Origin of the sequence: Phyllobacterium endophyticum (assembly GCF_003010935.1) — a bacterium.
In the GTDB taxonomy this organism is placed as follows: Bacteria; Pseudomonadota; Alphaproteobacteria; order Rhizobiales; family Rhizobiaceae; genus Phyllobacterium; species Phyllobacterium endophyticum.
In genome coordinates this window covers 114,534-575,906 of record NZ_PGGN01000003.1, presented here as the reverse complement: position 1 = coordinate 575,906, position 461,373 = coordinate 114,534, and the positions used below count along the sequence as shown (strand labels likewise).

General features: G+C 57.6%; 424 protein-coding genes and 14 pseudogenes (1 of these 438 cut by a window edge). 187 read left to right on the top strand and 251 right to left on the bottom strand.

Features of this window, described 5'->3' with window-relative positions:
• Window positions 1-266 precede the first annotated feature (266 nt).
• The 6 genes from CU100_RS16990 (at window position 267) to CU100_RS16965 (ending at window position 5,595) form a co-directional block, all read left to right on the top strand.
• Entirely contained in the window at window positions 267-1,076 is an 810-nt protein-coding gene (locus CU100_RS16990) for an ABC transporter ATP-binding protein (protein WP_106717752.1), read from the top strand.
• Window positions 1,073-1,750, top strand: coding sequence for an ABC transporter permease (locus CU100_RS16985; protein WP_106717751.1), 678 nt, complete (start codon window positions 1,073-1,075; stop codon window positions 1,748-1,750). Before CU100_RS16990 ends, CU100_RS16985 begins: the two co-directional genes overlap by 4 nt.
• Before the next feature lie 10 nt (window positions 1,751-1,760).
• Window positions 1,761-2,519, top strand: a complete 759-nt coding sequence (locus CU100_RS16980) for an ABC transporter permease (RefSeq protein ID WP_106717750.1) — start codon at window positions 1,761-1,763, stop codon at window positions 2,517-2,519.
• Window positions 2,516-3,709 carry an alanine racemase gene (alr, locus tag CU100_RS16975; RefSeq protein WP_245419075.1) on the top strand — a complete coding sequence of 398 codons (1,194 nt, stop codon included), beginning with the start codon at window positions 2,516-2,518 and terminating at the stop codon, window positions 3,707-3,709. The genes CU100_RS16980 and alr overlap by 4 nt, the downstream gene beginning before the upstream one ends.
• Window positions 3,702-4,541 carry a transporter substrate-binding domain-containing protein gene (locus CU100_RS16970; protein ID WP_106717749.1) on the top strand — a complete coding sequence of 280 codons (840 nt, stop codon included), beginning with the start codon at window positions 3,702-3,704 and terminating at the stop codon, window positions 4,539-4,541. The genes alr and CU100_RS16970 overlap by 8 nt, the downstream gene beginning before the upstream one ends.
• A 748-nt stretch (window positions 4,542-5,289) precedes the next feature.
• Window positions 5,290-5,595, top strand: a complete 306-nt coding sequence (locus tag CU100_RS16965) for a hypothetical protein (protein WP_106717748.1) — start codon at window positions 5,290-5,292, stop codon at window positions 5,593-5,595.
• A 627-nt stretch (window positions 5,596-6,222) separates the two neighbouring features.
• Here CU100_RS16965 and CU100_RS16960 read toward each other — a convergent pair.
• A complete protein-coding gene (locus CU100_RS16960; RefSeq protein WP_106717747.1) occupies window positions 6,223-6,681 on the bottom strand; it encodes a helix-turn-helix domain-containing protein in 459 nt (152 codons plus the stop codon).
• A 71-nt stretch (window positions 6,682-6,752) separates the two neighbouring features.
• Between CU100_RS16960 and CU100_RS16955 the strand changes: the two genes are divergently transcribed.
• From CU100_RS16955 to CU100_RS16930, 6 genes are all read left to right on the top strand, one after another.
• Window positions 6,753-7,952 (top strand): MFS transporter, encoded by a 1,200-nt coding sequence (locus CU100_RS16955; RefSeq protein ID WP_106718025.1) that lies wholly within the window; start codon window positions 6,753-6,755, stop codon window positions 7,950-7,952.
• 230 nt (window positions 7,953-8,182) lie between these two features.
• Window positions 8,183-8,854 carry a L,D-transpeptidase gene (locus CU100_RS16950; protein WP_106717746.1) on the top strand — a complete coding sequence of 224 codons (672 nt, stop codon included), beginning with the start codon at window positions 8,183-8,185 and terminating at the stop codon, window positions 8,852-8,854.
• A 92-nt stretch (window positions 8,855-8,946) separates the two neighbouring features.
• Window positions 8,947-10,176: an RHE_PE00001 family protein gene (locus CU100_RS16945; RefSeq protein WP_245419073.1), complete on the top strand. Its 1,230-nt coding sequence runs from the start codon at window positions 8,947-8,949 to the stop codon at window positions 10,174-10,176.
• Between the two features lie 187 nt (window positions 10,177-10,363).
• Entirely contained in the window at window positions 10,364-11,278 is a 915-nt protein-coding gene (gene exbB, locus CU100_RS16940; protein WP_106717744.1) for a tonB-system energizer ExbB, read from the top strand.
• A gap of 10 nt (window positions 11,279-11,288) precedes the next feature.
• On the top strand, window positions 11,289-11,744 hold the full coding sequence (gene exbD / locus CU100_RS16935) for a TonB system transport protein ExbD (RefSeq protein ID WP_106717743.1): 456 nt from the start codon (window positions 11,289-11,291) through the stop codon (window positions 11,742-11,744).
• Window positions 11,745-11,779: 35 nt separating this feature from the next.
• The gene (locus CU100_RS16930) at window positions 11,780-12,661 is read left to right on the top strand and encodes an energy transducer TonB family protein (RefSeq protein ID WP_146141862.1); all 882 of its coding nucleotides are present in this window, start codon (window positions 11,780-11,782) and stop codon (window positions 12,659-12,661) included.
• 110 nt (window positions 12,662-12,771) lie between these two features.
• Here the strand turns inward: CU100_RS16930 and CU100_RS16925 are convergent, their stop codons facing one another.
• Genes CU100_RS16925 through CU100_RS16900 form a run of 6 tightly spaced genes read right to left on the bottom strand, consistent with a single transcriptional unit; the run spans window position 12,772 to window position 18,970 of the window.
• Complete coding sequence (locus tag CU100_RS16925) at window positions 12,772-14,361, bottom strand: GMC family oxidoreductase (protein ID WP_106717741.1); 1,590 nt, start codon at window positions 14,359-14,361, stop codon at window positions 12,772-12,774.
• Between the two features lies 1 nt (window position 14,362).
• Complete coding sequence (locus CU100_RS16920) at window positions 14,363-15,355, bottom strand: branched-chain amino acid ABC transporter permease (protein ID WP_106717740.1); 993 nt, start codon at window positions 15,353-15,355, stop codon at window positions 14,363-14,365.
• A complete protein-coding gene (locus CU100_RS16915) occupies window positions 15,348-16,235 on the bottom strand; it encodes a branched-chain amino acid ABC transporter permease (RefSeq protein ID WP_106717739.1) in 888 nt (295 codons plus the stop codon). Before CU100_RS16915 ends, CU100_RS16920 begins: the two co-directional genes overlap by 8 nt.
• Window positions 16,236-16,237: 2 nt before the next feature.
• The gene (locus tag CU100_RS16910) at window positions 16,238-16,948 is read right to left on the bottom strand and encodes an ABC transporter ATP-binding protein (RefSeq protein ID WP_106717738.1); all 711 of its coding nucleotides are present in this window, start codon (window positions 16,946-16,948) and stop codon (window positions 16,238-16,240) included.
• Window positions 16,941-17,759, bottom strand: a complete 819-nt coding sequence (locus CU100_RS16905) for an ABC transporter ATP-binding protein (protein ID WP_106717737.1) — start codon at window positions 17,757-17,759, stop codon at window positions 16,941-16,943. Before CU100_RS16905 ends, CU100_RS16910 begins: the two co-directional genes overlap by 8 nt.
• 5 nt (window positions 17,760-17,764) lie before the next feature.
• Window positions 17,765-18,970 (bottom strand): ABC transporter substrate-binding protein, encoded by a 1,206-nt coding sequence (locus CU100_RS16900; protein WP_106717736.1) that lies wholly within the window; start codon window positions 18,968-18,970, stop codon window positions 17,765-17,767.
• Between the two features lie 304 nt (window positions 18,971-19,274).
• On the opposite strand from CU100_RS16900, the gene CU100_RS16890 reads away from it, so the two are divergent.
• Window positions 19,275-20,186 carry a LysR family transcriptional regulator gene (locus CU100_RS16890; RefSeq protein WP_106717734.1) on the top strand — a complete coding sequence of 304 codons (912 nt, stop codon included), beginning with the start codon at window positions 19,275-19,277 and terminating at the stop codon, window positions 20,184-20,186.
• Window positions 20,187-20,195: 9 nt separating this feature from the next.
• On the opposite strand, the gene CU100_RS16885 is transcribed toward CU100_RS16890, so the two are convergent.
• From CU100_RS16885 to speB, 10 genes are all read right to left on the bottom strand, one after another.
• The gene (locus tag CU100_RS16885) at window positions 20,196-21,308 is read right to left on the bottom strand and encodes an NAD(P)/FAD-dependent oxidoreductase (RefSeq protein WP_106717733.1); all 1,113 of its coding nucleotides are present in this window, start codon (window positions 21,306-21,308) and stop codon (window positions 20,196-20,198) included.
• Window positions 21,305-22,081: a carbon-nitrogen hydrolase family protein gene (locus CU100_RS16880; RefSeq protein WP_106717732.1), complete on the bottom strand. Its 777-nt coding sequence runs from the start codon at window positions 22,079-22,081 to the stop codon at window positions 21,305-21,307. Before CU100_RS16880 ends, CU100_RS16885 begins: the two co-directional genes overlap by 4 nt.
• The gene (locus CU100_RS16875; protein ID WP_106717731.1) at window positions 22,078-22,878 is read right to left on the bottom strand and encodes an ABC transporter permease; all 801 of its coding nucleotides are present in this window, start codon (window positions 22,876-22,878) and stop codon (window positions 22,078-22,080) included. The genes CU100_RS16880 and CU100_RS16875 overlap by 4 nt, the downstream gene beginning before the upstream one ends.
• Window positions 22,875-23,729, bottom strand: a complete 855-nt coding sequence (locus tag CU100_RS16870; RefSeq protein ID WP_106717730.1) for an ABC transporter permease — start codon at window positions 23,727-23,729, stop codon at window positions 22,875-22,877. The genes CU100_RS16875 and CU100_RS16870 overlap by 4 nt, the downstream gene beginning before the upstream one ends.
• Window positions 23,726-24,763, bottom strand: coding sequence for an ABC transporter ATP-binding protein (locus tag CU100_RS16865; protein WP_106717729.1), 1,038 nt, complete (start codon window positions 24,761-24,763; stop codon window positions 23,726-23,728). The genes CU100_RS16870 and CU100_RS16865 overlap by 4 nt, the downstream gene beginning before the upstream one ends.
• A 76-nt stretch (window positions 24,764-24,839) precedes the next feature.
• Window positions 24,840-25,919: an ABC transporter substrate-binding protein gene (locus CU100_RS16860; RefSeq protein ID WP_106718024.1), complete on the bottom strand. Its 1,080-nt coding sequence runs from the start codon at window positions 25,917-25,919 to the stop codon at window positions 24,840-24,842.
• Between the two features lie 81 nt (window positions 25,920-26,000).
• Entirely contained in the window at window positions 26,001-26,651 is a 651-nt protein-coding gene (locus tag CU100_RS16855) for an amino acid ABC transporter permease (RefSeq protein WP_106717728.1), read from the bottom strand.
• Window positions 26,648-27,316, bottom strand: coding sequence for an amino acid ABC transporter permease (locus tag CU100_RS16850; protein WP_106718023.1), 669 nt, complete (start codon window positions 27,314-27,316; stop codon window positions 26,648-26,650). Before CU100_RS16850 ends, CU100_RS16855 begins: the two co-directional genes overlap by 4 nt.
• Window positions 27,317-27,319: 3 nt before the next feature.
• A complete protein-coding gene (locus tag CU100_RS16845; RefSeq protein WP_106717727.1) occupies window positions 27,320-28,126 on the bottom strand; it encodes a transporter substrate-binding domain-containing protein in 807 nt (268 codons plus the stop codon).
• 90 nt (window positions 28,127-28,216) lie between these two features.
• The gene (speB, locus tag CU100_RS16840; protein WP_106717726.1) at window positions 28,217-29,278 is read right to left on the bottom strand and encodes an agmatinase; all 1,062 of its coding nucleotides are present in this window, start codon (window positions 29,276-29,278) and stop codon (window positions 28,217-28,219) included.
• A 212-nt stretch (window positions 29,279-29,490) separates the two neighbouring features.
• Here speB and gcvA point away from each other — a divergent pair, with 212 nt between their 5' ends.
• Window positions 29,491-30,543: a transcriptional regulator GcvA gene (gene gcvA / locus CU100_RS16835; protein WP_106717725.1), complete on the top strand. Its 1,053-nt coding sequence runs from the start codon at window positions 29,491-29,493 to the stop codon at window positions 30,541-30,543.
• A gap of 9 nt (window positions 30,544-30,552) precedes the next feature.
• The gene (locus CU100_RS16830; protein WP_106717724.1) at window positions 30,553-31,728 is read left to right on the top strand and encodes an aminotransferase; all 1,176 of its coding nucleotides are present in this window, start codon (window positions 30,553-30,555) and stop codon (window positions 31,726-31,728) included.
• 4 nt (window positions 31,729-31,732) lie between these two features.
• On the opposite strand, the gene ggt is transcribed toward CU100_RS16830, so the two are convergent.
• Both ggt and CU100_RS16820 read right to left on the bottom strand, forming a co-directional pair.
• The gene (gene ggt, locus CU100_RS16825) at window positions 31,733-33,421 is read right to left on the bottom strand and encodes a gamma-glutamyltransferase (protein WP_245419120.1); all 1,689 of its coding nucleotides are present in this window, start codon (window positions 33,419-33,421) and stop codon (window positions 31,733-31,735) included.
• 145 nt (window positions 33,422-33,566) lie between these two features.
• Window positions 33,567-34,289, bottom strand: a complete 723-nt coding sequence (locus CU100_RS16820; protein WP_106717723.1) for a glutathione S-transferase — start codon at window positions 34,287-34,289, stop codon at window positions 33,567-33,569.
• Window positions 34,290-34,460: 171 nt separating this feature from the next.
• On the opposite strand from CU100_RS16820, the gene CU100_RS16815 reads away from it, so the two are divergent.
• Entirely contained in the window at window positions 34,461-35,381 is a 921-nt protein-coding gene (locus CU100_RS16815; protein ID WP_106717722.1) for a sugar phosphate isomerase/epimerase family protein, read from the top strand.
• A 42-nt stretch (window positions 35,382-35,423) separates the two neighbouring features.
• On the opposite strand, the gene CU100_RS16810 is transcribed toward CU100_RS16815, so the two are convergent.
• From CU100_RS16810 to CU100_RS16775, 8 genes are all read right to left on the bottom strand, one after another.
• Window positions 35,424-36,410 (bottom strand): aldo/keto reductase, encoded by a 987-nt coding sequence (locus tag CU100_RS16810; protein ID WP_106717721.1) that lies wholly within the window; start codon window positions 36,408-36,410, stop codon window positions 35,424-35,426.
• A gap of 26 nt (window positions 36,411-36,436) precedes the next feature.
• On the bottom strand, window positions 36,437-38,743 hold the full coding sequence (locus tag CU100_RS16805) for a Tex family protein (RefSeq protein ID WP_407070347.1): 2,307 nt from the start codon (window positions 38,741-38,743) through the stop codon (window positions 36,437-36,439).
• An 84-nt stretch (window positions 38,744-38,827) separates the two neighbouring features.
• Entirely contained in the window at window positions 38,828-39,967 is a 1,140-nt protein-coding gene (locus CU100_RS16800) for a Gfo/Idh/MocA family protein (protein WP_106717719.1), read from the bottom strand.
• An 11-nt stretch (window positions 39,968-39,978) separates the two neighbouring features.
• Window positions 39,979-40,725, bottom strand: a complete 747-nt coding sequence (locus tag CU100_RS16795) for a sugar phosphate isomerase/epimerase family protein (RefSeq protein ID WP_106717718.1) — start codon at window positions 40,723-40,725, stop codon at window positions 39,979-39,981.
• 28 nt (window positions 40,726-40,753) lie between these two features.
• Window positions 40,754-41,851 (bottom strand): ABC transporter ATP-binding protein, encoded by a 1,098-nt coding sequence (locus CU100_RS16790; RefSeq protein WP_106717717.1) that lies wholly within the window; start codon window positions 41,849-41,851, stop codon window positions 40,754-40,756.
• The gene (locus CU100_RS16785; protein WP_106717716.1) at window positions 41,848-42,747 is read right to left on the bottom strand and encodes a carbohydrate ABC transporter permease; all 900 of its coding nucleotides are present in this window, start codon (window positions 42,745-42,747) and stop codon (window positions 41,848-41,850) included. Before CU100_RS16785 ends, CU100_RS16790 begins: the two co-directional genes overlap by 4 nt.
• Window positions 42,744-43,652, bottom strand: a complete 909-nt coding sequence (locus CU100_RS16780) for a carbohydrate ABC transporter permease (RefSeq protein WP_407070346.1) — start codon at window positions 43,650-43,652, stop codon at window positions 42,744-42,746. Before CU100_RS16780 ends, CU100_RS16785 begins: the two co-directional genes overlap by 4 nt.
• Window positions 43,653-43,719: 67 nt before the next feature.
• On the bottom strand, window positions 43,720-44,964 hold the full coding sequence (locus CU100_RS16775; RefSeq protein WP_106717715.1) for an ABC transporter substrate-binding protein: 1,245 nt from the start codon (window positions 44,962-44,964) through the stop codon (window positions 43,720-43,722).
• A 285-nt stretch (window positions 44,965-45,249) separates the two neighbouring features.
• Here CU100_RS16775 and CU100_RS16770 point away from each other — a divergent pair, with 285 nt between their 5' ends.
• On the top strand, window positions 45,250-46,305 hold the full coding sequence (locus CU100_RS16770; RefSeq protein WP_106717714.1) for a LacI family transcriptional regulator: 1,056 nt from the start codon (window positions 45,250-45,252) through the stop codon (window positions 46,303-46,305).
• 21 nt (window positions 46,306-46,326) lie between these two features.
• Here the strand turns inward: CU100_RS16770 and CU100_RS16765 are convergent, their stop codons facing one another.
• Window positions 46,327-47,178: a PCC domain-containing protein gene (locus tag CU100_RS16765; RefSeq protein ID WP_106717713.1), complete on the bottom strand. Its 852-nt coding sequence runs from the start codon at window positions 47,176-47,178 to the stop codon at window positions 46,327-46,329.
• Between the two features lie 135 nt (window positions 47,179-47,313).
• Between CU100_RS16765 and CU100_RS16760 the strand changes: the two genes are divergently transcribed.
• Both CU100_RS16760 and CU100_RS16755 read left to right on the top strand, forming a co-directional pair.
• Window positions 47,314-48,156: an IclR family transcriptional regulator gene (locus CU100_RS16760; RefSeq protein ID WP_106717712.1), complete on the top strand. Its 843-nt coding sequence runs from the start codon at window positions 47,314-47,316 to the stop codon at window positions 48,154-48,156.
• Window positions 48,153-49,772: an acyl-CoA synthetase gene (locus CU100_RS16755; RefSeq protein WP_106717711.1), complete on the top strand. Its 1,620-nt coding sequence runs from the start codon at window positions 48,153-48,155 to the stop codon at window positions 49,770-49,772. The genes CU100_RS16760 and CU100_RS16755 overlap by 4 nt, the downstream gene beginning before the upstream one ends.
• 347 nt (window positions 49,773-50,119) lie before the next feature.
• On the opposite strand, the gene CU100_RS16745 is transcribed toward CU100_RS16755, so the two are convergent.
• On the bottom strand, window positions 50,120-52,639 hold the full coding sequence (locus CU100_RS16745; protein WP_245419072.1) for a DNA translocase FtsK: 2,520 nt from the start codon (window positions 52,637-52,639) through the stop codon (window positions 50,120-50,122).
• A 183-nt stretch (window positions 52,640-52,822) separates the two neighbouring features.
• On the opposite strand from CU100_RS16745, the gene CU100_RS26965 reads away from it, so the two are divergent.
• From CU100_RS26965 to CU100_RS16700, 10 genes are all read left to right on the top strand, one after another.
• Window positions 52,823-52,993 (top strand): hypothetical protein, encoded by a 171-nt coding sequence (locus CU100_RS26965; protein ID WP_170113868.1) that lies wholly within the window; start codon window positions 52,823-52,825, stop codon window positions 52,991-52,993.
• A gap of 364 nt (window positions 52,994-53,357) precedes the next feature.
• Entirely contained in the window at window positions 53,358-54,104 is a 747-nt protein-coding gene (locus CU100_RS16740) for a FadR/GntR family transcriptional regulator (protein WP_106718019.1), read from the top strand.
• Window positions 54,101-55,288: a PLP-dependent transferase gene (locus CU100_RS16735; RefSeq protein WP_106717709.1), complete on the top strand. Its 1,188-nt coding sequence runs from the start codon at window positions 54,101-54,103 to the stop codon at window positions 55,286-55,288. Before CU100_RS16740 ends, CU100_RS16735 begins: the two co-directional genes overlap by 4 nt.
• A gap of 23 nt (window positions 55,289-55,311) precedes the next feature.
• The gene (locus CU100_RS16730) at window positions 55,312-56,595 is read left to right on the top strand and encodes an ABC transporter substrate-binding protein (protein WP_106717708.1); all 1,284 of its coding nucleotides are present in this window, start codon (window positions 55,312-55,314) and stop codon (window positions 56,593-56,595) included.
• A gap of 95 nt (window positions 56,596-56,690) precedes the next feature.
• Entirely contained in the window at window positions 56,691-57,620 is a 930-nt protein-coding gene (locus CU100_RS16725; protein WP_183635522.1) for a carbohydrate ABC transporter permease, read from the top strand.
• Window positions 57,617-58,465, top strand: coding sequence for a carbohydrate ABC transporter permease (locus CU100_RS16720; protein WP_106717707.1), 849 nt, complete (start codon window positions 57,617-57,619; stop codon window positions 58,463-58,465). Before CU100_RS16725 ends, CU100_RS16720 begins: the two co-directional genes overlap by 4 nt.
• A 7-nt stretch (window positions 58,466-58,472) precedes the next feature.
• Window positions 58,473-59,540, top strand: coding sequence for an ABC transporter ATP-binding protein (locus CU100_RS16715; protein ID WP_106717706.1), 1,068 nt, complete (start codon window positions 58,473-58,475; stop codon window positions 59,538-59,540).
• A gap of 173 nt (window positions 59,541-59,713) precedes the next feature.
• Window positions 59,714-60,484, top strand: coding sequence for an amino acid ABC transporter substrate-binding protein (locus tag CU100_RS16710; RefSeq protein WP_106717705.1), 771 nt, complete (start codon window positions 59,714-59,716; stop codon window positions 60,482-60,484).
• Window positions 60,485-60,569: 85 nt separating this feature from the next.
• A complete protein-coding gene (locus CU100_RS16705) occupies window positions 60,570-61,250 on the top strand; it encodes an amino acid ABC transporter permease (RefSeq protein WP_106717704.1) in 681 nt (226 codons plus the stop codon).
• Window positions 61,250-62,020: an amino acid ABC transporter ATP-binding protein gene (locus CU100_RS16700; RefSeq protein WP_106718017.1), complete on the top strand. Its 771-nt coding sequence runs from the start codon at window positions 61,250-61,252 to the stop codon at window positions 62,018-62,020. The genes CU100_RS16705 and CU100_RS16700 overlap by 1 nt, the downstream gene beginning before the upstream one ends.
• 170 nt (window positions 62,021-62,190) lie before the next feature.
• On the opposite strand, the gene CU100_RS16695 is transcribed toward CU100_RS16700, so the two are convergent.
• Window positions 62,191-63,696: a hypothetical protein gene (locus CU100_RS16695; protein ID WP_106717703.1), complete on the bottom strand. Its 1,506-nt coding sequence runs from the start codon at window positions 63,694-63,696 to the stop codon at window positions 62,191-62,193.
• A 187-nt stretch (window positions 63,697-63,883) separates the two neighbouring features.
• Window positions 63,884-64,063, bottom strand: a complete 180-nt coding sequence (locus CU100_RS16690; protein WP_106718016.1) for a Flp family type IVb pilin — start codon at window positions 64,061-64,063, stop codon at window positions 63,884-63,886.
• 336 nt (window positions 64,064-64,399) lie between these two features.
• Between CU100_RS16690 and CU100_RS16685 the strand changes: the two genes are divergently transcribed.
• Both CU100_RS16685 and CU100_RS16680 read left to right on the top strand, forming a co-directional pair.
• A complete protein-coding gene (locus tag CU100_RS16685) occupies window positions 64,400-64,573 on the top strand; it encodes a Flp family type IVb pilin (protein ID WP_106717702.1) in 174 nt (57 codons plus the stop codon).
• Between the two features lie 351 nt (window positions 64,574-64,924).
• Window positions 64,925-65,986, top strand: a complete 1,062-nt coding sequence (locus CU100_RS16680; RefSeq protein WP_106717701.1) for a HoxN/HupN/NixA family nickel/cobalt transporter — start codon at window positions 64,925-64,927, stop codon at window positions 65,984-65,986.
• A 39-nt stretch (window positions 65,987-66,025) separates the two neighbouring features.
• On the opposite strand, the gene CU100_RS16675 is transcribed toward CU100_RS16680, so the two are convergent.
• From CU100_RS16675 to ltnD, 5 genes are all read right to left on the bottom strand, one after another.
• Window positions 66,026-66,568: a PRC-barrel domain-containing protein gene (locus CU100_RS16675; protein ID WP_106717700.1), complete on the bottom strand. Its 543-nt coding sequence runs from the start codon at window positions 66,566-66,568 to the stop codon at window positions 66,026-66,028.
• Between the two features lie 110 nt (window positions 66,569-66,678).
• A complete protein-coding gene (locus CU100_RS16670) occupies window positions 66,679-66,966 on the bottom strand; it encodes an acylphosphatase (RefSeq protein WP_407070338.1) in 288 nt (95 codons plus the stop codon).
• Between the two features lie 56 nt (window positions 66,967-67,022).
• Window positions 67,023-68,303: a 3-oxo-tetronate kinase gene (otnK, locus tag CU100_RS16665; RefSeq protein ID WP_106717698.1), complete on the bottom strand. Its 1,281-nt coding sequence runs from the start codon at window positions 68,301-68,303 to the stop codon at window positions 67,023-67,025.
• Between the two features lie 3 nt (window positions 68,304-68,306).
• On the bottom strand, window positions 68,307-69,083 hold the full coding sequence (gene otnI, locus CU100_RS16660; protein ID WP_106717697.1) for a 2-oxo-tetronate isomerase: 777 nt from the start codon (window positions 69,081-69,083) through the stop codon (window positions 68,307-68,309).
• A gap of 14 nt (window positions 69,084-69,097) precedes the next feature.
• A complete protein-coding gene (ltnD, locus tag CU100_RS16655) occupies window positions 69,098-70,039 on the bottom strand; it encodes an L-threonate dehydrogenase (protein WP_106717696.1) in 942 nt (313 codons plus the stop codon).
• Window positions 70,040-70,210: 171 nt separating this feature from the next.
• On the opposite strand from ltnD, the gene CU100_RS16650 reads away from it, so the two are divergent.
• A complete protein-coding gene (locus CU100_RS16650) occupies window positions 70,211-71,209 on the top strand; it encodes a LacI family DNA-binding transcriptional regulator (protein WP_106717695.1) in 999 nt (332 codons plus the stop codon).
• A 14-nt stretch (window positions 71,210-71,223) separates the two neighbouring features.
• Window positions 71,224-71,898 (top strand): 3-oxo-tetronate 4-phosphate decarboxylase, encoded by a 675-nt coding sequence (gene otnC / locus CU100_RS16645; protein ID WP_106717694.1) that lies wholly within the window; start codon window positions 71,224-71,226, stop codon window positions 71,896-71,898.
• Between the two features lie 27 nt (window positions 71,899-71,925).
• On the opposite strand, the gene CU100_RS16640 is transcribed toward otnC, so the two are convergent.
• Window positions 71,926-72,609, bottom strand: coding sequence for a GntR family transcriptional regulator (locus CU100_RS16640; RefSeq protein ID WP_106717693.1), 684 nt, complete (start codon window positions 72,607-72,609; stop codon window positions 71,926-71,928).
• 169 nt (window positions 72,610-72,778) lie between these two features.
• Here CU100_RS16640 and CU100_RS16635 point away from each other — a divergent pair, with 169 nt between their 5' ends.
• From CU100_RS16635 to CU100_RS16615, 5 genes are all read left to right on the top strand, one after another.
• Window positions 72,779-73,825, top strand: coding sequence for a 4-hydroxythreonine-4-phosphate dehydrogenase PdxA (locus CU100_RS16635; protein ID WP_106717692.1), 1,047 nt, complete (start codon window positions 72,779-72,781; stop codon window positions 73,823-73,825).
• A gap of 77 nt (window positions 73,826-73,902) precedes the next feature.
• Entirely contained in the window at window positions 73,903-74,886 is a 984-nt protein-coding gene (locus CU100_RS16630; RefSeq protein WP_106717691.1) for a Bug family tripartite tricarboxylate transporter substrate binding protein, read from the top strand.
• Window positions 74,887-74,943: 57 nt separating this feature from the next.
• Complete coding sequence (locus tag CU100_RS16625; protein ID WP_106717690.1) at window positions 74,944-75,444, top strand: tripartite tricarboxylate transporter TctB family protein; 501 nt, start codon at window positions 74,944-74,946, stop codon at window positions 75,442-75,444.
• 49 nt (window positions 75,445-75,493) lie between these two features.
• Complete coding sequence (locus CU100_RS16620) at window positions 75,494-77,014, top strand: tripartite tricarboxylate transporter permease (RefSeq protein WP_106717689.1); 1,521 nt, start codon at window positions 75,494-75,496, stop codon at window positions 77,012-77,014.
• Window positions 77,015-77,060: 46 nt separating this feature from the next.
• A complete protein-coding gene (locus CU100_RS16615) occupies window positions 77,061-78,473 on the top strand; it encodes an NAD(P)H-dependent oxidoreductase (RefSeq protein ID WP_106718015.1) in 1,413 nt (470 codons plus the stop codon).
• Here CU100_RS16615 and CU100_RS16610 read toward each other — a convergent pair.
• Complete coding sequence (locus CU100_RS16610; protein ID WP_106717688.1) at window positions 78,402-79,190, bottom strand: endonuclease/exonuclease/phosphatase family protein; 789 nt, start codon at window positions 79,188-79,190, stop codon at window positions 78,402-78,404. The two genes, CU100_RS16615 and CU100_RS16610, sit on opposite strands and share 72 nt — an antisense overlap.
• Window positions 79,191-79,280: 90 nt before the next feature.
• Here CU100_RS16610 and CU100_RS16605 point away from each other — a divergent pair, with 90 nt between their 5' ends.
• On the top strand, window positions 79,281-80,219 hold the full coding sequence (locus tag CU100_RS16605) for a putative bifunctional lysylphosphatidylglycerol flippase/synthetase (protein ID WP_106717687.1): 939 nt from the start codon (window positions 79,281-79,283) through the stop codon (window positions 80,217-80,219).
• Here CU100_RS16605 and CU100_RS16600 read toward each other — a convergent pair.
• Both CU100_RS16600 and CU100_RS16595 read right to left on the bottom strand, forming a co-directional pair.
• Window positions 80,205-81,701: a phospholipase D-like domain-containing protein gene (locus tag CU100_RS16600; protein WP_146141861.1), complete on the bottom strand. Its 1,497-nt coding sequence runs from the start codon at window positions 81,699-81,701 to the stop codon at window positions 80,205-80,207. The two genes, CU100_RS16605 and CU100_RS16600, sit on opposite strands and share 15 nt — an antisense overlap.
• Before the next feature lie 103 nt (window positions 81,702-81,804).
• Window positions 81,805-82,326: a hypothetical protein gene (locus tag CU100_RS16595; protein WP_106717685.1), complete on the bottom strand. Its 522-nt coding sequence runs from the start codon at window positions 82,324-82,326 to the stop codon at window positions 81,805-81,807.
• A 175-nt stretch (window positions 82,327-82,501) separates the two neighbouring features.
• Between CU100_RS16595 and CU100_RS16590 the strand changes: the two genes are divergently transcribed.
• The 4 genes from CU100_RS16590 (at window position 82,502) to CU100_RS16575 (ending at window position 86,597) form a co-directional block, all read left to right on the top strand.
• The gene (locus CU100_RS16590) at window positions 82,502-83,581 is read left to right on the top strand and encodes an ROK family protein (protein ID WP_106717684.1); all 1,080 of its coding nucleotides are present in this window, start codon (window positions 82,502-82,504) and stop codon (window positions 83,579-83,581) included.
• Between the two features lie 221 nt (window positions 83,582-83,802).
• Window positions 83,803-84,318 (top strand): DUF992 domain-containing protein, encoded by a 516-nt coding sequence (locus CU100_RS16585; protein WP_106718014.1) that lies wholly within the window; start codon window positions 83,803-83,805, stop codon window positions 84,316-84,318.
• 40 nt (window positions 84,319-84,358) lie between these two features.
• Complete coding sequence (locus CU100_RS16580; protein WP_106717683.1) at window positions 84,359-84,988, top strand: DUF922 domain-containing Zn-dependent protease; 630 nt, start codon at window positions 84,359-84,361, stop codon at window positions 84,986-84,988.
• 319 nt (window positions 84,989-85,307) lie between these two features.
• Window positions 85,308-86,597 carry an NRAMP family divalent metal transporter gene (locus tag CU100_RS16575; protein ID WP_106717682.1) on the top strand — a complete coding sequence of 430 codons (1,290 nt, stop codon included), beginning with the start codon at window positions 85,308-85,310 and terminating at the stop codon, window positions 86,595-86,597.
• 11 nt (window positions 86,598-86,608) lie between these two features.
• Here CU100_RS16575 and CU100_RS16570 read toward each other — a convergent pair whose 3' ends face one another.
• Both CU100_RS16570 and CU100_RS16565 read right to left on the bottom strand, forming a co-directional pair.
• Window positions 86,609-87,118: a cupin gene (locus CU100_RS16570; protein ID WP_106717681.1), complete on the bottom strand. Its 510-nt coding sequence runs from the start codon at window positions 87,116-87,118 to the stop codon at window positions 86,609-86,611.
• Window positions 87,119-87,155: 37 nt separating this feature from the next.
• On the bottom strand, window positions 87,156-87,377 hold the full coding sequence (locus tag CU100_RS16565; RefSeq protein ID WP_106717680.1) for a hypothetical protein: 222 nt from the start codon (window positions 87,375-87,377) through the stop codon (window positions 87,156-87,158).
• 139 nt (window positions 87,378-87,516) lie between these two features.
• Between CU100_RS16565 and CU100_RS16560 the strand changes: the two genes are divergently transcribed.
• On the top strand, window positions 87,517-87,711 hold the full coding sequence (locus CU100_RS16560) for a hypothetical protein (RefSeq protein ID WP_106717679.1): 195 nt from the start codon (window positions 87,517-87,519) through the stop codon (window positions 87,709-87,711).
• 9 nt (window positions 87,712-87,720) lie between these two features.
• Here the strand turns inward: CU100_RS16560 and CU100_RS16555 are convergent, their stop codons facing one another.
• Both CU100_RS16555 and CU100_RS16550 read right to left on the bottom strand, forming a co-directional pair.
• Window positions 87,721-88,704 (bottom strand): Gfo/Idh/MocA family protein, encoded by a 984-nt coding sequence (locus tag CU100_RS16555; protein WP_106717678.1) that lies wholly within the window; start codon window positions 88,702-88,704, stop codon window positions 87,721-87,723.
• The gene (locus CU100_RS16550; RefSeq protein WP_106717677.1) at window positions 88,701-89,690 is read right to left on the bottom strand and encodes an MDR/zinc-dependent alcohol dehydrogenase-like family protein; all 990 of its coding nucleotides are present in this window, start codon (window positions 89,688-89,690) and stop codon (window positions 88,701-88,703) included. The genes CU100_RS16555 and CU100_RS16550 overlap by 4 nt, the downstream gene beginning before the upstream one ends.
• 264 nt (window positions 89,691-89,954) lie before the next feature.
• On the opposite strand from CU100_RS16550, the gene CU100_RS16545 reads away from it, so the two are divergent.
• The 16 genes from CU100_RS16545 (at window position 89,955) to CU100_RS16470 (ending at window position 107,402) form a co-directional block, all read left to right on the top strand.
• On the top strand, window positions 89,955-91,061 hold the full coding sequence (locus CU100_RS16545) for an NAD-dependent epimerase/dehydratase family protein (protein WP_106717676.1): 1,107 nt from the start codon (window positions 89,955-89,957) through the stop codon (window positions 91,059-91,061).
• Window positions 91,058-93,085: an NAD-dependent epimerase/dehydratase family protein gene (locus CU100_RS16540; protein WP_106717675.1), complete on the top strand. Its 2,028-nt coding sequence runs from the start codon at window positions 91,058-91,060 to the stop codon at window positions 93,083-93,085. Before CU100_RS16545 ends, CU100_RS16540 begins: the two co-directional genes overlap by 4 nt.
• 86 nt (window positions 93,086-93,171) lie before the next feature.
• Window positions 93,172-94,251 carry a glycosyltransferase gene (locus CU100_RS16535; RefSeq protein ID WP_106718013.1) on the top strand — a complete coding sequence of 360 codons (1,080 nt, stop codon included), beginning with the start codon at window positions 93,172-93,174 and terminating at the stop codon, window positions 94,249-94,251.
• On the top strand, window positions 94,248-95,360 hold the full coding sequence (locus CU100_RS16530) for a CgeB family protein (protein WP_106717674.1): 1,113 nt from the start codon (window positions 94,248-94,250) through the stop codon (window positions 95,358-95,360). The genes CU100_RS16535 and CU100_RS16530 overlap by 4 nt, the downstream gene beginning before the upstream one ends.
• On the top strand, window positions 95,357-96,445 hold the full coding sequence (locus CU100_RS16525; RefSeq protein WP_106717673.1) for a CgeB family protein: 1,089 nt from the start codon (window positions 95,357-95,359) through the stop codon (window positions 96,443-96,445). The genes CU100_RS16530 and CU100_RS16525 overlap by 4 nt, the downstream gene beginning before the upstream one ends.
• Window positions 96,442-97,560, top strand: coding sequence for a CgeB family protein (locus CU100_RS16520; RefSeq protein ID WP_106717672.1), 1,119 nt, complete (start codon window positions 96,442-96,444; stop codon window positions 97,558-97,560). The genes CU100_RS16525 and CU100_RS16520 overlap by 4 nt, the downstream gene beginning before the upstream one ends.
• Window positions 97,561-97,573: 13 nt before the next feature.
• Window positions 97,574-98,614 carry a UDP-glucuronic acid decarboxylase family protein gene (locus tag CU100_RS16515; RefSeq protein ID WP_106717671.1) on the top strand — a complete coding sequence of 347 codons (1,041 nt, stop codon included), beginning with the start codon at window positions 97,574-97,576 and terminating at the stop codon, window positions 98,612-98,614.
• Between the two features lie 2 nt (window positions 98,615-98,616).
• Window positions 98,617-99,381, top strand: coding sequence for a TIGR04290 family methyltransferase (locus tag CU100_RS16510; RefSeq protein ID WP_106717670.1), 765 nt, complete (start codon window positions 98,617-98,619; stop codon window positions 99,379-99,381).
• Between the two features lie 122 nt (window positions 99,382-99,503).
• Window positions 99,504-101,312 (top strand): methanol/ethanol family PQQ-dependent dehydrogenase, encoded by a 1,809-nt coding sequence (locus tag CU100_RS16505; protein ID WP_106718012.1) that lies wholly within the window; start codon window positions 99,504-99,506, stop codon window positions 101,310-101,312.
• On the top strand, window positions 101,293-102,114 hold the full coding sequence (locus CU100_RS16500; protein ID WP_106717669.1) for a quinoprotein dehydrogenase-associated putative ABC transporter substrate-binding protein: 822 nt from the start codon (window positions 101,293-101,295) through the stop codon (window positions 102,112-102,114). Before CU100_RS16505 ends, CU100_RS16500 begins: the two co-directional genes overlap by 20 nt.
• Window positions 102,115-102,136: 22 nt before the next feature.
• On the top strand, window positions 102,137-102,646 hold the full coding sequence (locus tag CU100_RS16495; RefSeq protein WP_245419066.1) for a c-type cytochrome: 510 nt from the start codon (window positions 102,137-102,139) through the stop codon (window positions 102,644-102,646).
• Window positions 102,643-103,653 (top strand): cytochrome c oxidase subunit II, encoded by a 1,011-nt coding sequence (gene coxB / locus CU100_RS16490; protein ID WP_106717667.1) that lies wholly within the window; start codon window positions 102,643-102,645, stop codon window positions 103,651-103,653. Before CU100_RS16495 ends, coxB begins: the two co-directional genes overlap by 4 nt.
• Window positions 103,650-105,569 (top strand): cytochrome c oxidase subunit I, encoded by a 1,920-nt coding sequence (ctaD, locus tag CU100_RS16485; RefSeq protein ID WP_106717666.1) that lies wholly within the window; start codon window positions 103,650-103,652, stop codon window positions 105,567-105,569. The genes coxB and ctaD overlap by 4 nt, the downstream gene beginning before the upstream one ends.
• Window positions 105,566-106,174 carry a cytochrome c oxidase subunit 3 gene (locus CU100_RS16480; RefSeq protein ID WP_106717665.1) on the top strand — a complete coding sequence of 203 codons (609 nt, stop codon included), beginning with the start codon at window positions 105,566-105,568 and terminating at the stop codon, window positions 106,172-106,174. The genes ctaD and CU100_RS16480 overlap by 4 nt, the downstream gene beginning before the upstream one ends.
• Entirely contained in the window at window positions 106,171-106,491 is a 321-nt protein-coding gene (locus CU100_RS16475) for a hypothetical protein (protein WP_106717664.1), read from the top strand. The genes CU100_RS16480 and CU100_RS16475 overlap by 4 nt, the downstream gene beginning before the upstream one ends.
• Window positions 106,488-107,402 carry a cytochrome c oxidase assembly protein gene (locus tag CU100_RS16470; protein WP_106717663.1) on the top strand — a complete coding sequence of 305 codons (915 nt, stop codon included), beginning with the start codon at window positions 106,488-106,490 and terminating at the stop codon, window positions 107,400-107,402. The genes CU100_RS16475 and CU100_RS16470 overlap by 4 nt, the downstream gene beginning before the upstream one ends.
• Window positions 107,403-107,419: 17 nt before the next feature.
• On the opposite strand, the pseudogene CU100_RS16465 reads toward CU100_RS16470, so the two are convergent.
• The 6 genes and pseudogenes from CU100_RS16465 to CU100_RS27720 form a co-directional block, all read right to left on the bottom strand.
• Window positions 107,420-108,219, bottom strand: a pseudogene (locus CU100_RS16465) (SDR family NAD(P)-dependent oxidoreductase).
• Window positions 108,220-108,233: 14 nt separating this feature from the next.
• Entirely contained in the window at window positions 108,234-109,403 is a 1,170-nt protein-coding gene (locus CU100_RS16460) for a zinc-dependent alcohol dehydrogenase (RefSeq protein WP_106717662.1), read from the bottom strand.
• A 520-nt stretch (window positions 109,404-109,923) separates the two neighbouring features.
• Window positions 109,924-110,631, bottom strand: a complete 708-nt coding sequence (locus CU100_RS16455) for a tetratricopeptide repeat protein (RefSeq protein ID WP_146141860.1) — start codon at window positions 110,629-110,631, stop codon at window positions 109,924-109,926.
• 196 nt (window positions 110,632-110,827) lie between these two features.
• Window positions 110,828-112,672, bottom strand: coding sequence for an adenylate/guanylate cyclase domain-containing protein (locus tag CU100_RS16450; protein ID WP_106717660.1), 1,845 nt, complete (start codon window positions 112,670-112,672; stop codon window positions 110,828-110,830).
• A gap of 118 nt (window positions 112,673-112,790) precedes the next feature.
• On the bottom strand, window positions 112,791-113,768 hold the full coding sequence (locus CU100_RS16445; RefSeq protein ID WP_106717659.1) for a D-alanine--D-alanine ligase family protein: 978 nt from the start codon (window positions 113,766-113,768) through the stop codon (window positions 112,791-112,793).
• Window positions 113,765-113,977, bottom strand: coding sequence for a hypothetical protein (locus tag CU100_RS27720; RefSeq protein WP_407070345.1), 213 nt, complete (start codon window positions 113,975-113,977; stop codon window positions 113,765-113,767). Before CU100_RS27720 ends, CU100_RS16445 begins: the two co-directional genes overlap by 4 nt.
• Window positions 113,978-114,188: 211 nt before the next feature.
• Here CU100_RS27720 and CU100_RS16435 point away from each other — a divergent pair, with 211 nt between their 5' ends.
• Both CU100_RS16435 and CU100_RS16430 read left to right on the top strand, forming a co-directional pair.
• Window positions 114,189-114,530, top strand: coding sequence for a hypothetical protein (locus CU100_RS16435; protein WP_106717657.1), 342 nt, complete (start codon window positions 114,189-114,191; stop codon window positions 114,528-114,530).
• Window positions 114,531-114,582: 52 nt separating this feature from the next.
• Window positions 114,583-114,972 carry a DoxX family protein gene (locus CU100_RS16430; protein WP_106717656.1) on the top strand — a complete coding sequence of 130 codons (390 nt, stop codon included), beginning with the start codon at window positions 114,583-114,585 and terminating at the stop codon, window positions 114,970-114,972.
• On the opposite strand, the gene CU100_RS16425 is transcribed toward CU100_RS16430, so the two are convergent.
• The 9 genes from CU100_RS16425 to CU100_RS16385 all read right to left on the bottom strand — a co-directional run bounded on the left by CU100_RS16425 (window position 114,965) and on the right by CU100_RS16385 (window position 122,049).
• A complete protein-coding gene (locus CU100_RS16425) occupies window positions 114,965-115,735 on the bottom strand; it encodes an amino acid ABC transporter ATP-binding protein (RefSeq protein ID WP_106717655.1) in 771 nt (256 codons plus the stop codon). The two genes, CU100_RS16430 and CU100_RS16425, sit on opposite strands and share 8 nt — an antisense overlap.
• A gap of 11 nt (window positions 115,736-115,746) precedes the next feature.
• Window positions 115,747-116,409 (bottom strand): amino acid ABC transporter permease, encoded by a 663-nt coding sequence (locus tag CU100_RS16420; RefSeq protein WP_106717654.1) that lies wholly within the window; start codon window positions 116,407-116,409, stop codon window positions 115,747-115,749.
• 4 nt (window positions 116,410-116,413) lie between these two features.
• On the bottom strand, window positions 116,414-117,076 hold the full coding sequence (locus CU100_RS16415) for an amino acid ABC transporter permease (RefSeq protein WP_106717653.1): 663 nt from the start codon (window positions 117,074-117,076) through the stop codon (window positions 116,414-116,416).
• Window positions 117,077-117,145: 69 nt separating this feature from the next.
• Window positions 117,146-117,991 carry a transporter substrate-binding domain-containing protein gene (locus tag CU100_RS16410; RefSeq protein ID WP_106717652.1) on the bottom strand — a complete coding sequence of 282 codons (846 nt, stop codon included), beginning with the start codon at window positions 117,989-117,991 and terminating at the stop codon, window positions 117,146-117,148.
• Window positions 117,992-118,208: 217 nt separating this feature from the next.
• On the bottom strand, window positions 118,209-118,712 hold the full coding sequence (locus tag CU100_RS16405) for a YciE/YciF ferroxidase family protein (RefSeq protein WP_106717651.1): 504 nt from the start codon (window positions 118,710-118,712) through the stop codon (window positions 118,209-118,211).
• A gap of 131 nt (window positions 118,713-118,843) precedes the next feature.
• Window positions 118,844-119,719 carry an SMP-30/gluconolactonase/LRE family protein gene (locus CU100_RS16400; RefSeq protein ID WP_106717650.1) on the bottom strand — a complete coding sequence of 292 codons (876 nt, stop codon included), beginning with the start codon at window positions 119,717-119,719 and terminating at the stop codon, window positions 118,844-118,846.
• 5 nt (window positions 119,720-119,724) lie between these two features.
• Window positions 119,725-120,363: a 2-dehydro-3-deoxy-6-phosphogalactonate aldolase gene (locus CU100_RS16395; RefSeq protein WP_106717649.1), complete on the bottom strand. Its 639-nt coding sequence runs from the start codon at window positions 120,361-120,363 to the stop codon at window positions 119,725-119,727.
• Between the two features lie 4 nt (window positions 120,364-120,367).
• Complete coding sequence (locus CU100_RS16390; protein ID WP_106717648.1) at window positions 120,368-121,285, bottom strand: 2-dehydro-3-deoxygalactonokinase; 918 nt, start codon at window positions 121,283-121,285, stop codon at window positions 120,368-120,370.
• The gene (locus CU100_RS16385) at window positions 121,282-122,049 is read right to left on the bottom strand and encodes an SDR family NAD(P)-dependent oxidoreductase (protein WP_106717647.1); all 768 of its coding nucleotides are present in this window, start codon (window positions 122,047-122,049) and stop codon (window positions 121,282-121,284) included. The genes CU100_RS16390 and CU100_RS16385 overlap by 4 nt, the downstream gene beginning before the upstream one ends.
• 90 nt (window positions 122,050-122,139) lie before the next feature.
• Here CU100_RS16385 and CU100_RS26615 point away from each other — a divergent pair, with 90 nt between their 5' ends.
• On the top strand, window positions 122,140-122,355 hold the full coding sequence (locus CU100_RS26615) for a hypothetical protein (protein WP_146141859.1): 216 nt from the start codon (window positions 122,140-122,142) through the stop codon (window positions 122,353-122,355).
• A 310-nt stretch (window positions 122,356-122,665) separates the two neighbouring features.
• Here CU100_RS26615 and CU100_RS27715 read toward each other — a convergent pair whose 3' ends face one another.
• Window positions 122,666-122,809, bottom strand: coding sequence for a hypothetical protein (locus CU100_RS27715; protein ID WP_170113893.1), 144 nt, complete (start codon window positions 122,807-122,809; stop codon window positions 122,666-122,668).
• A 43-nt stretch (window positions 122,810-122,852) separates the two neighbouring features.
• On the opposite strand from CU100_RS27715, the gene CU100_RS16370 reads away from it, so the two are divergent.
• Entirely contained in the window at window positions 122,853-123,110 is a 258-nt protein-coding gene (locus CU100_RS16370) for a type II toxin-antitoxin system Phd/YefM family antitoxin (RefSeq protein WP_106717644.1), read from the top strand.
• Window positions 123,111-123,113: 3 nt separating this feature from the next.
• Window positions 123,114-123,521 (top strand): type II toxin-antitoxin system VapC family toxin, encoded by a 408-nt coding sequence (locus CU100_RS16365; protein ID WP_106717643.1) that lies wholly within the window; start codon window positions 123,114-123,116, stop codon window positions 123,519-123,521.
• Window positions 123,522-123,526: 5 nt separating this feature from the next.
• Here the strand turns inward: CU100_RS16365 and CU100_RS16360 are convergent, their stop codons facing one another.
• From CU100_RS16360 to CU100_RS16340, 5 genes are all read right to left on the bottom strand, one after another.
• Complete coding sequence (locus CU100_RS16360; RefSeq protein ID WP_106717642.1) at window positions 123,527-124,153, bottom strand: nucleoside triphosphate hydrolase; 627 nt, start codon at window positions 124,151-124,153, stop codon at window positions 123,527-123,529.
• 380 nt (window positions 124,154-124,533) lie between these two features.
• Window positions 124,534-125,223, bottom strand: a complete 690-nt coding sequence (locus tag CU100_RS16355) for a D-lyxose/D-mannose family sugar isomerase (RefSeq protein ID WP_106717641.1) — start codon at window positions 125,221-125,223, stop codon at window positions 124,534-124,536.
• 226 nt (window positions 125,224-125,449) lie between these two features.
• Window positions 125,450-126,235 carry an ATP-binding cassette domain-containing protein gene (locus CU100_RS16350; RefSeq protein ID WP_183635520.1) on the bottom strand — a complete coding sequence of 262 codons (786 nt, stop codon included), beginning with the start codon at window positions 126,233-126,235 and terminating at the stop codon, window positions 125,450-125,452.
• Window positions 126,235-127,317 (bottom strand): ABC transporter permease, encoded by a 1,083-nt coding sequence (locus CU100_RS16345; RefSeq protein WP_106717640.1) that lies wholly within the window; start codon window positions 127,315-127,317, stop codon window positions 126,235-126,237. Before CU100_RS16345 ends, CU100_RS16350 begins: the two co-directional genes overlap by 1 nt.
• Window positions 127,318-127,438: 121 nt before the next feature.
• Entirely contained in the window at window positions 127,439-128,473 is a 1,035-nt protein-coding gene (locus tag CU100_RS16340) for a sugar ABC transporter substrate-binding protein (RefSeq protein WP_407070337.1), read from the bottom strand.
• Window positions 128,474-128,687: 214 nt separating this feature from the next.
• Between CU100_RS16340 and CU100_RS16335 the strand changes: the two genes are divergently transcribed.
• From CU100_RS16335 to CU100_RS16325, 3 genes are read left to right on the top strand one after another with little or no spacing between them, the layout of a single operon-like run.
• Entirely contained in the window at window positions 128,688-129,914 is a 1,227-nt protein-coding gene (locus CU100_RS16335) for an ROK family transcriptional regulator (RefSeq protein ID WP_407070336.1), read from the top strand.
• Window positions 129,915-130,355 carry an RbsD/FucU family protein gene (locus tag CU100_RS16330; RefSeq protein ID WP_106717639.1) on the top strand — a complete coding sequence of 147 codons (441 nt, stop codon included), beginning with the start codon at window positions 129,915-129,917 and terminating at the stop codon, window positions 130,353-130,355.
• A gap of 2 nt (window positions 130,356-130,357) precedes the next feature.
• Window positions 130,358-131,290: a carbohydrate kinase family protein gene (locus CU100_RS16325; protein WP_106717638.1), complete on the top strand. Its 933-nt coding sequence runs from the start codon at window positions 130,358-130,360 to the stop codon at window positions 131,288-131,290.
• Between the two features lie 149 nt (window positions 131,291-131,439).
• Here the strand turns inward: CU100_RS16325 and CU100_RS27710 are convergent.
• The 7 genes and pseudogenes from CU100_RS27710 to CU100_RS16290 all read right to left on the bottom strand — a co-directional run.
• Window positions 131,440-131,571: pseudogene (locus CU100_RS27710) on the bottom strand (type II toxin-antitoxin system VapC family toxin); the annotation flags it as partial.
• A gap of 134 nt (window positions 131,572-131,705) precedes the next feature.
• Window positions 131,706-133,307, bottom strand: a complete 1,602-nt coding sequence (locus tag CU100_RS16315; protein ID WP_106717637.1) for an ABC transporter ATP-binding protein — start codon at window positions 133,305-133,307, stop codon at window positions 131,706-131,708.
• A 1-nt stretch (window position 133,308) separates the two neighbouring features.
• Entirely contained in the window at window positions 133,309-134,448 is a 1,140-nt protein-coding gene (locus tag CU100_RS16310; protein WP_106717636.1) for an ABC transporter permease, read from the bottom strand.
• Window positions 134,441-135,364 carry an oligopeptide ABC transporter permease OppB gene (gene oppB, locus CU100_RS16305; RefSeq protein ID WP_106717635.1) on the bottom strand — a complete coding sequence of 308 codons (924 nt, stop codon included), beginning with the start codon at window positions 135,362-135,364 and terminating at the stop codon, window positions 134,441-134,443. The genes CU100_RS16310 and oppB overlap by 8 nt, the downstream gene beginning before the upstream one ends.
• A 276-nt stretch (window positions 135,365-135,640) precedes the next feature.
• On the bottom strand, window positions 135,641-137,239 hold the full coding sequence (locus CU100_RS16300; protein WP_106717634.1) for a peptide ABC transporter substrate-binding protein: 1,599 nt from the start codon (window positions 137,237-137,239) through the stop codon (window positions 135,641-135,643).
• Window positions 137,240-137,619: 380 nt separating this feature from the next.
• Window positions 137,620-139,245 carry a cisplatin damage response ATP-dependent DNA ligase gene (locus CU100_RS16295; protein ID WP_106717633.1) on the bottom strand — a complete coding sequence of 542 codons (1,626 nt, stop codon included), beginning with the start codon at window positions 139,243-139,245 and terminating at the stop codon, window positions 137,620-137,622.
• Window positions 139,245-140,303 carry a ligase-associated DNA damage response exonuclease gene (locus CU100_RS16290; protein WP_407070335.1) on the bottom strand — a complete coding sequence of 353 codons (1,059 nt, stop codon included), beginning with the start codon at window positions 140,301-140,303 and terminating at the stop codon, window positions 139,245-139,247. The genes CU100_RS16295 and CU100_RS16290 overlap by 1 nt, the downstream gene beginning before the upstream one ends.
• 66 nt (window positions 140,304-140,369) lie before the next feature.
• Here CU100_RS16290 and CU100_RS16285 point away from each other — a divergent pair, with 66 nt between their 5' ends.
• A complete protein-coding gene (locus CU100_RS16285; protein WP_106717632.1) occupies window positions 140,370-142,901 on the top strand; it encodes a ligase-associated DNA damage response DEXH box helicase in 2,532 nt (843 codons plus the stop codon).
• Between the two features lie 17 nt (window positions 142,902-142,918).
• A complete protein-coding gene (pdeM, locus tag CU100_RS16280) occupies window positions 142,919-143,614 on the top strand; it encodes a ligase-associated DNA damage response endonuclease PdeM (protein WP_407070344.1) in 696 nt (231 codons plus the stop codon).
• 585 nt (window positions 143,615-144,199) lie between these two features.
• On the opposite strand, the gene CU100_RS16265 is transcribed toward pdeM, so the two are convergent.
• Window positions 144,200-144,661, bottom strand: a complete 462-nt coding sequence (locus tag CU100_RS16265; protein ID WP_106717630.1) for an Lrp/AsnC family transcriptional regulator — start codon at window positions 144,659-144,661, stop codon at window positions 144,200-144,202.
• Window positions 144,662-144,781: 120 nt separating this feature from the next.
• On the opposite strand from CU100_RS16265, the gene hppD reads away from it, so the two are divergent.
• The 3 genes from hppD to CU100_RS16250 all read left to right on the top strand — a co-directional run bounded on the left by hppD (window position 144,782) and on the right by CU100_RS16250 (window position 146,695).
• Complete coding sequence (gene hppD, locus CU100_RS16260) at window positions 144,782-145,894, top strand: 4-hydroxyphenylpyruvate dioxygenase (RefSeq protein ID WP_106717629.1); 1,113 nt, start codon at window positions 144,782-144,784, stop codon at window positions 145,892-145,894.
• A 197-nt stretch (window positions 145,895-146,091) separates the two neighbouring features.
• A complete protein-coding gene (locus CU100_RS16255; RefSeq protein WP_106718007.1) occupies window positions 146,092-146,322 on the top strand; it encodes a type II toxin-antitoxin system Phd/YefM family antitoxin in 231 nt (76 codons plus the stop codon).
• A 16-nt stretch (window positions 146,323-146,338) separates the two neighbouring features.
• Window positions 146,339-146,695 carry a type II toxin-antitoxin system VapC family toxin gene (locus CU100_RS16250; protein ID WP_106717628.1) on the top strand — a complete coding sequence of 119 codons (357 nt, stop codon included), beginning with the start codon at window positions 146,339-146,341 and terminating at the stop codon, window positions 146,693-146,695.
• 9 nt (window positions 146,696-146,704) lie between these two features.
• On the opposite strand, the gene maiA is transcribed toward CU100_RS16250, so the two are convergent.
• From maiA to hmgA, 3 genes are read right to left on the bottom strand one after another with little or no spacing between them, the layout of a single operon-like run.
• Window positions 146,705-147,352, bottom strand: coding sequence for a maleylacetoacetate isomerase (maiA, locus tag CU100_RS16245; protein WP_106717627.1), 648 nt, complete (start codon window positions 147,350-147,352; stop codon window positions 146,705-146,707).
• Window positions 147,349-148,368 carry a fumarylacetoacetate hydrolase family protein gene (locus tag CU100_RS16240; RefSeq protein WP_106717626.1) on the bottom strand — a complete coding sequence of 340 codons (1,020 nt, stop codon included), beginning with the start codon at window positions 148,366-148,368 and terminating at the stop codon, window positions 147,349-147,351. The genes maiA and CU100_RS16240 overlap by 4 nt, the downstream gene beginning before the upstream one ends.
• A complete protein-coding gene (gene hmgA, locus CU100_RS16235; RefSeq protein ID WP_170113866.1) occupies window positions 148,365-149,696 on the bottom strand; it encodes a homogentisate 1,2-dioxygenase in 1,332 nt (443 codons plus the stop codon). The genes CU100_RS16240 and hmgA overlap by 4 nt, the downstream gene beginning before the upstream one ends.
• 156 nt (window positions 149,697-149,852) lie before the next feature.
• Here hmgA and CU100_RS16230 point away from each other — a divergent pair, with 156 nt between their 5' ends.
• The 3 genes and pseudogenes from CU100_RS16230 to CU100_RS27705 all read left to right on the top strand — a co-directional run bounded on the left by CU100_RS16230 (window position 149,853) and on the right by CU100_RS27705 (window position 151,025).
• On the top strand, window positions 149,853-150,308 hold the full coding sequence (locus CU100_RS16230) for a MarR family winged helix-turn-helix transcriptional regulator (RefSeq protein ID WP_106717624.1): 456 nt from the start codon (window positions 149,853-149,855) through the stop codon (window positions 150,306-150,308).
• A gap of 62 nt (window positions 150,309-150,370) precedes the next feature.
• Entirely contained in the window at window positions 150,371-150,598 is a 228-nt protein-coding gene (locus CU100_RS16225) for a CopG family transcriptional regulator (protein WP_183635517.1), read from the top strand.
• Window positions 150,598-151,025 (top strand): annotated as a pseudogene (locus CU100_RS27705) (TA system VapC family ribonuclease toxin). Before CU100_RS16225 ends, CU100_RS27705 begins: the two are co-directional and overlap by 1 nt.
• Window positions 151,026-151,037: 12 nt before the next feature.
• On the opposite strand, the gene CU100_RS16215 reads toward CU100_RS27705, so the two are convergent.
• The 3 genes from CU100_RS16215 to CU100_RS16205 all read right to left on the bottom strand — a co-directional run bounded on the left by CU100_RS16215 (window position 151,038) and on the right by CU100_RS16205 (window position 154,135).
• Complete coding sequence (locus CU100_RS16215; protein ID WP_106717622.1) at window positions 151,038-151,799, bottom strand: ABC transporter permease; 762 nt, start codon at window positions 151,797-151,799, stop codon at window positions 151,038-151,040.
• Window positions 151,796-152,722 (bottom strand): ABC transporter ATP-binding protein, encoded by a 927-nt coding sequence (locus CU100_RS16210; protein ID WP_106718006.1) that lies wholly within the window; start codon window positions 152,720-152,722, stop codon window positions 151,796-151,798. Before CU100_RS16210 ends, CU100_RS16215 begins: the two co-directional genes overlap by 4 nt.
• Before the next feature lie 192 nt (window positions 152,723-152,914).
• Entirely contained in the window at window positions 152,915-154,135 is a 1,221-nt protein-coding gene (locus tag CU100_RS16205; protein WP_106717621.1) for an MFS transporter, read from the bottom strand.
• Window positions 154,136-154,262: 127 nt separating this feature from the next.
• Here CU100_RS16205 and CU100_RS16200 point away from each other — a divergent pair, with 127 nt between their 5' ends.
• Window positions 154,263-155,090 (top strand): AraC family transcriptional regulator, encoded by an 828-nt coding sequence (locus tag CU100_RS16200; protein WP_106717620.1) that lies wholly within the window; start codon window positions 154,263-154,265, stop codon window positions 155,088-155,090.
• On the opposite strand, the gene metH is transcribed toward CU100_RS16200, so the two are convergent.
• On the bottom strand, window positions 155,075-158,851 hold the full coding sequence (gene metH / locus CU100_RS16195) for a methionine synthase (protein WP_106717619.1): 3,777 nt from the start codon (window positions 158,849-158,851) through the stop codon (window positions 155,075-155,077). The genes CU100_RS16200 and metH overlap by 16 nt on opposite strands.
• A 196-nt stretch (window positions 158,852-159,047) precedes the next feature.
• Here metH and parS point away from each other — a divergent pair, with 196 nt between their 5' ends.
• Window positions 159,048-159,485 (top strand): type II RES/Xre toxin-antitoxin system antitoxin, encoded by a 438-nt coding sequence (gene parS, locus CU100_RS16190; RefSeq protein ID WP_106717618.1) that lies wholly within the window; start codon window positions 159,048-159,050, stop codon window positions 159,483-159,485.
• Window positions 159,486-159,499: 14 nt separating this feature from the next.
• The gene (locus CU100_RS16185) at window positions 159,500-159,961 is read left to right on the top strand and encodes an RES family NAD+ phosphorylase (protein WP_106718005.1); all 462 of its coding nucleotides are present in this window, start codon (window positions 159,500-159,502) and stop codon (window positions 159,959-159,961) included.
• 15 nt (window positions 159,962-159,976) lie between these two features.
• Here CU100_RS16185 and CU100_RS16180 read toward each other — a convergent pair whose 3' ends face one another.
• The 14 genes from CU100_RS16180 to CU100_RS16115 all read right to left on the bottom strand — a co-directional run bounded on the left by CU100_RS16180 (window position 159,977) and on the right by CU100_RS16115 (window position 173,783).
• Window positions 159,977-160,768 (bottom strand): heme ABC transporter ATP-binding protein, encoded by a 792-nt coding sequence (locus CU100_RS16180; RefSeq protein ID WP_106717617.1) that lies wholly within the window; start codon window positions 160,766-160,768, stop codon window positions 159,977-159,979.
• A gap of 2 nt (window positions 160,769-160,770) precedes the next feature.
• Window positions 160,771-161,862 (bottom strand): FecCD family ABC transporter permease, encoded by a 1,092-nt coding sequence (locus CU100_RS16175; protein WP_106718004.1) that lies wholly within the window; start codon window positions 161,860-161,862, stop codon window positions 160,771-160,773.
• A 14-nt stretch (window positions 161,863-161,876) separates the two neighbouring features.
• Complete coding sequence (locus CU100_RS16170; RefSeq protein WP_245419064.1) at window positions 161,877-162,755, bottom strand: heme/hemin ABC transporter substrate-binding protein; 879 nt, start codon at window positions 162,753-162,755, stop codon at window positions 161,877-161,879.
• 9 nt (window positions 162,756-162,764) lie between these two features.
• Window positions 162,765-163,823, bottom strand: a complete 1,059-nt coding sequence (locus CU100_RS16165) for a hemin-degrading factor (RefSeq protein ID WP_106717615.1) — start codon at window positions 163,821-163,823, stop codon at window positions 162,765-162,767.
• A gap of 23 nt (window positions 163,824-163,846) precedes the next feature.
• The gene (gene hemP / locus CU100_RS16160) at window positions 163,847-164,002 is read right to left on the bottom strand and encodes a hemin uptake protein HemP (protein WP_245419114.1); all 156 of its coding nucleotides are present in this window, start codon (window positions 164,000-164,002) and stop codon (window positions 163,847-163,849) included.
• A 264-nt stretch (window positions 164,003-164,266) separates the two neighbouring features.
• Window positions 164,267-165,211, bottom strand: coding sequence for a substrate-binding domain-containing protein (locus tag CU100_RS16155; protein ID WP_106717614.1), 945 nt, complete (start codon window positions 165,209-165,211; stop codon window positions 164,267-164,269).
• Window positions 165,212-165,373: 162 nt separating this feature from the next.
• On the bottom strand, window positions 165,374-166,384 hold the full coding sequence (locus CU100_RS16150) for an ABC transporter permease (RefSeq protein WP_106717613.1): 1,011 nt from the start codon (window positions 166,382-166,384) through the stop codon (window positions 165,374-165,376).
• Window positions 166,381-167,931: a sugar ABC transporter ATP-binding protein gene (locus tag CU100_RS16145; protein ID WP_106717612.1), complete on the bottom strand. Its 1,551-nt coding sequence runs from the start codon at window positions 167,929-167,931 to the stop codon at window positions 166,381-166,383. Before CU100_RS16145 ends, CU100_RS16150 begins: the two co-directional genes overlap by 4 nt.
• Window positions 167,931-169,103 (bottom strand): Gfo/Idh/MocA family protein, encoded by a 1,173-nt coding sequence (locus tag CU100_RS16140; protein ID WP_106717611.1) that lies wholly within the window; start codon window positions 169,101-169,103, stop codon window positions 167,931-167,933. The genes CU100_RS16145 and CU100_RS16140 overlap by 1 nt, the downstream gene beginning before the upstream one ends.
• Window positions 169,104-169,115: 12 nt before the next feature.
• Window positions 169,116-170,171: a sugar phosphate isomerase/epimerase family protein gene (locus tag CU100_RS16135; protein ID WP_106717610.1), complete on the bottom strand. Its 1,056-nt coding sequence runs from the start codon at window positions 170,169-170,171 to the stop codon at window positions 169,116-169,118.
• A gap of 28 nt (window positions 170,172-170,199) precedes the next feature.
• A complete protein-coding gene (locus CU100_RS16130) occupies window positions 170,200-171,216 on the bottom strand; it encodes a LacI family DNA-binding transcriptional regulator (RefSeq protein WP_106717609.1) in 1,017 nt (338 codons plus the stop codon).
• 88 nt (window positions 171,217-171,304) lie between these two features.
• Entirely contained in the window at window positions 171,305-172,384 is a 1,080-nt protein-coding gene (locus CU100_RS16125; RefSeq protein WP_106717608.1) for a flavodoxin family protein, read from the bottom strand.
• Window positions 172,385-172,654 carry a hypothetical protein gene (locus CU100_RS16120; RefSeq protein ID WP_106717607.1) on the bottom strand — a complete coding sequence of 90 codons (270 nt, stop codon included), beginning with the start codon at window positions 172,652-172,654 and terminating at the stop codon, window positions 172,385-172,387.
• Window positions 172,655-172,751: 97 nt separating this feature from the next.
• Complete coding sequence (locus tag CU100_RS16115; protein ID WP_106717606.1) at window positions 172,752-173,783, bottom strand: Ldh family oxidoreductase; 1,032 nt, start codon at window positions 173,781-173,783, stop codon at window positions 172,752-172,754.
• A 61-nt stretch (window positions 173,784-173,844) separates the two neighbouring features.
• Between CU100_RS16115 and CU100_RS16110 the strand changes: the two genes are divergently transcribed.
• The 7 genes from CU100_RS16110 to trhA all read left to right on the top strand — a co-directional run bounded on the left by CU100_RS16110 (window position 173,845) and on the right by trhA (window position 181,007).
• Window positions 173,845-174,582 (top strand): GntR family transcriptional regulator, encoded by a 738-nt coding sequence (locus CU100_RS16110; protein ID WP_106717605.1) that lies wholly within the window; start codon window positions 173,845-173,847, stop codon window positions 174,580-174,582.
• Window positions 174,583-174,636: 54 nt separating this feature from the next.
• Window positions 174,637-175,569 (top strand): SMP-30/gluconolactonase/LRE family protein, encoded by a 933-nt coding sequence (locus CU100_RS16105; RefSeq protein ID WP_106717604.1) that lies wholly within the window; start codon window positions 174,637-174,639, stop codon window positions 175,567-175,569.
• A 94-nt stretch (window positions 175,570-175,663) separates the two neighbouring features.
• Entirely contained in the window at window positions 175,664-176,743 is a 1,080-nt protein-coding gene (locus CU100_RS16100; RefSeq protein WP_407070343.1) for a sugar ABC transporter substrate-binding protein, read from the top strand.
• 81 nt (window positions 176,744-176,824) lie between these two features.
• A complete protein-coding gene (locus CU100_RS16095; RefSeq protein ID WP_106717602.1) occupies window positions 176,825-178,324 on the top strand; it encodes a sugar ABC transporter ATP-binding protein in 1,500 nt (499 codons plus the stop codon).
• On the top strand, window positions 178,321-179,301 hold the full coding sequence (locus CU100_RS16090; RefSeq protein ID WP_106717601.1) for an ABC transporter permease: 981 nt from the start codon (window positions 178,321-178,323) through the stop codon (window positions 179,299-179,301). The genes CU100_RS16095 and CU100_RS16090 overlap by 4 nt, the downstream gene beginning before the upstream one ends.
• On the top strand, window positions 179,298-180,284 hold the full coding sequence (locus CU100_RS16085; RefSeq protein WP_106717600.1) for an ABC transporter permease: 987 nt from the start codon (window positions 179,298-179,300) through the stop codon (window positions 180,282-180,284). Before CU100_RS16090 ends, CU100_RS16085 begins: the two co-directional genes overlap by 4 nt.
• 63 nt (window positions 180,285-180,347) lie before the next feature.
• A complete protein-coding gene (gene trhA / locus CU100_RS16080) occupies window positions 180,348-181,007 on the top strand; it encodes a PAQR family membrane homeostasis protein TrhA (protein WP_106717599.1) in 660 nt (219 codons plus the stop codon).
• A gap of 7 nt (window positions 181,008-181,014) precedes the next feature.
• Here trhA and CU100_RS16075 read toward each other — a convergent pair whose 3' ends face one another.
• Window positions 181,015-184,128, bottom strand: coding sequence for an efflux RND transporter permease subunit (locus CU100_RS16075; RefSeq protein WP_106717598.1), 3,114 nt, complete (start codon window positions 184,126-184,128; stop codon window positions 181,015-181,017).
• Window positions 184,125-185,348 (bottom strand): efflux RND transporter periplasmic adaptor subunit, encoded by a 1,224-nt coding sequence (locus tag CU100_RS16070; RefSeq protein WP_106717597.1) that lies wholly within the window; start codon window positions 185,346-185,348, stop codon window positions 184,125-184,127. The genes CU100_RS16075 and CU100_RS16070 overlap by 4 nt, the downstream gene beginning before the upstream one ends.
• Window positions 185,349-185,845: 497 nt before the next feature.
• Here CU100_RS16070 and CU100_RS16065 point away from each other — a divergent pair, with 497 nt between their 5' ends.
• Window positions 185,846-186,931 (top strand): LacI family DNA-binding transcriptional regulator, encoded by a 1,086-nt coding sequence (locus tag CU100_RS16065; protein ID WP_106717596.1) that lies wholly within the window; start codon window positions 185,846-185,848, stop codon window positions 186,929-186,931.
• On the opposite strand, the gene CU100_RS27700 is transcribed toward CU100_RS16065, so the two are convergent.
• From CU100_RS27700 to CU100_RS16050, 3 genes are all read right to left on the bottom strand, one after another.
• Window positions 186,871-187,236 carry a helix-turn-helix transcriptional regulator gene (locus CU100_RS27700; protein ID WP_407070342.1) on the bottom strand — a complete coding sequence of 122 codons (366 nt, stop codon included), beginning with the start codon at window positions 187,234-187,236 and terminating at the stop codon, window positions 186,871-186,873. The two genes, CU100_RS16065 and CU100_RS27700, sit on opposite strands and share 61 nt — an antisense overlap.
• 246 nt (window positions 187,237-187,482) lie before the next feature.
• Window positions 187,483-187,722, bottom strand: coding sequence for a hypothetical protein (locus tag CU100_RS16055; RefSeq protein WP_106717594.1), 240 nt, complete (start codon window positions 187,720-187,722; stop codon window positions 187,483-187,485).
• Window positions 187,723-187,755: 33 nt separating this feature from the next.
• Entirely contained in the window at window positions 187,756-188,718 is a 963-nt protein-coding gene (locus tag CU100_RS16050) for an MBL fold metallo-hydrolase (protein ID WP_106717593.1), read from the bottom strand.
• Window positions 188,719-188,855: 137 nt separating this feature from the next.
• Here CU100_RS16050 and CU100_RS16045 point away from each other — a divergent pair, with 137 nt between their 5' ends.
• A complete protein-coding gene (locus CU100_RS16045; protein WP_170113864.1) occupies window positions 188,856-189,830 on the top strand; it encodes a LysR family transcriptional regulator in 975 nt (324 codons plus the stop codon).
• A 163-nt stretch (window positions 189,831-189,993) separates the two neighbouring features.
• Here the strand turns inward: CU100_RS16045 and CU100_RS16040 are convergent, their stop codons facing one another.
• Both CU100_RS16040 and CU100_RS16035 read right to left on the bottom strand, forming a co-directional pair.
• A complete protein-coding gene (locus tag CU100_RS16040) occupies window positions 189,994-190,719 on the bottom strand; it encodes a 3-keto-5-aminohexanoate cleavage protein (protein WP_106717592.1) in 726 nt (241 codons plus the stop codon).
• A gap of 123 nt (window positions 190,720-190,842) precedes the next feature.
• Window positions 190,843-192,048 carry a multidrug effflux MFS transporter gene (locus CU100_RS16035; protein ID WP_245419062.1) on the bottom strand — a complete coding sequence of 402 codons (1,206 nt, stop codon included), beginning with the start codon at window positions 192,046-192,048 and terminating at the stop codon, window positions 190,843-190,845.
• 421 nt (window positions 192,049-192,469) lie between these two features.
• Between CU100_RS16035 and CU100_RS16030 the strand changes: the two genes are divergently transcribed.
• A complete protein-coding gene (locus tag CU100_RS16030; protein ID WP_106717590.1) occupies window positions 192,470-193,555 on the top strand; it encodes an extracellular catalytic domain type 1 short-chain-length polyhydroxyalkanoate depolymerase in 1,086 nt (361 codons plus the stop codon).
• Window positions 193,556-193,691: 136 nt separating this feature from the next.
• On the opposite strand, the gene CU100_RS16025 is transcribed toward CU100_RS16030, so the two are convergent.
• The 3 genes from CU100_RS16025 to CU100_RS16015 form a co-directional block, all read right to left on the bottom strand.
• Window positions 193,692-195,038, bottom strand: coding sequence for an SLC13 family permease (locus CU100_RS16025; protein ID WP_106717589.1), 1,347 nt, complete (start codon window positions 195,036-195,038; stop codon window positions 193,692-193,694).
• Between the two features lie 95 nt (window positions 195,039-195,133).
• Entirely contained in the window at window positions 195,134-196,648 is a 1,515-nt protein-coding gene (locus CU100_RS16020; RefSeq protein WP_106717588.1) for a malonate--CoA ligase, read from the bottom strand.
• Complete coding sequence (locus tag CU100_RS16015; protein WP_106717587.1) at window positions 196,645-198,069, bottom strand: malonyl-CoA decarboxylase; 1,425 nt, start codon at window positions 198,067-198,069, stop codon at window positions 196,645-196,647. Before CU100_RS16015 ends, CU100_RS16020 begins: the two co-directional genes overlap by 4 nt.
• Before the next feature lie 157 nt (window positions 198,070-198,226).
• On the opposite strand from CU100_RS16015, the gene CU100_RS16010 reads away from it, so the two are divergent.
• Together CU100_RS16010 and CU100_RS16000 are read left to right on the top strand one after the other, a co-directional pair.
• Window positions 198,227-198,877, top strand: coding sequence for a GntR family transcriptional regulator (locus CU100_RS16010; RefSeq protein ID WP_106717586.1), 651 nt, complete (start codon window positions 198,227-198,229; stop codon window positions 198,875-198,877).
• Window positions 198,878-199,233: 356 nt separating this feature from the next.
• Window positions 199,234-199,658: pseudogene (locus CU100_RS16000) on the top strand (ATP-binding cassette domain-containing protein); the annotation flags it as partial.
• 286 nt (window positions 199,659-199,944) lie between these two features.
• On the opposite strand, the gene CU100_RS15995 reads toward CU100_RS16000, so the two are convergent.
• From CU100_RS15995 to CU100_RS15980, 4 genes are all read right to left on the bottom strand, one after another.
• Window positions 199,945-200,940: a zinc-binding alcohol dehydrogenase family protein gene (locus CU100_RS15995; protein ID WP_106717585.1), complete on the bottom strand. Its 996-nt coding sequence runs from the start codon at window positions 200,938-200,940 to the stop codon at window positions 199,945-199,947.
• 12 nt (window positions 200,941-200,952) lie between these two features.
• Window positions 200,953-201,765, bottom strand: coding sequence for an ATP-binding cassette domain-containing protein (locus CU100_RS15990; protein ID WP_210204098.1), 813 nt, complete (start codon window positions 201,763-201,765; stop codon window positions 200,953-200,955).
• Between the two features lie 63 nt (window positions 201,766-201,828).
• Entirely contained in the window at window positions 201,829-202,770 is a 942-nt protein-coding gene (locus tag CU100_RS15985) for an ABC transporter substrate-binding protein (protein WP_106717584.1), read from the bottom strand.
• A 33-nt stretch (window positions 202,771-202,803) separates the two neighbouring features.
• Window positions 202,804-203,826, bottom strand: coding sequence for an ABC transporter permease (locus CU100_RS15980; RefSeq protein ID WP_106717583.1), 1,023 nt, complete (start codon window positions 203,824-203,826; stop codon window positions 202,804-202,806).
• A 132-nt stretch (window positions 203,827-203,958) separates the two neighbouring features.
• Between CU100_RS15980 and CU100_RS15975 the strand changes: the two genes are divergently transcribed.
• Together CU100_RS15975 and CU100_RS15965 are read left to right on the top strand one after the other, a co-directional pair.
• The gene (locus tag CU100_RS15975; protein ID WP_106717582.1) at window positions 203,959-204,861 is read left to right on the top strand and encodes a GntR family transcriptional regulator; all 903 of its coding nucleotides are present in this window, start codon (window positions 203,959-203,961) and stop codon (window positions 204,859-204,861) included.
• A 504-nt stretch (window positions 204,862-205,365) separates the two neighbouring features.
• Window positions 205,366-207,174, top strand: coding sequence for a PAS domain S-box protein (locus tag CU100_RS15965; protein ID WP_245419061.1), 1,809 nt, complete (start codon window positions 205,366-205,368; stop codon window positions 207,172-207,174).
• Between the two features lie 220 nt (window positions 207,175-207,394).
• On the opposite strand, the gene CU100_RS15960 is transcribed toward CU100_RS15965, so the two are convergent.
• Window positions 207,395-207,628: a hypothetical protein gene (locus CU100_RS15960; RefSeq protein WP_106717580.1), complete on the bottom strand. Its 234-nt coding sequence runs from the start codon at window positions 207,626-207,628 to the stop codon at window positions 207,395-207,397.
• Here CU100_RS15960 and CU100_RS26955 point away from each other — a divergent pair.
• From CU100_RS26955 to CU100_RS15945, 4 genes are all read left to right on the top strand, one after another.
• Window positions 207,627-207,773 carry a hypothetical protein gene (locus CU100_RS26955; protein WP_170113863.1) on the top strand — a complete coding sequence of 49 codons (147 nt, stop codon included), beginning with the start codon at window positions 207,627-207,629 and terminating at the stop codon, window positions 207,771-207,773. The genes CU100_RS15960 and CU100_RS26955 overlap by 2 nt on opposite strands.
• Window positions 207,774-208,495: 722 nt before the next feature.
• Window positions 208,496-208,735 (top strand): hypothetical protein, encoded by a 240-nt coding sequence (locus CU100_RS15955; RefSeq protein ID WP_106717579.1) that lies wholly within the window; start codon window positions 208,496-208,498, stop codon window positions 208,733-208,735.
• A gap of 2 nt (window positions 208,736-208,737) precedes the next feature.
• Window positions 208,738-209,058 carry a hypothetical protein gene (locus tag CU100_RS15950; RefSeq protein WP_106717578.1) on the top strand — a complete coding sequence of 107 codons (321 nt, stop codon included), beginning with the start codon at window positions 208,738-208,740 and terminating at the stop codon, window positions 209,056-209,058.
• A 663-nt stretch (window positions 209,059-209,721) separates the two neighbouring features.
• Window positions 209,722-210,543: an LON peptidase substrate-binding domain-containing protein gene (locus CU100_RS15945; RefSeq protein WP_106717577.1), complete on the top strand. Its 822-nt coding sequence runs from the start codon at window positions 209,722-209,724 to the stop codon at window positions 210,541-210,543.
• 162 nt (window positions 210,544-210,705) lie between these two features.
• Here the strand turns inward: CU100_RS15945 and CU100_RS15940 are convergent, their stop codons facing one another.
• The 3 genes from CU100_RS15940 to CU100_RS15925 all read right to left on the bottom strand — a co-directional run bounded on the left by CU100_RS15940 (window position 210,706) and on the right by CU100_RS15925 (window position 213,285).
• Window positions 210,706-211,155, bottom strand: coding sequence for an autotransporter-associated beta strand repeat-containing protein (locus CU100_RS15940; RefSeq protein ID WP_106717576.1), 450 nt, complete (start codon window positions 211,153-211,155; stop codon window positions 210,706-210,708).
• Between the two features lie 1,205 nt (window positions 211,156-212,360).
• The gene (locus tag CU100_RS15930) at window positions 212,361-212,714 is read right to left on the bottom strand and encodes a VOC family protein (RefSeq protein WP_106717574.1); all 354 of its coding nucleotides are present in this window, start codon (window positions 212,712-212,714) and stop codon (window positions 212,361-212,363) included.
• A gap of 94 nt (window positions 212,715-212,808) precedes the next feature.
• A complete protein-coding gene (locus tag CU100_RS15925; protein ID WP_245419060.1) occupies window positions 212,809-213,285 on the bottom strand; it encodes a VOC family protein in 477 nt (158 codons plus the stop codon).
• A 415-nt stretch (window positions 213,286-213,700) separates the two neighbouring features.
• Between CU100_RS15925 and CU100_RS15920 the strand changes: the two genes are divergently transcribed.
• The 3 genes from CU100_RS15920 (at window position 213,701) to CU100_RS15900 (ending at window position 217,876) form a co-directional block, all read left to right on the top strand.
• On the top strand, window positions 213,701-214,537 hold the full coding sequence (locus CU100_RS15920; RefSeq protein ID WP_146141858.1) for a helix-turn-helix domain-containing protein: 837 nt from the start codon (window positions 213,701-213,703) through the stop codon (window positions 214,535-214,537).
• A 465-nt stretch (window positions 214,538-215,002) separates the two neighbouring features.
• On the top strand, window positions 215,003-216,784 hold the full coding sequence (locus CU100_RS15910) for an adenylate/guanylate cyclase domain-containing protein (protein ID WP_106717571.1): 1,782 nt from the start codon (window positions 215,003-215,005) through the stop codon (window positions 216,782-216,784).
• Between the two features lie 747 nt (window positions 216,785-217,531).
• Window positions 217,532-217,876: a hypothetical protein gene (locus tag CU100_RS15900; protein ID WP_106717569.1), complete on the top strand. Its 345-nt coding sequence runs from the start codon at window positions 217,532-217,534 to the stop codon at window positions 217,874-217,876.
• A 224-nt stretch (window positions 217,877-218,100) separates the two neighbouring features.
• Here CU100_RS15900 and CU100_RS15895 read toward each other — a convergent pair whose 3' ends face one another.
• From CU100_RS15895 to CU100_RS15865, 7 genes are all read right to left on the bottom strand, one after another.
• Window positions 218,101-218,955: a transporter substrate-binding domain-containing protein gene (locus tag CU100_RS15895; RefSeq protein WP_106717999.1), complete on the bottom strand. Its 855-nt coding sequence runs from the start codon at window positions 218,953-218,955 to the stop codon at window positions 218,101-218,103.
• A gap of 37 nt (window positions 218,956-218,992) precedes the next feature.
• Window positions 218,993-219,775, bottom strand: a complete 783-nt coding sequence (locus CU100_RS15890; RefSeq protein ID WP_106717568.1) for an ABC transporter ATP-binding protein — start codon at window positions 219,773-219,775, stop codon at window positions 218,993-218,995.
• Window positions 219,772-220,491 carry an ABC transporter permease gene (locus CU100_RS15885; RefSeq protein ID WP_106717567.1) on the bottom strand — a complete coding sequence of 240 codons (720 nt, stop codon included), beginning with the start codon at window positions 220,489-220,491 and terminating at the stop codon, window positions 219,772-219,774. Before CU100_RS15885 ends, CU100_RS15890 begins: the two co-directional genes overlap by 4 nt.
• Complete coding sequence (locus CU100_RS15880; RefSeq protein ID WP_106717566.1) at window positions 220,491-221,210, bottom strand: ABC transporter permease; 720 nt, start codon at window positions 221,208-221,210, stop codon at window positions 220,491-220,493. The genes CU100_RS15885 and CU100_RS15880 overlap by 1 nt, the downstream gene beginning before the upstream one ends.
• Window positions 221,211-221,280: 70 nt before the next feature.
• Window positions 221,281-222,132, bottom strand: coding sequence for a transporter substrate-binding domain-containing protein (locus tag CU100_RS15875; protein ID WP_106717998.1), 852 nt, complete (start codon window positions 222,130-222,132; stop codon window positions 221,281-221,283).
• Window positions 222,133-222,196: 64 nt separating this feature from the next.
• Complete coding sequence (locus CU100_RS15870) at window positions 222,197-223,873, bottom strand: M28 family peptidase (protein WP_106717565.1); 1,677 nt, start codon at window positions 223,871-223,873, stop codon at window positions 222,197-222,199.
• Entirely contained in the window at window positions 223,866-225,290 is a 1,425-nt protein-coding gene (locus CU100_RS15865; RefSeq protein WP_106717564.1) for a M20 family metallopeptidase, read from the bottom strand. The genes CU100_RS15870 and CU100_RS15865 overlap by 8 nt, the downstream gene beginning before the upstream one ends.
• Window positions 225,291-225,453: 163 nt before the next feature.
• On the opposite strand from CU100_RS15865, the gene CU100_RS15860 reads away from it, so the two are divergent.
• On the top strand, window positions 225,454-226,122 hold the full coding sequence (locus CU100_RS15860; RefSeq protein WP_106717563.1) for a GntR family transcriptional regulator: 669 nt from the start codon (window positions 225,454-225,456) through the stop codon (window positions 226,120-226,122).
• A gap of 719 nt (window positions 226,123-226,841) precedes the next feature.
• Here CU100_RS15860 and CU100_RS15850 read toward each other — a convergent pair.
• On the bottom strand, window positions 226,842-227,285 hold the full coding sequence (locus tag CU100_RS15850) for an Lrp/AsnC family transcriptional regulator (protein ID WP_106717562.1): 444 nt from the start codon (window positions 227,283-227,285) through the stop codon (window positions 226,842-226,844).
• Window positions 227,286-227,429: 144 nt separating this feature from the next.
• Here CU100_RS15850 and CU100_RS15845 point away from each other — a divergent pair, with 144 nt between their 5' ends.
• Complete coding sequence (locus CU100_RS15845; protein WP_106717561.1) at window positions 227,430-228,482, top strand: ornithine cyclodeaminase; 1,053 nt, start codon at window positions 227,430-227,432, stop codon at window positions 228,480-228,482.
• Window positions 228,483-228,499: 17 nt separating this feature from the next.
• The gene (gene ctlX / locus CU100_RS15840) at window positions 228,500-229,432 is read left to right on the top strand and encodes a citrulline utilization hydrolase CtlX (protein WP_106717560.1); all 933 of its coding nucleotides are present in this window, start codon (window positions 228,500-228,502) and stop codon (window positions 229,430-229,432) included.
• Window positions 229,433-229,735: 303 nt separating this feature from the next.
• On the opposite strand, the gene CU100_RS15835 is transcribed toward ctlX, so the two are convergent.
• From CU100_RS15835 to CU100_RS15780, 12 genes are all read right to left on the bottom strand, one after another.
• Complete coding sequence (locus CU100_RS15835) at window positions 229,736-230,698, bottom strand: arginase family protein (RefSeq protein ID WP_106717559.1); 963 nt, start codon at window positions 230,696-230,698, stop codon at window positions 229,736-229,738.
• 104 nt (window positions 230,699-230,802) lie between these two features.
• Window positions 230,803-231,495 carry an ABC transporter permease gene (locus CU100_RS15830; RefSeq protein ID WP_106717558.1) on the bottom strand — a complete coding sequence of 231 codons (693 nt, stop codon included), beginning with the start codon at window positions 231,493-231,495 and terminating at the stop codon, window positions 230,803-230,805.
• Window positions 231,492-232,181 (bottom strand): ABC transporter permease, encoded by a 690-nt coding sequence (locus CU100_RS15825; protein ID WP_106717557.1) that lies wholly within the window; start codon window positions 232,179-232,181, stop codon window positions 231,492-231,494. Before CU100_RS15825 ends, CU100_RS15830 begins: the two co-directional genes overlap by 4 nt.
• Before the next feature lie 6 nt (window positions 232,182-232,187).
• Window positions 232,188-232,952 carry a transporter substrate-binding domain-containing protein gene (locus CU100_RS15820; RefSeq protein ID WP_106717556.1) on the bottom strand — a complete coding sequence of 255 codons (765 nt, stop codon included), beginning with the start codon at window positions 232,950-232,952 and terminating at the stop codon, window positions 232,188-232,190.
• Between the two features lie 87 nt (window positions 232,953-233,039).
• Entirely contained in the window at window positions 233,040-233,810 is a 771-nt protein-coding gene (locus CU100_RS15815) for an ABC transporter ATP-binding protein (protein ID WP_106717555.1), read from the bottom strand.
• Between the two features lie 195 nt (window positions 233,811-234,005).
• Entirely contained in the window at window positions 234,006-234,971 is a 966-nt protein-coding gene (locus CU100_RS15810; protein WP_106717554.1) for a LysR substrate-binding domain-containing protein, read from the bottom strand.
• 453 nt (window positions 234,972-235,424) lie between these two features.
• A complete protein-coding gene (locus CU100_RS27310) occupies window positions 235,425-236,312 on the bottom strand; it encodes an ATP-binding cassette domain-containing protein (RefSeq protein ID WP_106717553.1) in 888 nt (295 codons plus the stop codon).
• Window positions 236,309-237,142: an ABC transporter ATP-binding protein gene (locus CU100_RS27305; protein WP_106717552.1), complete on the bottom strand. Its 834-nt coding sequence runs from the start codon at window positions 237,140-237,142 to the stop codon at window positions 236,309-236,311. The genes CU100_RS27310 and CU100_RS27305 overlap by 4 nt, the downstream gene beginning before the upstream one ends.
• On the bottom strand, window positions 237,139-237,987 hold the full coding sequence (locus tag CU100_RS15795) for an ABC transporter permease (RefSeq protein WP_106717551.1): 849 nt from the start codon (window positions 237,985-237,987) through the stop codon (window positions 237,139-237,141). Before CU100_RS15795 ends, CU100_RS27305 begins: the two co-directional genes overlap by 4 nt.
• Entirely contained in the window at window positions 237,984-238,907 is a 924-nt protein-coding gene (locus CU100_RS15790) for an ABC transporter permease (RefSeq protein WP_106717550.1), read from the bottom strand. The genes CU100_RS15795 and CU100_RS15790 overlap by 4 nt, the downstream gene beginning before the upstream one ends.
• A 58-nt stretch (window positions 238,908-238,965) precedes the next feature.
• Window positions 238,966-240,516, bottom strand: coding sequence for an ABC transporter substrate-binding protein (locus CU100_RS15785; RefSeq protein ID WP_106717549.1), 1,551 nt, complete (start codon window positions 240,514-240,516; stop codon window positions 238,966-238,968).
• A 43-nt stretch (window positions 240,517-240,559) separates the two neighbouring features.
• Entirely contained in the window at window positions 240,560-241,981 is a 1,422-nt protein-coding gene (locus CU100_RS15780) for an amidase (RefSeq protein WP_106717548.1), read from the bottom strand.
• A 148-nt stretch (window positions 241,982-242,129) separates the two neighbouring features.
• Here CU100_RS15780 and CU100_RS27505 point away from each other — a divergent pair, with 148 nt between their 5' ends.
• Both CU100_RS27505 and CU100_RS26935 read left to right on the top strand, forming a co-directional pair.
• The gene (locus CU100_RS27505) at window positions 242,130-244,727 is read left to right on the top strand and encodes a LuxR C-terminal-related transcriptional regulator (RefSeq protein ID WP_170113862.1); all 2,598 of its coding nucleotides are present in this window, start codon (window positions 242,130-242,132) and stop codon (window positions 244,725-244,727) included.
• A gap of 229 nt (window positions 244,728-244,956) precedes the next feature.
• Entirely contained in the window at window positions 244,957-245,103 is a 147-nt protein-coding gene (locus CU100_RS26935) for a hypothetical protein (protein ID WP_170113861.1), read from the top strand.
• A 320-nt stretch (window positions 245,104-245,423) separates the two neighbouring features.
• On the opposite strand, the gene CU100_RS15770 is transcribed toward CU100_RS26935, so the two are convergent.
• The gene (locus CU100_RS15770; RefSeq protein WP_245419059.1) at window positions 245,424-245,858 is read right to left on the bottom strand and encodes a helix-turn-helix domain-containing protein; all 435 of its coding nucleotides are present in this window, start codon (window positions 245,856-245,858) and stop codon (window positions 245,424-245,426) included.
• A 130-nt stretch (window positions 245,859-245,988) separates the two neighbouring features.
• On the opposite strand from CU100_RS15770, the gene CU100_RS15765 reads away from it, so the two are divergent.
• The 4 genes from CU100_RS15765 to CU100_RS15750 all read left to right on the top strand — a co-directional run bounded on the left by CU100_RS15765 (window position 245,989) and on the right by CU100_RS15750 (window position 249,308).
• Window positions 245,989-247,224, top strand: coding sequence for an MFS transporter (locus tag CU100_RS15765; RefSeq protein ID WP_106717546.1), 1,236 nt, complete (start codon window positions 245,989-245,991; stop codon window positions 247,222-247,224).
• Between the two features lie 146 nt (window positions 247,225-247,370).
• On the top strand, window positions 247,371-248,168 hold the full coding sequence (locus CU100_RS15760; protein WP_106717545.1) for a type 1 glutamine amidotransferase domain-containing protein: 798 nt from the start codon (window positions 247,371-247,373) through the stop codon (window positions 248,166-248,168).
• A gap of 91 nt (window positions 248,169-248,259) precedes the next feature.
• Window positions 248,260-248,982, top strand: coding sequence for an alpha/beta fold hydrolase (locus CU100_RS15755; protein ID WP_407070341.1), 723 nt, complete (start codon window positions 248,260-248,262; stop codon window positions 248,980-248,982).
• A 20-nt stretch (window positions 248,983-249,002) separates the two neighbouring features.
• Window positions 249,003-249,308 (top strand): putative quinol monooxygenase, encoded by a 306-nt coding sequence (locus tag CU100_RS15750; protein WP_106717543.1) that lies wholly within the window; start codon window positions 249,003-249,005, stop codon window positions 249,306-249,308.
• Window positions 249,309-249,313: 5 nt separating this feature from the next.
• On the opposite strand, the gene CU100_RS15745 is transcribed toward CU100_RS15750, so the two are convergent.
• Window positions 249,314-252,157: an ATP-binding protein gene (locus CU100_RS15745; protein WP_106717542.1), complete on the bottom strand. Its 2,844-nt coding sequence runs from the start codon at window positions 252,155-252,157 to the stop codon at window positions 249,314-249,316.
• A gap of 728 nt (window positions 252,158-252,885) precedes the next feature.
• Here CU100_RS15745 and CU100_RS15740 point away from each other — a divergent pair.
• The 7 genes from CU100_RS15740 to CU100_RS15710 all read left to right on the top strand — a co-directional run bounded on the left by CU100_RS15740 (window position 252,886) and on the right by CU100_RS15710 (window position 260,688).
• Window positions 252,886-253,314: a GlcG/HbpS family heme-binding protein gene (locus CU100_RS15740; RefSeq protein WP_106717541.1), complete on the top strand. Its 429-nt coding sequence runs from the start codon at window positions 252,886-252,888 to the stop codon at window positions 253,312-253,314.
• Between the two features lie 321 nt (window positions 253,315-253,635).
• Window positions 253,636-254,097, top strand: coding sequence for a (2Fe-2S)-binding protein (locus tag CU100_RS15735; RefSeq protein ID WP_106717540.1), 462 nt, complete (start codon window positions 253,636-253,638; stop codon window positions 254,095-254,097).
• A gap of 1 nt (window position 254,098) precedes the next feature.
• Complete coding sequence (locus CU100_RS15730; RefSeq protein ID WP_106717539.1) at window positions 254,099-256,354, top strand: xanthine dehydrogenase family protein molybdopterin-binding subunit; 2,256 nt, start codon at window positions 254,099-254,101, stop codon at window positions 256,352-256,354.
• Between the two features lie 9 nt (window positions 256,355-256,363).
• Complete coding sequence (locus CU100_RS15725) at window positions 256,364-256,996, top strand: hypothetical protein (RefSeq protein ID WP_106717538.1); 633 nt, start codon at window positions 256,364-256,366, stop codon at window positions 256,994-256,996.
• A gap of 127 nt (window positions 256,997-257,123) precedes the next feature.
• Window positions 257,124-258,353, top strand: a complete 1,230-nt coding sequence (locus CU100_RS15720; RefSeq protein ID WP_106717537.1) for an MFS transporter — start codon at window positions 257,124-257,126, stop codon at window positions 258,351-258,353.
• 149 nt (window positions 258,354-258,502) lie between these two features.
• Window positions 258,503-260,209 carry an FAD-dependent oxidoreductase gene (locus tag CU100_RS15715; RefSeq protein ID WP_106717536.1) on the top strand — a complete coding sequence of 569 codons (1,707 nt, stop codon included), beginning with the start codon at window positions 258,503-258,505 and terminating at the stop codon, window positions 260,207-260,209.
• 71 nt (window positions 260,210-260,280) lie between these two features.
• Window positions 260,281-260,688 (top strand): hypothetical protein, encoded by a 408-nt coding sequence (locus CU100_RS15710; protein ID WP_106717535.1) that lies wholly within the window; start codon window positions 260,281-260,283, stop codon window positions 260,686-260,688.
• A 27-nt stretch (window positions 260,689-260,715) separates the two neighbouring features.
• Here the strand turns inward: CU100_RS15710 and pldH are convergent, their stop codons facing one another.
• The 7 genes from pldH to CU100_RS15675 form a co-directional block, all read right to left on the bottom strand.
• A complete protein-coding gene (pldH, locus tag CU100_RS15705; protein ID WP_106717534.1) occupies window positions 260,716-261,462 on the bottom strand; it encodes a pyridoxal 4-dehydrogenase, SDR-type in 747 nt (248 codons plus the stop codon).
• Window positions 261,463-261,500: 38 nt separating this feature from the next.
• On the bottom strand, window positions 261,501-262,679 hold the full coding sequence (gene ppaT / locus CU100_RS15700) for a pyridoxamine--pyruvate transaminase (protein WP_106717997.1): 1,179 nt from the start codon (window positions 262,677-262,679) through the stop codon (window positions 261,501-261,503).
• Between the two features lie 27 nt (window positions 262,680-262,706).
• Window positions 262,707-263,513, bottom strand: coding sequence for a 4-pyridoxolactonase (gene pldA, locus CU100_RS15695; protein ID WP_106717996.1), 807 nt, complete (start codon window positions 263,511-263,513; stop codon window positions 262,707-262,709).
• 46 nt (window positions 263,514-263,559) lie between these two features.
• Entirely contained in the window at window positions 263,560-264,495 is a 936-nt protein-coding gene (locus CU100_RS15690; RefSeq protein WP_106717533.1) for a putative B6 ABC transporter permease subunit 1, read from the bottom strand.
• A 2-nt stretch (window positions 264,496-264,497) separates the two neighbouring features.
• Window positions 264,498-265,592, bottom strand: a complete 1,095-nt coding sequence (locus CU100_RS15685) for a putative B6 ABC transporter permease subunit 2 (RefSeq protein ID WP_106717532.1) — start codon at window positions 265,590-265,592, stop codon at window positions 264,498-264,500.
• Window positions 265,589-267,160 (bottom strand): putative B6 ABC transporter ATP-binding protein, encoded by a 1,572-nt coding sequence (locus tag CU100_RS15680; RefSeq protein ID WP_106717995.1) that lies wholly within the window; start codon window positions 267,158-267,160, stop codon window positions 265,589-265,591. Before CU100_RS15680 ends, CU100_RS15685 begins: the two co-directional genes overlap by 4 nt.
• Before the next feature lie 80 nt (window positions 267,161-267,240).
• Complete coding sequence (locus CU100_RS15675; RefSeq protein WP_106717531.1) at window positions 267,241-268,269, bottom strand: putative B6 ABC transporter substrate-binding protein; 1,029 nt, start codon at window positions 268,267-268,269, stop codon at window positions 267,241-267,243.
• A 99-nt stretch (window positions 268,270-268,368) separates the two neighbouring features.
• Here CU100_RS15675 and CU100_RS15670 point away from each other — a divergent pair, with 99 nt between their 5' ends.
• Window positions 268,369-268,794: a hypothetical protein gene (locus CU100_RS15670; RefSeq protein WP_106717530.1), complete on the top strand. Its 426-nt coding sequence runs from the start codon at window positions 268,369-268,371 to the stop codon at window positions 268,792-268,794.
• Window positions 268,795-268,832: 38 nt separating this feature from the next.
• Here the strand turns inward: CU100_RS15670 and CU100_RS15665 are convergent, their stop codons facing one another.
• From CU100_RS15665 to CU100_RS15620, 11 genes are all read right to left on the bottom strand, one after another.
• Window positions 268,833-269,843: an ABC transporter substrate-binding protein gene (locus tag CU100_RS15665; protein WP_106717529.1), complete on the bottom strand. Its 1,011-nt coding sequence runs from the start codon at window positions 269,841-269,843 to the stop codon at window positions 268,833-268,835.
• A gap of 37 nt (window positions 269,844-269,880) precedes the next feature.
• Window positions 269,881-270,696 (bottom strand): ABC transporter permease, encoded by an 816-nt coding sequence (locus CU100_RS15660; RefSeq protein ID WP_106717528.1) that lies wholly within the window; start codon window positions 270,694-270,696, stop codon window positions 269,881-269,883.
• Window positions 270,693-271,523: an ABC transporter ATP-binding protein gene (locus CU100_RS15655; protein ID WP_106717527.1), complete on the bottom strand. Its 831-nt coding sequence runs from the start codon at window positions 271,521-271,523 to the stop codon at window positions 270,693-270,695. Before CU100_RS15655 ends, CU100_RS15660 begins: the two co-directional genes overlap by 4 nt.
• Entirely contained in the window at window positions 271,513-271,653 is a 141-nt protein-coding gene (locus CU100_RS26930; RefSeq protein WP_170113860.1) for a hypothetical protein, read from the bottom strand. The genes CU100_RS15655 and CU100_RS26930 overlap by 11 nt, the downstream gene beginning before the upstream one ends.
• A gap of 3 nt (window positions 271,654-271,656) precedes the next feature.
• Window positions 271,657-272,586: a 5-formyl-3-hydroxy-2-methylpyridine 4-carboxylate 5-dehydrogenase gene (gene fhmpcd1 / locus CU100_RS15650; RefSeq protein WP_106717526.1), complete on the bottom strand. Its 930-nt coding sequence runs from the start codon at window positions 272,584-272,586 to the stop codon at window positions 271,657-271,659.
• Entirely contained in the window at window positions 272,583-274,211 is a 1,629-nt protein-coding gene (locus tag CU100_RS15645) for a GMC family oxidoreductase (protein WP_106717525.1), read from the bottom strand. The genes fhmpcd1 and CU100_RS15645 overlap by 4 nt, the downstream gene beginning before the upstream one ends.
• A 96-nt stretch (window positions 274,212-274,307) precedes the next feature.
• Window positions 274,308-275,030, bottom strand: coding sequence for a class II aldolase/adducin family protein (locus tag CU100_RS15640; RefSeq protein ID WP_106717524.1), 723 nt, complete (start codon window positions 275,028-275,030; stop codon window positions 274,308-274,310).
• Between the two features lie 70 nt (window positions 275,031-275,100).
• On the bottom strand, window positions 275,101-275,559 hold the full coding sequence (locus CU100_RS15635) for a YbhB/YbcL family Raf kinase inhibitor-like protein (RefSeq protein WP_106717523.1): 459 nt from the start codon (window positions 275,557-275,559) through the stop codon (window positions 275,101-275,103).
• Window positions 275,560-275,592: 33 nt separating this feature from the next.
• Window positions 275,593-276,186 carry an amino acid synthesis family protein gene (locus CU100_RS15630; RefSeq protein ID WP_106717522.1) on the bottom strand — a complete coding sequence of 198 codons (594 nt, stop codon included), beginning with the start codon at window positions 276,184-276,186 and terminating at the stop codon, window positions 275,593-275,595.
• A gap of 70 nt (window positions 276,187-276,256) precedes the next feature.
• On the bottom strand, window positions 276,257-277,396 hold the full coding sequence (locus CU100_RS15625) for an FAD-dependent oxidoreductase (protein ID WP_106717521.1): 1,140 nt from the start codon (window positions 277,394-277,396) through the stop codon (window positions 276,257-276,259).
• 41 nt (window positions 277,397-277,437) lie between these two features.
• Window positions 277,438-278,301 (bottom strand): alpha/beta fold hydrolase, encoded by an 864-nt coding sequence (locus tag CU100_RS15620; RefSeq protein WP_106717520.1) that lies wholly within the window; start codon window positions 278,299-278,301, stop codon window positions 277,438-277,440.
• A gap of 153 nt (window positions 278,302-278,454) precedes the next feature.
• On the opposite strand from CU100_RS15620, the gene CU100_RS15615 reads away from it, so the two are divergent.
• Both CU100_RS15615 and CU100_RS15610 read left to right on the top strand, forming a co-directional pair.
• Window positions 278,455-279,126, top strand: a complete 672-nt coding sequence (locus tag CU100_RS15615) for a GntR family transcriptional regulator (RefSeq protein WP_106717519.1) — start codon at window positions 278,455-278,457, stop codon at window positions 279,124-279,126.
• Between the two features lie 148 nt (window positions 279,127-279,274).
• Window positions 279,275-280,852 (top strand): GMC family oxidoreductase, encoded by a 1,578-nt coding sequence (locus tag CU100_RS15610; protein ID WP_170113859.1) that lies wholly within the window; start codon window positions 279,275-279,277, stop codon window positions 280,850-280,852.
• 826 nt (window positions 280,853-281,678) lie between these two features.
• On the opposite strand, the gene CU100_RS15600 is transcribed toward CU100_RS15610, so the two are convergent.
• Entirely contained in the window at window positions 281,679-281,888 is a 210-nt protein-coding gene (locus tag CU100_RS15600) for a cold-shock protein (RefSeq protein WP_106717516.1), read from the bottom strand.
• Between the two features lie 296 nt (window positions 281,889-282,184).
• Window positions 282,185-283,831 (bottom strand): acetolactate synthase large subunit, encoded by a 1,647-nt coding sequence (locus CU100_RS15595; RefSeq protein ID WP_106717515.1) that lies wholly within the window; start codon window positions 283,829-283,831, stop codon window positions 282,185-282,187.
• Window positions 283,832-284,292: 461 nt separating this feature from the next.
• Between CU100_RS15595 and CU100_RS27290 the strand changes: the two genes are divergently transcribed.
• On the top strand, window positions 284,293-284,496 hold the full coding sequence (locus tag CU100_RS27290; RefSeq protein ID WP_245419057.1) for an aldehyde dehydrogenase family protein: 204 nt from the start codon (window positions 284,293-284,295) through the stop codon (window positions 284,494-284,496).
• A complete protein-coding gene (locus tag CU100_RS27285) occupies window positions 284,459-284,818 on the top strand; it encodes an aldehyde dehydrogenase family protein (RefSeq protein WP_245419056.1) in 360 nt (119 codons plus the stop codon). The genes CU100_RS27290 and CU100_RS27285 overlap by 38 nt, the downstream gene beginning before the upstream one ends.
• On the opposite strand, the gene CU100_RS15585 is transcribed toward CU100_RS27285, so the two are convergent.
• Window positions 284,781-285,839 carry a LacI family DNA-binding transcriptional regulator gene (locus tag CU100_RS15585; protein WP_106717514.1) on the bottom strand — a complete coding sequence of 353 codons (1,059 nt, stop codon included), beginning with the start codon at window positions 285,837-285,839 and terminating at the stop codon, window positions 284,781-284,783. The two genes, CU100_RS27285 and CU100_RS15585, sit on opposite strands and share 38 nt — an antisense overlap.
• A 246-nt stretch (window positions 285,840-286,085) precedes the next feature.
• Between CU100_RS15585 and CU100_RS15580 the strand changes: the two genes are divergently transcribed.
• The 5 genes from CU100_RS15580 to CU100_RS15560 all read left to right on the top strand — a co-directional run bounded on the left by CU100_RS15580 (window position 286,086) and on the right by CU100_RS15560 (window position 291,575).
• Window positions 286,086-287,069, top strand: coding sequence for an autoinducer 2 ABC transporter substrate-binding protein (locus CU100_RS15580; protein WP_106717513.1), 984 nt, complete (start codon window positions 286,086-286,088; stop codon window positions 287,067-287,069).
• Window positions 287,070-287,193: 124 nt separating this feature from the next.
• On the top strand, window positions 287,194-288,708 hold the full coding sequence (locus tag CU100_RS15575; protein ID WP_106717994.1) for a sugar ABC transporter ATP-binding protein: 1,515 nt from the start codon (window positions 287,194-287,196) through the stop codon (window positions 288,706-288,708).
• The gene (locus CU100_RS15570) at window positions 288,701-289,729 is read left to right on the top strand and encodes an ABC transporter permease (RefSeq protein ID WP_106717512.1); all 1,029 of its coding nucleotides are present in this window, start codon (window positions 288,701-288,703) and stop codon (window positions 289,727-289,729) included. Before CU100_RS15575 ends, CU100_RS15570 begins: the two co-directional genes overlap by 8 nt.
• Window positions 289,729-290,715 carry an ABC transporter permease gene (locus CU100_RS15565; protein ID WP_106717511.1) on the top strand — a complete coding sequence of 329 codons (987 nt, stop codon included), beginning with the start codon at window positions 289,729-289,731 and terminating at the stop codon, window positions 290,713-290,715. Before CU100_RS15570 ends, CU100_RS15565 begins: the two co-directional genes overlap by 1 nt.
• 11 nt (window positions 290,716-290,726) lie before the next feature.
• A complete protein-coding gene (locus CU100_RS15560) occupies window positions 290,727-291,575 on the top strand; it encodes a sugar phosphate isomerase/epimerase family protein (protein ID WP_106717510.1) in 849 nt (282 codons plus the stop codon).
• Window positions 291,576-291,942: 367 nt separating this feature from the next.
• Here the strand turns inward: CU100_RS15560 and CU100_RS26925 are convergent, their stop codons facing one another.
• From CU100_RS26925 to CU100_RS15500, 12 genes are all read right to left on the bottom strand, one after another.
• Window positions 291,943-292,110 carry a hypothetical protein gene (locus CU100_RS26925; RefSeq protein ID WP_170113858.1) on the bottom strand — a complete coding sequence of 56 codons (168 nt, stop codon included), beginning with the start codon at window positions 292,108-292,110 and terminating at the stop codon, window positions 291,943-291,945.
• Window positions 292,111-292,254: 144 nt separating this feature from the next.
• Window positions 292,255-292,611 (bottom strand): cupin domain-containing protein, encoded by a 357-nt coding sequence (locus tag CU100_RS15550; RefSeq protein ID WP_106717508.1) that lies wholly within the window; start codon window positions 292,609-292,611, stop codon window positions 292,255-292,257.
• 22 nt (window positions 292,612-292,633) lie between these two features.
• Complete coding sequence (locus CU100_RS15545; protein WP_106717507.1) at window positions 292,634-293,707, bottom strand: tartrate dehydrogenase; 1,074 nt, start codon at window positions 293,705-293,707, stop codon at window positions 292,634-292,636.
• A gap of 23 nt (window positions 293,708-293,730) precedes the next feature.
• The gene (locus CU100_RS15540) at window positions 293,731-295,200 is read right to left on the bottom strand and encodes an NAD-dependent succinate-semialdehyde dehydrogenase (RefSeq protein ID WP_106717993.1); all 1,470 of its coding nucleotides are present in this window, start codon (window positions 295,198-295,200) and stop codon (window positions 293,731-293,733) included.
• A 47-nt stretch (window positions 295,201-295,247) separates the two neighbouring features.
• Window positions 295,248-296,672, bottom strand: a complete 1,425-nt coding sequence (locus CU100_RS15535; RefSeq protein ID WP_106717506.1) for an aldehyde dehydrogenase family protein — start codon at window positions 296,670-296,672, stop codon at window positions 295,248-295,250.
• Window positions 296,673-296,689: 17 nt separating this feature from the next.
• Window positions 296,690-298,381, bottom strand: a complete 1,692-nt coding sequence (locus CU100_RS15530; RefSeq protein ID WP_106717505.1) for a GMC family oxidoreductase — start codon at window positions 298,379-298,381, stop codon at window positions 296,690-296,692.
• Window positions 298,378-299,175, bottom strand: a complete 798-nt coding sequence (locus tag CU100_RS15525; RefSeq protein ID WP_106717504.1) for an ABC transporter permease — start codon at window positions 299,173-299,175, stop codon at window positions 298,378-298,380. Before CU100_RS15525 ends, CU100_RS15530 begins: the two co-directional genes overlap by 4 nt.
• Window positions 299,176-299,178: 3 nt before the next feature.
• Entirely contained in the window at window positions 299,179-300,051 is an 873-nt protein-coding gene (locus tag CU100_RS15520) for an ABC transporter permease (protein ID WP_106717503.1), read from the bottom strand.
• Window positions 300,052-300,075: 24 nt separating this feature from the next.
• The gene (locus tag CU100_RS15515) at window positions 300,076-301,116 is read right to left on the bottom strand and encodes an ABC transporter substrate-binding protein (RefSeq protein ID WP_183635548.1); all 1,041 of its coding nucleotides are present in this window, start codon (window positions 301,114-301,116) and stop codon (window positions 300,076-300,078) included.
• A gap of 54 nt (window positions 301,117-301,170) precedes the next feature.
• Complete coding sequence (locus tag CU100_RS15510; RefSeq protein WP_106717502.1) at window positions 301,171-302,475, bottom strand: NAD(P)/FAD-dependent oxidoreductase; 1,305 nt, start codon at window positions 302,473-302,475, stop codon at window positions 301,171-301,173.
• Window positions 302,476-302,493: 18 nt separating this feature from the next.
• A complete protein-coding gene (locus tag CU100_RS15505) occupies window positions 302,494-303,225 on the bottom strand; it encodes an HAD-IA family hydrolase (RefSeq protein ID WP_106717991.1) in 732 nt (243 codons plus the stop codon).
• A 37-nt stretch (window positions 303,226-303,262) separates the two neighbouring features.
• Window positions 303,263-304,354: an ABC transporter ATP-binding protein gene (locus tag CU100_RS15500; protein ID WP_106717501.1), complete on the bottom strand. Its 1,092-nt coding sequence runs from the start codon at window positions 304,352-304,354 to the stop codon at window positions 303,263-303,265.
• 232 nt (window positions 304,355-304,586) lie between these two features.
• On the opposite strand from CU100_RS15500, the gene CU100_RS15495 reads away from it, so the two are divergent.
• Window positions 304,587-305,561, top strand: a complete 975-nt coding sequence (locus tag CU100_RS15495; protein WP_106717500.1) for a LysR family transcriptional regulator — start codon at window positions 304,587-304,589, stop codon at window positions 305,559-305,561.
• A 171-nt stretch (window positions 305,562-305,732) separates the two neighbouring features.
• Here CU100_RS15495 and CU100_RS15490 read toward each other — a convergent pair.
• The 8 genes and pseudogenes from CU100_RS15490 to CU100_RS15455 form a co-directional block, all read right to left on the bottom strand.
• Window positions 305,733-307,447, bottom strand: a pseudogene (locus tag CU100_RS15490) (DUF3604 domain-containing protein).
• A gap of 300 nt (window positions 307,448-307,747) precedes the next feature.
• On the bottom strand, window positions 307,748-308,764 hold the full coding sequence (locus CU100_RS15485; protein WP_245419055.1) for a HupE/UreJ family protein: 1,017 nt from the start codon (window positions 308,762-308,764) through the stop codon (window positions 307,748-307,750).
• On the bottom strand, window positions 308,761-309,627 hold the full coding sequence (locus CU100_RS15480) for a peptidyl-prolyl cis-trans isomerase (protein WP_106717499.1): 867 nt from the start codon (window positions 309,625-309,627) through the stop codon (window positions 308,761-308,763). The genes CU100_RS15485 and CU100_RS15480 overlap by 4 nt, the downstream gene beginning before the upstream one ends.
• A gap of 12 nt (window positions 309,628-309,639) precedes the next feature.
• Window positions 309,640-311,595 carry a DUF3604 domain-containing protein gene (locus tag CU100_RS15475; protein ID WP_106717498.1) on the bottom strand — a complete coding sequence of 652 codons (1,956 nt, stop codon included), beginning with the start codon at window positions 311,593-311,595 and terminating at the stop codon, window positions 309,640-309,642.
• A gap of 182 nt (window positions 311,596-311,777) precedes the next feature.
• Complete coding sequence (locus CU100_RS15470) at window positions 311,778-312,104, bottom strand: hypothetical protein (protein WP_106717497.1); 327 nt, start codon at window positions 312,102-312,104, stop codon at window positions 311,778-311,780.
• 99 nt (window positions 312,105-312,203) lie between these two features.
• Window positions 312,204-312,413: a hypothetical protein gene (locus CU100_RS15465; RefSeq protein WP_106717496.1), complete on the bottom strand. Its 210-nt coding sequence runs from the start codon at window positions 312,411-312,413 to the stop codon at window positions 312,204-312,206.
• Window positions 312,410-313,216 (bottom strand): DUF2092 domain-containing protein, encoded by an 807-nt coding sequence (locus CU100_RS15460; protein ID WP_106717989.1) that lies wholly within the window; start codon window positions 313,214-313,216, stop codon window positions 312,410-312,412. Before CU100_RS15460 ends, CU100_RS15465 begins: the two co-directional genes overlap by 4 nt.
• Before the next feature lie 201 nt (window positions 313,217-313,417).
• Complete coding sequence (locus CU100_RS15455) at window positions 313,418-315,190, bottom strand: adenylate cyclase (protein ID WP_106717495.1); 1,773 nt, start codon at window positions 315,188-315,190, stop codon at window positions 313,418-313,420.
• A gap of 116 nt (window positions 315,191-315,306) precedes the next feature.
• Between CU100_RS15455 and CU100_RS15450 the strand changes: the two genes are divergently transcribed.
• Complete coding sequence (locus CU100_RS15450; RefSeq protein ID WP_106717494.1) at window positions 315,307-315,588, top strand: hypothetical protein; 282 nt, start codon at window positions 315,307-315,309, stop codon at window positions 315,586-315,588.
• A gap of 405 nt (window positions 315,589-315,993) precedes the next feature.
• Here CU100_RS15450 and CU100_RS15445 read toward each other — a convergent pair whose 3' ends face one another.
• The 4 genes from CU100_RS15445 to CU100_RS15430 all read right to left on the bottom strand — a co-directional run bounded on the left by CU100_RS15445 (window position 315,994) and on the right by CU100_RS15430 (window position 318,870).
• A complete protein-coding gene (locus CU100_RS15445; RefSeq protein WP_106717493.1) occupies window positions 315,994-316,569 on the bottom strand; it encodes a DUF308 domain-containing protein in 576 nt (191 codons plus the stop codon).
• 121 nt (window positions 316,570-316,690) lie between these two features.
• Window positions 316,691-317,320: a hypothetical protein gene (locus CU100_RS15440; protein ID WP_183635546.1), complete on the bottom strand. Its 630-nt coding sequence runs from the start codon at window positions 317,318-317,320 to the stop codon at window positions 316,691-316,693.
• A 72-nt stretch (window positions 317,321-317,392) separates the two neighbouring features.
• Window positions 317,393-317,983 (bottom strand): TetR/AcrR family transcriptional regulator, encoded by a 591-nt coding sequence (locus CU100_RS15435; RefSeq protein WP_106717492.1) that lies wholly within the window; start codon window positions 317,981-317,983, stop codon window positions 317,393-317,395.
• Window positions 317,984-318,042: 59 nt separating this feature from the next.
• Window positions 318,043-318,870 (bottom strand): oxidoreductase, encoded by an 828-nt coding sequence (locus CU100_RS15430; RefSeq protein ID WP_106717491.1) that lies wholly within the window; start codon window positions 318,868-318,870, stop codon window positions 318,043-318,045.
• Window positions 318,871-318,931: 61 nt separating this feature from the next.
• On the opposite strand from CU100_RS15430, the gene CU100_RS15425 reads away from it, so the two are divergent.
• A complete protein-coding gene (locus tag CU100_RS15425) occupies window positions 318,932-319,885 on the top strand; it encodes an AraC family transcriptional regulator (protein WP_106717490.1) in 954 nt (317 codons plus the stop codon).
• Window positions 319,886-320,793: 908 nt separating this feature from the next.
• Window positions 320,794-322,911 (top strand): putative bifunctional diguanylate cyclase/phosphodiesterase, encoded by a 2,118-nt coding sequence (locus CU100_RS15420; RefSeq protein WP_245419054.1) that lies wholly within the window; start codon window positions 320,794-320,796, stop codon window positions 322,909-322,911.
• A 321-nt stretch (window positions 322,912-323,232) separates the two neighbouring features.
• On the opposite strand, the gene CU100_RS15415 is transcribed toward CU100_RS15420, so the two are convergent.
• Together CU100_RS15415 and CU100_RS15410 are read right to left on the bottom strand one after the other, a co-directional pair.
• Window positions 323,233-324,207: an L-threonylcarbamoyladenylate synthase gene (locus tag CU100_RS15415; protein WP_106717987.1), complete on the bottom strand. Its 975-nt coding sequence runs from the start codon at window positions 324,205-324,207 to the stop codon at window positions 323,233-323,235.
• Complete coding sequence (locus tag CU100_RS15410) at window positions 324,201-324,533, bottom strand: M20/M25/M40 family metallo-hydrolase (RefSeq protein WP_106717488.1); 333 nt, start codon at window positions 324,531-324,533, stop codon at window positions 324,201-324,203. Before CU100_RS15410 ends, CU100_RS15415 begins: the two co-directional genes overlap by 7 nt.
• A 205-nt stretch (window positions 324,534-324,738) precedes the next feature.
• Here CU100_RS15410 and CU100_RS15405 point away from each other — a divergent pair.
• Window positions 324,739-324,939, top strand: a pseudogene (locus CU100_RS15405) (ABC transporter ATP-binding protein); the annotation flags it as partial.
• Window positions 324,940-325,264: 325 nt separating this feature from the next.
• Here the strand turns inward: CU100_RS15405 and CU100_RS15400 are convergent.
• From CU100_RS15400 to CU100_RS15330, 11 genes are all read right to left on the bottom strand, one after another.
• Window positions 325,265-326,221, bottom strand: a complete 957-nt coding sequence (locus CU100_RS15400; RefSeq protein ID WP_106717487.1) for a DUF4432 family protein — start codon at window positions 326,219-326,221, stop codon at window positions 325,265-325,267.
• A gap of 3 nt (window positions 326,222-326,224) precedes the next feature.
• Entirely contained in the window at window positions 326,225-327,757 is a 1,533-nt protein-coding gene (locus tag CU100_RS15395) for a sulfatase (RefSeq protein ID WP_106717486.1), read from the bottom strand.
• A gap of 20 nt (window positions 327,758-327,777) precedes the next feature.
• Complete coding sequence (locus tag CU100_RS15390; RefSeq protein ID WP_106717485.1) at window positions 327,778-328,617, bottom strand: carbohydrate ABC transporter permease; 840 nt, start codon at window positions 328,615-328,617, stop codon at window positions 327,778-327,780.
• Window positions 328,614-329,564: a carbohydrate ABC transporter permease gene (locus CU100_RS15385; protein WP_210204096.1), complete on the bottom strand. Its 951-nt coding sequence runs from the start codon at window positions 329,562-329,564 to the stop codon at window positions 328,614-328,616. Before CU100_RS15385 ends, CU100_RS15390 begins: the two co-directional genes overlap by 4 nt.
• A 2-nt stretch (window positions 329,565-329,566) precedes the next feature.
• Window positions 329,567-330,904 (bottom strand): ABC transporter substrate-binding protein, encoded by a 1,338-nt coding sequence (locus tag CU100_RS15380; protein ID WP_170113857.1) that lies wholly within the window; start codon window positions 330,902-330,904, stop codon window positions 329,567-329,569.
• 158 nt (window positions 330,905-331,062) lie between these two features.
• On the bottom strand, window positions 331,063-331,950 hold the full coding sequence (locus CU100_RS15375) for a LysR family transcriptional regulator (RefSeq protein ID WP_146141857.1): 888 nt from the start codon (window positions 331,948-331,950) through the stop codon (window positions 331,063-331,065).
• A 1,226-nt stretch (window positions 331,951-333,176) separates the two neighbouring features.
• On the bottom strand, window positions 333,177-334,805 hold the full coding sequence (locus CU100_RS15360; protein WP_106717480.1) for a DUF1254 domain-containing protein: 1,629 nt from the start codon (window positions 334,803-334,805) through the stop codon (window positions 333,177-333,179).
• 354 nt (window positions 334,806-335,159) lie between these two features.
• Window positions 335,160-335,372 carry a hypothetical protein gene (locus tag CU100_RS15355; protein WP_146141856.1) on the bottom strand — a complete coding sequence of 71 codons (213 nt, stop codon included), beginning with the start codon at window positions 335,370-335,372 and terminating at the stop codon, window positions 335,160-335,162.
• A 1,911-nt stretch (window positions 335,373-337,283) separates the two neighbouring features.
• Window positions 337,284-337,550 carry a DUF982 domain-containing protein gene (locus CU100_RS15335; RefSeq protein WP_106717475.1) on the bottom strand — a complete coding sequence of 89 codons (267 nt, stop codon included), beginning with the start codon at window positions 337,548-337,550 and terminating at the stop codon, window positions 337,284-337,286.
• 70 nt (window positions 337,551-337,620) lie between these two features.
• A complete protein-coding gene (locus tag CU100_RS26920) occupies window positions 337,621-337,791 on the bottom strand; it encodes a hypothetical protein (RefSeq protein ID WP_170113856.1) in 171 nt (56 codons plus the stop codon).
• 795 nt (window positions 337,792-338,586) lie between these two features.
• Complete coding sequence (locus CU100_RS15330) at window positions 338,587-339,315, bottom strand: class I SAM-dependent methyltransferase (protein WP_106717474.1); 729 nt, start codon at window positions 339,313-339,315, stop codon at window positions 338,587-338,589.
• 1,104 nt (window positions 339,316-340,419) lie between these two features.
• On the opposite strand from CU100_RS15330, the gene CU100_RS15325 reads away from it, so the two are divergent.
• Window positions 340,420-341,049: a hypothetical protein gene (locus CU100_RS15325; RefSeq protein WP_210280706.1), complete on the top strand. Its 630-nt coding sequence runs from the start codon at window positions 340,420-340,422 to the stop codon at window positions 341,047-341,049.
• Window positions 341,050-341,092: 43 nt separating this feature from the next.
• A complete protein-coding gene (locus CU100_RS15320) occupies window positions 341,093-341,350 on the top strand; it encodes a DUF982 domain-containing protein (RefSeq protein WP_106717473.1) in 258 nt (85 codons plus the stop codon).
• 297 nt (window positions 341,351-341,647) lie between these two features.
• Here the strand turns inward: CU100_RS15320 and CU100_RS15315 are convergent, their stop codons facing one another.
• Entirely contained in the window at window positions 341,648-341,896 is a 249-nt protein-coding gene (locus CU100_RS15315; protein ID WP_106717472.1) for a DUF982 domain-containing protein, read from the bottom strand.
• 958 nt (window positions 341,897-342,854) lie between these two features.
• On the opposite strand from CU100_RS15315, the gene CU100_RS15300 reads away from it, so the two are divergent.
• The 9 genes and pseudogenes from CU100_RS15300 (at window position 342,855) to CU100_RS15260 (ending at window position 347,871) form a co-directional block, all read left to right on the top strand.
• Window positions 342,855-344,129, top strand: coding sequence for a hemolysin family protein (locus CU100_RS15300; protein ID WP_106717469.1), 1,275 nt, complete (start codon window positions 342,855-342,857; stop codon window positions 344,127-344,129).
• Between the two features lie 145 nt (window positions 344,130-344,274).
• Window positions 344,275-344,514: pseudogene (locus tag CU100_RS27575) on the top strand (hypothetical protein).
• Window positions 344,515-344,567: 53 nt separating this feature from the next.
• A complete protein-coding gene (locus CU100_RS15290) occupies window positions 344,568-344,786 on the top strand; it encodes a DUF982 domain-containing protein (RefSeq protein ID WP_170113855.1) in 219 nt (72 codons plus the stop codon).
• Window positions 344,787-345,174: 388 nt separating this feature from the next.
• Entirely contained in the window at window positions 345,175-345,615 is a 441-nt protein-coding gene (locus CU100_RS15285; protein ID WP_106717467.1) for a response regulator, read from the top strand.
• A gap of 105 nt (window positions 345,616-345,720) precedes the next feature.
• On the top strand, window positions 345,721-345,903 hold the full coding sequence (locus CU100_RS15280) for a DUF982 domain-containing protein (protein ID WP_146141855.1): 183 nt from the start codon (window positions 345,721-345,723) through the stop codon (window positions 345,901-345,903).
• 460 nt (window positions 345,904-346,363) lie between these two features.
• Entirely contained in the window at window positions 346,364-346,765 is a 402-nt protein-coding gene (locus CU100_RS15275) for a response regulator (protein ID WP_245419053.1), read from the top strand.
• Window positions 346,762-347,130: a response regulator gene (locus CU100_RS15270; RefSeq protein ID WP_106717465.1), complete on the top strand. Its 369-nt coding sequence runs from the start codon at window positions 346,762-346,764 to the stop codon at window positions 347,128-347,130. The genes CU100_RS15275 and CU100_RS15270 overlap by 4 nt, the downstream gene beginning before the upstream one ends.
• 128 nt (window positions 347,131-347,258) lie before the next feature.
• The gene (locus CU100_RS27570; RefSeq protein WP_342588312.1) at window positions 347,259-347,690 is read left to right on the top strand and encodes an ATP dependent DNA ligase; all 432 of its coding nucleotides are present in this window, start codon (window positions 347,259-347,261) and stop codon (window positions 347,688-347,690) included.
• Window positions 347,683-347,871, top strand: coding sequence for a DUF3606 domain-containing protein (locus CU100_RS15260; protein ID WP_106717463.1), 189 nt, complete (start codon window positions 347,683-347,685; stop codon window positions 347,869-347,871). Before CU100_RS27570 ends, CU100_RS15260 begins: the two co-directional genes overlap by 8 nt.
• A gap of 499 nt (window positions 347,872-348,370) precedes the next feature.
• On the opposite strand, the gene CU100_RS15255 is transcribed toward CU100_RS15260, so the two are convergent.
• Together CU100_RS15255 and CU100_RS27280 are read right to left on the bottom strand one after the other, a co-directional pair.
• On the bottom strand, window positions 348,371-349,606 hold the full coding sequence (locus tag CU100_RS15255; protein WP_170113854.1) for a DUF2254 domain-containing protein: 1,236 nt from the start codon (window positions 349,604-349,606) through the stop codon (window positions 348,371-348,373).
• Window positions 349,607-349,715: 109 nt separating this feature from the next.
• A pseudogene (locus CU100_RS27280) lies at window positions 349,716-349,847 on the bottom strand (DUF1515 family protein); the annotation flags it as partial.
• A 245-nt stretch (window positions 349,848-350,092) separates the two neighbouring features.
• Between CU100_RS27280 and CU100_RS15245 the strand changes: the two are divergent.
• Complete coding sequence (locus tag CU100_RS15245) at window positions 350,093-350,767, top strand: SOS response-associated peptidase (protein WP_106717460.1); 675 nt, start codon at window positions 350,093-350,095, stop codon at window positions 350,765-350,767.
• The gene (locus tag CU100_RS15240; protein WP_106717459.1) at window positions 350,764-350,994 is read left to right on the top strand and encodes a hypothetical protein; all 231 of its coding nucleotides are present in this window, start codon (window positions 350,764-350,766) and stop codon (window positions 350,992-350,994) included. Before CU100_RS15245 ends, CU100_RS15240 begins: the two co-directional genes overlap by 4 nt.
• A gap of 34 nt (window positions 350,995-351,028) precedes the next feature.
• Here the strand turns inward: CU100_RS15240 and CU100_RS15235 are convergent, their stop codons facing one another.
• The 6 genes from CU100_RS15235 to CU100_RS15210 all read right to left on the bottom strand — a co-directional run bounded on the left by CU100_RS15235 (window position 351,029) and on the right by CU100_RS15210 (window position 355,311).
• Complete coding sequence (locus tag CU100_RS15235; protein ID WP_106717458.1) at window positions 351,029-351,298, bottom strand: hypothetical protein; 270 nt, start codon at window positions 351,296-351,298, stop codon at window positions 351,029-351,031.
• Between the two features lie 118 nt (window positions 351,299-351,416).
• Window positions 351,417-351,719, bottom strand: a complete 303-nt coding sequence (locus CU100_RS15230; protein ID WP_106717457.1) for a tetratricopeptide repeat protein — start codon at window positions 351,717-351,719, stop codon at window positions 351,417-351,419.
• Window positions 351,720-352,508: 789 nt separating this feature from the next.
• Window positions 352,509-352,766 carry a DUF982 domain-containing protein gene (locus CU100_RS15225; RefSeq protein WP_106717456.1) on the bottom strand — a complete coding sequence of 86 codons (258 nt, stop codon included), beginning with the start codon at window positions 352,764-352,766 and terminating at the stop codon, window positions 352,509-352,511.
• A 273-nt stretch (window positions 352,767-353,039) separates the two neighbouring features.
• Window positions 353,040-353,780, bottom strand: a complete 741-nt coding sequence (locus CU100_RS15220; protein WP_106717455.1) for a Crp/Fnr family transcriptional regulator — start codon at window positions 353,778-353,780, stop codon at window positions 353,040-353,042.
• Between the two features lie 151 nt (window positions 353,781-353,931).
• Complete coding sequence (locus tag CU100_RS27695; protein ID WP_106717454.1) at window positions 353,932-354,168, bottom strand: DUF982 domain-containing protein; 237 nt, start codon at window positions 354,166-354,168, stop codon at window positions 353,932-353,934.
• 231 nt (window positions 354,169-354,399) lie between these two features.
• Window positions 354,400-355,311, bottom strand: coding sequence for a LysR family transcriptional regulator (locus CU100_RS15210; RefSeq protein WP_106717453.1), 912 nt, complete (start codon window positions 355,309-355,311; stop codon window positions 354,400-354,402).
• 174 nt (window positions 355,312-355,485) lie between these two features.
• Between CU100_RS15210 and CU100_RS15205 the strand changes: the two genes are divergently transcribed.
• The 8 genes and pseudogenes from CU100_RS15205 to CU100_RS15170 all read left to right on the top strand — a co-directional run bounded on the left by CU100_RS15205 (window position 355,486) and on the right by CU100_RS15170 (window position 361,876).
• Window positions 355,486-356,349, top strand: coding sequence for an NmrA family NAD(P)-binding protein (locus tag CU100_RS15205; protein ID WP_106717452.1), 864 nt, complete (start codon window positions 355,486-355,488; stop codon window positions 356,347-356,349).
• 225 nt (window positions 356,350-356,574) lie between these two features.
• Complete coding sequence (locus CU100_RS26915) at window positions 356,575-356,751, top strand: hypothetical protein (protein WP_170113853.1); 177 nt, start codon at window positions 356,575-356,577, stop codon at window positions 356,749-356,751.
• Between the two features lie 421 nt (window positions 356,752-357,172).
• Window positions 357,173-358,178 (top strand): annotated as a pseudogene (locus CU100_RS15200) (ATP-dependent DNA ligase).
• Window positions 358,171-358,362: a DUF3606 domain-containing protein gene (locus CU100_RS15195; protein WP_106717451.1), complete on the top strand. Its 192-nt coding sequence runs from the start codon at window positions 358,171-358,173 to the stop codon at window positions 358,360-358,362. The pseudogene CU100_RS15200 and the gene CU100_RS15195 overlap by 8 nt, the downstream one beginning before the upstream one ends.
• Window positions 358,363-360,570: 2,208 nt before the next feature.
• Complete coding sequence (locus CU100_RS15185; RefSeq protein ID WP_106717449.1) at window positions 360,571-360,798, top strand: hypothetical protein; 228 nt, start codon at window positions 360,571-360,573, stop codon at window positions 360,796-360,798.
• A gap of 1 nt (window position 360,799) precedes the next feature.
• The gene (locus CU100_RS15180; protein ID WP_106717448.1) at window positions 360,800-361,000 is read left to right on the top strand and encodes a hypothetical protein; all 201 of its coding nucleotides are present in this window, start codon (window positions 360,800-360,802) and stop codon (window positions 360,998-361,000) included.
• Between the two features lie 206 nt (window positions 361,001-361,206).
• Window positions 361,207-361,464: a hypothetical protein gene (locus CU100_RS27275; protein ID WP_106717447.1), complete on the top strand. Its 258-nt coding sequence runs from the start codon at window positions 361,207-361,209 to the stop codon at window positions 361,462-361,464.
• Window positions 361,465-361,675: 211 nt separating this feature from the next.
• On the top strand, window positions 361,676-361,876 hold the full coding sequence (locus CU100_RS15170; protein ID WP_106717446.1) for a cold-shock protein: 201 nt from the start codon (window positions 361,676-361,678) through the stop codon (window positions 361,874-361,876).
• Window positions 361,877-363,118: 1,242 nt separating this feature from the next.
• On the opposite strand, the gene CU100_RS15160 is transcribed toward CU100_RS15170, so the two are convergent.
• The 4 genes from CU100_RS15160 to CU100_RS15145 form a co-directional block, all read right to left on the bottom strand.
• Entirely contained in the window at window positions 363,119-363,523 is a 405-nt protein-coding gene (locus tag CU100_RS15160) for an OsmC family protein (protein ID WP_106717445.1), read from the bottom strand.
• 79 nt (window positions 363,524-363,602) lie between these two features.
• Window positions 363,603-364,298: an FkbM family methyltransferase gene (locus CU100_RS15155; protein ID WP_106717444.1), complete on the bottom strand. Its 696-nt coding sequence runs from the start codon at window positions 364,296-364,298 to the stop codon at window positions 363,603-363,605.
• 90 nt (window positions 364,299-364,388) lie between these two features.
• On the bottom strand, window positions 364,389-366,389 hold the full coding sequence (locus CU100_RS15150; protein WP_106717443.1) for a putative bifunctional diguanylate cyclase/phosphodiesterase: 2,001 nt from the start codon (window positions 366,387-366,389) through the stop codon (window positions 364,389-364,391).
• Window positions 366,390-366,397: 8 nt separating this feature from the next.
• On the bottom strand, window positions 366,398-366,904 hold the full coding sequence (locus tag CU100_RS15145) for a molybdopterin-dependent oxidoreductase (RefSeq protein WP_106717442.1): 507 nt from the start codon (window positions 366,902-366,904) through the stop codon (window positions 366,398-366,400).
• A gap of 378 nt (window positions 366,905-367,282) precedes the next feature.
• Between CU100_RS15145 and CU100_RS15140 the strand changes: the two are divergent.
• Both CU100_RS15140 and CU100_RS27690 read left to right on the top strand, forming a co-directional pair.
• Window positions 367,283-368,532, top strand: a pseudogene (locus CU100_RS15140) (GGDEF domain-containing protein).
• Window positions 368,533-368,876: 344 nt separating this feature from the next.
• A pseudogene (locus CU100_RS27690) lies at window positions 368,877-369,220 on the top strand (SDR family NAD(P)-dependent oxidoreductase); the annotation flags it as partial.
• On the opposite strand, the gene CU100_RS27685 reads toward CU100_RS27690, so the two are convergent.
• Window positions 369,202-369,726 (bottom strand): hypothetical protein, encoded by a 525-nt coding sequence (locus tag CU100_RS27685; protein ID WP_407070334.1) that lies wholly within the window; start codon window positions 369,724-369,726, stop codon window positions 369,202-369,204. The pseudogene CU100_RS27690 and the gene CU100_RS27685 sit on opposite strands and share 19 nt — an antisense overlap.
• A gap of 227 nt (window positions 369,727-369,953) precedes the next feature.
• Here CU100_RS27685 and CU100_RS15125 point away from each other — a divergent pair, with 227 nt between their 5' ends.
• Both CU100_RS15125 and CU100_RS15120 read left to right on the top strand, forming a co-directional pair.
• Window positions 369,954-370,481, top strand: coding sequence for a hypothetical protein (locus tag CU100_RS15125; RefSeq protein ID WP_106717440.1), 528 nt, complete (start codon window positions 369,954-369,956; stop codon window positions 370,479-370,481).
• A 125-nt stretch (window positions 370,482-370,606) separates the two neighbouring features.
• The gene (locus CU100_RS15120) at window positions 370,607-370,894 is read left to right on the top strand and encodes a hypothetical protein (RefSeq protein ID WP_106717439.1); all 288 of its coding nucleotides are present in this window, start codon (window positions 370,607-370,609) and stop codon (window positions 370,892-370,894) included.
• Between the two features lie 544 nt (window positions 370,895-371,438).
• Here CU100_RS15120 and CU100_RS15115 read toward each other — a convergent pair.
• Window positions 371,439-372,386, bottom strand: coding sequence for a LysR family transcriptional regulator (locus tag CU100_RS15115; RefSeq protein WP_106717438.1), 948 nt, complete (start codon window positions 372,384-372,386; stop codon window positions 371,439-371,441).
• Between the two features lie 87 nt (window positions 372,387-372,473).
• On the opposite strand from CU100_RS15115, the gene CU100_RS15110 reads away from it, so the two are divergent.
• Both CU100_RS15110 and CU100_RS15105 read left to right on the top strand, forming a co-directional pair.
• Window positions 372,474-373,163, top strand: a complete 690-nt coding sequence (locus CU100_RS15110; RefSeq protein WP_106717437.1) for a DUF924 family protein — start codon at window positions 372,474-372,476, stop codon at window positions 373,161-373,163.
• Window positions 373,164-373,248: 85 nt separating this feature from the next.
• Window positions 373,249-374,034, top strand: coding sequence for a hypothetical protein (locus CU100_RS15105; protein ID WP_106717436.1), 786 nt, complete (start codon window positions 373,249-373,251; stop codon window positions 374,032-374,034).
• 22 nt (window positions 374,035-374,056) lie between these two features.
• On the opposite strand, the gene CU100_RS15100 is transcribed toward CU100_RS15105, so the two are convergent.
• The 12 genes from CU100_RS15100 to CU100_RS15045 all read right to left on the bottom strand — a co-directional run bounded on the left by CU100_RS15100 (window position 374,057) and on the right by CU100_RS15045 (window position 394,754).
• Window positions 374,057-374,551, bottom strand: a complete 495-nt coding sequence (locus tag CU100_RS15100) for an invasion associated locus B family protein (protein ID WP_245419051.1) — start codon at window positions 374,549-374,551, stop codon at window positions 374,057-374,059.
• Window positions 374,552-374,706: 155 nt separating this feature from the next.
• Window positions 374,707-386,088 carry an autotransporter-associated beta strand repeat-containing protein gene (locus CU100_RS15095; RefSeq protein WP_106717434.1) on the bottom strand — a complete coding sequence of 3,794 codons (11,382 nt, stop codon included), beginning with the start codon at window positions 386,086-386,088 and terminating at the stop codon, window positions 374,707-374,709.
• Window positions 386,089-386,266: 178 nt separating this feature from the next.
• Window positions 386,267-386,467 (bottom strand): hypothetical protein, encoded by a 201-nt coding sequence (locus tag CU100_RS15090; RefSeq protein ID WP_146141854.1) that lies wholly within the window; start codon window positions 386,465-386,467, stop codon window positions 386,267-386,269.
• A 355-nt stretch (window positions 386,468-386,822) separates the two neighbouring features.
• Window positions 386,823-387,680, bottom strand: coding sequence for a phospholipase effector Tle1 domain-containing protein (locus CU100_RS26605; protein ID WP_170113852.1), 858 nt, complete (start codon window positions 387,678-387,680; stop codon window positions 386,823-386,825).
• Window positions 387,677-387,994, bottom strand: a complete 318-nt coding sequence (locus tag CU100_RS27680; RefSeq protein ID WP_170113889.1) for a T6SS phospholipase effector Tle1-like catalytic domain-containing protein — start codon at window positions 387,992-387,994, stop codon at window positions 387,677-387,679. The genes CU100_RS26605 and CU100_RS27680 overlap by 4 nt, the downstream gene beginning before the upstream one ends.
• 149 nt (window positions 387,995-388,143) lie before the next feature.
• Window positions 388,144-389,139 (bottom strand): Gfo/Idh/MocA family protein, encoded by a 996-nt coding sequence (locus tag CU100_RS15075; protein WP_106717431.1) that lies wholly within the window; start codon window positions 389,137-389,139, stop codon window positions 388,144-388,146.
• Window positions 389,136-390,017, bottom strand: coding sequence for a sugar phosphate isomerase/epimerase family protein (locus CU100_RS15070; RefSeq protein WP_106717983.1), 882 nt, complete (start codon window positions 390,015-390,017; stop codon window positions 389,136-389,138). The genes CU100_RS15075 and CU100_RS15070 overlap by 4 nt, the downstream gene beginning before the upstream one ends.
• Window positions 390,018-390,046: 29 nt before the next feature.
• Window positions 390,047-390,880 carry a carbohydrate ABC transporter permease gene (locus tag CU100_RS15065; RefSeq protein WP_106717430.1) on the bottom strand — a complete coding sequence of 278 codons (834 nt, stop codon included), beginning with the start codon at window positions 390,878-390,880 and terminating at the stop codon, window positions 390,047-390,049.
• Window positions 390,877-391,800 (bottom strand): carbohydrate ABC transporter permease, encoded by a 924-nt coding sequence (locus tag CU100_RS15060; RefSeq protein ID WP_106717429.1) that lies wholly within the window; start codon window positions 391,798-391,800, stop codon window positions 390,877-390,879. Before CU100_RS15060 ends, CU100_RS15065 begins: the two co-directional genes overlap by 4 nt.
• A gap of 51 nt (window positions 391,801-391,851) precedes the next feature.
• On the bottom strand, window positions 391,852-393,054 hold the full coding sequence (locus CU100_RS15055) for an ABC transporter substrate-binding protein (protein ID WP_183635544.1): 1,203 nt from the start codon (window positions 393,052-393,054) through the stop codon (window positions 391,852-391,854).
• Between the two features lie 27 nt (window positions 393,055-393,081).
• Window positions 393,082-394,062 carry an alpha/beta hydrolase gene (locus CU100_RS15050; protein ID WP_106717428.1) on the bottom strand — a complete coding sequence of 327 codons (981 nt, stop codon included), beginning with the start codon at window positions 394,060-394,062 and terminating at the stop codon, window positions 393,082-393,084.
• Window positions 394,059-394,754 carry a GntR family transcriptional regulator gene (locus CU100_RS15045; protein ID WP_245419050.1) on the bottom strand — a complete coding sequence of 232 codons (696 nt, stop codon included), beginning with the start codon at window positions 394,752-394,754 and terminating at the stop codon, window positions 394,059-394,061. Before CU100_RS15045 ends, CU100_RS15050 begins: the two co-directional genes overlap by 4 nt.
• Window positions 394,755-394,853: 99 nt before the next feature.
• Between CU100_RS15045 and CU100_RS15040 the strand changes: the two genes are divergently transcribed.
• Window positions 394,854-395,936, top strand: coding sequence for an ABC transporter ATP-binding protein (locus CU100_RS15040; RefSeq protein WP_106717427.1), 1,083 nt, complete (start codon window positions 394,854-394,856; stop codon window positions 395,934-395,936).
• Window positions 395,937-396,259: 323 nt separating this feature from the next.
• Here the strand turns inward: CU100_RS15040 and CU100_RS27555 are convergent.
• A pseudogene (locus CU100_RS27555) lies at window positions 396,260-396,534 on the bottom strand (cold-shock protein).
• On the opposite strand from CU100_RS27555, the gene CU100_RS27675 reads away from it, so the two are divergent.
• Window positions 396,488-396,589 carry a winged helix-turn-helix transcriptional regulator gene (locus CU100_RS27675; RefSeq protein ID WP_407070333.1) on the top strand — a complete coding sequence of 34 codons (102 nt, stop codon included), beginning with the start codon at window positions 396,488-396,490 and terminating at the stop codon, window positions 396,587-396,589. The pseudogene CU100_RS27555 and the gene CU100_RS27675 sit on opposite strands and share 47 nt — an antisense overlap.
• Before the next feature lie 96 nt (window positions 396,590-396,685).
• Here CU100_RS27675 and CU100_RS15030 read toward each other — a convergent pair whose 3' ends face one another.
• The gene (locus CU100_RS15030; protein WP_106717426.1) at window positions 396,686-397,537 is read right to left on the bottom strand and encodes a LysR family transcriptional regulator; all 852 of its coding nucleotides are present in this window, start codon (window positions 397,535-397,537) and stop codon (window positions 396,686-396,688) included.
• 469 nt (window positions 397,538-398,006) lie between these two features.
• Between CU100_RS15030 and CU100_RS26905 the strand changes: the two genes are divergently transcribed.
• From CU100_RS26905 to CU100_RS15000, 6 genes and pseudogenes are all read left to right on the top strand, one after another.
• On the top strand, window positions 398,007-398,183 hold the full coding sequence (locus CU100_RS26905) for a hypothetical protein (protein ID WP_170113850.1): 177 nt from the start codon (window positions 398,007-398,009) through the stop codon (window positions 398,181-398,183).
• Window positions 398,161-399,039, top strand: a complete 879-nt coding sequence (locus CU100_RS15020; protein ID WP_280951612.1) for a DMT family transporter — start codon at window positions 398,161-398,163, stop codon at window positions 399,037-399,039. Before CU100_RS26905 ends, CU100_RS15020 begins: the two co-directional genes overlap by 23 nt.
• Window positions 399,036-400,049: a zinc-binding alcohol dehydrogenase family protein gene (locus CU100_RS15015; protein ID WP_106717423.1), complete on the top strand. Its 1,014-nt coding sequence runs from the start codon at window positions 399,036-399,038 to the stop codon at window positions 400,047-400,049. Before CU100_RS15020 ends, CU100_RS15015 begins: the two co-directional genes overlap by 4 nt.
• A gap of 30 nt (window positions 400,050-400,079) precedes the next feature.
• On the top strand, window positions 400,080-401,225 hold the full coding sequence (locus CU100_RS15010; RefSeq protein WP_210204095.1) for an L-dopachrome tautomerase-related protein: 1,146 nt from the start codon (window positions 400,080-400,082) through the stop codon (window positions 401,223-401,225).
• Window positions 401,222-401,965, top strand: a pseudogene (locus CU100_RS27550) (glycine betaine ABC transporter substrate-binding protein). Before CU100_RS15010 ends, CU100_RS27550 begins: the two are co-directional and overlap by 4 nt.
• 62 nt (window positions 401,966-402,027) lie before the next feature.
• Window positions 402,028-402,909, top strand: coding sequence for a LysR substrate-binding domain-containing protein (locus CU100_RS15000; RefSeq protein ID WP_106717979.1), 882 nt, complete (start codon window positions 402,028-402,030; stop codon window positions 402,907-402,909).
• A 475-nt stretch (window positions 402,910-403,384) separates the two neighbouring features.
• Here CU100_RS15000 and CU100_RS26900 read toward each other — a convergent pair whose 3' ends face one another.
• The 8 genes from CU100_RS26900 to CU100_RS14960 form a co-directional block, all read right to left on the bottom strand.
• Complete coding sequence (locus CU100_RS26900) at window positions 403,385-403,891, bottom strand: SDR family NAD(P)-dependent oxidoreductase (RefSeq protein ID WP_407070340.1); 507 nt, start codon at window positions 403,889-403,891, stop codon at window positions 403,385-403,387.
• Between the two features lie 53 nt (window positions 403,892-403,944).
• On the bottom strand, window positions 403,945-404,940 hold the full coding sequence (locus CU100_RS14990) for a zinc-dependent alcohol dehydrogenase family protein (protein ID WP_106717422.1): 996 nt from the start codon (window positions 404,938-404,940) through the stop codon (window positions 403,945-403,947).
• A gap of 564 nt (window positions 404,941-405,504) precedes the next feature.
• Complete coding sequence (locus tag CU100_RS14985; protein ID WP_106717421.1) at window positions 405,505-406,155, bottom strand: dihydroxyacetone kinase family protein; 651 nt, start codon at window positions 406,153-406,155, stop codon at window positions 405,505-405,507.
• 10 nt (window positions 406,156-406,165) lie between these two features.
• Entirely contained in the window at window positions 406,166-407,167 is a 1,002-nt protein-coding gene (locus CU100_RS14980) for a dihydroxyacetone kinase subunit DhaK (protein ID WP_106717420.1), read from the bottom strand.
• A gap of 21 nt (window positions 407,168-407,188) precedes the next feature.
• On the bottom strand, window positions 407,189-408,223 hold the full coding sequence (locus CU100_RS14975; RefSeq protein WP_106717419.1) for an ABC transporter permease: 1,035 nt from the start codon (window positions 408,221-408,223) through the stop codon (window positions 407,189-407,191).
• Window positions 408,220-409,767: a sugar ABC transporter ATP-binding protein gene (locus tag CU100_RS14970; RefSeq protein ID WP_106717418.1), complete on the bottom strand. Its 1,548-nt coding sequence runs from the start codon at window positions 409,765-409,767 to the stop codon at window positions 408,220-408,222. Before CU100_RS14970 ends, CU100_RS14975 begins: the two co-directional genes overlap by 4 nt.
• Window positions 409,768-409,862: 95 nt before the next feature.
• Window positions 409,863-410,873: a substrate-binding domain-containing protein gene (locus tag CU100_RS14965; protein ID WP_106717417.1), complete on the bottom strand. Its 1,011-nt coding sequence runs from the start codon at window positions 410,871-410,873 to the stop codon at window positions 409,863-409,865.
• A gap of 23 nt (window positions 410,874-410,896) precedes the next feature.
• Window positions 410,897-411,928, bottom strand: coding sequence for an ABC transporter permease (locus CU100_RS14960; protein ID WP_106717416.1), 1,032 nt, complete (start codon window positions 411,926-411,928; stop codon window positions 410,897-410,899).
• 203 nt (window positions 411,929-412,131) lie between these two features.
• Between CU100_RS14960 and CU100_RS14955 the strand changes: the two genes are divergently transcribed.
• Genes CU100_RS14955 through CU100_RS14945 form a run of 3 tightly spaced genes read left to right on the top strand, consistent with a single transcriptional unit; the run spans window position 412,132 to window position 415,065 of the window.
• Window positions 412,132-413,238, top strand: a complete 1,107-nt coding sequence (locus CU100_RS14955) for a LacI family DNA-binding transcriptional regulator (RefSeq protein WP_245419049.1) — start codon at window positions 412,132-412,134, stop codon at window positions 413,236-413,238.
• 51 nt (window positions 413,239-413,289) lie between these two features.
• Window positions 413,290-413,952 carry an aspartate/glutamate racemase family protein gene (locus tag CU100_RS14950; protein WP_106717415.1) on the top strand — a complete coding sequence of 221 codons (663 nt, stop codon included), beginning with the start codon at window positions 413,290-413,292 and terminating at the stop codon, window positions 413,950-413,952.
• 51 nt (window positions 413,953-414,003) lie between these two features.
• On the top strand, window positions 414,004-415,065 hold the full coding sequence (locus CU100_RS14945) for an aldo/keto reductase (protein ID WP_106717414.1): 1,062 nt from the start codon (window positions 414,004-414,006) through the stop codon (window positions 415,063-415,065).
• A gap of 396 nt (window positions 415,066-415,461) precedes the next feature.
• Here CU100_RS14945 and aldA read toward each other — a convergent pair whose 3' ends face one another.
• The 5 genes from aldA to CU100_RS14920 form a co-directional block, all read right to left on the bottom strand.
• Window positions 415,462-416,940 (bottom strand): aldehyde dehydrogenase, encoded by a 1,479-nt coding sequence (gene aldA, locus CU100_RS14940; RefSeq protein ID WP_106717413.1) that lies wholly within the window; start codon window positions 416,938-416,940, stop codon window positions 415,462-415,464.
• Window positions 416,941-416,966: 26 nt separating this feature from the next.
• Entirely contained in the window at window positions 416,967-418,007 is a 1,041-nt protein-coding gene (gene pdxA, locus CU100_RS14935) for a 4-hydroxythreonine-4-phosphate dehydrogenase PdxA (RefSeq protein ID WP_106717412.1), read from the bottom strand.
• A gap of 10 nt (window positions 418,008-418,017) precedes the next feature.
• Window positions 418,018-419,001, bottom strand: coding sequence for an ABC transporter permease (locus CU100_RS14930; protein ID WP_106717411.1), 984 nt, complete (start codon window positions 418,999-419,001; stop codon window positions 418,018-418,020).
• On the bottom strand, window positions 418,989-420,470 hold the full coding sequence (locus CU100_RS14925; RefSeq protein ID WP_106717410.1) for a sugar ABC transporter ATP-binding protein: 1,482 nt from the start codon (window positions 420,468-420,470) through the stop codon (window positions 418,989-418,991). The genes CU100_RS14930 and CU100_RS14925 overlap by 13 nt, the downstream gene beginning before the upstream one ends.
• A 73-nt stretch (window positions 420,471-420,543) precedes the next feature.
• Window positions 420,544-421,605 (bottom strand): ABC transporter substrate-binding protein, encoded by a 1,062-nt coding sequence (locus CU100_RS14920; protein ID WP_106717409.1) that lies wholly within the window; start codon window positions 421,603-421,605, stop codon window positions 420,544-420,546.
• 216 nt (window positions 421,606-421,821) lie between these two features.
• Here CU100_RS14920 and CU100_RS14915 point away from each other — a divergent pair, with 216 nt between their 5' ends.
• Entirely contained in the window at window positions 421,822-422,613 is a 792-nt protein-coding gene (locus CU100_RS14915; RefSeq protein ID WP_106717408.1) for a DeoR/GlpR family DNA-binding transcription regulator, read from the top strand.
• Between the two features lie 8 nt (window positions 422,614-422,621).
• Window positions 422,622-423,662: pseudogene (locus tag CU100_RS27670) on the top strand (four-carbon acid sugar kinase family protein); the annotation flags it as partial.
• 96 nt (window positions 423,663-423,758) lie between these two features.
• Here CU100_RS27670 and CU100_RS27265 read toward each other — a convergent pair.
• Entirely contained in the window at window positions 423,759-424,736 is a 978-nt protein-coding gene (locus tag CU100_RS27265) for an aldo/keto reductase (RefSeq protein WP_245419048.1), read from the bottom strand.
• 105 nt (window positions 424,737-424,841) lie between these two features.
• Complete coding sequence (gene gloA / locus CU100_RS14900; RefSeq protein WP_106717406.1) at window positions 424,842-425,249, bottom strand: lactoylglutathione lyase; 408 nt, start codon at window positions 425,247-425,249, stop codon at window positions 424,842-424,844.
• A 166-nt stretch (window positions 425,250-425,415) separates the two neighbouring features.
• Here gloA and CU100_RS14895 point away from each other — a divergent pair, with 166 nt between their 5' ends.
• From CU100_RS14895 to CU100_RS14825, 14 genes are all read left to right on the top strand, one after another.
• Window positions 425,416-426,225 carry an IclR family transcriptional regulator gene (locus CU100_RS14895; RefSeq protein WP_106717405.1) on the top strand — a complete coding sequence of 270 codons (810 nt, stop codon included), beginning with the start codon at window positions 425,416-425,418 and terminating at the stop codon, window positions 426,223-426,225.
• A gap of 260 nt (window positions 426,226-426,485) precedes the next feature.
• On the top strand, window positions 426,486-427,727 hold the full coding sequence (locus CU100_RS14890; protein WP_106717404.1) for an ABC transporter substrate-binding protein: 1,242 nt from the start codon (window positions 426,486-426,488) through the stop codon (window positions 427,725-427,727).
• Between the two features lie 44 nt (window positions 427,728-427,771).
• Entirely contained in the window at window positions 427,772-428,686 is a 915-nt protein-coding gene (locus CU100_RS14885) for a carbohydrate ABC transporter permease (protein ID WP_106717403.1), read from the top strand.
• Complete coding sequence (locus tag CU100_RS14880) at window positions 428,683-429,513, top strand: carbohydrate ABC transporter permease (RefSeq protein WP_106717402.1); 831 nt, start codon at window positions 428,683-428,685, stop codon at window positions 429,511-429,513. The genes CU100_RS14885 and CU100_RS14880 overlap by 4 nt, the downstream gene beginning before the upstream one ends.
• 30 nt (window positions 429,514-429,543) lie before the next feature.
• Entirely contained in the window at window positions 429,544-430,707 is a 1,164-nt protein-coding gene (locus CU100_RS14875; protein WP_106717401.1) for an ABC transporter ATP-binding protein, read from the top strand.
• A 65-nt stretch (window positions 430,708-430,772) separates the two neighbouring features.
• Window positions 430,773-431,930, top strand: a complete 1,158-nt coding sequence (locus CU100_RS14870) for a mandelate racemase/muconate lactonizing enzyme family protein (protein ID WP_106717400.1) — start codon at window positions 430,773-430,775, stop codon at window positions 431,928-431,930.
• Window positions 431,931-432,841: 911 nt separating this feature from the next.
• Window positions 432,842-434,026: a carbohydrate kinase family protein gene (locus tag CU100_RS14860; RefSeq protein ID WP_106717398.1), complete on the top strand. Its 1,185-nt coding sequence runs from the start codon at window positions 432,842-432,844 to the stop codon at window positions 434,024-434,026.
• A 45-nt stretch (window positions 434,027-434,071) separates the two neighbouring features.
• Complete coding sequence (locus CU100_RS14855) at window positions 434,072-434,788, top strand: ATP-binding cassette domain-containing protein (protein ID WP_245419047.1); 717 nt, start codon at window positions 434,072-434,074, stop codon at window positions 434,786-434,788.
• 86 nt (window positions 434,789-434,874) lie between these two features.
• Entirely contained in the window at window positions 434,875-435,858 is a 984-nt protein-coding gene (locus CU100_RS14850; protein WP_106717397.1) for an autoinducer 2 ABC transporter substrate-binding protein, read from the top strand.
• Window positions 435,859-435,919: 61 nt separating this feature from the next.
• A complete protein-coding gene (locus CU100_RS14845; RefSeq protein ID WP_106717396.1) occupies window positions 435,920-436,897 on the top strand; it encodes an ABC transporter permease in 978 nt (325 codons plus the stop codon).
• A gap of 2 nt (window positions 436,898-436,899) precedes the next feature.
• The gene (locus CU100_RS14840; protein ID WP_106717395.1) at window positions 436,900-437,877 is read left to right on the top strand and encodes an ABC transporter permease; all 978 of its coding nucleotides are present in this window, start codon (window positions 436,900-436,902) and stop codon (window positions 437,875-437,877) included.
• The gene (locus CU100_RS14835) at window positions 437,874-438,827 is read left to right on the top strand and encodes a carbohydrate kinase family protein (protein WP_170113849.1); all 954 of its coding nucleotides are present in this window, start codon (window positions 437,874-437,876) and stop codon (window positions 438,825-438,827) included. Before CU100_RS14840 ends, CU100_RS14835 begins: the two co-directional genes overlap by 4 nt.
• Window positions 438,820-439,788 (top strand): eIF2B alpha/beta/delta subunit family protein, encoded by a 969-nt coding sequence (locus tag CU100_RS14830; protein ID WP_170113848.1) that lies wholly within the window; start codon window positions 438,820-438,822, stop codon window positions 439,786-439,788. Before CU100_RS14835 ends, CU100_RS14830 begins: the two co-directional genes overlap by 8 nt.
• Before the next feature lie 14 nt (window positions 439,789-439,802).
• Window positions 439,803-440,819 (top strand): SIS domain-containing protein, encoded by a 1,017-nt coding sequence (locus CU100_RS14825; protein WP_170113847.1) that lies wholly within the window; start codon window positions 439,803-439,805, stop codon window positions 440,817-440,819.
• A gap of 711 nt (window positions 440,820-441,530) precedes the next feature.
• Here CU100_RS14825 and CU100_RS14820 read toward each other — a convergent pair.
• The 15 genes from CU100_RS14820 to CU100_RS14750 all read right to left on the bottom strand — a co-directional run bounded on the left by CU100_RS14820 (window position 441,531) and on the right by CU100_RS14750 (window position 459,858).
• Window positions 441,531-442,316 carry an SDR family oxidoreductase gene (locus tag CU100_RS14820; RefSeq protein ID WP_106717391.1) on the bottom strand — a complete coding sequence of 262 codons (786 nt, stop codon included), beginning with the start codon at window positions 442,314-442,316 and terminating at the stop codon, window positions 441,531-441,533.
• Window positions 442,317-442,369: 53 nt separating this feature from the next.
• Window positions 442,370-443,143: an SDR family NAD(P)-dependent oxidoreductase gene (locus CU100_RS14815; protein WP_106717390.1), complete on the bottom strand. Its 774-nt coding sequence runs from the start codon at window positions 443,141-443,143 to the stop codon at window positions 442,370-442,372.
• Between the two features lie 10 nt (window positions 443,144-443,153).
• Window positions 443,154-444,485, bottom strand: a complete 1,332-nt coding sequence (locus CU100_RS14810; protein WP_106717389.1) for a dihydroorotase — start codon at window positions 444,483-444,485, stop codon at window positions 443,154-443,156.
• Between the two features lie 19 nt (window positions 444,486-444,504).
• Window positions 444,505-446,220, bottom strand: a complete 1,716-nt coding sequence (locus CU100_RS14805; protein WP_245419046.1) for a thiamine pyrophosphate-requiring protein — start codon at window positions 446,218-446,220, stop codon at window positions 444,505-444,507.
• Window positions 446,213-447,139 (bottom strand): allantoinase PuuE, encoded by a 927-nt coding sequence (locus CU100_RS14800; RefSeq protein ID WP_245419045.1) that lies wholly within the window; start codon window positions 447,137-447,139, stop codon window positions 446,213-446,215. The genes CU100_RS14805 and CU100_RS14800 overlap by 8 nt, the downstream gene beginning before the upstream one ends.
• Window positions 447,136-448,179: an NAD-dependent epimerase/dehydratase family protein gene (locus tag CU100_RS14795; RefSeq protein ID WP_106717974.1), complete on the bottom strand. Its 1,044-nt coding sequence runs from the start codon at window positions 448,177-448,179 to the stop codon at window positions 447,136-447,138. The genes CU100_RS14800 and CU100_RS14795 overlap by 4 nt, the downstream gene beginning before the upstream one ends.
• A 31-nt stretch (window positions 448,180-448,210) precedes the next feature.
• Window positions 448,211-448,984, bottom strand: a complete 774-nt coding sequence (locus tag CU100_RS14790; RefSeq protein WP_245419044.1) for an SDR family NAD(P)-dependent oxidoreductase — start codon at window positions 448,982-448,984, stop codon at window positions 448,211-448,213.
• Window positions 448,981-450,414, bottom strand: a complete 1,434-nt coding sequence (hydA, locus tag CU100_RS14785; protein ID WP_106717388.1) for a dihydropyrimidinase — start codon at window positions 450,412-450,414, stop codon at window positions 448,981-448,983. Before hydA ends, CU100_RS14790 begins: the two co-directional genes overlap by 4 nt.
• Window positions 450,411-451,682 carry an MFS transporter gene (locus tag CU100_RS14780; protein ID WP_245419043.1) on the bottom strand — a complete coding sequence of 424 codons (1,272 nt, stop codon included), beginning with the start codon at window positions 451,680-451,682 and terminating at the stop codon, window positions 450,411-450,413. The genes hydA and CU100_RS14780 overlap by 4 nt, the downstream gene beginning before the upstream one ends.
• Window positions 451,683-451,684: 2 nt before the next feature.
• Complete coding sequence (locus CU100_RS14775; RefSeq protein WP_106717387.1) at window positions 451,685-453,775, bottom strand: dipeptide ABC transporter ATP-binding protein; 2,091 nt, start codon at window positions 453,773-453,775, stop codon at window positions 451,685-451,687.
• Complete coding sequence (locus CU100_RS14770; protein WP_245419042.1) at window positions 453,772-454,647, bottom strand: ABC transporter permease; 876 nt, start codon at window positions 454,645-454,647, stop codon at window positions 453,772-453,774. The genes CU100_RS14775 and CU100_RS14770 overlap by 4 nt, the downstream gene beginning before the upstream one ends.
• Window positions 454,648-454,650: 3 nt before the next feature.
• Window positions 454,651-455,664, bottom strand: coding sequence for an ABC transporter permease (locus tag CU100_RS14765; protein ID WP_106717386.1), 1,014 nt, complete (start codon window positions 455,662-455,664; stop codon window positions 454,651-454,653).
• Window positions 455,665-455,732: 68 nt separating this feature from the next.
• On the bottom strand, window positions 455,733-457,403 hold the full coding sequence (locus CU100_RS14760; RefSeq protein ID WP_106717385.1) for an ABC transporter substrate-binding protein: 1,671 nt from the start codon (window positions 457,401-457,403) through the stop codon (window positions 455,733-455,735).
• Window positions 457,404-457,602: 199 nt separating this feature from the next.
• Complete coding sequence (locus CU100_RS14755) at window positions 457,603-458,595, bottom strand: GlxA family transcriptional regulator (RefSeq protein WP_106717384.1); 993 nt, start codon at window positions 458,593-458,595, stop codon at window positions 457,603-457,605.
• A 588-nt stretch (window positions 458,596-459,183) separates the two neighbouring features.
• Entirely contained in the window at window positions 459,184-459,858 is a 675-nt protein-coding gene (locus CU100_RS14750; RefSeq protein WP_170113846.1) for a GntR family transcriptional regulator, read from the bottom strand.
• A 186-nt stretch (window positions 459,859-460,044) separates the two neighbouring features.
• Here CU100_RS14750 and CU100_RS14745 point away from each other — a divergent pair, with 186 nt between their 5' ends.
• Together CU100_RS14745 and CU100_RS14740 are read left to right on the top strand one after the other, a co-directional pair.
• Window positions 460,045-461,187 (top strand): ABC transporter substrate-binding protein, encoded by a 1,143-nt coding sequence (locus CU100_RS14745; RefSeq protein WP_106717382.1) that lies wholly within the window; start codon window positions 460,045-460,047, stop codon window positions 461,185-461,187.
• Window positions 461,188-461,266: 79 nt separating this feature from the next.
• Window positions 461,267-461,373 carry the start of an ABC transporter permease gene (locus tag CU100_RS14740; RefSeq protein WP_187445974.1) on the top strand. The gene runs 1,555 nt beyond the window's last position, so only the first 107 of its 1,662 coding nucleotides appear in the window; its start codon is at window positions 461,267-461,269; its stop codon lies beyond the right edge, outside the window.

Genomic DNA, 461,373 nt, shown 5'->3' with positions numbered 1-461,373 from the left:
GGAGCATCGTGCGGTGCCGAGTGCGAAAGTGCCGTCACCCGATTTGGATGCGCCCATAGACCTCGACACTGGGTTCGCCTTGCCCAGTAGCCGATGCGCCGATCCTTTGAAGGTTCAGTCGGTCTCCGGTTGGGTCCCACGGCCTATCGCAACACCTGGCCGGGCATCCTGTGATTTACTGATCAGATCCTGCACCTGCATCAATTTACTGCAAGCACAGTCGCCCTCGCTGTCGCATCCTTGCGAAAACCAGGCGAGGGTCTCTAGTGCTTACTCAATCTGAAAACAGTCAATTTCAAACGGTCCCCTCTGAGAGCAGGATCCCGCTGCGCGTCAAGAATCTGAAGAAACGCTTTGGCAGGCTCGATGTCCTCAAAGGGATTTCCATGACCGCGCAGAGCGGCGATGTGATTTCTATCCTTGGAAGCAGCGGTTCAGGAAAAAGCACCTTTCTACGCTGCCTGAACCTTCTGGAAGAGCCCACGGATGGGGAAATCTGGATTGCGGGCAGACATGTCAAGGCGAGAGGCCGTCTTGGAAGCCCCCGAGAGGTCAATGCGTTGCGCGCCAAGCTGGGGATGGTGTTCCAGCACTTCAACCTTTGGTCGTGCAAGACTGTCCTCGAAAACATCATTGAAGCACCGATCCATGTTCTCGGCATCGCCAAACAAGAGGCATGTCTTCGGGCAGAGGAGTTGCTGCTCAAAGTGGGCCTCGCCGATAAGCGTCACGATTACCCGGCTCATCTTTCCGGCGGGCAACAACAAAGGGCCGCGATCGCGCGCGCCCTGGCCATGGAACCGGAGATCCTTCTTTTTGACGAACCGACCTCGGCGCTCGACCCAGAGCTGGTCGGGGAGGTGTTGAAGGTCATCCGCTCGCTCGCCGACGAAGGGCGTACGATGCTTATCGTAACGCACGAACTCGCATTTGCCCGTCAGGTGTCCAACCACGTCGTGTTTTTTCATCAGGGGCAGGTCGAAGAAGAGGGCCATCCGGACGAACTCTTTCGCCGGCCCACCTCACCGCGGTTCAAACAATTTTTGTCGGCGCAGATAGGGGAAGGTTGCCCGTGATAGACCTGCAAGGCTTTGGCGACCAAATAGCCGTCGGTGCATTCACCACACTTCGCACGGCCTTCGCAAGTCTGGCGCTCGGTGTCTGCGTCGGTCTCTGTGGGGCACTGGCAAAGCGCAGCCGGATGCGGATCATTCGGCGCCTGGCTGACTGCTACACCACAATTGTTCGCGGTGTTCCCGAGCTGCTTATCATTCTTATCCTGTACTTTGGCGGCACCGTCGCGATGACAACGCTGTTCGGTCACTACGTCGAAGTCGATGCGTTCGCCGCTGGCGTATTTGCACTGACGATCGTTTTCGGAGCGTACGCGACCGAAGTCTTCAGAGCGGCAATCCAGGCGGTGCCCTCAGGACAGATTGAGGCAGCTCAAGCTCTTGGTCTGTCGAAGTTCTGCATGTGGCGCCTCGTTATTCTTCCGCAGATGTGGCGCCACGCGCTGCCTGGGCTCGGCAACCTTTGGCTCACGCTGCTAAAAGATACGGCGCTGATTTCCGTGGTCGGTCTTGAAGATCTGATGCGAAAGACCAGTATCGCTGCGGGATCCACCCATGACCCACTGACATTCTATTCGATCGCTGCCGGCCTCTATCTGTTTTTCACCTCCATTTCACTGGTCGGCCTGACATGGCTTGAACGATGCGCCGAACGCGGCGTCCGGTTCGCGAAATGAGACATTGGTCATGAACTTGGCTCTCATGGTCGACGTTTTGCCCCTGCTTTGCGAAGGCATGCTCCTCACGGCGCAACTGACGCTGGCCTCCGTTGCGATTGGCCTTTTCATTGCCGTTCCACTGGCGTTGCTGCGAACATCGCCGTGGCCGGTTTTCTCGCATGCCATTTTCCTCTACACGTTCCTGTTCCGCGGAACCCCGCTGTTGGTACAGCTTTTTCTTGTCTATTACGGCGCCGGCCAGGTTGAGTGGATACGTTCAAGCGTGGCCTGGAGCATGTTGAGAGAGCCCTTTTGGTGCGCACTCATCACGTTTTCCTTGAACAATGCTGCCTACACGACGGAGATCTTGCGTGGTGGACTACGCGCGGTTCCTTCCGGCGAAGTTGAAGCGGCGAAAGCGCTGGGTATGCCCTACGCGCTGCGCATTCGGCGGATCATCCTTCCCGCCGGCTTTCGGCTGGCTCTTCCGGCCTACGCCAATGAGGTTGTCTTGATGCTGAAAGCGAGTTCTCTCGCCAGTACGATCACTCTCATGGAATTAACCGGCACGGCACGCAAGATCGTGGCGCAGACCTTCTCTCCTTATGAGGTCTTCATATCGGCGGCACTGATCTATCTCGGCTTCACATTTGTGATCGTTCATCTGTTTGGCCGCCTGGAAACCCGTATGGCAAAACATCAAAAGCGCGCCGAGCCGGGGAACAACAGTCAATTGCGGGCAAGAACCGCCGGGATAATATCCGCCTCGCAGAAAGTGGCACCATGAAGCCCGCTCTGATGCCACTTTCGGGAATATGCGGTGCGGATCATGCCACCGCTGCAATGTTGCGCGGGAACTGGTACGAGATCGATCTTGATGCAATTCGTCACAATTACCGCCAACTGCGCGGCCAGCTGCCTCGCCACGTCAAGGTTTATGCCTGCCTGAAGCGCAACGCCTATGGATGCGGTGCTGGTCCTGTCGCTTGTGCATTGGCCAAGGAGGATGTCGATGGTTTCGCGGTGGCTTCTGTGCTCGACGCGGTCGCCATTCGCCAGGAAGGCGTATCTCATCCGCTTCTGCTCTATCCGGGCGCTCTGCCTGTGGCAGCACCGACAATTCAGTCGCTGGATTTGACCGTCAGCGTCTCGAGTGTTGACGAGCTGGAGCAATGGCGAGCGACCATCACCAGACCGCGTATCTTCATAAAGGTCGACCTTGGGTTCTTCCGGGCTGGAGCAACGCCTTTCGAAGCTTGTAAACTTCTCGCCAGAGCGGCAGGTTTTGCCGACGTGCAAGTCGAAGGCATTTACGCCCACATGAGCGAGTTGCCGACCACGCACACGTCAAATGCGAAAGAGCAACTCGACAGAATGCATGCCATCTTGCGCGAAGCGAGCGTTCTTGGCTTGCGCCCAGCAGTGGTGATGATGTCGAGTACAGAGGGCGTGCTAAACCATCCGGAGATGGACTTCGACGCCGTTGATCCAGGGGCACTGTTTTTTGGCCTTCCAGATTCCGACCGGCCCACCCGCCCGGTCATGTTGCGCCCGGCACTGAAAACCATTTCTGCAAGCCTGGTTTCGGTCAAGCGCCTCGACGCGTCACTCGGCCCTGTCCCTGGCATTTTCGGGGTCAATCCAGGGATGACTCTCGGGGTGATTGGCATGGGCTGGGGGGACGGGTTTCCAAGGGACGTTCCACGCGGTGCAGTGGGCCTTATACGAGGGAAACGCGCCCGGTTGCTGCCTCCCGCCCATCTTGAACACATTCGTATCGACTTGACCGATGTTCCAGACGCTCGCTTTGGAGACGAGGTCGTTCTGCTCGGCCGTCAAGGTAATCAATCCATCACGCATGAAGAAGTCGCTACCCTCTGGGGAACCGATATCGTCGGCCTCTATGCGCAGCTGAGAGATCATATTCCGAGGATTTACGCCGCCATGCAAACCACAAAGGAAATCCCCCATGAATAGTTTAAAACTGCCGCTGTCTTTGCTCTTCGCTGGCGCAATTGTCACGCAGGCAAGTGCGCAGGACGGCAAAATGATCCGGATCGCCACGGAAGGGGCCTTTCCGCCCTGGAATGCAGTCGACACATCTGGAAAACCCGTGGGTTTTGACATCGATGTCGGCACGGCGCTTTGCGCGCGTGCGAAATTCAAATGCGAATTCGTCACGCAGGCATGGGATGGTATTATTCCCGCTCTGACCGTAGGCAAGTTCGATGCGATCATGGCCGGAATGTCGGTGACGGAAAAAAGAAAGCAGGTTATCGCCTTTTCCAAACCCTATGCACTGACCTCCAATTATTTCGTTGTCAGAAAATCGCTTGATCTTCCCCAGATGGCCAAGCATTTGAAACTCGATCTTTCCTCCAAAGCTGAAGGGGACAAGAGCCTTCTCCAGGCCCTGAAGGAGAGCTTGAAGGGAAAAGTCATCGGCGTGCAGGGATCAACGAACGCCGAAGCGTTCGTCCGGGAGTATTTTGGCGATACAATCGAAGTTCGGACATATGACAAGCAGGATAATCTCAATCTCGATCTGGTGGCAGGCCGGATCGATGTTGGACTGGCTGATTACTCCGTCTGGAAGGCATTTCTGGAGTCCAAAGATGGTGCGATGACCACGCTCTACGGCCCCAGAATTTCGGGTGGTCTCTTCGGCCCAGGTGTTGGCATCGGCTTGCGCAAGCAGGACATGGAACTTGTCCAACGGTTCGATAATGCGATCGATTCAATCAAAGTGGATGGGACGCTGAAGGAGATAAGCCTCAAATGGTTCGGCGCGGATTTGGTGTCGAAGTGAACCAGCTTTGAGAGGGATTGGCCTGTGCTTTTTTAATTATGCGGCACCGCCCCTGTCGGCATGCCTATTCATGTCACGAGCAGCCATTGCCACTCCCGCCACGATCTTGCCGAAAGTCACACGCACCCGACAGTGGCCAGTTCGCCAGACCGACTGGAACAAGGGCGGATTGCCAATTCACATAGTAAATCAGACTAACTGTCTAAGGGATTGTACCGACTGCACTTTTTACTTCGTGCAGATGCTGACATTGCTGCCTGCCCAAAACCCCAAACTTTCGGCAGCCTTGAGGCTGGAGCCGACTTAGCGGACTGAACTACACAAGCTTGGCTTTGGCGCTCCGGCCGATCCTGCCTAACCCGTTGTACTGGCAGATTGATGGTCTGTCGTAAAAGACCTCGATTCCAGGCGGCAAAGCTCCAACTTTCAGACCTTTGGTTCAATCAGCGCTCGCTCCTTTCCTGTTCGGGGTGGTGACAAGGGCATGCTATTTGCTCGAAGACTCCGCTATTGCTTGATCACGCAGCGATGTCGGAGGAAGAGAATCCTCGCCACCCGACCAGGTTGCCACTGCGAGATGCGAAATGTCCCGGCCCAATGCCGGATGTGATTGCCAAATGCTGCTTGGGGGTGCTAAGCCATGGTCGCGGCAAGATCAGATGAACTGTTTCCGGGTGACGCCCCCCGACCTTGTATGCCGTCCCCATACTCTCCCGTCCGGATGCCCGGATCACAAGAAAGCACGTGCATGAACGAACGACACGCCAATGCGCGCGAGCAATTCTTCGCCGCGATACGCACTCTTGCAGCCTCGGCCGACAGCATCCAGACCCGAGTCATCGCCGCCACACAAAGCATCCTGCAGGTCACCATCGAGGAATTTGAAGGCGACAGCGAACTCAAGATCAAATTCGCCCGGCTGCTCGATCTGCTGGCCATCGATGATCACCTTGATCTAGAGACCGCGGCGGTGGAGAACGCGGCGCATATGACTGACCTGGAGGCGGTCAGGGTGGCCGACTTGATGTGCGATTTTTATTGCGAACTCGGCTGAGCCTGACGGCAGCCTCTCCAGAAAACCGCGCATCACCGTTGTTGCTGGCGCACAATCATGAGATTCCGTCACGGCTGGTTTTCCATGACAACAACGTCGGCTGGTGGATAGGCGGAATATAGCCTCGGCAGGCGGAGCAATGCCGAACTTTCAGGCTGACATTGCCGGGCCAGTGGAAGATTAGCCCTGGGGCACGTTCATTCCTTGCGGCAAATGTGCGGCATCATTCGTGCCTTCCTTGCGGGCCGCCAGTGCGACGGCCGACGAGTTGCAAATGTCGCAATACGAGGATGTCGACACTCGCCTGCGCTGCATTGGGATGCCCGCGCCGCTAGCCAATACAAGCCAGGTTCGTGCATGTCCTGGAGGACTGGGTGCGCCTTTGCGGCTATCACCGGTATTATTCATCCAGACGGCAACCTTCGGCCGCACTTTACTTACTTGCTGTGATTGACTTTGCTTTGGCTGCGTAGGTATCGGTTCCCTTCAAGGCGGGAAACCTGTCTGCCGTTCTATCAAAATAATCCGCCATGTTTTCCTCGCCAGATTGGCGGCGATGCAAAGGCGGAGGAGAAAGGACGGCGCCGGATTAAAGAATGAAGCAATGGCCTTCAGAATGATCTGCGTTCAGATTGCAGTTATTTTGCCGGACAGAGGTCCACGCTTTCTATGCTTTTGCCTGCGCAAGCGCGATTGATGCTTTGTCCCTACCCGCAACAATTTCTGGAAAGTGGAACAATCCAGGTGCGAGGGGGCAGGGCAATCCGCCACATGACGCATCATAGCCGCCAAAGCCTTCATCTCTTGCGCCTTTTGATCCAGAGCATCAGCGCGGGCGCGCAGTTCCTCACGTGGGATTGCGAGTTCCTTGTTGCGACCGAAGATCTTGGCGACGTCACTTAACAGAAAACCTGCTGCGCGAGCCATGTTGATCAAGGCAAGCCGGCTGAGCACTTCCGGCTCATACTGGCGTCGCAACCCGTGTCTGCCTGCCGAAGCGATAAGTCGCTGCTCCTCGTAGTATCGCAGGGTCGAGGCGGGCAGACCGCTTGCCATAACCACCTCTGCTATATCCAGAAACTTCATGCTTGACCTCAAGTTGACTTGAATTCGTATGCTGCCCGCTCTTGGTTGAAAACGCAATGGAGATGATAGGAATGGAACCAACCGCCGAACTTGAATACCGGCCAATCTGGCGCGACCCGCGCGCAGTGGCTCTTATGATGACCGCATCTCTTACGGTAATGACGGCCGCCACGATCAGTCCCGCCTTGCCCGGCCTGGAAAAGCAATTTGCGAGCGGCGAAACCCACACGCTTCTTATTCGGCTGCTGGTCCCGGCTCCATCCTTGGCAGTCATCCTCGTCGCTCCCTGGTGTGGCGCTATTGCTGATCGATCAGGCCGACGACGGATGCTCCTGGCGGGGTTGGTCTTGTTTATTATCTCCGGGAGCGCTGGGCTGGTCCTACCGACGCTAGCATCGATCATGGTCAGCAGGTTTTGCCTGGGTGTTGCGCTCGCCATGATCATGACAGCGCAAACCGCGCTTATGGGGGATTATTTCTCCGGCAGAGCTTTGCATTCTATCTCGAGTGCTCAGGTCTCTGCCCGGAATTTTGGCGGCTTCGTTTTCATTGTGATCGCTGGCTTGCTTGCGACGATAGAGGCTAGGCTTCCTTTTGCAGTCTATGCCCTGCCAGCACTTGCCTTGCCATTCTTCTGGCGCATAATCGCCGATCCGCCGTCGAGCATGCCTGTTGAACAACACACCACAAGCGCCGCTCCCAGCAGGTTGCAACCAATCGTCTATTTCCTGGCCTTGGGCCAGATGGTCACAACGATGTTGTTCTTCGTTATGCCGACCCAATTGCCCTTCTTCTTATCAGGACAAGGTTACTCCTCCCCCGCCGTGACCGGAGCTGCGCTTGGGACACTCATGCTCGCGGGCGGGAGCGCGGCGCTTTACTACTCCCATCTTCGCGCGGCGATTGGCCATGCCGGCAATTGGGCCTGTGGTTTTGGATTGATGGCTTTGGGGTTCGCGGCACTCGTTACGACCAAGACAGGAATGGCGGTGTTTTTCGGTTGCGCAGCCATTGGTGCAGGCTACGCGTTGGCCATACCAGGGTTTATAGCGCTTTCCCTTGGCGCGACCGCTCCGGAGCGACGGGGAAAGACGGGAGCCTTGCTGACGGGATCGGTCTTTCTCGGGCAATTCCTCTCGCCACTTATCAGCAGTCCCGCAATATCCGAATGGGGGTGGCGCGTCAGCGGCATCGGAATTGCCGCAGTTCTCGCTGCCCTAGCACTGATTTCGGCATTGGCGTTCCAGCACGTGCGACGTGACGCCATCTAGGTCCTTATGTGTTCGACCAGTCCAGTTTTCATGCGAGCTTGCCACCTGGAAAGATCGTGAAAGGCCGAACCAGATCGTTAATGCCGACTGGCGCGATTCATGGTTTATAAACCACATCTGCTTACAATTTGCGCAATTGCCAATAGTCGTAAGCGAGTCGTCAATTGTCCCAGCGTAAAGATGCCGCCACCGCACTGCATGTTCCCGCAATCTCCCGTCGACACGTTTTGATGGGTGCCGGCTCCTTGGCCGTCCTCAGCGTGGCGGGCTGCACCCAGACAACGCTTGAGCTGCCGTCCATGAATATTGACGCAATGCCGACAAATGGCATACGGCCGCAGATCAGTATCGATAAATCCGTCACTGTTCCCGACGTGATGTATGCCGCCGTACAAGAGGGACAATATTCGCTACCGGCGGTTCCGTATCAGAAGATCCCGGTCCAGTTCCGCCGTCAGGTCGTTGTCGATCCGACCGGTGAGCAACCGGGGACGATCGTTGTCCGCCTGCAGGAGCGCTTTCTCTATCTCGTCCAACCGGGGGGCGATGCCATTCGCTACGGCGTCGGCGTCGGTAAGGACGGATTTCTTTGGAGCGGTCGCGCCAATATTCAGTACAAGAAGGAATGGCCGCGCTGGACACCTCCGCGTGAAATGATCCAGCGCAAACCAGAATTGGCCAAGTATGAGAAGGGTATGGAGCCAGGTCCACAAAATCCGCTCGGTGCAAGGGCCCTTTATATTTTCAAAGACAATGTAGACACTGGCTACCGGATTCACGGATCGCCCGAATGGTGGTCCATTGGCCAGTCAATGTCCTCGGGTTGCGTGCGGCTCATCAATCAGGACATTATTGATCTCTACAACCGCGTGCCTGGAAAGGCGACAGTTGTGGTTGGCTAACCCACAAATGCTGGCCGTCAAGGCTGCACCTTTTTGGTGAGCCAATTGGGTGACGATGTACTGCTATACGGATGGCGGAAGCTAAATCCGTTATGTCTTCCGCTCCGGCTTTCGTTTACCTTCGTTGCATGGTCAACGATTCTCGCCAATTGCCCTTCGCCGATCTCCTGCGACCGCTCATTGCCGCGGAGGATGCTCTGGCGCGGCTGGATGACAGGCTAGGGCGCAAGTCTGATCTTGGAGAATTGCACGGGCGCCGGCTGCGCGACGGCCTTTTGCGGGAAAATGAAGGCTGGATAGAGCGCTCGCACTTTGTCGAAGCCTGCAATGCTCTTTGGCTGGCGGGCGAGCTCGTTCATGTCGAAGACCTGGTCTTGCACGATTCACACATGGACATTCGCACCCCCACACATGAATTGACAAGAGCTCATGCCATTTTGCGGATCCGGCGGCAAATCGCTGCAAACCCGCCTGCCTGGGCGCTCGGCGCCAAGGGCCTTGCGGTCCTGCGTGGTCGCTCTGTCAGTGAGAACGCCATGGCATCTGTCAACAGCGCGACAGAAACGGATCCGGTTGTCGAGGATATGGCCGGGGCAAGATCGGCGGCGGAAAGTGCGTTCGAAAACGAACTCGCAAGGCTGGATGCGCTGCTGGACCATTCTGCCCAGCTGCTTGCAGAGCCTTCGACAGAGGCTCGGCCGGGCAGGGCAAGACGCAATTCGTCGCCGGATGACGTAACGCCGGACGGTGACCCATTGGTGTACGATCCGGACTGGGATGAGGATGCGCGCCTGGAGCGTTGGCTCCTGGTTTACGATCGTGCGCGCGCATTACCGCCTTTGCTTGCCGCCGCCATAGCCTGGGACGCATGGGAGGACCTTGAACCCTTGCAGCACCAGCATTGGCTTGGCCCGATGCTGGTATCGGCCATGCTGAGGGAGCGGGGAAAAACCCGCTCGCATCTTGCGGCCTTCAACGCGGGTTTGCGCTCAATTCCCCGGGACCGCCGGCGCGCACGCGATCAAACAACCAGGCTCGTTGCCTTTCTCGAAGCCGTTCAGCTATCAAGCATCACGAACTTGAAGGAGATAGAACGGCTGAGCCTTGCGCGCATGCAAATGGAGAGGAAGCTGAAGGATCGACGTTCGACGTCAAATCTGCCGGCGATGATCGACCTTGTCCTGTCACGTCCGATGGTATCGACGGCGCTTGTCGCCAAGGAGTTGAAGGTATCCCCACGCGCAGCACTCAATCTGGTGGCGGAACTCGGCATTCGCGAGATGACGGGCAGGGGCCGCTACAGGGCGTGGGGAATAGTCTAAACGTTCTTGCCGGGTTTTTTTGACCGGCATGACGTGCTTTTACACTTCCAAAAAATAGTTGATTATTTTACTCATAAATAATAAGCCCTGTCAGCCGAACAGGCGGTTCGACCACAAGAACCTATCAAAGGATGGCGAAGCAATGCGACGAGCCCCGAAAAATTCATCAGGTCGCCAAAAATGCGCGATGACGTGGAGAAGCTCCGCTCTCGTATGCGCAATGGCGATCTGCATTCTTGCGCCGGCAGCATACGCTCAGGATAGTGGACCGCCACCAGGACAGACCGAGGTCGCGCCCCAACCGGTTCAGCAGCCGAGCACAATACCTCAGCCCGCGACGCAGCCGGCAACACCTGTCCCAACGTCCGAACCAAGCCAGATGAAAGCTGCGCTTCCGCATAACCTTTCGCCCTGGGGCATGTTCATGGCTGCGGACTGGGTCGTCAAAGCGGTGATGATAGGCCTCGCATTCGCGTCGCTGGTGACATGGACGGTCTGGCTGGCAAAAACGCTTGAACTGGCCGGAGCCAGAATGCGCGCTTACCGGGCGCTTAATGCCATTGGCAATGCGCGCACGCTTGCCGATGCCGAACGAACACTCGAAGGCCGTGCGGGGCCATGCGCCATGTTTGTGAATGCTGCGCAGGAAGAGGTGCGTCTTTCGCGCGAGGTCCAGGGATACGCGAGTGCGGACGGCCTGAAGGAGCGGGTGGCCTCACGCCTTTCGCGCATTGAAGCACTGGCCGGCCGGCGCATGGCGCGTGGCACCGGCGTGCTCGCAACGATCGGGTCGACTGCGCCATTCGTCGGGCTGTTCGGAACGGTCTGGGGCATCATGAATTCGTTCATCGGCATTTCGGAATCGCAAACGACCAATCTTGCGATCGTGGCACCGGGTATTGCCGAGGCGCTGCTCGCGACGGCCATAGGCCTCGTGGCCGCCATACCCGCCGTCGTTATCTATAATGTCTTCGCTCGATCGATAACCGGTTACCGCCAACTGCTCGCCGATGCATCCGCGGGTGTCGAGCGGCTTGTCAGCCGCGATGTGGATTTTGCTTTGCTGCCGTCTGCACACAAGTCGCGCGCAGCTGCGGAGTAGGGGAGCTAAAATGGCTGGCGGCATCAGAGACAGTGGATCGGACGATCTCCAGGAAAACCACGAAATCAATGTAACGCCGTTCATCGACGTGATGCTGGTCTTGCTCATAATCTTCATGGTGGCAGCGCCGCTGGCGACGGTCGACATCAATGTAGACCTGCCGGCTTCGACAGCAACCGCCGCGCCCCGCCCCGACGAGCCGCTTTACCTTACTCTCAAGGAAGACCGGTCCATCGCTATTGGGAATGAGACCATATCTCGCGAGACCCTCGGAAGCTTCCTGGATCAACATACGCAGGGCGACAAGGAAACGCGGGTTTTTCTTCGAGCAGACCAGTCCGTCGACTATGGCGCTCTCATGGATTTGATGAATAGCTTGCGTGACAGCGGTTATCTGAAGATCGCCTTGGTCGGGGTCGAGCGAGCACCATCTCCCGCGGTGCCAGCAAATGAAGGCCATCAATAATGCAGGACCATTCAACCGCTTTCAGGAGAGGTTTTTTGCGCCCTGATTGGCGGGAGGTCGGTCTTTGGGCCATTGCGGGTCTAGCGGTTATCGGAGCCCATGCTGGCGCTGCTTGGTACTTTCAAAAATACCAGCCGGAACGACCCTCTGGGGACATCGCGGCGGCCGTGATGATCGAATTGGAGCCGCTCCCTGCACCCGTGACACCTCAGCCGGTACCAGAGCCGCAGCCGATCGTATCCGAAGCAGTCAAACCTGAAGCGGTGGAACAGGAGGCAGCGGCACCAGAGCCGGCGTTGCAGCCCGAGCCTGAGCCGATCCTCGACCCCGTTGAAGAACTCGTTCCAGATCAGCCAGAACCTGAGCCGGTCGAAGAGGCTCAACCGGAACCAGAGGCGGTGGAACCGCCGGAAGAAACCCCTGAAGAGATCGTTGAACTGCCGAAGGCAGAGGTTCCATTGCCTGCGGTGCGTCCAAGCGTGAAGAAACCGGATGCTCCGAAGGAACTCGAAACTCCGAAGAAGCAAGTCGCCGAGAAGATCATACGCAAGCCGGCAAGAAAGGTGAGTACCGCGACGGTGCAAGACGCGACGCCGCGAGAAGCCAAGCAGCAGGCAAGCGCACCGAGAGCAGCATCATCCGCCAGACAGTCGGAAACGTGGCGTTCGCGCGTGCAGACCTATCTGGCGAGGCGGGCAAATCGCGCACGTACCGAAGGGCAGGGGACAGTCAGGATACGTTTCGTGGTCACCAACGGGGGAGACATCGTTTCCTCAAGCGTCGTCGGCAGCTCCGGAATGCCGCAACTCGACCAGAGCGTGCTCGAAACGATCCGGCGCGCATCGCCCGTTCCGTCAGCGCCGGAGGGTCTTGACGTTGCCCGGCAGAGCTTCACCGTGCCGTTTCAAATCAGGTAAGATTGCGCTGCCCGCTGCAAGTCGGCAGCAAGCTTGCCTACAGTCAGATTGCCAGCCATACGGCCGGCAACGATCTCATTGAGATCAAAGACGCACGGGGGTTGCAGGCATCAACGTCCAATAATCATCTCGGCAGCCTTTTCGGCAATCATGATTGTCGGAGAGTTGGTGTTGCCTGAGGTAATCGAGGGCATGATGGAGGCATCGGCAACGCGCAGGCCCAGGATGCCGCGAACACGCAGTTGCGGATCGACCACCGACGCCGGATCAGCACCCATGCGGCAGGTCCCAACAGGGTGGAAAATCGTCGTGCCAATGCTACCGGCGGCTTCGAACAGTTCTTCTTCGGTCTGAAACGCGGGGCCGGGTTTGAATTCCTCCGGTTTGAAACGCTGCAAGGGCTTTTGCGCGACAATGTTGCGGGTAATCCGGATCGAATCTGCCGCCACGCGGCGGTCGCTTTCCGTCGCCAGGTAGTTGGGCCGGATTGCGGGCTGCGAACGGTGATCCGGTGATCTGACATGGACGGAGCCACGGCTGTCCGGCCTCAGGTTGCAGACACTTGCCGTGAAGGCCGGAAAAGCGTGGACTTTCTCGCCGAATTTTTCAAGCGACAATGGTTGTACATGATATTGCAGATTGGCTGTGGCGAAAGACGGGTCGGAGCGGGTGAAGACGCCGAGCTGGCTTGGCGCCATGGACATGGGCCCGGATCGGCTGACAAGATATTCCAGCGCAATCGCGGCCTTGCCAAGAAGGCGGTTGGCCTTCTCGTTGAGCGTCGGGATGCCCGTAACCTTGTAGGCGCAACGCAATTGCAAATGATCCTGCAGGTTTTCCCCGACACCACGGCGCTCGAGTGTCATTTCGATTCCGGCTGCCTGCAGCACATCACCGCGGCCTATGCCCGATAGCTCGAGGATATGTGGTGAGCCGATCGAACCGGCAGCCAGGATGACCTCGCGCCTGCATTCAACAGAACGGAGCATTCCGGCCTGTTCAAATTCCACACCTTTGACAGCAAGATCCTTCAGGACCAGTTTTCGCACATGCGCACCTGTCTCGACCTTCAGATTGGGCCGGCCAAGAGCTGGCCGCAGGAAGGCCTTCGCCGTATTCCAGCGAATACCGCGCCGCTGATTGACCTTGAAATAGGACGAGCCTTCGTTGTCGCCGCGATTGAAATCATCCGTGCGGGGAATACCTGCCGCCTCTGCCGCATCACGAAAGGCATCGAGAACATCCCAGTGCAGCCGGGCCTCTTCGACGCGCCACTCGCCGCCCGAACCGTGAAATTCATCGGCGCCGAGATAGTAATCCTCCGACTTCTTGAAATAGGGCAGGACGTCATTCCAGCCCCAGCCGGTACAGCCGTCCTGACGCCACAGATCATAGTCCCGCGCCTGCCCGCGCATATAGATCATTCCATTGATGGACGAGCAGCCGCCCAGTACCTTGCCACGAGGGTAAGCGAGGGAGCGACCGTTGAGCCCCGGCTCCGGTTCCGTTGAAAAGCACCAGTCGGTACGTGGATTGGAGATACAGTAGAGGTAACCGACAGGGATGTGAATCCAGTGATAATTATCCCTGCCGCCAGCCTCGAGCAGCAGCACCGAAACGTCTCGGTTTTCGGAGAGGCGATTGGCGAGCGTGCAGCCGGCGGTGCCCGCACCGACCACGATGTAGTCATAGGTCGACATTTCAGTTGTCCGGCTTGCCCTCAAGTCTTTTGCCAAGCCTTGAAGCATAAAGTTCTCCGATGATGCCGCGGCGGAACACGAGCACGCAGACCATGAAAATGACCCCGGTGATCACGGTGACAGGGAATTCTGACGTCGCGAGATAGTTCTCCAGCGCTGCAACGAGTGCTGCACCAAATATCGGCCCTGTGAGCGTACCTATGCCTCCGAGCAGCGTCATCAACACGACCTCACCGGACATTTGCCAGCTGACGTCGGTCAGCGTGGCGAACTGGAACACGATCGCTTTCAGGCCGCCGGCCAATCCGGTCAGCGCGGCCGACATGACGAAAGCCGCGAGCTTGTAGCGGGCTACCGAATAACCCAAGGAGATGGCGCGAGGCTCATTCTCACGTACCGATTTCAGGATCATGCCGAATGGAGAATTGATGATGCGCCAGATGATGAACAGACCGACCAGGAATACCGCCAGCACGAAGAAATACATGTTCAAGGGTTGATTGAGATCGATGAAGCCAAGGAGGTAGCCGCGGGGTACGCCCTGGATCCCGTCCTCGCCGTGCGTGAACGGAGCTTGCAGGCAGAAGAAGGCGAACATCTGTGCGAGCGCAAGCGTAATCATCGTCGAGTAGATGCCCTGGCGCCGGATGGCGAAGAAGCCGATGATCAAGCCAAGAACCGTTGCGCCGGCAACGCCGACGAGGATACCCAGTTCCGTCGGGAGACCCCATTCCTTTACGGCGTGGGCCGTGAAATAGGCAGCGCCGCCAAAGAACGCGGCGTGACCGAAAGAAAGTATGCCGGTGTAGCCGAGAAGAAGGTTGAAGGCGCAGGCAAAGAGCGCAAAGCACAGAACCTTCATGAGGAAGACCGGATAGAAATAGAAAGGCGCCAGAACCAATCCAGCGATGCCGATCAGGATCAGCGCTGTTTCGAGTTTGAAAAGACGTTGCTTCGGTAGTGATGCAGCGGTCGCTCGGGTCATATCAAGCATCCTTTCCGAACAGGCCGGCGGGCCGGACGAGCAGGACGATCGCCATGATGACGAAGATGACGATGCTCGACGCTTCCGGATAGAAGACCTTCGTCAGACCTTCGAAAATACCAAGCATATAGCCGGTGACGATCGCACCAAGAATTGATCCCATCCCGCCGACGACGACAACGGCGAAGACGACGATGATCATGTTGGATCCCATGAGCGGACTGACTTGATAGATTGGCGCGGCCATGATGCCCGCCAGCCCTGCAAGGCCAGCCCCGAGCCCATAGGTGAAGGTCAACAGCAGCGGTACGTTGATACCGAAGGCACGCACCAATGTGGGATTTTCCGTTGCGGCCCGCAGATAAGAGCCGAGGCGCGTTTTCTCGATCAACAACCATGTGCCGAGACAGACCGCGAGTGACGCAATGACGACCCAGGCCCGGTATTTCGGCAGGAACATGAAGCCGAGATTGTAACCGCCCGCCAGCGCGGAGGGAACAGCATAGGGTTGACCCGCTGCACCATAGTAGTAGCGGAACGTGCCTTCGAGGACGAGCGCAAGCCCGAACGTAAACAACAGGCCATAGAGATGGTCGAGATTGTACAGCCGTGACAAGGCGACGCGCTCGATGACAGCGCCGGCAAGACCGACGACGACGGGCGCCAGAACGAGTGCGGGCCAGTAACCGATGCCGAGTTCAGCCAGGAGAAGGTAGCCCACGAAAGCGCCAACCATGTATTGCGCCCCATGGGCAAAATTTATCACCCGCAACAGCCCGAAAATGATGGCGAGCCCGAGGCTGAGCATGGCGTAGAAGGAGCCATTGATGAGCCCGATAAGGAGCTGTCCGAGAAAAGCCTGAATAGGAACCCCGAAGATCATTGTCATGGTCAGACCCCCAACGCTTCGTTGAGCATGTTCATGCGGTCAGGCAACTCCTTGACGTGGAAATTATCGATGACCCTGCCATGATCGACGACGTAAAAACGGTCGGCTACCTTGCTGGCGAAACGAAAGTTCTGTTCGACGAGGAGAATGGTCATTCCCCTTTGCTTGAGCGTCACCAGGACCTCGCCGATGCGCTGGATGATTACGGGTGCGAGACCCTCCGTCGGCTCATCGAGAAGCAGGAGTTTGACTCCTGTGCGCAGGATGCGGGCAATTGCCAGCATCTGCTGCTCACCGCCGGACAATTTGGTGCCGGGACTGTTTCGCCGCTCTTTCAGATTGGGGAAGAGATCGTAAATCTCCGCGACCGTCATGCCGCCTGCGGCGACGATTGGCGGGAGATTGAGATTTTCGTCCACGGAAAGAGTAGCGAAGATACCGCGCTCTTCCGGAACGAAACCGATCCCGGCATGGGCGGTCCTGTGTAGCGGCACACGCATCATGTCCTTGCCGTCGAAGCTTATGGTCCCCGTGCGCTTGCGGATGATGCCCACGATGGCACGCAATGTCGTGGTCTTGCCGACACCGTTGCGGCCAAGCAGGGTGACGGTCTCGCCCTGGTGAATGTCAAGATTGACCCCATGCAGCGCGTGACCTTCGCCATACCAGGCATGAAGGTCGCGGACCGATAGAAGGGCTTTACCGTCACTCATGGTCAGTCCCCATATAGGCTACGCGCACGCGGTCGTCCTGACTGACAGTGCGATAATCCCCGGACGTCAGGATCTCGCCGCGCTGAAGCACGGTTACCTGATCGCACAAATCAGCGACAACTTTCAGATTGTGCTCGACCATGAGTATGGCACGGTCCTTGGCAACCTCGCGGATGATATCGGAGACGATGTGAACGTCTTCATGCCCCATGCCGGCCATGGGTTCATCGAGCAAGAGTACCTTAGGATCGAGCGCGAGCGTGGTTGCGATCTCAAGCACGCGCTTGCGGCCATAGGACAGATCAGCAGCGAGTTTATCGCGCGCGTCCTGCAGTCCGACTGCCGCAATCAACTCCATCGCCCGCTCGTTCAGGCGGTCCAAGGCACCTATGGGCAGCCAGAACTGGGTGGAAAGACCACTTGGGCGCTGAAGGGCAACGCGGACATTGTCGAGAACGGTCAGATGCGGAAACACCGCGGAAATCTGGAACGAACGAACGAGCCCCATCCGGGCGACCTTGGCAGGGTCGGTCTTGGTGATATCCTGGTCGAGCAGCGTGATGGTTCCGCTGGAAGGCTGCAGAAATTTCGTCAGAAGATTGAAGACCGTCGTCTTGCCCGCCCCATTCGGCCCAATCAGCGCATGAACCTTGGCATGATGGACGTCGAGATCAACATTGTTGACGGCAACAAACCCGCCAAAATCACGGCGCAAGCCACGTGCAGAGAGAACGACACGTGATGTCTGCTGGCCGGTGGCGCCGGGAGAGGAAAGTGCTCCCCCGGGCGCGGTGTCGGATATTGTGGACATGCGTTCTACTTGGCCAATTCGCAGCCGCTTTCGGCTGGCTTGATATAGGCTTCCGCGCCGGGGACGGTCGCCAGCACCTTGTAGTAATCCCACGGCTGCTTGCTCTCGTCCGGCTTCTTCACTTCCATCAGGAAAACGTCGCTGATCAGGCGGCCATTGGCGCCGACTTTGGCGCCGCGCCCGAAAACGTCGTCAACGGGCATTTCATGCATAGCGGCCGCAACCTTCTCGGTGTCGTCAGTGCCTGCCTTCTGGATTGCTTTCAAATATTGCGTCACGCCGGAATATGTCGCGGCCTGGATCATATTGGGCATGCGACCGGTGCGCTTGAAGAACTTCTGTCCGAATTCACGTGATTGATCGTCGCGATCCCAATAGAAGCTTTCGGTAAGGGTCAGCCCCTGCGCCGCCTCAAGACCGAGTCCATGCACTTCCGCCAAAGTGAAGAGCAGTGCGGCCAGACGTTGGCCACCTGAGACTATCCCGAACTCCGACGCTTGCTTGATGGCGTTGGCAGTATCAAGGCCAGCATTGGCGAGACCGATGACTTTGGCACCGGAGGACTGCGCCTGCAACAGAAACGAAGAATAGTCGGTGGTTGCCAAGGGGTGGCGGACGGAACCCACGACCTTGCCTCCCTTGGAGGTTACAAACTTGGACGTTTGTTCTTCGAGCGAATAACCGAACGCATAGTCGGCGGTCAGGAAGAACCAGCTGTCGCCGCCTTGGGCGACGAGCGCGCCGCCGGTGCCGACTGCGAGTGCGTGGGTGTCATAGGCCCAATGGAACCCGTAGGGCGAGCATTGCTTGCCGGTCAGTTCTGTGGTGGCGGCGCCGGTGACAAGATTAATCTTCTTCTTTTCCTTGGAGATGCCCTGCACGGCGAGTGCAACGGAAGAAGTGGTCAGTTCCATGATACTATCGACCTGTTCGGTGTCGTACCACTGGCGCGCGATGTTGGAAGCGATGTCGGGCTTGTTCTGGTGATCCGCTGTGATGATCTCGATCGGCGCGTCAAGCACCTTGCCGCCGAAATCCTCGGCGGCCATCTTGGCAGCCTCGAACGACCACTTGCCGCCAAAATCTGCATAGACGCCGGACTGGTCGTTCAAAATGCCGATCTTGACCTTGCCGTCGGATAGCTCGGCACTCGCCGCAGGAATGACTGTGGCTGCCATCAGTGCAGCAGTTGCAATTGCGAGTAATTTCATTCGTATCTCCTCCCAAAGATTGACCGCTGACAGGATCATCACTCGATGGCTGTCGCGGACGGAACGGTTCAATTGAAAAACGTCGACGAAGATGCTGCGGGTACCGCCAGCATCTTCCGGTTGCCTGTCCTCCTCAATCCAGCTCGACTGTCAAGCCGGACAATCTTCACCCTCATGATTGCCCTGTTTCTTCCGACCGGCAACCACGTTGTTGAAAAAACTGTAACATTGACAAATAGGTACACAAACACCTATTTTTGCACATATAAAGTACAAAAATGTACATAGATGCAGAAGCTGGGTGATGCGGCAGTTTACTTGGGACGATCTGCAATATTTTCTCGCAGTCGCACGCACGGGGCAGTTGACCACAGCGGCCCGCCGCTTGCGCACCAATCATGTAACCGTTTCCAGACGTATCGACCGGCTGGAAGAAGCTCTGTCGGCGCGGCTCTTCGAACGTAATCCGCGCGGCTATATCCTGACCGCACTTGGCGAGAAGCTTATCGAGTCGGCTGAGATCGTGGAACGCGAGGCTGACCGGTTCCAGAACGAGGCCTCCGGCGGAACAATCTCCCTCAGCGGCGTCGTCCGCCTCAGCATTTTGGAGGGCTTTGCAAATTTTTTTTTGGCCGACCGGCTGCCGCATATGGCGCAGAACTATCCAAGTCTCTCGATAGAAATGGTCACGATTCAACAGATTGTTTCATTGTCCCGGCGCGAAGCTGATCTTTCGATCACGCTGCACGCGACACGAACGGGGTCCTATCACCAGGAAAAGCTGATGCCTTACCGGCTGTTCATTTATGGCTCGAAAGACTATCTTTCGCGCCATCCCCGGATAAATCGGCAATCGGACCTCTCGAACCATCAGTTCATTGGCTATATCGAAGACATGATCTTCACGCCGGGGCTCGATTATATGCGAGAAATCCTGCCGGGTTTGCGCGCCTCGTACCAGAGTTCCAGCATTTTCGCACAGCTCAGCGCGGCTCGCTCAGGCTTTGGGTTATGCATCCTGCCCTATTATATCGCCTGCAACTATCCGGAGTTGGTGCCGGTCATGCCGAAGGAGTTGCACCTGAACCGGGATTATTGGCTGATCTGCCACGAGGATATCGTCAACACGCCGCGGATAAGAGTGCTGAGCAACTTCATCAAGTCGGAACTGGAAAGCCAGGCTCTTGCCTTTGCGGGCCAGCCGCTTCTGGATTGAATATCGACCCTAGACGAAGCGGCCGGGAGACAATTGTGCAAGGAGCGGCTCGACGGTGCTGTCCGGATCTCGTCCGCCAATGAGCGCTGCTGCAAGAGCTGAGAGGGCAGGGGAAGTCTGGATGCCGTAGCCGCCCTGACCCGCCAGCCAGAAGAAGCCATCCACCTTGCTGTCGAACCCGGCGACAGGTGTCCGGTCAGGGGCGAACGTGCGCAGGCCCGCCCAGCTGCTCTCCACACGGGTGACGGGTATGGTGACCGCCTGTTCAAATCTATAAAGGCCTTCGGCAAGGATCATGTCATCGACATAAGCGTCATGCGGCTCGACAGGCGTTTCATCGCAGGGTGAGACGAACATCCGTCCGCCATCCGGCTTCAGATACCAGGTCTCATTGATCTCATCGACAAGCGGCCAGCCGCGCGTGTCGTAACCGTCAGGCGCGGGGAGTACGGCGATCGAGCGGCGCATCGGTATCAATCCGAGAGGTGTTGCGCCGAACAGCCCGGCTGTCACATCCGCCCATGCGCCCGAGGCGTTCACCACGCCTTCAGCGATGAAGGTCCGATCGGCGGTCTCGACCCGCCATCCCCCTGCCGCGCGTTCGGCCCTGACCACCTCCTGGCGTGTGAAAAGCTTCACGCCGAGAGCCGTTGCCTTGCGCATCCAGCCCTGATGCAAGGCATTCACATCGATATCCTGCGCATCATCTTGATATGCCGCCGCCTTGACATAGTCGCGGCTGAGTATCGGAACCATCGACAGAGCACGGTCGACGCTGATCGCCTCGACGCCCGTCCCATCGCGTACGAATTGTGCGCAAGCCTCGACGCCGTTCTCATCGGCAACGGTCAATGAGCCGCGCTGGGTAAGCAGCGGGTCGGGGAAAAGGCTTGTATCGCGATCGGCGAAAAGCGGCGCACTTGCCCGGTTCAGGCCGCGAATAACGGCGTTGCCATAATTCGGCAGAAAGATCGCGGCGGAGCGGCCCGTAGAATGATATCCCGGCTGGCTCTCGCGCTCGAGGACGACGACCCTGTGCGTATCTGCCAACGCGGCTGCGACGCCCACGCCAGCAATGCCGGCTCCGATAACGAGGACATCCGTTTCGATTATTTCGCTCATAGAGGAGTCACGTCTTTCAGGTAGGGGTTGTCGCCGATCGATGCAGCAAAAATGGCGGGTTCGATATCGGCGAATAGCAAGTGCTCCGCGGTATCGTCACTGGATGCTATCAGGCTGCCGTCCGGCGCGGCAATGCGCGAGTTTCCGGCAAATGTAAAGCGTGCGTCTGCCCCTGCATGGTTGACATAGGCGATGAAGATCTGGTTTTCGAACGCACGGACCTGGATCATATGGTTGGCGATGAAGCTTCCGGAGGGTCCGGCGGGTAGGGCCGTCGGCACGAGGATTGCATCGACGCCGCCGAGAGCAAGACGCCGAACGTTCTCGGGAAACTCCACGTCATAACAAATGAGCAGGCCGAACTTCAAACCCTCCATTTCGACAATGCAATTTTCAGGCTTCGAAGGCTTGAAGAGTGATTTTTCATAATCACCATAAAGGTGTGACTTGCGATAGATCGCGGGTTCCTTGAAGCCGTCTATGAACGCAGCACTGTTGTAAACGTCCGCGACGGCGCGTTCGGCAAATCCCGCGACGATTGCGATATGGTGGCTTGATGACACGGCTTGCAAAGCCTTGATCTGGTCACCATCGCATGGTTCCGCCAACGAGATAATTTCAGGACCGGCGCCATAGCCTGTGACGCAGAGCTCGGGGGTGATCAGGAGTTTGGCCCCAGCTCTCGCGGCCTCGACAGCCGCTCGCTCAATATGGTTGAGGTTGTCTCGCACATCGCCTGTGGCGGACTGCATCTGGAGTGCTGCGATCTTCATGGTTCATCCGACGCCATTGCCCCAAGTAGCTTGGGCAGATCACCGAATCTCGCAACGAGCGAAAAGATGAGGGCAGCAATGAACACGAAGAGAACCGTTACCGATGCCATCGTTGGCGTATAACCATAACGAAGCGCGTTGAAAATCTTGATCGGCAATGTCTCCAGAGTGAAACCCACGGTCATATAGGCAACGATATATTCATTAAGCGACAGCACGAAGGCAAACGCATAGCCGGAGACCAGATATGGCAGGATCAGCGGCAGAACGATCGTGCGAAAAATCGTCCTGTCATTCGCGCCCATGGTGGCGGCCGCCTCGACAAAGGAACGATCGATTGCGGAAAAACCCAGTGACAAGGTCACCAGCGGCAAGGTGACGAAAAAGATTGCGTGGCCAATTACGGCGGTCCACGGCTGACCGTAGAACCCTGTCGTTGCCCAGAACGTAAGCAGCCCGAGGGCTGTGATTACCGGCGGAAGGGTGAAAGGCGCGATCCCCAGCACCTGGAAGATGTTGGCCCAAGGAGCAATGCGCCGCCAGAGAAACCAGGAGAGCGGCAAGGCAATCAGAACCGCCAGCGCGGCCGAGGTCGTGGCCAGCACAACGGAGGCGACAAGGGCGGCGCGCCATTCCGGATTGGTGAAGATCTCGCCATACCAACCAAGGGAGAATCCTTGAGGGGGAAAGGCCAGCGTCTGCTTTGCATTCACCGAGACACCCGCCACGACGATCAGCGGAAGGGCAAGGAATAGACCGATCCCCAGAAAGTAAAAGCGCTTGAGCCAATGGATCATGCTTTTTCTCCCTTGCGCCCGACAAGCAAAGTCAGGGCAACCAGGCCAAGGGTAACAAGCACCAGAAAAACAGCCATCGCTGCGGCGAAGGGCATGTTCGATTGGTAGATCGCCTGGTCCGTGATGAGCACGGAGAGGGTCCAATGCTGTGGACGGCCGAGGATCTGCGGAAGAAGGTAAGAGCCCAATGCGAAGATAAAGACCATGATCAGCGTCGCCATGATTGTGTTGCGAAGCGCGGGTACGAGCACGTTGAAAAAAGCGCGTATCGGGGAAGACCCCAATGTTCGTGCCGCTTCCATCAGGGTCGGGTCGAGCCGGATAATGGCGGGATAGAGTACGAGGATCGTATAAGGTAGCGCCTGGTATACCATCCCGGTCAGCACTGCGCCGAAGCTCGGAAACAGTGCGACCGGTTGATCGAGCAGTCCGGTCCTTACCAGCAAGTTGCTGATGCCGGCCGTGCGCGACAGGAGCGTTGACCAGGCAAAGCCGATAATTACTTCTGAAAGCGAAAGCACGGAGAGCAGGGCCACAAGCCAGAATACCTGGAGGCGCCGCGTGAGCTTGGTCAGAAGATAGGTGAAGGGAAGGGCGAGGACGACGCAGCAGATGGCAACCGTCACAGCGAGCATTAGCGAAAAACCAAGCACCCCTCCAAAGAAGGCGCTGAGGAAGCGCTCATAGTTGGAGAAGACGAAAGCTGGTGTGTAAAAGCCGCCCTCCTGTCTCTGGAAGAAGCTGACCGCGATCATCGTGCCAAAGGGCACGACGAAGAAGAGCAGCAGCATTCCCGCCGGAAAGAAAAGAGGCCCGTAATCGGCGATCGATTGGGGAGGTTCGCGCTTCATTGCTTCAGTACCACGCAGACCTCGGGCGAAAGGACGATACCGACCGCCTGTCCAGCTACGACATCAGGCCGTTCGCGCGGGGTCGAGACAGCAATGATCTGCTTGCCGCCGGTTTCGACGAATGTTTCGATCGTGCCGCCGAGGTCACGCACGAACGTGACCGTTCCGTCGATAGCGCCGTTGCCGGGTGCCGTCAGATGAACGTCTTCGGGGCGCACCGAGATCGTTGCCGTCTGAACACCATCGGGCAATGCGAAACCAGGAACGGGGTTGCCGAAGACTGTCGCTACGCCGGAACTATTTGCCCGCGTCTCGATCAGATTTGTCGAACCGATGAAATCGGCGACGAAAGTATCGGCGGGCCTGCGATAGATCTCGATGGGTGAGGCGGCCTGTCTTATGTGACCGCCATTCATGACAACCACCGTATCGGCCATGGTCATCGCTTCGCGCTGATCATGGGTTACCACGATGGTTGTGATACCGAGCTTCTGCTGAAGCTGGCGCAATTCCACCTGCATCGCCTCGCGCAGCTTCGCATCGAGCGCGGAAAGTGGCTCGTCCAGCAGAAAGAGTTTCGGCGAGAGAGCCAGAGCCCGTGCGATCGCGACGCGCTGGCGCTGACCGCCTGACAGCTTTGACACCGGCCTGTCGCCAAACCCCGTCAGGTGAATGAGGGCAAGAAGCTCGTCGACCCGCTTCTTTTGGTCCTCGCGTGCAGCACCTCGAATGCGGAGCGGGTAGGCGATGTTCTCGCCAACAGTCAAATGCGGGAACAGGGCCAGCGACTGAAACACCATGCCGAGGTTTCGCTTGTGGGTCGGGACTTTTGTGATGTCTTGACCGTCGAGAAGGATCGAGCCGCTGGTTGGATCGTCCAGCCCCGCAATCATGCGCAGCAACGTGGTCTTGCCACAGCCGGATGGTCCGAGCATGCACACGAACGTGCCATGCGGCACCGACAGCTGTACATTCTCGACCGCCGTGAAAGTGCCGAATTGCTTGCTAACGTTGTTCAAGACCAGTCCGGACATCCGCCCTCACATGCTTTCGTACAAAATAGAATACCACCCTGCACCCGCTGGCGCGGGGTGGTGTGACTGACCGGAATCAGCCGACTATCAACTCTGTCCACTTCTGGTTGAGCCAGTCCGACTTCGTCGTATACAGATCATAGCGCGGGATGATCGGCGCGATGGCAGACGACACGGCGCCGAACTCCTTTTCATTGAGATCAAGCAGTTCGCGCTTGACTGTCGGCGCCGTACCTACCTTGCGCGATAGCGTTGCCTGGATTGCCGGCTGGCTCATGTAGTCGATGAAGACATGGGCTTCCTCCACCTTTTTCGATGCGCGGGAGAGTGCCCAGCAACCGGAGTCCTGAACACCGCCCTCTTTCGGGAATGTGGAACGAACGGGATGCCCTTCGGAAGCGGCAAGACCGGTAACATCGTGGTAATATTGGCCCATTGGAATTTCACCGGACTTCAGAGACTGTTCGAACTGCGCCTCGTCGCGGTACCAGAGACGAACGTTCGGCTTGACCTCGGCGAGCTTGTCGAAGGCCTTCAATAGTCCTTCTTCCGTGTCGAGAGCATTGGTTCCGCCAAGAAAAGTCTTTGCGGTGATCTCCAGCAGGAAGGAGTTGGAAACGAGCGCCAGCAAGCCGAGCTTGTCGGCGTTTGCCTTATCCCAGAAAGCCGCCCAGGATTCCGGTGCTTCCTTATAGGCCTGCGTGTTGGTGACAAGGGTGATGTACCAGGCGACCGCGCCAATGCCCGCAACGCCGCCATCCGGGTATTTATTTATGAAATGGTCGATCAGGTTCTTCGAATTGGGAATCTTGGCCATGTCGAGCGGCGCCCATAGCTTGGTCGTCTGACCCTTGAGCATGGCGACCTGCGACATCATGGAAACGTCTGCGGGCGCGGCGCCGGCCTTGGCGGCCTGCTCGAGCTGTACCAGCCAGGCTTCGCCAGTTGGCTCGGCTACCGATTCAATGGCAATACCGCTTGCCTTGGTGAACTCCGGGAAGATATTCTTGTCGAAGGAATCCTTGAAGTAGCCGCCATAGACGCCGACCTTCAGCGACTTGTCCTGAGCGCGCAAGATAGTGGGCATGGCAAGGATAGCGGCACCCATCACACCGGCACCCAGCACGGCGCGGCGGCTGACGCTCTTCTTGAGCATATTGTTCATAATCATCTCTCCTTTTTTGAAGCCGTTGTTCCGGCTGATTTCCCGCTTTGTTGTCAAGTGACCGTTCGCCAATCAATGCTGGTTTACGGCGCGAAGCTCCAATATCTTTGTATAACGCGTCAGCGGATAGCACAGAACAAAATAGATGAGCGCTACCAGGCCATAGACGGTAAAAGGTTCAAAAGTCGCGTTGTTGATGGCATTTGATGTTCTGACGAGTTCCTCAAAACCAATGATCGAGGTCAATGCAGTGCTCTTGATCAACTGCACCAGAAAGCCCACCGTCGGCGCGCGGGTGATAACAAACGCCTGGGGAAGTATGATAAGTCGCAGCTGTGTAAAATAATGTAGACCGAGGCTGCTTCCGGCATCCCATTGTCCGCTTGGCAGTGACTGCACACCGCCGCGCCAGATTTCGGCAAGGAATGCACTTGCGCAAAGTGTCAGCCCCAGAACCGCGGCGGTCCAGGCCTCTATTCGAAAACCGAGCAGGGGCAAACCGAAAAACAGCAGGAACAGTTGCATCAGAAGCGGCGTTCCCTGGAAGAGGCCGATGTAATATTCGGCGGCACGACGCAGCCAGCGCCGCTTGGATATGCGCAGCAGCAAGATTGCCAGGCCGGCGATCGTGCCTCCGGCAAAAGCGACGATCGACAGAAGGATCGTCCAGCGGGCGGCCAAAAGGAGATTGCGCAATATGTCCCAGAAGGTGAACTCGATCATGCCATGCCCCCGGCTATCGCGCGGCGCCCGGCGGCAAACAGCAGACGGCGCAGGCCGATGCTCATGCCGAGATAAACCAGGGTGATGACGAAATAGGTTTCGAAAGCACGGAAGGTCCGCGCCTGCAGCATGTCTGCTTCATAGGTGAGTTCGCGCACGGCAATCTGCGAGACGACCGCAGACTCCAGCATCATGATGACGATCTGGCTGGTGAGGGCTGGAAAGATGACCTTCAGCGCCTGCGGCAGGATAATCTTGATGAATATCAGCCAGGGCTGAAGACCGAGCGCCGCGGCGGCTTCTTTCTGGCCCTTCGGCACCGCATCCAGACCGGACCCGACGATTTCCGTCGTATAAGCGGACATGTTCAACGTCATGGCGAGCATCGCGGCGATGACCGGATCAAGCCGGATGCCCAAACGCGGCAGCCCAAAGAAGATGAAAAAAAGCTGAACCAGAAAAGGCGTGTTACGTATCAGCTCGACATAGGCGCCGACGGCCCCGCGCAAAATCGGATAGCGGCTGCGCCGTGCAGCCGCCCCGAAAATGCTGAGGATCGTGCCGGCGACGGAGGTCACGGCGATCAGGAAGATCGTCATGGCCGCGCCTCTGGCGATCATGCCGACGGCTCCGTTCAACCAACCGAAGTCGAGCGTGTAGCCCACCAATCAATCCTTGAGGTTCGCTGGATTGAGCGGTGTCTTGAGCCATGCCTCAGAGCTTTTGTTCAGGCTGCCATCCGCCAGCATCTTGGTGACCGTATCGTTGATGGCCTGCTTGAGACGATCTTCGTTCTTGTTGAGTGCTATGTGGGAAGGCGACGTCAGCAACTGAAACTTCTGCTCGGGCGCGAGTGCTTCCTGACGGGAAAGAACCTGTGCACCGACGTCGTTGCCGACCACCATGAGCTGTGTCTGGCCCGAGATGAACGCCTGAATAACTGAATTGTAATTGTCGAAACGCTTGACGTCAGCAGACGCTGGAACAACTTCGGTCAGTGATGTGTCCTCCAGGGTGCCGCGATTGACTGCGATGCTTTTGCCGGCGAGATCGTCCTTGTTCCTTACTTCAAGAGCCTTGGGCCCGATCACAGCAATGTAATAGGGCGCATAGGCAGCGGCGAAGTCGATAACCTGTTCGCGCTCCTTGCTATAACCGACGCTCATCAACAGATCGACGCGATGCTCGGTCAGATAAGGAATGCGGTTCTGTCCGGTAACACTGACCGGAACGAGCTTGACCTTGAGGGCGTCTGCGAGAGCCTGAGCGACGTCCATGTCGTACCCCTTGAGGGTCATATCGGCGCTGGCTGACGAGAATGGCGGAAAATCGGCAAAGACACCGACATTGAGCACGCCTGCCTTGGTGATGTCGTCGATCGCGTCCGCCTGAGCATGCGTGATAGCGCCGATGGTTGCTCCGCCGAACAGCAACAGCGCCGCAAACGATGATTTCAGTGTGTTGTAGATTGTCATCTGTATTCCCCTTCGTTGTTATTTGTTTGGGACAATCCGGATGATGCCATCTTTGGCTTCAACATTCTTGGTTTCCGGATTTTTTGTGCATCAGCGTGTGCCCTGTACAAACGGGCTGAACACCATCAGGCTGAGTATCTCGAACAGGACCTGTGCGCCTGCATGGGCCGTGTTTGTCGTCGAGTCATACTGCGGTGCTACTTCCACCACGTCGCCGCCGACGAGATTGATACCCTTCAGGCCCCGGATGAGTTCAAGGACCTCGCGCGTCGTCAGGCCGCCGATTTCAGGCGTTCCGGTACCCGGCGCGAAACTCGGATCGAGACTGTCGATGTCGAAGGAAAGATAGGTCGGACCATCCCCGATGATTTCGCGTGCTTTCGCTATGATGGCAGGGATGCCCATGCCGGTCACTTCTTCCGCATGTATGACGGTCATTCCCGATTCGTACGAGAACTCCCACAGGTATTCCGCCGAACCGCGAATGCCGATCTGGATGGTGCGGCTCGAATCGAGCACGCCATCGAGAACAGCATTGCGGAAAGGACCGCCGTGGTGGAACTTGGTCTGGTCGAAAGCGCCACCGGTGTCGCAATGGGCGTCGATGTGGATCAAGCCCACGGGCCGGTTCTTGCCGATTGCTTTAAGGATCGGGTGGGTGATCGAGTGGTCGCCACCTACGCTGAGCGGTACCACGCCTGCATCGACGATCTGATTGATGCGGCGTTCGATATCATCATGGCTCTGCTCCAGCCTGTAGCGGCTGGCAAATGGGACATCGCCGATATCAGCGACGCGCAGGTCAAATACCGGCGCGCATTCGAGGACGTGGTTGTAGGGCCCGATCCGTTCAATTGTGCGCAGTGCCCGTGGTCCGAAGCGCGAGCCGGTGCGATTGGTCACGCCAAGATCCATGGGAACGCCAACAATGGCCACCTGCAGATTGCCAAAATCCGGCGCTGCAGCGTCGACGGACATGTGGGGGGCAGCAAGAAACGTAGGGACGCCGGCATAAGGCGCAAGGCGGGTACCGCTCTTGGAGAATATCTTGTCTGCGACTTTGCGGAACGTCGGATCAAAAAGCTCGCCGCCATGGCTCTCGCCATATTTCGCGCGAAGCTCATTTAGCTTTGCCTCATCCCAGGATGCCATGACAATGTCCCATTATCTGCGGCCGCGGGGGGTAAGAAGGACGTGGCCTCTCGGGCTTATGAATAAATCCGTCGCAATCTGTTCCCCGGGCTTTTGCCTCGTTGGGCCCATTATCGTTGCAAAACGAACGGAAAAGCAATTGACATTGTTATAGCTTGCCGCGTGAGTAAATCTCACATGACTTTTGAACGTTTGACAGCTAAGGGAAATGCATGACCCCAGGCCGGCTGCCCCCCCTGAACCCCCTGCGCGCTTTCGAGGCGACCGCGCGGCATGGCTCTGTAAGCGCCGCCGCGCGCGAGCTCAACGTAACCCACGGAGCGATCAGCCATCAGATCAAGGCTCTGGAGGCCACGCTCGATGTCCAGCTTTTCGAACGCGGGGCGCAACGGCTCAAGCTGACGCCACAGGGTGCGCTCCTGCTGCCGACGGTGTCGAAAGCATTCGAAGACATTGCGGCGACGACCGCATTGATAAAGCGTCCGACGACGAGCGGCGAGCTGACAGTGACGTGCGTGCCGGCGCTGCTTTCACTTTGGCTTATTCCAAGGATGAACCAGTTTACCGAGCAATATCCTGATATCAGGCTTACCCTTATCGCCTCGAACGAATCGAGCCAGTTGCACTCGGCGGATGTCGACGTCTGCGTGCTTTATGGTCATGGCAATTGGACCGACTGCTGGGTACGTCTCTGGACCACGCTTAAACTTTTTCCTGTCGCCAGCCCGACCCTGCTCAACATGCGGCCGCTGCGATCCGTGCGCGATCTTCGCAATCACGTTCTCCTGCATGGTGATGATGGACGCGAGTGGAACACCTGGCTCGCGGCTGCCGACGCGACGGAGCATGCCCGTGGCGCCCAGCACTTCATGAGCGATGCACGGCTCTCGACGGAGGCTGCGGTCTACAGCCAGGGCGTGGCCTTGGGTGATACGATTACGGCAAGTAATCTTATTGCAAAGGGCGAGTTGATCGTGCCCTTCGACCTGACGGTACCCGCCAATGATGCGTTCTATGTCGCCTGCCGCAACGAGGTGCGCAATGCCCCCATTGTCAAGGTTTTCATCGACTGGCTGTTTGCATCGCTGGAGACCGATACGATCACGGAACCGCAAACATCGGCTCGCCGGATCATCCGGCGGCGCAACGGCGGCAAGGTAAGCTCGCCGGAGCGCCTGGCAGCACCCCCATCCATTCCGACGACACGCCCGAAACGGCTTGATCGCGCGGCTCTCAAGCGCCGTGCCAAGACCGATACCCGATAGGACAATCCCATGACTGCTGCATTGCTCAACCCGCTTGTCACCCGCCTGTCGCCCCCGCCCATACCGGCCGTACAAGCTTGGGGCAAAGACTACAATGGCAGCTTCGGCCCTTTGATCGATCTCTCTCAGGCCGTTCCCGGCTATCCGCCACATCCGGACATGCTGCGTTGGCTGGGTGAAGCCGCCTCATCGCTTGCCTACACCAACTACGGCGCAATCGAGGGTGAAGCAGACCTGCGCGAGGCCTACGCGGCACATGTGTGCGAGCTCTATCGCGCAAACATCTCCGGTGCCAACATCCATGTCACATCGGGCTGCAATCAGGCCTTTATCTGCGCAGTTATGGCTGTTGCGAAAGCTGGTGACACTGTGCTGATGACCGATCCCTTCTATTTCAACCATGAAACGACGCTTTCCATGCTGGGGATCAAGACAGGCTTGGTCGAGTGCGGCGCTGCCAAGGGTTTCGTGCCTACCGTCGAAGCCGTCGAGGAGGCTCTCACCCCCGGCGTGCGTGCGCTTGCATTGGTGACGCCGAACAATCCGACGGGCGCCATCTATCCGCCTGCGCAGTTGCAAGCGATTTTCGATGTCTGCAGGAAAAATGCTATCTGGCTTATTCTGGACGAAACCTATCGCGATTTCCTGCCCAGCGATTTCGGAGTACCGCATGGCTTGCTCAGCGAGGAAAACTGGCAGGACCACCTGATCCAGCTCTACAGTTTCTCAAAATCGTTCTGTATTCCCGGACATCGGCTGGGCGCACTCACTGCCGGCGAAAACGTCGTAGAAGAAATCGCCAAGATCATGGACAATCTGCAGATTTGCGCGCCTCGCGCCGCACAAGGTGCGGTCGCGCGGGCCTTGCCGGCCCTGGCTGAATGGCGAGCGGGCAACCGGTTGGAGATTGAAGCGCGTGCGCAGGCGCTATCCGAAAACATGACCGATCTCGGCGGCTGGCGGCTTGAAGCGCTTGGCGCCTATTTTGCCTTTGTCCGTCACCCATTTGAGGACCGGGCATCGGCGGAAGTAGCGGAGCACCTGGCCAAGGAGGCTGGCATACTTAGCGTCCCCGGCGAGTATTTTGGCGCCGGGCAAAAACAGTTTCTTCGCTTTGCCTTCGCCAATGCCAATGCCGGGACGATCCGGCAATTGCGTGGGCGAATGCTGGATCTCAAGCTTTAGACGGCTAGTATCCTAGCGCTTCCCCTGATCCCGAGCGGCTGTCGATAGCTCCGTTATAGCGTGCGCCACCGCCCTTTTCGATATCGCCAAGGCTTTCGCCGCCAACGAGAATGCCGGCAGCTTGTCCCCAGATGGTCCAGCTCTTGTCGATCTCGACATCATGACCCATCTCCGCCAAAATCTTGCGAGTATCGGCGGAAAGTGCATAGGGCTCCATGTAGACCTTGTCCGGCAGCCACTGATGATGAATGCGTGGCGTATCGATGGCTTCCTGGATATTCATGCCGTGGTCAACGACATTGACAATCGCTTCAAGCGTAATCGTGATGATGCGCGCGCCCCCCGGGCTGCCAATGACCATGAACGGCTTCCCGTCTTTAGAGATGATCGTCGGGCTCATCGAGGATAGCGGCGTTTTCTTCGGCTGAATGGCGTTCGCTTCGCCTTGGACCAGGCCGTAGAGATTGGGCGCACCGGGCTTAGCAGTGAAATCGTCCATTTCATTGTTGAGCAATATGCCAGTTCCCGGTGCAACCACCCCGGCGCCGAAGGAGCCATTGAGCGTGTAGGTCACGGCGACTGCGTTTCCTTCGTCGTCGACAATTGAATAATGTGTCGTCTCTGTGCTTTCGCCAAAGCCTTTCGGCATCAATTCCTGGGACACGCCCGCCTTGAAGGGGCTTATTTTCTCGCGGATTTCCCTGGCATATTGCTTGTCGAGCAATTTCTTGACGGGATTGTCGACAAAATCCGGGTCGCCAAGAGACGTGTTGCGATCGACATAGGCAAAGCGCATCGCTTCGATCATTGCGTGAACAGTCTCAGCCGAGCCATATCCCAGGTATCCCAGCGGGTAGCCCTCAAGGATGTTCAAAATCTCGCAAATGATGACGCCTCCAGAGCTTGGCGGCGGAGAGGACGCGATTTCATATCCCCGGTAATTGCATTTGACCGGTTCGAGCTCGCGAACCGTATATTGTTCGAAATCGGCCTTGGCGAGGATGCCGCCGGTCGCCTCGCTGGCTTTGACGATGGCATCGGCCGTGGGACCCTTGTAGAAGGCTTCCGGACCTTTCTGCGAAATGCCGGAGAGGGTCGCCGCCAGGTCCGTCTGGATCAGGGTTTCTCCAATCGCGTAGGTCTTGCCGTCAGGCTTCAGGAATATCTCCGCTGCCGCTTTGTCCTTGCCAAGTTTTTTTGCGCCGCTTTGGAGCGAGGTCACATCACCCTGATCAAGGACGAAACCATCGCGTGCGTAACGAATGGCGGGGCCCATCAACTCTTCGCGCGATTTGGTCCCATATTTCGTTCTTGCCGTTTCGAAGCCGAGAACGGAACCGGGCACGCCGATGGCAAGATATCCATCGGTGCTTAGACCTTTGACCATATTGCCCTTGTCATCCAGGTACATGGTCTTGGTCGAAGCAAGTGGTGCACGCTCGCGAAAATCAAGGAAGGTGGTCTTGCCATCTTTCAGGCGGATGGTCATGAAGCCCCCGCCGCCGATATTGCCCGCTGTCGGATAAACAACCGCCAGCGCATACCCGACAGCCACAGCTGCATCGACGGCGTTGCCGCCATTTTTCAGAACGTCCACGCCGACCTGCGATGCCAGATGCTGCGCGGTGACCACCATGCCATGCTCTGCCTTGACCGGGTCCGGCGATGCGGCGAAGGCCGTAAACGCGGGCATCGTGGCAATGCTCAACGCCAGGCCAAACACGCTGGTTCTCAGAGAACGACAGTCCATGATCATCCCTCCCACATGAAAAATCTTGCGCTGCAATGGAACCGTTCCTGCACTTTATGTCCAGCATAAAAGCACGCGGGAGGGTGGTTCAATTGTCCTGATCGAGTTCGGGATAATGACGGAAAATGCCGGATTCATTAAATTTGAGCCGGCGACCCGAGGCAAGATAACTTTGAATGTTGGGCCGCTTTTCGACAGCATCGTGAACGGCGATGATCTTTGGATAGCGGACGCCAAGATGCTTCGTGCCTCGCGGAAATGCATATCGCAAGCCTTCGACTATCTGGAACAGGGACAGGTCGACATAGCTGAGTGCGCTCCCCACAGCGCGTTCGCTCCCCTCCGGATTGTTCTCAAGCACACGCTCGAAGTAGGACATGAATTTCGGTATGCGATTCTCGATGAAGTCGGCCGAGCGCTGTTTTGCGGCGTCCTTCTGGTCCTCATAATATCGGGTCGTGGCGATTGGATGGTGCGTATCATGCACCTCGGCCACAAAGTCGGTGATCGTTAACTGCAACCCGTTCGCGACAAAGCGCAATGCTTCATCCTGCGGCGCAAGGTCCAGCCTGGGTCCGAGATAGAGCAAAATATTGGCCACATGGGACACGATGAGATCGCCGTCTTTTATGAAGGGCGGCGCAAAGGGGATGTGGGCGTCGGATTTGCTCTTCATCCATTTCATCATCGATCCGGTACCATCCTCCTGCCGCGCAACGTCTATATATTCGACACCAGCCTCTTCGAAGGCCAGCCGCACGAATTCGCCGCGACCCTGCAATCCGTCCCAGTAGTAGAGTTCATAGGCCATCGAGGTCTCCTTCAGGTTTCGACGGGTGGTTTAGCAGCCAAACATGGCAATGTGGTAATCGCCAGCTATTTGTTCTCCCGGGAGGTTTGCGTCTCGACGAGGCGCCCAAGTTGAAACACAATAGAAAAAAGTCGATCGCGGCAGCTTAGGCTGCATTCGAAAGGAACAATCATGAATGCCGGATCTATCATATCGGCCGTTGGTTTCTGCACCTATACAGGCGTCGGCAATTTCGACGTGCTGGAGGGTTCGTTGCGGTCGATCAGTGACCTTGGCGCGACCGCTGCCGAACTCTCACTCTATGGCGAACAACTCATTTCCGGGGGCCGGATCATCCCCGGACGGGCAGAGCGCCTGCTGGAAATTACCCGCCAGTTCGATCTGCGTTATAGCGTCCACGGCCAGATCGTATCCAACTTCATGGACAGGGAACATCTGGCGCTGCAGAAGTCGGTCGTTCGCGCGATGCTCGAGTTGTGCAATCGCGTGGAGGCGGGAATTCTCGTCCACCATGGCGGGCATGCCAAGATGCCGGCGCTGACGCGGATTGGCGATCTCGACCAGATGGAGCGCGATACATTGGCAGAAATGGCCGAAGTTGCGCAGGGCTACGGCGTCAGGATTGCATTGGAAAACATCTTTGCGCTCAGCGATGCGGATTATCGCCAGACGCCGGCAAAGATTGGTGAAACTGTTTGCGCCGTCAACAGTCCGAACGTCTGTGCGCTTATCGACTTCAGCCATGCCTATATCGAGTGCACAAGGCTTGGTCTCGATTGGCAGGAGCAGATCGGAGCCATGGCTCCGGTCACCGGCCATTTGCATGTGCATGACAGCTTTGGCCGTCCATACAGCATGACGAAGTTTTATCACCCGGCCGAAGCAACCGCGCTCGGCATAGGCGACCTGCATCTGCCGATCGGCTGGGGCGACATTCCTTGGGAGGAGATTTTTTCAAAGCTTACATTCCTGCCGGACACGATGCTGATCATGGAAATAACCGGGGACCGTTTTGCCGGTGAGCAAGCGGATAGCCTTGCTCGCGCGCGGAAGCTCGTGGAGATGGTCAATAGCCGCCGAATAGCAGCGTAAGGTTCGAAGACGCGGCGAGCTGCATGGCCGCGTCTTTGCCACCTATCTAATTGTGAATGGCTCAAAGGCGGAATAGGCCGCATCCGGCACAGTGACGTTCAGCAGTTCCATGTTTCGGGCCAGGCTCGATGGTTTGGCCGTTCCTATCAGGACATTGGCGACAACTGGCTCGCGCAACGGAAATTGCATGGCTGCTGCGGCGAGCGGAACCAGATTTGCTTCTGCTATTGCTTGCATGGCGCGCACGCGCTCAACAATATCTTCCGACGCGGGGCCGTAATCGAAATTAGCGCCCGGAACCGGGCCGGTTGCGAGGATGCCGGAGTTGAAAACACCGCCGATCACCAGCGAAATCTTTTGTCTGCGGCAGGCTTCAAGCAAACCGCGCTCGGCGGACCGGTCCAGTAGCGAATAACGCCCGGCGAGAAGGATGCAGTCAATCGGGTGTCTGGCAATCACGTCGAGGCAGACCTCGACCTCATTGACGCCGAGACCATAGGCGGAGATCGCTCCGGACGTTTTCAGTTCATCCAAGGCCTTCATGCCGCTATCGAGAAGCTGGCGTTGGTAGACTGCATTTTTCTCCGCGCCGTGGGTGTAGACGCCGATATCGTGCACATAGAGGATGTCGATCCTGTTCAACCCCAGCCGTGCAAAGCTGAACTCGAATGACCGCATAATGCCGTCATAGCTATAGTCATAATCGACTGTGAACGGCAGCGGATTGACATAGGAATGGTCCGGAACCTTGTCTTCCGGGACCGGGCGCAAGAGGCGACCGACCTTGGTCGAGAGAACATAGGTCTCCCTGGGCTTGTTGCGCAGGAAATCGCCCATCCGCCGTTCGGACAAGCCGAAACCATAAAAAGGCGCGGTGTCGAAATAACGCATTCCTGCGTCCCACGCGGCCTGCAACGTCTCCATCGCTGCTTCTCGCGTGCATTCCCGGTAGAGTCCGCCGATCGCCGCCCCACCAAATCCGAATTGCGTTACTGCGAGTGGCGTATTGCCTATTGCGCGCATATCCACGGTCTCTCTCCCCATGATTGTGCCAGCTATTTCTTGCGCAGCGCGTCTGCCAAAGCCGCACCGAATGCGCCTTGAGATGCAGGTTGTTGCTTCGGGCCGGGAGCCGGCACGCGCGTCCGGGGGGCGTCATCGACAGGACGTGAACCCCTCGGCGGCTGAGCGGTGCCGCCATCCTTGCGCATGGTCAGGCTGATGCGATTTCGCTTCGGATCAACATCGACAACCCGCACTTTGACGACATCCCCCGCCTTGACCACCTCATGCGCATCCTTGACGAAACGATCCGCCAGTTGTGACAGGTGCACGAGACCGTCCTGATGCACGCCAATATCGACGAACGCTCCGAAAGCGGCAACATTGGTAACCGTCCCTTCCAAAAGCATTCCGGGCCTGAGATCCTTTATACTGTCGATACCGTCAGTAAACGATGCCGTCTTGAATTCAGGCCGGGGATCGCGGCCGGGCTTTTCGAGTTCTGCAATAATGTCGCGCACCGTCGGCAGGCCGAATCGGTCGTCGACAAAGACCCGCGGATCAAGTGCTTTCAACGCACTGCTGTCATTCATCAATGAGCGCACATCCCGGCCACATGCGCTGACGATTTTCTTGGCGACGCCATAGGCCTCCGGATGCACCGCGGAAGCGTCGAGGGGTTCAGTGCCGTCAGTGATGCGCAGGAACCCTGCGCATTGTTCAAAGGCGCGCGGTCCGAGCCGGGCGACTTTGAGCAGATCGCGACGTGTCCTGAACGGACCCACATCGTCGCGATAGGCGATGATGGCTTCAGCAAGTGAGGTCCCAAGTCCGGAGATACGCGCAAGAAGTGATGCGGATGCTGTGTTCAGATCGACGCCGACGGCATTTACCGCGTCTTCCACGACACCTTCCAGTGACCGCGCAAGGCGGAATTGGTCAACATCATGCTGGTACTGCCCCACGCCAATTGATTTCGGTTCGATTTTCACGAGTTCGGCCAGCGGATCCTGCAACCGGCGGCCAATAGAGACTGCACCGCGCAGCGACACGTCAAGCCCCGGAAATTCAGCAGCAGCGGTGGCAGATGCGGAATAGACAGAAGCTCCAGCCTCGCTCACGATGACCTTCAGCGGTTTTGGCGCTGGCATATCCGCCAGCATGTCGGCAACCAGCCGTTCCGTCTCGCGGCTGCCAGTCCCGTTGCCGATCGCGATGAGCTCGACCTTGTGCTTGATGAGAAGTCGCGCGAGTTCGCCCTGCGTTCCGCGCACGTCATTGCGAGGCGGGAAAGGGTAGACCGTCGTTGTATCGAGCACTTTGCCGGTGCCGTCGATGACCGCGACCTTGACGCCTGTACGGATGCCGGGATCCAGGCCCATGGTTGTGCGCGAGCCCGCAGGCGCTGCCAGCAGCAAATCCTTCAGATTGCGGGCAAAGACGTGGATCGCCTCTTCCTCGGCGCGCTCTCGCAGGGCGGTCATGAGATCGACGGAGAGATTGAGCGACAGCCGGATACGCCATGTCCAACGCACCACTTCCATCAACCAGCTATCGGCGGCACCGCCATTTGCCCGGATCGCGTAGGTCTCGGCAATCATGCGCTCGACCGGCTTGACCGCAGAGCTGTCGTCGGCATCGACCTCGATTTCAAGAGAGAGCACGTCCTCATTGCGGCCACGCAGCATGGCGAGTGCGCGGTGGCCGGGCACCGCTGCCCAGCGCTCGAAATGATTGAAGTAATCGGCAAACTTTGCGCCCGGCTCTTGTTTGCCATCTATAACTTTCGCTCGAAGAATGGCGCGATCCTTCATGTGGTTGCGCAGCCTGCCGACGAGGTCGGCGTTTTCCGAAAACGTCTCCACAAGAATGTCCCGCGCGCCGTCGAGCGCGGCCTTTACATCGGGAACATCCTCAGAGAGAAACTCCGTTGCCAGGCCGGAAGGAATGGTGCGTCGGTCTGACAGGATTGTTTCCGCCAATGGACCAAGTCCGCGTTCACGCGCGATCTCGGCTTTGGTCCGCCGTTTGGGCTTATAGGGCAGATATATATCTTCCAGTTCCGCCTTGGTCACGGCGGAGGCAATCTTGTTTTCAAGCTCATCCGTGAGCTTGCTCTGGACGCGAATGGACTCGATGATCGTATCGCGGCGGGCCTCGAGCTCACGCAGGTAAACCAGCCGCTCATCGAGATTACGGAGCTGCGTATCGTCCAGGCCGCCGGTAACCTCCTTGCGATAGCGCGCAATGAAAGGAACTGTCGCCCCACCATCGAGGAGTTCAATCGCCGCACTTGCCTGTTCCGGCCTCGCGTTGATCTCAGCGGCGATAAGGCGAGCAATGCGGACAGTATTTGCAATAGTCACGAGATATTCCATGAATCATGATCGAGCGGCCAACATAGTGGCGCCCGATCATGACCGCAATCGCTTGGGAACGATGCTTCAAGCCTTTTTCAAAAGAGACTTGGCTTCCCTGATGCCCAGGGCCTCCGGCCGCGAGCAGGTTGTCTTGATGTCGATAAACTTCCTCTCCTCGCCGGAACGCAGGATCGAAACCATAATTTCAACCCCGTGCAAAGCTCTGTCGATCGAGCAGCGGATGTCTCGGCCTGTGAGAATGGCGGCGGCCATATCGGCGAGCCCGGCCGTGCGATAATTAGCCATCATTCCCGCTGCATGTTTTTGATTTGGTGCGCCGAAAGGATGGGCCCAAGCCTTGACAGCGCGCGGTTTCTTGCCCGGCTTCGCCAGCTTGACTTCCCCGCCGAAGAAGTTCGGATCCGGTAGGAAGATTGAGCCTTCCGTGCCGTAGAGCTCCATGTTGGGATGGTGATGTGCCCAGACATCCCAGCTGGCCGACAAGGTGATCGATGCACCGCTTTCAAACTCGAGCAGGGCCTGAATGGTCGTCGGCGTCGTCACCTTTATTGTCTCACCCTTACGCGGCTCGCTTGAAATCGTGCGGGTAGGCGTTGCCGTTGAAGTGAGCGCGGCAACGCGCCTGACCGGACCGATGAGATTGATCAAATTGGCGATGTAGTAAGGGCCAAGATCGAGTATGGGCCCACCACCCGGGCGATAGAAGAAATCCGGGTTCGGATGCCAATGTTCCATGCCATGATTCATGACGTGAGCGGTGCCGGAGGTAATGGTTCCAAGCTGACCGTCATCGATGAGCTTGCGTGCAAGCTGGTGTGCACCGCCGAGATAAGTATCGGGAGCGCATCCCGCCTTCAACTTGTTCTTTGAAGCAATCTTTTGCAGTTCAAGCCCTTCTTTGAGCGACAGCGTCAGCGGCTTTTCCGAGTAAAGGTGCTTGCCCCCCGACAGGATCTGCTTCGACACGTCAAAATGCGCGTCAGGAACCGTGAGATTGACAACAAGATCGATGTCCTCGCTGGAGAGCAGGTCGTCGATAGTTCGCGCTTCGACACCGTATTCGGATGCCCGTGCAATGGCAGCCGCCTTGCTGATGTCCGCGATGGCGCGCATTTCAATGCCTCTGAAGAGTGGGGCAAGGCGCAGATAGGTCGCAGAGATATTGCCAGCACCGATTATGCCGATGCCAAGTGTCCTGGCCATGGGGATGTTCCTCAGAATGAATTGACTGTGGCGATCGAGCGGCGGGCGAAGCGCTCATCGTCCGATGGATTGTCGTGCTCCATGATGAAGTACTGGACAGGCGTGTCTTTGAGCCTCGTCATCAACGCCTTCCAGTCGACCGTGCCATAACCGACATCAGCCCAGCCGTCCTCGTCCGTATTCTGGCCGGGAGCAGCGATATCCTTGACGTGCACGGCACTGATGCGTGAGCCATAGTTCCCGATCCATTCGAACGGGTCGCCGCCGCCGCGGATGATCCAGGCAATGTCCGCCTCCCACGATATGCTTGGGGCTGCATCGAATATCAGCTTCTGCGGCAGCGAGTTGTCAGGCAGCGCTTTGAATTCGAAGTCATGATTGTGCCAGCCGAAAACATATCCTGCCTTGCTGTAGGTGGCATGCGCCGCTTCCAATCTCTCTCCGAAAGCCGACCAGCCTGCTGCATCAAGGGGACGCACATCGACGGCAAGGTGCGGGCAATAAATGGCTTTCATGCCGAGCGCGCCGGCGATATCGAGGACCTTTTGCGGTTCTTTTTCAAGAAGGTCGATGCTGAAATGGCCCGTAGGCATGGTCAACCCGTTGGCATCGAGCGCGAGCTTCGTTGCTTCGGGATCGGCGTAGACTCCGCCATAGGCCTCGACCTGGGCATAACCATTGCGCTTCAACATTTCGAACGTCTGCTCGAGCGGCGGGAAGTTTCGGGAGCTGTAGAGCTGATAGGAAAAGTCGGTCACGTCATTTCTCCATGAATGCTTGGGAAGGTTAAAGGCGATTTTCGGTCACGGCATCGAATAGCGAAGCCATGGCTGGGTTGAATGTCAGGAAGACTTTTTCACCAGGCTGATAGCGCCTGCCGGAATCGACGCGAACCGAGATGGCTTTTCCCGCGACCTTCAACCAGACAAGACTATCGGCACCCATCGGCTCATCAAGATCGACGATGGCCTCACAGGAGCAGCCGGCTGGTCCGGCCTGGCCGCTGATGGCGATGTGTTCCGGACGGAAACCAAAAATGACGGCATGGCCCGGCGCGAGCCGCTGTTGCGGCCGATAGGCGGCGAGCGAGATGTCAAGGTCTGCGGCGCGGAAGACCGGCGAGCCGTCCTTATCGACGATCTCGCCCTTGAGAAAGTTCATGGCGGGTGAGCCTATGAAGCTTGCGACAAAAAGATTGCGCGGTCTGTTATAGATAGTCAGCGGATCATCGAGCTGCTGGATCAGACCGCCCTTCATGACAGCGATGCGATCCGCCAGAGTGAGTGCCTCGATCTGGTCATGGGTGACATAGATCATCGTATTGGCAAGCTTGTGGTGCAAGCGCTTGATCTCCACGCGCAGTTCCGAGCGGAGCTTTGCATCGAGGTTGGACAAAGGTTCGTCGAAGAGGAATACATCGACATCGCGAACCAGCGCGCGGCCGATGGCGACGCGCTGCCGCTGGCCGCCGGATAACTCGGCGGGCTTGCGGTTGAGCAATGGCCCGATCTGCAAAATCTCGGCGGCGTGCGCGATGCGCTTCTGGATTTCCGCAGCGGGCAGTCCAGCCACCCGCAGGCCGAATGACAGGTTTTTCTCGACAGTCATTTGCGGGTAGAGCGCATAGGACTGGAATACCATGCCGATGCCGCGATCCTTCGGCTCTTCCCAGGTTACGTTCTTGCCCTTGATGAAGATCTGTCCGTCGGAGATATCGAGCAGCCCTGCGATGCAATTGAGCAAGGTGGATTTTCCGCAACCGGATGGTCCGAGAAGCACGAGGAATTCGCCATCTGCCACCTCGATATTGAGGTTCTTCAAGACGCTGATCGAACCGAAATTGAGTGAGAGATCCTTGATGAGAACGCTATGCACTGAGGTCACCCTTTTACGGCGCCAGCGGCAATGCCCCTGACGAAATATTTGCCTGAGAAGAAATAAACGAGGAGGGGTACGGCTCCGGTGAGAATGGTTGCCGCCATGTTGACGTTGTATTCCTTCACCCCTTGGGTTGAGTTGACGATGTTGTTGAGCTGCACGGTCATGGGGAAGTTCTTCGTACCGGCGAAGATCACGCCGAAGAGGAAGTCGTTCCAAATGCCCGTCACCTGCAGGATCACCGCTACGACGAATATCGGCAGTGACATGGGAAGCATGATCTGCAGGAAGATGCGCCAGAAGCCGGCGCCATCGACGCGTGCGGCTTTGAATAGCTCCGGAGGTAGCGAGACAAAATAATTGCGGAAGAGCAGGGTGAGGATCGGCATGCCGAAGATCGTATGGATGACGATGACGCCGGTCAGCGTACCGAAGATGCCGAGGTTTCGCGTAATGATCACCAGCGGGTAGAGCATCACCTGATAGGGAATGAAGGCGCCGAAAATAAGCGTCGTGAAGAACAGCTCCGATCCTTTGAAGCGCCAATTGGCAAGCGCGTAACCGTTAACCGATGCGATGATTATGGAGAGGATTACACTTGGAACGAGGATCTTCATCGAATTGAAGAAACCGACCTTGATGCCCTCGCAGTAAAGCCCGGTACATGCACTGTTCCAGGCCGTCGCCCAGGGCTGAAAGGTGACCTCGACAGGCGGCGAGAAGATGTTGCCGAGCCGGATCTCCGGCATGCCTTTCAGCGATGTCATGACCATTACGTAGAGGGGAATGAGGTAATAAACCGCGGCTATGAAAAGTATGGAATAGATCATGATCGACGCGGGCGACAGGAAACGCTTCGGGCGACTTCCTCGCGGTTCTGCACCAGAGAGACTTGAGTTCATTTCGGGATTTTCCCCTTGCGGTATCGTGGCCGGAACTCCAGTAGTGCCCAGGGAACGAGAATGATGAGCACCGTGGTGAGCATGATCGTCGAGGCGGCAAGGCCCTGACCCAGATTCCCGCGCGAGAACATGAGATCGTAGACGTATTTGGCGGGAACCTCGGAGGAGATGCCGGGACCGCCATTCGTCAGCGCAACGACGAGGTCATAAACCTTGACGATAGCCGCTGAAATGATGACCAGCGTAGTGATGAAGACAGGCCGCATCATCGGAATGATGATGAAAAGATACGTCTTCCACGCCGGTATTCCATCGACCCGCGCGGCTTTCCAGATTTCGTCATCAATGTTGCGCAGGCCCGCGAGCATCAAAGCCATGACAAGGCCTGTCCCTTGCCAAAGGCCCGCGATGACGATCGCATAGATGGTGAAACGGCCGTCGGTCAGGATCGGAAAACTGAAAGTTTCAAAACCGAGATCCCGGACGACCTTCTGCACGCCGTAGGCCGGCGTGAGGATCCACTGCCAGACGAGACCTGTGACGATGAACGACAGGGCGTGCGGATAGAGAAAAATCGTGCGAAAAGTATTCTCGAAGCGGATTTTCTGATCCATCAAGGCAGCCAGTATGAAGCCGATAATGAGGGAGAAGGCCAATGACAACAGGCCGAAGATTGCCAGGTTTTTAAGAGACACAGTCCAGCGCGATGTTCGGAACAGCCGCGTATATTGGTCAAACCCAACGAAATCGAGCGTTGGCAGCGACCGTGAGGATGTGAAGGAATAGAGCACCGTCCACAAAGTGCAGCCGACAAAGACAACAAGCACCGTGACGATCATCGGTACCGCAGCGATCTTGGCGTTCAAGTTGCGCAGGGGGGCAAAGGGGCGTCGGCTCACGGAAATCTCCAGCCTCTCGGTGTATGCCGGCCCAAGGGTTGGCCGGCATATCTCACGTCGATAGGTTCAATTTCTACTTTGCTTCGCCGATGATCTCGACGTAACGGGCTTGAGCGTCCTCGACCGTCATAGTCTTATCTGCGAAAAACTCCGTCGTCAGATCTTCGATCTGGCCTTGAGTGTCGGAGGAGAAAGCCTGTTCGTACGAAGGCAGCACATTATTGCTGTCGGTCAATATTTTAATGCCTTTTTTCATGCATTCATTGGCGGCTTGCATGTCTATGTCACCGCGGATCGGCAACGAGCCCTTGGCGAGATTGAAGGCGACCTGAGTCTCCTTGGAAACCAGCATGCTGGCAAGCTTCAGTTGGGCCTTGGTGATTTCGGGATTTGCATTCTTTGGAAAGTAAAAGGCATCGCCGCCTGTGTCGAGTGCAGGATGAACCCCCAAGCCGGGAAGGCAATCGTAATCGGTTCCTGCGACCTTTCCGGCCACGCCGAATTCGCCCTGTGCCCAATCCCCCATGATCTGGCCGGCGGCCTTACCCGTAAGGACAAGTGACGTTGCTTCATTCCACTGCCGTCCAACATAGCCGGGGTCGGCAAGCTCTCGCGCGTCTGCAAACGCTTGCCAGATAGCCTTCGTCTCGGGACCGCCCGCCGCTTCGGTGCTCTTCTGGTCCAAGATCTTGAGATAGAGGTCCTTGCCGCCAAGATTGGCCAACATCACGCGGAACACACCGTCAATCTGCCAAGCGTCACCAGTCGCGAGCGGAATAATGCCTTTTTCCTTGAGCTTGGGTGCTGCAGCCACGAATTCTTGCCAGTTGGTGGGAACCGCCGCGCCTGCTTGCTTGAAAGCATTCGGATTGATCCACATCCATTGCCAGGAGTGAATATTGACTGGAACGCAATAAATCTTTCCCTCATACTTGCATGCGTCGAGCAGTTTGGAGGGGCGGATGAAATCAGCCCAACCCTCCTTGGTAGCAAGCTCGGTTAAATCCGTCATCAATCCGGCTTTGACCAGATCCTCGGCGTCGCGACCGGTGTTAAGCTGCGTCGCGCCCATGGGATTTCCCCCCAGAATGCGGCTGACAATGATTGGGCGAGCAGTGCTGCCGCTACCTGCGATCGCGCCATCCACCCATTTGTCACCGCCAAGCTTGTCGTAGGACGAGGCGAGAACCTTGGCAGCAGCTGCCTCACCGCCAGACGTCCACCAGTGGGTTACCTCAAGGTCGGCGGCTCGAACCTGGCTGGCGGCGAAAAGAAATGTGGATGTCGCAAGAACAGCCATGATGGAACGGTAACGCATCGCATCCTCCCAAATCTGAAACGTTACAGGTAGGCTAGTCCAAACCCAAGCCGAGCGCAATCGCCGCAAGCCACATTTTTGCTGATATTGTTACAATATTGAAAACGTGTCAAAAAAGTTTAATGAAATCAGTCAACTAGTTAATTCTAGCTAAAGTACGCCATTGCCAAGCCAGGCAAATTTCAGCTATGGTTACGCCATGAAGTGCCCTATGGTGCACCAATCGATTGCACTTGATTGCTGAAACGATACAGAGACTGAAGAAGGACTCGAGTAGTTCACGATATGAAGACGAAGGCGGCCGGTCAGAAAGAATCAGCGGAACCAGGCGAACTCGGCGAGGGCGAAAGGCCAACGTTGAGGACCATCGCTTTTATGGCGGGCCTTGGTGTCACCACGGTTTCCCGTGCGCTCAAGGACGCGCCTGAAATCGGCCAGGCAACCAAAAACCGCGTGCAGCTCATCGCCAAGCAAATCGGTTACCGGCCCAATCGTGCGGGTGTGCGACTTCGCACCGGCAAGACGAATGTGATCAGCCTTGTGCTCAATTCTCAATCGGAGATTATGGGGCTTACCTCCAACATGGTCTACGGAATTTCCGAAGTGCTGTCGGAGACACCTTATCATCTGACCGTCACCCCCTATTCGGTGAAAAATGACCCGATGCAGCCGATTCGTTACATTGTCGAAACCGGCTCGGCAGACGGGATCATCATGTCGCGTACGGAGCCAGATGACCCGAGGGTCAGATACCTGACCGAACATGGCATACCATTCGCCACGCACGGGCGGACCGAGATGGGGATAGAGCATCCATTTCACGATTTCGACAATGAGGCTTTCGCCTATCTTTCCGTGAAGAGACTAATAGCAAGGGGACGCCACAGAATCGCAATGGTTGCCGGGCCGTCACCTTCCGTCACCTATTACCGGCACCTTGATCGCGGTTTCAAACGTGCTGTGGAGGAGGGGCGCGCTACGTCAGTTCCAGTGCCCGATATCGACGTCGACACCTCGCTCGGCCGTATCCGTGACCGAATGGAGGAGATCATGTCAGGACCGCACCGCCCCGACGGCATCGTCAGCTGCAGCGGCAGCGCGGCTATCGCGATTGTCGCGGGAATCGAAGCCGCTGGATTGAAAATTGGCGAGGATGTGGATCTGGTGTCGAAGCAATCCACCGACGTGCTGCAATGGTTTCGTCCGCAGATCATCGTGTTCAATGAAGACGTCCGCCACGCCGGGCGCGAGCTGGCGCGAGCAGTGTTGCGGCGCATAGAAGGCGTGGATGCGCGGGAATTGCAGAGCCTCAGCTCTCCCGGCCAACACGATCAGCGTTAGCAACTTCCGCTTGCTCTTCACTCAGGCTTCTTCGAGGCACAGTTCAAATGTGATGCAGACCGGGTTTTCACCACGAAGGAGTTCCCCGTGTGTAATGCTGCCACGGGTGTCGACCGCCATGATTGCGACGCGGGCCGACTGGCTCACCACAGAGCCGCCGATAACGAAAACCTCGGTCGCAATATCGTCAACTTGCAAAGCGTTCGCGTAGCGCACACCGATCAAGCTGCCTACGCCACCACGCAGCATTGCTGCTGTGAAGTCGTGCTTCAGGCAGATCGCTTCCACGGCTGTGATGACATCCTCATTGGGACCAACACGTGCGATCACCGTCCGCGGACCTCTCTTGGCGGCATTTGTCCCTACCGAAGGTATTGGACGAAACAGCGTGAAAGCGGTTTCCCCATCGGGTTCCGACACCATCCGCACCTCTTCGACACCCCAGCTGATTGCACGAATGGGCTGGCTTACGATGGTTTCATGCGGCAGTACGTGTCCAACGCCGGGCTTGTCATCCGGCCCGACCCAAGCTGCGTGGCAGTGAATGAAAGGAGAGCCGTCACGCTCACCGAACGTGACGTTGCCATTGCTGAGCCGCGTTTCGCCGGCCAGCGAAAATATATCGCTGTACCAGGCCGCGTGGTGGCCGTCACTCGCAAGTGCCGGCATAAGATAGTGGAGCGGATCGAGAGCTCCGCCTTCGAGAACAAGTGACGCTGCCTTGATGCCGGACGCCTTGAGCGGCCCGGCGACGGCCTCGTTGAGATTGCGGCCCGGTTCAAGAACGAATTCCAGGCGCCGGCCGACGCCCTCGAAACTTTCGAAGCGCTGTGAGCGTGAGGGTCCGGGTTGTCGCAAGAAACGTTTGGGCACAGGTCACCGCCAAATGTGTTGCATGACGAATATCAACTTGGAGCTTTCCTAATTTTGAACTCAGCCGGCAGACTTGTGGCATAGTTCCACAAATGAGCAAAATGATCCACAATGTGGATCAACAGAGGAAACGGGATGGAGCAAGAAGTCAGGCCGATGGCTGGTCTCAATGGTTCACAAAGCGTCGATCGGGCGCTTGGTCTCCTTAGCCTTGTCAGTTATTCCGGCGACGACGGCAGCACGCTCACTGATATTGTCGAACAAAGCGGCCTCAACAAACCTACTGCTCGGCGACTGCTCCTGGCGCTCATACGATCCGGCTTGCTGGAGCAGGACCGCTTGACGAGACGCTACTATCTTGGTCAGGAAGCCTACGTACTTGGCACTTTGGCGACACGGCGATATGGGCTTTTACAGATATCTCGTGACAGCCTCGGGTTCCTTTCGGCCAAGACGCAGGACACCAGCTTTCTTTCCATCCAGCGTGATAGCTATTCCGTCTGCCTGCACCGGGAGGAAGGGACTTATCCCATCCGCACTCATGCCTTGCAGGCAGGCTATCGCCATCCCCTGGGTGTTGGCGCCGGGTCGTTGGCGATTCTGGCCGCGATGCCCGATGATGAAGTTGAAACCATTCTGGCCGTGAACGAAGCCACGCTTCTCGCCGAATACCCAAATCTTAATCCCGATCGCATTCGCGCTGATATTGCAGCGGCCCGTGACAAGGGCTTTGCTCTCAATCCCGGTCTGATCCTCACCAATTCCTGGGGGATCGGAATCGCCATTCGCTACCCGGACGGGCGACCAGCGGGCGCTCTCAGCATAGCGGCTATCGACAGCCGCATGCAGCCTGGACGCCAAGGGGAACTGGCGGCGCTGATGCGAAGTGAAACCAGGAAAATCGAAGCGCGGTTGGCGCATCTCCAGTCTCAAGATGATCGACCAAGGCGGCCGAATGCCTCGAAGGTGGCGACATGACCGGCAGACATGGATTGATGATCGAGCCTATGTCGAAACGGGTCATGAACCTTCATGGGCTTCTCGCGCAATCGGCGCGGCGATTCCCGGACGATATTGCACTTGTGTGGGGGGAAGAAACCTGGACCTTTTCGCAGCTACAGCGGCGTGTCAGCGCCATGGCCGCAGCGTTGCAAAGGCAATTCGGCGTCGTCAAAGGCGATCGTGTGCTTGTTCAATCCCAAAACTGCAACCAAATGTTCGAATCCATGTTTGCCTGCTTCCAAATCGGAGCCGTATGGGTGCCGACAAACTTCCGGCAGACGCCCGATGAAGTTGCGTATCTGGCCTCAGCCAGCGGCGCAGTAGGTATGATCTGCGGGCAGTCATTTCCAGAGCATGTGGAGGCCTGCCGGAGAGGAAGCCCCGCTCTGAAATTCGTCATTGCCATTGGAAGCGCTGCTTTTGCGGAGGATTATGACGACATTATAAACCGTTTCGATGGTGAAACGACGCCGACGGCCATTGTGGATCACGACGATCCATGCTGGTTCTTCTTCACTTCCGGAACGACGGGGCGGGCAAAAGCTGCAGTTCTGACGCATGGCCAAATGGCTTTTGTGGTGACGAGCCATCTATGCGATCTGATGCCTGACACGACACACGAAGACGCGTCGCTGGTGGTGGCGCCTCTGTCACACGGCGCCGGCATACATCAGTTGACCCAGGTCGCACGCGGCGCCAAGACCATTTTGCTGCCCACGGAAAAGCTCGACATCGCCGAAGCTTGGCGTCTTGTCGAAGAATGGCGGGTAAGCAACATGTTCACCGTGCCGACCATCCTCAAGATGCTGGTCGAACACCCTGACGTGCACAAGCGGGATCACTCGTACCTGCGCCATGTAATCTATGCAGGCGCGCCGATGTACCAGACCGACCAGAACAACGCCTTGAAGACGTTGGGCCAGGTTATCGTGCAATATTACGGTCTGGGTGAGGTCACCGGGAATATCACCGTACTGCCGGCAGCCGCGCATTATCTGGACCATGATGCCGATCCGCGGCCAGGCACCTGCGGCTATACGCGAACCGGAATGCAGATATCCATTCAGGATAGTGACGGCAATGAAATTGCTCCAGGCAAAACCGGCGAAATCTGTGTAATCGGTCCTGCGGTTTTTGCAGGCTATTACAATAATCCGGAAGCCAATGCGAAAGCCTTCCGCAATGGCTGGTTTCGGACCGGCGATCTTGGGCATATGGACGAGGCGGGATTTCTGTTTATCACGGGAAGAGCCTCGGACATGTATATTTCGGGTGGTTCCAACATTTATCCGCGTGAGATCGAGGAGAAGATGCTTTCCCATCCGGACATAAGTGAAGTTGCGGTATTGGGTGTTCCAGATCTGGTATGGGGTGAGGTCGGGATCGCAGTTTGCGTTGCCCGCCCCGGCACGGCCCCTGATTGCGCGGAAATTATCGACTGGCTTTCAGACAAGGTCGCCCGGTACAAAATACCGAAACGGCTGGTGTTCTGGTCCGAGATGCCCAAATCGGCATATGGCAAGATCAGCAAGAAACTGATCCGTGAAGAACTGGTCAGGCGTGGTCAACTGGATGAACTCTTGAAACGCTGACTCTTCTGCACTGCAACAAAATTTAGGTTGCATTGCAGCAAAACTGCCGTACTCTTACGCCGATCGGGAGGAGCAACCGTTCGCAAGGGGATACTAGCATGCTCCAGGTCGTCATACTCATTTGCTCAACAAGCCTATCGCCTATGGATTGCCAATCCAGTACCGCTCTGGACGTAATCTATGGGCCACAGACCAGCAATGCCATGATGTGCGGGATGCAGGGACAAGCTTTTGTCGCCCGCACAGCAATCGTCGGTCGTTCACCTGACGAGTTCATCAAGATCAGATGTTCGCCATTAAAGTCCGTCAAGGCTGCTCTGCGTCAATAGGTTCGTGGCTGTCGACGCTCAGGATGTGTCCCTGCTGCTGTTGAGAATCTCACGCTTGCCAACGTGGTTGGCGGGGCCGACGAGGCCTTCCTTTTCCATCCTCTCCACCAGCGAAGCAGCGCGGTTATAACCGATCTGCAGCCGTCGCTGGATGTAGGACGTCGAGCACTTCTTGTCACGCAGCATCACCTTGACTGCCTGATCATAGAGCTCGTTGCCATCTTCAGCGGCGACGGCGCCCTTGTCGAAGACAGAACTGTCGTCGGCATCCGCGTCTTCCTCGTCGCTTTCATCGGCCGTTACGGTATCGAGATAGTCCGGCTGGCCTTGTGTCTTCAGGTGCGCGACAACCTTTTCGACTTCTTCATCCGAAACGAATGGGCCATGGACGCGGGAAATCCGGCCGCCACCGACCATATGCAGCATGTCGCCCTGGCCGAGCAGTTGCTCCGCACCCTGCTCGCCGAGGATGGTGCGGCTGTCGATCTTGGAGGTTACCTGAAACGAAATACGCGTGGGGAAGTTTGCCTTTATGGTTCCGGTGATGACATCGACCGACGGACGCTGTGTCGCCATGATGAGGTGAATTCCGGCGGCGCGCGCCATCTGGGCGAGCCGCTGGATGGCACCCTCAATGTCTTTGCCAGCTACCATCATCAGGTCGGCCATCTCGTCCACGATGATGACGATATAGGGCATCGGCGTGAGATCCAGCGGCTCCTGCTGATACTGGGCCTCGCCTGTTCCCTTGTCGAAACCTGTTTGTACCGTGCACATCACCGTCTCACCCTTTTCCTGCGCGGCGGTAACGCGGGCGTTGAAGCCATCGATGTTGCGAACCCCCAACTTCGACATTTTCCGGTAGCGGTCTTCCATCTCACGCACAGCCCATTTGAGAGCCATCACGGCTTTCTTCGGATCGGTGACCACCGGGGTAAGCAGATGTGGGATGCCGTCATAAATGGACAGTTCGAGCATTTTCGGATCGACCATGATCAGACGGCACTCCTCCGGCGTCAGCCGGTAAAGCAGCGACAATATCATCGTGTTGATGGCAACTGATTTGCCCGAACCTGTCGTCCCGGCAACGAGTAGATGCGGCATCTTCGCCAGTTCGGCGATGACAGGCTCTCCTCCAATTGTCTTGCCGAGGCACAGCGCAAGTTTGAACCTCGTCTTGTCGAAGTTTTCCGATGCTACCATCTCGCGCAGATAGACGGTTTCGCGCGTGGCATTGGGCAATTCGATACCGATAACATTGCGACCGGGGACGACGGCAACGCGCGCGGACAGCGCGGACATGGAACGAGCGATGTCGTCGGCCAAGCCTATGACACGTGAGGATTTTACGCCCGGAGCCGGCTCAAACTCATAGAGTGTGACGACCGGTCCGGGACGCACGTGGATGATCTCTCCGCGAATGCCGAAGTCCTCAAGCACGCTTTCAAGAAGCCCTGCGTTCTGCTCAAGGGTTTCCTGCGAAATGGTAATTACATCATGCGTGACCGCTTCCTGCAGCAGGGTTACGGACGGCTTTTCGTAGGTGATGTGGCTGGCCGGAGAAATCCGCGGTTCGGCAGAATCCAGCATTGCGGTGCGCCGGGGTGGAAGCGGCGACTGGGCAGGTGCAATATCCCGGCGGCGGGGAAGAGTGCGCTGAACGGCGAGCGGCGGACCTGGTGGGCAAATGTCGCTCGTATTCACGTCAATGACGTTGCGCTTTTCCAGTCGCTGTTCTGCCGTTGGCTCATCCTGGTGTGTTTCGACAGCCGGTGGCAGGAGCGGCGAGATAGGCTGTGGCTTGATCGGTTCCTCGTGCGCCTTAGTCTTATTGTACTCCAGCACGCGGAAGCGAGCCGTGATTTCATCGGGACTGAATCTCGGACCTGGCTTTGCAGCAGCGGTAACAACAGGGGCGATCGCGCCAATAAAGCTAGCGGTCTCGAAGAAAGCATAATCGGACACGTAAACGAGTGGTGAAGCGGTCAGCGGCGTTGCTTTTATGTCGGGAAGGGCTTTGGCGAGTGTCTGCGGGTGGGCAGCCCCGGGAGACTGAACTTGTATGGCCTGGCTGAAGAGGAGAGACGGTAAGGTTTCGGCCGCCAGGCCGGGTACCTCAACCGTCTTCGGGCTTGAGGGCAGGTGTTCGGCAACCATAGGTTCGTCTTCCGGAAGTGTGATTGCTTGCTCCGTGACCGAACCCTTGCCTTTCACAAGTTCACTGTCGGGGGTCCGGGTGAAGCGGACATTTTCTGATAGCGAGAACATACGTTTTGAGATCGGCGCTGACGATTTATCCGTACCAAATATGTTTTGGTCAGAAATGGCCGAGCGCTTTGCCTCGAACAACGTCTTTGGCGACGCTGGGGCCGTTGACCTCCTGACGACGACGCTCTCGTAGAGCCCGCCAGGTTCTTCATTCGCAGGGTCCAGCCTGGGCGCCGGTGGAACCGGCACGTGAATCGGGTCCTTCCTGTCGCGACTTTCGAACTCGAATTCATCTGCCTTTAGGGGAAAGTTTGTTCTGGGGATACGCATGATGCCTGCAGCGGAACTATGTGAGTTGACCCAAAGGGGGGCTTATCCTGAATAGAAAACCAAGGTTAACAAGTCGCTACTTCCGACGATCGGGGCTCGATTTCACGCGCAATTATTTGCCCTTCATGCTAAGCACCAGCATTCTCTGCCTTGCGCAGATTTTACATCAGAAAGCAGTTCGTAATGGCGATCAAATTCGCGTTGAAAGACACCGGTTCAAAGTCCCAGCCCGAGACTAAACCAACCGCACTGAAATCTACCGAACCGGAGTCATCGGATGCCAGGGAAGTATCCGATACCGATCTGTTCGAGCCGAAGCCGGCGGATCAAAAACGCAAGAAAAAGAAGTGGTGAAACACTTCGATTGCCCCGCCGTTTTGGTTAATCTGCGTTAATAATGAAGTTCTTGAACGCAACTCGGTATTTCCCTCAGGTTGGTTACTGTTTGAGGATGATGGGCCGGATAGGCGTTTACACAGAATTCGCAGTGTAAGTATCGAACTGCTCCATTAACTTGTGTCCAGCCTTACCCTTTTGGTTTGTCTGTCGAAGCGGCGCATCATTCCAGTGCGCGGTGCGGCAGTCGGTTAACAGGCGCTCAGGAACAACACGACACCCGGCGCTCTTTCCCGCGGCAAAAGTCATGCCCGGCGTTTGACTTCGGCTTCTATATGTGGTGGATTGGCCCAATGGTCCAACCAATTGAGGCATGCGCTCCGTGACAGGTTCGGTTCTTTTGCCGGTTCAGACGGCATCACGTGATGACGCGGTGCTGCAAGCGCTGGTGGATTTCGTCACCGGGGAGGCATTGAACCCCGGAGACCGGCTGCCGACCGAACGACTGCTCGCGGAACATTTGAAAGTCAGCCGAACAACCGTGCGTGAAGCGCTGACCCGCTGGCAGGAACTCGGGCTTGTAGAGCGCAGGCAAGGCAGCGGTACATATCTAAAGGCGGTTGTCACACGCAACATGCTGCATATGCCGTTGACGCTGCCGTCAGGCAATGATTTCAACAGTTTGATGCACACGCTGGAAATCCGTCGCGGCCTCGAGGCCGAAGCGGCGGTTCTTTGTGCCGAGCGCGCCAATGATGCCGATCTCGCGCTGATTGAACACAAACTGATTGTAATGGAAGAAGCCTTCCACGTTCGCCACGGCATGTCCGCCGATGAGGATTGGGACTTTCACCTTGCCGTATTCCGAACGTCCGGAAATCCGTTGTTCGAGCAGATCATCGCCGCGATGTACGAGATGTTTCACCGGTTCTGGGAGCATCCCCTGGGTGTACGGGATTTTGGTCATGCGAGCTTCCCCTATCATAGGACGCTTTTCAACGCGATTGCGGCCCGCGACCCGGTTGCCGCACGTGCGGAGGCACTGAAGCTGATAGCGACCGTCGAGGATGACCTCAGGCGCGGTGCCGCAAACCTGAAAAAACAGAACAAGAGCAGAGCCGCAGAATGAGCGATAATCCATATTTTCACGACCAGGACATGATGGCGCAAGCTGCAACATTGCTCGCGCATGATGAACCTTTCCCCGGTGGGTCTGTTGTTCCCCCGATCTATCAAACATCGCTTTTTACTTTCGAAAATTATGCGGCAATGGCAGATGCATTTGCCGGTCGCAAGCGCCAGCCGATGTATTCGCGTGGTGACAATCCGACCGTCATGGAATTCGAGAGCAAGATTGCTGCGCTCGAAGGAGCGGAAGCCGCGCGTGCGTTTTCCAGCGGAATGGGTGCCATCAGCGCGATGGTGCTCGCCTTTGTCGGAGCAGGCGATCGTATCGTTGCGGTACGGAACTGTTATGGCGATGCGTATCGTCTGTTCGAGAGGCTTTTACCGCACCTTGGCATCAGGGTCGACTACGTGGACGGCTCTGACCCGGATGCGGTTGCTTCTGCCTTACCAGGTGCAAAATTGTTATACCTTGAAAGCCCGAGTTCGATGATGTTCGAACTGCAGGACATTGCGCATTATGCGAAACTCGCAAAGCAGCATGGCATCGTGACCACCATCGACAACTCGTGGGCAACGCCGCTTTTTCAGAAGCCAATCAGCCATGGCATCGATCTTGTCATGCACTCGGCTTCGAAATATTTGGGCGGGCACAGTGACACCGTTGCCGGCGTTGTCGCCGGATCGCGCGAAATGATCGAACGGATCAACGGGCGGACCTATTCCTATCTCGGCGCCAAGCTGTCGCCGTTCGAGGCCTGGCTTCTGCTGCGCGGTCTGCGCACGCTGACACTCCGGCTGCCGCATCACATGAAAAGCGGATTGACTATTGCCGAACGCCTCATGGCGCATGGCAATGTGGAGCGCGTAATGCATCCGGTCTATTCCAATCATCCGGGCAAGGCGACGCTGACGGGCTACTCGGGCCTGTTTTCCTTTGAGGTTACGGACGACATCGATGTGCCTGCCTTCGTCGATGCGCTGAAGCTGTTCCGCATCGGCGTCAGCTGGGGCGGTCACGAAAGTCTCGTGGTTCCGGCACTCGCGTCCTTGCAGCAGACACCGGATGCCAATTCGATCGGGCGCTTCGGTGTCAGCCCCCGGACGATCCGCCTTCACGTGGGACTTGAAAGTGTAGAGGAACTTTGGGCGGACCTCGTGAATGCACTGACAATAGCAAAACGCTGAACTCTAAAAATGGGAGCTAAACAATGCAGAAACGAATGGGAACATTTCTGGCAGGTGCAATCGCTGCCCTGTCGATGACCGCTACGACGGCGCTGGCTGACACGACGATCAAGGTGGTGGAGGTGATTACCAGCCCACCTCGCACAGAACTGCTTAAGAAGCAGATCGCCAGCTTCGAGCAGGCCAATCCCGGAAGCAAGGTAGAGCTTGTATCACTGCCTTGGGGGCAGGCATTCGAGAAATTCCTGACCATGGTTCAGGCCGGCGACACGCCTGATATTGTCGAGATGCCGGAACGTTGGATGGGTCTTTATGCAACCAACGGCCAGCTTGAGGATCTTGGGCCCTATATGGCCAAGTGGAAGGATGCAGGCACGCTCGGCGAGCGGGCAAAACAATTCGGATCGGTCGTCGATAACAAGCAGTACATGATCCCCTACGGCTACTATATCCGGGCCATGTTCTGGAACAAGAAGCTCTTCGCCGAGGCCGGTCTGAAGGAAGCACCGAAGACGCTTGACGAGTTCATGGAAGCCAACAAGAAAATCTCGGCGCTAGAGGGCAAGTATGGCTATTGCCTTCGCGGCGGTCCTGGGGGCTTCAACGGCGTTCAGATGTTCATGAACATCGCCAATGGCAAGGGTGGCTACTTCAACGCAGATGGCACCGCGACCCTGAACGAGCCGGGCGCCGTCAAAGGTCTCGAGATGCTAGCCGACATCTACAAGAACGGCTATGCGCCCAAGGACAGCGTCAGTTGGGGCTTCAACGAAGTCGTGACCGGTTTCTATTCCGGTACCTGCGCCATGCTCGATCAGGATCCGGATGCATTGATCGGTATTGCGGAGAAGATGAAAGCGGAAGATTTTGGCGTTGCGCCGCTGCCAACCGGGCCGAACGGAAAATCCTATCCGACACTAGGCTATGCAGGCTGGGCGATGTTTGCCAATTCCAAGGTCAAGGACGATGCCTGGAAGTTGATGGGAACGCTACTCTCGCCGGAGGACAACCTCGAATTCGCGAAGAACGTCGGCGTCATTCCTATCCACAACGGCGCTGACAAGGATCCTTATTTTGGTGCCGACAGCTTCAAGGGCTGGTTCGAGGAAATGAACGATCCGAAGACGTTCGAGTTCGTCACCCCTCCGACCTATCTCGAGAACCTCGGCAACTTCTACGACTCCGTTTCAGTCAAGAATTTCCAGGAAGTGCTGCTTGGCCAGAAAACTGCAAAGGCTGTCGCCGACGAGTGGGCCGCGTTCCTGACCGAACAGCAGCAGGCATGGATGGCCAAAAACAAGAAATAACAAGCAATGAAAAGATGCTCCGGTGCTTACGTGCCGGAGCATATTCTTTTTGCGCACGAGCGTAAGAGGAGCCGACCAATGAGGGGCCAATAAACATGGTGATGCAATCGACGACGGCGGGCCTGCCGCATGACAGAGAAAAGGCTGGCAAGCGTGGCTTTGCCACCATTTTCGAACCATGGCTTTATCTAAGCCCCGCCATGGTTTTGCTCATGCTGGTGTTGGTGGTGCCGCTGATCTTCGGCATCAGCTATTCGTTCCGGAAGTTCTCGGCTTTCAAATCCGAATATGTCGGCCTTGCGCAATATCAGGCCCTTCTGCACGATCCCAACCTCGCGCAGGCGCTGATGAATACCCTGTGGTGGACAGTCGCAAGCCTGTTTCTGCAATTCTTTCTTGGTCTCGGCCTCGCGCTACTCCTCGACAGGGAGTTCGTTGGCAAAAGGTTCGTGCAGGCGATTGTCTTCCTGCCTTGGGCCGTGCCATCCTTTCTGTCGGGCTTGACCTGGGCATGGCTGTTTAACCCGATCGTCGGGCCTTTGCCCCACTGGCTCTATGCGCTCGGCATCCAGTCAGCGCCGACCAATATTCTCTCCAACCCCGCTACTGCTATGTGGGGCCCGATCATCGCAAATGTTTGGTTCGGTGTACCGTTCTTCGCAATCACGCTTCTAGCCGCACTGAAGTCGATTCCGGGGGAGTTGCACGAGGCCGCGGCAATCGACGGCGCCAATCCATGGCAACGCTTCACCAAGGTGACGCTGCCGTTCCTGGCGCCGACCATCGCGATCACAGTGATGCTGCGGACGATATGGATCGCGACGTTTGCCGATTTGATCTATGTGATGACAGAGGGCGGCCCCGCCGGCGCGACCAACACGGTTGCAACATATATCTATGTCAGCGCGTTCAAGACGCTCGACAAGGGCTATGCCTCAGCGGTGGCAGTGCTGTTGCTGGTCCTTCTCATCCTCTATGCCGTTGTTTTGATCCGTATCCGAAAATCGCTTGTGAGGGCGTCATGATCGCAGGTCGTTCCCGCAACGCGCGCATGCTTGGCGGCTTCGGCCTCTACGCAGCAGTCGGTGCCTATGTGATTTTCGCGCTGTTTCCATTGTTCTGGACGTTGAAGATTTCGGTGACGCCGCAGTCATTGCTCTATTCGGAGGGCATCACCCTGTGGCCCTCGATCGCGACATGGGAGAACTACAAAACCGTGTTGCGAGCCACGGATTTCCCGCGTTATTTCATGAACAGCGTCATCGTTTCGGTAATCACCGCCGTGCTTGTCACCGTGGTTGCCTCGGCGGCTGGCTATGCCATGTCCCGGTTCTCATTCCGGGGCAAATCGACGGTGGCAATAATGCTGCTGCTGACGCAGACCTTTCCGCTGGTCATGGTGATACCACCGATATACCGCATCATGGGCCAACTCGGACTCACGAATAGCCTGACGGGCCTCATCATCATCTATGTCGCGTTCAACATCGCCTTTGCGACGTTCCTGATGCAGTCATTCTTCGATGGCATCCCAAAAGACCTCGAGGAGGCAGCAATGATCGACGGATGCAGCCGCTCCCAGGCGCTGCGCAAGGTCATCATTCCCCTGACATTGCCGGGGATGGGGGCGACGCTGGGATTTGTCTTCACGGCCGCATGGAGCGAACTGCTGTTTGCGCTGATGCTCATCAGCAGTGACAGTCAGAAGACCTTCGCTGTCGGGCTTCTGACCTTCATAGGCAAGTTCGCGGTCGACTGGGGACAGATGATGGCGGCGTCAGTACTCGCCCTTATTCCCGCCTGCCTGTTCTTCGCTTTCCTGCAACGCTACCTCGTCACCGGTCTTACCGCTGGCGCAGTCAAGGGATAATCAATCGATGGCTTCTGTCACAATTTCCAATGTCCAGAAAAACTACGGCGCCATGAATGTGCTTTCGGCGGTGGATCTTTCAATTGCCGATGGTGAGTTTGTTGTTCTGGTTGGTCCATCCGGATGCGGCAAGTCCACTCTTTTGCGGATGATAGCCGGTCTTGAGGAAATCTCCGCAGGCGAGATCAGGATTGGCGAAAGGGTTGTCAACGATGTCGCGCCCAAGGACCGGGACATAGCCATGGTATTTCAGTCCTATGCGCTCTACCCGCACATGGATGTGGCGTCGAACATGGGTTTCAGTCTGCTCTTGCGAAAAACGGCCAAGGAACTTGTGATGAACCGCGTCGGCAGCACGGCAAAGCGGCTCGGCCTCGACCTTCTGCTGCAGCGCCTGCCGCGGCAGCTCTCGGGTGGGCAACGTCAGCGCGTAGCGATGGGACGTGCCATCGTGCGTGATCCGAAGGTTTTTTTGTTCGATGAACCACTCTCGAACCTGGATGCGAAACTGCGCGTCCATATGCGGACAGAAATAAAGGCGCTGCACCAACAGCTGAAGACGACGTCGGTCTATGTCACACATGATCAGATAGAGGCCATGACGATGGCCGACCGCATCGTCGTCATGCACGACGGCTATATCCAGCAGGTGGGGACACCGCTTGAACTTTATGATCGTCCAGCCAATATATTCGTCGCCGGGTTCATAGGTTCGCCGGGAATGAATTTCTTGCCGGCCGTCGTGAGGCGCACAGGCGGCAAGCTCATGGCGGAAATAGCCGACCGCCAGATGATCGCATTGAGCCCAGAACTTGGCGTGGACGATGGCGACCGGGTGACTGTAGGCATCCGGCCCGAGAATATCGAGGTTGGCGGAGAAGATCTTCAAGCAACGATCGAAGTGATCGAGCCGTTGGGGCTCTCCACACAGTTCTATGTCAAACTTGCCGATAAGCAGGTCTGTATATTCGCCATGGGCCGCACCGATCGGGCTCCAGGAGAGACGATCAGTCTCGGTATCAAACAGGCTGATGTGCATGTCTTTCATGAGGCGAGCGGGCTGCGGATTGCCTAGCACATCGTGTAATCCGGGCCGCCCCAGGAATGGGATTTTCCGGAAAGGGCAAGTTCTGGTATAAATTTCACCGTTCTGTCGTTGCTCACGGCCATGGATGCCTATGCAGCCTCGCGGCAAAGTGACATTTTTCGATCACGCCAATAAGGCAATAACAAACGGATGGAAACACAATGAACTGGTTGAAAACACTCCTCGTCGCCGGCGCGCTAGCAAGCCTTACTGTTCAGGCACAAGCTGCCTCCAAACTCGAACAAATCAAGACAACCGGCGTCTTCAGGATTGGTACGGAGGGGACATATGCCCCTTTTACCTATCATGATGCCTCTGGCAAACTGGTAGGTTTCGACGTGGAGATCGGGGAGGCGATTGCCAAGGCCCTGGGCGTCAAGGCGCAGTTCCTGGAGGGCAAGTGGGATGGCCTGATCGCCGGTCTTGACGCCGACCGGTACGACGCGGTGATCAACCAGGTCGGCATCACGGAGGCACGCAAGGCGAAGTACGACTTTTCGGAACCGTATATCGCCTCCAAGGCCGTCCTCATTGTCAAAAGCGACAATGACGAGATCAAGGGTTTCGCTGATTTGAAGGGCAAGAAATCGGCGCAGTCACTTACCAGCAACTTTGGCAAGATCGCCGAGAGCAATGGCGCCGAACTCGTGGGTACCGACGGTTTTGACCAATCGATCCAATTGTTGATCAATGGCCGCGCTGATGCGACGATCAATGACAGCCTGTCCTTCCTGGATTTCAAGAAGCACAAGCCCAATGCTCCTGTTAAGATAGCAGCACAGCAGGAAAATGCGGATTTCTCAGGTATCATCATCCGCAAGGGAGAACCGGATTTTCTGGCCGCAATCAATAAAGCGCTGGAAACTATCAAGGCGGACGGTACCTACAAGAAGATCGCCGACAAATATTTCGGGCAGGACGTTTCCAAGTAACGATCGTTTACGGCCGTTACAAATTACGCTCTAAGAGGGCAGGGAACATGAATTCCCTGCCTTTATCTTTTGAGGGAGATCGACTTTGCCTCATTGGCTGACCTTGATGCTTGAATCGCTTCCGTCGCTGTTGTGGGCGGGATTGATTTTCACCATTCCGCTCACGCTCCTATCATTCATGTTTGGGCTCGCGGTCGGCCTATCAGCTGCATTGATCAGGCTTTTCTTACCCGGTCCGTTGGCGGCAATCGTAAGGTTCTATGTCTGGATCATCCGAGGCACGCCGCTGCTGGTCCAGCTTTTCCTCATTTTCTATGGTCTGCCGAGCGTTGGTATCATCCTCGATGCCTTCACCGCAGCGCTGATCGGCTTCACCTTGAATATCGGCGCCTATACATCTGAGATTCTGCGCGCCGTCATATCCTCTGTGCCCAAGGGTCAGTGGGAAGCCGCTTATTCCATTGGCATGAACTGGCGCCAGGCAATGCAGCGGACAATTCTTCCACAAGCGGCCAGAGTTGCTGTTCCGCCCCTTTCGAATACCTTTATTTCTCTCGTAAAGGATACCTCGCTTGCGGCCGCCATCACCGTACCCGAACTGTTTCAAGCGGCGCAACGCATCGTTGCCACCAGCTATGAACCTCTCATACTCTACATAGAAGCTGCGTTGATCTATCTCGCCCTGAGTTCGGTATTATCGTCGCTTCAAGCGCGGATCGAGACTCGCCTTAACCGCTATGGTGGCTTCCTGGAGGCACGGTCATGATGGTTGAACTGACGAATATCGAAAAGCGTTTTGGCGACCACACCGTGCTCAAAAACGTCTCCATCAGCGTGGCCGAAGGCTCCGTCATGGCTCTTGTCGGTCCGTCCGGTGGTGGCAAAAGCACCCTGCTGCGCTGCATGAACCTTCTGGAAATCCCAACGTCAGGTTCGGTTGAAGTGGCCGGAGACCGCTTGGAGTTCCAATCGGGCGTGCGTGTTGGCATGAGGCAAATCCAACTGCTGCGCCGCCATACGGGCATGGTTTTTCAGAACTTCCAGCTATTCCCGCATCGTACCGTCATCGAGAATGTGACCGAGGGGCTGACCACAGTTCTCAAATGGCCAAAGGAACGGGCGAGGGAGCGGGCAATCGCCTTGCTTGCGAAGGTTGGGCTGGCGCATAAGACGGATGTCTGGCCGTCAACGCTCTCCGGCGGCCAGCAACAGCGCGTGGCAATCGCCCGTGCACTGGCCCCATCGCCTAAAGTGCTTCTCTGTGATGAGCCGACGTCGGCGCTCGATCCTGAACTTTCCGGGGAAGTGGTCGATGTACTTGCACAATTGGCGCGTGAAGGTACGACCATGGTCATGGCGACCCATGATCTTCGGCTGGCGTCGAGGATCGCCAATGAGGTGACCGTGCTGGATGGTGGCGTTATTGTTGAGACTGGTGCGTCGCGGGACATATTCACGAAGCCGAAGCATGAGCGCACAAGACGCTTTATCGCTACGCTGACCCATGAAGGCCATATGCACGGCGAGGGGATCTAATGGGGGACGTTGTTCGATGCCCTGGCGCCAGTCACGGCTGTTCACTGATGGTCAACTTACGCGAAAAGCACGTTTTGCCTGATCTATCATCGGCTTGATGAAGTAGCATGCGGCGCGTTTGGAACGTATTGAGATCAACGGTAGGACATCGCGTGCGAACTCAAAACGAGTTAGTGCCGCGGCACGAAGATAACGGAATCTGCGTCGGAGTACGCCCGGCGCCAGCCAAGATCCTCGAAGAACGGAATACGGCTGTCACCGGTGACCAGCAACGCCCACTCAACTCCATAGGTCTTCAACAACTCCTGCAAGACAGGTCTGCCCGAACTGCTTCCTGCTGACATCGTCTTGTCCATGAAGCCACCGAGGAAGAGTTGGTCAGTTCTTCCATCGATGAAGGTCTTGATCCCGTGAAAGACGAGCGTTCCGCCGAAATTATACGAGTTGAAGACCCGGCCCGACAAATTGTGCTCTTTAGCGTAGGCGAGTGCACCCTTCGCGGAAGTATCGTGGCTTGGCTCCACCTTTGAACTTGACGCGAATATCGCGGCTGTGAACACGCCCAAGATGCACGTGACTGCGAGAACAGAATGGAAGCGGTGGGCAAGTATTTGCTCGAGCCGGTCGCGCTTCTCGCTCGCCCACTTTCGCGCTGAGACCCACGTGAATTGCTCACCGACTTCCACCGCAAGGACAAGCGGAACCAGTAAGACGAACAGATAACAAAACCGCTGGTGTGTGAGAAACAGGTGGAGTGTAAAGAGGAGAAACAAGGCTTTCGGCCAAGCGATCTGCAGTCTGGAGACGAGCAATCCCAGAAGCGCCAGCAGCAGAAAAGCTTCAGTGACGTAGGAATTGGAGGCGTTGAAGGGCTGCCATTCGTCAATATAGGGAACTGCTTCGTTCCCGTAGGCCACGGTAAAGGTCGCGAGAATTGCCTTGATCCCGTACGGGTTCAGCAGGGTTACAATGGGGCAGAGCAACCCAAAACTTACCCAGGCGCCCAGGACACGAGGCTCGGTAAGTCGCACGCGGACGAGCAGGTCCAGGGCCGCGAAGGCCGCAATGACAAAGCCGAATGTGAACGTGCCGTGGAGGTTTGCCCACAGGCATAGCAGAGGCAGGAGCCATAAAGGCGGTGATTGTTCGCGTCGCGCGGCCTGGAATAATTGCGCGGTCCAGACAATGATTATCGGGAGGGTGAATATAAGCGGACGCGCCGTCATGATGGGGTTGATGAGAAACGACAGGAGGGCGGCCAGTGCCAATGCAATCGTCGGCTTGAAAGCGGCGCTGAGATACCACGCAAGCAGGAAAGTGGTCAGGCCGACGGTCGCGGCAGTCAGCAATGTGACCCCGCTCCAGCTGTTGCTGTCATAAGCGAGTGCGAAGAATAGCTGCGCCAGCCACTCCTTGGATATCCAGGGAGATCCTGCGAACGTATAGGAATAGGTGTCTACCGTGGGAAAAGTCCGGGTTGACAGCATGTCGAGCCCAACCTTCACGTGCCACCAATTGTCCGGATCCCGCAAAAGTAAACCTGCAGAGAAGAGCAGCAGTGCCGTTTTTGCGACCGCAAGTACCAGACAGAAGAGCAGCCTGACACGCAGGTTTTCGTCTTCTATAGATGAGCTTGCGCTGGTGACTGCCCGTGTAGCGTAGGTGTCGTCGACCATTCTAATCGGTGCTCGCTCTATGCTTTGCCTGCAAGCTCTTGCCTGGCAGTTGGACAGTTTGGTTTGAAGCGCGTCGCGGCCTTACTCGCGTCTGGCGTGGCAAGGCATGGCGAGATCCGGCACTAGCCGGATTTCACAATATTCAAGGTATATTGGGGCTGCGCAACAGCAGCCCCAAGTCACTGACTTATTTCGGCGCAGCGTTGGTCATTGTGCCGCCGAGCTTATTGAACGTGTTGTTGATGCTGCCGCCCAGCGAGGTAGCGCCAGCGATGATACCGACGGAGATGAGGGCAGCGATAAGGCCGTATTCGATGGCGGTCGCGCCGGATTCGTCCTTGAGGAAGCGTGCGATGAGCTTGTTCATTTGATTGCCTATCCTGTTGTTGTGCATGGTTTCGTTGAACCGTCGTCAAGATAGGTATCGGGCAATTTCGGTTTCCCTAATTAATATAGTTACCGAACTGTGACTCAATTTGTTGCTTAAGTTATCTTTACCAAAGTCAATCAAATTGCCCGCATTCAAAGCCGTTACGAAGACTTCTTGGAGTGACCGGTCAGAACATTATAGGTTCAATAGTAATTTATTAAATTGTTTCGGCTTCGCTAAGGAATTAATTAACTATCAGAAGTAGTCCCTTTTGCCAATTGATGCGATGAGGAGGACCATCCTGCGACGTGAGTAAAGACAGGAGAGGCGAACATGACAAAGCTCTTCGCGCACTTCCTCAGGGACGAAACCGGCGCGAGTGCCGTTGAATACGCGCTGATCGTTGCGTTGATAGCAGTCGCCATTATTGGCGCCAGCAGCAAGCTTGGCACGAATATCAAGGACACATTCGAAGCGATATCAAACAGGGTAAGCCCCGAACCATAAGGCTCCAGGCCGCAGAGACAGCCAAGAGCAATGTGTTCGCGTGCTTGAGGGCCGCTCGCTATCTCAAGGGACGGCGTGCACATGGCAGCCGCGCCTGTTCTATCGGCGTGCCTTAACCCTTAGCTCTTGCAAGATACCGGAGTGCGCCCGGCGATTTGCTAGGCCTTCACCATGCCTAGTTCCTGCATCAGATCGTCATCGAAGGTGATTGTTTGCTCCGAAATGATTCACAGGTGAGTAAGACGTTTTCGCGTAGACATCACACTTTCCATTTTTCTATGGTCACTTCGATGCCGCGCGGCAGGGCTCGCATGACCAGCATGTGGGTACCCGCCAGCAGAGGAGACTTATGTGATTCCCAATCCCTTCGACGATCAACCCGCCCGACTGAAAGCCAAGCTCATTTTTACCTATATTATCCTGGTCGCCGCCAATGTCGGCGCCTGGGCCTGGGCCTGGTTAGCTTTTTCGGATAGTCCTTCATTGCTGGGCATGGCTCTCCTCGCCTATATGTTCGGTCTACGGCATGCATTTGACGCCGACCACATAGCGGCGATCGATAACGTCGTCCGCCGGCTGATCCAGGAGGGCAAGGCACCCTACTCGGTAGGCTTCTTTTTCTCGCTTGGCCATTCCACCATCGTGGTGATCGCTTCACTTGTCATTGCCGCCACTGCGGCCGCCATGCAGAGCAATCTCGAATCCTTTCACGACGTAGGGGGTGTGATAGGCACATCCGTCTCGGCTGTTTTCCTACTCGTCATCGGTCTGGCCAATCTTTTCATCCTGCGGGGCATATGGTCGGCTTTCAGCCGTGCGCGTCGCGGCGAGCGAATCGTCGACGAGGACCTCGATGCGCTGCTCGCGGGCCGCGGGCTGCTTGCGCGCATCTTCCGCCCGATTTTTCGTGTCGTATCCCGGTCATGGCATATGTATCCAATCGGATTCCTGTTCGGATTGGGGTTCGACACTGCGACCGAAATTGGTCTGCTCGGAATTTCGGCAGCGCAAGCAACCCAAGGCATGTCTTTCTGGACAATTCTCGTGTTTCCAGCGCTCTTCACTGCAGGCATGTCGTTGATGGACACCACCGACAGCGTATTGATGACGGGGGCCTATGGTTGGGCGTCCATAAACCCGATGCGCAAGCTCTGGTACAATCTTACAATCACCGGAGCGTCCGTCATAGTGGCTGTTTTCATCGGCGGAGTTGAAGCGCTCGGGTTGATCAGCGACAAACTCGAACTTCAGGGGCCGTTCTGGCACTTCATTGGGGGACTGAATGACGATTTGGCCAACTTTGGTTACGCCGTCGTCGCGATATTCATCATGAGCTGGATGATCTCGGTCATCATATACCGCGCCAAAGGGTACGACACTCTCCAGGTTGATGTGTCGGCATGCCGCCAGTAGGAAGGCCGCCGGCGAAATGCAGCGGCCTTCCGCGTGATATTATTTAGCAGGCTCCGTTGCCGGTGGGTTTGCTCCGGTTTTCATCGGATCAGCCACGCCGTCCGTGAAATTCGTTGACCTGTCGAAGGCCGGGGCGGCGTTCAGCTGGTCCTTCGTCGTGTTCATCACCAGCCATGTTTCGCCATCGCTGCGCATCGAAAGTTTCAACTGCGCCGGAGCCACCGCTACATCCTTGTCGCCCACGCCAAGGAACCCTCCGACGCCGACGATTGCGGCCTGAACCATACCGTCAGGTCCAATCAGCAGGTCATTGAGCTTTCCTATTGTCTCTGCATTGTCGTCATCGCCGTTGTACACGGCTTTGCCAATGAATCCGGAGGCGAGAATCTGTCCGTCCGATACTTTGGTAAGGTTGGCTGCATCCGCTGCTGGCGGACTGCCAGGCGCTGGCTTGAAGATTTCCTTGCTGGTGACTGTAAGCGGAGCAGGATTCTCGGCGGGTGCCGGAGAGACACCTTGGCTCAACGCTGTCCCGGACATAAAAGCCACACATGCTGTGGCGGCTATGAGTTTCCTGATCATGATAATACTCCATCGTTACGCAAGAAGACCCCGAGCTTTCGCCCGAAGGTTCCCATTCTTCGTAAACACGAAAAAAGGCCAGAGGTTCCGTCTTTAGAGGAGTTACTTGCTTAATCGGAACCGACAATATTGAAGCCGTCAGCGGACTGGCCCTTACCACTGGATTCGCTGGTGACGCGCGAGACCGAAGCTGCTCCCGGCCCCTCCTCGAAACGCTTCAGCATCTTGTCTACAGCATGTTCCGGTCCGACGATGAGGGCGCAAACGGAGCCATCGCTTTCGTTACGCACCCAGCCTCGAAGTCCCAGCTTTTGTGCCTCAGTTTGTGTCCAGTAGCGGAAACCGACACCCTGCACTTTGCCACGGATTGTAACGATCAATGATTTGGGCTTGGCCACGATTGCTGCCTAGTCTAGATGACGATCGAACGCTGCTCGTGTGCGAGCTATTGCTATCAACGCATCATGCTCATAGCAGTTGCAAAGAAGTTCTCGCCTCCAAAATTGCCGGACTTTAGGGCCAGTAGCATTTCTCCCTGAGCATTTCCCACGGTGCGCAAAACCGGTACACCCGGCGCGATTTCGGGTCCAATCAGGAAGGCTGGGATGCCAAGCCTGTCAACTGCCGCGCCGGACGTCTCGCCTCCTGCGATCACGAGACGACGAACGCCCCTTGTCACGAGCTCGGCCGCTATGTGTGACGTGGCAGCCTCGATAGCATGACCTGAAACATCGCGACCGTATCGCGATTGAAGCTCGGCGACGGCTTCGGGCGTCCCGCTGGCAGAGATAAGCACAGGACCTTTCGCGACGCGCTCGCCTGCCCAGGATATCGCGGCGGAAATCTCGTCAGACCCGCCAATCAGTCTTTCGCTGTCAAGCCTCAGCACGGGCATCGACTGTTCGGCAATCTCGACTTGCCGGAGCGTTGCGCTGGAGCAACTGCCGACAACAATGGCGGCCAGTCCGCCGACGGGACGAATAATGTCGGCTGCAGTTGTGGGGTTCAGCGGCACATCACCGGATTGTACGAGCGCCCGGGCAAGACCCAAGCCCAGCCCGGATGCTCCTGTCGAAACCTTCATCTGAAGCGCGACAGCACCGAGTGTTTCAAGGTCACGCTCCACGAGTGCGTCAGCAATCGCTGCCGAAAAACCTTTGTCGCGCAACGCATACAGTCGCGACTTCACGGCAGCGGTGCCTGCTGAGACGGTCGGGAGCTCGACGAGCCCGACGCCACCCCGCGACTGTCTTGCCAGGACGCGTACCAGATTGGCATCGTGCATTGGATTGAGGGGATGATCTTTAAGCGGGCTTTCGTTCAGCGGTTGTCCGTTGACAAAAAGATTACCGAAATAGACGGTACGACCCGTCTCGGGAAAAGCCGGCGTCACGAGGACTGTGTCGGCTCCTGCCATGCTGCCGAGTGCTTCGGTAACCGGGCCGATGTTCCCGGCATCCGTGGAGTCGAATGTCGAACAAATCTTGTAAAGGACGTGTCTGGCGCCAAGACCGTACAGCCATCGATACGCTTCAGACGCAAGAAATATAGCGCTCGCGGCAGGGACGGAGCGAATCTTCAGGGCGATAACGATGGCATCGACATCTGGCAGGTCCAAGGCTGCGTCGGGGATGCCTACCGTCTGGATCGTGCGCAGGCCATTTTTTGTCAGCGTATTGGCAAGATCAGACGCCCCCGTATAGTCATCCGCAATTGATCCAAGCAATATCGTCATGGCCTAGCTCCGTCTAAAGGGTTCGAACCAGCTCAAACCGTCCAGAGTTCCGGTTCTTGGGATATATTCGCAACCCACGAAGCCATCATAGCCGAGACGGTCGATCTCCTGGAGAATAAACGGGAAGTTCAGTTCTTCACCGTCGGGTTCGTGGCGCGAAGGAACGCTGGCGATTTGAACATGGCCAGTCACAGGCATCAGGCGGCGCAGAGCCATGGTCACATCGCCGTGCATGATCTGGCGATGGTAGATATCGAACTGGAGCTTGAGGTTTGCGAAGCCGAGATTCGCAATGAGCCGTTCTGCAGTGCCGAAATCATCGAGGAAATATCCTGGCATGTTTCGCGCGTTGATCGGCTCCAACATCAGATCGATACCCGCTTCGGCAAGCCGACCGGCAGTGTAGGTTACAGAGCGCCGATAGCAGGACGCAGCCACATCGTCATGGGGATCGGCGATGCCCGCCATCAGGTGCATTCGCTTAACGCCGGTTGCCGATGCATAATCGAGCGCCCGTTCCACATCCGATTTCAAGTCATCGAACCGACCGGGGAGCGCGGCAATGCCACGCTCACCCGCGGCCCAGTCGCCAGGGGGAAGATTGAACAACGCCTGCTGAAGATTGTTGCGGCGGAGCCTCTCCGAGATAGATTCGGGCGTGACTTCATAGGGGAACAGATATTCAACAGCCGCAAAGCCAGCATCGGCAGCAGCAGCGAAACGGTCCAGAAACGGCCACTCGTTGAACATCATGGACAGGTTGGCGGCAAATACGGGCATAGTGAATCCTCTCGTCAGGCTAGCGAACCGCCGCTGGTATTCGGCAGCTTAGCGCCGGAAAGCAAGGCGTAGATCCGTGCAAGAGACGCGTCGTCATCCCGGCCCATGCCAGCACCTGAGGCAGCAAGATACATCTGCAAAGCCGCAGCTACGAGCGGTACAGGATACCGTTCGGCACGCGCCATGTCCTGAACGATGCCAAGATCCTTGACGAAGATTTCGACGGTACTGAGGGGCGTGTAGTCTCCCGCCAGCACGTGGGGAACCCTATTTTGAAACATCCAGGAATTGCCTGCGGATGCGGTGATTACTTCGTACACCTTATCGAGATCAAGGCCTTGCTTGGCAGCAAAGCTTATTGCCTCGCAGGCCGCCGCAATATGGACGCCGGCAAGAAGCTGATTGACCATCTTGAAGGCTGCACCAGCACCAGCAGCATCGCCGAGTTCGTAAACCTTGGCGGCCATTGCATCCAGAGCTGGACGGGCAAGCTCGAAAGCCTGCCTGGATCCAGAGGCCATGATCGTAAGTTCACCGCTCGCTGCCTTTGCCGCACCGCCAGATATCGGGGCATCCAGATAATGGTGGCCGCAAGCTTCGACCCGTCGCGACAGATCACGTGCGATAGCGGGATCCATCGTGGCCGATGAGATGAACACTGCGCCGGGCTTCATCGTGCCGGCTATGCCATCGGGGCCGAATAGTATCGCCTCCGTCTGCGCGGCATTGACAACCACGGAGACGACAATATCGGCATCTGTTGCGGCTTCGATTGCCGTGGTGGCGCCACGACCGCCATTGGCGACGAAACGATCGACCGCATCGGGTGTAATGTCACAACCGACCACATCGAGGCCGGCCTGATTCATGGATCTGGCCATCCCCATACCCATTGAGCCAAGTCCAATAACTGCCGCCACCACGGTATTCTGACGGACGGTAACGGTTTCTGACATGGGTAGCCTCCCGGATATGGCGTGGATCGCTCGTGGGGTTCAGTGCACCAGTGATAAACCGAGAATGGCAGCGCTGCCAATGACAAAATGGTAGCGCTGCCAAAAAAACTTGAATAGGTAAGGATAGGTTCAGCGCCCGAGGTCATGCGGATTTAAGAAATACGAGGAATGATGACGTCCAGAGATCAGGTGTCAGTGACGCTCGCGCAGGTTGCCAAGGCGGCCGGCGTCGGCGAAAGCACTGTCTCCCGGGTCCTGCGAAATCACGGATCTTACTCCGGCAAGACAAGAGAACGTGTCATGACCGCCGTTGAACGGCTCGGCTATGTTCCCAACCGGATCGCCGGTACGCTCGCCTCGGCCGGTTCTCGCCTCGTCGCCTTTGTCATACCGTCGCTGTCCAACATCGTCTTTGCCGATGTCCTTCGAGGCGCAAGCGCGACGCTGGAAAATAATCAGTATCAGGCGGTTTTCGCGGTAACCGACTATGATCCGGCTCGGGAGGAGGCGCTGGTGGCGTCTATGCTGGCTTGGCGGCCTGCGGCGGTCATATTGGCAGGGTATGAGCATACGGAGCGTACCATCAAGATGCTTCGAGCGTCGAATTGCCGTGCAGTTGAACTACTCGATGTCGACGGTACGGCGCTGGATCTTGCCGTCGGTTTTTCGAATCGAGCGGCGGGTCGTCAAAGCGCAGAGTTTCTATTGAAGCGCGGTTATCGCCGGATTGGCTATGTGGGTCATGATATTGACCGCGATACACGCGCCGGCAAACGCTACTCGAGTTTCTGCGATACATTGAGTGCGAACGGCACGCCGCTTGCGGATCAGGAAATTTATCGTGAAGCGTCTTCTGTCGAACGGGGGCGTTTGGGTCTTGATCGGCTGTTGGCCCGGACCCCGGATTTAGACGCCGTCTATTTTTCCAACGACGACATGGCGCTCGGTGGCTATTTCCATTGTTTGGCGCGGGGAATCGTCATCCCGTCCCAACTGGCGATTTTCGGCTATAATGGCCTCGATCTCGGCCGAGTGATGCCGCAAGCTCTTTCCACCATACGCACGCCGCGCGTCGCGGCTGGAGAGTTAGCGGCAAAACTCATCATGGACAACGCGTCCCCGCAGGTTGTCGATCTCGGCTTCGAGCTCATTGAAGGGGCAACTGCCTGACACCGGAGGTACTTATGTCTGAATCGCGCCTGCGAGAGGAAATTTGCCGATACGGGCGTTCGCTGTTCGAACGAGGTCTGACGCCCGGCTCGTCGGGGAACATATCCCTACGGCTTGATGACGGAGGTTGGTTGGTAACCCCGACGAATGCGTCTCTGGGCTTTCTCGACCCCGCCCGGCTGGCTCGCCTCGACGCCGGGGGAGTGCTGGTCTCAGGGGATCAGCCCACGAAGGAGATCCCCCTTCACAACGCCCTTTATGAATCACGAGGAAGCGCGCGGGCGATTGTCCACCTCCATTCGACTCATGCGGTTGCCTTGACAATGTTGCCCGAGATCGATCCACGCGCCGCTTTGCCGCCAATGACGCCCTATTATCTCATGCGAGCTGGCCAGACCGCTCTCCTACCTTACTACCGCCCTGGTGATCCGGCTGTAGCCGATGCGATCCGCGGACTTGCGGGCAGGTATTCATCCGTTCTGCTGGCAAATCACGGGCCGGTAGTGGCGGGCGACAGTCTTGAAACCGCGGTTTTTGCGACCGAGGAACTGGAGGAGACGGCGAAACTTTACCTCCTATTGCGAAATCTCAATCCACGTTATCTCAGCCCGGCGCAGGTTGGCGATCTCGCCAAGAATTTTGATCTTGACCTTCCAGATCATGAGCATGGCCACGATCATAGCGAATAACAGTGCCGAACGATTTTGGCCGCCAAATCAGACGACCGACTTCACCCGTTCCCAGCCGTTGACGAGGTGAGTATCCAGTTCACGGGCCAATGTTTCGGCGTCTCGAGCTTCCAGCGCGCCGATAATGCGCTCATGTTCGGCGACGGCACCTGCCCAGCGCTCCGCTCCCTCATGCCCGATGAAGCGGATGCGCTTGACACGCGACTGCAACAGCCCATGGACCTCGGCAAGCGGCGCGCTATTGGCCAAGGAGACGATTCCCGTATGGATCTGCTGATTTAATTTGTAATATTCGAGCCTTTCGCCCCGGCTGTAATGGTTCACCATCGCATCGTGAAGCTGGCGTATCCTTGCGATATCTTCATCACTGGCCTGCACGCATGCCAGGCGTCCGGCAAGCATCTCCAGGGAGCGGATGACTATAAGCATGTCCTCAACGTCCTTGGCAGAAAACCGCTTGACCACTGCCCCGCGGCTTGGCACCAGTTCGACCAGCCCTTCGCTGGCGAGAAATTTCAAAGCCTCGCGTAAAGGCGTGCGGGAGACGCCCAACTCTTCGCCCAGCTGATTTTCATATATCCGCTCTCCGGGCTGCAGCTCCCCCTCGATGATCATGTCGCGCAGCCGCGTTACTATCTCACCGTGCAGCGACTGCCGCGAGATCGTGGCAACTGTGCGCTTTCCAACCGGTTCGAACACTTCAGAGGCCATTATCTCTCTCCTGCAAGGCTCCTAGCGAGCCGGAATCGGGCTCAGTTTCGCATCGAATCCGGCAAAATGATACGGGTTCCCATACATAATGTTTTATACTGTATACAAAATACTTGCGCCGTCGGAATTTTGCGGGTAATCAGTGGCGATCATCGGAGGAGAACTTTTCATGGCGCTTGCTGAAGCTGTCGACGTTAGCAGAAATCGGCCTGTCCTGGCGCTAGCCATGGGAGATCCCGCCGGCATCAGTGCGGAGTTGACCGCCAAAATACTATCGTTGCCAGAGCTCAAGCAGGCGGCTCATTTCGTGGTGATCGGCGATCGTCGCATTCTGGAAGAGGGCAGTGCTGTCGCAGATGTCGTGCTCGATCTTGATTACCGCAAAGCAGATGATTTCTCGGTCGAACCTGCAGCACGGCCTGTCTTTGTCGACCTTGAACACCTCGATCCTGCTGACGTGATCCGCGGTGAAGCAACACTTGCCGGTGGCACCTTTGCGACGGAGAACTTTCGCTTCGCACTGCTCTTGGCCAATGAAGGCCGCGTCGATGGTGTGTGCTTTACCCCATTCAATAAAAAGGCGATGCGTTTCGCCTACCCGAACTACGACGACGAGATTCGATTCGTTTCCGATGTTCTCTCGTTCAAGGGCCGGATGCGCGAGTTCAATGTACTCGACCGTATATGGAACGCGCGGGTGACCTCACATATTCCGTTATCGGCAGTGTCGGCCCATATCAACGAGGATGCGATACTCGCCGAAATAGAATTGACCGAGACTTGCCTGCGTCTCGCCGGAATTGACACGCCCAGGATTGCGGTCGCGGGGCTCAACCCCCACGCCGGCGATGGGGGCAGCTTCGGAATGGAGGAGATCGAGATCATCGAGCCCGCCGTCGCCCGCGCAAAAGCCAAAGGCCATGCCGTCGAGGGTCCCTTTCCGGCTGATACTGTCTTTCTTCGTGCCGTGAAGGAGGGCTTCCACGCGGTGCTGACGATGTATCACGACCAAGGTCAGATCGCGATGAAGATGATGGGATTCGACAAAGGCGTGACGATGATGGGTGGCTTACCTTTTCCGCTCTGCACGCCGGCTCATGGCACTGCCTACGACATCGCCGGCCGGGGCATCGCCGACGTAGGAGCTTCGCGCGAAGCAGTACTGCTGGCGGCGAGAATGGCTGCGCGGCAGGGTACATTGAAAGGCGTCGCATAAACGATCAACACGAAACAGAGCCGAACCGCCGGGGTAGGAGCTTGCGGCGGGCGGTTCAACTACCGGGAGGACCCAATATGTTGAGAAAAATCACTCTGGCATTGCTTGCAATGACCATGGCAGCGCCTGCGCTGGCTTTCGAGCCGACACGTCCTGTCGAATTCGTCGTAACATCCGGGCCGGGTGGCGGCACAGACAATTTCGCCCGCACCGTGCAATCGATCATCTCCAAGCACAAGTTGATGAAGGCACCGGTAGTGGTTACGAACAAGGGCGGCGGCAGCGGAGCGGAAGGCTTTGTTTACGCCGCGGGTTACAAGGGTGATCCTTACAAGCTGACCTTCGGCACCAACAATGAATATCTGCTTCCCAGCGTAGCTGACGTTCCCTACGCCCCTGAGGATCTAACGCCCGTAGCTGCCTTGGCGCTCGATGAATTTATCGTATGGGTCAACGGTGAATCCAAATTCAACAATATCAAGGATTTTGTTGCTGCAGCGAAAGCCGAGCCGAAGGCAGTACAGTTCGGCGGCAGCCAGTCCAAGGATACTGACCAAATCCTCGTATCCACGATCGCGGCGACCGCGGGGGCGGAGTTCCGCTATATTCCGTTCAAAAGTGGCGGCGAGGCTGCTGTGCAGCTTGCCGGCGGTCACATCGATGCCAATGTGAACAATCCAAATGAGAACCGCGGCCAGTGGCAGGCCGGCATGGTGAAGCCGCTTTGTGTTTTCCGGCCTGACCGTTTTCCAAAGGGCACGGCAGTACATGATGGCAAGGGCTGGCACGATATCCCAACCTGCGCAGAAGCTGGCCTGGCGATCGACAGTTACCGTATGCCGCGCACTGTCTGGCTGCCTGCCGGAGTCGAGGACGATGTCGTTGCGTTTTATAGGGACGTTCTGAAGAAGGTGTCGGAAACTCCTGAATGGGCAGATTACGTTGCCAAGACATCTCAGACATCGAAGTTCATGGCGGGTGATGACTTCAATGCCTACCAGACCGCTGACCGCGAGAATGTTCGCAAGGTGCTGCAGCGCGAAGGTTGGCTGGTGAAATAAGATCATTTCGGGACGCACATTTGCGTCCCGAACCTCTACAACGCTTGGGAGGCGCGCATGGCCGAGTTTGACAAGGGTTCCGTATCCCGAAGGACGATGGAGATCGTCACTGCGCTCCTGACTTCGGCCGCAGGACTTTCGGTTTGCTATGGCTCCTGGCGAAGCGGTATCGGCTGGAGCGAGATGGGCCCCGGCGCGGGTTATTTCCCCTTCTACATCGGTGTGCTGATTATTCTCGGCAGTCTCGTAACCTTGCTTCGCAGCATTTTCCTGTCCAGGTTCAGGGGCGAAATATTCATTGATGGCAAGAGAGCCAGGTCGGTTTTTGGCTTCTTCCTGCCAATTGTCGCCTTCCTCATCGTTTCGCTGTTCCTGGGCCTTTATATTGGTACTGCGCTGTACATTTTCGCGTCGATGAAATGGCAAGGAGGCTACCGCTGGTGGATCTGCATCCTCGCGGCTCTGGCCGTTTCAGCGCTGTTTTACATCGTTTTTGAGATTGGTTTTCAGGTCCCGCTGCTCAAGGGCCCGGTTGAAAACTGGCTCGGCATCTACTGATCCATTCGGCGGGTTGCGCGAAGAAGATCGGGTTGGGAGGAACCAGAAAATGGGCAATTTCGGCTACTTGATGGATGGTTTCGCCACTGTCATTACCATGCACCACATCGTCATCATGATAGCGGGGGTTATGCTTGGCATCCTCGTTGGTGTGCTGCCGGGTCTGGGCGCCCCCAATGGCGTTTCCCTGCTTTTGCCGCTCACCTTCACGATGGATCCAATCTCGGCCATCATACTTCTCTCCTGTATGTACTGGGGTGCACTCTTCGGCGGATCGACCACCTCAATACTCTTCAACATCCCCGGCGAGCCTTCCTCTGTCGCGACGACGTTCGACGGTTATCCGATGGCCCGCAGCGGGCAGGCGACGCGCGCTCTAACGCTCGCCTTCATGTCAGCCGGGATTGGAGCGCTCGCTGGCGTGATGATGATCACATTGCTGTCAAGCTGGGTTGCCCGCTTCGCGCTGCAATTCTCATCGCCAGAGTTCTTCGCGGTCTACTTTTTGGCCTTTGCAAGCTTCATTGGCATGGGCTCCAACTCAGCGGCCAAGACATTGGTAATGATGATGCTGGGCTTCGCCTTCGCTACAGTCGGCATGGATACGATTTCCGGCGGATTGCGACTGACCTTTGGCCTCACAGATCTCATCAAGGGCGTCTCCTTCCTGGTCGCCGTGATGGGGCTGTTCGGGTTGGGGGAATTGCTGCTGACCACCGAGGAAGGGCTGAGATTCGAAGGTATCAAGGCGCGGGTTAGGGCGATCGACGTGGTGCGGACGCTGAAGGAAATGCCGCGCTACGGCTGGTCGATCCTGCGCTCGACAATCATCGGCATCTGGATGGGAATAACGCCGGCCGGCCCGACCGCGGCGTCTTTCATGAGCTATGGTCTGGCCCGGCGTTTCGCCAAGGACAAATCTCAATTCGGCAAGGGCGACCCGCGCGGCATCGTATCGCCGGAAACTGCCGATCATTCGGCCGGGACGTCCGCATTGTTGCCCATGCTTGCCTTAGGGGTTCCGGGATCAGCAACGGCTGCTGTGATGATGGGCGGGCTGATGATCTGGGGCCTGACGCCGGGGCCCATGCTCTTTATCGATCGTCCGGATTTTGTCTGGGGACTGATCGCATCGATGTACATCGGCAATGTGGTTGCAGTTCTACTGGTGCTTACGACAGTGCCGCTTTACGCCTCTATCTTGCGCGTGCCCTTCTCCATAGTTGGGCCCGTGATCGTCGCTATCATCTTCTCCGGCGCCTATCAGATTGCCAATTCTACTTTCGATTTGTGGCTTGTCCTCGGGTTCGGTGTATTCGGCTATCTCTTCAAGAAGCTGGACTACCCGATTGCTCCCTTGGTGCTTGCAATGGTCCTCGGGGACAAGGCAGAGGATGCCTTTCGCCAATCCATGCTCATGTCGAACGGGTCCTTGACCATCTTCTGGTCCAACCCGCTCGTCAGCGCGATCATGGCGCTCGGACTTCTCATGCTTGTTTGGCCTCTGATTGCCACTGCGATCGGGCTACGTGGTTCTCGCCGCCGTGCGGGGCAGTCCGCCAAGGCTTGACGTTCGAACTTCGCCTGCTTCCTAGAAATTTAAAGGGATGGTTTCGATGAATTATCATGACCACTTCGCTGGCGCGGCCAAGCCGGTTGAGGTCTGTATCGTTGGCACGGGCGGTTTTGGGCGCAGCTTTCTCGCGCAAAGTTTGCACGTTCCGCTTATGGAGACCCGCATCGCTGTCGACATCGACGTCGATACTGCCGCCGCTGCCCTACGATCCGTTGGGCTGGACGACGTCGCCGAGTGCTGCAACAGGGACGAAGCAAGCGCAGCCTGGAACAGCGGTCGCCCCATCGCAGCCGGCGACTTGCAACATGTTGTTCATTTGCCGTTCGATGTTCTGGTCGAAGCCACCGGACACCCTGAAGCCGGTGCCGGTCACGCTCAACTTGCCATCGCAGCAGGCAAACACGTCGCACTGGTTTCCAAGGAGGTAGACAGCGTGGTGGGTCCAGGTCTGGCAAAAATGGCCGCCGGCAACGGGCGAGTGGTCACGCCTGTTGACGGCGATCAGCCAAGCCTTCTTATCGGCCTCGTCACTTGGGCAGAAATTCTCGGTTTTGAGATAATCTGTGCCGGAAAGTCGAGTGAGTATGATTTTGTGTTCGACCCGGCAACGGAAACATTGACCAGCAACGGTATTTCTGTTCCCGCTCCAGGGTTCGCCGGGCATTTCGAACTTGGCGGGCGAGACGTTGCTGAACTCGTCGCGGCCAGATCGGCTGCGGCGTCTAAACTGCCCCAGCGAGCGGTTCCCGATCTTTGCGAACTTGCCGTCGTCTCTCACTCGGTCAATGTCTCGCCTGACCGTCCGGAGCTTCATTGTCCGATCGCGCGAATTTCGGAGGTTCCGACCTTCTTCTCCACGCGAACAGACGGGGGGCTTCTTAACGGGGAACGGCGGATGGACGTCTTCCACTGCCTGCGCCTCCCCGGCGAAGTCAGTTTCGCAGGCGGCGTTTTCATCGTTGTCAGATGTGAAGATGAGGTGAGCTGGGAGCTTCTTGCTGGAAAGGGACATGTAATCAGCCGCAATGGTACAACGGCAATGATCTATCTGCCGCGCCATCTTCTTGGTCTCGAGGCAGCCACAAGTGTTCTCGAAGCTGCAGTGAATGGTCGTTCCAGTGGCGCTAGGGAGCCGCAGCCGCGCTTCGACCTGATAGCGATCGCCGACGCCGATCTCGACGCCGGAACAATATTGACGGCTGTTGGTCATCATCACGCGATCAAGGATATATCGTCGGCACTTGTTCCGGCCAGGCCTTTGGAGTCTGAACAACCGGCACCGTTCTATCTCGTCGCCAATCGAAGGCTGGTTCGTCCCGTCAAGGCAGGCAGCGCAGTGCGTCTCGGCGATGTGACTGCCGAGGATTCTCGCCTGCTTGAGTTACGCCGGAGGCAGGACGCGCACTTCTTCCCGTCGACGGGCCAAGCTCGGGTGTCGTTGCGGGCGGTGTAACTGCGGTATTATATCGAGGTGCGCAAATAGAGGAAGGTGATCAGAGGCCGCGCGCGCCGCGCGCGTCCTGATCACGCCTACGTCGATAACGCGGACGGCCCGATCCGTAAATATGTGATCGATCCTTAGCAATGGAAGACGGGAAGGAAAGGTCTTGCCCGGCCGACTGCTACTGCCCGACCAAACGTCAACCAGTTCGCGCGTAATCTGTTTGTAGACGAGCGAGGAGGGGACCAGATTGAAATCGCCCAAAAGTATCCTGGGCGATTTGTTGAGGGGGTTGTCGAGCCATCCCGGTCCGAGCAAGGCTGCCACCTGAGCCGAACGGTCACGTCTTGAGAGCCCCAGATGCGTGTTGACGATCGTTACGGTACCGCCATCATAAACGACTTCCACGCATAGAGCGCCTCGACGCTCGCCGATGGAGGGCAGGGGGCCTGACTTGACCAGACGCATCTCCAACGGAGTGAGTATGGCATCGCCATATTGCTCTTCAGCGATATGGATCGTCGGGTTGAAGACTACTCCCATGCCGAGATGGGCCGCAATTGCATGAGCCTGGTCTACCCCGCCAGTGCGTTTGCGCCCTACATCGAGCTCCTGCAAGGCAACAATGTCCGGATCGCAGCCCGCGATTATCTCGGCTATCCGACCCGGTGATGCTTGCCCGTCACTGCCGACGCAGCTGTGAACGTTGTAAGTGAGTATCTTGATGATCCAGCTCCTGGCTTATTCTTAGGGGAACTTCCTTGCCGTACTTCCGTTCCCATCCAGTCAACGGGACCATACCGCGCGACGAGGAAGCGAATGCAGGCAAGAAAAAATCTGGTGAACATCCTGGTTGCGGCAGCCATTGTTCTATCCCTCGCGCTGATCTACAATGGCGTCAGCAGATACAGCCTGACCGACATCATGCAATCGCTTGGCTCGATTCCCGTTCGACACCTGCTGTTGTCAATCGCTTTCACAAGCGCCAGTTACATTGCGCTTACCGGCTTCGACGTACTCGGGCTCATTTATGCCGGCAAGCCACTGCCCTACGGCAAGACTGCGCTGACGTCATTCGTAAGTCTTTCGATAGGACATAATGTGGGTCTGGCCGCCTTGAGTAGTGGAGCCATTCGCTATCGCTTCTATTCGCGCTGGGGATTGGGTGTCGAAGATGTCGCCAAAGTAGTGCTGTTTTCAGGAATAACCGTGGGTATAGGCCTTCTATCGCTTTGCAGTTGGGCCATGCTGTTCAGGTCGGACTCGGCCGCCAGGATTATAGGCTTGAGCCCATATCAGGTTTGGCTGTCGGGCCTGGCGGCCATGTTAGCCCTTGGCGTCTATCTTGTTTTGTGTTGGCGGCTGAGACTACCCTTGAGAGTGCGGAAATGGACCTTCAAGCTACCGTCCCTTCGCCTGGCAACCGGACAATTGGTGGTGGGAACATTGAATTTCGCCCTCATAGCCGCGAGCCTGCAGCAACTGCTATTGGCCTACCAGAAGGTGAGCTACTGGGACGTAGCGACCGCCTATTCGATTGCAAACGGAGCGGTCATCGCCAGCCACGTTCCTGGCGGCCTCGGCGTTCTGGAAGCCTCCACGCAGTTTCTCTTGCCACAGGCCGCCACGATCGGCGCGGTCATCGCATTTCGGTGTGTCTATTTCTTCTTGCCGTTGCCGCTTGGCATGGTTCTCTTCGCGCTGTCGGAGCGGGAGTTTCGGCGCTCGTCAGGAACGGCGAGATCATTTGCTGGCTGATTTGGCTCCAACGATTTCCAGTAGTTTCCTGAGATATCTTATAGGTCGAAGCGGCTTCTTGGGATCGACAATCGTTGTTAGCGGAACCGGAGCCTCAGGACCGTCTGATGAACCAATTCTGACTGGCTTCAATCGGCGCCTGCTGCCACGTTGCTGATCGAGCAGCTTGGCTAGTGAATGATGTTTGTCGACGTAGGCGCTGACCGCGTCCCGGGACATGCCCAAATGTTCCGCCAGCAGGTCATGACACATTCGTTCGACAGCTTTTTGCTCTCCTGGTGTTCGCGCTTCGAAAGAGACGTCACACTCGGTATCCATCCCACGCGAACGGTTGTTCAGATTGGATGAGCCAATCCGTGCAAACCAGTTGTCGATAATCATGAGTTTGGAATGGACGAAGATTGGGATTTCATCGTGGCCATTTTTGTCAACAACGACCGGATAGACGACGCGCAGCCGGTCGTGAATGTCAGCTCGGCGAAGGCTGCGTACGAGGCGATTGCGGTTGCCTCCCATGAATATCTGCTCCAGCACCCCGCCATGGCATTGTTGGGGGACAACAATAACGACCTCTGGCCCCCGAGGGTCCAGCAGCTTTCGAGCCAGAATGTGTCCAATCCTTCGACATGTCAGATACTGAGTCTCAATGTAGATGAGATAATTTGCGGCTTTTAGCGCTGCCTCGTTCAACTTCTCAATTTCGCCAATGTTTCTGCGGGCTAAAGACGAAGGTATCGTCCGGGATATACCCACTGGGATATTGCGAAGGTCGGGTTCTAGTTCATCGGGCCAATACTCACCGTCTGCGCTCGCTGGTTCGAGCCTATCGCCCTTGCATGCCCGCCAGCGCTCGCGCAGAAGATCGCCCAAGGCGCTGGCCGCTTCACCCTCCAAGGCAAGCTGCACATCATGCACGGGCGTGTAGAGCCCGCCGCCTAGATCTTTTCGCCGCCGGTCGATGGCAAGATGGTCGCGAGTATCCCATCGATGGACTGTCAGGTCTATGCCCCCGCAGAACGCCATTGCATCATCGATGCAGACAATCTTCTGGTGATGGCAACCGCGCCAGGGGTGATGACGATCGTAGCAGATATGGATCCTTGGATGGTCCGCCCATGGTTCCTTTGGGAACACGCGCATTTGCCTGGAGGAATAGATCGGCCCGTACGCCCATACCAAGACGTGAATTGTCAGTTCCGGACGTTCTTCGACCAATCGCCTGAGATATTGTCCGAGCTGTTCGGTGCCAGGCCGATCGGGTTGGAGAGAGATGCTGCCGTTGAAGTCCCATCCGGCGATCAGGATGGAGCGACGGGCGTTTGCGAAGGCTCTTTCGAGATGGCGAAAATAATCTGCAGCATCGACGACCATCGCAACCCTGCCGGCATGAACAACACGCCAGACAGTGTCGCCAGCCTTCAATATCGATCCAGTATCCCTGACGGACGTTTCAGAGTTAGGTTCAACCTGAATCAAGTTCAATTGCCCGGAAATCCTTCGCTAACTAGTTGAAAACAGGCGGCTTGCTGCTCCCAACCGCTAAGCCACAGTGTTGGTTCCACAGGAAATGATGCAAGCAGGCGTCCTATCGTGGTGCGCTCCGCCGCAAGTTGATCTCGCTGGTGGTGACAAGTTTGCCGGATTTAGGATCGACGTCTTTCGTGCTGAGCTTCAAACCGTCGTCGCCAATCTTCTGCAATATCATCTGGGCACTGCGGTCGCCGTTAACATTCTTGGCCCAGCGTACTTCAAGGTATATGGCGTCGCCGCGCCGCGTTCCCATCAGACCGGCCACTCCGGTACCTGCACCAGTATAAGTTCCCGTGTACCTGCTATGGCCACCTGATACCAGATGCGAGTTGATCGCACGTGATATCAAGATCAATCCCGTGCATTTGCCGTTTAGATCGAGGGACGACGTGTTCGCGGTGGATTCAAAACGGCACCTGACTTTGATTGGTCTAGCGTCCGTGCGCACCTTCACCGTACCCGTGCCGGCCCAGGCACCTGCGAGGGAGCGAAGGAACACACCTTCATTAGCACGAGACGGTTGCGCTGTGAGCGTCACCATAGCGATGACCGGTACCAATAAAGCAAGTCGTTTCATTGTTGCAATCCATCTTGCAGCGGAGGGCTTGGGATATTGTGTCCGTCAACGATATACATTTATCGAGGTTCCAACAGCCGCAATGGAGTTCGCCACGTCTGCAGAGTTCGCCCGGAACTTCACCTCTGGAGTCGCGTTCCCCTCACTCGAGACTTATCCTTGCGAAGGGGAAAGCATGGCAAAAAGCGAACGTAAATCACCGCCGGAGAATGCTCCGCCGATTGCCCACGGTGCTGCATCGCTGCCTTCGGTGGTCGTAGACGGTTACAATCTCATGCTGCGTGACAAAGATGGCTTCATCGGTGACAAGGCCAGCAAGTCGGCTTTCCAGCAAAAGCTTGACGACTGGCGCAAACGTTTGAAGAAGGGTGGCGGCGACGATCCTCTGGGAGACATCCCGACAGAGGATTTATCCAAGAAGCAGATCGATGCGCTCATAAAGGGAAAGGACAAGGAGGCTTCGGCCCTTGTTCTCGGAGCAGTTGATGATTTCGCCGGCGAACTGGCAAAGGTGCTCACCCGCTATTTGAAAGATAAAAGCTGGAAAAAAACGGAACGGGTCGTTGTCGGGGGAGGGTTGAAGGACAGTGCTTTCGGAGAACTCGCAATCGCCCGCGCAATGGTATTGATGAAGGCGGAGGGCTTGAACATCGAGCTTGTGCCTATCGTTCATCACCCGGACGAGGCGGGTCTTATCGGCGCTGCCCATCTCATGCCGAGCTGGATGCTCCAGGGCCACGATTCGATCATAGCGGTAGATATAGGAGGCACGAACATTCGGGCTGGCATCGTCGAGACCCGACTGAAGGAAGAGGTGGATCTGTCGAAGGCCAAGGTTTGGAAGTCCGAACTGTGGAGGCACGCTGACGATGCGCCCAAACGGAGCGCTACCCTAGAGCGCCTCGTCGACATGATAGAACGACTCATTGCCAAAGCCCGAAAGAGCGATCTTGATCCAGCACCCGTAATAGGAATCGGATGCCCGGGTATCATCGAACCTGATGGCTCCATAGCGCGCGGGGGCCAGAATCTGCCCGGTGGCAATTGGGAAAGCAAGCACTTCAATCTGCCGGAGGCACTTGCCGATGCCATTCCAAAAATTGGCGATCATTCAACCTTCATTATCATGCATAACGACGCGGTTGTGCAGGGGCTATCGCAAGTGCCTTTCATGCGGGACGTTGCTCATTGGGGCGTTCTGACTATCGGTACAGGGCTAGGAAATGCTCATTTCACCAATAAGGCCGCGCAATGAGCTTGATGCAATCGTGGATACCGGAAAGGGCCAACGAACATGTGCCCGAACGCCTTCAAAATGTCCCAATGGGCGTTGAACTGTGGTCGCTCTGTTACTTGCACCCTCGTAACCGGATCAACGTCTACGCTGCTTCATCTCGCTTGCGAGGGGGCATACATTCTTGTTGGCTAAAGAGCCGATTTGCGACGAACTTATCACAACCTGAGAAGGAGATAATGATGAAGAAAACTCTTGCAACGGCGCTTGCCACATTGTCACTGGCCATGACCGCCGCGACTGCTGCAAGTGCGGCAGACGTTCAACGATATGAAGAACAGGATGTTCGTAGCGGCGTCAGGATAGGTTATCTCGACTGCACGATTGGCGGTGGCCTCGGTTACGTCCTGGGTTCAGCCAAGGAAGTCGAATGCGACTTCCGCTCGAGCCTCAGCGGCGAACGTTCCGATCACTATAGCGGGGCAATCAAAAAGCTGGGTGTCGACCTCGGCTTCACGACGCGCAGCCGGCTCATTTGGGCTGTATTCGCGCCGACGGCCGGCTATCATCACGGCTCGCTCGCCGGCGTCTATCGGGGGGCGACCGCTGAAGCAACAGTCGGCGCTGGCGTTGGTACCAACGTACTCTTTGGCGGCACTGCGGGCTCAATTCACCTTCAGGCGGTCAGCGTGACGGGCCAGATCGGCCTCAACCTGGCAGCCACCGGTACATCGATGACGCTGGCGTCAATCAACTAAACGCTATGTTTTATGCTCCTTTCGCTTCGGCGGAAGGAGCATGTTCACCAAGTGCAATTCAGGCGTGGGGGTTCGTTTGAAAACAGTTGCTGTATTGCTCGCCGCCTTTAGTAGCTTGTCGCCGGCGATCGCAAGGGCCGACTGGCAAGCCGTTGAACAGGTGAAAACCTATGCGATAGCGGGAAAATCCGGTGCCGAGCTTTACGCTTCCATCGGCGAAAGGGGCCCTTTGGTTGGCGGTAAGACGCGCACTGTCGCATTTACCAATTTCAAGCTGACCTGGTCGAGAAAATATGAGACCGTGAGCGGGGCCTGTACTTTGGTATCGGCGCGACCGAACCTCACGATAACCTACACCCTTCCGAAGCCGGCAGAGCGGCTACCACCCGACACGGCAAAGAATTGGGACACGTTCATCACCGGGATACGGAATCACGAGAATGTGCACGGAGTTATGATCAAGGATATGGTCAAGGCGATCGAGACCGCATCGGTGGGTATGTCGGTGCCTGGTGACCGCGATTGCCGTAAACTCAAGGCAGACTTAACGAAGCGTCTTTCCGAGCTGTCGCTTGCACAGCGTCAGCGAAGCCGGGAGTTCGACCGGGCTGAACTTAGCGAAGGCGCCAACATACATCAGTTGATCCTCAACCTGGTAAACGGCTCGTAGAGGGTACAGAACCGCATCCTTATACGGATCCTCCGCTACTTTATCCTTGATTCAGCAGCAGTGCACTTCGAGATTTCACTTGGCTTGATGAAGCATCAGCTTCCACGGAACTATTCTTCTCAAGCCGTGTTCGGGGCATCAAACCCGGAGGTAAGGATGCTTCGATCACGGTGCGTTCGAATTTGCGACTGGTTCGCGAGGCGAGGCTTTAGCCAGGATACGACCGATTGTGTCACGCGCCTGCGGAGCAGGGGCGTCTACCTGCCACCGGCGTCGGTCGTTTATTCAAGACGACCGTCCTTCGAGGGCTGACTTCTCTATGGCTGGCCGCAACCGAAAGGATAGTGCCAAGAATGCCGGAGAAAGCGGCTTCGGCGCAATTCTTCGCAGGGGCATCATCTCTGGGGCAGCGGATGATGATCCTTCCGCCATCGGCACTTACGCTAGCGCAGGTGCACGCTTCGGCCCCGACATTTTATGGACAGCCCCGGTTACGCTGCCCATGATGTTCACCGTTGTATACCTCTCCTCGAAGCTCGGCCAAGTTTCCGGACGGGGTTTGTTCCAGGCTATCCACGACTTTTATCCAAGATGGATTCTGTGGGTCGTCCTTGTGGGCGTGGTGTTTGGCAATACAGTCGAAGCGGCCGCCGATCTCGGAGGCATGGCTGCCTCCGTCAACATTTTTGTGCCTGTCCCAGTGCCGGTGCTCGTCACCGGTATCGCAACCATTATCTTTTTACTGCAAGTGTTTGGGTCTTATGAGCTCATTCGCACGATATTCAGGTGGCTGGCGCTGACACTGCTTGCCTATGCCGGTGCGGCCGTTCTGGCTAAGCCGGATTTAATAGCAACGCTGAAAGGGACGTTGATTCCCACGGTGCAGTTCAACAAGGAGTTCCTCTCGATTCTTGTCGCCATCATCGGTACGACACTTTCCGCCTATCTCTACACCTGGCAATCCAATGAAGAAGTCGAGGAGCAAATAGCCGAAGGCAAGACAACACTGAGGGAGCGGCAGGGTGCCTCCTCCGAGGACCTGCGGCAATCGCGGCGCGATATTCTCGTCGGGATGATGTTCTCCAACTTCATCATGTATTTCATCATGCTGTCGACCGGGGCGTCGCTACATGCCAGCGGACAAACACATATCGAAACTGCGGCACAGGCGGCGGAGGCACTCAGGCCCATTGCAGGCGACGCCGCTGGCTTCCTGTTTGCCGCAGGCATAATCTCCGTCGGATTTCTCGCGGTGCCTGTCATGACGACGGGAGCGGCCTACGATATCGCACAGTCGATGGGATGGAAGGGAAGTCTCAACGCTACGGCGAAAGAAGCTCCCAAATTCTATGTGGCCATAGGTGTCGTGACCGTGATCGCGGTGGGCATGAACTTTCTAAACTTCAATCCCATGGAAGCACTGGTTTGGTCGGGAATTGTTCAAGGCTTTTCCACCCCACCTTTATTGCTCCTGATCATGCTTATGACAAATAACAGGAGGATAATGGGCGATCAGGTGAACTCTCGCGCTATGAACGCCATCGGTTGGACAACGACAGCAGCCATTTTTGCAGCGAGCCTGGCGTTGATTGCAACCTGGTTCAATTAACGAGCGTTAGCTCATTTCTTTCCAGATCGCCACAGTTTCACCAGATGGCCCTCCGCGCCCTCAACAGGATCGGATAGCGGAAACTTGACACGCTCTATTCGCGCCAGAATATCTGGCGTTGGAGGATCTGTGCAAATGTCCGCCTCTTGTCCAGGTGGATAGGCGCCCACCACGAGAAAGCCCGAGCCGGCTTCCAGGAGACAATGACCGGTACCTGCCGGGAGTACCGCCACGTCGCCAGGCTGGACAAAAAGCTCGCGGCCCGTTTCGCCGCCAATCATCAGACGAGCGGGGCCTGCGGCAAAACCCAGTACCTCATGTGCAGTGGAGTGATAATGGTGATAGGAGTAGACGCCGTTTCGCCACTGCGCCGGCCAGCCATTGTTTCCGAACAGCTCTTCGAAAGCGGTGGCTGCCTCCTCGCCACTCGTTGCGATGACGCTGCGATAGACGAGCACAGGCAAGACTAGGTTATTGGGTATGGAGCCATTGGGTTGAAGATGCAGAATTTCGCGTCTCAACCTCTTGCCCCCTGTCGTTCAAGCTTTGGAAACACAGCTACTCAGCGCCTCGTTGGGTGGATTTGATCGTATCGGCGACCTGCCGTTTAAGCTTGCGTTCTGGGCCTTCCTGCAAGGATGCTTTGGCGCGTTCTACTTGGACTTCGTCAACCTCTACAGGCGTCCCGCTATCGTCAGGAATACCTGGTCCTGACTGGGCAATGGTCTCATCCCGCGGCCGATCATTGTTACCGGTGGTGATTTTTCTCGAACTGTTCATCGCAAATCTCCTGTTTTTTACAAAACGCAACCGGAGCTCTTTTGTGCCAGTTCAACCGGAAGTTTGTGCTCTCGGCAGCAGGCCGGAACAAAGGCTTCCAAAGGTTGTTGGGAATGGCACGTATCAAAGGAGCAAGAATATGACTCGCAAAATCCCGCAGGAAGCCCTGGACCAGCTCTCGCAGATATCGGCAAGTCAGGTGGACGATTTTCTCAAGCGGTCATCCATTACCTTTCTGGAGTGCGCCATCAATTTGATGGCAACACACATGTCGAAGGAGGAGATCGCCGCGACGCTTGAAGAGGAAGCCAGACTCGTGAAAGAAATGGGATAATCTCAGGCCTCAACGAGCATATATCGCATCCAGGACGGCCGCTACCGTGACAAAGCTCTCGGAAGCCTCGTCAAACTTTCCACCGCCAGAGAGTTGCTTGGCCCAATTGATCGCTGCCCTACCCGCCCAATCGTCAGGCGGAGATACAAGCAATTCCCGCATGGTTCCTCTATATCGCTCTGCGCTGAAATTGTGGAAGGAGCCCTCGATATTGCGAAACTCCAGACCGCCGCCGGTTCCGTAAAAGCTCGCACCGATGACGGCATCGCAGCCTGCACTCAAGCGCCACGAGCAGGTGAGACGGACGACTGTTCCAGTGGCGAGTTCGATTGTAGCTACCGCGAAGTCTTCGACCTGATCCGCATCCCTTATCGGCGAACCCTGAGAAAAAAGTGCTGATTGCACGTTTAACACTTCCGGGAAATCCAAAGCCCAAAGCGCGAGATCGACGAGGTGGACGCCAAGATCTATGACACAGCCGCCGCCAGACAATGCTTTGTCGTAAAACCATGCCTTGTCGGGACCATAAGCATTGTGAAACACGAGATCGACGGCAAACACATTCTCCAACTCGCCGGAACGTACAATGTCCCTGATCTTCTGCATCCCGGCGGTGTATCGGTAAGAGAGATCGACGCCGAGGAGCCGGTTGCTTCGGCGCGCCACCTCCACCACATCGGCAACTTCGCCCTTCGTACGACCAAGCGGCTTCTGGCAGAACACGGCGACGCCGCGTTCCAGCGCCTTGATCGATTGCTCCGCATGGAGCGCACTCGGCGTGGCTATGACGATACCGTCGATATGCCGTTCAAGTAATTCATCGAAACTGGCCACGACCTGTGCCTGGGGCGTGACCTTGATCGTTTCCTCGATCATGTCCGGAGAGGCATCGCAGATTATGGCCGCGTCTACAATGCCCGATTGCAGAATTCGAGTCATTCGATCACGCCCGATTCTCCCCACGCCCAAAAAGCCAAGACGAAGCCCACTCATGGGTAATGCACCAGCGCTTTCAGGAACCCGTCGGGACGATCACGCATCATGTTGAGTGCGGTACCGAGCTGTTCAAGCGGGAATGAATGCGTATAGAGCGGTGAGGGGTTCAGCCGCCCATCGAGCACGGCTCCAATCGCACTGCGAATGCCGCTTGCATAAATGGCTGGGTCGCGCTCGTGAGCGTTTACCACATCAAGCCCTCGCCAGTTCCAAAGCTGCATGTTGACTTGCCGCGGACCGTCCTGGTGGTAACCGGCAATGATCAGGCGGCCGCGTTCCTTGGTCAACTCGGCGGCAAGATCAAGCGGCCATTGCTTGCCGACAGCCTCGATGACGCAGTCACAAAAATGCCCGTCGGTAAGCGACTTCACCTCATCCAGGATTTGCCAGTGATCCTCCATGGCGATGACAGTGGAAGCTCCGGCATCCTGTGCCGCCTTTAGCGCAAACGGGCGGCGGGAAATCGCGATAACCCGGGCCCCGGCGGAAACTGCAAGCTGGGTAAGAAGCGCTCCAAGAAACCCGATCCCCACTATGGCCACCGTTTGTCCAGGCTCGATATTGCTGCGCCTGAATATATTCATGGCACAGCCGAGAGGTTCGCCCGGGAAGGGCAGCCCAGCCAATGTTGCTGGCAAAGGAACAACGGCCTGTTCATCCGCGATATCATGGGTCGCATATGCATGGAAGGAAAGCGCCGCCACGCGGTTACCAATCTCGATGCCCCGAACGTCGTCGCCGATTGCGTCAATGACCCCCCACCCCTCGTGACCCAGCCCGCCTGGCTCGGTCGGAAAGTTCATCCATTCCGGCCCCGCCCAGGGACCGAGATTGGAGGCACAGACGCCGCAACCTTCCAGTTTGATTCTCACCTGATTTTTCGCTGGTATCGGGAGAGGGAAGTTATCGATTTTTATCCTGCCTGCACCAGTAACAACTGCGGCTTTCATCGTCCGGGCTTTAGCATGCCCTACGAAGTTCATGGTCGATCCCTCCAATTAATTTGAACGTGCGGAATGCGCTTAATCTCTGTTCAGAGAAACCACGCGGCCTGCCAACAACTTACGATTGTTCGTTTTGTTCCGGAGGAATGGCTGCTGGATCAGCAATCGGATTTCAGGGAACGATGTCAAAGAAGAAGTCATAGAAGTCATAGAAGTCATAGAAGCCGATGGTGAAGGAACTTTCCTCAACTCCGTTAGTTGATGCACACGAAATCCCGGATTGAAATCAAAGTCAGGTGCGCCATGTCAAAGATTCTCGTCACTGGAGGTTGTGGTTTTATCGGACGGCATGTCACGGCCGAACTCCTCGACAAAGGATACGATATCCGAATTCTAGATGGGTTTATAGATCAGGTTCACGCAGACTCGGAAACTGTCATTCCCGGAGAAGTTGAAATTGTCCGTGCCGATATTCGCGACAGGACGGCGGTTCGTGAAGCGCTGCAGGATGTGGAAGGCGTAATCCATCTGGCGGCGGAAGTCGGTGTGGGGCAGTCCATGTATGAAATCGAGCGTTACGTTGGTGCCAACGACCTTGGCACGGCCGTTTTGCTCGAGGCGATGATTGGTCTGCCCATCAGAAGAATCGTCGTGGCATCCTCGATGAGTGTCTATGGTGAAGGACTTTACGTCACAGTCGCTGGAGACCGCCTCAATTTCGTTCGCCGCACGACTGACCAGATCAAGGCAGGACGGTGGGACCTGGTTGGAGCCGATGGGGGCAAACTAAACCCCATCGCGACCGACGAAGACAAGCCGGTGGATCTTTCTTCGATCTATGCACTGACAAAATACTCGCAGGAGCGCCAGGTGCTCATCTTCGGCGAGGCCTACGGGGTGGAAGCTGTCGCGCTGCGCCTCTTCAACGTCTTTGGCGTCGGGCAGGCACTATCCAATCCTTATACGGGAGTCCTGGCCAATTTCGCTTCGCGATTGGCCAACTCACAGCCGCCTCTCATTTTTGAAGATGGGCGGCAGCGGCGTGATTTCGTGCATGTGCTCGACGTGGCGCGAGCGTTTCGCCTTGCGCTCGAGCAGCCAGCGGCACGTTCGCATGTTATCAATGTCGGCAGCGGCGGTTCTTACACCATAGCGGAGGTGGCCTCGCTGCTCGCAGACGCAATGGGCGTACCCGAGATCACAGCGGAGATACTGGGCAAGGCCCGCTCCGGCGATATCAGAAACTGTTTTGCCGATATCTCACGTGCAAGGGAACTCCTGGGTTTCGAACCACGACATCGGCTGGAGGATTCGCTTGGTCCATTTACCGAATGGGTTCGCAGTACCAGCGTGGTCGACCGAAGTGCTGAAATGAAACGTCAGCTCGAAAACCGGGGTCTGGTGTCATGAATATGCGCCACAGGCCACTCAGCACCAAACGATTTGGTTTTGTCGAATGGTTCCGCAGGGGCGAGTACGAGCGGACAGAGGAGATCATACCGGGTTTGCTGGCCGCCGGAACGGCATACCTTCGGACCCATCTCTCCTGGGCCGAGTATCTGACCCCCGGCGGTCAGGAGTGGTTTGACTGGCTGCTCCCAAAACTAGGCCAGCACTTTGATTTGCTGCCTTGCATCCATTACACTCCCCCAAGCCTGTCGCGCAGTGGACGGTCGTCAGGCGCGCCAAAAGTTCTGAAAGACTACGCCGATTTCGTCGATCATGTTCTCGACCGTTACGGGCGACATTTCCGCCACGTCGAGCTCTGGAACGAGCCTAACAATCTTCTCGATTGGGATTGGCGCGAGGATGGCGACTTCAAACTCTTTTGTAAAATGGTTGGCGGCGCCGCTTACTGGGCCAAACATCGCGGCTGGAAGCCCGTATTGGGCGGGCCATGCCCGTTCGACCCTTACTGGCTAAACCTGATGGGCGAGCGCGGTGTCCTGAACGTGGTCTCCGCGGTTGGTTTCCACGGTTTTCCCGGCACCTGGGACAGTGAAGCGAGCACTTGGGGCGGCTGGGACCTGCACCTTGGCGAGATGAGATCAATTCTCGATCGTTACAACGAAGATGCGGAAATCTGGGTCACAGAAACCGGATACTCGACGTGGCGCAACGATGAGATTGAGCAGGTGCGGCGCTTTACACGAGCGCTGTCCGTGCCTGCTGACCGCATGTACTGGTATGGCTGGCGTGACGTGCCGGCTGATGTGCCGGTTCAGGAGGGGCTCTGGTTCGATCCCCGTCACTATCATCTTGGGGCAGTTGACGCGAACAATGAGCCGAAGCTGCTTGCTCGCCTGCTGATGGAGGGAGGCGTGCAGCGGCTGGAGGACGTTGCTGCCCTTGCCAAACCATCCCTGTCCCATAAGGCCGCTCCCATCGTCGTGGTGGGCGGCAGCGGATTTATCGGGTGCAATGTGGCAGACAATCTTCTGAGCGAAGGTGAAGACGTCATCATACTCGACAATCTGAGCAGGGCAGGTGTGGATCAGAATCTCAGCTGGCTAAAGGAACGTCACGGTGATCACGTTCATCCCTTGCTGGCGGACGTGCGCGATCTTCGCAGTATAGAACCGGCATTTCAGGACGCCAAGGCAGTGTTCCACTTCGCTGCGCAAACCGCTGTAACCACAAGTCTTGCCTACCCCCTGGACGATTTCGAGACCAATGCTCGTGGCACGATCAACGTTCTTGAGGCGGTGCGCAGCGCCGGGCGCGATGCGGCTGTGGTCTTCGCGAGTACCAACAAAGTGTATGGCGGTCTCGAAGACATGGAGATGATGGCTCTGGATGACCGCTATGTTCCGGCAGATGAGACCATACGCGAGCACGGCGTGAACGAAGATCGCAAGCTCGATTTCTGCACGCCTTATGGGTGTTCCAAGGGCGTCGCGGATCAGTACGTCCTCGATTACGGTAAGTCCTACGGCTTGCGAACTGCGGTCTTGCGCATGAGCTGTGTCTATGGACCGCGGCAGTTTGGGACAGAAGATCAGGGGTGGGTAGCGCACTTCATGATCCGGGCGCTCAAAGGAGAGCCGGTTTCTGTTTACGGTGACGGAAAGCAGGTACGCGACATTCTCCACGTGTCCGACGCGGTCGCAGCTTACCGACGCGTGCTTGAAGAAATCGACAAGGTCAAGGGCCGGGCATTCAATCTTGGTGGAGGACCGCTCAACTCCGTTAGCGTGCAAATCGTATTGCGGGAGATCGAGCGGCTGACGGGCCGGCGGCTCGACGTCACATATGACGACTGGCGAGCGGGCGACCAACTGTTCTTCGTGGCCGATACACGTTCCCTGCACCGGGCAGTCGGATGGGATGTGCAGGTGAGGTGGCGCAATGGCCTCCGGGACTTGCAGGATTGGCTGCTCGAGCACCGGCTTGGCCACGCGCAACTATCGCAACCCAGAAGAGTGCGGGCATGACTTTCTCACTCGGCAATAGCGATCTCCAGCAGCTCCGGGTCAGGCATCAGATTTCGAAGTCAAACGGCAAACAGCCGCGAATTCTCATGACCATCGACGCCGTAGGAGGAGTCTGGCGATACGCCATGGATCTGGCAACCGAGCTTGTTGAATGGGGCATCGAGACGGTCTTTGCCGGTTTCGGACCACCGCCCTCCGAGCGGCAGTTGCGGGAGGTATCCGGCAAGCGCATTGTTATCTGGACCGACGCCCCGCTTGACTGGACGACTGACCGAGAGGAAAGGCTAGATGAAGTTCCTGATCTGCTCGCGAATCTCGTTGCAAGCAATGGAATTGATATCGTTCATCTGAACCTGCCATCGCAGGGTGCTGGCCTCGACGTCGATGTTCCCGTCGTTGTCATGTCTCACTCCTGTGTCGTAACCTGGTTCAGGGCAGTGCGGAACAGCGCGCCTCCGGCCGATTGGGTTTGGCAGAAACAACGCAACCGTAGCGGCTTCGACCGCGCGGACATCGTCTTGTCACCAAGCGAAAGCCACGCCGAAGCGTTGCGCCTTAACTATGGACAGATTCCAAATCTGCAAGTGGTCCACAATTCCAGCCGCGCTCCATTGTGCTCGCTACCAAAGGAAGATTTCGTGTTTGCGGCCGGGCGTTGGTGGGACGAAGGCAAAAACGGCGCGGTGCTTGACCTCGCTGCGCCATGTTTAACATGGCCGCTCGTGATGGCAGGGGCAAGCTTTGGGCCCAATGGTCAACAATGCACGATCATCAACGCTAAACATGTCGAACATCTTGCTCATGAGGAGACAATGGCGCTCATGTCCCGTGCGGCCATAGTGGCATCTCCCTCGCTTTACGAGCCATTTGGTCTCGTGCCCCTTGAGGCTGCCCGGTGCGGCGCGGCGCTCGTTCTTGCTGATATCCCGACATACCGCGAGCTTTGGGATGGCGCGGCGCTCTTTGCGGATCCTCGCGATCCCCGAGCATTTGCCGATGCAATCAACCGACTAACGTCCGACGCGAAGTTACGAATAGATCTTGCCCGGCTCGCGCAAAAGCGCTCGTCAACGTTCTCTCCCGGAGCTCAAGCCGGCGAGATGGCGGAGATCTACACCCGGCTGACACGAGGATTTACCGCGCCCCAACACTGGAGCCTGGCATGAAGTTTGTCTTTTACACGCACTCGCTCGTCTCGGACTGGAACCACGGTAACGCGCATTTTCTGCGTGGCGTCATGCGTGATATCGTTCGCCGGGGACATGAGGCGATGGCACTGGAGCCAGCGAATGGCTGGAGCCGGAACAACCTTGTCGCTGAGCATGGCCGTGAACCTCTCCATGCTTTCGAACGGACGTTTCCAGACCTGGTCACACACTCCTACGATGACAACTTCGATCACGAGGCAGCGGTCGATGCTGCCGACGTCGTCATTGTCCATGAATGGACCGATCCAGCCCTGGTTGCCCGGCTTGGACGTGCCCGCAAGGAGGGCGGAGGGTTTACACTTATCTTTCACGATACCCATCACCGAGCCGTTTCTGCCGGCAAAGAAATGGCGGGACTGGCACTTGCCGATTATGACATTATCCTTGCCTTCGGTGAGACACTGAAAGAGCGCTATTTGCGCGCCGGCTGGGGCCGCAATGTCTTCACCTGGCATGAGGCCGCCGATGACACGCTGTTTCACCCGATGCCCGGCCGGCTGAAGTCCGGCGATCTTGTCTGGATTGGCAATTGGGGTGACGAGGAGCGCAGCAGGGAAATTGACAGTTTTCTTGTGGAGCCCGCCCGCGGCTTGGCGTTAAAAACGACGGTTCATGGCGTGCGTTATCCGGATGGGGCACTCGAAAGGTTGCGCCGGGCGGGAATTGGCTATCGTGGCTGGATAGCCAATGCCGAGGTTCCGCGTGTTTTTGCTGAGAACCGGGTGACAGTGCATGTACCCCGCCGGCCCTATGTCGAAGCGCTACCGGGGATACCGACAATTCGCATGTTCGAGGCGCTGGCGTGTGGAATCCCCCTAGTCTCTGCGCCTTGGCAAGATGCGGAGGGACTTTTCCGTCCTGGCAAGGACTTCCTGTTTGCGCGCGACGGGCAGCAAATGACGCGCCACCTGGATGATATCCTCAACGACGATTCGCTTGCCGCTGAACTTGCAGCGTCGGGTTTGGAAACTGTTCGGTCGCGTCACACGTGCCGGCATCGCGTCGACGAACTTCTGTCTATTTTGGCGGTGAACGGAACGTTGCGTGTGAGGGAGGCAGCAGAATGAAGATCGCATTCTACGGATCAAGCCTGGTCTCGGCTTATTGGAACGGCGCCGCCACCTACTATCGCGGGTTGCTGAGGGCACTGGCGGCCAAAGGCTACGACATCACGTTCTACGAGCCTGACGTTTATGATCGACAAAAGAACCGAGACATCGAGCCACCGGATTGGTGCAAGGTCGTGGTCTACGAAGGCACAGTGGATGCACTGCAACGAGCGGCCAAAGAAGCGGCGGCTGCCGACATCGTGATCAAGGCTAGTGGCGTCGGCTTCGAGGACGATCTGCTACTGGACCGGGTGATGGCTGCGGCGCGCCCTTCCGCTCTCAAGGTCTTCTGGGATGTGGACGCACCCGCGACCTTGGCCGAGCTGCGGACGGATCCCGCTCTTTCGTTGCACGGGGCACTAAAGGGTATCGATGTTGTTCTGACCTATGGAGGTGGCGATCCGGTAATCAGGGCATACCGGGGTATGGGCGCTGCCGAGTGCATCCCGGTCTATAATGGGCTTGATCCCGAAACGCACCACCCTGTTTCGCCAGACCGCCGTTTCGAAGCTGACCTGGGATTTCTGGGCAACCGCCTGCCGGACCGCGAAGCTCGCGTGGAACAGTTTTTCCTGGAGCCTGCCAAGCGGCTCGAAAAACAGACATTTCTGTTTGGCGGGTCGGGTTGGCAGGACAAGCCAAGGCCACCCAATATCAAGTATATCGGCCACGTCCCGACCCGTGACCACAACGCGTTCAACGTTACGCCGAAAGCAGTTCTGAACATATCAAGGTCCAGCATGGCCGAGAACGGGTTTTCTCCAGCAACGAGGGTTTTTGAAGCCGCAGGAGCGGGGGCCTGCATAATCACTGATTATTGGGAAGGTATCGAGCTGTTTCTGAAGCCTGATGAAGAAATCTTGGTCGTGCGGGATGGACAGGATCTGGTTGATGTCCTGTCGGGCCTCACACATGAGCGGGCGAGAGAGATTGGCAGACGCGCCCTGGCACGTGTGCTGAATGAACATACCTATGAACATCGGGCTGCCGAGGCGGACAAGATATTTCGCTCGCGCCTGCATCGGACGGAGGCTGCTGAATGACCCGGCCTCTAAAGATAGTCATACTCGGTTTGTCACTCTCGTCTTCCTGGGGCAATGGTCACGCGACGACGTATAGGTCACTTGTGCGGGGTTTGCATGAAGAAGGCCATGAGGTGATATTCTTGGAACGTGACGTGCCCTGGTATGCGAACAATCGCGATTTAGCCGAACCCGACTTCTGCAGCCTTTCTTATTATCGTAGTCCACAAGAACTCCTCGACCGTTTTGCGACGGTCATGAAACAAGCCGACGCCGTGATCGTGGGCTCGTTCGTTCCTGATGGTGTGCAGATCATCGACGCCGTCGCCGCGCTAAATCCGAACCTTCTTTGCTTTTATGACATCGACACCCCCGTGACGCTTGCCGCGCTGGACCAAGGCAGTGAGGAATATCTGGCGCGGCGGCAAGTTCCACGCTTCGATGTCTATTTCTCCTTCTCCGGCGGCAGGGTTCTTGATCGACTGGAAGATCAATACGGTGCTCGGCGAGCTGTCGCGCTTTACTGTTCCGTGGATGCGGAGCGCTATCGCCATACGGGCGAGCGAGCGAAGTGGGACCTGGGCTACTTGGGCACCTACAGCCGCGATCGTCAGCCAACGCTGCTGCGTCTTCTGCTTGAACCTGCGCGACAGCTTTCGACAATGCGCTTCGTCGTAGCCGGCCCGCAATATCCCGATGACATCGACTGGCCGCCCAATGTGGAGCGGATCGAACATCTTCCACCTTCCGGCCATGCGTCTTTCTATAGCAGGCAGCGCTTCACTCTGAACATCACTCGTTCCGACATGATTGCGGCGGGTTGGTCTCCAAGTGTGAGGTTATTCGAGGCTGGCGCCTGTCAGACAGCGATCATCAGTGATTTCTGGGAAGGTCTCGAAGCACTGTTTCCAGTTAACGAAGCGGCGATCGTTGCCCGCAACAGTGGTGATGTAGTCAGAGCGCTTACCAGCATTGCCGACATTGACCGCAAGGCGCTGGCACAGAGCGCCCATACAAGGGTAATCGCAAATCATACGGGCAGGGTGCGGGCGCAACAATTGGCTCGGGCTCTCATTGAGCCCAACGAGGTTGCTGCTGGCATTTCGAGCCGGCACCACCAAGAGGTAAATGCGTAGAAGGAGGAGTTTGATGCTGGACAGTTCAAACGCCAGAAGACGGAAAACCATCCTCGTAGCCGGTGGAGCAGGGTTCGTGGGGTCGCATTTGTGTGACGAACTCCTGGCGGCTGGCAACCGGGTGATCTGCGTCGACAGCTATCTGACAAGTTCGCCGGCCAATGTCGCGCCCTTGCAGAACCATCCCCACTTTACGATGATCAAGCATGACATCTGCAATCCGCTGAAATTGAACGATCACCTGGATCAAATTTACAATCTCGCTTGTCCAGCCTCTCCGCCGCTCTACCAGGCTGATCCAATCCACACCATGATGACGAGCGTTAGCGGGACGGGCAACCTGCTCAAATTGGCAGCGCGCAACAACGCATCCTTTCTGCAGGCATCCACCAGCGAAGTCTATGGGGACCCGGAAGAACACCCGCAAAACGAAGACTATTGGGGCCACGTGAACTGCACGGGCCCGCGTGCTTGCTACGACGAGGGTAAGCGGGCGGCCGAGGCCTTGTGCTTCGACAGCTTGCGTGCGGGAGATGTGGACGCGCGCGTCGTCCGAATATTCAATACATACGGGCCGCGCATGCAGCCGAACGACGGGCGTATCGTGTCAAATCTCATTGTTCAGGCACTGCGCGATGAGCCGCTCACAATTTATGGCGACGGTGCGCAAACGCGTTCGTTCTGCTATGTATCTGATCTGGTCGATGGCTTGGTCCGGCTGATGAATGTCCAGCCCAATCCGGCTGTACCCGTGAACATAGGCAACCCTGGCGAGTTCACTATTGCAGAACTGGCCGACATGGTGCGTTCGATGCTTCCGACACGTTCGAAGGTGGTCAACAAGCCGCTACCGGCTGATGATCCCCAGCGTCGCCGTCCTGATATCGCCCGGGCGCGTGAACTTCTCGGTTGGGAGCCCAAGGTTTCTCTTGATGAGGGTCTGTCCCGCACGATTGCGTGGTTTCAAAATACACTTCTGGAACAAGCAAGCCCCCGAAGTTCGAAGACTGTGCCGAAAGTTGCCGGGGCAACGGGCGTTCCACAGGGGATTTGATCATGTCACATCAACCCGCAGACCAGACTGGCCTAAAGCGCCGCATTGCTGAACTCGGTCCCTGGTTTCACAACTTGCGAATCCGTGGTGTCGAGACGGCTCCGGACCATTTTCTCGGAGATTATCCGTCATTCAAATGGGCAGGTTTCGAAAAAGCCGTTCCTGACGATCTTGAAGGACGCAGTGTTCTGGATATTGGTTGCAATGCCGGCTTCTACTCGCTGGAAATGAAGCGGCGGAATGCCGGACGGGTGGTCGGGATCGATTCCGATCCGCACTATCTCCGCCAGGCGCGCTTTGCGGCACAGGAGACAGGTTACGATATCGAATTCAGACAGATGTCCGTCTACGATGTTGCAGAGCTAAGGGAACAATTCGATCTCGTGATCTTCATGGGCGTGCTGTACCACCTGCGCCACCCATTGCTGGCGCTGGATCTACTATATGAACACGTTGTCGGCGATCAGATGCTCTTCCAATGTATGCAGCGCGGCAGTGCTCAAAAACCGTTGTTGCAGAACGATTACGATTTTTCCGAATGGGACATATTCGAGGTTCGAGAATATCCGAAACTCTTCTTCATCGAGGACCGCTACGCTGGAGATCCAACCAATTGGTTCATACCAAACAAGGCGGCGGTGGAGGCGATGCTCCGGAGTGCAGGGTTTGTGATCGAGTCAAATCCTGAACGCGAGGTCTATCTGTTGACCCGGGGCAAGCGTCACTACGCTGCCGAGCGCCCCCCTATCATTAGCCCGGCAACCTAGGCCGGACCATGAACCGCTATAATTACACCTGCGCCTGCGAATAGCGCGAACCACCTGGCGGGAACAGTGATCTTCTTCTGGAGTTTAGCATTGGCGCTGGAAATGGCGTGGAGAAAATGCAGATGATCTGGACGCGTTACATCGATCGACGAAGTTTCGTGCCACTCCTTTTTGCTCTTTTGTTCAATTCCCCCGTTCCTGCTCAGCAGTCCGGCTCTCCAACTTCCGCAGCGCAGACCGATGTTGGCAATTGGGTCATGCCGGCGAAAGATTATGCAAGTACCCGCTTTAGCGAACTGGATGAGATCAATAGCGGCAATGCTTCCAAATTGCAGGTGGCATTCACATTTTCAATGGGGATCAATCGTGGGCAGGAGTCGGCGCCGATCGTCGTGGGCAACAGCCTTTTCGTCGTTACGCCGTATCCAAACATCCTTTATGCACTTGACCTCACCAAGCCCGGCGCGCCGGTAAAATGGAAGTATGAACCCAAGACCGAAGCCTCCGCTCAAGGGGTGGCCTGTTGCGATACTGTCAACAGGGGGCCCGTGTCAGGAGATGGTCGGATCTACTTCAATACGCTCGACGGTCACACGATTGCTGTCGATGCGGAGACTGGACAGGAGATATGGAACGTAAAGCTTGGCGACATCAACATCGGCGAGACGATGACGATGGCGCCGCTTTTCGCAAAGGGCAAAGTCTATGTTGGTAATTCCGGGGGAGAGTTTGGGGTTCGGGGATGGCTGCAGGCACTCGACGCCACGAGCGGCAAGACACTCTGGAAGGCCTGGAGCACTGGCCCTGACAAGGATGTGCTCATAGGGCCCGAGTTTCGACCGTTCTATTCGATGGATCAAGGCCAGGATCTCGGGGTGACAAGCTGGCCACCCGATGCATGGCAACACGGCGGCGGGAATGTTTGGGGCTGGATCTCCTATGATCCTGAATTCAATGCGATCTACTATGGAACCGGCAATCCCGGACCCTGGAATCCTGACGCTCGGCCTGGCGATAATAAATGGACGGCCGGTATTTTTGCCAGGGACGCCGATACCGGCGCCGCGCGCTGGTTCTATCAGTGGAGCCCGCATGACCTCTATGACCACGACGGCGTGAACGAACAAATCCTCCTGGATCTGAACTGGCAGGGGAAGCCCCGCAAGGTTCTCGTGCGTGCCGAGCGCAACGGATATGTCTATGTGATGGACCGTATAACCGGGGAAGTCCTGTCGGCGACGCCGTTTGCTGCCGTCAATAGCTCAACCGCTGTCGATCTGAAAACGGGGCGGCTGCAGATGAGCCCCGACAAGGAACCAGAGACGGGAAAAGTGGTGCGGGATATCTGTCCGGCTGCGCCCGGAGCGAAGGATTGGAACCCGACCGCCTACTCGCCAAAAACAGGCTACTTATACATTCCGCATAATAACCTGTGCATGGACTTTGAAGGCATCGAACCGAACTACATTGCGGGAACTCCGTTCGTTGGTGCCAATGTCGCCATGAAGGCGGGTCCTGGCGATGGTCACCGCGGAGAGTACACCGCATGGGACATCAGTGCCGGTAAGGAAGTCTGGACGATCAATGAACGCTTTCCGGTGTGGAGCGGTACGCTCGCTACGGCAGGGAATGTTGTTTTCTACGGGAACATGGAAGGCTGGTTCAAGGCTCTGGACGCCCAAACGGGGGAACTCCTCTGGCAATATAAAACCGGTTCCGGGATTATTGGTCAGCCGACAACGTATCGCGGTCCTGACGGTCATCAATATGTGGCAATTTTGTCAGGCGTAGGGGGCTGGGCAGGCGTGGTCGTTGCCAACGAGCTGGATACGCGCGACCGCACAGCTGCATTGGGTTTTGTCGGGGCGATGCAGGATTTGCCAACTGCGACGACCAAGGGAGGCATGCTTTATGTTTTCCGCCTCCCATAGACTACTTGTATTTACTGCCTTGATATCAGCGGTATTCACGGTTGCCGCCGACACTCGCGAATTGAGAGTTTGCGCTGATCCAAACAATCTGCCTTTTTCCAACAAGGATGAGAACGGGTTCGAAAACAGGATCATTCGAATCCTGGCCGATGAACTAAACGCGGAAGTCACTTACGTATGGTGGGCGCAGAGGCGTGGCTTTGTTCGCGAAACTCTGCAGGCGAGGCGCTGTGACATCGTGCCAGGCACGGCGGCGTCCATGGGCATGCTGTCGACGACAAAGCCTTACTACCGTTCGACCTATGTGTTTGTGACACGGCGTAGCGACAATCTGCACATCTCTTCCCTGGACGATCCGCTATTGCACAGCAAACGTATTGGAGTTCAGCTTGTTGGCGACGACGGCAGTAACACGCCGCCCGCACATGCTCTTGCGCGCCGGGGACTTGCGAAGAACATGCGTGGCTATCCCGTCTACGGCAATTACGCGGATGCAGCGCCTGGTCGTGAGGTCATCTCCGCGCTCGATCGTGGGGACATCGATATTGCGGTCGTGTGGGGACCCACGGCCGGATATTTCGCATTACTCGACAACGTAAAACTCGAGGTGATGCCAGTCACTCCGCAGATAGATCTACCCATGCTGCCAATGGTCTTCGATATTGCCATGGGAGTCCGCCGCGAGGACGCGGGACTTCGCTCGGATATCGACGCAGCAATGGCGAAACGCCGAAAGGATATCGATGCAGTTCTGGCTGCCTACGGTGTTCCTCGTAGCGATATACCGGGGGCAGAAAAGTGACGCTGCCATGATGAGAGCAATAATGCTGTTGGCACTCTTGGTCGCCCCCGCTTCGTGCCAGCGAGAAGAACGGGACCTTACCGGAAGCGTACCCGAAAAGCCTGCTGCTGGCATCGAGCAATCTGTGCTGCATCCGGGCGATGGTAACAATCCAGCACCAGCAAGAAGCAAATATGAAGAGACCGCCTTCGACGTTGCCGAAGGAAAGCGTCTGTTTCAATGGTTTAATTGCAGTGGCTGTCACTTCAACGGGGGAGGCGGCATCGGCCCCGCGCTCATGGATGATAAGTGGTTTTACGGGTCATCGATCGAGAACATTGTCGCGACGATCAAGGAAGGCCGTCCGAATGGAATGCCGTCCTTCAAAGGGCTGGTCCCCGAGAAAGAGGTCTGGCAGCTGGCAGCCTATGTTCGGTCCGTAGGCGGCTTCGTCGCCAAGGATGTTGCGCCATCTCGCAACGATGATTTGAACGCGGCGCCAGCGGAAAATCGCGCACCAACCCCCTCTCCATTCAACGGCAAAGGCCCATGACAAGGCTTCGTGGAAAGGCTTTGCTGCTGGCAGCTGTGTTCTTGGCGGGGTGCGCGCCCTATGCTGTTCTGGAACCTCAAGGACAAAGCGCCGGTTCCATCGCTGGATTGCTGCATCTGTTCATGTGGGTTTGCATGGTCATCTGGGTTGCAGTAGTGGCTGCGCTGGCTTACGCGGCACTGAAAAGGCCGACCCCGGCCGCCGGTTCGCCCTTGCAATCCGCCGCAGAATTCGATGGCAAGGCCAACTGGATCGTCGGAAGCTTTGTCGCACTTACGGTCGCAATTCTGGCTGTGCTGACCCTCTCGAGCTATCTGGCCGGCAAGACTATTGCCGATATCACTGGAACGGAGACAGTCACCATTCATGTGACGGGATATCAGTGGTGGTGGGACGTGGAATACGAGGACACCCGTCCGGACCGCACCATTTACACAGCCAATGAACTGCACGTTCCTGTCGGTGAAGCAGTGAAAATCAAGCTCGATGCGGGCGATGTCATCCACAGTATTTGGGTGCCCAGTCTTTTCGGCAAGCGCGATCTTATCCCGGGACAGCATAACGAACTGACTTTCATAGCGGAGAAACCCGGCGTTTATCGGGGACAATGTGCAGAGTTCTGCGGTTTCCAACATGCGCATATGGGTTTCACCATCGTTGCTGAACCGCGCCCGGCATTCGATGAATGGCGCCGGGAACAACTGGCTCAGGCCGCGATACCCGCAGCGCTGGAACAGCAGCAGGGGCGTGACGTGTTCCTGTCGCGTGGCTGCGGTCTCTGCCACACGGTGCGTGGCACAGATGCCGGTGGACGCGTCGCGCCGGATTTGACGCATGTGGCCAGTCGTCAGACGCTGGCGGCGGGCACATTGCGCATGACAATGACAGATCTCGCACGCTGGATATCCGATCCCCAAGCCATAAAACCGGGCACAAAAATGCCCAAGGCTGATCTCGACGAACGCGAGCTCGACGCGGTGGTCGCCTATGTCGGAAGCCTGAAATGAAGGACACGTCCCCTCCAGTTACCTCAGGCCTGCGTGACACGGAGCTCGATGATGCAACGCTTGACCGGTTGCTGAAAAAGACGTGGGAAACACCAAAGGGATTGTATGGCTGGCTTGCGACGGTCGATCATAAGGCGATTGGGCGTCGCTATATCGTCACCGCGTTCATCTTCTTCCTGCTGGCAGGTCTTGCAGCGGTCGCCATGCGCTTGCAGCTTGCTGTTCCAGAAAACCAGCTTGTTGGGCCTGACCTCTATAATCAGCTTTTTACGATGCATGGCACAACGATGATGTTTCTGTTCGCGGTGCCGATTATGGAAGCTTTCGGCGTTTACCTGGTCCCGTTGATGATCGGGACGCGCAACATCGCGTTCCCGCGCCTCAATGCCTTCAGTTATTGGGTCTATCTCTCGGGCGGGATCATGCTGTGGGTTGCCTTCGCCCTGAACACGGGCGCCGACGCTGGCTGGTTCTCTTACGTTCCCTTGGCCGGACCGGAATTCGGTGTCGGCAAGCGCAGCGATTTCTGGGCGCAGATGGTGACATTCACCGAGGTAGCGGGTCTCGCCGTGGCAGTTGAAATAATCGCCACGATTTTCAAGCAGCGTGCGCCGGGAATGAGTCTCGACCGGATACCGATCTTCGTATGGTCGATGCTTGTCACCTCCTTTGTCATCTTGTTTGCCATGCCAGCGGTCATGATTGCGAGCACGATGTTGATCCTGGACAGGCTGGTTGGCACGCATTTCTTCAACCCGGCCGAAGGAGGCGACGCCCTGTTGTGGCAGCACCTCTTCTGGTTCTTTGGCCATCCCGAGGTTTACATTATCTTCATTCCGGCCACCGGTTTCGTCTCGGCAATCATCCCGACATTCGTCCGCCGCCCGATGTTCGGACATCTGGCGATTGTCCTGGCGCTAATCTCGATTGGCTTCTTGTCGTTCGGCTTGTGGGTTCACCACATGTTCGCAACGGGACTTCCGCAACTGGGAGAAAGTTTCTTTACGGCCTCGTCCATGGCAATAGCCATACCGAGCGGATTGCAGATCTTTTGCTGGATAGCCACCATTTGGGGCGGGCGCCCGATTTTCAAAACGCCCATGCTTTTTGTGCTCGGATTCATCGTTACATTTGTCCTGGGCGGTTTGACGGGCGTGATGGTGGCATCGGTACCGCTCGATCTTCAGGTCCACGACACCTATTTCGTAGTTGCCCATTTTCACTACGTTCTCGTGGGCGGAGCCGTCTTTCCCCTCCTGGGTGCCGTCCACTACTGGTACCCCAAAGTTACAGGCAGAATGATGGGCGAGCAGCTCGGCCTATGGAGTTTCGCGCTTATTTTCATCGGCTTCAACGCAACGTTCTTTCCCATGCATATATTGGGTCTGCAAGGCATGCCGCGCCGCGTCTATACCTATATGCCAGAAACCGGATGGGCGGGGACCAACCTTTTCGTCAGTCTGTCCTCATCGCTTCTTGTGGCCGGACTCATCCTGTTCGCCTGGAACGCCGTCAAAAGCTTGAAAAGCGGCGCGGCGGCTGGGGACAATCCGTGGGACGCCCCGACGCTGGAATGGGCAACCTCTTCCCCACCGCGAAGCTATAATTTCTCACGCATTCCAGTTGTCTCTCACCGCGAACCGCTGTGGGCGCAGCGCCAGTTCCTGGATGTTGTTTCCGGCCTGAGGGTGGACGCAAGAGAACTTGTCTCCGGAACAGTTGCGGATGCTGCTCCTCAGCTACGCGAGCCGTCGGTAGACAATTCGATTTGGCCATTCCTGAGTGCTCTCGCGGTGGGAGCCACGTTCATAGGTTCGATTTTCACGCCTTGGGCAGTCGTATGGGGCGGCATTCCGATTGCAATAGGGTTGATCGGATGGTTCTGGCCAAAAGGCAATCCGGAGGATGAGGAATGAAACAGCGCCTGGTTCTCAACCTGCGAGACCTGCCTACCTACGGGTTTGGCACGGAAAGTCCGATGTGGTGGGGCACATTGGCCTTCATCTCGCTGGAGGCTACCGGATTTGCGCTGGCGATCGGCACATATTTTTACCTTGCGTTCATCGCTCAGGGATGGCCGATCTCCGCCCCGCCTCCGAACATCTGGCCCGGTACGATTGTCCTGGTCATGCTGCTTGTCAGCGTCGTTCCAAACCACCTGGTAGAGAGTTGGGCCAAGAAGGAGGATTTAGGCAAGACCCAGATCGGCCTCACTATCATGTCGATCGCGGGCATCATGCCGCTGATCGTGCGCATCTACGAATTTCCGGCGCTTGGCCTTTCCTGGGATGAAAACGCTTATGGTTCCATCCTCTGGCTGCTCCTCGGGCTGCACACTTTTCATCTGTTGACTGACGTGGGCGACACGCTCGTATTGATGGTCCTTATGTTCACACGCCATGGCAAGTCGGGCCGGCGCTTCAGCGATGTTTCCGACAATGCCTTCTACTGGGACTTCGTCGTTGCCTCCTGGGTGGTAATCTATTTCGTGATCTATGTTTTTCCGCGGTGGCAAACATGAAAGCACTGCGTCGAAACCTGTTTTACACCGGCCTTGTCGCCGGTCCGCTGGCTTGGGGCGCCACATTTCAGACCGCTTATGCACTCATATCCGCGGAGTGCGGCAATGGAAGTTTTTACGCGCTGGCGACTACAGTTGCCGGCGTATTGATCGCCGTGGCGGGCGCTGGTGCTTCATGGAGCTCGCGAGGGGCTTTCGATGTGAAAGGTCCACGTTATTTCATGGCCACTATCGCGTCCGCCGCAGGTGGGTTGTTTGCCATCGTCATACTCCTGCAGATGGCGGCGGCTTTCATATTCGAGGGCTGCGAACTATGAACGCAGTTACAGACTGGCTTGGCGCCTATGGCACCTACATCGATACAAGCCGATGCTTCGCCGGCGCAACCGTGTTCGGCTGGACGTTTGATGCAACTGTAACGCTACCATTGCTGATCACTGCCGCTCTATATTATGCCGGAGTGGCGCGGCTTTGGCTCCGGGCAGGGCGCTTCCATGGCGCAAGTCTCACTCAAGTGGCATGCTTTTCTGCGGGTTGGCTCGTGCTCGCCACTGCCTTGGTTTCGCCATTGCATGAAGCCTCCCGGAATGTGTTCACAGCGCATATGATCGAGCATGAGCTTGTCATGGTTGTTGCGGCACCGTTGATGGTCGTCGCGAAACCCTTGGGTCCTCTCCTGTGGACGTTGCCGCAGCCGGCGCGGCGGCGAATAGGATTGTTGTTCAAGAGCAGCTGGTGGGTGCACACTTGGCATCTTCTGACCATTCCGCTAGTTGCAACGGCGTTGCACGGGATCGCGATATGGCTATGGCACTTGCCCGCTTTCTTCGATGCTGCTCTCGTCAATGAACCGCTTCACTGGCTGCAGCATGCAAGCTTCCTGTTTACTGCATTGTTGTTCTGGTGGTCATTGTTTGCCGCGCCGGCGGCTCGCAGCGTTTACGGACAGTCGATTGGTCATCTATTTGCTACCGCAGGACACACGAGTCTCCTCGGCCTTATTTTCTTTCTCTCTCCGCGCATCTTGTATCCACTGCAAAGTGCAGGCGGCGCGGCCTGGGGACTTGGGCCGCTCGAAGATCAGCAATTGGCAGGCCTTGTGATGTGGATACCGTCGGGTCTCGTCTACGCCGGGGCAGCGTTGGTTTGCGCCGCGCTCTGGATATCGAGGACCTCAGCCACAATCCGGGTAGATACAATGATCAGAAAGCCAGAATGGCTGCCGTGACGCAGAGGTGGCACCCTTTATCGAGCATCCTTTGCCGATCCGGGTGCCGCTGTCTTGGCATGCTGCCCCGCCAGCATCCCCGAAGGGGTAAAGTTTGCAATTGCCGTTTGAAATTTGTTCTTCCAACCGGTCACGACATCTCCTTCATTGTCCATCATCGAGTCAAATCCTTGTCGTGCGACCGCGGCAGGATCGTCCTTTTCGCCTGCCCAACCGCAGTATCCAGCATATGGGCGCGTTCAAAAAAGCGTGTTTCCGTTGGGCCTGGCATGAGGCAACTGACGCTCACTCCTGTGTCCTCCAGCTCCTCGCGAAGCGCGAAGGAAAAGCTGTTGAGAAAAGCCTTCGTGCCGTTATAGACAGCCTGATACGTGCCAGGAATGAAGCCGGCAATCGACCCGGTGATCAGGATACGTCCTTCACCGCGCGCGCGCATATCGTTGCCGATCATGTGGATTAAAGCGATCGTCCCAGTGATGTTGGTGTCAACCACGTGCAGCGCTTCCTCAAGATTTTGATCCAGAAACGCTCTGCCGAGCCCGCGGCCCGCATTAGCCAGAAGGATATCGACAGGGCGGCCAGTTGCTGCGATGAACCGGTAGAAATTCTCGACGTTCTGCAGGCTGGACAGATCAGCTTGCCGCGCATCGACATTCGTGCCATGGGCGCGCAGTTCCATCGCAGCATCTTCAATTTGTGGCTCATCGGCTACGACGATCAGGTCATAGCCTTCCTGCGCGGCGATCCTGGCCAGTTCCAGCCCTATACCGGATGATGCGCCGGTGACGACGGCGAGGGGACGCGGTTGGGTTGCCATCTTTGATCCTCCGGTCAGGGTTGAAGGACGACCTTGATGCAGCCGTCCTTTTTATCGCGGAACGTCTTGTAGAGGTCGGGCCCGTCTTCGAGTCCGGCGCGGTGGGTGATGACGAATGACGGGTCGATCTCACCTTCTTGGATACGTTTCATGAGAAGGGGCAGGTAACGCTGCACCGGGGTTTGGGCCATCCGGAAAGTGAGGCCACGGTTTATGGCCGACCCCATTGGAATCTTGTCCAGAAAGCCACCATACACGCCCACTACCGAGACCGTTCCGAAATTGCGGCAGCAATGGATTGCCTGGCGAAGAACGTGCGGCCTGTCCGTTCCCATGAAGGTGGCTACCTTGATGCGGTCAACGACAGAGTCGAAGCTCGCCATAGTGGCGGGCTCCGTTCCTACGGCATCGATACAGGCATCGGCGCCTCTACCCTCTGTCAAATCCATGATGCGGTCGTAGATGTCGTCTTCGCGGAAATCGAGCGTCTCTGCTCCTCCTTCCCGCGCCAGCGCGAGACGTTCTGGTACAGTGTCGATAGCGATGACCCGTTCGGCGCCGAGCAAGAAGGCGCTGCGAATTGCCATCTGGCCAACGGGACCGCAGCCCCAGATGGCAATTGTATCGCCGCCCTGTATGTCGCAGAACTCCGCTGCCATATAGCCGGTGGGAAATATGTCAGAGAGAAACAGGACCTGCTCGTCGGAAAGGCCTTCCGGAACCACTATCGGTCCGGAGTCCGCATATGGTACGCGCAAATATTCGGCCTGGCCGCCGCTGTAGCCCCCCAGAAGGTGCGAATATCCGAACAGTCCCGCCGGTGAGTTTCCCCAGAGCTTTGCTGCTTTTTCCTTATTGGGGTTGGAGCGTTCGCACCCGGAGAAATACCCTCGCTTGCAAAAGAAGCACTCGCCGCATGCAATCGTGAAGGGCACGACGACACGATCACCGATTTTCAAAGTCTTGTTCTCGGAGCCAACCTCGACCACTTCGCCCATGGTCTCATGGCCGAGGATATCTCCATGTTCCATCGACGGGATGATACCATCAAAGATATGCAGATCGGATCCGCAGATCGCACAGGCCGTTACCTTGATGATGGCATCGCGGGCATGTTCAATCTTTGGATCGGGAACGCTCTCGCAGCGCATGTCGCCTTTCCCGTGCCAGGTCAATGCTTTCATGGTGCTCTCTCCTTGCTCGATCGATTGCGGGGCGTGTGCACGGGTGATGGGTGCAATTGCCGGTCAAACCTTCGGAGCGTCATATTGTTCCAGCTTTGCCGGTTCGCCTGCTCGGGAAATGAATTTCAGCAAAATAACGGAGACGTGTGGACGAGGCCGGCGGCCTCAGGCTAGGTCTTGCCTGTTGGTGTCGACGCGGTCTTGCCGTTTAAGCGGCGCCTCATCTCCATTGGCATCATTGTTGGTGCGACACCCCTGGTGGTAGAGTTAATAGTACGTTCAACGACGGTACGATGGTGAACAGAGCAACCGAATATAAAATTGATGAACTTGGGCTGCATCGGCAGTCCCTCATCTTTCCTGTATTGGGGACCAACGGGCGGGTTACGCTACCCTGCTGAAGGACAGAGTTTCCGATTTTATGGTGTCAACGCTCTACCACAGGACCAGGTCGCCAGTATCAGCGCGATTCCCTCCAGTAGCTCGCGATGGGCGGTCCCAGAGGTTTGGAACCTCAGTTCTACTGTAGTCCTGCCTTGCGAAGTCCGTCGATCCAGTGGTACCGTTCAGAAGCGCTGTCATAGGGATAGGCTGCTGACTTTGCGAGTGTCCAGGTCGGCTCGATGTCGCTAAACTCCTTCATGAGCGCTTTTGCCTCATTCAACATCGAGTCGGTGGTTGCAATCTGAGCCAAGCTTGCAGCCACTATCAGGCGAACGTCGTTGGGCTTTTTGTCGGCTTCAATTTTTTCGATTTCGTCGACGGCGTCTTGGTAACGCCCAGCCTGGTAATATCCCCGCGCCAAGATCCAATGGAACCAATAGGGGTGCTCGGGATAGAGTTCCATGGCATCGAGGACAAGCTGAATTGCCCGCTTTGGATCGCCAAAGTAGATCAATGCCTCCGCCATATCGGCGTCAAGTTCGGCTGTGTTCTTGTTAATCCACTCAGGATTGCTGATCAGTGCGCGGGCATCGTTGTATTCTTGGAGGCTTTTAGCAAAATCATTCTGATGCCAAGTCACCATCGCGCGATACCAGAGGGCTCTGAAATCATTGAGCCACCCTTTGGTCTCATCCTTGCTCAATTCGACGGCTTTATCGGCTAGCCGCTCCGCCTCCCCAAGTGCGTTTGAACTTTCGCCCCAGCCATTCTCACACTCCCGCAACCACACGTAGGAAAACTCAGCATAGGCGGGCATATAATCGATATCTTCGTCGATCGCCAACCTGAAGAGCCGTTTTGCCTCTTCGTTTCCCGCTGGAGTCAACGGCTGCTGTCTAGCAAGGCGGCTATTCTCCTTGGCTTTTTCACTAGTCATGTTTATCCCCTTTGTTGTTCTTTGTTGTGAATGATGAGATCACCACTCATTCCTCGAGGCTGTTCAAATTTCCGCCCGATTAAGAAAGGGTTCGCGTTTGGCTTTACAGCTCCTTCAATCCGGCTTTCCGTAAACCATCCAGCCAGTGCTGCCGGTCCCTATCCTTCCGATAAAAATATGCAGCCGATTTCGCGATCGACCAGTCTGGATCAATTTTGCTGAACTCAGCCATTATGGATTTGGCTGCGGGGATGTCCCCCAGCTGTGCCTTGCTGGCCGCAGTGATCAGCCGAACGTCGTTCGGAGGCGAGTTTATTCTGCCTATGGCGTCGATCGCCTCCTGATACTGGCCGGCCATATACCTGGCCCTGCCTTCGTTCCAATCGTACCAATAGTCATAAAATGGGTTGCGACGCTTGGCTGCTTCGATCTGCTCGATGGCCTTTTCAGGCTCACCACCGTAAACCAGCGCCTCAGCCATATCGGCAGCGAGGTCCGGATCGTTCGGATTTATTTGACGTGCCCGTTCGTATTCCCGGTAACTCTTGTCGAAATCGCCTTTATTCCATGCAATAATCGCCAGATACCAATGGCCGCTGAAATTGTCGCTCAAGGAAAGCGCTTTATTCGCAAGGTCTTCGGCTTGTTGGAGTGAAGCTTTACTGTCATCGGTCCAGCCGTTCTGGGCCGCCCTGACATTAACATATGACAGTTCCGCGTAGGCTGCTGAATACTTGGGATCCAATTCAATAGCCTTTTGAAATAGTTGGCGCGCCTCGGCATTCCCCTCAGGCGTGACTTTGCTTGAATCGGCCCAAATCGCCTTACCCTGGAGATAGTAATCGTAGGCGCTCATGCTGGAAGTAAGCTTCGCATTGGACCGCTGTTCTTCGGCGTTGGTAATCTTAACCGCCAGCGCCGTGACGATATTTTTGGTGATATCCTCCTGTACGCTAAACGTGTCCCCTAAAGTTTGGTCATAGCGATTTGCCCACAAGTGATAGCCAGTCTCGGCATCGATAAGCTGGGCGTTGATCCTGAGTCGGTCCGGAGTCTTTTGCACCGTGCCTTCCAGGACGTAACGCACCCTCAGCGCCTTGCCTATGTCCTGGACTTTGGTCGGCTTGCCCTTGAATGTTGCCGCTGAGTTGTTGGCAATCACCATGAGACCGGAAAACTTGGAAAGATCACTAGTGATGTCATTTGTGATGCCATCGCTGAAGTACTCTTGCGTTGGGTCTCCGGTGAGATTGTCAAGCGGCAAGACCGCGATCGAAGGCTGCGAAGGAGACAGGACCTGCAATCCGGCTTCGCTTTTGAAGGTTAAATGTGATTTGTACTTCCACAAAACAGGAACAGCAAGAACAGCAAGAAGCGTCACAATTGCTATCGGCAAGCCCCACTTGGGGTAGCGCTGGCGCGAGCGCGCGGAACTCACTCCCTTGATCGAATATACGTGTACAGGAATCGGGATGTTTTTCAGCCTTTTAGACCCAAGGTCCTGAAAACCAAGGTTGGGCAAGTGTTTCACCTGCTCGTAAAGACTGCCTGATACGCAAATTCCACCAGGCTCGGACATCCCTTCCAGACGCGCCGCGACATTCACTGCGTCGCCAAGCAGATTGTCCTGCTCAACAACAGCATCACCCAAGTTTAGGCCAACACGGAAAAGCATTCGCCAGTCCTTGGACAGTTTCTCGTCCAGTTGCATTATTCCATTTTGGATTTCTATAGCGCAACGCATGGCTTCGACTGGACTGTGGAATGCCGCAATCACGCTATCACCAGCGCCGCCAAATACCCGACCATTGTGGGCTTGAACACGATCATGGATGATTGCTGCACAATCTTTGAACAGCGCGAGAGCACCTTCCTCGTCGTGCCCGACGAGACGGCTGTACTCGACCGCGTCAGCGGCCAAAATCGTGACAAGCCTGCGTTGCAGCATGATCCTTCCCCCCACCTGTATACCATGTTTGGGCAGGCACGGGTGACTTACGGCTGTAGCCAGTCTGGCTTAAGCCGTAGTGATGTGTCCGACTTGGCAAGCAAAAAACGCAAAAAAGCTACCGAGAAAAACGTGTTGAGGCCGAAGCCACAATCCTCTCGATCAGCGAGGCGTAAGACACGCCGGTCATCCGGGCGATGAGCGGGAGATCCGAATCTCTGGGATGCATGCCTGCAAGCGGATTTGCTTCTATAAAATTGACTTCCCCGGCGTCATCGCAACGAACGTCGATCCGGCCACCATCGCGCGCTCCCAGACACTTCCATGCCGCGAGCGCTATGCCGGCGGCGGCTCTGCTCGTTGCGTCATCGACCAAACGAGGCGCGACGCGCTCGTCGAAATGCTTCTTGTTATCGTACGAGTATATTCCAGGATCCGGCCCATCCTTGAGGATTATCTCCATGGTCCCGAGTACATAAGCAGCCGACCCGGTACCTAGAACACCCACCGTGAACTCGCGCCCGGGCAAATAGATTTCGACGAGCACCGGTTGTCTGTAGCGGGAGAGCAGCATTTCGCAGCGCGACTGCAATTCTCTCCGATCGTGGATTTTCGCCGCCGCGGAGATACCCTTGCTGGTACCCTCGGCAACGGGTTTTACGAACAGGGGGAATGGCAGGACGATCTTTTCGACATCAGCAATAGTTTCGACAACTGCGAAATCGGGTGTTCGGATGCCACTGTCACGAACGATCCGCTTCGCCGTCGCCTTATGCAATGTGACAGCAAGACAAAGCGGATCGGCAAAAATATAAGGAACCTCATAGGCGTCCAGAAGGGCAGGTGCCAACGCTTGGCGGCCGAAACCGTACATTCCTTCAGCACTGTTGAAAACGAGGTCCCAACGATCGCCTTTGCTCAAACGCATTGCAAGAGCGCGAGAGGTGCCGATTCGTTGCGTGGAGTGACCTAGCGAGTGCAACGCGTATTCGATTGCCTCGATGGTCTCTGGCCTGTCGAACTCGGCGATCTCTTCCTCGGTATATCCGTCCTTCGCATAGTCGTCCTTAAGATCGAATGTAATTCCAATATTCATCTTTGGGCCCGCCTTCGCAGTCTCACATTTCCCGACGCATTTCGTAACCTACCATCGAACCGTCTATCACAGATAAGGTTTGATCCGTGCCACCAGTTGCGTTTGATCCCGCGGTGGATCGTTGAGCGGTGACCGCCAAGAGCGACGGCAACCTGCGCCAAACATGCCTTGCCTTGCAGCATCTGTGCAACAATGCGGCGTTCACCCATCGTCAATTGCGTAAAAGTGCGGGGCATTCCATCCTCCTGAAAACAAAGAGGGTTTTGTACGTGTCGCAATTGAAAATAGAATGTGCCCCCGGCTGCAGCAGATGTGGCATAACAAGCATTATGGAACATGTCGAATATGGCGCTGACCCCCATTCATCAGAAACATTGATTGTCGCTTGAAACAGTGGATAGTCATGGTGTGGAGGTTAGAATGAATCCCGGTGATGACGACGAACACATGATAGAGACGCTCTTTCGCAACGGCACGATCACCGTCGTTGGCGTGGTGTTGTCATTCTCGCTCGGGTTTCTGACGCAGTGGGCGAGCAATCCCATACCGTGGAGGCTTGCTGACCTGCCTACACTGGTTGTCATTGCGATAGGCATCGTCTTCCAACTGCGTTCTTTATCTCTCCTCCTGCAAACGTCGTCGTTGAAGAAAGTCGTCTATGACAAGGCGAGCCGGCTGTTCCTCAATGGCGTGATCATCACAGGGTCAGGCGTGTTTATTGCCATAGCCATCGACACTGTCCGATTGCTGATCCAGTTTTGATTGCGCGATTGCAGGTGTCTGTTTGTTTGGTCCATTCTCCGGCGGAGCTCTGATGGAAAAGTTTCAGGCACCACTTGCATTGCTGGCGAGGCTGTTTCTCGCATATATTTTCGTCGTGGAGGGGTGGGAAAAACTTTTCCGCTACGAAGGAACTGCAGCATATATGGACGCCAACGGCGTCCCTGCCTCCCTCCTGCCTCTCGTCATCATGACTGAACTGGGTGGTGGGATCCTTGTCACATTGGGGTTCATGGCCCGTTACGCCGCGCTCGCGCTCGCGGGCTTTTGTCTGCTCACTGCGTTGCTCTTCCATACGGACTTCGCAAACGTGGAACAGCTCATAAACTTCAACAAGAACATTGCCATTGTGGATTTCTGGCGCTGGCTGCGCTCGGCCCGGGTGCACTTTCGATCGATGAACGGCGCAGGCGCACCTAGTTGAAGCTTGACGTCTTCAGAAATTCGGAGAGTCGTTCGGTCCTCGGCTTATGAAACATTTCACGCGGGTTTCCCTCTTCACCGATCCGGCCCTGGTTCATGAAGATGACGCGGTTCGACACCTCGTAGGCAAAGCGCATCTCGTGGGTGACGAGCAGCATGCTCATTCCCTCCTGGGCGAGCGTCTTGATGACTTGCAATACTTCATTGACGAGTTCCGGATCCAGCGCGGATGTTACCTCATCGAACAGCATGAGCTTGGGGTTCATCGCGATGGCCCGTGCGATCGCCACGCGCTGCTGCTGACCGCCGGAAAGCTGGCCAGGAAAATGATCGGCGCGCGCCCGAAGGCCGACCCGATCGAGCCATTTCTCCGCGATGGAGCGCGCCTCCTCCTTGCTCAGCTTCTTGACCTTCATCAAGCCCAACATGACATTGCGGGCAGCGCTCATATGCGGAAACAGATTGAACTGCTGAAACGCCATGCCGGTCAAAGCTCTCTGGCGGGCAATCTCCTTTTCGCTCTTGCGGCGGCGCTGACCGCCAACTGTCTCGTAGCCAATCTCCTGGCCGTCGATGCGGATCGACCCGCCCTGAAATTCCTCGAGCATATTGATACAGCGCAGCATCGTTGTCTTGCCGGAACCACTCGAGCCAATGATGCTGATGACATCGCCCTGCACCATCGTGCAATCGACACCTTTCAGCACCTCGACATCGCCGTAGCTTTTATGCAGGTCGCGGATTTCGAGAAGATTGCCTGTCATCGTATGTCGCCTCAGGATGGAACCGCGGTCTTGCGTTCGACGTAGCGGCCAAAACGCTCGATGGCGTAGTTGATGATAAAATAGAGAAAGCCGGCGAAGAAATAGAATTCGAGGCTGAGGAACGAGCGGGAAATGATTTCCTGGGTACGCAACAGCAACTCCGCTACTCCGATAATCGAGAGCAGGGTCGATGCCTTGACCATTTCGGCGGCGGTGTTGACCCAGGCAGGTAACACCTGGCGCAATGCCTGGGGACCCAGCACGTAGGCAAAGGTTTGCGGGAATGTAAGGCCGATCGCCTTCGCGGCTTCTGTCTGGCCGCGAGGGATCGATTGCAGGGCGCCACGCACGATTTCGCCGACATGAGAACTGCAAAATACAGCGAGCGCCAATATGCCGGCCTGAAATGGATTGAGATCGAGCCCGATCGTGCCAAGTACATAATAGCTGGCGAGGACAAGCACGAGTACAGGCGTACCGCGTATGAAATCCGTATAGATGCGAACGATCCAGCGCAGCGGCCGCGCGCCATAGGTCAAGGCCAATCCAACGAAGACGCCGAGCACGGTACCGACGCAAATTGCCAGCAGCGAAATCGAGATGGTCATACCCAAACCTTTGAGGATCGGTATGCGCGCGAGCCACAGGATTTCGAGGAAATGAGCAATATCCATCACATCACCTCGGCAATGACAGGCGGCGTTCGACAGCACGCATCAGGGCGGCGAGGATCGAACAGGTTACGACGTAGAGGCAGCTGGCGACGATCCAGGTTTCAATGACGCGAAAAGTTTCGACATTGATCTTGCGCGCCTCGAAGGTCAGTTCGGGGACGGCGATTGCCGCGGCAAGCGAAGTATCCTTGAACAGTGAAATTATCGTACTGCTCAGCGACGGCAGAACATTGCGGAACATGAGCGGCGCTATGATCGAGGTGCGGATCTGCATCTCAGTCAGTCCGATGGCGAGGCCCGCTTCACGTAAGCCGGCTGGAATCGATAGCAGACCGGCCCGAAAGACTTCGGCGAGGTATGCACCGGAATAGAGTGCGAGCGTGAAGACGAAGCTTTCGATCTTGCCGAGCCGGAAGCCGAGCTGCGGCAGCGCAAAATAGGTGAACAAAACCAACACCAGGATTGGCGTGTTGCGGATGATCGTCACGTAAATTCCAGCGGGACGGCGCGCAAGGCCATGTTTCGAGATCAGGCAGAACGCCGTGAACAAGCCTATCACTGCGCCTATCAGAATTGCGGCAAAGGCCAGCGCAAGGCTGAGTGCCAACCCCTCCAGCAAAAGATCGAAGCTCCGCCATACTGCGGCAAAATTGAGTGTGTAACCCATGATGGCACGTTGATCCGGTGCAAGAAAGGGTGCGGCTTCAAGACATCCTGAAGCCGCAGCGCGCGATCGTCACTTGTATTCGACAGGAAAGCCGATTTGCGGAGGTGTCAGGTCCTTGCCGAACCAGGTCTTGAACGATTTTGCATAGAAGTCGAATTCGACTCCGGTCATTGCCTCGTGCAGTGTCGTGTTGACGAAGTTCAGCCAATCCTGATCGCCACGCTTGACGCCGCAGGCATAGGTTTGCGGGTTCCAGCCGTAGCCGGCATCCTTGTAGCGGCCCTGGTTCTGAGTCATGTACCAGGCGAGCGACGACTGATCGGTCGCCGCCGCATCAGCGCGACCGGATTCGAGAGCCTGATAGATGAGGTCTACGGATTCGTATTGATCGACCTTGGCATCCGGCAGCGCTGCATGAACCATGCTTTCGGCATAAACGTTCTGCAATACAGAAATAGTGACCGACGACCCGGCACCCTTCAGCGCAGCATAGTCCGCGTATTTGCTGTCTGCCTTGAGCATGAGTCCTACGCCTTCCCTATAGTAGGGAATGGTGAACGCAATCTGCTGTGCCCGTTCGCCGGTCACTGTCATGAACTGGCAGGTGAGGTCGACCTTGTCCGTCGTGATGTTCGGAATGCGTGCATCGGAAGATTGATTGACGAATTCGATCTTTTCCGGGTCATTGAACAGCGCCTTGGCAATAATGCGGCCCATATCGACATCGAAGCCCTGAAGCTTGTCGTCTGCACTCTTGAAGTGCCATGGCGCATTGGTACTGCCCGTGCCGAGAACAAGATGGCCTCGAGCCAGAACCTCATCGAGTTTGCTTTTGGTTTCCTGTGCGAATGCCGTAATGGACGGCAACATCGCGAATGCGGCTACAGCGGCCGCAACACGCAGTCGATTGATCATCTTCGTTCCCCTATTCGTCTAGCGAATGTTATTGTTATCCGTTATTATGGAATACACTACTTAATAATGGATTTCCAATAGAATGACAGCCTGTGCAACTTGTCAAGCGCAATTCTGACCAAGGGATATGAGGCCTGCGTGGTTACTGCGAGGCAATGGACCGCCATAAAAAGGAAGCCCGCACCACGAGGATGCGGGCTTTTGAATGACGCACCACTTAGGCAGCGGCGGCGTTGACGTGGCTCTCGGCCAAAGCCGTGAGGGCCTTGTCTGTCTTCAACTCTTCCTGAAGATTTTGTTCCAGTAGCGCAGCGCAGTCATTGCGTCCGAGCTGCTTTGCCCATGCGACGAGGGTACCGTATCTTGTAATCTCGTAATGTTCGACCGCTTGCCCGGCGGCGATGAGGGCAGCATCGAGCACCTGATCGTCGTCAACCTCGCCCGAGACCTCGTCGGCTTCCTCAAGGATGCCATCGATGGCTGGGCAATTAACGCCAGCCACGTTCACGCCGTGCAGCTTGAAGACCTGCTCCAGACGCTCAATCTGGACCTCGGTTTCCTGCAGGTGTTTTTCGAACCCATTCCTCAATTCCTGATCGGATGCCTTGTCGATCATTTCGGGAAGGGCCTTCACAATCTGATTTTCTGCGTAGTAGATGTCTCGCAACGTATGGACGAAGAGATCGTCCATTGTCTTAATATCCTTGGAAAAAAATCCCATTTCGTCCTCCTGTTCGGCGCACGAACTCTCCTCCGGCAGCCTCGCGGCTTCCGCACAAAAGAGTAGCTCTTCGGCCTGGTTTTTACAGGAAAGTAACGACGAGCCGGGGCAATGGTTCCTTGCCGGCAATACTACAGGCGGACGGGCGGGTCGAAGCGTCCCCTGCCCTCGATTTCCACCAGATAGGTCTTTCCCGCGTCCGGATCGGATCGATGCACAAGCTCCGTCATCTCGTGATAGGCCGTCGTGACGATGATATTTGCACTACCTTCGCTGACAAAGGCAGGACAGGAGGGCTGAAGGATTGGCATCTCGATCGATCGCACGCGCGAGCCTTGGGGCGAGAAGACATTGATGCAGGAACCTCCCCAGCAGGCATTCCACAAATATCCTTGGGCGTCGACCACCGACCCATCAACGCCACCTTTCTCGCGATGCTGGTAGAATAAGGCGGGTTCCCCAGCAGGAAGGCCAGTGTCCGGAGCTGTGTCGACACGCCAAATGGTGTTTGTTTTCGTGTCGGCGTAATAGGCGGTGCGACCGTCCGGCGCAAAACAGATCGAGTTTGGTATCGATATCCCGTCGAAAAGCTTGCGTAAGGTCCCCTCCCTGTACCAATAGATGGAGCCGGCGCCCACCTCGCCTTTCTTGCCCATTGTTCCGATCCAGAAGGCACCGGAGGGATGCACACGCGCGTCATTGGAGCGGGTGGCGGGATTATCAGCTTCGACAGGCTGACGCATGGTCGTGTGGCCGGTCCGCTGATGGCGGATGAACAGGCCGGTTTCGGTGGCGACCAGTTGCCGTTCGGCATCAATAATGGCAAGGGCGCTCGCCATTTGCCCGAGAGCGTGGATCTTCGCCTCGCCGCCTGACAGTGGCTTCTCAAACAGGCGTCCGGTCACGATATCGAACCACCAGACCGTTTGTGTCAGAGGATCGTAGCCCGGGCCCTCGCCAAGTTGGATCGGCTCGTCATGAAATACGCTGATTTCTGGCTGGTTCACTATGCTCACTTGGAAAAAATATTGTCGTAGGCTCTGACCGTCGCTTTTGCACGGTCGCGGACAAAATCAGACGGGGCGCCGACCTTATACAGGCTGGAGCCGAGCCCGAATGTACGAATGCCGACTGCCTTGTAGTCCGCGAACGTGGTTTCGTCCACGCCGCCAACGGCGCCAATGATTGTGCCCTTCGGCAGAATGGCACTGATCGCCTTGATGCCATCAGGACCAAGCACGCTGGCCGGAAAAAACTTGAGGCCCGAGGCGCCGGCTTTCAACGCGGCAAGGGCTTCAGTCGGCGTGAAGACGCCGGGCATCGTAACCATTCCCGCTGATGCCGCGGCAGCGAGGACCGATGCATCCACATTCGGGCTGATCATCAGCCGCCCGCCGGCGGCGGCGAGCCTCTCAACGTCGGCGGGGTCGAGCACTGTACCGGCGCCGACCAACACGTGAGAAGGCAGATTTTTCGCAAGAGTTTCAATGGAATGGAACGGGTCAGGGGAGTTCAGCGGGACTTCGATTACCTCGATGCCCGCCGCCACCAGTTCCTCGCCGATGGCCAATACCTCGTCCGGCCCGACACCGCGCAATATGGCGATGAGGTCGCGCTTCAGCTTCGGCCATGGAGCGGAAATTCGAGACATGTGTTTACCCCTTGGATGGCCAAATGCTTGATGCGGCTACGAAAAGTCCCTTGCGAACGGCCTCGTCGGCATCAACGAGGTCAAAATCCAGATGGGCGATACGAAGGGCCGCACCGTAAAGCGCTGCCATCGCACCGGATGCGACAAGCGTTATCCCGTCTGAAGATTTTGCCTTGGCGCCTGCGATTTCCGCGCCGATCAGCAGGCCGGACAAACGCGATGCGGCGCCCTCCGGCGACAAATCGTCGAGCAGCATCGCGGCGCGAATGCCGAAGAGCTCGCCCAGCATACGCTCGCCCGACAACATGAGCTCGATCGAAGCGGCAAATTGCGGGTGATCGGGTGAAGCGGAACTTGCGGCGTCACCGATGGAATGGCGCAAGATAGATTGCGACGAGAGAAGCGCATAGAGTTCGCCGGTCAGGTAGGTCGAAAAGCCCGTCGCCCTCCCCTCCTGCAAGCTGACCCATTTGGAGTGCGTCCCCGGCATCGCGATGATTCTATTGGATAAATTGCGAGCGAGGATCGCGCCGAGCAGCTGCGTTTCCTCCCCGCGCATCACGTTTGGAGAATGTCCCGATTGCGACAGCCCCGGAATGATGCGCACATCACGCGCGATGTTTTCGATCCTGGCCGCGCCTGAGAGGATCGCCCTCAGATCGGCCGGAACGGGCACGTAGCGCGCCTCGACCCAGCCCTGGCGCGAGCCGGCCATGCCACAGACGATGACCGGCAGATCGGCAGGCGCGCCGAGCGCCGACAGATGGCCTTCCAGCGTATCGGCAAAGCCGCGGTTTCTCGACGCATCGAGGCCGTCGTCGGAGCGTTTTTCCGCGATGACGTTGCCGGCAGCGTCGACCAGCCAAAGGCGAAAACGGCTGGTTCCCCAATCACTTAGCGCGTAGTGGGCAATGTCGCTCACAGGTAGCCGCCATCGACGATCAGCGTCTGGGCGCTGAGCATGCGCGAGGCGTCGGAGGCGAGAAACAGACAGGGTCCAACCATGTCGCCGGGCATGAGTTCCTCACGCAAGACCTGTTTGCCGAGGTGAGCGCGAAGCCCGTCTTCCGTCACCCAATGCGTACGCTGGCGTTCGGTCATCACCCAACCTGGCGCGATGGCATTGACGCGGATCCTTTCAGGTCCGAGCCGTCCGGCTAAACCCTTGGTAAGACCGATGATTCCGGCTTTCGCCGCCGTATAGGACGGCATGTTTCCCTGGTTGATCATGAAGGAGGTCGAGGTGAAATTGATGATCGAACCGCCGCCCGACTGGCGCATGCCGGGCACGACGGCCTGGGCCGCGAAGAACTGCGGACGCAGGTTGATCGACTGGTTCCTGTCCCAATATTCGACCGTCACATCATCGATGTCATGCCGGTCATCCCAGGCCGCATTGTTGACAAGAACGGTGATCGGCCCATTGAAATCAATGGCTTGCGCAATCGCATTGCGCAGGGCTTCGACATCGGACAGATCGGCCTTGAGATAATGCGGCCGGTTTCCATAGCGCGTACCGAGCGTTTCCACGAGAGTCTGCGAGACCTCATCGGCAATATCGATGAAGGCGACGCGTGAACCCTGGGCGATGAAGCCTTCGGTGAGCGCCGCGCCGATCCCGGAGCCGCCCCCGGTTATCAGAACGGAGCGATCTTTCAGATCGGGAAAAATGGCGGAGGGCATCATGGCAGGAACTCGTTGAAATGATCGACTGGCGCGGCGAAATTCGGCCGAGCAGGATTGTCATCTTGCGAGGGTGAAAGTCAAGAGACGGGAATGCTACCTGATGCACGCAAAATTCCCGCCCAAGTGGAAATTTTCGTGCCAATTCCGGGCGTTTTGAATCCAATCCCACTTTTTTGCTGCGGCAAGCCTTCAAGCTCGTTCCCAACGCGCTCCAATTCCGCTTCTAGCCGCACCAAAACCGGTTCCGATCCGGAAAAAACCAGCCAACCGATTTTTGAGCAATGGTTCCGAACCGGAACTCCCTGATAAATGCACCATGTCGAGCCAAGCCGAAAACTTGTGATCGGAAGGGGGACGAAGCGCAGTACCGGCGGGTTCTCCCGATTCCCGGTTGGTACTTGCCGGCTCAAACTTCATTAGACGGCAATGGCCTACTGATCCATCTTAAGGGGCCGGGCCGAGATAACAGCAACGCGGATGTCGGCAATGGGCTGAGCGACTGGAACGCGGAATAGCTGCAATGCCCGTGCCGGAGGAACACGGATGGGCATTGCCTGCGTTGCGCCTAAGGGGCGGGGTGGGACTCCCTCCCCCACTAATATTTTCCAAATGTGAATCAGCGTTTCGAATTACCATCGCCGCCACTGAGCTGATCGGCTCCGCCCTTGCCTTCGATATAGTCATTATCGAGGCCACCATTGATGAGATTGATGCCGCTGTTGCCATAGAGATGGTTGCGCCAGCGACAAAAACGATGTATGACTAGTTATCTGACTAGTTATCTGACTGGTTTTGGAGGCGTCATGAAAACCTGGCCTGTACAGGATGCGAAAGCGCATTTCAGCGAATTGCTTGAAACTTGCGTGGCGGAAGGGCCGCAGATCGTCACCAAACGTGGCGCAGAAACGGCGGTTCTCGTTCCTATCGGGCAATGGCGGCAATTAAGCATGCGCGCGCGCCCTTCCCTGAAGGAATTGCTCCTGTCGCCAGAAGGGCGAACCGACAGTTTGATCCCGCCACGCGCGGGCGGGCGGCGGCGCATGGCTGCCAGCTTGGAATAAAACATGTTTCTTCTCGATACCAATATCGTTTCGGAACTGCGGCGGATCAGACCGCATGGTGCCGTGCTCGCATGGATCGAAGCCGTCCCGGACGCCGAGCTTTTCGTATCTGCCGTCACCCTCGGCGAAATTCAGGCCGGTATAGAGCTGACGCGTGAGCAGGACCTTGTGAAAGCTACGGAAATAGAGGCGTGGGCAGACCAGATCTCCACTGTCTGGAATATCCTGCCCATGGATACCGCTGCGTTCCGTCAGTGGGCGAAGTTCATGCATCGCCAGTCGGATACGGTCTATGAAGACGCGATGATTGCGGCCACAGCCGCCTTGCACCGCCTTACGGTTGCTACACGTAATGTCGCGGATTTTGAAAGGTTCAATGTTCCGGTCCTCAATCCGTTCGAAGCTTCCTGAAAATTCTAATTCCGCACTACGTAATCGGCGGGCCTTGATTTTTCCAGCACCAGTTCGGCATTCGGGATATCATTGGACCAGGCTCGCTTCTGCGCCGAGCCGACATTGTGGCCGTGGGCGAGCCAGCGCTGCACCAGTCGGTTTTCCAGCTCCAGCCGGTCGACATCCAGAAACAGTGTCAAATCGAAATAGGGCGCAAGGCGGTCCCATGGCGACTGGTCGAGCAACAGGTAGTTGCCCTCGACGAGAAGGATGCGCTGATCCGCCTTGACGATGCCGGCCCCCGCCCTTGCCAGATCGAGCTTGCGCTCGAACAGCGGAATGACGACATCCTCGCGTGTCTCGCGCAGCCGCCGCAACAGCACCTCGAAACCGGCAACGTCGAAAGTCGCCGGTGAGCCTTTGCGCTTGCGCAGGTCCATCGCGTCGAGAATGGCATTGTCGAGATGAAAGCCATCCATCGGCACGACAACCGCTGCATCCGGTTCTTGCAGGTTGATGGCAGCGCAGAGCGAGGCGGATACGGTGGATTTGCCGGATCCGGGAGGACCGGCAATCGCCACGATCAACCGGGAGGTCTCGGCTGCGCGGGCCAGTATCTCTGGAACCAGATCTTCAAGGGTGGTCAGCATGGTTGTGTGCTCATTGGGGATATTACAGCATGGAGGAGGTGGTTGTATCTCCCCTCTAGCTGGACGACAAGATTGCCTAAGGGTGGTTCGTGGTTGGACAAGCTCACCATGAGGGAAGTGGGTTGATGGCAGGGTGTCAAGAACTGCAACGTCGGCGACGAGCCTATATCCTGTCGCATTGCTGCTGTGCGTGGTTCGACGAGCTCACCCTGAGGAGATGAGTGGATTGCATGATAACCGGAGGCGTCGCGACAGGCATCAACGCTGCAATTCCTGGCTCCCTGCAATCACCCCACCTCCCTCATGGTGAGCTTGTCGAACCACGCACAGCAAATGGTTAAGGTGGGACGGAACTCTCCCACCTTAACCCGCCCGGTCGCTCACCCCAGCCATTTATCATAATCGGAGACGAGCAGATGCAGCGGTGCCTCGTCCTCGTCGATCGAGGAGAAACGGCCGATGGGCTCGCGGAAGATATTGTCGGTGAGATCGTCATTGACGGTGGAGACCTCGCCGATCAGCACGTCGCCGCCCTCGCCCCAGAACGCATGCCAGTTGCCAGGCAGAAGCGTGACGCTTTCACCGGGCTGAAGCTTCAAGAGACCGCCGGCTTTCTGACGGACAATACGCCCGTCGGTGGCGACTTCGACATCGGTCGTCTCGTCAACGCTGCCGTCGGGATTGGAGTTGAAGAGTTCAAGCACCAGCGTGCCGCCGCCCCGGTTGATGATATCTTCCGCCTTGACGATATGGCGATGCATCGGCGAGAGCTGCTTCTCGCGCGAGATCATGATCTTCTCGGCATAGAGCATGCCGCCGCCCTTTTTCAGATCTTCCTGATTGCCGTTGCGCGTGGTGAAGAGGAAGAGGCCAAGCTCATCGAACTTGCCCTGGCCGTAATCGGTGATATCCCAGCCGAGGCGAGCCTGAAGGATGGCTTTTGAATCCGTGGCGGTACGGGTCTTCAATTCTTCCGGCGACCAATAGGCGAAGGGCGGCATGACATAGCCGAACGAACGGATGAACTTGTCGCTTTCGCGGATGATCTCATTGACTTCAGAACGCTTCATTTCTTAAACGATTTCCTTTAATTCCCATACAAGCAGGTGGCCGATATCTCTCCCCTTGAGGAGAGAAAGGATTTTCCTGGATTTAGCCTCTTGGCTAGATCCTTGGAAAAGCCAATTGAGGGGTAGCTCAGTAAAGAAAATCCCCTCTCTTGCGATTTCTTGCACTTAGCAAGGCTAAGATGCTGAATCGCTTTCTCCCCCACAAAGGGGGGAGATAATCCGGCGCTCAATTAACAGGCGGCACCTTGGCACCCGTCATGAAGGCGACGGCATCCGACATCGTATATTCCTTCGGATCGATCACAGTAAGACGCTTTCCAAGACGATGGATATGGATCCGGTCCGCGACCTCGAAAACGTGTGGCATGTTGTGAGAGATCAGCACAATCGGCAATCCGCGTTTTTTCACGTCCTGGATGAGTTCGAGGACGCGTCGCGATTCCTTGACGCCGAGCGCTGCGGTCGGCTCGTCCATGATGACGACCTTGGAACCGAAGGCGGCCGCACGTGCAACCGCCACGCCCTGACGCTGTCCGCCCGAAAGCGTTTCCACCGACTGGGAGATGTTCTGGATGGTCATCAAGCCGAGTTCGGTCAGCTTGTCACGCGCCTTCTTTTCCATCGCCTTGCGGTCGAGCATCCTGAACCAGCTGCCCATGACGCCCGGCTTGCGGATTTCGCGGCCGAGAAACATGTTGTCGGCAATCGACAACGCCGGTGAAAGCGCGAGATTCTGGTAGACGGTTTCGATCCCGGCATCGCGTGCTTCCATGGGCGAGCGGAAATTGATCGTCTTGCCTTCCAGCGTCATTTCGCCCTCATCCGGACGTACTGCACCGGAAATAGCTTTGATGAGCGATGATTTGCCGGCGCCGTTATCGCCGATCACCGCCAGCACTTCGCCTGGGTAAAGGTCGAAATCCGCGTGATCGAGTGCTGTAACGCGGCCGTAGCGCTTGACCAGTCCCCGTGCAGTCAAGATGGGTGCGGTAAGGATGGGTTCTCTTGACATCAGCCTGCTACCTTTCTGATCCACTGGTCGATAGCGACGGCGAGGATGATCAACACACCGATGATGAGATACGTCCATTGCACGTCGGTACCGTACATGCGCATGCCAAATGAGAAGACACCGACGATCAATGCGCCGAAGAGCATGCCCATGATGGAGCCGCGTCCGCCGAAGAGCGACATGCCGCCAATCACGACAGCGGTGATCGATTCGATATTGGCGAACTGACCGATCTGCGGGGAGACCGAGCCATTGCGCCCGATCGAAACCCAGCCGGCCAGCGCACAAATGAGGCCGGCAAGCACGTAGACCGCAATGAGCACGCGCTTGGTACTGACACCGGAGAGCTTTGCCGCCTCCGGATCATCGCCGATGGCATAGACATGACGGCCCCAGGCGGTGTGGTTGAGCACATACCAGAGTATGGCGATCAGCAGGATCATGATGAAGACGCCATAGGTGAAGGTGGCGCCGCCTATGGGCACCTTCTCGCCAAAGAACTGCAGGAGCTTGGCGTTCGCCTCGATATCCTGGGCACGGATCGTCTCGTTCGCGGAATAGATATAGGTCGTAGCAAGATAGATCTGCCAGGTACCGAGCGTGACGATGAAGGGTGGCAACTTGAGATATGCGATGAGGACGCCGTTGATGAAACCGCACAGCGCGCCAAGCGCGACCCCGCACGCGATGGCCAACTCGACCGGCATGCCATAGCGGAAGGTGAACTGGCCCATGACGACCGACGTCAGCACCATGATGGCGCCGACCGAAAGGTCGATGCCGGCTGTCAGCACGACCAGTGTTTGCGCAGCGCCGACAATGCCGACGATCGCCACCTGCTGCAGGATGAGCGACAGCGCAAACGGGGTGAAAAAGCGCGAGCCGACAATGACCGCGAAGATCACCAGCGACAGCACCAGAACGATAAGCGGAACAGAAGCCGGGCTCGAATGAAGGAAATGCCGGATCCTTTCGAGAAGGCTTTTCTCATGGCTGTCGAAACTGGCAACAGCTGTCGCGCTGTTGACCAGAACGTTCTCGAATTCCTGTTTTGGAACCGAAGCTTGCTTGGTTTCTGTCATCGTTCTCTCTCCCGCAAACGTGAAAAAACTTGGTTATCGACAATTGGGCAAATGAGGGGGGAAGAATAGCAACTATCCTTCCCCGATGCTAAATGGATTTATGCAATAGCCAGCGACCGTATCAGCCCCAGCATTTGCTCATGCCGGTCTTGACGTCGATGGATTCCAGGCCCTTGACCGGCTTGTCAGTGACGAGAGACACGCCCGTATCGAAGAACGACTTGCCCTCTGTCGGCTTCGGCTTTTCGCCGCTGTCGGCGAACTTCTTGATGGCCTCAATGCCTAGCGATGCCATAAGCAACGGGTACTGCTGCGATGTCGCGCCGATCACGCCGGCCTCGACGTTCTTGACGCCTGGGCAGCCGCCATCAACGGAAACGATGAGGACGTCTTTTTCCTTGCCGAACGCCTTCAGCGCTTCATAGGCACCGGCAGCGGCAGGCTCGTTGATCGTGTGAACGACGTTGATGTCCGGGTCTTTCTGCAGAAGGCTTTCCATCGCCTTGCGGCCGCCTTCTTCATTGCCGTTGGTCACGTCATGACCGACGATGCGCGGGTCTTTCTCGTCGCCGATCTTGTTGATGTCGACAACGTCGATGCCGAAGCCCTTCATGAAACCCTGGTCGCGCAGGACGTCGACGGTCGGCTGCGAGGGTGTGAGATCGAGGAAAGCTATCTTGGCGTCCTTGGCCTTGTCGCCCAGCGTGCCGGCAGCCCATTTGCCGATCAACTCGCCGGCCAGGAGGTTGTCCGTCGCGAAAGTGGCGTCGGCAGCGTCAGCCGGATCCAGCGGGGTGTCGAGGGCGATAACGAGGAGGCCGGCATCGCGTGCCTGCTTGACCGAGGAGACGATGCCCGCGGTGTCGGATGCGGTAATGAGTATACCCTTGGCGCCATCGGCGATGCAGGTTTCGATAGCGGCAACCTGGCTTTCGCTGTCGCCGTCGATCTTGCCCGCATAGGTCTTCAGCTCAACGCCGAGTTCCTTTGCCTTGGCAAGCGCGCCCTCCTTCATCTTGACGAAAAACGGGTTGGTGTCGGTCTTGGTGATGAGGCAAGCGCCGACCCCGGCTGCTTGTGCCGGAACGGCCAACGCGCCGATGGCGACAACGGCCGCACTGAAGATTGTGGATCTCAGATAGATGCTTCTACGCATGTCAGTTCCTCCCAAAAATCGCGCTTGCGACGGGCCGACATCGGTCGCGCCCTGTTCCTCGTAAACACCCCGGACAGTCCTCCCGCCAGGTGCTATGACCTTAGCAAATACTACTCATTGCGACGTGTCAACATTAATAAATCACTCTGATTTATCATTGACAGAATTCCTGATTGTCGCCATTGTCCGTCTGTTGATGGGAGGGACCCTGTCCTTGAACAGTCGAGTAACGGAGCGCAGCGGCACGGGAGGAACCAGGCCGTCGCTTCATCACGGTACCAATCAAAGTGGCATGCGCGATCATAACGAGCGCGTGGTGCTTTCGCTGCTGCGTCAGCATGGCAGCCTTGCCAAGACCGCTATCGCCCGGATGACCGGCCTCTCCGCGCAGACAAGTTCGATCATCATGCGCATGCTTGAGGCGGATGAGCTCCTGTCGCGCGAGGAACCGCTGCGCGGGCGCATCGGCCAGCCGCTGGTCCCGATGTCGCTCAATCCGGAAGGTGCATTCTTCTTCGGGCTCAAGATAGGCCGCCGCAGCGCCGATCTCGTGCTCATCGATTTTCTCGGTCGCATCCGTTCCATGCGCCACATGCCCTATGATTACCCGGCGCCGGAGCCGATCTTCGCCTTCGCGGCAACGGGCGTGAGCGAGATGACGCAGGCGCTCACCCCGAAGCACCAGGAGAGAATTGCCGGGATTGGCATTGCCGCCCCTTTCGAATTGTGGAAATGGGCCGACACCGTCGGCGCGCCGCAGGAGATCATGGACGAATGGCGAAGCTGCGATATAAGAGCAAGGATCGCGGCAATTTGTTCCTATCCCGTCTATCTGCAGAACGACATGACCGCTGCCTGCGGGGCCGAACTCGTCTTCGGGCAAACCAAGGATGTCAACGACTTCGTATATTTCTACATAGGTTCCTTTATCGGCGGCGGTATCGTGATCAACGGCAGCCTTTATGCGGGACGTAGCGGCAATGCCGGCGCTCTCGGGTCGATGCCGGTGCCTGGTCCTGATGGAGAAGCGCTGCAGCTGATCGATGTCGCATCCATAACCGCGCTTGAACGGGACGTTACTGCGCTCGGCCGGGAACCCTCGCCGCTCTGGGCTTCACCGGAGGACTGGGGCGAGATGGGCGCCGAACTGGACGCCTGGATCGATCGTGCCGGCCGGGCGATCGCGCAGGCGGTGATCGCGGCCTCATCGGTGGTGGATTTCGAGGCCGCCATAATCGACGGCTGGATACCGGAAAATGTCCGGGCGCGAATTGTCGAAGCGGTACGCAGACATGTGGAGACGTTCGACCTGGAAGGCATTCAACTGCCGGCGATCTTCGAAGGCACCGTTGGCATTCATGCACGAGCGCTCGGTGCGGCCAGTCTGCCGTTGTCGGACCGGTATCTGCTGGGACAGAAGCTTTTCAGGAAGGGCAATTAATTGTTGATCGGTATTCCGCCCATGCTCGGCCCTGAGCTTCTGGCGACATTGCGCGCCATGGGGCACGGCGACGAGATCGCGCTTGTCGATGGCAATTATCCAGCGCTCACGCATGCACGGCTGCTGATCCGCGCCGATGGCCTGCCACTGATCCCCTTGCTCGACGCCATATTGCAGGTGCTGCCGGTGGACGACTTCGTGCCGCAAGCGCTTTTTCGCGCTTCGGTGAAGGGAAACGCACCGCTGGCGGATCAAGTCCACGAGGAGATGGAAATGGTATGCACCCGGCGCGCGCCGGGTCGTTCGCTGGTTGCGCTCGGCGGCGAACCATTCTATGCGCGTGTGAAAAACGCCCACGCGATTGTCGCGACTGGCGAGCCGCGTCTTTATGCCAATATCATCATCCGCAAGGGTGTCATCTACCCGGGAAAAGAGATCTAGAGATGATTTTATGTTGCGGTGAAGCCTTGATCGACATGCTGCAGCGGACGAGCGATGCAGGCGAACCGGCCTTTGCACCCTATGTCGGCGGCGCCGTCTTCAACACCGCAATCGCGCTGGGGCGGTTCGGCGTGCCAACGGAGTTCTTCTCCGGCATATCGGCGGATTTCTTCGGACAGATGCTGCTTGACAGTCTCGCCGCCAATCATGTCGGCACAAGGTACGCGCATATTTCGCCGCTGCCGACGACGCTGGCTTTCGTGCGGCTGACCGATGGTCAGGCGAGCTACATGTTCTATGACGAGAACAGCGCCGGGCGTTCTCTCGCCATCGAACACCTGCCGGCGCTCGATGACAATGTGACCGCGGTGCAGTTCGGCGCGATCAGCCTGATCCCGGAACCATGCGGCTCGACCTATGAGACTCTGATGGCGCGCGAACACGAAAAGCGCGTGATCATTCTCGACCCGAATATCCGACCCGGCTTCATTCCCGACAGGGAGAAGCACCTTGCACGCATGCGGCGCATGATAGCCATGACCGATATCGTCAAGATTTCCGATGAGGACATGCGCTGGTTCGGCGAAAGCGGCACGATGGACGAGATCGCCCGGCGCTGGATCGTACCGGCGGGACAGCAGGGTCCCAAACTCATTCTCGTCACCCACGGTGCCGATGGCGTAACGGGATATACCGGCGATCATACCGTTCATGTCCCGGCGCAGCGCGTATCGGTGGTCGATACGGTCGGAGCTGGCGATACATTCACGGCGGGGGTCCTCGCCTCGCTGCAGGAGGCCGGCGTTCTGGTCAAATCAGCGCTGACGACGCTGACCGAAGCGCGAATCCGCGACGCGCTGACCTTGGGTGTCAAGGCAGCGGCGGTGACTGTCTCACGCGCCGGCGCCAACCCGCCATGGCGCAACGAACTCTAGGGGTGCGTTGGTATACATGCCGTGATGGTCTGCACACGGCATATTTCCTGGGTTTCCAGTTCTCAGCACCTGAAGTAAGCTCCGCTCCCGTTCTCGAAAAACAGCGTTTTCGCCTCATCGTGATCGCGAATTTCAACGCAGCCTTGAACTCAGGCTATTTCGATATCGGTCAAGGGAAAATCACTGCCTTTGCACAATAGCGACAGGCCATGCGCCTTGGCGCAGGCATAGGCAAAGCAATCGCCCATATTGAGAGCGGCCTTGTGCCGCCGGCGACCGAAGGTGTTGAACGCCTAGACAACATTTCTACCGATCGGTGATGTCGATGATTTGCGCCTGAGTGGCAGCCATAAAATCCTCGATCATTTCCTGTGCCTCATCAATTGGCATACCCGCTTTCGGACGAGGGGGTCCATCATTCCAGATCGAATGCCGCGGCCATCAGCGTCTTCGTGTAGGTGTGATGGGGCGTCTCGAAAATGTCCTGCGTCTCGCCTTCCTCGACGATCTTGCCGTTCTTCATGACGATCACGTAGTCAGACATGGCCTTGATGACCGCGAGATCGTGGCTGATGAAGATATAAGAGAGGCCGTGCTTCTCCTGCAGGTCGAGCAGGAGCTCGATGACCTGACCTTGCACGGAACGGTCGAGTGCCGATGTCGGCTCGTCGAGAATGACCACTTTCGGCTTCAGGATCATGGCGCGGGCGATAGCGATACGCTGACGCTGGCCGCCGGAGAACTCATGCGGATAGCGGTTGCGTGCGGCTGGATCGAGCCCGACTTCCTTCAAGGCGGCGATGGCGCGCCTGTCACGTTCCGTCCGTGACAATTGCGGCTCGTGGATGAGCAGGCCTTCGGTGATGATTTCGCCGACGGTCTGGCGTGGCGACAGCGAGCCGTACGGGTCCTGGAACACAAGCTGCAATTCCTTGCGCAGCGGTCGCATTGCCGAGCGGTCGAAATCCGAGATGTTCCTGTCGCCGAAATGGTAGTGACCGCTGCTTGGCAACAGCCGCAGGAGCGCTCGTCCGAGCGTCGATTTCCCGGAGCCGGATTCGCCGACAATACCGATCGTCTGGCCGCGCTTCAGCCGGACCGTGACACCATCGACCGCCCGGAAGAGCTTGTTTGCCTTGGTGAAAAACCCGCCTCCGATGGCGAAATCCACGGCCACATTGCGGCCTTCCAGGATTATGGGCGCATCGTCAGGCGGCGGCGCCTTGCTGCCGCTCGGTTCGGCAGCCAGCAGCATCCTGGTATAGTCCTCTTTCGGATGCTCGAAGATTTCCTCGATGCTGCCGCGCTCGACCGCTTCGCCGCGACGCATGACGACGACGCGATCGGCAAAATGCCTGACGATGCCAAGATCGTGCGTGATGAGGACGATCGCCATACCGAAGCGCTTCTGCAGATCGCGCAGAAGGTCAAGGATCTGCGCCTGGATCGTGACGTCGAGGGCCGTTGTCGGCTCATCGGCGATGAGCAGGTCCGGCTCGTTGGCAAGCGCCATGGCGATCATGACGCGTTGCCGCTGACCACCCGACATCTCGTGCGGATAGGAATCGATGCGGCGTTCGGGCTCCGGAATGCCGACAAGCTTCAGGAGTTCGAGCACACGCACCCTTGCCTGTTTGAAGCTGACGCCCCTGTGATGCACGATGGGTTCGGCAATCTGCCGCCCGATCGTGTAGAGCGGATCGAGCGAGGTCATGGGCTCCTGGAAGATCATCGTGATCTTCGCCCCCCGCACTTCGTTGAGGCCCTTGACCGGCAAACCGATAAGCTCCTTGCCGCGATATTTCGCCGAACCCGTGACCCGCCCGTTGTTGGCGAGGAGGCCCATGATGCCCATCATCGTCTGGCTCTTGCCCGAGCCGGATTCACCGACAACGGCCAGCGTTTCGCCCGGCTTCACATCGAGGTCGATACCCTTGACGGCCTTCACGTCGCCATCCGGCGTGGTGAAGTCGACCCTGAGATCGCGCACCGACAATACAGTGGCTTGCATGTCCATTTCAGCGGTCCTTCGGGTCGAGAGCGTCACGCAGCCCGTCGCCGATGAAATTCAGCGAAAAAAGAGTGACGACGAAGAAAATAGCGGGGAAGATCAGGTACCAGGGCGACGATTGCATCTTTTCCGCACCGGCCGCAATCAGGGCACCCCAGCTGGTCAGCGGCTCCTGCACGCCAAGCCCGAGGAACGACAGGAAGCTCTCAAGCAATATGACCTTGGGGACGACGACAGTGACGAAAACCACGACAGGGCCGATAGTGTTCGGGATGATATGCCTGCGAATGATCTGCCAGTCGGTAAGTCCCAGCGCCTGAGCGGCGCCGATGAATTCGCGCCGCTTCAAGGCCAGTGTCTGTCCGCGCACGATACGGGCCATGTCCAGCCACTCCACCGCGCCAATGACGAGAAAGATCAGGATGAAGCTGCGGCCGAAGAACACGACGAGCACAACAACGAGAAACACGAAAGGCAGTGCATAGATGATCTCGACAAGACGCATCATGACATTGTCGACGCGTCCGCCGATGTAGCCGGAAATGGCGCCATAGGACACGCCGATTGCAAGCGAAACAAGGCTGGCGAGAAAGCCGACCGCGAGCGATATCTGGCCGCCCAGCATGATGCGTGCCATGAGGTCGCGCCCGTTCTGGTCGGTACCGAAGAGAAAGTATTCGCGATGAACTTCGCCGGTCAGCTTCAGTGTGCGGCCGTCTTCCTCGGTGGCTGCGATCTTTGTATTGTCGAATTCGTTGGCCCGGTCGAAGTAACGCGTGGAGCGCGGATCGATCGGCTGGTCGGAATGGATGGTCGCGGTGAAACTATTGCCATCGACGGCAAAATCCCGGAGCTCGACCCGGGCGCGATCCGCAATGCTCTTGACGACGCCGTCGAGCGTATCGGCCCTTGGCAGGGGCTCGAGGCTCGGCGCGGCATTCACGTAGGAGGGAAAGACCTGATCATAGGTGTGGCTTATGAAATAGGGGCCGAAGAACGAGAAGAACGTGATGAGGAGCAGCATGACACAGCCGCTCATGGCAGCGCGGTTGCGGCGGAAACGCAGGAGTGCGAGCTGGAACAGGCTGCGACCCTGAGATTCTTCCGGCGGGATTATCGTTGTGGGAATGCCGGTCAGGTCAGTCATGACGAACCCTCGGATCAAGAAGGCCGTAGAGGATGTCGACCACAAGATTGAAAACAATGACGAATATAGCCACGAGAACGACTGTCCCCATGACAAGCGTGTAGTCGCGATTGATCGCGCCGAGCACGAAATAGCGTCCTACACCCGGGATTGTAAAAATGGATTCGACGACGGCGGAGCCAGTGAGAAGTGCGGCAGCACAAGGGGCGAGATAGGATACGACCGGAAGAAGTGCGCCGCGCATGGCGTGGGTGACGACCACCACCCGCGGTGGCAGCCCGTAAGCACGCGCCGTCCTGATATGGTCGGTGTGCAGGCCTTCTATCATCGAGCCGCGCGTCAGACGGGCAAATACCGCCAGTTGCGGCAGTCCGAGGGTGATTACCGGAAGAATGAGGTACCTGAACGATCCATCTCCCCAGCTGCCTGTCGGAACCCATGAGAGCATCAGGCCGAAAATCAGGGTGAGTATGGGTCCGACGACAAAATTTGGCACCGTGACGCCTGTCGTTGCAACGGACATGACGAGAAAGTCGAGGAAGCTGTTCTGCCGCAGCGCTGCAAGCGTGCCGATGAGCACCCCGCCGATCAGCGCAAAAAGCAGCGCGTAAGTACCCAGTTCGACCGAATAGGGCAGGCCCTTGCCGATCAACTCGGCGATCGTATTGTCCTTGTAGATATAACTCGGACCAAAATCGCCGGTCACGGCATTCTTCAGATATTGCAGATACTGGTTCCACAGAGGCTGATCGAGATGGTAGGCCCGCATCAGATTTTCCATGGTCGCCGGCGGCAGGGGTCGTTCCAGATTGAACGGTCCTCCGGGCGCAAAGCGCATAAGGAAGAAGGAAATGGTGACGACGATAAACAATGTCGGCACCGCGCTCGCCAGTCGGCGGAGAACAAAATTGAGCATTGAGACAGTCTCTTCTACTTGGGTGACGCAGTCTCAGGTACGGGCTGCCCGATCAGAAATTGTGCCGCAGCGGTCTTCTGACATGTTGCCCGCCGCAGCGACTTCCAAACGTCGCTCCGGGTCATGATGAGCTTATACCAGGCCGGCGCAAGCGTTTTCCCGCCCTGGTATGGCATTCCATGACCAGCCGAAACCCTCCCCGGACGCAAGGTCCGTCCTTCCCCCGCAGGGGAAGGCACAGAAGGCGGCTGCGTCCGCACGATCCGGAACCGACAGCTATTCTTCGATGCTCAGATACTTGCTCAGATGTTCGTTATTTCCGTTGTCGCCCCAGCCCTTGACCTTGTCGGCCACCAGCCAGAAATTGGCGTCGTTGACCAGCGGAGCAATCGGCTGGTCGCGCATGATCAAAGCTTCCGCTTCATGCAAAATCTTGGAACGGGCGGCCGGATCCCGCTCCTGGTAGGACTTCTTCATCAGCGCATCGAATTCCGGGTTTTCATAGTGACCGTAGTTGAAGGTCTTGTTGGTGCTGACATTGAGGTTGAGGAAGTTTTCCGCATCGGCATAGTCGGCGGTCCAGCCGGCGCGCGCGACGTTGAACTTGCCGCCCTCCTGCAGATACGCGTAGTGAGCGCTGATATCGAGGTTCATCAGCGTGACGTTTGCGCCGAAGGTCTTCTTCCACATATCGGCAACGGCGGTCGCTGCCTTCTGGTGGTTCGGGTTGGTATTGTATCGAATCTCGATATTCAGCGGCTTGCCGCCCTCGCCGTAGCCTGCTTCCTTCATCAGCTCGATGGCCTTGTCTTCGCGGTCAAGCTGGGACATGTCGGCAAAATCGGCCTTGGACGGTTCACCGTAGTTCTGGAGCCCCGGAGGAACCAGGGAATAGACCGGCAGCTTGGAGCCGTTGAAAATTTCCTTGGCCAGGAAGTCGCGATCGACCGACATCGAAAGCGCGCGGCGTACGCGCACATCGTTGAATGGCTCGGTGCGCGTGTCGAAGGGATAATAATAGGTTGCGAATGCGGGTGTCACATGAACCTGCTTGGCGTTTGCCGCGCGCAGGCGCTCCATCTGGTCCGAGGCGAAATTATAGACAAGATCGAGCTCGCCGGCTTCATAACGGCGCACGGCGGCGGCCTGATCCTCAAGCGGATAGAAGATGACCTTGTCGAGCTTTACATTGGCCGCATCCCAATAGTGCTCGTTCTTGACCACGGTCAGGTGATCATTCGGGACGTGCTCCACGAGCTTGAATGCGCCATTGCCAACCAGCTTGCCCGGCTTGACGAAATCAGCGCCGTTCTTTTCGAAGCTTGCCTTGTTGATGGGCAAGGCAGACTGATGCGACAGGAGTTCGATGAAGAAAGGCGTCGGGTGCTCGAGCGTGATTTCCAGCGTCTTGTCGTCAATGGCTTTCATGCCGAGCTGATCGACCGGCAATGTGCCCTTGTTGATGGCCTCGGCATTCTTGATCGGATAAAGAATATTGGCGTAACCGGCAGCGGTCTTCGGATCTTCTTCGCGGCGCATCGAGAAAATGAAATCCTCGGCGACGACCGGCGAGCCGTCCGACCATTTGGCACTGTCGCGAATCTTGAACGTATAGACCAGGCCATCATCGGAGACCTTCCAGCTCTCCGCGGCACCAGGAACGATCTTGCCATTGGCGTCGTAAACGGTCAGACCCTCGTACAGGTCCTTCAACACGAACGCTTCGATATCGATCGACGTCTGCGACTGGTCGAGGGTTTGGGGTTCTCCGCTGTTACCACGATGCAGCACCATTTCGGCGAGTGCCGGGCTGGCGCCCAGCATCAGCGAGCCGAGCAGCAACGCTGCGCGGAGATTGAGTTTCATAAGGGTCATTTTTCTGTTCCTTCCCCTCTAAGAGAATTGCGAAGGCATGAACAAAGGCCAAAAAATGACCGAACGCAAGCAGGCTCTAATGCTTTCGTCGTAATATTTTCTTCGGAGGGGGGTTACGGGAACGTCAATCAAATGTTGCACCATGTGGACCCTATTGGCTTTTTACGGCGTTTTGGGGCAACAAACGCGCCATTTGCAGCTGCAATGATCCGTAGTCTTCGAACATGTGGAAAACGCGGTGACAATGTGGTGTGTTGCTTGCGAAGTAGCCCCGAGAACGCTGCCAATGCACGAAGGATTAGACGAAGGTCCGGATTGATCAACGCGGAACTGATGTAGAAATGACATGCGTTCAATAACAAACTGCCGGTGACGGGCCTCTATTGCGCCGTTTCTGAATCACGCAACAGCGCCTCGAGTGTCTCCAGCCGGTCGGCTTCGATAGGTGGCTTGTCCCAGCGCAAGCGGGAAATGCGGGGAAACCGCATCGCGACACCGGACTTGTGCCGCTTGGAGCGATTGAGCCCTTCGAAGGCGACTTCGAGCACGAGCCCGTGCTCCGGCTCGGCGCGCACGGAACGTACAGGACCAAAACGCTCGGTCGTGTTGTTGCGCACGAAGGCGTCGAGCTGTTTCAACTCTTCGTCGGTGAAACCGAAATAGGCCTTTCCGACCGGAACCAGCTGGGGCTCCGTTTCCGGCCCCGTCCACACGGCGAACGTATAATCCGAATAATAACTGGAGCGCTTGCCGTGACCACGCTGGGCGTAGACGAGGACAGCATCGATTATGAACGGATCGCGCTTCCACTTGAACCACGGCCCCTTTGGCCGCCCCGGCACATAGGCGGAGGAGCGTTGCTTCAGCATCAGCCCTTCGATGATCGGATGCGGCGGGTTCTTGCGCAGTTCAACGAGATCTTCGAAGCGTTCGAATGCAACCAGAGGTGAAAGGTCGAACCGCGTCGGCTCCAGGTGTTTGACGAAGCTTTCGAGGCGGTTGCGGCGCTCTATAAACGGCAATGCGCGAATATCCTCCCCGCCGTCGAAAAGCAGATCGTAGAGCCGGACAAAGGCCGGGTAGCTTTCCAGCTGTCTGGCCGAGACGGTCTTGCGGTTGAGCCGCTGTTGCAAATCGCCGAAAACGCCGATTTCGATACCCGCCTGCGTGCTTCGCCCAACCAGCAACTCGCCGTCGAGCGTGCCTTCGAAACGCATGAAGTCGGCAATGTCGGGGAATGCATGGGAGATATCATCGCCAGTGCGCGAATAGATGCGCCGACGTCCGCCTTCGGCCGTCAGCTGTACGCGGATGCCGTCCCATTTCCATTCTGCAGCGTAGGCCTGCGCATCGATGCGGGAATAATCGGGCGCTTCAAGGGGTGTGGACAGCATCACCGGGCGAAATGGCGCCAAGCCAAGGCTTTCCGGCTTCTCCGCCGTTTTTTCCAGCCAGGCGAACAAGGGTTGGTAGGGCGGCTTCAGACCATGCCAGAGCTCTTCGATCTCGGTGACGTCGACATCGCCGAACTGGGCCAGCGCCTGTTTGGCGAGGCGGGCCGAAACACCGATGCGCATGCCGCCGGTAACGAGCTTGAGCAGGGCATAGCGTGCGGATGCATCGAGTTGGTCCAGCCATTTTTCCACGAGCCGCAGGGCGTCGCTGCGCGAAGCGTGCTCGAGGGAGGTGACGATATCGCCAAGCGTTGGCACCGCATTGGCGCGCACCGGCTCATCGCTGGACCATACAAGCGAGATGGTTTCGGCAAGATCGCCGACGTAATCATAGGAATAGGCGAAAAGCTGCTCGTCCATGCGCTCTGCTATGAGGGCGCGGATCATGGCAGGCTTGACATTGGCGATGTCGAGATCGCCGGTGATGGCGGCAAGAGCAAGGCCGCGATCCGGATCCGGCGTATCGCGGAAATAGTCGACGAGCAGTGTCAGCTTGCCGTTCCGGGCGGGAGTGAGGACCAGCCGATCGAGGAGTTGAGCGAATTCTTCCATCAGTCCCCCTCATCTTCATAGCCGACGAGATGCAATGGACGCGCTGCGAAGCCGTTGAGATCGCACCAGCGGACCAGTGCCTCTTCACGGCCATGCGTGACCCAGACCTGTTGCGGGCCGAGCTCGGTGATCGTGCCTGTCAGCTCATCCCAGTCGCAATGATCGGAAAGGATGATCGGCAGCTCGACGCCGCCTTGCCGCGCCCGCTGGCGAATGCGCATCCAGCCGGAGGCAAAGCACGAGACCGGATCGGGGAAGCGCCGGGCCCAGCGATCCAGGAAGGCAGAAGGAGGGCCGATGACGATCGCGCCGGCGAAGTCGCTCGTGCTGCCCTTTTCTATCGTAGCGGGCGCAAGCGGACCGAGCGCGATGCCTTGCGTCTCGTAATAGTCGCAAAGCTTGCCGAGAGCACCATGGATGTAGATCGTCTGGTCATATCCGGCATCGCGCAGCATGCGAATGACCCGCTGCGCCTTGCCAAGCGCATAGGCGCCGACGAGGTGCGAACGCTCCGGAAACTGCTCGACGGATTTCAGCAGCTTGGCGATCTCGTCGCGGCTGTCCGGGTGGCGAAAGACCGGCAGCGCGAAGGTGGCTTCGGTGATGAAGACATCGCAGGCGACCGGCTCGAACCCGAGGCAGGTCGGATCGGCGCGGCGCTTGTAGTCGCCCGAGGCGACGATGCGCGTGCCATCTTTCTCGACAGCGATCTGCGCCGACCCGAGCACATGGCCTGCGGGATGAAAGCTGATGCTGACGCCATTGAGGCCGATGGGCTTGCCGAGCTCGGCGGCCTGTGTCTCGCCGGCGAAACTGGCGCCGTAGCGCAGACCCATGATGTCGAGGGTCTGCTGCGTCGCCATGACCTTGGCGTGGCCGGAACGCGCATGGTCCGAGTGGCCGTGTGTGATCAATGCCCGTTCGACCGGGCGCACCGGATCGATATAAAAATCACCGGCGGGCGAATAGAGGCCGGCCGGTGTGGAGCACAGCAGGGATTCGGGACGTTTCAACAAGCGCACCTCTGATTCAACGGGAGTAACGAAGATAGTCCGCATTTGGCTCCGTGCAATCCTGACAAAAGAAACTTGGCGCATCGAAGCTGCGCCACTACATTCGGGGCGGTGAGCACCAGAAATCGCCCAGCCGAGACCGGCACCCCTTTTCTGCCCGTGCCTTTCCTGGACTGGTTTCAGGCCAAGGGCTGGGCGCCGCGCGAGCATCAGCTGGATCTGCTGCGGGAATCACAACAGGGAAACTCGACGCTGCTGATAGCGCCGACGGGGGCCGGCAAGACCCTGGCAGGGTTTCTGCCGGCGCTGGTCGATCTGGCGCAGCGCGGCAAAAGCAATGCCGCAAGCCGGGGCATACACACGCTTTACATCTCGCCGCTGAAGGCGCTGGCTGTCGATATCCATCGCAACCTCGAAAAGCCGATATCCGAGATGAAGCTCGATATCTCGCTCGAGACCCGGACCGGCGACACCCCGGCCTACAAGCGGCAGCGGCAGAAACTGGCACCGCCCGACATATTGTTGACGACGCCGGAACAGCTGGCGCTGCTGATCGCAGCCAAGGACGCAAGGCGGTTTTTCGAAGATCTGCGCTATGTGATCTTCGATGAGCTGCACTCCCTCGTCACGTCAAAAAGGGGCCATCTCCTTGCTCTCGGGCTGGCAAGGCTGCGGCGCCTGCAGCCCGGCCTGCAGACGATCGGCCTTTCCGCCACTGTTGCCGAGCCCGATGCCTTGCGGAGCTGGCTGCTGCCTCAGAGCGGCAATTCGGCGATGGCGAGCCTTGTAACGGTGGAGGGGGGAGCAAAACCGCACATCACGATTCTCGAATCGGAAGACCATGTGCCGTGGGCGGGGCATTCGGCCGTCTATGCGCTACCCGGCATCTATGATGCGATCAAGCGGCATGGCACGACGCTGATCTTCGTCAACACGCGCAGCCAGGCCGAAAGGTTGTTCCATGACCTGTGGATGGTCAATGACGACAACCTGGCGATAGCGCTGCATCACGGGTCTCTCGACGTTGCCAAGCGCCGCAAGGTGGAACAGGCCATGGCGTCGAATGCCTTGCGGGCTGTCGTCGCTACATCGACACTCGACCTCGGCATCGATTGGGGCGATGTCGACCTCGTCATCCATGTCGGCGCACCGAAGGGCGCCAGCCGCCTTGCCCAGCGTATCGGCCGTTCCAACCATCGCATGGATGAACCCTCCCTCGCAATTCTCGTGCCGGCCAACCGCTTTGAGGTGATGGAGTGCCAGGCGGCGCTGGACGCCAATTATATCGGCGCGCAGGACACGCCCCCGCTGGGTGAAGGCTCGCTCGACGTTTTGGCGCAGCATGTGCTCGGCATGGCCTGCGCCGAGCCTTTTCATGCGGGAGATCTCTTTGCGGAGGTCACCACCGCCCTGCCCTACGCCTTTCTGCCGCGCGAAACTTTTGACCGCATCGTCGACTTCGTCGCGACCGGCGGCTATGCGCTGAAAACGTATGACCGTTTTGCCAAGATCCGCCAGACGGCTGACGGTACATGGCGGGTGACGCATCCGCGCGTTGTCCAGCAATACCGGCTCAATGTCGGCACCATTATCGAGGCGCCGTCGCTCAACGTGCGACTGACCCGCCAGCGCGGTAAAGGCGCGAATGTGCGGGCGATGGCAAACAGGGGTGGCCCGGTACTCGGCAAGGTGGAGGAGAGTTTCATCGAGGCGCTGAGCCCGGGCGAAACTTTCTTCTTTTCCGGCCGGGTGCTGCGCTTCGAGGGAATTCGCGACAACGAATGCATCGTCACCAGCGCGGAAGGGTTCGACGCCAAGATACCGTCCTATGCGGGGGGCAAGTTTCCGCTGACCACATATCTTGCCACTCAGGTGCGCGCCATTTTGGCCGATCCCCTGCGCTGGGGTGCCCTTCCCGATCAGGTGAGTGACTGGTTGCGCATCCAGAAGGAAAAATCCGTGCTGCCGCAGCCGGGAAGCCTGCTTGTCGAGACATTCCCGCGCGGCGAGCGCTCCTATATGGTCATGTATCCCTTCGAAGGCCGATTGGCGCATCAAACGCTCGGCATGCTTTTGACGCGGCGGCTGGAGCGGGCCAAGGCGAGGCCGCTCGGCTTTATCGCCACCGATTATGCCGTATCGGTCTGGAGCCTGCGCGACATGGGGCGCATGTTCAAGAACGGCGAACTGCCGCTTTCCGAGCTTTTAGACGAGGACATGCTGGGCGATGATCTCGAGGCCTGGCTGTCGGAAAGCTTCATGCTCAAGCGGACCTTTCGCAATTGCGCGCTGATCTCCGGCCTCGTTGAAAAGCGTCATCCCGGTCAGGAAAAGTCCGGACGGCAAGTCACGGTTTCCACCGATCTGATCTATGATGTGCTGCGCGAACACGAACCCGACCATATCCTCATTCAGGCAACGCGCGCCGATGCCGCAACGGGTCTTCTCGACATTCGGCGCCTGAGCGATATGCTGGGACGAATCAAGGGTCATATCGTTCACAAGGATCTCGACCGGATTTCACCGCTTGCCGTTCCCGTCATGATGGAGATCGGCAGGGAGCGTGTTCCCGGCGAAGCGCATGAGACGCTGCTTGAAGAAATTGCCGATGAGCTGACCCGGGAGATGATGGAACACAAATGAGCGCGGCATTCCAGACGATCAGGACAGCTTTGCACGGGACGGCGGATGTCGTTGTGGCCGGACATGGCGGGGTCTGCGATCCGTCGGGCGCGTTATACCTCGAAGACGACCGCATACTCATCGTCTCCGACCTGCATTTCGAAAAGGGCTCGTCCTTTGCCCGGCGCGGCATGATGCTACCCCCCTACGATACGGCAACAACGCTAACCGCGCTGGCCAGGATCATTGCACGTTACGAGCCGGCCTGCGTCATCAGCCTTGGCGACAGTTTTCACGACGGACAGGCGGCCGCGCGGCTGCCGGCGCGCTATGCGGCGGAGCTCGCCGCCCTCATGGCCGGGCGCGAGTGGATATGGATAACCGGCAACCACGATCCGGAGCATCCGGCCGACTTGCCGGGCGAAACCTTTTCGGAGCTTGCACTCGGCAATCTCACCTTCCGGCACGAGCCGTCGAAGAAGGCAAGTCCAGGCGAGATCGCCGGGCATCTGCACCCCGCGGCCAAGGTGGTTCGGCGCGGACAGGCGGTGCAACGACGCTGTTTCGTCAGCGATCAATCGCGCATGATCATGCCGGCATTCGGCGCCTATGCGGGCGGCATGAACATACTCGGCCGCGCATTTCAGGGGCTTTTTGATGCAAAGGCGATGACGGCCTATATGCTTGGACAGGCGCGCGTCTATCCTATGCTGAGAACAGCGCTGTTTTTCTAGCGCGTCTTCGCTGCGTCATGGATCTGGTTTTGTTCGCCTTTGCCTAAAGCAACGACCAGCACGGTTACGGTCTCATCATTCACGCGGTACACAAGCCGACAGCCCGCTCGACGCAGCTTGATCTTGTAGTGGTCGGGAATGCCGTGCAGCGCTCGACACGCGCGGGCTAGTTAGCCATTCTTTCAGCTTTTGGACGAATTGAGGACGGATGCTCGCCCCAGCTTGTCCCACTCCTTGCGTGCTGAAGGTAGAAACCCAAGCTCAATGGTCATTGATGTCGACGGGAATGCCCTTCTCACCAGAACGGGATTTGACTAATTTCGGCCAGATAGAGATCGTCGAGCCTATCGAGCATAGTTTCATAAACGTCTGCCGGGACCATATAGGCCATGATGCAATTGTGGTTGAGCCAGCTACGGACTCACCATTCGCCTCATGCATAATGGCTGTCGGACTTTTCTTGAGGTCGGAAACGCTCACGACGACCGGCTTCAACGCCCTGCATGTTGATCTCCAAAACACACATGTTGATACCGTTTATAATTCGGTGTTCATACTCAGTTCTAGAGGGTCGATGTCACTCGATCAGATCGGCAGGCGTCCATCTTCCTTCAATGTGTCGAGGACAATGGCGGTTTTGACGTTCTGGACGGATTCGTGCGGCAACAGAATTTCGTTGACGAAGGCCGATAGCGCGCGCAGATCCGGCGTCACCACCTTGATGAAATAATCCATCTCGCCCGTCAGCGCATGCGCCTCCATCACTTGGGGCAAGCGCGAGATCAGCTCCGAAAAGTGCCGGGCGTTGTCACGATTATGCGTCGCCAAGGTCACCGAGATGATGTTGACGATCCCAAGTCCGAGCTTTTCCCGGTCTATTTCTGCCCGGTAGCCGCGAATGTATCCCTCTTCCTCCAACCGCGAGCGGCGTCGCGAACATTGCGAAGGCGAAAGGTTGATGCGCTCGGACAGTTCATTGTTCGTCAGGCGTCCATCCTCCTGCAGGCAGATGAGTATTTTGCGGTCCGCAGCGTCGAGCTGGCTCATTCATGCACCTTTTCATAAGTTTATGCACGGAACGTGCAGATACTAGGTGTACGAAGCCGTGAAATGCAAGCACATTGCAGGCGATCCGCGCGATAATGTGTCTTCTTGATGGAGGATGACATGGGCCCGTTTCCGCACGACGCACCGAAGGCAGAGATTTCCAAAGACAACCCCGCCGGCACGGATGGCTTCGAGTTCGTCGAATTCTCCCATCCAGAGCCGGAGAAGCTGGAAGAGCTTTTTACCCGCATGGGCTATGTCGCGGTGGCGCGACACCGGACCAAAAAGATTGCTGTCTGGCGGCAGGGCGATATCAACTACATCCTTAATGCCGAGCCTGGCTCGCATGCGACGAAATTCGTGGAAAAACATGGGCCATGTGCACCGTCCATGGCCTGGCGTGTGGTCGATGCCAGGCACGCTTTCGAGCACGCGGTGGCAAAAGGCGCGACACCCTATGAGGGCGACGACAAGGCGCTGGACGTTCCAGCGATCGTCGGCATTGGCGGATCGCTGCTGTACTTTATCGAGACCTATGGCGACAGGGGTTCGGCCTATGAGGCTGAATTCGAATGGCTGGGCGAGCGTGACCCCAAGCCCGAAGGTGTTGGATTTTATTATCTCGACCACCTGACGCACAATGTCTATCGCGGCAATATGGACAAGTGGTGGGCATTTTATCGCGAACTCTTTGGCTTCAGGCAAATCCATTTCTTCGATATTGCCGGCAGGTTTACCGGTCTCGTATCCCGGGCGATCACTTCGCCTTGCGGAAAAATCCGCATTCCGCTGAACGAGTCCACGGATGACAAGAGCCAGATCGAGGAATATCTACGCAAGTACAAGGGCGAAGGCATCCAGCACATCGCTGTCGGTACCGAGGCGATCTACGATGCGACCGACAAGCTTGCGGACAATGGCTTGAAGTTCATGCCCGGTCCGCCCGAGACTTACTACGAGAAGTCGCATGACCGCGTGAACGGCCATGACGAGCCGATCGAACGCATGAAAAAGCACGGAATTCTCATCGATGGCGAAGGCGTGGTCGATGGCGGCATGACCAGGATATTGCTGCAAATATTTTCTAAGACCGTGATCGGCCCGATCTTCTTCGAATTCATCCAGCGCAAGGGCGACGAAGGCTTCGGCGAGGGCAATTTTCGTGCTCTGTTCGAGTCTATCGAGGAGGATCAAATCCGCCGCGGTATAATAAAAATCGCGGCAGCGGAGTAGAGCCTGTCGTTACTTCGTGCCATGGCCGTCCAACGGCGTTCTTTTGCGCTCCGGTGCTCAGGTACCGAATGTAGGCTCGGTCCGGGGCTCGAAAACCACCGTTGACGCCCGCCGTGACATGAATCTCAACAGGCTCCAGTTCAAACGTTGCATTCGGCTCGATTATGACCCAAATTACGGTCATCAGGAGTTTTGCTGTGAACATCTCTATCGCTGAAGCCAAAGCGAAATTTTCTGAACTGATTACCCGCGCGCAATCGGGCGAGGAGATCGTGCTGACACGGCATGGTAAAGCTGTTGCCACCATTTCCCCCTTGTCCGGCCCGCATAAAAAGCCTGGTAGTTTGATAGGCTCGATGACGGGGCAAGTGGAAATATCCGATGATTTCGATGAACTTGCTCCCGAGTGGGACGAGTATGTGAAGTGAGCCGCCCGCTCTACTCATCGATACGCACCTATTGCTGTGGGCCGTCAGCGATGATCCCAGACTTTCCAAACGGCAGAGGCAAATATTGCACCAAGGCGACGCCCTTGTTGTGAGCGCTGTATCCATATGGGAGATCGCCAAGAAGCGAGCGTTAGGCAAGCCTGTCTTGAACGGCGACATCGTAGACGCGGTGAAATCACGCAATATTCCGTTCCTGGCGATCAATGAACGCCATGCCGCGCGCACGGAGCACCTTGGCGATCACCACCGGGATCCATTCGACCGGTTACTCATTGCTCAAGCCCAGGTCGAAAGTCTCACCATCCTCACATCAGATACGATATTCCGCCGCTATGACGTCATGGTCGTCTGATTTGCGTCGTCAAAGGCCAGGCTTCACCTTGTCGGGATGTGCCGCCGCAAATGCGGCGAGAGCCCGGCAGCGTTTTACGATGGCGCTAACGCGTTTGAAGCCGCCGGTTTTCACGCCCCAACGCTTGGCATTGTAGACTTGCGGCACGAGGCAGAAGTCAGCCATGCCGGGCTTGTCGCCGTGGCAGAATTTCCCGGTGTCCGGATGGTCCAGCATCGCCTCGAAAGCCGCCAGACCCTCGGCGATGAACTTGCGCATCCACGCGGTGCGAACCTTGTCGCCGCCTTCGGTCACAAGCAGGACATGCGCCATGACCCCCATATTGCACACGGGGTGGATCTCCATGGCGATGGCATAGGAAAGCGCCCTCACCCGTTGCCGCCCGGCTGGATCCTGCGGCAGAAACCCGGCGGCAAGGTAGATCTCGTCGAGATATTCGATGATGGCGAGGGACTGCGTCATCATCCGCCCATCCATGGCGAGTGTCGGCACGAGGCCTTGCGGATTGCGGCTGAGATTGTCAGCGCCCTTGTGCTCATCCTTTAGAAGATTGACAGGAACAGTTTCGTATTCAAGACCGAGACTGTTGAGAGCTATGCGGACGCGGTAGCTCGCAGACGAACGCCAATAGTCATAAAGAACGATGCCGTCGTTCATGCCTCGCGCCCGTAATTGATGACCTGTTGTTCGATGGCGCCGAAGATCGAGTGGCCATAGGCGTCCTTCATCTCGATGCGGACCAGATCACCGAAGCGCAGGAACGGCGTTCGTGGTTCGCCTTCATCGATCGTTTCGATCATGCGCAGTTCCGCAAGGCACGAGTAGCCCACGCCGCCCTCTTCGACAGGCTTGCCCGGTGCTCCATCGCGTTTGTTGGAAACCGTGCCGGAGCCGATGATGGTTCCCGCACACAGCGGCCTTGTCCTCGCCGCATGGGCGATCAGCGCCGGGAAATCAAAGGTCATGTCGACACCGGCGTTTGCCCGGCCAAAAGCCCTGCCGTTCAGGTCAACGCTCAGGGGCAGGTGAACCTTGCTGCCATCCCATGCATCGCCGAGCTCGTCCGGCGTTACGGCAACGGGTGAAAACGCCGACGATGGTTTGGACTGGAAGAAGCCGAAGCCCTTGGCAAGTTCGTCCGGGATCAACCCGCGCAAACTGACATCATTGACAAGCATGACGAGGCGGATTGCAGCACGCGCCTCGTCAATTGTGACGCCAATGCGCACGTCGTCGACGATGACGGCGACCTCGCCCTCCATATCTATTCCATAGGCTTCATCTGCCACGCGGATCGGCTCGCGTGGTCGGAGAAAACTGTCCGATCCGCCCTGGTAGATCAACGGGTCTGTCCAGAAGCTTTCCGGCATCCCGGCTCCACGCGCCTTGCGCACCAGCTCAACGTGATTGACATAGGCGGAGCCGTCCGCCCACTGAAATGCGCGAGGCAATGGCGACAGGGCATCGTGTTCGTGGAAGCGTTGGGACGGCACCGCGCCGAGTTCGAGGCTTCCGGCCAGCGCTTCGAGATGCGGGGAGATACGCGCCCAATTGTCGACCGCCGATTGGAGGGTCGGCACGAGAAACGAAGCATCGGTGTACCTCGTCAGGTCCTTCGTCACGACCACCAGCCTGCCGTCGCGCGTGCCATCGTTCAGTGAGGCGAGTTTCATTTGCTCTTGATCTCCTCTGACCAGTCTCCCTCCGGTGTTCCGTCGAACCGTTTCCTCAGATCTTTCCAGCAATCGGCATAATTGTCCTGAAGCGTTTCCAGTTCTGCGGCAAAGCGCGTCAGGTGCTGCGGGAAACGGGTCTCGAACATGAATGCCAGAGTATTCTCCAGGCGCTGCGGCTTGAGTTCCACCGTGGAAGCCTTGTTAAACCCCATCGCGTCGGGACCATGTGCCAGCATCATGTTGTGCAGGCTCATACCGCCGGGCACGAACCCCTCCTGCTTGGCGTCATACTGACCATATACCAGCCCCATGAATTCCGACATGATATTGCGGTGATACCACGGCGGCCGGAAACTATGCTCGGCCACCAGCCAGCGTGGCGGGAAAATGACGAAATCAACGTTTGCCGTGCCCTCTTCGCCGGATGGTGCGGTCAGAACCGTGAAGATAGACGGATCCGGATGATCGAACAGAATGGCGCCGACGGGCGAAAAAGTCCGCAGGTCGTATTTGTATGGCGCGTAATTGCCATGCCATGCGACCACGTCAAGGGGTGAATGATCCAGTAGCGTTTCGTAAAACTTGCCGCACCATTTGACATGAAGGCGGCACGCCGTCTCCTTGTCTTCGAAGGCGGCGACGGGTGTCTTGAAGTCACGCGGATTGGCAAGACAATTGGCGCCGATCGGGCCCCGGTCCGGCAGCGAGAACTTCGCGCCATAGTTTTCGCAGATATAGCCGCGGGCTTCCTCATCAAGAGCGGCAACCTTGAACATCATGCCGCGCGGTATCACGCAGATTTCCGAGGGCTCGATTTCGATGATACCCATCTCGGTGAAGATGCTGAGGCGCCCCTTCTCGGGGACCAGCAGCATCTCGCCATCGGCATTGAAGAAATAGTCGTCTTCCATATTGCGGTTGAAAGCATAGACGTGCGCCGCCATGCCCGCCTGGCCATGGACGTCGCCTGCCGTGGTCATGGTGCGGATGCCGTCGATGAACTTGGTGGGCTCGTTCGGCATCGGCGTCGGGTTCCAGCGCAGCTGGCCGATGGGGAGCTCATGATCATCGAGATTGGGCGCGGTCTTCCAGTGCTGGCGTCTTGCCGGGCTGAACCGCCCGCCATGCTTGACGGAAGGCCTGATACGATAGAGCCAGGAGCGTTCGTTGATACCGCGGGGAGCGGTGAACGGCGAGCCGGACAATTGTTCTGCATAGAGCCCGTAGGCGCAGCGCTGCGGCGAATTTTGCCCCTGTGGCAAGGCTCCCGGCAGAGATTCGGTTTCGAAATCATTGCCGAAACCCGGCATGTAATGAAGGGTCATGATCGTACCTCCCGATATTGGTACCACATTATGCATTCCTGGTGATGCCGGACCGCGAGGCGGGTTCTCTACGCTCCGGCCGAATGGGAAACCGGGTACTAGTTGCAATTGTGACGATCTATTTTGTAACTATCAACGGCAAATGGGGAGATTGCTATGATCAGGGACGAGAAGGCGCCGCCGCTGGTGCTGGAGAATTTCATACCCTACCGCCTCAACAAGGCGGCAGAGGCGGTCAGTCAACGTTTCGCCAGGCTTTACCGCGAGCAGTACGGGTTGACGCGGCCCGAATGGCGCACGCTGGCGACACTTGGTCAATTCGGCACCGCGACTGCCACAGTAATCGGCACCCATTCCTCCATGCACAAGACCAAAGTTTCAAGAGCAGTCCTGGCCCTCGAGAAGCGCCGCTGGCTGCGGCGCAAACGCGACGGGAGCGACAGGCGCATCGAGAATCTGGAACTCACGTCAGCCGGGCGCAAGGCCTATGCCGAGCTTGCCAAGGTCGCGCATCAATTCGAAACCGAACTGCTTGCGCATCTCGGGAAACGAGGCGAAAGCGGACTGATAGCAGGATTGGCCGCGTTGGAGAGGTTACATGACAGCCGATGATTCTTGAAATTCACATGAAAGATGGAGCATGATGTTTGATGCGTGATGCTGGAGCGAATGCGATGCGAACCACACTAGCTATCGATGACGACGTGCTTGCGGCAGCAAAAGGGCTGGCGGAACTCGAAAACAAGACAATCGGCGAGGTCATTTCGATGCTTGCCCGGAAATCCCTGCAGACGGCTGTCGCCAACACAAGCGAGCGCAACGGCGTACCACTGCTTGTTGTAAAGGATGGCACTCCGGTCACGATGGAATTCGTCAATCAGTTGCGCGATGAAACGTCCTGATGGCATTTTTGCTCGACGTCAATGTTCTGATCGCATTATTTGACCCAGCCCATATTCATCACAATTCCGCGCGCAACTGGTTCGCAGAAATTGGTCAGACCGCTTGGGCCACCTGCCCCGTTACGGAGAATGGCGTCGTTTCGCATTATCGGAGACCCGCGCTATCCAAATTGCCCGGTTCTCCAGCTGCCATTGCGTCGTCGTTGGCAATTTTTATGTCCAGGTCTCGCCATGAGTTCTGGCGGGACAGTATCAGCCTTATGAAGTCAAACCTGATCCGTCGAGGCTGCTGATTTCAAGTCAGATTACAGACACCTACCTTCTTGCACTTGCACGATCCAATGAAGGTCAATTGGCAACTTTTGACCGGCGCTTGGTGACCGACGCTGTGGCCGGTGGAAAAGATAACCTTCACCTGATCGCCTAGTGACCGTGCACCCTAACTTTTAAGTCTGTATCCCGTCTTGAAGATCCAGCGCAGCAGCAAGATACAGGCCAGAAGAAATGCCGCGGTCATGGCGAGGCTGATGCCGATATGCACATCCGAGAGGCTGAAAAAGCTCCAGCGGAAGCCGCTGATCAGATATACGACCGGGTTGAACAGCGTCACCTTCTGCCAGAAGGGCGGCAGCATTTCGATGGAATAGAAACTGCCGCCAAGAAAGGTCAGTGGCGTGATGATCATCAGCGGTACAAGCTGCAGTTTTTCAAAGCCGTCCGCCCATATGCCGATGATGAAGCCGAACAGGCTGAAGGTAACGGCCGTCAATACCAGGAAGAGCAGCATCATGAAGGGATGATCGATCCTCAGCGGCACGAACAGCGCGGCGGTGCCGAGGATAATGACGCCGAGAATGATCGACTTGGTCGCCGCGGCGCCCACATAGGCGATGACGATTTCCAGATAGGATACGGGTGCTGAAAGAAGCTCGTAGATCGTGCCGACGAACTTTGGAAAATAAATGCCAAATGAAGCGTTGGAGATGCTCTGCGTCAGCAGCGACAGCATGATCAGTCCGGGTACGATGAACGCGCCATAACTGACACCGCTGATTTCCGGAATGCGCCCGCCGATAGCCGAGCCGAACACGACGAAATAGAGGCTTGTGGAAATGACTGGCGATATGACGCTCTGCATGATCGTGCGCCAGGTGCGATGCATCTCGAACAGGTAGATCGCCTTGATGGCATAGAGGTTCATTTGCGTTCCCTCACGAGGTTCACGAAGATTTCTTCCAATGAACTTTCCCGCGTCTGGATATCCTTGAACCGGACACCGGCCTTGTCGAGGTCTTTCAGCAGGGCGGTTATTCCAGTGCGATCCTTTTGCGTGTCATAGTGATAGATGAGTTCGCCACCATCGGCGGATAGCTCAAGCTCGTATCTGGCCAATGCTTCCGGCACTTCACCGCGTTTTTCCTGGAGAAACAGCCGCAGCTGCTTCTTGCCGAGAGAGCGCATCAGCTCCGCTTTCTCTTCGACGAGAATGATTTCGCCGTGGCTGATGACGCCAATGCGATCGGCCATCTGCTGGGCCTCTTCGATATAATGAGTGGTCAGGATGATGGTGACACCGGACTCGCGCAGCGCCCGCACGACATTCCACATGTCACGTCTCAGCTCCACATCGACACCCGCGGTAGGCTCGTCCAGAAAAAGTATCTCCGGTTCGTGCGACAGCGCCTTGGCGATCATCACGCGGCGCTTCATACCGCCCGACAGGGTGATGATCTTCGAATCCCTCTTTTCCCACAAGGAGAGTTCTTTCAGGATCTTTTCTATGTGCGCGGGCTTCGCCGGTTTGCCGAAGAGGCCGCGACTGAAGCTGACGGTGTTCCAGACAGTCTCGAATGCGTCCGTCGTCAGTTCCTGCGGCACGAGCCCGATCTTGCTCCTGGCGGCGCGATATTCCTTGATGATGTCATGGCCGTCAGCAAGGATCGTTCCGGACGTTGGATTGACAATACCGCAGATCGCGGAAATGAGCGTGGTCTTGCCGGCACCATTTGGCCCCAGCAACGCGAATATTTCGCCGTGACGGATGTCGAGATTGATGTTCTTCAGCGCTTCGAAACCAGTAGCGTAGGTTTTATAGAGGCCAGAGACAGAGATAGCTGAGGACATGAATTTACCTGGAAAGGAACTTCGGTCTGGACGTATCTGATGGAACGACATGCAAGGCGCCGGAGCGCCCCTTGAGAATGGTGTTCCTTATATGGTGTTGAATAAGGTTTTACAAACCGGCATTGCTGACATTGATGTCAGCAGGATCGATGCGCGGCACAGAAAACCCGGCCCAAGCCGGCTTTTCGTGGTTCAGGCTTTTGCCGGTTCGCCCCGTACTTCCCGCATGCTCGGCAGGAAGATCGTCAACAATCCCAGAAACGGCAGATAAGAACAGATCGTATAGACATAATCGATACCCCTGGCATCGGCAACGAAGCCGAGCACCGCAGCGGCAATGCCGGCCATGCCGAAGGCAAAGCCAAAGAAGATCCCCGCGATCATTCCGACCCGGCCGGGCACAAGCTCCTGGGCAAAAACGACGATAGCAGGGAAGGCGGACGAGAGGATGAAGCCGATGAACACCGTGAGCACGCCTGTCCATAAAAGGTTCGCATAGGGCATCATGAGTGTGAAAGGCAGGACACCCAGTATCGAGAACCAGATGACGGCCTTCGTGCCGATCCTGTCGCCGATCGGACCGCCAAGGACAGTGCCGACAGCAGCGGCGCCGAGAAACAGGAACAGCATCATCTGCGATTGCTGCACGGAGATGCCGAACTTATGGATCACGTAGAAGGTGTAATAGCTCGAGATACTCGCAAGATAGATGTTCTTGGTGAAGACAAGCAGCGTCAGGATCAAAAGCGATGTGATCACCTTCTTGCGTGGCAGTTTCAGGACCTTGCTGGCGGCAGGTCTATTGGCATTGGCGAGGCGGTAGCGCTGATACCAGTTGCCAACCTGATAGAGGATGATCATGCCGATCAGAGCCGCCGCGGAAAACCAGGCAATGCTTTGCTGGCCGCGTGGCAGGACGATGAAGGCGGCAAGCAACGGCCCAAGCGCCGTACCGAAATTGCCGCCGACCTGGAAGAATGATTGTGCCAGGCCGTGACGACCGCCGGAAGCGAGGCGCGCGACGCGCGAGGACTCGGGGTGGAAGATCGATGAGCCGATGCCAATGAAAGCGGCGCCGGCGAGCAGCATGACATAGTGGGTCGCAATGGACAAAAGACCGAGCCCGACCAGGGAGAATGCCATGCCGACGGTCAGCGAATAAGGCATTGGATGCTTATCGGTATAGGTGCCGACGACGGGTTGCAACAGGGACGCCGTCACCTGGAACGTCAGTGTCAGAAAGCCGATCTGCTTGAAATTCAGGCCATAGTTCTCCTTGAGCATCGGATAAATGGCTGCAAGCAGCGACTGCATCATATCATTGAGGAAATGGCAGAAGCTGACCGCAAAGATGATGGCGAATACAGTGTTCTCGGCGGAAGAGCGCTGGGCAGGCAGGGCGGTATCGGTCATCGGGCGTTTCCATCACAGAAGATGGGGTGCTACCGCAGATCGGCCACCCTCTTGCGACACTGATATACCTGTTGCGCGCACCCTGCTTTCGTGGTTTGGTCCAATTCTTTCTCAAGTGGGCCAAATTATGCGCTATCAAACCTTTGCTGCCAGCAATGCGGCGGGCGTTGAACTTGAACAACTCCACAGGCTCCGGCTCGACTGGCTTGAGCAGGCGGAGGGCGATGTCTTCGCCCTTGCCGCGCACTACCCATCCGGCTTTCATATCCCGGATCATCATCACAGCCAGTCGCAACTGCTCCACGCCATCACAGGTGTTGCCATGGTGACGACGAAGTTTGGCCGCTGGATGGTACCGCCCGGTCATGCATTATGGCTGCCGGCGGGGATCGAGCACGCGGTGGACATGCTCGGCGACCTCTCCATGCACTCGATCTATGTGCGGCCGCAAGCCGTCGCCGGCCTGAAGAGCCATCTGCACGTGGTCGGACTGACGCCGCTGATGGACAACCTTATTCGCGAGGCTGTGGCTGCGCCGGCCGAAGCGCCAACGGATACGCGCACGACCTTTGTCATGGGGCTGCTGCTGCATGAAATCCCGAACTTGCCGGAGCGGCCTTTGGGATTGCCCTTCCCGGAAGACAGGCGGCTGGCGGCACTGTGCCGGGGTTTTCTCAAGGACCCGTCGCCCCACACCAATATCGATGACTGGGCTGACAGGCTTGGCATGAGCCGGCGCACATTCACCCGCATGTTCCGCCGGGAAACAGGCTTGAGCCTTTCGACATGGCGCCAGCAGGCTTGCCTCCTGGCGGCGCTGCCACGGCTGACAGAAGGTGAGCCGGTGACAAGTGTCGCACTCGATCTCGGCTATAATAGCGTGCCGGCCTTTACAACCATGTTCAAGCGCATGCTTGGCGCGCCGCCGCGGCATTATCTTTACTCGGCAGCCTGAACTCTCGGACCCGGCACGTAGTTGAGGATCGGCCCGAGCCAGCGCTCAACCTGTTCGACCGGCATCTGTTTGCGTACGGAATAATCCTCGACCTGGTCGCGTTCGACTTTGGCGACGCCAAAGTAATATGATTCCGGATGGCCGATATAAATGCCCGAAACGGATGAGCCCGGCCACATGGCGAAGCTTTCAGTCAGGCGGACGTTGATCTGCGCCTCGGCATCAAGGATGCGGAACAGCGTCGCCTTCTCGGTATGATCCGGCTGGGCCGGATAACCCGGCGCGGGGCGGATGCCACGATAGGGTTCGCCGATTAGTTCCTCGGGCGAAAGGTTTTCATCCGGTGCATAGGACCAGAACTCCTTGCGGACCCTCTCGTGCATCAGTTCGGCAAAGGCCTCGGCGAAACGATCCGCCAGCGCCTTGACGAGGATGGAGGAATAATCATCGTTGGCGCGCTCGAAGCGCTCGGCGATGGCGATTTCCTCGATCCCCGCGGTGACGACGAAAGCGCCCATATAGTCCTTGACGGCGCTATCTTCGGGCGCGATGAAATCGCTGAGCGCCACATTCGGCCGGCCGTCACGCTTGGAGAGCTGCTGGCGCAGGGTGTAGAACGTCGCAAGTTCCTCGCTTCGGCGCTCGTCGGCAAAGACGCGGATATCGTCGCCGACTGTGCCTGCGGGCCAAAGCCCCACGACAGCTTTGGGATTGAACCACTTTTCCGCGATGATTTTCTTGAGCATGGCCTGGGCATCGTCGAACAATTGCCGGGCGGCTTCGCCCTGCTTGTCGTCGTCGAGGATGGCGGGATAGCGGCCTTTCAGCTCCCAGGTCTGGAAGAACGGCGTCCAGTCGATATAGCGGGCGATTTCCGCCAGATCGTAGTTTTCGAAGACACGCGTGCCGATGAAACTCGGCCTGGTCGGTTCATACGCGGTCCAGTCGATCTTGTGCGCATTGGCGCGGGCCCTTGCCAAGGGCAGGCGCTGCTTGTCGGCCTCGTTGCGAGCATGTGCATCGGCAACCTTGATATACTCGGCCTCGACCGCTTCGATGTAGCCGGGCCTGGTCTCGTTCGAAAGAAGGTTCGAGACGACGCCAACCGCGCGGCTCGCATCGGTGACATAGATGGTCTGGCCCTTGTTGTAGCGAGGATTGATCTTGACCGCGGTATGCACGCGGCTCGTCGTGGCGCCGCCGATCAAAAGCGGAATGTCGAAGCCCTCGCGCTCCATTTCGGAGGCAACATGCACCATCTCATCCAGTGACGGGGTGATCAGGCCGGAAAGCCCGATAATGTCGACCTTTTCGTCGCGGGCGGTCTGCAGGATCTTTGTTGCAGGCACCATGACGCCAAGATCGATGATCTCGTAATTATTGCAAGCGAGGACGACACCCACGATATTCTTGCCGATATCATGCACGTCGCCCTTCACGGTAGCCATCAGCACCTTGCCGGCGCTGGTCCGTTCACCCGTGCCGCCATTGGCAAGCTTCTCTGCTTCCATGTATGGAAGCAGAAGTGCCACCGCCTGTTTCATGACACGCGCCGATTTGACGACCTGCGGCAGGAACATCTTGCCTGCGCCGAAGAGATCGCCGACCACATTCATGCCTGCCATCAATGGCCCCTCGATTACATGCAAGGGACGCTCCGCCTCGAGCCGCGCCTCTTCCGTATCGACATCGATGAACTCGGTTATGCCATTGACCAGCGCGTGCTCGATGCGCTTGGCGACGCTCCATTCGCGCCAGGCGAGATCGCGTTCGCGTGCTTCCTTGCCGGCAGAACCCTTGTAGCGCTCGGCGAGATCGAGCAGCCGCTCGGTTGCATCGTCGCGACGATTGAGCACCACATCTTCGCAGGCCTCGCGCAGTTCAGGGTCGATGGATTCATAGACCGCCAGCTGACCCGCATTGACGATACCCATGTCCATGCCGTTCTGGATGGCGTGGTAGAGGAACACTGCATGCATCGCTTCGCGCACGGGCTCATTGCCGCGGAACGAGAAGGAGAGATTGGAGATGCCGCCGGAAATATGCACGTGCGGCAAGGTCTCGATGATCTGCTTGGTTGCCTCGATGAAGGCAACGCCATAGCCGTTGTGTTCTTCGATGCCTGTGGCAACCGCGAAAACATTCGGGTCGAAGACGATGTCTTCCGGCGGAAAGCCGGCGTCCCTGGTCAGGAGCTCATAAGCGCGTGTACAGATGGCGACTTTACGCTCCAGCGTATCGGCCTGCCCCTCCGTATCGAAAGCCATGACGACGACCGCAGCACCATAGGCACGCACTTTTTTTGCGTGATCAAGAAAAGCCTGTTCGCCTTCCTTCATGGATATCGAATTGACCAGGGGCTTGCCCTGAACGCATTTCAATCCGGCCTCGATGACATCCCATTTCGAACTGTCGATCATGACGGGAACGCGGGCGATATCCGGCTCGGCAGCGATAAGATTGAGGAAGTCGACCATGGCCTTTTCGCTGTCGATCAAGCCTTCATCCATATTGATATCGATGATCTGTGCGCCATTGGCGACCTGATCGCGCGCAACGTCCAGTGCCGTCGCAAAATCGCCCGCAGTGATGAGCTTGCGGAATTTTGCCGAGCCGGTGATGTTGGTGCGTTCACCGACATTGACAAAGGGAATGTCCTTGGTCAGCGTGAAGGGTTCGAGGCCCGACAGCCGCATATGGGTTTCCGTCTCGGGAATTTCGCGCGGTTTGTATTTGCCAACGGCTTGGGCGATCGCCTTGATATGGTCCGGTGTCGACCCGCAGCAGCCACCTACGACGTTCAGCAGACCCTCGCTGGCGAAGCCCTCAAGCTGCGCTGCCATCGCTTGCGGGCTCTCGTCGTACTGACCGAATTCATTGGGCAGGCCGGCATTGGGATAGGCGCAGACGAATGTATCGGCGACACTGGAGATCTCCGCCAGATGCGCACGCATTGCATTTGCGCCGAGTGCACAATTGAGGCCGATGGTGAACGGCCTGGCGTGACGCACCGAATGCCAGAACGCGGTCGGCGTCTGCCCGGAGAGTGTCCGGCCCGACAGGTCCGTGATCGTACCGGAAATCATTACCGGAAGGGTGATGCCCTTTTCGCCGAACACCTCGTTGGTGGCGAAGATCGCGGCCTTGGCGTTGAGCGTGTCAAAGATGGTTTCGATAAGGATTATATCAGCACCGCCATCGACAAGGCCGCGCACCTGTTCCGCATAAGCAATGCGCAGATCGTCAAAGGTCACAGCGCGGTAGCCGGGATTGTTGACATCCGGGGAGATCGAAGCCGTTCTATTGGTGGGCCCGAGTGCCCCGGCGACGAAGCGGCGACGGCCGTCCTTCTGCTCGGCCTTCAATGCGGCACGGCGGGCAAGCCGCGCACCATCGCGGTTCAGATCATATACGACCTCTTCCATGCTGTAGTCTGCCTGGGCGATGGTCGTCGAAGAAAATGTATTGGTCTCGAGAATATCGGCACCAGCCATAGCGTAGGCGTAATGGATATCTTCGATCGCCTGCGGCTGCGTAAGAATGAGGAGGTCGTTATTGCCTTGGAGATGGCAGGAGCAATCGGCAAATCGATCGCCGCGAAAATCATCCTCATTGAGGCCAAGTCCCTGGATTTGCGTGCCCATCGCGCCATCGAGAATCAATATCCGCTCCTGCGCCGCCCTGGTGAGGGCAGCGAAAACTTCGGAGCCGTCCCTTGGAGCACCCATGGGACCGAACAACTTATCGACAGCAATATTCATGATCCGGCACGCCTGCATTTCCACAATCTGGATGAAGCGGCAAACTCACATAAAGATATGTTTATGTCAACAAGCGAACTCTAAGTGCGCCAGGAAATGTCGCAAACACGTAGAGCTCTGAGCAATCGCGCTGCTTGCAAAGCGGCAATGTGCTGTATATATTAAGGCAAGTTGCCGTTCCGGTGGAGGTGTCAAAATGTCGAGAACCATCGCTGAAGAAGTCGCCCGAAAGCTCGGGGGAGCCGTCGTGCTCGGAACCGAAATTCATTCGCAAGCTGATCTGGCGACCGCTGTACGCAACCGACTGCCCCTGAGTGCCTTGAAGGGATTGACCCTCGCCGGGATGAGCAACCAGGAGATAGAACAATTGGTGATTCCGCAGCGCACGCGGCGGCATCGCGCCGACAAAAAGCAACCGCTAACGGTGGACGAATCAGACAGGGCAGTCCGTTTGGTGCGCATCCAGACGCTCGCGGAAGAAACGTTCGGCGACAAGGAGAAGGCTAACCGCTGGCTGAGGGGAACTCTGGCCGAACTCGGCGGGGAAACGCCGCTCGTGATCGCCCAGACCGAGGCCGGCGCGCGCGTCATCGAAACGATCCTTGGCAAAATTGCTTGGGGTGCCGCCGCTTAGAGCTTCTTGCGGTGATGCGACTTTGGCGATTATCCGGCAAGCAGCATGCGGAGACTTTCGACGGCGGCTATGGATTGCTGTTCGATGGCCGCTGGAACAGCATCGGGCATGCGGTGACCTATTGCGCGACGTCTCCCGCCCTTTGTGTCTTGGAAAAACTGGTACATATTGAAGATCCGGCACTGTTGCCTGAGCTCATCATGGTGACCTATGAGGTTTCGGACGATCTTCCCGTCGAGAAGGTTGCAGCTGAAACTTTGCCCTTAGACTGGCGGCGCCAGGAAGGACTGACCCAGCGCATGGGCGACGAGTGGCACCGAGCCAAAACATCGCCGCTGCTGATGGTGCCATCAGCGATCGTTCCTATTGCCGGTTCACCCGATCTCAACGTGCTGATCAATCATTCGCATCAATTGGCTGCGAAGATCAAAGTTCTCGCGCTGGAGCCGTTCACGCTCGACGCCCGACTGCTTTAGATGTTCGGCTGGATTTCACATCACCGCCGACTGCGGCAGGATGAAGGGTACTTGCCTGCTGGGCAAAGCTCCGACTTTCAACGCGCATTCATAAACGCGAAGAATGCGGTCGTCAGTCAGCACTTCCTGAGCCGTGCCGACACAATCCACGCGGCCCCCGTGCATGACGACGACGCGATCCGCATACATCGACGTCAGGTTGAGATCATGCAGGATCGCGATTACCCCGCCGCCGCGTGTGGCGAAGGCACGGGCAATCTGCATGATGATGAGCTGATGCTTGATATCCAGACTGGAAACGGGCTCGTCCAGAAAGAGGAAGCGCGGCTGGTCGTCCAGAACCGGCTGCCAGACCTGGCAGAGAACGCGCGCAAGTTGGACGCGCTGCTGTTCGCCTCCGGAAAGCTCCTGGTAGAAGCGGCCGCCAAAGCCGGCAAGATCGACGAGTGCCAGCGCCTCGTCCGGAAGATCTGCGGCGACGTGAGGCGCTGCGCCGGAACGGCCGCTGGTCAGACCGAGCCTGACGATTTCGCGTACGGTGAAGGGAAATGACAACGAGGTCGATTGCGGCAGGATCGCCCGCATAGCCGCCATTTGCCAAGGTTTGAGATGGCTGAGGGAGTGTCCGTTGATCGTGATCTTTCCGGCAAATGGCAGATCGCCGGAAAGGGCCCGCATCAGGGTCGTCTTTCCGGAACCGTTCGGGCCGACGATGACAGTCATCTCCCCCGCCTGGGCATTGAAGCTGACATCTTTGATAATCGTCTTGCGTCCGAGAATGACGCTGACGTTGGAAACGCTAATCATTGTCAAAGATCCACAATGCCGCGGCGGCGCAGCAATATCCACAGGAAGACAGGTGCGCCCACGGCTGCCGTAACGATGCCGATCGGCAATTCGGACGGCGCGACGATGGTGCGGCTGACGGCATCCGCCAGCAGCAGCAGGCTTGCCCCGAGAAGCGCCGACGCGGGCAGCAGATAACGATGGTCCGGGCCGATGATCAGCCGAAGCAGATGCGGCACGACGACACCGACGAAGCCGATGCCACCGCTGACGGCGACGGAGGCGCCGGTTGCCGCAGCGACCACGACAATGGCGATGCGCTTGAAACGCTGGACAGGAATACCGAGGTGGCTTGCCGAGGCTTCACCGAGTGCGAGCCCATTGAGGCCGCGCGCGAGAAAGGGCGAAATTGCGAGCGCGGATACGATGAAGGGCCCGGCCGCCGCCATCTTGGGCCAGTTGGAGCCGGCGAGCGACCCCAGTGTCCAGAACGTCAGATCGCGCAACTGCCTGTCATCGGCGAGAAATGTCAGAAGACCGATATAGGCCAAGGCCATGGCGCCAAGGGCGATGCCTGCCAGCAGCATCGTGGCAATCGAGGTCTGCCCCCGTCTCGTGGCAACCGCATAGAGAATGAGCGTGAAGACGAGCGCTCCGAAGAACGCTGCGACTGGCAGGGCATAGAAACTGAAGATGGCGATGAATGGCGCAAGAATTGTCCCGCCAAGAACGATGACGCTGACCGCACCAAGGCCTGCACCAGCCGACACGCCGACGATGCCGGGATCCGCAAGCGGGTTGCGGAAAAGGCCCTGCATCACCGCGCCGGATACGGCCAGCGAAGCACCGATCAATGCGCCGAGAACGATCCGCGGCAGGCGGATATCATAGATGATGATGCTGTCGCGCAGGGATAGAACATCACTGTCCCCTGGCAGCAACGCCGTGATTGCCGAGACGAGCGACGCATCGGAGGCCCCTGCGGCAAGGCTGAACACGATCGTCACGAGCAATGCAAAGGCCAGCGCGGCGATGACGAGCCTGGCGAGGAACGACCGGTCGCCCTCGGCGCGTGTGCTGCCACCCTGTTCCGATCGTAGAGCAGCCGGTCTCATCAGCGCCGACTCACTCATTGGCTGACTTCGTTGCCGTAAAGTGACTTGGCAAGATCGTGCACGGCCTTTGCCGTCCGCGGACCGAAGCCGAGCAGATATTGCCCGCCCATGCGCACGATGGTCTTCGATTGTCCCGCAGGCGTCGCCGCAATCGCCGTATTGGCGAGAAGGTCGGCATCGGTGGTGGTGCGCGGCCCGCCCCCGTCCATGACAAGAATGACATCGGGCCTGGCTGTAAGGATGGCCTCTTCTGTCATCGTCTTGTAGCCGGTGTATCCGGTGACGACATTTTCCGCGCCGGCAAGCCCGATAATACCGTCAGCAGCTGTGTTGGTGCCTGCGGCCATGATCTTGCCACCGGCGGCACTGAGGACGAAAAGCACCCGTTTGCGTATCTTGACGTTTTTGGTTTCGGCCTGTGCCGCCTCCAGTTCCTGCTCGACCTTGGCAGAGAGCTTCCGGGCCTTGTCATCGACACCAAGCGCCTTGCCGACGATGCGGATTTTTTCCGATACGCTTGCCGCCGTGTAGTTTTCGGGAACGAACACGAAGGGTACGCTTGCTTTCTTCAGGACATCGATGGCCTCCCGCGGACCGGAACCTTCGACGGCGATGATCGCGGTCGGATTGATCGACAGGACGCCTTCCGGCGACAGCGCGCGCATATAGCCCACATCGGGAATCTTGTGTGCCGCTTCAGGAAAGACGCTGGTCGTATCGCGACCAACGAGCCGACCCTCTTCACCCAGATCGAAAATGATTTCGGTGATGGACCCGCCGATGGAAACGACACGGCTTGCATCAGGAATGGGGCCGGAGATTTCGTCTGCCAAAGACGCGGCGGGCGCTGCCAGAATGGCGAGGCACGCGGCAACGAGCGGGAGCTTCATCATCGCCATTTCCTATGCAGCCTCGCGCATCAGGCGCGGCAGAGCTTCGACGAGCTGGCGCCAGTCCTGGCGCTCGCCAGAACCCTCGTGCCTCTTGCCAAAGAACTGAATGATCATTTCACCCTCGCCGCCATAGGCTTCGAGCGAGGTGACATGGCCGTCCTTGGTCGGTTTGCGTACGGCCCACAGCTCGGCAATATGGTCTGTGCGCAGGTGCATATGAAATGTTTCGTCAAGAATGTTGATCCACGGACCCATCGGCTTCACGTTTTGGATCGGTCCGGAATGGATCTGGATGCAGCCACGATTGCCGACGAAGCACATGATAGGCAGCTGCGCTTGCGCGGCGTCGTGCATCATCGTGATCAGCGCACCCGTATCGAGCTGCCACGCAAAATCCTGCCCAATCACCTGCACCGCCTGATGGCGTGTCATGTTGAAGGAGCGCAGGATACCGAAAAATTCGTGCACGTCCTTCATCTGGGTCCAGCGGTCGCGTAACGCGGCGGCGTCCAGCTTCTCCAGCTCAAGGGTCTTTTCCTCGGGCTTTGCAAGCGGCGTCAATTCCACGCTTTGCGACTGATCGTCGAGGCGCAGCTTGGCGACGAGGGAGTGATAGGCTTCTACATTGGAGTTTGGACGCAGGTGAATCTTGTGAATGGCCTCACCGGCCGCATCGAAGAACTGCATGCTGCGGCGAATGTCTTCGCCGTCCTGCTTTTCCACTGCAAAGCCATGGGCCCATGAATTCGGGAAAAGCCGCATGTCGATCTGTTCACCGAGCATCATGCATGCGTGCTTGCCGACGATTGGCTTGTCATAGATGCCGATCTTCTCGTGCACGGCGCTCTCATTGCGGGTAAGTGCCATGACTTCGCCCAATGCCTCGATCTCGGTCAGGAACGTTTCGATACGAGGGCTGATGCGTATGACGTTGAGACCGCAATAGGAAGCCACCAGATCGGCTTCAGAGATCTGCAGCTGCTGCGCAAGATCGCGCTCGCGCATCTTCGGATTATCTGCCCTCGCCTGGCGGATCGCCTCGGGTGTGGGTTTTGCAGCGTCAGTCATGTCTCGAGCCCATTCGTTTCTTGCTACTTGTTGAGGATCAGTTTGCCCTGCCGGGTGATCTTGAGCCGGTAAAGCGAGCCTGCATGTTCGATGCCGACCTCGGTTGAGCCGTCGAACAGAATATCACTGCCAAAAACGCGGATATCGGATTGGACTGGCTGGGTGAAACTGGAGCGCATCTGCGCCACGTTGGGGACACGGACCTGCATATCGATGATGTGACGTCGGGACATGGCGTTTGGCCTTCCTGCTCCTCCGCGGGGGATGTTCCCCTGAAACTTGATGTCTATACTCACCTTTATGTCTCAACTGAAATAGGAGTCAACTACTCATATTAAGCGATATCGAAAAAGACCGACGTTGGAGGCTGTGCCCTGGACGTGGACGGAAAGAAAAAGGGCCCCATCGGGCCCTTTCGCATTCCAACGTCAATCCGTTGCTGATCAGAAGGGAGAATCCGGAAAGTAGAATTCCTTGGCGTTTTCCTTGGTGACAAGCGTCGCATCGAGAATGTACTTGCCGCGTACCGGAACCTGATCGTAGAAGTTCGCAACGGTCAGTTCCATTGCTGTCGCGATCATCGATGGCGGATAGAGAACGTTGATCGGTGTCATGGCGTCGCCATCGGCAACGCGCTTGATCATATCCTTCATGCCGGCACCGCCGATAACCATCTTGATGTCGGTGCGCTTGGCCTGACTGATGGCTTCGAGGACGCCAACGGCCATGTCGTCGTCCTGGCACCAGACAGCGTCGATCTTCGGAAACTTGGTCAGGTAATCCTGCATGATCTTGAATGCATCGTCGCGGGACCAGTTGCCGAACTGCTTGTCGAGAACCTTGATGCCACTTCCGGCAATCGCGTCGTCGAAGCCCTTCTGGCGCTCTTCGTCGATGACGATGGGCAGACCACGAATAACCACGACGTCGCCCGTCTTGAGCGTGTTCTTCAGATATTCGCCGGCGACACGGCCAAGTTCAGGGTTATTGCCGGCAACATAGAGATCCTGGATGGTCGGATCCGACAAGGCGCGGTCAACCACAGTGACGAACACACCCTTTTCCTTGACCTGACGCAGCGGATCGGTCAGTTCGTCGGAATTGTGCGGCAGGGTAACGAGAGCGTCGATTCCCTGTGTCGTCAGATCCTCGAGTGCATTGGCCTGCGAGGCGCCGTCAGGTGAAGTCTTGATGGTGATCTTCAATCCCGGATGTGCAGTTTCAAGCAGCTTTGCTGCCCGTTCGGCGTGGTAAACGACGCCGCCGGTCCAGCCGTGGTCAGCTGCCGGAATCGACACGGCGATATTGACTTCCTTGTCCTGCGCGTAGGCGAAGGTCATGGTCGAGGCGAGTGCTGCCCCGGCAAGACCGATCAAGAGTTTACGCATTAAATTTCTCCCAGTTTCAGATTAGGCCTTGATTGCGGATCGGTGGCGGCCCTTTCCCCCGTCCCGTTTAGGCTATGACGGTATTCAGGTCATAGCGGTTTGCAAATGGCGGTTTTCTCGTTTGCGGTTTTCATGAAGCATAATTTCCAGTGAACAGCTGCCTCACTTCTTCTTCTGCAGCGTGCGCTGAACGAGCATGGCGATGATAATAATCGTGCCCTGTACGGCTCCGATCAGATATTCACTGACGATGTTCGAAAGCACCATGATATTGCCGACGATCTCCAGCATGAACGCGCCGCAGATCGTGCCCCATATACGGCCGACGCCGCCCCGAAGCGCGGTACCACCGATAACCACGGCGGTAATTGCCTGGAGTTCCCACAGCATGCCGGTCGTGGTTGTCGCGGCGCCAAGGCGCGGGACATAGACGACCACGGCTATGGCGACGCAGATGCCCTGGATGATATAGGTCATGGCGCGAACGCGGTTGACGTGAATACCCGAGTACTTTGCCACATCCTCGTTTGAACCCACCGCGATCACATGCCGGCCGAACGATGTCTTGTAGAGAATGAACGCTCCGAGCAGTCCGGCCGCAATGATGATCCAGACCGGGATTGGCAGGCCAAGGAACACGCCCGTATAGACCGGACGGAACATGTTGCGCATGGCAATGGACTTCATCGCTATGGAACCGCCGTCCGCGAGCCATACCGTCACTGACCGGAAGATCGCCATGGTGCCGAGCGTAACGATGAAAGGTTCGATCTTGCCAATGGTGATGACCGCGCCATTAAGCAATCCGGCAAGCGCACCGACCCCGATTGCGACGGCAACGCCGGCGGCCAGCATCAAAACATCGCCATCTATCGAAGCCGAGTTCAGGAACAGGATCATGATGCCGGCGACAAGCGCAGCCATCGACCCGACCGAAAGATCAAGCCCGCCTGCGGAGATGACGAATGTGGCACCAATCGCGATGATCGCGATGAAGGAGGACCGGGTTAGAACGTTGAGCAGGTTGTCGATCGAAAGAAAGTTCGGATTTACCAGCGCGCCGAGAACGAACAAGGCGGCGAGCGCCAGGAATGGCGCAACGGCCGTCTTGTCGAGATCCGCCAGCTTGCGGCCAAAGCCGCGTGTGTCGGTGATTGTTTTTGTATCGCTCATGCGTTCCCCGCACTGTAAAGCTCTGCTTCGTTGATCTTGACGCCAGTGGCGTAGACGACGATCTCGTCTTCGGTCATTGCATCGCCGGTAACCTCTCCGACAATCCGAGCCGACCGCATGACGAGGATGCGGTGGCAGATGCCGATGAGTTCCTGCATTTCAGACGAGATGACGATGACCGATTTGCCCGCCTTGGCGAGGTCTGCAATGAATTTGTAGATTTGTTCCTTGGTGCCGATGTCGATGCCACGCGTGGGTTCATCGATGATGACGATGCTGGGCTCCAGCAGCATCATCTTGGCCAGGAGCAGCTTCTGCTGGTTGCCGCCGGAAAGCTGGCCGGCGAGGAGGTCGCGCCGGCGCGCGCGGATGTCGAAATCGCTGACCGCCTTGTCGAGGCTGGCATCCTCGCGCCTGCGTTCGATGAGCGGTCCCCTGGTGAATTTCTCCAGCGTCGCCAGCGTGAGATTGGTACGCAGGTCCTGCGAAAGGAGCAGCCCTTTCCCTTTGCGGTCCTCGCTGAGATAAACGATCCCGGCCGCCATGCTGTCGCGCACGGTATGAAACGTGACAGGTTTCCCGTTGAGTTTGACTTCACCATGAGCCGTACGCAGCCCGACGATGCCTTCGAGGAGCTCGGTTCGTCCTGCGCCGATCAGTCCGGCAAAGCCGAGTATTTCGCCCTTGCGCAGGTTGAAAGATGCATCGCGGGCATAGCCCGGAACATTGAAATTGGCGACTTCAAGCACGTTCTGGCGGCTCGCCGTGTCCTCGCGTTCCGGATAGAGTTTCGACATGTCACGACCGACCATCAGCCGCGCCATGTCGACCGGCTGCAATTGCGAGGCCTCGCGCGTGGCGACGAGCTTGCCATCGCGCAGCACCGTGATGCGGTCGGCGATCGCGCCGACTTCCGGCAGACGATGCGAGATGTAGAGAATGGCCACGCCCTTGTCCCTGAGATCACGAATGACCTTCAGCAGCGCTTCGGTCTCGAACGGCGTCAGCGATGCGGTGGGCTCATCGAAGATGACGACGCGATGCGGCACCTGAAGCGCCCGGGCGATCTGCACCAATTGCCGCCGTGCGATGGAAAGCCGCGAAATCTGCGTCGTCGGATCGATGTCGGCGCCAAGGCTTTGCACGGCTTCGGCAGACTGGCGGTTCATCTCGCGGTCATTCACCATGAGGCCGCGTTTCAACTCGCGGCCCATGAAGATGTTCTGCGCTACCGTAAGATCAGGCGCGAGCAGGATCTCCTGATGCACCAGAACGAGGCCGCGGTGCTCCGCGTCGACGGGGCCGGCAAAAGTCACCGGCTCACCGTCGATCGCCACTGTGCCCCGCGTTGGCTTGAGATGCCCGCTGAGGAGCTTCATCAATGTCGATTTGCCAGCACCGTTCTCGCCAATGATCGCGTGGACTTCACCGGGCATGATCGTCAGGCTGATATCGGTCAGCACCTCGACTGGCCCGAACGCCTTGGCTATGCCGCGCGCTTCGAGCACCGGCACTGTCGCAGGCCTGGTGGTTTGGTTGCCGCTCATCACACCTTCGTCCAAACGCCGCCGGCCTTCGACGATTTCACGGCAGCTTCGATGAATTCCATACCCGCAAGACCGTCCTCGACAGTCGGAAAGAAGACATCCTTCGGCGGCTTCTTGCCGGTGCGCGCGGCGAGGATGGCTTGCGCTGCCTCCGTGTAGATATTCGCAAAGCCTTCAAGATAGCCTTCCGGATGGCCGGACGGAACACGCGTCAGGCGTGCCGCCTCAGGGGATGCGCCGGCACCGCCGCGCGTGAGCAACTGTTTCGGCTTGCCGAAAGGCGTGTACCAGAGATAGTTCGGATCGGCCTGCGTCCATTCTAGCCCGCCCTTGGTGCCATAGATGCGCAGCTTCAAGCCGTTCTCATTGCCCGGCGCCACCTGGCTCGCCCAGATCATGCCCTTCGCGCCGCCTTCGAAACGCATGAGGATCTGAACATCGTCATCGAGCACCCTGCCCTCGCCGAAACTGGTCAGCTCGGCGCAAAGCTGCTTGAGCTTGAGGCCCGAAACGAAACAGGCAAGATTATAGGCGTGGGTGCCGATATCGCCAATGGCTCCGCCTGCGCCCGAACGCTTCGGATCGATGCGCCACTCGGCCTGCTTGTTGCCCGTGGCTTCGGTTTTTTCCGTCATCCAATCCTGCGGGTATTCCGCCTGTACCACGCGAATGTCGCCGAGCAACCCCTTTGCCACCATGGCGCGCGCCTGACGCATCATCGGATAGCCAGTGTAATTATGGGTAACAACGAACAGCTTGCCTGTCTTGCCGACCAGCGAAACCAGCTCCTTTGCCTCCTTGACGGTAGTGGTCAGCGGCTTGTCGCAGATGACGTGAATTCCGGCTTTCAGGAAGGCCTTGGCCGCCGGAGCGTGCATATGGTTGGGCGTGACGATGGATACCGCTTCAATACCGTCCGGACGTTTTGCCTCGGCCTTGGCCATCTCCTCGAAGGACGCATAGGCGCGGTCTTCGGCGATGCCGATTTCCTTCGCGGAAGCCTTGGCGCGCGCCGGATCCGACGAGAGCGCACCCGCGACGAACTCGTACTGATCATCCATGCGCAGCGCGATGCGGTGGACTGCGCCGATGAAGGCGCCCTGCCCGCCACCGACCATGCCGATACGAATGCGGCGGCTTGCAGTTTTTTCCCTCGATGCCCCGATAGCCATTGTTTGATCCTCTTACTTCAAGCCAAGAATACGGCGATTGGCCGCGTCGTCGGTGCCGGAGCCGGCGAAATCATCGAAGGCACGCTCGGTAACGCGAATCAGGTGGGCGTCGATGAACTGAGCCCCTTCGCGTGCGCCGTCCTCCGGGTGTTTCAACGCGCATTCCCATTCAAGTACCGCCCAGCCATCGAAATCATTGGCGGTCAATTTCGAGAATACCGCTCCGAAATCGACTTGCCCGTCGCCGAGCGAGCGGAAGCGGCCCGCACGATTGACCCACGACTGGTAGCCGCCATAGACGCCCTGCCGTCCGGTAGGATTGAACTCGGCGTCCTTGACGTGGAAGGCTTTGATCTTCTCATGGTAGATGTCGATGAACTCGAGATAGTCGAGCTGCTGCAGGACGTAATGAGACGGATCATAAAGCAGGTTGGCGCGCGGATGGTTTTTCGTGCTTTCCAGAAACATTTCGTAGGTGATGCCGTCGTGCAGGTCTTCGCCAGGGTGGATCTCATAGGCGGCATCGACGCCATGCTCGTCGAAATAATTCAGAATGGGCGTCCAGCGTTTTGCCAGTTCGTTGAATGCGGCTTCGACGAGACCTGCCGGACGCTGCGGAAACGGGTAAATGAAGGGCCAGGCGAGTGCGCCGGAAAACGTCGGTATGGCTTTCAGGCCAAGGTGCTTTGATGCCCGGGCGGCACGCTTGAGCTGATCGACCGCCCATTCCTGCCGTGCCTTCGGGTTGCCGTGCACTTCCGGCGCGGCAAAACCGTCCATCAACTCATCGTAGACCGGATGAACGGCCACGAGCTGCCCCTGAAGGTGAGTTGCGAGTTCCGTGATCGCCAGGCCATGCGAAGCCGCAACCCCTGCAATCTCGTCGCAATAATCCTTGGAATCGGAGGCCTTCTTCAGATCGATGAGGCGTCCGTCCCAGGCCGGAATCTGGATGCCTTTGTAGCCCAACCCTGCCACCCATGCGCACATCGCATCGAGCGAGTTGAATGGCGCTGCGTCGCCCGCGAACTGCGCGAGGAAAATCGCCGGTCCCTTGATCGTCTTCATATCTCTCCTCCAATTCTGTGCGTTGTTGTCAAGGCATGTTGTCTCTGATGAAAATATCGATGCGGATGTGCTCCTGGCCCGGAACGATCGGCCGTCCCTCGCGCAAGGCTGTCAGGATGCGGGCTGCGCTGCGGGCCATATGCCCGGCATCCTGGTTTATGATTGCGTCCACCGTGCCGCGCACGAGATGGCGGCGGGTCGAGGCCGTCAGTTCGTGTGCGACAAAGATGACGTCGCCTACGCGGTTCGTCGCTTCCAACGCGGCGATGACACCCGCCTGGCCTCCGCCGGCATTGTAGATGGCGACAAGGTCCGGATGGTCCTGCAGCAGCGAGCGGCTGACTGCTTCAACGCGCGCATTTTCATCGCGGGCCTCACGTACGGGCAAGACCTCGAGGTTGGAATATTCTCGGGACAAGATCTGTTCGAAACCGAACTGGCGCTCCACGTGGTCGCGCAGTGCCAGCGAACCGGCGATCATGCCGACCTTGCCCCTGCGTGGCCCTACAAAGCGGCCGATCAGCGAGGCTGCCGTGCGCCCTGCGGCGAAATTATCGATGCCGACATAATGCGCGCGTCGGGAATTCGGCACATCGGACACGAGAGTCAATACGACCACGCCGGCATCTGCCAGCGCGTTGATCGCCTCCGTGACCGCGGGATGGTCGAGCGCAACCACGGCAACGCCATCGATGCCGCCGGGAAGCCTCTCAAGCGCCGCGGCCAAGGCCTCGCCGTCAAATGTATCGACATGCTGTATGGACAGCCGGACGCGCTCTTGCAGTTGCCGTTCGCGGGTAGCGCTGAACTCTTCGCCGAGGGCCCGCATGAACTCGTTTTCGCCCTTGGGCAGGATGATGCGGAAATCATAGTCGCGGCCGCGTGCAAGGCGCGATGCGTGAGGATCGGGTAGGAAACCAAGCTGTTTGATGGCCGCATTGACGCGTTCGATGGTGCGCGCATGCACACCAATTCGTCCGTTCACGACACGATCAACCGTTGCAAGACTGACACCGGCTTCCCGCGCGACGTCTTCGAGCGTCATCTTCCCCACGAGAATTCTCCTCCGACCAAAGTCTAGATGAGGGAAATGAGGTGTGCAACTCTTTTTGAGTGGTTTTGATGGGAAAACGCTATTTCTCGCGCGGCTGCGGCAGACCAGACCCGGCGGCGACCATGCTCCCTTCCTTTTGTGCGATGACCGCTTCGAGCAGAGTGCGTGCCGCGTTACGCACTTCCTCCTGCATGGCAGCATCCGCATCCAGTTCTTCGTGACTGGTGGCGTAAGGCTTCCAATACCCGATGTAGCGATCTATTTCGGCGAGTGGCCCGGCGGGAACCATCTGCATGAAACGAAGCCAATCTGACAGGCTGCGGCGGACGTTCTCGGCTCCCTCCACGTCGCCGTGGACGACGACCGAGAACAGCCGCCCCTGCAGGTGCCGGGGATAATCCCAGCCTCGCAATTCGATCTCCTTGGCAAGCCTGGCGTCTTTACCCTGGGTGAGCGTCGGGTCGGGATTACCGCCATCTGCGCAGACGAGACGGTCCATCATGAGTTTTACCGGCGAACTGACCTGATACCAGTTTACGGGTGTGACGATCATCACACCGTGCGCCGCAACCCACATGGGGTATATATCGTTCATCCAGTCCTGCGTCTGCCCAAGCGAGTAGTTGGGATAGCAGGAGCAGGGCCAATGGCACAGTGCCGGCGATGTCGAGAAACACGCCTTGCAGGGATGGATATTCCGACCATATTCCGACGCAAGCCTTGCGAGGTCGAGAATCTCGACTTCGATATCGCCGCGCGCCTGCAGCACGCCGCGGGCGATCTCCATCAAGCGGAAAGACTTCGACGCCTCGCCCGGACAGGTATGTTCGCTGCGGGACGATCCACTGATCAACAGAATGCGCCGCTTCTGTGCCGGATCTTCATGCCGGCGTTCCGCCGCCCGGATCCTTTCCCGGGCATCGATCCAATCGACGGCTAGATCGTATTCCGGATCGTGAAACTCAGGCCCGGCCTTGCGGGTTTGCGGGCTCTTGCGCTGATCGCTATATGCATCCCAAGCGGCGCTGGCGATGCTGTCGAGCTCGGCCTTCAAGCCGTGGAAAGCATCGTCCTTGAACTGGCCCAGGAACCGCGCCCGGAATTCAGCCTCGCCCAGCCTTGGACTGGGCGTCCCCTTACGCGGTTCGGGAACCCGCAATCAGGCGCCCTCTCGTGCAACGAACTTGTTGAATCTGCTTGGCTTGCCGTCGCTGGTCTTGTCCTGGTAAAGGAAGGCAAGCTGGCGGTCGTCGAATACTTCGAAGAAATCATCCCAGGAAATCTTTTCCAGATTTTCCTCGGGCTTTCCGAAATCGATCCGCAGAATGCCTCCTTCACCGCGCCCGGCGACCTTCGAAGGGGTGCCGTCGCGCTCTTCCACCCACTTGCGAATAACTTCGTGATCCGTCGTTGATTGCGTCGATGACATCTTTCGCACTCCTGTGTCGGTAGAGACGTTCGTTATCGAACGCATGGCGCGACAGAAGAGTTCCGGGCTGAGGCGTTGGACTGCGGCGATAGGATCGTCAGTGGCTGAAGTTCAGGAAGGCAGCCGTCTCACTATCGATTGGAATTCCATCGCGCAGGCGCTGCGCTTCGACGTCCCACTCCCGATCACCTGGCGCCATGACCTTGCCGCCATCGGCAGCAGGAACCTTCCGGAGTGAATCGAGGTAAGCGCGCATACCCGCCGCAAAGACATTGGCGCCTGCAAAGCGGGCGGGGTCGATTGCAAGGAAGAAGTGCCCCATGTTGCGCGGGGTGGATATGTTGTCTGTGTTGACCATCGGGATAAAGTCAGGATCGAGGGTCGTACCGGTCAGCACGGCTGAAAGCAGCGTCGCAACGCCGGCAAGCCCCGCACCCTTGAAGCCGAACCCCTCCCCTCCGAGCGGCAATAACATCTGTGCAACATTTGGATCTCGGGTCGGCGCGCCATTTTCGTCCGCTGCAACGCCGTCGGGCAGTTCTTTTCCAAGCGAGCGGTAGAGCAGCACGCGGTTGAGCGGGATCGAGGAGGTAGCCATGTCAAGCAGCCATGGCTTCTCGCCTGTCACGGGCGCGGCAAAAGCGAGCGGGTTCGTTCCGTGAAAGGGTTCGGTTCCCTCGAAAAGACCCACGATCGAATCGGTGTTGGTGGTGGCAAAGCCGATCATGCCCGCCTCCGCAATGGCAAGGGCATAAGCTCCGGCAGCCCCGAAGTGCGAGGAGCGGGTAGCACCGACAGCACCTACTCCGCTTTCCCGCGCGATTTCGATGGCGACGGATACGGCACGATAGGATGTCAGGTGCCCGAGCCCATTATCGCCGTCGACCATGGCGGTGGCAGGACCGGTGCGGTGGCATGAGACCACTGCGTGCGCATTGACGCGTCCTCCGCGCAGAACCTTGCAATAATGCTTGATCAAGCGGGCCCCGTGACTATCCACGCCAAGGCGGGATGCGTGCATCAGCGCCATCGTCGTTGCCGCTGCTCCTTCCTCGTCCACGCCTTCCGCCGCAAGCGCCGCCATAAGGCGTTTCGCAAGTTCGTCGGCCGTAACAAGAATTTCCGCCATCTGATCCACCATCCCCTTAAATATCTAGGTGTCCGGAATTCTAATATATGATATCTCAGATATGAGTACGACTGGAGATGTCTTTGTGACGCTGACGCTTGCGCGAGGTCCTTCACTGACGGAACAAGCGGCCGCGCATATTCGTGGCCGCATCGTACACGGAACATTGCAGTGTGGCGAACCCTTGTCCGAGCTGGCGCTGGCGCAGGAACTCGGCGTCAGCAAAACCCCGGTTCGCGAGGCTCTCCTCGAACTGAAGCGACAGGGACTCGTCGAAATACATCCCCAGCGCGGCACGTTCGTGTTCGAGATGAGTTCAGCCCAAGTCGTGCAACTCGCCGAAATGCGCTCGATACTGGAACTTGCGGCCCTCCGCCTCGCGATGGACCGCAATGGACAAGCCCTTAGCCTGCGCTGGGCCGAACTCGTCGCCGCCATGGACGTTGCCATGGCAAACGAAAACACCGAGGATTACCGCGTCCTGGACGGCGTGTTTCATCAGGTGATGTTCGACCTTGCTGAAAACCAGTTTCTATCCGAGACGTTCACGGTCATCGCATTCCGCATTCAGGCGTTGCGCAATCGGCTCTCTCTTGACCCGGCACTCAACGAAAAGTCGCATGGAGAGCACAAGCGCCTGGTGGCACTTGCCGCAGGTGGCGAGGCCGAAAAAGTGGCGGAGCTGCTTGCCTGGCACATCGAATGGACGCGTTCTTCTTACATAGACCTGCTCGGATTGCCCGCAGGGGACAGCAGATCGACGCGGGGCGGCGAGCGACGGTTGAAGGCGGGAAAATAGTCGCCGCCGGTTATGCGGTGGCTAGAGCAACGATCGGCACGGGAGGGCCGGGAAATGGCAGCGGCACAAGACTTTCTTTCATCCGATGATGAGCGATTCAGCTCCTTTTTCCAGTCCGGTGCCAGACTGGAGCAAATTGCGACGGGCTTCATCTGGGCGGAAGGTCCCGTCTGGATCAACGAGACCCATGAATTGCGGTTCTCCGACATTCCCAACAATCGGATCATGTCATGGTCGCACGCGAACGGCCTGCAGGTCTTCCGCCAGCCATCGCAACGTGCCAATGGCAACACGCTGGACCGGGACGGCGCCATGATATCGTGCGAACATGGCGGGCGCTGCGTCAGCCGTACCAACAAGGATGGCAGCTACGAAGTTCTTGCCACCCACTGGAATGGCAAGCGGCTGAACTCTCCCAATGACGTTGTGGTCAAATCCGATGGCTCCATCTGGTTCACCGATCCGCCCTACGGCATCATTTCCGATCATGAGGGTATCCGTGCGCCAAGCGAAATCGGCAGCAACCAGGTCTACCGGATCGACCCGCAGACGCACCTCATAGAGGTGGTTGCGGATGATTTCGACCGGCCGAACGGACTTGCCTTTTCCCCCGACGAGTCCGTGCTCTATATCGCCGATTCCGGGCGGGCTCGCGGCCATGGCTTCGGTTTTGACGATGCGCGTCCCCACAATGTGCGCGCCATGGACGTGGTCGACGGAAAGAGGCTTGGCAATAGCCGCGTGGTTGCCGATATCGACATGGTGCCGGACGGGCTGCGCGTCGACAGCGAGGGTCTGCTGTGGATATCCGCGGAGGACGGAGTTCACTGCTACACGCCGGGTGGCACAAGGCTCGGCCGCATCCTTGTGCCGGAGGTGGTCGCCAATCTCACCTTTGGCGGCCCGGAAAAGTCGCGGCTGTTCATTGCGGCCACGAGTTCGATCTATGCAGTCGAGACGACCCGGCGAGGTGTGCAAAACCCATAACCGAAGCAAAGCAAGAAGAAATCAACGAGGAGGAGGAACCGAAATGAAAACGACGCTGAAATATCTGCTGACGGCTACGGCTGCCAGCCTGGTGATGACGGTATCTGCCTATGCGGCGGGGCCCGAAATCGTCAAGGGCCCGAGCAAGGACGCGCAATGTTTCAAACCGTTGACGGCCGAAACAAAGTTTTTCCAATGGCCCAAGAAGGAAGGGCCCTACCGCATCGCGCTGGCCAATGGTTTCATCGGCAACACCTGGCGTATCCAGATGATCCAGACCGCCAAGGCCTATGCTGCCTTGCCGGAGGTGAAGGCAAAGCTCAAGGAATTCAAGGTGGTCTCCACGGGTGACGATGTCGCTGCCCAGATTGCCGCGGTCGATAATTTCATCAATTCCGGCTACGACGCAATCGTCGTGAACGCGCAGAACCCGACAGCTTTCAAGCCGGTCATCAAGCGCGCCAATGCCGCCGGTGTCATCCTTGTCGCATTCGACAACACGCTTGATACCGATGAGGCAATCAATGTGAATGTCGATCAGAAGGGGCTTGGTGAATTGTGGGGCAACTGGCTTGTCAAGAATGTGCCTGGCAACAAGGGCAAGCTGCTCGAAGTCCGCGGCGTTACCGGAACCTCGGTCGATCGCGATCGTCACGAAGGTATTCAGGAGGTGCTGAAGAAATCAGGCGGGGATTGGGAAACTGTTGAGGTAGTCGGCCGCTGGGACGATGGCACGGCCCAGAAGGTCGTCGCCGATGCGATTGCGGTCCACAAACGTTTTGACGGTGTTTCCGTCCAGGGTGGATCGACCGGAACTGTTCGTGCCATGATCGATGCCAAGCATCCGTTCGTTCCCGTTGGTGGTGAAACAGAAAACGGCTTTCGCAAGCTCTGTTCGCAATATTCCAAGGAAGGACTGAAATGCACCTCTGCGGGCACGGGTCCTGCACAGGTTGCGGTTGCGATAAAGACGGCGATTGCCGCACTCGAGGGAGAGGTGGTTCCGCAGTCGATTTCCCTGCCATTGTCCGTTGTGGAAGATCCCGATTTCAAGGATGGCGACAGCTTCTATTCTAAGGAAACGGATAATTTCTTCGTGGGCAATTCCTTCCCGACCTGCGGCATAAACTTCACGGCGCAGGAGATCATGGGGCAAAGCAAGGCCGATCAATAAATCGGTACTTCCGGGGCGCAGCCGTGCGCTCCGGAACTCCTGGGAGGGCTGTTCGTGTCTGACACTGCACCAATTCTGGAAATGAAACATGTCTCGAAACGCTATGGTGGCATTGCCGCGTTGAACGACGTGGATTTCGTCGCGTATCCCGGCCAAATTCACGCGGTTCTCGGCGAGAACGGTGCTGGCAAATCGACGCTGATCAAGATCGCGGCCGGTGTGACCGACCCGAGCGACGGCGAGCTTTTCGTCGAGGGCCGTCGTGTGAATTTCCGCAACCCGGTGGAAGCGATGGCCGCAGGCGTTGTTTGCGTGTTTCAGGAACTTTCGCTTCTGCCTGACATGACGGTCGCGGATAATCTCTCGATTGTCTCCCCTCCCCTTCGCGGCGGTTTGATCGACAGTGCCGGACAGCGCCAGCGAGCGCGCGAGTTGCTGGCGATGATCGGCTGTGAGGATGTGCATCCACTGGAGCTCGTGCGCGACCTGCCGCTTTCGCGGCGTCAGATGGTCGAAATTGCCAAGGCACTTGGCAAAAGGCCCAAACTGCTCATTCTGGACGAGGCAACCTCGGCATTGACGGCCGCTGACGTTGAACGCGTCTATGCGATTATTCGCAAGCTGAGATCTGACGGTACCGGCATACTCTACGTTTCGCACCGGATGCACGAGATCGAGGCGCTTGCGGACGTTGCAACCGTTTTCCGCAATGGCCGCAGGATCGAGACGTTCAAAAAGGGCGAGCGCTCGGTCAGCGCCATCGTCCAGATGATGATCGGTCGTGAATTGACACATCATTACCCCGACAAGCCGGCACCGAAGCCGATGGAACCGGTAGCACTGTCTGCCAAGAACCTTTCCTGGGGTACGCAGTTGCGCGATATCTCGCTCGACATTCGCAAGGGAGAAATCGTCGGTCTTGGAGGGCTGGATGGCCAGGGACAGCGATCATTGCTGCTGGCGCTTTTCGGAGTGCTCAAGGGCGTCACCGGTACGGTCGAGATAATGGGAAAACCGCACCGTCTTTCGGGGCCTCGTTCCGCGATGAGGGCGGCCTTGCCCGTAGCGCTCATTCCGGAAGACCGAAAGACCGAGGGCCTGATGCTGCCTATGAACATCCGCGACAATATCAGCCTTGCATCGTTGTCACGCTTCAAGCGGGGGTTGGGTCTGGATGGCAGCAAGGAACACTCGGCTGTGGAAAAAATGATCGACAGCCTGAAGATCAAGGTCGCCGATCTTGCTGCGGCGGTTTCCACCCTGTCGGGTGGCAACCAGCAAAAGGTCGTGCTTGCGAAATGGCTGATGACTGGCCCGGGCATCATTCTGCTCAATGACCCGACGCGCGGTATCGATGTAGGGACCAAACAGGAGGTGTACCAGCTGCTTCGGGACCTTGCGGACAAAGGCGTCGCCATTCTCTTCTATTCCACCGACTATGCGGAACTGATCGGCTGCTGCGACCGCGTTCTCGTCATGTACAATGGCGGGATTGCGCGGGAACTCGAAGGCCAGCACCTGAACGAGCGCACGATCATCGAGACCGCACTGAACGTCGATGACAAGGAACAGGCGGCATGAACGATCTTCGCCACCGCATCCATCACAATGGCGGCCTTTTGGCGGCTATCGCTCTCTTCATCGTGATGTTCATCATTTATATCAGCAATCATCCGGTCGGCCTGACTGCGGCCGTGGCGACCACCGCCACCAACAAGGCCGTTCTACTCGCGCTGGTTGCCATGGCGCAGACCCTGCCGGTGCTGACCCGTGGTCTCGACCTTTCCGTCGGAATGGTTTTCATCCTGGCCAATTGCCTCGCATCGGTCTTCGTGGTGGGCACAATCGGAGAGGGTTTGCTTGGCATTGTCCTGGTTCTGGGCGCCGGTGCGCTGGCGGGCTTTATCAACGGGGCAATCATAGTCTGGGGCCGGCTTCAGCCCATCATCACGACGCTGGCGACGGGGGCGGTCTATTACGGCATAGCGCTTTATGTCCGCCCAGGCCCCGGCGGCGACGTGCAATCCGATATCGCCGATCTCGCAACGGGCCAGCTATTTGGCGTCGTGCCCGCGGCGCTGGTTGTGTTGCTTGCAACGGTTCTGATCGTCTGGCTGCCATATCGTCATTCTGTGCTTGGTCGCGCAGCCTATGCTGTGGGATCCAACGAGCAGGCGGCCTACATGTCCGGCGTTCCGGTGCAGCGGGCGAAGCTATTGGCCTATACGCTGGCAGGCCTGCTCGCTGCCATTGGCGGCCTGATGCTGACCTTCAACACCTATTCAGGCGAGGCTTCGTCACCGATCGCCGGAACCTATACGCTCAATTCCATCGCGGCCGTGGTGATCGGAGGAACGTCGCTATTCGGTGGCTGGGGCTCCGCCATCGGCTCGATCTTCGGCGCGTTCGTGCTTCGCACCATCGAGGATCTGCTCTTCGTCTTCGATCTGGACCCGCTGTGGCAACCGCTGTTCCAGGGTGTGGTGCTGCTGGCGGCAGTCAGTCTTGGCGCCGTGCGTGTTCTGCGCATCCGCAACCGTCTGGAGCTTTTTGCATGAGCGAGTCAAAAACTCCGGCCAATGCCATTCCTGTCCTTCGCTTCGCCGTCGACCGGTCCCTTGTCATTGCCTTCGGCTGCATCATTCTCATGCTGCTCGGCGGCGCGCTTTATTCCCGCGAGTTCCTTTCTCCTGAATATCTCCTGCAACAGCTGCAGATCAGTGCTTTCCTCGGCATCATCGCGTCGGGAGCCATGATGGTCATCCTGATCGGTCACATCGATCTGTCTATCCCCTGGACGGTAACCCTCGGGGCGATGATGGCAACTGCGGTTGCGGGCTGGTACGGCGAGACCGGCAACGTGCTGGCGATACCGGTCGGGGTGCTTTGCGGAGCAATGGTGGGGCTGCTGAACGGGCTTGGCGTTGCCTATCTGCGCCTGCCTTCGATGATCTTTACGCTCGGCATGAACGCCGTCGTCCAAGGGCTGATGGTCTTGCATACGGGTGGATTCGCGCCTCAGGACCATGCGACCGAGGCGATGCACTTTCTCGCCGTGGGACGTCCGATCCTCGGGATTCCGAACGCTCTGCTGATATGGATCGTCGTTGGTGCAATCACGATCTTTCTTTTGACCCGCACGGCTTTTGGCCGCCGCGTCTATGCGGTGGGCAACCGCGAAGCCGCCGCCTATCTCTCCGGCGTCAATACCAATGCTGTCATCATCGGCTGCTTTATCCTTTCGGGTGCCGCCGCCGCTTTCGCGGGTGTCCTCCTTGCAGGCTATTCGACCAAGGCCTATCAGGCCATGGGCGATCCCTATCTGCTTCCGGCTATTGCCGCCGTCGTCCTTGGAGGTACCAATATCCTCGGCGGGCGCGGCAATTATCTCGGCACAATTGCGGGTGTCGTCTTGATAACTCTGCTGCAATCGATCCTTGCGGTGATGCAGATGCCTGAGGCCGGGCGGCAGATCATCTATGGCCTGGTTATTCTCGTGATGCTGCTGGCCTATGGACGTGGCGAGATCGATCGAAAATAACACAGATGCTGGACAAGCCCTCCCCGAGAGTCGATGCTGGGCGTGAAGCGGGAAAGGCCTCCGATGCGCGCAGCAGATGTTTCAACGGCACCGGCCGTCACCTGTCGGGATTACACGCTCGCCGAATTGCGCGCCGACGGCGCCGTTCATATCGTCGGGGTCACTCTGGCTCTGGCCGGATCAATAGCGCTCCTGTCCTTCATGGTTGATGACCGGGCAGCGGGCGGTTCCTACCTCGCTACAGCGGTCTATGTCATTACGCTGGTACTCTCGATGTCATTGTCGGCCCTGTACAATATCTGGCCTGTCTCGCCGGCGAAGCGGTTCCTGAGGCGCTTTGATCACTCGGCGATCTATCTCCTGATTGCCGGAACCTATACGCCTTTCATGGCCAAGACCGGAACCTGGTGGCTACTGATCGGGGTGTGGGCAATCGCCGTCGTCGGGGTGTTCCTGAAACTGTTGAAGCCTGATCGCTTCGACAGGCTGTCCATAGGCCTTTATCTCGGACTGGGCTGGAGCGGCGCTGCTGCCTATCAGGAGTTTTCCGGGGCGCTTTCGGCAGATGTGCTTTGGCTTATTCTGGCGGGCGGCCTCGTCTATTCCTTCGGTGTTATCTTCCACGTCTTCGAGAAATTGCCGTTTCACAACGCGATATGGCACGCTTTCGTGCTGATCGCAGCGAGCATCCACTTCGTGGCGGTGTGTTCGGCTGTCGCATGAACTCTCGTCATTCCGCTGCAGCGGCTGGAGCGCGGGTGCCGCGCAGACGCCGGCCTATCGTGGTCAGCGTTCGGGATAAATCCTCCATGTAGAGGAAAATAACCGGCGTGATGAAAAGAGTCAGTATCTGCGAGACCACAAGTCCGCCGACCACTGCCACGCCAAGCGGCTGGCGAAGTTCGGAGCTTGCCCCCGCCCCAATGGCGATGGGAATTGTTCCCATCAGCGCAGCCAGCGTCGTCATCATGATGGGCCGGAAGCGCACGAGGCAAGCTTCACGAATGGCGTCGAACGGTATTTCACCGGCTCTTTGGCGAACGAGTGCAAAGTCGACCATCATGATGGCGTTCTTCTTGACGATGCCGATCAGCATCAAAATGCCGATGATGGCGATCACGCTCAGATCATAGCCAAACACTTCGAGCGTTGCGAGTGCGCCTGCCGCCGCCGCCGGGAGCCCGGTCAGGATGGTGAGCGGATGGACGAAGCTCTCATAGAGGATGCCGAGCACGATATAGATCGTCAAAATAGCGGCACCGACCAGCAGTCCCTGATTGGCAAGAGATTGCTGAAAGACCTGGGCCGTCCCGGTGAAGCTCGATGTGATTGTTGCAGGAACGCCGAGATTTGTTTTCAGCGCCTCCAGCTGCTGCACCGCCTCACCAAGAGAGACACCTTGCGGCAGGTTAAAGGAGATGGTGACGGCAGGCAACTGCCCGAGCTGGCTGACCGCCAGGAGCCCTGTTTTACGCTCGACATGGGCGAAGGCCGACAGAGGGATGAGCTTGCCACTTGCCGGCGAGCGGATCTGCATCTGATCCAGCTTGTCCGTCGTCCATGGGATGTCCGGGTCCAGTTCGAGAATGACCTGATAACTATCTGCCGTGGAGAAGATGGTCGATGCCTGATTGGTGCCGAACGCATAGTAGAATGTGTTGCGAAGCTGGTCGGAATTGATGCCCAGCATTTGCGCCTTGTCCTGGTCAATCACGAGGTTTGCCTGAAGCGCATTGTTCTGCAGGTTACTCGACACGTCGACGAAGGTCTGCGGTTGCTGCTGCATCGCCAGAAGGATTTTCTGCGACCAGGGATAAAGGTCTGTCGAGCTGATGCTCTGGAGGTTGTACTGATATTGTGCATTGGAGGAGACGCCGCCGATACGCAGGTTCTGCACTGCGACCGGATAGCTGGTTATGCCGGGAATTTTCGAAAGCGTTCGACGAAGGTCGCGCAAAAGCGGCTCAAGCGCCATCCGCTCCGACTTCGGCTTCAGTTCAACGAACATGCGCCCCTGGTTGAGACTTGCCGAGTTGAAACCGCCGCCAACTGTCGAAACGACATGCGTGACATAGGGCTTGCTGGAGATCGCATCAGCCACCTTCTTTTGCAGAACCACCATGGCATCGAAAGAAATGTCCTGGCGCGCTTCCGTCGATATCTGCAATTGCCCGATATCTTCGGTTGGCAGGAAGCCCTTATTGATCGTCGAGAAGAGATAGCCGGTTGCGACGACAGTCAAGAGGAAGATACCAAGAACGACCGGACGAGCGCGCAAGCACAGGTCGAGAACGCGTTCATAACTGGATTGTACCGCGTTGAACACACGTTCCGTCAGCGGGACGGCTTTTTCGCCGTCCGTGTACTCTTCCCTCGGCAGATGGCTGCAGAGCATGGGCGTCAGCGTAAGCGATATCAGCGCCGAAGCAATGATGGCGACCGTCACGACGACGGCGAATTCGTTGAAGATGCGCCCGACGACGCCGCCCATCAGCAGGATCGGGATGAATACGGCTACAAGCGACGTGGTGATCGATATGATCGTGAAGCCAATCTCCTCGCTGCCCTTCATCGCGGCAGCGAGCGGTTCCATGCCGTCTTCGATGTGGCGCGCTATGTTCTCAAGCATGACGATCGCATCGTCGACAACCAGCCCGACGGACAATGTCAGACCGAGCAGAGAAATGTTGTCGATCGAGAATCCGAGCGCATACATTGCTCCCAAGGTGGCAATCAGCGACAGGGGAACGGCCACTATCGGGATCATTGTAGCGCTTATGCGGCGCAGAAAAATGAAAATGACAAGGATGACAAGTCCTATCGTCAGGAGAAGCGTGAACTGGACGTCGGATACTGCCTGACGGATTGAGGCGGAGCGGTCGTTCAGAAGGTGAATGCTCGCGGAAGGACCGAGATCCTGTTCGAACTGCGGAAGGATCGCCTTGACGCGGTCCACCACATCGATGGTGTTGGCTCCGGGCTGGCGAAAGACACCGAGGACCAGGGATGGCTTTCCGTCATATCTGCTCTCGGTCTGTGTCGTCGCAACGGAATCGATAACACGTGCCACATCGCCCAGGCGGACGAGCTTGCCACTTTCCGATTTGACGATGATCTGGCGGAACGAATCTGCGTTCTGGGCCTGCGTATCTGCTTCTATGGCCATTTGCTGCGTTGGACTTGAGATCGTGCCGACGGGGGCGATTGAATTTTTACCGGCGACGGCAGCTGTCAGGTCGTCGAGCCCTATGCCGCGTGCAGTCACCGCCTCCGGATCAACCTCGACGCGAACTGCATATTGTTTGGTGCCGAAGACCTGGACCTCCCCAACGCCGTTGATGGTCGAGAAGGCCGGGGACATCACGTTCTCGGCGTAATCGTCCAGCTTCGACAACTGCATCGTGTCGCTTTGCAAAGCCACCAACACGACCGGCGCATCCGCAGGATTGGTTTTCCGATAGCTTGGTGGGTTGGTCATATTGGCTGGTAACTGGCGAAGAGTGCTTGCGATTGCTGCCTGAACATCGGCGGCGGCCTGATCGATGTTACGGTCGAGATCGAATTCGAGCGCGATACGTGTCGCGCCCTCGGTGCTGGTCGAACTGATCGTCGATATGGCCTGGATGGTCGAGAACTGTTTGATCAGGGGTGTTGCGACGGCACTCGCCATCGTGTCCGGGGCGGCGCCTGGGAGCTGCGCGGACACGGTTATGATCGGGAAATCAACCTCCGGAAGGGCCGCGACGGGGATGAAATCGTAGGCGAACAGCCCCGATGCCGCCAGCGCGACGGAAAGGAGGATGGTTGCAATGGGCCGGCGGATGAAGACCGAAGAAAGGTTCATTTGGCCGCCTCTCGGGTATCCGCTCGGCCGGTCGAATTGTGGGAATCAACATCTGCCGCCGGCGAACCTGTCTGAACAAGGGAGCCATCCTGCAAATGAAGTTGTCCATCGACAACCACCTGATCTCCGGGTTCTAGTCCGGAAGCAATCACTGCCGTATCGCCGACAGTGTCCGTGAGCGTGACATTCTGCTTCGCGACGCTCTTGTCGGGATGGACGAGGAAGACGAATGTCCCGTCATTGCCCTGCTGGATAGCCACGAGTGGTACAGTGGTTGCATTCTTGTGGACGGTGAGTTCCACGACGGCGGTGACATATTGACCGGGCCACAATGCGCCGTCCGTGTTGGCGAGGTCCGCCTTCATGACCACGGTACCGGTCGACGTATCCACGCTCGAGTCGATGAAATTCAAAGTGCCTGACGCAATCGTTTCCTTTTGTCCGGGAAGTTTGATCTCAACCGGCGTTGGATGATTGGCGACGGCCGCCCGCAGCCCGGGCAAATCCCGTTCGGCGATGGTGAAGGCGACGCGCAGCGGCGCCATGCGGATTATCGTCAGCAAACTGCTCGTATCCGCTGTGCGTACGAGATTGCCTACGGATGTATTGACGACCCCCACGCGCCCGCCCATTGGCGCCGCAATGATCGTATAGGATAGCTGGACCTGATCGGCAGAGATCTGCGCCTTGTCCATGGCAATCGTCGCTTGTAGCACTTTCGCCGCGGCATCTGCCTGATAGACCTGCTGGTTGGTGTCCACACTGCGTTTTTGCAGGTCCATGGCACTCTGGAGATCAAGATTCGCCGCGACCAGGCTCGCCTGATCCTTGGCTAGCAGCGCTTGATCCTTGTCGAGCATGGCGCGGATCGCCCGATCGTCGAGCCGCAAGAGCACATCTCCGGATTTTACGACCTGGCCGTCGGTGACTTCGGTTTCGACGACGATCCCGTCGATCTGCGGCTTGATGGCGACTGTGTCGATCGGCTCAATCGTACCAACGACCGTTTTTGTGACCGGCACATTTTCCGACTTCACCGATGCGACTACGACGGAGGCCGCACCTCCGCCTTTGTGCCCTTTGCTGACTGCCGATGATGCATCGGCGAGTGGCGCACCGGAAACCGGCGAAGGCGAGCGCGGCAACAGTCTTGGATAAACGACGAAAGAGCCAATACCGAGGATAAATGCTGCGCCTAACAGAAGGCCGATACGCTTCATGGGAGTATCTCTTTCGTGACAGGAATGACGTGGGATACCGCAAATCCCTGAAGCGCAAGCACTAACTATCTGCGAAGCCGTTTCAAATTATCGTTTCGTAATGATTTGAAGCGCTGCTGGTGCACCAGGGGAAAAACTCAGGCGGCACCTCGCGTTTTTTGACGCTGAGGGCGCCTGGTTCAACTGCCCGTCACACAAATGTTACGCAAGCACCCAATGCCAGACGGTTTGAGCGGCTGTAGGGCCCTCCACCTGCGTCGGGCCAGCCCCTCCCCTCTTTTGACGGAGCCATGCCATGATCGACGAGATGCTCACAGGATGGTCAAGGTCATGATTTGTTCCGAATGTATGGACGTTTCACGCCGCCCGCTATCGGCGTCGTTGCAACGACTTGATTGCATGCACCTCCGCTCTGCTGATACTCGTTAGCTCAAAAGGATCCGTGTGAGCGGAAGGGAATCTCTCGGGTGGATAGGTCTAGGTCGGGTAATGAAACCATGAAATCCAAGGACAAGCATGACAATCAATATGTAAGCGCGTTGCAAGTTGCCAGACATGCTGGCGTTTCCCGTTCTGCAGTTTCAAGAGCCTTTACCCCCGGAGCAAGTGTCTCTGCCAAGAAGCGTGAGAAGATCATGGAGGCGGCGGAAGCGCTCGGTTACCAGGTGAACGATCTGGCGCGCGGACTCCTTGCCCGCAGGAGCCGCCTGGTAGGCCTTGTCGTGACACAGCCGGAACTCGGCTATCGTTCCCATCTTGTCGCTGCGTTGACCAAAGCCCTCATACATCGCGGCAGTGTCCCTATCGTGATCAACACCGGGCGCACCGAGGAGGAACTGGTCGCGGCCCAAAAAATTCTTTTCGGCTATCGGGCCGAGGCGACCATCATTCTTTCCGGTTCGCCGCCCTCCTCCTTCGTCGACCTTGCCCGTCGCAACGGCCAGCCATTGATTGTTCTCGGGCGCTCCGAAACAGGGGCCGACGACGTCAATATCGACAATGAGGGCGCGGGTCGTGAAGCGGCGCGGTTCTTTGTTGCGGGCGGCGCGACGAGACTTGGATTTGCCGGGGCTCTTTCGCGCGCACCGACGACGGTTGAGCGCGAGCGCGGGTTTGTACAGGAAGCGCAATTTCAGGGTTGTGCCACTGTGATCGGAAACGGTGGCAATTCCGACTACGCCGGTGGTCAGGAGGCCGCCCGGCAGCTGTTCGAGCGCGAAAGCGATTGGCCGCAGGCGGTGTTCTGCGTCAATGATCTGGTGGCGTTCGGTTTGATCGACTATGTGCGAAAGCAGACGCGGCTTGTTATTCCGGATGATCTCTCGGTTATCGGATTCGACGATGTTCCGGAAGCTTCATGGGACGCCTACAACTTGACCACCTTCCGGCAGGACCCCGCGACAATGGCAGCCCATGCGGTGGCTCTATTGGATCGCCGCCTGGCTGAACCTGACCGGCCGCCAGCACATGAGCGGCTGGCAACGCTCCTGATCCTGCGGGAAAGCGCGCGTATTCCCGCCGGTTACGAGTCCCTGCGGCCATGCCGAAATGCGCGGATCCTTTCGGATGGGACTGCCGAGTAAGTCCGGCGGTAGAGTTTTGAGAACCGGCCCGGATTGGAGAAATGAAGCTTCGCTGCCAGATCGCGCACCGAAGTCGCATGCCCGCGGCCGATTATTTCATGTGCCGCTGCGATACGGCGGTTGAGCAGTATCTGAATCGGCGCGACACCGTGGTATTTTCGGAACAATCGCTGCAGGGCACGAACATTGATGCCGGCGGCATCGGCAATGTCTGAGATGCTGATGGCATTGCAGATATTTTTGCGGATGAAGTCTTCGGCAAGAGCCAGCTGCCGCTGCGTGCATTGAGAGGGTTGCAAATCCATGCACGCATTGCCTGCGGTGGTCATCGCCTCCGACGGACTTTTCGGTGAGGAGCCATGCGTGAGGCTGGCAAACGTGTCATCGGCCATTTGAGTCCCGATCGAGCCTGGATGAGATGCGCACCAAAATGCGATCTGGAGTAGTAGAAATGTAAACTGGGAGGCAGGATCGCATAAACAGATGCGCCACGCGAGGGCTTTGGCAATTCCCCAGGCGTTGTTGCCTCGACGCAATTACGTTGACAGCTGTCAACCGTTCCCGCCGGAAAAGGCCCGGCTTCCCGCGTTCACCATCTGACCGACGGGCGCGGCGGCCGCTTTAGCGGCCAAGCTGGTCGATGATGGTGGTCGGACGAGTCTGCGCTCGCCCCGGGGCGCGTCCAGATAAAGATCCTGTCTCAACGGTGAATTGTGCTTGAAGTACGATCCGGCCTCGCGGGCGGGCCGGGCTTCGTCTCCGTCGTCCCAGGCGCGTGTCAGCGGTAGCATCGGCGCCTCCTGTGCGCAAGCGCTCGCTCCTGGTTAGAACTGCCAGCTAACCGGGACCCAAGCGTAGCCGGCATCCGTCTTGAGCATTCGGCCAAGGCCGGGGAATGGATAGTGGAAGCCGAGAACGAGGAGCCGGTCTGCCGCCGCCATGTCGAAGATGCGGCGGCGCGATGCGAGGGCGGCATCTTTGTCGCGATCTGGTCCTGGTACCCATGGCCGGTCGACATTGACGATCGGGTGGTAGGCGAGATCGGCCGTCAGCAGGAGCTGATCGTTCCCGGATTGAACAAGGAAGTTCGCCATGCCGGGGGTGTGGCCGAATGCCGGCAGCGTGGTCAGCCCAGGGACAATCTGCACGCCGGCTTCATATAGCTCGATACCGTGGGTGACGGGTTCGACGCTGCGCCTGATGGCGGCTGCGAAATTGCGGCGGAAATCCTCGGGCACCGGCATATAGGAAAGGTCCGGATCGTTGCGGACGAAGAAGTCCCAATCAGCGCGGGGCGCAAAGACTGTTGCCCGTGGAAATGCCTTGCCGCCGTCCGCGGTTCGAAGGTTGCCGACATGGTCCGGGTGCGTGTGGGAGACCACCACAACGTCGATGTCCTCAGCTTGTAAACCAATGGCGGCAAGGTTCTCGAAGATGCGGCCGCCTTGCGGACCCATGGTCTGCCCGGCTCCGGCTTCAAGGAGGACCCGCCTGCCACTCGTTTCGATAACAAGCGTGTTGAGATTCAGCGTCAGGCGATCGGTCGGCAGGAAGGCGCGCCTAAGAACATCCTGCAGATCTGCCTCTGGCGCATCACTGGCGTAGACCCGCGCAGGGCCGCCGATCAACCCGTCGCTCAGAACGGTCGCTGAGATGTCGCCAACGCGAAAGCGATAATGGCCGGCATTTTCCCCCTTGGCGCGCGGCAACCGGGCTGGAGCCGCTTGCGCAAAGGCTATACCGGTCGGCAGGACCAGTCCCATCACGGCCGATGCGGCTGTCAGCATGATCTTTCTCCGATTGAGAGTGATTTCAGCCATATTTCTGATCCCGTTCTAAATAGCTGGTCACGGGTGCGTCGACCTGAGCCCGACGGCCCGAACCGCTTTATTCGTAACGCCGCCTCGCGACATGTTTTGCAAGGATGACACAGATCCGGTGTGCGGATAAGCTGATCAAAACGGATCAGCTTATTAAGCAGGACTTTGCAATGCGGCCACTACGCCTTGACAGCCTGGAACTCTTCGAGGACGTCGTGCGCTGTGGTGGTTTTAGAGCCGCCGCGCTCGCCAGAGGCGTTTCATCATCCGCCATCAGTCAGTCAATCAGCGTGCTCGAGGAAGCGCTAGGTATCCGGCTGCTGAACCGAACGACGCGGAGCGTTGCGCCGACTGAAGCAGGCGAGCAGCTTCTCGAGCAATTAAGGCCGGCACTTCACCATATCAGAACAGCGATCGACGATCTCAATCAGCTTCGCGAGCGCCCATCCGGCACGGTGCGGGTCAACGCGCCGGGTCCGGCCGCCGACCACGTTCTATGCCCCCTGACCTTTGAGTTCATGAAAGTCTACCCCGACGTCAACATCGAGATCGTCAGCGATGCCGCTATCATCGATATTGTGGAGCAGGGTTTCGATGCTGGCGTTCGCTTCGGGAACCAACTCGACCAGGACATGATTGCCCTGCCCCTCGGTCCCGCCTTGCGGTATGCGATCGTGGCCTCGCCCGATTATCTTCGCAGGCGCGGGCGGCCTGACGCACCCCGCGATCTCTTGCAGCACGACTGTATTCGTCGCCGTTTTCCCGGCGGAACCATGGTGACGTGGAAATTTGAAAAGGCTGGCGAGCAAGTGGAAATTACACCGCATGGTCGCTTGACACTGAGTTCAGCACATCAAGAGTTGCAGGCCGCACTGGCGGGATCTGGAGTCGCTCACCTGTTTGAAGATTATGTCCGTGATCACGTCGAACAGGGCAGAGTTGTCGAATTGCTCAGCGAGTGGAAGCAAAGGCTGCCGAGCTGGTATTTGTATTATCCGAGCCGGCGGCACACCAGCGCGGCCATGCGGGCTTTCCTCGAATACATCCGCAATCAGAGGTGGTGTCCAACCAACACTTAGTGCTCAGCACGGAATAAGCCAGGGTAATTGCCCGGTTAACCATCGCGCTGGCTGCCCTGGCAGCAGTCAGCGATGACAACATCGGACCAATTTGCGGGCATGGCCTTGAGAGTACAAGTGCCAAGAAGCGGTATCTGGACCAGCGTGCCGGCGACCAGCTGGGTCAACCAGCAAACGTTCCGCGGAAAATTCTGACGGCTTGCGCCACAAGGGCAGCGTTGTCGGGCGCGATGGTCCCATCCTTAAGGTGTTTGCCATCTTCCAGGCCGACCCGCGTGGACCAGCGACGTCGGTATGCAAGTTCGACGAAGGGCCACACGGTAGCATCAACCCCATGCAGGAGAACGGGGCGCCGCAGGCCAGCACGATCAAGCACGGCGGCAATATCATCAGCGAGCTGACGGGCTAGATTCAGAGCCTGCTCTTCGATTTCTATCAGAACACGCAAAACTCGACTATGACCGGGGAGTTTTACAAAACGCTCGGCATCGGCGATCGAGGCGAGCCCGGCTTCTATGCCGACGCCACGATGTCGTAGCAATTCCATGATCCCAGGTGCGTCATGCTCCGACAGATTCACAGAGGCGTAATCCGGCAGCTCCCGCCATTGGCCAATGCAGGAGCGTGTTCGACCTTCGTCATTTTCAATCCACGCTCCCGTGGAAACGCCAATAAGCGTGCCCGGGCAGCTGCGGCGAACAGCCAAAATGGTCTCGTCCACGGCCATAAGGCTCTCCTTCCCTTCGATTGTACGCGGATGGAGATGAAGCTCAGCCGCCCCTGCGGCAACGCTAAGTGCGCTATCATGCACCATGTCTTCCAGTTTGAGTGGAATTCGCGGATGGAAGTCGCTGGCGCGTGCGCCATTAAGACAGGCTTGAACAATCATGTGGTTCCCGCTCCCGAAGATCAGCTCCCCCGAGGCTGCGCAAATTGCCGCCAGACTGTAGTTCCACGCCAGCAGGCTGTCGAGATAGGGCGGCAATCCGCAGGGAAAACGCCATCGTGCTGTCTAGCGCACTGCCATGACGGGCGTATCGGCGCTGCGAGATGAAAGTTCGCCAAGCAGCAGCGAGATGGCGCCCGCCAGGAAGATGCCGAACGCCAGAACACTGACTGTACCATCGTATAGCGCGCCTAGCGCGACCGCATACAGCGTGGCGACCAAGCTCGATCCCGACGCGATCAACGAGGCGCCGAGCCCGGCGACCTGTCCCAGCGAGCGCATCGCCATGGCGTTTAGGTTGCCGAAGAGAATGCCGATCGCAAAGAAGGCCGCAAAACCGAGCGCCAGGAGGATGGCGAGTGGCGGATGGCCATCCGAGATTGCGCATGCACCGAGCAGCACCAACCCAGCCAGCGTCAGGCCGACAAAGCCGCCACGCGCCATGGCGTCCATCCCGAAGCGTCCGACGAGCCGGCCATTGAGGTAGGAGGCAAGCCCAATCCCGCCCGCCAAGAGGGCGAAGTAGAGGGGGAATGTGTCGTGAACCCCGTAGGCGTCCGCAAACAGGTCAGCAGCAGTGCTCAGATAGAGAAGCTGCGCCCCGAACACGAGGCCGGTCGCCGAGATCAGGAGTGTGACGCGCCGATTGGCGAGGATGCGGCGTCCGTTGGCGAGAAGGGTATGCGGGCGAAAAGGAATGCGACGCTCGGGCGGCAGCGTTTCCGGATGACGCAGGACGAGCCAAGCTCCGAGCCCAGAGGCGAGAATGAGGTAGAGCGCGAACATCCCTCGCCATCCCGCCACGGCGATCACGGCCTGGCCCAAGGCGGGAGCGATCATGGGAACAAGGATGAATAGCGAGAACAGGAAGGACATAATGCGGGCCATGGCCTCGCCCTCAAACTGGTCGCGGATCATGGCGCGGGTCGCGATCTTGGGCCCCGCTACGCCGCCACCCTGGAGGACGCGCCCAAGGATCAGCCCCTCCAGCGATTGCGCCAACAGCGCCACAAGCGTGCCTATAGCGTAAATGCACAGTCCAAACACCAGCGCCCGCTTACGGCCCATCGCGTCCGATATGGGGCCGAGAAACAGTTCCCCGAAAACCATCCCGAGCACGAAAAGGGAGACGATATGCTGGGTGGAAAGAGGCGGCGCGACGCCAAGTTCCAGCCCGACCTCGCGCAGGCCGGGAAGCAGCGCATCGATGCTGATGGCGGCCAGCGAAGTTAGGAGCGCGTAAAGGACAATGCGCTCGCGTGGGACGCTCACTGACATGGCACACCATTTGGTCGGTTGGAACTTGGTCGCTCTTTAGCAAGGAGAGTCCGGCTGCGGAAGCAGCAAGTCGATAAATGTCCGCTTCCGGTTCAGGGCGTTCTCCACGGAACTGTCGTAGGTGGGCTGAACGCAAGCCATCCGGCGTCGGCGCTAAATGGCCTGTGGCGTCTTCTGCCATTCATCGGGCCGCTCTGGTAAACTATGCGTTTGTCTCTGTCGCCTTTAACTCCTCGCTCCGAATCGTTGGCAATTGAGATCGGCGTGAGGGAAACGAGGTCGGTGAGTTCATCCCACCCTGAGCGGCAACTCCGGATGGCGCCCGTCCGTTTTGTTTGTGCAAAGCAGCAACCTTCTCGCACTTGCAGCATTTCAGCTGATGCTAATGGGGTTGGGATAAAGCGAAGGAGCGCCCATGAGGAATATCGCCGACACGATACGAAGACTGAATGTTAAGAATATCGTTAACAACTTCGGCGACATCAGGACGAACAGCCGCCTAGACATCCTTCCGGATTTTGGATCAAACCCAGGCAGATTGCGCGCCTGGAAGTATATACCCGCTGCTCTTCCTGCCAACTCTCCGCTCGTGGTCATTCTCCATGGCTGCACCCAGACGGCTGCGGAGTACGATCTCGGCTCGGGCTGGTCAGCACTTGCCGACAGGTTTGGATTTGCCTTGCTTTTCCCTGAACAACAGCGGGTCAACAATCCCAACCTTTGCTTCAACTGGTTCTCCCCGTCACAAACCACTCGGGGTCATGGAGAGGTGTTGTCCATCAGGCAGATGATAGAAAACGTTATTGCGGAACACTCACTGGATAGCCAGCGGACCTTTATCACCGGCTTGTCCGCGGGGGGCGCCATGACCTCGGCCATGCTGGCTACCTACCCCGAAACATTCAAAGCGGGTGCGATCATCGCCGGATTGCCCTACGGAACTGCATCAACCATTCCCGAAGCTTTCGATCGCATGCGAGGACACGGTCTGGAAGATAGTAAGACACTTGCAGACCGTGTCAGACAGGCCTCCGATCATAAGGGACCTTGGCCTTTGCTATCCATTTGGCATGGGAACGCAGATAAAACCGTCCTGCCTGTCAATATGGAGGCGATCGTTGCACAGTGGCACAGCGTACATGCCATTGGCGAGAGACCGGTGGTCAGGATCGTCGATGGTCACACTCTTCGCCAGTGGAGGGATAGCAACGGAACCATTGTTATCGACGCTTATACGATAGCGGGGATGGGACACGGAACGCCCATCAGGCTCTCGGGACCAAACAGTTGCGGAAGAGCGCAACCCTTCATGCTTGACGCGAATATTTCGTCAACTTGGCACATCGCTATGACCTGGGGTCTGCTGGATGGGGAACGAAAACCAGCAGTGGGCCTTGAGCCACGACAATTGAAGGAGCCGAATTACCAAGTTCCACCCACGAAAAGCCGCTCGGCGGAAGCCATAGAATACGCACTGCGAGCGGCAGGTTTGATGAAATAGTGTGAAATAATTTCCAGCGCAATGAAGCACGTCACCTGCGCTCGAGCGAAAAACCGAAGTTCTCAAAACCCCAGCGTGGGCCTTGATAGAAACGTGCCGAAGAGCATTCGGCACGCTTTCAGGATGTGAGCCGCTTTCAGACCAGTCCAGGCACGACAAACACCAGCCAGGCCACGATCGGTCCAATGATGGCGATCAGGGCGCTGTAGATCAGCAGCTGCCGCAGCACCTGTTCTCGCTTGTCATCCGGTGCATTGGCGACGACAAGCGCACCATTGGTGGAAAATGGACTGGTGTCGACGATTGTGGTCGAGATCGCGATCGCCGCGACCACGCCGATGGCGCTGACGTGCCCTTGCAGGAGAAACGGAACCGCGAGCGGGATGATCGCACCGAGCAGCGCGGTCGAGGAGGCAAAGGCTGAGACGATGGCACCGGTGAAGCAAAGCAGGAGCGCCACCAAGAGCGGCATGCCGAGACTGGATATGCCGTTCGCCACATAGTCGACCGTTCCAGCCTTCTCCATGACCCCGACATAGGTGATAATGCCGGCGATCAGCAGCACGGTCGACCAGCTTACCTTGTCGATTGCCGCTTTCTGGGTCTCCGGCGACAGCAGCGCAAGCATGACGGCAACTGTTATCGCCACCAGACCAACGTTGAACTTGAAAACCAGGGCGCCGATGCCAAGCGCCGTCAGGCCGATCAAGGTGAAAATTCTCTCATTGGTCAGGCGCAACGTTGCCGCTGTGTCAGCGGCCGTGCCGTAAGCATGCTCCCTGATCGGTTTGGCAGGTGTGCCGCCATGACCCCTGATCGACGCCGATACGCCTTCGGGGTGCAGTTCGGGCAAGGGGCCGAATGATGCAGTTTTTTGTTTCATTACCTTTGCGCCGCCGAAAACCAAGAAAACCAGGACGGCAATCGCGAGATTAAAGAAGAAGCTGGAGAGAAACAGCGATGTTGGTGCGAAAGGCAAGCCTGCCTTTGCGACAATCTGATTGGTTATGCCGCCATAGACGCTGATCGGCGAAAAGCCGCCGGCCTGCGCGCCATGAATCACCATCAAGCCCATCATCGCCGGACTGATGCGGTATTGCACGGCAAAGCTTAAGGCGACGGGTGCGAGGATGGCGACCGCTGCAGGCCCAAGAGCGCCGAAACCAGTGATGATAGCGGCGACGAGGAACATTACCCAGGGAATCAAGCCGATCCGCCCGCGCACCAGGCGAACGGCACATTCGACGAGCCAGTCGATCGTGCCGTTGATCTGGGCTATGGCAAACAGGTAGGTGACGGCGACGAGCGTCAAGAACAAATCACTTGGAAAGCCGGCGAAAATGTCGCTGGTTTTCATCCCGATGATCAGCGAGCCCAGCACAAAGGCGCCGGCAAACGCCAGTGCGCCCATGTTGATTGGCTGGATGGTCGCAATGATAAACATGGCAACAAGCAGCCCTATGGACAGTAATTCAATACCCATGAGTCCCCTCCCTCCGACGCCTCCAGCGCCGCCATTGTTGTGTTCAAGATTGATGCGCGATTCGGCGCACCCTCCTCCCAGAGGGCATTGCCGCCTTACGACCTGGTGTAAAGATCGGCGTATTGCTGCCGCAGGACGTTCTTTTGCACCTTTCCCATCGTGTTGCGCGGCAAGTCCGCGGCAAAGATGATGCGCTTGGGTTGTTTGTAGCGTGCAAGACGATCCTGGAGGGCGCCGACGATGGTCTTTTCATCCAGGGCTGCGCCGGGCTTGCACACGACAACCGCCGTCACGCCTTCTCCGAAATCGGGATGCGGCACGCCGATCACGGCGCTCTCGACCACCCCCTCGATCTGATCGATCTCGCCCTCGACCTCTTTCGGGTAGATGTTGTATCCACCCGAAATCACCAGGTCTTTCCCGCGACCGACGATGTGTACATAGCCGTCGCGGTCGATCTTGCCGAGATCGCCGCTGATGAAGAACCCGTCGGCTGTAAATTCCGCCGCCGTCTTTTCCGGCATGCGCCAATAACCCTTGAAGACATTCGGCCCCTTGATCTCGATCATGCCGGTTTCTTCAGGCGCCAGCATGGCGCCGGTGACGGGATCGGTAACGCGCACCTTCACGCCCGGCAGGGGGAAGCCAACCGTTCCGGCAATACGTTTGCCGTCAAAAGGATTGGACGTGTTCATGTTGGTTTCCGTCATGCCGTAGCGCTCAAGAATTGCGTGACCGGTGCGGGCCTGGAACTCGGTATGCGTTTCTGCAAGCAGCGGAGCGGAGCCGGAAATGAACAGGCGGATGTTGGCGACCGCCTCTTCATCGAGGCGAGGGCTTTGCAGGAGCCGCACGTAGAAGGTCGGCACTCCCATCAGCATGGTTGCCTGCGGCAGCAATGAAATGACTTCGTCGGCGTCGAATTTCGACAGCAGGAACATCGAGGCGCCGGCAAGCAGTGTGACGTTGGTGGCAACGAACAGCCCATGCGTGTGGAAGATGGGCAAGGCATGGATCAGCCGGTCGTTCTCTGTGACGTGCCAATAGTCGCGCAAGGTCAGGGCATTCGACAACAGGTTCCCGTGCGTGAGCATCGCCCCCTTGGAACGCCCGGTAGTGCCCGATGTATAAAGAATCGCAGCCAGGTCGTCGGCGGCGCGCGCGGCATCGACAAAGTCGGCCGGCTCATCGCGTGCAAGATCAAGCAACGAGCCCGTGCCATCAGCGTCGAGCGTTTCGACGATCGCGCCGTGCGGCTTGGTGATCTTCTTCACGCCCCCTTGATCAGCCGACGCAACAACCACCAAACGCGGCTCCGCGTCACCGATAAAGTAATCGAGCTCGGCCAGCGTATAGGCGGTGTTGAGCGGCAGGTACACCGCCCCGCAGCGAAGGCAGGCGAGATAGAGAATCACTGCCTCGGCACTTTTTTCCACTTGCACTGCCACTCGGTCGCCGGGGCGAATTCCGAGCGCGTCCATCGCGCTGGCAATGCGGCCGGAAAGAGCGAGCGCGTCATTGTAGGTCCATGTGCGCGCGCTATCGATTCTGATAAAGGGGGCCTCGCCGGGCGCGGCAACCCGTATGGCGTCAAAAAGATGGTTGCTCACTTTCGCCCTCCTCCAAGCTTTGAGTTCATGATGTGTGCAAATGGCCGGGAGCCCTGTTGGCCATTGCCGCCTCGGCGGCTTTCCTCGTTCTGAGTGAGCAAGCTTTTGACCGCCGGTGAAGCAATCACTTCGCCGCGCTGCGCCAGTGCTTCGTGGTTGGCCACGATGTCATCAAGCTTGTAGAGATAATTGACCATGAGACCGTGTGCCTGCTGCATCGCCTTGGAAGAGCGGTCGCCGAGAAAATTCAGTCTTTCCAGTCGAGCGCCGTTGCCGAGATGGAAGCGGGCGACCGGATCGACCGGACGGCCCTCCGGTGTCCGCTCGATCAGGAAATAACGCGCCGCGAGCGGCAACAATATACGCTGCACCTCGACCACCGAGCTCTCGACTTCTGCCCAGTTCGGGTCATCGAGCAAGGTTAGTGCTTGGCCGATCACGTCCGGCAGCAATGGCTCGGTTGCCGAGGCGCGCGCCTTGGCAAGCCAGCGGGCAAAGCCCGGAACTGGCGACAACGTGACGAAATTCTTCAGGCCAGGCAGATCCCTGCGCAGGTCATCCACGACCTGCTTGATCAGGAAGTTGCCGAACGAGATTCCCCGCAGGCCATCCTGGCAGTTGGAGATCGAATAAAAGACAGCCGTCATCGCTTCGTCAGCGTTGATCTGCTCCCTGGCCTCATCAAGGACATCTGCGATCGCACTTGGTACGGATCGTGTGAGCGCTACCTCGACAAACACCAGCGGCTCGTCGGCCAGCCGCGGGTGGAAGAAGGCAAAGCAACGCCGGTCCGCCGGTGCCAAGCGGCGGCGCAGTTCCTCCCAGCCGGCGATCTCGTGCACGGCCTCGTATTTGATGATCTTTTCAAGAATGTAAGCCGGCGTCGACCAGTCGATGGGGCGCAACGTCAGAAAGCCGCGATTGAACCAGGAGCCGAACAGATGCGTAAAGTCGGCGTCAAGCGCGTGATATTCCGCGGATCGATCCTCGGAAGCCAGCAGCTGCTCGCGCATGCGGACAAGCCTCGCGGTGCCGTTCGGCGCGTGATTTAGACGGCGCAGGAGTTCCTGTCGCCGCGGCTCCGCTGCCTGATGCAGCGCAATGACCGCGGCGGAGCTCTTGTCGGTGCGGTAGTGTTCGATCGTCTGTTCCAGCATGGCCGTATCGGCACCGAATTTCTCATGGAGCATATGCAGGAATTTTTGCGCCCCCTCTTTTTCGAGCGCGGCCCAACGGTCCAGTATCTCTGCTGCAAGAGCCATGCCGGAGGCTTCGCCGCGACTTGACAGCAGCATTTCACAGAGTGTCTGGAGATCGACCCTGGCCGCGACCTGCGTAGCGCGCGAGCCGGAAAACAGAAGCTGGCGTCCGCGATCCGTAATGCTCTGGAGCATGTCGGCGAAGAAAGAAGTGTCAGACATGCCATTCTCCTGTCTTCCGACCCGACTTGGGCCTTGTGGCGATTGCGCCGCTTCCTCTGGCGGGGCTTCATTGCTAGTATGTAGAATGTCATGCTTCGTACACGCGGTCAACAATCGTGTATACAAGAACTCCGTTTGTGTATTTGGAAGGAAACGAATGTCCGAGAATGTCGGCCGATGGCTTCGGGATGAAATCGAGAATTCGATTCTTTCCAATGAGTTCCGTCCCGGTGAGCGGCTCGATGAAATGGTGCTGGCGACCCGTTTCGGCGTCTCGCGAACGCCGGTTCGCGAGGCCCTGATGCAACTCGACGCAATTGGCCTCATCGAAATTCGGCCGCGGCGAGGCGCCGTGGTGATCGATCCGGGGCCTCATCGCGTCTATGAAATGTTCGAGGTGATGGCCGAACTCGAGGGCTTAGCCGGCTTGCTCGCCGCACGCCGACTGGACAAGGCGTCCCGCGAAGCGATCATGGCCACGCATGGCCGCTGCGAGCGATCGGCCGCCGCGGGTGACAGCGACGCCTATTACTACGACAATGAGGAATTCCATAAGGCGATTTACGCGGCCGGCCGGAGCGACTTTCTCGAGGAGCAATGCGCGCAGTTGCACCGGCGTTTGCGGCCCTACCGCCGCCTGCAGTTACGCGTCCGCAACCGCGTGTCGACGTCCTATTTGGAACATTGCGCCATCGTTGACGCGATCTTTGCCGGAGACGGGGAGGAAGCCCGCCGCCTGTTGCGGGGACATGTCGGCATTCAGGGCGAACGGTTCAGCGATCTGGTCGCGAGCATGGCGACCAGGTAAATCCCAACACACCCGGGCCCGGCAAGTTGCCTGAAGTTGGTCAGAACGTAGTTTTTCCGGGCTGCGTTTCGGTAACGATGTCAGCAACTCCCACCGGCTGCTGCAACTCAGCCCCCGAGCTTCGACGCCATCGCACTTCTTCGGCTCTGGTTGCTGGGACCGGGAAACCATCATCCATCGTCTGCAATACCTCCGGTTCATATGCGCGGAGACCATGCTCCCTGGCCAAAGGGATACAGGCGCCCTACGACCCACGCGGCTCGTAGGCGAAGGCTTTTACCGCCAAAGCCTGCATAATTTCACGAATACCTGACAATCCGTAGAGATGATCGTGCAGCGCAAGAAGGACCCGCTCGATGCCGGCGCACGCGCGCAACTTCATCGTTTCGGCCGCAAGCGAGAACGCCACTGCCGAAACGCAGCGCAGCAGCCTTGGTATCAAGGCTCATCGATAGCGAGCCGTGCCGGAACATTGTCAGGCGGCAACAAGCAGAAACTCGTGCTGGCAAAATGGTTGGCGATGCAGCCCAAAATCATGATCTTCGATGAACCGACGCGCGGGATCGACATCGGCGCCAAGGCAGAAATCTATCGTCTCATGCATGTTCTCGCCGATGCCGGTGTGGCGGTACTCATGATTTCGAGCGACATGGAAGAGGTAATCGGTGTTTCGGACCGCGTCGCGGTATGCAACGAAGGACAAATTTCCGGAATTCTGATGAAGGACCAGTTAGACCAAGAAAATGTGCTTTTGCTCGCAGTGGGCAAATCCGCAAGATAGTTGCCATGGGCTTGGGAGATCACGATGAACAAAAAGATGCTGGATGTTGATCCTTATCGTCCTCGTAGGAGCCATCGTTGCGATGATAAATCCGCGCTTACTGCTACTCATCAACCTTGCGTTTCGATGCGTCCGGGACCACTTGAAGGTATCGCAAGCTGGCAACAACCGTAAATACGGCGAGGCGTTGGTGCAACATTGCATGGACCATCCCGTTCGCCACACAATGCCTCTGACCAGATTTCCCTTAACCCATCATCTCCTGGATGCAAGCATAGGCGCTGCATCAGAGCCTTACCACCGCCTTGATCAGGCCGGCTCGGTCCTGCGCGAGTTCGGGCAGGCGCTTCGGCAGGGCAGACAGCGGCAAAATTACCGAGCAGAGGGCATCGGTCGAGATCTTGCCCGATCGGATGGCGGCCATGACGGTTGCGAAATCTGACTGAACGGCATTGCGGCTGCCGATAACGCGCGTCTCCCGCTTGTGGAATTCCGCGTCGTCGAAACGGATATGATCCTTCACGACACTGACGAGCACATAGCTGCTGCCATGCGCGAGGAAGGGAAATCCCGCTTCGATGGCGCCCGCCGTCCCGGTCGCGTCGAAAACGGTATCGAAGCCGTCGGCACGATCCTCCTCAAGCACCCGCGATGGATCTTCATAAGTATCTTGAAAACCGAACGTCTTGCGCGCCAATGCCAGCCGCTGCGAACTCAAATCCAAAAGATGGACCTCGGCGCCCGCCAATCGCGCAAAGAGCGCAGTCCCAATGCCGATCGGTCCGGCGCCAGTGACGAGTACCCGATCGCCGGCGCAAAGTCCCGAACGGGCCACGGCATGAGCCCCGATCGCCAGGAATTCGACCATGGCGGCCTGAATTTCGTCGAGCCCTTCGGCGGCTATGAGGTTGCCTGCCGGGACAGCGATGCGCTGGCACAGGCCACCGTCGCAATGAACGCCCAAGACTGCAAGGTGAGAGCAGCAATTGGGTTTGCCGCGCAGGCAGGCGCGGCATTTATCGCAGGCAATATAGGGATTGATCACGACAAGGCTTCCGACCTCGATGCCGCCAACAGGTGTGACCAGTCGGCCACTGAGTTCATGGCCGATCACGCGCGGATAATTGAGATAGGGGTGTTTTCCGGCATAGATGTGGTAGTCCGTTCCACAAATGCCGACTGCCGCGACATCGACAAAGGCCCAGCCTAGCGGCAACTCCACGGGAAGAGGCCGTTCAATGAGTTCGAAACGTCCAGGTTCGACGCAAGTGCCGCACAACATTTGTCTTCTTCCCTAAATTGAGTTTTGGCCGGGTTGTCGTGTCCTTTTCGTACCGCGTGGCTGCCAGCCGTCCGGCATCTCGCCCTTGATGATCAGGCTCAGCACATCATCCTTGGTCACTTCCTCGATCCTGTAACCGCCCACGTTGCGCCCCCGGTTCATCACGACAATACGGTCGCACAGGTGGAAAACGTCGTGCATGTCGTGGCTGATAAGAAAGATTCCGATACCTTCACTTCGCAATTGCCGGATGAGATCGGCCACCATTGCTGTCTCGGCTGGTCCGAGCGCGGCCGTTGGCTCGTCCATGATGAGGATCTTCACCTTGAAATAGATGGCGCGGGCAATGGCAATGACCTGCCGCTGACCGCCGGACAATCGGGAAACCGGGTCGCTCAGATTCTTGAAGTTGGGATTAAGCCGATGCAGCACCCGGCGTGCCTCCTCCATCATGGTCTTGTCGTCAATATTACCCCAGCGCGTCTTCAGCTCGCGGCCGAGAAACAGATTGGACGGAGCATCGAGATGATCCGCAAGGGCAAGCGTCTGATAGATGGTTTCGACCCCCTGACGTCGGGCATCCTGAGGTGACAGAAACCGGACATCCTCGTCCCCCATCCTGATTGTGCCTGCGTTCGGCGCCATGGCACCGGAGAGAACCCGCATCAGACAGGATTTTCCCGCGCCATTATGACCGAGGACTCCAACGACCTCTCCGGCAAACAGATCAATCGACACGTCTTCGACGGCGTGCACGCCGCCAAAGCTCTTGTGGATATTGATCATCTCGACCAGCGGCCGTGATCGTGTGGCATGAGCATTCATGAGGTTCTCCTGACGAAAGAGACGGCAGAGGCTAGAAGCCCCTGCCTTCTCGCGGCCCGCCGTTCAGTAAAGAACGTTCTTGGCTTCGGGAGCGGCGATATTGTCCTTGGTGACGGCGACCACGCCCGTATCGATCTGCGGCTCGACCTTCTTGCCGCCGACGATGTCGAGAATGGCCTTCACGCCGAGTTCGCCCATTTGGTACGAACCCTGGACCATGGTGGCGACGAGAGTGCCATCCTTGACGAAGGCCTGCAGGTCTTCGTTGCCGTCAAAGCCGATGGCCACGACCTCGCCCGCCTTGCTGGCCTGGACAAGAGCACGGCCCATGCCGACCGCTGTCGGCTCGTTGGCGCCGAAGATGCCTTTGAGATCCGGATTGGCGGCAAGCACGTCGGTCGTCTGGTTGAGCGCCGTTGCCATCTGAGACTGCGAATAGTATGGGCCGACGATTTCCAGCTTGGAATTCGCCTTCAGATGATCGACAAAGCAGCCGACGCGACCGACTTCCGAACCGACCCCCGCCACATAGGACATCACGGCCACCTTGCCTTCTTTGCCGACCTTGTCGATCATCATCGATGCGGCCAGCTTGCCGGCCGCGCAATTATCTGTCGAAAGGAAGGTCTGGAAGCTGCCCTTGCCGGCATCCGAGAGCGCGGAGTCGATGATTGCGACCGGGATGCCAGCTTCGTGGGCCTTTTTGACGGCCGGAGCAAGCGCGTCCGGATCCGAGGGTGCGAGCACGATGCCAATTACGCCGCGGTTGATAGCGTTTTCGACCATGCTCAGTTCATCGGCAATCGCCGATTCTGCGGCCGGGCCGTTGAAGGTCATCGTGTGTTCACTCTGGCCGGCGATCGCGGCCGAAGCGCCCTTGTTGACATTCTGCCAGAAATTCGAGTTCGTCGTCTTGACGATCACCGCGATTTCTCCCGCCATGACCGTGGCGGGCGCGGCAATCATTGTGCTTGCCAGAAGCAGTGCTTTCAAGGTCTTCTTCATATTCTCCTCCTCTGATGAAGACAGTTTTGCCGGTTAACGGCGGCTTCTCAACTGATCGACATAGACCGCCATGATGACGACGAAGCCGATGATGATCTGCTGGATGAAGGCTGAGACGCCTGCCATATTCAGGCCGTTGCGCAGGACGCCGATGATGAAGGCGCCGATCATGGTTCCGGACACGTTGCCGACCCCGCCCATCAGCGAGGCCCCGCCTATGACGGCCGCAGCGATCGCGTCGAGCTCGTACATGACGCCCTCGTTGGGCTGGGCAGTAACCAGTCGGGACATCAAAACGATCCCGGCCAGTCCGGCGAGGGCGCCGGACATGACATAGGCGGCGATCTTGGTTCGGTCGACCTCAACACCGGAAAGCCGCGCGGCTTCCTCATTCGAGCCCGTGGCATAGATGTGACGGCCGATGGAGCGCCGGCGCAGCATGAAGCCGACGGCAACCGCGACGACGACAAGCAGGATGGCCGGGTAGGGAATTCCCGGAAAGATGACCTTGGGCAGCCCATTTGAACCCATGCCGATCATTCGGAAAAGCGAACCGTTTCCCAGCCTGCCGAACGCCTCGCCCAGCTGCGAAATCGGAGCGGCGCCGGTGATCTGCAAAGCAGTACCCCGCGCGATCAGCATCATGCCGAGCGTGGCAACAAATGGCGTGATGCGCATCTTCGTGACCACGATCCCATTGACGACCCCACACAGAGCCCCGACCGCGATCCCCATGGCCATGCCGAGCGGTACAGGAATTCCGGCCTTGACCGCCAGCCCAGCCACGGTTCCGGAAAGCGCCAGCACCGAACCCACGCTAAGATCGATCCCTCCGGTGACGATTACCAGCGTCATACCAATCCCGAGCAGACCGATTACAGACGTCTGCAAGAGCACCGTCAGTCCGTTGCCGACGCTCAGGAAAGCGGCATTGCCAAAAGCGAAAAGTCCAACCAGCATGAAAAGCGTGAACAACGCTGAAAGCTTATGCAGGGCATCGGATGAAATTTTCACCCGCGTTAACGGCACGGCCAGCCTCTCCACTACAACTGACATAACGCCCCTCCCCAGGCGGTACAAAATAATTAAATGCAGAGTGCCCGGTCGACATCCCCACTGTCAATTGTTTTTAATTATTGTCGACACTTGTACTTTCATATATGCAGGCCGCGACAGGAGGCACTCGCGATGGCGCGGACGGACGACCGTTTCAGGGTAACTTTCAACGCGGTTCTCGATGAGTGCTCCACGTTGAAACCAGGTGACCTCCTGGCTTCGGAACTCGCGCTTGCCGCGCAATTTGACGTGAGCCGTACCGTGATCCGTTCGATTCTCGAGCGTTTGAACATGATCGGGGTGGTGCAATGGAGGGGGCGTCAGAAAGCGCTCATGCGCATGCCGCGCCCCGGCGAATGGCTGCCGGTCAGTGCCAGCCAGGTTTCTCCCGAAGAGCTCGAACGTCAGTTTCTCTACTGGATCCTGCGTTTTGACGTCCCGCCGGGCACGCCGCTCAATGTCGCCGAACTTGCCCGACAGTTTCGGGTCAGCGTCTACGGCTTGCAGGAGTTTTTGGCGTCGCTCAGCCGGTTCGGCCTTGTCAAACGTCGGCCCAAAAACGGTTGGGAGCTGGTTGGATTTACTTCGGATTTCGCGATCGAACTTTCCGATTTTCGAATGATGATTGAGCTCAACGCGATTTCGCAACTCATAGCTCTGCCCGACAACCACCAGATCTGGCACAAGATCGAGGAGCTCGACGACGCGCATCGCGCATTGGCAGCGGCAATCGATGAGCGCTTCCATGATTTCTCCCTGCTGGACGAGCGCTTTCACCTGGCAATAGGCAGCGTCACGCACAATCGCTTCGTCGCCGAGTTCCAGAAGGTGATCTCCTTGATTTTCCACTACCATTATCAGTGGGATAAGAAGGACGAACGCGAGCGTAACGCAGCCGCGATCGACGAACATTTGCGGCTGATCGCGGCCTTGAAATCGCGCGACGAAGCCTGCGCACTCGCGGCAGCGCGCGATCACCTGCGCACATCAAAGCAGACACTACTCTCCTCGCTGCGCATAAACGCCCTATCGTAGCGGGCCCCAATGGCATCAGCGCCCTCGGACGATGGCGCATGAAGCATCGCGATTGTGATTGGCTCCCGCGCCTGCGTGCGTTTCCTGGAGTACCGCTGTGAGTCAGGGTGGCTTACGTTCCGGCCGGGTTTAGCTGGCATCCGGCCAGTCGACGAAGGCGGGAAGTTCAGGCCCACGCGACTTCAAAAAAGTTGGGGCTTGGTGGATAACCAAGGAGCGGCCACCTTCTGGTGGGTTGCTTCGATCAGGGGGAGCGATGAGAGAGCGTACATGTACGCCGTCGCTGGCGGCTCAAGCAAATCCGTTTTCGAAAGAAATCCTGAGACGGAGCTGTCTTTCCAAGCTGACCTATTGCTGCCGCCGTTCCCGCAGGCGAGGGCGACAGCTATCTCTCGCGCCGGTTGGCGGACAAGCAGATGGTCACACGGCTTCGCCAGCCTTGTCGTTGATTATTGACTTCCGGGGGGGCTGGCCCTCTGATGAACAGAGACCCACGGAGGCAGGATGCTCGACAACCCCACAGACCTGACACGCGAAGACAATACCATGGCTGCGCTCATTCGCGACTACGACTGGGCGGCCACAAGTCTTGGTCCCATGTCCTCGTGGCCGGTCCCGCTGAAGTGCGCCGTTGATCTTGCGTTGCCGTCCCAGGCGCAGATCGTCATGTTTTGCGGCCCAGAGTTTGTTGCGATCTACAACGATGCCTATGCCCCCAGCATTGGCACCAAACACCCCGCAGCTCTTGGGAGACCCGCGAGGGAGAACTGGGCCGAGCTTTGGGAAGACCTCGAGCCGATGCTTCGCCGCGTGTTCGAGAACGGCGAAACTGTCACGGCGAAGGATAGGCCGTTTTATATTGAGCGTCCGGTGCCGGAAACGGTGTATTTCGACATTTCCTATTCGCCAATCTATGACGCCAATGGAAAAGTGCTTGCGGTTTTCTGCATCGTCAACGAGACGACCGAACGGGTGGGGTACGAGGTCGCGCTTCGTAGAAGCGAGGAGCGCCTGCGCTCAATGATCGAGCACACGATGGTTGGTGTCATCCAAGCTGATCTGGAAGGACACTTATCATTCGTAAATCCAGGGTTTTGCCACATTGTCGGCTACACGCGAGAGGAATTGCTGACACTAACGCTCAAGGACATTACCCACCCTGAAGATTTGCCCGAAGACATGGCGCAGGTGCGGAACCTTGGTGTGGAGGGCAAGAGCTTCGTGATCGAAAAGCGATATATACGCAAGGACGGCACTCCGATCTGGGTTTCCAACCATGTCTCAGCCGTGAAGGATCGCGACGGCAGGGTTGGGGAAGTCGTCGCGGTGGTCGTCGATATCACCGCACGTCGCCGCGCATTGGAAGCCGAACGACACTTGGCAGCGATCATCGCATCATCGGAAGATGCCATCCTTGGAATCGACCTGAACATGATGATAACGGATTGGAACGGCGGAGCGGAGAAGGTCTATGGATACACGGCCGGAGAAGTTCTCGGCAAGTCCGTTGCCATCCTCATACCGGAGCATCGGGTCGATGAGGAAAGACGTATCATCGACCGCATCAAGGCCGGGGAGCGGGTCGATCCGCACGATACCGTCCGCCGTCACAAGAGCGGCCGCGAGGTCCAGGTTTCCCTATCCGTTTCGCCCATCTACGATGCTTATGGCCGCATCGTTGGCGCTTCGAAAAATGCCCGAGACATCAGCGTGCGTATTGAAGCTGAGCGAACGAAGAACGTTCTCATTGCCGAGCTGAACCACCGTGTCAAAAACGTGTTGGCGACCGTCACTGCCATCGCGAGGCAGACCTTCGGCAAGGCGACCGACCTCGAACTCGCCGGCGCCACGTTCGAGGCGCGTTTGCAGTCGCTGGCTCGAGCGCACGATCTCCTCACCCATGGAGACTGGCAAAGTGCCAGTTTGGAACGCCTCGTCCGCGAAGCAGTCGCGCCTTATCCCGCAAGTCGTTTTCAGATCGAAGGTCCCGAAATCTCCGCTCCGCCGAAACTGGTGGTCGCACTATCACTCATTCTGCATGAACTCTCCACCAACGCTGCGAAATATGGACCGCTGTCGACGGACACTGGAAAGGTAAGCGTGGTTTGGTCAGTGGTGCGGGCCGAGGAACCGAAGCTGCTCATAGACTGGATCGAAAGAGGAGGACCGCCTGTCGCTTCGCCGACACGCAGAGGATTTGGTTCGCAATTGATCCAGGGGCTCTTGTCGGCGGAGCGCGGCGGCCAGGTGGAAATGATCTACGCCCCATCCGGATTTCGCTGCCATCTCCAAGCGTCGCTGAGTGCCGAGTAGGCGGGCGATAACAACTCGCGGCCCATTGCATAAAAGGCCGGCCGTTCACGCGGTGCGATTGAAGTTTGAACGAGCATTTTGTCACCTTGGCCAAAACCCGACCAGCCCCGAGTGCCCAAAGCAGGCGGCGGTCTGTTAACGCCCCGAAGCAACCGTCCTTTACGGCCCAACGTGACGGATCGAAACCTGACCGAGAATGCAATGCGGGCAATTTCCTGCTTCAGACATGAGGCGTTCGCGATAGTAAATCGGCAACGAGCCGGACGCGGTGGCTGATGGCCGCCAGGGTCGACGTTACGAGCTGGTCGGGAAAACCATTGGGCAGCGCCGCGATAGCGGCCCCTGCCGGCTGTTCGGCGTTCGCCTCGATGTCTTCAAACATCGCTTTCATCGCCAGGGTGCCGACACCGCAAAGGTCCGCTGCCTGCATGAAGTGACGGGGGTAGGATGTCATGGATAGCACAGTGGCGGTTTTTGCCAACCGCCATTGCAAGTTTGAATTTCTTGCGCGGGATCCGGCGGACGATCTGTTCGTTCATGTCGCCAAACACCAATATACGCGCCAGCGTATAGGCGTCAGTATAGGGGAGCGCGGTTAAAAGGCTGATATACGCGCCAGCCCAAGGATTGTTATGCGGAACCCGCCCAAGGAGACAGATACACTCAGCCAGGTCCTGGAAAATCGTCGCCTGGCTCCAGAATTTGACCTAGACCTTTGTTGTGGGTCTTCTCGTGGGACGGAAAACGCATAATCGATGCTGCAAAGCTGTGACGCGGCTAGCACTCACACTGCTTCATGCGTGTGAAATTCATCCTAAGAAGTTTCTACCGGGCAGAAGGTTTTGTTGAAAATACCCGAGGCCTCATCTAGTCAAGCGCTACAAGGGCGGTGTCACTCATCATCTTGCCCTTTTTGTTAATGGTCGAATAACACTTCCTGCGAGACGTCGCGATCAGGGGATTTATGGGCATTGCTTGGTCGTTGAAGATGCACCCGCACGATGTCGATGACGAACTGACCAATGCTGCCGATCCAATCACCGACATGTGGACCAACCCGTGACGACCGCAAACAAGCTCCCCGTTCTGCAGAGTCTTGCGCCCATCAAGTTTCCGCCAGAGACGACTGAATAGAGGCAAGCTTTGGCTAGGACCCTCACGGACCAGCATTGATGCACCGCCGCACCGTACATGCGGCGCATCTGCGCCTAAGGTCGCTGTAGTGGAGCTAAGAGACGCGATGCAGGTTGTTACGGGGCTACAGCCAGTTGAGGGACCGTGACGGCCTTCTAAAAGCCGCCCCCGGGGCTTGTTTCCATGAATGAGCACTGGCTCTCGCCTCATCGTCGTCGAATTCGACCGCGCTGACAATGATGAGCTTGTGTCTGCCTATGATCCTATGCAATTCGATACTCCAGAAGAGGCTGTTAGCATGGGGCTGCTGTTTAACTGCAAAGCGCGCCGACGTTCCGCCATGGAGCCGCGGGGTCCAACCCATATCGATGCTTTCGGCCTGCCAACTGCGCTCTTCGCATGCGGCGAAGTAGCAGAGACGGAGTGAGGATGCGGGTACGAGACGGCATCAGTCGGGATCTTATCCGGTGCGCAAACGATGCCGTGGTTCTTTCCAACGGCGAGAAACAAGCGTTATTGCGGGAGACCTCGACAGTCATCCACTGGTACCAGGCCCTCTTTGCTTTATCCGGCGAGCCCGCAAATTACCCAGGTTCTGATATTGCGGCTCGGTTGAGCCAGTTCGCCGACGACATCGATTTCAGGTACGCGGACGAAACGAAGGCGATTATGCTTGAAGCGGCGGGTACAATAAGGATCATGCGGCTGATGCTCGGTATCAGGCAGGAGATTCTCGATGAGCCTCTCTGAGCCCGGCTTATGGACCAAGCGTTGGGCGGTTTCGCCCCGCGGTTTTGCGCTGTGACTTTGGAGGCCGCCCGACCAGAATATTCTTCCTAGAGGATATGTTTTATAACGCTGATGGCCTATGATTGATTTGACCCCCGAGACATTCAACCAGAGATCCTATGAAACCCGCAAAATCATTTGTCGTTGAAATCAAACGCAACGGTCGTCGGCAGGTCGTTCGCGATCAAGAGCCGCTATGGGACCCCAGGCAGCTTCAAACAGCAACGGACGCGGTTGAAGAAACTCAAAATACCTCTGAAATCGATTGCAAGCCAACCAAAGGGAATAGCTAGGGTCCAAGTCACGCCATACCGGTCATTGGCGGCTCTCGCAGAACTCCATATTCTGCGACGCGGCAGATTCGGGAAGGCAAGTGTCGTCAGTCGGGACTTGCGCGACAGGGGAGCGGCGGCTTCCTACCCCAAAACGAACTGTAGCCCAGCTTGAGGTTGACAAGTAAAAGGCTTCTGCGCACAATTTGCGCTCGGTGGATACAGCCTGCTGCTTGCGCCCCTCGGGGTACGGTGAATGTATCGAGCCACTCATGGCTCCCTTTGCCCGAACGAACGGGTCAGCAACGCAAGCCCCTGACGTTTTCCGTTCGTTTATGCAGAGGACCATCTCATGCGCGATTTCCGCGATGCCAAAGCTATGGCGAAAACCCTACGTGAAGCGCTTCACGCCAAATCTGTCACCTTCACCAACAGTGAGAGCCAGGAGCTCGTTGCTCGAATTCTTGGCTTTCGAGACTGGAACGTATTGGCCGCAACGATCCAGGCAAGGCAGTCGACAGCGACATCGGTGAGTGCCGAACCGTCTAATCCAGCGGGGGCGGAGATCCCCCTCGTTCCTATGCGGGACTTGGTCCTGTTTCCGCACATGATCTCGAGGATTTTCGTGGCACGCGAGAAAACCCGACAGGCCGTGGAACACGCTCTTGCCAGCGACCGGCGCGTTCTCGTTGTCGCCCAAAGGCATGGCGACAACGATCATCCCAGCACTCTTGAAGCCCTCTATCCAGTGGGAGTCATAGCAAACATGGTCGATCGCCAGACACAGGTGGACGGGACCCTCAAGGTTACCGTCTGCGGGCTTCAGCGAACGGGCATGGTCCGGCTGACCGATGACGGGTTCCTGGCGGCGGAGGTTACGCCAATTGACGACGAACGCGGCCAGTCGACGGAGGCAGCCGCTCTGTCGAGTGCGGTTCTCGATGCGTACCAGATTTACGCCCGGGTCGATTTTTCTGCACTACCGCCGGGATCCAAAGCCAGGTTCGCCCTGCCTTCGATCGGAAATCCCGGCCTGTTAGCCGACACAGTCGCCCCTTTGCTATCGACCAGTCTCGAACAGAAGCAGCAACTCTTGGAAACCAGTGACGTGGTGGCCCGTCTCCAAAGACTCATCGAGCTGATGAGCAATGGCCGGCCCAAGGCTGTCGCGTGAAAACCGACTTTTTGCGACGCACCTGCCTGACCGTCATGAGAAGGTAGCAGTTCTCCGCGTGCCGCAAATGAACCCCTATTGTTGCTGTGGTTCCTCTCCAGACACCTATAGTTTGGCGATGTTCTTATCAGGGCCCACCGAAGTAGCCGAGCTACTACGATATCACTCAAGGCGTTGCTGGGGTGTAATCTTGTGTCGAGCGCAATATTTTCCTGGGAGCCGGTTGCTTCGCAGAGTGGTGCCGGCCGACAAGGCGATGCCCTTGCTCGCGGCGCCAAGCGACGCATCGCCGCTGACGCTCAGGGTGCGTGCAGTGATGTTGAGTCCGCCGTTGAAGGTGTTGGTGCCCGTGAGGGTCAGGGCACCGGCCCCCGCTTGGTCAGCCCGGCGTTCCCGGTCAAGATCGTTGTGGACAGTGACCGGCACTCCCAGGTTCACCGTGCCGGCGGCGGCCCCGCCGAAGAAGGCGTTGTCGAGTGCGCCATTGCTCCAGGCGCCATAGGGGCCGCTGACGCCATCCCCGTTGGGCTCCAGAAAGACGAGCTTGTCCCATCTGCGTACCGCCGCGGTTGGCGGCGGTGCCGTTAGGATCCCAATATATATCGGCAGCACTCGCCGAACTTGCAACAAGAGCCGGAAGCAGCGTCGCGGTCAGGCTACGCACAATCGAGAATCGCACGGCACTATAACAGGGATTCCGATGCTCAAGCAGCGCCCCGCCTGTTGAAACATGGAATGGCTCCGCTTCAACTTCGCGACATTCACACTTGAGAAGAGTAAGGTTCTCCAATGATGATCCGACAACTTGGGCTCTACCTGTTGAGGGTAAAGTTGGGGTCTTCGGATGGGGACTTCGTTAGCTCCATATTTTCCGTTAAGTATACCTCAATGGCAGCGATCGATCCCTGAATCTCACTAAGAGCGCGAAGTGATTTGTCGTTCTCGCCACTCTTTAACATCCCGGCGATTGCAACAGACCGTCTGATCTTCAGCCTAGAAAGTAGCTCTTTCCTGTTCATTTCTTCCACTCCGTCGGGTCAGGCCTAGTTAAGCTGAGACGGCAGAATAACATGCAGTTATTCGCCCGCAATCGGACATTTCATGAGAACTTTGATAGTTGCCGCAATGCTCTTCATAAGTGGGGATTTCTACGCGCAAAGATTACGTTGCGAACCGGATTTATTGAGCAACGACGTCTCGATCCAGCCTTCGCCATGGTCACGGCTGCGTGCTCACCCCAGAGCTGCTAATTGACTGGAATGTTGGGCGAGACGACTGCTTCGTTCTAATCACTCTCGACGGTCTACACGTTGTCCGATTGTTAACTTACACCACAGCACTTCTTAGTAGCGCCTCTCCCCGCAACCAAAGCAATTTCCAGCATCCACTGGAAGTTAGGCACTCGGACCGGCATACGCGGGCGCGTTGTATCCGCATAAGGACGCAGATACACTCAGCCAAAGGCACGCCAATCATCGCCGGCCTCCAGGTGTTTTATGGGCTGTCTGCGAACCCGGACGGGAGCGCCGCGACAGAGGCAATCCTCTGAGCCTAATGCAGAAAACTGATCTCCCGCGCCCGCAACCAGACAGTCTGGTTGCGGCCGCAACAAGCCGGAACCCCTGCGGTTTTATCGCGACCGTGGCATTGGCGAACTTCAGCGTGGGAAGCGGCATGACCACTTGGAAGGTCATAGACTGGAAAGCGGACCTACCCAGCAAAACTCCCCTACCTCAGAACAGAGCCGTCACGCAGATCTTATCAAGGCCGGGAGTCCAAGACACACGTCACGATTTTAGTGACCCGTAGCGGGTCTGCTACGTCAGATGATTCAGCACGTTGATCAACTTTCCGGTGGGATCGACGATAAAGAAGCGCCTGACGCCCCATGGTTCGTTCCTAAGATCGTGGACTACCTCGCAGCCCATCGCCTTCGCGCGGCTGTACACGACATCCACGTCATCAACCTCTATCGATAGGTCGGGGACCGGCGCTCCCGACCCTCCCTCGCTAAGAATGCTCATCTGGATGACCGCCACTTCGGCGGTTCCCAGCGTAACCACCCAGCCAAGGTCCATTAGAACGTCCAACCCAAAAAGGGCGGAGTAGAACGTTCTAACCTCTTGGACCGAATCTGCTGCGACATTGGCAACGATACGTTTTACGACCATTGTTCATTTTCCCATGGATGATGAGAGTTGCAGCAGTCACACCAGGGTTGGAGAGGCGCTAGCTGCTGCCACAAGCTATTTGCAACAACCGGGATCATCCGTAGGACAGCAGCTGGAGTACCGTGGGAGGCCGGTCGCATTCAGGCGGAGCTTTCATCGGGTATGGCAGCGGGATTCCAGACGATTCCCACAGATGCCCATTCGGGTCACGGAAGTATCCCGCGTAGCCGCCATAGAAGGTGTTCTGCGCGGACTTGATGATCTCGCCGCCGGCGCGGGCGGCCTCGGCCATCAGCTGGTCGACCTCTTCCTGCAGCACGACGTTGTGCCCGATGGTAAAGGAGGTGGAGGTTATCGGCGCCTTGGGCAGACCTGTATCATAGGCGAGGTCGTCCTGCGCCCATATTGCCAGCTTCAACCCACCGGACAGCTCAAAAAAAGCCACGGCGCCATGCGCGAACTCGCGGCCGATGATCCCTTCCGTCGGCAATCCGAGGCCGTCGCGGTAGAATCGCAGCGAGCGCTCGAGGTCGGCGACGGCAATTGTCAGGACGGAAATGCGCGGTTTCATCGTTGTTCCCGGGTTGACCGAGGTCACATGATAAAGTCGTGGCCCCGCGAGGGTCTTGAACGAAACGGCCACCCGCAGCGCTCACGGGCGGGCCTTTGGGTGGACCTTCACCGGTTGCCGTCCGAAATATACGAGTTCATCGACGGACGCTGTAGGGTGGTGGCCCCAGCACGGCAGCTCCGGTGAGGTTGGGCAGCAGGCCGCTCGTCCTTCTTCTCTATTCCAACGGACTGCCGGGACCGTCACGCGGGTCGAGCAGGCTGGCGGCAGGATCATCAGGCTAATCTACGATTTTCTCCGGCCAACGTCTTCCATTTCCCCGATCCGGACGGCTACGAGTTGGTGCTCTAAACCAAAGATGGCATTCAGCAGATCGCCGTGATTTGACGGCCCGTAGCCCCGTAGGCTATTCTGAGTGTGTTGCACCCTAGCAGTGGTCTGCGCAATGATCCCCGCCGATGAATGCCATATCCTCGCCTTCCGCGCCGGCACCTACAACGAAACACTGGCGATCCCCACGCTCCGCCCGCATTTCCTGTGCGCCTGGACCAACGAGATCGCTGCCGTCAAAAGGGTCCAGTCGACTGTGATCCCGGACGGGTGCGTCGACCTTCTCTGGCGCGACAACAGGTTCACCGTCGTCGGCCCCGATGCCTCGGCCGCCCGGCGGGTGCTGCGACCCGGCACGATCTTGGGACTACGGTTTCGGCCGGGCGCCGCCGAAAAGTGGCTGGGCCTGCCGCTCGATGCGATCGTGGGGCAGGAAGTGTCGATGTTCGAGTTGTGGGGAAAGAGAGCCATCGAGGTGGCCGAAGAGCTGGAAGCCGAGCCCATCGCTGGCAACCGTCTTGCGCTGTTCCAGGAACTCATGGCGGACGTGGCGGTGGCCATTCGGCCTCCGCCGGCCGAAGCTTCGGTGATGGTGAGGCTCCTCGACACACAGACGGAGGGGCGAGTACCGGTGAGCGCTCTCCCGGACCATTTAAACATGAGCGAGCGAACGCTGCGCAGGTGGAGCCGAAGACACTTTGGGTACGGACCGAAGACGCTGGACCGGATTCTTCGCCTGCAACGCCTGAAGGCCTGTGCCGAAGTGTTGCCGCAGGGCTCCCTGGCAAGTCTTGCGATCGACGCAGGCTATGCCGATCAGCCCCATTTGAGCCGGGAAGTTCACGCATTGTGCGGAATGACCGCGAGAGAATTCGTTCGCCAGCTTGTAATTGACGCCACCCTCGGCGACGGGAAGCGATGATGAGGTCGATAAGACCTGGCTCCACGTGCAATCAAATAGGATTTCCAGCATTGGGTGCTATGGAGCAAGGAGGTCGCCCGACATTTGCTACATTGGAAATGGCACTACTCTGAAATTTTTGCCTTACAACAGGATGATGCCAGCGGGATTGCGACCGGTCTTGGCGCGAATGAGGGTTCTCCAGACTGGCCTTGCCAGTGGTAGCCAGGGCCGATACCTGAATAGCGATGATTCTGGTTGCGTCGCGTCGCCAATTTCTCCGCCGAAAATGCGAAGCTTCTGCGAAACCTTGCATTTGAACGTTGATTGGTGTCGATCCTCCACCTTGTGATTTGACGAAGCAACTCTCTCGGCTATCCCTACCTTTGTACAAAGCGCTCGGCCGACGGTCGTACACAAAAATCGAACGTGGGAAGTGTTGGCCTCGACTTTATGGTAGTGTGGTCCAAGGGAGACTGGCGCTACATGGGCGAGATGCGGAAGATTGCAGCAATCCTGGTTTCCGACGTGGTCGGCTACAGTCGGCTCGCTGGTGCCGACGAGGATCGCATCCTGGCAAGGTTGCGGGCCCTGCGCAGCGATTTGATCGATCCTACAATCGCCGTGCATCATGGCCGCGTGGTCAAGCGCACCGGCGATGGGAGCCTGGTCGAATTCCGCAGTGTCGTGGATGCCGTACGCTGTGCCATCGAAGTGCAAAATGCTATGGTTGAGCGCAATGCAGGCCTGCCGCCCGACCGCCGCATTGAATTTCGCATCGGTATCCATCTGGGTGACGTTGTGGAGGAGAGTGACGGGGACCTGATGGGTGACGGCGTCAATATTGCCGCACGCCTTGAGAGCATTTGCGAGCCCGGATGTATCTGTCTGTCCGAGCAGGCCTACTGGCAGGTCAAGGCCAGGCTTGATCTGGTAATCGACGACCGCGGTGCAATGCAGCTCAAGAACATCACCGACCCGGTAAGGGTTTATTCGCTCCAAGTTGGCCTGCCAGCCCAGCCGAAATCCGCAGCATCACAGACCCAGGCTTCAGGAGAACCTTCAGCGCCACCGTCCATTCCTGACAAACCCTCCATCGCCGTGCTTGCGTTCAACAACATGAGCGGCGACGCAGAGCAGGAATACTTCTCTGACGGTATAAGCGAAGACATTATTACGGACCTTTCGAAGCTGTCGGAATTGCACGTGATCGCCCGCAACTCATCGTTCGTATATAAGAAGACGTCGGTTTCCGTTCCGGATATGGCCAGGATGCTCGGCGTCCGCTACCTGCTTGAAGGTAGCGTTCGCAAAGCGGGCAACAGGGTTCGGGTTACAGCGCAATTGATCGATTCAATGAGCGGCGGACATGTCTGGGCCAGCCGCTTCGATCGCGACCTGACCGATATTTTCGCAGTTCAGGATGAACTCACTCAGGAAATCGTGTCTGCCCTCAAGCTCAAGCTCACGGCTAGCGAACGAGACCACCTGGCCCATGAGCGTGCGACGAACATCGAGGCCTATGAATTCCTGTTGCGCGGCCGCGAGCAGAGCTTGGCTTGCACCCGACCCGGAAACATCGCGGCGCGCAACTTGGCAGGGGCTGCAATCGCTGTCGATCCGGCATATGCGGCGGCCCACGCCCTCATCGCCTTCACGCATGTGCTTGATTACATCAACGCCTGGAGCACTGAGCCTGACAACTCACTGCGGACCGGATTGGAACTCGCACATCAAGCAGTCGAAATGGACGAGCAACAACACAATGGTCACTTCGCCCTGGGTATGGCTTGCATGTGGAGCCGGGATCTTGACCGTGCTCGGGCAGAGGCGCAACGGGGACTTATGCTTTCCCCCAACTCAATCGACCTCCTTTTGTTATTTGCCCATATCCAGATATTTTCTAGCGATCCAGCATCTGCGCTCGAGACGCTTGCTGTTTCGATGCAGTTGGACCCGCACTACCCGGATGTCCTGCTACAATTTCTCGCCGATGCGCACTTTTCCCTCGGCGACTATGAGAAAGCTGTTGGCGCACTCATGGAGCGGCTCGCACGCAACCCTCAGTCGGACATCGCCCATGCCCTGCTCGCTTCCTGCTATGGCCACCTTGGACGACCTGGAGAAAGCCTTAAGGCCTGGGAACAGGCCATTCAGCTCAATCCTACATTTTCCATTGAACGCCGCCGCCGCGTCCTTCCGTTCCAGAACCCGGATGACTTTCAGCGCCGCGTAGAAGGCCTCCGTAAGGTGGGACTGGCAGGTTGACGCGTGATCATCAGGGTTCAAAGACCCCGTAGTTTCCAGGCCGCGCGCCGGAGGAGCTTTCCTTGTTGCGGGTTAGCGCGGTTTCATCGAAGGCAACCAACCCAAACTCTTGGTCAAAACGATGGAACACAGGTAGACAGAAATTGGAAGCAAAAGCCATGATCTGTAGGAACAGCGCCTTGTTTTCTCTCACGAGTAGATGCTTCTCATGCAGGCTATCGCCTCACCGCCTTGGACATTTCTTTTGGCTTGCTGAGCAGAGCCTCTCTTTCTGTCGAGACAGCGCTGTGAGGTGCTCCAATGTCAAAACCGATACACGAGCCAAATTCATAGTCGTTGCTGGTAGTCGGCACAGCACTAGCCCGATCACCCGAGATTGGACACCTCCTACAGGCGAAAAACCATCAACAGCGTATCGGAAGGGAAAGCAAGTTTCCGGCTCACCTCAGTTCAAGATCGATTCGGCCAAATGAATGTCAAAGTGCTCGTGGCTTTCCGCGCTTTCTGGGAAGGTCGCCCATTTGAAACCGAATCGTCAATAGCTGGACCATGCCGGTCTGGCGCGAGCCAGAAATCAACTTAAGCGCTTGTCGCAGGCAGCGTGGAAAGCAGCGTGCCCGATGGTCACGGGAACTAAGGCGTTGTGAGACCGTTAGCCTCGGCTCGGCTGAACAAGATCTTGTTGGAATTACTCAGCGCGGTCGATGATGAGGTTACCAGTCCTCCAGAACAATGCAGGATCGTTCAATGCAAATCGAACCTCCCCGTCATGCAGACGAAACCGAAAGTGACACCTACCTGGTCGATCAGGTTCTTGCACAAAACAAAGCAGCTGTGAACGCAGAACAATCGCATGAGCCATCCATGTCAGAGCAACTGGCGGCACTGCGTGCGGAGATTAGCCGCCTTGCCGAGTCGGCAAGTCTTATCGCTGAAGAAGTAGCAATAATTGTCGCCCAGGCGCCGACACGGCTACGGTACGAAGGTGAAAAGCAAATTTATAAACGCCCCGTCATCTCCCTGCTCGCAATTGGGATCTTAAGCTTCCATCTTACGCAGGCGATCTTTGGCAGGTCCAGAAGGGTAAGATGACGATTTGCTCCTGCCTGGACCCTTGACGAAACTCTGGTGCATGGGTTGGTAGCAGATCAAGCAATCGAAGTGACAATCCGGGCGATGACCAAGGCCAAAGCCAACGTCACGCTGCTAAAGACGATTCCGGCATTCGGTGAGATCTTGCCCAGCTGATCGATGCACCGATCGTGGGACAGCCGGCCATCAGTACGGTCGCCTGAGTGCCCGGCATGTTCAATCCATCAAAGGGGCGTAACGTCGAAGCCAAACCACTTCTGCGACAATGTTTTGATCGTGCCATCGGCCTTGGCTGCATCGATGGCCTTGTCAAACATAGCTTTCAATTTCGGTTCGTTCTTGCGCATACCGACCGAGCTGCCTTTGCCCAGGAACCCACCTTGAAACCTTGGACCAGCGACGGTCATTTCCTCATTGCCTGGCTTGGCGGTCGATGTCGTCAGATAAGCCATGGAGGCCATAACGAGATCAACACGGCCCGCAGCAAGATCAAGATCATGTTGCTCGGTGGTCTTGTACTCGCGAACGTCGACAACATCCTTCAGGTATTTTTCGACGAAGGTCGCGCCTGTCGAAGCGGTCTGCACGCCGATGGTCTTGCCTTGCAAGAGTGGCTTCAGCTTCTCCAAAGCGTTGACGGCGCCTGCCTCATTGGACGCCAGCGAGAAAACCTCCCCTGTGAATTCCATGCTTGCCAGCGGGCTTGATTTCAACGTTGCGAAAGCCTGGCCGGTAGAACCATAGGACTGGCTGAAGTCGATAATCTGCTCACGCTTCGTGGTCGCCGACATGCCCGACATGATGGCGTCGAACTTGCCGGCATTGAGCGCCGGGATCATCCCGTCGAAGTCCTGCACGACGATCTTGCACTCAACTTTCATGTAATTGCAAAGATACTTCGAAAGCTCTATCTCATAACCGTCGAGTGTTCCGTCGGGCCTGGTAAAGTTATACGGCTTGAAGGCGCCTTCCGTGGCGATGGTGACCTGCGTCCATTTCTTGCCTTCCGCATGGGCGGTAGCCGAAAAGACAAACGCCGCCAACAGCAGGGCTTTGAGCGTAAAGATTACGTATTTCATTTCCAGGAATTCCCCTTTTTGATCGCGGCTGATCAATTCAACCTTTGATAAACTGTTTAAATCGTTCGGATTTAGACTTGACGAAAACATGGTCAGGCCGGCCGTCCTCCTCAACGAGTCCCTTGTGCAGGAAGACGACACGGCTTGAGACATCGCGGGCAAAGCCCATTTCGTGGGTGACCACCAGCATGGTGCGGCCCTCTTCGGCCAGACCACGCATGACGCGCAGCACCTCGCCGACAAGCTCCGGATCGAGCGCCGAGGTCGGCTCGTCGAACAGCATCACCTTCGGCCGCATGGCGAGAGCGCGCGCTATGGCGGCGCGTTGCTGCTGGCCACCTGACAGGTGCGAGGGATAATGATCGCGTTTTTCAGCGATACCAACTTTCGCCAGAAGCGCTTCGGCCTCTTCCACGCACTCCTTGCGTGGGCGCTTTTGCACGTGGACCGGCGCTTCGATGACGTTTTCGAGGATGGTCTTGTGCGACCACAGGTTGAAGCTTTGGAACACCATGCCGAGCCGTGAGCGAATACGTTCGACCTGTGCCTGGTCCGCCGCCCGGCTCTTGCCATCGCGCGTGCGCTGCATGCGGATCGTCTCGTCGCCGACCGTTACGTCGCCGCAATCGGGCACTTCAAGAAGATTGATGCAGCGCAGCAGGGTCGACTTGCCGGAACCTGAAGACCCGAGGATCGAAACGACCTCGCCTTCGCGTGCGCCGAGCGAAATCCCTTTCAGCACCTCGACATTACCGAAACTCTTGTGCAGATCCTTGACGTCGAGCGCCAATGGCGTGATTGCAGGCACCTGAGCGTTCATTTGCTCTCTCCTTGAACGGGGGTCTGCAGCCGCGGCGCGCGAAGATGCGGGCTCAGCATGTATTCGACGACATGCACCAGCCGCGTGAGCAGGAAATTGATGGTCAGGTAAATCACGCCAGCGACGATGAAGACCTCGATGGCGCGGTAGGTTTCCGAGATGATTTTCGCGGCAACCCCGGTGACTTCCATCAGCGTGATGATCGAGGCAAGCGATGTCGCCTTGACCATGGAAATCATCTCGTTGCCATATCCCGGCAATGCCTGCCGAATCGCAAGAGGCAGGACGATCCGCCGGAAAACCATAAGGCGCGGCATGCCGCAGGCACGGGCGGCTTCTATTTGGCCGTGCGGAACCGACAACAGACCGCCGCGGATGATTTCGCTGGCATAGGCGGCAGTATTGAGCGTCAGTGCAATGACGGCGCACCAGTAGGGCTCGCGCAATATCGGCCACAAAATCGTATGGCGCACCGCCGGAAACTGGCTGAGCCCGTAGTAGATGAGAAATATTTGCACCAGGAGCGGCGTGCCGCGAAACACGAATACGTAAAACCTGGCAAACCAGTCCAGAATGCGAACTCCGGAAAGCCTGAACAACGCCAGACCGAGGGCGAGAAAAGCGCCGAGCAGGATCGACGCGGCAGCAAGTTGCAGCGTCAATGGAATGGCCGCAACGAGGCTGATGAACGTTTCAAACGTGAATGTCCAATCCATCAGTTCCTCCTGACGCCGCGTGAAAAGTAGCGCTCGGACCATTGCAGCAGCGCACCTGAGAAGGTCGAGATCATCAGGTAAATCGCACCGGCCACGACATAGAAGTTGAAAGGCATTCCGGTTGATCCGGCGCCCACCTGGGCCTGACGCAGCAATTCCGCGACGCCCGTAATCGAAACGAGAGCCGATTCCTTCAACACGACCTGCCAGACATTGCCCATACCGGGCAACGCATGACGCAGCGTCAATGGTGCGATGATCCGGCGGAACCGCACAGCGCGCGACATGCCGCAAGCGACAGCCGCTTCTATTTCACCCCGGTGCACGGCCTTGAATGCCCCGCGAAACACCTCTGTCTGCTGCGCGCCCGACGTAATACCCACCGCCAATGCACCGGCCAAAAAACCCGGAAAGCCGATAAACCCCTCCGAACCGAAAAAACGCCCGATCGCTGTTACCGCTGCACTGCCGCCGAAATAGAACAGATAGATGACGAGAAGGTCGGGAATACCGCGCAGCACAGTCGTATATCCATCAGCGATGGCCCGTATGGTCCTGCCGCCGGAGACCTTTGCCCAAGCACCGAATGTGCCGATGATCGAACCGATCAGAAATCCCGATATGGCGATGAGTATCGTCATCCAGGCTCCAGCCAGAAGGGCACCGCCCCACCCACCCGGTGCAAAGCTGACGACGTCAAGGAAGTCTGGCTGGTTCATGACGCGTGCGATCCGACTTCATGGAGATGATTGAACGGCATAGCTGTGCCCTACTCATGAAACTGCGCGTTCAGTTTCCGCTGAATGTTGGCGTGAGATCGAGCTTGCTCCACTTTTCCGAAAGCGTCTTGATGACGCCTGCCTCGGCCGCAGCTTTGATCGCAGCATCGAACTTTTCGCGAAGGTCGGTCTCGCCCTTGCGCGTGCCAAGCGCTACTTCCGTTGCAAGCATGGCGCCTTTGACAAGGGGGCCGGACATCTGCAGGTCCTCATTGCCTGGCTTGGCCAACATCGAGGTTGCGTAGACGCCACTGTCGAAACCCGCATCAATACGGCCTGCCTTCAGGTCGAGATCGCGTTCGGGCGAACTCTTATAGGTGCGGACCGTAACGGTATTGCCAAAATAGGATTGGATAAGCTGTTCCTGGCTTGTCGAGCCGACAACGCCGACAGACTTGCCCTTGAGCTCCTTGCCGATCTCGGTCATCACGGGGTCGGCCTTGGCATGGTCATTCAGGTTGAGGCGCTCGCCTGTCATGGGAAGAGCGGCTACCGTTCCGTCCTTCACCGTCAGAAAGCTGGCAACGCCACTCGCATAGGGCACCGTGAAGTCGACGACCTGCTTGCGCTTTTCATTGATGCCGAGCGTCATGACGAGGTCGAACTTGCCGGCGTTCAGACTGGGGATAAGGCTCGTCCATTCGCCCGTGATGAGTTCGCATTCGACCTTGGCGCGCGTGCACAGATCCTGGATCAGGTCGACATCGAAGCCCGACAATTTGCCGGCAGAGTCAATCATGTTCCAGGGCGGAAAGGCACCTTCGATTCCGACTTTGACACGGGTCCAGTCCTTGGCGTTTGCCGCCGTACCCGTGAATGCCAAAGTGGTTGCTATGATAGCCAGCAGCAATTTTTTCTTCATGTTCATTCCCCTTTGTTTGGAGGCCGCAAGGCCTCATTATCCGCGAACTGTTGCCGGACCGCGTTCAGGTCAGCACCGCCTCCAGTTCCGCATTGGCTTCACGCAAGGCATGGCAAATGCGATTTCGCGTTTGACGCGCGTGCACCGCATAAAACGGTAGGTCGGCCGAACCTTCCGGTTGCCGCGCCAGTTGTCTGATCCCCTCCAATGATGGCCAGACCGGATGCGGCAGGGCTGAATCGTGGTGGAAGCGCTCGCCGGTCGTATAGTTGAGCGGGACAAGCCGGCGCGATGCGCGCATGAGCGCAGCATTGATACGTGGGGTCTCTTCATCGCTAGCGGATTTCGACCGGGCAACCAGGTTTGCCGCATTGTCCCGCAGAAACGACACACCCGATTCAAGGGCGCTGATATCCAGCCTGTCGCCGAGTTGCCGCTTGAGGTGCGCGATTTCATCCGCCAGGGAACCGGCATAGGCCGTATAATCATAAGGCAGGATACGGGACATCAGCAGCGCTCGCAGAGCGCCAAGAACGATCCGCGTATCGCGTACAAGGTTTTGCGGATCGATGTGCTCGATCGTATCATGCGGGGTATGCCACCACCAGCCGAGCGCCGTCAGCATTTTGACAGGTCCCGCAGGCTGATGGCTGAGACTTCCGAACATCGAAGGAATGCCGATGCCCCAGAACGACTGGTCGGCGGCGCGACCATGGCGCCGCCCGGCATGTTTCTGGCCGCTGATGACTTCGACCGCCTCAAACGCCACTGCCTTCAACTCGTCGACCACTCCTGAATTGGTGAGCACACTTGCCCCCTTGCCGCCGGTCGAATCCACGTTGACGTGGGCGATGCAGCGCTGCTCCAACTCGGTCCAATATTCGTCCGCATACCATGCCGAGCCCGAATAGCGCCCGTGTGAGTGACCCGACCAGAAGCAGATGCGCAGCCCCCTTCGCCATTCGCAGCGATGGGCGGCAAGCAGGCGCCCAGCCTCCAGCATTGTCGCATTGGCGCCGCCATTATCCATGACGCCGTAGTGCCATGTGTCGTGATGGCCCGAGAACAACACGAAAGGTTCGTCTTGATTGCCGACCAACGACCCCAGCTCAGCAATCAGCAGAGGCGTTTTGCGCCAACCGGTATCGACCTCGGCCTGCATGGAAATAGTGACTGCCTCCCCTTGCTCGCAGCGTGTCCGCAGCTTCGCCCCTTCATCATTTGGCACGGAACAGATGACCGTGGACGGCAGTATTGAACGTGTATGCTGTGAAGGGCTGCCCCACACAGGCGACACGCACATTTCATAGAGATGCTCGTTGGGACTGATATGAAGCTGACCGATCGCCCCGGCAACGCTGGCAAGCGCAGCGACCTCTTCGCTCGCTATACCATCGACGAGGACGATTTTCCCGGCAACGTCCGTTGTGCTGAACTCGGCCGCTGTGCCTTCGCCGACGTAAACGATTTCAGCCGAAACGCCTGATGTGGATACGGACATCGAATGGGTAATGCAGCGCAGCATGCGGCTATCCACAATGACGCGCGCCTTGCCTGGTAGACTGATATAAGCATCGTGCTGGATGAGCCGGACATCGTAACCATAGCTTTCCATCTGCGCTTGCAGATAGCGGAAACTTTCAAGTTCTTCGGCCGTACCGGACAGTTTCACCCTGCGCGAAAACTCGCGAATGTGTTCCATCAGCTGATCTTTGTCCGGTTCAAAACCTGTCTCAGACATCCGTGTTCTCCGGCAATGGCGGCTCGACATCATCCGGTATGGGGTTGATGAACGGTTTTCCGTCCAGACGCTGTCGATGATCGGCCTTGGCGGCCTCAACGAGATCGGGATTGGCAAATAGGTCGATGGCGGTCGCCGCCATCACTTTGGCAGCATGTTCCATGCCCTTGTGCGCCGCAGGCAGCTTGCCTTGAGCGACCAGCTGCCATGAATGTCCCGGCGTGCCGATGGCATAGGTCGCCCCGCGCATCTGTACTGTCGGGACAACCCAGCTCACCGTCCCAACATCCGTCGAGCCGACGATCGATCCGTCACCACTTTGGGGGGGGAAAATGCTGCCGCACAACGCCTGGCCTTTTTTGGGCGTCACATTGAAGCGCTTGTAGGAGGATAGAATATCCTCTTGCGAGAACGTTTCCTGAAATTTCCGCGCCGTCTCATGGTCGGCCTCGTCGAAATTAGGCGGGCCAAGACGCTCCAGTTGCGCATGCATCAAGGTTTCGAGCGGCGTGTTGCCAACAAGATTGGCATCGCCACTGATAATGCGGCTGCGGACGGTGGTCTCGGTCATTAATGCCGCACCGTCTGCGACCTTCTTGACCCGCGCGACAAGGCTATTGAGCTCCGGCAGGTCACGCGCCCGTACCAGGTAGCGTACGGTGGCCCGGGCCTGAACCACATTCGGGGCAGAGCCGCCTGTGTCGGTAACGGCATAGTGGATACGCGCGCTCGATGGCATATGTTCGCGCATGTAGTTCACGCCGACATTCATCAGTTCGACAGCGTCCAGGGCGCTGCGTCCCAGATGCGGCGTTGCCGAGGCGTGCGACGCGCGGCCGCTGAAATGGAAATTGATTTCGTTGCAGGCAAGCGAGATTGGATTGTTCACGCCGGCAAAGGCTGCCGGATGCCAGGAAATGGCAATGTCGACGTCGTCGAATAGGCCGGCACGCACCATGAAGCCCTTCGATGAGCCGCCTTCTTCAGCGGGACAGCCATAGTAGCGGACGCGACCCTTCAGTCCGTTTTTCGCCAGGTAATCCTTGACCGCAGTTGCTGCCAGCATCGACCCTGACCCGAGAAGGTTGTGGCCACAGCCATGCCCGTTGCCGCCTTCGACAATCGGCCGCTCTTCGGCCAGTCCAGCTACCTGGCTAAGGCCCGGGAGCGCGTCGAATTCGCCGAGAATGGCGATGATTGGTCCGCCCTCTCCTGCTTCGCCCACCACCGCCGTTGGCAAATTGGCGATGGCGCGGGTGATGCGAAACCCTTCTTTCACAAGCAGATGGGCATGCGCGTCCGACGAGCGGTATTCTTCGTAGTTCGTCTCAGGCATCTCCCATACGCGATCGCTCAATTCAAAGAATGCATCACGCTTGGACTCGACGATTTGCCAGACCTCTTCCGAATTTCTCATCTTTTCCCGACTGGTTGTTTTGTGATAGTAACCAAAATTGGCACCAATTTAGACGCAAATAATTTTTACGCAACCTCTGGGTAAAACTATTTGTCTGGCGTACATCTCGTGAGGATGAATGCCTCAGAGCCCCGCGCATTTGGCTGGGACACGGGAGAGAGGGATGAGTGAAGCAAAAGCGAAAACAAGGTCACAGCTCAAAACCGTCGATGTCACCGATTTGATCCTGCACGATATCCTCGCGGGCGTGCTCGCGCCGGGCGTGTGGTTGAAACAGATCGATCTCGAACAACGGTACCAAAGCACCCGGCCGGAAGTGCGGCGTGCGCTTGACCGACTTGTTCAAAGACGTCTTGTCGAACATGTCCCCAATCGCGGTTATCACGTTTATGAGCCCGATGGCCGTCAGGCGACAGAAGTGAGCGATGTTCGTGTTATCCTTGAGACTGCGGTCGCGGACAAGATCGTTGCCAGGGCCTCGGAACTGACGACGAAAAAGCTCAGGGACCTCGCATGCCGTTTTGACGATCTCATCATGAACGGAACCATGATTGAGCTCTACGAAGCCAATCTCGCCTTTCACCGCGAACTGCTTGCGCTTTGTGGCAACAGCGAACTTGTGAACCTTGTGACCGAAATCCGCCAGAGGACGTCCTCGGCGCCGGTGTCACAATGGAAAACACGGGCCCGGATTGAACAATCTTCGCGGGAGCACCACCAGATGATCGATGCTCTGGTTGCGAAGGATACCGAAGAACTGAAGCGCGTTACGGTCAAGCACATCAAGCAGTCTGCGGATCTCAGTGGAGACGGCATCTCTCATAACGGCTAAACCTAACCTCGACCTACGAAATGAGGCGTAGCCTCCGGCCAAAACGACATCGGTTATGCGGATGGCCGGTGGGACCGTTTCGGCTTCATCCTTGAGACAAGTCCCCTCATGGCCGTCGTGGCAATGCCCAAAGACCATCCTCTTCGGGACAGAGCGGTCGTTAACCCCCTCGACCTTGAAACACAGCGAATGATCAGCCTTGAGCGGGCACCATCTTTGCGATGCGCGTGGAGGTGACGCTGGCTGGAGTGCCCCGTCTTTCGAGGCTGGAAACCCGTCTGTCGCATACGGCTTTCACCCTCGTTAGCGAGGGTGCGGGCATTGCCATCATCAATGCCGCATCCGCTTGTGAATTTGTCGAAAGAGGCGTCGTTGTCCGGCCCTTCGGCGTTCCCGTTGACGCCAGTTTCCTAGCCATCCGCTCAGCGAACCAGCCCGCTCGGGCCTCATGGGCCGGTTTGCACGTGAGTTCTGGGACTTTCACGACGATGCGATCAACAGCGCGGGATTGCGAGCTTGTATAGCGTCGGCCAGACCTTGCAGCGGCGACCTCGCAAGAGGGAACGGTAAGCGTTCCGCAAGACATATCCTCGCTCCAATGGGATCGGTTGATAGCGTTTCCACCTGCGACGCCGCCCCATCATGAAGGACCGCTCCACGGCAGATGCGGCCGCCGCCGTTCCAGAGCACACACACGAATGGGCAGGAAGCCTTGGAGGTTACACACTACTAAGCAGCAAGCTCGTTTCGCTGTTCGAGACACCGTCGATCATCCGGACCTCTCGTAGGACACGGTCGAACCCATTGAGGTTTGCTGCGCGAATATTGGCCACGAGGTCCCAATTGCCATTCGTCGTGTGCAAAGTGTGAACCTCGGGTAGGCCGCGCAATTTGCGTATCACCTGCGTCGTCGATTTGCCGACAACCTCAATCATCATGACCGCGTGGACCGCATTGTCATCATAATCTTCCCGAACACGCACTGTAAAACCCATCAGAGTGCCTGTGGCAGTAAGTCGATCCAACCTGTTTTGCACTGTACCGCGTGCCACGCCCATGGCTTGGGCAAGCGTCGAAAGCGAAGCGCGACCGTCAACCCGCAAATGTGCGATAATCATCCGGTCCAGCTGATCAGGCGTGTATTTGGCAACGTCAGCCCGCATCACGTTCCTTTACAATTAGTACAAGTCAGCTGCCACATCAGGCAATTTATTGCCTATAATTACACAAGATTGCGATTTCGGACAGCATATCTGATTTTGTAGGCTTCCTGTCAACCGAACGTTACAGCGCACAGGAGAATCATGATGAGCTTTTCCCCTCCGTCCGATAAGGCAATGGTTCCTTTCGTCAGCGTCGAAAACATGATGCACCTCATCCATCACGTTGGCATCGAAAAGTTCCTTTGCGAACTGACCGACGTCATCGAGGACGACTTCCGGCGATGGGAGAGTTTTGACAAGACACCTCGTATCGCCAGTCATTCCCGTCAGGGCGTGATCGAACTCATGCCAACATCAGATGGGGCTGTCTATAGCTTCAAATATGTGAATGGACACCCGAGGAACACCATCGAAGGACTGCAGACCGTTACCGCTTTCGGGTTGCTTGCCGAAGTATCCACCGGTTACCCTGTGCTTATATCGGAAATGACAATGCTCACGGCACTGCGCACGGCGGCCACATCTGCGATGGCTGCCAGAAATCTGGCTCCTTCTGGCGCTCGCACAATGGCGATAATAGGCAATGGCGCCCAAGCCGAATTCCAGGCGCTCGCGATGAAGGCCGTCTGCGGCATCGAAACGATCAAGCTCTATGATATTGATCCCCGCGCCACCGAGAAAACCCGGCGCAATCTGGCCGGATCTGGACTTGAAGTTATTGGCTGTTGCTCGCCGCAAGCGGCGATCGAGAGGGCCGAGATTATCACCACCTGCACCGCTGACAAGCAGTTCGCCACCATCTTGACCGACAATATGATTGGGGCGGGCATTCACATCAATGCGATTGGTGGCGATTGCCCCGGCAAAACGGAACTCCACCGTGACATCCTGCTTCGATCCGATACTTTCGTCGAATTTGCGCCGCAGACCCGCATCGAAGGTGAGATTCAGCAAATGCCAGCAGATTTTCCGGTGACCGAACTTTGGCGCGTTGTCTCGGGTGAAGCGGCAGGACGATGCAACCCGCAACAGATCACGCTGTTCGACAGCGTAGGCTTCGCTATTGAGGATTTCTCGGCGCTCCGTTTCGTCCGCGCCCGGCTTGCGGGCACTGATTTGTGCCAGAACCTCGATATCATCGCAGACCCGGATGACCCACGCGACCTCTTCGGCATGTTGCAACGCTGCCGCCAATAATTCCTGGAGCACAAATTATGCCCCGACATTCCTCCTTTTCAATCCAAGCACCGTCTGCCGCCGTCATGGTGCGACCCCACCATTTCAATGTTAACACCGATACAGCGGCCGACAATCATTTTCAGGCAAGTGATGAGAGCCACAAAGACCTCGCGCCGCTTGCCTATAGCGAGATAACCCGCGCGACCGAGGTTCTGCAAAGCAATGGTATAAAAATCCATCTTTTCGAGGACTTGGGAATGCAAACACCGGATTCGGTCTTTCCAAACAACTGGTTCTCGACCCATGCCGGCGGTCAGATCGCCGTTTACCCGATGAAAGTTATCAGTCGCCGCCGCGAACGGCGTAGCGACGTGATTGAGTTATTGAAGCAGCAATACCGGGTGCAGGAAATCATAGACTATTCGGGTCTCGAATATGACGGCCTTTTTCTTGAAGGAACGGGAGCGATGGTTCTCGATCACATCGACCGCGTTGCCTATGCAGTCCGTTCAGACCGGACAGATCCGATCGCGCTCGAACGCTTCTGCACCCAGTTCAATTTCGAGCCCATGGCATTCGACGCTCACGATAGCCGTGGCAGGGCGGTCTACCATACCAATGTCCTCATGTGCGTCGCAACGGAATTTGTCATGATGGGTCTTGATATGCTGACCGACACGGGGCGGCGGCAGGAAATCATTGCCAGATTAGAACGATCTGGCCGTCAGGTTATCGCACTGAGCAACGAGCAGATTGCCCGGTTTGCCGGCAACGCGATAGAACTCCAAGGCAAGGACGGACGTGTCCTTGCATTATCGACCACGGCTTTGGCTACGCTGGAGCCCCATCAGGTTGCCGTGATCGAAGAAAGCGCCCGCCCTGTCCCGCTGGATATCCCAACGATAGAACGTGCCGGCGGGTCGGTCCGCTGCACGCTTGCGGGAATTCATCTGACACCCCGCGATTAGCAGGCTTGGCGGTCATAAATCGTTGCGGGCGCAAATTCAGCAAACCGAACCACCCTCCAACGCGCGTTGACATCAAGGCTGGAGAGAGCGCGGCCGATCCGAAATCAACGCGGCCACAGAATGAGACGAACAGCCCATGCAAACAATCCCCTTGCCGGCACCACACTTGCCTGCAACGATTTCTCATTGGCACTGGTTTGCAGGATCAATGGGCCTCCTTCGCTCTGCCCTTGCCCGGCGACGATATGGCCCACGGCCCTTGCGTACATTCAAAAAGCCTTTCTGAATATCACCGTTAACTTTTCATTTGGCTTGACGGGCAATGATCCCGAGCGCGGTGGTAATCACCCGCGCGAAAGTGAGCGCGCCAATCCCATCAACATCGCGCTCCGGCATGAACTCGACGAAGTCCATGGCAGCAATCCTGCCCCGTCCTGCTGCCCCCTTGATGAGATCCACAACCTGATAGTAGCTCAGCCCGCCCGGCGCGCGACCGATAACACCCGGAACGAGCGAAGGATCCAGTGCATCGGCATCGATGCATATGATGATGTCACTGCCCTCCGGGATCAGTCCAAGCGCTGCTTCGACACCAAGCCTGTGTAGATCGCATGCCGAAACGAAGTTAACGCCCCATGCGACTGCGTCTTCATAATCCTGCGTTGCCGCCGATCCAATTCCCCGTGCACCTACCTGGATGATGCGCTCGATGTGCGGCATTTCCGACGCGCGACGCATCGTCGAAGACAGGCCCATGCGCTCGCCCATGTGGATTTCGCGCCAGTCGATATGGGCGTCGATCTGCAAAATGGTATATTTTCTCCCATCAGCAGCCGCACCGATCGCTTCCACCATGGGAATGGGGACGGAATCGTCGCCGCCAAGCAGAATTGGCACTGCGCCACGCTGCAGGACTTTGAGCACCGCATTGCGGATCAACGCACGATTTCCGGCACCATCCTTCTCGTCATAGGGAAGGTTTCCGCAGTCGACAGCCCGCAGACGCGTTTGTGGAAAAACAGCGCCGCCATTGTCAAAATCATGTCGATCGATGTTGGCGGTAAGAGAACCGGTTGCCTGCCGCAATGCGTCAGGCCCGTTGCGGCAATAAGCTCCCACTGAACGATAGGAAGTACCGCAAGGCGCCCCGATCAAGGCGATTGGTGCGACCAATGTATCAAGATCACTGCAAGCCTCAAGGCCGAGAAAGGTCGTCGTTTCCGATGCCGCTCCGAAAAGGGCACCGAGATCTGCTTTCTGATTCATAGGATTTCCTCTGTTGTCTTGGGTGGACAAGTCTTTAATGGGGACGCGATAGGCGCAGGGTCGGGGCGTATTCTGGCGACGCGCGACATCCACGTCGGTGCATGTCAGCCGACCCTGTGTTCGAGATACCCGGCCCATCTGCGTTCGACGAGTTGAAACAGCCCGACCAGAATGAACGTAAAGACCAGGTAAATCATCGCTGCCGTGGCGTATGGCTCGAATTGCACGTAATAGGTCAGTGTGATGTTGCGCGCCACGCCGGTGATCTCAAGCAATGTTACCGTACTTGCAAGGGAAGTTGCCTGCAGCATCATGATCGTTTCGTTGCCGTAGAGCGGCAATGAGCGCGTCAGCATCGCCGGGATGAGTATCCTTCGGGCTCGGGTCAGCGGCGACATGCCATAGGCCCGCGCTGCTTCTACTTCACCAAAAGGGATGTGGCGCAAACCACCGGCAAATATCTCTGTGCTGTAGGCCGTCGTGTTCATTACGAAGGCGATCAGCACACAGACCAGCGGGCTTGAGAGCCAAGGCCATACGATACTCGTTCGGACCAGCTCAAATTGGGCAAGACCGAAATAGATCAGAAACAACTGTACCAAGAGCGGCGTTCCGCGAAAGATCAAGGTATAGACAAAGACAGGATAGCGAAGCAACGGTGATGGACTATTGCGCGCCAAGGCGAGCGGTACGGCGATAAAGAACGAAAGGGCTAGCGATACGACGGTCAACAGCAGCGTCAATTTTGCGCCTGCCGCGTAAAGACCGAGATTTTCGACGATGATGTCCCAATTCATGACGTGATCTCCCTTATGCCGCGCTCGAAGCGGCGCGCAATCATCGCGAGAATCAGCATGGAAATAATGGTTACGACGAGATAGAAGCCGGCGGCAATCAGATAGAAGGTAAAAGGCTTTCCGGTCGCCTCAGCCGCACCCTTGGCCCGGAACATGACGTCCTGCAGGCCAATCAGCGAGACAAGTGCTGTCGCTTTCACAAGTACCAGCCAGTTGTTGGTAAAGCCCGGCAGAGCGAGTCTGATCATCTGCGGCAACACAATGTGCGTGAATACCCGTCGCGGACGCAGCCCATATGCGACAGCTGCTTCGATCTGTCCCTTGGGAATGTTAATCAAGGCGGTCTTGAAGGTTTCAGTCATATAAGCGCCGAAGATCAGGCCAAGCGTCGCAACACCCGCGAAAAGCGGAGAGAACTCGACACGCACCTCGAAACCGGCATTGTCGCCCAGCTGGTTGAGCACTGCGGGCACACTGTAATAGACCAACAGAATGACCACGAGATCAGGGATACCACGAACGACGAAGGTGTAGATTTGCGCGCAGGCACGAAGCAGGAAGCTGCGCGACAGCTTGCAATAGGCAGCGATGAGCCCAAGCACGATCGCGACCATAAGGGATGCGAAGGCAAGCAGCAGGGTTGTTACCCCTGCCGCAAGAATCGTTCGGGTGAAATCGGCGATCATAACAGCTTATTCGCCGAAGTATTTTTTGTTCAACGCCGCGAGTTGACCGTTCCCGCGCAAGGTTGCCAGGCCCTTGTTGATTTGGCTGATGAGCTCGCTGTTTTTCTTGTTGACGGCAACGGCGACACCCTCACCGAACTCCTTGGCATCCTTGCCGGTCAGCTCGGGGCCCACGAGCTCGAAACCCTTGCCGGAGTCCGAGTTGAGGAAGCCGTGAATGATCTGTGCCTGATAACTGATATGGAGATCGGCGCGACCCGCCGTCAATTCGAGATAGGGTGAACTTCCCGTATCGTAGCGTTTGATGATGGCCTTGGGATAATGGCTGGTTATATATGCATCCATCGGTGTTCCTGTCTGAACCGCGATGGTCTTGCCGGCGAGTCCCTCGGGCGTGAACTCGAACGACGCGCCCCTCTTGGCAACGAAACGGAAAATTGGATGATCGTAAATATCGCTGAAGGCGAGAATCTGGCGGCGTTTTTCGGTAACTGTCAATTGCGAGATCAGTGCATCATACTTGCCGTCGATCAGGCCGGGAATCATTCCATCCCAAGCCGCATTGAAAATATCGCAGTCAAGTTTGACAGCATCGCAAACGGCTTGCATCAGCTCGACATCATAGCCGACGAGCTTGCCGCTGGAATCGATCGATTCGAAGGGCGGAAAGGTGGCGTCCGTGGCAATCTTGATCTTGTCGGCCGCGTGAGATGCAGTCGTGATCAGTGCGATCATTGTCGCGGCAAGAAGAGATTTAACAGTCTTGTTCATAAGTCCGTCCTCTGGATTGTGATTGATGGTGTTCTTGTAAAATCGGCTGGCGACAGCGACCCCGCCGCCCGATCGCCGAATTCATGGCTAGTGCTTGAGACGACCAGCCATGAATTGCTGCAGCCGCTCACTGCGGGCATTTGCGAATAGATCTCCTGGCGCCCCCTCTTCCTCGACAGCGCCATTGTGGAGGAAAACCACCTTGCTCGATGCGTGCCGGGCAAATCCCATTTCGTGGGTCACGACAACCATCGTGCGACCCTCATCGGCAAGCGTCTGCATAACTTTGAGTACCTCGCTGACAAGTTCAGGATCGAGTGCCGATGTCGGCTCGTCAAAGAGCATGACGTCGGGATTCATGCTGAGCGCGCGGGCTATGGCCACGCGCTGCTGTTGGCCACCGGAAAGGTGTGAGGGATATTTTTGCAAAACATCATGGCCAAGCCCAACCTTGGACAGATTGGCTTTCGCCCGATCGGTCGCTTCGTCGCGCGATACGCCGAGTACGCTTATCGGGGCTTCGACGATATTGGATATGACCGACATATGCGACCAAAGGCAAAAATTCTGAAAGACCATCGCCAGCTTGCTACGCATACGCTGCAGTTGCGCCTTGTCTTTTGACCTCAAAAGGCCGTCACGATCCGTGGCGGTCTTCAGTGTTTCGCCGTTGATGACAACATTGCCCGAATTGGGACGTTCCAGGAAGTTGACGCAGCGCAGGAACGTGCTTTTGCCCGAGCCGCTGGCTCCGATGATGCTGATGACATCCCCGGCATTGGCAGTGAGCGATATACCCTTCAATACCTCAACATCGCCATAGGATTTACGAATACCGGTAACGGAGAGTTTTTCCATGCTGCCTCCCAACTTACTGCGTAAACACCCCTGTCGCAGCGTGGTCTTTTTTGCCTGATTGTTGTGGCAGTTAATGGCATGAGACAAAATTCGGCAATTGATGATTCTTCCTGCAATACATGAAAATCCATCATGTATTGCAGGGGTCTTTTCAGCATTCACAAGTGCGGAAATCCACCCTTACGTGATAGCTTGTCACGGGTTCATCATGCCGGGGCCTGCCAAAGCAGTGTCAAGGGCTGCGCTACCGCCAAAATGACCAAGCAGCCATCTCATGAAAACGCGCGTGCTAGAGCGCTGCAAGCTCGCCTGACTGCAAACGACATGCCAGCCGCCGAACGCATCTATCGAGAAGGGAAACGGCGTCAGCAGATTTCCGGTCGCAAGGTCCGACGAAGAGAGGGTGTCGCTGACCAAGGCCACGCCAGTCCCGTTGATGGCAAGGTCTATCGCCATGCCCAGATCGCTGCAATAAAGGCCACGCGTAAAGCTGTGCGGATCCTGTGCACCTGCCTCGGTGAGCCACCGTCTCCATTCGGAACCATCATCCCAGTGCAAAAGAATCACATCATGCAGATCCGATACCTTTGTGATGGTCTTTCCGATTTGGTTGAATAACCTCGGGCTACAGACGGGGGTGATATTGACGTGAGCCAAGAGGGTTGACCATTTGTGGGGCCATCCGCCGCTACCGAACAGGATTCCGACATCGATATCTGCAATCTCATGGATTTTCTGGTTCTCGGCGAGCCGGATATGGCACTCCACGCTGGGATGGTCCCGGCAGAAACCCTTCAGATGCTTGGCAAGCCATCCACCCGCAAACATTGGAGGACAGGCAATATCAAGCCGCCCGCCTTCCTGTCCCACCTCGGAAAGCAGGAGCGCCGAAGCCAGAATATTCTGCAGCGCCGTGGCGACGGTTTTGGCGAACACTTGGCCCGCCTCGGTTAAAACAACACCTCTTCCCGCTTTGTTGAAAAGATCATAACCCAGCGCACTTTCCAATTTCCGCAACTGGTGACTGACCGCACTGTCGGTGAGGTGCAGCTCAGCCGCGGCCTTCGACAGGCTTTGATGACGCGCTGCCGCCTCGAAAGTCCGCAGTGTCGGGAGGGGAAGATTTCTAAAGTCCTTCAATGAATCTAACTTTCGGTCCAAATGCCTTCCCGGACTATCGATGAAAACTCCCTATTGTTCAATTCGGTGATGCCATCCTGCCGATGGATCAGCATATACGGGTTTTGCTAAGGCCGAGGACTGCGCGGCGCCCCGGCCGCATAGCGACCCGGCTACCATTTGTATGGGCTGCGATCGGCGGTCACTTTAAAATGCGAGCAAATACTTGGGTTGGATAGAACGTGTCTTTGAACATCGGACAGCATTGAATTGCCACCGATCGGACTGTGGCGAGTTCAAGTTCTTGCGCCGACTCTACGACTGCGTGGAACCGCCCACGCGCTGTTCATGCGTTCCGCCAGGGATGCGTTTGCAGCCGCCTCCTTGGAACGAAGTTCCAATTCACAGACTTTCGCCATAATGCCCGCCATATGACCGCCATTGGGTTTTTGAGCCACACGCGAAGCTTGTCTCCGTTCTGGACATGCGCATCAATCAGAAGCCGCCGGCGGCCTGAAGCACGGTGTGCCCTTCGGCCACGGTCACGAAGGTGTCATCGTCGCCATGCTGCGGCAGATGGACGGGAACCGGCTTCTGCCCTGTGCGCCGCCGGCCGAAGCGCGGCACTGCATCCAGTAGGTTGCGGGTGTAAGGATGCTGGGGATTTTCGATAACGGCCCTGACAGGCCCGCATTCGACGATCCGCCCGCGGTGCATGACGGCGATGCGATCACAGAGGCGCGCAACCACGGCCATGTCATGCGAAATGAAGAGATAGGAAAGATTTCCATCCTTCTTCAGGTCGGCAAGAAGATCGAGTATCTGCGCCTGGATGCTGACGTCGAGCGCAGAAACAGGCTCATCGGCGACTACGATTTGCGGGCTTGGCGCCAGCGCCCGGGCGACAGCAATGCGCTGCCGCTGACCGCCTGAGAATTCGTGCGGATAGCGTTTCGCGAACTCCCGCTTCAGCCCGACCCGCTCGAGCAGATCGGCGACCGTGGTCTTGATCACCGGCCAGTCGCGTTCGCCCCGCGCGAACAGCCCTTCGCCAATCTGCCGGCCGACTGTCAATCGCGGATTGAGCGAGGAATAGGGGTCCTGAAAGATCATCTGGCACTGCCGTTGCTTTTCGCGGCGCACCGGTGGCGGCAAGGTATCGATGCGCATACCCTCGATGTGGAGCTCGCCCGCGGTCGGCGTATCAAGCCCGACGGCGATGCGCCCGAGGGTCGATTTGCCAGAACCGCTTTCGCCGATGATCCCAAGCGTCTCGCCTCGATGCAGCACGAGGGAAACACCGTTCAGCGCATGCACCGTGCGCCGGTTGACCGTAAAGGATTTGCGCAAGCCTTCGACCTTCAGCACGGGTTCGGACATCATGGCCGAGCCCTTTCGAATTCCGCCTCGCGCTGCTTCAGCCCCTTGTCCACCGTCAGGTGCGAGGCAAGCAGTGCCTTGGTATAATCGTGCTGCGGTGAGCGGAGCACCTCATCCACCGTTCCGGTCTCCACAATGCGCCCGCCGCGCATGACGGCGACGCGATCGGCGGTCTCGGCAACAACACCGATGTCGTGAGTGATCAACAGGATTCCGGAGCCTGAGCGCGACTTGAGGTCGACCAGCAGGTCGAGCACCTGCGACTGAACAGTGACATCGAGCGCGGTAGTCGGTTCGTCGGCGATCAGGATGCCCGGCCGTAGTGCAAGTGCTGCAGCAATCATGATACGCTGGCGCATGCCGCCCGAAAGCTGATGCGGATATTGCGCCAGGACGCGATCCGGTTCGGGAATACCGACATCCTCGAGCCAAGTATAGGACGTTGCCAGCGCCTCGCGCCGAGAGACGCCGTTGTGACGCACCAGCCCCTCCGTCATCTGCCGCGCGATGGTCAAGACCGGATTGAGCGAGGTCATCGGCTCCTGAAAGATCATCCCGATCTTGGCGCCGCGCACATCCTGCATCTGCCGACGGCCGAACGCCGAAATATCCTGTCCCTCGATCTGGATGCGGCCGCTCATTTGCGCCACCGCAGGAAGCAGCTTCATGATCGACAGCGAGGTCATGCTCTTGCCGCTGCCGGATTCCCCGACGAGAGCGAGGATTTCGCCACGCGCGAGATCGAAGCTGATGCCGTCGATCGCATAGAAGTTGCCTGTCCCGGTTACAAAGCTGACGGAGAGGTCCCGGACACTGAGATAGGGAATACTCATGATCGTCCCTTGCGACGGGGATCGACGAGGTCCCGCAGGCTGTCACCGATCAGGTTGAAGGAAAGCACGGTCAGGCAAATGGCAACGCCCGGGAAGATCAGGATCCACGGCGCCTTGTTGATGTAATTGCGGCCGGAGGCAAGAATCGCGCCCCATTCCGGAGACGGCGGCTGCACGCCGAGGCCGAGGAAAGAAAGACCGGCGGCAGACAGGATTGCCGAAGAGAAGCCCAGCGTTCCCATGACGATCAGGCTCTGGCCGATATTCGGCATTACGTGCACCCGGACCAGCCGGCCGGAACGGATGCCTGCAAGCCTAGCGGCCTCGATATAGGGCTTGGCCCTTTCAGCCGCCGCCAGTCCGTATGTGACTCGGGCGTAGAAGGGCACGAGGCTGATGGCGATGGCGAGCGTGGCATTCTCGATCCCGGGCCCAAGAAAAGCGACGAGCGCCAGCGCGATCAGTGTGTCGGGGAAGGAATAAAGCACGTCGATGAGACGCAGCAGCACCGCCTCGACGAACCGGCCGGCAAAGGCGGCGATGAGTCCCATCAGCCCGCCGATCACGAGCCCGCTGACCACGGCGGTGGTGCCGATACCGAGGGACAAACGGCCGCCGACCAGCAGCCGGCTCAAAAGGTCACGGCCGAATTCGTCCGTGCCGAACAGATGCGCGGCAGAAGGCGCGGCAAGCCGTGGACCGGCTGCCATCCGCGTCGGATCGAATGGCGCCAAATAATGGGAAAGCAGCGATGTAGCGATGATGAAGATCGCCAGTGCGAGACCGAGAACGACGCTGAACGGCGGGCGCCGAGTCCATATGGAAATCTCTGTCGTAGTGCTCATTTCTGCCTCATGCGCGGATCAAGAAAACTGTAGAGAATGTCGATCAGCATCGAGACGATAACCACAGAGGTGGCGAAGACGACGATAAAGCCCTGGATCATCGGATAATCCCGTTCCAGCATGGCCTGGACCGCCAGGCGGCCGATGCCGTTCCAGGAGAAGACGTTTTCGATGATAACCTGGCCACCGAGCAGATAGGCGAAGACGAGGCCGACGACGGTGACAATGCTGATCAGCGCCGGTCTGAGCGCATGTACGAACAAGACCTCGTGTTCACGCAGTCCCTTTGCACGGGCGGTGCGGATATAGTCCTCTTCCAGCACATCAACCAGCGCCGAACGCGTCATGCGGGCGACAAGCGCGCAATAGGTCAGGCCGAGCGTCAGAGCCGGCAGGAGGATGTTGCGCCAGCTCGACCCAGCGACGGGAAGCCAGTTGAGCTTCAGCGCGAAGAGCTGGATCATGATGAGACCCAGCCAGAATGCCGGGATCGACACGCCGAGCACAGCAATGAACATGACGGCAGTATCAGCGATCCGGCCCCGGTTGACGGCTGCCATGAAACCGAGCGGTATACCGATCGCCAGCGCCAGCGCGAGGCCCGAGACAGCTAATGCAAAGGTGTTGGGCAGCCGTTGCAAAAGCAGCATCAGGACAGACTCATTGCCGCGGATGGTCGTGCCGAGGTCACCCTGCAGCACCTTTGTAAGATAGAGCATCACCTGCTGCCAGACCGGCAGGTCCAGACCGAGGCGGGCACGCATCTCAGCCATCGCCTCCGGCGTCGCAGAGACGGACTGTGCCATCATGGCGGTCACCGGATCGCCCGGAACCACATGGATGAGCATGCCGGACAGCACGATCACCGCTATGACGGTAGAGCAGGCGACAAGCACTCGTTTTAATATCAGAAACGGCATCACGACCCTTCCGGCCATTGACCGCCCTGTCTATTGGCGACAGGGCGGTTCAAACCCACTATTGCTTGAGGGTCACGTCATTAAACAGGAGAGATACCATGAACCCTAGCTTGAAGCCTTCGACTTTTGCGCTTGATGCCATAAGCCAGTTCCAGCCCGGCGATAGCAGCGGGACGGTATAGGCATTTTCCATCAGATATTTTTCGATGTCGTGGATTTTGGCAGCGCGAGCGTCGCCCGACAACCTGCGCTGCTCGTCGAGCATGGTGTCGACTTGTTCATTCAAGCCCATGTTCACGAAGCCGGGGCGCTTCCAAAGGAAGTTAAGATAATCCGGATCCACGCCCGACATGCCCATGGTCCAGACATACGGCATTCCATCAGTGCGCTTATTCTCACTCGTCATGTGATCGAAGTGCGATGCGACCTCGCGCGTTTCGATCTCTGCCTGGACGTTGATAGCAGCCAAATCCTGCTGCATGATCTGATGCATCTGGTCCCAGCCCGACAATTTGTGAGCTACTAGCTTTATTTTCAGCGGCTCATCGGCCGTGTACCCGGCCTTTTCCAAGATCGCCTTGGCGCCATCAGGATCGTATTTCGCCCCCCAAGTGGCGCACAATTCCTCATCCGTGGAAAACAGATTTGGCGCGACGGGGCAATTGGAGGTATGGACCAGACCCTCGAATGCAATGTTGGCATAGGCATCCCGATTCATCGCCATGCCGATCGCCTTTCGGATTTCCGGGTTATCGAACGGCTTGACCTTCCAGGAGAATGCGGCCAACACCTGCTGGCCCGACAGCTCGGCGGCATAGACTTTGAAAGCGCCGTCACTCTTCAGCTCCGCCGTTTCCTCCAACGAAGGCTCAACGAGATCGGCCTCGCCGGAGCGTAGGGACGCCATGCGGGCAACCGCTTCCGGAATGACCTTGAATGTTAATTTGTCGACATGCGGTTTGCCTGGGTTTTCGACAAGCGGATTAAAGTTCTTGTAGTCAGCATTGGCCTGAAGCTGGAGGGTATCGTTGCGCGTCCAACTGACGAACTTGAATGGGCCGGTTCCGATCGGCCTGAAATCGGCGGTAGCAAATGAGGATGGGCAGATGAAGCCCGCCTGGATGCCGGTCAGGAATGAGAAAAACGGGCTGTAGGGTTCCGACAGCGACACCTTAAGCACTTTGCCTTCCACGCTGGTGCCTGTGATCGGCCCCCACAGCGAACGGTCCGGGTTGATGGTGGCCGGATCGATGGCGCGATCAACTCTCGCCTTGGCTGCGGCGGCGTCGAAGGTGCTGCCATCATGGCACTTCAATCCGTCGCCAATGGTGAAGGAATAGGTCTTGCCATCCTCCGACATGGACCACTCGCTGGCGAGGCCCGGATGCAAGGAGCCGTCCTTGTCCATGGTCAGCATGGTATCGAAGATCAGGTTGGTCATCTGCAGCGACTGAGTCGTGCTGGTCTTGTCGGGATCAAGACTGTCGGCGTCGACGGCGCGAGCGACGGTCAGGTCTGTGGCGGCAGCGACGGACAGGCTCAGGCCGGTGCCGAACGCTGCTGCGGCCAGCAGTGCGGAGACAACTTTGCGGAGATGGTGCTTTGTCATAAGCTATGTTCCCTGTTTTTATGATTGGACTGCAAATCATGGATTAGGCCACCGATATTGGCGGACGTTTGCCCTCCCATGGCCTTGCCATTTCAAGCTGCGATGCGAGTCGAAAAAGCAGGCCTTCTGCGGCCGGAGCAGCGGCGAACTGGACGCCGATCGGCAGGCCTTCCGCATTCCAGACGAGCGGTACCGACATAGCTGGTGAGCCGTTGACGTTGAAGATATGGGTGAAGGGCATCCAGGAGAGGTAGAATTCATAATGCTCCCGCATCGACGTCGCCTGCGGGAAGGCGTCGTGCGCAAGCGGCGGCTGCGCAAGCGTCGGCGACAGAAAGACATCATAGCGGTTGAACGTGGAGGTGACGGCAGAGGCGACCGCGTGCAGGCGTGTCGTTGCGACATTGACGTCGACCGCCGAGATACCGTTGCCGGCATCGATCATCTCCCACAGCATGGGCGGAAAATCGTCTGCCGTCAGCTTGCGTCCTAAAACGTCTTCCTCCAGCCTCATGTCGGTCGCATATTCCGCCAGGATGAAGGTTTCGAACGCACTCCAGCCATCTGGCGGCAACTCGATGTCATGGGACTCGCAGATATGGCCTAGGCCTTCGAGCAACTTCATTGTCTCCTCGATCGCCGTGACGCAATCGGGATGGGTCGCCGCACCATAGGGCGCTTTGGTCGAGACGCCTATGCGCAATTTCCCGGGATCGCGGCCGACTTCGCTTGCGAATCCCTCGCCGGGCGGGCTGTTGAAGAATTGGCCGACATGCAGACCCTGGGTCGCGTCCAGCATGCCGGCGCTGTCGCGCACAGAGCGCGAAAGCACGTGCTCGACCAGCATGCCCTGCCAGGTGCTGCCCGACGGGGCGACCGGGTTGCGGCCGCGGCTCGGCTTCAGGCCGAAGCAGCCGCAGGCCGACGATGGCACACGGATCGAACCGCCGCCATCATTGCCGTGCCCCATCGGCACCACGCCGGCCGCAACCGCCGCCGCCGTACCGCCACTTGACGTACCGGCCGTGCGTGTGGTGTCCCAGGGATTGTTGGTTACGCCATGGGCGCGCGAGCGTGTCGTCCAGTCCATGGCAAGCTCGGGAACCGAGGTTTTGCCGAAGATCACAACACCCGACTTTTTGAAGCGACGGACAAGCTCGGAATCTTCGGCGGGTCGGACGGCTGCGCGTGGTGGCCATCCGGCGCCGGTCGGCTGTCCACCATAGTGCGCCGTCAGATCCTTGAGCAGAAAAGGGACGCCCTTGAACGGACCGTCTGAAAGCTCCTGCGCGATGAAGCGTCGGGCTTCCTCCTCGAAGGTGGCGATCACCGCATTGAGCTCGCCATCGACCGCCGCAACGCCGGCTAGCGCCGCATCAAGCAATTCGCTAGCCGTCACCTCTTGCTTGGCTACGAGTTCGGCCAGTCCTGTGGCGTCGAAGTTCCGGTATTCGCTGAGCTGCAACTTGAAAGACCCCCAATTCAGGTAAGGGTCTGAGACTAGATCACGCCCAAATTCCTCGCATGATCCCGAAGGGTGATATCCAGAAATATTTTGTGTCACCCTAAAGAGTGATACGCTCGCATGTAACCGAACTGAATGTGGATGTCTCTTGTCGCAGCAATCGAGCCTCATCAATCGCTACACGTCCCCACCGCGCGCTTCGCAAGGGGTAATCAACCGGCCACGGCTGACGACTATGTCCGACTTGCTGCAGCAACACCGGCTCTGCCTCGTCCATGCCCCCGCCGGTTCGGGCAAGACCACGCTGCTCGCGCAGTGGTATGAGTCCCTGGTAGCGGCCGGCTCCAAAACAGTTTGGTATTCAGCCAGAGAGGCTGACCGCGATCCGCTCTTCTTCGCCGACGCTTTGAATTTCGCTGTCGAAGCAAGCTTCATCCAGTTCGGGGCGCCCGCAAAGTCTCGTGACGAGTCGAATGGCCTAGCTCGCCTAGTGGCAACGACGGCGCGATATGCCGCAATGGCGCCCCTTGCCGTGTTTGTCGATGATTATCATTTCGTAGAAGGCGGAGATGGGGGCGAAACGATAAGTAGCATTCTTGCGGCTCGTATCCCGAATTTGACTATCGTGTTGGCCAGCCGCATCCGTCCCTCAATCCCTATCGGCCGCCTGCGGGTTAGCGGCGAGATCCTCGAAGTACCTGTCGGGGAGCTGTTTTTCGACGAGAGTGAGACAGAGGCCTTTTTCCAGGCGTCGCCAGGCGTATCGATGACCTCTGAAGAGAGCAGGCAGATGCACGGTTACACTGAAGGATGGGCAGCGGGTCTCCGGCTCGCGTCGCTCGTCCTCGGTCGCGTGCCGGGCGCGTTTTCCAACACGCCTCCGACGGGAAGCCATCGCGCCTTTGTAGAGTATTTTCTTGAAGAAGTGATCCTTGGCCTGCCGGAAAAGGTCTGCAGCTTTCTGACCTTGACCTCGATTCTCGACGCGTTGAGTGCTGGCCTCTGCGATGCCGTGACGAGGCGCAACGACAGTACCGAGATCCTGTCTTTCCTCGAAGAAGCCCAGCTTTTCGTGGTCGCCCTGCCGGGAGCGCAGCAATGGTATAAATATCACCACCTGTTCCAGGAATTTCTGCAGACTCGGCTTCATTCCGAAACGGGCATCGACCTCACTGATCTTCATTCGCGCGCCGCCCGATGGTTCATCGAGAGCGGCTCCCCGATGGATGCCGTGCGGCACGCCTTCCTTGCACGCCGTCCAGAATGGGCAGCGGAGATGATCGAGAGCTATTGCCTCTTCGACTATCTAAGCCACGGGCGGTTCGAAGTCTTTTCCCGCTGGATGCAGCAGCTGCCGCGCGATGCGCGCGAAGAACGGCCGCTGCTGCTGTTCCTGCAGGTTTGGCGCTCCATCAACATGCGGCGCTTTCTGCAGGCAGAGCAGACACTTCGCACGATCGAGGCGCTCGCTGCCGACAAGGCAAGCCGAATGTCGCTCATTGCCCGTGAAACCGGACTTGATATCGATGGTCGCCTGCATCTGATGCGTGCTCTCATCGGCGCTTATGGTGGCGACCTTACGAGCGGCCTTTCCCATATCGACGCGCTTGATGGCCACGAGCTCGACCAATTTGCCTTCGGCCAAGTGGATCTCGATTCCATTCACAGTTACCTTGCCCTTCAAGCTGGCGCCCTTGAGCTTGCTGAAAGGCTGACCTGGCGGGCCAAAGGGATATACGACGAGATGGCGGTGCACTGGGGCGGCCTCCATTCCCGCTCCATCGCTGCCATGTGCTATATTGCACGTGGCCATATGCGAGAGGCAGAGAGCGTGGCGGAAGACGCGCTACGAATCGCGCGCAGCAATTTCGGCGAACATTCCTACATGGTTGCGCTGCCCTCTGTGCTTTTGGGCGTTGTTGCTTTCGATCGAGGTGAGTTCGATAAAGCCGAACAGCTCTGGCTTCGCGCCACGCCGTCCGAGCATACTACCGACGTCTCCGGCCTCTGTGAGCGCGTGCTGACCGCAACGATCGGACTTGCCCGCGTCTACGATGCGACGGGCCGTTCGGACGAAGCAACCAACGTGTTGGTGCGCGCCAGCCGCCGCGCCTACGAAACCGATGATTTCCGGTTCGAATTCCAGCTTGCCGTCGAGCGGGCCAGCCGGGCGTTCCGCCTTGGGAATACAGTCGAGGGGTTGCGCGAGTGGGAGCGCCTCACCCTCCACTTGCCAGAGGCCCGGCGTCGCTATCCGCCACAAGCATGGCAGATTTGGGATGCGTACGATGTCGTTGAGGCACGGGCGTTGATTGAAACCGGGCAGAGAGCCCTCGCTCTCGAAAAATTGCGCGCTGTCGAGGCTACGGCGGCCCAGCAAGGCCGCACGTTAAGCGCCCTTCAAGTCGCCCGCCTGGTGACGCGCCTGGGAGGCGGCAGCAGTTCAGTGTTGGCGCTGCAACACCCGGACCTCGGCAATACACTCGACATCTATCTGGATATCCCACAGGCCAGCCTGCCTCCTCGTGCGGACAGACGACTTGCAAGCTCAGCAGATCTTTTCGCAAATACTCTGACGCAACGGGAAGAAGAAGTGCTGGAACTATTACGCTGGGGCCTTTCCAACAGCGAAATCGCTAATAGGCTCAACATCAATATCAATACAGTCAAATCCCATACCAAAAATCTTTTCTCCAAGCTTGGCGTCAAAAACCGAACCCAGGCCGTATTAAGAACTATGTCCTAGATAAAGACCCAGATCAGCCAATTACCTTGAGACATTCGCTATCACGTAGAGGGTTCAATTGCGTATCCGCTCTTTACTCGAGTGGTGCTGGTCCTTCCTGTCGACATATGCGCCTGAAACAGGCTCACGATTTTGGAGGGGAGTTCTGTTGTCCAAGCATTCCTGTAAAGCAGATTCGAGCCACCTAGCGCTTTACCATCGCTCCCAACAGCACGTTGAATTCGTGCTGATGGCCGCGAGACCCCGTCAGTTGCGCGAGCAAGCGATCGACATCAAGCTGCGGCTGACCCTGTTTGACAAGGACGCCGTCGAAATCGGTGTGACGTCTGGAACAACGGATATTGCGCTGGGCCGGATCGTCGACCCCGACGGATAATCTTGTTGTCCAACACCTGGTCGACGATGGTCTCGCCTGTGTTGTTCGAGCCGATCATCATGAGATCTGGGACCAGAGGAGCCCTACGAGCGACTCAAGCACGTAGATGGAATGTTACCATGTCGGATGCGCGCGGGTCTGTTCAATGCTTTGGGACAGAAAGGTCTCAGGCGTGCAGCAGGCGTGTCCATCACTCACTTCCTGGCTATGTATGGGATGATCGCGGTGACAAATTTCTGCGCGACTCTCCCCATGCCGATTTGCCGCAATCGTTAGGGATTCACGTATGAAAGTGCTCCAGACACCGGTTCTCCTGTCCTTCAATGTTGCTCACGATACCATGGTACCGCAATTCGAGGCAGCGAGGAATTCCCCCAGGCTGTCGACTGGATGCGATGTCGAGCCGCCCGGACATCGCGGGACGGCGGCAGGCCGAACATTCGTCCATATTCGCAGGTGAACTGCGGCAGGCTTTCATAACCAACCGCATAGGCTGCGTTGCTGATCATCGCGCCCTCGGCAAGGAGCATTCGCCTCGCCTCGATCAGGGGCAGCTGCTTTTGAAATTGCAGCGGGGTCAGCGATGTAATCATGCGAAAATGCTCATAGAATGCGGAGGCGCTTATTCCCGCCGCCCGGCGAGCTCCTGCACGCGCAATGTCTTCGCGTGGTCCGAGCGAATTATAGCAACCGCGCGCGACACGTTGCGCATAACTGTTGGTGACGCTGAGCGTTCGGATAGCACCATGCCGCATTCATTCGAGACTATTCGCCGTTTTCGAGATTGTCGCAAACCTCGCATGGCTTGCACATAGGGATACATTGCGCACATAGTGTCTTGCCCAACGATGCGATTGCCGAACTTTCGAAAGCAGGAAGTGCCCGTTGAAAGGAACAAACTTCACCGAGTTCTGGAACGGGTGGCAGCTGGTGTTGGCCGGCTTGCTTGGAACAGCTTTTGGTTTACCCGCAATTCCGTTCTACACGATCGGCGTCCTTGCGCCGATCTTCGCGGAAGAATTCGGTTGGTCTTTCGCCGTTATTTTTGGCGGCTTGTCGCTATTGGCGGCAGCTGTTCTGATCATTGGCCCCTTTTTCGCGACGTTGATCGATAGGTTTGGTGCGCGCCTGGTGGCGTCAATCTCCCTGCCATGTCTAGGTCTGAGCTACATGACGCTCGCGGCCTCGAACGGCTCTATCGAACAATATTATGTGTCGTGGCTGGCTATTGGGATCTTCGGGTTGGGAGCGACGCCCGTCGTCTTCACGCGGGTGATCAACAATGCGTTCGAAGAACGCCGAGGTCTTGCCCTTGGCATCGTGCTATCGGGCGCGGGCCTTTTCGCCTTCGTGGTGAAGCCGCTGGCTCAACTGTTGATCGAAACTGGTGGTTGGCGTGTCGCGATCTTGGTGGTTGGGGCAATGCCCATATTCATCGCGTGCCCAATGGTTCTCTGGGGCTTCGCCAGGTTGCCACATACGTATGCTGGCACGGGGCCGGCGCCGAGCGAGGGTTTGCAAGGCATGACCGCTCGTGAGGCCTTCCGCTCCCGCTATTTTTGGCTCTTGGCCATGGTCTTCGTGCCTATGTCGCTCGCCGTCGCCGCGCCACTACCCAATATCGAGAACATACTTCGTTCATTGAGCCTATCTCCCAGCGAAATCGTTCAGCTCGCCTCCCTCGTCGGAATAGCAGCTGTGGCCGGCAGACTGCTTGGCGGTATTCTGGTCGATCGCTTCTGGGCGCCCGCAGTAGGTACGGTCATATTGACGTTGGGCGCTGCCTCCTGCCTCATACTTTCGCAGGGTCATGTGAGCTTTCCCATGGCCTGCATTGCTATCTTGTTGCTTGGCCTCACTTCTGGGGTGGAATTCGACCTGATGGCCTATCTGGTCGCCCGCTACCTCGGGATGCGCAGCTATGCCACGACCTACGCCACTTTGTACGGCATTTTCGTGGTGGGCGCTTTTGTAGGACCCAGCCTATTTGGTTACGCATTCGACAGTACGGGCACCTATTCGGGAATACTCAAAGGCTGTGCGCTGCTGCTTGTGGCTGGTGCGGCAACGATCCTGCTCCTGGGGCCCTATCCGACCCGGGAGAACAAGGCATTCGCCTAGCATCACCGGACCAATTCTGGCTGTCATGACCGATGTTGGTTTTTACCTCTTTTAACCGGCTGTCTTGGTGTCGCCGCGATATCATCTCTCCAGTTCCGGACGGCTGACTCCGACCCGCCATCCGCCGTGAAACATCAGGAGGTTTTATGAGCAAGGGAAAAGTGCTGGTGATGGGCTCGAACGCCACACGTATCGAAATTCAGGGCGGCGGCACCGGGCCAATGGGACAATATCTAAATGAAACAGTGGTGCCTATGCTGGCGCTTGTCGGCGCAGGCTATGAAGTTCTGCTTGCCACTCCTTCGGGCGCCAAGCCTTACATTGACCCGGCATCGGATGCAGTCCAGCATTTCGGCGGCGACGAGGCGGCGTATCTTCGTGGCAAGGATTTCTTCGCCAACGATCCCTCGACGAATACGGGCCGCACTCTGCAATCTGTGATCAAGGAGGGGCTGGATGAGTATGACGGCGTATTCGCGCCAGGCGGACAAGGGCCCGTCGTCGATCTGATGCAGGATCCCGACGCGGGAGAGATCCTTCGGCATTTCCACGCAGCCGGAAAGCCCACCGCCCTGCTCTGCCACGGCCCGATCGTCTCGATCTCCGCAATGCCTCGGGCGACGGAATTTCGCGCGGCGCTGATTCAAGGTGACCGGGTCAAGGCGGCAGAACTTGCGAAGGGATGGCAATATGCCGGCTATAAGATGACGGTCTATTCGGCAACTGAAGAAAAACCCATCGAGGATAACATCCTGCACGGCAAGCTTTACTTCAATATGCCCGAAACCTTGGACTTAGCCGGCGCCGAGACGACAGTTGGTACAGATTTCGAGCCTCATGTGGTCGTCGATCGGGAACTTATCACGGGCCAGAACCCGCGCTCCGATCATCCGATCGCGGCAAAGCTCATTGAAGCACTTGATCGCGCCAGTTTGGCGTCGTGAAGCAAACGGAGCGTAGTACCTCGCGGTGTACATCCTCAACCAAAGGGAAGCTAATTTCATGATACGCATTGCTCTAGCCCTCCTCTTGTCTTTGATTGCTCCCGCAGCCGCGCTGGCTCAATCAAACGAAAAGACCGTGTCGATTGTTCTTGTGCATGGCGCCTTCGTCGACGGCTCCGGCTGGAAGGCGGTATTCGACATCCTGGCTAACAAAGGCTATGAAGTGCTGGTGGTCCAGAACCCGACGATCAGCCTCAACGGCGACGTTGCGGCGACGCAGCAGGTTATTTCAGCTGCAAGACACCCGGTAATTCTCGTTGGCCACTCCTATGGCGGAATGGTCATCACGGAGGCGGGTGACAATCCGAAAGTACGAGGTCTGGTCTATATCGCAGCTTTTGCGCCCGACGCCGGAGAGTCTGTAGCGTCGCTTGGAGAGCAGCCGGTACCGCCGGGAGAGTCGGGCGCGCCGCTACTGCCGCCCCACGACGGCTACCTGCTCGTGGATCCTGCAAAATTCCCGAATGCTTTCGCGGCTGATGTCGATGCTTCGATTACACGTTTTATGGCCATCGCCCAGGTACCTTGGGGGCTAGAAGCGGTGCAGACAAAAATCACCAAGGTCGCGTGGAAGGCCAAGCCGTCGCATTTCATGGTTACCACCAACGATTTGATGATTCCGCCGACTTTTCTTCGGGCATTTGCGAAGCGGTCTAACGCCACAACTGTGGAAATCAACAGCAGCCATGCCGTGATGCTCTCCCATCCGGAGGAGGTCGCGGCCTTCATAGAAACTGCGGGTAGTGCAAAATAGCAGACTGAGAGATTCGGATCATGGCTCACATCAAAATCATCGCGACTTTGTTGGCAAGGCCGGGCAAGGCAGAAGAACTTGAGGCATTGCTTTTCAGCATGGCGCCCAAGTGTAGGGCGGAGCCGGGAAATCTGCGCTGGGATATCTGGCGGGACCAGACGAAGGCCGACCGCTATGCGCTAGACGAGCTCTATGTCGACAATGCAGCGGTGGCGGTCCACCGCGAGACGCCACATTTCAAGAACTATCTGTCGAAAATCCACGACCTGGCGGACCGCAACGCCTTTGTCCTTGAGCCCGCGCTGGTCGCGAACAAGAATGGCTAGAAGTACTATCGCCTGAGGGTATCGAGAAGGTGACGCGCCTTTGCTACTGTCGCACAGGGCGGTACATTATCGAATTGGGCGCAGACGGGCGACAGCAGATCGGCTGCTGCCCGATGGCGGTTAGTTTCCGACCACAGCTCCGCCAGAGACGTCGAGGCCCGCAGCCGGAAGAAAAGCGCACCGCTCTCTCTTGCGGTCTCCGTTGCCAGCAGCAGCGTTTCCGAGGCGCCTGACAGGTCGCCATCCCGCCACTGTAGCAGCCCGCGCACCCGCTGCAGTTCCGGCTGGGACCAGTACTCGCCTTGACGCTCGGCACGATCGAAGGCAAAGCTCAGGCTGTCGCGGGCGAGCGCGAAACGTTTATGACACAATGCGGCTTCCGCAAGGATGGTGAGGTAGACCGGCACCCGAACGATGAAATTGTTGGCAACAAGTTGCCTGATCGCCAGTTGCATCACGTCGACGCCCTCGCTGTCGCCATCCATGCTCCTCACGGCACCCTCATAGAAATGACAGACGGGTCGCCAGATGGCGATATCGCGCAAGGTAAGATTGCGCGCTAGAAACTCAACATGTCGGCGCGCAGTTTCGGTCTCGCCGGACCACAGCGCGATAGGTAGGGCCGCCTGTGCAAGGGCGTTGGAATGTGAAACCAAGTGACCGAGCGCAAGGCTGTGATCGAGCGCATCTTGGAGCGCCGTCGTCGCCTCGCTTCGATCGCCAGCCACCCAGGCCGTCATTGCCAAAGCCACCCGGATCGACACGTACCGGTCCATCTGGAATCGGGCTACGCCCGATTGCTTTGCGGTGGCCGCATGCTCGCGCACGAGCTTCTTCAGGTCATCGTAGGCAAACCGGACCTCGCCGCAGTAAAAGGCGGCCATCAGCCTTACCCGCTCTCCCTCTGCTATGACCGCCCGTTCATTTTCCCCACTGGCGAGCTCGGCAAATTGCCTGAGCGTCGTGATTGCCTGCCTGTGCCGACCGGTGAAGCTTTGCAGTATGCCAAGTCCCCACAAGGTTCGAAGCTGGTAGTCGATATTGCCGATCTCCTGCGCCAATTGGTTGGCATCCATCCACGCCGCGTCTGCTTCGTGACCGAGATGGTCGGAGAAATTGAGGCCCGAGGCATAGGAGGCGATCAGTTTCATTTTGACAGCGGGGTCGCATCGCGAAAGGGCTTCGACTGATTGCAGTGCCCGTTCTACGCGCCGACGACTTTCAGCGACGGTCGACAACTCGTCCCAAAGCGGAATTGCAGCGCTGGTAAGACGCACGCCGACCTCAGGATCGGCGCCCTCGCCCAAAGTCCAATCGATCGCCTTGAGCAAGTCGTTAAACCGCGGTTCGTAAGTGGCGGTCCATTGGTTCCTCGGCTGCCATTGCCACTCCAGCTCGGCTTGCTCGAATAGTCGTAGAAGATGGCGAGCATGGTTGGATTGAGCGTCGGCGGCTTCTCCACTCCAGATTAGCCGCTCGGCCGCAAAGCTGCGAGTACTGTCGAGCAGGCGATAGCGTGGCACGCCGGTGTCGTACGCCACCGACAGGAGCGATTTCGCGGCGAGGTTTTCAGTGCACGCCGCTATCTCCTCGATACTTCCGCCGACACCGATCACATCGGATAGAAAGAAGTTTGCCGAAAAAACCGAAAGCAATCGCAGGAGCCGAGCCTCATCCGCGGATAGGAGTTGGTAGCTCCAATCCAGGGTCGCAAGAAGGGTCTGGTGGCGCGGTAGAGTCTTGCGAGGTCCCGAGTTGAGCGGCTCGAAGCTGCGTTCGAGAAGACCAAGCAAGGTTGCCAGATTCATAGTTGCCAGCCTCGACGCGGCAAGTTCGATCGCAAGCGGGATGCCGTCGAGACGTCGACAAATAGCCGTCACCGTAGGCGCGTCCATGTCATCTAACACGTAGCCACACGCCTCGTGTGCCTTCCTGACAAACAGCTCGACGGCAGCAAAGGCCAGGGCATCCTTTCGGTTGGTGCTACCGTTCCCGTCCGGATACGGGAGCGGGGATAACCGATAGACATTCTCGCACCGCGAGCGGAGCGGTTCACGGCTCGTCGCAATAATGCGAATGTTGGGAAGCGCCAGCCCCAGATGCTCCGCGATGGCGGAGGCCGTGCTAAGAACATGCTCGCAATTGTCGAGCACAAGCAGCATTTCGCAATGCCGCAATGTCTCGACGATGCCGGCAAGCACATTGGTCCATTTGCCGCTGACCCCCAGCGAAGCCGCAATCGCCGCGTCCACAAGCTGTGGGTCACCGATTGTGGCGAGATCCACGAAGCAAACACCATCGCCATAGCGTTTCGGAAGGCGGCCCGCTGTGGCCAATGCGACCGTCGTCTTGCCGACTCCGGCCGGGCCGACAACAGTCACTAATCTTTCCGTCGCAAGCTTGGCTTCGAGCGCGGTGATCACTTGATCGCGACCAATAATCGGCGCGATGTTCGGCAGTTCTCTCGCTGGTGCCATGCCAGAATCGAAAGCCAACGGCGAGTGATCTCGTCCATAGACGCGCAACGGCGCGACAAAGCGATAGCCGCGGCCGCTTACCGTGGCGATGCACGACAGTCCTGATGCTTCTTGCCGAAGAGCACGGCGCAAGGCGGCGATGTTTACCTTCAGGTTGCTTTCATGCACGAAGGTGTCCGGCCAGACGAAGCTCATCAGTTGATCCTTGCCGACGACTTCCCCCGCGTGGATGAGGAGCAGGTGGAGCAGATCGAGAGCCCGGGCTCCCACCCGCAGCGGTTTGTCGCCAAGCATCAACAATTGTCGGTTGGGAATGAACCGATAGTCCCCGAAGCAATATGTCTTACCGTCTAGTTTGCCAGATCGTTCCATGCACCCCCGAATGACTCCGTCATGAACACGATGTTCCGAGTAGCGACTCCTGCATCTGCCAGAACACACCCCAGGCTCGATAGGTGAGCTTCGGTCTGCCAGACCAATTTAACCTCTTAATCCGCGCGCGTATAGCATGCTCGCAAGCGCAGGTCGGAAGTGACACGTCGTAGAGCGGCGATATTGCCATTTGGATCTTGGTCGTGGACGAATGTATTCGGCCAGGCGAAGCTGATGAGTTTCGTCCTTGCTGACGATGCCCAAGGTCTCTGAACGTAAAGGTATGCGGGAGATCATTCCAAAGAGCCGATAGGGATCGGAACGTCGAAAAAGCCGCAAAGGCGGGTCAACGCTAGAGCAGCAGGGAGCTTGCTCCATTGCTTTTCATCTCGCGATCGTAGCCTCTGGTTTATCCGCCGCGACCAGAGCGCTGGTTCTCTCTGCTGTTTCGGCTATCCAAGGAAAGCGCCGTTTTGACAGCTCTCCTACCGGAATTACCTTTTTTTACCCCATTTTGGCGCGTTCGGTTGTAATGTACTTCGCACGGCTTCGCACACAGTCTCTTGCAGCAGTGCCGTTCCAGGACAATCGCGAAGAGCAAGCGATGGCAGCTCGGCTGCTTCTCGACCCGTTGTTGCCCGGGAAAATAACAACCGAGGGGCTGTCAGTGAGTTTATCGAATTAACCCGATTCAGGCGCGGAAACGCAAAACCGGCCGAGGAAGAACGATGCCTTGTACTCGTACCACCCTCACCCTGTCTGATGCGAAACGCATGCTGGAGGCGGGGGAAGCCAGAGCCGCAAGCTTCGGCGTTTCCTACAACATTGCCGTCGTCGACTACGGTGGTGCTCTCGTGGCTTTTGCGCGTCAGGACGGGGCGCTCATCGGAAGCATCGATCTTGCCATCGGCAAGGCAGTGACGGCACGTCTATTCGATAAGACCACCGCCTATTTAAGTGAACTGGCACAGCCTGGTGCGCCGCTCTTCGGCATTGAGCACAGCAATGGCGGGCGGGTCATCATCTTCGGCGGCGGCATACCGGTGCGCATGGACGGCGAAATCGTTGGTGCGGTGGGCGCGAGCGCCGGAACGATAGAGCAAGACATTTCGGTCGCTGAGGCGGCAATCGCGGCACTTGATTCAAGCAACGCTTAACCAGACATCCGGATAAAAAAGCCGTGCATGGCTATTACACCCTCGAGACAGGGAGCCATGGTCGTGAGGAATTGGCGCAGTGCTCATGCCACCCGCTCGGGTTCTGGCGAGATACCGATCCTGAACTTGTCGCGCACTGGACATGCCGCCTTCGGACAGCATGCCCCGGCGACTTTCCCTCGGCGCCGCGTTGGCCGTTGCTGATGTCAAACCGCCGGTTAAAAGAAGTAAATTTTCGGTCAACTATTCTTTGCAGCTTTGAAAGCCGCGAGTACGGTTGCCTGCAATAGCCAAGTACGAGCAACTTAGGGAAGGCTTGCCATGTTTGATATCACGGTAAATGGCGTTAGGCATCAAGTAGACGTGGTTCCCGAGATGCCTTTGCTCTGGGTTTTGCGCGATGAGCTTGGCATAACAAGTCCAAAGTATGGTTGCGGAATAGCCCAATGCGGCGCTTGTACGGTGCAAGTCAATGGAGCAGCCGTGCGCTCCTGTCAGGCACGTATGGTTGATATTGCGGGCAAGGCCATAACCACGATTGAAGCCGTGGGTAATGGCAAGCTGCACCCGGTGCAGGAGGCCTGGATCGAACATCAGGTACCGCAGTGCGGCTACTGTCAAACCGGCCAAATTATGCAAGCGATCTCCCTGCTCAAATTGAATCCCCAACCCTCGGATGAGGACATCAACAAGGTCATGTCGGGAAATCTCTGCCGGTGTGGAACATATGAACGTATTCGCCTCGCGATTCACACAGCCGCTCAGAAGATTGGAGGGAATTGAGATGAGCGAGAAACCGGGTCTCTCGCGTCGTACTTTCGTTTTCGGCTCCGTCGCGGTCGCTGGAGGTGTGGCTTTCGGGCAGTATGGTCAGGCGCAACCGGCACCTTCCGCTGCCGCGTCGAATCCGCTGATGGCGGACCTCGGCCCGAATTCGGTTTCATTCAATCCTTGGGTAGAGATCAGTCCGGAAAAAATAACACTGATTGCCCAGCATGCCGACAAAGGCCAAGGGGTCGGTTCTATCCAGCCTCTCATGATCGCCGAAGAGTTGGACTTGGAGCCTGGGCAATTCGAGGTTCGCTTCGCCGGACCTAGTCCTGCCTATTTCAATACTGGCTTTGCCCACGAACTTGCGCCGTTCATGGCGGCAGACCAAAGCCCTGAAGCCGAGAAGGCTCGCGCGGCGGCCCTGGAATGGCTCAGGAAAGCCGGCCTGCAGATGACCGGGGGCTCGAGTGCCATTCCCGATACCTACGAAAAGCTGCGCATGGCCGGCGCGATCGCGCGGGAAACGCTCAAGGCGGCTGCAGCCAAGCGCACAGGAATCGCGGTCGTCGACTTACGCACGGAGGCCGGAAGCGTGATCTTGCCCGACGGGACGAAAATTCCGTACGTCGCGCTTTCGGCCGATGCGGCGAAGATTACACCCGTCGCGGTCGCCAAGCTCCGAGAACCGTCACAATGGCGAATTCTCGGCAAGCCGATGGAGCGACTCGATATCCGATCAAAAGTCACCGGCGAAATGAAATTCGGTATCGACCGGACGATGGACGGCATGGTTTACGCCGCCGTCAAGCTGAACCCCAACAAGGGGCAGCCGATCAAGTCATACGACGCCAGCAAAGCTCAGTCGATGCCTGGGGTCCAGACCATTCTCAAGATATCGAATGGTATCGCCGTGATCGCGACGAACAGCTGGTACGCGATGCAAGCGGCCGAAATGGTCGACTGCATATGGGAGCCGAGCAAATATCCGGCCGAACAGGCTGACCACTGGAACGTCGTTGCCGCTTCCTTTGCTCCACAATTTCTCGGTAAGGAGTGGCGCAACGACGGCAAGATCGACGCCGGGTTGAATGATGGTACGCTGGTCGAGGCGGAATATCGCGCACCTTACGTGGGGCATCAACCGTTGGAGCCGCTCAACGGCATAGGCATCGTCACCGATAAGGGAATGGAAATCTGGGTCGGACATCAAACGCCACAATCCGTGCAGTACATCGCTGCCACAGCAATTGGCATGAAGCCGGAACAGGTGACCTTCCATAACGAGTGGATGGGTGGGAGCTTTGGGCATCGCCTCGAATTCGAAAATGTCAGAGTACTTGCCGAGATCGCGAACCAGATGCGAGGGATACCTGTAAAGCTCATCTTCTCACGCAAAGAAGACTTCTTGCAGGACATTCCTCGGCAGATTGCGATGGGCAGGTGTCGGGGAAGTGTCAATGGTGGAAAGATCATGGCGGCCGATTTGCAGGTGGCCGCAACAGCGCCATTCAAAGAGCTCCAGGCGAGGATGGGCGCGCCAACGAAGGACCCCGATGGCCAACTGGCGGTTGGCATCTGGAACGTGTACTACAACATTCCCAATTACCGGGCGACAAGCTTCGAAGTACAAGGACTGTCACCGTCGACGACCTGGCGGTCCGTTGGGGCTTCAGCCAACGGATTTTTCACCGAAAGTTTTATCGACGAGTTGATTCACGCAGCGGGGCTCGATCCGCTCATGGCGCGCATCGAAATGTGCAAGATTCCCATCTACCGGAAGCTTATGGAAACCGTTGGCGAGATGGCGGACTGGAAAGGCCCCCTTGGAAGCGGTAAAGGCCGCGGCGTTGCGTTTGTCGAGTCGTTTGGCACGGCTGTTGCTGAGATCGTCGAAGTGACTATGACAGGCGCAGGTATCAAAATCGACAAGGTGTGGGTGGCCGCTGATGTCGGAAAGATTATCGATCCTGTCAACTTCGAGAATCTCGTCCAGGGCGGCGTCGTGTGGGGTCTTGGCCATGCTATGAACTGCGAACTCACCTATGCCAAAGGGGCTGTGCAACAGACCAATTATAACCACCACGAAGCTATGCGCATGTATCAGTGTCCCGTGATCGAGGTGCGTGGCCTGGAAAACGACTACACCGTCAGGGGCATTGGTGAGCCGCCCGTACCACCTGCGGCGCCCGCGCTGGCTAACGCCATCTTCGCCGCGACCGGCAAGCGTATCCGCGAGATGCCGTTCAACAAGTTCATCGATTTCGTGTGAGGGCGGGCCATGAGAAGAACAACTCTGATCGCGCTCACGTTTGCCAGTTCATCAATCTTCGCCCTGATGGGAATAGTCCTGGCTGAAGACGGGGCGAACGATGTGCTGCCGCCTGGCAGCGTCAGCACCGCCGAGGGGCTGCAGGCCTGGAAGAGAATTGAAGCGGTGGTGACGCACCCACGTTGCGCCAATTGTCACGTCGATGCTCAGGCTATTCCGATCTGGACACCTGCTGGCGAAAGCAAGCCGCGAGTGCACGGCATGAATATCCATGGTGGAGAAAGCCGGATAGGGGCAGAGACAATCCCATGTTCGACGTGTCACGTGACTTCGACCGCACCGAACGATCCAGCACCGGCGCCTTTGCATGCAGGTATCGACTGGCAGCTTGCGCCGGTGGAATTCATCTGGTTTGGCAAGAGTGGTGCCGAGATCTGTACCCAACTGAAGGATCCCAAACGCAATGGCGGCCGCGACGCTGCCGGTCTCCTCGAGCATTTGAGGCACGACGCATCACTTAGCGGATTTATTCCAAGAGCCTGGGCGCCTGGCGCCGGCCGCACGACCCCGCCGGGAACCTTCGAGGATCACGTCAAAGACATGGCTCTTTGGGGAGCCGCCGGCCAGCCCTGTCCGGACTGAGGAGGAGACTGTGGTGTGGTTCGATGCGCATGCGGCGCGGTGCGCATGGTCGGACAACCGGACATTTGGGTGGGCCGTTTCGTGCTGATCGGCGTGATCCTTCGGTCCATTGTGAAAGGAGGCAGAGATGCTGGAGAAAGCCTATCGTGGCCAATGCGCTGCCGTAAAGGTGCATTGCACGAACGAGGCGGAGCGGCGAAAGCGGGGCCTCACGTTGTTCGCCCTGGCACTCGGAAGCTTCTGCATCGGGACGTCCGAGTTTGCTAGCATGGGGATGCTCCAGCTGTTCTCCGCCAGTCTTGGAATCGACATCCCCTCAGCAACCAATGCGATCGCTGCCTACGCCTTCGGTGTAGTGATCGGAGCTCCTCTCGTTACACTGGCGGCGGCTCGGCTTAACCGAAGAACCCTTCTCCTGTGCCTCATGGGCCTGTTCATCCTGGGAAATGTCCTGTCTGCGCTCGCCACCGATCTCGGTACGTTCGCCTTCGCCCGCTTCATCAGCGGCATGCCGCAAGGAGCCTATTTCGGTGCCGGCGCCGTGGTTGCGTCGTACATCGTTGGCCCTGGTCATGCCGGCAAGGCCTTTGCACTCGTCATGTCCGGTCTGACGGTCGCCACGATCATCGGCTCGCCCCTGGCGACATTCCTCGGCCAGAGTCTTGGCTGGCGAAACACCTATTTCAGCGTCGCCGCGGTAGCCGGTCTGGCCTTGATTGCCTTGTGGACCTGGGTGCCTCGAACCCAGGCGCTTCAGGGCGGATCCGTGAGGCAGGAATTGGCCTCTCTGCGCCGGCCGGCGGTTTGGGCCATGATGCTCGTCGCGGCACTCGGCGTGGCCAGCATCTTCGCTGTCTATACTTTTATCGGTCCCTTCGTTACCGACCTTGCAACGCTAGATCAAGCATGGATTCCTGTGGCGCTGGCACTATTCGGCCTTGGAATGACGGCGGGTAATTGGATAGGAGGACGGCTGGCGGATTCATATCCCGCGCGAGGAATGGTCGTGGGCTATGGCAGCGCCCTGATCGTGCTTTCGGTGCTGGCGACCGGTGGCGGCAAGGTGTGGATATTGATGCCAGCGCTGTTCGGCGTCGGCGTCACCATGATGGTCGCCATTCCCACGATCCAGGTGCGCCTGACGCGTGTTGCTCCGGATGCCCCTACATTGATGGGCGCCCTGAACCTTGCTGCGCTCAATATTGCCAACGCGATCGGTGCCTGGACAGGCAGCCTGACAATTGCGGCCGGCTTTGGTCTTCTCTCCACCGTATGGGCGGGCTTTGGACTGACCCTTCTGGGTCTGCTCGTCTTTGCGCTCACCTTGCCTAAGGTTCCTCAGCCAGCGCCTGCTTGACCCGCCATGGGTTGCATGGAAATGTCCGCGGCAGCAGGCGGCAAGCCTGGGCTTTGGTGGTGCGCAGGATAGACTGACAACTGATCGGGATACCGTCGCTCACGAGCACGACCATAGGCCGGCCGATATGTCGATATGGAGTTCACACAATGGCGATCACCGATGCTCGACGGGAGCAAGCATATCCAACACTTTCGACTTTCCAAATCAGGATGGCTCGGCGCTTCGCGAGCGGCGAGCCGAGGCGCTTCGGCCCAGGCGACATCGTCTATGAGATCGGAACCCGCAACGTGCCTGCCTGGCTTGTCCTAGAGGGCTCCGCCGATGCAATTCAGCGCGCTGGGTCTGGCAGGTCGTCCGTAATCGCCTCCTACGGTACCGGCCAGTTCACCGGCGAGACCAATCAGTTGTCTGGTCATGCAACCCTGGCATCGGTGGTCGCGGGCGACAACGGCGTTACTGCAATACCCTTTGATGCACCACATCTTCGCGCGCTTGTCATCGGGTCGGCGGATGTTGGTGAAGCAATCATGCGCGCCTACATTCTCCGTCGCGTCTCGCTGATCCAAGAAGGTCAGGTCGGCGGTGCGGGGTCGATTCTGGTTGGACGCCGGGATGATCCCGACATCGTGAGGTTGTCCGGATTTCTCACCCGCAACGGCTATCCCCACTCCCTCGTCGCCGCATGTGAGGCCGAGGGGCGCGAGCTGGTCGAACGGCTCGGCATTGCACATGAAGATCTGCCATTGATGATCTGCCCAAACGGCACATTGCTCAGAAATCCGAGCGACGCGGATGCTGCGTCCTGTCTTGGCATCATGCCGGATCTCGATCCGAAGAATGTCTATGACGTGGCAGTCGTCGGAGCGGGACCGGCTGGGCTGGCCACCGCTGTCTATGGGGCATCTGAGGGACTGTCTGTTTTGGTTCTCGACTCGCGGGCTTTCGGCGGCCAAGCGGGCGCATCCGCCCGGATCGAAAACTATCTCGGCTTCCCAACTGGTATCTCCGGACAGGCTCTTGCAGGGCGTGCCTTCAATCAGGCGACGAAGTTCGGTGCCGAGCTTGCAATCCCATTGACCGTCGGAAAGCTGTGCTGCCATGGACCTGAGTCGGAAGCTCCTTTCTCTCTCGAGCTCAGCAATGGGTGTACCGCGCGGGCGCGTTCCATTGTGATCGCGTCAGGAGCACGCTACCGTCGGCCTGAAATCACCAATGTCGACGAGCTGGAGGGGGCCGGCGTTTCCTACTGGGCATCGCCGATCGAGGCCCGCCTGTGCGCCGGAGAGGAAGTCACCCTCGTCGGCGGCGGAAACTCGGCCGGCCAAGCCGTTGCCTACCTCGCGCCGCAGGTCCGGCACTTGCACCTTGTCGTCCGGCGACCGCTCGAGCAGACCATGTCAAAGTATCTGATCGACCGGATCGCGGGGTTGGATAATGTCGAACTCCATGTGGGCAGCGAGATTGTGGGCTTACATGGCGACCGAGAGACAGGTCTGACCGGCGCCACCTTCCGTGACGCCCGAACCGGCGAGACCGAGGAGTGTGCTTCGCGCCATCTCTTCCTGTTCATTGGCGCCGATCCTAATACCAGCTGGCTTGACGGCTGTGTCGCGATCGACCCAAAGGGGTTCGTTCTCACGGGGGACGCTATAGGCCATGGCGAACGACTGCCGCTAGAAACCAGTTGCCCTGGCATCTTTGCCGTTGGAGACGCACGGGCCGGCTCCACCAAGAGGGTCGCGGCCGCGGTCGGTGAGGGCGCGGCGGTCATCGCGCAGATCCATTCTTTTTTGGTGCGAAATGTGGGATCCGCGTCGATCGTGGCTCCCACGCCTATCCCAGGTCCAGGCTGATATGCTCCAAGGAGGACCTGAAGGCCAGGCTGCCTCCTCGACAATGCCGACGCCAAGGAATAAGTGGCCGCGTGAATCGGGATGTTTTCGTCAATTGTCCTTGTGACGCCGACTGTCGCCAATTCTTCTATGCAATCGCATTTACCGTCGTGCGATCCGGGTTTGTCGCGCGCTGCGTACTCGAGACCGACAATGCAGCCGACAATCGATTTGATACGATCTGCCGGATGACTGCGGACGGCCGTTACGGCATACACGACATCTTGCGCACCGGCGTCGATGGCACTCCCCAGCTACGCCGCCAGGGTAAAAAGCAGATGCTGGGCTGGACCTGGGCTTGCCAGGAAAAGGACAGTGTCTTACCCATGTGCAGGTTTGACCCCCTCATATGCCCGATGAAGGCAGCCCGCACGTGGGCTGCCTTTGGACAAGCGCCGACGCCGCTCGGCCCTGAGCTGCTTGGTCAAGCACCTGGTTAGACGGTCGCTGTGTCGGCATGGATCAGGCTAGTGGCGTACCATTCCGGCATCGACATTCAACGTCTGGCCCGTGATCCAGCGCGCATCGTCGGAGGCAAGAAACGAAACCACATCGGCGATATGTTCAGGCTGCCCTTTGCCTTTCATCGCCTGAAGCATCTCGACGAAGCCGAACGCCTCATTGTGCGGGCTCGCCTTGACGCCTTCGCTCTCGATCAGGCCGGGCGTCACCGCATTTGCCGTGATGTTGTATTTGCCAAGTTCTGTGGCGAGCGCCCTGGTGAAGCCGATGACGCCGCCCTTGGCCGCGACATAGGCCGCCATGTTCGGCGTGCCGGCAAAAAAGGTGTTGGATGCGATGCTGATCACCCGGCCGGCCTTGCCAGCGTCGCGCATCTGGTCAGTTCCCGCGCGGCTGACGATGAAGGTGCCGGTCAGATTGACGTCAATGATCTTGCGCCAATGTTCAAGATCGACGTCGTCCCAGGCAATGAACGGCACGATGCTGGCATTGTTGACCAGGATGTCGATGCCGCCCGTCAGCGCCTGTATTTCGGCAAACAGTGCCTTAACAGATGCCGGATCGGAAATGTCGGCGGCAATCGCCCTCGCTTTTCCACCGATCGATGCGGCCGCCGCCTCGGCGCCCTGCGCGTTGATGTCGCTGACCATGACGGTCGCGCCATCGGCGGCCAACCGCGCGGCGATAGCCTTGCCGATCCCTTGTGCGGCCCCCGTAACCAGCGCCGTCTTTCCCGCAAGCCGTTCGTTCATTTTGCATGCTCCATGATTTGTGATCCTGTGATTTCAACTCACGCGTCGGCGTCGATAATGGCGAGCGCCGCCTCGATGCCTTTGCCGATCGCAAGCTTCTGGCCCAAAGCATTCATGGCGCCGCCAAGCGCCGTCAGCGCGGCGATCGCGTAGATCGGCTGGGCGGTCGGACCCATATGGCCGATCCGCGTCAGCTTGCCCAATGTTTCGCCGCGACCCGACGAAAACACCACGCCATAGCGGGCGCGCGCGGCCTGTCGAAGCAGCTTCTCGTCAACACCTTCGGGGGTGCGAACGGCAGTGGTGGTTGGCGAGGCGATCCAGTCGCTGGCGGCCCAGATCGACAGGCCCATCGCGGTGACGCCGGCGCGCATTGCCTTGGCAGTAAGCGTGTGGCGCGCCCACACCGCCTCCGGTCCCTCGTCGAGATAAAGGTCGAGCGCGACATCGAGCCCATTGATCTCCGAGACCGACGGCGTGAACGGAAACGGCTCGTGCCTTGACCACGCATTTTGCCAGTCGACGATGCTCAGCATCGATGCGCGCGGCGCTAGTGGATTTGCCTTCATCTTGGACCAGGCCCGCTCGCTGACGCCCATCATGGTGAGGCCGGGAGGCGCGCCCAGGCATTTGTTGGGACCGGTGACATAGATATCGGCCTTGCAATCCTCCGGATGCGTCTTCATGCCGCCAAAAGACGAGACGGCGTCGACGATGAGATAACCGCCATGCGCCGAGACCAGCGCGCCGATGGCATCGATCGGATTAATGGTGCCAGATGGCGTGTCATGATGGCACACGGAAACGATGGTGATTTCCGGATGCGCTTTCAGCATTGCCTCCACCTCTTGCGGGTCGATCGCTTCATTGTAGGGCACCTCGATTTCGATGAGGTGTGGCGAATAGCGCTTCGCCCAATAGCCGAACCCCTTACCGTAAACGCCGGAGGCAAGATTGAGCACGACGTCGTCGGGCGCGATCAGGGAAGCCGCGGCGGCTTCAAGGCCCAGTACCGGCTCGCCATGCAGAATGACCGGCCTGTTCGACAGCCGCATCGCCTGCTGCGCCTTGTTGACCACATTCTCGTAGAGAAGCTGAAACGCCGGGTCGTAGTCGTAAAGCACCGTGCGCCCGAGGCCGCGCAGCACTTGCGCATAGGCGTTCACCGGCCCCGAGGTCAGGGTGATCACCGGATCGGCGTGTTCGGGATAGCGCATCATCTTCTCTCCTGACTTGGCGGGCGATCAGCCGTAGAATTGCGTGCCGGTCTTGTAGTTCCTGAAGTTTTCCATGTCGTGCGAATACATCAGTTCGGCACCATGGTCCTCGGCCAGTTTCTTCACTTTGCGCATCGAATTGACGCCCGCCACCGGGTCGATATGGAACGCCGCCTGGCACAGGGTTTCAAGGCTCTTCTGGGTATAGGCCGCGTCGATGGTGAACATCATCGGCTGGCGCTTGGGGAACTCGACGAGCAAGCTGTAGTGGCCGATCGAATGGCCGGGCGTCGAGATCAGCTTTACCCCCTTGGCCAGATCGATGTCGCCCTCGATGCCCTCGAAGGTCGAATTGGCGCGCGTCGTGCCTTCCAGCAGTTGCGCGGTCGCGCCACGTGCTTCCGCGGCCTCCGCCGAGAAGCTCAGGTCCGAATAGCCCAGATGTTCGAAGGGTTGGGGATTGCAGGCCTGCGGTATCTCGCTGCGGTGGCAGATCTTCTTGGCATGCGGAAAATACTTGTTGCCGCCGCAATGGTCGAAATGGAAATGCGAATTGACGACAACGTCGATGTCCCTGGGCTCGAGCCCGAGCAAGGCAAGCGCGCCGGGAATGGTCTGGTGCTTTTCCTGGATCGGCTTCTCGAAGGGCAGCACCTTCATGACGTGATCGTAGTCATAGCCCGTATCGATCAGGAAGCGGCCCTCGGCATGCTCGATCAGGATCGAATAGACCGGAAAGCGCACTTCGCCGCCAGGGCCGCGATTCCAGAACACATGATAGCCGTCGAGAACGAGCGAGCCGCCATCGAGCAGGTAGATCTTGGTATCCGACATTATTCCCTCCTGTTTGGCGCGGGTCCCATCGCGCAACTGATTGTTGTCAGCGCGTACCGCGCTCATATGGAATACCCAGCGCCGCCGGTAGACTGGCCCGCCGGCCGAACAACACCAGCATGATCATCACCGCCAGGAATGGCAGCATCTGGATGACGTCGGTCGGTATGTTGATGCCCGCCACCTGCATGGCAGTCGTCAGCGACAGGCACACGCCGAACAGCAGGGCGCCGAACAGCACCCAGACCGGACGCCCGCGCGCCAGCATGGCCAGCACGATGCCGAGAAAACCGGCGCCGTTGCTGATGAACGGAATGAACAGGCCGGCCCCGACATTGGCAAGATAGGCGCCGCCGAGCCCGGCCAGCGCGCCGGTCGTCAGCACCGCGATGGTCCGGGTCTTGATGACATCGATACCGGCGACATCGAGCGCAGCCGGCTTGTCGCCCGCCGCCTGCAGGTTGAGGCCGAGCTGGGTGTGCCGATAAAGGTAACGCATGCCGAACACCAGCGCGAGCGCCAGATAGACGATCAGGTGATGCTTGAAGAAGGCAGGTCCGATGACAGGAATATCCGACAGCAGCGGAATGACGGTGGCGTTCGCCGCTGGCAGGCGCGGATAGCTGCGTGAGAACTGGAAATGATGAAGCAGCGCCGTCAGGCCTTCGAGACCCAGTGTCAGCGCGATGCCGATGACGATCTGGTTCAGCCCGATGCGCACGCAGAGCAGCGCCATGATCAGCGCCACCGCGACGCCGCCGGCGGCACCTGTTAGGAATCCCAGCCACAGCGACCCGGAATAGAACGCGCCGACGAAGCCAAGATAGGCACCGGCCAGCATCATGCCTTCGATGCCGATGTTGAGCACGCCGGCTTTTTCCGACATCTGCTCGCCGAGGCCGGCCAGCAGCAGCGGGATGGCCGCGGTGACGGCGCCGAACATGAGCGCGCCGAGAAAGACTTCGCTGAATAGCCCGGTCATGCTCAAGCCTTTCTCGACTGGTTGTAACGGTGGTCGACATACTCGGCAAGAGCGAGCACGATCAGCACGATGGAGACCAGTACCAGTGTGAAATGATTGGGCACACCAAGCCGCCGTGCCGCGCTTTCGCCGCCGATCGACAGCACCGAAAGCAGGAACACGAAACCTATGGCGGCAAAACCGTTCATGCGGGCGAGGAACACGGCCGGAATGACTGCCAGCCCGTAAGCGGGGTTCCAGTCGGCGCGGACATTGCCCTGCACGCCGATGATGTCGACGGCACCGGCAAGGCCCGCGAGCCCGGCGGAAATGGCAAAGACGGCAACAGTCAGACCAGGTACGCCGAGCCCGGCATGAATCGCCGCTCGCGGATTGGCGCCGACGATTCGCAGTTTCAGCCCGAACGCCGTGCGCGTCATCACCAGATGCACGATGATGATTGCTGCCAGGCCGAGCAGCAGCCCGCTGGTGATGGTCGTATCGAACAGGCGCGGCAGCCGGTCCTCCACCGGTAGCGTGCGTGTCTGGGGAACGGTCGTGCCGGGATCGCGAAACACAAGCTTGACCAGAACATTGGCAAGCGAGGTGCCCAGGAACGTCATCATCAGCGTGGTGATGATCTCGTTGACGCCCTGATAGCCCCGCAGCAGCGCCGGCACCAGCGACCAGATCATCGCTACCGCTGCGGCGATCAGGAACGAACAGATGAGAGCCAGCCAGGCCGGCATCAACTGGACGAACACCGGAGCGCTGGCGGCTGCCGTGACGGCACCAAGCAGGAACTGGCCGTCGCCGCCAAGATTCCACATCCCGGCGCGAAAGGCCACGATCAGACCGGCGGCAAGAAACAGCAGCGGCGCCATGCGCGTCAGCGTCTGCTGAATGCCAAGCGGCGAGAACAGGCCCTTTTCCAACACATAGCCATAATAGGCGAGCGGGTCGACGCCGACGGCAAGCAGGATGCAACCGGCGATGACCAGTGCGGCCAGGATCGGGCCGAGCGTCATCAGCAGCCTGTGGAGGATGTCACGGCGCGCGGCCGCCGCGCTCGTGGGATCGGGTGCGGTAGCATTGACCGAGGGGGTGTCGATACTCATGCGGCCAGTCCGATCATCAGGCGACCGACCCTGGTGCGGGCGTCGTCTACGTTCTCGACGGTGCCGACCAGCGCTCCGCTGGCGATGACGGCTATGCGGTCGCACATGCTGAGCAATTCCTCAAGGTCGGTGGAGATCAGCAATACAGCAAGGCCGCGCGCTGCGGTGGCGCAGATGCGCTGGCGCGACGCCAGCGTATTGGCGAGATCGAGCCCATAGGTCGGTTTGTTGAAGATCACGACCTTGGCGCCTTCGGCCAGTTCGCGCGCCAGCAGAACCTTCTGGATATTGCCGCCCGAAAGCCGCGCGACCGGCGTCTTCAGGCTTGGCGTGCGTACATCGTACTCGCGCACGAGCTGGGCGGCGCGCTTGTCGATCTCGGCGCGCTGTTCGAAGCCGTTGCGCCAGAACGGAGGGGCGCCCACCTGCTTGAGGAAGAAGTTTATCGAGACCGGGAAGGTTCCGACAGTGCCTTCGCCCAGCCGGTCGTCGGTCAGGTAGCGTAGACCGCGCTGGCGGCGTTCGCCAACGCTCAGCATCTCGATGGCGGTTCCCTCCAGCCGCACCGAACCACCAGTCGTCACGCGTTGACCTGCCAATGCCTCCGCCAGTTGTTTCTGGCCGTTGCCATCGATGCCGGCTATGCCAAGGATCTCGCCTGGACGAATGTCAAAGGAGATCGACGACAGGCCCGGTGCGTTGTCCGTAGGCGCCGCCGCGAGATCCGTGACCTGAAGCAACGGAGCGGCTTCAACGCTGACTTTGCGGATGGGGCGCTCGACCGCTTCCGGATCGTCCTTCTGCTTGCCGAACATCAAATCCACGATCTGCGAGATGATCTCCTGTTCGCCCAGCGCGCGGAAGCGCTCGGGCGGAATCTCGCCGACCTTGCGGCCGAGCTTCAGCACCGAGATGCGGTCGCCGAAGGCCGCCGCCTCCTTGAGCTTGTGGGTGATAAAGACGATCGCCAGTCCCTGCTTGACGAGGCGGCGCATCAGCGTGCCCAGTTCGTCGATGCCCTTCGGCGTCAGCATAGAGGTGGATTCGTCGAGGATCAGTAGCCGACTGTTGCGCACCATGGCGCGCAGGATCTCCACCTGCTGCTGCTCGCCAAGCGAAAGCTCCGACACCCTGGCATGCAGCTTCACCGTGATGCCGAGGCTGCGTGTGATCTTGGCGACGCGCGCCTCAAGCGCCTCGATCCTGGGGCGCTGCCACCAGGGCCCGCCAAGCAGAAGGTTCTCGGCCACGCTCAGAGCCGGCACCAGCATCATGTGCTGGAAGACGGTTCCAATACCGAGCGCCAGCGCGTGGCGCGGCGAGGTGATCTGTGTCACTTTGCCGTCGACCAGTATGCGTCCCTCGTCCGGCTGCAGCAGGCCGGACAGCATGCCGATCAAGGTGGATTTTCCCGCGCCATTCTCGCCGAGCAGCACATGCACCTCGCCCGGACGGATTGACAGGTCGATGCTGTCATTGGCGACAATGCCGGGGAAGCGTTTGGTCACGCCTGCAAGCGCGACGATGTCGCATGTGTCGGCGCCCGGTAATGAAGAAAGACTGCCCATGAAAGCCCACAACCTCAAAAACATGAAATCGGTCCGGAGGGATGAACGGGTCACCCTTCCGGTAGCCGGTTTAAATTGCCCTACTGGGCGACGCTGGTCATCAGCGCCCTGACAGCCGCTGCATCATAGACCGGCTCGACCGGTATCTTGCCGGAAATGACTTCCTCGCGCAGCATCTGGATCTCGGTCCAGACCTTGTCCGGGATTGCAGCGGTCTTCAGCAGCTTGACCGAGTCATCCTTGAGGCCGATCGAGTAGCTCTTGGTGCCGAACGTGTCGGCCTTCAGGTCGTTGATCATCGCCGCGTAGACCGGCTCAATGTTCCACACCACCGACGACAGCAGGAAGCCCTTGTCGATCGGCGTCTTGTCGCCGATGACGTCGATAAAATAGACCTTGCCGCCGTCAGCCGCCTTGGTCGTCTCGACCGCCTGCAGCATGCCGAAGCTCGAACCATTGCCCTGGCCGAAGATGATGTCGGCGCCCGAGGCGATCACGCTTTCGGTGACGCGCTTGCCGCCGGCTGCGTCGCTGTAGGCGGCGGGTCCGATCACCGCATAGGTGATCTTGACCTCTGGGTTCTCCGCCTTCACGCCCTGCGCGAACGCCGCTGACTGCGAATTCCACGAGGGCGGTTCGCCCGACACGACGATGCCGACCGACTTCGAGCGCGACATCTTGGCGGCAAGACGGCCGGCGAGATAAGCGCCCTGGTGACCGCTCAGCGTGTAGTCGGCGACGAGACCCTTCTCCAGGCCGCTCGGCGTATCGACGATCGCCACCGGAACCTTCAATTCCTTGGCGATTTCAGGCCCCGAAGTGTTGTAACCGCTGGCGTGGGCGATCAGCAAGCTGGCGCCATCGGACGCGAGCTCCCGCAGCGTCGGACGAACATCGCCGTAGCCGAGGCCCTGGGCGACGACCACTTCGACGCCGGCGGCCTTGCCCGCCGCCCTGGCGGCATCGATCCCCTGCTGGTTCCAGCCGTAATCGGTGCCTTCTTCGGGCGTCAGGATGGCGATCGACTTGACTTCGCCGGCAAGCGCGCTGCCCAGCAAGACGCCACTCAGTATAGCTGCACTCACACTACTCTTCAGAATCTTAAACATGTTACCCTCTCTGTTTGATTTACCAATCAATATTATGTTGTTATTGTGCATATGCGAGGTAGACTGCCTGAGAAAACTGACCCATGGAGTTCAGGCAAAGTGAAGATTCGTTATGTTCTCCCTGTGGCGCTGGCGTTGACATCCTTCGCCAACGCGGTTGAGTTGCACCATGTCATCGTGCGAAAGGGCACCGACGGGCTCGACATGGTGCCATTGACGATTTCGAACGTCGGCAATGAAGCACTGTCCTGCAATGCCGACTTCGCCCACTGGTATTCGGCCGGGATCGCGACGGTCGAGCCGGGCAAGAGCGCGCGCCTCGAACTCTGGTTCGACCCCGAGACCGGCACGTTCACGATCCTCAACGACAAGCGCGAGAACCTGCCAGTCGAGCGGCTGCGGTGCGGGCTGTCGGGTCGCGCATATGCCACACGCGTGCAGATCACGCTCCAGCGCACCGACGCCGCGAAAGGCGAGCGCACCGTGTCCTGCGTCACGAGGCAGGACGCTCTGGTCTGCCGGTAGCCGCTCATCGACTTGCCCGTCCAACATCGGTGCGCCTCTTACTTCTTTGCCAGGAACGTGTCGGTGAAGACATCGTCCGCCGAGAGAGCCGTCTTGAGCACGCCCTGATCGGTGAGCGTCTTGAGTGTTTCCTCCCACCGCGTTTTCGTCATCCAGCCGAGGCCGTGTTCCTTGGTGTCCGGGCCGGTGAAGGTCGACGCGATATCTGCATTGATCTGCGCAAGCAGCACATCCTTCTTGTCCGCGTAACCGGGTGCAGCCTTGGCCGTGATCGCGGCGGCCTCTTCGGGGTGGGCCACGACATAATCGAATGCCTCCCTGTATGCCCTAACGAAGCGGGCGACGACGTCGGGCTTGTCCTTGATCATCTTCTGGGAGGTGAACAGGCCCGAACCATAAGCCTGCCAGCCATGGTCCGCGCCCATCATGACGCTGAGCGAACCGGGTCCGCCTGCCTTGGCCTCCAGTTCGGGAACCTCGGCGTCGACATAGCCGACCACCGTCTGGACCCGGCCTAGAAGCAGATAGCTTTCATAGGGCGGCGAGACACTGTTGAGCGTCATGTCCTTCTCCGTCAGGCCATTGGCCGCCAGGAAGCCCCTGAAGAAGATGTAGGTCGAACCGGCCGGATGAATGCCGATGGTGAGGCCCTTCAGATCAGCCGGCTTGGTGAGCTTCACCGTCTTGGCCAGCGAGATGATCGCCAGCGGCGAGTGCTGGTTGACCGCGGCCACCGCCACCACCGGCACATTCTGCGAGCGCGCAACGGCGAGCGTGGGAAGATCGCCGAAACCGAAATCCGCGTTCTCGTTGCCCACCAGCCGCATGGCGTCCGGCGAGCCGGAACCCTTGCGGATTTCGGCCAGGTCGATGTCGTTCTTGGCGAAGAAGCCCTTCTCCTTGCCCACGAAGAACATGGCGTGATTGCCGCGCACCACCCAGTCGAGCTGCACGCTGACCTTGTCGGCCGCCAGCGCTACGCCGGAGAAGCCAAGCGCGCCGGCAAACGCCGCGAGCGTGGCTGCCTTTAAGAGTGAGCGTCTGAGCATTGATCGATCCTTCCTGTCGTTGACTGTCCTAGGAACCCTAGGCGTGGCTGAATTTCGGTGCCCATGGCACGATGATGCGTTCGAGAACTTCGGCTGCGTAGTAGAAGGCGATGCCCAGCACCGAAACGAGGAGCAGGGCCGCGAAGACGAGCGCGGTGTCGAGCTGGGTCGAAGCAAACTGGATGACGTAGCCGAGCCCATCGGAGGCGCCGGCGAATTCGCCGACGATGGCGCCGATGACGCTGAGCGTCGCGGCGATTTTGATGCCGGCCATCAGGTTCGGCAACGAATGCGGGACACGAATCCGGAACAGAATCTGCGTGGGGCTGGCGCCGACCGAATGCATCAGCGACAACAGCGAGCGATCGACCGATTGCATGCCCGCCAGCATCGATAATGTCACCGGGAAGAAGGCGATGACCAGGATCAGGCCGATCTTGGGCGCGAGCCCGTAGCCGAACCAGAGGATGAAGATCGGCGCCAATGCCACCTTGGGCACGTTCTGGAACAGGACCACCAGCGGATAAAGCGCTCGCCCCAGCCAGTCAAAGCGCACGATGACCAGCGCAATGGCAATGCCGACCACGATAGAGACAAGGAATCCGAACAGGATCTCGCCTGCCGTTACCAGTGTCGCCTGCATCAGCGCTCCCCATTGCGCGATGAGCGATTGCGCGATCTCGGACGGGGCGGGAATGATGAAAGCGGATATGGCGAAAATCCGCACCACGGCTTCCCACACCACGATCGTCGCCAAAAGTAGGATAGCCGCTGGAAGCCAGCTGCCTGTCACTGCACCCCAGCTTGAGGCAGGCCGCGACTCGGAGAGATTGCTGACAGGTTGATCGCTCACGACGCACCTCCCGGTTGATGGCTGGCGCGCAGCATCGTTCGCAGCTGAACCAACAGCCTGACGAACTGCGGATCTTCCTCTAAAGACAGATCGCGCGGATAGGGCAGACCAATGTCGAGGCTGCCGGTGATCCGGCCAGGCTTGATCCCCATCACGTGGACATGGCGCGACAGGTGAATGGCCTCGTCTATAGAATGGGTGACGAGCACAATGGTCTTGCCGGTGCGCTGCCAAATCTCGAGCAGCGACTGACCCATCGCATCGCGGGTAATGGCGTCCAGCGCGCCGAACGGCTCGTCCATCAGCAGAACCGCCGGATCGAGCGCCAGGGCCCGCGCGATGGCGACGCGCTGGCGCATGCCGCCGGACAATTCATGAGGGCGCTTGTGGGCGCTGTCGCCCAACCCCACCAGTTCCAACATCTCGTGCCCGCACGCCCGCAAATCCGCGCGCGACAGCGATCTGTCGGCGATGCCAAGCAGCATCGATGCGTTGTCGACGGCATTCTTCCAGGGAAGCAGGTTGGCGTCCTGGAAGACGAGGCCGATCATTCGCTTTCGCGTCGCCTCGACCGGCGAAAGACCGGCGATCGAAACGTTGCCGCTCGTCGGGTTGACAAGCCCGGCCAGAACCTTGAGCAAGGTGCTTTTGCCGCAACCGGAAGGGCCAATAAGGGAGACAAACGACCCTTTCGATATCGAAAGATCGATATTCTGCAGAACCAGCTGCCTGGCCATGACCACCGAAACACCCTTGGCGGAGATCAGGTCGTCATGGCGGATATGAGCAGGCCGGCTGCCGGCTGCTCGAATGGTTTCAACGCGCATGGCTTGCCACCTCACGCACCGTCGTCAAGCCTAGAAGCACCGTCCGGTCCTTGAAGGCGCGCTTGGCACCAACAGCAGCCGCCGTTACGAATGTCCCAACCCAGCGGGTCTTGTGATCACGATGAACCATTGGCTACCCCCGGCCTTCCAGGATGCGCCGCACAGCGACGAGTTTGCGCGCCCGCTCGCCTTGCAGCGCCTTGATCTGCTCGGGCGTATAGAAAAACATGCCCTCGCCCGACTTGATGCCCAGCTTCGACGCCTTCGTCTTTTCCAGCACCACGGGCGCGACATCATCGCGATTGGACAGATCCGCGTTGAGGAAGGAGGAGACGGACTTGTAGATATCGAGGCCCGCCATATCGAGCAGGGCCATCGGCCCGATCACGGCGATCTTATAGCCGATGCCCCACGACACGCACGTGTCGAGATCTTCCGGATCGATGACCCCGCGCTCGACAAGGTCGACCGCCTCACGCAGCAGCGCATAGAGCACACGGTTTTCGACGAAGCCGGGAATGTCCTTCTTCACCACCACCGGCAGCAAGCCGATCGAGCGGATCAGTTCGCGGATCGTCGCTACGGTTTGCGGCGCGGTCCTCTCGCCGCCGATCACCTCGATCATCGGGATGATGTGCGGCGGGTTCGACCAGTGCATGCCCACCATCCGCTCTGGATGCGAGATATGCGCCTGCAGCTTGGTGATGGGGATACCCGACGTGTCGGACGCGACGATCGTGTCCGAGCCTATCAGGCCGTCGATCGAACGATAGACTTCGGCCTTGACCGAAATGTTTTCAGGAACGTTCTCGATGACAAGGTCGGCACCCGATACCGCATCGCCGATATCATCGGCGAAGCGAACCATTCCAACGTCGGCGGACGGTGACGCGATATCCAAGGCGTCGAGAACGGTCTCGGCCGCGCTCAGCATGGATCGGGCGCGCTCGATCGCTGCCGGGGCAACATCGTAGGCTACCACCTGAAGGCCGCCTCTGGCGAGCCGGGCGGCCATGCCCGGTCCCATCGTACCCAGACCGATGATGGCGATATTTCGGATCATTGCATTGCCCCGCTTTGTTTCGAGTTCGCGATGAGGTCGGCGGCTTTCTCGGCAATCATGATCACTGCCGCATTGATGTTTCCGCAGACCAGGTCAGGCATGACGGAAGCGTCCACCACTCTCAGACCTTCGACGCCCCGAACCCGCAATTGCGGGTCGACGACCGAGGCCGTATCGACCCCCATCCGGCAGGTCCCGGCCGGATGATGCACGGTGATGGAGGTTCGGCGGATATGCTCGTCGATCTCGTCGTCGCTCTGACACTTTGGGCCGGGAAAAAACTCCGCCTCGATGAAGGGCTGCATGGCGGGCTGCGCCGCAAGATCCCTTGCCACCCGGAAGCCGGCCCGCAGAGACTCCCAATCCTTCGGCGAGGCCAGGAAATTCTGGTGGATCAGGGGCGCCGCCGCAGGATCGGCCGACGCCAGTTTCACCGCGCCCCGGCTTTCAGGCTGCGTGGCCACGACCCGCGTCGCAAAGCCGTCCGCAAACGGTGGCTTGAACGGCTTGAGATATGGCCATGCGGCGAGCGGAGCTGCCGTGAAGAGCAGTTGCACATCCGGCAACGGTCGCGTCGGACCGCTCTTGAGGAAGGCAACAATCCCGCCGGGCACATCCGCCGAAAAACCTCGTCCCGTGAGATAAGTCTTGAGGAAATCGAACCCGATTCGATCGGCACGCATGTTGCGCAGGAACGGGCCCGGATTGCGGCGCCGGTACATGAGAATGACCGAGACGTGATCCTGCAGGTTCTTGCCGACCGCCGGTAGGTTGACCCGTGTCTGGATACCGTGCGCGGCAAGTTCATCCTGCGCCCCTATGCCCGACAGCATCATGAGCTGCGGCGTGTTGATCACACCGCCGGCAAGCAGAACTTCCTTGCGGGCGACGACCGTGCGTTCGGCCCCGCGATGCTTGATGGTGACGCCGGTGGCGCGCGCACCCTCCAGCACGATCTTTGTGGCGCTCGCTTCTGTCACAACGGTCAGGTTGGGCCGCTTCAGCACCGGTCGCAGATAGGCTGACGCAGTCGAGCTGCGCCGGCCTTTGGAGATCGTCATCTGGAGACGGCCGAATCCTTCCTGCCGCTCGCCATTGTAGTCGTTCGTCTGCGCGTAGCCCGCCTGAACGCTGGCTTGCTCAAAGGCGTCGATCAGCGTGTCCTTGTAGCGGCAGAACTGGGTGCTGACCGGGCCGTTGCCGCCACGATACTGGTTCTCGCCGCCTTCCCAGCTTTCCTGCTTGCGAAAATACGGCAGCACCTTGTCATACGACCAGTCGCTGAGCCCTGCGGCTGCCCAACGATCGTAGTCCCCGCGATTGCCCCGCACATAGGCCATGGCGTTGGTAGACGATGATCCGCCGACAACCTTGCCGCGGGCGCACTCGACCCGGCGTCCGCCCACATTGTCTTCCGGCTCACAGAAATACATCCAGTCATGGCGACGCTCAGTCAGGATCTTACCCCATCCAAGCGGTATATGGATCATGGGATCGCGGTCCCAGCCGCCGGCCTCCAGCAACAGCACCGAACATCGCGGATCAGCGCTCAGCCGGTTGGCGAGCACGCAACCGGCGGATCCGGCCCCGACGATGATGTAATCGTAACTTTCCGCGTGCGGCATAGTGTGTTTCGTGGCCTTCGTTTGACGCACCTGCGTCAGGAAACTGGAAACTGGCAAAAGACCCGGACGGTAGAGGTAATCTTCAAGGCCACGGCACTAGGCCAGGCCGGCCTGCCTGAGACGCTGCGACCAGTGATCCCAGCCCCGGTCGATCTGCGCGCCGACAAGCTTTCCCGCCGTTTTGATCTCACCCGGCGACAGATACTTGACCGTGCCAATCTGCAAGCCGGCCGTAAGCGCGGCCGCTTCCTGCTCAAGATAGAAGGCGCGGAAGACAACCTCCCTGACGGACTTGCCTACATTGACGACGCCATGACGCGCCATGAGAACGACAGGATAGCTTGCGAGGCTCTCGGCAATGTCCCGACAGACGCTCGGGCTGCCGCCGAAGAGATCCGTCTCGTCGCCGTGCTTGTCGCGGATTTCGTAAACGGGGACGGCATCGCCGATAAAAGCGCCCATATGGGTGACCGGCCGAAGCGGCTGGTCGACGAAACAGTAAGGCAGGACAGCCGGCGAATGGGTGTGGAGCACGCATTGAACGTCGGGACGCGCCTTGTAGATCTCGCTGTGAATATAGCGCTCCAGATAGGAAGGGCGGTTGTCTGACGTCTCACCGTCGAGGTTGAAGCGCTGGATGTCATTGACCGTTATTGCGCTTGGAGCAAGCTTCTGCGCCAGGAAGAAGCTTTCGGGATCCTCTGGAACACGGACACTGATGTGGCCGAAGGTATCCATGATCCCTTCGTTTATAAGGATTTTCGTGGCCGTAACCAGCTCCGCGAAAACCTTGTCGTGGGCGGATTTACTCTCTGTCATTTCCAATTCTCCCGATACATGGCATCTGCGATCATTTTTATTATTGGTTTTGATCGCCGATGCAGGAATTTCACTTATTTTCGTAAATGCCGACGATCCGATTCTGCTCGATGATATTTTGGGCATATGTTTGGAGAAATTCCTCCCTGGTAGGCGTCCCTTCGACCTTCGTGTCCAGGGCATAGACCCAGAAGTAATAGTGATGTTCTCCATGGCCCGCAGGTGGCTGAGGCCCAAAATATTGCCTGTCACCGGCGCCGTTGGGTCCTACGCGAAACTTTTCCTGCGCGTCGGAAAGATCGGTGGCCGAGGGATCGATGCCGTAGACAACCCAATGCGTGAAACCGTTAGGCAAGGGCGCGTCTGGATCATGGCAGATGACCGCGAGCTCTTTCGCACCTGCCGGTACGCCACTGACCGTAAGCTTGGGCAATACGTTGCCCTTGTCGCCGGCGTGCGCATCGCGCAATTTCCCGAGCGGCTGGAAATCCTCGGAAGTAATCTTGAGGTCCTTGATGTTCAGCGGCATAGAATATTCGTCCTTTCACCAATTTCGATCGAACTAGACGGCGGTGGCCTTCAGGTCAGCTACGGATTTTCCCCCCACGCGCTGATGCACGCGCGGACCTGACGCGACGGCGACGCAGATCAAAAGCTCGTCGGGGCGCGGGGCATCCGGCACGCAAAAGGTGACGGCATCATAGTGGGAACGGATATAGAGTTCGTCCTTGTGGGCGAGCGGGATGTCGATAGTCGTGCCGGCGACAGCGACCTTGCTCACCGAGGAGATCCAGGCCTTGCCGCCGCCCACCTGCTGCCGCAGCGGATCTCCGAATACTGTGGTTATGCAGGCAACGACATGTTCCTGCTCGCCGGCTGTACCTGCGATACCGCCCTTGCCATAGCTTTCGACCGGCCTGTTGCCGAGCAGTGCCACGGCTCGCTCGCCGAGGGCATGACCGATAGCCGAACTCGGATTCGTCAGCTCGGACAGTTCGACGACGAACTTTCCGGCGAACGGATTGCGTATGACAACGCCTGTTGCGACTTTGACAAGGGTCTCGCCAGGCTTGCCGCCGTCGTGCCGGCTTTCCTGGACTGAGGAATACCATTCCCTGACATCATAGTCTCTTTCGACTTCACTGGAATAATTCATCTTTATCTCCTGAGGGGAGCGCGCAGCTTCTGCCCACGCCAATTAATTCGTTGCCCGGCTTTGTCCGACGCTACTGCGGCCATGAGTAAACACGGCGCAGCGGGTCGAAGCGGGCGGCTTCCAGTGCTGCTGGCGTGAACATGTTTCCCTTCGAGAGCGAGCGGTTCGCCGCATAGTCGCCCGATAGTGCCTGGCAGCGATCTGTGATCGGACGAATGCGCTTCTCCCACCCAACGAGCGCATCTTCGACCGAAGAGCCCACTTCCAGATCCTGCGACAGACTGAAGGCGTTGACCATCGCGCAACCGGCGCCCTGGGCAAGAGCCGGGCACATTGCATGTGCGGCATCTCCAACAAGGGCGACCTTGCCTCTCGTCCAGCTATCCAGCTTGGTCGTTTCGTACTTGTCGTATCTTGCGGTTTTCAGCTTCGCCGCTTCGATCAGGCATGGCTCCAGGAAAGGAAACATCTCGACCCAGACTTCGAGATCGATCGGAACGCTTGATCCGCGGGGATCGGCGGCCGGAGCCATGAGGCCAAGGTAGAGCTCATTTTCATTACAGGGCGAGTAGAGAATACGCTGAACACGCGGCCAGAAGTTCCACATGTCGATGGTATTGTCCCACTCGCCGTGGCCGAGCTGTTTCTTCATGCGCGGGACAATCAGTCGGATGAGACCATCTTTTGAAACCCATCGATCCTGTTTGAAGCCGATGGAATCCCTGACCTTTGAACCTACGCCGTCGGCGCCGACGATCAAGTCGGCTTCGACAACTTCGCCGGTCTGGAGGGTCATACGTCCTTCCGGATCGGCCGCGACTGCTTCGGAACTGACGCGGATGTCGACACCCAGGGCACGGGCCCGACTGACCAGGGCATCATGCAGATGGCTGCGAGTCATGATACGCCAGGGGAGACCGTTGAACGTCTCCTTGGACACCGACTTGTTATGCATCCAAGTCTCGTAGGCCGGAGGCGTGTGTGAGCCCTTTAGAACATCATCCAAGGCGCCAAGACCTTCGAGAACGCGAAGGCCATTGTGCCAGAGATAGATGCCTGCGCCGAATGCCCGCAGCTCCGAGCTCTTTTCGTGCAGCCTGACATCCCAGCCGTTCTGCCTGAGGGCGATGGCGGCTGTCAGGCCGGCAAAGCCGCCACCGGCAACCTCGGCACGACGCGTTTTGCCCGAAAATCTGTTTACGTTGGCCATTTTTTGGATCCTGCTGCGTACAGAAGACGGCGCGTTTGCCGTCAGGCGTCTATGAAGTTTTTGATGGCTTTCAGCGTGATCTCGGGAGAGACCTCGTTGACGTAATGGTCGGCGTCCGGAACGACGACGACAGGCAAATCAGGCCGCAGCCGACTTGTGTTCGCCAGCGCCGCTGCTGACACCAATTTGCTCATCTCGCCCCGAACGATGAGCACGGGCTTCGTCACATCCCGGTAGGCGGGCACCAAGTCTGATCGCAGGCCCTTGGCGGTCTGCGCCATGGCCGCTGGCGAGGCCAATGGACGCAATCCGCCGGCAACCGGCCGATAGCCGCTCTTGGCCCTTAACCTGATGGCGTCAGCAGGTATGTTCGGATAGCGGCCGGCGAGGTATGCCTCGACGCCCTTTACATTCTCGAAGAGCTGGCTTCCCGCGTTCACTCGCGCCTCCAGTGCGTCCAATGCTTCAGTCTCTATGTACGGCGTAAAGTCGATTGCGATGACAGACCGCACCAAATCCGGATATTTCGCTGCGGCGGTGACGGAATTTCTAGCACCAAGCGAATGTCCGACGAGGATGGCATGGCCTCGATCGAGCGTGCGTACAAGGCCGGCGATATCGTCGGCGTAGTCATTCGCCTCGTAACCGGTTTGTGGCTTGTCGCTGAGGCCATGCCCCCTTTGGTCAACCGCTATGGTCGTAAACCGATCCGATAGCCGAGCCATCAACGGCTCGAAGACGGCCGAGTTGGAGGTAATGCCGTGAAAGAATAGCATCAATGGGCCGCTGCCCTTCTCGCGCACATTCAAGGTGATGCGGCCGACGTCGATGCGCCGCAAGATGAAGTGGTCGCAAGGAATGTCTGCCGCCATGTCATATCCTCGCCGCCGCTGCCCGTTTCTCATGCAAGAGGATCATATAAGGCAAGGTCCGTCAAGCGGATTGTCTGACATTCTTGCAATCTTCAGATTTGACAATCTGGCTATCTTACTGTCAAGTCTAGACGCTTGGCGTATTGTGCGTCAGATCGCGACCCAAAGGCCCATGAGACGTCACCGATGCCACCAGATTTGAATTTGCGAATTTCGCCACGTTCAGTGCAACGGGAGACCGTAGATAAGTTACGGCTCGCCATCTTCTCCGGAATGTTCCAACCGGGAAGCCGCCTTATCGAAAGTCAGCTATGCACGCAGCTCGGCATCAGCCGTCCGTCGCTCAGAGAGGCCTTGCGAAGTCTTGAGGCCGAGCGCCTGATCGAGATCGTACCCAACCGCGGACCGTCGATACCGGCACTTTCGTGGGAGGTGGCAACCGCCATCTACGAGGTTCGAGAGCTGTTGGAAGTCGAGGCGGCGGGGCGATGCGCGTCGAGAATTTCCCCGGATCAGTTGCATGAACTTGAGAAATCTCTTTCCGCATTCAAAGCGGCGGCATCGAGCAATGACAGCCTCGCGCGCGTCATGACCGCGGCAGACTTCTATTCAATCATACTCGCCAATTGCGGGAATCCGATCCTGGAGGAAGTCCATCGTGGTCTGGTGGCCAGGATAAGCTTCTTTCGAGGACGATCGATGTCATTGGAGGGCAGAGCACAAAGCAGCCTCTCGGAGATGAGGGAGATATTCGAATCCATCGCCGCCGGCGACGAGAAAGCCGCCAGAGAAGCCTCGAGACAGCACGTCCTGAAGGCGAAGGCGGCAGCGAAGATATCCATGGACAGCAAACCTTGAGTGCGTCGAAAGACTGCAGATCCGTCTGAGACCTTCATGACGGTCCGGATCGGGTATCTGCCGAACGCAGATCAGTGCACGGGGTCTTCACCGTGTCGGTGTCAGACATGCCGGCAATGGCCGCCAGCAGCTGGCAGATGGAGTGATGATGACCATGGCCAATGTTGAGCGCAAACCGAATTCCGATATCGTCATCGTCGGCGGTGGGTCGGCCGGCACGTTGCTTGCCGCGCGACTGAGTGAAGAACCGGACAGCCGCGTTCTGCTGATCGAGGCAGGCGAAGAGGCGGCAGACCCCGACATCTGGAAACCCGCTGCCTGGCCGTCGTTGCAGGGCCGCAGCTATGATTGGGACTATCGCACGCAGCCGCAAGCCGGCACCGCAGGCCGGGTGCATCATTGGGCGCGCGGGCGGTTGATCGGCGGCTCGAGTTGCCTGCATGCGATGGGCTACATGCGTGGCCATCCCTCCGACTTCCAGACTTGGGTCGACGCGACTGGAGATCGCCGCTGGAGTTGGGATGAACTGCTGCCGGTTTTCCAGGCTATCGAAGACCACCCGCTTGGTGGCGACGGCATTCACGGCAAGGGCGGGCCGTTGCCGATCCATCTACCGGCGGACGAAGTAAGTCCGCTTGCTCGTGCCTTCATCGAGGCAGGCGCATCGTTGGGCCTGCCTCGCCTCGAGGGTCACAACAGTGGAGAGATGATCGGTGTCACCCCAAACTCTATGAACATTCGCGACGGGCGGCGGGTTACGACGGCGGACGCGTGGCTCACAAAGGCCGTTCGAGACCGCAAAAACCTAACCATCCTCACGGGATCCCGGGTGCGGCGGCTCAACTTGGAGGGCCATCAGGTCCGCAGCCTCGAGGTCCTAGGCAGACAGGGTTCGGTCGAAGTCTTCGCGGATCAAGTTGTCCTTTGTGCCGGCGCGCTGGAAAGTCCGGCTTTGCTGATGCGTTCGGGCATCGGTCCGCACGATGTACTCGACGCCGCAGGCGTTGGCTGCTTGATCGATATGTCTGAAATCGGTCGAAACCTTCAGGACCACCTGCTTGGTGCCGGCAACCTTTATGCGGCACGCAAGCCGGTTCCTCCATCGCGCCTCCAACACTCGGAGTCGATGGCCTATATGCGAACTGACGGGCGCACCGCTACCGGTCAACCCGAGATTGTCGTTGGTTGTGGCGTCGCGCCCATCGTGTCCGAACGCTTTCACGCGCCTGCCGCTGGAACTGCATATTCGCTGCTGTTCGGGATCACACATCCAACGAGCCGCGGCAGCCTGCGCATCAGCGGGCCGGAGGTCAGCGACCGATTGATCATCGACCCGGCATACCTGCAAACCGGTCGGGACCGCGAGCTGTTTCGCCAAGCTCTCCAGGCTGCACGGACAATCGGGCATAAAGATGAACTCGCCGGCTGGAGAGAGCGCGAACTCCTGCCAACCACCTTGAACAGTGCGGCCGACATGGACGACTTTATCGCCCAGGCGGCCATTACACACCATCATCCCTGTGGTACTTGCAGGATGGGTAAGGATCCGGACGCCGTCGTCGACGCAAATCTACGACTAAGGGCGCTCGACAATCTTTTTGTAGTGGACGCGTCAATTATGCCCAACCTCACCGCAGGACCGATTCATGCTGCGGTGCTGGCGATCGCCGAGACCTTCGCTCGATCACACCGGAAAATGGACCCGGAGAGAATTCCGATGCGATGAACGGCATTGTCGAGGGCGCGCAGCGCGACGATGCAGTCGGACGACGACCTTGACGCTTTTCATCGCCAGGCCGCCTTAGGCAGCATCATCCTGCCGGTAAAGAACTTATCACTCTGATCTGTCGGTAAAACCAAGGCGCGCAAACCCAAGCACTTCCCGATCAAACCGCGTTTTTAACGAAGCTCGCCAGCCACTTGCGCGATTGTGGCCATTGATGCTGCCCACCGGTAATGCAGAAGTACAACCGTATCCCTTCGCCCGGCCCGGCCAGCTTCGAGCTGGGCAGACAAAGGCAATTTGTCTTCCCTCCTCTCCAGAAACTTCAAAGTCATCCGACTTTGCCGTCACGCCGAGAACAACCAGAGGGCGTGCTGAAAGTCATACATTCTCGGTCCTTCAATTGCCCTATCCGAGCTCCCGTCGGCGATAGGCTTGACCGAGAGGCACGTTGTTGAGCAGCTTTTTGACCGCAAAGGCCGCTTGTTCTTCGCGTTCCTTGATCCTCGCGCTCTCCAACCTTTGCTGAAAGTGGCAGAAACAGTAGAATCGCTCAGAATATTTCACTATGACAAGCGTTTTCCACAATTGCTGAAACATGGCATAACGGTGAAAAAGCGCACGTCTAAGGCTGCGCTGACTGAGGCGCAACCTTCGTCAACATTCCAGGAATGTTCGGCCCAGCAACCATAAAAATCCGTGCCCTGTGGAACTTCCACGCAATGCGCGGAGCTTCGCCAGCTTGGCACAGCCCGTGACCAGGGACCAAGGCCCTAATCTGTTCCATTGTCACGTGGGAACGACTGTGCTGCTCGCAACATTTCTCGGGTCACAGCGCACTCAGCTGATCAGCTGACGTCTTGCCCGACCTCTTGTCTTGCACGAGTTCGTAACTAATTTTCTGGCCATCATTGAGGCTGCGCATTCCAGCGCGCTCAACCGCCGAGATATGTACAAACACGTCGGCGCTGCCATCGTCGGGCTGGATAAACCCAAAACCTTTTGTAGAATTAAACCACTTAACGGTCCCTTTGGCCAAGATGAACCCTCCCCTGCCACATCGACGTCTATCGTAACGATAGCGAGATAAGCGTACGTTCGCAATGAGCCGGTCTAGATCCTAATTGCGAACAGGCGGGCGCCGAGCGACCAGATGAAGCGGCACGTTGGGCCAGAAGTGGTCTTGCGTCTATCGCGCGACCCGCAAGTTCCCCGCCCAGGATGCGCGTTCGAAGGCCAGGACCCGCCTTGGGCCACAACCCCGCGTTTGGGTCCAGTTTCCGGCGCGCCCGGCCAGTACCACAACACGTCAAAACGCGACTCGGTTGCTGTCGCTCAACTCTCCAGGATCGCAGGAAGGCGCTCCCGGAGTTCCTTTACGAGAACGCGTTCGTTTTCCGAATAGTCGATGGGTATGCTGACCAGATGAACGCCGCCGTCCGCGAAGGCCTTTTCAAGAACGTCCTTGAAGTCGCCGATGTCGCTCACCCGCGTCCCCTTGGCCGCGTAGGATTGCGCGTACTTCACGAAGTCCGGATTGTTGAATGTCATGCCAAAGTCGGGGAACCGGTCGACGGCCTGCTTCCAGCGGATCATCCCGTAGGCCTTGTCTTCGATAACCAGCACCACCAGGTTCAGCTTCAACCGAACAGCTGTCTCGAGTTCCTGGCTGTTCATCATGAACCCGCCGTCGCCGCAGATCGCCATGACGCGGCGGCCGGGATAGAGCATTGCCGCCGTCATCGCTGATGGAAGACCCGCTCCCATGGTCGCCAGCGCGTTGTCGAGCAAGAGCGTGTTTGCCATCTCGGTCCTGTAGTTCCGGGCAAACCAGATCTTGTACATTCCGTTGTCGAGCGCGAGGATGCCGTCGTGAGGCATTACCTCGCGAACGGCGCGCACGAGGCGCTGAGGCGTGAAGCGGTCCTCGGTTGCCCGTGCGCCGATCCGTTCAAGAATGCGCTTGCGCAGATGCAGCAAGGCGTCAGCGTTTGTGAGCTTACCTTCTATCCGGTCGGCCAACGCCTTGAGTGACGGGCCGATATCACCCACGACTTCGCACTGGGGGAAATAGACCTGCTCGACGCTTGCCGGCTGATAGCCCACGTGAACCACCTTGGGACCTCCCTCGCCCATGAGGAACGGCGGCTTCTCGATAGTGTCGTGACCTATGGTGATAATCAGATCCGCCTGCTCGATTGCCTCGTGGACGTAGTCCCTCTCCGACAGCGCGGCCGTTCCCATGTAAAGCTCCGTCCCTCCGGGAACGGTTCCCTTTCCCATCTGCGTCGTGAAAAACGGAATTCGCGTGCGCAGAACGAACTGGGCGAGATCGGACGTCGACCGCGGACGGGAGGCTGCTGCTCCAAGCATAAGAAGTGGTCGCCTGGCTCGGAGAATGATCTCGGCGGCCCGATCAAGGGCCTGGTCGCTGGCAGTTGCAAGATCGACCGGATGCGGGGCGATCAGTGCAACGTTTTCACATTCCTCGGCAGCGATATCTTCGGGAAGCTCAAGATGGACCGGACCGGGACGCTCCTCCTGTGCCACGCGAAACGCCTCGCGCACCATGGTAGGGATCATGAGCGGGGAAACGATCTGCCTTGAGAGCTTGGTCAGCGGTTTCATGGACGCAACGACGTCGACGATCTGGAAGCGGGCTTGCCGAGACGAGAGGATGCCCTTTTGACCGGTAATCATGATCATCGGCATCGCGCCGAGAAGGGCATACGCTGCTCCAGTAGAAAGATTCAAGGCGCCGGGCCCGAGTGTTGTGAGGCAGACGCCGGGTTTGCCAGTCAAGCGTCCATAGGTTGCGGCCATGAAAGCGGCCGCTTGTTCGTGTCGGGTCAAGATGAGCTGGATTGAAGAATTACGAATGGATTCGACGACGTCGAGATTTTCCTCACCCGGAATCCCGAAGATACGGTCGGTGCCTTCATTCTCGAGAGCGGCTACCAGGAGATCAGAACCTTTGGTCACTTCAAATGAACCTCATCAGTCGTACACGTTCAAACTGGTCGCCGGTCGGATCGATATTCTAGCAGCAGATGTCGAAGTCTCCGAATATAAAAGAAGTGAATGCATCCCTTTGTGAATTCTGCAACCCTGGTGATTGGACAATTATGAAACACCGCGCCTCTAGCGCCCTGCTTGCGGATATGTCGGGCCGACCATCTTTCCAGGGGCAAACCAAGCTGATCACATATCAACACCGCAAATGCGCTCGGGATCGTCCAAATCCAATCTGTTTTTTGGTGATCGCTGTCACACGTCTCGTGCCAAGGGAATTTGGTGGCAATGTTGCCGCGCTAGGATGCAGACCTTCCTGACGGCGTTCTCAATATTGTTTTCGGCGTTCCGGCAGAGGTTTCGTCCTATTTGATTGCATCGCCCATTCCGAAGAAAGTTCGCTCACCGGGTCGACGGCCGTTGGCAAGCTGGTGCAAAAGCAGGCAGCGGACACACTCAAGCGCTGCACGATGGAACTCGGCGGACATGCACCCGTCATCGTTTTTGAAGATGCCTATTTGGAAAAGGCGCCCGACACCGTCGTGGCCTCCAAGTTTCGCAATATGGGTCAGGTTTGCACCTCACCCACCCGCTTCTATGTCGAAGAGTCCATTTGGTGGCGAGCGCGTGGGTAATGAAGGCTACTTTTATGCGCCCACCCTTTTACGAGACGTACCGGACAATGCGCGGATAATGTCGGAAGAACCGTTCGGCCCGATAGCATCGACGACGACCTTCAATAATGTCGGGGAAATCATCGGACGTGCAAATTCCCTTTCCTATGGGCTAACGGGCAGAGGAAAGGTCGCCAGCGGACAACAACCAGCTGGTCGAGCGATGACAGCGCGGGTCCAGCGATTGGGGCGGCTTATGGGTCTACCGCTCCGTCAGCCCGGCCCCTCCAATGAGGCAGGTCGCATTACTCGATATCTTTCAGCGCATCCAGCGGGCCGATGAGCGCCGTGCGTGGGGGCACGAGGCTCGGCCGTACGAGATGCGTGGTTGGCGGCCGGCGGTCCGCGTCGAGGATTGCAAACCCCTTGGTGATCATCGCATCGCTGTCCTGCCGGATCATGAAGACGGGGAAAGGCAGGAAGGAGCCAAAAGGATCGTAGTCATAGCAGCCGACGATGATATCGGCGAAAGTCTCGTGCGGATGCAGGGCGAGAAAGCGCATCAGCCCTTCGAGGTTGATCGAGGAATTGACGAAGAATGCGCGCGGCAGCTTCCCGTGGTCTTCGTAGAAGGCTTCGAAGGCGCGGGCAGTCATGGCGGGGGAATAGCCGGTCGGCTGGATGCAGACGTCGGGATCCGCGCCAAGCGATGCGCGCTTTACATCGCGGAAACCGCGAATTCGCTCATGGCTGGCATGGTCGTTGCGGCCGCCGAACAGGTACAGATCGTCAGGTGAAAGTGGGCCATCCTCTAGCGCGCGTTCGATGATCGCCTGTGTCAGCATGCGCGCGCCTTCATAATTGTCGCTGATGATTGACGGCGCCAGCGTGCCAGGCAGATCGATGTTGACGTGCTTCAGCCCTGCCTTTTCGCAAACCTTGTGCACGCCATCTGGATCGGTCGCGCCGGCAATGAAAAGCTCGTCGATCGAATAGGAGATCAGCGTCTCTACGACCTGGCGCTCTTCCTCCGGATCGCGGCAGGCGCTGACGACGAGGGGACACTGGCCGCGGCTTCTGACCTGCGCTTCGAAAGACTGCGCCATGGAGGAGAAATAGCGGTTGTCGTGCACCGGAAGCAGAAGACCGACGAGGCCGGAGCGGGACGAACGCAGACCACGGGCCTGCAGGTTTGCCGTATAGCCATGTTCGTTCGCCAGCTGCCGAATGAGCTGCGCCGTCGCCTCCTTGATACGCCGCTTCCGCCAGCTTCCGTTTAGAACGGCGCTCACCGTGGATGGCGAGGCACCGGACAGGATCGAGAGATCATAGATCGTCGCCTTCTTTTTGCCGATACCGGTCATATCTCGCTTTTTCCTTGCCGCTTCCCCTGAGAGACAAGCCCCTCTTGACGAAAGTCCCACCTTGATCGATAGTCATTGCACCATCGATTGTGCAAAAAAGAAAGATCGATTGTGCAAAGATGGTTCGCCGGAGGAGGCGGGATGGGAGGCAAGGGTATTCCCTCGCCAAGAAGCAACCAGCAACAACCTGCCGCAAACCGGCCGGTGGTCGTCGCTCGTATGAGCGATCTTTGAGGAGGAGTGAGGATGAGGAGCCTTATCGTAGCGGCATTTGCCGCATCACTGTCGCTTGCCGGGGCAGTGGTCGCGTTTGCGCAGGATGCGCCGAAGGTCGGCGTTGTCGTCAAGATCGGCGGCATCCCCTGGTTCAACGCGATGGAAGCCGGCATCAAGGAACAGGGCAAGAAACTAGGCGTCGATGCCTTCATGATCGGCCCGACCAGCGCCGACCCGGCGCTGCAGGTGCGCGCCATCGAAGATCTGATCGCCCAGGGCGTCAAGGTCATCGGTGTGGTTCCGAACGATGCCAAGGTGCTCGAGCCTGTACTGACCAAGGCGCAAGCCGCCGGCATCAAGGTCATTACGCATGAATCGCCCTCGCAAAAGGGCGCCGACTGGAATTTCGAACTTGCATCCTCGACCGGTTTTGGCGAGGCGCATGGCAAGCTGCTCGCTGAAAAGATGGGCGGCAAGGGCGAGTATGCGGTCTTCGTCGGCTCGCTGACCGTCCCGCTGCACAATGCCTGGGCGGACGCCGCAATCGCCTATATCAAAGCCAATTATCCGGACATGAAACTCGTCGGCGATCGCTATGGCGTCGCGGAAGATGTCGACAAAAGCCGCTCGACAGCGCTCGACCTCATCGCTGCCCATCCGGATCTGAAAGGTTTCCTCGCCTTCGGCAGCCAGGGCCCGATCGGTGCCGGGCGCGCTGTCGAAGAACGCCGCAAGACGGGCAAAATCTTCGTGCTCGGCCCGTTCTCGCCTGGCCAGGGTCAAAAGCTGATCAAGTCCGACGCGATATCGGGCGGCTTCATGTGGAATCCGAAGCAGGCCGGCGAAGTTTTCGTCACGCTCGCCGATCGCCTGATCAAGGGTGAGAGCGTCAAGGAAGGTGATGACATTCCAGGACTCGGCGTGATCAAGCCGGTCGGCAACGACATCATCGTCGATCAGTTGCTGCCGATCAACAAGGATACGGTCGACGACCTGGCCGCAATGGGCCTCTGAAAGCCCCCCTCCCCGGGTGCCGGGCTGGTCCATGGCGACCGGTCCGGCTCGGGGATTGAGAGCGGCATCCGGCCATGGCCGGACCATTTGTTTTTCATGGCATTCGACTGGACAGGCAACCGGCATGAGCACGGCAACGAATGATGGTGTGAAGGCAAAGCCGCTTCTTTCGCTTCGCGGCATCAACATGACCTTCGGTGGTGTCAAGGCACTGAAGAACGTCTCCTTCGAAGTCTTGCCCGGCGAAGTGCACTGTCTGGCCGGCGAGAATGGATCCGGCAAGAGCACGTTGATCAAGGTGATCTCCGGCGTCTATCGGCCTGCAGACGGCGCCGAGATCGTTTTCGACGGTGAGACGATATCTCACATGACGCCTGCCATGGCCCAGTCCCGCGGCATCCAGATCATCTGGCAGGACCTCGCGCTCTTTGCGGAAATGAGCGTAGCGGAAAACATCGCCTTCCAGACCCTTTCCGGTTCGCGCCCGCGCTTCGTCAACTATGCCGCGATCCGCGGAGTAGCGGAGGAAGCGCTCGGCCGGCTTGGCGTCACCCTCGACGTCGACAGACCTCTCAAAGATTTCGCCATCGCCCAGCGCCAGATCGTCGCCATTGCCCGTGCGCTGGTCGGAGAGGCCCGCATCGTCTTCATGGACGAGCCGACCGCCTCCCTCACCCAGTCTGAGACCGATCATCTGCTGGCGATCGTGCGCACGCTGTCGGCCTCGGGCATTGCCGTGGTTTTCGTCAGCCATCGCCTTGCGGAAGTGCTGGAAATCTCCTCTCGCATCACCGTGCTGCGCGATGGCGCGCTTGTCGGGGTCTATCCGGTGGAGGGCATGACCCAGTCCAGGATCACCGAGCTGATGACCGGGCGCACCTTCGACCAGAATGTTCGCGCCCGCGACGTAGCGCAGAACCCCGTCCTGCTCTCCGTCAGCAAGCTTTGCCGGCCTGGCGAGTTCGAGGATATTTCCTTCGATCTGCGCCGTGGGGAGACGCTCGGGATAACCGGCCTGCTCGGCTCCGGGCGCACCGAGCTTGCGCTGACGCTGTTCGGCATGCGCCGGCCCGCCGCCGGCACGATCGTGCTGGAGGGCAGAGCCATGCGCTTTGCCTCCAACCGCGAGGCGATCGCATCAGGCGTCGCCTATCTGTCCGAAGACCGCCTTTCGCTCGGTCTCAACCAGCCGCAATCCATCGCCGACAATCTGGTCATGGCCTCGCTTAACCGTATCCTGAGCGGCCGGCTTATCTCGCCGGGCAAGAAGCGCGCGCTGGTCGCGCGCTGGATCGCCGAACTCGGTATCAGGATCGGCAAGCAGGACGATGCGATATCGACGCTTTCGGGCGGCAACCAGCAACGCGTCGCGATCGCCAAATGGCTCGCCACCGATCCAAAAGTGTTGATCCTCGATGCACCCACGGTCGGCGTCGATGTCGGCGCGCGCGCCGGCATTTTCGAGATCGTTGCCCGTCTTGCCGAGACGGGCCTTGCGATCCTCCTCATTTCGGACGAGGTGCCGGAGGTCTATTTCAACGCCGACCGGATCATCCACATGGAAAAGGGACGCATCGCCGGCTGGCACGATCCGCGCGCGACCACACTGAAGGACCTGGAGGCGGCGGTCTATGCGTAAGCTGTTCCTGTCCCACACGACTGAATTCGTGCTGTTTGCCGTCATCATCGCGATGAGCTTCGTCCTGGGTTTTGCGACGGAGCGTTTCTTTACGCTCGGCAACGCCTTCGACCTGCTGAATATCAGCGCGGTCAACATCATCTTTGCCGTCGGCCTGCTCGTGGTGTTGATTGCCGGCGGCATCGACATCTCCTTCGCCGTCGCCGCCTCGATCGTACAATATGTCACCGTGCTTGCGCTCGAGCGGATCGGCGGCGGCGGATGGGTATCCGGCCTCCTGATTGCGGCCTGCTTCGGCATCATGCTGGGCGTGATCAACGCCTTCCTGATTCACCGCTTCCGCATCATCTCGATCGTCGCGACGATCGCAACCTTCAACGTCTATTTCGGCCTGCTGATGTTCTTCACCAAAGGCGTGTCGATCTACAATCTGCCCGACTGGCTGACGAGCCGCGTCATCCTCTATGAGCGCGAAATGGCCGACGGGAGCTGGGCTGAGATTACCTTGCCGGTTGTCGTGATGGCCGTGTGCACCTTCGCCACCTGGCTCTTCATTACCCGCACGACGACCGGCCGGCAGCTCTATGCCTTCGGCGACAATCCGGAAGGGGCGCGCCGCTTCGGCATCAATATCGGCGCCATGCAGTTCATCGCCTACGGCTGGCTGGGATTGATGGCAGGTATCGCCGGGCTCATGCAGGCGCATTATGCGCAGGAAGTCGTGCCAAACGCACTCTATGGCCGCGAGCTCGATGTTCTGGCTGCGGTGGTGCTCGGTGGGGCGCGGCTGGGCGGCGGCAAGGGCTCCGTGCTCGGTTGTGTGCTGGGCGTGCTGCTTGTCTCGATCACCCAGAACGGCCTCAACCTGATGGGCGTTTCGCCCTTCGCCTTCAAGATGATCGTCGGCGCAATCATCCTCGTTGCCATCACCTTGTCGAGCACCCGCATCGGCAATCTGGCGCCGGTATTCGCTACCCGTAAATCGACCGATGCCAGGCCTGCAGACAAGGGAGAGAGCTGATGAACGCGCTCGCCGCCCGCTTCAACGCCATCTTCGGGGCCGACATGGCCGGTCCCCTCGCCGCGCTGGCGGCGGTGCTTATCGTCTTCGGTTTCGCCTCGCCGCATTTCCTGACGGGCGCGACCTTCGGATCGGTTGCCTTTCAGCTTCCCGAGCTTGGCGTTCTGGCGCTTGCCATGCTGATGCCGATCCTCACCGGCGGCCTCAACCTTGCAATCACCTTTACCGCCAACATTGCCGGCCTGACGCTTGCCTGGACGCTGCAGGCCAATGGCGGCATCGATGCCGGCTCGGGCGCCTTCCTGCTCGGCACGGCTCTGGCGCTTGCCGTCGGCGCGGCAAGCGGCCTGGTGATGGGCCTCGTCATCGCCTTTACCCGAGCCCATCCGATTCTCGTTTCCCTATCGATGATGATCTTTCTGCGCGGCCTCGGCGAGTTCATGACACGCGGCGGCGATATCTCGGGCTTTCCCACCTTCATCGCTCCAATCGGCCACGGCAGCATCCTTGGCATCCCCGTCCCTTTGCTGATCCTGATCGCCTGCGTCATCGCCAGTCACATCCTGCTCTCGCGCTCCAAGCTCGGCTTTTCCACCTATATGATCGGCTCCAATATCGAGTCGGCCCGCTATTCCGGCATCAACACCCGCAAGATCCTGGTGCTGGTCTACATGCTCTCCGGCGTGATGGCTGCGGTTGCCGGGATCATCATGCTTGCGCGTTTCAATTCGGTGCGCGTCGGCCACGGCGAATCCTATCTGCTGATCACCGTGCTTGCCTGCTTCCTCGGCGGCATCAACCCCTTCGGCGGCTTCGGCCGCGTGCTGCCCGTCTTCGTGGCGCTCATCGTGCTGCAGCTCCTCTCTTCGGGGCTCAACCTGCTCGGCGCCAACCAGCATCTCACCACTGCCGTCTGGGGCATCCTGCTCATCGTCGTGATGGTGCTGCGGTGGCTCTCGGCCAAGTTCATCAGACTCGTGAAATAGGAGATACGACCATGGAAGGTTTCGGCGTTCACACCAGCATGTGGACCATGAACTGGGACCGCGCAGGCGCCGAGAAGGCGATTGCCGGAGCCGTGCACTATAAGATGGATTTCATCGAGATCGCGCTGCTCAATGCGCCTGCCGTCGATGCCAAACACACCCGCGACCTGCTTGAAAAGCACAAATTGCGCGCGGTCTGCTCGCTCGGACTGCCGGAACATGCCTGGGCCTCCGTCCGCCCGGATGCCGCGATCGAGCACTTGAAGGTTGCGATCGAAAAAACCGCAGAAATGAACGCCGAGGCGCTGTCCGGCGTCATCTTTGGCGGCATTGGCGAGCGCACCGGCGTGCCACCGACACAGGGCGAATACGACAACATCGCCAAGGTGCTCGACACAGCGGCAAAGCATGCGAACAAGCACGGCATCCAACTCGGCGTCGAGGCCGTGAACCGCTATGAGAACCATCTGATCAACTCGGCGCAGCAGGCCGTCGATATGGTGGAGCGTGTCGGCGCGGACAATATCTTCGTTCACCTCGACACCTACCATATGAATATCGAGGAAAAGGGGGCGGCAAACGGCATCCTGATTGCCCGCGATCACCTGAAATACATCCATCTTTCCGAAAGCGACCGCGGCACGCCGGGCTATGGCAACATTCCGTGGGATGCGATCTATGCCGCGCTCGCAGCGATCGGCTTCAAGGGCGGACTTGCCATGGAAAGTTTCATCAACATGCCGCCCGAAGTAGCCTATGGTTTGGCCGTCTGGCGCCCCGTTGCACGCGATATGGAAGAGGTCATGGACAAGGGTCTGCCCTTCCTGCGCAATAAGGCGGAACAATATGGTCTCATCTGATCCGGTTTGCCGGATATTCGGCATTTGAACCGACGCCCATATTGGCCCGCTGCCAATGGGCGTCGTTGCACCGGATCTGACTTGCAAAGATGTCGTCCCGACCATCGGGCCCATGCAAGTTGAGGTTGCTCGATCTGTACCCCGCAACACGGCATCAGGCTGCTTCGTCGATCTGCTCAACCATGCCGAAATGGCTGTCGGACCATACGGATCGACGGATAGGCGCCGGTTGCCGTAGCAAATCCTCACTGAACCGTCGCGGTCCTTTCGGCCCCCCGTCCATAATCCCGCTCGGGACGACTAACAAAGTCCTGCCTCCCGCTGCAGCGCGACTTTAAGATCAGCCAAGCCCACGGGGATGCTGTCCTCAAAAAAGGTCGATACGAGCCGGTGTTTCAAGCATTCCCGTGCCGGCGCGGCAGAGACCCTTTTCAAGCAGTGGATATGCCTTTGGCGTCAGGCCAATATCATCGAAATCGGCGATGCCGGTCTCGATGATGGCGGCGCCCGCCTCTGTTGCCAAACGGCGTGTCAACAAGCACCCTGCCCGTTTCGCTGATGCCCATAAGATGTTGATCAAATTGGCAGATATACTCTTCCACTCAATGCTCAAAGCCCGAGGGTGCGACATCGCATCGCCTTCGAACAGGGCAGACCAAGGTGTGAGAGGCCTGCCGGGTCAAGGAGACACGATGACCCACAGCTTGCGTACGGTCTCGATCGTACGCCATGTGCCGACGAAGCCGGGCCGCAAGATGAAAGTATCGCCGGCGGCGAAGCGGCGGGGCTCTTTGCCGTCCTCGGTCAGTTCCATGAGCCCGGACAGGATGCTGCAATATTCCCAGGTCTCGCCCTTGATCGATCGCGTTGCGCCGGGCGTGGCTTCCCAGATGCCAGAGCGGATGCGGCCGTTGTCGACATTGTCCTGTTCCCAGGTCTTGTAGCACGGGTCGCCGTCGATGAGGCGATCGGGCAAGGCCTTGCTCTGGCGCGGTGTACCAGGGTTTTCCGGGTCGAAGATGATCAGGTTGGACATTGTTTTAATCTTTCGTGATTTGTCAGGCCAGGAGATCGGCAATCGCCTTGCCGCAGGTTTGTGTATCGGCCGCCCCGCCAAGATCGCGAGTGCGCAAGCTGGGCTGTTTCAGCACCATTTCAATGGCGCCCATGATGTCGGCCGCGGCCTGTTTCTCACCGAGATGGTCGAGCATCATCGCCGCCGACCAGATCTGGCCGATAGGATTGGCAAGGTTCCGGCCGGCGATATCGGGGGCTGAACCATGGACCGGCTCGAACAGCGAAGGGTGTTCACCCTCCGGATTGATGTTGCCCGACGGCGCAATCCCGATCGTGCCGGCGCAGGCCGGGCCAAGGTCGGAGAGGATGTCGCCGAACAGGTTGGAGCCGACCACAACGTCGAAAATCTGCGGTTTCAGCACGAAATTTGCCGTCAGAATATCGATGTGGAACTTGTTCCAGGAGACTTCGGGATAGGACGACGCCATCGCCTCAACCCGCTCGTCCCAATAGGGCATTGTGATCGCGATCCCATTCGACTTTGTCGCCGACGTCACCAGCTTGCGTGGCCGGGTCTGGGCGAGGTCGAAGGCGAACTTCAGGATACGGTCGACACCCTTGCGGGTCATTACCGTCTCCTGCATCACCATTTCGCGTTCCGTTCCCTCGAACATTCGCCCGCCGATGGCGGAATATTCGCCTTCGGTATTTTCGCGTACCACCCAGAAGTCGATATCGCCGGGCCTACGACCGGACAGCGGACAGGGCACGCCGTCCATCAGCCTGACCGGGCGCAGATTGACATACTGGTCATACTCGCGCCGGAACTGCAGCAGCGAGCCCCAAAGCGAGATGTGATCCGGGACGATGTCCGGCCAGCCCACCGCGCCGAAGAAGATCGCTGCGGGCTTGCCGATTTCTTCCTTCCAGTTCTCGGGCATCATGCGGCCGTGCCGGGCATAGTAGTCGCAATGGGCAAAGTCGTGCCATTTCTGCCTCAATGTGAAGCCGTGACGGCGCGCGGCCGCTTCGAGCACCCTTATGCCTTCGGGTATGACTTCCTTGCCGATACCGTCGCCTTCGATCACAGCAATATCGTAGAAGCGTTGCGTCATAATCTGTCTCCTGCTGCCGCCCGTCAGGCAGGCTGCGTCTTCAATCCGCCTAAGTGGAAGGCCTTGATCTCCAAATATTCCTCCATGCCGCTCGGACCGCCCTCGCGGCCGAGACCGGATTGCTTGATGCCGCCGAAGGGAGCGACTTCCATCGACACGCTGCCGGTGTTGAGCCCGACCATGCCGAATTCCAGCGCCTCGCCGACGCGCCAGGCGCGATGAAGGTTTTCGGTGAAGAAATAGGCGGCGAGACCATAGGGTGTCGAATTGGCAATCGCGATGGCCTCCGCCTCGGTCTTGAAGCGGAAGAGCGGCGCCACGGGGCCGAAGGTTTCCTCACTGGCAAGTCGCATCGCGGTGGTCGCTCCGGTCAGCACCGTCGGAGCGACATAACGGTCGCCGGCCGGAAGGCCGTCGCGCGGCGTGATGTTGGCAGCGCCGAGTGCCAGTGCGTCCTCGATATGAGCGCTGATCTTGCCAACGGCCGCGACGTTGATCATCGGACCTATCTGGATATCGTCATCGACGCCGGAACCGACAGGCATGGCACGGACACGCGCTGCAAGCTTCCCGGCAAAGGTATCGTAGATCCCATCCTGAACGAGCAGGCGGTTGGCGCACACGCAGGTCTGTCCGCCATTGCGGAATTTGGAAACGATTGCCGCTTCCACGGCCGCATCGAGGTCGGCATCTTCGAAGACGATAAAGGGCGCGTTGCCGCCAAGTTCCAGGCTGAGACGTTTCACCGTCGCAGCGCACTGTGCCATCAATAACGAGCCCACCGCCGTGGAGCCGGTGAACGACACCTTGCGGACGTCCGGGCTGCTTGTGAGCGACGCGCCGATCGCCTTCGGCAGGCCGGTGACGATATTGATGACGCCGGGCGGGATACCCGCGCGTTCGGCCAGCAGTCCCAGTGCCAACGCCGAATATGGGGTAAGTTCAGATGGCTTGATGACCACGGTGCAGCCGGCCGCCAGTGCCGGCGCGCACTTGCGCGTAATCATCGCATTGGGAAAGTTCCAGGGTGTAATGATTGCCGCGACCCCAACCGGCTCTTTGCTGACCAGAATACGGCGATCAACCGTTGGTGCCGGGATGGTCATGCCGTAGCTGCGGCGAGCCTCCTCGGCGAACCACTTGATGAAGGAAGCGCCGTAGAGGATTTCGCCCCGTGCCTCGGCCAGGGGCTTGCCCTGCTCGCATGTCATGATCAGCGCGAGATCGTCAGTATTTTCGAGCAGCAGGTCGTGCCAGCGGTCGAGGAGCCGCGCCCGCTCCGCGGCTGTGGTCAGCCGCCACGTCTTGAAAGCCGCAGCCGCAGCCGCGATTGCCCGGTCGGAGTCGTCCTTGCCGCAATCCGGCACAGTCCCGAGGAAATCGCCGGTGGCCGGGTTATCGACCGTAACGGTGGCGCCACTGCTGGCACCCGTCCAATTGCCATCGATCAGCGCCTGCTGCACGAAGAGTGACGGATCCTTGAGATTGAGCATGTGTTCACCTGTGTTGTATGGCGCGACCTGTCGCAGTGACGGCACCGTCAGTCGCCGAACCCGACGATTGCCTTTATTTCCGTAAATTCGTGAAGCCCGAATTTGCTGTATTCGCGGCCATTTCCGGACTGTTTGTAGCCGCCGAAGGGAGCCGCACCGTCCCAGGCCGAGCTGTTCAGACGAACGATGCCTGTCCTGAGCCGTCTTGCAAAAGCGCGCGCCTCACCGGCTTCGCCCTGGACATAGGAGGCCAGGCCATAGGGTGTGTCGTTGGCGATCGCGGCGGCCTCATCGTCACTGTCATAGCCAAGGATCACGAGAACGGGCCCGAAGATCTCCTCGCGGGCGATCGCCATGTCGTTTGTCACCCGTGCGAAGATCGTCGGCCGCACGTAATAGCCGACATTGAGATGGGCGGGTCGGCCCGGGCCGCCGGCGACGAGTTCGGCGCCCTCCTCCATGCCTTTTCGAATGAGGCCCTGGATCTTGTCGAACTGTGCCTGGCTGACCACAGGGCCGATGTCGCTGTCCGGATTGACGGGAGAACCGACGCGAACCGATTCAGCTGCCTGCCGGGCAATGCCGATCGCTTGTTTCATCTTCTCCTGTGGTACGAGAAGCCGGGTCGGTGCATTGCAGGATTGGCCGGAATTGGCAAAGCATTTGTCCACTCCGGCACGCATGGCCGCAGCAAGGTCGGCGCTTCGCAGAATGATGTTGGGCGACTTGCCGCCCAACTCCTGGTGCACACGCTTCACCGTCGGGGCTGCCGCCTGCGCCACCGAAATGCCGGCGCGCGTTGAGCCCGTGAAGGAAACCATGTCGATATCGGGGTGACCGGAGAGCACCGCGCCTACGGTCGGGCCGTCGCCGTTTACAAGATTGAACACGCCCTTCGGCACACCGGCTTCGTGCAGGACCTCGGCAAAGAGAATAGCATTGAGCGGGGCTTCCTCGGAGGGCTTCAACACCATGGTGCAACCGGTGGCAAGCGCCGGCGCGACCTTGCAGGCGATCTGATTGATGGGCCAGTTCCATGGGGTGATCATGCCGACGACGCCGATCGGCTCATGCAGGATGCGGGTTGTGCCCTGCATGTATTCGAAGGCGAATTCCCGCATCGCCCTTATAGTCTGCTCGAAATGCGCGATGCCTATACCGGCCTGCTCCTCCCGTGCCATATGGCGGGGAGCTCCCATTTCGCGCGAGATCACGTCTCCCATCTCATCCTTGCGCCGTTTCAATATGGTAAGGATGCGCTCGAGCAGAGAGAGGCGTTCTTCATGCGTGCTCAAGGAGAAGGTTGTAAATGCATGGCGGGCCGCGGCGATGGCGCGCTCGGCGTCGGCGGCGCAACCCATAGCAATCTCGGCGAAGGGCTGCTCCGTCGCAGGATCGATGACCGTCTTGCGCTCATCTGCGACAGGATCGACCCAGGCGCCGTCAATGTAGAACTTCAGGTAGGTGTCCATTGATGTCTCCACTTGCTTCAGCGACTGGCCAGGATGAAATCGGCGACCCGCTCCGCAATCATGATCGTCGGCAGGTTGGTATTGGCGCATGGGATGGAGGGCATCAGCGATGCATCGCAGACCCGCAACCCCTCGATGCCGTAGACCCGTCCGGTCGCAGACGTCACCGCCATAGGATCGTCGGCCAACCCCATGCGGCATGTTCCCGACGGGTGCCATGTGCCGCCGACATGGCTCCTGACAAAATCGGTCAGGGCGTCGTCATCCGCCAGCAAATCTCGCATCGTCGTACCCAGCGTGATCGCCGAATGGACAAGGGCAGAGCGGAGCGGCCCCGCCATGTCCAGCAGACCCGCGAGCATGCCGCGCTGCAAAGCGTTCCACGCTCCCGGCCCCGCCAGCTTCGCAACCCGCGGCGAATAGCTGGAGGGGAAGACCGTGCCGCGATGGCCGTTCATGAAAGGATCGCACAGCGCCTCGGCGCCCATGCGAAGCGCGAGCTTGAGCCGGCTCAGATCGCGTTCGTCGCTCAGCATCCTGAAATCGACATCTGGCTCGGCCTTTGGATTGGCGGCAGCAAGACGCACGGAGCCGCGCGAATAGGATTTGTTGACCCAGAAGAACATGCTGCCAAGGCGCAAGCCGACCGAATGCCAGCCGGACCGCGAGAGGATGGCGGCATGCATGTCGCCGCGCGGCGCGCCGTCGAGGCCCGAGGAAAAGCGCCAGATCGCCTGTTCGTGGTGCTCCGCCCGGTCCCGCACACGCATATGCGGCGGCAGATAGGCGGCAACAGCAATGGAGGGATGTTCCATGAGATTGCGGCCGACGCCCTTTCGCCCGACCAGGACATTTACCCCCGCTGATGCGAGATCGCCTGCAGGCCCGATACCGGATCGGAGCAGCAAGGCCGGCGAATGGATTGCGCCGGCCGAGACGATCACTTCCGCCGCATGGATCGTCTCCGCCATTGCGCCCGACAGTTGCGCGCCGGTGGCACGACGGCCGACAAACAGTATTTGAGTCGCTATCGTTTGGGTGATGATGCGAAGATTGGGCCGTTGGCGCACGTCCGGTGTCAGATAGGCCAGTGAGGTCGGAATGCGCTCGCCGCGATCGCTGACAGCGATGGCGCCGCGAAATACGCCGTCCTCCCAGGGCCCATTCTGGTCCGGCCTGATCGGATGGCCGCGCCGGTTAAGCGTCTGCATGACATGATCGACGAAAGGCGAAATCTTGTCATCGGAGACGCGGCGGATGGTGAGCGGGCCATCCTGTCCATGCAGCGGGCCGTTGAAATCCCTGTCGGTCTCGATCTTGAGGAAATAGGGAAGGCAATCGTCCCAGCCCCAGCCCTCCGCGCCGAGCGCCTGCCATTCTGCATAATCTTCCGGGGCCCCGCGATTGGCCATCAACGCATTGATCGCCGACCCGCCGCCCAAAAGTCGCGCCTGCTCGTAGCACCGCGAGGAACTGGGTGCTGCTGATGGGGCATAAGCCATCCTGGCCGTCAACTGAGACCAGATATTGCGCCGGTCGAGATAGGCACGTCCCGGATAGCGGCTGCGGATATCGTCGGGAATATCGTCGGCCGAGATATTGCGCCCGGCTTCGACCAGCACGACGGTTCGTCTCGGATCGGCCGAGAGCCGGGCGGCCAGCACACAGCCGGCCGACCCGCCGCCCAGGATCAGGTGATCGACGATCATGTCGCCCGCCCCTGGGAGCGATCGGTATTGCGTGCGTTCAGTGCGGCCAACATCAGCAGGATGAAGGAAATCGTCGTCAGCAGCGAGCTGATCGATGCGATCGTCGGATCGATCTCGTCTCGAAGCGCGGTGAACATTTTCTTGGTCAGGGTCTGGTACTCGCCGCCGGAGATGAAGAGCGATACGACCGTCTCGTCGATCGCCGAGATGAAGGCGAACAGCAAACCGGAAATCACGCTCGGCCGGATTTGCGGCAGCGTGACAGCAAAGAAGGTGCGCCATCTGTTCATGCCGAGGCTGCGCGATACCATTTCCTGTGTTGGATCGAACTTGCGAAGCCCGACCAGAACCGAGGTAACGACATAGGGCAGTCCCAGCATCACATTGGCGAGGATAAGCCCGGTCATGGAGGCAAGCAGCCCGACCTGTGCGTAAACGAGGAAGACGCCGACGGCGGTGATGACAATCGGGACGATCAGCGGCAGTAGCAGCAATGCTTGCAGACTACGAACCAGGCGCGACTGCGTAAGGTTCAGAGCATAGGCCGCAGCCGTACCGAAGATGGTTGCAATCACGGCGCTGCAGACGCCGACGATCAGGCTGACGCGCGTCGCCTGCATCCAGGCGGCGCTGCCCAGATAGGATTCGTACCACCTCAGCGACCAGGAAGGTGGCGGAAAGGCGAGGAAGCGCGCACCGGAAAAGGACATCGGCAGGATGATCAGAACCGGAATGATCAGCCAGGCGAGGATAAGGACCACGAAACCGTGGAGAAGGACTTTCGACGGGCTCATGCGTCACCTCGTTCCCATGATGCGTTCGAATGGTATAAGCAGGCTCGCAAGGCGGAAGACGAGGAAGACGCAGATCATCAGCACCACGCTGATTGACGAGGCGGCGCCCCATTCATTGTAGACCTCGATATTGCGCGAAACCAGCATGGAGACCATATAGGTGCGTCCGCCGCCGAGCAGCTCCGGCGTGATGTAGAAGCCAAGCGTCAGCACGAAGACCAGCACCATGCCGGCGATCAGGCCCGGCAGCGACAGCGGCAGGAACACGCGCAGGAAGACATGCATTGGCGAGCCGCCCAGGCTGGCGCCGGCCATGGTCAATTCGCCCGGGATCTTCTTCATCGTCGCATAAAGCGGCAGCACCATGAAGGGCAGCAGGATATGGATTGTTGCGATGACTGTGCCGAATTCGTTGTTGACCAGGCGCAGCGGCGCATCGATCAAGCCGGATCCTGTCAGCGCCGAATTGATGATGCCGTTGCGCTGAAGCAGGATCAGCCAGGCATAGGCGCGCACCAACACCGAGGTCCAGAACGGCAGCAGCACCATGGTCAGGATAAGGATGCTCCAGCGCTGGGGCGCCCCCGCCGCCACATAGGCGACGGGGTAGCCGAGGACGACCGTCAGCAGGGTGACGATGGCGGCGATGCGGAAGGTCTGCAGGAAAGCCAGCCAATAGACGGAATCCGTCATAAACCGCTCGTAATGGGCGAAGGTAAAGCGGCCGTCCTGCCAGATCGACTGCCAGGCCAGCCACAGCAGTGGCAGAACCAGTAAGACGACGATGACCAGAAGCGCAGGAGCCAGCAGCAGCAGCATGAGCCTCTGCTCGCGCCGCTCATGCAGCTCCGAGGGATTTCGTGTCGACTTTGTCATCCGTGACCCTCCGAAGGCCGAAGGTTACTGCTGGACGAACGAGGCCCAGCGCTTTTGCGCATCCTCGCCGGCAGGCGAGCTCCACCATTCGTCGGCGACCAGTACCTGAATAGCTGCATTTTCCGGCGAACTTGGCATCTCAGCCGCGCGTTCCGGCGAAATCTTGCCGGTCTTGTAGGCTTCAGGGTTGCCCGGTCCATAGTCGATATAGGCCGGAAAGTTCGCCTGAATATCCGGCGTCAGCGCGGTATTGACGAACTTGACCGCGGTTTCCATGTTCGGCGCGCCGCTAAGGATGCAGAGCGACGTATATTGCAAGAATCCCTGATTGAAGGAGTAGCCGATCGGCGCGCCTTCCTTGACGACCGCTGCCACGCGGCCGTTCCAGGCCATTTCCATGTCGACTTCGCCGTCGGCGAGCAACTGTGCCGACTGTGCGCCCGAGGTCCACCAGACCGATACATGCGGCTTGAGTTCCTCAAGCTTCTTGAAGGCGCGATCAACATCGAGCGGATAGAGCTTGTCGGCCGCCACGCCATCGGCAAGCAATGCGGCTTCCAGAGTGGCGAGCGGATGGTTGCGCAAGGCACGGGTGCCGGGGAATTTCTTCACGTCCCAGAAGTCAGCCCATGTCTTGGGCGGATTGTCGGCGAATTTCTCCTTGTTATAGGCGAGCACGCTCGAATAGAATTCGTAGGCCACCGAATAGGGGCTCTTATAGGCCGCCGGCATCTTCTCCGCGTTCGGGATCTTGGAGAAATCGAGCTTCGCAATCATGCCCTGCTCGCCGCCCCGGATACAATCTTTCGCAGGCGTATCAATCACGTCCCAGATGATCTTGCCGGAGGCGGCCTGCGTCTTGATGACCGGCCAGGCGTCCGGAGAGCTGTCCTGATTGACAGTGATCCCGAGCAGTTCAGCAACCGGATCGAGGATCGCCTTGGTCTGGGCTTCCTGATAGGCGCCGCCCTGCGACACGAAGGTAATCTGTTCGGCCGATGCCGTGCCAGCCAGAAAGACGGCGGCCGATGCGGACAGCGCGATCATGCAAAGTCTGTAGGTCATTGTTGGTTCTCCTCTGGGGACGCGATGCCCCGGTTGATATGCGACTTGCGGGTCTTAGCGCCCGATTGCATCGAGGAACTGGTACCAGCCGGCGACGAGCCGGACGGCTGGTTCCCTGATGGGATAGAGGGGCACGGGCTTCAGTGGCACGCACGTCAGGAGCCCGAGATCGGGCTTCTCGCCCGCAATCATGGCCGCGACATAGCGGCCCATGTTGGAAGCCAATGCGACGCCGGTGCCGTTGTAGCCGACCGCATAGATCACGCGGTCATCGAACCGGCCAAGATGCGGAATGCTGTCCATGGTCATGGCGACCAGCCCCGACCAGCGGTGCGTGACGGATACCGACGCAAGGTCGGGAAACTGGCGCACCATCGCCTTGTGAAGAGCGGCAAAGGCGTTGTCCGAATCGCTCTTGCCGAAGGCGCCGCGACCACCATAGATCAATCGGTCGCCAGCCCTGCGGAACCAGCGCATCATGCGGCGGGTCTCGGTGTAGCTGCGGCGCTGCGACAAAAGCCCTTCGCCAGGATTTCCCGTCAGCGGAGCAGTGGCGATCATCGCCGAGCGGAACGGAATGAGGGATTTTCGCACAGCCGAGGTCGCCGGCGTCAGGTCGGAATAGGAATTGGTGGCGATTACGACCTGAGCGGCCGACACGGTCCCGCCGGGTGTTTCAAGCACGACGCCGTCGCGATCGCGCCGGATCGCTGTGACCGGCGACCTCTCATGGATGGCGATGCCTGCGGCCTTGAGGCCGGCTGCCATGCCCAGGACGAAATTCAGCGGATGTATGACGCCGCCATGCGTGTTGAGCATGCCGCCGACGAAGTCGCGCGAGCCGGTTTCGGCTTGCATCTGTTCGGTCGACAGGATGGAGCATGCATGGTCGCCGAGTGCAGTCTTCAGCCACGCCACTTCTTTTTTGAGGCTGTCGAGGGAGATCTGGTTGTGGGCACATCTAAGCGCGCCGGTGGGGCGATAATCGGCAGAGGCAATGCCGTAATCCTCCACCAGTTCGCCGACATGATCGATCGCCTCGATGCCGAGATCATGCATGCGGCGCGCTGTTTCAACTCCGTAACGCGCCCCGATGTCGGAAAACGACAATCTGAACTTTCCCGAGACCACGCCGCCGTTGCGGCCGCTTGCACCCCAGCCGATCTGGCTTGCCTCCAGCACCACCGCGCAAAGACCACGCCGCGCAAGATAGCGAGCCGTCGACAGACCGGTATAGCCGCCGCCGATTATGGCAACGTCAAACTGATGACCGCCCGTCAGCGCGTCGAAGACCGGGCGGCGGGAAACGGTCTCCTGCCACAGGGATCGAATGTCCGGATAGGGAGGATTGGCGGTCATCGGCTTTTTCTCTTGTGTTCAGGCCGCCGTTGCGGTGGCGACGGTCCCCGCGAGTTCCGCATCCACGGCATCGGCCAGTTGCTTGAGCGAGGAAAAGTGGAAGTCGGGCTTGGTCACCGCCTTGGGCTCCGGTGTGCCGCCAAAACCCTGCTGCCCCTGGCGCCGTTCGATCCAGCAGGTCGTATAGCCGAGTTCGCTGGCGACGCCGATGTCGTGGTACTGGCTTTGGGCGACATGCAGGATTTCCGACTGTTTGAAGCCGAAGGCGGTCTGGCGGCCCTTGTTGAAAGCGAAGAACTGCGGATTGGGCTTGGCACAGCCCGTTTCGTCGCAGGTGACGCTGTCGTGGAACGGATTGCCGAGCGTGTCGGAATAGGCCGAAAAGGCGGTCCGGTCGGCATTGGTCATGGCGACCAGGCGGAAATTCTTGCGCAGTCGGGCAAGCGCTTCGATGGAGTCGGCGAAGGCCGGCCAGCGCAACACGGCAAGCTGGAAGGCTTCAGCCGTGGCATTGTCATTGCGCAAGCCGACTTCATTGGCAAGCGAAAGGTAGACATCCTTCATCGCAAAGGAAGAGCGGCCATAAAATTTGTCGCGGCCACGCTTGTAGGGCTCGAAAATCTCATCGTCGGTCGCCTTCGCCGCCTTTTCGCCGCCAAGCGCACGAACCGCATTGAGCACGCCGCTTTCAAAATCGATCAAAGTGCCGACCACGTCGAAGGTCATGACCTTGAATTGCATGAGTTTCATCGTCTTCATCCTTGTTGAGTGTCCTGAATGGGAGTTGTCATCCCGCATCCGGGACGATAATTGTATCTTCCGGGTGCAGTGCCAGCGTGATCCTCTCACCCGGCGATTTCATCAGTGCGCGGCCGGCATGATTGCTGGGTAGCCGAAAGCTCAGCTCCCCGCCGGCATCAGGCCTGACGAAAACGCGAATGCTCTCGCCCTGGTAGAGCGTGTCAGTGATAACGCAGGTCAGCCTGTTGCAACTGTCGGCCTGCGACCCGTCCGCCACCATCAGCTTTTCAGAATGGACCACGAGATGCAGACTGTCGCCCTCGGGCACGCGGCGCGTTGTTTTCAGCACCTGGTCACCGAGGCGTACGGCATCGCCCTGCACACGCTGCACCGCCAGCAGCGTGGCTTCGCCAATGAAACTGGCGACAAAGCTATTGGCGGGATAATCGTGCAGGCGCTCCGGCGTGTCGACCTGCACGAGCCGTCCCTTGTTCATGATTGCCACGCGGTCGCTCATTGTCAGTGCCTCGCGCTGATCGTGCGTGACATATATGATCGTGGCACCAAGCCGTTTGTGCAGTCGCTTGAGCTCGATCTGCATCGTTTCGCGCAGTTGTTTGTCGAGCGCCGAGAGCGGCTCATCCATGAGTATGAGGCCAGGCTCGAAGATCATGGCACGCGCCAGCGCCACGCGCTGGCGCTGGCCGCCCGACAATTCATGAATCCGCCGACCCCCGTAGCCGACAAGCTCAACCATCTCGAGCGCAGACCTGAGTCTAGCCGGCCAGGTCGCCTTCGGCAGGCGTCGCGCCCGGAGCGGAAAGGTGATGTTTTCGCCAACGCTCATATGTGGGAACAGCGCATAATTCTGGAAGACGATGCCAATCTCGCGCTTATGTGGCGGCTCGAATGTAATATCTCTGGTTCCCAACCAGATCGAGCCGGACGTCGGCTGGACGAAACCTCCCAGGATGCCGAGCAGAGTCGTCTTGCCCGAGCCGGAGGGGCCGAGAATGGACACGAATTCGCCGGGAGAGACGTCGAGGCTGACGTCATCAAGTGCAAGAAAGGCCCCGTACGACTTGGTCGCCTTTTTGATGGAAACGCTGACGCGCTCGTTTTTTGGTTGATCAATCATGTGATTCCACTGCAAAGGCTGACAACCGCGGCAATATGCCGAGGCCTGGCGATGCGTTTCTGCAGAAACACGAACAGACTGACAGGTACATGGCGCAAAGCGCTCACCAACAATCAAACCGTCACGGTCCCCGGATTATATGGAAGATCTTCTGCCTTCGCTGGCTAGCAACAAACCAAACAACGTACAGACGCGCAATTGAAAAAAAATCGAAGGGATGTTACAAAATGTAATGACATTCCTTCGCCGCTCCCTGCCATCCATGAACGGCCTCTTTACTTTCGAGGCGGCTGCGCGCTGGGGCAGCTTTTCAAGGGCCGCGGACGAGTTGAACGTGACCCCTGCCGCAGTGAGCCGGATGATGTCGCGGCTTGAGCAACATCTTGATACTGCGCTTTTTCTTCGGCAGCCCGTCGGCGTTACCCTGACGGAATCGGGCCAATTGCTTTTTGATGCAATCGCGCGCGGCTTTGGCGGCATTGAAAGCGCCCTGCGAGAGATCGAGGACCGTAAGACCGGTATGGACACGGTCTCGCTATCCGTATCAACCGGCTTCACCACACACTGGATGATGCCGAAAATGGCTGAGTTCAAGCGGCAGTTCCCCGCCGTCGATCTCCGTTTCCAACTGGTGATGGGTGCCCTGTCGGGACCTGTCAACGATGTCGATCTCGGCATGCGCTTTGTCGAGGGCCCCGATGAGCGTCACGAGGCGGCTTTCGTCATGCCGGAAGTTCTGCTGCCGATCTGCAGTCCTGATTATTTGGAGAGCCATGCCATGTCCGGTGGCGGGATCGGCCGCGTGCCCGATACGACCATCAACCTGAGCGACGCACAGCCGAACTGGTCCAAACTGTTTACCCCCGCCAATGGCAGCGACACGCAAAATTCCATGATCTTCTCCGATTATGCGATCGTCGTACAGGCGGCCCTGTTAGGCCAGGGCGTGGCACTTGGCTGGCTCAATGTCGTCGCGCATTGGTTGAGGACCCGCGCACTCGTGCCGGCGCGCGACCATCTCATGGTCACGGGTCGCCGCTGCCATCTCGTCAGACTGCGTGACAAGCCAGTGCGCCTAATCGTCGGCAAGGTCCGGGACTGGATGATCGCCGAACTTACGGCGGATGTCGACGCCGTGAATAGTCTGTACCCTTCCTTGAAATTACCCGTGCTGGGACACTCTCCAATCCTCGGCGGCGGCAAATGAGAGCTTCGGATATTCAAAGCAAATGCAGGTACTACGCGATGAGCGACCATTGCCGAAATTCCGTAGTCTCTTATGCAAGCCATTCAGGTTAACTTCTTTGACGATTGCCGTAATGCACCTCTTCACATTGTTGACTCACTGCCGTCATCAGCAACCGCTCGGAAACAGGCGTCACTGGCTCTTTGGCGTGTACCAGATAGGTGAGGTGTAGGCGCGCTCCTGGGTTGTCATCGGGACGTTTGGAGAAACATCGTTTATCCCGAAATACTTGGCATCGTAGGCGGTCCAGCGCGGTGTCGGGATCTCAATGACGCGGGCATAGTAGAAGGCGCGCTCGACCGGATCGAAGCTTGGATCTTCCCAGACCGTGATCAGTTCGGACGAGCCGATCGTGTTTGTCCAGGCGGCATTCTTCACATCGACGGTATTGCCAATCGCCGGGAGCTTGTGGTCGGCGCCGGCAACGCGATCGTCGGACCAGGCGACGTCGTAGACTTGCTCCTGGAGTTTCCCGTCCTTGCCGAGCCATCCCTTCACGATCTGGATACGGTCGAGGTTGGCGCCGATCGGGTCACGCAGGGCCATGACAATGAAGCGCGGCGCAATCCCATCTGGCCGGCACTCAGATTGCCGCCCATCGGCACACCCCGGGTGTAGCCGGCGTCGGCCGGGGTGCGGCCTGTCGCATCCGCGGCTACGAAGTCCCAGCCGCCGAAAAACCGCACGACCATGCGCGTGCCCGTCGTGGCATAGGTTTCCCGTCGCTCCATGGCGTCGAAAATTGCCTCGCGTGTGTTCTCTTTTGCCCAGACGGCGGCATAGCCCGAAGACGACAATTCCCAGCCCGTGAATGAGCCTGCCGCGCCGTTCTGGAAGATATTGTTCATACGATGGGCGCTGGGTTCCTCAGGCGTGATCTTGCCGAAGTAGTTGTTCTCCTCGACGGCCGCGAGGCCCGTATGCGCGTCGGTCGATCCGACCATGCCGAATTTGTAAGGGTTAACGCCGAGTTGTTCCTCGAGTTTAAGCCCGTTTTTTAAAGCCGCGCGCGCGTATTCATATTCCAGCATATCGCTTGTCTTGGCGACGGTCAGATCGAGATTGCCCTTGTCCCAGATCTCGGAGTTCGCAAACTCGTCGGTAGGTGAAAGGAACGGGTGCGCCTCGCTGGTACCCTTGATTTGGGTCACTTCGAACAGCGGCTCCCATTTCGCCCGGGTTTCGGCATATGCAAGGTCAATCGGCTTGCCGTCGACCGGCTCTATGATGGGGAACATCAACCCATTCGACAGATTGCCATTATGGGCGATCGCCAGCACATCTCCTCCGGTCTTGTCTTCGTAGGTTTGCATCCACTGCCATAGCCCTCGCGGATCGGAGGTGCCGAGCGGTGGCACTGTGGTCAGCGGCTCGACCTGGCGCGCCAAGGCGCCGTCGTTGCGGAAGATTACGTTGCGGTGGAGGTTGCCGCCTGGATTTGAAGACCATTCGTAGCCAATGAAGGCAGTGAACCGACCTGGGTCGTTCGCATCGTCAGCCGCCTTTATCGTCTGATCCCATGCTGTCCGGTAGGCACGCGTGCCAGGCGCATAGTTGAGCGCTTCGGGGAGTCTCGATTGGGCGGTCGCCATGTAGGCTTCAGTGGCGGCCTCGAAGCCTTTTCCCTCCTGGATCATATTGTACCATCGTTGCCCTTCCGGCACGGCGAGGATGTTGGGAGCTCCGGCAACGATATCGGCTGCGAGACCGAAATTGTCGGAATGATCGGCGACGACGAGGAAGTCGAGAGGACGGCTTAGCCGGACCGGTTGCCCGCTTGAGGCGATCAGTTGCTCGCCCTTGGCAAAGCGGTACGCTTCGGCCGGCCCCAAAGTCGTGCCGAGCATGCCGGCATCAAACGAGATCGCTGTGTGCAGATGCGTGTCGCCAAACAGCGGCCGCTCGGGGAAGGTGCGGTTCGCATAGGGTGAATAAGGCCGCTTTTTCACCATCCCTCCCAGCCGCTCGGGCGTAACAGTCCCGACGTCGCTGTCCTGGGTGAGCGCCGGCGAGGCGTAGAGAAGCGCGGTGCAAAGGAGGGTGGAGTAGTAGCGTCCGGACATGTTCATGTTCCTTTGGTTCGATACCCGACCTCCTGGGCAACGGCGGCGGCGTCGATGTTGTTCGTTAGCGTCACATTCGCGTCCTCAAACCCAGAACCCGCCAACCCGCTCGATCAGCCAGAACGAGGCGACGCCGCCGATCGAGTAGGCCGCGACGGCCCGAGCCCAGGCATGCGGGTCGCTGTCTTGCGAACGGATGAGGGCGAGCGAAAGCCGGCCGAGGATCGCGAAAGCAACGAAGACAACCGCGGTAAAGGCGAGCTGCCCCAGTTCAACCCCGATGTTGAAGAACAGCAGCGCGAGCGGGATTGCATGGTTGGGCAGGCCGACTTCGCTCAGCGCGCCGGCGAAGCCGAGGCCGTGCAGAAGGCCGAAGGCGAAGGCCACCAGCCAGGGTAGCCGCGCGGCGAGGCTCGGTTCTCCTGCCTGTCGGGATTTCAGGATCTCGGCGGCCACAAGCACGATGCTCAGCGCGATGGTAGCCTCGACCGGCGGTCCGGGCACATGAATGTAGCCAAGCGTCGCCGCGCCGAGCGTGATGCTGTGTGCCAGAGTGAAAGCCGTGATGGTGACGGCGACGGAACTCCAGCTTCGCGCCAAAAGGATGAGCGCAAGTACGAAGAGCAGATGGTCGATGCCGAAGAGGATGTGCTCGACGCCGAGTGAGACATAGGCGATGGCCACCTGGTGCCAGCCGGTTTGCAGCGGAACGGTAAAGGAGGGATCTGCAGCCGTCGCGCGCGCCGTGCTGACTTCACCGCTCAACCTCTCGATGCGCACCAGCACATCGGTGCGGCTCTCTGGCAACCCGTCGAATGCGATGGTTTCGCTGGCGAAGCCCGCAGGCGCATGCACGGTCCATCGCTCGATATAGGCGTCATTGAGGACGGCGGCTTCGCGCGGCGTCGTCTCGACTACGTTCTTGGGGAGCCGGGGATACACCGCAAGCCTGAGGTCCCCCATCGCCGGAGCCTTCCACAGCACCGAAAAGACTTCCGGAGCCGTTTCGGTTATGGCCAGGTAGGCGGGCCTGAGATCATGCGCATGCGCACCGCCCGCGCATGTTAGCGCGATCCAGAAGATGAGGAGTAAGCGGCTCACGGCGTCACCCCGGCCTGCCGCTCTTCCACAATGCCCGCCGGGACAGCCTCGACCTTGATCACGTAGCGCGACCGGAGCTGCTCATACAGCGCATCATTGGAGGCGATCTTGCGGATGTGCAGCCACTCCCGCTCGGCCGCCTTCCTCACCTGCCCGAAGGGAGGTTCGCGCGCTTCGACGCGCCCGGTGAGCCGGACCATGTGGGATCCATAGGCGGAGGCGACAGGTCCGTTCCATTGGCCCTGTGCCACCTTGCCGAGCGAGGCGGCGAAGTCCTCGCCGAACGTCCGCGCGACGTCGGATTTCGTAAGGTCACGGAAGTCGGCGCCCGCCATGAACGGGCTGCCGGCGGTCGATGCATCGACAGCGCCTGAGTTCAGATCCCGCAGGAGAGCCGCCAAGGCTGCCGCATCTGGCATTGCTCCGCCGGATGCGGGAAAGTACACCTGGTCGAAACTGAAGCGCGCCTCTTTGCGGAACCATTCGGGATGCTCGGCAACGAATGCCTTAAGCTCGGCGTCGGTCGGTGCGACGTCCGCAGTCAGATCGGCTACGAACTCCATCTTCTGCCGTATCCGGCGCCGGACAACCACGTCGTCCCGGTCCAGGCCCATTGCCACACCTTGACGATAAAAAACCTCGTCTCGAATGCGCTCGCTCAGCAGCGAGTCGAGCTCCTCGGCAGTCGGCGCCCGCTGCCATGTCTGATTGAAAATCGCAGCGGTGCTGGCGATCTCGCCCGAACTGATGATAATCTCTTCGCCGGAAGGCTCGCCACCACCGGCATCGGCGAGATAGTACGCGCCGAAGAGTATGCCGCCGATGACGAGGAAGTGGACGAGGGGTTCGCCAAGGAGTTTCATGTTGGCCTCCGTTCAGCCTCGCGGCGTGTACCAGATGGGCGAAGTGTAGGCGCGCTCCTGCCCAAACATTGGCACCCCGTCCGGCATCTTTACGCTGAAGCGTACTGCGTCATAGGCGGTCCAGCGAGGGGTCGGAATTTCAAGGACGCGCGCGTAGTAGAAGGCCCTGAGGGCGGGATCAAAGTCCGGATCGGTCCAGGTCTTGACCAGTTCGGAGGCGCCGATCGTATTCGCCCAGGTTGCCGTGGCGACATCGACCGTGTTGCCGACCGCCGGCAGCTTGCCGTCGGCGCCGGCGACCCGTCCATCAGACGAGGCTACGTCGTAGACCTTCTCCTGGCGCGCGCCGGCGGCGTCGATCCAGCCCTTGACGACCTGGATACGGTCAAGATTGCCGCCGAGCGGGTCCTTGAGCGCGGCGAGCAGGAATGTCGGCGCCTTGCCATCCGGCGCATCGCTGAGGTCGCCGCCCATTGGAACCCCTTTGGCGTAGCCGGCGAAAGCGGGGGTGCGCGACTGGGCATCGGCATCGGTGAACTCCCAGCCGCCGAAGAAGCGCACGAGCATGCGCGGGCCGGTGGTGGCGTAGACCTCCTTGCGGCGCATTGCATCCCAGATCGCCTCGCGGGTGTTGTCGCTCGCCCAGACCCCGGCATAGCCGGACGAGACCATCTGCCAACCCATCAGGAAGACATCGCCGTTGCGCATGAACTCGTGCGAGGCGCGATCGGCCTTGGGCTCGGCACCGGTGTGTTTGCCGAAAAAGTTGTCCTCCTCGGCCGTCGCCAGCGACGTGTGGCTGTCGGTCGCGCCGATCATGCCGAATTTGTAGGGGTTGGTGCCGAGCCTTCCTTCGAGCAGAAGGCCGGTCTGCAGGGCGGCGCGCGCATATTCGCTAACCAGCATCTCGGGCTTTTTCACCTCGCTGAGGTTCAAATTCCCCTTGTCCCACAGCTCGTAGCCGGCGAACTCGTCGTTTGGCGACAGATAGGGATGCGCCTCGCCGTCGCCCTTGATCTGGGTGACTTCGTAGAGCGGCTCCCAGCGCGCGCGCGTCTCGGCATATTCGGCCGATAGCGGCTGGCCGTTAGACGGATTGGTCTCGATCGGGAACATCCAGCCATTCGACAGATTGCCGTTATGCGCGATCGCCAGCACTCGGCCACCGGTCTTGTCCTCATAGGCCTGGAGATGCTTCCACAGATCCTCGGGCGTCGTGCTGCCCTGCGGCGGATAGGTCGTGAAGGGCAGCGTTTGTTTCGCTTGGGCGCCGCCGTCCCGGTAGATCACGACGCGATGAAGATTGTTGCCGGGCGGTACCTGCGACGTCCATTCGTAGCCAATGAAGGCGCTGAAGCGCCCAGGCTCATTGTACTTCTCGGCCGCCGCGATGATCTGGTCCCAGGTCGAGCGAAAGCCGTCGGAGCCCGGCAGGAACTCCAGCGCCTTGGGGAACTGGCCGCGCGAAAAACTGTCGATGATTTCGAGCGCCGCCTTGACCCCGTCCTGCCCGCCTTTCTGCACCAGATCGTACCAGCGCCGGCCGGTCTTGTCGGCAAGCATCTTCGGATCACCCGCGAAGAGGGCTGGAAAGAAGCCCATATTGTCGGAATGGTCGGAAATGACCAGGAAGTCGAGTGGCCGTGACAGCTTCACGCGCTCGCCGCCGGAGGCGGTAAGTTCCTCGCCGCGTGCGAATCGATAGGCATCTTCGAAACCGAGCCGAGTGCCGAAAGCGCCGGCATCCAGGGAAGCGCTGGTGTGGAGATGCGTATCGCCCCAGAACACGCGGCTCGGAAAGTTGCGGCCGGCGTAGGGTGAATAGCCTGGCGCCTTGCCGGGGACGACGGTTTCCGCATCGATGGTGCCGATGTCGGTAACCGTAGACTGTGCTGTGACAGGCGATGCGAAGAGCACGCTAGCGCCGGCCAGTGCGGTGGAGACGAGAATATGCTTTGTTTTCAACATTGCGTTCCTCACTATGAACCTGTTGTTTCACTGAACCGACGTTTGCAAGGCTTCATGCCTCTTCGTGTCGGTCGCATTTCTACCCCTGGCGCGGGCTCGCGACTGACAACTGCCGCCGCTGCTTTCCTGTAGGTCGCGCGACCGCAGGTGACCGGAAGCGGCAAAGGAACGGATGGGCGCGCTCAATCCACATAGACGACCACGTATCGCGACCCGGAGGATTGATAGTAGGTCCCGCCGCACCGCCAAACCAGCGTCCCGTAAACCGTTACGCGTGCGCAACCTGCCGGAAGAGCGGCGAGATAGATGGTTGATCGGCGAAACGTCCGCCGGGTGGTCCGCCGGGCCGCCCCGGCAACGCTGACTGGGGTGAGAGGTCGTCCCACCCTGGCCTCCGCGGTCGTCACATAACCGAAGCCGCCCTGTTTCGGAACGTCCAATGCTTCCATACCGAGCAATGCGACGATCCCGGCCGTCAGCGCGATCTTGACTTTCCTTGACACGGTCATCTGCTGCCTCCCACGGCACGGTGGTCTGGACGTTCATCTACATTTATGAGCTCGTTCGCTCGCCGAGTTGCCCGGCAGCACTGCTCCCCGATTACAGGCCTAGCAATAGTAGACGCCGACGGCACAACGCCGTGCCGTCCGTCGTGCCACTCCCGCGACGCTGACTGGCGTGAGCGGGCGGCCCACCCTGGCCTCGGCGGCGGTGACGAAACCGGGAATGCCCGGGTAAGGAAGTTCCGATCCTGCCTCGGCAAAAAACCCGACGATCCCGGTCAGCACGACGATCTTGAGTTTCCCTGATACGTTCATTTGGTGCCACCTACGGAAAAATGGTTCGGCAGTTCATCGATGTCGACGAGATCTTTGAGATCGACCTGCTTGGCCTTCGTTGCGTTGTTGAAGCCGAAGTCATCCGCAACAACATCCGTGCCGGTCTTCCAGTCGCTGATCTGGATGCTGTATTGCGGCCCTTGGTCGACCTGGCTGGCAGTGATGACATATCGGCAAGGATAAGGATGCTCGCCTTGGGCGATCCAGATCTGCCAGTCGAGATCCTTGGCGCGGAACGCAAGATGATCGCACTCGGTGCCACCAATCACGCCGCTCCCAAGGTCCTTCACATCAACAACGTCACGCATCAATTCGTCATAGACATTGGGCAGGAGGAGGTCGGCGGCAGGAAGCGGCCGATGCAGCGTGTCGCGCAACTCATCGACAAGATGATCGATAGTGCCGGGCACTTCGACCTGCGTGTAGAGATTGGCGTCTTTGCCGAGCAGCGTCAGCGTTTTTCCATCAAACGTGATCGCGACATTGGCAAATCCGCCATGCCGCGTCGCGCGGATCTTGTCGGGCCGACCCATCTCGATCTTGCCTGAACTTGCCAGCAATAGTTTCTGGTGGTCCTTGGTGACGACCTCAAGATTGGTGTCGTATTGGAACGAAATGGCCTTTTGTTCCGCCAGGTAATCGGACATCGCCTTGAGTAATGTCTTGGCTTCCGTCTCACCCGCGGTCGCGATCGGGGGCATGATGGAAATTATTGCGAGGACAAGCGCCGCCCTTGAAACTGTGCGGGTAGCAACCGTCCTCGCGCTTCGAATAGTCGTCATCATTGACGTATGCCCTCCATTGGATTTTGCACTTCAGCGGGTGGCGGATCATTCCCCCTATCCTAGGAATGTCGGTTGTCCGCGCATGGACAAGGCTTACATCTTGTTAAGCCGCCCGGCACTGTAACATCGGGTATGTTACAGTTCGTCGGAGGGATTTCTGACTGGTTTTAAAACTGCGTGGGTGGCCGGCAGAAACCTCTAACCACCCGGTAAGACCGCCGTGCCTGCCGGTATCGCCAGACCCGCTTTGCGAATGCCCGCCATCAGGCGGGCCTGATCCTCCGCGCGGATGTTGCGGATATTGAGCTCCGCTTGGAGATTTGGCAAAAAGGCGGGACGCATGGCGACGAATGTTGACGCCGCGTCTTGTGCTTCCGCGGTCATCCCGCGCTCGGCGTAGATTATGGCCGCAACCAGATGAAAGAGCGGGAACTTCTGCAGATTGGCCTGTCTGATCTCGACAACCGCCGTTTCGAAGTCGCCAAGCATGTAGGCCGCGAGTGCCCGGTTGCCGTGGTAATATCCAGCCCCGCCGGGGTTGAAGGCAAGGGCCTGATCCAGAACCTTAGCGCCGCGCTTCCACTCACCGCCCATGGCCAGTCGGACGCCGTATTCACCCATAAGTTCGGTGTCATTGGGGTTGGTTGCGAGCGCCCGCTCTCCAATACGCATCGATTCCGCCAATTGCTGATTGAAGAACAAGACTGTCATCAGCGCCTGAAGGGCACGGGCGTTGCCCGGATCGAGCTCGACGGACCGCCGCGCCGCCTTCAGCGAACGTTCCAATGGCGCGGGTGTGCCAGCTCTCGGATTGTATTCAAACCGACCCTCATCAAGGTAGACGATCGACAGCATCGCCCAGGCAGTTGCATAGGACGGATAGCGGGCAACAGCGCTTTCCAGGCACTCACGAACTTCGGCATGACGTTCCACGCTCAACTCGGCGCGATAGGCATAGAAACGCAGCGTGCAGCCATAAGCATCAAGATCGTCCGGCGGCGGATTCGTCGCATCGGCTTGCGCGATAATGCCATATGGCTGTGCCACGCTCTTCGCAACCTTGTCAGCGACGTCGGACTGAATGGCGAAAAGACCCCGCGAGCGCAAATCGTCATCATAGGTCTGCGACCATAGGATTGCGCCCGTCGCCGTATCGAGAAGTCTGGTGGTCACGCGGATCCGGCCCTCTGCGACACGGACGCCGCCTGCGAGCAGATAATTGGCCCCGAGCTTGCCACGGATATGTGAAGCATCAACCTCGGGTGGCAAGGACTCCGATGTCTCGCGGCCAAACACTTGCAGTTCCTTGAAGCGGGGAAGTGCCGTCAAAAGCTCCTCGGTCAGCCCCAGTGCATAGAGATTGGCTTCCGGTCCCTCGCCGAGATTGGCAAATGGTGCGACCACGAGTGTCGGCACGGCGGGACCCGGTGCATTAGTCCGCACGGATGGTCCTGTCGCTGGCCGACCGATGATCCAATAGCCCGTAATCGCAACAGCAAAGAGGCCCATCAGCGCCAACGGAACGAGCCGTGTGATGTGCCATCGTGAATGTCTTGGGGGAAGCTGAAGTTTGGGTTCGGCAGGGTCCGCCACCACCGGACCAACCCAGGTGAAGAGCGGCACATACTTGCCTTTCGGAATGTCGATACGGACCGGATCATTCTGACCGGCAACCAGATAGTAGCGCTCTAGCGCGCGGCGCAGCCGCCCGGCCTCGATCCGCACCACGGGATCATCCTGCGTGAACCCCTCGCCGCGGTTGAACACTTCGATGGCGACCGAGTAACCCTTGATCCGCTCGGCACGACCCGCGAGCGTCTCCTCGACCACATAACGCAGAAACGCATGGGCGTGCCCGGTGTTCGGAAATTCCGGGTTGGCGATTAAGCGCTCCAGCTGGGCGCGGATATCCTCGGGAGCGGGCGACGGCCGCTCCACACGGGCAACCCGCGCATCCTTTGGCCCCTGCATTCCTTGTCCCCCGATGGACAGCAAACTTCGGCATTTCTTTTGCGTATCCTACAGTAACCTACTCCCCAAACGCGGCTGCGTCCACGATGCTGGAGATGAGAAGGAGCAAAGGAGACATGGATAAAGGTGTCGCGGCAGCCAAACGCCGTTTTCCCGCCCGAAGCGCGGCGATCGAAGAACGTGCCGCCCATGATGAAGAGTTTCGCGATCTTTGCATTGATTTCGGCGATGCGGAAGCGGAGCTGCTGCGATGGCAACAATCCAACGACGAAAAACGCGAGGAGCGATGCGCAGAGTACCTCGAATTGGTGGTTGATCTGGCGAAAGAGATCAGAGCCGCGCTCGGGACCGCCGAAATCATCCCGTTCCACAAGCGACGGCCGAAAGCTGGCATCTAGAATGTTTTCATCAAAGGTAAGGATGGCGAGACGTAAGCGTCCAATCTAATGGATTGGGACGAACGGGATCAAACCTGCGACCAGCAATTGCACAGGCCGCTCGCCGTTTGTTCAAACTTGGCACATGTAGATAAATGTTCTTGAAAGTGCCGATAACAGGGCACTTGATGTGAAACTATCAGTAGTATCGCTTGCGAACGGCTGTGAGGTCTGCGGTATTGAAGCTGTCGAGGCTCATCACGATCGACACGAGGAGCGGCTGCAAGTCCGCAGCTTTTCTGTCGGGCTCCCGTGCCGGCCAAAATGCCACGATCGATAGTTGGCAGCACGGGTGTTTCGCTTTCCAATGTCAGAAAAACGATTGGCTTGGTTCATAGCCAGCAAGAGAACGCTCTTACCGCCAGGTCAGGCAGTCTTCCGTCGCATCTGGCTGACGCTACGCCATACCGCCGAAACGAGGAAATAGAAGGCGCCGAGGCCGGCGTACCCTGCAATATTGGCAATGGAAGGCGGTTCGGGCAGTCGCGCCTGAGCAATGAAGAATATGCCGGCCACGGCGGACTGGCCGCCGCTGAGGACCATCGCCCACTGGCCGCCACTTGTCCTCCAGCGGCGAATGGCCGTGCCAAGCTGCAAGACACCCGAGAAGATGGCCCAGAGACCAAAGGCGGCAAGAACCCAGTTCATGCTCATTGTGAGCGCGAAAACAACGGCGAGCGTCATGACAGAACTGACGGCGACATTGATTGCCTGTGTTCGGTTGTTGCCCAGCCCGCCATTGCGCGATGCATCGACGAAATTGGCTGCGGCATCCCAGGCGGGGTAGATAATCAGCAAGGTGGCGGCGATGGAAGCCGATTGCTGGCCGACAGTCAAAGCAGTTGCGACCCAGACGGCAGAAAACCCTGCTCGCGTGAAATAGTATCGCGTCAGCCATTGCTCCTTCCAGCGAGAAGCGGCGGTTGTTTGGGAGTGTGTCATAGGGATATCTTTCCAATTGTTGAGTGGGGTCATGGAAACGGTCGCTCAACCCGCTCGTATGCGCCGTAGCAATCGCCGGTCGAACCGGTGGGGGCACGAAACCGACCGGCGACGGCGTGGCTCACATGGGTGGAACCACGCCTTTCTTGCCGACAAGAACCTGATGGGCGATGCTACCGGTCACGGTCTTCTCGGCAGGTACGAAGACGACGGCGCCGGGAATGAGATCATCCTTGGTCGCCGGAGCAAAGGTCACGACAGGCGTGCCGTCCGGAATGGAAATCTTCTTTTCCTTGCCGTGATAGGAAACAGTAACCGTGCGGCCGTCGACGTCCTTGACTGCGTTTGCCACCGTAGCATTGGTCATGCTGCTGTCAGGTTTGAGGTCCCAACCATAGCTGCCCTCACCTGCACCTTTCAGTGCCGGCGGGAAGATGAGCACTTCAAGCGCGCCGTCACCACCGCCTTGTTTCGGCAGGGAGGCTATCCCAACGAAGTCGCCAGGCTTGATGTCGGTCACCTTTGCATTTGCCACGCTGGATACTTTCCAGCCGTCCGCGAGGGCGACATCGACGGTCTCTCCTTCGCGCGTCGTCACCTTGAGGCTGGATGCGCTGTAGCTCACGATGCTGCCCCGGATGTGGACTTGCGCGGCCTTCTTGTCTTCGGCATGTACAGGCGGCGCCAGGATCGCTGTCGACGCTATACCGGATAGCCCTAGCACGAGAGCGGAGAGAATATTCTTCATCATTTGGGTGTCTTCCTACTGGTTGGTAGTTTCACGAGCTGAACATGTCACTCCGGACGATTGATCGCCGAAGCTTTATTGAACGGCGGTCGGAGACAGTCGCTGCAAGGTAGGCGCCAGGATGGCGGGGAAGACTTCCGGCGTTCCATGGGCCCGCGCTGAAAGCATGGCTCCGTGCACGCACGCCATGAACGCCTCAGCCTCGACGCGAGGCTGGCTTGACAGAATCAAAGCCCCCTCCCTGGAGCCTCGTTCCATGACCGAGGTCAGCCACGTCGAGAGAAAGCGGAAAAAAGCCTTCACCTCCCCCGCGATTTCCGGCGGCAAGGCGGGCAGCTCACTTGCCAGCAAAGCGCACACGCAAAAAGGCCTGCTTGCGTCTTCGATGCACTGGGCCCAGTGGCCCGCATACGCTTCCAGGATATCAAGTGAATCGGGTAGTTCGTGTTCGAGAGCCGCTACCGCTCTTTCGGCATCTTCGCGGTATTCTTTTACAAGCGTGCGGACCAGATCGACCTTGCCCGGAAAATGGTGATGGATGCTGGCCTTGCGAATGCCGACGACCTCAGCAATATCGGCGTAGCTGAAGCCGTTATATCCTCCGCTCATTATCAATGTTCGCGCAGATGCCAGGATTTCGTCGGATGTCGTCAAAACATTGCTCATTCACCTTTATCTACCTTCTGGTAGGAAGGTTGTCAAGCGGAAAGGCAGAATTGGCGCCGTCACCCGTCGGTCGAGACGCTGACAGACTTCCACGCCTCGATTTCCTGCTGGAGGCGATCGATTCTATCCGACACATGCTTGAGGGCATCGCTGCCAAGCAAAAGCTGCGGCGGCGGATTATCGGACTCAACCAGGCCTAGAACGGCAAGCGCCAGTTTGGCGGGGTCCCCGAGCTGTCTGCCGCTTTTCGCCTGGCGCGCCTCGCGTATCGGATCGAAAAGTTCATCGTAGTCGGCAATTGATCTTTCCGTGCGGACCATCGATCGTCCGGCCCAGTCCGTCCGGAATGAACCGGGGCAAAGGGCCGTCACGCGGACACCGAACGGGGCCATTTCCGAACGCATCACTTCCGAAATGCCCTGGAGCGCGAACTTGCTAGCGCAATAATATGCGATGCCGGGCATGGTGATCATGCCGCCCATCGATGTGACGTTGACGATGAAACCACTGCGCCGCGCACGAAACCTCGGCAGAAATGCCTTGGCAATTGCAACCGCGCCGAAGACGTTCACGTCGAACTGCCGGCGCATCGCGTCTATTGGCGACTCCTCAAGTATCCCCTCGTGGCCGTAACCGGCATTGTTGATCAACACATCAACAGGTCCATGCTCGTCTTGCGCCCGTCTGACGATATCCGGTATGCGGTCGAATTCTGTTACGTCGCAGAGGACTGCTCGGACTTCGGGAAGGGCTTCGGCGAGCCCCGTGCGTGACATCTCAGAGCGGACGGTGCCAATCACTTTGTGACCCATTTGGACTGCGGCGGACGCAATGGCGAGGCCGAAGCCAGAATTCGCTCCGGTGATGAAGAACGTTTTTGGCGGCATGATCTGAACTTTCCTGATTGATACGAGGATTGACAGATAGTATGAGAAACTGGGTGCTTCTATTGCGGATTATCTTAATACGTTGCCAAATCCTATCAATGCCGTACCTCGGCGATCACGGCGACGTGAGTTGGTCCGGCTCGCCGGTACCCTCGCCCCTCGTCACGGGTACAATCCAACTGGGCTCGATTGCGTCCGGATACTCCGCACCGAGTCTGTGCTCCATGACGTTCCGGTCCTCTACAAACCAGGGGCGGTGTTTGTATTGCAGGGAAAAAAGCAGGGCATTCTTGAAGGGGAAACCTACCTCTATGATGAGAAACACTACCTGGCGGTTTCAGTACCCGTTCCATTCCGTATGGAATCAACGGCCAGTGCGCAGCGGCCATTGCTTGCGGTCTATATCGATTTCGACATGCAGGTGGCAGCCGAGATCGCCTTGCAAATGGAGATGCACGCCGAATTGCCGATGACCAAGCCACGCGGTCTCGTCTCAAGCAGGATGGATGCCAATATCGAGGATGTTCTCGTGCGCCTTCTGACGGCACTTGGCAGCCCCGTTGAAGTCGCTGTCCTTGGTTCCGGCATTTTGCGCGAACTGCATTACCGGGTACTGGTCGGCCCGCAAGGCAAGGCGATGATCGCCGCTCTCCAGCAGAAAGGTACATCTGGAAAGGTCGTCCAAAGCCTCATCTGGTTGCGGGAAAACTATAGTTCGGAAATTTCCATCGCCGATCTGGCAAGAGAAGCAGGCATGAGCGTTCCTTCCTACCACGTCCATTTCAAGGCTCTCACCGGCAGCAGTCCAATGCAGTACGTGAAGGCCATGCGGCTCCACGAAGCAAGATTGATGATTGCACGCCAGAGCAGGACCATCGCGCAGGTCGCGGATGCAGTCGGCTACGCGAGCCCGGCTCAATTCAGCCGAGACTTCAAACGGCACTTCGGACGCACGGCATCGGAAGAAACGAAATGGCTTCGACGTCACCTTGGCGAAATTGCCTGGCCATCTTGATCAGGACCGTTCGCTGTGGGCGTATCGTGGCCATGACTTGCCCGTCTCTGTCGGTTCAAAGTGAAAAGCAAAAGACCAGACGCCATTCCCGATCAAGCCGTCGGTTTGCGTCCGCGATGTAGCTCGCTCGATTGCCCTGGGGCTGCACATTATCGCCAGAGGCGAAAAACCTTCCATTGAAAATGCCGACAATAGCCATTTTGCATCCATTCTGATTTCAGCGAGACCGTCTACAATCCATCTTAGAGTATGTCGGGATGAGCGATTACCAGTGAGCGCCCTTAGCGGCAGGGACGACGACATCGAAGCCCACATCGTGAATGATCTTTCTACTCGAAGTCGCGCCTGACAAAAGGCTCCTGCAGGGGCCTGGAAGTGCACACAGTGTTGCTGGCAATGGTGTCGACAATTGCTCGAATTCGGCCGTTTTTGAGTGCCAACACCCGAGGGAAACACCGTTTCGAGATCCCGAGAAAGTCGAACGGTTTTCTCGTCGGCAGCGCCCCCGCTCTGCACCCAAGAATGGTCGGAAGGCAGGTGACAGAAGCACCAGCCCAAGCAGGCTCAGCCCATCATCACAACACGTGCGCACCACAGCAGAATGACCGTTCGAAATGGCTCCCTTTCGATCTGCAATACCTCGAGATATGATTGGAACAGTCAAAATGTTAAAGGATTTTCGATAGCCCTACCGTAGGTAGCGCGATTGCCACTCTTGCGCTGGCTATCGTCCCCGCCTCGTCTCGACTAAGTATTTGTTTTGTAGCAACCGGAATGCGAGTCCTTTTTTAATGACGGATACAGCCTCGACGTCACCAAAGTTCCTGTTCAGGACGATTTTGCCAATTTTCAGCATTGCCATAGCTGTCTGCTTTGCAGTTTTCGCGTTGCTCGCATGGTCAAGTCGCATGACTGATCAGATTGCTGTCGAGCGGCAGGAACGGCTACTCGCCTTGGTACTATCGCAGGCGCAGTTCTCGGTCGCTCATGACCAGGAAAGCGCCACCGTCTGGGATGATGCGATCCGCCACGTCAAGAGCCCCGACAGTGCGGAGTGGCTGAACAACAATCTTGGCGGCTGGATGACCACGTATTTTGGTCATGATGTGGTCTATGTTCTCGACGGAAAAGCCAATGTTCTGCACGCCTTTGCTGATGGCAAGCAGATCGATCGCGCGGCTTATGATAGCGTCGAGGCTAGCGTTGCGCCGCTCGCATCAAAGCTCAGGCAATCCTTGCGACATCCCGATCCCGATGGCTATGGCGACCGGGTGTTAAGCGCCGGCGCCTCGGAGATTTTGACCTTGGATGGTCGGCCGGCAATCGTCAGCGTCAAACCGATTGTCTCCGACAGCGGCAATATTTCACAGACGGTTGATGAAACCTACCTGCACGTTTCCGTTCGTTATCTGGACAAGAGCTTCATCGAAGATCTTGCGCGGGACTATTTATTTGCTGGCCTGCGATACTCTCCACAAGACACTCTGCAAGCCGGCGAGTATAATTATCCACTTCGCTCGACCACCGGGCACACCATTGGATATTTCATCTGGCAGCCCTATCGCCCCGGCTCCACGGTCATGACGCAAATTGGCCCGGCATTTGTCGGCATTGTGCTGTTTATGTTATGCATCATGGCGGTCCTTCTGGGGGTCCTCCGCCTGAGGTCCGCCAAGCTGCGCGACAGCGAAGTGCGGATGAAGTTTCTCGCACTGCATGATTCCATGACCGGTCTGCCCAACCGGGCACATTTCAACGACAAGCTCGATAAGACACTGTCAACTATCGGGAATGCCTCGGTGGCGGTGCTGTATCTTGATCTCGATAGATTTAAGCAGGTCAACGACACACTCGGACACCCGGTGGGTGATGAGCTCATCCGGCAGTTCACGAAGCGCCTGAAAGACATCATCGACCACAAGACTTTCATGGCCCGGGTCGGGGGCGATGAATTCACGATCATTGTTCCCAACTTCGGACCAGTTTCGGTGCTCGAAGCGCTCTGCGAGCAAATAATCACCGTCGTCCGGTATCCATTCGATATCGATGGAAATCATATCTTCATCGGGGTAAGTATAGGCGTTGCCACCGCACCACTAGACGGCACTGGGGGCGACGAGCTTGTCAGAAAAGCCGACATTGCGCTCTATCATGCAAAGACGACCGGTCGAGGCCGGTTTGCGGTGTTTGGTAAAGAGATGGACGCCATGTTGCAGCAGCGGCGTGCTCTGGAACGCGACTTGCGTAATGCCGTGAAGTCTGAAACCCAGATAAAGGTTGAGTATCAACCGCTTTATTCGGCGGAGGAACAGCGTATCACCGGAGTTGAGGCTCTCCTGCGTTGGCAACATCCGGAACGTGGCTGGATTTCGCCGGAAGTGTTCATACCCATAGCAGAAGAAGCAGGCCTGATCGAAGCGTTGGGCGAACGTGCTATGCGCCAGGCTTGTTCGGAATCGCGGTCATGGCCAGTCCAGACCCTCGCAGTAAACGTCTCGGCAGTCGAATTGAGAAATCCGGCCTACGCGATGAAGGTTGCTAAACTGCTACTGGCAATCGGAATGGATCCCCGCCGGCTCGAGCTGGAGATTACGGAAAGTACTCTTACCGATAGCGCCGGACATTGCGAACACAACATCAGGGCTCTTCGCGCATTGGGTGTGACCATCGCGATTGATGATTTTGGAACAGGCTTTTCGTCACTTGGACGACTGCAGCAGCTTGAAGTCGATCGCATTAAGATTGATCGAAGCTTTGTTCAGGGCTTCGGCCGCTCGGCCAATGACGAAGATATTGTTAAAGCCATCGTCAATCTTGCCCACGCAAAAGGTCTTCGCACGACGGCGGAAGGCGTGGAAACAATCGAGCAAAGTGACTATCTACGCCAGATCGGCTGCGATGATCTCCAAGGTTTTCTTCTGTCCCGTCCTATGTCCCCGGTGGGTATCGAACGTCTACTGCGCGTCTCTGGTTCACTTGATCCGCTTTTTCCAACCCCGAACGACAAAAGAGCTGAGAACCAATGAGTGCGATGGTGAAGGGAATGGCGGAGCACGCAGAACGATAGCGAACATGCGAGGCCACTGAGTTGATATCCTCTCATACGGAGTAAATGGATGTTCGAGAACCGATAGGTCGATCTGATCGCTGAGGGTCATGATGCAGCCATTGGTGGCGGCTTCGACCTCGCCCGGGGTGTCCTCGCCAGAACACTGGCGCCTGCCTATTTGATCGAGGTCGCCGCTGCCCGAATATCTTGAAGGCCGGTCTCGAGTCGCTGCTCCGAGTGACCTTGCTGAGATGGACGGGATCGTCGTGCAGTCGGTAATTCCCGATGTGAGAAACAGCTACAATGGCCGTGGTGCAGCTGACCGACGGAGGCGATCGTTGATCGCCAGACCTAGGCCAACGCAAGGTACTGTCGTAACGGCTATGGTCCCGGCACCGCTGGCATCCGCTTGGACCATCGTATCAAACAAGCGTGAGGCAGCCTCCTTCAAATTGCCCTTTTCGCTGAGATTGAAAGCGGCAACGGCGTTCGCAGCACCCGCCACCGAGTGGGGACCAAATAGAATTAGCGCTTCCCCTGGGAACACTTGTCTAGCGTCCAGACGCACTTTGGCGCTTGGAGCGTAGTGAGAAGCCATCATTCCAGGCGACTTGAAACCCTGTCCCGCCGCGACGTTAACCAAAGAAGTGCCGATGACACTCTGAATGGCAGTTACATCCAACCCGCCCGGTCGCAGCAGTCTGCATTTGCCGTCTGAGACCTCGACCACCGTGGACTCCAAACCGATTGTACATGGGCCGCCGTCGAGCACCATCGCCATCCGGTTACCAAGATTTGTGGTGACATGATTCGCAGAGGTTGGGCTCAACCGTCCCGACAGATTTGCGCTCGGGGCTGCCAACCCGCTACCGAAGCTTTCGATCAGATCACGCGAGAAGCCTTGTGGTACTCTTACGGCCAAGGTCGGGAGGGAAGCGGCCGCCATCTCGATGGCCCTGCCTGCCAGCTTCCGTTTGAGAACGAGAGTTAGTGGTCCTGGCCAAAAAGAGCGTGCCAATGTCAACGCCATATCGTCGAATATTACGTAGTTCTGCGCCATTTCGATCGACGCGACATGACAGATCAGGGGATTATCGTTCGGGCGTGCCTTTATCCCGAAGATGCGTTGAATGGATCGTTCATTATGGATGTCTCCCGCAAGGCCATAGACTGTCTCGGTTGGGATGGCGACGGGTTCGCCAGAGCGCAAGACCTGGCACGCAGCCCGAACTGCGCCTTCCGGATCAGCCTGAGCGTCAACAACAATCACCAGCTCGCCCTCGATACGGACTGAACCAGTGATACCCACATCGTGGCCGCTAGCGGCAACACAGCATCATCAAAGTCGAATTTCGGAGAATGAAGTCCTGGATTTTCGCCTGAGGGACGCGCCGCTCCTCGCCAGAAATAGCATCCGGTCTGATCGCGCAGCATGAAAGCAAAGTCTTCAGCTGCCATGCTTGGAAGCGCGTCGACAGCTCTCAGGTTCGGCATGCTCGCAGCGACCTCTCGAACTCCAGCAGCTTGAGTTGGATTATTGATAGTCGCCGGATACCGGACCAGGTAGTCGACCACTGCTTCGCATTCCTCGTAGGCCAAGCTTGTCTCCCTCGTTGCCTTTTAGTATCGCCCGTGAGGGGCGCACGTACTAGACACCTGCGGCGGGACAAAGCGTTGCCGAACGAGCAACGGTCAATCCGTAGGGCTGCTTGCTTGAGTTAGCTCCGACGAGAGATAAGATCGACTATGCCTAACTGGAACGCTTTCTCGGACTCTGGACGCACTAGACTCAAAAGCCCCAAAGATTGCCATCGCACACCGCCTCTCAACGATCGCCAGGATGGATCGAATCGTCGTGCTCGATCAAGGCCGCATCGTGGAAGAAGGCAATCCAAACAAGCTGCTCGAAAAAATTGGCCTCTTCGCCCGCTTGTGGAAACCCCAGACAGGCGGCTTCATTCCCGAGCAACTTGACGAACCTGTGTTGGAATCGCCTGCTATCTGACCTGTGGTGGCAGCTTGCGAATTGGCCTGCACACGATGTGGAAGTCGCCGGACACCCGGGGGTGTTCATCCACCAGACTGTCGGCGACCGTTCGCACGACCCGGGGTTCCGCCTTCAACTATCTATTCAGCTTCCGGGTCGTTTGCGATTTTCCGTAATGCGTTTGTGGAAAGCGATATTCTCTTGCGACGCTGCCATGGGTTTTCCTGACCGGATCAAACCAAAGGCGGCAGCCCAAATCGCTTGTCTGCCATGCAGGCTTAATGAGCACCTAGGCATTGTTAATACCAGGTCACCTGGCGCATCAAAAGCGGCATCAGCAAGTTTACAAGTCCGCAAATGAAACTGCTAAGCTGAAGGGCAATGCATTGCCGGGCGCAAGCAGGGATTTGTCTCGCTCGATAAGGTTTTCACGAGCAGTCGTTACCGGTTCGATTCCGATCACCTGGCTGTAGGGACGCAGATCGTGCCAGATTTGAGCATGGGGCAAAGTGGAAGTGTCCCAGCTCACGATTGCCTCGGCACCGCTTGTCTCGCGCCGGATCACACATCTCGCTTGGGGTTGATCACCAACGCCAAAACACCTCACGGTCGGCCGGGCCTCGGGGTCGATGTCAGTGAGCGGGCCAAGTAAAGGATCATCATTCAACGATACCGTTGTCCCAGAACCCACAATAGGGAAGCCGAAGTTCATGTGGTACAGTATGGCAGGCGACTCATGGCGTCCGCCGATATTGAGGACCTCATCGGTGATCCTCAGTATCGCTCCCCCAATTGGGGCCTCGATTCGGCGCCTTAAACGCAGTCTTTCGCCGTTAAGCCGTGCTTGCGTAATCTCACCTTCACAGAAGATGACCGGCTCGGCAGCACCCCAGTCCTCGCCATGAGAAAGCAATCTGCCAGGTGTGAACGGCAATTGGCCGTGCAGCGGTTTCCCGTCAGCCGGTTGGCGGATGTGTTCGAGTCCGCAAGTCACCAGAAAACCCGAGAACAACCGTTCAAAGCCAAACCCGCCATCTCCATGGGGATCACGCAGGTACGGTGAAGCAAAACCTGACGGGCTTTGCCAAGCGATGGGCGTGCCTCGCCACCACAGCGGACCGATGTCAAAGCTTCGGTCGCACAGAACCCAAAAATCCAGACCCCCGCCGGTGGAAAATGCCAGAGCCTGAACGCCTCGTTCGGGTCCATCATCGAGGATTATTCGACGGACAGATGCAAGCTGCCGCAAATCGCCAACAAGGGGGCGAAGCTCTCTTCCACCTTGTGCTGCCTGCCACATGGGTCAGGTAGCCACAGAGTCAGCAACGGGAACGGGAATTTCCAAACGTCGGTATGCTTCGGGAGGCGCTTCGTTGACGCGCATGAGGCAGGCCATCAAATTGGACATCTCGGCCTCCATTGCCGGATCATCAAGAGGAGTGTTTTGTCCGGGATCCGAGACCAAATCATAAAGTCTCGTATCATTTTCAATCATTGCTCCAGGTCCATAGTGTTCATTCATGGGGGAGCGCTCGATGACCGGGATTTTAAGAAGGGGAACGCCTTTGCTGAACTGAAACGGTTCTGACAGGGTCGCATTGGACAGTTCTTCCGTTGTGAAAAAACTGGAAATGTGCGTAGGCATCAGCGTATATTGGTTGATCTCCTGCCGTATAAGATCTGCGGGATAGCAGTGATAACTGTATCGACCGTCCGTGACGTTGACTGCGCCACCGAAATACCCAAACAACAATCCCTCGCGCATTGGTTTTTTCAACGAGGCGAACAGCGACGGTGCCGCCATTTCTGCCGGCGCCTGCACGCTAAAGAAGTCGAGAAAAGTGGGAGCGAGGTCGGCTGTTTGGGTCAGGTTGCCGCATCTGGTTCCGTCAAAAGATGGCTTGCGCGGGTCATGCATGAACAATGGGATATGGACGATCTCCTGATACATGTTCATGCGGTTCTTTGCCCAGAAGTCGTGTTCTCCCAATAAGAAGCCGTGGTCGGTGGTCACGACCAATGCGGTGTCCTTCCACATGTCGTGCCGATCGAAATAATCCAACAGATCGCCCAGCAAGGAATCGCATAAGGCGACTGTCGCATAGTAGTTGGCGCGCAGTTCTTCACATTCTTCCGGCAGTTCATCCACTCGTCCGTATCGCGGCCAGTCGCGAATGGGTCCATTCCATCCGCTGGCGAATTTGTCCTTGAACCGCTTTGGCGCATAGAAGGGCTCATGTGGATCGAACGTTTCTATCTGCACGATCCAATCGTTCGCATCGCGGTTCAGGTCGAGGAAATCGAATCCCGCCTGGAACACCTGCACCGAAGGGAAATCCTCTTCTTCTTTGATGAACCCGCGGTTGATGATGTGCTGAGACTTATAGTCCCGCCGCTTGGCCGAGAATTGACGCTCGTGGTACATCTCGCGAAGCCGCTCCCAATGCGGTTGTACCATCGCTTTCCAGCGGTCACCTTCCTGTCCGCGGACGAAATCATAAGAGTCATACCGGTTGTGATATGTAGCTCCGCCATCTTCAAAGTAATGATAATGATCCGTGATGAGATGGCTGTAGACACCGGAGGCAGCAAGCAGCTCCGGGAATGAATTGTCATAAGGCTCCATCGGGCCCCAACTGCGATGAAGGAAACTCAAACGCCCGGTCAGCAGATCGCGTCGGGCCGGCATACAAGGCATGCTTCCAACGTAGTGATTGTCAAAGGTAATGGTATGTTGAGCAAGACGGTCAAAGTTCGGCGTGGGGATGCGCGTGCCGCCATAAGGACCAAGCATATGGCGGTTCAGCGAATCGAAAAGCGCGAAAACAACTTTCATGGCGTCATTCCTTCGGTCGGTTATTTCACCGCGCCCGTGGTGAGGCCGCGGACAATGAAACGTTGGGCAATGAGTAGCAGGAGCACCGCGGGCAGCATTGAAAGCACCGAGGCGGCCGCCATCTCGGTGTAGGCGATGGTATTCTCCTGGGCATATTTGCCGATAGCGACGGGTACAGTGGCCGTCTGCCGCTGGCTCAGCGTCAATACGACCGCAAATTCATTCCAGCTGAAGATGAACGACAATATGCCGGCGGCGGCCAGACCCGGACTGACAAGCGGCACGATGACATGCCGTAAAATGCGAGGCGTTCCGGCCCCGTCGATCTTGGCGGCTTCGATCAGTTCCTTCGGAACGTCCCGGACAAAGACCCCCATCATCCATAGCGCCATGGGCAGATTGAGTGTCGTGTGCGCCAGTATGAGCCCCGTATAGGTATTATCGAGTCCGATTGTCCGGAACATCGAAAACCAAGCACCAGCAAGGGTGATCGGGGGCACCATATGGAATATCACGGACCAACCGAGCAGGGAGTGAAGCACCCATGACGGCCACTGCATGCATTGCAACGAATAGGCAGCGAGCGTCGCGACCGCCAGGACAAGAACCGTACTGACACTCGCAATCACCAAACTGTTGCTGAAGTTGCGGACATAGTCGGACGTGCTGGAGAAAAGCACGTTCATGAAATTTGCCAAAGTCGGCTGAAACAGCAGCTGGCCGGTCAGAAGCGCGATCTGTGTCTTGAAGGCGGCTGCCACAATCCACAGGAAGGGAAACAGGACCAGGGCTGCGGCTATAAGCAAAAGCCCGTGTCGAACGAGCATGGGACGCAAGGGAGCGCCATAAGCTGCACTCATGACGCGCTTCCTTTCCGCCGGGTCACTGCCGAGACGACAACGATTACCAGCCCAATGAAGGCAAACGTTGTGATCGACATCGCCGACCCATAGCCGGGCCGATCCTCCGTAAAAAAGCGGCGGAAAATGGTAAAGCTGACCACTTCCGTCGATGTCCCCGGCCCCCCGCCCGTCAGCAGATAGACTTCATCAAAGACCTTGAACGCGAGAATCAGGCGGAAGACGAAAGTCACTGCAATTGCCGGGAGCATCAGGGGGATTGTGATGTACCAAAGACTTTGCCAGCGGGTTGCGCCGTCGATATCGCCTGCTTCATAGACATCCTGAGGCAAGGTCTCCAGTGAAGCGAGCAGAAGCAGGAAACAGAACGGCGTCCAATGCCAGATGTCGACGACAATGATCGAAGCAAGGGAATAGGTGGCGTCCCCCAGCCAGTCACGCGGCATGATGCCGATCGCGCCCGCCATTTCATTCAGCACGCCGAAATCGAAGCTGAACATCAACTTCCAGATTGCACCGATGATGATTCCCGGAACAAGTATCGGCAACAGGAATATCGTTCGGTAAAACAGCCGGCCATGGACAATGGAACTGGTAAGCAGAGCAAGGCCAAAGCCAAGAACCATTTGGACCGACACCGCCACGGTGGCGAAGACCAGAGTATTGAGGATGCTTGCCTTGAAAAGAGAATCCGCTGCGAGAGATGCGTAATGCTTCAGGCCAACATACGTCCAGCTTGAAAGCCCTTGCGCCCAATCTATGTCGTGGAGGCTGAGGACTGCCAGATTGATCATCGGCAAGACCGTCAGCGCGAAAAACAAAACTATCGCAGGCGCTAGCGTAAGATTTCTAAAGAATCGGTCACGGCTGAAGGAATGAATGCTGCCATTGTCCACCAGACCTTCCGGACTGGCGGAGCGGGCATTCTCGGTAGAGGAAAGATACACTTTCAATCCTTCAGGTCAGGAAGGACTGGAGCCTTGTATCCGGCTGCAGTCATCACTTTCTCCATCTCTTTCGCCATATTGTTCAGTCCGTCGTTGACGGTCGTTTGGCCGGAGATGATTTGATTGAATCCGAGTTCGGTGATTGCCAGTATTTGAGCGGATTCGGCAATGAAAAATGGCAGCCGGGCGGTAGTCAAACCTTTGGAGAGCGCCTTCATCCATCGGTATTTAGGCTGATTTCCGAGGTCCGATTCCAATACGGCCCGGCTGACGGGTGGCGATCCTGCCTCGGCATACGCCATTTGAGCGTCCTTGGACTGGAACCAGTTCAGAAAAGCGAGCGCAGCCTTTTGACGATCTCCGGGGATGTTCTTCGGGATGCCTCCCAGCCAATGTCCGAGCCCGGGCGACGACGGGAAGCCCGGCGCATGCGGCGGCGGGGCGAACCCGACCTTGTCGACCACGGCAGACTGGTTCGGATCGTCAAATATGGAAGCAGCCAGAACAGCAATGATATTGCCTGCCTTGCCCGTAGCCATGTTCTGGAGAACGTTGGCTTGCGTCTGGCCGGCGGTTGACGGATGTCCGGCTTCCTTGGCCAGCTTCAGGTACATCTCCATCGCCGCCTTGGTCTCCGGGCTATTGACGATTATGGTGTAGTCGCCTGCCTTCTGATCCTTCAACAGACCGCCACCATAGCTCCAGATATAAGGCAGGACGTCGTAGGTGACATCGAAGGTTCCGCGCGCGCCACGTTGAACAATGCCGTACATGCTCGGAGGATTGTTCAGTGCCTTGGCATTGGCAAGGAGATCGTCCCAGGTTTCAGGGACTTTCAGTCCTTTCTCCGCATAAAGGTCTGACCGATAGTGAAGGATCGGAATGAACGGGTTGATGGGAACCGACATAAGTTTGCCGCTCTTTGCATCAATCTTGTTGGTCGATGCGTCCCAGTAGACGGAATCGTCAAAGGTATAGAGATCCTTATCGAGGGCGAACGTCGGATCGATGTCGTTCAGCGGAGACAAAAAGCCGCCCTTATACATCTCGATAAAGAAGCCGGCATTCATGATGAGAATGTCATAGGGGCTCTCTTTGGAACGGACCGCACTCCGCTGCTTTTCCAGACTTCCTGCGAACGGATTGACGTCGAGCGAGACCGTGTTGCCGGTCTTTTCCTGATATTGCCCGACAACAGTCTGAAATCCCGCAAACCAGGGCGATTGATTGATAACGATCGTAATGGGAACTTGGTCTTGCGCGTTTGATGCGTTCATGGCGGCAAGGGGCAAGGTAAAGACCGCAAAGAGTGCACCTCGTATTCTCGCACTGACGTTCATTCTTCTCTCCTCTCGCAAACCGCAACCACCTACCCGTATCGTCGGACACGGGGCCTCCCAGCCCGTCGGTGTGGTCCACCGCAGCAAGACTGGCATTTTCAGTTTTTTCTAACAACTAACTTCGAATGCGAAACCCATAGCTGGAAGTAATGGCAGGGCTAGTTGTGGGGGTCTTCGGCGCTTATTGACCTGATGGCCTGGATGACAATTGCAGCGGCTGGCGAGACCCACGAATCCTTACGTCTGACAATGCCTGCATCGCGCTCGCACGTCAGCGCCGTGATCGGGAGTATCACCAACCCTGCTCCTTCCGGATTGGTAACCGCGGTGCTCGTCGTATAGGAAAGCGCGTCTGAACACCGCACCATACTGATCATGAAGGCAAGTGAATCGGTTTCGACTGCAGGTTCTGGCGGCGAAACATTGCGCAGCATGAACTGGGCGTCGAGCCTTTGTCGCGCGCGCGTTACTGCGAATGGCAGGACCCACGGATAAGCCAGCAGTTCCACCAGACTGATAGACTTCCTGTGTGCCAATGGGTGGCCTTTTCGTGCGATGACACATACATCAATAGATGTCAGGACCTCGACGTCCAGGTCGCCGGCATTCTGCGAGGGAGTTTCAGACACTACGAAGTCGACTTCACCACGGCGCAACTTGCGAAAAAGCGCCTCATCAAAGCCGTCATAGATGTTTATCCTTAGCTCCGGCCGCGTCGCGATCGAGCGTGCAATAGCCTCTGGCAAATGCCGGCGCAACCATGCCGGGCCAGCGCCAATTGTGACCGTACCGCTATCCCCTTTTTGAAGCGAATTGAGTTCCGAACGCGCTTCCGCCATCTGGACTTTGATGCCCTGGGCGTGGCGAACGAGGTGCTTGCCGGCTTCGGTAAGTTCTACCCCTCGTGGTAAGCGGCAAAAGAGCTGACTGCCAAGTTCTTCCTCGAGCAGTCTCATGCTCTTCGTCAGGGTTGGCTGCGCCACGTTGAGTTCCTCCGCGGCAAGAGTGATGCTCTTGCGTTCCGCTACCCGAAGGAAGTACGTCAATTGTCGTAGGTCCAAGGGACGCCTCGTTGGAACTCTCTGGTTTCGCAGAGCTTCCACACTGCAGATTTAATCACCGACGTAAAGTGACCGTGATCAGGACTTCATCTTGTGGCCATGCGCCTGAGAAGCCTGTAACGTGTGGCGCTCACATGATCGAACACCGCTTGCCCGGCTGCTTCTACCCCGATATGTCGATATAAATTGAATTCAACGACATATGAGGGCGTCGTGTCGATCCAATCGACATGTAAGAATGATACGTCGATGAAAACCGAGGTTTCGGATTCGGCAATTCACTGATTCTTGCGCTTCTTCGTGCTGATGATCGCCCTTGCATCTTCCTTGCTGATGATGGCCGCCTACGAACGAGTGCCTGCGAAACGTCAGGAAAAGTTCGATCTGGATATCAACACAGACGGCAGGCCCGCGGCATTCGTCCGATCGACCGCTTCCGAAGTGATGAAAGGTCGGACCTCAAATGGACAGTCTGCCTGAAGACATTAATCTAACGAGAGCTCTAAGAGCTGAATCGGTAGCGCGCACACGCTAAAGTCCCAACTACACGCAATATACCATATGAGCCCGCCGCTCTTGTTGTTGCCGGGATTGGCGTAGCTGCCATCATCTATGCCAACTCCCGGCGCTCACACGGGAAAAGCCGGCGCCGTTCAGGCTGGAGGAAGGCACAGTCAAGATTGCAGATGGCGGCATCGTCAGCTTCGATCCGTCTGCAACGGTTGATGTCAAGGGTACCATCACGGCACAGCAACCGGTCCAGCCGCAACTCTCGTCGCAACCGCACAAGACAAGCGACGGAGACGCAATCAAAATCGAAGTGACTGTGTTCAATGAGGTCTCATTCGGCCAAGGGACGATTGTCACCGGATGGCGGTATTCGAGCGGTAGCAGTAGGGCGCCGGCCACGCAGTATTGTTACTACAATCAAATTCGGCCGGATGGCAGCGAGCAGAAAATCAATCTCGCGTTTGACCGTATCCCGCTACCGGCCGCCCGGGAGTTTATCCCCAACCTTGATGCGGCCCTGACAAAGTGTGTCTGGTACGGTGGAGTATGAAAATTCTCAAACTGCTTTGAAGGATCCGTCCAGAGATGGCTGACCTGGTCATCATCGAGGCAGGGCAAGGCGTGCCGCAAGCGCGGTTCCCCGCCGAAGGACTGTTCCTCCTTTGCGAAGAAGCCCGGCAAATGCCGCGATCAATTGTCTCTCAGTTAACCAACTCGATCTCGCTTAGCCGCCATTCCTTCGTGAAGAAGGGTTCGGTAGGGCTATAGAGGCGCAGGATCGTGAACCAGCCTTTTTTTGGGTCGGTCTGGATCCAGTTGCCGCGCGGCACGCCGTCGGGCTGAGATGGCCCGAAGTAGACGGTCGTGGAGCCATCGGCCGCAGCCTCTGCCGCAGGAGAAGGGTAGTTTTGGCTGCCGGCCCGAGGATAGCGCTGCGGCGTATCGAGCATCGAGCGAGTCATGTTGTCGTAGAGCGTGAGCGACCAGAAGTTTTCTTCGGGAATGCCCTTCGGAAGCGTGACCTTATAGGTCTTGGCGCCGTCGAAATGGTTCTTATCCGCGTCCGTCATCGCCAACAGATACTGCGAGCCGATGCCCGTGAGGCGCATGGCCATGCCAGGCGTGATACCGGTGACGCCATAAAAGAAGTTGGTCCGCTCATTCATTGTCCGGTATCCCGTGGCTGGATAGGGCTTGACGCCCTCGGGCGTTACTTCCGGGATTGGCGTCTCGAATTCGTATCCGGTCTCGAACAGGTAGTTGAACCACGACGAGTTGGGATAGTAGTACCAACTCGGATCACGCGGCGATATGAAGAGGGTGCGCGAGCTTGCGTTGGCAACAGCCAGCGCTTCGGTCATGAGCTTCTTCATGCGCTCGTCTGGCGCAAAGGGCTTGCCCTTGACAATGCCGATCGCCGCAATCGGGCCCATCAGTTCCGGGTCGAGCGAAGTGGCCGGTTCCTTCTGCACGATCTCATTGAGCATCTCGTAGAAGCCCCAGTCGTTGGGCGGAATTGTATTCATCACCTTGCCGCTTCCGTCGTGGAACACGGTCGGCGGCGGCGGGGTGATTTTGCCAAGCTTGGTCTTACCGGCGAGGAAGTCGGCGACAGGTGTGCCGATACCGCCTTCTTCGTAAGGATAGACCTTGGTAAACTTCTTGATCCCTTCGACCACCGGCTTGGGATCGTTGTGACTCTCCAGGAACGACCGGCCGAACCACACGATGGAATTGGTGCGGGCACGCGCGACAAAGAACCCGCCTTGCGGCAGCGTTCCGGTGTAGTCAGGCCCCACAATCAGATACTTCCCACCCTCCCCGCGGTCGGGTCCAGGCGCACCTAGATCAATCACCCAGCGGAACCAGGCGTCCTGCACAGCGCCAAGAAACTTAGGCGGGGTCTCCACCACGACGGGACCCTTGCTGAGATCGAGGAAGCCCATCACGTAGATCGTATCGGCGTTTGCGGTCAGGTACAGCGACTTGGCATCCATCAACGTTTCGAAGACGACGACCTCGTTGTCCTTCATGCCAATACTCATCATGCCGTCGCGCAGCGCGTGGATGCTGACACCACGCAAATTGTCCATGAACGCACGGTGGGCGTAGGTGAAGTCGAGATTGTCGTAGAGTTTGTCGGCGGTTGCCTTGCTCGGCACGCCGTCCTTGAATTCGAGCGCACCAAGCGGCGACTCGACCTTATCGGGTGTGACAAGGGCGGGCGGGATCATGGACTTCGTTTGAGCGATGGCCTCTCCACCGCCGTTGGATACGGTTGCAGCCAAAAGCACTGCCCACAATGAAAATTTGCGCAATGTCGACGCCATGATATTACCCCCGTTAGGCATGCATTTAGTATTATCGGCTGCCTGGACTTTTGTGTCCCTTGGCTCTTGTATCGAACCTGGGACCAGCCTACGCGCAATCTTTGGCACGAACAGTAGAGTTGCCAAGTACGTTACAGTAACATGCGCGAGGACAACGCGTTGTCGCGGATCTTCGCGCAGTCTGATCGGCAAGCGCGTTTTTTGTGATGGTAGAATTCCGGCGTGGCAGACCGTTAGATTGTCGTTTTAAAGCTTTCAGATTCCAGCGCGCGATAGCCTAGGTAAAAGAAGCAGAAGTTGAAACGCCATCAGGGCCGTCACTGCATGTGCATCCGGCTTTCGTCTCATGAGTGGTCAGGGTCGTTCGCAGATGCGACCTGATACCCATGGTATAACTTCCTGCACACCGTCTGAGTATTGCACGGTCATAGCGGCTTCGAAATTCGACACAACCACTGCGTATACCCATTCTTCGTCATCCTCGCCGGCAAGACCGCGCCGGAGAACTTTGATGGGATCGCCTCGTCGTTTCGAACTGATCTTATCTCCCGTATCTGGATGTTGCATGGCAGTTTCCTCCTGACTCCAAACTCCCACGAGGACAACAAGTTGCTGCTTGGCTGTCATCCCAGGCAACATTCATTGACTTTGCTTCCCGTCTGGAACAAATAAAGAACATACAGGGTTATACTGCTGAGAACATCCCCATGAGCAGAAGTCGAGGCGAGCCGCCTGAAGGCCTGATTAACCGCGGATATCCTTGTCAGGTCGCAGTGCTTGCTTGTGAGGTATCCCGGCGGTTTGAGAACGTGATGTTCCTTGCTGACAAGCTAGGAGCTTGGAGACCGCACAGGAGTCTGTCTGTGGATGGCGAGGGTTTCATCATCTATCGCTTTCATAAAAAGGAGAGCGCCGAGTGCTTTCTCAAGGCGTTCGATGGCGAATGGATTACACCAGAACAGCGGAAGAAATGCACTTGGCGGTCTAAGAATGTGCGCATGATGGTAGGCAGGGACTTCGTCCAGTCCATCGTACATCACCAAGCATTAAAAGACGCGAATGTACGCCGTTTTTAGAGGATGTTTCTGATAAAGGGTATGCCATCGCCGCCTTGTGCGTCGGCCCTTGCCTTGTCCAGCAAAGATTCCCGCCTCCTGCGGGAGTGGTTGACGATCAGCTTCAATGCTGCGGGAGATATACGGAAGCGCCCGCAACTTGGGCAATTGAATTCTGAGTAGTCACTGGCAGTCGAAATGAGGTCAACAGGCTCATTTGAGATGGGACATATAGTGGTTGTCATAGCAGCCGCCTCCGGGGCTTGGCGGCTAACAGCAGCCTATCTGGTGATAAAGCAAGCGATTTGTGCGGCAACTGAGCTCTGATGCAGTATCAGGAGGTTCTTTCCACGATCCAGTCTTCAGTTACCAACGACGATGTGATGTTTGAGCCAAGCTGTCCCGATGCGACTGGCACAAGATGGAGAGTCGGGGAATTTTTGCGTAACAGAGTTATCTGTGTCTTTGACGGTCGTTGCGCTCTGTAGGGAATGTATTTGTTCTCGAAGTCCACCACAAAAACGTCATCCCCGTCTTTCAGTTCAACTTTAATGATTGATGATTGAACCGTTGCCATAAGGGAAAACGTAGTTCCCAAGCCAATATTCTGGAAAAGTGTACGCGCTTCCCATCTCATGTGCTTATGCTGCTCCAGTACGGCCAAAGGAGGTTCTGTCAACTCTTGTTGAACTCCCACAGGTGCCAAAGGTTCAAACATGGGCATTTGCGTTCAGATGGCACCAGCGACGCAGTGTCTGCTGGAAGACACATACTTGCAAACCGCAAATTTCAGAATATTCGTATGCAAGACAGTGCCTCTTTCATGGGATCATCAAGATGTCTCAGGAACTGGACCACAAGCTGGACTGCCCCAATTGCAGGACGACTTACCTTAAACTCCCAACAGTGCTGTCGGATCACACACCTATCACGTGCACGACGTGTGGCGAGTTCCTTGGCACCTGGGGAGAGCTCGAAGCCGATTTCTTCTCACAAGGTGGTATGAATGGGGCGTTTCGCCTCGATGAGGGCCACTTTACAAGGATCGATCAGGATACTATGCACGCGCACGAACTGGCCAGCGGTGGCCCAGAACAACTTCGAGCGGTATTGATCGAGTCTGAGCGTAAAGAGGTATGTGCTCCCGCCGTGTACGAGTGACGGGGAATTAGCATGTTCGGCATAAAAGAAAATCTCACCTACTCCACCGAAGCTGGATGATGATGCAGACGGCTCATATGATGGTCTCGGCAATCCTTCAGCGCGATCCAACACCCACGAGAACGCACCGGTTAGCCCGGCGGTCATGAAGCTATTAGATCAAGGGATGCGCGATCCAAAGGAGATTGCGGTTGCTGCGGCTGATCAGGAAACACTGGTCTCGGCTATCGGCACCCAGCGGGGCAGCATGGCCTGCTGGTACCTATGCAGGGGCTCTTCGGTTATCTAAAGGTTCTAAAATACCCGCTTCGTCAGCTGCATAGAGGAACGCGGTTCTTGCGTCTTCGGCGGAAACATTGCCAGCAATTGCACTTTCCAAGGCATCGAGAGCAATCTGCCTTTTGGGTCCTGTTTCGCCAAGCCAATGTTCCAGCATGAACGCGAGAGCCGCATTCACGGAGTTTATCAACCGATGCTCTCCCGAGCGTGGACCGAGAATCGGGACATTAGGAAACTTGAGATCATCCATTTCATCCCGAATACGGAACCACAAGAAAGGTTGCTGTCCTGTAGCGGACAGAGCTGATGGTCGTTCAAACTCAGTCTTGCTTCGTCGGTTCTGAATCGTCCAATCGCTTCAGCAACTCTTCGAATCGATCATCCGTTGCTACAGCGGGGAAAATTGCTCGTAGCGCTTCGTTGAGTTCGCGACGACGGGCTCGTTGTTCCAGAACCCGGTGACTTGCGGGATTTTCTTCTTCGTCATTCATGGGGCGGCTTTAGGAAAACTTCGGGAGCAAACCACGACTCGTGAAAATTGTTCCACCCGTAATGCAATGTCCGGAGGCGGACACAGCATTGAGGAAGACCAAAACGTTTACTATCCTAGCAGTTCAGGGGAGCCGAAAGGACCAGTCTTCGGCTGGGGCCGGACGTTGAAGCAAAGCCTTTTGATGAGCGTCGGGCCTCTCCTTATTAGCAAAAGCCCGATCTATCAGTAATTGCGGTCCGGTAGGTCGGGCTTACCTTTTGTTAATCATACAAGCGCAACGTTCTTTCGCTGATATGTACCAACTTGTCGGCAACCCGGTCCGCCTTCTTAGTTCGTGCGTACCCCATAAGGCGGACCGGGACGTCAGGCCGTGCATGCGTAAGCTCAAGTTCCTGTTCGACTATTGGTATTTGATTGACTATCTCAGTCCATTAGCGGACTATTCAAAGGTCGTCTGGCGTCGTGGACCTGTAATCGATCGACCGTAAAGATTTGAAAAGCCCATGACACCCATGTCAGCTGATGCGGTTTCAACCCTTTCAACATTGAATATGTATGCCCTTGTGGCCATTGGCGCTATCGTGATCGTTTGCCTATTCTTCGTTGCGCGTCGTCGAATGAGGTAACGCGAGGTCAAGCCGTCATGAGAATGTTTGCAGTGGTGGCCTGCATACTCGTTTTCATCCTGATCGCGCTCGTTTACTTCGCCGCGGTGACGTTTTTCGCGACCCCGCTTACCGTTGGGATGCCGCAGTAAAGGAAGCGTCCACCCGCTCTGTTTAGTCGAGACTAATCAACAGGCTCTGCCCATTGTGACTGCCTTTTTTCGTGCCCTCGCCATCAGCGTCCAACCGAGGCCTATCGATTCCTTGAAGGCGTCAAGCCTTTTGCCAATGAGGGCGCGAATTGGTCGGTTGAATGTCCTGGAGTGTAAGAACTGCAAAATCCCTTTATTCGCGCGGGGGGTAACCGAAAAAAGCTCTACGACGTCGAAGTCCTTCGAAAGAAGCAAGGTCAGTTCTTTCTTATCCACCCAGCGCCGGAGCTGGCCGCGGCTTGGCGGCGGAACACGATTGTACTTCTGAAGCACGGGTTTGTTTTGCGTCGCCAGCATCAATTGGCCACCTTCGCGCAGGTGGCTGGCAAGTTTGGTGACGAACGCTTGCTGGTTCGCCACATGCGACAAAACTTCGAGTGTGACGATCACGTCGAACTTCCTGCCGAAGTCGAGCTGCATGAAGTCACCGGCGACAAATTCTACTTGAGGCAGCCGCTCCGCCGCTCTCACGAGCACCTCGTCCGACAAATCGGTCGCCGTAAGCTCCCCGAACGTCGAGAGCTCTCGGCAGAACCACCCCGCTCCGCAACCAACCTCAAGAATTTGCCGGGGGAAAGGTGTCGTCGCCAACCAATTTCGCACTACCTCTGCTTGGCGGAATGATATTTCATCGATGTGTTTCTCCCGCGTCGATGAGTTCCATCTATTCCAAAAATCTTGCTGCAATGAAATAGGATCGGTCATATTGCCTCCTAGTTTGCGCAGATCAGTTGCTATCGTGTTTTTCCTTAGAGGTTTGGCGATCTATCTCTCGCCCATGCCTAGTGCGCAAAGACAGCAAAGTTGTAGTCCATGCGCGAAAACCCGTCCGGAGGTCTAGGGGCGCCCCCAGTACCGCCTGGCAAAGAGGGCGCGGAAAAGCCACATCAAAGAGGGAGAAGAGGAAAGATGCTCGCATGAGTCCACAGAGCGCCCACAACCTCCTTCTCCTCCCAGTTAAGCTGACCGTCATTTCGATTGGAGGAAATTATCCGATCAGTGGATGGAGAGAATACACCCATTGCGCGCCGTGGTATGTGTGGCCATCTGGCTATCCCCCAAAAGGCGTAGGAACGAACGGACGCATGTCCTCCGGCGGACATAGTATTGTGCAAAATTTGCCAGCCGATATCCTTTGATCTTTGGAACACATGGAGGCTGCGATGGGCTGCGCAGTCAGTCGCAAAAGCACACTGTTTCAAACTGGGCCGTAAGGTGGCGGCAGAATAATAGTGAACGTTACAAGGTCTATACGCCCTATCTGCAGGCGAGGGAAAGTCACTGCAAATTCTATAGCAGGTCGACAAAGTTTTTTACCACTTTGTCCGGTAAGAGACTTTGAAAACTCCGGCTCTCAGCAGATAATACAAGATCACCAGAACACAATTCGCGGCTGCCACTTAGATGCTTGAAAATCGTATCGGACATCAGACAAAGGTCCGATCCGGGAAGGCAAAGGTCTGAAATCCCCCGCCAAATCATAGCTGCCGGAACAAAGCGATGGGCTGAATGTTTTGGAGTCGGTAGAAAAATTTCAAACTTGCCATTTGAGTGAGAGCGGCGTTTTTCACGGACTTAGAATCCACCTTCAACTCAGGCGACCGACGGGAAAATATCCGGTGCGGTCGCCTTCTCTTTAGAACGGGACCGCTCAGGGGAACGTTTTTTAACTGAATGGGTTGGCTTGAAAAGGTACATACCCGACAATATCATCAAAAACTCTCTATAGCACCAGGGAAGGTCGCGCTGGGGCTAGTTCATGCTGGCGGCTTATGATCGTCTCGTTACTGCAGGAGGACGGTGCGAGTGATGCCTACCCTGAGAAAACTAGTTCCCACGCTTTGTTGCGCAACGTTCGCGGTCGCGCTCTTAATAGCACCCTTCAAGATAACTTTTAAGGATAACCTCTTACGATTTCAGCCTGATGCCGCTTGGGCCAAAGACAAAGGCGGCGGCAATAATGGCGGCGGTAACGGTGATGGTGGTAACAACGGAAATGGCGGCAACAAGGGAGGTGGCAACAACGGCAACGGCGGTAGCGCCACCGGCAAGGGCGACGGTGCGAGCAATGGCAACGGAGGAAATAGCAGCAATGGTGCCAGCAATGGCAACGGAGCCAGCAACGGCAGCGGAGCGAATAGTGGCAGCGGAGCCAGTGGCAACGCTGCGGGTAATAAAGGCGGCAGTTCAAGCCACAAAGGCGATGCGAAAGGCGACAATGCTGGGAATAAGAGCAGCGCTGCAACTGGCAATATCGGACAAGCAGCAGCGCCTGCCGGGTTGAGTATAAGCGGTCAGATGCAAGTTCAACACACAAATGGCATGAGTGAACGCATCACAGACGGCCGCTATATTATGAAAGACGCGAAAGGCCGCACGATCATAAATCGACGAGCGACAGCGCCGGACGCAACAAGACTGCAATCACTCACCCGTTGATGCGTTCGTTGAACAGTACTTTGAAAGCGGCGTTGTACGCGGCATGCAACAGCGCCTCTTATTTCAGAGCGTGACGATCACAATCGACGCATCCGGCACGACGAAAAATGTAGATTCCGTCGGTGAAGCGGCGCTGTGGCTGTTCGAGCAAAGCGCCGTGCTGGATGGCGAAAAATTCAAGCTTGCAAAGCAGGCCTGTTTGGATGCCCTCGACGGCAAGAATACTTGCACGGAGTGCAGGGATGCCTTCATCGAGGCTGTCAAAGGGGCACATGTCTACGTTGACGAAAGGCGGCTTTAGAGCCCTTGGTCGACCTGAAATCGAGAGGTGAGTGAAGACACAACGAGCGGAGGCCCTCCACCGCAGCAGTCTCTTTCTCTCCTTCCCGAAGCAGCCTGACCAGTGAATGAAAGGGGCAAGCCCGGTCAAGAACTACAGACTACATCCGTCTGCATCGTTCTGCCAATCCGCGAAAGGAAGATATAGGCTCAGGCTGCTGAGAGACTTAGTCGCGTGGACCTGAGTAGATCGCCAGCACAACGCCAACTCCAAGCACGACCACGGCAATCAGAAAGAGCAATTCCATTGCCCCCGTCCTCATTCGACAGGTGCCAGAATTCCCGCTCCGTCAGCCGCGTACACAAAGGCGGCTCTTGCGTCGTCAGCGGAAGCGTTCCCGGCAATCGCAAGGGTCAGCGCGTCAAGAGCCACCTGCCGCTTGGGTCCTGTCTCGCCCGGCCGATGCTCCGTCATGAAGGCCAGTGCCGCCACAACGGTGCTCAGTTCCCGGCTCTCATAGTTGCGAGGACCTACTAAATTGACGCGGGGAAATTCGAGCTTGTTCATAACACACAACCCGCAGTTCCGAACTAGGTTGCGGTCCGCTGGCGGACATACCATTGACCTCCTGGATCAAGAAGCGCTTGATTAAACGTTGGCCTTGGATAAAAAGGGCGCGATAGCCATAGCGCACTTCGGGGTCGTAAGATGCACAGCGCAATGCTGCAACGCTTAGGCCACAAACTTGAGTGTCCCAAGTGTCGCACAGTATATCTCACTCTAACCACGGATGTGACGCCGATCACGCCCATCCATTGCAGCAGCTGCAACCGCTATTTGGGAATGTGGGCCGAACTCCAGGCGGACTTCTACGCCCAAGGCGGCCGGGATGGCATATTCCAGGTGGACCACGGCCAGATCATCCGTAAGGCCTGACAGCGGAACATTTATAGAGATGCACAGTTTGTCGCCGGCCCAGGAACGCCAGTCTTCGGCTGGAGGCTCGACGTTGAAGCAAAGCCCTTTTATGAAGCGGATCGAGGATATTCGCGCTGGCAGGGTTGATCGCAACTATCACCGATGGGTGAATAACAACATGCCCCTCCGGGCGCTCGTTGAAGATTACTAGAATGGCTATTCCCCGTCCTCATCATCCTAGAAATCATCCAGACCGCTTTACGGAATGCCAAAGGGCAATTGAGGACCGCTTGCTTGAGCTGCTCAGAGAAGCCTATATAGCAGGGTGGAGTAGAGGCGAAGTTCTAACGGCTGTCACCGAGGTTGCCGACAATACGAACCTGGCTATGCACCAAAATATATTGCTGTCGGTAGAAAGAGAGTTGCGCAAGTTAAGGCGCAAGCGTTGATGTCAAATCTGCGAGGGCGCCTCTTCTAGGTGCGCTGGATTGGTTGCAAACGGACCGGTTTCCATGCTTGGCTAATGGGGCAATCACCTAATAGATTGCAGCTGGCCATTGATCAATCCGTCTGCAGAAACTTCCGTCCCGAGGTTAACCCAAATCTTATGTTTGAATTGCTGGTCGTCGGCTTTCTTATTCTCCTTAATGGAGTTTTCGCACTTTCTGAACTCGCGGTGGTCTCGGCTCGCAAGGCTCGGCTGGAGATGTTGCTCGATCGCGGTGTCGCAGGAGCGAGCGCCGCTATTGAGCTTGCCGAGAATCCTGGAAAGTTTCTGTCAACAGTACAAATTGGCATCACACTCGTCGGTATCGTCGCGGGTGCATTCTCCGGTGCAACCCTCGGTTCGCGCATGAGCGTATTCCTTGCCGGTATGGGCGTGCGTGCCGATATCGCCGATGTCGCAGGATATACCCTGGTTATAGGCATCATCACTTATCTCTCGGTGATCATCGGCGAACTTGTTCCCAAACATCTGGCATTGAAAAACCCGGAGCGCATTGCCTGCTTCATCGCCCGCCCCATGAATGTCCTCTCGCTGATCGCTGCCCCGGCGGTATGGGCGCTGGATGCGTCGACGCGCGGTGTGTTCAGGCTCCTTGGCATATCGACTGCTTCCGAAAGCGCCATTACTGATGAGGAAATCTTGACGATTGTTGCCGAGGCGGGTAGCACAGGGGTAATCGAGGAAGCAGAGCGCTCCATGATATCCGGTGTCATCCGGCTCGGTGACCGCAGCGTGCGGGCTGTGATGACGCCCCGAACCGAGGTCGAAATGGTCGACGTCGGCGAAGATGCGGGCTCATTGAAACGTAAACTTATCGCAGCCAACCACTCCTGTCTCCCGGCGTTTGACGGTGATCGCGACAATGTCGTCGGCGTCATTATGCTTCGGGATATGATCGAGCCGATGCTTGCATCCTCGGCAGTGGTCATCCGCGAACATGTGCGTCATGCTCCGATCATTCCGGATACGATGGATGCCTTGGCGGCGCTCAAGGTGCTTCGAGACGCGGACGTGCCAATGGCGCTCATCCACGACGAATATGGTCACTTTGAGGGACTATTGACACCCGGCGACATCCTCGACGCCATTGCAGGGGCGTTCCGCTCGGATGAGGATCAGTCAGAGAACGAGGCGGTGCGGCGGGAGGACGGCTCCTGGCTTCTTGCGGGGTGGATGCCGGCCGATGAAATGGCGGATTTGCTTGGTCTCGACCTGCCAGAACACCGCCAATACGAGACGGTGGCGGGCTTTGTAATCGCTCACCTTGAAAGGATACCTGTAACGGGAGAGGCAATAGAAGTCGACAATTGGCGATTCGAGGTCGTTGACCTCGATCACCGCCGCGTTGACAAAGTCTTGGCATCCCGCTTGTAGCGGCAAGCTTGAAGGGGCTGTGGTTCACATTCTTGATCTACCGCTCCTGTCTAACGCGTTCACTTGGTGTTCAGGCTCGAAGTGAGAAACTGAAGGCTTGTCATAAATCCCGCTAGAAGTATGTTACCCTAGGAAAACTCTCAGTTTGATAACTGCATTCGGCATCGCCCTTGGCTTCCCGGCTGTTGCAGGAGCTACAGCTGATCCATGGAAAGACGAGAGCGGTAACGGATTTTGGCCGCACTATTAGCGTGACAATGACCGCTATTACCGCGACCGGCGCGGCGGCTGCAGGATTGAGCGAAAATGGGACGGCGACGAATACAAGGAAGAGAGAAAGTGCAAACGCGGCTCTCGTCGCTCGGCCGACTATTACCGCTACTAACGCCGGTTCCCCATTAAATGCACAAGAACCTTCCATTTCCGCAAGTGATAGTGATGTTGGGAGACTCCGGCGAGACGAAGAGCGTCGCGTCCGTGGGTGAAGCTGCACTTTGGCTGGTTGAACACTGGCCGGTGCAGGGTGAAAAATTCAAACTTGCAAGACAAGCCTGCCTGGATGCGCTCGATGGCGAGATTACTTGTACGGAGTGCAGGGATGCCTTTATTGAGGCTGCCAGAGAGGCAGATATCTACGTTGACGAAAAGCGGCTTTAGAGCCCTTGGTCGATCTGAAATCGAGAGGTGAGTGAAGACACGACGAGCGGAGGCCCCCCACCGCAGCAGTCTCTTTCTCTCCCTCCCGAAGCAGCCTGACCGGTGAATGAAAGGGGCAAGTCCGGTCAAGAACGACAGACTACATCCGCCTGCATCATTCTGCCAACCCGCGAAAGAAGATGATAGGCCTGACAAGGGTTGGCAGAGGCTCCGGCGCCCGCTTCCGAGCCCAAGGACGGCGTCGGGCCTCACCTAACGCGCCCTCAATCCGTGATTTGTAACTCAGGATCAACTGCGATATGATCTGGTATCGTCAGCTTAACGGGTTGCTGGCGTCGAGAGGTCGATGGCCCGCCGTCCTGCTTTCCCCCTAGCTCGGAGAGCAGCGATGTCCACAGACACGAATTTCCCCGTTTTGTTGCTCGTTGAAGATGAAAATCTTCTTGTTCCAATTCTGGAAGATGCTCTTTCAGACGAAGGTTTCAACGTTGTAACCGCCCATGATGGCAACACCGCCCTTCAGGAACTCGAGGCGGGTGCAACAGAGTTCAAAGCCGTGATTACCGACATACGGCTGGGTACTGGACCCGACGGCTGGGACGTTGGACGCCGCGCAAGGGAATTGGTACCGTCTATGCCGATCATCTACATGAGCGGCGATAGCGCGCACGATTGGTCAGCCAACGGCGTGCCGGAGAGTGTGATGCTGCAAAAGCCATTCGTAGGCGCACAACTTATCACAGCGGTTGCGACTCTCTTGAACTCGGCCAGCGCAACTGCTTCAGTTGAAGCGCAGCCGTTGGACGCAAAAAAGTCTCCGTCAAGCTGATCTCACTCCCGCAGCAAAATTTGACTATCCGGGTTCGCGGAACTGAGTCTCGACAGGAGTCGTTTGCCAACGATCGAAGAAAGACCGTTCAAGGAAGTGCGCGTCATGACAAGCCAGCCCAGCCGGATGCGCGTCGTGACTTCCGCACTGCAAGCAGCAGAACTGATCCTCACAGATTGGCCGATCGAGGAAAGCGAGATCCTAACCGCAACGAAGCACGCGCTGCTCAAATCCCTTGAGGGAGAGCTCTCACCCGGCGCTGCACGGTTCGCTCTACCATATGGATGAGCAAATAAAGGCGCATGGGATTATCCGCTTTATCATCGGAGGCATTTTTGGCGCTGCTCCCAGCTTACTTGCCGAGTTTCTGGGTGCGGCATTGTCAAGGTAGACCGGCGAGCAGTATCAATCGTATGCTCCACCCATAGCGAAGCACCACGCGCCAATAACGGACGGGTTTCATTTTGTGATTTCCTTGATCGGCGGGTTGGAGGGTATTTTAGATGGCGCTGAAGGTCCTCCCGTCAGTCAGGCCCGGTTTATCGGTGACTGAGGGGCTAGCGGTAGATCGGGCCATGTTTCCCAAGGGTGCCGGAACATTAGACCGGCGGCGCAGTTCGGTGCGAGTCGGAAGCCCACACCTCTGACAGGGGCCGGGAACTATTGTCCCGCGTCAGAGTTGAGCAGAACTGAGGCATATGGGGGCGCTCGTCCTTCGGATGCAAAAGCGCTGCAGGGGGCGATCCGAGTGTCACCACAAGACAAGATTGATGTTGAGTCGGCGGGAGCTCCACGCTTAAAAGTTCTTCTTGTAGAGGATGAAGTCCTGATCCGGATGGATGTTGCTGACAGCTTGAGGGCTGCTGGGTGGGACGTTGTCGAGGCTGGGACAGTGGGCGATGCCTTGACAGCCCTGAAGACCGAGTCATTTGATCTCGTGCTAACTGACGTCCACCTGCCTGGGGATTTAACCGGGTTGGACTTGGCCCGGATTGTTACCCAGACCAGTCCCGAAGTTAAGGTCGTCGTTATGTCCGGCCAACACGTTCCGGCGGATGATGAAACGATTTTTTTCCAAGCGTTTCTCTCAAAGCCTGTTTTTGACGTTGCCGGTACTTTAAGAAGGCTGGTGGAAAGCAAGAATTCATGACGTCGATAGAATTAGAGACCATTCTCTTAGTGGAGACACATCCTGTTCTGCGAGCCACAGTGTCAGAGTACTTGCGCGGTTGTGGCTACCGCGTGATTGAAGCCACAAACGCCGCCGAAGCTATCGAAGTCCTCAGCAGCCATGAAGTCCATGTACTCGTAACAGACGTCGAGTTGCGAGATGCTAGCGGCTTTCAACTATCGGCCCATGCGAAAGAGATTAGACCAGGCATCAAGGTCATCGTTACGCGCTCCGCCGAGCGAACTTCAGCCGCAGTGGATGACCTATGTGAAGAAGGCCCGTTGGACCATCCTTATCACCCGCAGAAACTTGCCGACCGGATAAAGCGACTCCGTCAATCTTGACTGAGGTGCATCTTAGAGGGTGTGTGCGTCGGGCGAGCCGAATATCAGAGCAAGAAGCCGGTTGATGGCTATCGGCAGGTTGGGAACACCTTTTATTAATTATACAAGCGCCCGTTCGTGTAGCTGATATGTACCAACGTGTCGGCACCCCGCTCTGCCTGTTTAATCTGTGCGTACCCTATGAGGCGGACCGGGACGTGTTGGCCCGCAAATGCGCAATCTTCACTAGTGCAGGAACATTAGACCGACCTTACGGTTCGATGCGAGTCGGGGCGCTCAATCCCCGACAGAGGCTCGTTTCGTCAGGATTGCGGCCCATGAGGCGGGCCTCACTCCCCGCGGGATTATCGCATGTCATCCAGTTGCCTTTTGAGATCTCTGGCGAGTCGCCCGTGAAAGGCAAAACGCCCGTCTTCATGGAACCACTCGTTGCCGAAGTTACATTTGGCGCCTGGACGCATGGCGGCAAGCTACGGCACACGTCCTTCAAAGGACTTCGGGAAGTCGCCGACCATGCGGAGGTGTTTGATCTAACCGCCAAGGAGCAAGGCGATGGCTGACGACAAGACCAAACGACGTGCACGCGACCGCAGCACGGTTGCCGCAGAAGAGAAATACGAGGTCAAGTACCTGATGCAAGCGCTGAAGCTTGGCCGTGACGACGCGGAGCAGCTCATTCTCAATTACAACGGCAATCGGCAAGGATCGAGCAAGGTCTTCAAGCGAAAAAAGCGCCCATAAGAATGGAACAATCGGCGAAAATAGTGGTTAGCCACATTCCCGTATCTGCGCTGATTTTGGACGTCTCAAATCGAGCCGGGATGAAAAGCTCGGCTCTTTTTATGACTGAGTATCGACGAGCCATCTTTTATCGGCGCGGGCAGGTCGATTCAGCAGGGGCAGGAACTTGAAGTCCCACCACACACGGAAGCGAAAGCAAAGTGAAAACCGGTACTCTAGCCTGAATGCCTCCAGCCTCACCACCTGCCCTGGCTTCTCAGTCATTGTCGCGCTCCCAAAGTAAGAAAACCACCCGGCACGACTGTCGGTTCTCCCGAAACGCAAAAAACAGCCATCCGGCCTGCTCGTTCACTCCCCGCGCTGGCAGTTCGCGCATCTCGGGTGAATCCAGCTTCGTGAACGAGGGTCGGATGCGTGAACGCTTTGCGGCCGATTTGGGGCTGGAAGCTTTCGGTCGAGGGCATTTTGAAGCGGACACTGATGCAACCTTCGGCCCTGATCAGCCGAGTCCGCTTGAGTCTGCGTGCGAAGAATTATTCCGGTCCACAGCCTCACTCATCGAATCCTCGGTCTCGGACCGCAGCAAGTCGAGTTGTTCTTGCAGCGGGCGCTTGCGTTCGGGCGGAGCGACAGCGAGCAAATCTTCGAGGGCTGCGCGCAGCCGTCGTGCAATCTGTGGTGAGCCTGAACCAGCAAGTCGGATCTCATCGAAGGCAAGATGAACGTAGTCTTCCCATGTCATCGACGACGTTACCAGGCGAACCTCGCCCGCCTCGTCGCGGTATCGACCATCTGGAAAAGGACGCGGCGCCAGTTGTCGAAGGCAATCGTGGAGCCGATCAATGGCCTGTACCGACGTCGTTGGGTCTTGGAAGGGTCCGTCCGACAGCGACCGTTCACCGATGTCAACCAACAGTCGCAGACCATATGCCATGTCCTGGTCAAGGGTGCGCTCAAGTCCGAGCTCGATGGAACGTATCGCTGCGTTCACGTCGAGGCGCTCCCTGTTTCCGGTGATCTCAAAAAGTGGGGCACCAGCCGGCACGAACTCGCCCAGTGCTGGCCGCAGCGTGAGAACACAGCCGCCAGCCTTGGCAAGCCGGACCAGCTTGTCTTGGTCTATTCGGATGATCACCCCCGATTTGGGAGCGGGGATGGTCGCCTGATCGGAGTTTGTAGCGCCAGGATCCGCATAGATCTGGTCGAGCAGTTTGCGCGTATCGTTGCCCACAAGCTCAATCAGTGCCGACACTCTGAGCGCTAGCCCGATATGATTAACATACCAGACCAGAACCATTATGCTTACCACTACAAGCGCGAGAGCGACCAGAACCGCGACGCCAGGAACCACGCCTTCATCCGTTTGCACCTCACGAATTGCCAGCATGGCGTGGGCGAATGTACCTACGAAAATGCCGATCGCGAGCTGACTTGGCTTGTCCTGAAGGATTTGCTGAACGATCCGAGGAGAGAATTGGCCCATGGCAAGCTGCACCACAACCATTGTGATTGTCAGCACAAGCGCCGCGAGGCTGATCATTGACGCCGCTATCGTTCCGAAGATTTCAATAGCCGCATCCGGCCCACCACTGAGCCATTGCGGCACGAGCTTATAGTCGTAGGCCTGATCGATCGCGATCGTGCCAAACGACAGGGCAACGCCGGCCAGCACACAAGTGAGCGGGATGAACCATAGGCCCGCACGTAGTCTGGAAAACCGCCTAGGGAAGCGCACAGGTGGCCTCATTTGAGTGGAACAGATGCTTTAACTGGACGAGACCTAACTCATTGGCATGCGTTACGGTTTCACGTCACCCTGCAAATTGGCACATGGATCAGTCCTACTATTTCTGAAAAAACCGAGAGACCCACTCGAATGAGATGGGTAAGCTGACACCGAGGGCCGTTCCGCCAATGCCGACAACCCCGAGCGCGCCGATCCCCATCAGCTTCCACTTGCGCACCTCGTCGGTGACGCCTTGCTGTCTGCAACTTGGCCATTGATGTTGGCGACATGGATCTTTATGTCGCTGTGTCGCTGACCTCGAGCACGATCTCATCCATCCGGAGATGAACAACGGCGCGTTTTTCGTCGGCCTCCCGGTTCTCGGCAACGGCACGACGTTCGAATGGCTTAACGAAACACAATCGCAGATTGCCCTTGTTAAGAAGCCGCGATCAGCGGCTTGTGAACATCAATTGATCGTTTATCATTCTGCTCATGTGCAACCTTTACAACGCCACCACCACTCATGAAGCGATGCGGCAGCTGTTCCTGCCGGTCAGTGATCTCACCAACAGGCTGACCCCGCAGATGGACGTCTTTCCCGACTACCCTGCCCCGATCGGCCGCAAGGATGCAAGCGGCGACCGCGAATTGGCCATTGCCAGATGGGGCATGCCAACACCGCCGCAATTCATCAAAGGCGATGTCGATTACGGCGTTACCAACATCCGCAATCCGCGGTCACCACATTGGCGGCGCTGGATGGGACCGGAAAGCCGCTGCGTGGTTCCGGCAACGAGCTTTTCGGAATATGGCCCGCACCTGGATCCCGTCACGAAGAAGAAGCCGCTCTTCTGGTTTGCCCTTAATGAAGAAAAGCCGCTGTTCTGGTTCGCCGGTATCTGGACCCCTTGGTACAGTATAAGAAAGAAAAAAGAGGGGCCGGTGCAGGCCGACATTTTTGCCTTCCTGACAACGGAGCCAAACGCCGTAGTGAAGCCCATTCATGAAAAGGCGATGCCGGTCATTCTGCGTACTGCCGAGGAGATCGATATCTGGATGAATGCGCCGGCCGAAGAAGCACTGCAACTACAAAGACCCTTGCCTGATGAGGGTTTGATCGTTTTGCCGCAACCAGATACTGCCGAGGAAGAGCCGTTGCTGCTATGACCATTCCCCGCCCTCATCACCCTAAGAACCATCCAGACCGCTTTGCGGATTGCCAAAGGGCAATTGAGGACCGTTTGCTTGAGCTGCTTGGTGATGCCATAACGGCCGGGTGGACACGGACAGAAATTCTGGCGGCTATTATCGAGGTTGCCAACAATACGAGCCTGGCAATGCACAAAAACATGGGGTTATCGGTGGAAGCTGCGTTGCGCAAATTAAGGCCTTGATTTTTAAGCACGGAGCTGACGGGCATCGATGCCCTCATTCTTGTTTCGATTCGTAGGTTTCCAGCATACGATCCACCTCGGACAACTGGCGATAAAGTTCATCCAGCATGTCATCGACGACGTTCATCTTTTCGCCTGCTAAGGCAAATATTTCCTGCGAGGCACCACGGATCTTGGAATCTTCGACCCCCTCCAATATCAGCTCAAGCCCATCGTAGCGATAACGGGCATGCGCAAGTACATCTTTGATGTCGATGACGTGCCTTTTAAAGGGATCAAGCACTGCGCCTATATCAATGTCCATTCTGGATCTCCCATATTTGGAGCGATGATCTCTTCTCACTCCATCACGACGAATTTAATAAGAATATTCTGTTCTGTAACAACTTTGACTAGACCCACCTGTTTTGGACAACCGCGACCTATTCCGCTGGCAGACCGGCCTTGGCGAGGTCAGCTAGGTAAGGCTTCAAAAGCTTCTCTGTGAGCTGGGGCTTTTTGGCCGAAGGCCAGACCGCTTCTTTTCCGATGGTCCAGCCGGGCCTCTCAAGGAGAAACTTGTCAATGCTCGCACGGGCTTCGTCCAGGTGACCAAGGCGCGCATGGGCTGCAGCAAGTGTTGAGTACCAGGGATGCTCCATTTTCTGTGATACAGCGGCGACGGCATCGGCAGGACGACCGGCGAGATAATAGGCGAAAGCCAGGTTTCCGAAGTACCAAGCCAACGGGCTGTCGCCTCTCCAATCCCCGGAAAAACTTAAACCCGTTCACGGGGCAGAGATAGGCACCTAGGCATGTGGCGGGAGATAGATCGCCAACAGGATATAAACTCCAACCACTATCGCAGCAAAGACAACAAAGTTGTGGTCCATGTGAAACCATCATCCTGAGGTCTATGAGCACCCGCGGTGCTATCTGGCAAAGAGGGCACGGAAATAGTCACATCGAAGAGGGAGAAGAGGAAGGATGCTGCATTGGGCACGGAGAGAGCCCACCACCTTCTTTCTCCTCCCAAGTAGGCTGACCGTTATTAAAGGCGGAAGGGAAAAATAGTCCGGTCAGTGGGGAGAGGATACACCCGTTGCCGCCCTAGGTATGTGTGGCCATCCGGATGATCCTCCAAAAGGAGTAGGAACAAACGGTCGCATGTCCTTTACCGGACATAGTATTGCGCAAAACTTGCGGGCCGATATCGTTTAATTTTGAAACACATGGAGGCTGCCATGGCTACGCAGTTAAATGGCCTTATGGAGTGCTCCGAATGCGGCACGACGTACCTGCGCATCCCTAAACAAGTTGCAACTGATAGTCCGGTATTCTGTACTACCTGCGGAAACTATATTGGCCGCTGGTATGACGTCGAAAGTAGTTTTATGAGTCAGGGCGGATCGAGCGGAATATTCGAGCTACATGACGGCCATATATTCAAAAGATGAGGATGCTATTGCGGCTTCAATTCCGCCGATAAACCACGGAACGCGATGATGGTTCCATTATACCGCGCCGAAAGCTGCTCACTCCGAAACATCAGGTGATGCCAACAGGTCCGCCTCGTAGGCGGCCTGTAAAAACCCTACTCGTGCGTCCTCTGCTGACGCATTCCCGGCAACCGCTTGCATTAATTTTTCAAGGGCGATTACTTTCTTTGGTCCGGTGTCTCCCGACCAGTGCTCCAGCATGAAAGCCAGTGCGGCGGGCACCGTGTCCAGTTCGCGGCACTCACCGAAGCGAGGTCCTTTTACAAATACACTTGCAAATCTAAGCTCGTCCATAATGCCCAAACATCCAATTGCGTGAAATGTTGCCGTCCATTACAGGACAGAGCTATCTTACAGCGAGCACAAGGGAAATGCTGGCGAATAGAGGGTATCATGAAAAACAGTGGTGCAAAGCTGGGCAACTTTCTCAGAATGAAATACCGAAGGCGTATGGGTAACTCGCGGAGATGGATCAGTCGTGCCCTGAGGAGGGTGCTCGACATGCACAGCCGAATCCACCTCCAATCCGGCGCTACTCAGAAGAAGGACAGCACGTGAAATTACGGACTAGCGTCTGTCAAAACCGCAAGTTTTGCTTAAACTGACGCCGAGTAGTTTCTCGTATTCGCGCTCTGCTACTCCATAAAAACCTCCCGCCTCGGCTACCAGGCCAACACGGTCATGGATCGAGACGTTGCCACGAGTTGAGCGAATATATCCCTTGCCTTCGAGCAAGTGCAGCGTCTCCGTGACCCATGGCCTTCTTACACCAAGCATCACCGACATGAACTCGTGGGTGAGCTGCAGATTGTGCCCGGAGCTGCGGTCGTGCACCATCAAAAGCCATCGTGCCAGTCGCGTTTCGGCATCGGCCTGGCCGTTAACAAGGGCCGTTGTAGCGGTCTGGATCACCATTGACTGAATATACCTGAGCAGCACCTGCTCAAGTGACCGACTTTTCTCGACGGCAAGCAGAAATTTGTCCGCAGCTATACGGTACCCCGAACCGGCAAGCTGGATGTAGACGGAAAGCGGTGTGCTTTCGCCGCCCAGCACAAGCGATGTCCCTGTCACTCCATCATAGCCGGTTAATCCGACTTCTACGTCGCGGCCTTGGGGACTTTTGGCCACGGTCGATGATATCCCGTCCTCCAAAAAAATGGCGTGCTCGATCGTCCTGCCTGCAACCTCGATTTGATCGCGCACGGAGAACGTTACGTAAACCAGATCCGGGGCAAGCAGATTGAAATCTTCGACTGACAGCAGTCTAAGGAGCTTGTTTTGGATCGAAGATTGTACCGTGTCCATTTCGTCCCTCTCCGCGAGGAACAAAGCGACGATCCAGCGCTCTCGAAAAACTCATTATACCATTTCTGCAGGCGTATATGGGCCAACTAGTATTGAGACTGGTTCCGTTCCAAATCCTCAATGAGCTCCTCAAACCGAAGACCTCTTCAGATCACACCGTCGTGGCTAGTATTCCCGCCTCATCAGCCGCATACACAAACGCCGCTCGTGCGTCATCAGCGGAAGCATTTCCAGCGATTGCGAGTGTCAGCACATCCAGAGCCACTTGTCTTTTGGGTCCGGTATCCCCGGGCCAATGCTCCTCCATGAAGGCTAATGCTGCGAGCACGGTGTTCAGTTCCCGGCTCTCATAGTTGCGAGGACCTACTAAATTGACGGGGGGGAGAATTCGAGCTTGTTCATATCACACAACTCTTAGTTTGGAACTAGGTTGCCTGTCCGCTGGCGGACAGAGTGACATCCAGAGCGTCGGCCCGAGCATACTGGAACATTTCTAGTGGTCAGATTGTTTTCTGCGCGCCGGAGAAAGAGCCTTCTAGAGAATAGTCGATGTGCAACCTCTACAACGCAACCACCACCCATGAAGCGATGCGGCAGCTGTTTCTGCCGGTCAATGATCTCAGGCGCCGGCAGTTTCAGCGGCGGACTCGTGAATAAATTCCAGAAACGCTCGCACTTTGGCGGGCGGATGATGCCGAGAAGAATGATAGGCGTAGAGCGGGTAGAGCTCGTCGGACCATTCTGGCAGGATCTGGACCAGTTCGCCGCGCGCAATGTACGGCGCCAATCCGATAGCGAGACTCTGGAAAATACCTTGACCCGCCACGCAAGCAGACACCGCGACGGTCGGATCATCCAATACCAGACGGCCCGAGACCTTGACCTCGGTGAACTCCCCGTGGTTATGAAATCCCCACGGAAACGGCAGACCGGTCCGCGGGTCACGAAAGAGAAGCGCCTCGTGATGAACCAGATCGTGAGGTGATTGCGGTTGGCCGCACCGCTTGAGGTAGGCTGGCGCTGCAACTGTCAGAATAGGAGTTTCCAACAGTTTGCGTGCGATGAGTGATGACGCGTCCGGCGGACCGAAGCGCACTGCCACGTCGACGCCAGCCATCATCTCCTCCCGGTAGTTGCTGGTGAAGAAATCGATCGTGAGCTCAGGATAGCAGGCGAGAAACTGCTGGAGCCTCGAAGCCAGGACCGTTCGCGCGAACCAAGGATCCACCGATACGCGCAGTCGCCCGCGCACCGTTGCAGCCGCGCCTGCGGCTTCCGCCGCTGCCTCGTCGAGACCAGCAAGAAGCGGCATGACTTGCGCGTGGAAGCGTCGGCCTTCGTCGGTGAGGGTCACCTGCCGTGGATTTCGATCGAACAACCGAACGCCCACCCGCGTCTCCAAACGCGCGACGGCCCGGCTCACGCCTGAAGGAGTGAGGCCCAGCATCTCCGCCGCTCTGGCGAAATTCCCCACCTCGGAGACAGCAGCCAGAACACCGACACCCGTCAGCAATCGCGTATCGAATACCATCCAAATCTCCCCTCGTTCAATGTAGTGAATCACAGTCACTACAGAAGTGACATTAATGCGCGATAATCACATGAATTTACAACGTATAACGGATGCGAACCATACTTCATGGCTGCTGCGAGCGGCCTGACGTAAGGACCCGCAGAGCTTAAACGCCGGACTTTGGAGTAAATCATGTACGCAATTACCGGAATAACCGGGAAGGTGGGTGGGTCGCTCGCCCGCAAACTTCTCGCCGACAAGTTGACGACGCGCGCCATCATGCGCGATGCCGCAAAGGCGGCAGAATGGAGAGCGCTAGGCTGCCAGATCGCCATTGCCGAAATGGATGATGCTGCTAGCCTAACTGCGGCCTTTCAGGGCGCCGAAGGCGTCTTTATCCTGCCGCCGTCGGAATTTGATCCAGAGCCCGGTTTTCCCGAAGCTCAGCGCGTAATTGAAGCAGTGAGCGCCGCGCTTACCGCAGTCCGCCCCGGCAAAGTCGTGTGTCTCTCGACCATCGGCGCCGATGCGCCGCACGAGAACCTGTTGACCCAGCGCACAATGCTGGAACAGTCGCTTAGCGGTCTAGGCCTCGCGATCACCTTTCTGCGCCCCGCCTGGTTCATGGAGAACACAATGTGGGACATTGCGCCGGCGCGCGACGAAGGTATCTTGCGTAGCTTCTTGCAGCCCGCCGGCAAGGCATTCCCAATGGTGGCCACTCAGGACGTCGGGCGGCTAGCCGCCACTTTGCTGCGCGAGTCCTGGAGCGGCACGCGAGTAGTCGAGTTGGAAGGTCCAGTCCGCGTCTCACCGAATGATATTGCCCGAGCCTTCGCTTCGGTGCTGAATCGTCCGGTCAGCGTCGAGACGATAGCCCGTGAGAATTGGGAGTCGATCTTCCGGGACCAAGGCACGCACAATCCGCTACCGCGCATACGCATGATCGATGGCTTCAACGAGGGTTGGATCGAATTCTGGGATAACGGGCGCGGGGCGATGAAAGGCACCACGCGGCTGCTGGACGTGGTGGCTGAGCTTGTTAAGGCAAGCTAATCAGGCAGCTGAGACGCCCCGTTGGCCGAGGTCCGGCGCTAAACAGAGCCCTTTGATAAGCGTCGGGCCTCTCCTTTTTCACCAGTTAGTGCAGGAACATTTATCCGGCGCCATGGTTCGATGTGGGTCGGAGTCTCCCCCCTTGGACGCGAGGATCGTCGCCAACCTCTCTGCACATGTAGAAGTTACAGGCGGCCGGCCTCACTTTCCGGAGGACGAGCCGTTATGAGAATGTTTGCCTTGGTAGCTTGCATACTCGTCTTCATCCTGATCGCGGTTGTTTACTTCGCCGTGGTCATGTTTTTTGCGGATCCGCTTACAGTTGGGCTGGTTTGGGCCTATCCAGCCTTGCGGGCCACCTCTACGCAGATGCGACCTGATACCCAGGGTATGACCTCCTGACCGTCATCTGAATATTTCACTCTTATGGCAGCCTCGGAGTTCGAGACAACTGTTGCCTGTACCCATTCGCCTCGGAAAACTTTGACAGGATCACCTCGGTTTAGAGACCTTCTGATTTTGCCACCAGTGGCTGGATTTCGCATGGCAGTTCCTCCCGAAGCTTTAAACGCGCACCAGATGGAAGAAGTTGCTGCTTGGCGGGAGCCAAGGGCGGCATCTCAGCTAACCACTTAGTACTAATCCCGGAGCGTGGGTCAGAAGGACGGGTTGGTTTTCCGCCGGGGCGTTGACAACTCCGGCACGAGGCCCGGCGTAACCGCCCAATCCCACCCCGTCGGGCCTCACCACACCTGAAACCTTCTGGAAACCCTAAGAACTATGAGTAATTTACGTCGCACTTCAAGTCTGCCTCAATAGAAGCATGGCAAGAAGCTCATCTCGAAAGCCAAAAACAATCGGCCTTCTCTCCGATCCGGATGCCGCACTCAAGAGCAAACCGGCTAAACTGCGTGATGAGCGGCAACCTCAGCTTGCATTCGATCCCATGCCAGCGCGTGTTGAACCAGCCCTCGCCCTGCTGGTCAAGAAGCCGCCAAGTGGCGATCAGTGGCTCTACGAGGTGAAATGGGACGGCTATAGGCTTGCCGTACACATTGAACCGAGGCGCATACGGATCATCACCCGGGGCGGCCACGACTGGACGTCATATTTCCCGAGCATTGTAGCGGCTGCAAAGGAACTTGGACCTGCAACCATGATCCTAGATGGAGAGGCGGTTGTGCTTGACGAGAGAGGCTTGCCGAACTTCGGCCTGCTGCAACAGGACCTCGGCGGCCGGCGTGCGACGCGCGCTGCGCGAAATGCAATCCTCTACGCCTTCGACCTTCTGTATTTCGACGGTCACGATCTGACCGGTACCGAGCTATCAACCCGCCGGCACCTGCTCAACGGTCTTTTGGAGGGTGCAGATGGTGCGATCCGGCTGTCGGAAGAGATCGAGGGAGATGGCGAAGCTCTGCTCAAGCATGCATGGCGACTGGCTCAAGATCAAATGCAACACGAGCGAGAGCTTTGCCGGCATCGGTTATGAGCCTTCGGTCAAGGTGCGCGGCTCGATTGCCAGCCTGTTGCTTGCCGCCCGTAAGGGTGATGACCTGGTCTATGTCGGTTCAGTCGGAACCGGTTTCTCAGCAAAACTCGCCAGGGACCTTAAAAGGCAGCTGGACGGCATTCGTACCGATAAACCCGCCGCTGCGGTCAAAGGCAAAACACTCGTCTTCACGGAACCAAGACTCATAGCGGAAGTTACGTTCGGAGCGTGGACGCATGACGGCAAGCTCCGACACACGTCCTTCAAGGGACTGCGGGAAGTCGCGGACCATGCGGAGGTGTTTGAACTGACCGCCAAGGAGGAAGGCGATGGCTGACGACAAAAACAAACGAGGTGCACGCGACCGCAGCACGGTTGCCGCAGAAGAGAAATACGAGGTCAATTACCTGATGCAAGCGCTGAAGCTTGGCCGGGACGATGCCGAGCAGCTTATTCTCAAATACAACGGCAATCGGGAAAAGATCGAGCAAGAGGTCTCGAAGCGAAAAAAGCGCTCATAAAAAATGGAACGATCGGCGAAAATAAAGGTTAGACACATGTCCAGTATCTGCCCTGATTATTGGACGCATGCCCCAATAATTGAGCCGAGCGGGTAGCTCGGCTCTTTTTACGAATGGTTGTTGAGGCAGAAACCCTCCGCTGGCACAAGCAAGCCTTAACGACGGACTTGACGTCTCACTTCGGCGCGGTCCAGCCGATCCAGCAGCGGCAAGAACTTGCAGTCCCACCACAAGCGGAAACGAAAACGAAGCGCAAGACGGTATTCCGGCCTGAATGGTTCCAGCCTCACCACATGGCCTGGCTTCTCTGTCATCTCAATTTCCTTGAATTGTCCTCTACTGAACAATTGGGCCAGCAATCAGTTCCGTCTTAAATGCAAAAAGCCCCACCAAAGGACAGTGGGCCTCATTTGAAAACGAACATTATATATTCAGTTTCTATTCAAGGCTGGCGGCACGCCGATCTCTCTCAATGCGCTACAGTCTGACGAGTACCTGCATGTTCAGATCTCGCTGACCGAAGAACCCGGACCCGTCTGCTTGATCTCGCCAATCTAACGCTTGAGGTTCTGGCTTCCCGGGCCATGGAGACGGAAGCGCCACCGGACCTATGTGGTGTTCTATGCGATCTTGCCAGAGTGCGGCCGTACCCGGTGCTAAATCCACCGGTCGCTCTGCCGGGCTTCAAAAGGCCGTCCAGCTTGCATCCAATCGACGGCCCTTTGCCGATTCCTAGATGTGGATTATGGGTTCGAGTGCCGGAACATTAGGCCGACGTCGCAGTTCCGTGCGCGTCGGAAGCCACCTTTCCGATGGAGGCTCGTCGCCAAGCTCTCCGCACCTGTAGAAGTTACCACAGGCGGCGGGCCTCACTTTTTGGAGGACGAGCCGCCGTTCTGGTTCACCTGCCGCTCCAGGCCTGGCAGGGAACGGTCCGATCTTGGCCCCGAAACTGGCGTTTGGCGATTGTGGAGCGACTGACCGCTTCGCGCCCACGAAGCAGCCCTTGCGTAGTGCCTGCTACTTGCCAATAGTTGTCATTGTGAAGCCTCCGTTCACCGCGAAGGAAAGTCGAGAAAGTATCACACAGTTCGTGTATCGTTCGGCCATGGCAGCGCTTACAATGGTCCGCCAACAGGCCTGCAGCAATTCGCGAATTGCAGATTTGCAGATTCATTCCCTCGCAAGGCCCGACCAACACGCGACTTAGGATCTAATTCGATCCGAGCTTCGCCACTCTGTCCGCGTTTTACCCCCCTTAGTAATTAACCCCTGACGGTCGGAAGCCCAGGAGAAGTATGGTAAAGTTGGGCTGGAGGAACGGAGGGACAGAACGTTGCCCAATCGCGAGGAGAAGATCGCGTCCTACAAAACGCTGCTAGATTTGCACCATCGTAACATCGAGGCCTCTCAAAGGAGACTGTTTGAATTGCGAACCGTTTTACGAGCGAGCGACGGGGATGAGATCGCGTTCAATAAGTTAATAATTGAAGATGAAATGTGGGAAGTTCACAAACTGGCGGTGCTCATAAAGCGCCTTGAACAGTCCCAAAGAAACGACGCTGCCTTGTTCCGCCGCATGGTACGTCTAGGTGGCAGCTTTTGGCTGAACCGGAAGTTCAGTAATTAAGTCGCCTTCTGGAAGCTATGTCGGTGTCTGTCGCGAACCCTGTCCTGGTATGGGAGTGGTCAGGTGGTTCTAGGTGTGCGGGAGACAGGTTCCGGCGCGTTTTCGGTTGCCAGTTCCTACCGAGCGTGAACAAACGAGAGGCGACGCGACCGCGCTAGCGCAGGGGCGGCACGGTTTCATGCACCGCAGGTGCGTTGCTTCGAACAGTACGACAGCGGTGCTTTCACTCGACGCCGGATTCGAATTAAAGCTCTGACAACGCCGTGGACGGAGAGCGCTTCGTGCGAACCTCTCAACTGGATGTCTCTACTTATCTTTCACCAATGGTTGGAGTGACGTTATGCGACACGTTTACAAAGGCGCGGGAAAGCAACGGGTAAAGACGCTGAAGGATTTGCACAAAATTTCCGATGATGCGTAATTGGCGTACGGCAACACGGTTGGCACAGGCTATAACGGGCGCGCGCCCAGGACGGGTTCGAACGGCGGAGGTAGTTCTTCTCCCGGTTGACGGGGTTTGCAAAAAGCGGAGGCCGAGGTAGAGCTACACCACGCAGGCTAACAGGAGGGGCAGCGCCATGGAAACCGCCGCAATCGACAATCGCAATGAGTTCGCGCTCTGGGCAATCGAACGGGCCCACGCAATCGTATCTGATCAGGGGACAGCGCTGGCCTTAGCGGCTCGTGAGAGTGGAGAGGATGCGATCAGGGAAGCTGGCAATGCGCTAGGCAAGGAAATTACACATGCGCTCTTGGAAGTCTTTGACGGACTGCTGCCCAGCGAAGCGTCGAAGGAGCGTGACTAGCATGACCGTCGATGACCGAGAGCTAATGACGGAGATCAGTGCGCAAGCTCAGATCGCAGAGCAAGGTCGCCCGAAGGTAGCTGACGTACTAGCGTTGGCAAATGCACTCCAACGCGACTTCCCCCACCGCAGCGTCGATGAAATTCTCACGAAGCTGAAGAGCGTCTGGCGGGCGAGAGGCCTATCCTGGAGTGGCGAGTAGCACTATCATCTTATCGCTTGCCGCTAACAGGCTGATCGCACCGACAATATGAACAATTCGCGTACGTTTTCCTCGGTGAGATAGAACCGTTGGGCTTTTGCCAGATGACGTAGTTGGAGAATGGTTTCAGGCCATCATATCCTGCGAATAGGTTTGATGTTATATTTCAGCTTCGTTGCCGCTTCCAGTGACAGGAACCCGACATAATGATTGAAAGTGACACAAGGCAGGCAGATTGGCGTCGAGCAAACCCGAAAAAATATGATGCCCATTTGGCGGTGCAAAGAGCGCTGAAAGCTGGACAGTTGGAAAGACATGCCTGTGAAGTCTGCGGTATTGCATCGGTCGACGCACATCACGACCGATACGAGGAGCCACTGCACGTCCGTTGGCTATGCCGGCGACATCACACTCGCCTTCATCACTTTGGTGAAGACATGTTTCCAATCAACTCATGTGGGTAAAACGCCGAGACTTGGCAATCCTAAAGGGCGTGAAGCCAACGACTCACCATTATCGTGCCAAGACGCAAGATCTTCATCAATAGCCGAACTGAACAACGATGCTCAACGATCCTTCAAGCTCGTTTCGCGCACCACGCTCATTGCCAATCCGCTTCGTTGGCTATAGGTTTGCCCAGTGGCAATCAGCTGCTGAACCTTCGAGGAAAAGTGTATGGCAACTGGTACAGTCAAGTTTTTCAATACGCAGAAGGGTTTCGGGTTCATCGCGCCCGAAGGTGGAGGTACGGATGTGTTCGTGCACGTCTCCGCTATTGAGGGTGATGCGCTGAATGAAGGGCAACGTGTGAGCTACGATTTGGGTCAAGATAGCAAGACTGGAAAATCAAAGGCAGAAAACGTTCGGGTGCTTTGAGTCGCGTTCATGACTTTGCAGCGGCCCGTTTCACGAAAGTTGCTGCAGTGGTTTGCCTATCCGGAAAAAAGACCGGCAAATGACGATGCAGTTCCTGACATCGTCTTTACTTTTTTGGACGGATCCTGTCGTTAGACCAGCGTCCAGAAACTTATCGTTGGGTACAAATCGGGGTATCGCGAGCGAATGCAACATAACAAATGCAGCGAATGCCGCGCATCTGACCTAAGCGCAACGACGAACAGAAGCTTGGAGCAAACCAGATTGTCTCCCCTTGGGCCGGCGCAGATCTCATAAGCATGACGGATCATTTTGGCGGAGCGAACGTGAAGAGGGTGAAAGATTTGTCAGTCCAGCCCTGATGGAACCAGGGCGAGTCCTGAATGTGAGATGCGGTGACGTACATCGTCGACCGCAGAACGTAGGGACTTCGCAGCGATATTCGCCGCACACGACTGGACGCGCATCCTCTTCCTTTTCAACGCGCTGATCGGCGCATCGGTGCTGTGGCTCGTTCTGAGCTCTCTTGTGCAGGTCTACTCCGCCCTCCGCGAGCGGCATGCCCTGGCGCCCACCGTCGACTTGATGCCCGGCGGCACTGGCGACGCGGCCGACATGCTGGCCCGGCTGAGCCCGGGTGGGGATTTCAGCAACACCACCAGCGAACTGGGCAACCTCGTGCGTCCAATCGCAATGGCCAAGGAGGCCCCACTTCTATCCCGCTGCTGTTCTGCTTTCGCTTTAGGGAGCCCCTCTATTCAGAGTCGCGGTTCAGCTTCATATTGCTCGACCTCACCACGCTGATCGATACAGCCCTCGATCGGCAAGCATAGCGTACTTGTGCGCTCGGCACCGGTCGCGTCGCTGCGCGGATGTGCCCGGTTACTGCTCGAAACGCTGGATCGACATTTCCCGACAATAGACGGCGCGAACGCCGGCGCAGCGCAGGCATGATCTTGTAGAGCCGCTTTGGAGGTAATGCAGAGCGCCGGGATCGGACGCAACCAGATCCCAAGCGCTATGTCGATCAACGCGGCCATTGAGAACCGCTCGTCCGCCGCGTCGGGCCGACGCTGGGATAGCCGCAGCCCAACGAATGAAACGCCTGAATTGGTCAAGGATCAAAATCAATAAAGGCGGCGTCCACCGCGTCGGTGTCGCCTCGAATGGTTCGAATCGAAGATATCCTTCACGATAAGGACAGCGCTTTCGAGCAAGCGGATTATTCCCCTTCCCCTATAATCAGACCACCTTCAGCGTCGTCAGCACGCCACGATTAAGGGAGTTCGCCACTGTGCAGACTGACCATGCATGCTCAATCAAGGTCTTTGGGTCGGACCCATCCAATGTCGTGCATCTCACGGACAGGACGGCGTTGGTGGCAACCAGGGGCGCACCATCCAGTTCCAGTTGTACCGTCACGGCTATTTCTCCGATCTCGATACCGAGATCGTGGGCCACATAACGGAGGTCATTGCAGTAGCAACCTCCCACTGCCAAAGCGAGCAACTGGCCGCCATTGAAGCCGAGGCCCATTCCACCGGCCTTTCCTTCTTGCCTATCGACCACGATCGTATGGCCGCCGGCCCAACCGACTGCCGCTTCCGTTCCCGCCACATTGCGCAATTCCACGATCGACTGGACCATTATATTACTCCGTCCGCATGGGGTCTCTGCAGTTAGGATAGTCGATTACGGCCGAAAATTGGGAACGGATGACCATCGTCTAAAATACCTCCGGCTCATATGCGCGGAGGCCATGCTCCTTGGCGAAAAGGACGCAGGCGCCATACGACCCACGCGGGTCGTATGCGAAGCCTTTTTCCGCCAAAGCCTGCATAATTTCACGAATACCTGACAATCCGTAGAGATGATCGTGCAGCTCTAGAAAGACCCGCTCGATGCCAAGAAGCTCGGATCTTCCAAGGAGATCCTTTTCGGCCCCCTCGATGTCCATGACCAGAACATTTATGGAGTGGTCGGATATAAATTCATCGATGTTGGCTGACGTCAGTGATATTTCCCGTTGGTACGGTCCTTGATTTTTATCCATGGACGACATCCAGAGGTCCTCTCGAACATAGAAAGACGAGGTACGTGGTTCGCCTGCCGCTAGAAGACCTGGGATCAACACGACATTGCCGAGATCGTTTGCATCGATCACGCGTCGTGCCAGCGTTGCAGTCGAGGGATTGGCCTCAAATGACCAGACCTGCACATCAGGAACTTTAGCTATCAGCGAGGTTATCACGCCGAGCCCTGTCCCAAGCTCCAGCACCCGGTCATGCGGTCTTACGGCCTTGCAGACCCATTTGGCCTCTTTCGCCTCATAGCTCCCACAGGTGAGCGATTGCCAAATAATCGGAGAAACCTCGTCTTGTGACAAAGGTATCGTAATCCCATGAATCGTCAGCAAATCCAAACCAAACTCCTTCGGTCTGTGTGGGTTGAGGCGGCAAGGTGGAGTGACGACATCAGGACACTATGGGGACACGGAATGGACCGCACGGTCTTACATTCTGCCGGACACAGCTTGGGCATCGATCAGGTCTTCGTCCTCCATAGACCCAAACCGGTGACCTATTTGGCGTAAATGGATCAACTGCGCCGCTGGTACGGGCCTGCCAATCAGGTAGCCTTGGACCTGGTCGCATCCCACCTGTTTGACGCATGCGAATTGTTCCTCGGTTTCGATGCCTTCAGCGATCGTCGTCATTCCCAGGCTTCGTGCGACGCCGGTCACCAGTTCCACTATGGCGATCGCATCTGCGCGGGTCGTGATATCGCGGATGAACGAGCGGTCGATCTTGATTTTGTCGAAGGGAAAACTCCTCAGGCTGCCCAGTGATGAGTATCCTGTGCCAAAATCGTCCATGGCGATCTGAATGCCAACAGCTTTCAATTCCTTCAAAGTGTCAAGCGTCTGTTCGTTCTTGTCCAGCAGCACGGATTCAGTGATTTCCAGCTCAAGTCGACCGGGCTCGAGGCCACTTTGAGAAAGTATGGCGACGACGCTCTGAATAAGATTTCGACTGCGGAATTGTACGGGGGACAGATTGACCGCAACTTTCAGCCGCCTTGGCCATCGAACCGCCTCCGTGCAAGCCGTTCTCAAGACCCAGCCTCCCAGTTCATGGATTAAGCCGATGTTTTCTGCCACGGGAATAAATTCAGAAGGAGGTACCTCGCCGCGGACCGGATGAAACCATCGCATGAGGGCTTCGTAACCGCGAATTTCGCGAGTGGTAGTGTTTACTTGCGGCTGATAGAAGACCTGCAGCTCACCTTTGCGCAGCGCCTGCCTAAGATCTGCTTCGAATGACTTCTTCTCCATCAATCGTGTTTGCATCTCGGATTGGAAGACACACGCATGCGCGGAGCCGAAAGACTTTGCTTCATAAAGCGCCAGGTCCGCATGTTTGAACAGCTCATCGGTCCCGGAGTGCGCGTTTGATAGAGCAACACCAACGCAAGTGCCGATTTTTATTTCTCGTTCGCTGATCTGGTACGCAAGACTGACCACATCCATGATTATACGGGCAAAATCCAAAGCCTCTTGCTCAGTCAGTCCTGCAGTCAGAATGGCGAACTCATCGCCTCCCAACCTGCAGACGAGGTCACCTTCGCGACTGAGTTTGGTAAGGCGGATTGCGACTGCCTGGAGAAGACCGTCCCCCACATCATGCCCCAACGCATCGTTGACATCCTTGAAGCCATCAAGGTCAAGCAGAAAGACCAGAGCAGTAGGTCCACCTGCCAGCGCTGTTTGCAACCGTGCTTCCAGATCCTGCCGAAACAAAATACGATTGGGCAGCCCGGTAAGAGCGTCGTGATGGGCAACATGGTTCAGTCGGGAATTTTGGGACTTCAGTTCCCCTGACGCCTCACTCAGATTGTCCGTCAGGTCCTTCATCTTGCGGTGAGCACGATTCAAAAGTCTGTTGTGGCGCAGGAGCAAAACCACCAGGACTACCCCGCACAGGATCAGGCCCCCTGCCAGACCAGTGTAGATCAAATGCAGCTGCCGTAGCTCCTCCTGTGCAGCATCAATCAAGGCCACATCGTACTCGACCGCTGTGGATGCAAGCGATGTCATTGATGCATCCAAGGCTGCCAACGATTGCAATATAGTTTTGAGACGATCCGTGTCCAAGGCGTCAAGCTCTCGATCGAGCATGTCGAGAACATTGGCGAGCTTTACCAGGAGCTCGCGTCGTTGAGGGTCTTGCTCCACAAAAACACGAAGATTGCCCTGCTTCAGGAGTTCGGCTCGGCCGATCATAATGTCGAGACGCAGGCGAACCTCATCCCGGTCAACCCCTTCCACACCCAGAGCATAGGCGGCCAGGCGATGTTCCAGTCTCATATATTCGGAAACGGTCTGGCCGACGGCCCAGGAGTCATTATAGCGGGCAAACTTCTGCAGCGCTGTTTGCCGCTCGGCAATGACATAGGCGATATAGGCCGTGGCCACGACGAAGCAACAAATGATGATCCCGAGAACCCGTTTCACTTTCGTCTTTACTCGATAATCAGTTTTGCTACCTGCCACGCTGACCGGGTGTAATAGGTTTGACTTTGCAGCTGCGGATCGCTCTCGTAAGGATAAACAATGAATAACGGCCCCTTATCGCGAACGGGCATGTAATTGCCATCGCGTTTGAGGGCAAGCACGACCTTGAATTTCTTGAAGTCCTCCATGGGAATGGTGGTGACGTAATCGTTCAGCGCAATCGCAGTCATCTTCGTTCCTGTGGCTCCCACCAGTTGCATGAGCTTATCAAGCGGCACGCCCTCGAAGCGCACGCGGCTGTCGTACCAGGGAGTGGTTGTTTCTATTGTCTCCAATCCGATATTTTCCAGCATGGTTCGATCAAATTCTGCCGCGGTCCCATTATTCGTGTTTTCGATCTTTCCGGATATGCTTAGAATTGCCTTGCCTTCAGGCTTGGCAAGCGACCCGGCGGACGCATTTGTGATTGTGGCAATCGACAAGGCGATATAGGTAAAAAGGCGAATGATGTTCATTTCCGTTCCTCGATTTACTTCGCATAATAGATCATATGGATTAGTTTCACCATCAAGACGCGACGCTTTAGTGAATCGCAAGTGAACTTTTGGCATCCGCCATTCCGTTTCCTGTAGTCCGCACGGCTCGTGGATCGACGCTCAACCAGCGTTGGCGCAAAACAGAGGCTAAATCAGTGCCTTATTAGCGACGACGTTTTAATCGTCGCGTGTTCAAACCATTCTAGAGGGCGGCCATAACACCATCTCCGAAATAGTCGTAGCGTCGGTAATGACTGGTGGCGTGATGAAGCAGCGACTTAAGCGGCAAAGTTATGGATCAACGCAAAAAGTCTGATCTCCTTTGCCAAGTCGCAAATTTCCTATAACTCTTCTCGGATGAATATACAGGAGACAGATTCGGCTATTCCTAAACAGTACGACGTACAAAATGATCCTTTTATAGTGGCTGAAGTCGAGCGCCTGCTGGCTGGCCGAACGCGCGACATCCGCCTTAAAGGCAAAATAGGCCGCGTATTTCGAAACCGAATCTGGTCGCAAACTGCCAAGATTATCCGGGCCTGGATGATCTGGGTCGCCGTGCTGGGCGTTTTGACGCTGGCGCTCAACTTTTTCATGCTGCCATCAGAGGTAGCGCTACCTATGCTTTTACCCGGCTCTTTACTGCCCCCAGTCGCACTCGGTGTCGCCTTCGTTTGGCGCAAACCTCGCCCGCCCTGGCTCCAGAGGAGCGTCCTCTTGGCTGGATGCTTCTTATCCTCTTGTCTGTTGCATTGGTTGGCACGAGCGCCGGCGGAGAATTCTACGAACGGCATCTGAATATTATGTTGTTCGTGGCGATCACAGCGATCATCATCTTTGCAATTCCCCTGTCGTTGACGATAACGATTGCCGGTATTGCACTCGGCCTCTATCTCGTCTTTCAACTGCACAATCCATATCTGAAAGTTGCAAGCATTGTGGATGCCACGTTGTTTTTTGCAACGGGCATCATCGCGACAATTGCCGCGCGACGAACGATGACCATTCTCGCCCAGAAGACCTTTCTCCTCGAACTTAGGGATAGGCGCCGAGTCAGCCAACTCGCGGAGGCAAATGCCAGGCTCGAGCAGCTTGCAAGGACTGACCCCTTAACCGGGATCGCCAACCGACGCTGGATGATGGAAACGCTTGAGCGGCTTTGGAGCCGTAGCACGGAATTCGGTGGTGGAGCCGCCATGCTGATGTGCGACATAGATGACTTCAAGAATCTGAACGATCGACTTGGCCATGCCGAGGGCGATCGATGTCTCATCAAAGTGGCTGGCATCATTCAAAGCAATATGAGACGAGAGCGCGATCACGTCGCTCGTTATGGTGGCGAGGAATTTCTTGTCGTTCTTCCTGAGATGGAGGAGCAGGAAGCCCTTGGTGTGGCTGAACGTATTCGAGAGAGCATCGAGGCGGCCGCCCTTCCGAATCCTTCAATCCGTGCCTCAAATTGCATCACACTCAGCATCGGCGTTGCAGTTCAGGCACCCGGCGACAGCATCTTACCAGAGCAGCTTCAGCGACGGGCAGACGCGGCGCTATATCGTGCCAAACAAAACGGTCGCAACCGGGTGGAGCTCCATAAACTGGGTGGCTGACCCCCGCACACTCAACCGCATACTGCTGTCTTATACAGAGCGCTGAAGCCAGGCGGGTTGCTCCTTGCCAGCTGTAAGGGGTGACATCGATGTGTGTAGCAATCACGACCGCTAGTTCAACTCCTCTCTCGGATGAGCTCAGTCTGGCCGATCTGTCCGCGCCCCTTTCCGAGCAAGGTCTCCACGTCTCCACTTTGCAAGCCGATGCGACCGACCCGCTCACGCTGCGCAAGGCGAACGCGGAGGCCAAACGGATCACCGGCGGGCTGAAGGGCGTCCTTTTCAATGCCGCAGTCGTTGCGGGCACAGGACCTGTTCAGCATGCGCGACGACGAGGTTACGGACTGCCTCGCCACCAATGTTGCTGCGGCCTTCACACGATCCGGGCGTCAGTCGAGCTGTTCGGTGAGCACCCCAACCTGCTTCCGGTCGCACTGATGTCACCGGCGACAAACAGGCGGCCGCAGCGGCGAAAGCCGCGATCGATCGCTTCGGGCGTGTCGATATCCCGCTCAACAATGCGGGTTTCGGACTGATGGGCGCTGTCGGGGAGGCGACGGTATCCGAAATAGAGGCTGTCTATCGCACCAATGTGTTCGGCCTCCTCAACGTAACCCGTGCTGTGCTGCCCTTCATGCGCCGGGCCATCAGCGGCAAGATCATCGGCGATTATGCAGACACTGTCGGCGAGGTCCGCACGATAGCCGCCGGTCTCAGCCATTCTATCTGAATGGCGCACCGGCTCGGTATCGACCGACTTCGCCGTCGGCTCATGACGACTTGCGTCTGGTTAAACTCGTCCGATAGGAGGCCCGCTTTCGGGTCTGCCAACGCCTTGAGGGAACCAACCGCCACCCTGTGGTGTTCCCAAGCCCGGAGATCGCCAAGCGTGCTCAATGGACCTTTCGCACAGAACCCCGAGCATCTCAAACATTGCGGCGTGTGTCGCGTCGGCGCGTCGGCGTTCGCCTTGTCCCAAGCGTACATGATGTTCGTGCCTTCGCCGGGCTGCTGCTTGATGCCATTGATCATCTCGAGTTCAGCAACACCGGTCGCCGCCAGGGCGGAGGGTACAATGTCGATCATGTGCTGGAACTGCCGGGGGATACCACCCAGATCGGTAATGCGGCCGGGCACGACATTGCAACGCCCTGCGCCGTTCCACCCAAGTGCGGCGGCACCTGCTTCACCCATTTGAACGCAGTCTCCATCGCCCAGGCGACTGAGGCACCAGACTTGCCGACCAAGCCTGCCCGAGAAATGACCTAAACGTCGCCACTCCATGTAGGATACAGTAGGTTACGTGACTATGACCCGATGATGTGTCAGTGAGGACATTGGAGGAGCAACATTATTTTGGAGCCATCCAATATGTTGCACACGTCCACAGAACAGTTCAGCCCGCCAACGAGGGAATATCCATGCGAAATTCCATGACGCTCATCGCTGTAACGTCCGTAGCACTTTTGTCTGCGACGGCAGCCTACGCACAAAACCAAAATCCTCTTCCCAAGGCCAGCGACGTGCTAGTCCGATATGGAGACGATATCGAGGGATGGACCGTCTATACAAATCAAACCCGCGGTGACTGCCTGATCGTGCGCTCGGATGGCCCCAGTTCGGTGCAAATGGGTGTTACCGCAGATCAGGAGGTCGGGTATCTCGGTGTGTTCACGAAGCAGGATATCGGCCTAAGGAACGGCACCACCTCAGACATCTTCGTCTCCATCGACGGCAATCTCTACAAGGGCGTCGCCACCAGCACGAGCGGCGAACTGAAGGGCGGCTTTTCTGGCGGCTACATCCTGACAGACGACCCTAAGTTCAAGCGCGACGTGGCGAAGAAATACACAATGATTGTGTTTCCGGAAACCAAGGGGACCTTTATCGTAGATCTCAAGGGGACCTACAGGGCAATGGCAGCGGGCCGCAAATGCCTCAAGCATTGACTTGCCACTCGTAAGCGAACGCACTGCACGGGGACAGGGGCATCTTCCTGCTTTCGTCTTGTCGATCCCTCGATATTCGTGATGATGATGGGGACGATGGCGATTGAAGCTGCGTGCAGGGGCGTATGTCTGTTGAGGTTTATGCATCGGGCCACGCTGGCTTCTCCAAACAGAGCTCCAGTCTCCCGCTTAATCGGCTCCCAAGTGAAAGTGGCGAGGGCGGCATCGCCGTCACCAAAGGATTCGCGCTTGAGAAGCGCTTTTTGACGAGATCATTGAGCTGGCAAAGCACCACCCTGCGCCTGGCCTATCGGGCTGGTCTCGCAAAGGTAGACGCAAGCTGGAACCTGCTCGTTACGGAAGTCAGAACCGCGCAAGCCCATGCCGTGGTGCCTCTCATTTTCAGAGCGTGACAAGTCCACCCCGTCGGGGCTCTCCTAGAACTTCTCCCTGAACCTGCGGTACCATTGACGCTGTAGCTCTCCGCGAAGTTGGACAGCTGGTGTTGAGAGAGACCTTGCTGTAGAGCGGGCATTTGTCATGTTCCAGTTATAGCTGCCGCCGGCGCCGAGATCCCGCAACAGGATGACGATCGGCATAGGTTGCGCAGAGACCTAGTCGTGGGGGACTGAGTAGATCGTCAGAAGAACAACGACTCCAAGCGCAACCACTACAATCAGAACATAATATTCCATTGGCGGATCATTATCCGCTGGCGCGAGAAAGTCACGGCTAATTAAGGCATTAATGAATATTGGCTATCCGGGGTCACGGAACTGGGTCGCAAAGGGAGTCGTTTGCTGCTGATGAAAGAAAGACCGTTCAAGGAGTGCGCATCATGACAGGCCAGCCAGGCTGGATGCGCGTGGTCACCTCTGCTCTTCTCGATGATCCGGTGTCCGCAAAGCAGCAGGCGCGAAACAACCCCGTCCTAGCTTGCCCGGCCAGACCCTACAGTCAACAACGCCGCCCCGTCTTCTCAACCACGCCAAAGAGCCAGTCGACTCCCCTGTCCATCATTGCCGCCTTGGTCGCGACGGCCAGAATCTGATCGCGCGGCCGTGCTAGAGGAATCTCGGCAATCTCAAGGTCGAGCCGCCCTGCATGTGTCTCCGCCAGGCGTCGGGGCACCGCAGTCACGAAATCCGTCCCGGACAGCGTCAGCATCGCCTGCATAAAGTTGGGTACAGTCAGAGCGACCCTGCGCGAACGGCCGAGCGCAGTGAGATAATCGTCAAACATGCCGTAACTATCGCCTGTAAGCGATACAACGATATGCTGCATTTCGCAGTACCGATCGAGTGAGGGATCTTTGGGATAGCCATGACCGGCCCTCGTCACAACGACGAAACTCTCTTCGTACAGCATCGCCCTTGTGAAGCGGGCGGGTACCGACTGAAGGGGCGCAATTGCTACGTCTAGGGTTCCCGCCTCCAGCTCATCGAGCACAGGCTCCCAGGCGGTCTGAAGGCCTCTTGCCCTGTTGGGCGGCAGAAGCTGTCGTACGCCAAGATCGATGTGCGGTGCGGACAACTGAAGTTCATTGAGCAGCGGCGGCAGTAACACCGCTGAAACACCATCCGGTGCGCCAATCGTAAAACGCCGTCGTGATGTGGACGGATCAAAGGCTTCGGCTGTCGAGACAATCTCGCCAATGCGCGCGAGCACGTCCGACACCGGTTCCCGCAACTCTATTGCACGGACGGTAGGCACCACGCCCTTCGGCATCCTGAGAAACAGCGGATCGTTCAACAACCGCCGCAGCCGCTTCAAACCATGACTGACGGCCGAGGGCGAGAGATTGAGCTTCTCGGCAGCACGGCCGACATGGCGCTCATCGAAGACGATCGCGAAAAGCACGAGCAGGTTAAGGTCGATACGGGCTAAATTAATTTCTTTCATCATGTCGTTGAAATCATATCATTGGATTCATCATTATGCATCTGAAATGTTGCGACCACCAATTGTGGTCCAGCAACATAGGAGCTTGAAATGTCCTGGAAAGTGAAAACGCCCGCCAGTCCGGAAGCCTTTCTGGAAATCGCATGGCTGGCTGGAGGTCTACCCTTTGCACAGGCGGATCGCGGAAGGACGGCCCGCAACCATGCGGGTCACGCGATTTCAGACTCAGTAAATCCGACCAAGGTTATATCGGGTGAAGCCGTTGTCGAATTCTGGCGTGCAGCAGGCCCAACACTTTGGTTCGCCAAAGACGCCGACTTCGACCGCCGGTTTCGAGAGCGATTCCTTGATCTGCACGAGGCGGCGGCCCGCGGCGAGCTTTCCGATTGGCTTTCGACACCGACAGGGGCGCTGGCGTTGGTCATTCTGCTCGATCAGTTCCCGCGCAATGCCTTTCGCGGAACGCCGCGCATGTACAAAACGGACCAAATGGCGCGGGAGATTGCCAGCGATGCGATAGTGGCCGGTTACGACGAAGCTATCGAAGCGGAAATGCGCCTGTTCCTGTATCTGCCGTTTGCTCATTCGGAAAGTCTGCCGGACCAGTTGCTATCCGTAGAGCTTGGCAAGCGCCTTGGCGAACCGAACCTTTCACATGCCCGGCGGCATTGCGCCATCGTCCAAAGGTTTGGACGCTTTCCGCATCGCAATCCGATTTTGGGGCGCACCATGCGCCCTGAAGAACAGCAATATCTGGATGAAGGCGGTTATCGGGGCTAGCGGACGCTCGCCGCCTGCGGGGACTGCCCAAAAATCCCGCGAAATTTGGGCAATATGCCGTCACCCATAGTCTTGACCAGCCGTGATGCAAGGCGACTTGTGGCTGGAACGTATCCTTGAGATCGGTCTGGAAACGGGCACGCGTTCCCTCCTCATCGATTTGACTTCAACGACGATAACCGACGACATTGGAAGCTGCGAGGCGGCGTTCGCATCGAAGATTGCCAGGGACATGACCGATCCAAGGCGTGCCGAGCAACAGCAGCATATGCTGATCCGTGAAAATGACCACAGGATCAAGAACCTGTTTGCGCTTGCCAGTGGAATAGTTTCGCTGAGTGCCCGCTTCGCCGCTACGAACTTGCCGCAAACGCCAGTAAAAGATTTGATAGTCTGCCGGTACCGCGCTCCTCCACCTCAGGTGATCGCCTTGAGCAAAGTGACCACGCTTGGCGATTTGATCGGCACCGTCATACAATCCTATGTGGGCCCGAGCAGCAGGTATGAACTATCCGGACCAGACATGAAGATTTGTGGATCGGCTCTGACGAGCATCACATTGCTGTTACACGAGTTTGCAGCCCGTACCCCCAATGTTGTCGTCTCGCCAGTTCTGATTCACGTTTCCGCTATGACCGGAAGCTCTGGATATTCGTGCCGTTTGCACAGCTTGCCGTCCATTTTGGCTTGCTGCGCATTATCGATCTGTTCGCTGACGATCCTTCGCCGAGTAAGCCAAGAGCGGGTGCCGCTCCTGGTCAGTGGAACCAGTGCATCGAAACCAATTCCGCGCCCGAACTATAAATTGCGTGATACTCCGAACATGCAGGGTGTAGGATCGGTCTGCCGGTTGAAATCAAAATTTGCTTGATGACACCCGAGGCGGCGATTGCTCAACCTCCACCAAGAGCTGCCAGCCGATCAACCGCCGCAGCAAGACCACTAAGTGAAATCGACAGCGTGGCTTCCTTCGCATCGACACTTTGTACTTTGACCTTGAGAGAAGTGCCGGTTCTCAAGGTAGCTACGGTTTTCGCGTCGAAACTGAGCGGCACCAGGCAACCGGCTGGCAGACAGGTCGAAAAACGCAACGGTTTCTGCGGCGCAGCCTCATCGATCTGAAGTGCAGCACCCGCGTCGAGGGTTAGCCCAAAGGGCAGGATCAGGTTGCCGGAAAGGGTGCCATCGCTCTTCCCACGTAGTTCGATAGCCATAACCCGTTGACCGTTCTGCTGCATCTGCTGTTGCGACACGACACACATCGCCTGTGGCGTGCCTTGGCAGTTCAGGCTCCAATCCTGGTATGTCTCCTGCAGTGAAGTGGCGCCGCCAGGCAAAACTGAGCGCGCTTCCTGTGCCAGGGCCGGGGCTGTTAGGAGGGGGGTCACCAAAGCTGCGGTTGCAGCCAATTGAGCCAAACAGGGTATGCGCACGCGATTACCTCTCTGATGCTGACGCCGTAGCTTCTGAAAACGTTACGTGAGTTGGTGTGCTGTCGATGCGATCAGACAGACAGCATCGTCGTGGATCATATATATGCTCCTCACCAGTTCACACTGAACCCGACTTTAGCGCTTATGGCGTTGTTGTCTGACATATCTTCGAAGCTTCCTCTCGCTATAGCCTCGCCATAGAGGGTATAACGGCTATCTGCCCAGCTTATTGAACCGCCGAGCCCGAGCCCGCCCCACAGGGCCTGGTTCTGGCTGACGAGACTGACGCCGGACACATTGACGTCGGAGCCGTCGAGGAAGTCATAATAGAGATTGGCGATGCCATAGACATGCGAGCGGCTCGCCTGTCCTGCCGCATTTGCCCATTGACTCTCATAGTCGACGGACAAGCCGAGGCGTCCGATCAGGCCATCGCTGTTGCCGAGCGCCACGCCGGCACCATACGGGTCGGTGAAATCGACAAAATCCACTGCGGAATAAGCAAGCTGAGCCTGCGGTGTCAGCGACCAATTGCCGTCAAGCGCGATCTTCTGCCCCGCCTCTATGCTCAGCGCGTAACCGAAGCCGTCATTGCCATTGGCAAGCGTGCTGCCGAGTGTGGCCGACCGGATATCGCTGTCATACCAGGTCGCCTCGGCCTGGGCGTCGATGTATAAGCCGTTGTTCCCGTACCATGTGAGCGTCCCGCCGAACCCATAGCCTGTAGCGTCGATCGAACCATTGCCGAAGAGCGATGACACGTCCGCGGAGACCGTTCCGTAATGGACGGTGAGCCCTCCGATCAGCATACCGGCCCCGCCTTCGTGCAGCAGGCCGTCGAGGCCTGCCTGCAGCTTCCAGGTCGACACGTCATAGTCAGCCGCCGTTGTAGAGACATCCGGATCGAGCTGGCTGTGGGCTGCCTGGATGCGGGCCCAGATGGCCTTGCCGTCAACCGGGCCTTGGCCTGGAACGTCTGCCCCCTGCGGTGTAGCGCCCTCACCCCAGGTTCTGTTGCCGACACGCTGTTGCAGCGTGCCGAGTTCATTGAAGCTCTGCAGGACGCCCGCATAGGCCTCATAAAGCGGCAAGCCGGGTGCGTAGAGGGGCTGCGGCGCGGGATTGTCGGGACTGAGATAGGTGGAACGCAAGTACCAGTCTCCGTCGTTGGGAGTGCTGATGCCGTTCTTGTAGAGCCGGTAGGCATAGGCACCACCCACCGCGGCCTGCTCACCGTCAAAGACATAGTCGCCTGCCAGTGAAAAGCTGCCGTTCGAGGCGCCGCCGACATCGACGACCTCTATGCCGTTTTGGGTCTGCGCGCCGCCGCCATCAAGGTTGATAACCTTGACCCTGGTCGTGCCCGCGGTGTTGCCGGAGACGACAAGCCGATCGGTCGGCGAAGCATCCCCGCCGAGAACGGTCTCGATCTCCAGCGTGCCGCCGCTGCCGGCATAGTCACCGGCGACCGTCAGGGTGCCGATCGAATTGCCGGGCGCTATCGTACCACCGTCGAAGTTGTTGGTATCGCAAACGGTGCCCGTGCCTTGCAGGCGGGCACTCGAGCGAACGTTAACCTCGCCGCACAGGCTGCCGTTGACTGCGAGAGTGCCACCATCAATCGAGGTGACGCCTGCAAAACCGGAGCCGTCGGAGGCAAGCACCATCTTGCCGGTGCCGGACTTGACGAAACTCCCGCTGCCCGAGAGGGTTCCGTCGAGGGTAAGTGTGGTTGCATCATCGGTGAGGAAGGTCCCCTGCCCCAGCAGATCGATGTTCCGGCGGGAGATGAAGCTTGCCGTCGTATGCAGCGTGCCGCCGTTGAAGCTCAGGGCACCGGCCGCGTCGCCAAGATTGGCATTGGTCGACACCTGCAGCGTGCCGCCATTGATCGCCGTGCCGCCGCTATAGCTGTTGGTCCCGGTGAGCACGAGCGTCCCGCGATCGGTCTTGACGAGTTGCGTGTTGCCGCTGAACTGTGAGGCGATGGTCGCCGTGATGTCTGCACCGGCGCTCGTGCCGTCGCCAACGCGGATGGTCGATGTCGCCCCGCCGTCGAGGGCAATGGAACCGCCCTGGATGAGATAGCCGTCGGTCGTGAACTGCATGCCTGAGGCCGTCACCTGGCCAGGACCGTTTTCGACCGTCACCTTGCCGGGGGCGCCTGCGAAGATGGCAAAGGAACCGTCCGAGAAGGGAGCATTGATGATGCCCGTCGCATCGGCCCAGCTGTCGTTGCCGCTCGCACTCTGCCAGATACCGTCTCCGCCATTGACGACGCCGTCAAATTTCGGACCGGCAGCGCCGTCCCAGTAGTTCAGGGTCAGCCCCTGCGCATTGACGAGATTCACCTGGTTGGCGATGGCCGTCTGAACGAAGTAATTCGTCGAAGGAATGCTCCCGACCGACAGCCCATTATTGGTCAATGCGCCATTGTAGCTGAATACGCGGTAGATGCCGGGGCCGAAAGTGCCGCCTGTCGAGACCGAGACGTTGAGCGTGCCATCAAGGACGAGGTTGCCGCCAACGGTGGTCAGATCGTTGAGCGTGCCGCCAGGAACATTCGCCTCGCCGAAGCTGTAATTGAGGATCGAGCCGCTCGAAAGCGCAAGGTTGCCGCTGATGGCGAGTGTGCCGGGCGTACCGTTTGCGGAACCGGGCGACAGCGTTGCCCCGTCGGCCACCGCGACGTCACCGCCGATGACGCCGTTGCCGCCGAGGCCAGCGCCGACTTGCACCGAAACGGGCCCGGTTGCCCCGCTTTGGTCACCATCGACATAGAGCCCGCCCGCACTGACCGTCGTTGGGCCAGAGTAGATGTTGTTGCCGGACAGGATCAGCGCCGCGCTGCCTGCCTTTGTTAAGCCGCCCGTGCCGCCGACCAAACCTGATAGCGTCAGATCGGCATCGGTCTCCAAGATACCGCCGCCGGCTTCGAGCACGACACCACGAGCGGAAGCAAAAGCGGCCATATTGTTCAGTGTGCCACCATCAAGGTTGAGCCCGCCGGCCGCATCGCCCAGATTCCCGTCGCTCGCCACCTGCAGCGTGCCCGCGTTGACGCGGGTGCCACCGGTATAGGTGTTGGCGCCCGTCAGCACGAGCGTTCCGAGGTCGGACTTCACCAGCTGCGAGCTGCCCAGGAGAACGGACCCGATGGTTGCGACATAGCCTGCCCCCGGCAACGTCCCGTCGCCGACCCGGATGGTCGACTGCGGCCCGACCAGGGTGATGTTGTCCCCCTCGATGAGATAGCCGCTGGTGGCGAACTGCATGCCAGAGGCCTGCACCTGGCCGTTGGTGTTATCGACCTCGACAGTTCCCGCCGCGCCGGCAAAGATAGGAAAGCTGCCGTTGGAGAAGGCTGCATTGATATCGCCGGTCTCATCGCTCCAGTTGTCGTCGCCGGCGGCGCGCCAGACACCGTTGCCGCCATCGACCAGAAAGTTGTCCTTCGGCCCGCCATCACCGTCCCAGAAGTTCAGCGTCATGGCGCTGATGTCGACCAGGTTCACTTGGCCCTCGACTGAGGTCTGCACCACGTAATTGGGTGAGCTCCCCGCGAGCCCCAGATTGGTCAGCGTCCCGTCATAGCTGATCACGCGGTAGATGCCCGGCCCGAAATTCCCGCCCGCCGTCTCGGCAACGTTCAGCTGCCCGTCGAGCAGAAGATCGCCATGAACGACGGTCAGATCGTTATAAGCACCGCCGACGACACCCCCCTGGCCAAAATTGTAGTTGAGCGACGCGGTAGTTCCAAGTGTGAGGTCGCCGTTGATGGTCAACGTCCCGGGCGCCGAGGCCAGGTCACCCGGGTTCAACGCCCCGAAGTCCTGCACCGTCACATGTCCGCCGATCGTCCCTGTGCCGCCCAGCACGCCACCGGCCTCGACCGTGGTGTCGCCGTTTGCCGACGACTGGTTGCCATTCACAATGAGCGTGCCTTCGCGCACGTTGGTTGCGCCGTCATAGCTGTTATTGGCGGTGAGAACGGTGATGCCGCCGTTGATGCCACCGTTGCCGTTCTGCTCGATGCCGCCTGTGCCGGAGATAAGACCGGCAAAGCTGTAGGTATTGTTGCGGCTGAAGATGAGCGTTCCGTTGTTGGTGACATCTCCGTTGATAGAACCACCGGCGCCAGCATTGCCCAGCCGCAAGGTTCCGGCCGCAATGGTCGTTCCGCCGGTATAGGTGTTGGTATTGGTGAGCGTCAGCGTGCCGTCACCGTCCTTAATCAGCGCGCCGGTACCGCTGATCGACCCGGCAAGCGTCAGCGTCGTCAGATTGTCTGTATCGAGCGTACCACCACCGGCATTGAGCAAAACGCTGCGCGCCGAATTGAAGCTGGCAGTACTGTTGAGCGTGCCGCCGTTCAAGGTGATCCCGCCAGCAGCGTCACCCAGATTCGCGTTGTTTGAAACCGATAGCACGCCGCCATTGATGACCGTTCCGCCCTGATAGGTGTTGGAGCCGGTCAGCGCCAACGTGCCCGCACCCGTCTTGGTGAGCGATCCGGATCCGCCGATTGTGCCATTGAGCATCAAGCTGTCGAGCGTATTGAACGTGCCGCCAGCACTGGCGATCGTTACCGTGCGGTTCGAGACAACTGCGGCCGTATTGCGCAGTGTACCGCTGTCAAGGCTGAGCGTCCCTGCGGCCGCGCCGAGATTGGCGTCTGCGGATATGTCAACAATGCCGCCATTGACAGCAGTACCGGAGGTATAGGTGTTGCTGCCTGACAATACCAGGGTACCGAGGTCTGTCTTTACCAGTTGCGTCGCACCGGAAAGATCCGACGAGATGGTGGCAACGTAACCTGCTGAAGCACTCGTGCCGTCGCCGACGCGGATGACCGACTGGAGACCAGCCTGCGTGCTGTCGTCGACCAGCGCGATGCCGTCGCCATTCACCACATAGCCATTGCTGGCAAACTGCATGCCGAGCGCTGCGACCGACCCGCCGGCGTCATAGACGGTCACCGTGCCGGCCGTTCCCTGGAAGATGGCAAAGCTGCCATTTGCAAAAGGTGCAGCAAAAATGCCGCTACTGTCGGTCCAGTTCTGGTCGCCCGCGGCGCGCCAGGTGCCGTTGCCGCCATTGACGGCTCCGTTTGAATGCGGGCCGGCATCGCCGTCCCAATAGCTGAGTTCAAGTCCGGCCGAATTGACAAGGTTGACCTGATTGGCAACCGAAGTCTGCACGAAATAGTCGGGATCGGTGACGTCGAGCCCGTTGTCGGCCAGCGTTCCGCCATAGGTGAAGACGCGATAGACGCCTGGCCCGAACGTGCCGCCCGGCGTTTGGCTGACGTTAAGCGTCCCGTCGAGCGACAGGTTGCCGCCGACGTTGATGAGGTCGTTGAACGGACCGCCGGGCACATTCGCCTGGCCGAAATTGATGTTGAGGTTGGAATTGCCGAGCGCCAGGTTACCGTTGATGGTCAGTGTCCCCGGGGCATTGCCCAGATCGCCGGGACTGAGCGTGCCGCCGTCGGCGATCGTGACGCTGCCCCCGATGATGCCGGTGCCGCCCAGAGTGCCCGTCGCCGAGACATTGGTTGGTCCGCTCGCGCCGGACTGGTTGCCGTCGACGAAGAGAGTACCGGTAGTGACGTTGGTCGCCCCGGAATAGGTATTGGCGCCGGTAAGCCTCGTAGTGCCGCTACCGAGCTTGTTGACTGAACCCGTGCCGGAAATGACGCCGGCAAAGGCATAATCACTGTTCAGGTTGAAAGCGAGCGTGCCATTGTTGGCGACAGTCGGCGTCGTCAAGCCACCCGCTACCACGCCGTTGCCCACCTGGAGCGTCCCTGCCGAAATAGTCGTGCCGCCGCTGTAGCTGTGATTGCCGGTGAGCGTCAGCGTGGCCGTGCCCTGCTTGTTGAGGTTCTCGAAACCGCTGACATAGCCGCCGTCTAGCGTTCGAGCTGCGTTGTTGATCACCTGCAGCGTGTCGCCCGCCCCCGTCTCGCCGCCGGTGCCGGCATTGACACCGGTGCCGCCGAATACGGCGGTGTCATTGAGCGCCAGCGTATCATTTCCGGCGCCGAGATTCAGCGTGGCGGCACCCGTGTTGAGGGTGCCACCCACATTGACGACATCGTTGCCGGCACCGAGGTCTCCATTGGCCCGCAACGTGCCACCGGCATGAACGATGATCGTGCTCGAACCGGCGTCCCCCGTGATCGTGGACGTGGCGGCAGCCGGCCCCTGCACCGTACCGTTCACCGTCAGCGTGCCGGCACCGTTGATGGCGATGGTCGAGGTGGTCAGGTCGCCGTTCACCTGTAGCGTGCCGGCACTGATGCTGGTCGCGCCTATGGCGTTGCCTGCCGCGGTGAGCACAGTTGTTCCGGTGCCGACCTGCGCAATACTGCCTGGGCCGCTCAGCGTTCCCGTGAAGTTGAAGGAGTCGCTGCGGTTGAATGACAACGTCGAGGTCGGGGAATTGACGATCACGTTGCCAGCCCCGGCATTGCCTGATGTGCCACCATTTCCGACCATCAGATTGCCATTGTTGATAACGGTGTTGCCGGTGAAGGTGTTGTTGCCGGTCAGCACCCAGGTGCCGCTGTCGTTCTTGGCCAGCGTTGTGACGCCAGTGCCGGCATTGCCGATCGATCCGGCGAGCGTGTTGTTGCCTGTGTTGGTGCCGCCGAGCGCGATCGTGCGCGCCTGGTTGAGGCCTGCCAGGGTCACCGGTCCCGTGTCGGTGAAGACCACTGCACCGGTGCCCGAGGATTCGACGAAGGTGGTGCCCGCCGAAAGCGTGAACAGGCGGTTGGTGGTATCACCCGCGCCGGTGTAGCGCAACGTTGACCCATTGCCGATCACCAGATTGGACGCGGCGGCCGACGACGCGCCGACGCTGCTCGCCAAGCCGCCGTTACTCAGCTTGTCGACGCCGAGCACGCCGCCGTTGATCGTGGTGATGCCGGTGTAGGTGCTGCTCGGATTGTTGAGAATCCAGGTGCCCGTGCCGGTCTTGGTGAGCGCGGTGGTGCCGCCAGCCGGGTCGTCAAGCCGGGCTGAAAGCCTATTGTCACCCGTATTGGAGCCCGCAAGCGTCAGGGTGCGGCTGCCGCTCCCGGTCAGCGCGACCGGCGCCGTGCTGGTGAAATTTATAGCGCCGGTGCCGGAGGCGTCGAGGCCGCCGCCACTGCTGCCCAATGTGAATTGTCGATCGGTACTGCCGGCTGCGCCGATATATTGCAGCGTACCACCATTGAGCACGAGATTGCCCGCGCCAGAGGTGGAAGCGCCGATCGAACTGTTGATGCTGCCGTTGCTGAGGCAGGCGACCTGCAGCCAGCCGGACGCCACTGTCGTGCTGCCGGTGTAGCTGCTGTTGCAGCCCGCGAGCACTTGGGCTGCCCCTGGGCCGCCAGACTTCACGACGTTTCCTGTACCCTCGATCGTTCCGGAATAATTCAGGTTGCTGCCGTTAGTGATCGTCAGCGTCGCGCCGCCCAACAGCACATGGCCAGGGCCCGCAACGCTCTGAAGGTTCAGTACGCTGTTGTTGTTACCCGCGAGATCCAGCGTTGCGTCTGCGCTGTTGAACGCCATGCCGCCGGTTCCGAAGGCGCTGGCGGAGCCCGCGCGCAACGTGCCGGCATCGACGACGGTACCACCGCTGTAGTTGTTCGTGCCGGAGAGTGCGAGTGTGCCCGGACCAAATTTCCTGAGCCGGCCCGCACCGGTGACTTGACCGGTGAACCCGAGCGTCGTCGTGCCGGATGAGACGGAAATGCTGCCGTCACCGCCGCCAAGGGTGAAGCCGCGGTTGGTCGTGACATTGGTTCCCGTATAGGCTAGGGTCCCGCCGGTAAGGACGAGATTGGACGAAGCGCTGCCGGACGCACCGATGCCGCTTGCAAGGCCGCCATTGGCGAGACAGTTCACGCTCAGCGTTCCGCCGCCATTCACTGCGGTGGCGCCCGTATAGCTGTTGTTGCAGCCTGTGATCGCCTGAGTGCCACCCCCCATCCGCGTGAAGGCGCCGCTCCCACTGATCGTGCCGGTGAAGATGCCATTGGCACCGCCCGAGGTGAGCGTCGCCGAACCCAGAATGACATTGCCAGCGCCGTTGAGCGCGCCGACAGTGTTGGAAAAACCGGCAAGATCCAACGTCGCGCCTGTGGCGACATCCATCAGCGCGGTCTGATTGCCGAAGGCCTGAACGGAGCCGGCGCGCAGCGTGCCGGCACTGACCGTCGTTCCACCCTGATAGAGATTGGTGCCGGACAGCACCAGCGTGCCGGCGCCTTGCTTGACCAGGCCGCCGGCGCCTGTCGCCACGCCGCTCATCGTCAGCGCGGTCGCAGCGTTGCTGACATCGATCCGGCCGTTGCCCGTTCCCAGCGTGAAGCCTCGATCGGTGCTGGCCGTTCCGCCGGTATATTGCAGTCCGCCCGTGCTCTGGAGCACGAGGTTCGTGGAATCCGCAGTCGACGCGCCGAGGCCGCTCGCCACACCGCCGTTCGCCAGCGTGTTGACCGAGAGGGTGCCTGCCGACACAGTCGTGACGCCGGTAAAAATATTGGCGGCGTTCGCCAGCGTCAGCGTGCCCGCGCCGGTCTTGATCAGGCTGGCGTCATCGGAGCCGACGACCACACCGCCGAAGGTCAGGTTGGCGCCGCTGTTGTTGACCTGGATCGTTCGGGATGGACCGCCGTTCGTAAGCGTGAAGCCGCGATCGGTCGTCCCCGCACCTATACCTGTATATTCCAGGGTGCCGCTCTCGATCACCAGATTCGCGGAATCCGCCGTCGATGCGCCGATACTGCTTGCAACGCCGGCATTGGCGACGCTGGCAATGGCGAGCGTGCCGCCGCTGAGCGTCGTTCCGCCGGCGTAGGTGTTGGCACCGGTCAGCGCGACTTTACCGGTGCCGCCCTTGATGAAGCTGGTGGCGCCGCCATTGTTGACGATCGTCGATGCGATCGTGAACGTGCCGGTGCCCGTACCATTGTGAAGGGCGCCGAAGGGGCTGCCGCCGGCGCCGCCGGTGAGCGTGCCGCCAGTGATCGTCTGGCTGGCATTGCCAACGCTGGAAGCCAGGATGATCGTGCCGCCCACACCGAGCGTGTTGCCGCCGCCAATGGTGACCGTGGAATTGGTCGCGGCGGTATATTTGAGGCCGCCGAGCTGCACGTTGCCGGTGACGGTGTTGAAGAAAGCGGTATTGGCCGCCCCTCCGGCGTCACTGACGACATCTCCGGTCAGCCAGGTGCTCGCATCGTCCTTGTTCGCATAGCTAGTGAAAGCGGTGATGGTGCCCGCTAGCACTTGCGCATGGTCCGTACCGTTGACCGTCGCCCAGCCAAGGGCTCCGTCGCCATTGGTCGTGGTGATCGCGCCGCTGGTGGGCAGCGTGAAATCCGTCAGGCCGCCCGAGTGCGTGAGCGCGCCAAGGTTGAGCGTCATGCTGCCGCCGGCGCCGGACGTCGCAATGATGCGGTTGTTGCCCGCCGCGACGTTCAGTCCGTTGAAGGTCTGACTGTTCGACACGCCAGAAGCGCCGACGAGGGTGAGCGTGCCCCCGGCCATGTTCAATGTCGACGCGCTCGAGAGGATGTTGCTGGCCGGTGCTCCGGCCGCCGCGAAATTCAGCCCCAGCGTGCCGCCATTGATCGTCGTGCCGCCAGTATAGCTGTTTTGCCCGGTAAGCGTAAGCGTGCCGGTGCCCCGCTTCAGAAGGCTTCCGTTGCCGGTGATGCTGCCCGCATAGCTGGTGCTGGCGGCGCCGTTGACCGTCAGGTCGCCGCCGTTCAGCGCCACGCTGCCGCCGGTTCCGCCAAGCGATGTGACCGTGATGTCGTGGGTGTTGAGATCGAGCGTGCCGCCATTGACGGTCACAGCGTTGGGTGCGCCAAAGGCCTGATCGCTGCCGGCCTGCAGGGTGCCGCCCACGACGGTGGTCGCCCCGTTATAGGAGTTCGTCCCGCTGAGCAGCCAGACATTCCCGGCAGCGCCGTTCATGATCACGCCGCCATTGCCGGAAAGCACGCCAGACAATGTGTTGTTGCCCGTAAAGCTGCCGCCAAGGGTGAGGCTGTCGACCGGGGCTGCGGCATTGAATGCCACTGTGCCACTGAGGGCGAGCGCGCCGTTACCGTCGTTGAGGACACTGTTGGCGCCGTTGAGCCACAGCCCGCGATTGGTGCCGCCGCCCGTGCCGGTATAGGCGAGCGCACCGTTGGCGAGCGAGATTGTCGCGGCGCCGGCACCCGTTCCCAGCGAACTGCCGGTGCCTTGGTTGGCCAACGAGCTCGCTCTTACGGTAACGCTCTGGATCGTTACGGCGCCACCAAAGGTGTTGGCACTATTCAATGTAATGTTGCGGTTTGTCCCGCCGCCCATGAATATAAACGGTCGAGCTGGAAGGTTGCTGCTGATGACGCCCAACAGCGCCAAATCTGCGGTCTGCGCATCCAAAATGACGGACGCTGCATACCCTCCTCCTGCGGTTATATCTCCGGTTACCGTTAGCGTGCCGCTTCCCTGATTTCTCAGAGCGGAGGAGCCGGTGAAGGGGGCCATGCTCCAGCCACGGTTTGATGTATCGCCGCTACCAATATAGATGGCGGAGGCGTTGCGGACGTAAACTGCGCCGTTGGCCGCCGTGGTCGCCGCTCCCAGGGCGCTCGTCTCGCCAAGATTGCGGATCGATGTAAAGATCAAGTGGGAGCCATCGGTACCTACCGGACCGGTGAAATCGTTGGTGTCGTCGTTCAGCGTTGTCTGCGCGACCAGGGATAAGCCGCCGGACCCGGTGATGTGGGCAGAGCCGACACCCCCACCAATGTAGGAGGAGCCGGAGAGCAGTGTGACAACGCGACTGCTGGCCAGCGCGCCGGTACTCCGCAAGATTGCCCCCGAAGACAGATTGATAGTATTGCTCGCGGCGCCGAGCGACGAATCGCCGCTGACGTTCAGGGTGCCTGCAGAGATGTTGATGCCGCCGGCGAAGGTGTTAGCACCGGTGAGGTTCAGGGCGCCTGCGCCCGCCTTGGTCAGCCCCGCGCTCCCGGCTATCATCGAGTTGACCGTGGCGGTGCCGTTGGTGGTGATCGTCGGTGTCGCGCCACCCAGCGTCAGGGTGCTTCCGGTGAGTGTATATGTTGTGCTGGCATCAAACGTCAGGTTGTGGACGGTGATCGGCACTCCCAGGTTCACCGTGGCGGCGGTGGCTCCGCCAAAAAAAGCGTCGTCCAGTGCGCCATTGCTCCAGGCGCCATAGGGGCCGCTGACGCCATCCCCGTTGGGGCTCCAGAAAGACGCGCTTGTGTCCCATGTGCCCGTACCGCCGCGGTTGGCTGCGGTGCCGTTAGGATCCCAATATCTATCGGCAGCACTCGCCGAACTTGCAACAAGAGCCAGAAGCAGCGTCGCGGTCAGGATGCGTCCCACCGCAGCACGGGGCGCTGCTGAAACGCAATGGGAAAAATTAGGCGCAAAGCTCGCCGCCTTGCCCTTCCACTTCGTCATGCGCCCGCCCTGCAACATGCGTGTACGGAGGATATGTCTGGAGGGCAGCGATGGTCCAGAGGTCGAACAACACCCATGAAATTGCGCGTTCACTCGTGCCTGGTTCATATTTACCCGCCTCGCGACCCGATGTCGAAGCTAAAAAAATTTCGGATATGATGAAGATTTGCACGCAGTGTCACGCCGAAGACATTCCCATCGAAAGTTCAGAATCGACATAGGGGATCGTCGCAAAGTACCCCAAGCTCTGGTCTTGCGGGCCGATCGCCGAAAGGCCAAAGCTGTTGTGGCCCGCATCGAGGCGCAGCGCTGCCACGCAGGCAACGGCGAGGCGTTTTTGCTTTCGGTTGTACAGAAGAGACCCCATAGTCCCGCTCATGCTCGCCCACCCGTGAGAAACGTCTTGGCTACCCAATACCAAGCAATTGTTCAAAACTGCAACCACTGGTTGTCCGCACATAGGCCTGCAATGGAAGGATTCTTGTGCCGTTGCTCTAGAGCAACAGCGACGATGCGGTGGCGATGTCGGCTCCGATCCCAGGTGGCAGCCAACGTCGATCGACGGGGTCACATTATTCTTGTGCAGGGTACAAATCTGTCGCCGACACCACCGTCATCCGGACGGCGAACTGTCATTGTGCCGGCGCAGGAATCATGCCTTCGTCCAGCGGCCACTATCTTGCCCCCGTCCCCTATAAACGATCCATCGGCTCTCGGCTCCGAACTGGCGTCGCTCAGACGTACCATTGCCGGACGTTCTCATGCTCACGCAACGAAAGCGGCCGGTACGGCTTCATAACATCATGGTGGAGGACAGCGCGGGCCTCGAAGCGCCTTGCAACCGATTCATGCAGCGTTGCGGTCGGCACGATGTCCGTTAGCCTGACGCCCGCGCATCGCAATAGCCATGACTGACGTTCGTCGTGCTGCGGACCAGTCGGATCGGGATAAAGGTGCGTGTAGCGTGGGTCGAATTTCAGTCCTGTGCTGGCCGCCGCGTCCAGCATCCATTGCAGCGAGATATCCGATAGCCGAGCCTCGTTCTCCGGGTAGCTGCCGCCAATTGCCGGATGGTTACCGGCAAACCAGTACTGCTCGAACCAGTTGACCCCGCTCTCATCGGGCTGGTTGGCAACGCCTTCGGTTCCCCTGCCAACGCGCTGAAACGTCTTGCGATCCTCGTCAATGGAGACGGCGTGGCCGGCATATTTGACGCGCGGGCTGAGCCGGTTGTCGTAGAAGTTCATCACCATTTCGGTGAGCGTGAAGGTCTGCCAGAGCGGGTATCCCGGAAGAGCACCAGGCATTTTGAAATGCGTGCGTGCATACCAAACGCCAAAGAAAAGTACAGCCGCGCCGCCAAGAACGACCATCCACAGTCGCCATGAAAGGGGCCAGATCGACAGCAGGTACGCTAAGCCGGCGATCAGAAAGAGCCCGATGACCCCGAGTACAACGACCACGATGGGATTGGCCAGAGACGCCACGGTGTCGAACACGCCGATGAAATAGGGCGCCTCTGTTGGTTCGGTCTCGTCGCCGCTGCCGTGCTTCTTTCCGAGAACGTGAGGCGAGCAGCCTGCGCTGCTCAAGTAACTCTTTTTCGCGCGAACAGGCCTTGTCCGGATGGACCGATGCCGTGTGCTGGTAGACGTTCATCACGGCTTCCCTCGCGATCTTCTTGGAAGTCGTGATCACGGGACCCGGCATCTGCGTCGGGACGCCGCAAAAAGGCCAGTGCGCCACCCAAACACCGGACGGTATAGGCACCCCGGCTGAAGCCAAAAAGGAGGATGCGATCGCCCGGCTCCCACATTCGGATGATCGCCGCATAACAGTCGACAACATTGCCGGTGAGGCCGAGACCGGTGGCTTGACTGATGACGTTGTAGACGCGGCGGTACAGTCGGAGAAAGAAGTTCTCGCGGGTAGGGCTGTGCTGCTTTCATACAGCAGGAAACATGCGCTGTTGCGAGAGGCTTCCGTCGCATTGCTTTCTCCCGTCAATCAACAAATGTCTCCGCGTCTGATATCACTGCAGGCCGACGTTTGGTCTTATAAAACAAGCTCTCGCCGCAATATCTCCAGCCATTCCATGGCATTAACGCCATCATGAATTGTCGGGGCAGCAGTCGACGCACCGCCGAGGGCCGGAACCACATCGGTCAAGAGTGAGTAATAACCCTTCGGATCTTCGTTCGCCGCTGCCGTAAAATTTGGCTTCCATGTCAGAGTGTCGACATCGTCGGCGAGTGTCGCGTCAGGATCATCGATTTTGAAGGGCGGATTGCGGTTCCACCGCACCTCAATCACGTCATCCACCTCGATACGCTGGTGGTCACCCATCAACTCGATGCGTTCGACCGGCGTGCCCCGCGACTGGATCGTACCCATCGCGATATTTCCAATGGCGCCGCACTCGAACTCGAACCCGACGTGGAAAAGTACCCTGCCCGGCGTTTTTTCCACTTTTCGCGCTGAAATGGTTCGCACCGGCGACACGAAGAATGACACCAGATCCATATAGTGCACGCAGTGATGCAGGAAGAAGCCGGTATAATCGACATTGCCGGTAAAATATCCCGGCGCGGTCATGTAGTATCCGGTAAGGCCAAGCACCGGCCCAAACCGCCCCGACTTGATGATGTTGTGGGCAATCTTGTTACCGACCGAATACCGTTTCATGAAACCAACAAGCAACGGCTTCCCAGCGCGCTCCGACGCAGCACGAAGCTCGCGCGCGCCAGCCGCTGTTCCCGACGGGGGCTTTTCCATAAACACAGGCAGACCCCGATCGAGCGCAAGCTTGCCGAAATGCAGGTGATGATCCGGTCCCACGGCCATGCCGATGGCATCGATACCGGGCATACGGATCAACTCCTCGGCGTCGCTGGTCAGGCGCGCAACGCCAAACTGCCGGCCCGCATCGCCAAGACGCTTGCCATCGATATCGCACAGTGCGACGATTTCGACATCATGGCGGACCAATTGGGGAAGTAGCATCTGGGTCGCGTGAATGCCGCAACCAATCCAGCCGATTTTCAATGTCATCGCCGGTATCCCGTCAGTGTGAGATGGGATTTTATGAAGGCGGCGCTCGCCGCAAGGCGCTGGCTTTCGTCCTCATGCGGTGGGCGCCACTGCGCGAATGGAACGCCAAAACGATCATCATTGCGGCGGAAAGGCTCAAGCGATACCGGGCCTTTATAATGCACTTCGTGCAGCGCCCGACAAACTGCAACCCAGTCGGTCGAACCTGTGCCGGGGAAGCCGCGATGATTTTCGTTGGCCTGGAAATGCACTAGGTGCTCCCCGCCAAGCCGGATGGCCTCGGGGATCGACGCCTCCTCCATGTGCATGTGAAACGTGTCCAGCATCAATTTGACTGCCGGATGGTCCACTGCATCGAGCAGCTCCTTGGCCTGTTGTGTCGTGCACAACACATCGCTTTCGAAGCGATTGAGCGGTTCGACGGCGAGCAGAATACCGGCCTTTGCAGCGTGATCGCCCGCTTCCTTCAGTCCCGCGACACAGCGGTCCTTGCGCGCCAACCGCTCCCCTTCGGTTACCGGTACTGGCGCACGCCCGGCGAACACCAATGGGTTGCCGGTCAGAGGGCCGCCAACAACGGTCGCCCCGAGTTCCGCCGCGCAGTCAGCCGTATAGCGCAGGTAGTCTATGCCGGCGCGGTGGGCATCTTTCTCGTGCGATGAAAGGTTGCGCTGCAGATTGACGCGCGCGGCGAGGACGACGCCAAGTCCTGCATCGTCCAGAGCGCGCCGGGCTTCGGCAAGATCGATTTCGCCAGGCTCGGGCACCAGGAGTTCGACGAAGTCAAAGCCAAGCTCGCGCATTTTCTTGAAGAGATGGAAATGCTCGGCGATGAACGGCCTTGCATATTGCATGGAGATCAATCCGATGGGATTCATCATGGGTCCTTCTTTGATATTAACAAGAGTCATCCCTTCACTGCGCCCTGGGTGAGGCCGCCGATAAGCCGGCGCTGAACGAGAAGGAAAAGCAAAGTGGCGGGAAGCGCACCGACGACACCGCCGGCAGCGAGCAGACCCCATTCGATCTGGTATTCACCTATCAGCGTCTGGATCGCCACGGTAACGGGGCGAACGTTGCGGCCGCCAAGCGTCAGGGCGTAGAGATATTCGTTCCACGCGGTAATGAAGATATAGATGCCTGTCGAAATGATGCCGGGCATGGCCAGCGGCAGAACAACGCGGCGCAACGCTTGCAGCCGGGAACAGCCATCGATCATCGCCGCTTCGTCGAGACTGCGGGGAATAGCGCCGATGTAACTCCTCAGCATCCAGACCGCGAACGGAATGGCGACAGTCGAATTGGCAAGGATCAGCGCAAGATGCGTATCGAGAAGACCAACCTTCCGCATCAGGATAAAGAGCGGCAAGATCAGGAGCACGATCGGGAACATGTTGACGAGCAGAAACTGCAGCATGACCAGCTTGCGGCCAGGGAAGCGGAAACGCGACAGCGCGTAGGCCGCAGTGACCGAAACTGCAAGGCCGAGGACGACAGTACCCGCAGCAATGATCAGACTGTCCAGCATATTGCCGAGAAACGAGGTCTGTTCCAGCAGGCGGATATAATTGTCCATGCTCCACCCCGCCGGAGACAGGGATACGCCAGACGCAGATAATTGCGCGGTCGGTGTCAGGGACGTCAGGATCATCCAGACGAAAGGGCCCATGGCGAGCATTATGATGAAGCCGACAGGAATATCCGTCGTGAGAATCCGACGAAGCGTCGAGGGTTTGTTCATCGTTCTACCTCGCGCATGGTCCGGACGATATAGGCGGCCACGATGGCGCCAAGAAGGATCGTGAACGTAACGGCAATGGCGGTGCCATAGCCGAAATCGAGATTTTGCCGGGCCTTGATAAACGCATAGAGCGGCAATGTGTGCGTGGCATAACCCGGGCCGCCACCTGTCATGACGAAGATGACGTCCATGGAATTTGCCACCCAAATGATGCGCAGCAGACCTGCCGTCGCCAGCACCGGTGCGATCCCCGGAAGTGTAATATGGACGAACTGACGCCAGGTGCTGGCCCCGTCGATAGAGGCGGCTTCGTACTGGCTTTGGGGTATCCCCTGCAGACCGGCAAGGATCATCACCGCGAAAAACGGAAAGCCCTGCCAGGTCAAGGTTGCAATCACCGCATAGAGCGCGAGATTGGGATCGGCAAGCCAGGGCACGGTTGAATGAATGATCGACAGGTAAATTAGGATGTCATTGAGCACCCCGGTGGTTGGATCATAAATCCAGCGCCACATCAACGCTATGACAACGCTCGGCAAGGCCCACGGAATTATGACGAGAGCACGTGCCAGACCGCGCCATGGGAACTCGCGATTGAGCAGGAGCGCGGCGACCAGGCCAAGCCCCATCTGCAACGGCACCGTCAAGCCGATCCATATGGCCGTATGGCCGAGTGAAGTCCAGAATACCGGGTCATGCAAGAGCTTGATGTAGTTGCCGAAGCCCACGAACCGGCCGGCGTTGGGCTTCCACAGGACCAGGTCGTAAAAGCTGGTGACGAGCGCTTGAACCATCGGGAAGAAAACGATGAACACTGTCACGAGCACTGCCGGCGCCAGCAGGGCGTACGGCATCAGCCGGCTGCGCAGCGGACGAACCTGCGTGAGATCGTGAGGTGCTGATGGTGCAAGCGTTGACATGGACAATCTTACTTTCCAGGGTGTCGACCAGTATTCGGAAACCCCTCCCCGCTACTGCGCGAAGAGGCTTTCAAGCTGCTGCATCATCTGTTGCGAGGTGATTTGGCCGGTGAGCGCTTGCTGCATCGACGTTTGCCACGCAGTATTGACGAACTCCGCTGTCGCGGTGCTTTGCGGCAGCACGTGAGCAAACGGCAGAGACTGGACCGTGGCGTCAACGAAACGGCGTTCATGCAGGGTCCAATGCTCAGAACCGCTCTTGGTTACAGTCATCTGGCCCGTCGCCTTGTTGAAGGCTACGTTGTTTTCACCCTCGGCAAGAAAGGATATCCACTTCCAGGCAGCATCTTTAACCTGTGACGACGAGAAAATCGCCAGGGATTCATCGCCATAGGAGGTCCATTGCTTGCCGCCGCATTTGGGGGCGGGAACAGCGGAAACCTTGTCTCCCAACGCTTTGACCAAATCATTGGATGAGCCAATATGATGAATGGTCATGGCCGTCTTGCCAGCCTTGAACGCTGCGACGATTTCCTGGAAGCCGTCATTCGGAGCCGATGGCGGGATAACCTTGTCTTTCTGGAACAGATCGATCACCCACTGATTGGCCGCGACAGCTTCAGGGTTGGTAAGACCGCCCGGCTTGAGTTCCGCGCCTTGCGAAAAGACGAATGTTCCCCACTGATCCCAACCGCCCTTGCCGCCGCGCAGGCCAAAACCATATGTGTCAGGCGCTTTGGTCAATTTCTGCGCTGCCGTGCGGAAGTCTTCGCATGTCACCGGAGGATTGAGGCCAGCCTCCTTGAATAGATCGGCGCGATAATAAAGATAGAGCACGACGTACTGGATCGGCAGGTAATACTGTTGCCCATCCGGTCCCTTGTTCAATTCCAGCAGATTGTCGAGAAGATCAGCTTTGCCTGGCCAAGCGTTGATGCGGTCGCCAATCGGCTCCAGCGCGCCCATTTCGGCCAGTCGCGGCTGCGCAAAAAGCTTGACCATCCCGGCGTCCGGCGCATTGCCGCCAACCAGGGAGGTATACAGATTGTCGTAGTAGCTGTTCCACGGAACATTTTCCGCTTCAATTTTGATATCGGGGTTTTTCGCCTCGAACTTCGCCACGAGATCCGACATCGGATTTTCCGGATTGTCGAAATGATACCAGAACCGCACCGTTTCGGCCGCATTGGCGGCGCTCACCGCCAGACCGGCCATGAATGCGCAACTGATACCCAGTTTCTTGAGAATGCTCATTGTTTCCTCCACCTTTGTTATGGGTCGTCAACTGCCGCGGATCATTCCTCGAGCAGCCTCCCCGGCCGCCAAAAGCGCCTCCCGCGCAGCAGCCAGTTCATTCGTGTTTTGCAGAAATCCATGCGTTACCCCCGGCACAACAGTGAGGGGATCGTTGCGGCCAACAGCCTTCAGCCTGTCAGCGAACAAAAGCGTGTCGGACAAGAGGGGATCGACGCCAGCGGCCAGGAGATAGAGCGGCGGCAATACGCGCAACACATCGTCATCGGCGTGTAGCGGCGCCGCCAACGAATTGCGGCGGGCATCCTCATCCGCGCAGTACCAGTTCCAGTATCGCTGCATCTTGCCACGCGTCAGACCGGGCCCCTCGGCAAACTGCACATAGGACTCCGTAGTGAAGTCGGCATCAAACGCGCCGTAGAACAGAAGCATGCCTGACGGCAGTGAACGTCGATCTTTCTCTTCGTGCAGGACGGCTGCAAGCGCGAGATTGGCCCCCGCTGAATCTCCTGCGATGATTAGCGGTCCCGCAGATATGCCTGCTTCTGCAGTCGCTGCGAATGCGGCACGCAGGCAGGCGACAACGTCGTGTAGGCCCGCTGGAAATGGATGTTCCGGGGCAAGTCGATAATCGGGAACAAGCACGGGCAGCCCGGTTTCGTTGGCGAGAACCCGGGCACAACGCTCATGCGTTTCAGGACTGCAGAACGCGAACCCTCCGCCGTGAACGAAAAGTACCGCACCGATGCCCGCATCATGCGGCACAAGTACCCGCATGCGGCAATCCTGGGAACCAAGTTCTGTGTTGGCAGCAACGATGACGTCCCGCGTCCGAACAAGCGGCGGCAGGTTTACATTGTTGCGCTGGTTTGAACGTTCGGATTGCGCCCTGCCTTCTTCCGGTGGCAGCAAAGTGGGATCAGGCAGCGGCCCCAACTCCTCTTCGACGCGCAGCAACAAAGCGCGCATTTCTGCCGAAAGTTCATTGGAAAAACCCGCCGCGTTCATTGATCAGCGTCCGGAAACACCGTCGGCCCGAAGTCGACAATCGTCGCGATATGATGATGCAGGGCTTGCATTGCCGCGGCCACATCGCCCTGCTCTATCGTTTCAACTATGACGCGGTGGCGTAGTGCTGTCGCCATCAGATCGCGGGAACCGATACTTCTTGATATTTTGAAGCGATGGTTGTGAACGAGACACCGGTGCAAGATCGGATCGAGCGCCGGCAGGTCCGCGTCGCGAAAAATCCGCCGATGGAAATCCCGGTCGAGCGCCGCGAGCTGGAGTTCGTCGCCGCTATTTGCAGACTCTGCCATATCGTCCGCAAGTTCCTGAAGATCGGAAACGAGAGTCCGGCTCTTGTGGCGCAGCGCGCGAACGATGCCATTACATTCGATCTGTTGGCGCACGCGAAACATTTCGACGGCTTCATCGACCGTGCAGGCAGATACCTGCGTGCCCCGGTGGCCCTGACGTCGCACCAATCCTTCTTCCTGCAACTGCAGAAGGGCTTCCCGAATGGTACCCTGACTGCACTGGAACCGCGCCGCCAGATCAAGCTCTGTCAATGGCTCGCCGGCGCGCAACTCTCCCAGCATGATATCCCGCTTCAATTGATCGAACGCCACGGCCGCCTTTGCCGCAAGCGGACTATAGGAGGAGCGATTTGATCGGCGAGCGATGGTGTCGTCGGGCACTGCAAGCTCTCCTCTTGGTTTGCAGATGACGCTGATATCATTATTGATATTGATATCGATAATTAGAGTCAATAACATATCGGCCGGAGGAATAATCAAATGACCGCGATCAGTCTGAAGCAGATCCGAAAACTCTACGGCACGGTTCCCGTAATCCACGGGGTAAATATCGATGTCGCGAGCGGCGAGTTTCTCGTTCTTGTTGGTCCGTCCGGGTGCGGGAAATCCACCCTGCTTCGAATGATCGCCGGGCTGGAGGAAATCAGCGCGGGTGAATTGAGGATTGGCGACAAGGTCGTCAATGCCCTGCCACCGTCCGATCGCGACATTGCCATGGTCTTTCAGGACTATGCGCTCTACCCCCATATGAGCGTTGAAGAAAACATGGCGTTTGGCCTGAAAATGCGCGGCGAGACGATCAATGAAATTGACACGCGCGTGACAGGCGCGGCCGATATCCTCAAGCTTCAGGATTATCTTGGGCGTCGGCCGGCACAACTTTCGGGCGGCCAGCGCCAGCGAGTTGCAATGGGCCGCGCCATTGTCCGCCGACCAAAAGCATTCCTGTTCGATGAACCGCTGTCAAATCTCGACGCCGCACTTCGCGTCGAGATGCGGCTTGAAATTGCCAAGCTGCATCGCCGCATGCGGGCGACGACCGTCTACGTCACGCACGATCAAGTGGAGGCTATGACGCTCGCTGACCGGATTGTCGTTATGAACGCAGGCAACGTCGAACAGATCGGGCATCCGCTTGACCTTTACCGCAAGCCGGCAAGTCTCTTCGTGGCACGCTTCATCGGCAGTCCGACCATGAATACCTTCCGGGTGAACGTTCTCCATTCCACTGCGAACAATCTCGTCCTGCAATTGCCGGCAGGCAACGTCGCTATAGGACCTGGAGACGGACCGCACGTGTCAGCAAAGGAAATTACCTTCGGCGTCCGTCCGGAAGACCTGACCGTCTGCGACGCCAGCGAGAGCTGGTTCACCGGCGAATTGGCGGTGGTCGAACGCCTTGGCAGCCAGACCTTCGGTTACCTCGATGCTGGCACAGACAAGCTCGTCACCGTCGAATTCCCAAGAGCAACAGAAGTTCAGGTCGGCGATCGGATTTCGGTCCGGGGGGAAGCTCGAAACATCCATCTTTTCGATGGCCAGAAGGGACAACGGGTCAATTGAATGAACCCACAAAGGCCGGGGGCGAACCTTGCAGTCCTTTATAGGCCAACCAGACTTCACCGGCCCCCGACATTTATAGGATATCAATCAAAAACGCGACCGGACCTGAACCACAGCGACCCTAGGGTGATGTGGTTCAGTCCCGTAGCGGCAGCGCCATGTCTGTCGATGTCGAAGTCGGGTATGGAAATGCTGATCATCGTGCTGTCTATCGCGCTGCCATGACGGTCGCATCGGTGCTGCGATCGACTCCGAAATCGTTCGGAAGACCCAAGGGAAATAGTCGGGATCGTGCAAGACGCCCCCACGCAGGAGCATAGCCATCACGTGGGACAGGTGCTCTTGCCCCTCAGGATTCTTTGCCGAGTCCTGTCTCCGATCACCCTCAACTGATCAGCTGATCTCTTGTCCTGCACGACCTCATCACCAATCTTCTGACCTCATTGAGGCTGGGAAATCCTGCACGCTCAACCGCAGAGATATGGACAAACACGTTTGTGCCCCCGTCGTCAGGCTGAATAAAGCCAAAGCCTTTTGTCGAATTGCACCACTTGACGTATCGCTTGTCAAAACAAGGCCAAAGTCTTGAACCGGTTATCCGCTCATTGAAGGCATGGGACGACGCTCATCTCGATACCGCGGCAAGCGGCTGAAGCAGTCGGTCGCAATCGCGACGATATTTGCTCGGTGTCTGGATCTTCAATAGACGAACGCCAATGGCAATCACCAACGTGGGTGTTGCAGGCAAGTCAGTTGGCGAGCCTTTCGACGACAAGGGCAAGAAGAGCACGTAATCGCGAAAGCCTGCGCATATCGCGATGGTAACCGACAAAGGTATCGCGGCCGGGAGGCGAATCATCCATTCTTACCGCGGTGATCCCGGGCAAACGATCCGCAAGCGGCCGCGGTAGTACGGCAAGTCCTGCGCCCTGCCGGCACAACTCGGCCTGCACTTCTCGGCTGTTACTGCGCAAGACGATTTCCGCTGCCGGCAGCTTCTCTTTCAGCCATATCGCGTCGGGCATTTCTGCAAACGCCGTATCCATCGTGATGACGCGCAGACCTGCGCCGTCGCAGCCCAGATCGATGTCCGTGCCTTCTGCCGCGTAAAGCGCATAAGGTATTCGAAGCAGCCGACGAGAGATGATCTCAGGCTCTTCGAATGGTGTGATCCTGAATACAAGATCCGCTTCCCGCCGCGGCAGGCTGTAAAGCCGCGAATCGGTGAGGAGTTCGACGCAGTCCCTTGGATGGTTGCGTCCGAACTCCGCAAGTACCGGCGCGAGCATATAGGTGCCGAACCAGTCGGAGGACGACAGCCTCAGAAGACCTTCCAGCTGGACCTGGCCTCCGGCGAGTTGCCGTTCCACAGCAAGCGCTTCTTCTTCCATTCGTTCGGCATGTCCAAGGACGGCCGTGCCTTCGTCTGTCAGAACGAAGCCGTCGGCAGTGCGCTGGAACAAAGTCTGTCCAAGCGCCGATTCCAAAGCGCGCAATCGCCGTCCCATGGTCGGCTGCGTCTGCCCCATACGCTTCGCCGCGCCTCCGAGTGTCCCCGTACGCGCGATCGCCAGGAATATTCGAAGGTCACTCCACTCCATCATTCCACCCAATAACAGCGACTGCAAGGCAATGACAGGCCCATAGCATGACCGTGGAACTCGTCGAAGAGCTAGATCGCTACCCTGAATCCGTTCGCAGCGCCATCTAGTAAGCGCATGATATCGTGCTGCCATTCCCCGACAAATGATGACACGGTAGATTTTCTGCAGATCGTCGCTATCGGCGCGGATTCGCTCGCCCGCAGCGACGCAAGCCCGTGGGCGCGCCATCCGAGCGTTTGCGACATGGCCGAAACGGTGAACGGCGCAAAGCGCTATCCAAGCCTTGAGCAAACCTCATCGAGCTCCAGGCGGCTATACATCACGCTCCGCCGGCGACTGCCGGGCGTGGACTCATAGAGGTCGAAGACTGTCTATTCGATTTTCCAATTCAACCTACGAGAATTATGCGTTTGCCCGATGGACGTGTCATCGCCATTATCGGGTTAACAAACCGATGGAGACCGACATGAAAGCGCTCGTTCTGAAGGAACACGGCGGGATCGAGAATTTCGAGATTGCGGATCTTCAGATCCCGAAACCCCGTCCCAGCGAAGTACTCGTTCGTATAGCCTCGGCATCGTTGAACCAGATCGACACCAAGATTCGCGGCGGGCTTCTTATTGGGCCGGACTTACCAGCTTAACTGGGCTGCGATTTCGCCGGGACGGTCGAAGCCGTCCACCGCTTCAACAGGCGCGGCGTGTATTTTCGCAGTGCAGATGTTTCGCGGCGGCATCCGTTTACCCAAGCGTGACGATCTGCCCTTCATCGCGACGATCGGCATTCTTCAGATGATGGTGTTCACGGTGTTGGGAGCAGTCGCTATGACCCACCTTCCGGCAGGACGTTCGGCGATCCTGAGTTACACGACACTTCTCTGGGTTACGCCTGCATCTATTTTCTTCTTCCATGAGCGAGTCCCGGCATTGCGTATTGGCGGGATCGCCTTGGCGGCTTTAGGCGTGGCGATCCTGGTGAACCCTTTCGCCATCGATTGGACCGATGCAGGCGTCGTCAATGCCAACGTCATGCTGCTCGCAGCATCGCTGTGTTGGGCGGGCTGTATCCTGCACCTGCGCTACTTCAAGGCGGCCTCGTCAGCTATCGCTCTGGCGCCATGGCAGTTGCTGGTGGCCACCGGCTTGCTTGTACCGATCGCATTCATTTTTGAAGGGCCTTTTACAGGTGACGGTTCCACAACCTTCATTGCGACGACACTTTTTATCGGCCCGGTCGCCACGGCGTTTTGTTTCGCAGCGGTCAACGCCGCAAGCACGTGGCTGCCAGCCACGACCATGTCCACCGCAATGCTTGGTGTCCCGGTCACTGGTGTGGCGCTGTCTCTCGCCTTGTTGGGTGAAAGCATGACGTTGCCGCTTGCGGCCGGATCGATTGCCATTCTCGCAGGGATCGCAGTCAACGCGATATCCCCAAGACACAAGCCAAATAGCTATCCAATTAAACCATCTCAAAATTCAACTGAAGGAGACACACAATGAAAGCCGTCGGATATTACAAGAACCTGCCCGTCACCGATCTCCAGTCCCTGATCGACATCGAGATTGGCAAACCGACGCCTGGTCCACATGACCTTCTTGTCAAGGTTCAGGCCATTTCGGTCAATCCGGCCGACGTCAAGCTGCGCGCCGGTTCCCCCCCGTCCGAAGGACAGGCACGTATCCTGGGGTATGACGCTGTCGGCACCGTCGAAGCCGTCGGAGCGAACGTTGGCTTGTTTCGACCCGGCGACGAGGTTTTCTATGCTGGGGCGATCAACCGCCCGGGCACCTACGCCGAATACCATACTGTTGACGAGCGGGTGGTCGGCCTGAAGCCGAAAACAATCAGTGCCGAACAGGCGGCAGCTCTTCCTCTGACTTCACTCACCGCATGGGAACTCTTATTCGACCGGTTGGGCGTTCCCTACGGTCGCAAGGATCGCAACGAAGCCATTCTCATCGTCAATGGAGCCGGCGGTGTCGGTTCGGTCCTGACGCAGATCGCTCGCCGTCTGACTGGTCTTACCGTGATCGCCACAGCATCGCGTCCTGAAACGATCGCTTGGACCAAGGAAATGGGCGCACATCACGTCATCGACCACCATATGCCCCTCGACCAGGGCTTGAAGGAAATCGGCATTCCCCACGTGCGGTATGTCGCGGGTCTTACTGCGACCGACAAGCACCAGAAGGCGATTATCGAAGCTCTAAAGCCTCATGGTGCGCTCGCCATGATCGACGACCCGGAAACGTTCGATATTGTGCCGTTCAAGCGCAAAAGCCTGTCAGTGCATTGGGAGCTGATGTTCACGCCGACGCTGTACGCCACGCCCGACATCACGGAGCAACACCGCATCCTGACCGAGATCGCGGCTCTCGTTGATAGTGGCGTCATCCAATCGACACTTCAGGAGAATTACGGCACGATCAATGCCGAGAACCTGAAGCGAGCGCATGCAACGCTCGAAAGCGGTCGCGGCGTGGGGAAAATCGTCCTCAGCGGTTTTTAACTCGCCACCTGGATCAGGAAGGAGAATGAAATGTTCAGATATATGATGACCTCTGCCCTCACAGCCGCCGCGTTGTACTCGAGCGCTGGCCTTGGCTTTACTGCGGAAAACACGATCGGCAAGATCGAGACGGTCGCCACTTTCAATGACGCTATGCCGACCGGCGTGTCTGTATCCGGCGACGGTCGCATCTTTGTCAACTATCCGCGCTGGGGCGATGACGTCCCGTTTACCGTAGCGGAGATCGTCGATGGGAAAGCAGTCCCTTACCCAAATGCCGAGATCAACAAGGCCGACCCATCCAAACCTGCCGAAAGCTTTCTCAGCGTCCAGAGCGTCGTGGTGGATCCGGCAAACCGTCTGTGGATCCTGGATACTGCCGCTCCGGGCTTCCAGGCGCCGATAGCCGGCGGTGCAAAGATGGTCGCCATCGATCTTGCGACCAACCAGATCGTCAAAACCATCGTCTTTCCGGCCGATGTCATCCTGCCGAGTACCTACGTCAACGACGTTCGCTTCGATTTGCGTCAGGGCAAGGAAGGAGTGGCCTATCTCACCGATTCCTCAATTACAGGTCCCGGGGGATTGATCGTGGTGGACATTGCAAGCGGCAAGGCCTTTCGCCGGCTGACCGGCGACAAGACGACTTCGCCAGACCCAACGTTCATTCCCGCTATAGACGGGCAGAAGCTGCTTAACCGGCCAAAGGGCGGCAAGCCTACACCCTTCAACGTTGCCAGTGACGGCATCGCTTTGTCCGCGGACGGCGAGACTCTCTATTACTCGCCGCTATCGAGCCGGCATCTCTATTCTGTTCCGGCGGCAGCACTGAGGGAGCTGTCGATCAGCGACTCCGACCTCGCAAAGCAAAGCAAGGACTGGGGTCTCAAAGGGGCCTCGGACGGGCTTGAGGCTGATGACAAAGGCCGCATCTACGGTGGGGATTATGAGAACCACCGGGTGCGAATGCTGGAAAACGGCAAGTGGAAAACCATAGCCCAGAATACGGAAATCCAGTGGCCGGATACCTTTTCTACCGGCAGCGACGGATATCTTTATTTTACTGTGAACCAGCTCGATCGGCAACCAGGCTTTCATGAGGGCAAGGGCCTGCGCAAGAAACCGTACAAGCTGCTGCGCATCAGGATCGATGCAGGCCCGGTCTTGCTGAAATAAAGGAAACAGATCATGTCCCGTGTAATTCGCGTTGGCCATATCGTTTCACGATGCAAGCGCTAGTGGAGGGCGTGCTTCAGCGGCACGGCCTCCAGGTCGAACGTTCCGCCGCACCGCATGAGGAGATGTTCAAGCGCCTTGGACGGGGCGAGGTTGACATGCTCGTCTCGGCCTGGTTGCCATGGAGCCATCAGATCTATCTCGACCCCATTGCTGACGACGTTCGAAAACTTACTGTGCTTTACTCGCCATTCTGCATCTGGGGAGTTCCGGACTTTGTGCCTGTTGATGCGGTGGCAAGCGTCACGGACCTTGTCAGGGAGCCGGTCCTCTCCCGCATGGAAAGATTTGATCCAGGGCATTAATCCGGGAGCTGGTATCAGCCGCTTCTCGCAGGAGATGATCTCCCGCTATGGCCTTGGCAGAGCCGGCTATCACTTCGAAACCGGGACAGAGGCAGACTGCTTCGACAGGTTCGAAGCAGCTTACGGGGAGAACGATGGGTCGTTATTCCACTCTGGCATCCGCAGTATCTGCACAACCGATATAAAATTCGTGCGTGTGATGAGCCGCTTGGATTGCTGGGCACCCGCGACGAGGCGACGCTGCTCGTGCGCAAGGATGCGGAAGCGCTTGTCAGACCTGACGCGCTTGCCGAGCTTTCCAAGCTACACATCGGGAATGATAAAGTAAGTGCGCTCGACGACGAGCTTCGTATGGCGAACCTTGTCAGGTCATGACACGTTGCTTTGACATTACCACCCGCTACAATACCGCTGATCAAGGAAAGGATCAGCGGCAAGTGCGTCATCCGGATTTGGAAATCGACCTCCTTCGGGCTTTCATCGCTGTGGCGGAGACCGGTAGCTTTACGCTCGCCGGCGACGCGATTGGCCGTTCCCAATCGGCGGTTTCGCAGAAGGTGCTTCGTCTGGAGGAAATTCTCCAGATGCGGGTATTCGACCGCAGCAGCCGATCGCTCGCCCTCACCCGCGACGGAGAGCGCATGTTAGTTGCCGCTCGCAAGATGCTCGAGTTAAACGACAGCCTGGTCCGGCAATTGACGCAGCCGATAACGACCGGATCGTTGCGGCTCGGAGTGTCGGAGGATTTTGTTCCGGATCAGTTGCCACGGTTGCTTGCCCGTTTCGGCCGCATCTATCCGGGCGTACACCTGGACCTGATGACCGGACTGAGCGGCGACCTGCTGGCGGCATACGATGACGAGAAGTTGGATGCGGTCATCGCCAAGAAGGACGGTCATGGTCAGCGTGGTAGAGTGATTTGGCGCGAGCCACTCGTTTGGATGGCGTCGGCTGATTACCAGTTGGACTTCACCCAACCCGCGAGGCTGGTGATGCTGCGCGCGCCATGTTCATATCGGGACATCATGATTTCGGCGCTCGACGCCGTACGCCGCGAATGGGTCGCCGTATGCACAGCGAGTAGTCTCATGGGTATCCAGGCCGCGGTCGCAGGGGGGCTGGGTGTGACCGTGCTAGCCGGATCCTTTGTTCAGCAAGGCATGCAGATCCTGCGAGCTCCTGATCACTGGCCAGCCCTGCCGATGACGGAGATCGCTGTACTCGGCGAGGATGGAAAAAGTGGTGACATCGTCCGCTCGCTCGTCCAGTTCCTCACTGAAAACCTGACGGGCAAAGGAGGACCATTGATGGCGGCCTGATGTCGAGGTCGGACGACTCCGGCTAAGCGCATCGGACTTTGCTATTTGCTACCTCGAAGGCCTGCTGTTCTCGCAAGCGTTGTCACTGCCGCTCGATGGCCGACGGATGCGCAAGTTATATCTCGACTGCAGAACAAGGTTCAAGCAAGCCATCTGCTTCTATTGCAAAGGCTTAAGGCGGTCGCGGTCCTGATGGCGCTCCCGATTGGCAATGAGCCCATTAAGCGTTAGTTGAGCGCAAAATGAGGACTCCCTGCTTCAGGCGTACGCCAGGCGGCGGACCAACAAGACGAGATCCGCCTCGGACCAGGGAGAGCTGTCCTATTGAGCGATCGACTTCGAGGCGATCAGTTCAAATTGACTTGGGCGTTCGGGGACGTGAAATACTGGATGGGCCCATTGTGGGTCCCGCTGCAGATCCGAAAGCTTTGCAAAGGCAATCACTGGCGCATTTCCTTTTGCTGAGCCCCGTTGGTCAACTCCACTTCAGTCCTAAAACGATGTGGATCTGGTCAGCGGCACCCACTGCTGCAGATTTTGGCGCATGGAATTGAGCTTTGCGGCTATTCGGTCGTAGGCAATCAGACCCGAGCGCCAGGCGCAGAGGGGCACTGCCTGAATGGATCACATCGAAGATCGCTTTTGCCGCCAGTGCAGGATCGCCCGGCTGCTTGCAGCTAAGCTGAACCATCCGGTTGGAAAGTCCGCTTAGGCTTTCATGGTAATCCCCGATGATGCGTTCAGCCCACGGCGAATTTAGTAGCGTTGTAGACACCCCACCGGCAGATGCAGAAAAACCGCCAAGGGAGGAGATATTGACGATGTTTTCCGATCGGCGTCTGCGAATTCCGGGCAAGGCCGCGCGCAATACGTAGAGCGTCCCTTCAAGATTGGTCGAAAACAGCGCATGCGCTTCTCGGGCGTTCACCTCTTCGATGCCGCCGATCAGGCCGTAACCAGCGTTGTTGACCAGTACGTCGATGCGCCCGAGGATTGGAGAAGGCCCAGCCCTATACGAGGGCTGGGCGCCTGCATCTATGGTCGGCCGATATTGACCACGACCTTGCCACGTGCCTTACGGGATGTGATCAGTTCATGAGCATCGCCAACGGTTTCGAGTGTGAACTCGTTCGGATCCAGGCGCGGGATCAACTTTCCTGCTTCCGCCAGCGCCGTGGCTTCCTGCATGATTTCCCCGTGGTGTTCACGCCCTTCCCCAGTAAGGAGAGGCAGCAGCGTAAACACTCCCGAATAGCTGGCCGCCTTGAACGAAAGCGGGGCGAGAGCATGGGTCCCCCAACCCAAAGCGCTCACCACATGTCCAAAGCGCCCAACTGCCTGAAAAGCGGTATCGAGACTCGGTCCTCCAACGGTGTCATAGACGACGTCGAAGCCCTTGCCTCCGGTGTAGACCTGCACATAATCGCCGACGTCTTGCGAATTGAAGTCGATCGGCGTGGCTCCGAGGGGCTGGATGTAATCAGCTTTTGAACCGGAAGCGCCTCCGTAGACAACTGCGCCCCGTGATATGGCAATCTGGATTGCCATATGACCGACGCCACCGCCAGCACCTAGAATCAGGACGCGCTGCCCATGCTGAACGCTTGCACGGTCAACGAGGCCCTCCCACGCAGTGATGAATATCAGCGGCAGTGCCGCAGCCTCACGCATGGACAGGTTGGCAGGTTTAGTTGCCAGCAATCGGGCATCAACGGAAGCATATTCCGCTAAAGACCCCTGATGGCCACCTACACCCCCCGTCATCCCGTAAACTTCGTCACCACTGCGGAAGGCAGTAACGCCCTCACCCACCTCTTGAACTACCCCAGCGAGGTCAATCCCGAGGATCGCAGGAAAAGGATGCCGTGCGTGCGCGGCGGCTCCGGCGCGGATCTTCGTGTCGAGCGGATTGACGCCGCTTGCGGCGATCCTAACCAGGACTTGTCCCGCAGCCGGCACCGGCCTTTCAATCTCAGCGATCCGAAAGGAAGCATCAGCCGTTTCCAGTATGGCAGCTTTCATTGTGGGCATGTTTCATCTCCATTTGGTTGTGATGACGCTAAGGTAGGCATGCAGGTCAGCGTGAAGAACCGACAATAATGATCGGTCTCTATGCGATTTTGCATGAGGCCGGATGCGCAGTCGAAAATCTCCGGACGACCATTCGTATTGAGAGATGGCCGTAGAGGCCAGCTCTCTGGGATGGGCTTGCTGCGCTGGCACCTGCTGCACCATCTCCTCCATGTCAGGCCGGGCGGCGGGAACCTTGTACGCCATGTCTGTCGCGAGCGTTCAGTCTCAGAATTCGACGGATTAACGGTGTTTGCCCGTTGGTGGCCTTGAGAAAAAGCAATAGACGGCTGTCGTTGGCGAGATCGAACTTGGGTCAAGGTTTCGGAAGGCCCGGCAATGGAGCCCCGGTTCTGAGCGCCTCGAGCACGTTAGCTAATGATGGATGACTGGCTCCCCGGCTATCGGCGCTGGCGACTCGCTGAAGGCAAACCCTACAACGGAAATGTGAATGCTATACCTTCTGACGGGACACGAAAGCCTGTGCTCCACCGTGAACAAACCCGCTCAGAAAAATGATCTTCATCACATGGGTGTTTTGCTTGCCACAAAATCTCGCATCGTCTGCAAAATGAGAAAACCGACGGTTGCTCCAGCGTCCTGTAAACCGCGCGTCTTGTCCTGGAAAGCAGCCGCCTTGCCATGCTGAGCGACCATCGACTTGGTATTCTCCAGGGCATGCGCAGCAACGAGTGTTGCAGCGGAAAGTGCATTCACCAGATCTTCTCCGGAAGCTGCTGCAATTTCCAGGGATGCCGCGATAGGATCTAGGACGTCGAGCAAGGTTTTATCTCCAACTTGGGCTTTGCCGCGGTCAGCAACACCGACGGCAAACGCCCTCCAAAACTTGGCGACCTCTTTGGTTCCCAAAACGCTTGCGCGCTCCAGTGCTTTGCTTGCCCGAATGAAGCCTGTGGCTGTCAGGGTTCCCATGGTCGATGGCGCCGTTTTTGCCATGATCACACCGGCTGTCCGCAGTATTTTGGCGATCGTTGCACCTTCCTCCTCCTTTGACACTGCCTCAGAAGCGGCGGCGAAAGCTTTGTTCATGGTGATGCCGAGATCGCTATCACCAACCTTGCCGTCGAGCGCGATCAGAAACTCGCGCTGCTCGGAAAATACCGTCTGCCAGGCGTGAAAAAGGCCGGGAAGATCGCGCGCACTGATTACGTCCATCGCAGGCACCTTACGCTTTGTAATGACTGAAAAACGGAGTGTTAGCAGGGGCACCGATGAGGCGATCTAACTCCTCATCAAGATGCAGGATGGAGATTGAGGCACCGGCCATTTCCATAGCCGTCGCAAACTCACCAATCCAAACATGTTTGGCCTGGACACCGCGCACGCCGAGTAATTGGGAGACTCGCCGGAAAAGAATATAAAGCTCTTCCTTCGGCGTTCCGCCCAGACCATTGACCAGTACGGCCACCTCATCTCTATCGGAGAAGGATTGTTCGGCGAAAACACGTTCCATCATCTCGTCGATGACGCTGTCAGCTGGCGCAAGCTTTTTCCTGCTGATTCCAGGTTCGCCATGAATCCCCATTCCGATTTCCATCTCATCCGGTCCTATGGAGAACGTTGCATGCCCGATCTCCGGAACCACGCAGCTGCTAAGCGCCACGCCGATGGTGCGCGTGCGCAACCGGGCCTTGTCGGCAATTCGCGTTACTTCATCTAACGAGAGCCCTTCCGCAGCCGCTGCGCCTGCTGCTTTGAAGACGAAGAAAATGCCAGCAACGCCACGCCGCTTGTGCTCTTCACCGACAATCGACGACGCAATATCGTCATTTCCAACGACCTGTGTCACCTTAATGCCGTCGAGGTCCGCAAGTTCGGCGGCCATATCGAAATTGATAATATCGCCCGTATAGTTGCCGTAAATATAGACAACTCCAGCACCCTGATCGATATGCTTCGTCACTTCATACATCTGCTCCGCGCTGGGAGACTGGAAAACACCGCCGACCGCAGCGCCATCCAGCATTCCCTCACCCACATAGCCGAGGAAAAGCGGCAGGTGTCCAGACCCTCCGCCGGTCGCCAACCCGACCTTTCCGGTTCTCGGCTTCGCGGTAACCATGCAGCGCCTATCCTCAGCAACGTAAGTCAGTTGCGGATGAGCGCGATAGATGCCGTCCAACATCTCATCGACAAAGTCCTCTGGATCATTGAGAAATTTCTTCATGCTGTCCTCTAGATTGAAAGCTTATTTCATACGCTCGCGCGTGACAAAAAACGCTGCCGCAAGCAAAATGAAGCTTCCGACGACGAGGCGTTGCCACGTGCTGGGAATGCCGATCATGACCAGCACGCTATTGACGACCACAACGAGGAGTACACCAAGTATAGTACCGCTAACGGTGCCGGTGCCGCCTGTAATACGCGCGCCGCCGAGTACCACAGCGGCAATGACGTTGATTTCGGTGCCGACCAGATCGAAGGGATTTGCCTGCCGGTTGGCACAGACATGAATGATCCCAGCCAGACCGGCCAGCGCACCTGCATAGGCAAATAGAAATATATGCACAGTGCGCAAACTGTAGCCCAGTCGCGCGGCAACGTTTGCATTTCCGCCTACGGCGAAGATTGCCCGTCCCATCAAGGTGCGGTTGATGATGAACCAGGTTGCGATCGCCGCGATTGGAAGCACCAGAAAATACATCGGCAGCGTGATCGTCGCCCCATTGGCGGATTCAAACTGTAGCAATGGCAGTCTTCCAAACGCGCCCATTTGTGGCGGCAGCGACATGATCCAGACCGTGCCGATGAAAGACAGGAGTATGCCGCGGAAAAGATATTGAGTTCCGATGGTGACAATCAGCGAAGGCACCTTGAGATTGTGAACCAGCAAGCCATTGATGACGCCAAGCGCAGCTCCGCCGACAACGGAGGTCAGGATGATGACCACCATGGGCAAGCCAGGAAGATGTTTCGAAACCAGGAGCGTCATCGAATACATCGTAAAAGCAGCAATGGCAGTGAACGATACGTCGATACCGCCAGCGGCAAGGATGACGAAGACTCCGAGCGCAAAAAGGCCCGTGACAACGCTGGCCCTGCCAATATCGATCAGTGATGAAGCTTGCAAAAACGCGGGATTGATCAGGGCAACGCCTACGCAGATCATCACCAGCAGCATGAATGTTATAGTTTCGGGCCTGCGGCGAATCAGTCCGCCGATGTGGGAAAGGACACCGCCGTCCTGGCTCTCCTGTAGCCCCTCAAAGGGTGATGAGCTCATTGGACAGTCTCCGTTGTGGAAGCCAGCATGGCCTTGTAAAGCGAATCCTCATCGGTCTTGTCGGCATCGAATTCTGCGATAATCCTTCCTGCGTTCATAACGAGGATACGATCACAATTCTGCAGTAGCTCAGGCAAGTCATCGCTGACGATGAGAAGCCCCATACCGGCTTCAGCGAGCGTTTGTATCGTTCGGTAAATCATATCTTTGGAGCCGACATCCACTCCGACCGTTGGTCCATGTAGAACGAGAAGTTTCGGCGATATGCTAAGCCAGCGCCCGATTAATACGCGTTGTTGATTGCCGCCTGAAAGCGAACCGACCGGCATATCGAGGTTGCTGGTATTGAGCCGCATTTCCTTCGCGAGCTTTGCCGCGATGCGGCGGCCCTCCTGCTTGTCGACGATCCCAAGGGAGTTGCTGAGCCTTTTTACGATCAGAGCAATCTCATTTTCGAAGATCGACTTATCCAGAAACAGACCTTCGGCAAGGCGGTCCTCAGGCACATAACCAATGCCGTTTTCAATTGCGTCGGAGGGACGGCGTATCATTGTCTCGACACCATCGATCAGCATGCTGCCGCTGGTCGAAGGCTTGATTCCGGCAATGGCCATTGCAAGTTCGTTCCTGCCGGAATCGGCCAAACCTGTAATACCGACAATCTCACCTTGTCGAACGCTTAAGCTTATATCTCTAAAGTTTGATGCCTGACCCAGATTATCTGTGCTGAAGAGTTGTGATGCAGCCGGACTTCCAGTCCTGTACCGCCGAGAGTTGATGACCCTCCCTGTCATCAACCCGGCAAGCTCTGTCTTCGTATATTGTGCGATCTCTCCCTGGGCTACGCATTCGCCATCCCTGAAGATAATTGCATGTCCACCGATCCTGTAACATTCATCCAATTTGTGCGTGACAAACAGTACGGCCACATTTTCTGAGCGCAGGCGATTGACTACCTGGATGAGATTATCGACTTCCCGGCGGGTGAGCGATGTCGTGGGCTCATCCATAATCACAAGTTTGGCCCGTGTGGCGATTGCCCTTGCAATGGCTACCAGCTGGCGGGAGGCAAGTGGCAGTTCTGACACAACAGTGCCCATGAACGCCGGAGTCTTGGGCAGGCCTACTGCATCCAGCGCCGAGGCCGCCGTTCGGTTCAATCTCGATTTGTCGAAGAGACGTCCCAAACGGCCGCCACCCTCGACCAGCTGCTCGCTCAGCGCAACGTTTTCGGCCACGGTAAGGTTCGGTAACAAGGATAGATCCTGATAAACCGTCTCTATCCCGGCGCTGAGCGCCTGGATCGGAGACAGGGCACGGAAGGATCGTCCGTCGAGAACGATCTCGCCATCGTCAGGAGACAGCGCTCCCGACATGATCTTAATGACGGTGCTTTTGCCGCAACCGTTTTCCCCGAGAAGATGGTATGCCTCACCGAGATGCAAGGAGAAATTGACCCCACGCAGCGCATGGACACCGCCAAAGCGCTTGTGGATTTGCCGCAATTCAAGAAATCGGCCTTGGCTGTTCGAAGTCTCTAGCACCCGCTAAATCCTTTGTAATCGTGATAGCATAGCCGTCAAAAACAACGTCAGCCGAGAGATGACTAAATCCCCCGGCGAACGCTCGTGCAATCCGCCTAAAACAGACGTTCCTTGTAGGTTGACTTATCCACGAGAACCATACCGTTGCCGACAACCAGCAGGCCGGCTCCCGCACCCTTGGTGACAGTTACCTTGTTATATCCTTCAACACCAAGGTCCATGCCGTCAGTGATCTCCTTGCCATTCACGAGGAGCTTGGCAATCGAATTCATGGCCATGCCTGCGTATTTTGGATCCCAGAAGCCGATAGCTGTGATCGCTCCTGTTTCAAGAAGATCTGCGGAGGGATTTGGGAGACCCGTGCCAACGAGGCATACTTTGCCTGAAAGTCCTGCTTCATCGATTGCGCGGCCCACGCCAAGCACGTCATTGCCAGCTGAGGTCTGGAAGCCTTTTAAATCAGGGTGCTTGCGGAGGATTTCCTTAGCCTTTTCATAGGTGCCATTGGCATCATCGAAGGACTCATTGTTTGAATCGACGAGTTGCATGTCAGGATATTTCTTGGCATTGGCTTCACCGGCACCAACCCACTGCAGGTGCGTGCGGCTACCAAGCGATCCAACAAAGGTCGTCCATTTGCCCTTCTTGCCCATGCATTCGGCGAGCCGTTCGTTCAAAGCAGTGCCGTAGGCATCGTTATTGAATGCCTCGACATCGACGTTTGTATTCACCTGATTGTCGGCTTCGTGCGTAACCACGATCGTGCCCCGTTCCATGGCGCGCTTCAGGGTTCCTTCAAGGACGGCTGGATCCATCGGCACGACGGCCAAGGCCTTGACGCCCTTGGCGACGAGGTCTTGTACAATCTGCAGCTGCTGCGCCGCATCCGCGGTTGCAGGCCCACTCTGGCTCGCAACGACATCGGGATTTTGCTCGGCGAAGGCTTTGACACCCGTTTCCATCCGATCGAACCAGGGGATACCACTGATTTTAACAACGGTCGCAATCACCGGCTTGTCCTGCGCCAAAATTGACCCAACGGAACCGGCGGTTACAAGTGCGGCAACAACGGCTCCCATAAGAACTTTCTTGGATTTCACTCGCATAACTTCCTCCACTATTATTTCCCTCAACTTTCGCGTTTTGATGCGTGAGGGGTACGCATCAAAGCTGCCCGTTGGCGGTTGCCCGGGAACAAAATACCGACCAAGTCGTATCGACCCACGGCCAGGAATGTGAGCAGGAGTGCACCCCAGGCGAAATCGCGGACGAAATTCGACAGCCCGCCAAAATTCAAAACGCTGGACAGCAATTGAAGCGCGACGGCCGCAAGCACCACACATATGACACGGCCATAACCGCCTTCCGGGCGCACACCGGCCATGACTGCGACTAGAATCGCAATGAGGAGATAGGAACTCCCATAATCCCATTTCACGTTGACGTTTCGGGCCGCAATAACCACGCCAGCAAGGCCCGAGAGTGTACCGCTTAGCGCGTAGGTCGTGATGATGACGCGACTTTTGGGAAAGCCGGCATAGAGTGCGGCCTTCGGATTCGTACCCGTTAGCATGAGCCAAAACCCGTAGGGCGTGTACTTCAGCAGACCAGCCATGAGCACCGCCGCGGCGGCAAAGATCAGAAATCCGATTGGAATTTGAAACAACAAACCGTTTCCGATGCTGGAAAGCGGCTCGGGGCTTCCCACCGACACGGCTTTGCCATCGGACACGACAACAGCGAGCCCTGTGAAGGCCATCTGCGTGCCGAGCGTGCAAAGTATCGGTGTAATATTCAGGCGGGCGATAAGCAGACCATTCATCAATCCACCGAGAAATCCGATGGCGATGGCCACTGCAATATAGGCAAAGGTAAAAGCGGCAGGATGCTCAGTGCCAGACACGACGCTTGTGACCAACACTGCCGAAAGAACACCCGACAGGTTAGCCAGCGCAATACCGGAGAGGTCCATGCCGCCGTTGCCGGCACACATGGCGAGCATCACCCCGATAGCAAGAAGACCTATTTCCGGAACCTGGCTCGCCATCGATTGCAGATTGAAAATCGATAGAAACGAACCGCCGGATATGGCTGCTCCCACGAGAAGAACCAGGCAATTGATGGCAACAAGCACGATAAGCTGCCCACCGGTTTTACGCATGGTCTCCCTCCCATGTTTAGTAAACTAAAGCGGCATTCACTAAATCGATAGCAAAGCCGCCTTGCTTATGCAAGCGCGATTTTGGTTTCAATTCGATTGCGAAGCCTGTTCGTTTCCCCTACCTTCGCGCCGAATTGCAAAAGTTGTTTACTAAACGAAAGCGCCACTTGCGCGCGACCTCAATTCAGATCAAAACGGCAATCATGGCACCTTTGACGGAAAAGAAAGCTCTCACGATCCGCCACATTGCGGATGCCGCAGGCGTCTCGCCGGCAACCGTATCGTTGGTGCTCAATGGCAAAGGCGAAATCTCCGGCACCACGCGCGCACGAGTGCTCGAAGCGGTTGCAAGCTTGAACTACGTCCCTCGCGTCGCAAAGAGCCGTTCAGAGGCAAGCGAGACGCTTCGCTTTCTAAAAATCGCAAAACATGGCCATACGGTAAACCGCGATCACAGCCATTTCATTTCTGATTATATCGACGGCATGTCTCTCGAAGCCACGCGCCGCGGATACACGCTGGAGGTTGTCAGCCATGAAGGCCAATCCATAAATGCGATTGCAGAATCACTTGCCGGAGCGCCAGTCAGAGGTGTGATCGCGCTCGGGACTGAGCTGTCGGAATCGGACGTCAGAATCATCCAAGGTCTCGGCATTCCAACCGTATTCATCGATACTTTCTACGATGTGGTCGAGGCAAATTTCGTCAACATGAACAATGAGGATGCCGTCTATAAGGTTCTCGCAAGGTTCAAGAGCCAAGGTTTCGAACGCATCGGATTTGTTGCAAGCCACGTTGACACGACCAACTTTCGATTAAGGCAGGAAGCCTTTTTCAAAAACATGTCGCGCTTGGGACTCAAGGTAACTGAGTCCGATGTTATCTCAGTCGAGTCGACCTATGACGGCGCCCACAGCGATGCACTTTCCTTGCTGCGAGCGGCGGGTAAAGACCTTGCAGAATGCTACTTCTGCACCAACGACATTATTGCCCATGGTTTCATCAAGGCATTGAAGGAACTTGCTGTTGCCATTCCCGATGATGTTTCGATAATCGGCTTCGATAATCTTCCCTTAAGTTCCACTATGGAACCTTCCCTGACGACAATCGACGTTTCAAAACGCAAGATCGGAAATCTGGCCGTGACCGTGCTGGATGATTTGATCAATGCTTCTGAAATCCAGCCTCCAGTGAAAATACTTGTAGGTGCTGAGCTTATCGCTCGCTCCAGTGACGAGGGGAAAGGACGGCAAAAGCGCCGGAAATTTTCCGGGAACAGGGACGAGAACCGCCAGCTTCCCGTCGATTGACCGACGGATTTGTGGTTCATCCGATGATTCAAGGTAAGGAGGCCTGCACCAATGCCATCTATTGCTTTCATTCATACGGTTCCCGCGTTGATAGAAACTTTCAAGCCGCTGGTTGAACGTGGTCTGCCCGATTGGGATAGGTTCAATATTGCCGACGAAAGTCTCCTGCAGCATACCATCCGGGATGGTGCGCTTTCAAAGAATACAATGCGCCGACTGGGGCTGTATGTTTTCTCCGCAATCGATGCTGGCGCGGATGCAATCGTCGTGACCTGTTCCTCGCTCGGCGAGGCAGTTGACTCCATCCGCCCTTTTTCTACCGTCCCGCTTTTTCGCATAGACAGCGGCATGGCATTAGCTGCAGTAGAGGCCGCTACACGCATCGGGGTCCTTGCAACGTTACCCACAACATTGGGCCCGACCTCCCGACTCATCGAGAAAACCGCTACCGATCTGAACAAAAACTGCACGGTTGTGGAAAGGCTATGCTCAGGTGCCTTTGCGCGTCTGCAGCACGGCGACCGCCCTGGCCATGACGAATTGATCGTTGCCGGCGTTCAGGACCTTGCCGCATCGGTCGAGATCATCGTTCTCGCGCAAGCGTCAATGGCAAACGCTTTGTCATCTCTCCCAGAATCCAAAAAAAGCGTTGCGGTCCTGACCAGTCCGCAACTTGGCATGGCTTACGTCGCCAAACAGCTTTCACTTACCTAACCGCCGACACACGGCCTACCGTTCGTATCGTCAAACTATTGGGATTGAAGAATGCAATATAGAACCCTTGGCCGTTCCGGCCTAAAAATTTCGGCTCTCACCATGGGCACCTTTTCCTTTGGGGGAGCCGGAGACTTTGCGATGGTTGCAAAGCAAGGCGTCAAGGATGCTCGACGTCTCGTCGATGTGTGTATCGAAGGCGGCATCAACGTTTTTGATACGTCAAATATGTATTCGCTTGGTCGGTCCGAAGAAATCCTTGGGGAAGTATTGGAGGGTAAGCGCGATGAGGTGCTTATCTCATCGAAAGCCCGCATGCGCATCGGCGACGGTCCAAATGACGAAGGCGTATCTCGCTATCATCTCATCCGCGAATGCGAGCGCAGTCTCAAGCGCTTGCGAACCGATCGTATCGATATTTACTTTATGCATGAATGGGACGGGCTTACGCCGCTCGAAGAGATGCTCGCTGCTCTCGATACGCTGACCAAGCATGGGAAAATTCGCTACATCGGCTGCTCTAATTATTCCGGTTGGCATATTATGAAAGCGCTCGCGGTTTCCGATTCGAAAAACTATCCACGCTTTGTCACTCAGCAGATCCATTACACCCTTGAAGCCCGGGAAGCAGAATATGAACTGCTGCCGATTTCGGTCGATCAGGGGTTAGGTATCATGGTGTGGAGCCCGCTTGCTGCGGGACTGCTTTCGGGCGCATTCGGGCGCGATCGAGCGCCAGCATCCTCGCGCCAGGCGGCAGGGTGGAGCGAGCCTCCGATACGCGACAAGGAGCGCTTGTGGAACATCGTGGACACACTCACTGAAATTGCAGACTCACGTGGGATTTCCGCCGCACAAGTGGCGCTTGCCTGGACCCTTACCCGACCCAGCGTTGCGTCGCTGGTTGTCGGGGGGCTGAATGAGCAGCATTTTAAAGACAACATTGCGGCGGTTAGCCTCGAACTGAGCGGCGAGGAACTTGAACGTCTTAACCAAGTCAGCCGTGTGCCGTACATCTATCCTTATTGGCATCAGCACAATTTCGCCAAGGAACGCTTCTCCGACGGCGATTGGGCGCTGCACGCGAGCTATGAGGATCTCGGCAAGCAATAATGTTGATTACCTGACAACCCGATTTCCCCTTGTTCTTCCGGCTGCAGGCTGTTTTTAACGGCTAGCCTTGGATGCGAATCGTCAGATCTTGCGGAGACCGGGCGCGCACCGCAAGCGCTTGGACGACAGCGGCTTCATTGCTGATTGAGAGCGCGACGGGAAGCGTCAGCGTGAGCGGAGTGTCGCCGTTAGATCTCCGCAGCAAACGGCGCCTGCGGGAAAGTACATCTCCAGGCAGTGTTCAATCAAGAACTCTATGAGAAATGCCGGTATTCTTGCCGAGAAGCCCTCTCCCCAGTTCAGAGTTGGCGCCTAAAAGTCAACGGTGAACAGCTCGACTTGGGGCGTCCTATCGGAGAGGTGGCGAGCCGCCAGAAACGCCACCTCGGAAGTCATTTAAGCATATGGCATCAGTGCAACGGGCGATGTCCCAGAGTAATTGGCGTAAACCGTCTTCTTGCGCATAAATGCCTCCAGCCCGTGGCTGCCGTCATCGCCGCCCAGCCCACTGCTGCGGTAGCCGGTATGGAAACCCTGTAAGGCTTCCGGACCAACGCGATTGATGTAGAGCTCCCCGAAATTAACCTCGTTTACTGCACGCATGATCTTAGAAAAATCGTTGGTGAAAAGATAGGCTGAAAGTCCGAAACGACTGTCATTGGCGACGGATAAGGCTTCATCGAAGTCGGCGACCTTCATGATCGGAACGATAGGGCCGAAGATTTCATCCTGCATTATAGACATGCTCGAGTTCACACCCGTGAGCACGGTTGGCGTCAGCCAAAAACCGCCTTCGACTGGAGGCCTGTCCGGTCTGCCCCCCCGCAGAACAGCCTCCGCGCCGGCGCCGATTGCCTTGTCGATCATCTGCTCCACCTTCTCGAGTTCGCGAAGCGAGACCTTTGGCCCCAGATCGGTCGCCTCCGATAGAGGGTCTCCGAGACGCAGCTTTTGGCTAGCAGCCACGAATTTTTCCAGAAACTGATCATAAACGCGTTCATGCACCAAGGTTCGTTCGTTGCAAATGCAAACCTGGCCGCAATTCATATAACGCGATGTCACTGCCGAGCGCACTGCGTAATCGATGTCACAATCGTCCATAACGATGAATGGCGCCTTCCCACCCAATTCAAGCGATACCGGCACCAAATTGGCCGCAGCGTTCGCCATTATGCGTTTGCCGGTCGGCACGCTGCCCGTCATGGTGACCAAATCGATATCCGGGTGCGAAGTAAGAACTTCGCCGATCTCGCCACCGCTCCCGGTGATGATATTGATCACACCAGCGGGTACACCGGCCTTTTCGAAAAGTTTCGCCATGAAGAGTGCCGAAAGTGGTGTTTCCTCATGAGGTTTAAGGACGATTGTATTGCCGGCGATCATCGATGGCGCAACTTTTCGGCTGACCAGCGCTGCCGGATAGTTCCACGGAATGATCGCTGCGACGACGCCCATGGGAACGCGCTGGATCCATATCTGCTCGCCCGGCGCATCCGAAGGCAGAATTTCTCCTTGGATGCGGCGGGCGAATTCCGCGTAGTAGGTAAAGAAACCCGCCGCTCCCCCGATTTCTCCGCGTGCCTCGGTGATCGGTTTCCCCTGTTCCTGAACCACGATACGCGCGAGTTCGTCGGCATTTTCGGTAACAAGGGCGGCGATCCTGTGCATGATCGCCCCGCGCTCGAGCGGCGACATCGCAGCCCATGCGGGCTGAGCCTTACGAGCGGCAGCAACGGCCGCGCTCGCCTGTTCTCGGCTTGCTTCCGACACCACGGCCAAAACCTTGCCAGTTGTGGGATTGATGACCTCCCGTGTGCCACCAAGTCCGCTTTCCCATTTGCCGTTGATCAGCATGAGGTTATTTTCATTCAACATTGGAACTACTCCTTCAAGAATGGGTGCTAAAGCGTAGTCTGTCTGTCCGACTGGTCGGCCAGTTTCAACGCGTAATCAATCGCCTCGAGGAGGCTGCTTGCCTGGGCTATCCCCTTGCCCGCAATGTCGAAAGCCGTGCCGTGATCAACCGATGTGCGGATAATAGGCAGCCCAAGCGTGACGTTAACGCCGCTGAGTGCATTCCATTCTCCGGTCGCCTTGTCGATGCTGAAACCCAGCAACTTCACCGGGATGTGACCTTGATCGTGGTACATTGCAACGACTGCATCATAGTGGCCTGCTCTTAGTTTCACGAAGATGGTGTCGCCGGGGATCGGGCCCTCGATATTCATGTTTCGGCTCTGGTAGTCCTTCACCAAAACAGAAGTTACGTCGATATCGTGGCGGCCGAAGATACCGCCCTCGCCGGCGTGCGGATTGAGGGCAGCAATCGCAATGCGGGGCGACGCGATGCCGAGGCCGAGCAGTGTTTGATAGGTGAGATCCACGACGCGGCCGATGCGCTGAGCGGTGGCTTTTCTGGGAACATCCTCGAGCGCGCAGTGCGTAGAGACGTGACTGACACGAAAGCTATCATGCGCGAGCATCATAACACTGTCACTCACGCCAGTAAGAGTGGCCAACATCTCCGTATGGCCGGCATAGTCGTAGCCTGCGAGATGCAGCGCCTCCTTGTTGAGAGGCGCGGTCACGAGCGCCGCGATAGTGCCCGCTTGTGCCTGTCTTACAGCAATCTCGACGGCTTCAAACGCCTGGCGACCGCTCTCGGCCGACACCGTTCCGATCTTGATAGATTCAGTTGGGCGGGACGTCGGGAGGATGGCGGCTGACGGCGCGTCCTGCAGAGTTTGCAGATCGGTAATAGGAGGGACCCGCAAGCCGAGCCTCTCACCGGTCATTTGCAAAGTTGCCACGTCGCCGACGATCAACAAGCGAAATTCTCTGGCAGAAAGACGTTTCTCCAGCGCCTGAACGGCCTTCAGCGCTATCTCAGGCCCGATGCCAGCCGGGTCGCCAAGGGTGACCGCTATGGTCTTGATATGCATTGCAATACTCTCATTTGATGATTAGGATTTTGGTTCGATCAATTGTCAGGAATACCGCCCCAATCAGAACCGCGCCTTTGATGATGTTCTGCATGTAGGGATCCATGCCGATCATGTTCATGCCATTTGACAGGATGGCAATGATCATTACCCCGAGCAGCGTGCCGCGCATCTGGCCGATGCCTCCGGTCAAGGGTGTGCCGCCAACAACAACCGCCGCGATCACGTCGAGCTCAAGTCCCTGCGCAAGCTGGGCGGTCGCGGCCATAGTACGTGCACTCTGCAGTAGGCCAGCGAGCCCACAGAGGCTTCCGCATAGCACGAAGACGCCTAGCTTGACACGATTAACGGGAATGCCGCTCAGAAGCGCGACCCGTTCGCCCCCGCCAACCGCACGTACCTCTCTGCCGAAAACAGTGTGATTAAACACAACGGCTGCCATAAGCAATGCGACAGCAGCGATCACAACCGAGTTTGGAATGCCCCACGTCCTCGTCGCATAGGCATGAAGAAAGCCGGGATCTGAAATTGAGACAGGCGCTCCCTTTGTGAAGAGCAGCACGATGCCGCGATAGATGACGAGGGTACCGAGGGTCACGATGAAGGAAGGTATTTTGCCGTAGGCGAAAAGGACACCGTTGAGAAGGCCGCAGACGAAACCTACAGCAAGAGCTGGAATAATTGCATAGGCTCCCATGTGAGCCGACGCAGCGGCAGCAGCAAGGGCACTCAAGGCTACGGTCGAACCAACGGAGAGGTCGATCGATCCGTTGACGACGACGAAAGTCATCGCCAGCGCGGCGACGAGCAGCACAGTGCTCTGCTGGAGAATGATCAAGCCGTTGTTCACGCTTATGAAGCGATCGGAAAGCAGTGCGAACACAATGCACAGAGACGCTAGCAACAGAATGGGGAAGAAACCTGCCAGTCGACCAACAAGCCGGCGATTTGGCGTTGTGTCCACCGGCGCTTTCATTTGAACTACATCATCCATTTCACCACCTCCTCCTCAGAGGGCCGGGCACCGGGTTCGAATGTCTTCGAGATCGCGCCGCGTCTTGTCACAATTATCTGGTCCGCCATCCCTATCAGTTCGGATAAGTCCTCAGTGACCATGAGGATCGTCATGCCCTGATCAGCCAGTTCCCGGATGAGCCGATATATTTCCGCTTTGGCGCCGACGTCGACACCGCGCGTCGGATTGTTCAGCAACAGCATTTTTGGCTGGGTTGCCAGGCACTTGCCAAGAACCACTTTCTGCATGTTTCCACCGCTCAACGAGGACGTGGCTGCACTGAGGTTGGAAATCTTGATTCTCAGCCTGTCGACCATGTCCTGGGCTATTGCCTTGCCGGTGGATCGGTCGTTCAGTCCCCAAGCATGATTTGGACGCACCGCGAGGGTCAAATTTTCCGCAATCGCAAATTCCGGAATCAGACCCTCGCCAGCCCGGTCGCCAGGAACGTAGGCGATGCCATTCCTCCAGGCCGCACGCGGATTGGCCGGCCGATATTCGGCACCAAGGAAGGACATGTTTCCCGCCATGATCCCTTCGGTTCCCATGACGAGTTGTAGCAATGCATCGCCCCCGGATCCTTTGAGGCCACCAATGCCGAGAATAGCGCCTTCCGGTACTTCGAAGGTAAAAGGGCCGGCTCCGGAGGCCGCGCTGATCTCCCTTGCTGCGAAACTCGGCTTACCCGCCGGGATGATTTTTCGGGCGACAGGAAACAATCCCCCCGCAAGGTCGCGGCCAACCATCAGTTCATGCAGATGACTTTCAGTCATCTCTTCGGCCGGAAACGAACCAACGAGTGCTCCGTCCTTCAGAACTATAAGCCGGTCCGAAATCTCAAAAACTTCATTGAGATGGTGGGATACGAAAGCAACGCCCAGATCCTGAGCACGCAGGTTCCATATTACCTTCAGCAGCCGCCGCGCTTCCTGGTTGTTCAGGAAGGCTGTGGACTCGTCAAAGAAGATGAATTGCGGGTTGGCTGCCAAAGCTCTGGCAACTTCTATTGTTTTCAACTTTCCAAGATCAAGCGTTGTAACATCATCGCTCACCGATATTCCAGCTTCAAGTCGATCCAGAATCTCCTGCGCGTCGCGATGTAGTCGGCTCCAATTTACGAAACCAAACTTGCGGTAGTCCCTCAGTCGTCCAAGCATGACGTTCTCGGCGATGGAAAGCGACTTGTTGACGTTCAGTTCCTGAAAAACCAGCGCCACTCCTTGCCGCTCGGCGTCGATGAGACTTGTCGGCGCGTAGATCTTGCCGTCCATGACGGCCCGGCCCTCGTCCCAGGGGAAAACCGCCGCAAGCATTTTTAGAAGCGTGGATTTGCCGGCGCCGTTTTCACCAACGAGCGACACGACCTCTCCGCGATTGAACTCGACTGAAACCGAGCGCAAAGCCTGGGACGCTCCAAATTTTTTGGAAATGTCGGTTGCCCTCAGCATGTAATACCTTTCGACCGGCGCACTGGCAATCGGCAGGGCGGGGAACAGGCGCTGCTTCCCCGCCCGGGATGCCTTACTTGCTGTACTTCATTTCGAAAGCAGCCGATTGCGCGTCTTTGTTATAGGTAAGCGAGTGGGCCTTGAAATCGTACGAAGGCACACCGCCGGGAAAGTCCGCTTTAAACTGTGCAACGCGATCCTTCGTCAGGGGCAGCAGCGCGAGCTTGATATTCGCCTTGTCGGCCGCGATCTTGTGGCCGTTCAGGTAGTCGTACATTGTCACTAGTGCAAACCCGCCCTGCAACCAATGGTCGCCTATATCAAACAATAATTTGCCTTGCTCGACGGCATCTACATTTTCAGGATTAAGATCCATACCTACAATCGTAATGTCTTTGCCGGGGACCTTCCCCGCATTGGTGACTGCCGCCAATACACCGGTTGCTGTGCCACCATTGGCAGCCCAGACACCAGTAATGTTGGGATTGCCCTGCCACAGGCTTTCAAAGACAGTCTGCGAAGTATCCCGAACGAAGTTGCCGTCAACTTCGCCGACTACAACAACATCCGGATGAGCCTTCAGCGCGTCGCCAAGTCCGGCGCGGCGGTCAATAGCAACCGATGTACCTGCCGTGCCATTGACAACGGCGATATATTTTTTGCCATCGGCAGAGGGCTTAATCGCAGCAATGAGCGCTTCTCCCATTTGCTTGCCGGCGTCACGGTCGCTTGGACCGATAAAGGCAATATAGTTGGGAAATTTCGGGTCCTGCGGGGGAAAATCGGCGTAGCTGTCTGTCAGAATAACGGGAATGTTGCTCTGGGCGGCGAGTGTCAGGCCCGGTACGGCGGTGGCCCAATAGGGCGTGTAGATAATACCATCGGCCCCCTGCGCAACCAGGTCCTCTAGACTCTTGATCATCTGATCGGGCTTATTGTCGGCATTCAAAACGACAAGCTTTACGCCGAGTTCATCGGCACCCTTCTTCATAAAATCGACGTAGGACGCCCAGAATTGAGCATCAAGCGTCGGCACGACAACGCCGATCGTCGGCTTGTCTGCAGCCAGGGCTGGTGTCAGCAAGCTGGCAGCGAGCAAGCTGACGCCTGCGACGATAGTCCGCAAAACGTTCATTAAATTCCTCCCTTTGAGTTTGATGGCGACGAGGATGTCATTTCAGTCCAAAATATTGCACCAACGGCGCCATTCGCGTCAAAATCTATCATAATTTCCTAGATCAGCAACCGGTATTCCAAAGGATTTGGAAGAAAATGAACAATCTTGCTACCTATTGACACAAAGTGAGCTTGCCGCGTAGCTTGCACCAGTTCAGGCACATGAGGTTCAAAGGTGTTACCGGCAAAGCGACGCGCACGTATCATCGAACTCCTTCGTACCGAAGGTGCAGCCTCGCTGCGCGATATGGCAGACGCCCTCAAAATTTCGCTTTCAACAGCCAGGCGCGACGTTGAGTACCTTCATGAGACCGGGCATTTGCAACGGACTCATGGCGGTGCGATAATCACGGTTGCCGAACTGAAGGGTTTTGAACTGGCGTCGGAGATTGCATCAGCAATTGCCAGTGCCGAAAAAAAGGCGATTGGCCAACGGGCAGCGGCAATGATTCAGCCCGGACAGACCGTCATTTTCGATAGCGGAACGACGACAGGTGCGGCAGCGCAGTCCGCGCGAGAGCGCAACATTCCCTTCACCGCCGTCACCAATGACCTGCACATTGGATCAATGCTTTCGGAAAACCCGGCGATCCATACGACCGTGACAGGCGGCTATGTCCGCCCGGGCTCGACAACGCTGATGGGTGCTGCGGCGGCTCATATGCTTGGCCGCCTGCGGGCAGACATTGCTTTTATCGGTACCCATGCCCTGACCGAGGAGTTTCTGTCTGATACGTCTCCCGAACTTGCGGAGATCAAACATACGATCCTTGGTGCTGCCGATGTTGTGGTGCTGCTCGCTGACAGCAGCAAGTTCTTCAGCAAGGCCTTTTGCACCTTTGGCCGACTAAGCGACGTGAACCTCATCATCACCGACAACAAACTTCGCCCTGAGCTTGCGGCAAAGATCCAGGTGCTCGGTGTGCCGCTCGAATTCGTGTCCAGCGATTCCCAGGGGAAATCTTAAACAGCACCATGCAGCAAATTCGCCTTATCGCAGACGACTTGACGGGTGCCTTGGACAGCAGCTGTGCATTTGCCTCCGAACGGGAGCCAATCGTCATCGGCCTTCCTTGGCGGCCGATACCAAGCGGGCCGAGAATTGCTGTCAGTACGGAAAGCCGTGACCTTACTGCGGATGCCGCAGTAGAGAGCGTCGGCGCTATGGTGCACAAATTGAAACTCGATAGCTCTGCCCCTGCGATATGGTTCAAGAAGGTTGACAGCGTTCTGCGAGGTCACCCGGTAGCCGAGACACAGGCAGCTTTTTTTGTTGGGAATTTCAGTCATTGTGTCTTCGCACCTGCTTTCCCCGCAATGGGGCGGACAACCGTTGGCGGATCCCAGTTCGTGGTGACGCCGGGTGGCAAGCCGTCGCCCGTCGGACCGGACCTTGTAGAGGCATTTCACGGGTTTGGCCTGGCATCGTTAGTCGTCGACTTCGACGGTCTTTCCCTTAACATGGCAGCGCCAGCGGTATTGCTGGTTGACGCGGCGGACCAGCAGACCTTGACCTCCCGGATTGCTGGCCTCTCGCAGCGACTAATGGATAGGCCAACTCTTTGGAGCGGCGCTGGTGGACTGGCAGCGGCTCTCGGCGGCATGCCCTTGAGCGCAAAGTCTCCGCCAGTCCGGTACTTCATTGTCGGCACGAACCACCCTGCATCCATTGCTCAAGTAAGAGTTCTGCGTAAATTAAGTCTAGTCAACGAGCACCCGGCCAATGAATCGGCACCTGAACACCCAAGTCTCTTTGCGCCTGCCTTGACCTCTACAAGCGCGGCCGGGACGAACCGCGAGATCCGCAGATCTGTCGAAGCAATCAATATCAATGATCCCCAAAACACAGCCGTTGTTGTCACCGGTGGCGCTACTCTTTCGATCGTTCTTCAAACCGTCGGCGCGGTGTTCTTGGAGTGTGTTGGAGAGGCAATGGCAGGTGTCCCCATATCACGTGTGCGTGGAGGACATTGGGAAGGCGTAACCTTGCTTTCCAAATCGGGAGGCTTCGGCAGTCCACAGACATTTGCACAACTATTACAGCTTTCGAAAATAGGAGAAATCTGCAGCTTCGTTTACCGTACCGCTGCAGTCTCCCGAAGAAGACATGCATTAGATTCCCAGCCGTGCCATTTGTGCCGCCGGGTGCCTGGTTCCGGCGGCAGCGTTGAGACGAAACACCTCATCGAGACGTTCCAAAATTGCACTGGAAGGCGCAACTGCGACGGCCGCGGCATTTTCCTCCAGCCATTTCAGCCGCTTGGTGCCTGGAATGGGAACGATCGATCCGGGCCGTGACATCAGCCATGCCAATGCCAATTGTGCTGGCGTACAGCCTTCTGACTGAGCCGCCTGACGCAATACAGAGACGAGCTGATTGTTTGCTTCGAAATTGCCGTCGGCGAACCGGGGCATCGCCCGACGACGGTCACCATCTGTGAGATGATCGGTCTGCGAAATCGTACCCGTAAGAAACCCACGCCCCAACGGAGAATAGGCTACGAACCCCACGTCCAATTCCGCGCAAAGAGACAGCAATTCTGTTTCCGGATCGCGACTCCAGAGGGAATATTCCGTTTGCAGCGCGGCAATGGGATGGACGGCATGGGCGCGGCGCACGGTTTGGGCACCCGCTTCCGAAAGGCCAATATAGCGCACTTTGCCCGTTTGGACCAGTCTTGCCATTGCTCCCACCGTGTCCTCAATCGGAATCACGGGGTCAACTCGGTGAAGATAATAGAGGTCAATGGTTTCAACGCCGAGACGCTGTAGACTCGCATCACATGCCTTGGACACATATTCCGGGCGGCCATTCACCGCGAGAGTGCCGTCGTCTGATCGCGTGATTCCAAATTTGCTTGCCAAAACAACCTTTTCTCTTAGTCCGCGTATAGCGTTGCCGACGATCACCTCATTTTGACCATCACCATAAGCGTCCGCTGTATCAATGAAATCAATTCCTAGTTCCAGGGCCCGATGTATCGTAGCAATCGACTCAGCGTCCTCGGGAACTCCATAAACGGGTGACATCCCCATACAGCCGAGGCCGAGGGCGGACACTTCAAGTTGCCCAAGCTTGCGCTTTTTCAAATTGCTTCTCCCCGGCCATTTGCGACAATTTTGCGAGGCTGGTCTAAGACAGTTCTTGATTTGCCGCTCGTTCGACACTTCAAGGTGATAGTTTGGCCGTAGGGACTAGAGCCTTTCCTCGACCAACTCTATTCGATAGCCGTCTGGATCATCGACGAAGGCAATAACAGTCGTTCCAAATTTCACCGGCCCAGGCTCCCGCACGACGGTTACACCGGATGACCGCATGCGATCGCATGTAGCGTAGATATCGCTAACGCCAATCGCTAGGTGACCGAACCCGGTTCCTTTTTCATATTGTCTAACATCGTAGTTGTAGGTGAGTTCAATCATCGGGTCGCTATTTTCGGAACCGTACCCAATGAATATGTTGGTATACTTACCCTCTGGAACGTCTACCCTCCTGATAACATCCATGCCAAAATGCGTTCGGTAAAATTCAACGGAACGATCAAGATCACCCACCCGTATCATGGTGTGCATAATCCGACCACGCTTGCTGCCTGTATCCATGATCTTTCCTCGTGTTGGGGCTGGAAACTCACAAGCAAATAGTTTACCTGTTCAAATATGAAACGCCCTGATCAATAGAGATTGGATACGCGGCTTCCCCGTGTCAACATATTTTCGTGGTGGACGAACATTTCAGGGCTCAACCCATTGAACGAGTGATGTGGAAATGCGGGAATCAGATGCTACAAAGATAGAAGATGATGAACATTCTGCTCACAGGGGCTGGAATGGCGTTCCCGTGCTTGAGCGGGCGCTGGATATTCTCGCTATACTGGAAGGTCGGCCCGAAGGCGCCAACATTCGCGAATTGACGCTGCAGCTGCAGATCCCTCGCAGCACCGTATATCGTATTGTGAACACCTTGGGGCTGCGGGAGATTGTTCGTCGAAAATCCGACGGAGCCTACCAGCTTGGACCCGGTTTGACGGCGCTGGCCGCTCAGGTCCTTGTTGACGGTAAACGCTACGATCTGGTCTCTCTTGCTCAACCTCACCTCAGGGCACTTGCCGAGCGCACAGGGGAAGCGAACAAAATCTCAGTCTTGGATGAAGACCAAGTTCGGACGCTGGCGGTCACGGCTGCGACACGCGATTACGGGCTAACCCCTACGATTGGCATGAGTATATCCCTGCACGCAGGAGCCGCTAGCAAGATAGTATTGGCCCATTTGCCGGCACAAGAGCTCGAACGCCAGTTGGCAAGACCTATGGAGGCCTATACGCCCCGCACAATTACTGACCCCGAACAGCTTCGCGTTGAACTGTCGCGCATACGTCGACAAGGGTGGTCTCAGGACCGCGGCGAACATAGGACCCACATACACGCATTCGCCGCACCAATCGTCGAACCCAGTGGTGTATTCGTGGCGGCCTTGAGCGTTCCTTTTCTTTCCGACAAGCAGAAGGCGGAACGGGAATTCGTTCGTCAAGCAGTTGTTGACACCGCGGCATCGATTTCCGCGGAGATTCCGAGGTGAACCTTGCATCGGTCTTAAAGGCCATCACCAAGCTTCAAAAAACTTACTCAACTCTGAACCTCAACCTGTCGCACGTGACAGATTTCCTGTCTCTAGAATTTAAGTGCTTGACCAAATGAGACCAAGAGGTGATTATCCTGATCAAATAAGAACAAAATAAATGCGATGCACTCACATCTAAGGGATTAATCTGCTGTCGTGAATTATCGCCCTGGCGGGGGAAAAAACCAAAGCGACACGTATCTGGGAGGATACCACTCATGAATGCATGCTTTCGCAGACTCTCGGTTGGACCACTCTTGGTCGCTGCCACCCTCACAATAAGTTCAACGATGCACGCTTTTGCTGCAGAAAAAGAAGTCATTACCTTCGCGGCCTCTCCATTTTCTTCGGCTCGAGGACCACAGCTCCAGGACTGGGTTAAGAAGTTCAACGACAGCCAGGAAAACATCGAGGTTACTCCGATCGCAATTCCCTTTGCGAGCTTTGCCAATACAATGTTCACACAGATGGGCGGTAAAGGTGGCCCGGATCTGGTGCGCTTCGACCTTTACGATTTTTATCCGGCGGTTGCCGCCAATCTGATTATGCCAATCGACGGAATCATCGAGGATGAAGCTAGTCTCCGCCCGGTAGACAAGTATCTGAAAGTGGACGGTAAGCGTTACGGCATAGCTTTTGAGATCAGCAACTATGCTCTGATTTACAACAAAGCGCTTTTGAAGGATGGTAAGGTACCCACAAATTTCGCCGAATTTATCGCCTCAGCAAAGGCGGCATCTGGTGACGGTGTCTACGGATTTGCATACCGCGCCACCATGGCCGAGAGCGGCGGTTTCTGGCAGGATGTGTGCAATTTCGTTTATGGATTTGGCGGCCGATGGTCGGACGATAGCGGAAAGCTGACGCTCAACAGTCCCGAAGTTGTTGCCGGAATTGCAGCTTACAAACAGGTGTATGATCTCGACGTGACACCGAAAGGAGCCGATGCCGCGACATTTCGCCGAATGTTCTCACAAGGCAAGGTCGCCATGGAGATCGACAACTCGGCGGTTATGGCGTCATTGATGGTCAAAGGTCCTGATCTTCCCATCGAAGTTGCCCGCTCGCCGTTTCCGACCGATGCTCAAGGTTTCGTCCTCTCGCCGATAACCGTGAATGCAAATACCAAACACAAGGAAGCGGCCCTCGCTTTCTTGAAGTGGATGATGTTGCCGGAAAGCCAGAGGGCTCTGGAAACTGCCTATGGCGGATCCTCATTTGTGGCCACGCCCGTCGCTTACACAGAGGAGGAGCTTGCCAAGCGGCCTTGGCTCAAGGTTTACGACTCAGACAAAGCGGTCAGTATCCCGCAATTGGTTAGTGGCCACGAGATCAAAACCCCGGAAATTCAAAGGATCGTATTGGAACAAGTGGTCAAGGTTCTCCAGACAGATCTCGACCCGCAGGCGGCGATGGACGAGGCGCAAAAAATGGCTGAAGGCCGCGTGCTTCCAAAGTAACGACACACGCTCGCGACGCAATCAACCCAGTCCAGGATTGAACCATGGCCCAGCAACTATTGGAGAGAAATGCTCGAACTGGCGGGCGCTGGACTCCTTATTTCTTCGTTGCACCGGCCGTGGTCTACATGCTCCTTTTTCAAGGATATCCTCTCCTTCAGGAATTCAGGCTCAGCTTTACAGAAACCTCCTTACTATCCCCCAACCAATCGAGGTTTGTAGGATTTGGGAACTATCTGCAACTCTTCAGCACAGGCGACTTCCGCAGAACTCTGATGATTACTGCGCTTTATACGCTTGCCAGCGTTGTCTTCTCCATAGGCTTGGGCCTGGCCACCGCGCTTCTGCTAAATCAGCAGATGCGCGGACGGGGCATTGCTCGGGCATTGGTGACGATCCCATGGGCGGCACCACCTGTCGCGGTAGCACTGATCTTCAGCTGGATGTACAACGCTCAATACGGCATATTTGGTCACGCGCTCCGACACCTGGGATTCGGGCGCCTTGGCAGCGAAAACTGGCTGGATTCTCCATCACTCGCGTTACCTGCAGTTCTCCTTACCACCGTCTGGCAAATATTTCCGTTTTCATCGGTGGTGTTTCTTGCTGCCTTGCAAGGGGTGTCACCTGAGCTTCGCGAGGCGGCTATCATTGATAAGGCCGACCGACTGAATGCCTATAAGGCAGTCGTCTGGCCGACGATAAGACCAACTGTCATGCTCATTGCGTTGTTCACCACCATTTGGTCGCTGCGACGCTTTGATCTCATATGGGTATTGACACAAGGGGGACCTGTCGGTGCGACGAATACGCTGGTGACAGAGCTGTATCGTCAAGGGTTCGTCTATCGTGAGCTCGGCAGCGCGGCCGCCATCGGCATGGTCGGTATTGCGATTTCCTTTATCGTCACATTCGCTTACTTCAAAGTGATGCAGCGTGCCGAGAGGACCCGAGAATGACGAGCGGGTCATGGCGTCAGGGGATGCATATTTCGGCAGTTTTGGCGCTGCTCGGTGTCGCGGCGTTTCCAATTTATTGGATGCTGGTGACGTCCTTGACATCATCAGCGGAAACATTTGCAGATGCTCCAAGACTTGTTCCTGATCTATCGCAACTCCCCATTTATAATGCAGTGTTCTCAACAACACAGATCGGAGTTTGGCTGGTCAACAGCGCGATTGTCGCGGCCGGAACTACAGTCCTCAGCATCAGCCTCGCTATACTACCCGCCTATGCTCTGTCCCGCTTGCAGTTTCGCGGCAAAGGGCTTCTCGGGCTCGGCCTGTTCGCCTCCCAAATGTTGCCCGAGGTCATGCTGGTGGTGCCTCTTTATGCAATATTCGTTACGCTCGCGCTTCTCGACACGTTGATGGGGCTGATCCTGGTCAACAGCGCCTTTACCGTTCCGGTTGTGATCTGGATCCTGAAAGGTGCCATTGATAGCGTCCCTGTCGAGTTGGAGGAGGCAGCCCGCGTTGACGGTTGTTCCCGCATCGAGATCCTGCTGCTTATTGTGGCTCCTCTTATTGCACCCACGATTGCCGCAGCTTCGGTCATTGCTTTCTTCCACGGGTGGAACGAATACGTTTTCGCGTTGACTTTCGTCAGCAGCGAGGGACTGCGCACTGCATCTGTCGGTCTGGCTGGCTTCGTCGGTGAGCTCATTACGCCAATCGAAACGGTGATGGCGGTTGGGATCATCTACACCCTGCCCGCCATCACCTTCTATCTCGTCGCTCAGCGATATGTTGTGGCTGGAATGACGAGCGGAGCGGTCAAAGGTTGAGGAACTCTGGGTCGGGCTGAGGGAACAGGAATGGCTTCAATAAAACTCTCGCACATCACCAAAAGCTTTGGGAGTGTGACGGCCATCAAAGACATCAATCTCGACGTCGTCGATGGCGATTTTTTGGTTCTGCTTGGCCCTTCCGGATGTGGCAAATCTACACTTTTGCGTATGCTTGCGGGACTTGAGACGATTTCGGACGGAGCTATCTACCTTGGCGACAGGCGAATTGACGGATTGCCTCCCTCGGAACGCGACATGGCTTTCGTATTCCAGTCCTATGCGCTCTATCCCCATAAGAGCGTCGGGGAAAATATCGGGTTTCCCCTCCTGATGCGGTACTTCCGCTGGTGGTTTCATATTCCAATTCTTGGCACCATTGCCAAGCGCCGTGTAGAGCGATCGCCTGAGATTGCTCAATCGGTGACGCGTACAGCCAAGATTCTGGGGCTGACAGAAATGCTCGATCGGCTTCCGCGAACGCTTTCAGGCGGTCAGCGTCAGCGCGTGGCTCTCGGGCGGGCAATGGTCCGCCAGCCTGAAGTCTTCCTCATGGACGAGCCCCTCTCCAACCTTGACGCAAAACTGCGCACGACGATGCGTGCGGAGATAACGAAATTACACCGAGACTTAAAAGGAACGTTTGTCTACGTAACCCATGACCAAGTGGAAGCAATGACCATGGGCACCAAGATCGCACTTTTGCGCGATGGCCAGCTACAGCAATTCGGTACTCCGCGGGAGATTTACGAAGATCCGGCAAACACCTACGTGGCTGGTTTCATCGGCGTACCATCTATGAATCTCATCCGGTCGCGATACTCCGACGATGGGTTCAGGATAGGTCCCGTGAAAATTACCCTGCCGAATAGGCTCATGGCAGCAGCTCGTAAAGCGAATTGCCCGACGCTGCTCGGCGTACGTCCCAACGCTCTTCGGATTGGGCGATCAGATGAACCACACGCGTTGCAAGGCACCGTCGTTTTGGTTGAACAGGTCGGTGCCGAATCCAACGTGTCGGTCGAACTCACGGCTGATGCGACATCGGTTGAACAGGACCAGTCATCAAATACGATCATAATCACCACCCCCGGCTATAGTGAGCTCGAGCTAGGCACATTGATAAGCGTCTCGATGGACCTTGAGCAGGCCGTGCTTTTTTCCGCAAAAACCGGCGAACGTATCCGAGCCTGAGCAAATCCACACAATCTTCAAGCCAATATGCCCGAAGTCACGGGAATAGTCGCAGGAGCAAACCAATGAAAATAACGTCGATTGTACCTTGGCTTGTCAAAGCCGAAGGCACCTTTTGGGGCGAGTTTCTTTTTGTCGAAGTTCGAACTGATGAAGGGGTTAACGGCTGGGGTGAGATTACTTCGACAACGCGCATGGCCAACAGAGCGGTGGCGCTCATTCTACGGCAAGTCAATGAACTGCTAGTTGGTGATGATCCGGCAAACATCGACCTTATCTGGCACAAGATTTTTAGGTCATTTACCTACATGGGAAGCCGTGGCGCCACCACCCATTTAATCAGCGGCATTGATATCGCGCTGTGGGATATACGCGGCAAAGTTCTTAATCAACCGATCTGTGATTTGCTGGGTGGTCGACTGCGCGAGGACCTCCTCCTCTACACCCATCCTGAATGGCGCAATATGGTTGATAAGGAAACATCCATTGAAGAAATCCGGAAGATCGTAGACAGTGGACACACGGCGTTAAAATTCGATCCTTTTCCACATTCCGAGGGTTCGCACGCTGAGAATGTCGGGTACCTTGATGGCCAACTAAGCAGGAAAGACGAGCGTGTCGCCGCTGAGCTGACCGCTCTCGTGCGCGAAACAGCAGGGCCGGATATGGAGATTCTAATCGACGCTCATGGCCGTTTCAATGTGCCTACCGCTATCCGCCTTTGCCGTACCCTAGAAGATGCAGGTGATATCGGTTGGTTTGAAGAACCGGTACCACCTGAAAGTTATCACGCCTTGAAACAGGTACGCGATAAGGTGGGCGCTGCTATTTCCGTCGGCGAAAGGCTGCATACACGCTGGGACTTCGTGCCCGTTTTTGAGCAAGAACTGGCAGAATTCATTATGCCAGATGTGACTTGGACCGGAGGGATCACCGAGCTGAAAAAGATCGCGACAATGGCGGAAGCTTACTATGTTCCGGTCACGCCCCACGATGCGAGCGGGCCGATCAATCTTGTCGCCGGCGGCCACGTTATGATGACCGTGCCCAACTTTTATAGACTAGAAACAAGCAGATGCGATTTGAGCAAGTACAATTCATTCCTTGAGGAACCGCTCGACAACAGCGGAGGGAGGTTGAAATTACCTGCTGGTTCCGGCCTCGGTCTTAGGCTTAACATTGACTTCATGCGCAGCAATATTATCGATGGCTTCGGGGGGTAAGATGTCTGGGAAGAGATGGTGAAGGCAATTGACATCACAGCTTCATCAGTTGGCTATCGAAAAGCGATGGCCCCCAGATCTTAGTTTCAGAACGAAAACTCAGGCGGAAACTTAGGTCTTGAATATTGGGCTTTCTCAACCTGACGGGCGATGCGTGCTGATGCAAAATCGGGCCGGCCTACTGTAGCGAAAGACCTTTGTTGGCGCTGTCTGCCGATCGTGATGAACCATCTGATTGCGCGAGATATCGCCTCCCCATATGATCGGTCTTTGCGAATAGGATAGGCGATAATCCAAAACAATGAGGTCAGTCGGGTTTATCGACGTTTGGCAAGATAGTGCGCCGCGTCACGTCTCGCGCGATTGACGGTGGGAAAAAGTGATCAATGGAAAGTCGGCGCCGGGGAGGGCGTTATCCTCTTGCCTTCCTTGCCATTTGTCACCTTTTGCGCCCGCGTTCTTAGGTCCGAAATTCACCCTTCTCATTGCATAATCCATCGGCGCGCAATGTATCTTCGATGACCGTGACTAACCACAACTGTTTGAAGCCGTTTGCCGACGAACCTCGTCGCTCAACTGCGCCGATTGCGGAAGGATGGAACGTGCGATTCCGAGGGGCTCCCATGAACGAGCAATCTGCAAGATTGAAGAGACGCAACATCAGCGTGAAGTAACGCTTCCGCCAACTCGCATGTGTGGCGCCTTTGAACGCGGTCGCCAGTGGTGATTTTTTCTCCATGTAGTCGCATTCGTCAAATCCGAACGCTATTTGAAATAATTTCAATCCTGCCTCATTTGAAGGCGATTTCACCGACAGTAGCCGCTCATTCAGCCACGATATTCAACAATGGCATTGACATTGGCAAAAATCTGTCCCAATTTTTTGAAACGCTTCAATCGGTGGAACGGTAGTGTCACGCAAACGTCCGACAATTGCAGATGTCGCTAGAAGTGCCGGTGTTTCGATCGGTACGGTTTCGAATTATATCAATCGAACGGCCGTTGTTCGCAAAGACACCGAGGCCCGTATAGCCAAAGCCATCTCTGATTTGACCTATCGTCCAAGCGCGCTCGCGAGGTCTTTACCAGGGTTGGCATCGAAACCCGATGCGGAAACTGTTTCCTCTTTACCGCGTCTGCTCGTTACCGGCTATATTAGCGTTGACTATCTTTGCCGCGTCGATGTTCTGCCGCACCGGGACGACCGCACTACAGCGCACCATATTGAGAAGGCCTTGGGCGGTCCGGCCGCAAATGTTGCTGTTGCGGCTGCTGGTGTCGGAAAGCCCTATGGTCTCGATGTGCAATTGGCGACTGCGGTGGGCGATGATCCGGATAGTGACTGGGCATTGGCCGAGCTCTCGCGCCGGGGCGTCCATGCCCTGCCGATCCGCCGCCCCTTTAACAACCGGCTTTCGCGCGCGATCGTCATTATCGAGGCGAACGGCAGCAGGACGATCATCAACGAGCCATTTGAGCTCAGCGAAGTTGATCTCACGTCCAGTCTTTCCGTAAAGTCTGAACCACGGCCTGCCTGTCTTCATATCGAGGGCTATCACTACGAGAGGATGATCGGTTCCATTGATCGCTTTCACGAGGCGGGATGGAAGGTAAGCCTCCATTCGACCGGCCTGCCCCAAAATGCCCGCACCCCGCAGTCATTCAAAGAGCTTATCTCGCGCGTCGACCTGACATTCATCAATGATGTGATGTTGCGTGAGATCTTTGAGATAAGAACTCCGCTCGCATCCATGCTGCAGCAGGTCAGGGATATGCTCGCCGACGTTGAGAAGCGTGGCACGGTCGTGCTTACCCTGGGCGAGCTGGGTGCAGCTGTTTTCGCCGACGGTTCATCGCGCATAACCGAAGTTCCGGCGCTCGCGGTCAATATGGTGGATGCCACAGGCGCTGGCGACAGCTTTGCCGGAGTGTTCCTGAGCCAGTGGCTACACGGCGCTTCCCTGGAAAAGGCCGCACAATACGCGGCGATGGCGGCAAGCCTGACAACGACGGCTGAAGGCGCTCAAGGCCTTGTTTCAACGTTCAGCGATCTTGAGGCCGCACTGTCAGACTCGAACTTAAAGGCGTCCGCATGATCTACCGTTTTAGCCGTCTCGTGAAGACGCAAGAGGAAAATTGATATGGTCTTCAAACTGTCCGGCATTGTCAAAAGGTTTGGAGGGCTTGTCGCTCTTGACCACGTTGATTTCCACGTCGCCGACTCGGAAGTCATGGCACTGGTCGGTGACAATGGCGCCGGGAAGTCCACATTGATCAAGACTATGTCGGGAGCCCACATCCCGGACGAGGGTGAAATAACAATGCTGGGCAAGGTGATGCATTTCCGCTCGCCGCAGGACGCCTGGCAGAACGGCATTGCGACGATCTATCAGGAACTGGCATTGGCCGGGAAAATGACGGTGGTGGACAATATCTTTCTTGGACGGGAGATGAAGCGTCCCCGGTTTGGCATTCCGTTCCTTGACCTTCCTGCAATGCGCAAGCGCACGGATGAGCTGCTCACGCAGTTGGACGTTCATGTTCCCGGCATCGATAGCTGGGTGGAATCCATGTCAGGCGGCCAGAGGCAGGGTGTCGCCATCGCTCGCGCGCTGAATATGGATGCGCGTCTGATCATAATGGACGAGCCGACCGCCGCTCTCGCGGTTGCCGAAGTACGCAAAGTATTGGATTTTGTTATCCGCCTGCGCGAGCAGGGTAAATCTGTCGTGCTCATCTCACACAATATCCAGGACGTTTTCGAAGTCTCCGACAGAATTTCCGTGATGCGGCATGGTCGCTGCTCGCGGTACGTGAGACCCGCAAAACTACCCCACAAGAAATCATCGGCCTCATAACCGGGGCTTATGAGGTACGCGCTGCCTCCTAGTGCGCGGTCAACATCAACCCTTCAAAATCAAAAGGAAAAAGGGGAACCATTCAAATGAGAACGCTTTTGAAATTCGCAGCAATTTGCCTTCTGGCCACCACGACACTCGCCAGCGCGGCAGAAGCCAAGGATATCCGGGTTGCCTTCGTTCCGCAAATCCAAGGCATTCCCTATTACGTTGCCATGGAAAACGGAGCAAAGGCGGCCGCCGAAAAATTCGGCGTCACCTATGTGCAGCAGGGACCGACCGCTACCAATGCCGCCGATCAGCTGCGCATCTTCGAAAGTTTCGTCAACCAGGGTTTTGATGTCGTCGTAGTCTCGCCGGTTGACGTCGAAACATTGAAGCCCGCCATAGCGCGCGCCACAGAAAAGGGCGTGCATGTGCTCACTTCCGACGCCGATGCCGCCGGCAGCAAGCGTGCCTTTTACGTAGCGCAAGCGATGGACAAGGATCTCGGCTATAAGATTCTTGACGAAATGGTCGCTCGTGTCGGCAAGGAAGTCAAGATTGCCATTATCTCCGATGCCCCGACGATCGCTAGCCTCAACAACTGGATCGCTGCTATTCAGGAGCGCGCCAAGTCGACGTATCCCGACCTGAAAATCGTCTCGATTGACCATACGGATGGAACGGCGGCCCGCGCGTTCCAATTCGCTACCGACTCCATGACACGCAATCCAGACCTGAAGGGCATTATCGGCATCGCGTCGACCACCTGCCCCGGCATCGGTCAGGCTGTCGAAGCTGCCGGACGAGTGGGATCAATCGTTACGACGGGATTCTGTTCGCCGAACACAGTCAAGGACTATGTCATGAGCGGTGCAATGACCTATTCCGTACTTTGGAACCCATCCGACCTTGGCTACCTGACGGTCTGGGCCGGCAAGGAAGTCGCGGAAGGCAAGAAGCTTGATACGGAGCCAAAAGTCGACGGGCTGGACGCTAAGGTGAAATGGCTCCCGGACCAGAACATTCTGCTTCTCGGCGATCCCATGGTCTTCACAAAGGACAATATCGGCCAGTTTAATTTCTGACGGGTATCTTTAACGAGGAAAGCCGCAACCGGCGGCTTTCCGCGCATCGAAAGATTGTCTTATGTCAATTGCCGCGGATACACGTCCAGTCTTGCGCTTGAGTTCGCCCACGGCCACGCGAGAGCTATATCTATTCATCGCCATCTTGCTTGTCGGTGCGGGCTTTACCTATGCTTCGCCCTATTTTCTCACCCCAATAAATCTAATACAAACCCTGCGCGCCGCTTTGGAGCTCGCCATCGTCAGCGCAGGAATGACGTTGGTCATCATCATGGGCGGCATTGATGTCAGCGTCGGTGGAATACTCGCGGTCACCGCGATCGTCATCGGTAAATCCTATCAGGCGGGCCTATCCTCTTTCCTCGTTGCCCCCATTGGTCTTGCCACCGGTACTCTACTTGGAACCTGGAACGGCTTTCTAACCACGAAGCTGAAAGTGCCACCGATCATCGCAACACTCGGGTCGATGTATATCTTCTCGGCGATCATGTTCATCGTCATTGGCGGCGCCTGGATTTCCGGCCTGCCCGGAACCCTGTCGCCGCTCGTCAACGGAACGGTCCTTCACATACCCGCCTCTGCTCTCGTCATCCTTGTTGTTTATGCCGCATGCTGGGTCCTGCTGCGCAAAGTGCCTTTTGGGCGTCACATCTATGCGATTGGCTGCAATGAAACATCGGCAAAGCTTGTCGGCATCAACGTTGATCGCACGAAAATCGCGACCTACGCGCTTCTGGGCTTTCTCGCCGGATTTGCCGCACTGCTTTACGTCGCACGCCTGCGCAATGTGGAAATCAATATCGGAACCACTGTTGCGCTCGAAGCGATCGCTGCAACCATATTGGGCGGCACCAGCATCCGTGGCGGCGTCGGCAGCCTGCTAGGCACACTCCTCGGCGTGATCTTCATCCGCATCATACAGAACGGCCTTGTTCTTATTGGCGTTTCCTCGCTGTGGGAAACCGTCATCATCGGCATTCTTCTGATCGTAGTCCTCACTGCCGATGCCATTCGCAATCGCAATAACCCGAGAGTTTGACCATGTCCGTACTAATGATGCGCTTGCAGGGCGACCCGTTGAGAACGCGGCTTCTCATCCTGATCGGCCTTTGGGTTGTTGCCATTCTGGTCGTAAGTCTGCTTTCACCCTATTTCCTGCAGGCAAGTACCGTTCCTTACCTTCTCCAATATGTCCCAATACTCGGCCTGCTTGGCCTCGGTCAAACTCTAGTGATCCTCGCGGGTGGTCCCGGCATCGATCTTTCCGTCGGCTCAATCGTCTCATTGGTCGGCGTCAGTGTCGGCGCGCTCATGACCATGGGACTTGGTGTATGGCCGGCCTGCGCGGTTGGCATTCTTCTCGGGGGCGTTCTTGGCATGATCAATGGCGTGCTCATCAATGTCCTGCGCATTCCATCGCTCATGGCGACGCTCGCAACAATGTTCGCCTATGGCGGACTAGCGCTGGCAACCACCGAGGGGCGTCCGATCGGCAATTTTCCGCAAGAGTTCGCCTGGCTTGGCCAGGGCGACACGCTGACCATCCCCAATTCCTTTCTGTTTGTGCTGGTACCCGTCGCACTGATCCTGCACATCATGCTGACGCGAACTACCATCGGCAGGCACATCGTTGCCTGCGGCAATGATGATCGCGCCGCACATCTGTCGGGCTTGAATGTAGTTCGCCTACGAATCGGACTTTACGTCCTGAGCGGAGTGCTGGCCGCTATCGGCAGCATCATCTCGCTGTCCTGGTTTCTCGCCGCCCGTCCCGATGCTGGGAAGGGCATGGAACTCGCTGCGGTAACGATCGCCGTCTTGGGTGGCACGCATATTTTCGGGGGTACGGGCGGCATACCGGGTACCTTGGTTGCAATACTCATCATCACGACGCTGCAGATCGGACTTCAGCTCGCCAACATTTCAGCAGCATGGCAGCTTGGCATAATTGGTGTTTTGTTGATCGCATCGGTGGCCTCATTTGGCGGATGGCGCCAAATCTGGAGCCCCATACGGTGACAAACAGCCCGGATATCCTGTGCATCGGTGATCTCGATGTCGATCTTTTCATCTCCCTGCCCGCCATTCCCGGTTTCGACCAGAAGGTGTCAGGCAAGCATCTCGGCCAGAAGCCGGGGGGAATGTCCGCTAACGCAGCCGTGGCCATGACCAGACTCGGGCGGCCGGCACGCTTGCTTGCCGCTGTTGGTGACGATCACGCGGGCGAGGAAGCCTTGAAGCAGCTTGCGGCGGTGGGTGTGGATACCGGCTTTATTGCCGTCAGGCCTGGCAGCAAGACATTCATGTGCGTGATTCTTGTCTCGCCCTCGGGAGAAAAATCCCTCATCAGGCTCGAAACCGACGCCTATCTGCCGCGCCCCGGCGATATCATACCTGCGGTCCTTCGGGGCATCAAGCACATGCACTTGACCTATGGCAATGCCGCCCTGACCCTTCATGCGCTGGAAATGGCAAATGAGCATGGCATCAGGACGTCACTTGATCTTGAGCCGCCGGATATTCGCCGCGCGCCCGAACATCTCACCCGGATGCTAGGCCTGGTCGACACGCTTTTCCTGAACAGCGAAGCGTTTGACGCTGCGTCCGAAGTCCTGGGCGGCGTTCTCAGCACCAATCTTTTGCGGCCGGGCGGAGAGATTATCGTCACCATGGGCGCCGCAGGATGCCGCAGGCTTTTCGGGAACGATCTGATCGAAGTACCGGGATTCAAAGTTGATGCCGTTGATACGACAGGTGCAGGCGACTGCTTTGCCGGGGCCTACCTTGCAAGCCGCCGCACCGATGCAGATCCGCGTGACGCCCTTATATTCGCCAATGCCGCAGCCGCGCTTGCGACCCTCGATTTCGGCGCGCAAGCTGCCCTGCCCGAGCGGGGAGCAGTCGAGACACTCTTGCGCGACAACCACCAGCCGCGCTCCAACACCATTACGGAATCCATCAATGCCTGATCGCCGTTTCGACCATGTAGAAGAGCTTGCCAAGGCTGGTCTGTCAGCGCCGGATGAGACAACTCTGCATTATCTTTGGCAGATTGTCGATGAGGGCGTGCTTGGCGCCAGCAAGCATGTGAACCTTGGTAATGAATTGCTGCTGCACATACTTGGTGCTTATCCTGATAAGGGCGAAGCACTGGAAAGGGCGCGCCGCGTGGCAGACTACATCGCTCGCACGCGTGGCCAGGATACGCCCGTTATCGGAAACAGCCTTGCGTTGCTGCTTGCCGGTCTGGATAGCGAACCCGAACAGGCAGCAGCCTTGCGGCAGAGAATTGAAAACTGGAACAAATCCGCCGCTGAGCGCAAAAACACACTTGTGAGCATTGCGACCAAACATCTTTCTGCGTCGCGCGGCATCATGGCTTTCGATTATTCGAGCACAGTTGCTGCGATCGTGCTTGCTCTTGCCAAGGCCAATCCTGAGCTGACCATCGTCGTGCCTGAAAGCCGCAGCATCGCGGGCGGCGCGCGATATCTCGAAGAGTTTCTCCCGGCCGGTCTATCCATGCGCTATATCCCCGACGCAGCAATCGAATTCGGACTGTCCCTGTGTGATACCGCCGTTTTTGGTGTCGAGACGTTGCGGGCCGATGGCAGTTTTCTCAATACGATCGGCAGCCGCCTGATCGCGCGACTTGCAAGGGAGCAGGACAAGGAAGTGTTCGGCTGCACCGACCTTCTGAAGCTCGATATGCGCAGCTACGAAGGCCATCGCCCCGAGCCGGCCATTCGAAACTACGACCGCCTCTTACACGGAGGACTGACGATCAAAGACATAGGGCGAGCCGATACGCATGCGCCCGAACTTGAGGTAATCCCTGCGGAACTTACCACCGCAATATTGACAGAATATGGACCAGTACCACCACAGGCCATTTGGAATTTGGGACGGTCTGTATTCAAAGCGCTATGACGGAGTTGATATCCATGAACGAGATGATGGCGCGCGAGATTGCCGCTCAGAGCGAAATCCTTATAACCTGCGTTGCCCCCCTTGCCGAGCGTGTTGCCCAGATCGATGTTCCTGCAGGCAGGATTTTTGCCGGAGGCTGCGGCGATTCCGCTTTCGCTCCCGCTGCACTCGGCGGAGTTTTTGCCGAACTAGGAATAGACTTGGAGCCGAGGACCTCAATGGAGTTGTCCGCGTTCACGAAATTTGTTTCGGCGGACACTGTCCTATTAAGTTCGATCTCAGGCGGCACCAAACGAACTGTCGAGGCCGCTAATGTTGCTCGCAAGGCTGGTGCACACGTCATCGCGTTAACTTGCAACGGACATAGCAATCTTGCGAATGCAGCGGATGAGACGATCGTGCTGCCGTTTACTCCACTTTCGCGCAAGACACCTCACACGCTGGATTACACAGTTACTCTGTTGGCGCTCGTGGCGCTGGCCTCCGCATGGGCACGCCGTCCAGTGGAGGAAATATCGAAGCTTGTCGAAACAGTTCCCGTCTTGTTGGAGAACGCCTCCGAGATAGCATGGGCTACGGGTAGCAAGATCAACCAGGACGGAAAACTGTTCTTTCTCGGCGCGGGTCCCGATCTTGCCAATGCCAATTATGGGGCAGCAAAATTCCACGAGGCTGGCGGTATCGTCGCTATTGCGGCGGAAACAGAGAATTTCATCCATGGCATGAATTTCATGGTAGAGCCGGTCGATTCAGTTCTGTTGCTTGCCGGCGCGGAACTAGTCCATCGTCGCAGCAGACAAATCGCCACTTCTTTCGCTGGCCTCGCCAACTGCCAGATCGTTCCCGTAAACGCCCAGGATGGCGTTTTGGGAGCCTTTGCCTATACGCTTATGACGACCTTTGTGCTTCAGTATCTGTGTCTGAACTTTGCTAACAACGCGGGTTTGCAAGTCGATCGTCCCCGGGCTGGAAGGCCTGACGGTGAGAAACACCTCGCCATTCAATCGGAAATTATGGCAGAACTCTCGTAGCAGCCTAACTTTTCGACTGGTTTATGTGTGAGTGAGTTCATAGTCCAGCAAACCCGTGATGATATCATCGTGCCACCTTGTATCGACGAGAACGGTTTTCCGTTCACGATCTTCAAGGACGAAGCTGATTTTCTCTAGGGAAAATTGCCCGCGCGTTTTGGGCGAGGACGCGAATGCCCAGTCAATGTAACACCAAGCGTTTTGGAGGCGCCGCACACCAGTTTGATTGCCTCTGTTCTGACAGCCCTGCCCAATAGTTCGCGATAGTATACCGCGATCGCTATCGAGGCTCGGCGATCCGGCCTATCGACACTACCGAGCCGAATCTCCGATGAAACTACCAACTCTATGGTCCATCAATAGCGCTGGCGAAGCTTGGGCAATTGCCTTGAGCGAAACAACATCGAATTTTGCGAGCATTAACTGGCCGCGGCCCGTTTTAAGTTCGCGGCCTCGGTGTTCCAGGATCAAGTCCCAGCATCCTGTGCCTTCACCGCCCCACGGTCATTCCTTCACGAAGGGTTCTTGCATAAGAAAGCACACGCAAACGGTGGCAAAGCTGCGAAAGTGCTCCTGCTGAAATAAGATTGCAGGCCATTAGCCATCCGTCTTTCAGTCCGGCAAGCCCAAGTGTAAGAGGCGCCGACAATTCTGTCGGCGAACCTCCGCAAATACCAAGATACCTGTGTTTTAATCGACAGACAGCTCCATTCAGATGCTAGTAATCAACCCGCCGTCGACGCGAATGACAGATCCTGTCAGATAGGAAGCGCGGGCGCTTACCAGAAATGCAACGACGTCAGCATATTCCTGCGGTTCGCCGTAGCGACCAACAGGGATAGACGCTGTACTTGCGGCCGACACCTCTTCCACCGCTTTTCCTTCGCGCTTCGCTTTCTGCTCATCGAGAAATGCGATCCGCTGCGTTGCTACACGGCCGGGAAGCACGATATTGACCGTGACACCATCCTGTCCGACTTCACCGGCAAGTGTCTTTGACCAGCCCAGGAGTGACATTCGCAGCGCGTTCGACAAGCCGAGGTTGGGGATAGGAGCGACAACCCCGGAGGAGGTTGAGGTAATAATCCGCCCCCATTTTTTCGCCCGCATTTTTGGCAGGACAGCATCGCTTATCGCGATCACGGAAAGCACCATGCTGTCGAAATATTTCCGCCAGCTATCCGCACCCTGACCGGAAACCAGTGTCGGAGGCGGGCCACCGGTGATGTTGACCAGGATGTCCACCGATCCCAATTGCTTTTCGATAAGGGACAGATTAGGCTCGACCGCGGAAAGATCTCCAAGATCCCAACCAACCGCCATGGCGGAACCGCCGTTGACCTGGATATCGGCCACGGTCTTTTCAGCGGCCTCTTTGTTGATATCCGCGACAGCAACTTGAGCACCTTCAACAGCCAATGATTTCGCAATCGCACTACCGAGACCACCACCCGCGCCGAGAACGAGGGCGGTTTTGCCCTTGATTCCTAGATCCATGAGTATTTCCTTCCATTTTCCGGAAAAGCCGGTTCTTCGCTAAAAGTTGCCCGTCAACCGGCCATCCAGCCGCCATCGACCATGAGATTGACGCCTGTCATGTAGCTCGCCATATCACTCGCGAGGAACAAGGCGGCGCCAGCGACGTCATCGGGAACACCAAGGCGCGGCCAAGGGGTACGCCGCCGCGAGTAATCCAGGCCCTCCGGATCGTTTGCCACACCGGGTTTGCCGGTGATGATCTTTCCCGGCGCGATCGCATTGCAGATGATGAGGTCATCGGCGTGGTCAACCGCTATCTGGCGGGTCATCTGGACAACGCCGCCCTTGCTGACGCCGTAGGGGAAGTCTCCGGGGCAAGCGACCATGCCGTGCTGGGACGAGATGTTAATGATCCGGCCGCGGATGTCATTGAGCGGTTCCTGCTTTAGGAACTGCTGAGCAGCTCGCTTGCAGCAATAAAAGAAACCGGTGAGATTGACCCCGATAACACGGGCCCATTGATCGGGCGTCGTTTCAAGCAGATTGGTTGAAGAATATATGGCGGCGTTGTTGACGATCACGTCGAGCCGACCGAACTGCCTGACCGTCTCTTCCACCAGCCCGTCGACAGCATCCCAGCTGGAGATGTCGGTCTTGACGAAGATGGCCCTTCCACCTGCGTCACGGATCATATTTGAAGTGATTTCCCCACCCTCAAGTGGCGTCTCGATCACATCGGCGACGACGACTGTCGCTCCCTCCATTGCGTAGCGAAGTGCCATGGCACGGCCAAGGCCCGAACTAGCGCCAGTGACGATCGATATTCTGTTCTGCAATATGGGCATTGGTTTTCCCTCAATCCTGCCGGGCTATGACTTGGCCCTGCGCGGCTGCGACAAGCGATCCGTGAGACACGATCGCCCTGCCGCGCAGAAAGACGTCCGTGATTTCAGCAGGAACGGTCCAACCATCGAATGGCGTGTAGCCGGCCCGGGACATTTGTTGCGCGTTGGTGATCCTGGATTTCCGGCTCCGGTCGATGATCACAATATCGGCGTCATAACCCGCAACTATGGCACCTTTCGAGAGACCGAGACCAAAACGCCGGGCTGGCGCCAGAGCGCACATGCGCACAAGATCTGTCAGCTTTATCACCCCTTCGTCGACCAGCTTCAGCATGACCGGCAGAAGGGTTTGCAGCCCGGGCATCCCGCCTGGAATTTCGGCGAACGCACCGTAAGGCGCGGCCTTCTCCGCCGCGCTGTGGGGTGCATGGTCGGTCGCGACAATATCGATCAACCCTTCAGAAAGCGCCGCGCGTAGTGCCTGGACATCATCGCTTCCGCGCAGCGGTGGCGAGCCCTTCAGATTTGCGCCTAGTTTCTCGTAGTCCTCGGCCGTAAAGAACAGATTCTGCGGCGTCGTCTCCACTGTTGCGTCCGCCATGTCTTTGAGGCGGCGCCACACACCGAGGCCAAGGAGGGAATTGATCTGGCGAATGTGAATGGTTGCTGCGGACTGCGCAGCAGCCAAAACTGCGCGGGCGATCCCGTTGGCCTCCGCCAGCGGCGGGCGGCTGGATAAAAAGCCCTGAATGCCGGCATGGTCGCGCGCGTGGCTGCCCGACAAGATGGACTGATCCCCAGGCGAAATGCCTATCACGGTATTTTCTTTGCCGAATTTCTGCAATATTTGCTGGATGCTATCGACGCTGTCAAAGAGATAGGCAGAGGGTACATCTGCAGTAAATAGCTCAAGGGATACGGGCCGAAGCTTGAGCATTTCTCCGACGGCGTTCATGTCCTTGCTTATCACCCCCTGGAATCCGACATCGACGTTGACACGCCCTCTCGCCAATTCCATCTTGTCGCGCAGCTCCTGGCCTGTGGCTGTCCAGGGTTCGTCCGTCGGCATATCGAGTACAGTAGTGACACCCCCGAGAGCGGCGGCTTTCGTGCCACTTTCAAAATCTTCCTTGTGCGTGAGCCCCGGTTCACGCAGATGGGCATGCGCGTCTACAAGTCCCGGAAGCAAATGTTTCCCTGTGGCATTCACATGGGTCCGGGCACCTGCTGTTTCTCCAGGAGAAAGGATCGCTTCAATCCGTCCATTGGCGATGCCAATGTCGGCTTTGCGCTCTCCTTCGGCATTGACGACGGTACCGCCTGTGATCAGCGTATCAAACATTTGGCCGATCCCACATTTGTCAACTCAGGCCCGGCAAGCGGGGCTCCTCATGTGTAACGACTTCGATCAGCGCTGCCTGTCCCTTGCCCACCCGTTCAAGGCCGCGCAGGAGTGCCGGCCGAAGGTTTTTTGGAAGGCTCACACATTCCCCGTAACCGCCCAAGGCCTCTGCAATCGGGGCATAGGCGCCCGACATAAGGTTGGCTCCATATTTTCGGGAAGCTATCGGCATGCTGGCCGCATAACCGCCGAGCACATTGTTGCGTAAGACCACCGTCAGAATCGGCAAGTGACACCGGATTGCAGTTTCGAAATCGATGCCAACCATGCCGAAGGCAGACTCACCCATCAGGTTGACAACAGTGGCCTTGGGCCGCGCGAGTTTGGCACCAAGCGCAAAACCGAGGCCGCTGCCAAGCTGAGTTGTCTTCCCCCAACCTATGTAGCTCCGCGGGATGACGGCCTCGTAAAATGGGCTGAATTGATCGCGTGGATTACCGGCGTCGTGAGTGACGACAGAATTAGAGGGATCAACCACCTGCATGATTTCCCAAACGACGCGATAAGGTGAGATCGGCTCGCTATCGGCAGTCAGTAGCGGCATCCAGCGTTCTCTAAACACGGACCGTATCGAACGGATTTCGTCCATGACGTCGGCACGATCCACCAGGACATGCTTGTGTTGCTTGAGATAGGCGTTCATCTGCCTCAGAGCCGAGCGAGCATCGCTGACGACGCCCTGGGCGATGGGATAATCCTTGCCAAGGTCGCCCTCGTCCACCGTAACGTGTAAGAGCACCTTGTCTTTCGGGATCGGCAATATGTAATAGGATCGCGTCAAGCTCGTGCCCAGCGCCAGAACGACGTCTGCCTTGTCCATGAAGTGATCCACCGTGGTCGGCCTTGCCCTGCCTGCCGCACCTAGCGCCAGTGGATGGTTTTCCGGAAAGCCACTCTTCCCATTTGGTGTCGTCATGACCGGGATACGCAGCAATTCGGCAAACTCGACCAGTTCCTTGGTGGCGAAGGCTGCAAGTACACCCTGTCCCGCAAGCACTACGGGGTTTTTTGCGGCCAGAAGTGTTTTGACAAGTTCAGCAATCTCGCCCGCATCACCCTGCGGTGCGCTGCGCCGCGGTCGTTGATAGACCTCGTTAGTGGGGTCCAATCTTTCCGCAAGCAAATCGACGGGCAACTCCAGCAGTACTGGCGCCGGTCGGCCATTGCGAACGCGGGAAATGGCCGAATGCATTAATTTGGGCAGATGTTCGACGCAGCCTGCTGTCTCGGACCATTTGGTCACGTGCCGGAAATTACGGCTGGCGTGGAAATTCGGGGTCACAGCTTCCGACCCGCGCGGATATCCCGTCGGCAAGAACAGGATGGGGGTTCGGTCGTTGAACGCTTGGGCGATCCCACCGAACGCGCTCTCGGCGCCAGGCCCATACTGCACAGTTACGACGGCCAACTCACCATCGGCCACAGTGCGGGCGTAGCCTTCGGCAATGTTAACCGCGACGCGCGGCGTTCGAGCGATGACCGGTGGAATGTCGCGTGCTGCACAGGCATCGAACAGTTCGCTGTTGGGAAAGCCGATGATCTGCTTGATGCCTTCCAGCTTCAGGATCGAAGCGACGATCTGCGCGCCGGACATAGTCTGTCCTCCGCCCTTTATCGGGCTGATCATCAATCTGCCTGCCTCGCTCGCATCGAACCCGCGGATTGACTCATTCATGGTTTTCGAGCCAATGACGCGCGATGTCTTCCCGCCGCATGAAGGCAGCAGCTGGTTTGTTGCTGACGTGCTCGATGACCTCGCGCAAACCCGAGGCACGATTCGGCTGACCCATCCAGCGGGCATGGACACCGATGGTAAGCATCCGCCCCCCGGTCTCGTCGGCTTCGTCAATCATATAGTCGATGGCGGAACGGCAATCCTCTGCAAAATCGCGCGGATTGCTATAGCCGGGCGCTATCAGGTAGCGACTGTCGTTCAGCGTCTTGGAATAGGGTACGACCAGGAGCCGCGTCCCATCGTGGTCGGCGTAATATGGAAGATCATCGTTGCAAGGGTCGGAGTAATACAGGAAACCACCTTCTTTGACGATCAGGTCACGCGTGTTGACGCTCGGAAAAGAGCGGCAGTTCCAGCCCAGCGGGCGCCGTCCCGTCAGCTTCTTGTAAAGCCCGATTGCCTCATGAAGCTGGCGCTCCTCTTCGTTGCGATCCAGGGTGGAATATTCGCTCCAGCGCAGGCCATGACCAAGCAGATCGTGACCGCGCGCATTCATCCATTCGATGACGGCCGGGTTGCGCTCCAACGCAACAGCACAGGCGGAGACTGTAACCGGAACGTTATAGCGATCGAAAAGACGCGCCAGACGCCAGACACCCGCGCGGCTGCCGTATTCGAAATGGGTTTCGGTGCCGAGATCGCGCACCGGGGGACTATTGGGAATATTGTATTCACCCCAATTGTCGTTACGACCATCTTCCAGCCAGGAATACTCCGAGCCTTCTTCGTAATTGAGCACCAGATTGATGGCGAGTTTCACGCCGTTTGGCCAGCGGACAAAGGGTGGCTTCGGGCCGTAGCCTATGAAATCTCGCGGCTGGTGTTCCGTATCATTCAGCACGGTCTCACCCGTCATCATAATGCCTCCCCTGCTGCGTTGCTCTCATTGGCGACAATCCATTGCATGTAGTCGTGAAAGGCCTCCTTGCCTGGACGTGGACGCCAGGCAGTGTCGCGCTCAATACGTGCAAGGTCATAGGCACCCCACATGCCGTCTTTCAGTGCGGTGTCTTGAACTATGTTGGCTGTCTCTGGAGGGCTGACTTCGACCATCAGATCCGGTATTTTTTCCCGCGCCCAGTTGATCACGTCGCCGATGGTCGACGTGACGCCGCTGCCTATATTGTAATGGCGGTAGCGAAGACGTGGCGCCAAGAGCAGAGCGATAATTGCCTGTGCCACGTCCGCCGAGTGTGCATAGTCCCCTACCGGTTCCAAGCTGTTCGGACGGATCACCTCTCCTGCCAGGGCCATGTGCGCGACGCGATTTGGTACGTGGCGGAAATTGCGGCTTGTGGTTGCCCGGTCCATGGGACCATAAACGGACGCGAGGCGAACACTTAAAGCCGATATGCCGAAGAGATCAGCGTAACAGTTAACAACCATTTCCGAGGCGAACTTAGAAATGCCGTAAAGGGTCAACGGCGCGACATAACCATCTTCCGGCAGCGGCTCGCCCGCCCAGTCCGGACCGTGATGGCGGTAGATCGCACCAGAGCTGACATAGACAAAACGCTTGACTGACGGCTTGGTCCGGGCCCATTCCAGCGCCCTCACGGTTCCCATCAGGTTGACGTCGACGATGCGCGCCGGGTCCTCGGCTTCCGGCTGGCGCTTCGCTTCTGTTGCACTGCCTCGCGAGATGGGGGTTATCGTTGCGCCATGCACCACTAGCGAAATGTCATGGCCATCAAGTTCGTTCGACCACTGCTGTGAATCCAGGATATCGGCTGTAAGCACGGCAAGACGGTCTCGAACTGGAGCGAAATACCGCTCAGCCGTGTCGTCAAGTCCGGACCGGTCGAGAATGACGACACGGGCTTGCGGGTCGCGGTCGAGCCACTCGCGAACCAGAACACTCATAACAAAACCCGTACCTCCGGTTACCAAGAGAGTCATTTTGAGATCCATTTCATTGCGGCGAAGAGATTCACCGAGTTGCAAAACCACCATCAGCGAGCAAATCAGTGCCGGTTACGAAGGAGGCGTCCGGAGACAGTAGAAAGGCGGCAGCGGCGGCAATCTCATCGGGTTGCGCGATCCGGCCGAGCAGATGCGCGGGTCCGAGATCCTTATTGGCTGTCTCAAGATCGGGCCATCGTTGCAAAAGCCTGGAAGTGGCCACTGCCCCCGGCGACAGGCTGTTCACGCGAATGCCATCGCCGGCATGATCGACCGCCATGGCTTTGGCAAGATGGACGAGGCCTGCCTTGGCCGCGCAATAGGCCACCGCCTTTCCGGTCGCCACGTGACCAAATTGCGACGCGACAAGCACTATTGATCCGCCCCCGCTGGAGATCATGAGTGGTACCGCGAATTTGCTGGCGATAAATGCGCCCGTCAGGGTAACGTCGATTTCCAGCCGCCATTGCTCTTCATCGAGATCGACGACCGTGCCATCGAGCGAAGGTGCCGCAGCATTGTGGACCAAACCATCAACCCGCTCAAAATGGTCAAAAGCTGCGCTCATTGACCGCGCCATGGAACGTTGATCCGTCACATCGCATTCAAGCGCCAAAGCACAAGAACCTAGTTCCGCAGCAAGATTTGCGACGCTATCCGGCGAAGCGTCCGCGCAGATCGCCCTTCCTCCTTCGGCAATGCAGCGCCGCGCGATCGCAGCCCCGATAGCGCTTGCAGCTCCAGTGATGAAGACCACTTTTCCGCCAAGCCTTTTCCCCGATTGATCTGGAATTGCCATCATGACGCAAGTATCCGTGAAAGGTCCTGCCGTGGCGGAAAAGGTCGTTGTCGCGCAATGAATTGCCCGCGACCAGGCGTGGACAGGACCTTGCCATCATTCCAAACCAGTTCCCCGCGCGAAATGGTCATGACGGGCCAGCCCCGCACCGTTTGACCTTCATAGGGTGTATGGTCGGTTGCATGATGCAACATGGCGTTAGTGATGGTGACTCTTCGATCCGGATCCCAGATCGCCAAGTCTGCATCTGATCCAACCGCAATTGCTCCCTTGCGCGGGTAGAGACCGAAGAGACGTGCCGGTGCGGCCGAAGTCAGGTCGACGAATTTCTGGAGAGAGATGCGGCCACCATTGACACCAGCCGAAAAAAGCAGCGCAAGTCGCGTCTCGATGCCAGGAATGCCATTTGGAATCCGGTTAAATGGAGTGTCAGGGCCGCCCGCAATCTTGTCGGCATAGTTCCAGGGCGAATGGTCGGATGAGAAAACCTCAAGCGTTCCGTCAAGTATCCCGTCCCAAATCGCCGGTTGATTGGACTTGTCACGGGGTGGCGGCGTACAGACGCATTTCGATCCGGAAAGGTCATGGGTGTCGATGTCCTCAGCCGACAGGAACAGGTATTGCGGACAGGTTTCGGCATAGATGGGCAACCCTCTGGCCTTGGCACGCCGGATTTCCTCGACCGCACCGCCGGCTGCAACATGACTGACCAGAATGGGAGTTTCGATCAGTTCCGACAAACTGATTGCGCGGTGGGTGGCCTCCCGATCGCCAATCTCCGAGTGAGCTTTCTCGTGGTAGCGCAGCTGTGTTTTGCGGGCTTCAATAAACTTCTCGGTGAGCCAGCGGATACACGCGTCGTTTTCCGCATGCACCATGACCATTGCGCCCTCTGACCTGGCAACATCGAGAACGTTCAATACCTCATAGTCATCGAGCTTCAGGCCGTCATAGGTGAGGTAGATCTTCATTGAAGTGCAGCCTTCAGCGATCAGGGCCGGTATCTCATTTCTTAGAACCTCCGCCGACGGATCACCGACGATCAAATGGATCCCATAGTCGATATGGGCCTTCGGGCGCGCCCGGTCGTGGTAGTCGATGACAATGTCTCGCAGCGATTGACCGCGCATCTGCATAGCAAAGGGAATAACGGTCGTCGTGCCGCCGCACATCGCCGACAGCGTTCCGGTATTGAAGTCATCAGCCGTAGCTTTGCCTTCCCACGGCTGCTGATCCATATGGCAGTGGCTATCGACGCCGCCGGGGAGCACCAGCCGGCCTTCGGCCGATATTTCCGTATCTCCCTTGCCCAAATCTTTGCCAAGCGCCGCAATTTTCCCACCGCGAATCCCGACATCAACTTCAAGGATTTGATCTGGCGAGACGACCCTTCCACCCCGAATGACGAGCTCAAGATCAGATGCACTGCTCATTCGTTGACTCCTGAGGTTACACAACTGGATCCGCTGCTGGCGGGTATCACGGTGTGTCTGCGCATGAGATTGAAACTCGCTGCGATTGCTACAAGCGCTGCTCCGCTGCCCAGCATTACAAACAACGCTTGCGGCGCGACATGTTCCATGAGACCAGCGGCCAAGCCGGGCGTCATGACGTTGCCGATAGAGTAGAGAAGCAGCAGTCCACCGGATGCCGACACCATATGTCGGCTCTCAATCTGGGAATTGGCAAAGGCGATAGCGACGGGATAGATGGTCAAAGTCGTCGCTCCATAGGCGAAAAAAAGCACGAAGAGCAAGGGAACATACCGATGGCCGGACCATACAATCCCGGCGCACAGCAAGGCAGCAACACCACCTTGCACCAACAGCATCAGACGGCGATCCAGGCGATCCGACAACCAGCCCATCGGGGCCTGGGCCAGCATACCGCCGATACTGAAGGTTGTGATCAATGCAACAGTCGTAGTCGCAGAAAGGCCGATACGAACACCATATATCGGCGTCATTGCAAAGACATTCATATTGGTCATGCCTGCCTGGAAGACGCCAAGGATTGTAACAGGCGCGAGGACAGCAAGTTTCCACAGGCTATAGCGCTGTCTGGCTGGCGCGATCGTCAACGGGTCAGATTGGGGTTCCCAGGCTGGCAATACTGGCCAGTGAGCGGCAACCAATCTGCAATAGACCAGACCAGCGACGATCGTCATTGTCGCAAGGAGGAACAGGTGCGGTGAATGGGGCCCGGCCACCTCGATCATCAATTGGCCGCACAGGACCGCAAGCGAGGTCATCAGCATATAGAGCGCAAAATAGATGCCTCGATTGCGCTGGTCAGCGTAAAGATTGATCCAGCTTTCTGAAACGATGAACAGCGCGGCCATCGACAGACCGTTCATCAGACGAAGACCCACCCACACCGGCATGAATATCGTCAGGGTAAAACCTGCGGTCGCCAACGCCGCAAGCAACGAAACCAGGAGAAAGGTCCTCTGATGCCCAAGTTTGGCAATAAGAGACCGCGTCACGAGGCAACCGGCAAGAAAGCCCGCCGGGAATGCGGTCAATACGATCTGAACCACGCGCGGGTCCACATCCGGATTGCTCAAATGAAGTGAAACCGCTGTCGTCAGCAACCCATTGCCGGTGCCAATGATGCATATACTGATCAGGATCGGGAAAATGGCGCGGGACCGAGCCACTTTCTGCCAGAGTCTTGTTCCGGATGCTGACGGCCGGGTCACGATTATGCACGCCCCTGCCCTAATGCGCCATATCGAGATGGCGTGGTGCGCAGCTCGGTAGCGTCGATATGGCAGGCAATCTCATGTGTGTCTGACATTTTTCGCAATGGGGGTGCAACGGAATCGCATACTGCGCCGACCTTTCGGTGGCAGCGGGTCGCAAATCGGCAGCCGGTGGGAACATTGATCGGACTGGGTGTATCACCCGTCAAATGGACACGATCGCGCCTCTTCTCATCCGGATTTGGGCTGCGGATAGCCGAAATCAGAGCTTCGGTGTAGGGATGCGTACCGCCGTCGAACACCTCTTCGACAGTTCCCTGCTCCATTACCTTGCCAAGATACATGACAACAACTTTGTCAGCGACATGCCTGACCAAGGCCAGGTCGTGGCTGATAAACAGCATCGTCGATTGTTTCTCTCGCTGGATATCGAGAAGAAGCGTAACAATGGCCGCTTGGACCGAAACATCGAGAGCCGAGACAGGTTCATCGGCAACGATGAGTGCCGGATCGGCTGCGAAGGCACGCGCTATCGCGATTCTCTGCTTTTGCCCACCTGAGAGCTGATTTGGCTTGCGGTTAGCGATAGCAGGCGACAGCCGCACCATTTCAAGAAGCTCGCGAACGCGCTCTTCGATCGCGGCCTTGCCCTTGCGGATGCCGAACTTTTTGATGGAACGGCGGATCGAGAATGCCGCGCAATGGGATGGATTGAGGGTACTGTCCGGATTCTGGAAAATCATCTGGACGGATTGCAGAAGGTCGCGTGGCCGGTCTTTCGCCTGAATTTCCGCAACGTTTTCGCCAGCTATCCGAACCTCTCCTGATGTGGCCCGGTCAAGTCCCGTAACGATGCGAGCCAAGGTTGACTTCCCACAACCGGACTCGCCCACGAGTGCGACAATCTCTGCCTTCGCCGCGTTGAATGAGACCGATTCATTCGCTTTCAGGGTTCTGTCCCCGCCCAGCTTGTAAAGTTTGGTCAGACCAGAAACTGCCACGGCTTGCGTTTGAACCTGAGCCTTGCCTATCTGCGCAAGTTGGGCAGGTTGGGAGCGTTTCATATCCCTCCAGCGAATGCAGCGAACCATATGATCACCGCCGATATGTTCAAGCTCAAGATCCGGCCTGTCACACAGACCGGCCGTAAATCCTGTACAGCGCGGTGCGAAGAAACAGCCAATGGGGCGCTCTTGTGGCAACGGGATATGGCCAGGGATAGCGGCAAGCGAGCGGCTGCGCTTGTCATGGGTAATATCGGGGATGCAATCGATCAGGCCCTGCGTATACGGATGGCGTGGCCTGCGAAAGAGATCGCCGGTGGGGCCTTCCTCCACCATTTCGCCCGAATACATAATGCCAACCCGGTCGCAGGTCTCGGCGATCAATCCAAGATTGTGCGAGATGAACAGGAGGCTTGTGGAATAGCGAGATCTCAATTCACCAATCAGATCGATCACCGCCGCTTCCACGGTCACGTCGAGACCGGTGGTCGGCTCATCCAAAAGCAATAAAGACGGGCGGGCCAGGAGTGCCATAGCGATAACCACGCGCTGTTGTTGACCGCCCGAAAGTTGGTGCGGATAACGCTTGAGCATGTCGCCGGCGTCGGGCAAGCGTACATCTTCAAGCATCGCGGCAGCCATTTCCATGGCCTCCGTGCGGGAAACTCCGAGGTGCAGAAGTGGCACTTCTGCAAGTTGGGACCCTATTGTCTTGACTGGATTGAGTGCGCTCATCGGGTCTTGATAGACCATGGCAATCTGCCGGCCCCTGATTTCCCGCAGCTCTCTCGCACTTGCGCCAACCAGTTCCTTGCCTTCGAAGCGGATGCTGCCACCAGCGATCACACCCGTGCTGCCGAGATATCCCATGATGGCCATGGCAGTCGTGCTCTTGCCGCAACCGGATTCACCGACAAGACCATAACTTTCCCCCGCCTTGACCCTAAAGGACAAGGTGGGAACGGCGACCACAGTCTCGCTCTTGCCGTGAAACTCGATCCTCAGATCGTTGACATCAAGAACGGTATGGGACGGTGAGCTGCCGGACATAGCCGATCCTTGTGGGTTGGAGACGATCAGGTTCATGGTTTCCAAGCCTCCCTCATGCCATCAGCGAGAAGGTTAAAGCCAAGTACAAGGCTGACGAGTGCTGCGGAGGGGATCAGGGACATCAACGGCCAGACGTTGAGCACGGTAACGCTCTCCTTGACCATCCCGCCCCAGTCCGGATTGGGAGGCGGCAGTCCAAGACCGAGGAACCCCAGAATGCCAATAGTGATGATCGTATATCCGATGCGCAAACAGGCATCGACGATCAACATGCTGCGGCAGTTGGGAAGGAGTTCGACGAGCATGATATAGAGCGTGTTCTCTGCTCGCAGCCGCGCCGCCGCGATGTATTCCTGCTCCTTGAGGCCAAGCACCAGACCACGCGTGATGCGCCCGATACCGGGAGCCGATGCGATCGTTGTCGCAATCACGATGTTCATGACCGAAGGACCGATATTCGCGATCAGAATGACGTAGATGACCAGAACGGGGAAGGCGAGGATAATGTCGGAAAACCGGCTGATGACGGTGTCGATCCAGCCACCGTAGTAACCGGCAAGCATGCCCATGGTAATTCCAACGATCATTGCGACGGCCACAGAAAGCGGGGCGACCGACAGCACCGTTCTTGCACCGAAGATCAGCCGGGCCAGTATGTCCCGTCCCAGAATATCAGTGCCCAGCCAATGAGCCGCGGAGGGATATGGATTGGCCATAGCCATAACATCGGAATCCGTCGGAGACGGCAGAGGCAGAATGGGGGCCAACAAGGCCGCGGCAACCCAGAACGTGACGAGAAACAGGCCGACGAGAGCTGTGCGGGAATAAAAGATCCGCATCCAGTTTGACCGTGTTTGACTTTTTGTACGGGCTACCTGAACTGCATCCGGAATATCTAAAGTTGCCATGATTTACCTCACCCGGATGCGCGGATCTAGCAGCATGTAACCGAGGTCACCCAGCAGCTGCGTTACGACGGCAATGGCGACAGTGATCAGCGTCGCAGCCTCGAGAGTTGAGATATCTCCGAACAGGCTGGCTTCGAGTATCAATCGCCCGAAGCCCGGATATGCAAAGACGAGCTCGGTCACGACCACGCCGCTGATGAGAAAGTTGATCTGGAGGAGCAGCACAGTGAACGGTGCAATCATTGCGTTGCGCAGGGCGTGGCCAAGGATCACACGACGTGTGCTCATGCCTTTGAGCACTGCGGTGCGAATATAGGGCCGTTCCATTACAGCGATCATGGAAACGCGGATCATCCGGGCGACATATCCAAAGTCGTAGATCACCAGGACAGCTACGGGCAGGACGAACTGGTAAGGAATTGCCCAACCTCCGTCACTGGTCAGAGGACTCGTCCCCGGTAGTATCGGCCAGAGAATGACAAAAAGCGTGACCAGAAAGACGCCGGAAGCGAATTCGGGAATCGATGTGAAGGTGATGCATATCACCGACAGTGTCCTGTCGAGGGCTCCTCCCTCCTTCAGCCCCGAAAGGATGCCAAAGATGATCGAAAGCGGCACAATGAGGAGAAAGGCGAGACCGGCGAGAATGGCGGTATTGCCCAACCTGTTCCAAATCACGTCGTTGACAGGCAGCTTGTTGAGGGTCGAATAGCCAAAGTTGCCAAAATATTGCGCGCCGCGCGGATCTTTGAAATTCAGGCCAGTGCTCGGGTCCTGCAGCGGATCAGGGATAGCCCCAACGAGAACACCGAGCCAACGGCCATAACGGACGACAAGCGGGTCGTTGGCCTTCAGCTTCGCCGTCAGCAGGTCGACCTGCTGTTGTGTCGCGAAAGGTCCAAGAGATTTGCGTGCGACGCTGCCGGGTGTGTATTCGCACACTGCGAAGACCAGAAACGATGCGCAGAGCATCGTCAGCAACATCATTGCCAATCGGTTGAGCAGGAATTTTACCATATCATCGTTCCATCGCCATATGCACTGTCCCCGGTCGCACTTTAGCGACTGGGGATGGCACGGAAGATTTACGCTGCGATCGCGTATTGATGCGCAAAGATATATTGTGAGGGGTGGAGTTCGAAGCCTTTGACCTTCTTGTCCATGACAGTCGAGAAGATGCGCCAAAAGGGTTGAACGATCGGTCCGTCATCCTGCATGATCGCCTCGATCTTCGCCATGACCTCGCTGCGTTCTTTCGGATCAAGGATCCCCTCGGCCTGGGTCAGCAGCTGGTCGAATTCGGCGTTGGAATAATGAGATTCGTTCCAGGCCGCATTCGAGCGATAGGCAAGCGACAGCGTCATGATTGCAAGGGGACGATGGCCCCAGGCCGTCAAACTGAAGGGTACGGTGGTCCAAACTTCCCAATATTGAGCGCTTGGCAGCGACTTGATATTGATGGTGACCCCTATATCCTTGAATTGCTCCGCAAGAACCTGTGCCGTATTCAACTCCCAGATAGGATCTGGACGGGTTACCATCTCAAATTCGAATCCCTCCGGGTATCCTGCATCGGCAAGTAACTTTTTCGCCTTTTCCACGTCGCGGGGATATTTCGCAAGGGCTGCATATTCGGGATGAGACGGAGCGACGTGATGATCCTCCGCCGGTGTGCCGGCTCCAAGAAGTGCCGTCTGGATAATCTTTTCCCGATCGATCGCATACCGCATGGCCTGGCGAACACGCTTGTCCTTGAACTGCTCGGCATCGGGGTGCATGCGGGCAACAACAGTCTGAGTGGTTTCGACCTTATAGACTGCGACGTGCGGGAAGTTTTGCATTGCATTGACCTGCACAGCATCGGCTTCGGACAGACCATCCACCTGCTTTGAAGCCACCGCAGCGATCCCCGCTCCAGGATTGTCCCCAAGATCGACATACTCAAACGTGTCGAGATAGGGACCTGTACCCCAGTAGTCGCTGCGGGCCTTGTATTTCGCGCCCTTGCCGACCGTGTATTCGACAATCTCGAAGGGACCTGTTCCATTGGCATCGGCGCCGAAGGCGCCGTTCTCGGCCGGATCTAGGATGAACATTGGATAGTGATAAAGATGTTCGGGAACTGCGATTTGCGGGGCAAAGCAGTTTAGGCGGACGGTAGCGTCGTCGACCTTTTCAATGGCGTTCTCTGCCCAGAGTTTGCTCGACTTTTTCGGATTCCCCTTGTCGTCCTTTTCGCCGCCGTCATATTCCTGTACGAGATAGCCGGTAAACAAGCCCAGCATTGACGATCCGACTGCAGGATCACAGACACGCTTCAAATTCCAGACGACATCGTCTGCCGTCAATACTTTGCCACCCTTGCGCCACTTAACGTTCTTGCGAATATGCAGGGTCCAGGTCTTCAGGTCTTCGCTGACTTCCCACTTTTCCAGAAGATAAGGATGGGTGATATTATTGCGGTCGGTTAAGGTCAGATATTCACAGACCTGGCGGATAACATTGGATTTCTCGGCAAAGTCGGCCAGGTGCGGATCTTTGATTTCCATACAGCGCATTCCGATACGCAGATTGCCGCCTTTGGGCATGTCTTCTGCCCTCGCGACGCTCTGTTCGGAAATACCGGCAAGCGAATAGGCAGCGGCGGCAGACATGCCAAGAAGGGTTGCCTTACGCAAAAAATCCCGGCGACTGATGCCCCTGCTGTTGAGGTCGGCAATCAGGGTGGGTATGTAGGGATGCTCATCTTTGTCCATGATCGCTATCTCCTCTTGATCACTGACGGTTCCGTTTTTTATCGGCCAGGGTGTCGTTGCAACCCCGGCGTCGCCTCGTTGCGGACTTCTGTCCGTCTCTTGGGCTCCGGATAATCTACGAGCGATTCACACCGCAATATATGCACCGACTCGACGGTCTCTATGCGCGAAGCGACATAGTCATTCAAACAATATGCCCCTATCTATGGTTCTCTCGCCTCGTTACTGCAGGACTTTCCTTGAAGTGTCGCCGATAGAAGCGGCTGAAGTGCGACGCAGATTCGTAGCCGCAGATGTCGGCGATAGCGTTGATTGGGAGCTCGGTATTAATCAGCAGTTCCCTTGCACGCAGCATCCGCAGTTCAATGTAGAATTTCGAGGGGCTCTTATTGAAGCTGGATTGAAAGAGTCGTTCGAGCTGACGAACGGACATCGTAATGCTGCTGGCGAGCTGCGCGATCTCGACAGGATCGTTTAGCGTCGCCTCCATGCGGCGGATAACAAAACCGAGCTTCGGATTTCGGATGCCGAACCGGTCCAATGCATCCATTCTTTGCACATCGTTTTGCCGGCGAATGCGGGGATGATTGAATTGATCGGAAATTTGTGAGGCCAGATCCCGGCCTTCAACTGCGGCGATCAAATACAGCATCATGTCGAGGGTGACGGTACCGCCCGAAGATGTGAGGAACCGGCCATCGATGGCGAATATATCGTCAGTCGCCAGACAATTCGGAAATTCGGTGCGAAAACTTGCAAGGGATTCCCAATGAACCGCACACCGCCTGCCTTCCAGCAGCCCTGCTTTTGCGAGGAAAAACACCGCCGTGCTGACCGCACCAAGGATACATCCTTCAGCGTAAATCCGCCGCAGCCAAGCGAATATATTGGGATCGTAAGCATCCGTGTAGTTGATTCCGGCGCACAACAATACCACGTCACATCGCGGTGCCCCGGACATCGAGGCATCCATATCGAACCCAAGACCACTGCTCGACTTGACGTGACCACCGTCGGCGGAGATCAACAACCATTCAAAAGCCGCCTTCTTGGCCAGTCTGTTTCCCTGTCGCAACGAATCCAGCGCAGCGGAAAAGGTCATGAGCGGAAAATCCGGTATGAGAAAGAAGCCGATACGGATCGGACGATCGACCTGGGCAAGCTGGTCGAAGGAAACAATATGCTTGGGCATTTCTCGATCCTGTCCTGAAGAGCATTCTACACGATGTGACTCTGCTGACTTCCACATTTGCACAGTCAGAAAATATATCCGCTACCTCTAATGTGTGAATAGATCAGCGCCTCCCGTTGGCAGTGGGCCGAGGCAAGAGAGAACCAGGGCTGGAACCTCCCGTGGAAATACCGTGAGGACATGAAGGGAGGAACAACCGTCCCTTCAAGCGACGTGTGCATCATACTATGTGGATTTGGTCTCGCGATTGAATCTATGCTGATCACGCGGCCAACGTCGGTCTTTCAGCCCTTTAGTGCAACAGTGATCTCAGTCCACCAAGGTCCAGACCATGCTGCCCGCGCTCCGAGACACTGCGTTGTTACTATGCCGCGAAGCGTTGCTCCGAACATGTCAATGTCATCCTTTGTATAGTCGCGAGCAGTGTTTTTTTGAGCGGGTTTAGGCAAGCAACGATCCCTGGCCGTTCAAAATGGCCAAGTGCTTGTGATTGCCAGCTGGCGTTAGCGGCAATCCACTATTTGAACTGCTCCTATATTCCCAACGGTCCAGGCAGGCACCAGCACTAGCACCTTCGTGATAAGGACTTCATTTCGCGGCCATGCGCCTGAGAAGCCTGTCACGTGCGGCGCTCACGTGATCGAACACCGCTTGCCCGGCTGCCTCTGGATCCCGGCTTTCAAAGCCTAAAATTATCTTCTCATGTTCGGCAATTACCACATCAAACACATCCGGGGTGTATCCACCCAGACTGTCGGCAACCGTTCGCACTACCCTCGTCCGGCCTTCAAGTATCTGTTCGGCTTCCGGGTTGTTTGCAATTCCGTATATACGTTGGTGGAAAGCGATATTCTCTTGTGACGCTACCATGGGCTTTCCTGACCGGATTAAGGCATTAAGTTCTTCGTGCATTTGACGCAGGGCCGCGATATCGATTTCCGTCGCCATTTCGACAGCCCGGTGCGCCAGCATTGATTCGATACCCACGCGAATATCATAGATGTTTCGTATGTAGGTTTCCGTGAGCGCCTCAATCCTGAAACCGCGATGGGCGATTGAAATCAGAATGCCCTCGCCCTCAAGTTGGCGAAGCGCCTCGCGGATCGGCATGTGGCTCACTGCGTAGCGCGAGGTGAGTGTCTCGATCGTCAGATGCGTGCCGGGGGTAAAATTCCCCGATACCAAATCGCCAATGATAGCTCGCTTTACGCGGAGATAGGTTGGCTCATTCAGTGGTGCGATTTTGGCTACGCTTTTCGACAAGTCCAACCTCACTTCTCTGTTTACCAATCAATCTTATGGTTACGCCAAGCCTCTCCCCAAGGCAAATATATTTGCGCAAATGTAATTGACAGACTTGTATATTTGCGCAAATGTACGAAAGTCAGAAGCTACCTTCGTGAAAGGCACCTGCCTTTTTAAAAATCGTTACTCTGGGAGGAGATCGATATGAACGACACCCATGGCGGCTTGCCGACATATAATTTCACACGTCGCAACCTCATGCGGATGGCCGCAGTGGCAGGACTTGGTGCTGCGAGCTTGTCATTTCTCCCAAAGGTCGCGGTGGCTCAATCATCCGCCCCGCAGCCGAGCGAAGACTTGATTGCAGCGGCTAAAACCGAGGGTACCCTAACGTTCTATCATACCACCGCCATAGACCCCACAGCCGTCTGGACTAGCGCGTTTACAAAAAAGTATGGAATCACCACGCAGAACGTCCGGGGCCCTAGCTATCCGCTTTTTGAGCGTTGGTTGACCGAGGAACGTGTCGGCCAGCACGTGGCTGACGTTGTTCAGATCACCGACACCGTCCTCATTGAATCTGCCCATGATGAAAAACTGATCGCCGACTATACGCCTGCCTCCGCTGCCGGGATTCGCCCGGAGATGAAGAAGGAAGGGGTTTGGTACACCGCGTTTGTGAATGCCATGGGCATCGCATGGAACTCGAAGCTCGTCTCGCCAGAGGAAGAAAAACTAATCCGGGAAGGTGGTTGGAACGTGCTTACAGACCCGCGCTGGAAAGGACGCATTGCGACGGGCACGCCCGCTTCCGGCGGAAGCAGCTATTCCTATGTTTACATGTTCCTAGGCGGCAAACGCGATCAATTCGGGCCAGATTTTCTTGCCAAGATGGCAGCACTTAAGCCTCAGGTCTATGACAGCAAGTCGCCCATGTATGACCGGCTTGCGGCCGGAGAACATGCCATCGTCGATCAAGCATCCCAGAGCGACATGGGCGGGTTTTACCTCAAAGGCGCACCGATACGTTGGGTTTTCCCTACCCCGACACCTGCCAACCTCACCGTGCAGACTATCTCCGCCGGCGCCCCCCACCCAAATGCCGCCCGGTTGTTCCAGGATTGGGCAATGAGCCAGGAAGGGCAAGCTGCCTGGTTCAGCGTTGCAGGTGTTAGCTCCGCGCGTGAAGATACGGTTGATCCTCGTAAGGCCGCCAAGGCGGATTGGTACAAGGAAGACTGGTACAAGGACCCGGAAAATCTCTACATCGACTATTTGGGAGATCCGGGATACGTGGATCCGGCCAAGCCGATCATTGCCGAGTGGAACCAGCTTTTCGGACGCTGACGGTCCAATGACAATTTCAGCAACCACACCCATAATGCATAAAATTCCTGTTGGTCTGGTCCGACGGAAACGCCAGAGATTGGCGCTTCCCGTCATTCTCGGACTAGTCCTCGCGGTTCTGGTCTTGCTGCCGATCGTCTTGATGTTTCTCGGTGCGGTACGGACGGGCACGTTTGTCGATCCACG

Coding starts and splice junctions, on each gene's coding strand:
- CU100_RS16980 (WP_106717750.1), top strand. CDS start 1,761: ATGAACTTGGCTCTCATGGTCGACGTTTTGCCCCTGCTTTGCGAAGGC.
- alr (WP_245419075.1), top strand. CDS start 2,516: ATGAAGCCCGCTCTGATGCCACTTTCGGGAATATGCGGTGCGGATCAT.
- CU100_RS16970 (WP_106717749.1), top strand. CDS start 3,702: ATGAATAGTTTAAAACTGCCGCTGTCTTTGCTCTTCGCTGGCGCAATT.
- CU100_RS16965 (WP_106717748.1), top strand. CDS start 5,290: ATGAACGAACGACACGCCAATGCGCGCGAGCAATTCTTCGCCGCGATA.
- CU100_RS16960 (WP_106717747.1), bottom strand. CDS start 6,681: ATGAAGTTTCTGGATATAGCAGAGGTGGTTATGGCAAGCGGTCTGCCC.
- CU100_RS16955 (WP_106718025.1), top strand. CDS start 6,753: ATGGAACCAACCGCCGAACTTGAATACCGGCCAATCTGGCGCGACCCG.
- CU100_RS16950 (WP_106717746.1), top strand. CDS start 8,183: ATGGGTGCCGGCTCCTTGGCCGTCCTCAGCGTGGCGGGCTGCACCCAG.
- CU100_RS16945 (WP_245419073.1), top strand. CDS start 8,947: ATGTCTTCCGCTCCGGCTTTCGTTTACCTTCGTTGCATGGTCAACGAT.
- exbB (WP_106717744.1), top strand. CDS start 10,364: ATGACGTGGAGAAGCTCCGCTCTCGTATGCGCAATGGCGATCTGCATT.
- exbD (WP_106717743.1), top strand. CDS start 11,289: ATGGCTGGCGGCATCAGAGACAGTGGATCGGACGATCTCCAGGAAAAC.
- CU100_RS16925 (WP_106717741.1), bottom strand. CDS start 14,361: ATGTCGACCTATGACTACATCGTGGTCGGTGCGGGCACCGCCGGCTGC.
- CU100_RS16920 (WP_106717740.1), bottom strand. CDS start 15,355: ATGCTTGATATGACCCGAGCGACCGCTGCATCACTACCGAAGCAACGT.
- CU100_RS16915 (WP_106717739.1), bottom strand. CDS start 16,235: ATGACAATGATCTTCGGGGTTCCTATTCAGGCTTTTCTCGGACAGCTC.
- CU100_RS16910 (WP_106717738.1), bottom strand. CDS start 16,948: ATGAGTGACGGTAAAGCCCTTCTATCGGTCCGCGACCTTCATGCCTGG.
- CU100_RS16905 (WP_106717737.1), bottom strand. CDS start 17,759: ATGTCCACAATATCCGACACCGCGCCCGGGGGAGCACTTTCCTCTCCC.
- CU100_RS16900 (WP_106717736.1), bottom strand. CDS start 18,970: ATGAAATTACTCGCAATTGCAACTGCTGCACTGATGGCAGCCACAGTC.
- CU100_RS16890 (WP_106717734.1), top strand. CDS start 19,275: ATGCGGCAGTTTACTTGGGACGATCTGCAATATTTTCTCGCAGTCGCA.
- CU100_RS16885 (WP_106717733.1), bottom strand. CDS start 21,308: ATGAGCGAAATAATCGAAACGGATGTCCTCGTTATCGGAGCCGGCATT.
- CU100_RS16880 (WP_106717732.1), bottom strand. CDS start 22,081: ATGAAGATCGCAGCACTCCAGATGCAGTCCGCCACAGGCGATGTGCGA.
- CU100_RS16875 (WP_106717731.1), bottom strand. CDS start 22,878: ATGATCCATTGGCTCAAGCGCTTTTACTTTCTGGGGATCGGTCTATTC.
- CU100_RS16870 (WP_106717730.1), bottom strand. CDS start 23,729: ATGAAGCGCGAACCTCCCCAATCGATCGCCGATTACGGGCCTCTTTTC.
- CU100_RS16865 (WP_106717729.1), bottom strand. CDS start 24,763: ATGTCCGGACTGGTCTTGAACAACGTTAGCAAGCAATTCGGCACTTTC.
- CU100_RS16860 (WP_106718024.1), bottom strand. CDS start 25,919: ATGCTCAAGAAGAGCGTCAGCCGCCGCGCCGTGCTGGGTGCCGGTGTG.
- CU100_RS16855 (WP_106717728.1), bottom strand. CDS start 26,651: ATGATCGAGTTCACCTTCTGGGACATATTGCGCAATCTCCTTTTGGCC.
- CU100_RS16845 (WP_106717727.1), bottom strand. CDS start 28,126: ATGACAATCTACAACACACTGAAATCATCGTTTGCGGCGCTGTTGCTG.
- speB (WP_106717726.1), bottom strand. CDS start 29,278: ATGGCATCCTGGGATGAGGCAAAGCTAAATGAGCTTCGCGCGAAATAT.
- gcvA (WP_106717725.1), top strand. CDS start 29,491: ATGACCCCAGGCCGGCTGCCCCCCCTGAACCCCCTGCGCGCTTTCGAG.
- CU100_RS16830 (WP_106717724.1), top strand. CDS start 30,553: ATGACTGCTGCATTGCTCAACCCGCTTGTCACCCGCCTGTCGCCCCCG.
- ggt (WP_245419120.1), bottom strand. CDS start 33,421: ATGCCCGCGTTTACGGCCTTCGCCGCATCGCCGGACCCGGTCAAGGCA.
- CU100_RS16820 (WP_106717723.1), bottom strand. CDS start 34,289: ATGGCCTATGAACTCTACTACTGGGACGGATTGCAGGGTCGCGGCGAA.
- CU100_RS16815 (WP_106717722.1), top strand. CDS start 34,461: ATGAATGCCGGATCTATCATATCGGCCGTTGGTTTCTGCACCTATACA.
- CU100_RS16800 (WP_106717719.1), bottom strand. CDS start 39,967: ATGGCCAGGACACTTGGCATCGGCATAATCGGTGCTGGCAATATCTCT.
- CU100_RS16785 (WP_106717716.1), bottom strand. CDS start 42,747: ATGAACTCAAGTCTCTCTGGTGCAGAACCGCGAGGAAGTCGCCCGAAG.
- CU100_RS16775 (WP_106717715.1), bottom strand. CDS start 44,964: ATGCGTTACCGTTCCATCATGGCTGTTCTTGCGACATCCACATTTCTT.
- CU100_RS16770 (WP_106717714.1), top strand. CDS start 45,250: ATGAAGACGAAGGCGGCCGGTCAGAAAGAATCAGCGGAACCAGGCGAA.
- CU100_RS16760 (WP_106717712.1), top strand. CDS start 47,314: ATGGAGCAAGAAGTCAGGCCGATGGCTGGTCTCAATGGTTCACAAAGC.
- CU100_RS16755 (WP_106717711.1), top strand. CDS start 48,153: ATGACCGGCAGACATGGATTGATGATCGAGCCTATGTCGAAACGGGTC.
- CU100_RS16745 (WP_245419072.1), bottom strand. CDS start 52,639: ATGCGTATCCCCAGAACAAACTTTCCCCTAAAGGCAGATGAATTCGAG.
- CU100_RS26965 (WP_170113868.1), top strand. CDS start 52,823: ATGGCGATCAAATTCGCGTTGAAAGACACCGGTTCAAAGTCCCAGCCC.
- CU100_RS16735 (WP_106717709.1), top strand. CDS start 54,101: ATGAGCGATAATCCATATTTTCACGACCAGGACATGATGGCGCAAGCT.
- CU100_RS16730 (WP_106717708.1), top strand. CDS start 55,312: ATGCAGAAACGAATGGGAACATTTCTGGCAGGTGCAATCGCTGCCCTG.
- CU100_RS16725 (WP_183635522.1), top strand. CDS start 56,691: ATGGTGATGCAATCGACGACGGCGGGCCTGCCGCATGACAGAGAAAAG.
- CU100_RS16720 (WP_106717707.1), top strand. CDS start 57,617: ATGATCGCAGGTCGTTCCCGCAACGCGCGCATGCTTGGCGGCTTCGGC.
- CU100_RS16715 (WP_106717706.1), top strand. CDS start 58,473: ATGGCTTCTGTCACAATTTCCAATGTCCAGAAAAACTACGGCGCCATG.
- CU100_RS16710 (WP_106717705.1), top strand. CDS start 59,714: ATGAACTGGTTGAAAACACTCCTCGTCGCCGGCGCGCTAGCAAGCCTT.
- CU100_RS16700 (WP_106718017.1), top strand. CDS start 61,250: ATGGTTGAACTGACGAATATCGAAAAGCGTTTTGGCGACCACACCGTG.
- CU100_RS16695 (WP_106717703.1), bottom strand. CDS start 63,696: ATGGTCGACGACACCTACGCTACACGGGCAGTCACCAGCGCAAGCTCA.
- CU100_RS16690 (WP_106718016.1), bottom strand. CDS start 64,063: ATGAACAAGCTCATCGCACGCTTCCTCAAGGACGAATCCGGCGCGACC.
- CU100_RS16685 (WP_106717702.1), top strand. CDS start 64,400: ATGACAAAGCTCTTCGCGCACTTCCTCAGGGACGAAACCGGCGCGAGT.
- CU100_RS16675 (WP_106717700.1), bottom strand. CDS start 66,568: ATGATCAGGAAACTCATAGCCGCCACAGCATGTGTGGCTTTTATGTCC.
- otnK (WP_106717698.1), bottom strand. CDS start 68,303: ATGACGATATTGCTTGGATCAATTGCGGATGACTATACGGGGGCGTCT.
- otnI (WP_106717697.1), bottom strand. CDS start 69,083: ATGCCCGTATTTGCCGCCAACCTGTCCATGATGTTCAACGAGTGGCCG.
- ltnD (WP_106717696.1), bottom strand. CDS start 70,039: ATGTCAGAAACCGTTACCGTCCGTCAGAATACCGTGGTGGCGGCAGTT.
- CU100_RS16650 (WP_106717695.1), top strand. CDS start 70,211: ATGACGTCCAGAGATCAGGTGTCAGTGACGCTCGCGCAGGTTGCCAAG.
- otnC (WP_106717694.1), top strand. CDS start 71,224: ATGTCTGAATCGCGCCTGCGAGAGGAAATTTGCCGATACGGGCGTTCG.
- CU100_RS16640 (WP_106717693.1), bottom strand. CDS start 72,609: ATGGCCTCTGAAGTGTTCGAACCGGTTGGAAAGCGCACAGTTGCCACG.
- CU100_RS16635 (WP_106717692.1), top strand. CDS start 72,779: ATGGCGCTTGCTGAAGCTGTCGACGTTAGCAGAAATCGGCCTGTCCTG.
- CU100_RS16630 (WP_106717691.1), top strand. CDS start 73,903: ATGTTGAGAAAAATCACTCTGGCATTGCTTGCAATGACCATGGCAGCG.
- CU100_RS16625 (WP_106717690.1), top strand. CDS start 74,944: ATGGCCGAGTTTGACAAGGGTTCCGTATCCCGAAGGACGATGGAGATC.
- CU100_RS16620 (WP_106717689.1), top strand. CDS start 75,494: ATGGGCAATTTCGGCTACTTGATGGATGGTTTCGCCACTGTCATTACC.
- CU100_RS16615 (WP_106718015.1), top strand. CDS start 77,061: ATGAATTATCATGACCACTTCGCTGGCGCGGCCAAGCCGGTTGAGGTC.
- CU100_RS16605 (WP_106717687.1), top strand. CDS start 79,281: ATGCAGGCAAGAAAAAATCTGGTGAACATCCTGGTTGCGGCAGCCATT.
- CU100_RS16595 (WP_106717685.1), bottom strand. CDS start 82,326: ATGAAACGACTTGCTTTATTGGTACCGGTCATCGCTATGGTGACGCTC.
- CU100_RS16590 (WP_106717684.1), top strand. CDS start 82,502: ATGGCAAAAAGCGAACGTAAATCACCGCCGGAGAATGCTCCGCCGATT.
- CU100_RS16585 (WP_106718014.1), top strand. CDS start 83,803: ATGAAGAAAACTCTTGCAACGGCGCTTGCCACATTGTCACTGGCCATG.
- CU100_RS16580 (WP_106717683.1), top strand. CDS start 84,359: ATGTTCACCAAGTGCAATTCAGGCGTGGGGGTTCGTTTGAAAACAGTT.
- CU100_RS16575 (WP_106717682.1), top strand. CDS start 85,308: ATGGCTGGCCGCAACCGAAAGGATAGTGCCAAGAATGCCGGAGAAAGC.
- CU100_RS16565 (WP_106717680.1), bottom strand. CDS start 87,377: ATGAACAGTTCGAGAAAAATCACCACCGGTAACAATGATCGGCCGCGG.
- CU100_RS16560 (WP_106717679.1), top strand. CDS start 87,517: ATGACTCGCAAAATCCCGCAGGAAGCCCTGGACCAGCTCTCGCAGATA.
- CU100_RS16555 (WP_106717678.1), bottom strand. CDS start 88,704: ATGAGTGGGCTTCGTCTTGGCTTTTTGGGCGTGGGGAGAATCGGGCGT.
- CU100_RS16550 (WP_106717677.1), bottom strand. CDS start 89,690: ATGAACTTCGTAGGGCATGCTAAAGCCCGGACGATGAAAGCCGCAGTT.
- CU100_RS16545 (WP_106717676.1), top strand. CDS start 89,955: ATGTCAAAGATTCTCGTCACTGGAGGTTGTGGTTTTATCGGACGGCAT.
- CU100_RS16540 (WP_106717675.1), top strand. CDS start 91,058: ATGAATATGCGCCACAGGCCACTCAGCACCAAACGATTTGGTTTTGTC.
- CU100_RS16535 (WP_106718013.1), top strand. CDS start 93,172: ATGACCATCGACGCCGTAGGAGGAGTCTGGCGATACGCCATGGATCTG.
- CU100_RS16530 (WP_106717674.1), top strand. CDS start 94,248: ATGAAGTTTGTCTTTTACACGCACTCGCTCGTCTCGGACTGGAACCAC.
- CU100_RS16525 (WP_106717673.1), top strand. CDS start 95,357: ATGAAGATCGCATTCTACGGATCAAGCCTGGTCTCGGCTTATTGGAAC.
- CU100_RS16520 (WP_106717672.1), top strand. CDS start 96,442: ATGACCCGGCCTCTAAAGATAGTCATACTCGGTTTGTCACTCTCGTCT.
- CU100_RS16515 (WP_106717671.1), top strand. CDS start 97,574: ATGCTGGACAGTTCAAACGCCAGAAGACGGAAAACCATCCTCGTAGCC.
- CU100_RS16510 (WP_106717670.1), top strand. CDS start 98,617: ATGTCACATCAACCCGCAGACCAGACTGGCCTAAAGCGCCGCATTGCT.
- CU100_RS16505 (WP_106718012.1), top strand. CDS start 99,504: ATGATCTGGACGCGTTACATCGATCGACGAAGTTTCGTGCCACTCCTT.
- CU100_RS16500 (WP_106717669.1), top strand. CDS start 101,293: ATGTTTTCCGCCTCCCATAGACTACTTGTATTTACTGCCTTGATATCA.
- CU100_RS16495 (WP_245419066.1), top strand. CDS start 102,137: ATGCTGTTGGCACTCTTGGTCGCCCCCGCTTCGTGCCAGCGAGAAGAA.
- coxB (WP_106717667.1), top strand. CDS start 102,643: ATGACAAGGCTTCGTGGAAAGGCTTTGCTGCTGGCAGCTGTGTTCTTG.
- ctaD (WP_106717666.1), top strand. CDS start 103,650: ATGAAGGACACGTCCCCTCCAGTTACCTCAGGCCTGCGTGACACGGAG.
- CU100_RS16480 (WP_106717665.1), top strand. CDS start 105,566: ATGAAACAGCGCCTGGTTCTCAACCTGCGAGACCTGCCTACCTACGGG.
- CU100_RS16475 (WP_106717664.1), top strand. CDS start 106,171: ATGAAAGCACTGCGTCGAAACCTGTTTTACACCGGCCTTGTCGCCGGT.
- CU100_RS16470 (WP_106717663.1), top strand. CDS start 106,488: ATGAACGCAGTTACAGACTGGCTTGGCGCCTATGGCACCTACATCGAT.
- CU100_RS16460 (WP_106717662.1), bottom strand. CDS start 109,403: ATGAAAGCATTGACCTGGCACGGGAAAGGCGACATGCGCTGCGAGAGC.
- CU100_RS16450 (WP_106717660.1), bottom strand. CDS start 112,672: ATGCTGCAACGCAGGCTTGTCACGATTTTGGCCGCTGACGCGGTCGAG.
- CU100_RS16445 (WP_106717659.1), bottom strand. CDS start 113,768: ATGAATATTGGAATTACATTCGATCTTAAGGACGACTATGCGAAGGAC.
- CU100_RS27720 (WP_407070345.1), bottom strand. CDS start 113,977: ATGGGTGAACGCCGCATTGTTGCACAGATGCTGCAAGGCAAGGCATGT.
- CU100_RS16435 (WP_106717657.1), top strand. CDS start 114,189: ATGAATCCCGGTGATGACGACGAACACATGATAGAGACGCTCTTTCGC.
- CU100_RS16430 (WP_106717656.1), top strand. CDS start 114,583: ATGGAAAAGTTTCAGGCACCACTTGCATTGCTGGCGAGGCTGTTTCTC.
- CU100_RS16425 (WP_106717655.1), bottom strand. CDS start 115,735: ATGACAGGCAATCTTCTCGAAATCCGCGACCTGCATAAAAGCTACGGC.
- CU100_RS16420 (WP_106717654.1), bottom strand. CDS start 116,409: ATGGATATTGCTCATTTCCTCGAAATCCTGTGGCTCGCGCGCATACCG.
- CU100_RS16415 (WP_106717653.1), bottom strand. CDS start 117,076: ATGGGTTACACACTCAATTTTGCCGCAGTATGGCGGAGCTTCGATCTT.
- CU100_RS16410 (WP_106717652.1), bottom strand. CDS start 117,991: ATGATCAATCGACTGCGTGTTGCGGCCGCTGTAGCCGCATTCGCGATG.
- CU100_RS16405 (WP_106717651.1), bottom strand. CDS start 118,712: ATGGGATTTTTTTCCAAGGATATTAAGACAATGGACGATCTCTTCGTC.
- CU100_RS16395 (WP_106717649.1), bottom strand. CDS start 120,363: ATGTCTCGAATTTCCGCTCCATGGCCGAAGCTGAAGCGCGACCTCATC.
- CU100_RS16385 (WP_106717647.1), bottom strand. CDS start 122,049: ATGATGCCCTCCGCCATTTTTCCCGATCTGAAAGATCGCTCCGTTCTG.
- CU100_RS26615 (WP_146141859.1), top strand. CDS start 122,140: ATGCTACCTGATGCACGCAAAATTCCCGCCCAAGTGGAAATTTTCGTG.
- CU100_RS16370 (WP_106717644.1), top strand. CDS start 122,853: ATGAAAACCTGGCCTGTACAGGATGCGAAAGCGCATTTCAGCGAATTG.
- CU100_RS16365 (WP_106717643.1), top strand. CDS start 123,114: ATGTTTCTTCTCGATACCAATATCGTTTCGGAACTGCGGCGGATCAGA.
- CU100_RS16360 (WP_106717642.1), bottom strand. CDS start 124,153: ATGCTGACCACCCTTGAAGATCTGGTTCCAGAGATACTGGCCCGCGCA.
- CU100_RS16355 (WP_106717641.1), bottom strand. CDS start 125,223: ATGAAGCGTTCTGAAGTCAATGAGATCATCCGCGAAAGCGACAAGTTC.
- CU100_RS16350 (WP_183635520.1), bottom strand. CDS start 126,235: ATGTCAAGAGAACCCATCCTTACCGCACCCATCTTGACTGCACGGGGA.
- CU100_RS16345 (WP_106717640.1), bottom strand. CDS start 127,317: ATGACAGAAACCAAGCAAGCTTCGGTTCCAAAACAGGAATTCGAGAAC.
- CU100_RS16340 (WP_407070337.1), bottom strand. CDS start 128,473: ATGCGTAGAAGCATCTATCTGAGATCCACAATCTTCAGTGCGGCCGTT.
- CU100_RS16325 (WP_106717638.1), top strand. CDS start 130,358: ATGATTTTATGTTGCGGTGAAGCCTTGATCGACATGCTGCAGCGGACG.
- CU100_RS16315 (WP_106717637.1), bottom strand. CDS start 133,307: ATGGACATGCAAGCCACTGTATTGTCGGTGCGCGATCTCAGGGTCGAC.
- CU100_RS16310 (WP_106717636.1), bottom strand. CDS start 134,448: ATGACTGACCTGACCGGCATTCCCACAACGATAATCCCGCCGGAAGAA.
- oppB (WP_106717635.1), bottom strand. CDS start 135,364: ATGCTCAATTTTGTTCTCCGCCGACTGGCGAGCGCGGTGCCGACATTG.
- CU100_RS16300 (WP_106717634.1), bottom strand. CDS start 137,239: ATGACCCTTATGAAACTCAATCTCCGCGCAGCGTTGCTGCTCGGCTCG.
- CU100_RS16295 (WP_106717633.1), bottom strand. CDS start 139,245: ATGGAAGAATTCGCTCAACTCCTCGATCGGCTGGTCCTCACTCCCGCC.
- CU100_RS16290 (WP_407070335.1), bottom strand. CDS start 140,303: ATGCGGACTATCTTCGTTACTCCCGTTGAATCAGAGGTGCGCTTGTTG.
- CU100_RS16265 (WP_106717630.1), bottom strand. CDS start 144,661: ATGAGCCAGCTCGACGCTGCGGACCGCAAAATACTCATCTGCCTGCAG.
- hppD (WP_106717629.1), top strand. CDS start 144,782: ATGGGCCCGTTTCCGCACGACGCACCGAAGGCAGAGATTTCCAAAGAC.
- maiA (WP_106717627.1), bottom strand. CDS start 147,352: ATGAACGACGGCATCGTTCTTTATGACTATTGGCGTTCGTCTGCGAGC.
- CU100_RS16240 (WP_106717626.1), bottom strand. CDS start 148,368: ATGAAACTCGCCTCACTGAACGATGGCACGCGCGACGGCAGGCTGGTG.
- hmgA (WP_170113866.1), bottom strand. CDS start 149,696: ATGACCCTTCATTACATGCCGGGTTTCGGCAATGATTTCGAAACCGAA.
- CU100_RS16230 (WP_106717624.1), top strand. CDS start 149,853: ATGATCAGGGACGAGAAGGCGCCGCCGCTGGTGCTGGAGAATTTCATA.
- CU100_RS16225 (WP_183635517.1), top strand. CDS start 150,371: ATGCGAACCACACTAGCTATCGATGACGACGTGCTTGCGGCAGCAAAA.
- CU100_RS16215 (WP_106717622.1), bottom strand. CDS start 151,799: ATGAACCTCTATGCCATCAAGGCGATCTACCTGTTCGAGATGCATCGC.
- CU100_RS16210 (WP_106718006.1), bottom strand. CDS start 152,722: ATGTCCTCAGCTATCTCTGTCTCTGGCCTCTATAAAACCTACGCTACT.
- CU100_RS16205 (WP_106717621.1), bottom strand. CDS start 154,135: ATGACCGATACCGCCCTGCCTGCCCAGCGCTCTTCCGCCGAGAACACT.
- CU100_RS16200 (WP_106717620.1), top strand. CDS start 154,263: ATGCGCTATCAAACCTTTGCTGCCAGCAATGCGGCGGGCGTTGAACTT.
- metH (WP_106717619.1), bottom strand. CDS start 158,851: ATGAATATTGCTGTCGATAAGTTGTTCGGTCCCATGGGTGCTCCAAGG.
- parS (WP_106717618.1), top strand. CDS start 159,048: ATGTCGAGAACCATCGCTGAAGAAGTCGCCCGAAAGCTCGGGGGAGCC.
- CU100_RS16185 (WP_106718005.1), top strand. CDS start 159,500: ATGCGACTTTGGCGATTATCCGGCAAGCAGCATGCGGAGACTTTCGAC.
- CU100_RS16180 (WP_106717617.1), bottom strand. CDS start 160,768: ATGATTAGCGTTTCCAACGTCAGCGTCATTCTCGGACGCAAGACGATT.
- CU100_RS16175 (WP_106718004.1), bottom strand. CDS start 161,862: ATGAGACCGGCTGCTCTACGATCGGAACAGGGTGGCAGCACACGCGCC.
- CU100_RS16170 (WP_245419064.1), bottom strand. CDS start 162,755: ATGATGAAGCTCCCGCTCGTTGCCGCGTGCCTCGCCATTCTGGCAGCG.
- CU100_RS16165 (WP_106717615.1), bottom strand. CDS start 163,823: ATGACTGACGCTGCAAAACCCACACCCGAGGCGATCCGCCAGGCGAGG.
- hemP (WP_245419114.1), bottom strand. CDS start 164,002: ATGCGCTCCAGTTTCACCCAGCCAGTCCAATCCGATATCCGCGTTTTT.
- CU100_RS16155 (WP_106717614.1), bottom strand. CDS start 165,211: ATGCGTAAACTCTTGATCGGTCTTGCCGGGGCAGCACTCGCCTCGACC.
- CU100_RS16150 (WP_106717613.1), bottom strand. CDS start 166,384: ATGAGCGATACAAAAACAATCACCGACACACGCGGCTTTGGCCGCAAG.
- CU100_RS16145 (WP_106717612.1), bottom strand. CDS start 167,931: ATGAGCGGCAACCAAACCACCAGGCCTGCGACAGTGCCGGTGCTCGAA.
- CU100_RS16140 (WP_106717611.1), bottom strand. CDS start 169,103: ATGGCTATCGGGGCATCGAGGGAAAAAACTGCAAGCCGCCGCATTCGT.
- CU100_RS16135 (WP_106717610.1), bottom strand. CDS start 170,171: ATGAAGACGATCAAGGGACCGGCGATTTTCCTCGCGCAGTTCGCGGGC.
- CU100_RS16130 (WP_106717609.1), bottom strand. CDS start 171,216: ATGACGCTCGAAGACGTCGCGCGGGAAGCCGGTGTCAGTCTTGCAACG.
- CU100_RS16120 (WP_106717607.1), bottom strand. CDS start 172,654: ATGTCATCGACGCAATCAACGACGGATCACGAAGTTATTCGCAAGTGG.
- CU100_RS16115 (WP_106717606.1), bottom strand. CDS start 173,783: ATGGCGGAAATTCTTGTTACGGCCGACGAACTTGCGAAACGCCTTATG.
- CU100_RS16110 (WP_106717605.1), top strand. CDS start 173,845: ATGAGTACGACTGGAGATGTCTTTGTGACGCTGACGCTTGCGCGAGGT.
- CU100_RS16105 (WP_106717604.1), top strand. CDS start 174,637: ATGGCAGCGGCACAAGACTTTCTTTCATCCGATGATGAGCGATTCAGC.
- CU100_RS16100 (WP_407070343.1), top strand. CDS start 175,664: ATGACGGTATCTGCCTATGCGGCGGGGCCCGAAATCGTCAAGGGCCCG.
- CU100_RS16095 (WP_106717602.1), top strand. CDS start 176,825: ATGAAACATGTCTCGAAACGCTATGGTGGCATTGCCGCGTTGAACGAC.
- CU100_RS16090 (WP_106717601.1), top strand. CDS start 178,321: ATGAACGATCTTCGCCACCGCATCCATCACAATGGCGGCCTTTTGGCG.
- CU100_RS16085 (WP_106717600.1), top strand. CDS start 179,298: ATGAGCGAGTCAAAAACTCCGGCCAATGCCATTCCTGTCCTTCGCTTC.
- trhA (WP_106717599.1), top strand. CDS start 180,348: ATGCGCGCAGCAGATGTTTCAACGGCACCGGCCGTCACCTGTCGGGAT.
- CU100_RS16075 (WP_106717598.1), bottom strand. CDS start 184,128: ATGAACCTTTCTTCGGTCTTCATCCGCCGGCCCATTGCAACCATCCTC.
- CU100_RS16070 (WP_106717597.1), bottom strand. CDS start 185,348: ATGAAGCGTATCGGCCTTCTGTTAGGCGCAGCATTTATCCTCGGTATT.
- CU100_RS16065 (WP_106717596.1), top strand. CDS start 185,846: ATGAAATCCAAGGACAAGCATGACAATCAATATGTAAGCGCGTTGCAA.
- CU100_RS27700 (WP_407070342.1), bottom strand. CDS start 187,236: ATGGATTTGCAACCCTCTCAATGCACGCAGCGGCAGCTGGCTCTTGCC.
- CU100_RS16055 (WP_106717594.1), bottom strand. CDS start 187,722: ATGCTACCGCTGACACGCGCCTGGGACGACGGAGACGAAGCCCGGCCC.
- CU100_RS16050 (WP_106717593.1), bottom strand. CDS start 188,718: ATGCTGACAGCCGCATCGGCCGTGATGGGACTGGTCCTGCCGACCGGT.
- CU100_RS16045 (WP_170113864.1), top strand. CDS start 188,856: ATGACACAGATCCGGTGTGCGGATAAGCTGATCAAAACGGATCAGCTT.
- CU100_RS16040 (WP_106717592.1), bottom strand. CDS start 190,719: ATGATTGTTCAAGCCTGTCTTAATGGCGCACGCGCCAGCGACTTCCAT.
- CU100_RS16030 (WP_106717590.1), top strand. CDS start 192,470: ATGAGGAATATCGCCGACACGATACGAAGACTGAATGTTAAGAATATC.
- CU100_RS16025 (WP_106717589.1), bottom strand. CDS start 195,038: ATGGGTATTGAATTACTGTCCATAGGGCTGCTTGTTGCCATGTTTATC.
- CU100_RS16015 (WP_106717587.1), bottom strand. CDS start 198,069: ATGTCTGACACTTCTTTCTTCGCCGACATGCTCCAGAGCATTACGGAT.
- CU100_RS16010 (WP_106717586.1), top strand. CDS start 198,227: ATGTCCGAGAATGTCGGCCGATGGCTTCGGGATGAAATCGAGAATTCG.
- CU100_RS15995 (WP_106717585.1), bottom strand. CDS start 200,940: ATGTTGTGCGGCACTTGCGTCGAACCTGGACGTTTCGAACTCATTGAA.
- CU100_RS15990 (WP_210204098.1), bottom strand. CDS start 201,765: ATGAATGCTCATGCCACACGATCACGGCCGCTGGTCGAGATGATCAAT.
- CU100_RS15985 (WP_106717584.1), bottom strand. CDS start 202,770: ATGAAGAAGACCTTGAAAGCACTGCTTCTGGCAAGCACAATGATTGCC.
- CU100_RS15980 (WP_106717583.1), bottom strand. CDS start 203,826: ATGTCAGTTGTAGTGGAGAGGCTGGCCGTGCCGTTAACGCGGGTGAAA.
- CU100_RS15975 (WP_106717582.1), top strand. CDS start 203,959: ATGGCGCGGACGGACGACCGTTTCAGGGTAACTTTCAACGCGGTTCTC.
- CU100_RS15965 (WP_245419061.1), top strand. CDS start 205,366: ATGCTCGACAACCCCACAGACCTGACACGCGAAGACAATACCATGGCT.
- CU100_RS26955 (WP_170113863.1), top strand. CDS start 207,627: ATGGATAGCACAGTGGCGGTTTTTGCCAACCGCCATTGCAAGTTTGAA.
- CU100_RS15960 (WP_106717580.1), bottom strand. CDS start 207,628: ATGACATCCTACCCCCGTCACTTCATGCAGGCAGCGGACCTTTGCGGT.
- CU100_RS15955 (WP_106717579.1), top strand. CDS start 208,496: ATGAGCACTGGCTCTCGCCTCATCGTCGTCGAATTCGACCGCGCTGAC.
- CU100_RS15950 (WP_106717578.1), top strand. CDS start 208,738: ATGCGGGTACGAGACGGCATCAGTCGGGATCTTATCCGGTGCGCAAAC.
- CU100_RS15945 (WP_106717577.1), top strand. CDS start 209,722: ATGCGCGATTTCCGCGATGCCAAAGCTATGGCGAAAACCCTACGTGAA.
- CU100_RS15930 (WP_106717574.1), bottom strand. CDS start 212,714: ATGGTCGTAAAACGTATCGTTGCCAATGTCGCAGCAGATTCGGTCCAA.
- CU100_RS15925 (WP_245419060.1), bottom strand. CDS start 213,285: ATGAAACCGCGCATTTCCGTCCTGACAATTGCCGTCGCCGACCTCGAG.
- CU100_RS15910 (WP_106717571.1), top strand. CDS start 215,003: ATGGGCGAGATGCGGAAGATTGCAGCAATCCTGGTTTCCGACGTGGTC.
- CU100_RS15900 (WP_106717569.1), top strand. CDS start 217,532: ATGCAAATCGAACCTCCCCGTCATGCAGACGAAACCGAAAGTGACACC.
- CU100_RS15895 (WP_106717999.1), bottom strand. CDS start 218,955: ATGAAATACGTAATCTTTACGCTCAAAGCCCTGCTGTTGGCGGCGTTT.
- CU100_RS15890 (WP_106717568.1), bottom strand. CDS start 219,775: ATGAACGCTCAGGTGCCTGCAATCACGCCATTGGCGCTCGACGTCAAG.
- CU100_RS15885 (WP_106717567.1), bottom strand. CDS start 220,491: ATGGATTGGACATTCACGTTTGAAACGTTCATCAGCCTCGTTGCGGCC.
- CU100_RS15880 (WP_106717566.1), bottom strand. CDS start 221,210: ATGAACCAGCCAGACTTCCTTGACGTCGTCAGCTTTGCACCGGGTGGG.
- CU100_RS15875 (WP_106717998.1), bottom strand. CDS start 222,132: ATGAAGAAAAAATTGCTGCTGGCTATCATAGCAACCACTTTGGCATTC.
- CU100_RS15870 (WP_106717565.1), bottom strand. CDS start 223,873: ATGTCTGAGACAGGTTTTGAACCGGACAAAGATCAGCTGATGGAACAC.
- CU100_RS15865 (WP_106717564.1), bottom strand. CDS start 225,290: ATGAGAAATTCGGAAGAGGTCTGGCAAATCGTCGAGTCCAAGCGTGAT.
- CU100_RS15860 (WP_106717563.1), top strand. CDS start 225,454: ATGAGTGAAGCAAAAGCGAAAACAAGGTCACAGCTCAAAACCGTCGAT.
- CU100_RS15850 (WP_106717562.1), bottom strand. CDS start 227,285: ATGCGGGCTGACGTTGCCAAATACACGCCTGATCAGCTGGACCGGATG.
- CU100_RS15845 (WP_106717561.1), top strand. CDS start 227,430: ATGAGCTTTTCCCCTCCGTCCGATAAGGCAATGGTTCCTTTCGTCAGC.
- ctlX (WP_106717560.1), top strand. CDS start 228,500: ATGCCCCGACATTCCTCCTTTTCAATCCAAGCACCGTCTGCCGCCGTC.
- CU100_RS15835 (WP_106717559.1), bottom strand. CDS start 230,698: ATGAATCAGAAAGCAGATCTCGGTGCCCTTTTCGGAGCGGCATCGGAA.
- CU100_RS15830 (WP_106717558.1), bottom strand. CDS start 231,495: ATGAATTGGGACATCATCGTCGAAAATCTCGGTCTTTACGCGGCAGGC.
- CU100_RS15825 (WP_106717557.1), bottom strand. CDS start 232,181: ATGATCGCCGATTTCACCCGAACGATTCTTGCGGCAGGGGTAACAACC.
- CU100_RS15820 (WP_106717556.1), bottom strand. CDS start 232,952: ATGAACAAGACTGTTAAATCTCTTCTTGCCGCGACAATGATCGCACTG.
- CU100_RS15815 (WP_106717555.1), bottom strand. CDS start 233,810: ATGGAAAAACTCTCCGTTACCGGTATTCGTAAATCCTATGGCGATGTT.
- CU100_RS27310 (WP_106717553.1), bottom strand. CDS start 236,312: ATGATGTCCGAACCCGTGCTGAAGGTCGAAGGCTTGCGCAAATCCTTT.
- CU100_RS27305 (WP_106717552.1), bottom strand. CDS start 237,142: ATGAGTATTCCCTATCTCAGTGTCCGGGACCTCTCCGTCAGCTTTGTA.
- CU100_RS15795 (WP_106717551.1), bottom strand. CDS start 237,987: ATGAGCACTACGACAGAGATTTCCATATGGACTCGGCGCCCGCCGTTC.
- CU100_RS15790 (WP_106717550.1), bottom strand. CDS start 238,907: ATGCCGTTTCTGATATTAAAACGAGTGCTTGTCGCCTGCTCTACCGTC.
- CU100_RS15785 (WP_106717549.1), bottom strand. CDS start 240,516: ATGACAAAGCACCATCTCCGCAAAGTTGTCTCCGCACTGCTGGCCGCA.
- CU100_RS26935 (WP_170113861.1), top strand. CDS start 244,957: ATGGCCGCGAGACCCCGTCAGTTGCGCGAGCAAGCGATCGACATCAAG.
- CU100_RS15770 (WP_245419059.1), bottom strand. CDS start 245,858: ATGCGGCATGGTGCTATCCGAACGCTCAGCGTCACCAACAGTTATGCG.
- CU100_RS15760 (WP_106717545.1), top strand. CDS start 247,371: ATGAGCAAGGGAAAAGTGCTGGTGATGGGCTCGAACGCCACACGTATC.
- CU100_RS15750 (WP_106717543.1), top strand. CDS start 249,003: ATGGCTCACATCAAAATCATCGCGACTTTGTTGGCAAGGCCGGGCAAG.
- CU100_RS15745 (WP_106717542.1), bottom strand. CDS start 252,157: ATGGAACGATCTGGCAAACTAGACGGTAAGACATATTGCTTCGGGGAC.
- CU100_RS15740 (WP_106717541.1), top strand. CDS start 252,886: ATGCCTTGTACTCGTACCACCCTCACCCTGTCTGATGCGAAACGCATG.
- CU100_RS15735 (WP_106717540.1), top strand. CDS start 253,636: ATGTTTGATATCACGGTAAATGGCGTTAGGCATCAAGTAGACGTGGTT.
- CU100_RS15730 (WP_106717539.1), top strand. CDS start 254,099: ATGAGCGAGAAACCGGGTCTCTCGCGTCGTACTTTCGTTTTCGGCTCC.
- CU100_RS15725 (WP_106717538.1), top strand. CDS start 256,364: ATGAGAAGAACAACTCTGATCGCGCTCACGTTTGCCAGTTCATCAATC.
- CU100_RS15720 (WP_106717537.1), top strand. CDS start 257,124: ATGCTGGAGAAAGCCTATCGTGGCCAATGCGCTGCCGTAAAGGTGCAT.
- CU100_RS15715 (WP_106717536.1), top strand. CDS start 258,503: ATGGCGATCACCGATGCTCGACGGGAGCAAGCATATCCAACACTTTCG.
- pldH (WP_106717534.1), bottom strand. CDS start 261,462: ATGAACGAACGGCTTGCGGGAAAGACGGCGCTGGTTACGGGGGCCGCA.
- ppaT (WP_106717997.1), bottom strand. CDS start 262,679: ATGCGCTATCCCGAACACGCCGATCCGGTGATCACCCTGACCTCGGGG.
- pldA (WP_106717996.1), bottom strand. CDS start 263,513: ATGTCGGATACCAAGATCTACCTGCTCGATGGCGGCTCGCTCGTTCTC.
- CU100_RS15690 (WP_106717533.1), bottom strand. CDS start 264,495: ATGACCGGGCTATTCAGCGAAGTCTTTCTCGGCGCGCTCATGTTCGGC.
- CU100_RS15685 (WP_106717532.1), bottom strand. CDS start 265,592: ATGAGTATCGACACCCCCTCGGTCAATGCTACCGCACCCGATCCCACG.
- CU100_RS15680 (WP_106717995.1), bottom strand. CDS start 267,160: ATGGGCAGTCTTTCTTCATTACCGGGCGCCGACACATGCGACATCGTC.
- CU100_RS15675 (WP_106717531.1), bottom strand. CDS start 268,269: ATGTTTAAGATTCTGAAGAGTAGTGTGAGTGCAGCTATACTGAGTGGC.
- CU100_RS15665 (WP_106717529.1), bottom strand. CDS start 269,843: ATGCTCAGACGCTCACTCTTAAAGGCAGCCACGCTCGCGGCGTTTGCC.
- CU100_RS15655 (WP_106717527.1), bottom strand. CDS start 271,523: ATGCGCGTTGAAACCATTCGAGCAGCCGGCAGCCGGCCTGCTCATATC.
- CU100_RS26930 (WP_170113860.1), bottom strand. CDS start 271,653: ATGGTTCATCGTGATCACAAGACCCGCTGGGTTGGGACATTCGTAACG.
- fhmpcd1 (WP_106717526.1), bottom strand. CDS start 272,586: ATGATCCGAAATATCGCCATCATCGGTCTGGGTACGATGGGACCGGGC.
- CU100_RS15645 (WP_106717525.1), bottom strand. CDS start 274,211: ATGCCGCACGCGGAAAGTTACGATTACATCATCGTCGGGGCCGGATCC.
- CU100_RS15640 (WP_106717524.1), bottom strand. CDS start 275,030: ATGACAGAGAGTAAATCCGCCCACGACAAGGTTTTCGCGGAGCTGGTT.
- CU100_RS15635 (WP_106717523.1), bottom strand. CDS start 275,559: ATGCCGCTGAACATCAAGGACCTCAAGATTACTTCCGAGGATTTCCAG.
- CU100_RS15630 (WP_106717522.1), bottom strand. CDS start 276,186: ATGAATTATTCCAGTGAAGTCGAAAGAGACTATGATGTCAGGGAATGG.
- CU100_RS15625 (WP_106717521.1), bottom strand. CDS start 277,396: ATGGCCAACGTAAACAGATTTTCGGGCAAAACGCGTCGTGCCGAGGTT.
- CU100_RS15620 (WP_106717520.1), bottom strand. CDS start 278,301: ATGAGAAACGGGCAGCGGCGGCGAGGATATGACATGGCGGCAGACATT.
- CU100_RS15615 (WP_106717519.1), top strand. CDS start 278,455: ATGCCACCAGATTTGAATTTGCGAATTTCGCCACGTTCAGTGCAACGG.
- CU100_RS15610 (WP_170113859.1), top strand. CDS start 279,275: ATGACCATGGCCAATGTTGAGCGCAAACCGAATTCCGATATCGTCATC.
- CU100_RS27285 (WP_245419056.1), top strand. CDS start 284,459: ATGTCGAAGAGTCCATTTGGTGGCGAGCGCGTGGGTAATGAAGGCTAC.
- CU100_RS15585 (WP_106717514.1), bottom strand. CDS start 285,839: ATGACCGGTATCGGCAAAAAGAAGGCGACGATCTATGATCTCTCGATC.
- CU100_RS15580 (WP_106717513.1), top strand. CDS start 286,086: ATGAGGAGCCTTATCGTAGCGGCATTTGCCGCATCACTGTCGCTTGCC.
- CU100_RS15575 (WP_106717994.1), top strand. CDS start 287,194: ATGAGCACGGCAACGAATGATGGTGTGAAGGCAAAGCCGCTTCTTTCG.
- CU100_RS15570 (WP_106717512.1), top strand. CDS start 288,701: ATGCGTAAGCTGTTCCTGTCCCACACGACTGAATTCGTGCTGTTTGCC.
- CU100_RS15565 (WP_106717511.1), top strand. CDS start 289,729: ATGAACGCGCTCGCCGCCCGCTTCAACGCCATCTTCGGGGCCGACATG.
- CU100_RS15560 (WP_106717510.1), top strand. CDS start 290,727: ATGGAAGGTTTCGGCGTTCACACCAGCATGTGGACCATGAACTGGGAC.
- CU100_RS15550 (WP_106717508.1), bottom strand. CDS start 292,611: ATGTCCAACCTGATCATCTTCGACCCGGAAAACCCTGGTACACCGCGC.
- CU100_RS15545 (WP_106717507.1), bottom strand. CDS start 293,707: ATGACGCAACGCTTCTACGATATTGCTGTGATCGAAGGCGACGGTATC.
- CU100_RS15540 (WP_106717993.1), bottom strand. CDS start 295,200: ATGCTCAATCTCAAGGATCCGTCACTCTTCGTGCAGCAGGCGCTGATC.
- CU100_RS15535 (WP_106717506.1), bottom strand. CDS start 296,672: ATGGACACCTACCTGAAGTTCTACATTGACGGCGCCTGGGTCGATCCT.
- CU100_RS15530 (WP_106717505.1), bottom strand. CDS start 298,381: ATGATCGTCGATCACCTGATCCTGGGCGGCGGGTCGGCCGGCTGTGTG.
- CU100_RS15525 (WP_106717504.1), bottom strand. CDS start 299,175: ATGAGCCCGTCGAAAGTCCTTCTCCACGGTTTCGTGGTCCTTATCCTC.
- CU100_RS15520 (WP_106717503.1), bottom strand. CDS start 300,051: ATGACAAAGTCGACACGAAATCCCTCGGAGCTGCATGAGCGGCGCGAG.
- CU100_RS15515 (WP_183635548.1), bottom strand. CDS start 301,116: ATGACCTACAGACTTTGCATGATCGCGCTGTCCGCATCGGCCGCCGTC.
- CU100_RS15510 (WP_106717502.1), bottom strand. CDS start 302,475: ATGACCGCCAATCCTCCCTATCCGGACATTCGATCCCTGTGGCAGGAG.
- CU100_RS15505 (WP_106717991.1), bottom strand. CDS start 303,225: ATGAAACTCATGCAATTCAAGGTCATGACCTTCGACGTGGTCGGCACT.
- CU100_RS15500 (WP_106717501.1), bottom strand. CDS start 304,354: ATGATTGATCAACCAAAAAACGAGCGCGTCAGCGTTTCCATCAAAAAG.
- CU100_RS15495 (WP_106717500.1), top strand. CDS start 304,587: ATGACATTCCTTCGCCGCTCCCTGCCATCCATGAACGGCCTCTTTACT.
- CU100_RS15480 (WP_106717499.1), bottom strand. CDS start 309,627: ATGAAACTCCTTGGCGAACCCCTCGTCCACTTCCTCGTCATCGGCGGC.
- CU100_RS15475 (WP_106717498.1), bottom strand. CDS start 311,595: ATGTTGAAAACAAAGCATATTCTCGTCTCCACCGCACTGGCCGGCGCT.
- CU100_RS15470 (WP_106717497.1), bottom strand. CDS start 312,104: ATGACCGTGTCAAGGAAAGTCAAGATCGCGCTGACGGCCGGGATCGTC.
- CU100_RS15465 (WP_106717496.1), bottom strand. CDS start 312,413: ATGAACGTATCAGGGAAACTCAAGATCGTCGTGCTGACCGGGATCGTC.
- CU100_RS15460 (WP_106717989.1), bottom strand. CDS start 313,216: ATGACGACTATTCGAAGCGCGAGGACGGTTGCTACCCGCACAGTTTCA.
- CU100_RS15455 (WP_106717495.1), bottom strand. CDS start 315,190: ATGCAGGGGCCAAAGGATGCGCGGGTTGCCCGTGTGGAGCGGCCGTCG.
- CU100_RS15450 (WP_106717494.1), top strand. CDS start 315,307: ATGGATAAAGGTGTCGCGGCAGCCAAACGCCGTTTTCCCGCCCGAAGC.
- CU100_RS15445 (WP_106717493.1), bottom strand. CDS start 316,569: ATGACACACTCCCAAACAACCGCCGCTTCTCGCTGGAAGGAGCAATGG.
- CU100_RS15440 (WP_183635546.1), bottom strand. CDS start 317,320: ATGATGAAGAATATTCTCTCCGCTCTCGTGCTAGGGCTATCCGGTATA.
- CU100_RS15435 (WP_106717492.1), bottom strand. CDS start 317,983: ATGAGCAATGTTTTGACGACATCCGACGAAATCCTGGCATCTGCGCGA.
- CU100_RS15430 (WP_106717491.1), bottom strand. CDS start 318,870: ATGCCGCCAAAAACGTTCTTCATCACCGGAGCGAATTCTGGCTTCGGC.
- CU100_RS15420 (WP_245419054.1), top strand. CDS start 320,794: ATGACTGATCAGATTGCTGTCGAGCGGCAGGAACGGCTACTCGCCTTG.
- CU100_RS15400 (WP_106717487.1), bottom strand. CDS start 326,221: ATGTGGCAGGCAGCACAAGGTGGAAGAGAGCTTCGCCCCCTTGTTGGC.
- CU100_RS15395 (WP_106717486.1), bottom strand. CDS start 327,757: ATGAAAGTTGTTTTCGCGCTTTTCGATTCGCTGAACCGCCATATGCTT.
- CU100_RS15390 (WP_106717485.1), bottom strand. CDS start 328,617: ATGAGTGCAGCTTATGGCGCTCCCTTGCGTCCCATGCTCGTTCGACAC.
- CU100_RS15380 (WP_170113857.1), bottom strand. CDS start 330,904: ATGAACGTCAGTGCGAGAATACGAGGTGCACTCTTTGCGGTCTTTACC.
- CU100_RS15360 (WP_106717480.1), bottom strand. CDS start 334,805: ATGGCGTCGACATTGCGCAAATTTTCATTGTGGGCAGTGCTTTTGGCT.
- CU100_RS15355 (WP_146141856.1), bottom strand. CDS start 335,372: ATGCAACATCCAGATACGGGAGATAAGATCAGTTCGAAACGACGAGGC.
- CU100_RS15335 (WP_106717475.1), bottom strand. CDS start 337,550: ATGGATGATCTCAAGTTTCCTAATGTCCCGATTCTCGGTCCACGCTCG.
- CU100_RS26920 (WP_170113856.1), bottom strand. CDS start 337,791: ATGAATGACGAAGAAGAAAATCCCGCAAGTCACCGGGTTCTGGAACAA.
- CU100_RS15330 (WP_106717474.1), bottom strand. CDS start 339,315: ATGACCGATCCTATTTCATTGCAGCAAGATTTTTGGAATAGATGGAAC.
- CU100_RS15325 (WP_210280706.1), top strand. CDS start 340,420: ATGCCTACCCTGAGAAAACTAGTTCCCACGCTTTGTTGCGCAACGTTC.
- CU100_RS15320 (WP_106717473.1), top strand. CDS start 341,093: ATGCAACAGCGCCTCTTATTTCAGAGCGTGACGATCACAATCGACGCA.
- CU100_RS15315 (WP_106717472.1), bottom strand. CDS start 341,896: ATGAACAAGCTCGAATTTCCCCGCGTCAATTTAGTAGGTCCTCGCAAC.
- CU100_RS15300 (WP_106717469.1), top strand. CDS start 342,855: ATGTTTGAATTGCTGGTCGTCGGCTTTCTTATTCTCCTTAATGGAGTT.
- CU100_RS15290 (WP_170113855.1), top strand. CDS start 344,568: ATGTTGGGAGACTCCGGCGAGACGAAGAGCGTCGCGTCCGTGGGTGAA.
- CU100_RS15285 (WP_106717467.1), top strand. CDS start 345,175: ATGTCCACAGACACGAATTTCCCCGTTTTGTTGCTCGTTGAAGATGAA.
- CU100_RS15280 (WP_146141855.1), top strand. CDS start 345,721: ATGACAAGCCAGCCCAGCCGGATGCGCGTCGTGACTTCCGCACTGCAA.
- CU100_RS15270 (WP_106717465.1), top strand. CDS start 346,762: ATGACGTCGATAGAATTAGAGACCATTCTCTTAGTGGAGACACATCCT.
- CU100_RS27570 (WP_342588312.1), top strand. CDS start 347,259: ATGTACCAACGTGTCGGCACCCCGCTCTGCCTGTTTAATCTGTGCGTA.
- CU100_RS15260 (WP_106717463.1), top strand. CDS start 347,683: ATGGCTGACGACAAGACCAAACGACGTGCACGCGACCGCAGCACGGTT.
- CU100_RS15245 (WP_106717460.1), top strand. CDS start 350,093: ATGTGCAACCTTTACAACGCCACCACCACTCATGAAGCGATGCGGCAG.
- CU100_RS15240 (WP_106717459.1), top strand. CDS start 350,764: ATGACCATTCCCCGCCCTCATCACCCTAAGAACCATCCAGACCGCTTT.
- CU100_RS15235 (WP_106717458.1), bottom strand. CDS start 351,298: ATGGACATTGATATAGGCGCAGTGCTTGATCCCTTTAAAAGGCACGTC.
- CU100_RS15225 (WP_106717456.1), bottom strand. CDS start 352,766: ATGGACGAGCTTAGATTTGCAAGTGTATTTGTAAAAGGACCTCGCTTC.
- CU100_RS15220 (WP_106717455.1), bottom strand. CDS start 353,780: ATGGACACGGTACAATCTTCGATCCAAAACAAGCTCCTTAGACTGCTG.
- CU100_RS15210 (WP_106717453.1), bottom strand. CDS start 355,311: ATGGTATTCGATACGCGATTGCTGACGGGTGTCGGTGTTCTGGCTGCT.
- CU100_RS15205 (WP_106717452.1), top strand. CDS start 355,486: ATGTACGCAATTACCGGAATAACCGGGAAGGTGGGTGGGTCGCTCGCC.
- CU100_RS26915 (WP_170113853.1), top strand. CDS start 356,575: ATGAGAATGTTTGCCTTGGTAGCTTGCATACTCGTCTTCATCCTGATC.
- CU100_RS15195 (WP_106717451.1), top strand. CDS start 358,171: ATGGCTGACGACAAAAACAAACGAGGTGCACGCGACCGCAGCACGGTT.
- CU100_RS15185 (WP_106717449.1), top strand. CDS start 360,571: ATGGAAACCGCCGCAATCGACAATCGCAATGAGTTCGCGCTCTGGGCA.
- CU100_RS15180 (WP_106717448.1), top strand. CDS start 360,800: ATGACCGTCGATGACCGAGAGCTAATGACGGAGATCAGTGCGCAAGCT.
- CU100_RS27275 (WP_106717447.1), top strand. CDS start 361,207: ATGATTGAAAGTGACACAAGGCAGGCAGATTGGCGTCGAGCAAACCCG.
- CU100_RS15170 (WP_106717446.1), top strand. CDS start 361,676: ATGGCAACTGGTACAGTCAAGTTTTTCAATACGCAGAAGGGTTTCGGG.
- CU100_RS15160 (WP_106717445.1), bottom strand. CDS start 363,523: ATGGTCCAGTCGATCGTGGAATTGCGCAATGTGGCGGGAACGGAAGCG.
- CU100_RS15145 (WP_106717442.1), bottom strand. CDS start 366,904: ATGAACATCATTCGCCTTTTTACCTATATCGCCTTGTCGATTGCCACA.
- CU100_RS27685 (WP_407070334.1), bottom strand. CDS start 369,726: ATGGGTGAAGCAGGTGCCGCCGCACTTGGGTGGAACGGCGCAGGGCGT.
- CU100_RS15125 (WP_106717440.1), top strand. CDS start 369,954: ATGCGAAATTCCATGACGCTCATCGCTGTAACGTCCGTAGCACTTTTG.
- CU100_RS15120 (WP_106717439.1), top strand. CDS start 370,607: ATGTCTGTTGAGGTTTATGCATCGGGCCACGCTGGCTTCTCCAAACAG.
- CU100_RS15115 (WP_106717438.1), bottom strand. CDS start 372,386: ATGATGAAAGAAATTAATTTAGCCCGTATCGACCTTAACCTGCTCGTG.
- CU100_RS15110 (WP_106717437.1), top strand. CDS start 372,474: ATGTCCTGGAAAGTGAAAACGCCCGCCAGTCCGGAAGCCTTTCTGGAA.
- CU100_RS15105 (WP_106717436.1), top strand. CDS start 373,249: ATGCAAGGCGACTTGTGGCTGGAACGTATCCTTGAGATCGGTCTGGAA.
- CU100_RS15095 (WP_106717434.1), bottom strand. CDS start 386,088: ATGACGAAGTGGAAGGGCAAGGCGGCGAGCTTTGCGCCTAATTTTTCC.
- CU100_RS15090 (WP_146141854.1), bottom strand. CDS start 386,467: ATGAGCGGGACTATGGGGTCTCTTCTGTACAACCGAAAGCAAAAACGC.
- CU100_RS15075 (WP_106717431.1), bottom strand. CDS start 389,139: ATGACATTGAAAATCGGCTGGATTGGTTGCGGCATTCACGCGACCCAG.
- CU100_RS15070 (WP_106717983.1), bottom strand. CDS start 390,017: ATGAATCCCATCGGATTGATCTCCATGCAATATGCAAGGCCGTTCATC.
- CU100_RS15065 (WP_106717430.1), bottom strand. CDS start 390,880: ATGAACAAACCCTCGACGCTTCGTCGGATTCTCACGACGGATATTCCT.
- CU100_RS15060 (WP_106717429.1), bottom strand. CDS start 391,800: ATGTCAACGCTTGCACCATCAGCACCTCACGATCTCACGCAGGTTCGT.
- CU100_RS15055 (WP_183635544.1), bottom strand. CDS start 393,054: ATGAGCATTCTCAAGAAACTGGGTATCAGTTGCGCATTCATGGCCGGT.
- CU100_RS15050 (WP_106717428.1), bottom strand. CDS start 394,062: ATGAACGCGGCGGGTTTTTCCAATGAACTTTCGGCAGAAATGCGCGCT.
- CU100_RS15040 (WP_106717427.1), top strand. CDS start 394,854: ATGACCGCGATCAGTCTGAAGCAGATCCGAAAACTCTACGGCACGGTT.
- CU100_RS15030 (WP_106717426.1), bottom strand. CDS start 397,537: ATGGAGTGGAGTGACCTTCGAATATTCCTGGCGATCGCGCGTACGGGG.
- CU100_RS26905 (WP_170113850.1), top strand. CDS start 398,007: ATGAAAGCGCTCGTTCTGAAGGAACACGGCGGGATCGAGAATTTCGAG.
- CU100_RS15015 (WP_106717423.1), top strand. CDS start 399,036: ATGAAAGCCGTCGGATATTACAAGAACCTGCCCGTCACCGATCTCCAG.
- CU100_RS15010 (WP_210204095.1), top strand. CDS start 400,080: ATGTTCAGATATATGATGACCTCTGCCCTCACAGCCGCCGCGTTGTAC.
- CU100_RS14990 (WP_106717422.1), bottom strand. CDS start 404,940: ATGCCCACAATGAAAGCTGCCATACTGGAAACGGCTGATGCTTCCTTT.
- CU100_RS14985 (WP_106717421.1), bottom strand. CDS start 406,155: ATGGACGTAATCAGTGCGCGCGATCTTCCCGGCCTTTTTCACGCCTGG.
- CU100_RS14980 (WP_106717420.1), bottom strand. CDS start 407,167: ATGAAGAAATTTCTCAATGATCCAGAGGACTTTGTCGATGAGATGTTG.
- CU100_RS14975 (WP_106717419.1), bottom strand. CDS start 408,223: ATGAGCTCATCACCCTTTGAGGGGCTACAGGAGAGCCAGGACGGCGGT.
- CU100_RS14965 (WP_106717417.1), bottom strand. CDS start 410,873: ATGCGAGTGAAATCCAAGAAAGTTCTTATGGGAGCCGTTGTTGCCGCA.
- CU100_RS14960 (WP_106717416.1), bottom strand. CDS start 411,928: ATGCGTAAAACCGGTGGGCAGCTTATCGTGCTTGTTGCCATCAATTGC.
- CU100_RS14955 (WP_245419049.1), top strand. CDS start 412,132: ATGGCACCTTTGACGGAAAAGAAAGCTCTCACGATCCGCCACATTGCG.
- CU100_RS14950 (WP_106717415.1), top strand. CDS start 413,290: ATGCCATCTATTGCTTTCATTCATACGGTTCCCGCGTTGATAGAAACT.
- CU100_RS14945 (WP_106717414.1), top strand. CDS start 414,004: ATGCAATATAGAACCCTTGGCCGTTCCGGCCTAAAAATTTCGGCTCTC.
- aldA (WP_106717413.1), bottom strand. CDS start 416,940: ATGTTGAATGAAAATAACCTCATGCTGATCAACGGCAAATGGGAAAGC.
- pdxA (WP_106717412.1), bottom strand. CDS start 418,007: ATGCATATCAAGACCATAGCGGTCACCCTTGGCGACCCGGCTGGCATC.
- CU100_RS14930 (WP_106717411.1), bottom strand. CDS start 419,001: ATGGATGATGTAGTTCAAATGAAAGCGCCGGTGGACACAACGCCAAAT.
- CU100_RS14925 (WP_106717410.1), bottom strand. CDS start 420,470: ATGCTGAGGGCAACCGACATTTCCAAAAAATTTGGAGCGTCCCAGGCT.
- CU100_RS14920 (WP_106717409.1), bottom strand. CDS start 421,605: ATGAACGTTTTGCGGACTATCGTCGCAGGCGTCAGCTTGCTCGCTGCC.
- gloA (WP_106717406.1), bottom strand. CDS start 425,249: ATGGATACAGGCAGCAAGCGTGGTCGGATTATGCACACCATGATACGG.
- CU100_RS14895 (WP_106717405.1), top strand. CDS start 425,416: ATGCGGGAATCAGATGCTACAAAGATAGAAGATGATGAACATTCTGCT.
- CU100_RS14890 (WP_106717404.1), top strand. CDS start 426,486: ATGAATGCATGCTTTCGCAGACTCTCGGTTGGACCACTCTTGGTCGCT.
- CU100_RS14885 (WP_106717403.1), top strand. CDS start 427,772: ATGGCCCAGCAACTATTGGAGAGAAATGCTCGAACTGGCGGGCGCTGG.
- CU100_RS14880 (WP_106717402.1), top strand. CDS start 428,683: ATGACGAGCGGGTCATGGCGTCAGGGGATGCATATTTCGGCAGTTTTG.
- CU100_RS14875 (WP_106717401.1), top strand. CDS start 429,544: ATGGCTTCAATAAAACTCTCGCACATCACCAAAAGCTTTGGGAGTGTG.
- CU100_RS14870 (WP_106717400.1), top strand. CDS start 430,773: ATGAAAATAACGTCGATTGTACCTTGGCTTGTCAAAGCCGAAGGCACC.
- CU100_RS14855 (WP_245419047.1), top strand. CDS start 434,072: ATGGTCTTCAAACTGTCCGGCATTGTCAAAAGGTTTGGAGGGCTTGTC.
- CU100_RS14850 (WP_106717397.1), top strand. CDS start 434,875: ATGAGAACGCTTTTGAAATTCGCAGCAATTTGCCTTCTGGCCACCACG.
- CU100_RS14845 (WP_106717396.1), top strand. CDS start 435,920: ATGTCAATTGCCGCGGATACACGTCCAGTCTTGCGCTTGAGTTCGCCC.
- CU100_RS14840 (WP_106717395.1), top strand. CDS start 436,900: ATGTCCGTACTAATGATGCGCTTGCAGGGCGACCCGTTGAGAACGCGG.
- CU100_RS14830 (WP_170113848.1), top strand. CDS start 438,820: ATGCCTGATCGCCGTTTCGACCATGTAGAAGAGCTTGCCAAGGCTGGT.
- CU100_RS14825 (WP_170113847.1), top strand. CDS start 439,803: ATGAACGAGATGATGGCGCGCGAGATTGCCGCTCAGAGCGAAATCCTT.
- CU100_RS14820 (WP_106717391.1), bottom strand. CDS start 442,316: ATGGATCTAGGAATCAAGGGCAAAACCGCCCTCGTTCTCGGCGCGGGT.
- CU100_RS14815 (WP_106717390.1), bottom strand. CDS start 443,143: ATGCCCATATTGCAGAACAGAATATCGATCGTCACTGGCGCTAGTTCG.
- CU100_RS14810 (WP_106717389.1), bottom strand. CDS start 444,485: ATGTTTGATACGCTGATCACAGGCGGTACCGTCGTCAATGCCGAAGGA.
- CU100_RS14805 (WP_245419046.1), bottom strand. CDS start 446,220: ATGAATGAGTCAATCCGCGGGTTCGATGCGAGCGAGGCAGGCAGATTG.
- CU100_RS14800 (WP_245419045.1), bottom strand. CDS start 447,139: ATGATGACGGGTGAGACCGTGCTGAATGATACGGAACACCAGCCGCGA.
- CU100_RS14795 (WP_106717974.1), bottom strand. CDS start 448,179: ATGACTCTCTTGGTAACCGGAGGTACGGGTTTTGTTATGAGTGTTCTG.
- CU100_RS14790 (WP_245419044.1), bottom strand. CDS start 448,984: ATGATGGCAATTCCAGATCAATCGGGGAAAAGGCTTGGCGGAAAAGTG.
- hydA (WP_106717388.1), bottom strand. CDS start 450,414: ATGAGCAGTGCATCTGATCTTGAGCTCGTCATTCGGGGTGGAAGGGTC.
- CU100_RS14775 (WP_106717387.1), bottom strand. CDS start 453,775: ATGAACCTGATCGTCTCCAACCCACAAGGATCGGCTATGTCCGGCAGC.
- CU100_RS14770 (WP_245419042.1), bottom strand. CDS start 454,647: ATGGCAACTTTAGATATTCCGGATGCAGTTCAGGTAGCCCGTACAAAA.
- CU100_RS14765 (WP_106717386.1), bottom strand. CDS start 455,664: ATGGTAAAATTCCTGCTCAACCGATTGGCAATGATGTTGCTGACGATG.
- CU100_RS14760 (WP_106717385.1), bottom strand. CDS start 457,403: ATGGACAAAGATGAGCATCCCTACATACCCACCCTGATTGCCGACCTC.
- CU100_RS14755 (WP_106717384.1), bottom strand. CDS start 458,595: ATGCCCAAGCATATTGTTTCCTTCGACCAGCTTGCCCAGGTCGATCGT.
- CU100_RS14745 (WP_106717382.1), top strand. CDS start 460,045: ATGAACGACACCCATGGCGGCTTGCCGACATATAATTTCACACGTCGC.